382 protein-coding genes, 1 pseudogene and 2 riboswitches (1 of these 385 cut by a window edge) are annotated in these 460,019 nt (G+C 74.1%); of the genes and pseudogenes, 186 read left to right on the top strand and 197 right to left on the bottom strand.

The annotated features are described in order from the left end of the window. The 5 genes from HNP84_RS17005 to HNP84_RS16985 form a co-directional block, all read right to left on the bottom strand. Positions 1-1,369, bottom strand: the 5' portion of a protein-coding gene (locus HNP84_RS17005) for an ArnT family glycosyltransferase (RefSeq protein WP_185050683.1). Its footprint begins 110 nt before the window's first position; the window shows 1,369 of its 1,479 coding nt (coding positions 1-1,369); its start codon is at positions 1,367-1,369; its stop codon lies off the left edge, out of view. A gap of 59 nt (positions 1,370-1,428) precedes the next feature. Then, positions 1,429-2,106 (bottom strand): response regulator transcription factor, encoded by a 678-nt coding sequence (locus tag HNP84_RS17000; RefSeq protein ID WP_185050682.1) that lies wholly within the window; start codon positions 2,104-2,106, stop codon positions 1,429-1,431. Beyond that, positions 2,103-3,203 (bottom strand): sensor histidine kinase, encoded by a 1,101-nt coding sequence (locus HNP84_RS56080; protein WP_185050681.1) that lies wholly within the window; start codon positions 3,201-3,203, stop codon positions 2,103-2,105. The genes HNP84_RS17000 and HNP84_RS56080 overlap by 4 nt, the downstream gene beginning before the upstream one ends. A 114-nt stretch (positions 3,204-3,317) precedes the next feature. Then, positions 3,318-3,974, bottom strand: coding sequence for a response regulator (locus tag HNP84_RS16990; protein ID WP_185050680.1), 657 nt, complete (start codon positions 3,972-3,974; stop codon positions 3,318-3,320). Next, positions 3,971-5,095 carry a sensor histidine kinase gene (locus HNP84_RS16985; RefSeq protein ID WP_185050679.1) on the bottom strand — a complete coding sequence of 375 codons (1,125 nt, stop codon included), beginning with the start codon at positions 5,093-5,095 and terminating at the stop codon, positions 3,971-3,973. The genes HNP84_RS16990 and HNP84_RS16985 overlap by 4 nt, the downstream gene beginning before the upstream one ends. A gap of 216 nt (positions 5,096-5,311) precedes the next feature. Between HNP84_RS16985 and HNP84_RS16980 the strand changes: the two genes are divergently transcribed. Further along, positions 5,312-5,695, top strand: coding sequence for a DUF6223 family protein (locus tag HNP84_RS16980; RefSeq protein ID WP_185050678.1), 384 nt, complete (start codon positions 5,312-5,314; stop codon positions 5,693-5,695). A 62-nt stretch (positions 5,696-5,757) separates the two neighbouring features. Here the strand turns inward: HNP84_RS16980 and HNP84_RS16975 are convergent, their stop codons facing one another. Next, positions 5,758-6,525: an ABC transporter permease gene (locus tag HNP84_RS16975; protein WP_185050677.1), complete on the bottom strand. Its 768-nt coding sequence runs from the start codon at positions 6,523-6,525 to the stop codon at positions 5,758-5,760. After that, positions 6,522-7,259, bottom strand: coding sequence for an ABC transporter ATP-binding protein (locus HNP84_RS16970; RefSeq protein ID WP_185050676.1), 738 nt, complete (start codon positions 7,257-7,259; stop codon positions 6,522-6,524). Before HNP84_RS16970 ends, HNP84_RS16975 begins: the two co-directional genes overlap by 4 nt. A gap of 112 nt (positions 7,260-7,371) precedes the next feature. On the opposite strand from HNP84_RS16970, the gene HNP84_RS56075 reads away from it, so the two are divergent. Then, positions 7,372-8,475, top strand: a complete 1,104-nt coding sequence (locus HNP84_RS56075; RefSeq protein ID WP_221336330.1) for a sensor histidine kinase — start codon at positions 7,372-7,374, stop codon at positions 8,473-8,475. After that, positions 8,472-9,116, top strand: coding sequence for a response regulator (locus HNP84_RS16960; protein ID WP_185050675.1), 645 nt, complete (start codon positions 8,472-8,474; stop codon positions 9,114-9,116). Before HNP84_RS56075 ends, HNP84_RS16960 begins: the two co-directional genes overlap by 4 nt. A gap of 33 nt (positions 9,117-9,149) precedes the next feature. Here the strand turns inward: HNP84_RS16960 and HNP84_RS16955 are convergent, their stop codons facing one another. Together HNP84_RS16955 and HNP84_RS16950 are read right to left on the bottom strand one after the other, a co-directional pair. Then, complete coding sequence (locus HNP84_RS16955; protein WP_185050674.1) at positions 9,150-11,195, bottom strand: sigma-70 family RNA polymerase sigma factor; 2,046 nt, start codon at positions 11,193-11,195, stop codon at positions 9,150-9,152. 76 nt (positions 11,196-11,271) lie between these two features. Continuing rightward, on the bottom strand, positions 11,272-11,589 hold the full coding sequence (locus tag HNP84_RS16950) for a YciI family protein (RefSeq protein WP_246518214.1): 318 nt from the start codon (positions 11,587-11,589) through the stop codon (positions 11,272-11,274). A gap of 144 nt (positions 11,590-11,733) precedes the next feature. Here HNP84_RS16950 and HNP84_RS16945 point away from each other — a divergent pair, with 144 nt between their 5' ends. Beyond that, positions 11,734-12,402, top strand: coding sequence for a DUF998 domain-containing protein (locus HNP84_RS16945; RefSeq protein WP_185050672.1), 669 nt, complete (start codon positions 11,734-11,736; stop codon positions 12,400-12,402). A 527-nt stretch (positions 12,403-12,929) separates the two neighbouring features. Here HNP84_RS16945 and HNP84_RS16940 read toward each other — a convergent pair. Beyond that, positions 12,930-13,589, bottom strand: a complete 660-nt coding sequence (locus HNP84_RS16940) for a helix-turn-helix domain-containing protein (protein ID WP_185050671.1) — start codon at positions 13,587-13,589, stop codon at positions 12,930-12,932. Positions 13,590-13,686: 97 nt separating this feature from the next. Between HNP84_RS16940 and HNP84_RS16935 the strand changes: the two genes are divergently transcribed. Then, a complete protein-coding gene (locus HNP84_RS16935; protein WP_185050670.1) occupies positions 13,687-15,537 on the top strand; it encodes an ABC transporter ATP-binding protein in 1,851 nt (616 codons plus the stop codon). Beyond that, entirely contained in the window at positions 15,534-17,279 is a 1,746-nt protein-coding gene (locus tag HNP84_RS16930) for an ABC transporter ATP-binding protein (RefSeq protein WP_185050669.1), read from the top strand. The genes HNP84_RS16935 and HNP84_RS16930 overlap by 4 nt, the downstream gene beginning before the upstream one ends. Positions 17,280-17,331: 52 nt before the next feature. Here HNP84_RS16930 and HNP84_RS16925 read toward each other — a convergent pair whose 3' ends face one another. After that, positions 17,332-18,150, bottom strand: a complete 819-nt coding sequence (locus tag HNP84_RS16925; protein ID WP_185050668.1) for an NAD-dependent epimerase/dehydratase family protein — start codon at positions 18,148-18,150, stop codon at positions 17,332-17,334. Next, entirely contained in the window at positions 18,147-19,229 is a 1,083-nt protein-coding gene (locus HNP84_RS16920; protein ID WP_185050667.1) for a Gfo/Idh/MocA family protein, read from the bottom strand. Before HNP84_RS16920 ends, HNP84_RS16925 begins: the two co-directional genes overlap by 4 nt. 107 nt (positions 19,230-19,336) lie before the next feature. Here HNP84_RS16920 and HNP84_RS16915 point away from each other — a divergent pair, with 107 nt between their 5' ends. Next, the gene (locus tag HNP84_RS16915) at positions 19,337-19,915 is read left to right on the top strand and encodes a TetR/AcrR family transcriptional regulator (protein WP_185050666.1); all 579 of its coding nucleotides are present in this window, start codon (positions 19,337-19,339) and stop codon (positions 19,913-19,915) included. A 3-nt stretch (positions 19,916-19,918) separates the two neighbouring features. Here the strand turns inward: HNP84_RS16915 and HNP84_RS16910 are convergent, their stop codons facing one another. Then, the gene (locus tag HNP84_RS16910; protein ID WP_185050665.1) at positions 19,919-20,698 is read right to left on the bottom strand and encodes a hypothetical protein; all 780 of its coding nucleotides are present in this window, start codon (positions 20,696-20,698) and stop codon (positions 19,919-19,921) included. Between the two features lie 139 nt (positions 20,699-20,837). Here HNP84_RS16910 and HNP84_RS55045 point away from each other — a divergent pair, with 139 nt between their 5' ends. Together HNP84_RS55045 and HNP84_RS16900 are read left to right on the top strand one after the other, a co-directional pair. Beyond that, positions 20,838-21,428, top strand: a complete 591-nt coding sequence (locus HNP84_RS55045; RefSeq protein ID WP_185050664.1) for a TetR/AcrR family transcriptional regulator — start codon at positions 20,838-20,840, stop codon at positions 21,426-21,428. A gap of 114 nt (positions 21,429-21,542) precedes the next feature. Next, positions 21,543-21,764 carry a putative antibiotic biosynthesis monooxygenase gene (locus HNP84_RS16900; protein ID WP_185050663.1) on the top strand — a complete coding sequence of 74 codons (222 nt, stop codon included), beginning with the start codon at positions 21,543-21,545 and terminating at the stop codon, positions 21,762-21,764. Positions 21,765-21,782: 18 nt separating this feature from the next. Here the strand turns inward: HNP84_RS16900 and HNP84_RS16895 are convergent, their stop codons facing one another. Together HNP84_RS16895 and HNP84_RS16890 are read right to left on the bottom strand one after the other, a co-directional pair. After that, on the bottom strand, positions 21,783-22,427 hold the full coding sequence (locus tag HNP84_RS16895; RefSeq protein ID WP_185050662.1) for a response regulator transcription factor: 645 nt from the start codon (positions 22,425-22,427) through the stop codon (positions 21,783-21,785). Next, a complete protein-coding gene (locus tag HNP84_RS16890) occupies positions 22,415-23,557 on the bottom strand; it encodes a sensor histidine kinase (RefSeq protein WP_185050661.1) in 1,143 nt (380 codons plus the stop codon). The genes HNP84_RS16895 and HNP84_RS16890 overlap by 13 nt, the downstream gene beginning before the upstream one ends. 129 nt (positions 23,558-23,686) lie before the next feature. Here HNP84_RS16890 and HNP84_RS16885 point away from each other — a divergent pair, with 129 nt between their 5' ends. From HNP84_RS16885 to HNP84_RS16865, 5 genes are all read left to right on the top strand, one after another. Continuing rightward, positions 23,687-25,216 (top strand): alpha/beta hydrolase, encoded by a 1,530-nt coding sequence (locus HNP84_RS16885; RefSeq protein ID WP_221336329.1) that lies wholly within the window; start codon positions 23,687-23,689, stop codon positions 25,214-25,216. A gap of 156 nt (positions 25,217-25,372) precedes the next feature. Beyond that, a complete protein-coding gene (locus HNP84_RS16880) occupies positions 25,373-26,836 on the top strand; it encodes a hypothetical protein (protein ID WP_185050659.1) in 1,464 nt (487 codons plus the stop codon). A 200-nt stretch (positions 26,837-27,036) separates the two neighbouring features. Beyond that, a complete protein-coding gene (locus HNP84_RS16875) occupies positions 27,037-28,950 on the top strand; it encodes a serine/threonine-protein kinase (RefSeq protein ID WP_185050658.1) in 1,914 nt (637 codons plus the stop codon). Between the two features lie 5 nt (positions 28,951-28,955). After that, positions 28,956-30,716, top strand: a complete 1,761-nt coding sequence (locus HNP84_RS16870; RefSeq protein ID WP_185050657.1) for a protein kinase family protein — start codon at positions 28,956-28,958, stop codon at positions 30,714-30,716. A gap of 7 nt (positions 30,717-30,723) precedes the next feature. After that, the gene (locus tag HNP84_RS16865; RefSeq protein WP_185050656.1) at positions 30,724-32,637 is read left to right on the top strand and encodes a protein kinase domain-containing protein; all 1,914 of its coding nucleotides are present in this window, start codon (positions 30,724-30,726) and stop codon (positions 32,635-32,637) included. A 65-nt stretch (positions 32,638-32,702) separates the two neighbouring features. Here the strand turns inward: HNP84_RS16865 and HNP84_RS16860 are convergent, their stop codons facing one another. Next, positions 32,703-33,203 carry a hypothetical protein gene (locus HNP84_RS16860; protein WP_185050655.1) on the bottom strand — a complete coding sequence of 167 codons (501 nt, stop codon included), beginning with the start codon at positions 33,201-33,203 and terminating at the stop codon, positions 32,703-32,705. A gap of 148 nt (positions 33,204-33,351) precedes the next feature. Between HNP84_RS16860 and HNP84_RS16855 the strand changes: the two genes are divergently transcribed. Continuing rightward, positions 33,352-33,747, top strand: a complete 396-nt coding sequence (locus tag HNP84_RS16855; RefSeq protein WP_185050654.1) for a VOC family protein — start codon at positions 33,352-33,354, stop codon at positions 33,745-33,747. 52 nt (positions 33,748-33,799) lie between these two features. Continuing rightward, the gene (locus HNP84_RS16850; protein WP_185050653.1) at positions 33,800-36,595 is read left to right on the top strand and encodes an ATP-binding protein; all 2,796 of its coding nucleotides are present in this window, start codon (positions 33,800-33,802) and stop codon (positions 36,593-36,595) included. 57 nt (positions 36,596-36,652) lie between these two features. On the opposite strand, the gene HNP84_RS16845 is transcribed toward HNP84_RS16850, so the two are convergent. Then, positions 36,653-37,105, bottom strand: a complete 453-nt coding sequence (locus tag HNP84_RS16845; RefSeq protein WP_185050652.1) for an iron chaperone — start codon at positions 37,103-37,105, stop codon at positions 36,653-36,655. Positions 37,106-37,356: 251 nt separating this feature from the next. Between HNP84_RS16845 and HNP84_RS16840 the strand changes: the two genes are divergently transcribed. Further along, positions 37,357-37,878, top strand: coding sequence for a DUF488 domain-containing protein (locus tag HNP84_RS16840; RefSeq protein ID WP_221336328.1), 522 nt, complete (start codon positions 37,357-37,359; stop codon positions 37,876-37,878). Positions 37,879-37,939: 61 nt separating this feature from the next. On the opposite strand, the gene HNP84_RS16835 is transcribed toward HNP84_RS16840, so the two are convergent. Continuing rightward, entirely contained in the window at positions 37,940-38,713 is a 774-nt protein-coding gene (locus tag HNP84_RS16835; protein ID WP_185050650.1) for a TetR/AcrR family transcriptional regulator, read from the bottom strand. Next, on the bottom strand, positions 38,638-40,782 hold the full coding sequence (locus tag HNP84_RS16830; protein WP_185050649.1) for an MMPL family transporter: 2,145 nt from the start codon (positions 40,780-40,782) through the stop codon (positions 38,638-38,640). The genes HNP84_RS16835 and HNP84_RS16830 overlap by 76 nt, the downstream gene beginning before the upstream one ends. Positions 40,783-40,912: 130 nt before the next feature. Here HNP84_RS16830 and HNP84_RS16825 point away from each other — a divergent pair, with 130 nt between their 5' ends. Continuing rightward, a complete protein-coding gene (locus HNP84_RS16825; protein ID WP_185050648.1) occupies positions 40,913-41,554 on the top strand; it encodes a protein-L-isoaspartate(D-aspartate) O-methyltransferase in 642 nt (213 codons plus the stop codon). A 43-nt stretch (positions 41,555-41,597) separates the two neighbouring features. Here HNP84_RS16825 and HNP84_RS55040 read toward each other — a convergent pair whose 3' ends face one another. Then, positions 41,598-45,926 carry a caspase, EACC1-associated type gene (locus HNP84_RS55040; RefSeq protein WP_185050647.1) on the bottom strand — a complete coding sequence of 1,443 codons (4,329 nt, stop codon included), beginning with the start codon at positions 45,924-45,926 and terminating at the stop codon, positions 41,598-41,600. A gap of 157 nt (positions 45,927-46,083) precedes the next feature. Between HNP84_RS55040 and HNP84_RS16815 the strand changes: the two genes are divergently transcribed. From HNP84_RS16815 to HNP84_RS53000, 3 genes are read left to right on the top strand one after another with little or no spacing between them, the layout of a single operon-like run. Continuing rightward, positions 46,084-47,979 (top strand): ABC transporter ATP-binding protein, encoded by a 1,896-nt coding sequence (locus HNP84_RS16815; RefSeq protein WP_185050646.1) that lies wholly within the window; start codon positions 46,084-46,086, stop codon positions 47,977-47,979. After that, positions 47,976-49,739, top strand: coding sequence for an ABC transporter ATP-binding protein (locus tag HNP84_RS16810; RefSeq protein ID WP_185050645.1), 1,764 nt, complete (start codon positions 47,976-47,978; stop codon positions 49,737-49,739). The genes HNP84_RS16815 and HNP84_RS16810 overlap by 4 nt, the downstream gene beginning before the upstream one ends. Continuing rightward, positions 49,736-50,563, top strand: a complete 828-nt coding sequence (locus HNP84_RS53000; RefSeq protein WP_185050644.1) for a TetR/AcrR family transcriptional regulator — start codon at positions 49,736-49,738, stop codon at positions 50,561-50,563. The genes HNP84_RS16810 and HNP84_RS53000 overlap by 4 nt, the downstream gene beginning before the upstream one ends. 13 nt (positions 50,564-50,576) lie before the next feature. Here HNP84_RS53000 and HNP84_RS16800 read toward each other — a convergent pair whose 3' ends face one another. The 12 genes from HNP84_RS16800 to HNP84_RS16745 form a co-directional block, all read right to left on the bottom strand. Beyond that, positions 50,577-52,163, bottom strand: coding sequence for a salicylate synthase (locus HNP84_RS16800; protein ID WP_185050643.1), 1,587 nt, complete (start codon positions 52,161-52,163; stop codon positions 50,577-50,579). A 97-nt stretch (positions 52,164-52,260) separates the two neighbouring features. Beyond that, positions 52,261-53,970, bottom strand: coding sequence for a (2,3-dihydroxybenzoyl)adenylate synthase (locus tag HNP84_RS16795; RefSeq protein ID WP_185050642.1), 1,710 nt, complete (start codon positions 53,968-53,970; stop codon positions 52,261-52,263). Between the two features lie 42 nt (positions 53,971-54,012). Beyond that, positions 54,013-55,032: a methyltransferase gene (locus tag HNP84_RS16790; protein ID WP_185050641.1), complete on the bottom strand. Its 1,020-nt coding sequence runs from the start codon at positions 55,030-55,032 to the stop codon at positions 54,013-54,015. Continuing rightward, positions 55,029-58,247, bottom strand: a complete 3,219-nt coding sequence (locus tag HNP84_RS16785; RefSeq protein ID WP_185050640.1) for a type I polyketide synthase — start codon at positions 58,245-58,247, stop codon at positions 55,029-55,031. The genes HNP84_RS16790 and HNP84_RS16785 overlap by 4 nt, the downstream gene beginning before the upstream one ends. Continuing rightward, positions 58,244-61,744: a non-ribosomal peptide synthetase gene (locus tag HNP84_RS16780; RefSeq protein ID WP_185050639.1), complete on the bottom strand. Its 3,501-nt coding sequence runs from the start codon at positions 61,742-61,744 to the stop codon at positions 58,244-58,246. Before HNP84_RS16780 ends, HNP84_RS16785 begins: the two co-directional genes overlap by 4 nt. Next, entirely contained in the window at positions 61,741-65,157 is a 3,417-nt protein-coding gene (locus tag HNP84_RS16775) for a non-ribosomal peptide synthetase (protein WP_185050638.1), read from the bottom strand. The genes HNP84_RS16780 and HNP84_RS16775 overlap by 4 nt, the downstream gene beginning before the upstream one ends. Continuing rightward, positions 65,154-66,023: a YqcI/YcgG family protein gene (locus HNP84_RS16770; RefSeq protein ID WP_185050637.1), complete on the bottom strand. Its 870-nt coding sequence runs from the start codon at positions 66,021-66,023 to the stop codon at positions 65,154-65,156. The genes HNP84_RS16775 and HNP84_RS16770 overlap by 4 nt, the downstream gene beginning before the upstream one ends. A 152-nt stretch (positions 66,024-66,175) precedes the next feature. Next, positions 66,176-67,606: a cupin domain-containing protein gene (locus HNP84_RS16765; protein WP_185050636.1), complete on the bottom strand. Its 1,431-nt coding sequence runs from the start codon at positions 67,604-67,606 to the stop codon at positions 66,176-66,178. A 441-nt stretch (positions 67,607-68,047) separates the two neighbouring features. Further along, positions 68,048-68,770, bottom strand: coding sequence for a TetR/AcrR family transcriptional regulator (locus HNP84_RS16760; protein ID WP_281396142.1), 723 nt, complete (start codon positions 68,768-68,770; stop codon positions 68,048-68,050). A 1,341-nt stretch (positions 68,771-70,111) separates the two neighbouring features. After that, on the bottom strand, positions 70,112-71,173 hold the full coding sequence (locus tag HNP84_RS16755) for an ABC transporter substrate-binding protein (protein ID WP_185050634.1): 1,062 nt from the start codon (positions 71,171-71,173) through the stop codon (positions 70,112-70,114). Positions 71,174-71,269: 96 nt separating this feature from the next. Then, positions 71,270-72,427, bottom strand: coding sequence for a FecCD family ABC transporter permease (locus HNP84_RS16750; RefSeq protein ID WP_246518213.1), 1,158 nt, complete (start codon positions 72,425-72,427; stop codon positions 71,270-71,272). Then, a complete protein-coding gene (locus HNP84_RS16745) occupies positions 72,424-73,506 on the bottom strand; it encodes an iron chelate uptake ABC transporter family permease subunit (RefSeq protein ID WP_185050633.1) in 1,083 nt (360 codons plus the stop codon). The genes HNP84_RS16750 and HNP84_RS16745 overlap by 4 nt, the downstream gene beginning before the upstream one ends. A 157-nt stretch (positions 73,507-73,663) precedes the next feature. On the opposite strand from HNP84_RS16745, the gene HNP84_RS16740 reads away from it, so the two are divergent. From HNP84_RS16740 to HNP84_RS16730, 4 genes are all read left to right on the top strand, one after another. Further along, positions 73,664-74,353 carry a hypothetical protein gene (locus HNP84_RS16740; RefSeq protein WP_185050632.1) on the top strand — a complete coding sequence of 230 codons (690 nt, stop codon included), beginning with the start codon at positions 73,664-73,666 and terminating at the stop codon, positions 74,351-74,353. A gap of 123 nt (positions 74,354-74,476) precedes the next feature. Then, positions 74,477-75,568 carry a cobalamin-independent methionine synthase II family protein gene (locus tag HNP84_RS16735; protein WP_185050631.1) on the top strand — a complete coding sequence of 364 codons (1,092 nt, stop codon included), beginning with the start codon at positions 74,477-74,479 and terminating at the stop codon, positions 75,566-75,568. A 418-nt stretch (positions 75,569-75,986) separates the two neighbouring features. Beyond that, complete coding sequence (locus tag HNP84_RS55035) at positions 75,987-76,118, top strand: hypothetical protein (RefSeq protein ID WP_281396140.1); 132 nt, start codon at positions 75,987-75,989, stop codon at positions 76,116-76,118. A 402-nt stretch (positions 76,119-76,520) separates the two neighbouring features. Beyond that, complete coding sequence (locus HNP84_RS16730) at positions 76,521-76,772, top strand: hypothetical protein (RefSeq protein ID WP_185050630.1); 252 nt, start codon at positions 76,521-76,523, stop codon at positions 76,770-76,772. A gap of 367 nt (positions 76,773-77,139) precedes the next feature. On the opposite strand, the gene HNP84_RS16725 is transcribed toward HNP84_RS16730, so the two are convergent. Both HNP84_RS16725 and HNP84_RS16720 read right to left on the bottom strand, forming a co-directional pair. Then, entirely contained in the window at positions 77,140-77,319 is a 180-nt protein-coding gene (locus HNP84_RS16725) for a hypothetical protein (RefSeq protein WP_185050629.1), read from the bottom strand. Between the two features lie 80 nt (positions 77,320-77,399). After that, positions 77,400-77,807 carry a RidA family protein gene (locus tag HNP84_RS16720; RefSeq protein WP_185050628.1) on the bottom strand — a complete coding sequence of 136 codons (408 nt, stop codon included), beginning with the start codon at positions 77,805-77,807 and terminating at the stop codon, positions 77,400-77,402. 115 nt (positions 77,808-77,922) lie between these two features. Here HNP84_RS16720 and HNP84_RS55030 point away from each other — a divergent pair, with 115 nt between their 5' ends. After that, on the top strand, positions 77,923-78,048 hold the full coding sequence (locus tag HNP84_RS55030) for a hypothetical protein (RefSeq protein WP_281396139.1): 126 nt from the start codon (positions 77,923-77,925) through the stop codon (positions 78,046-78,048). An 85-nt stretch (positions 78,049-78,133) separates the two neighbouring features. Here the strand turns inward: HNP84_RS55030 and HNP84_RS16710 are convergent, their stop codons facing one another. Then, positions 78,134-78,733: a TetR-like C-terminal domain-containing protein gene (locus tag HNP84_RS16710; protein ID WP_185050627.1), complete on the bottom strand. Its 600-nt coding sequence runs from the start codon at positions 78,731-78,733 to the stop codon at positions 78,134-78,136. Between the two features lie 78 nt (positions 78,734-78,811). Between HNP84_RS16710 and HNP84_RS16705 the strand changes: the two genes are divergently transcribed. Both HNP84_RS16705 and HNP84_RS16700 read left to right on the top strand, forming a co-directional pair. Next, a complete protein-coding gene (locus tag HNP84_RS16705; protein WP_185050626.1) occupies positions 78,812-79,297 on the top strand; it encodes an FBP domain-containing protein in 486 nt (161 codons plus the stop codon). 42 nt (positions 79,298-79,339) lie between these two features. Beyond that, positions 79,340-80,131, top strand: coding sequence for a GNAT family N-acetyltransferase (locus HNP84_RS16700; RefSeq protein WP_312925004.1), 792 nt, complete (start codon positions 79,340-79,342; stop codon positions 80,129-80,131). A gap of 24 nt (positions 80,132-80,155) precedes the next feature. Here the strand turns inward: HNP84_RS16700 and HNP84_RS16695 are convergent, their stop codons facing one another. Beyond that, positions 80,156-81,637 carry an FAD-dependent monooxygenase gene (locus HNP84_RS16695; protein ID WP_185050625.1) on the bottom strand — a complete coding sequence of 494 codons (1,482 nt, stop codon included), beginning with the start codon at positions 81,635-81,637 and terminating at the stop codon, positions 80,156-80,158. A gap of 59 nt (positions 81,638-81,696) precedes the next feature. Here HNP84_RS16695 and HNP84_RS16690 point away from each other — a divergent pair, with 59 nt between their 5' ends. After that, entirely contained in the window at positions 81,697-82,368 is a 672-nt protein-coding gene (locus HNP84_RS16690; protein ID WP_185050624.1) for a TetR/AcrR family transcriptional regulator, read from the top strand. Positions 82,369-82,448: 80 nt separating this feature from the next. Here HNP84_RS16690 and HNP84_RS16685 read toward each other — a convergent pair whose 3' ends face one another. Further along, positions 82,449-83,390, bottom strand: a complete 942-nt coding sequence (locus tag HNP84_RS16685) for a LamG domain-containing protein (protein ID WP_185050623.1) — start codon at positions 83,388-83,390, stop codon at positions 82,449-82,451. Positions 83,391-83,771: 381 nt separating this feature from the next. Here HNP84_RS16685 and HNP84_RS16680 point away from each other — a divergent pair, with 381 nt between their 5' ends. The 6 genes from HNP84_RS16680 to HNP84_RS16655 all read left to right on the top strand — a co-directional run bounded on the left by HNP84_RS16680 (position 83,772) and on the right by HNP84_RS16655 (position 91,665). Continuing rightward, positions 83,772-84,794, top strand: coding sequence for a LacI family DNA-binding transcriptional regulator (locus HNP84_RS16680; RefSeq protein WP_185050622.1), 1,023 nt, complete (start codon positions 83,772-83,774; stop codon positions 84,792-84,794). 69 nt (positions 84,795-84,863) lie between these two features. Further along, positions 84,864-86,120 carry a sugar ABC transporter substrate-binding protein gene (locus HNP84_RS16675; RefSeq protein ID WP_185050621.1) on the top strand — a complete coding sequence of 419 codons (1,257 nt, stop codon included), beginning with the start codon at positions 84,864-84,866 and terminating at the stop codon, positions 86,118-86,120. Positions 86,121-86,131: 11 nt separating this feature from the next. Further along, positions 86,132-87,088, top strand: a complete 957-nt coding sequence (locus HNP84_RS16670; protein WP_185050620.1) for a carbohydrate ABC transporter permease — start codon at positions 86,132-86,134, stop codon at positions 87,086-87,088. Further along, the gene (locus tag HNP84_RS16665) at positions 87,085-87,903 is read left to right on the top strand and encodes a carbohydrate ABC transporter permease (RefSeq protein ID WP_185050619.1); all 819 of its coding nucleotides are present in this window, start codon (positions 87,085-87,087) and stop codon (positions 87,901-87,903) included. Before HNP84_RS16670 ends, HNP84_RS16665 begins: the two co-directional genes overlap by 4 nt. Before the next feature lie 28 nt (positions 87,904-87,931). Further along, positions 87,932-89,854, top strand: coding sequence for a glycoside hydrolase family 127 protein (locus HNP84_RS16660; protein ID WP_185050618.1), 1,923 nt, complete (start codon positions 87,932-87,934; stop codon positions 89,852-89,854). 104 nt (positions 89,855-89,958) lie between these two features. Then, positions 89,959-91,665, top strand: a complete 1,707-nt coding sequence (locus HNP84_RS16655; RefSeq protein ID WP_246518211.1) for a carbohydrate-binding protein — start codon at positions 89,959-89,961, stop codon at positions 91,663-91,665. 186 nt (positions 91,666-91,851) lie between these two features. Here HNP84_RS16655 and HNP84_RS16650 read toward each other — a convergent pair whose 3' ends face one another. From HNP84_RS16650 to HNP84_RS16635, 4 genes are all read right to left on the bottom strand, one after another. After that, entirely contained in the window at positions 91,852-94,194 is a 2,343-nt protein-coding gene (locus HNP84_RS16650) for a glycosyl hydrolase family 95 catalytic domain-containing protein (protein ID WP_221336325.1), read from the bottom strand. A 152-nt stretch (positions 94,195-94,346) separates the two neighbouring features. Next, positions 94,347-96,905 (bottom strand): ATP-dependent Clp protease ATP-binding subunit, encoded by a 2,559-nt coding sequence (locus tag HNP84_RS16645; RefSeq protein WP_185050616.1) that lies wholly within the window; start codon positions 96,903-96,905, stop codon positions 94,347-94,349. A 22-nt stretch (positions 96,906-96,927) separates the two neighbouring features. After that, on the bottom strand, positions 96,928-97,314 hold the full coding sequence (locus HNP84_RS16640; RefSeq protein ID WP_185050615.1) for a hypothetical protein: 387 nt from the start codon (positions 97,312-97,314) through the stop codon (positions 96,928-96,930). 175 nt (positions 97,315-97,489) lie between these two features. After that, positions 97,490-98,050, bottom strand: coding sequence for a MarR family winged helix-turn-helix transcriptional regulator (locus tag HNP84_RS16635; RefSeq protein WP_312925000.1), 561 nt, complete (start codon positions 98,048-98,050; stop codon positions 97,490-97,492). Between the two features lie 63 nt (positions 98,051-98,113). Between HNP84_RS16635 and HNP84_RS16630 the strand changes: the two genes are divergently transcribed. The 3 genes from HNP84_RS16630 to HNP84_RS16620 are packed head-to-tail and all read left to right on the top strand — an operon-like array spanning position 98,114 to position 101,408. Then, positions 98,114-99,331 (top strand): flavin-dependent oxidoreductase, encoded by a 1,218-nt coding sequence (locus HNP84_RS16630; RefSeq protein ID WP_312924999.1) that lies wholly within the window; start codon positions 98,114-98,116, stop codon positions 99,329-99,331. Further along, positions 99,328-99,777 carry a DUF3237 domain-containing protein gene (locus HNP84_RS16625; protein ID WP_185050614.1) on the top strand — a complete coding sequence of 150 codons (450 nt, stop codon included), beginning with the start codon at positions 99,328-99,330 and terminating at the stop codon, positions 99,775-99,777. The genes HNP84_RS16630 and HNP84_RS16625 overlap by 4 nt, the downstream gene beginning before the upstream one ends. Before the next feature lie 32 nt (positions 99,778-99,809). Further along, complete coding sequence (locus HNP84_RS16620; protein ID WP_185050613.1) at positions 99,810-101,408, top strand: CocE/NonD family hydrolase; 1,599 nt, start codon at positions 99,810-99,812, stop codon at positions 101,406-101,408. Here HNP84_RS16620 and HNP84_RS16615 read toward each other — a convergent pair. After that, a complete protein-coding gene (locus tag HNP84_RS16615) occupies positions 101,383-102,177 on the bottom strand; it encodes an SDR family NAD(P)-dependent oxidoreductase (protein ID WP_185050612.1) in 795 nt (264 codons plus the stop codon). The genes HNP84_RS16620 and HNP84_RS16615 overlap by 26 nt on opposite strands. 128 nt (positions 102,178-102,305) lie before the next feature. Here HNP84_RS16615 and HNP84_RS16610 point away from each other — a divergent pair, with 128 nt between their 5' ends. Then, entirely contained in the window at positions 102,306-103,265 is a 960-nt protein-coding gene (locus HNP84_RS16610) for a LysR family transcriptional regulator (protein ID WP_185050611.1), read from the top strand. On the opposite strand, the gene HNP84_RS16605 is transcribed toward HNP84_RS16610, so the two are convergent. The 3 genes from HNP84_RS16605 to HNP84_RS16595 form a co-directional block, all read right to left on the bottom strand. Further along, entirely contained in the window at positions 103,262-104,464 is a 1,203-nt protein-coding gene (locus HNP84_RS16605) for a cytochrome P450 (protein ID WP_185050610.1), read from the bottom strand. The genes HNP84_RS16610 and HNP84_RS16605 overlap by 4 nt on opposite strands. A gap of 81 nt (positions 104,465-104,545) precedes the next feature. Beyond that, positions 104,546-105,478, bottom strand: coding sequence for a PDR/VanB family oxidoreductase (locus HNP84_RS16600; RefSeq protein ID WP_185050609.1), 933 nt, complete (start codon positions 105,476-105,478; stop codon positions 104,546-104,548). Continuing rightward, positions 105,475-106,827 (bottom strand): MFS transporter, encoded by a 1,353-nt coding sequence (locus HNP84_RS16595; protein ID WP_185050608.1) that lies wholly within the window; start codon positions 106,825-106,827, stop codon positions 105,475-105,477. The genes HNP84_RS16600 and HNP84_RS16595 overlap by 4 nt, the downstream gene beginning before the upstream one ends. Positions 106,828-106,955: 128 nt before the next feature. On the opposite strand from HNP84_RS16595, the gene HNP84_RS56070 reads away from it, so the two are divergent. The 4 genes from HNP84_RS56070 to HNP84_RS16575 all read left to right on the top strand — a co-directional run bounded on the left by HNP84_RS56070 (position 106,956) and on the right by HNP84_RS16575 (position 112,526). Further along, on the top strand, positions 106,956-107,708 hold the full coding sequence (locus HNP84_RS56070) for an IclR family transcriptional regulator (protein ID WP_185050607.1): 753 nt from the start codon (positions 106,956-106,958) through the stop codon (positions 107,706-107,708). Positions 107,709-107,812: 104 nt separating this feature from the next. Then, the gene (locus HNP84_RS16585) at positions 107,813-108,757 is read left to right on the top strand and encodes an NmrA/HSCARG family protein (protein WP_185050606.1); all 945 of its coding nucleotides are present in this window, start codon (positions 107,813-107,815) and stop codon (positions 108,755-108,757) included. A 274-nt stretch (positions 108,758-109,031) separates the two neighbouring features. Next, entirely contained in the window at positions 109,032-111,236 is a 2,205-nt protein-coding gene (locus HNP84_RS16580; protein WP_221336324.1) for an RICIN domain-containing protein, read from the top strand. Positions 111,237-111,488: 252 nt separating this feature from the next. Next, entirely contained in the window at positions 111,489-112,526 is a 1,038-nt protein-coding gene (locus HNP84_RS16575; RefSeq protein ID WP_185050605.1) for a LacI family DNA-binding transcriptional regulator, read from the top strand. Positions 112,527-112,550: 24 nt separating this feature from the next. Here the strand turns inward: HNP84_RS16575 and HNP84_RS16570 are convergent, their stop codons facing one another. The 7 genes from HNP84_RS16570 to HNP84_RS16540 form a co-directional block, all read right to left on the bottom strand. After that, complete coding sequence (locus HNP84_RS16570; RefSeq protein WP_185050604.1) at positions 112,551-114,881, bottom strand: glycoside hydrolase family 3 N-terminal domain-containing protein; 2,331 nt, start codon at positions 114,879-114,881, stop codon at positions 112,551-112,553. 14 nt (positions 114,882-114,895) lie between these two features. Continuing rightward, positions 114,896-115,723: a carbohydrate ABC transporter permease gene (locus HNP84_RS16565; protein ID WP_185050603.1), complete on the bottom strand. Its 828-nt coding sequence runs from the start codon at positions 115,721-115,723 to the stop codon at positions 114,896-114,898. Then, positions 115,720-116,619 carry a carbohydrate ABC transporter permease gene (locus HNP84_RS16560; RefSeq protein WP_246518210.1) on the bottom strand — a complete coding sequence of 300 codons (900 nt, stop codon included), beginning with the start codon at positions 116,617-116,619 and terminating at the stop codon, positions 115,720-115,722. Before HNP84_RS16560 ends, HNP84_RS16565 begins: the two co-directional genes overlap by 4 nt. After that, a complete protein-coding gene (locus tag HNP84_RS16555; protein ID WP_221336323.1) occupies positions 116,616-117,920 on the bottom strand; it encodes an extracellular solute-binding protein in 1,305 nt (434 codons plus the stop codon). The genes HNP84_RS16560 and HNP84_RS16555 overlap by 4 nt, the downstream gene beginning before the upstream one ends. A gap of 330 nt (positions 117,921-118,250) precedes the next feature. Beyond that, complete coding sequence (locus tag HNP84_RS16550; protein WP_185050602.1) at positions 118,251-119,717, bottom strand: family 43 glycosylhydrolase; 1,467 nt, start codon at positions 119,715-119,717, stop codon at positions 118,251-118,253. A 21-nt stretch (positions 119,718-119,738) separates the two neighbouring features. Further along, a complete protein-coding gene (locus HNP84_RS16545; RefSeq protein WP_185050601.1) occupies positions 119,739-121,148 on the bottom strand; it encodes a glycoside hydrolase family 43 protein in 1,410 nt (469 codons plus the stop codon). A 441-nt stretch (positions 121,149-121,589) separates the two neighbouring features. After that, on the bottom strand, positions 121,590-122,189 hold the full coding sequence (locus HNP84_RS16540; RefSeq protein ID WP_185050600.1) for a TetR/AcrR family transcriptional regulator: 600 nt from the start codon (positions 122,187-122,189) through the stop codon (positions 121,590-121,592). 127 nt (positions 122,190-122,316) lie between these two features. Between HNP84_RS16540 and HNP84_RS16535 the strand changes: the two genes are divergently transcribed. The 3 genes and pseudogenes from HNP84_RS16535 to HNP84_RS57110 form a co-directional block, all read left to right on the top strand. After that, positions 122,317-123,057 (top strand): SDR family NAD(P)-dependent oxidoreductase, encoded by a 741-nt coding sequence (locus tag HNP84_RS16535; RefSeq protein WP_185050599.1) that lies wholly within the window; start codon positions 122,317-122,319, stop codon positions 123,055-123,057. Between the two features lie 146 nt (positions 123,058-123,203). Continuing rightward, positions 123,204-123,953 carry an SDR family oxidoreductase gene (locus HNP84_RS16530; protein WP_185050598.1) on the top strand — a complete coding sequence of 250 codons (750 nt, stop codon included), beginning with the start codon at positions 123,204-123,206 and terminating at the stop codon, positions 123,951-123,953. 180 nt (positions 123,954-124,133) lie between these two features. Continuing rightward, a pseudogene (locus HNP84_RS57110) lies at positions 124,134-124,853 on the top strand (AfsR/SARP family transcriptional regulator); the annotation flags it as partial. A gap of 1,129 nt (positions 124,854-125,982) precedes the next feature. On the opposite strand, the gene HNP84_RS52995 reads toward HNP84_RS57110, so the two are convergent. Then, entirely contained in the window at positions 125,983-126,600 is a 618-nt protein-coding gene (locus tag HNP84_RS52995) for an AAA family ATPase (protein WP_246518208.1), read from the bottom strand. A gap of 69 nt (positions 126,601-126,669) precedes the next feature. On the opposite strand from HNP84_RS52995, the gene HNP84_RS16520 reads away from it, so the two are divergent. From HNP84_RS16520 to HNP84_RS16510, 3 genes are all read left to right on the top strand, one after another. Further along, a complete protein-coding gene (locus tag HNP84_RS16520) occupies positions 126,670-126,990 on the top strand; it encodes a hypothetical protein (RefSeq protein WP_185050596.1) in 321 nt (106 codons plus the stop codon). A 42-nt stretch (positions 126,991-127,032) separates the two neighbouring features. Further along, positions 127,033-127,182: a hypothetical protein gene (locus HNP84_RS16515; RefSeq protein ID WP_185050595.1), complete on the top strand. Its 150-nt coding sequence runs from the start codon at positions 127,033-127,035 to the stop codon at positions 127,180-127,182. A gap of 148 nt (positions 127,183-127,330) precedes the next feature. Beyond that, positions 127,331-127,969, top strand: a complete 639-nt coding sequence (locus HNP84_RS16510; RefSeq protein ID WP_185050594.1) for a flavoprotein — start codon at positions 127,331-127,333, stop codon at positions 127,967-127,969. A 279-nt stretch (positions 127,970-128,248) separates the two neighbouring features. On the opposite strand, the gene HNP84_RS16505 is transcribed toward HNP84_RS16510, so the two are convergent. From HNP84_RS16505 to HNP84_RS16440, 14 genes are all read right to left on the bottom strand, one after another. Next, entirely contained in the window at positions 128,249-128,923 is a 675-nt protein-coding gene (locus tag HNP84_RS16505) for a TfuA-like protein (RefSeq protein ID WP_185050593.1), read from the bottom strand. Beyond that, the gene (locus tag HNP84_RS16500; RefSeq protein ID WP_185050592.1) at positions 128,923-130,278 is read right to left on the bottom strand and encodes a YcaO-like family protein; all 1,356 of its coding nucleotides are present in this window, start codon (positions 130,276-130,278) and stop codon (positions 128,923-128,925) included. Before HNP84_RS16500 ends, HNP84_RS16505 begins: the two co-directional genes overlap by 1 nt. Further along, complete coding sequence (locus HNP84_RS56065) at positions 130,275-131,792, bottom strand: nitroreductase family protein (protein WP_185050591.1); 1,518 nt, start codon at positions 131,790-131,792, stop codon at positions 130,275-130,277. The genes HNP84_RS16500 and HNP84_RS56065 overlap by 4 nt, the downstream gene beginning before the upstream one ends. Next, on the bottom strand, positions 131,789-132,946 hold the full coding sequence (locus HNP84_RS16490) for a thiopeptide maturation pyridine synthase (protein WP_185050590.1): 1,158 nt from the start codon (positions 132,944-132,946) through the stop codon (positions 131,789-131,791). Before HNP84_RS16490 ends, HNP84_RS56065 begins: the two co-directional genes overlap by 4 nt. Further along, positions 132,943-133,953 carry a lantibiotic dehydratase C-terminal domain-containing protein gene (locus HNP84_RS16485; RefSeq protein ID WP_185050589.1) on the bottom strand — a complete coding sequence of 337 codons (1,011 nt, stop codon included), beginning with the start codon at positions 133,951-133,953 and terminating at the stop codon, positions 132,943-132,945. The genes HNP84_RS16490 and HNP84_RS16485 overlap by 4 nt, the downstream gene beginning before the upstream one ends. Further along, the gene (locus tag HNP84_RS16480) at positions 133,950-136,583 is read right to left on the bottom strand and encodes a lantibiotic dehydratase (protein ID WP_185050588.1); all 2,634 of its coding nucleotides are present in this window, start codon (positions 136,581-136,583) and stop codon (positions 133,950-133,952) included. Before HNP84_RS16480 ends, HNP84_RS16485 begins: the two co-directional genes overlap by 4 nt. Before the next feature lie 44 nt (positions 136,584-136,627). Then, positions 136,628-138,241: a SagB family peptide dehydrogenase gene (locus tag HNP84_RS16475; protein ID WP_185050587.1), complete on the bottom strand. Its 1,614-nt coding sequence runs from the start codon at positions 138,239-138,241 to the stop codon at positions 136,628-136,630. Positions 138,242-138,245: 4 nt separating this feature from the next. Then, the gene (locus tag HNP84_RS16470) at positions 138,246-140,237 is read right to left on the bottom strand and encodes a TOMM precursor leader peptide-binding protein (RefSeq protein ID WP_185050586.1); all 1,992 of its coding nucleotides are present in this window, start codon (positions 140,235-140,237) and stop codon (positions 138,246-138,248) included. Continuing rightward, positions 140,230-142,314: a hypothetical protein gene (locus HNP84_RS55020; protein WP_185050585.1), complete on the bottom strand. Its 2,085-nt coding sequence runs from the start codon at positions 142,312-142,314 to the stop codon at positions 140,230-140,232. Before HNP84_RS55020 ends, HNP84_RS16470 begins: the two co-directional genes overlap by 8 nt. A gap of 156 nt (positions 142,315-142,470) precedes the next feature. Further along, entirely contained in the window at positions 142,471-142,656 is a 186-nt protein-coding gene (locus HNP84_RS16460; RefSeq protein ID WP_185050584.1) for a hypothetical protein, read from the bottom strand. A 60-nt stretch (positions 142,657-142,716) separates the two neighbouring features. Then, positions 142,717-142,899, bottom strand: a complete 183-nt coding sequence (locus tag HNP84_RS16455) for a hypothetical protein (RefSeq protein ID WP_185050583.1) — start codon at positions 142,897-142,899, stop codon at positions 142,717-142,719. 14 nt (positions 142,900-142,913) lie between these two features. Continuing rightward, entirely contained in the window at positions 142,914-143,093 is a 180-nt protein-coding gene (locus HNP84_RS16450; RefSeq protein WP_185050582.1) for a thiomuracin/GE37468 family thiazolyl RiPP peptide, read from the bottom strand. A 49-nt stretch (positions 143,094-143,142) separates the two neighbouring features. Next, positions 143,143-143,331 carry a hypothetical protein gene (locus HNP84_RS16445; protein ID WP_185050581.1) on the bottom strand — a complete coding sequence of 63 codons (189 nt, stop codon included), beginning with the start codon at positions 143,329-143,331 and terminating at the stop codon, positions 143,143-143,145. 45 nt (positions 143,332-143,376) lie between these two features. After that, positions 143,377-143,559: a hypothetical protein gene (locus tag HNP84_RS16440; RefSeq protein ID WP_185050580.1), complete on the bottom strand. Its 183-nt coding sequence runs from the start codon at positions 143,557-143,559 to the stop codon at positions 143,377-143,379. A gap of 513 nt (positions 143,560-144,072) precedes the next feature. Between HNP84_RS16440 and HNP84_RS16435 the strand changes: the two genes are divergently transcribed. After that, entirely contained in the window at positions 144,073-145,233 is a 1,161-nt protein-coding gene (locus HNP84_RS16435) for a cytochrome P450 (RefSeq protein WP_185050579.1), read from the top strand. 12 nt (positions 145,234-145,245) lie between these two features. Here HNP84_RS16435 and HNP84_RS16430 read toward each other — a convergent pair whose 3' ends face one another. From HNP84_RS16430 to HNP84_RS16385, 10 genes are all read right to left on the bottom strand, one after another. Then, a complete protein-coding gene (locus HNP84_RS16430) occupies positions 145,246-145,851 on the bottom strand; it encodes a response regulator transcription factor (RefSeq protein ID WP_185050578.1) in 606 nt (201 codons plus the stop codon). Next, positions 145,848-146,963, bottom strand: coding sequence for a sensor histidine kinase (locus tag HNP84_RS16425; RefSeq protein WP_185050577.1), 1,116 nt, complete (start codon positions 146,961-146,963; stop codon positions 145,848-145,850). The genes HNP84_RS16430 and HNP84_RS16425 overlap by 4 nt, the downstream gene beginning before the upstream one ends. Positions 146,964-146,968: 5 nt before the next feature. Next, positions 146,969-147,694, bottom strand: coding sequence for an ABC transporter permease (locus HNP84_RS16420; RefSeq protein WP_185050576.1), 726 nt, complete (start codon positions 147,692-147,694; stop codon positions 146,969-146,971). Beyond that, on the bottom strand, positions 147,691-148,608 hold the full coding sequence (locus HNP84_RS16415) for an ABC transporter ATP-binding protein (RefSeq protein ID WP_185050575.1): 918 nt from the start codon (positions 148,606-148,608) through the stop codon (positions 147,691-147,693). The genes HNP84_RS16420 and HNP84_RS16415 overlap by 4 nt, the downstream gene beginning before the upstream one ends. 121 nt (positions 148,609-148,729) lie before the next feature. Next, positions 148,730-149,899 (bottom strand): esterase-like activity of phytase family protein, encoded by a 1,170-nt coding sequence (locus HNP84_RS16410; RefSeq protein WP_185050574.1) that lies wholly within the window; start codon positions 149,897-149,899, stop codon positions 148,730-148,732. Positions 149,900-150,048: 149 nt separating this feature from the next. Further along, the gene (locus HNP84_RS16405; protein WP_185050573.1) at positions 150,049-150,198 is read right to left on the bottom strand and encodes a hypothetical protein; all 150 of its coding nucleotides are present in this window, start codon (positions 150,196-150,198) and stop codon (positions 150,049-150,051) included. 43 nt (positions 150,199-150,241) lie between these two features. Continuing rightward, the gene (locus HNP84_RS16400; RefSeq protein WP_281396138.1) at positions 150,242-151,078 is read right to left on the bottom strand and encodes an alpha/beta fold hydrolase; all 837 of its coding nucleotides are present in this window, start codon (positions 151,076-151,078) and stop codon (positions 150,242-150,244) included. Further along, positions 151,075-152,121, bottom strand: a complete 1,047-nt coding sequence (locus tag HNP84_RS16395) for an amidohydrolase family protein (RefSeq protein ID WP_185050572.1) — start codon at positions 152,119-152,121, stop codon at positions 151,075-151,077. Before HNP84_RS16395 ends, HNP84_RS16400 begins: the two co-directional genes overlap by 4 nt. Further along, complete coding sequence (locus HNP84_RS16390; RefSeq protein ID WP_185050571.1) at positions 152,118-153,092, bottom strand: NADPH:quinone oxidoreductase family protein; 975 nt, start codon at positions 153,090-153,092, stop codon at positions 152,118-152,120. The genes HNP84_RS16395 and HNP84_RS16390 overlap by 4 nt, the downstream gene beginning before the upstream one ends. Beyond that, positions 153,089-154,291, bottom strand: a complete 1,203-nt coding sequence (locus HNP84_RS16385; RefSeq protein ID WP_185050570.1) for a CaiB/BaiF CoA transferase family protein — start codon at positions 154,289-154,291, stop codon at positions 153,089-153,091. Before HNP84_RS16385 ends, HNP84_RS16390 begins: the two co-directional genes overlap by 4 nt. Before the next feature lie 236 nt (positions 154,292-154,527). Here HNP84_RS16385 and HNP84_RS16380 point away from each other — a divergent pair, with 236 nt between their 5' ends. Genes HNP84_RS16380 through HNP84_RS16365 form a run of 4 tightly spaced genes read left to right on the top strand, consistent with a single transcriptional unit; the run spans position 154,528 to position 159,228 of the window. Then, positions 154,528-156,258 (top strand): MFS transporter, encoded by a 1,731-nt coding sequence (locus HNP84_RS16380; protein ID WP_221336322.1) that lies wholly within the window; start codon positions 154,528-154,530, stop codon positions 156,256-156,258. Beyond that, positions 156,255-157,142 carry an alpha/beta fold hydrolase gene (locus HNP84_RS16375; RefSeq protein ID WP_185050569.1) on the top strand — a complete coding sequence of 296 codons (888 nt, stop codon included), beginning with the start codon at positions 156,255-156,257 and terminating at the stop codon, positions 157,140-157,142. Before HNP84_RS16380 ends, HNP84_RS16375 begins: the two co-directional genes overlap by 4 nt. 17 nt (positions 157,143-157,159) lie before the next feature. Beyond that, on the top strand, positions 157,160-157,681 hold the full coding sequence (locus tag HNP84_RS16370; protein WP_185050568.1) for a 3-hydroxyanthranilate 3,4-dioxygenase: 522 nt from the start codon (positions 157,160-157,162) through the stop codon (positions 157,679-157,681). A 5-nt stretch (positions 157,682-157,686) separates the two neighbouring features. Further along, positions 157,687-159,228: an AMP-binding protein gene (locus HNP84_RS16365; protein ID WP_185050567.1), complete on the top strand. Its 1,542-nt coding sequence runs from the start codon at positions 157,687-157,689 to the stop codon at positions 159,226-159,228. A 7-nt stretch (positions 159,229-159,235) separates the two neighbouring features. On the opposite strand, the gene HNP84_RS16360 is transcribed toward HNP84_RS16365, so the two are convergent. Continuing rightward, a complete protein-coding gene (locus HNP84_RS16360) occupies positions 159,236-160,024 on the bottom strand; it encodes an IclR family transcriptional regulator (protein WP_185050566.1) in 789 nt (262 codons plus the stop codon). 88 nt (positions 160,025-160,112) lie between these two features. After that, the gene (locus HNP84_RS16355; RefSeq protein WP_185050565.1) at positions 160,113-160,961 is read right to left on the bottom strand and encodes an alpha/beta fold hydrolase; all 849 of its coding nucleotides are present in this window, start codon (positions 160,959-160,961) and stop codon (positions 160,113-160,115) included. Positions 160,962-161,118: 157 nt separating this feature from the next. Here HNP84_RS16355 and HNP84_RS16350 point away from each other — a divergent pair, with 157 nt between their 5' ends. From HNP84_RS16350 to HNP84_RS16320, 7 genes are all read left to right on the top strand, one after another. Then, positions 161,119-161,538: a RidA family protein gene (locus HNP84_RS16350; protein WP_185050564.1), complete on the top strand. Its 420-nt coding sequence runs from the start codon at positions 161,119-161,121 to the stop codon at positions 161,536-161,538. Beyond that, positions 161,535-163,178 carry an amidohydrolase gene (locus HNP84_RS16345; protein ID WP_185050563.1) on the top strand — a complete coding sequence of 548 codons (1,644 nt, stop codon included), beginning with the start codon at positions 161,535-161,537 and terminating at the stop codon, positions 163,176-163,178. Before HNP84_RS16350 ends, HNP84_RS16345 begins: the two co-directional genes overlap by 4 nt. After that, entirely contained in the window at positions 163,175-163,939 is a 765-nt protein-coding gene (locus HNP84_RS16340; RefSeq protein ID WP_185050562.1) for an SDR family NAD(P)-dependent oxidoreductase, read from the top strand. Before HNP84_RS16345 ends, HNP84_RS16340 begins: the two co-directional genes overlap by 4 nt. An 82-nt stretch (positions 163,940-164,021) precedes the next feature. Beyond that, positions 164,022-165,851 (top strand): glycoside hydrolase family 15 protein, encoded by a 1,830-nt coding sequence (locus HNP84_RS16335; protein WP_185050561.1) that lies wholly within the window; start codon positions 164,022-164,024, stop codon positions 165,849-165,851. A 106-nt stretch (positions 165,852-165,957) separates the two neighbouring features. Then, the gene (locus tag HNP84_RS16330) at positions 165,958-166,188 is read left to right on the top strand and encodes an MbtH family protein (protein WP_185050560.1); all 231 of its coding nucleotides are present in this window, start codon (positions 165,958-165,960) and stop codon (positions 166,186-166,188) included. 613 nt (positions 166,189-166,801) lie between these two features. Further along, positions 166,802-168,181: a cytochrome ubiquinol oxidase subunit I gene (locus HNP84_RS16325; protein WP_185050750.1), complete on the top strand. Its 1,380-nt coding sequence runs from the start codon at positions 166,802-166,804 to the stop codon at positions 168,179-168,181. Then, the gene (locus tag HNP84_RS16320) at positions 168,178-169,185 is read left to right on the top strand and encodes a cytochrome d ubiquinol oxidase subunit II (RefSeq protein ID WP_312924983.1); all 1,008 of its coding nucleotides are present in this window, start codon (positions 168,178-168,180) and stop codon (positions 169,183-169,185) included. The genes HNP84_RS16325 and HNP84_RS16320 overlap by 4 nt, the downstream gene beginning before the upstream one ends. 7 nt (positions 169,186-169,192) lie before the next feature. Here the strand turns inward: HNP84_RS16320 and HNP84_RS16315 are convergent, their stop codons facing one another. Next, a complete protein-coding gene (locus tag HNP84_RS16315; protein ID WP_185050559.1) occupies positions 169,193-170,482 on the bottom strand; it encodes a cytochrome P450 in 1,290 nt (429 codons plus the stop codon). A gap of 25 nt (positions 170,483-170,507) precedes the next feature. Between HNP84_RS16315 and HNP84_RS56060 the strand changes: the two genes are divergently transcribed. The 4 genes from HNP84_RS56060 (at position 170,508) to HNP84_RS16300 (ending at position 173,508) form a co-directional block, all read left to right on the top strand. Next, on the top strand, positions 170,508-170,921 hold the full coding sequence (locus tag HNP84_RS56060; protein ID WP_185050558.1) for a PaaI family thioesterase: 414 nt from the start codon (positions 170,508-170,510) through the stop codon (positions 170,919-170,921). 85 nt (positions 170,922-171,006) lie between these two features. Then, the gene (locus HNP84_RS16305) at positions 171,007-172,281 is read left to right on the top strand and encodes a YcaO-like family protein (RefSeq protein WP_185050557.1); all 1,275 of its coding nucleotides are present in this window, start codon (positions 171,007-171,009) and stop codon (positions 172,279-172,281) included. Positions 172,282-172,347: 66 nt separating this feature from the next. After that, entirely contained in the window at positions 172,348-172,467 is a 120-nt protein-coding gene (locus HNP84_RS51095) for a YaeQ family protein (protein ID WP_221336320.1), read from the top strand. 135 nt (positions 172,468-172,602) lie between these two features. Continuing rightward, the gene (locus tag HNP84_RS16300; RefSeq protein WP_185050556.1) at positions 172,603-173,508 is read left to right on the top strand and encodes an endonuclease/exonuclease/phosphatase family protein; all 906 of its coding nucleotides are present in this window, start codon (positions 172,603-172,605) and stop codon (positions 173,506-173,508) included. A gap of 1 nt (position 173,509) precedes the next feature. Here HNP84_RS16300 and HNP84_RS16295 read toward each other — a convergent pair whose 3' ends face one another. From HNP84_RS16295 to HNP84_RS16270, 6 genes are all read right to left on the bottom strand, one after another. Continuing rightward, positions 173,510-174,553: a hypothetical protein gene (locus HNP84_RS16295; protein WP_185050555.1), complete on the bottom strand. Its 1,044-nt coding sequence runs from the start codon at positions 174,551-174,553 to the stop codon at positions 173,510-173,512. A gap of 61 nt (positions 174,554-174,614) precedes the next feature. Next, positions 174,615-174,827 carry a hypothetical protein gene (locus HNP84_RS16290; RefSeq protein WP_185050554.1) on the bottom strand — a complete coding sequence of 71 codons (213 nt, stop codon included), beginning with the start codon at positions 174,825-174,827 and terminating at the stop codon, positions 174,615-174,617. Further along, entirely contained in the window at positions 174,824-175,969 is a 1,146-nt protein-coding gene (locus tag HNP84_RS16285; RefSeq protein WP_185050553.1) for an inorganic phosphate transporter, read from the bottom strand. The genes HNP84_RS16290 and HNP84_RS16285 overlap by 4 nt, the downstream gene beginning before the upstream one ends. 62 nt (positions 175,970-176,031) lie before the next feature. After that, a complete protein-coding gene (locus HNP84_RS16280; RefSeq protein ID WP_312924981.1) occupies positions 176,032-176,529 on the bottom strand; it encodes a rhodanese-like domain-containing protein in 498 nt (165 codons plus the stop codon). Positions 176,530-176,631: 102 nt separating this feature from the next. Further along, positions 176,632-177,819: a hypothetical protein gene (locus HNP84_RS16275; RefSeq protein WP_312924980.1), complete on the bottom strand. Its 1,188-nt coding sequence runs from the start codon at positions 177,817-177,819 to the stop codon at positions 176,632-176,634. Positions 177,820-177,951: 132 nt separating this feature from the next. Further along, the gene (locus tag HNP84_RS16270; RefSeq protein ID WP_185050551.1) at positions 177,952-178,293 is read right to left on the bottom strand and encodes a hypothetical protein; all 342 of its coding nucleotides are present in this window, start codon (positions 178,291-178,293) and stop codon (positions 177,952-177,954) included. 518 nt (positions 178,294-178,811) lie between these two features. Between HNP84_RS16270 and HNP84_RS16265 the strand changes: the two genes are divergently transcribed. Beyond that, positions 178,812-179,693 (top strand): dioxygenase family protein, encoded by an 882-nt coding sequence (locus HNP84_RS16265; protein ID WP_185050550.1) that lies wholly within the window; start codon positions 178,812-178,814, stop codon positions 179,691-179,693. A 7-nt stretch (positions 179,694-179,700) separates the two neighbouring features. Here the strand turns inward: HNP84_RS16265 and HNP84_RS16260 are convergent, their stop codons facing one another. Both HNP84_RS16260 and HNP84_RS16255 read right to left on the bottom strand, forming a co-directional pair. Next, positions 179,701-181,989 carry an FdhF/YdeP family oxidoreductase gene (locus HNP84_RS16260; RefSeq protein ID WP_185050549.1) on the bottom strand — a complete coding sequence of 763 codons (2,289 nt, stop codon included), beginning with the start codon at positions 181,987-181,989 and terminating at the stop codon, positions 179,701-179,703. A gap of 92 nt (positions 181,990-182,081) precedes the next feature. Next, the gene (locus HNP84_RS16255; RefSeq protein WP_185050548.1) at positions 182,082-182,927 is read right to left on the bottom strand and encodes a DUF1684 domain-containing protein; all 846 of its coding nucleotides are present in this window, start codon (positions 182,925-182,927) and stop codon (positions 182,082-182,084) included. A gap of 715 nt (positions 182,928-183,642) precedes the next feature. Between HNP84_RS16255 and HNP84_RS16250 the strand changes: the two genes are divergently transcribed. The 5 genes from HNP84_RS16250 (at position 183,643) to HNP84_RS16230 (ending at position 189,703) form a co-directional block, all read left to right on the top strand. Further along, positions 183,643-184,539, top strand: coding sequence for an alpha/beta fold hydrolase (locus HNP84_RS16250; RefSeq protein WP_185050547.1), 897 nt, complete (start codon positions 183,643-183,645; stop codon positions 184,537-184,539). 328 nt (positions 184,540-184,867) lie between these two features. Beyond that, complete coding sequence (locus tag HNP84_RS16245) at positions 184,868-185,902, top strand: pectate lyase family protein (protein WP_185050546.1); 1,035 nt, start codon at positions 184,868-184,870, stop codon at positions 185,900-185,902. A 225-nt stretch (positions 185,903-186,127) separates the two neighbouring features. Continuing rightward, positions 186,128-187,468 (top strand): MFS transporter, encoded by a 1,341-nt coding sequence (locus HNP84_RS16240; protein WP_185050545.1) that lies wholly within the window; start codon positions 186,128-186,130, stop codon positions 187,466-187,468. Between the two features lie 231 nt (positions 187,469-187,699). Further along, positions 187,700-187,842, top strand: a riboswitch (cyclic di-AMP (ydaO/yuaA leader). A gap of 12 nt (positions 187,843-187,854) precedes the next feature. After that, positions 187,855-188,628, top strand: a complete 774-nt coding sequence (locus HNP84_RS16235) for a glycoside hydrolase family 25 protein (RefSeq protein WP_185050544.1) — start codon at positions 187,855-187,857, stop codon at positions 188,626-188,628. A gap of 130 nt (positions 188,629-188,758) precedes the next feature. Further along, positions 188,759-189,703: a LysR family transcriptional regulator gene (locus HNP84_RS16230; RefSeq protein ID WP_185050543.1), complete on the top strand. Its 945-nt coding sequence runs from the start codon at positions 188,759-188,761 to the stop codon at positions 189,701-189,703. On the opposite strand, the gene HNP84_RS16225 is transcribed toward HNP84_RS16230, so the two are convergent. Together HNP84_RS16225 and HNP84_RS16220 are read right to left on the bottom strand one after the other, a co-directional pair. Further along, positions 189,700-189,861 carry a hypothetical protein gene (locus HNP84_RS16225; RefSeq protein ID WP_185050542.1) on the bottom strand — a complete coding sequence of 54 codons (162 nt, stop codon included), beginning with the start codon at positions 189,859-189,861 and terminating at the stop codon, positions 189,700-189,702. The two genes, HNP84_RS16230 and HNP84_RS16225, sit on opposite strands and share 4 nt — an antisense overlap. Before the next feature lie 85 nt (positions 189,862-189,946). Continuing rightward, the gene (locus tag HNP84_RS16220; RefSeq protein ID WP_185050541.1) at positions 189,947-190,960 is read right to left on the bottom strand and encodes a LacI family DNA-binding transcriptional regulator; all 1,014 of its coding nucleotides are present in this window, start codon (positions 190,958-190,960) and stop codon (positions 189,947-189,949) included. A gap of 130 nt (positions 190,961-191,090) precedes the next feature. Here HNP84_RS16220 and HNP84_RS16215 point away from each other — a divergent pair, with 130 nt between their 5' ends. From HNP84_RS16215 to HNP84_RS16195, 5 genes are all read left to right on the top strand, one after another. Next, positions 191,091-192,464: an ABC transporter substrate-binding protein gene (locus HNP84_RS16215; RefSeq protein ID WP_185050540.1), complete on the top strand. Its 1,374-nt coding sequence runs from the start codon at positions 191,091-191,093 to the stop codon at positions 192,462-192,464. Then, a complete protein-coding gene (locus HNP84_RS16210) occupies positions 192,464-193,384 on the top strand; it encodes a carbohydrate ABC transporter permease (RefSeq protein ID WP_185050539.1) in 921 nt (306 codons plus the stop codon). Before HNP84_RS16215 ends, HNP84_RS16210 begins: the two co-directional genes overlap by 1 nt. Beyond that, positions 193,381-194,223 carry a carbohydrate ABC transporter permease gene (locus HNP84_RS16205; protein ID WP_185050538.1) on the top strand — a complete coding sequence of 281 codons (843 nt, stop codon included), beginning with the start codon at positions 193,381-193,383 and terminating at the stop codon, positions 194,221-194,223. The genes HNP84_RS16210 and HNP84_RS16205 overlap by 4 nt, the downstream gene beginning before the upstream one ends. A 26-nt stretch (positions 194,224-194,249) precedes the next feature. After that, positions 194,250-196,313: a glycoside hydrolase family 2 protein gene (locus HNP84_RS16200; protein ID WP_185050537.1), complete on the top strand. Its 2,064-nt coding sequence runs from the start codon at positions 194,250-194,252 to the stop codon at positions 196,311-196,313. A gap of 161 nt (positions 196,314-196,474) precedes the next feature. Next, positions 196,475-197,434 carry a glycoside hydrolase family protein gene (locus tag HNP84_RS16195; RefSeq protein ID WP_185050536.1) on the top strand — a complete coding sequence of 320 codons (960 nt, stop codon included), beginning with the start codon at positions 196,475-196,477 and terminating at the stop codon, positions 197,432-197,434. A 117-nt stretch (positions 197,435-197,551) separates the two neighbouring features. Here HNP84_RS16195 and HNP84_RS16190 read toward each other — a convergent pair whose 3' ends face one another. The 3 genes from HNP84_RS16190 to HNP84_RS16180 all read right to left on the bottom strand — a co-directional run bounded on the left by HNP84_RS16190 (position 197,552) and on the right by HNP84_RS16180 (position 201,409). After that, positions 197,552-199,522, bottom strand: a complete 1,971-nt coding sequence (locus HNP84_RS16190; protein ID WP_185050535.1) for an MMPL family transporter — start codon at positions 199,520-199,522, stop codon at positions 197,552-197,554. Positions 199,523-199,628: 106 nt separating this feature from the next. Further along, positions 199,629-200,282: a response regulator gene (locus HNP84_RS16185; protein WP_185050534.1), complete on the bottom strand. Its 654-nt coding sequence runs from the start codon at positions 200,280-200,282 to the stop codon at positions 199,629-199,631. Beyond that, the gene (locus HNP84_RS16180) at positions 200,279-201,409 is read right to left on the bottom strand and encodes a sensor histidine kinase (RefSeq protein ID WP_185050533.1); all 1,131 of its coding nucleotides are present in this window, start codon (positions 201,407-201,409) and stop codon (positions 200,279-200,281) included. Before HNP84_RS16180 ends, HNP84_RS16185 begins: the two co-directional genes overlap by 4 nt. A gap of 390 nt (positions 201,410-201,799) precedes the next feature. Between HNP84_RS16180 and HNP84_RS16175 the strand changes: the two genes are divergently transcribed. Further along, positions 201,800-202,606 (top strand): glycerophosphodiester phosphodiesterase, encoded by an 807-nt coding sequence (locus tag HNP84_RS16175; RefSeq protein WP_185050532.1) that lies wholly within the window; start codon positions 201,800-201,802, stop codon positions 202,604-202,606. 71 nt (positions 202,607-202,677) lie between these two features. Here the strand turns inward: HNP84_RS16175 and HNP84_RS16170 are convergent, their stop codons facing one another. The 4 genes from HNP84_RS16170 to HNP84_RS16155 form a co-directional block, all read right to left on the bottom strand. Beyond that, a complete protein-coding gene (locus tag HNP84_RS16170; protein ID WP_185050531.1) occupies positions 202,678-204,129 on the bottom strand; it encodes an MFS transporter in 1,452 nt (483 codons plus the stop codon). A 71-nt stretch (positions 204,130-204,200) separates the two neighbouring features. After that, positions 204,201-204,689 carry a MarR family winged helix-turn-helix transcriptional regulator gene (locus HNP84_RS16165; protein ID WP_185050530.1) on the bottom strand — a complete coding sequence of 163 codons (489 nt, stop codon included), beginning with the start codon at positions 204,687-204,689 and terminating at the stop codon, positions 204,201-204,203. An 88-nt stretch (positions 204,690-204,777) separates the two neighbouring features. Next, positions 204,778-205,596 carry an NmrA family NAD(P)-binding protein gene (locus HNP84_RS16160; RefSeq protein WP_185050529.1) on the bottom strand — a complete coding sequence of 273 codons (819 nt, stop codon included), beginning with the start codon at positions 205,594-205,596 and terminating at the stop codon, positions 204,778-204,780. Further along, positions 205,589-206,026, bottom strand: coding sequence for a nuclear transport factor 2 family protein (locus HNP84_RS16155; RefSeq protein WP_185050528.1), 438 nt, complete (start codon positions 206,024-206,026; stop codon positions 205,589-205,591). Before HNP84_RS16155 ends, HNP84_RS16160 begins: the two co-directional genes overlap by 8 nt. Before the next feature lie 91 nt (positions 206,027-206,117). Between HNP84_RS16155 and HNP84_RS16150 the strand changes: the two genes are divergently transcribed. Then, complete coding sequence (locus HNP84_RS16150) at positions 206,118-206,717, top strand: TetR/AcrR family transcriptional regulator (protein ID WP_185050527.1); 600 nt, start codon at positions 206,118-206,120, stop codon at positions 206,715-206,717. Positions 206,718-206,747: 30 nt separating this feature from the next. On the opposite strand, the gene HNP84_RS16145 is transcribed toward HNP84_RS16150, so the two are convergent. Both HNP84_RS16145 and HNP84_RS16140 read right to left on the bottom strand, forming a co-directional pair. Further along, a complete protein-coding gene (locus tag HNP84_RS16145) occupies positions 206,748-207,800 on the bottom strand; it encodes a LacI family DNA-binding transcriptional regulator (protein ID WP_185050526.1) in 1,053 nt (350 codons plus the stop codon). A gap of 13 nt (positions 207,801-207,813) precedes the next feature. Beyond that, complete coding sequence (locus HNP84_RS16140) at positions 207,814-209,343, bottom strand: FAD-dependent oxidoreductase (RefSeq protein ID WP_185050525.1); 1,530 nt, start codon at positions 209,341-209,343, stop codon at positions 207,814-207,816. A 151-nt stretch (positions 209,344-209,494) separates the two neighbouring features. Between HNP84_RS16140 and HNP84_RS16135 the strand changes: the two genes are divergently transcribed. From HNP84_RS16135 to HNP84_RS16105, 7 genes are read left to right on the top strand one after another with little or no spacing between them, the layout of a single operon-like run. Beyond that, complete coding sequence (locus HNP84_RS16135; RefSeq protein ID WP_185050524.1) at positions 209,495-211,141, top strand: FAD-dependent oxidoreductase; 1,647 nt, start codon at positions 209,495-209,497, stop codon at positions 211,139-211,141. A gap of 32 nt (positions 211,142-211,173) precedes the next feature. Next, positions 211,174-212,691 (top strand): FAD-dependent oxidoreductase, encoded by a 1,518-nt coding sequence (locus tag HNP84_RS16130; RefSeq protein ID WP_185050523.1) that lies wholly within the window; start codon positions 211,174-211,176, stop codon positions 212,689-212,691. After that, on the top strand, positions 212,688-216,080 hold the full coding sequence (locus tag HNP84_RS16125; protein WP_185050522.1) for a glycoside hydrolase family 38 N-terminal domain-containing protein: 3,393 nt from the start codon (positions 212,688-212,690) through the stop codon (positions 216,078-216,080). The genes HNP84_RS16130 and HNP84_RS16125 overlap by 4 nt, the downstream gene beginning before the upstream one ends. Then, positions 216,073-217,674 carry an extracellular solute-binding protein gene (locus HNP84_RS16120; RefSeq protein ID WP_185050521.1) on the top strand — a complete coding sequence of 534 codons (1,602 nt, stop codon included), beginning with the start codon at positions 216,073-216,075 and terminating at the stop codon, positions 217,672-217,674. Before HNP84_RS16125 ends, HNP84_RS16120 begins: the two co-directional genes overlap by 8 nt. A gap of 4 nt (positions 217,675-217,678) precedes the next feature. Next, complete coding sequence (locus tag HNP84_RS16115) at positions 217,679-218,641, top strand: ABC transporter permease (protein ID WP_185050520.1); 963 nt, start codon at positions 217,679-217,681, stop codon at positions 218,639-218,641. After that, positions 218,638-219,492 carry a carbohydrate ABC transporter permease gene (locus tag HNP84_RS16110; protein WP_185050519.1) on the top strand — a complete coding sequence of 285 codons (855 nt, stop codon included), beginning with the start codon at positions 218,638-218,640 and terminating at the stop codon, positions 219,490-219,492. Before HNP84_RS16115 ends, HNP84_RS16110 begins: the two co-directional genes overlap by 4 nt. Before the next feature lie 10 nt (positions 219,493-219,502). Further along, the gene (locus HNP84_RS16105) at positions 219,503-221,575 is read left to right on the top strand and encodes a putative phage tail protein (protein ID WP_185050518.1); all 2,073 of its coding nucleotides are present in this window, start codon (positions 219,503-219,505) and stop codon (positions 221,573-221,575) included. A gap of 285 nt (positions 221,576-221,860) precedes the next feature. Here the strand turns inward: HNP84_RS16105 and HNP84_RS16100 are convergent, their stop codons facing one another. Continuing rightward, on the bottom strand, positions 221,861-222,121 hold the full coding sequence (locus tag HNP84_RS16100; protein WP_185050517.1) for a hypothetical protein: 261 nt from the start codon (positions 222,119-222,121) through the stop codon (positions 221,861-221,863). Positions 222,122-222,253: 132 nt separating this feature from the next. On the opposite strand from HNP84_RS16100, the gene HNP84_RS16095 reads away from it, so the two are divergent. Continuing rightward, positions 222,254-224,872, top strand: a complete 2,619-nt coding sequence (locus tag HNP84_RS16095; protein ID WP_185050516.1) for a CHAT domain-containing protein — start codon at positions 222,254-222,256, stop codon at positions 224,870-224,872. A 55-nt stretch (positions 224,873-224,927) separates the two neighbouring features. Here HNP84_RS16095 and HNP84_RS16090 read toward each other — a convergent pair whose 3' ends face one another. Beyond that, entirely contained in the window at positions 224,928-225,731 is an 804-nt protein-coding gene (locus tag HNP84_RS16090) for a creatininase family protein (protein WP_185050515.1), read from the bottom strand. A 278-nt stretch (positions 225,732-226,009) separates the two neighbouring features. Here HNP84_RS16090 and HNP84_RS16085 point away from each other — a divergent pair, with 278 nt between their 5' ends. The 10 genes from HNP84_RS16085 to HNP84_RS16040 all read left to right on the top strand — a co-directional run bounded on the left by HNP84_RS16085 (position 226,010) and on the right by HNP84_RS16040 (position 238,234). Beyond that, the gene (locus HNP84_RS16085; protein WP_185050514.1) at positions 226,010-227,386 is read left to right on the top strand and encodes a transcriptional regulator; all 1,377 of its coding nucleotides are present in this window, start codon (positions 226,010-226,012) and stop codon (positions 227,384-227,386) included. A 380-nt stretch (positions 227,387-227,766) separates the two neighbouring features. Further along, the gene (locus HNP84_RS16080) at positions 227,767-229,080 is read left to right on the top strand and encodes an ABC transporter substrate-binding protein (RefSeq protein ID WP_185050513.1); all 1,314 of its coding nucleotides are present in this window, start codon (positions 227,767-227,769) and stop codon (positions 229,078-229,080) included. A gap of 8 nt (positions 229,081-229,088) precedes the next feature. Then, positions 229,089-230,021, top strand: coding sequence for a carbohydrate ABC transporter permease (locus tag HNP84_RS16075; protein WP_185050512.1), 933 nt, complete (start codon positions 229,089-229,091; stop codon positions 230,019-230,021). Beyond that, entirely contained in the window at positions 230,018-230,875 is an 858-nt protein-coding gene (locus HNP84_RS16070; protein WP_185050511.1) for a carbohydrate ABC transporter permease, read from the top strand. Before HNP84_RS16075 ends, HNP84_RS16070 begins: the two co-directional genes overlap by 4 nt. A gap of 5 nt (positions 230,876-230,880) precedes the next feature. After that, positions 230,881-232,065 (top strand): mandelate racemase/muconate lactonizing enzyme family protein, encoded by a 1,185-nt coding sequence (locus HNP84_RS16065; RefSeq protein ID WP_185050510.1) that lies wholly within the window; start codon positions 230,881-230,883, stop codon positions 232,063-232,065. Positions 232,066-232,142: 77 nt separating this feature from the next. Beyond that, positions 232,143-232,958 (top strand): amidohydrolase family protein, encoded by an 816-nt coding sequence (locus HNP84_RS16060; protein WP_185050509.1) that lies wholly within the window; start codon positions 232,143-232,145, stop codon positions 232,956-232,958. Further along, the gene (locus tag HNP84_RS16055) at positions 232,948-233,766 is read left to right on the top strand and encodes an amidohydrolase family protein (RefSeq protein WP_185050508.1); all 819 of its coding nucleotides are present in this window, start codon (positions 232,948-232,950) and stop codon (positions 233,764-233,766) included. Before HNP84_RS16060 ends, HNP84_RS16055 begins: the two co-directional genes overlap by 11 nt. Next, complete coding sequence (locus tag HNP84_RS16050; protein ID WP_185050507.1) at positions 233,763-234,503, top strand: SDR family NAD(P)-dependent oxidoreductase; 741 nt, start codon at positions 233,763-233,765, stop codon at positions 234,501-234,503. Before HNP84_RS16055 ends, HNP84_RS16050 begins: the two co-directional genes overlap by 4 nt. A gap of 9 nt (positions 234,504-234,512) precedes the next feature. Continuing rightward, positions 234,513-235,706: a hypothetical protein gene (locus tag HNP84_RS16045; RefSeq protein ID WP_185050506.1), complete on the top strand. Its 1,194-nt coding sequence runs from the start codon at positions 234,513-234,515 to the stop codon at positions 235,704-235,706. A 23-nt stretch (positions 235,707-235,729) separates the two neighbouring features. Then, positions 235,730-238,234, top strand: coding sequence for a hypothetical protein (locus tag HNP84_RS16040; RefSeq protein WP_185050505.1), 2,505 nt, complete (start codon positions 235,730-235,732; stop codon positions 238,232-238,234). Between the two features lie 398 nt (positions 238,235-238,632). On the opposite strand, the gene HNP84_RS16035 is transcribed toward HNP84_RS16040, so the two are convergent. Continuing rightward, on the bottom strand, positions 238,633-239,556 hold the full coding sequence (locus tag HNP84_RS16035) for an aminoglycoside phosphotransferase family protein (protein ID WP_185050504.1): 924 nt from the start codon (positions 239,554-239,556) through the stop codon (positions 238,633-238,635). 165 nt (positions 239,557-239,721) lie between these two features. Between HNP84_RS16035 and HNP84_RS16030 the strand changes: the two genes are divergently transcribed. Next, the gene (locus HNP84_RS16030) at positions 239,722-240,915 is read left to right on the top strand and encodes an NAD(P)/FAD-dependent oxidoreductase (RefSeq protein ID WP_185050503.1); all 1,194 of its coding nucleotides are present in this window, start codon (positions 239,722-239,724) and stop codon (positions 240,913-240,915) included. On the opposite strand, the gene HNP84_RS16025 is transcribed toward HNP84_RS16030, so the two are convergent. From HNP84_RS16025 to HNP84_RS16010, 4 genes are all read right to left on the bottom strand, one after another. Further along, complete coding sequence (locus HNP84_RS16025; RefSeq protein ID WP_312925045.1) at positions 240,890-241,762, bottom strand: RNA polymerase sigma-70 factor; 873 nt, start codon at positions 241,760-241,762, stop codon at positions 240,890-240,892. The genes HNP84_RS16030 and HNP84_RS16025 overlap by 26 nt on opposite strands. 124 nt (positions 241,763-241,886) lie before the next feature. After that, entirely contained in the window at positions 241,887-242,339 is a 453-nt protein-coding gene (locus tag HNP84_RS16020; RefSeq protein WP_185050501.1) for a YbhB/YbcL family Raf kinase inhibitor-like protein, read from the bottom strand. A gap of 64 nt (positions 242,340-242,403) precedes the next feature. Further along, complete coding sequence (locus HNP84_RS16015) at positions 242,404-242,850, bottom strand: DUF421 domain-containing protein (protein ID WP_185050500.1); 447 nt, start codon at positions 242,848-242,850, stop codon at positions 242,404-242,406. Positions 242,851-242,870: 20 nt separating this feature from the next. Next, positions 242,871-243,437 carry a hypothetical protein gene (locus tag HNP84_RS16010; protein ID WP_185050499.1) on the bottom strand — a complete coding sequence of 189 codons (567 nt, stop codon included), beginning with the start codon at positions 243,435-243,437 and terminating at the stop codon, positions 242,871-242,873. 163 nt (positions 243,438-243,600) lie between these two features. Here HNP84_RS16010 and HNP84_RS16005 point away from each other — a divergent pair, with 163 nt between their 5' ends. Genes HNP84_RS16005 through HNP84_RS15995 form a run of 3 tightly spaced genes read left to right on the top strand, consistent with a single transcriptional unit; the run spans position 243,601 to position 245,602 of the window. After that, a complete protein-coding gene (locus HNP84_RS16005; protein ID WP_185050498.1) occupies positions 243,601-244,065 on the top strand; it encodes a hypothetical protein in 465 nt (154 codons plus the stop codon). Further along, a complete protein-coding gene (locus HNP84_RS16000) occupies positions 244,062-245,288 on the top strand; it encodes a zinc-dependent alcohol dehydrogenase (protein WP_185050497.1) in 1,227 nt (408 codons plus the stop codon). Before HNP84_RS16005 ends, HNP84_RS16000 begins: the two co-directional genes overlap by 4 nt. Then, a complete protein-coding gene (locus HNP84_RS15995; RefSeq protein WP_185050496.1) occupies positions 245,285-245,602 on the top strand; it encodes a hypothetical protein in 318 nt (105 codons plus the stop codon). Before HNP84_RS16000 ends, HNP84_RS15995 begins: the two co-directional genes overlap by 4 nt. Before the next feature lie 33 nt (positions 245,603-245,635). Here HNP84_RS15995 and HNP84_RS15990 read toward each other — a convergent pair whose 3' ends face one another. The 4 genes from HNP84_RS15990 to HNP84_RS15975 all read right to left on the bottom strand — a co-directional run bounded on the left by HNP84_RS15990 (position 245,636) and on the right by HNP84_RS15975 (position 247,795). Further along, positions 245,636-246,052 (bottom strand): DUF2795 domain-containing protein, encoded by a 417-nt coding sequence (locus HNP84_RS15990; RefSeq protein WP_185050495.1) that lies wholly within the window; start codon positions 246,050-246,052, stop codon positions 245,636-245,638. 97 nt (positions 246,053-246,149) lie between these two features. Continuing rightward, positions 246,150-246,689, bottom strand: a complete 540-nt coding sequence (locus tag HNP84_RS15985) for a GyrI-like domain-containing protein (protein WP_185050494.1) — start codon at positions 246,687-246,689, stop codon at positions 246,150-246,152. A gap of 2 nt (positions 246,690-246,691) precedes the next feature. Further along, on the bottom strand, positions 246,692-247,522 hold the full coding sequence (locus tag HNP84_RS15980) for a MerR family transcriptional regulator (RefSeq protein ID WP_312924965.1): 831 nt from the start codon (positions 247,520-247,522) through the stop codon (positions 246,692-246,694). 54 nt (positions 247,523-247,576) lie between these two features. After that, positions 247,577-247,795: a hypothetical protein gene (locus HNP84_RS15975; protein ID WP_185050492.1), complete on the bottom strand. Its 219-nt coding sequence runs from the start codon at positions 247,793-247,795 to the stop codon at positions 247,577-247,579. A gap of 370 nt (positions 247,796-248,165) precedes the next feature. Here HNP84_RS15975 and HNP84_RS15970 point away from each other — a divergent pair, with 370 nt between their 5' ends. The 5 genes from HNP84_RS15970 to HNP84_RS15950 all read left to right on the top strand — a co-directional run bounded on the left by HNP84_RS15970 (position 248,166) and on the right by HNP84_RS15950 (position 254,571). Continuing rightward, positions 248,166-249,188, top strand: a complete 1,023-nt coding sequence (locus HNP84_RS15970; protein ID WP_185050491.1) for a TerC/Alx family metal homeostasis membrane protein — start codon at positions 248,166-248,168, stop codon at positions 249,186-249,188. Positions 249,189-249,308: 120 nt separating this feature from the next. Next, positions 249,309-249,905, top strand: a complete 597-nt coding sequence (locus tag HNP84_RS15965; RefSeq protein ID WP_185050490.1) for a TetR/AcrR family transcriptional regulator — start codon at positions 249,309-249,311, stop codon at positions 249,903-249,905. Beyond that, a complete protein-coding gene (locus HNP84_RS15960; protein WP_185050747.1) occupies positions 249,905-251,641 on the top strand; it encodes an ABC transporter ATP-binding protein in 1,737 nt (578 codons plus the stop codon). The genes HNP84_RS15965 and HNP84_RS15960 overlap by 1 nt, the downstream gene beginning before the upstream one ends. Then, the gene (locus HNP84_RS15955) at positions 251,638-253,590 is read left to right on the top strand and encodes an ABC transporter ATP-binding protein (RefSeq protein ID WP_312924960.1); all 1,953 of its coding nucleotides are present in this window, start codon (positions 251,638-251,640) and stop codon (positions 253,588-253,590) included. The genes HNP84_RS15960 and HNP84_RS15955 overlap by 4 nt, the downstream gene beginning before the upstream one ends. A 48-nt stretch (positions 253,591-253,638) precedes the next feature. Further along, positions 253,639-254,571, top strand: a complete 933-nt coding sequence (locus tag HNP84_RS15950) for a hypothetical protein (RefSeq protein ID WP_185050489.1) — start codon at positions 253,639-253,641, stop codon at positions 254,569-254,571. A gap of 20 nt (positions 254,572-254,591) precedes the next feature. Here the strand turns inward: HNP84_RS15950 and HNP84_RS15945 are convergent, their stop codons facing one another. After that, positions 254,592-256,073 carry an aldehyde dehydrogenase family protein gene (locus HNP84_RS15945; RefSeq protein ID WP_185050488.1) on the bottom strand — a complete coding sequence of 494 codons (1,482 nt, stop codon included), beginning with the start codon at positions 256,071-256,073 and terminating at the stop codon, positions 254,592-254,594. 60 nt (positions 256,074-256,133) lie between these two features. On the opposite strand from HNP84_RS15945, the gene HNP84_RS15940 reads away from it, so the two are divergent. Further along, positions 256,134-256,958, top strand: coding sequence for an IclR family transcriptional regulator (locus tag HNP84_RS15940; protein ID WP_312924958.1), 825 nt, complete (start codon positions 256,134-256,136; stop codon positions 256,956-256,958). Between the two features lie 197 nt (positions 256,959-257,155). Next, positions 257,156-258,619 carry a benzaldehyde dehydrogenase gene (locus tag HNP84_RS15935; protein WP_185050487.1) on the top strand — a complete coding sequence of 488 codons (1,464 nt, stop codon included), beginning with the start codon at positions 257,156-257,158 and terminating at the stop codon, positions 258,617-258,619. Between the two features lie 531 nt (positions 258,620-259,150). On the opposite strand, the gene HNP84_RS15930 is transcribed toward HNP84_RS15935, so the two are convergent. From HNP84_RS15930 to HNP84_RS15910, 5 genes are all read right to left on the bottom strand, one after another. Beyond that, positions 259,151-259,423 carry a hypothetical protein gene (locus HNP84_RS15930; protein ID WP_185050486.1) on the bottom strand — a complete coding sequence of 91 codons (273 nt, stop codon included), beginning with the start codon at positions 259,421-259,423 and terminating at the stop codon, positions 259,151-259,153. 172 nt (positions 259,424-259,595) lie between these two features. Further along, entirely contained in the window at positions 259,596-262,733 is a 3,138-nt protein-coding gene (locus HNP84_RS15925; RefSeq protein ID WP_185050485.1) for an efflux RND transporter permease subunit, read from the bottom strand. A gap of 232 nt (positions 262,734-262,965) precedes the next feature. Next, the gene (locus tag HNP84_RS15920; RefSeq protein ID WP_185050484.1) at positions 262,966-265,146 is read right to left on the bottom strand and encodes a xanthine dehydrogenase family protein molybdopterin-binding subunit; all 2,181 of its coding nucleotides are present in this window, start codon (positions 265,144-265,146) and stop codon (positions 262,966-262,968) included. Then, complete coding sequence (locus tag HNP84_RS15915) at positions 265,143-266,138, bottom strand: FAD binding domain-containing protein (protein WP_185050483.1); 996 nt, start codon at positions 266,136-266,138, stop codon at positions 265,143-265,145. The genes HNP84_RS15920 and HNP84_RS15915 overlap by 4 nt, the downstream gene beginning before the upstream one ends. Further along, complete coding sequence (locus HNP84_RS15910) at positions 266,135-266,623, bottom strand: (2Fe-2S)-binding protein (RefSeq protein WP_185050482.1); 489 nt, start codon at positions 266,621-266,623, stop codon at positions 266,135-266,137. The genes HNP84_RS15915 and HNP84_RS15910 overlap by 4 nt, the downstream gene beginning before the upstream one ends. Before the next feature lie 100 nt (positions 266,624-266,723). Here HNP84_RS15910 and HNP84_RS15905 point away from each other — a divergent pair, with 100 nt between their 5' ends. The 11 genes from HNP84_RS15905 (at position 266,724) to HNP84_RS15855 (ending at position 277,645) form a co-directional block, all read left to right on the top strand. Beyond that, a complete protein-coding gene (locus HNP84_RS15905) occupies positions 266,724-267,377 on the top strand; it encodes a TetR/AcrR family transcriptional regulator (protein WP_185050481.1) in 654 nt (217 codons plus the stop codon). 25 nt (positions 267,378-267,402) lie between these two features. Beyond that, on the top strand, positions 267,403-268,149 hold the full coding sequence (locus HNP84_RS15900) for a MerR family transcriptional regulator (RefSeq protein ID WP_185050480.1): 747 nt from the start codon (positions 267,403-267,405) through the stop codon (positions 268,147-268,149). Between the two features lie 46 nt (positions 268,150-268,195). After that, on the top strand, positions 268,196-268,855 hold the full coding sequence (locus HNP84_RS15895) for a GntR family transcriptional regulator (RefSeq protein ID WP_185050479.1): 660 nt from the start codon (positions 268,196-268,198) through the stop codon (positions 268,853-268,855). 218 nt (positions 268,856-269,073) lie between these two features. After that, the gene (locus tag HNP84_RS15890; protein WP_185050744.1) at positions 269,074-270,276 is read left to right on the top strand and encodes an amino acid ABC transporter substrate-binding protein; all 1,203 of its coding nucleotides are present in this window, start codon (positions 269,074-269,076) and stop codon (positions 270,274-270,276) included. Beyond that, a complete protein-coding gene (locus tag HNP84_RS15885; protein ID WP_185050478.1) occupies positions 270,273-271,157 on the top strand; it encodes a branched-chain amino acid ABC transporter permease in 885 nt (294 codons plus the stop codon). Before HNP84_RS15890 ends, HNP84_RS15885 begins: the two co-directional genes overlap by 4 nt. Then, positions 271,154-272,941 carry a branched-chain amino acid ABC transporter ATP-binding protein/permease gene (locus tag HNP84_RS15880; protein WP_185050477.1) on the top strand — a complete coding sequence of 596 codons (1,788 nt, stop codon included), beginning with the start codon at positions 271,154-271,156 and terminating at the stop codon, positions 272,939-272,941. Before HNP84_RS15885 ends, HNP84_RS15880 begins: the two co-directional genes overlap by 4 nt. Continuing rightward, positions 272,938-273,687, top strand: coding sequence for an ABC transporter ATP-binding protein (locus HNP84_RS15875; protein WP_185050476.1), 750 nt, complete (start codon positions 272,938-272,940; stop codon positions 273,685-273,687). The genes HNP84_RS15880 and HNP84_RS15875 overlap by 4 nt, the downstream gene beginning before the upstream one ends. Beyond that, positions 273,684-274,781, top strand: a complete 1,098-nt coding sequence (locus tag HNP84_RS15870; protein WP_185050475.1) for a hypothetical protein — start codon at positions 273,684-273,686, stop codon at positions 274,779-274,781. The genes HNP84_RS15875 and HNP84_RS15870 overlap by 4 nt, the downstream gene beginning before the upstream one ends. Positions 274,782-274,795: 14 nt before the next feature. Continuing rightward, positions 274,796-275,971, top strand: a complete 1,176-nt coding sequence (locus HNP84_RS15865; protein ID WP_185050474.1) for a DUF5624 domain-containing protein — start codon at positions 274,796-274,798, stop codon at positions 275,969-275,971. An 11-nt stretch (positions 275,972-275,982) separates the two neighbouring features. Beyond that, positions 275,983-276,759 (top strand): HpcH/HpaI aldolase family protein, encoded by a 777-nt coding sequence (locus tag HNP84_RS15860; RefSeq protein WP_185050473.1) that lies wholly within the window; start codon positions 275,983-275,985, stop codon positions 276,757-276,759. A gap of 10 nt (positions 276,760-276,769) precedes the next feature. Continuing rightward, on the top strand, positions 276,770-277,645 hold the full coding sequence (locus HNP84_RS15855; RefSeq protein WP_185050472.1) for an amidohydrolase family protein: 876 nt from the start codon (positions 276,770-276,772) through the stop codon (positions 277,643-277,645). Positions 277,646-277,664: 19 nt separating this feature from the next. Here HNP84_RS15855 and HNP84_RS15850 read toward each other — a convergent pair whose 3' ends face one another. Further along, positions 277,665-278,597 carry a helix-turn-helix transcriptional regulator gene (locus HNP84_RS15850; protein WP_185050743.1) on the bottom strand — a complete coding sequence of 311 codons (933 nt, stop codon included), beginning with the start codon at positions 278,595-278,597 and terminating at the stop codon, positions 277,665-277,667. Positions 278,598-278,677: 80 nt separating this feature from the next. Between HNP84_RS15850 and HNP84_RS15845 the strand changes: the two genes are divergently transcribed. Next, positions 278,678-279,097 carry a VOC family protein gene (locus HNP84_RS15845; protein WP_185050471.1) on the top strand — a complete coding sequence of 140 codons (420 nt, stop codon included), beginning with the start codon at positions 278,678-278,680 and terminating at the stop codon, positions 279,095-279,097. Here HNP84_RS15845 and HNP84_RS15840 read toward each other — a convergent pair. The 4 genes from HNP84_RS15840 to HNP84_RS15825 are packed head-to-tail and all read right to left on the bottom strand — an operon-like array spanning position 279,061 to position 285,537. Further along, positions 279,061-280,617, bottom strand: a complete 1,557-nt coding sequence (locus tag HNP84_RS15840; RefSeq protein ID WP_185050470.1) for a CATRA conflict system CASPASE/TPR repeat-associated protein — start codon at positions 280,615-280,617, stop codon at positions 279,061-279,063. The two genes, HNP84_RS15845 and HNP84_RS15840, sit on opposite strands and share 37 nt — an antisense overlap. Further along, positions 280,604-280,954, bottom strand: a complete 351-nt coding sequence (locus HNP84_RS15835) for a CATRA system-associated protein (protein ID WP_185050469.1) — start codon at positions 280,952-280,954, stop codon at positions 280,604-280,606. Before HNP84_RS15835 ends, HNP84_RS15840 begins: the two co-directional genes overlap by 14 nt. After that, the gene (locus HNP84_RS15830) at positions 280,951-284,748 is read right to left on the bottom strand and encodes a CHAT domain-containing tetratricopeptide repeat protein (protein WP_185050468.1); all 3,798 of its coding nucleotides are present in this window, start codon (positions 284,746-284,748) and stop codon (positions 280,951-280,953) included. Before HNP84_RS15830 ends, HNP84_RS15835 begins: the two co-directional genes overlap by 4 nt. Positions 284,749-284,754: 6 nt before the next feature. Beyond that, positions 284,755-285,537 carry a TetR/AcrR family transcriptional regulator gene (locus HNP84_RS15825; protein ID WP_185050467.1) on the bottom strand — a complete coding sequence of 261 codons (783 nt, stop codon included), beginning with the start codon at positions 285,535-285,537 and terminating at the stop codon, positions 284,755-284,757. Between the two features lie 1,038 nt (positions 285,538-286,575). On the opposite strand from HNP84_RS15825, the gene HNP84_RS15820 reads away from it, so the two are divergent. The 3 genes from HNP84_RS15820 to HNP84_RS15810 all read left to right on the top strand — a co-directional run bounded on the left by HNP84_RS15820 (position 286,576) and on the right by HNP84_RS15810 (position 289,890). Then, the gene (locus tag HNP84_RS15820) at positions 286,576-287,190 is read left to right on the top strand and encodes an NUDIX hydrolase (protein WP_246518204.1); all 615 of its coding nucleotides are present in this window, start codon (positions 286,576-286,578) and stop codon (positions 287,188-287,190) included. 320 nt (positions 287,191-287,510) lie between these two features. Continuing rightward, positions 287,511-288,170, top strand: a complete 660-nt coding sequence (locus HNP84_RS15815) for a lysophospholipid acyltransferase family protein (protein WP_185050465.1) — start codon at positions 287,511-287,513, stop codon at positions 288,168-288,170. Positions 288,171-288,261: 91 nt separating this feature from the next. Then, on the top strand, positions 288,262-289,890 hold the full coding sequence (locus HNP84_RS15810; protein ID WP_185050464.1) for a penicillin-binding transpeptidase domain-containing protein: 1,629 nt from the start codon (positions 288,262-288,264) through the stop codon (positions 289,888-289,890). A 72-nt stretch (positions 289,891-289,962) separates the two neighbouring features. Here the strand turns inward: HNP84_RS15810 and HNP84_RS15805 are convergent, their stop codons facing one another. Together HNP84_RS15805 and HNP84_RS15800 are read right to left on the bottom strand one after the other, a co-directional pair. Then, positions 289,963-290,268, bottom strand: a complete 306-nt coding sequence (locus tag HNP84_RS15805; RefSeq protein ID WP_185050463.1) for a hypothetical protein — start codon at positions 290,266-290,268, stop codon at positions 289,963-289,965. A gap of 132 nt (positions 290,269-290,400) precedes the next feature. After that, on the bottom strand, positions 290,401-290,769 hold the full coding sequence (locus tag HNP84_RS15800; protein ID WP_185050462.1) for a hypothetical protein: 369 nt from the start codon (positions 290,767-290,769) through the stop codon (positions 290,401-290,403). A 323-nt stretch (positions 290,770-291,092) separates the two neighbouring features. On the opposite strand from HNP84_RS15800, the gene HNP84_RS15795 reads away from it, so the two are divergent. The 6 genes from HNP84_RS15795 to HNP84_RS15770 all read left to right on the top strand — a co-directional run bounded on the left by HNP84_RS15795 (position 291,093) and on the right by HNP84_RS15770 (position 305,132). Continuing rightward, on the top strand, positions 291,093-291,959 hold the full coding sequence (locus HNP84_RS15795) for a DUF4132 domain-containing protein (protein WP_185050461.1): 867 nt from the start codon (positions 291,093-291,095) through the stop codon (positions 291,957-291,959). Then, positions 291,956-296,857, top strand: coding sequence for a DNA-binding protein (locus tag HNP84_RS55010; RefSeq protein ID WP_312924943.1), 4,902 nt, complete (start codon positions 291,956-291,958; stop codon positions 296,855-296,857). The genes HNP84_RS15795 and HNP84_RS55010 overlap by 4 nt, the downstream gene beginning before the upstream one ends. Before the next feature lie 28 nt (positions 296,858-296,885). Beyond that, positions 296,886-298,058, top strand: coding sequence for an ATP-binding protein (locus HNP84_RS15785; RefSeq protein ID WP_185050460.1), 1,173 nt, complete (start codon positions 296,886-296,888; stop codon positions 298,056-298,058). Then, complete coding sequence (locus tag HNP84_RS15780) at positions 298,055-301,621, top strand: DUF5682 family protein (RefSeq protein ID WP_185050459.1); 3,567 nt, start codon at positions 298,055-298,057, stop codon at positions 301,619-301,621. Before HNP84_RS15785 ends, HNP84_RS15780 begins: the two co-directional genes overlap by 4 nt. Next, the gene (locus HNP84_RS15775) at positions 301,618-303,573 is read left to right on the top strand and encodes an SWIM zinc finger family protein (protein ID WP_185050458.1); all 1,956 of its coding nucleotides are present in this window, start codon (positions 301,618-301,620) and stop codon (positions 303,571-303,573) included. Before HNP84_RS15780 ends, HNP84_RS15775 begins: the two co-directional genes overlap by 4 nt. Positions 303,574-303,689: 116 nt before the next feature. After that, positions 303,690-305,132 (top strand): hypothetical protein, encoded by a 1,443-nt coding sequence (locus tag HNP84_RS15770; RefSeq protein WP_185050457.1) that lies wholly within the window; start codon positions 303,690-303,692, stop codon positions 305,130-305,132. Here the strand turns inward: HNP84_RS15770 and HNP84_RS15765 are convergent. After that, complete coding sequence (locus HNP84_RS15765; RefSeq protein WP_221336317.1) at positions 305,117-306,397, bottom strand: acyltransferase family protein; 1,281 nt, start codon at positions 306,395-306,397, stop codon at positions 305,117-305,119. The genes HNP84_RS15770 and HNP84_RS15765 overlap by 16 nt on opposite strands. Positions 306,398-306,562: 165 nt before the next feature. Between HNP84_RS15765 and HNP84_RS15760 the strand changes: the two genes are divergently transcribed. Beyond that, positions 306,563-306,778 (top strand): hypothetical protein, encoded by a 216-nt coding sequence (locus HNP84_RS15760; protein ID WP_185050455.1) that lies wholly within the window; start codon positions 306,563-306,565, stop codon positions 306,776-306,778. A 34-nt stretch (positions 306,779-306,812) separates the two neighbouring features. On the opposite strand, the gene HNP84_RS15755 is transcribed toward HNP84_RS15760, so the two are convergent. Next, complete coding sequence (locus HNP84_RS15755; RefSeq protein WP_185050454.1) at positions 306,813-307,667, bottom strand: inositol monophosphatase family protein; 855 nt, start codon at positions 307,665-307,667, stop codon at positions 306,813-306,815. A gap of 128 nt (positions 307,668-307,795) precedes the next feature. Further along, entirely contained in the window at positions 307,796-308,449 is a 654-nt protein-coding gene (gene ribA, locus HNP84_RS15750; RefSeq protein WP_185050453.1) for a GTP cyclohydrolase II, read from the bottom strand. Positions 308,450-308,540: 91 nt separating this feature from the next. Here ribA and HNP84_RS15745 point away from each other — a divergent pair, with 91 nt between their 5' ends. Next, the gene (locus tag HNP84_RS15745; RefSeq protein ID WP_185050452.1) at positions 308,541-309,278 is read left to right on the top strand and encodes a creatininase family protein; all 738 of its coding nucleotides are present in this window, start codon (positions 308,541-308,543) and stop codon (positions 309,276-309,278) included. On the opposite strand, the gene HNP84_RS15740 is transcribed toward HNP84_RS15745, so the two are convergent. The 5 genes from HNP84_RS15740 to HNP84_RS15720 all read right to left on the bottom strand — a co-directional run bounded on the left by HNP84_RS15740 (position 309,192) and on the right by HNP84_RS15720 (position 313,793). Continuing rightward, a complete protein-coding gene (locus HNP84_RS15740) occupies positions 309,192-310,289 on the bottom strand; it encodes a lysylphosphatidylglycerol synthase transmembrane domain-containing protein (RefSeq protein WP_185050451.1) in 1,098 nt (365 codons plus the stop codon). The genes HNP84_RS15745 and HNP84_RS15740 overlap by 87 nt on opposite strands. Continuing rightward, positions 310,286-311,152, bottom strand: a complete 867-nt coding sequence (locus tag HNP84_RS15735; protein WP_185050450.1) for a class I SAM-dependent methyltransferase — start codon at positions 311,150-311,152, stop codon at positions 310,286-310,288. The genes HNP84_RS15740 and HNP84_RS15735 overlap by 4 nt, the downstream gene beginning before the upstream one ends. After that, on the bottom strand, positions 311,149-312,306 hold the full coding sequence (locus HNP84_RS15730; RefSeq protein ID WP_185050741.1) for a glycosyltransferase family 4 protein: 1,158 nt from the start codon (positions 312,304-312,306) through the stop codon (positions 311,149-311,151). Before HNP84_RS15730 ends, HNP84_RS15735 begins: the two co-directional genes overlap by 4 nt. 29 nt (positions 312,307-312,335) lie before the next feature. Further along, on the bottom strand, positions 312,336-312,734 hold the full coding sequence (locus HNP84_RS15725) for a 6-pyruvoyl trahydropterin synthase family protein (protein WP_185050449.1): 399 nt from the start codon (positions 312,732-312,734) through the stop codon (positions 312,336-312,338). A 78-nt stretch (positions 312,735-312,812) separates the two neighbouring features. Further along, complete coding sequence (locus HNP84_RS15720) at positions 312,813-313,793, bottom strand: zinc-dependent alcohol dehydrogenase (protein ID WP_185050740.1); 981 nt, start codon at positions 313,791-313,793, stop codon at positions 312,813-312,815. An 88-nt stretch (positions 313,794-313,881) separates the two neighbouring features. Here HNP84_RS15720 and HNP84_RS15715 point away from each other — a divergent pair, with 88 nt between their 5' ends. From HNP84_RS15715 to HNP84_RS15690, 6 genes are all read left to right on the top strand, one after another. Then, the gene (locus tag HNP84_RS15715) at positions 313,882-314,613 is read left to right on the top strand and encodes a CDP-alcohol phosphatidyltransferase family protein (RefSeq protein WP_246518200.1); all 732 of its coding nucleotides are present in this window, start codon (positions 313,882-313,884) and stop codon (positions 314,611-314,613) included. A 94-nt stretch (positions 314,614-314,707) separates the two neighbouring features. Continuing rightward, complete coding sequence (locus HNP84_RS15710) at positions 314,708-315,115, top strand: VOC family protein (protein ID WP_185050447.1); 408 nt, start codon at positions 314,708-314,710, stop codon at positions 315,113-315,115. 42 nt (positions 315,116-315,157) lie between these two features. After that, positions 315,158-316,162: an aldo/keto reductase gene (locus tag HNP84_RS15705; protein WP_185050446.1), complete on the top strand. Its 1,005-nt coding sequence runs from the start codon at positions 315,158-315,160 to the stop codon at positions 316,160-316,162. A 241-nt stretch (positions 316,163-316,403) separates the two neighbouring features. Continuing rightward, entirely contained in the window at positions 316,404-317,174 is a 771-nt protein-coding gene (locus HNP84_RS15700) for an alpha/beta fold hydrolase (RefSeq protein WP_185050445.1), read from the top strand. Beyond that, positions 317,171-318,619, top strand: a complete 1,449-nt coding sequence (locus tag HNP84_RS15695) for a hypothetical protein (protein WP_185050444.1) — start codon at positions 317,171-317,173, stop codon at positions 318,617-318,619. Before HNP84_RS15700 ends, HNP84_RS15695 begins: the two co-directional genes overlap by 4 nt. Positions 318,620-318,733: 114 nt before the next feature. Beyond that, positions 318,734-319,114 (top strand): peptidase inhibitor family I36 protein, encoded by a 381-nt coding sequence (locus tag HNP84_RS15690; RefSeq protein WP_185050443.1) that lies wholly within the window; start codon positions 318,734-318,736, stop codon positions 319,112-319,114. Positions 319,115-319,422: 308 nt separating this feature from the next. Here HNP84_RS15690 and HNP84_RS15685 read toward each other — a convergent pair whose 3' ends face one another. Then, positions 319,423-321,018, bottom strand: a complete 1,596-nt coding sequence (locus tag HNP84_RS15685; protein WP_246518199.1) for an acetyl-CoA acetyltransferase — start codon at positions 321,016-321,018, stop codon at positions 319,423-319,425. Positions 321,019-321,145: 127 nt separating this feature from the next. Here HNP84_RS15685 and HNP84_RS15680 point away from each other — a divergent pair, with 127 nt between their 5' ends. Continuing rightward, positions 321,146-321,784: a TetR/AcrR family transcriptional regulator gene (locus HNP84_RS15680; RefSeq protein WP_185050442.1), complete on the top strand. Its 639-nt coding sequence runs from the start codon at positions 321,146-321,148 to the stop codon at positions 321,782-321,784. A 59-nt stretch (positions 321,785-321,843) separates the two neighbouring features. Here HNP84_RS15680 and HNP84_RS15675 read toward each other — a convergent pair whose 3' ends face one another. Both HNP84_RS15675 and HNP84_RS15670 read right to left on the bottom strand, forming a co-directional pair. After that, entirely contained in the window at positions 321,844-323,259 is a 1,416-nt protein-coding gene (locus HNP84_RS15675; protein ID WP_185050441.1) for a cytosine permease, read from the bottom strand. Further along, positions 323,256-323,411, bottom strand: coding sequence for a hypothetical protein (locus tag HNP84_RS15670; protein ID WP_185050440.1), 156 nt, complete (start codon positions 323,409-323,411; stop codon positions 323,256-323,258). The genes HNP84_RS15675 and HNP84_RS15670 overlap by 4 nt, the downstream gene beginning before the upstream one ends. A gap of 146 nt (positions 323,412-323,557) precedes the next feature. Between HNP84_RS15670 and HNP84_RS15665 the strand changes: the two genes are divergently transcribed. The 10 genes from HNP84_RS15665 to HNP84_RS15620 all read left to right on the top strand — a co-directional run bounded on the left by HNP84_RS15665 (position 323,558) and on the right by HNP84_RS15620 (position 337,069). Then, complete coding sequence (locus HNP84_RS15665; protein ID WP_221336316.1) at positions 323,558-326,467, top strand: ATP-binding SpoIIE family protein phosphatase; 2,910 nt, start codon at positions 323,558-323,560, stop codon at positions 326,465-326,467. A 151-nt stretch (positions 326,468-326,618) separates the two neighbouring features. After that, positions 326,619-328,820, top strand: a complete 2,202-nt coding sequence (locus HNP84_RS15660) for an Ig-like domain-containing protein (RefSeq protein WP_185050439.1) — start codon at positions 326,619-326,621, stop codon at positions 328,818-328,820. A 157-nt stretch (positions 328,821-328,977) separates the two neighbouring features. After that, on the top strand, positions 328,978-330,093 hold the full coding sequence (locus tag HNP84_RS15655) for a GntR family transcriptional regulator (protein ID WP_221336315.1): 1,116 nt from the start codon (positions 328,978-328,980) through the stop codon (positions 330,091-330,093). Positions 330,094-330,147: 54 nt separating this feature from the next. After that, entirely contained in the window at positions 330,148-331,443 is a 1,296-nt protein-coding gene (locus HNP84_RS15650; protein ID WP_185050437.1) for an ABC transporter substrate-binding protein, read from the top strand. Beyond that, positions 331,440-332,372 carry a carbohydrate ABC transporter permease gene (locus tag HNP84_RS15645; protein ID WP_185050436.1) on the top strand — a complete coding sequence of 311 codons (933 nt, stop codon included), beginning with the start codon at positions 331,440-331,442 and terminating at the stop codon, positions 332,370-332,372. Before HNP84_RS15650 ends, HNP84_RS15645 begins: the two co-directional genes overlap by 4 nt. Next, a complete protein-coding gene (locus HNP84_RS15640; protein WP_185050435.1) occupies positions 332,365-333,177 on the top strand; it encodes a carbohydrate ABC transporter permease in 813 nt (270 codons plus the stop codon). The genes HNP84_RS15645 and HNP84_RS15640 overlap by 8 nt, the downstream gene beginning before the upstream one ends. A 60-nt stretch (positions 333,178-333,237) precedes the next feature. After that, positions 333,238-334,260, top strand: coding sequence for a Gfo/Idh/MocA family protein (locus HNP84_RS15635; RefSeq protein ID WP_185050434.1), 1,023 nt, complete (start codon positions 333,238-333,240; stop codon positions 334,258-334,260). Next, positions 334,257-335,048, top strand: coding sequence for a sugar phosphate isomerase/epimerase family protein (locus HNP84_RS15630; protein ID WP_185050433.1), 792 nt, complete (start codon positions 334,257-334,259; stop codon positions 335,046-335,048). Before HNP84_RS15635 ends, HNP84_RS15630 begins: the two co-directional genes overlap by 4 nt. Further along, positions 335,035-336,060: an NAD-dependent epimerase/dehydratase family protein gene (locus HNP84_RS15625; protein WP_312924928.1), complete on the top strand. Its 1,026-nt coding sequence runs from the start codon at positions 335,035-335,037 to the stop codon at positions 336,058-336,060. The genes HNP84_RS15630 and HNP84_RS15625 overlap by 14 nt, the downstream gene beginning before the upstream one ends. A gap of 1 nt (position 336,061) precedes the next feature. Then, positions 336,062-337,069, top strand: a complete 1,008-nt coding sequence (locus HNP84_RS15620) for a dihydrodipicolinate synthase family protein (protein ID WP_185050432.1) — start codon at positions 336,062-336,064, stop codon at positions 337,067-337,069. A 22-nt stretch (positions 337,070-337,091) separates the two neighbouring features. On the opposite strand, the gene HNP84_RS15615 is transcribed toward HNP84_RS15620, so the two are convergent. Further along, the gene (locus HNP84_RS15615; RefSeq protein WP_221336314.1) at positions 337,092-338,243 is read right to left on the bottom strand and encodes a mandelate racemase/muconate lactonizing enzyme family protein; all 1,152 of its coding nucleotides are present in this window, start codon (positions 338,241-338,243) and stop codon (positions 337,092-337,094) included. Positions 338,244-338,469: 226 nt separating this feature from the next. Between HNP84_RS15615 and HNP84_RS15610 the strand changes: the two genes are divergently transcribed. Then, positions 338,470-339,822, top strand: a complete 1,353-nt coding sequence (locus tag HNP84_RS15610; protein ID WP_185050430.1) for a 3-hydroxybutyrate oligomer hydrolase family protein — start codon at positions 338,470-338,472, stop codon at positions 339,820-339,822. On the opposite strand, the gene HNP84_RS15605 is transcribed toward HNP84_RS15610, so the two are convergent. The 3 genes from HNP84_RS15605 to HNP84_RS15595 all read right to left on the bottom strand — a co-directional run bounded on the left by HNP84_RS15605 (position 339,809) and on the right by HNP84_RS15595 (position 342,227). After that, positions 339,809-340,393: a hypothetical protein gene (locus HNP84_RS15605; RefSeq protein ID WP_185050429.1), complete on the bottom strand. Its 585-nt coding sequence runs from the start codon at positions 340,391-340,393 to the stop codon at positions 339,809-339,811. The genes HNP84_RS15610 and HNP84_RS15605 overlap by 14 nt on opposite strands. 53 nt (positions 340,394-340,446) lie before the next feature. Then, complete coding sequence (locus tag HNP84_RS15600) at positions 340,447-341,415, bottom strand: CapA family protein (protein WP_185050428.1); 969 nt, start codon at positions 341,413-341,415, stop codon at positions 340,447-340,449. A 140-nt stretch (positions 341,416-341,555) separates the two neighbouring features. Then, a complete protein-coding gene (locus tag HNP84_RS15595; protein ID WP_185050427.1) occupies positions 341,556-342,227 on the bottom strand; it encodes a type 1 glutamine amidotransferase domain-containing protein in 672 nt (223 codons plus the stop codon). 124 nt (positions 342,228-342,351) lie between these two features. On the opposite strand from HNP84_RS15595, the gene HNP84_RS15590 reads away from it, so the two are divergent. Continuing rightward, on the top strand, positions 342,352-343,254 hold the full coding sequence (locus HNP84_RS15590; RefSeq protein WP_185050426.1) for a LysR family transcriptional regulator: 903 nt from the start codon (positions 342,352-342,354) through the stop codon (positions 343,252-343,254). Positions 343,255-343,285: 31 nt separating this feature from the next. On the opposite strand, the gene HNP84_RS15585 is transcribed toward HNP84_RS15590, so the two are convergent. Beyond that, complete coding sequence (locus HNP84_RS15585) at positions 343,286-344,131, bottom strand: poly(ethylene terephthalate) hydrolase family protein (protein WP_185050425.1); 846 nt, start codon at positions 344,129-344,131, stop codon at positions 343,286-343,288. 171 nt (positions 344,132-344,302) lie between these two features. On the opposite strand from HNP84_RS15585, the gene HNP84_RS15580 reads away from it, so the two are divergent. Further along, positions 344,303-345,712 (top strand): alpha/beta hydrolase domain-containing protein, encoded by a 1,410-nt coding sequence (locus HNP84_RS15580; RefSeq protein ID WP_246518198.1) that lies wholly within the window; start codon positions 344,303-344,305, stop codon positions 345,710-345,712. Positions 345,713-346,023: 311 nt separating this feature from the next. Here HNP84_RS15580 and HNP84_RS15575 read toward each other — a convergent pair whose 3' ends face one another. Beyond that, positions 346,024-346,362: a histone-like nucleoid-structuring protein Lsr2 gene (locus tag HNP84_RS15575; RefSeq protein ID WP_185050424.1), complete on the bottom strand. Its 339-nt coding sequence runs from the start codon at positions 346,360-346,362 to the stop codon at positions 346,024-346,026. Between the two features lie 261 nt (positions 346,363-346,623). Here HNP84_RS15575 and HNP84_RS15570 point away from each other — a divergent pair, with 261 nt between their 5' ends. Continuing rightward, positions 346,624-347,244 carry a class I SAM-dependent methyltransferase gene (locus tag HNP84_RS15570; RefSeq protein WP_221336313.1) on the top strand — a complete coding sequence of 207 codons (621 nt, stop codon included), beginning with the start codon at positions 346,624-346,626 and terminating at the stop codon, positions 347,242-347,244. 1 nt (position 347,245) lies between these two features. Here the strand turns inward: HNP84_RS15570 and HNP84_RS15565 are convergent, their stop codons facing one another. The 3 genes from HNP84_RS15565 to HNP84_RS15555 all read right to left on the bottom strand — a co-directional run bounded on the left by HNP84_RS15565 (position 347,246) and on the right by HNP84_RS15555 (position 349,750). Continuing rightward, positions 347,246-347,770: an inorganic diphosphatase gene (locus tag HNP84_RS15565; protein WP_185050735.1), complete on the bottom strand. Its 525-nt coding sequence runs from the start codon at positions 347,768-347,770 to the stop codon at positions 347,246-347,248. A 139-nt stretch (positions 347,771-347,909) separates the two neighbouring features. Then, positions 347,910-348,653 carry a cupin domain-containing protein gene (locus HNP84_RS15560; RefSeq protein WP_185050422.1) on the bottom strand — a complete coding sequence of 248 codons (744 nt, stop codon included), beginning with the start codon at positions 348,651-348,653 and terminating at the stop codon, positions 347,910-347,912. 110 nt (positions 348,654-348,763) lie between these two features. After that, positions 348,764-349,750 (bottom strand): LLM class F420-dependent oxidoreductase, encoded by a 987-nt coding sequence (locus HNP84_RS15555; RefSeq protein ID WP_185050421.1) that lies wholly within the window; start codon positions 349,748-349,750, stop codon positions 348,764-348,766. Between the two features lie 132 nt (positions 349,751-349,882). Here HNP84_RS15555 and HNP84_RS15550 point away from each other — a divergent pair, with 132 nt between their 5' ends. From HNP84_RS15550 to HNP84_RS15545, 3 genes are all read left to right on the top strand, one after another. Next, on the top strand, positions 349,883-351,310 hold the full coding sequence (locus HNP84_RS15550) for a tetratricopeptide repeat protein (protein ID WP_185050420.1): 1,428 nt from the start codon (positions 349,883-349,885) through the stop codon (positions 351,308-351,310). 290 nt (positions 351,311-351,600) lie between these two features. Continuing rightward, positions 351,601-351,903 (top strand): nucleotidyltransferase domain-containing protein, encoded by a 303-nt coding sequence (locus HNP84_RS56700; protein WP_376771885.1) that lies wholly within the window; start codon positions 351,601-351,603, stop codon positions 351,901-351,903. A 38-nt stretch (positions 351,904-351,941) separates the two neighbouring features. Further along, positions 351,942-353,060, top strand: coding sequence for an LLM class flavin-dependent oxidoreductase (locus HNP84_RS15545; protein WP_185050419.1), 1,119 nt, complete (start codon positions 351,942-351,944; stop codon positions 353,058-353,060). 6 nt (positions 353,061-353,066) lie between these two features. Here the strand turns inward: HNP84_RS15545 and HNP84_RS15540 are convergent, their stop codons facing one another. Beyond that, entirely contained in the window at positions 353,067-354,326 is a 1,260-nt protein-coding gene (locus HNP84_RS15540; protein WP_185050418.1) for a cation:proton antiporter, read from the bottom strand. 200 nt (positions 354,327-354,526) lie between these two features. Between HNP84_RS15540 and asnB the strand changes: the two genes are divergently transcribed. After that, positions 354,527-356,368, top strand: coding sequence for an asparagine synthase (glutamine-hydrolyzing) (gene asnB / locus HNP84_RS15535; protein WP_185050417.1), 1,842 nt, complete (start codon positions 354,527-354,529; stop codon positions 356,366-356,368). Between the two features lie 23 nt (positions 356,369-356,391). Here the strand turns inward: asnB and HNP84_RS15530 are convergent, their stop codons facing one another. Together HNP84_RS15530 and HNP84_RS15525 are read right to left on the bottom strand one after the other, a co-directional pair. Beyond that, complete coding sequence (locus tag HNP84_RS15530) at positions 356,392-357,018, bottom strand: TetR/AcrR family transcriptional regulator (protein ID WP_185050416.1); 627 nt, start codon at positions 357,016-357,018, stop codon at positions 356,392-356,394. Further along, positions 356,973-358,403, bottom strand: a complete 1,431-nt coding sequence (locus HNP84_RS15525; protein ID WP_185050415.1) for an FAD/NAD(P)-binding protein — start codon at positions 358,401-358,403, stop codon at positions 356,973-356,975. Before HNP84_RS15525 ends, HNP84_RS15530 begins: the two co-directional genes overlap by 46 nt. 123 nt (positions 358,404-358,526) lie before the next feature. Here HNP84_RS15525 and HNP84_RS15520 point away from each other — a divergent pair, with 123 nt between their 5' ends. Continuing rightward, positions 358,527-359,387 (top strand): exodeoxyribonuclease III, encoded by an 861-nt coding sequence (locus tag HNP84_RS15520; protein WP_185050734.1) that lies wholly within the window; start codon positions 358,527-358,529, stop codon positions 359,385-359,387. Between the two features lie 38 nt (positions 359,388-359,425). On the opposite strand, the gene HNP84_RS15515 is transcribed toward HNP84_RS15520, so the two are convergent. Both HNP84_RS15515 and HNP84_RS15510 read right to left on the bottom strand, forming a co-directional pair. Then, on the bottom strand, positions 359,426-361,327 hold the full coding sequence (locus tag HNP84_RS15515) for a GAF domain-containing SpoIIE family protein phosphatase (RefSeq protein WP_185050414.1): 1,902 nt from the start codon (positions 361,325-361,327) through the stop codon (positions 359,426-359,428). Positions 361,328-361,514: 187 nt separating this feature from the next. Continuing rightward, positions 361,515-364,166 carry a GAF domain-containing SpoIIE family protein phosphatase gene (locus tag HNP84_RS15510; RefSeq protein WP_185050413.1) on the bottom strand — a complete coding sequence of 884 codons (2,652 nt, stop codon included), beginning with the start codon at positions 364,164-364,166 and terminating at the stop codon, positions 361,515-361,517. A 363-nt stretch (positions 364,167-364,529) separates the two neighbouring features. On the opposite strand from HNP84_RS15510, the gene HNP84_RS15505 reads away from it, so the two are divergent. From HNP84_RS15505 to HNP84_RS15495, 3 genes are all read left to right on the top strand, one after another. Beyond that, entirely contained in the window at positions 364,530-365,195 is a 666-nt protein-coding gene (locus HNP84_RS15505; protein WP_185050412.1) for a DUF998 domain-containing protein, read from the top strand. Between the two features lie 42 nt (positions 365,196-365,237). Beyond that, positions 365,238-365,621 (top strand): YciI family protein, encoded by a 384-nt coding sequence (locus tag HNP84_RS15500; protein ID WP_185050411.1) that lies wholly within the window; start codon positions 365,238-365,240, stop codon positions 365,619-365,621. A gap of 115 nt (positions 365,622-365,736) precedes the next feature. Further along, on the top strand, positions 365,737-367,005 hold the full coding sequence (locus HNP84_RS15495) for an RNA polymerase sigma factor (RefSeq protein WP_185050410.1): 1,269 nt from the start codon (positions 365,737-365,739) through the stop codon (positions 367,003-367,005). Between the two features lie 38 nt (positions 367,006-367,043). Here the strand turns inward: HNP84_RS15495 and HNP84_RS15490 are convergent, their stop codons facing one another. Continuing rightward, positions 367,044-367,367, bottom strand: coding sequence for a DMT family transporter (locus tag HNP84_RS15490; RefSeq protein WP_185050409.1), 324 nt, complete (start codon positions 367,365-367,367; stop codon positions 367,044-367,046). A 16-nt stretch (positions 367,368-367,383) separates the two neighbouring features. Next, positions 367,384-367,450, bottom strand: a riboswitch (guanidine-III (ykkC-III) riboswitch). Between the two features lie 97 nt (positions 367,451-367,547). On the opposite strand from HNP84_RS15490, the gene HNP84_RS15485 reads away from it, so the two are divergent. Both HNP84_RS15485 and HNP84_RS15480 read left to right on the top strand, forming a co-directional pair. Continuing rightward, positions 367,548-368,138 carry an ArsR/SmtB family transcription factor gene (locus HNP84_RS15485; RefSeq protein WP_185050408.1) on the top strand — a complete coding sequence of 197 codons (591 nt, stop codon included), beginning with the start codon at positions 367,548-367,550 and terminating at the stop codon, positions 368,136-368,138. Continuing rightward, the gene (locus tag HNP84_RS15480; protein WP_185050407.1) at positions 368,135-368,866 is read left to right on the top strand and encodes an SRPBCC family protein; all 732 of its coding nucleotides are present in this window, start codon (positions 368,135-368,137) and stop codon (positions 368,864-368,866) included. Before HNP84_RS15485 ends, HNP84_RS15480 begins: the two co-directional genes overlap by 4 nt. A 20-nt stretch (positions 368,867-368,886) precedes the next feature. Here HNP84_RS15480 and HNP84_RS15475 read toward each other — a convergent pair whose 3' ends face one another. Further along, a complete protein-coding gene (locus HNP84_RS15475) occupies positions 368,887-369,198 on the bottom strand; it encodes a hypothetical protein (RefSeq protein ID WP_185050406.1) in 312 nt (103 codons plus the stop codon). A 7-nt stretch (positions 369,199-369,205) separates the two neighbouring features. After that, complete coding sequence (locus HNP84_RS15470; protein ID WP_221336312.1) at positions 369,206-370,381, bottom strand: zinc metalloprotease; 1,176 nt, start codon at positions 370,379-370,381, stop codon at positions 369,206-369,208. A 159-nt stretch (positions 370,382-370,540) separates the two neighbouring features. Between HNP84_RS15470 and HNP84_RS55005 the strand changes: the two genes are divergently transcribed. After that, positions 370,541-370,666: a hypothetical protein gene (locus HNP84_RS55005; RefSeq protein ID WP_281396137.1), complete on the top strand. Its 126-nt coding sequence runs from the start codon at positions 370,541-370,543 to the stop codon at positions 370,664-370,666. 1,365 nt (positions 370,667-372,031) lie between these two features. Beyond that, the gene (locus tag HNP84_RS15465) at positions 372,032-374,140 is read left to right on the top strand and encodes an NACHT domain-containing protein (RefSeq protein WP_185050405.1); all 2,109 of its coding nucleotides are present in this window, start codon (positions 372,032-372,034) and stop codon (positions 374,138-374,140) included. On the opposite strand, the gene HNP84_RS15460 is transcribed toward HNP84_RS15465, so the two are convergent. After that, positions 374,104-376,524 (bottom strand): GMC oxidoreductase, encoded by a 2,421-nt coding sequence (locus tag HNP84_RS15460; RefSeq protein WP_185050404.1) that lies wholly within the window; start codon positions 376,522-376,524, stop codon positions 374,104-374,106. The genes HNP84_RS15465 and HNP84_RS15460 overlap by 37 nt on opposite strands. Before the next feature lie 148 nt (positions 376,525-376,672). On the opposite strand from HNP84_RS15460, the gene HNP84_RS15455 reads away from it, so the two are divergent. From HNP84_RS15455 to HNP84_RS15445, 3 genes are all read left to right on the top strand, one after another. Then, positions 376,673-377,737 (top strand): esterase/lipase family protein, encoded by a 1,065-nt coding sequence (locus HNP84_RS15455; RefSeq protein ID WP_185050403.1) that lies wholly within the window; start codon positions 376,673-376,675, stop codon positions 377,735-377,737. 125 nt (positions 377,738-377,862) lie between these two features. After that, entirely contained in the window at positions 377,863-379,782 is a 1,920-nt protein-coding gene (locus HNP84_RS15450) for a peroxidase family protein (protein WP_185050402.1), read from the top strand. A gap of 154 nt (positions 379,783-379,936) precedes the next feature. Further along, positions 379,937-381,145 (top strand): S8 family peptidase, encoded by a 1,209-nt coding sequence (locus HNP84_RS15445; RefSeq protein ID WP_312924912.1) that lies wholly within the window; start codon positions 379,937-379,939, stop codon positions 381,143-381,145. A 48-nt stretch (positions 381,146-381,193) separates the two neighbouring features. Here the strand turns inward: HNP84_RS15445 and HNP84_RS15440 are convergent, their stop codons facing one another. Together HNP84_RS15440 and HNP84_RS15435 are read right to left on the bottom strand one after the other, a co-directional pair. Beyond that, positions 381,194-382,066 carry a DUF72 domain-containing protein gene (locus tag HNP84_RS15440; protein ID WP_185050401.1) on the bottom strand — a complete coding sequence of 291 codons (873 nt, stop codon included), beginning with the start codon at positions 382,064-382,066 and terminating at the stop codon, positions 381,194-381,196. Positions 382,067-382,114: 48 nt separating this feature from the next. Then, positions 382,115-383,647 (bottom strand): MDR family MFS transporter, encoded by a 1,533-nt coding sequence (locus tag HNP84_RS15435; protein WP_221336311.1) that lies wholly within the window; start codon positions 383,645-383,647, stop codon positions 382,115-382,117. Positions 383,648-383,787: 140 nt separating this feature from the next. Between HNP84_RS15435 and HNP84_RS15430 the strand changes: the two genes are divergently transcribed. After that, a complete protein-coding gene (locus HNP84_RS15430) occupies positions 383,788-384,372 on the top strand; it encodes a TetR/AcrR family transcriptional regulator (protein WP_185050399.1) in 585 nt (194 codons plus the stop codon). Positions 384,373-384,487: 115 nt separating this feature from the next. Here the strand turns inward: HNP84_RS15430 and HNP84_RS15425 are convergent, their stop codons facing one another. From HNP84_RS15425 to HNP84_RS15410, 4 genes are all read right to left on the bottom strand, one after another. Next, positions 384,488-384,730: a hypothetical protein gene (locus tag HNP84_RS15425; RefSeq protein ID WP_185050398.1), complete on the bottom strand. Its 243-nt coding sequence runs from the start codon at positions 384,728-384,730 to the stop codon at positions 384,488-384,490. A gap of 65 nt (positions 384,731-384,795) precedes the next feature. Continuing rightward, positions 384,796-386,919, bottom strand: coding sequence for a hypothetical protein (locus tag HNP84_RS15420; protein ID WP_185050397.1), 2,124 nt, complete (start codon positions 386,917-386,919; stop codon positions 384,796-384,798). A gap of 208 nt (positions 386,920-387,127) precedes the next feature. Then, entirely contained in the window at positions 387,128-388,702 is a 1,575-nt protein-coding gene (locus tag HNP84_RS15415; RefSeq protein ID WP_185050396.1) for a peroxidase family protein, read from the bottom strand. Then, on the bottom strand, positions 388,699-390,000 hold the full coding sequence (locus tag HNP84_RS15410) for a cytochrome P450 (RefSeq protein WP_185050395.1): 1,302 nt from the start codon (positions 389,998-390,000) through the stop codon (positions 388,699-388,701). The genes HNP84_RS15415 and HNP84_RS15410 overlap by 4 nt, the downstream gene beginning before the upstream one ends. 292 nt (positions 390,001-390,292) lie before the next feature. Between HNP84_RS15410 and HNP84_RS15405 the strand changes: the two genes are divergently transcribed. The 4 genes from HNP84_RS15405 to HNP84_RS15390 all read left to right on the top strand — a co-directional run bounded on the left by HNP84_RS15405 (position 390,293) and on the right by HNP84_RS15390 (position 394,796). Beyond that, positions 390,293-391,159: an acyl-CoA desaturase gene (locus HNP84_RS15405; protein ID WP_185050731.1), complete on the top strand. Its 867-nt coding sequence runs from the start codon at positions 390,293-390,295 to the stop codon at positions 391,157-391,159. Between the two features lie 160 nt (positions 391,160-391,319). Beyond that, a complete protein-coding gene (locus HNP84_RS15400; RefSeq protein WP_185050394.1) occupies positions 391,320-393,566 on the top strand; it encodes an Orn/Lys/Arg family decarboxylase in 2,247 nt (748 codons plus the stop codon). 70 nt (positions 393,567-393,636) lie between these two features. Next, a complete protein-coding gene (locus HNP84_RS15395; protein WP_185050393.1) occupies positions 393,637-393,999 on the top strand; it encodes an antibiotic biosynthesis monooxygenase family protein in 363 nt (120 codons plus the stop codon). Further along, entirely contained in the window at positions 393,996-394,796 is an 801-nt protein-coding gene (locus tag HNP84_RS15390) for a DsbA family oxidoreductase (protein WP_185050392.1), read from the top strand. The genes HNP84_RS15395 and HNP84_RS15390 overlap by 4 nt, the downstream gene beginning before the upstream one ends. A gap of 103 nt (positions 394,797-394,899) precedes the next feature. Here the strand turns inward: HNP84_RS15390 and HNP84_RS15385 are convergent, their stop codons facing one another. After that, positions 394,900-395,775 carry an SDR family oxidoreductase gene (locus HNP84_RS15385; protein ID WP_185050391.1) on the bottom strand — a complete coding sequence of 292 codons (876 nt, stop codon included), beginning with the start codon at positions 395,773-395,775 and terminating at the stop codon, positions 394,900-394,902. A gap of 109 nt (positions 395,776-395,884) precedes the next feature. Next, the gene (locus HNP84_RS15380; protein WP_185050390.1) at positions 395,885-397,135 is read right to left on the bottom strand and encodes an FAD-dependent oxidoreductase; all 1,251 of its coding nucleotides are present in this window, start codon (positions 397,133-397,135) and stop codon (positions 395,885-395,887) included. Between the two features lie 93 nt (positions 397,136-397,228). On the opposite strand from HNP84_RS15380, the gene HNP84_RS15375 reads away from it, so the two are divergent. Beyond that, positions 397,229-397,864 (top strand): TetR/AcrR family transcriptional regulator, encoded by a 636-nt coding sequence (locus HNP84_RS15375; protein WP_185050389.1) that lies wholly within the window; start codon positions 397,229-397,231, stop codon positions 397,862-397,864. A 478-nt stretch (positions 397,865-398,342) separates the two neighbouring features. On the opposite strand, the gene HNP84_RS15370 is transcribed toward HNP84_RS15375, so the two are convergent. Next, positions 398,343-398,840 carry a nucleotidyltransferase domain-containing protein gene (locus HNP84_RS15370; protein ID WP_221336310.1) on the bottom strand — a complete coding sequence of 166 codons (498 nt, stop codon included), beginning with the start codon at positions 398,838-398,840 and terminating at the stop codon, positions 398,343-398,345. 153 nt (positions 398,841-398,993) lie between these two features. Between HNP84_RS15370 and HNP84_RS15365 the strand changes: the two genes are divergently transcribed. Together HNP84_RS15365 and HNP84_RS15360 are read left to right on the top strand one after the other, a co-directional pair. Further along, a complete protein-coding gene (locus tag HNP84_RS15365; protein ID WP_185050388.1) occupies positions 398,994-399,899 on the top strand; it encodes a class I SAM-dependent methyltransferase in 906 nt (301 codons plus the stop codon). A gap of 72 nt (positions 399,900-399,971) precedes the next feature. Continuing rightward, positions 399,972-400,622 carry a hypothetical protein gene (locus HNP84_RS15360; RefSeq protein ID WP_185050387.1) on the top strand — a complete coding sequence of 217 codons (651 nt, stop codon included), beginning with the start codon at positions 399,972-399,974 and terminating at the stop codon, positions 400,620-400,622. 96 nt (positions 400,623-400,718) lie between these two features. On the opposite strand, the gene HNP84_RS15355 is transcribed toward HNP84_RS15360, so the two are convergent. Further along, the gene (locus HNP84_RS15355) at positions 400,719-401,195 is read right to left on the bottom strand and encodes a PepSY domain-containing protein (RefSeq protein WP_185050386.1); all 477 of its coding nucleotides are present in this window, start codon (positions 401,193-401,195) and stop codon (positions 400,719-400,721) included. Between the two features lie 748 nt (positions 401,196-401,943). Between HNP84_RS15355 and HNP84_RS15350 the strand changes: the two genes are divergently transcribed. Beyond that, a complete protein-coding gene (locus HNP84_RS15350) occupies positions 401,944-404,385 on the top strand; it encodes a tetratricopeptide repeat protein (protein WP_185050385.1) in 2,442 nt (813 codons plus the stop codon). A gap of 103 nt (positions 404,386-404,488) precedes the next feature. On the opposite strand, the gene HNP84_RS15345 is transcribed toward HNP84_RS15350, so the two are convergent. From HNP84_RS15345 to HNP84_RS15335, 3 genes are all read right to left on the bottom strand, one after another. Then, a complete protein-coding gene (locus tag HNP84_RS15345) occupies positions 404,489-405,721 on the bottom strand; it encodes a tetratricopeptide repeat protein (protein WP_185050384.1) in 1,233 nt (410 codons plus the stop codon). Then, complete coding sequence (locus tag HNP84_RS52960) at positions 405,700-407,079, bottom strand: AAA family ATPase (protein ID WP_312925043.1); 1,380 nt, start codon at positions 407,077-407,079, stop codon at positions 405,700-405,702. The genes HNP84_RS15345 and HNP84_RS52960 overlap by 22 nt, the downstream gene beginning before the upstream one ends. Positions 407,080-407,178: 99 nt before the next feature. Further along, the gene (locus HNP84_RS15335; RefSeq protein ID WP_185050383.1) at positions 407,179-408,759 is read right to left on the bottom strand and encodes a hypothetical protein; all 1,581 of its coding nucleotides are present in this window, start codon (positions 408,757-408,759) and stop codon (positions 407,179-407,181) included. 56 nt (positions 408,760-408,815) lie between these two features. Between HNP84_RS15335 and HNP84_RS15330 the strand changes: the two genes are divergently transcribed. Beyond that, a complete protein-coding gene (locus HNP84_RS15330; protein ID WP_185050382.1) occupies positions 408,816-409,589 on the top strand; it encodes an LLM class flavin-dependent oxidoreductase in 774 nt (257 codons plus the stop codon). A 45-nt stretch (positions 409,590-409,634) separates the two neighbouring features. Here the strand turns inward: HNP84_RS15330 and HNP84_RS15325 are convergent, their stop codons facing one another. Beyond that, a complete protein-coding gene (locus HNP84_RS15325; protein WP_185050381.1) occupies positions 409,635-410,066 on the bottom strand; it encodes an SRPBCC domain-containing protein in 432 nt (143 codons plus the stop codon). A gap of 307 nt (positions 410,067-410,373) precedes the next feature. On the opposite strand from HNP84_RS15325, the gene HNP84_RS56055 reads away from it, so the two are divergent. Beyond that, positions 410,374-414,258: a metallophosphoesterase gene (locus HNP84_RS56055; protein ID WP_185050380.1), complete on the top strand. Its 3,885-nt coding sequence runs from the start codon at positions 410,374-410,376 to the stop codon at positions 414,256-414,258. 56 nt (positions 414,259-414,314) lie between these two features. Here the strand turns inward: HNP84_RS56055 and HNP84_RS15315 are convergent, their stop codons facing one another. Genes HNP84_RS15315 through HNP84_RS15305 form a run of 3 tightly spaced genes read right to left on the bottom strand, consistent with a single transcriptional unit; the run spans position 414,315 to position 416,840 of the window. Beyond that, positions 414,315-415,160: a CPBP family intramembrane glutamic endopeptidase gene (locus tag HNP84_RS15315; RefSeq protein WP_185050379.1), complete on the bottom strand. Its 846-nt coding sequence runs from the start codon at positions 415,158-415,160 to the stop codon at positions 414,315-414,317. Next, the gene (locus tag HNP84_RS15310) at positions 415,147-416,223 is read right to left on the bottom strand and encodes a glycoside hydrolase family 113 protein (RefSeq protein ID WP_185050378.1); all 1,077 of its coding nucleotides are present in this window, start codon (positions 416,221-416,223) and stop codon (positions 415,147-415,149) included. Before HNP84_RS15310 ends, HNP84_RS15315 begins: the two co-directional genes overlap by 14 nt. Further along, positions 416,220-416,840 (bottom strand): TetR/AcrR family transcriptional regulator, encoded by a 621-nt coding sequence (locus HNP84_RS15305; RefSeq protein WP_185050377.1) that lies wholly within the window; start codon positions 416,838-416,840, stop codon positions 416,220-416,222. The genes HNP84_RS15310 and HNP84_RS15305 overlap by 4 nt, the downstream gene beginning before the upstream one ends. 76 nt (positions 416,841-416,916) lie before the next feature. Here HNP84_RS15305 and HNP84_RS15300 point away from each other — a divergent pair, with 76 nt between their 5' ends. Then, complete coding sequence (locus HNP84_RS15300; protein WP_221336309.1) at positions 416,917-418,017, top strand: SPASM domain-containing protein; 1,101 nt, start codon at positions 416,917-416,919, stop codon at positions 418,015-418,017. 50 nt (positions 418,018-418,067) lie between these two features. Then, the gene (locus HNP84_RS15295) at positions 418,068-418,874 is read left to right on the top strand and encodes an SDR family oxidoreductase (RefSeq protein WP_185050376.1); all 807 of its coding nucleotides are present in this window, start codon (positions 418,068-418,070) and stop codon (positions 418,872-418,874) included. Between the two features lie 28 nt (positions 418,875-418,902). Here the strand turns inward: HNP84_RS15295 and argG are convergent, their stop codons facing one another. Further along, a complete protein-coding gene (gene argG, locus HNP84_RS15290) occupies positions 418,903-420,348 on the bottom strand; it encodes an argininosuccinate synthase (protein WP_185050375.1) in 1,446 nt (481 codons plus the stop codon). 280 nt (positions 420,349-420,628) lie between these two features. Between argG and HNP84_RS15285 the strand changes: the two genes are divergently transcribed. Both HNP84_RS15285 and HNP84_RS15280 read left to right on the top strand, forming a co-directional pair. Then, entirely contained in the window at positions 420,629-421,570 is a 942-nt protein-coding gene (locus HNP84_RS15285) for a sulfite exporter TauE/SafE family protein (RefSeq protein WP_185050374.1), read from the top strand. A 168-nt stretch (positions 421,571-421,738) separates the two neighbouring features. Continuing rightward, positions 421,739-422,173, top strand: coding sequence for an RrF2 family transcriptional regulator (locus HNP84_RS15280; protein ID WP_185050373.1), 435 nt, complete (start codon positions 421,739-421,741; stop codon positions 422,171-422,173). A gap of 72 nt (positions 422,174-422,245) precedes the next feature. Here HNP84_RS15280 and HNP84_RS15275 read toward each other — a convergent pair whose 3' ends face one another. Continuing rightward, positions 422,246-422,644 carry a Dabb family protein gene (locus HNP84_RS15275; RefSeq protein WP_185050372.1) on the bottom strand — a complete coding sequence of 133 codons (399 nt, stop codon included), beginning with the start codon at positions 422,642-422,644 and terminating at the stop codon, positions 422,246-422,248. 100 nt (positions 422,645-422,744) lie between these two features. Between HNP84_RS15275 and HNP84_RS52945 the strand changes: the two genes are divergently transcribed. Then, positions 422,745-423,404 carry a TetR/AcrR family transcriptional regulator gene (locus HNP84_RS52945; protein ID WP_312924896.1) on the top strand — a complete coding sequence of 220 codons (660 nt, stop codon included), beginning with the start codon at positions 422,745-422,747 and terminating at the stop codon, positions 423,402-423,404. A 59-nt stretch (positions 423,405-423,463) separates the two neighbouring features. Here the strand turns inward: HNP84_RS52945 and HNP84_RS15265 are convergent, their stop codons facing one another. The 15 genes from HNP84_RS15265 to HNP84_RS15195 all read right to left on the bottom strand — a co-directional run bounded on the left by HNP84_RS15265 (position 423,464) and on the right by HNP84_RS15195 (position 441,582). Next, a complete protein-coding gene (locus HNP84_RS15265) occupies positions 423,464-424,672 on the bottom strand; it encodes a GNAT family N-acetyltransferase (RefSeq protein WP_185050371.1) in 1,209 nt (402 codons plus the stop codon). A 26-nt stretch (positions 424,673-424,698) separates the two neighbouring features. Further along, entirely contained in the window at positions 424,699-425,688 is a 990-nt protein-coding gene (locus tag HNP84_RS15260; protein ID WP_185050370.1) for an ABC transporter permease, read from the bottom strand. A 6-nt stretch (positions 425,689-425,694) separates the two neighbouring features. Continuing rightward, positions 425,695-426,639 carry an ABC transporter permease gene (locus HNP84_RS56050; RefSeq protein WP_185050369.1) on the bottom strand — a complete coding sequence of 315 codons (945 nt, stop codon included), beginning with the start codon at positions 426,637-426,639 and terminating at the stop codon, positions 425,695-425,697. Next, complete coding sequence (locus HNP84_RS15250) at positions 426,632-428,248, bottom strand: dipeptide ABC transporter ATP-binding protein (RefSeq protein WP_185050368.1); 1,617 nt, start codon at positions 428,246-428,248, stop codon at positions 426,632-426,634. The genes HNP84_RS56050 and HNP84_RS15250 overlap by 8 nt, the downstream gene beginning before the upstream one ends. 25 nt (positions 428,249-428,273) lie before the next feature. Continuing rightward, on the bottom strand, positions 428,274-430,076 hold the full coding sequence (locus HNP84_RS15245) for an ABC transporter substrate-binding protein (protein ID WP_221336307.1): 1,803 nt from the start codon (positions 430,074-430,076) through the stop codon (positions 428,274-428,276). 49 nt (positions 430,077-430,125) lie between these two features. Further along, entirely contained in the window at positions 430,126-431,862 is a 1,737-nt protein-coding gene (locus HNP84_RS15240; protein ID WP_185050367.1) for a dipeptide ABC transporter ATP-binding protein, read from the bottom strand. Positions 431,863-431,867: 5 nt separating this feature from the next. Beyond that, on the bottom strand, positions 431,868-432,770 hold the full coding sequence (locus HNP84_RS15235; RefSeq protein WP_312924891.1) for an ABC transporter permease: 903 nt from the start codon (positions 432,768-432,770) through the stop codon (positions 431,868-431,870). A 7-nt stretch (positions 432,771-432,777) separates the two neighbouring features. After that, complete coding sequence (locus HNP84_RS15230; protein WP_185050366.1) at positions 432,778-433,728, bottom strand: ABC transporter permease; 951 nt, start codon at positions 433,726-433,728, stop codon at positions 432,778-432,780. Between the two features lie 13 nt (positions 433,729-433,741). After that, positions 433,742-435,349, bottom strand: coding sequence for an ABC transporter substrate-binding protein (locus tag HNP84_RS15225; RefSeq protein ID WP_185050365.1), 1,608 nt, complete (start codon positions 435,347-435,349; stop codon positions 433,742-433,744). Positions 435,350-435,368: 19 nt separating this feature from the next. Beyond that, positions 435,369-436,445 carry an LLM class flavin-dependent oxidoreductase gene (locus HNP84_RS15220; RefSeq protein ID WP_185050364.1) on the bottom strand — a complete coding sequence of 359 codons (1,077 nt, stop codon included), beginning with the start codon at positions 436,443-436,445 and terminating at the stop codon, positions 435,369-435,371. 50 nt (positions 436,446-436,495) lie between these two features. Beyond that, entirely contained in the window at positions 436,496-437,773 is a 1,278-nt protein-coding gene (locus HNP84_RS15215; protein WP_185050363.1) for an LLM class flavin-dependent oxidoreductase, read from the bottom strand. A 37-nt stretch (positions 437,774-437,810) separates the two neighbouring features. Next, positions 437,811-439,040 (bottom strand): acyl-CoA dehydrogenase family protein, encoded by a 1,230-nt coding sequence (locus HNP84_RS15210; protein WP_185050362.1) that lies wholly within the window; start codon positions 439,038-439,040, stop codon positions 437,811-437,813. A gap of 388 nt (positions 439,041-439,428) precedes the next feature. Continuing rightward, on the bottom strand, positions 439,429-439,890 hold the full coding sequence (locus HNP84_RS15205; protein WP_185050361.1) for a hypothetical protein: 462 nt from the start codon (positions 439,888-439,890) through the stop codon (positions 439,429-439,431). Continuing rightward, entirely contained in the window at positions 439,887-440,678 is a 792-nt protein-coding gene (locus HNP84_RS15200; protein ID WP_185050360.1) for an SDR family oxidoreductase, read from the bottom strand. Before HNP84_RS15200 ends, HNP84_RS15205 begins: the two co-directional genes overlap by 4 nt. A 4-nt stretch (positions 440,679-440,682) precedes the next feature. Further along, entirely contained in the window at positions 440,683-441,582 is a 900-nt protein-coding gene (locus HNP84_RS15195) for an RNA polymerase sigma-70 factor (protein WP_185050359.1), read from the bottom strand. 138 nt (positions 441,583-441,720) lie between these two features. Between HNP84_RS15195 and HNP84_RS15190 the strand changes: the two genes are divergently transcribed. The 3 genes from HNP84_RS15190 (at position 441,721) to HNP84_RS15180 (ending at position 444,735) form a co-directional block, all read left to right on the top strand. Next, positions 441,721-442,452 carry an SDR family oxidoreductase gene (locus tag HNP84_RS15190; RefSeq protein WP_185050358.1) on the top strand — a complete coding sequence of 244 codons (732 nt, stop codon included), beginning with the start codon at positions 441,721-441,723 and terminating at the stop codon, positions 442,450-442,452. A gap of 790 nt (positions 442,453-443,242) precedes the next feature. Next, a complete protein-coding gene (locus tag HNP84_RS15185) occupies positions 443,243-443,824 on the top strand; it encodes a TetR/AcrR family transcriptional regulator (RefSeq protein ID WP_221336305.1) in 582 nt (193 codons plus the stop codon). Beyond that, positions 443,821-444,735, top strand: a complete 915-nt coding sequence (locus HNP84_RS15180; RefSeq protein WP_246518196.1) for an SDR family oxidoreductase — start codon at positions 443,821-443,823, stop codon at positions 444,733-444,735. The genes HNP84_RS15185 and HNP84_RS15180 overlap by 4 nt, the downstream gene beginning before the upstream one ends. A 14-nt stretch (positions 444,736-444,749) precedes the next feature. Here HNP84_RS15180 and HNP84_RS15175 read toward each other — a convergent pair whose 3' ends face one another. From HNP84_RS15175 to HNP84_RS15165, 3 genes are read right to left on the bottom strand one after another with little or no spacing between them, the layout of a single operon-like run. Continuing rightward, a complete protein-coding gene (locus HNP84_RS15175) occupies positions 444,750-445,988 on the bottom strand; it encodes a GEVED domain-containing protein (RefSeq protein WP_185050356.1) in 1,239 nt (412 codons plus the stop codon). A gap of 36 nt (positions 445,989-446,024) precedes the next feature. After that, positions 446,025-447,221: an NAD(P)-binding domain-containing protein gene (locus HNP84_RS15170; protein ID WP_185050355.1), complete on the bottom strand. Its 1,197-nt coding sequence runs from the start codon at positions 447,219-447,221 to the stop codon at positions 446,025-446,027. Between the two features lie 47 nt (positions 447,222-447,268). After that, entirely contained in the window at positions 447,269-448,471 is a 1,203-nt protein-coding gene (locus tag HNP84_RS15165) for a carboxylate--amine ligase (protein WP_312924886.1), read from the bottom strand. A 138-nt stretch (positions 448,472-448,609) separates the two neighbouring features. On the opposite strand from HNP84_RS15165, the gene HNP84_RS56045 reads away from it, so the two are divergent. Further along, positions 448,610-449,722, top strand: a complete 1,113-nt coding sequence (locus HNP84_RS56045) for a glycoside hydrolase family 26 protein (protein ID WP_312924885.1) — start codon at positions 448,610-448,612, stop codon at positions 449,720-449,722. On the opposite strand, the gene HNP84_RS15155 is transcribed toward HNP84_RS56045, so the two are convergent. From HNP84_RS15155 to HNP84_RS15120, 8 genes are all read right to left on the bottom strand, one after another. Continuing rightward, positions 449,653-450,828, bottom strand: a complete 1,176-nt coding sequence (locus tag HNP84_RS15155; protein WP_246518229.1) for a glycosyltransferase — start codon at positions 450,826-450,828, stop codon at positions 449,653-449,655. The genes HNP84_RS56045 and HNP84_RS15155 overlap by 70 nt on opposite strands. A gap of 350 nt (positions 450,829-451,178) precedes the next feature. After that, positions 451,179-452,789 (bottom strand): GNAT family N-acetyltransferase, encoded by a 1,611-nt coding sequence (locus tag HNP84_RS54990; RefSeq protein ID WP_281396136.1) that lies wholly within the window; start codon positions 452,787-452,789, stop codon positions 451,179-451,181. After that, positions 452,789-453,382, bottom strand: coding sequence for a lipopolysaccharide biosynthesis protein (locus tag HNP84_RS15145; protein WP_185050352.1), 594 nt, complete (start codon positions 453,380-453,382; stop codon positions 452,789-452,791). The genes HNP84_RS54990 and HNP84_RS15145 overlap by 1 nt, the downstream gene beginning before the upstream one ends. Next, positions 453,367-454,497, bottom strand: coding sequence for a glycosyltransferase (locus HNP84_RS15140; protein ID WP_221336304.1), 1,131 nt, complete (start codon positions 454,495-454,497; stop codon positions 453,367-453,369). The genes HNP84_RS15145 and HNP84_RS15140 overlap by 16 nt, the downstream gene beginning before the upstream one ends. Continuing rightward, entirely contained in the window at positions 454,491-455,204 is a 714-nt protein-coding gene (locus HNP84_RS15135) for a polysaccharide deacetylase family protein (RefSeq protein WP_185050351.1), read from the bottom strand. Before HNP84_RS15135 ends, HNP84_RS15140 begins: the two co-directional genes overlap by 7 nt. After that, the gene (locus HNP84_RS15130; RefSeq protein ID WP_185050350.1) at positions 455,201-456,721 is read right to left on the bottom strand and encodes a lipid II flippase MurJ; all 1,521 of its coding nucleotides are present in this window, start codon (positions 456,719-456,721) and stop codon (positions 455,201-455,203) included. The genes HNP84_RS15135 and HNP84_RS15130 overlap by 4 nt, the downstream gene beginning before the upstream one ends. Beyond that, complete coding sequence (locus tag HNP84_RS15125; RefSeq protein WP_185050349.1) at positions 456,718-458,034, bottom strand: O-antigen ligase family protein; 1,317 nt, start codon at positions 458,032-458,034, stop codon at positions 456,718-456,720. The genes HNP84_RS15130 and HNP84_RS15125 overlap by 4 nt, the downstream gene beginning before the upstream one ends. Positions 458,035-458,036: 2 nt before the next feature. After that, the gene (locus HNP84_RS15120; protein ID WP_185050348.1) at positions 458,037-459,479 is read right to left on the bottom strand and encodes a sugar transferase; all 1,443 of its coding nucleotides are present in this window, start codon (positions 459,477-459,479) and stop codon (positions 458,037-458,039) included. Between the last annotated feature and the right edge of the window lie 540 nt (positions 459,480-460,019).

Raw genomic sequence — 460,019 nt, 5'->3', positions numbered from 1 at the left:
CGATGACCCCGGCGGATTCGCAGCGCGCGAAGCGCAGCCGCAACCGCTCGGGCGGCAACCCCACGGCGACCACCGTCCGCGCCGTTTCCGGCGGCGGCCCCTGGTACCACAGCTCGTTGTGGCCGCTGTAGACGGGAATGTCCGGTGCGAACCGGTCCAGCGCTCCGGCCTCGCCATAGTTCGAGGTGAGCACGATCGTCCCCGGCGGCAGCGCCCGGTGCACCCCGGCCACCTGGGCGACGAAGCGCGGCCAGCCCACCGACTCCCTGGACACCTCGTTGGGCGAGGCGTCGAGCGCCTGCGGCGGGAGCAGCGGCAGCGCCACGACGATCCCGATGACCGAGGTGCCGAGCAGGCCCCACCACACCGTCCGGCGCCGGGCGGCCCGGCTCTCCATCCAGGCGGCGACGGGCACGCAGCCGGCCACGAAGGCGAAGATCAGGCTTCCGGTTACGTAGTCCGCCCGTCCTCCCGACACCCAGCCGAGCAGGATGGTCACCAGGGCCGCGACCGCCAGTGCCCGGGTCTCCTGCCGCCGCAGCAGCCAGAGCCACCCGGCGACGGCGATCACGAACGCCCCCATGCTGAGCAGCGCCACCAGCATGGGCACGAACATGACCCGGTTCACCGGTTCGCTGAGCGTGCCGGCCATGGTGAGCTGAGGCCAGCCGTTGGCGGCCTGGTAGAGGAGGTTCGGCGAGGCGATGACGGCGGCCAGGAACGCGCCGGACCAGAACCATCTGTCGCCGAACACGGCGCGTGGCCCCTTCACCGCCAGGCCGACGGTGACGAGCAGGCCGGTGGCCAGCCCGGTCAGCAGCAGGATGATGAGGTGCTTGTTGAACGTGGCGGCGCCCGCGACGATGCCGGCCGCCACCCACCAGCGTCCGTCGCCGCGCAGCAGGGCCCGCAGCACGCACAGGATGCAGGCCGTCCAGAACACGAAGTCGGCCGATTGGGTCAGCAGGGTGTGCCCGGCCACCAGGGGGAACATCCCGGTGCCGACGCCGGTCGCGGCGAGCGTCTGCGCGCGTGCGCCGCCGCCGAGCTCCCGCGTGATCGCGGCGCCGATCAGGACCAGCAGTCCCGCGCACAGCGCGGGGACGACCCGCAGCCCGGCGATGGTGTCCCCGAACAGCTCCGTGGACAGCCGCGCCAGGAGCGGGGTCAGCGGAGGCTGGTCGAAGTACCCCCAGCCGGGAGACTCGCCGAGCATGCGGAAGTAGAGCTCGTCGCGGTGGTACCCGTACCACGGGCTCAGCACCAGCAAGGTGAGCACGACGAGGCCGGCGATGGGACCGGTGGTCCGCCAGGCCGTCGCCGGCAGCGAGGGAGCGGTGATCTGGAGACGGGGGGCTTGGAGAAGCATGCCTTCACGGTCTCCGGCGAGGCCCCGGCCTGTCGTCTGGCCAGGAGCAGAACGTGGGGTCAGACCCCAGGCATAGGCGACGGCTCCCCGGGGTGGACCACGCCGTGATCGAACGCGAAGACGACCGCGGCGGCCCGGTCGCGCACCCCCAGCTTGGTGAAGATCCGGCCGACGTGAGTCTTGATCGTGCCCTCGCCGACCACGAGATGACGGGCGATCTCGGCGTTGGTGAGCCCCCGGCCGATGAGCCTGAGCACGTCGAGCTCGCGCGAGGTGAGGTCGCCGAGCCGCCGGACCGCGTCGGGGTCGGTCACCGGATCGGTGCGGTAGCGTCGCAGGACCCGCCCGCAGACGGCGGGATCCAGCCAGCCGTCACCTGCGGCGACCGCCCGGACGGCACGCTGGATGTCCTCGGCCGGTGCGTCCTTGAGGCAGAACCCCGACGCGCCGGCCCGCAGCGCCGCCGCGAGAACGCCATCTTCGCCGAAGGTGGTGAGCACCAGGATGCGGGTCGCCGGATCCGCGGCGAGCAGGGCGCGGGTGGCCTCGACCCCGTCCATGCGCGGCATGCGGACGTCCATGACCACGGCGTCGGGCCGGGCCCGTGCGACCTCCGCCAGCGCGGCCTGGCCGTCGGCCGCCTCGCCGACCACCTCGAATCCGTACGGCTCGCGCAGGATCGTGCGCAGTCCGGCCCTGGCGAGTTCCTGGTCATCGACGAGCACCACGGAGATCATGCCGGCAGTTCCGTCCGCACGACCCACCGATCGTCCTCGGGGCCGGCGGTGACGTGGCCGCCGACCATGCGCACCCTGTCGGCCATGGCGCGAAGTCCCATGCCGCCATTGTGCCGTGGCAGGCGGTCGGGCAGTGGATTGGTGACCGTGGCCCGCACGGCGCCTTCGTCCGATATGCGCAGCCGGACCTCGACCGAACACCGCGGAGCGTGGCGGCTCGCGTTGGCCAGGGTCTCCTGCACCAGCCGGTAGAGCACCATGCCGTTCGTCGGGCTCACCGCCGACAGCTCTCCGTCAACGCTGGACTTCAGCTCCAGACCCGCCGTCCGGTATTCCTCGAAAAGCTCGGGAAGCCGGGGCGCGGTGGGCTGGGGAGCGACCACGGCGGGATCGGAGCCTTCCTCGGCGAGGACCCGGACGACCGTGCGCAGTTCGGCCATGCTCTGCCGGGCCAGGCGCTCGGCCTCCGCGATCCCCGCCGCCGCCTCCTTGGGATCGTGCTGGAGCGCCAGCCGTACTCCGCCCAGATGCAGCACCGTGACGGCGAGGGTGTGCGCGACGATGTCGTGGAGATCGGCGGCGAGCCGCTGCCGCTCGGCCAGGGCGGCGGCAGCGGTGGCGGCGTTCTCCGCCCGGTGCAACCGCTCGCCCACCTCGATGCGGTACCTCATGGCCCAGCCGCTCCAGAACACGAGCGTCAGCGCGGCCAGCCAGTTCGGCCACCCGGGGTCCGGCGTGGCGAACGCCGCCGCGACCACCACGGAGAGCGAGGCGAGCCACATGACGACGCCCGGCCAGAGCCGCTGGGTCAGCGCGACGAACGCGACGTAGAGCACCAGGACGAACCAGCCGACGCTGTTGACCGCGAGCCCCGTGAGCGCCGCGATGGCGGCGGGAGCCAGGAGACCGGCCACCTCGGCGGGACGGCCCGGCGTCGTGCGCACCATGACCAGACAGAGAACGACAAGGGCGACGCCTCCGCCGAACGGCCAGAGGTGGTCGCAGCCACGCGCGACCGTCTGCGCCCACGACGACCCGACCAGCAGCGTCAGCAGCCCGAGGCCGGCCGGTAACAGCCGGCGGGGAGTCACCACCACCCGCCCATCGTAGGAACAGCCCGGTTCCGCGCACATCCACCCACGGTGATACCCGCCATCTCCCCACGGTCGGACGGTGTGCCCGGCGATCGCGGCATGCCCCACCCGTGAGGGTCAGGAGTTGCCCGGGGTCACCAGGCCGGATTCGTAGGCGAAAACCACGAGCTGGGCGCGGTCGCGGGCGTGGAGCTTGGTCATGGCCCGGTTGATGTGGGTCTTCGCGGTCAGCGGGCTGATCACCATGCGGGCGGCGATCTGGTCGTTGGACAGGCCCTGCGCGACCAGGGCCACGGCCTCGCGTTCGCGGTTGGTCAGTTCCGCCGGCCCCGTGCCGGTGGTGCGCGGCTGGGTGACGTACCGGTCGATCAGCCGGCGGGTGATCGACGGCGCGAGCAGGGCGTCGCCCCGGGCGGCGACGCGTACGGCGTGCAGAAGGTCCTCCGGCACGATGTCCTTGACGAGGAACCCGGCCGCACCGGCGCGCAGCGCGTTGAAGACGTACTCGTCCAAGCCGTAGTTCGTCAGGATGACGACGTGCACCCCGGCCAGGGCCGGGTCGGCGGCGATGCGCCGGGTCGCCTCGATGCCGTCGATGACCGGCATCTGAATGTCGATGAGCGCGATGTCGGGCAGGAGCTCCCTGGCCAGCGCCAGGCCCTCCCTCCCGTCGGCGGCCTCGGCCACCACCTCGATGTCGTCTTCGAGGTCGAGCAGCGCGCGGAACCCGCTGCGAATGAGCGGCTGGTCGTCCACCAGCAGGACACGGATCATGACGTTCGGTCCACGGGAAGCTCGGCCAGTACGGAGAAGCCGCCCTCGCTGCGCGGCGCCGCCCGCAGGCGGCCGCCGAGGGCGGTGACGCGTTCGCGCATCCCGAGCAGCCCGACGCCGGGCACCGGCGCGGTGCCCGGCGTGGCCTCGCCGTCGTCATCGACCCGTATGACCAGGGCCTCGGGACGGTAGTCGATCCGGACCCACGCCGTCGCGGCGGCGGCGTGGCGGGCGATGTTGGTCAACGACTCCTGAACGATCCGGTAAGCGGTCCGGTCCACCGCGGCCGGCACCTCATGTCGTTGTCCCTCGATCGTCAGCTTCGCGTCCAGCCCGGTGGTGCGAGCCCGCTCCACCAGCTCCGGGACGTGGTCGAGCCCGTGCGAGGGGTGGTTCTCGTCGTCGCGCAGCGCCTCCAGGGTCGCCCGCAGTTCCCGGGCCGCCTCACGACTGGCCTCACGGATCGCCAGCAGGGCCTCCGGCACCGGTTCGCCTCGCCTGCGGGCCACGTGGACGGCGGCCTCGGCCTGCACCTTGATGATCGAGATCTGGTGGGTGAGCGAATCGTGCAGCTCGCGGGCGATGTGCAGCCGCTCCTCGTCGGCGCGGCGCCGGGCGGCCTCCTCGCGGGTGCGCTCGGCCTCGTCCGCCCGCCGCTCGGCCTGCCGCAGCGCCTCACCCGCCGCACCGGCGGCGACCAGCCAGGCCAGTTCGAGGGCGCCCCGGGCCTGCGCGAACGCCTCGCCCACGTCGTGCAGGGAGGCCAGGGCCGCGAGCGGCAGCGCGGCCAGCATGATCACGCTCACCACCACCGTGACGACGCGGTGTCCCGCCCGCATCGCGGCGTACACCGCGAACAGGAACGCGACGGCAGGCACGTCGAAACCGGCCGCCTGGTAACCCACCGCGCACAGCCCGGTGACGGCCAGGACGGGAACCGGAGCCCGGCGGCCGGCGGCCAGGGCCAGGCCGCCGGCCACCAGCAGCGCGTAGCCGAGCAGGCCGAGGTCCGTGGCGGGGTGCCGCCCGGACAGCCCGGTGACCAGCAGGGTCGCCGCCACGCCGACGGCGATGACCCAGTCTCTGACACCGGCCGGCACACCGATCCGTCCCCTGCTCATGCGTGCACCCTAGCCGGGTGCTCCCGTGGTCGGCTCCTGCGCACGGACGATCGGCCGCCTACCGCGGGCGCGGTACCTTCGCGGCTCCTGCCGCGTCCGCGGCAGCCGGATACCGCGGCGGCGGCAGCGCCGAATCGACTGCGTCCGCACGACGACCGGCGGCAGGTCCGGCGGACAGGATCGGGCCACTGGGTCCTCGTCGAGAAGGAGCACCTCATGTCCGTCCGTCACCTGCTCGTCGCATCGGCAGCCGCCCTGCCCGGAGGTCTCGGGCTCGCCGCACCGGCCGGCGCGTACACCTTGACCACCGGGCGTCTGTGGTCCCTGGTGGCCGCGCTGCTGGGGCTGGCCGGGATCGTCATCGGCGGGCTGGCCCTGGCCCGCTCCCGGCGTCGTACCGGCACCGGGAGAAGGGGGGCCATCGTGGCCCTGGCGTCGGGACTGGCCGGCGCGGTCATCGGCGGGCTCGTCGTGGCCGCGGCCGAGGGCGGTCCCGGCACCGGCTACGGAATAGTCGGGGGCTTCATGGCCCTGGCGGCGGGGCTGATCGCCATGGTCCTCGGCGGGCTGGCCCTGGCCCGCTCTCTCCGCACCGGCTGACCAGATGCGGGGCGCGGGCCGGCGGGGCGCCACGCGCGCCTTCCGTACGTGCCCGGCCCCGGTCAGTCCCAGCGGAAGAACACCGCCGAGATGACGCCGCCGAGGACGATCGTCGCGGCGAGGCTCACCAGGTGGACCGGGTCGATCGCCGAGCCGGCCCAGGCGGCCTGCACGCACTCGACGGTGGCTCCGAACGGGAGCCGTTCGCCCAGAACGGCCAAGGGCTCCGGCAGGGCCTCGCGCCCGCCGAACAGGCCGCCCAGGGCGCCGAGAGCGAAGAAGGCCACGAGCCCGATCGCCACGGCCGCGTTCGGGGTGGGCGCCGTCGCGGCGACGATCATGCCGGTGGCGTACATCGCCGCCGTCGCGAGCAGCGCGGCGCCGATCGCCGCGGCGGGACGTACCGGGAGGTTGGCGTCGAACACGAGCAGGGCCACGGCGAACGCCGCGCCGATGCCGATGAGCGTCTGGATCAGGCTCACCACGGCCTGGGCGATCAGCACCATGACCGGCGAGGCCGGCGTGACCGAGAGCCGGCGCAGGATCCCCGCGCGCCGGTAGTAGGCCACGAAGCTGGGCATGTTGACGACGCCTATGGTGGCCGGCACAACGGTGAACACCAGCGGGAGGACGTGGACGTCCAGGGCGGTGCGGCCGTTGACCACGACCTGCTCGCCGGCCGCCGCGGCGTTCATCACGAGGATCAGCAGCGGCAGCCCGATGGGCACGACGAGGCCGGCCGTGTCGCGGACGACCATCTTGGCCTCGCACCGGATCAGGGTCAGCCACGCGCAGGGGCCGGGGCTGCGGGCGACGATCGCGGAGCTCATGCGGGTTCCTCCGGTTCCTTCCCGGACAGGGCGACGAACGCCTCGTCGAGGTTTCCGGCTCCCGCGCGGGCGACCAGCCCGGCGGGTGTGTCGAGCGCCGTCAGGCGACCGCCGTCGAGAAGGGCGACGCGATGGCAGAGCCGTTCCACCTCCTCCATCGCGTGCGACACGAGGATGACCGTGACCTCCTCGTCGCGGAGGCGCTCGATCATGGCCCACACCTGCCGGCGCGCTCGCGGGTCCAGCCCGGTCGTCAGCTCGTCGAGGATCGCGACCCGGGGACGCCCGATGAGGGCCAGCGCGATGGACAGCCGTTGCTGCTGGCCGCCGGAGAGCTTCTCGAAGCGGGTCGCGCGCTGCGAGGTCAGCCCGACGAACTCCAAGAGCTCCCCGGCGGGTCTCGGGTCCGGGTAGAAGGCGGCGAACATCTCGATGAGCTCGCGCACGGTCAGCGCATGGTGCAAAGAGGCCTGCTGGAGCTGGATTCCGAGCACCTGACGGACTTTCGCACGCTCGCGCCGGGGATCGAGGCCGAGCACGCGGACGTGTCCCCTGTCGGGCCTGCGCAGCCCCGCGATCATCTCCACCGTGGTGGTCTTGCCCGCGCCGTTGGCGCCGAGGATGCCGAGGATCTCCCCCGTCTCGACACGCAGGCTCACGTCGTCCACCGCGACCGTGCCGCCGTAGCGTTTGCCGAGGTTCCGCGCGACGACCGCCGCTGATTCGTCTTCCATGGGCACGACGGTAGGCAGCCCGGCGGGGCGCCCGCCTGTGCCGGAGGTCAGGCGCTCCACCCATGACTTCCGGCACCCGAGGCGGCGATCCGCCCTGGGTTATCGTGGTGCGATGCGTCGACTCGGGCCGGAGGAATGGTCGGGCCTGGCGATGTTCGTCGTGTCGGCCGTGGTCGGCGGCCCGGTCATACTCGGCACGATCGAGGTGTCCATCCCCCGGCCATGGTGGATCGCGCTGCTCGCGGTGTTCGTCGTCGCGACCGTCGTCGTGGGCGGCTCGGGCCGTCCGCGATGGGTCCGGCATTCGGCGCTCGCGGCGGCGGTCGTGGCCGCGTGGGCGGTGGTGGCGTCCGCGGCGCAGCCGGGGCTCCTGCCCGTCCTGCTGGTGGTCGCCGCCGCGGTGAGCGCGTACGCCGTGCCCGTGTGGGCGGGCCTGGCCGTGGTGGCGCTCAACACCGTGGTGCTCGTCCTGGTCATGCTGCGGGCGGGAGGCGGCGCCCCCGACGTGGCCCTCGTCACCGGCTTCTACGCGCTGATCCAGGTGGCGACGCTGCTGAGCTCGCTGGCGATCGAGCGGGAGAAGCGGATGCGGCGGAAGCTGACCGAGGCGCACGTCGAGCTGCAGGCGGCGAGCGTGCTGCTGTCGGAGTCGGCGCGCACCGCCGAGCGGCTGCGGATCTCCCGCGACCTGCACGACCTCATCGGCCATCAGCTCACGGTGCTCGCCCTGGAGCTGGAGGCGGCGCGTCACCGTGACGGGGAGCGGGCCCGGGAGCATGTCGAGCGGGCCGGCCAGGTGGCCCGCGACCTGCTGGCCGACGTGCGCGCCACCGTCGGGCGGATGCGGACCGAGTCCCCCGACCTCACGGCGGCCCTGCGCCGGATCGTGCGCGATCTGCCCGGCCTTGAGGTGTCGATCGAGGTCGCGCCCGAGGTACGGGTGGGTGAGGAGCAGACCGTCGCGCTCGTACGGGCCGTACAGGAGGTCGTCACCAACACGATCCGGCACGCCGAAGCGCGGGAGCTGTGGATCGACATCGCGCCCGACGGCGACGGGGTGCGCCTGACCGCCACCGACGACGGCCGCGGCGCGGTCGCCCCGGTGCTCGGCAACGGGCTGAGCGGGCTCGTGGAGCGGTTCGAGGCGCTCGGCGGCGATGTGAGCATCGACGGCCGGAAGGGCTTCCAGGTCATCGCCCGGGCGCCGGCGTCGTGACCCGGGTCGTGGTGGTCGATGACCAGACGCTCGTCCGTCAGGGGATCCGCAGCCTGCTGGAGGTCGCCGAGGTCGAGGTCGTGGGCGAGGCCGGCGACGGGCGGGCGGCGCTCGACGTCATCGCGGCGGCCGGGCCGGACGTGGTCCTGCTGGATCTGCGAATGCCCCGGTACGACGGCATCTGGACGCTCCGGCGCCTGCGGGAGCGCGGCGTCGAGACGCCGGTCCTGGTGCTGACGACCTTCAACGACGACGCGCTCGTCCTGGAGGCGCTGCGGGCGGGCGCGCGCGGCTATCTCCTCAAGGACGTGACCCTGGAGCAACTGACCCGGGCGGTGCGCACCCTGGCCGACGGCGGCACGCTCATCGCGCCCTCGATCACCGACCGGCTGCTGCGCGCCATCCGCTCCGGCCCGCCGCCGGCCGGGACCGGCGCGCTGCCGAAACAGGAGCTCACCGAACGCGAGCTGGAGGTGCTGCGGCTGGTGGCGGAGGGGTACAGCAACCGCGAGATCGCCGGGGCGCTGTTCCTGGCCGAGGGCACGGTGAAGAACCACGTGTCCGCGATCCTGCTCAAGCTCGGCGCGCGCGACCGCACCAACGCCGTCCTGCGCGCCCTGCACGAGGGCATCCTCCCCTGAGGGCCCCGGGCCTGATCTCGCCGGTCGGGGGCGCTATGCCCGGACGGCGTCGTCCAGCTCCCCCGGCGGGACGTCGCGGGGTTTGAGCCGGCGGAGCGTGTAGCCGTTGCCCGACGGGTCCAGGTGGCGGGTGGCCTGCTTGAACAGGTACTCGGCACGCTCGTAGGACAGGCGGCGGCGGCCGGTGTGCGGGCACAGGTCGCCGTCGGCCGGGGTGCGGGCGGGGCCGGGACGCCGGTCGGACAGGAACAGCGGCCCGCGGGTCCGGCCGGCGATCAGGGCGGGCAGCAGCAGCGCGGTCTGGGAGCGCCAGGTCACCCAGGTGCGGCCGGCGCGGGCCCGGCGGTCGTCGAGGTCGATGTCCTCGACGTTCAGCGACAGGACGGCGCTCACCGGCGCCCCGGACTCGTGCAGCAGCCGCCACAGGGTGCGTTCGCGCAGCGGCAGGTCGGCACGGCTCCACAGCAGGTCCAGCCGCGCCGGGCCGATGGGCTCGGCCGTGGCGGGCGTGTCGGGGCGGCGCTGGAGCTGCGCGGTCAGGTCCTCCAGGCCGGCCCAGGCGCTGAAGGAGCGGAGGGCGGACAGGTGCCGGTTCCAGGTCTTCACAGCCGCCCGGCCCCATGCCGCGGTGACCACACGGGTCACCTGCTCGGCGGTGACGCGTGCCAGCGGAGTCGCCTCGCCCAGGGACCGGCACAGGCGCCGCAGCGTCTGGCCGTACGAGCGCAGCGTCTGGGGGTCCAGGTCCCGGCGGCCGAGGAAGTCGCGCACGGCCTGGCCCAGGGTGGCGCCCGCGGGCTCCTCGGCGGCGATCTCGTCGACACGGCGCAGGAGAAAGGCCCGTTCGGCGGCGTTGGCGGCGAGGGAGGCCGCACGCTGGAACTCCAGCCTGGCCTCGTCGTGACGTCCCAGCCGCAGCAGCATGTCGCCGCGGACGCTGGGGAGCAGGTGGTAGTCCCGCAGCGAAGGGTCGGCGGTCAGGGCCTCGACCAGTTCCAGGCCCGCCTGCGGCCCCTGCGCCATCGAGACCGCCACGGCCTGGTTCAGCCGTACGATCGGCGTGGGCATCAGCCGGGCGAGGGCCTGGTAGAGGGTCGCGATGCGGGCCCAGTCGGTGTCCTCGGCCGTACGCGCCTGGGCGTGGCACACCGCGATGGCGGCCTGCAGCACGTACGGGCCGGGCGTGCCTCCGGCCTCGCGGGCGCGCAGCATCGCGGTGAAGCCGCGGCGGATGCGCAACTGGTCCCAGCGTCCCCGGTTCTGCTCGTGCAGCCGGATCGGCTCGCCGGAGGGGCCGGTGCGCGCGGCCGTGCGGGACGCCTGGATCTCCATCAGCGCGACCAGGCCGTGCACCTCGGCCTCGTGCGGCGCCAGGCCGGCCAGCATGTGGCCCAGCCGCAGCGCCTCCAGGCACAGCCCGGGGCGCATCAGATCGTCCCCGGACGCCGCCGCGTACCCCTCGTTGAAGATGAGGTAGATGACGTCCAGCACCGACGACAGCCGCTCGGCCGTGTGCTCGCGGCCGGGCAGCTCGAACCGTACGCGGTGCTCGGACAGGGTCCGTTTGGCCTCGGCGACGCGGCGGGCGATGGTCTGCTCGGTGACCAGGAACGCCCGCGCGATCTCCGCGGCGCTCAGCCCGCCCAGCAGTTTGAGCGTGAGCGCGACGCGTGCCTGCGCCGGCAGCACCGGATGGCAGGACAGGAACATCAGCCGCAGGGTGTCGTCCTGCTCGTCGTGCTCGTCCTGCTCGTCCTGCTCCTCATACTCGCCATGCTCGTCCTGAGGGCCGGCGTGGCCGTCTCGGCGCAGGTCGTGCGCGATCTGCTCGTGGGCGCGCTCCTGCCGCTGGGCGCGCCGGATGTGATCGACGGCGCGGCGCCTGGCGATGGTCATCAGCCAGGCCCCGGGATTGTCCGGCACGCCGGAGGCCGGCCACTGCTCCATCGCGGCGACCAGGGCGTCCTGGGCCAGCTCCTCGGCCAGGCCGACATCGCGCACCAGCCGGGTCAGCCCGGCGATGATCTTCGCGGACTCCAGCTTCCAGACCGCGTCGATGGCGCCATGGAGGTCGGTCACGGCAACGATGACAACACCGCCCCCACCGCGGCGGCAACTCGAAGGACCACCGGGCGGAGGCGGCGCCGTGTGGGCGTCAGGGGCCGAACACCTGCCGGATCTCGCTCACCCCGTCACCGACGATCTTCCGGAAGCGGCGGGCGAGCTCGATCATCTCCTCCTTCGAGCGCACCTCCACCAGCGCGAACCCGGCGACGGCCTCCTTGGCCTCGGTGAACGGCCCGTCCATCACCGTGATCTCATCCCCCTGCGAGGTCACCCGGACGCCGCCCGGCTCCAGCCCGCCGGTGGCCAGCAGGATGCCCTTGGCCGTCATCTCCTCGATGAACGCGCCCATCTCCGCGTACAGCCTCTCGTCCGGGGCCGGGGTGGTCTCGGTGGAAATCGTGGTCATCAGGTACCGCATCTCGATCGTTCCCTTTCTCGGTCGCTGTGCCCAAGCGTCGATCCTGGCATACGACAGGGAACGCGGTGATTCCCTGTCACATCGCCGGATCGACGTGTGGGCGAGAAGCGAACCGAGCAGAAAGGCCCCCTCATGACCGCGATCCACGCCCCCGCGCCCGCCGCCACCGCCTCGCCGGCTCCGGCGGCCACCCGCTCCCTGCTCGCCTGCGCGGCCGTCTCCGGGCCGTTGTGGGCCGCGGTGTCCCTGGCCCAGGCCGCCACCCGCGAGGGCTTCGACCTCACCCGCCATCCGCTCAGCGCGCTCAGCAACGGCCCGCTGGGCTGGCTCCAGATCGCCAACTTCGTCCTCGCCGGCGTGCTCATGATCGCGGGGGCGGCCGGGCTGCGCCGCGCCCTGCACGGCACCCCCGGCGGCGCCTGGGCGCCCCGGCTGGTCCGTGTCACCGGCATCGGCATGATCGCCGCCGGGGTGTTCGTCATGGACCCCGGCGACGGCTTCCCCGCCGGCACCCCGGCCGGGCCGGGGACGCTGAGCTGGCACGGCCTGGGCCACATGGCCGCCGGCTCGATCAGCTTCCTCGCCCTGATCATCGCCTGCCACCTGCTCGGCCACCACTTCCGCCGTACCGGCCGGCGCGGCCACGCCCTGGCCTCCCACCTCGCCGGCACGGCGCTGCTGCTCGGCGACGTCTGGGCGATGAGCGGCGGCACCGCCGGATCGCTGACCCTGGCCGCCGGCGCCATCACCGCCATGCTCTGGGTCTCCTGGGTCTCCGCCCGCTGCCTCCGCGCCCTGTGAGCCCTCCACCGACCGCCCGACCGGAAAGGAACCCCGACATGCCGAAGTTCGCCACCATCGACGAGTACGTCGCCTCCCTGCCCGAGGCCCAGCGCGACATGGCCGGCCGCCTGGTGCGGCTCATCGAGGAGGTGCTGCCGGGCACCGGTGCGCTGTGGCACGGCCACCCGGTATGGAGCCTGGGCGACAAGCCCGGCGCCTCCCCGGTCTGCCTCATCAAGTCCTACCCGGGCCACCTGACCTTCGGACTCTGGCGCGGCCTGCGCGTCACCGACCCCTCCGGCCGCCTCGTCCCCGGCACCCGCGAGATGGCCTCGGTCAAGCTCCGCGCCCCGGCGACATCGACCCGGCCCTGTTCACCGGCTGGCTCACCCAGGCGCGCGACCTGGAAGCCGCCCAGACCACCTGATCCGCACGCCGTCCCCGGGGCAGGCCGTCACGCGACGACGGCCTGCCCCGCACGCGTCGGCGGGACCGGCGACGGCGCCCCGGTCCCGGCCAGGACAGGCACGCGGCGGCCGGGTTCATCAACCGGTCGGCGCGGTTCCGCGGCGGGTGCGGTAGGCGCGCTGGCGGCAGGCGTGCGAGCAGTACGCGCGCGGCCGGCCTCGCGTTGCCGGGGGGATCGGCCGGCCGCACCCCGGGCAGACCCGCACGGCCGGGTTTTCGTCACACGGGCCGTCGCGCTTTTCGTCACGGGGCGGCGCGGCGGCGCGCGAACGGCGGGCCGCGCGGGCGGCGGTGACGAGGTCCGGATGGCGGGCGCGGCCCACGGGCGTGTGGGTGGCGAGCTCGGCGTCGAGCAGGGAGCATCGCGTGATGTCGTCGTCCTCGCACTGCAGCAGGTGTCTGAGGTAGTCGCGCGCGGCCGAGGCGCGCTCGATGCGTTCCTCCAGGCGGGCGATCTCCTCGCGGATGGTGTTCCGCCACGTCGCGACGTCGGTCCTGCCGGAGGTGACGACGGCCGTGCCCTCCAGCGGCATCATGCCGACGACGCGGCACAGGTAGGCCAGGCCGAGGCGGCGCAGGTCGTCCTCGCGGTAGAGCCGCTGGGCGCCGTTGCGGTCCGACGGGGTGAGCACGCCCTGTCTCTCCCACCAGCGCAGCGTGGACGGCGCCAGGTCGTACAGGGCCGCGGCCTCCCCGATCCCCACGGCGGTGCCCCCTGAGGGCGATGTGCTTGACATGAAGCCGACTTTAACTCCGACGATCGGGTAGGGCCGGCCTTCCCCACGGGTCTCCCCCGGCGGGCCGGCCGGACCGATCACCGGACGAGGAAGGCTCATGACGACCACAGGCACCACGCCCGCCAGGGACACCGGGCGGCAGGGGCCGCCCGCGCCGCCGTCTCCCGGCGCCGGGCGGAGGCCGCAGACCCCGGAGAACGCCGCGCGGCTGCTGCGCGCGGGCCCGCTGGCGCGCATGCTGCGCCCGGTCCGCACCCATCTGATCGTCTGCGCCGTCCTGTCGGCGGCGGGCGCGGCGGCCGGCTTCGCCCCGTACGTGGCCATCGCGGAGATCGCCCGTGCCGCGCTCGCCGCCCCGGACGCCACGGGCCTGGCGGGCACGGTGTGGGGCTGGGTCGGCATCGGGGCTGCCGGTGCCTGCGCGCGGCTGGTCCTGGTCTTCGCGTCCTCGCGTCTGGGGCACTACGCCGACGCGGAGCTCCTGCACCACATCCGGGTCCGGGTCATCCGGCACCTGGGCGCCCTGCCCCTGGGCTGGTTCCGGGCAGCAGGCTCCGGCGAGGTGAAGAAGGCGCTGACCGACGACCTGGAGGACATGCACCAGCTCATCGCGCACGCCCTGGGTGAGATGGTGGGCGCGGCGACGGCCATCGCGGTCGGCCTCGGCTACCTGGCGTTCGTGGACTGGCGCATGGCGCTGGTCACCGCCGGGGTCCTGGTCGCGATGGTGATCTGCTACCGGACCGCGATGCGTTCCATGAGCGTCCACATGACCCGGCTGATCGCCGCGGCGGGACGGATCAGCGCCGCCACCGTGGAGTACGCCGACGGGATCACCGTGGTCAAGGCGTTCGGCACCGGCGGGCGCGTGCTGGACCGCTTCGCCGAGGCCGTGCGGGAGCACACCGCCGCGATGCGCGCCTGGGTGAACGAGACCCGCTACAGTTCGGCCGCGTCGCGGCTCCTGTCCTGCGAGATGGCGGTGCTGGCCGCGGTGATGGCCGTCGGCGTGCCGCTCATCGGCGCGGGCGAGCTCGCCGCGGCCGACCTGCTGCCGTTCCTCGTCATCGGCATCGGCCTGCCGACCTCGATCACCCCGGCCATCCAGGGCGGCCAGGGGCTGCGCCAGGGCAGGATGGCGGCCTCCCACATCGACGCCCTGCTCGCCCGCCGGGCCCTGCCCGAGCCGGTACGCCCCCGGCGCCCCGAGGGCCACCGCATCGAGTTCGACCGGGTGTCCTTCTCCTACGACGGGGTCACCGACGCGCTCAGCGACATCACCGCCGTGTGCGAGCCCGGCACCGTCACCGCGCTCGTCGGGCCGTCGGGCGCCGGCAAGTCCACGCTCGCGAGCCTGCTGCCGCGGTTCTACGACGTGACCGGCGGCGCGATCCGGATCGGGGGCGCCGACGTGCGGGACATCCCGGCGCAGACGCTGCTGTCGTCGATGTCGCTGGTGTTCCAGGACGTGGCACTCCTGCGCGACACCGTCGCGGAGAACATCCGCGTCGGCCGCCCCGGCGCCGACGACGAGGACGTACGCCGGGCCGCCATGGCGGCGCAGATCCACGAGGTGATCGAGCGGCTTCCGCAGGGCTACGAGACCGTGCTGGGCGCCGACGGAGGCGGCCTGTCGGGCGGCGAACGCCAGCGCCTGACCATCGCCCGCGCGATCCTGTCCGGGGCGCCCGTCGTCGTCCTGGACGAGGCCACCGCCGCGCTCGACCCCGACAGCGAGACCGCGGTGCAGCAGGCGCTGTCGAAACTGGTCGCGGGCAAGACCGTCCTGGTCATCGCGCACCGCCTGCACACCATCAGCGGCGCCGGCCGGATCCTCGTCCTGGACGGCGGACGCCTCGCCGAGGCCGGCACCCACGACGACCTCATCGCCCGCGACGGGCTCTACGCGCGCATGTGGCGCGCCCAGCGGAACGGAGACGACGCGTGATCCGCAAGCTGTACCGGCTCTGCCCGGACGCCGGGCTCATGGCCCGCCTCGGCCTGCTCACCGCCATCCTCGCCGTCCTCCAGGGCCTGTTGCTCGGGACGCTGGTGCCGATCGTACGGGCCCTGCTGCGCCCGGAGCCCGACCTGGACGCCGCCGGCCCGTGGCTCGTGGCGGGCGGCATCGGCCTGGCCGCGTACGGGGTGCTCACGGTGATCGCCACACCGGTGGGCTTCGCCGCGTCCATGCAGATGACCGCCCAGCTCCGCCACCGCCTGATGCGGCACGTGACCACGCTGCCGCTGGGCTGGTTCACCACCGAGCGCAAGGCGCGGCTCGCCCGTACGGTCACCGCCGACGCCGGCGCGATCGGCACGCTGGCCGTGACGATCGGGCAGCCGGCCATCACCTCCGTGCTCGTGCCCGCCACCGTCATCGCGGTGACGTTCGCGGTGGACTGGCGCCTGGCGCTGCTGTTCCTCGCCGTCGTGCCCGCCGCGTACCTGACGCTGCGCCGCGCCGGGCGCGTCTCCTCGATCGCGGAGAAGGAACTGGACCAGGCCGCGACCGAGATCGCGGGCCGCGCCATCGAACTCGGCCAGGCGCAGCCGGTGCTGCGCGCCGCGGGCAAGGGCGGCACGGGCGGCGACCGCATGCGCGAGGCCCTCGACGAGCACCGCCGCAGCTACCGCCGCGGCCTGGACCGCTCCCTGCTGCCGGACCTGAGCTTCACCGGCGTCGTCATGGCCGGCTTCGTCGCGGTGCTCTCGCTCGGCGCGCAGCTCCTGCTCTCCGGGGCCCTCACCGTTCCCGACACCATCGCCCTGCTCGTGCTCGCCGTGCGGTTCCTCGAACCCCTCGGCACGCTGATCGAGCTCATCGGGGCGCTGCGCGCCATGGAGAACGGCATCGGCCGCGTCGAGGCCATCCTGGACGTCCCGGAGCTGCCGCGCAGCCCCCGGCCGGTGCGCCGGGTGGCCGACGCCGGCATCGAGTTCGACGACGTGACCTTCTCCTACGGGGCCGCGCCCGCGCTGTCCGGCGTCTCCTTCCGCTGCCGGCCCGGGACCACCACGGCCCTGGTCGGGCCGTCCGGCTCGGGCAAGACCACCGTCATCCGGCTGATCGCCCGCTTCTTCGACGCCGGCTCCGGGCACGTACGCGTCGGCGGGCGCGACGTGCGCGACTACGACCACGCCGCGCTGCTCGACGAGATCGCCATCGTCTTCCAGGACGTCTACCTCTTCGACACCACCATCGAGGAGAACCTGCGGCTGGCCCGCCCGGACGCCACCCGCGCCGAACTGGAGGACGCCGCCCGCGAGGCCCGCCTGGACGAGGTCGTCGAGCGGCTGCCCGACGGCTGGGACACCCGGGTCGGCGAGGGCGGCGCCCAGCTCTCCGGCGGCGAGCGGCAACGGGTCTCCATCGCCAGGGCCTTCCTCAAGCGGGCCCGCATCGTGCTCATCGACGAGGCCGCCTCAGCGCTCGACCCGGAGAGCGAGCGCGCCGTCGGCTACGCCATCGCCCGCCTCGCCCGCGACCCGGAACGCACCGTCATCGTGATCGCGCACCGCCCCGCCACCCTGACCGCCGCCGACCAGGTCATCACCCTCGACGCCGGCCAGGTCACCGAGGCCGGAACCCCCGCCGGGCTTCGCACCGCGGGCGGCGCCTTCGCCCGCCTGTTCGACCAGTACGACAGCGCCCGCAGATGGCACATCGCCCCGGCCGGCCCCCGGTGAACGGGCCCAGCGAGCGCCGGGCCCGACGGGATCGTGCCCAGGGTGAGGATGGTCAGCGGGCCGGGGACGGCGGCTCGGCGCTCAGGTGGGCGAGGATCGAGGTGTGCTTCGGCGTCCAGTCCAGGAGCCGGCGCGTCTTGTCCGATGAGATGTCCTGGTCGAGGGTGTACAGGCCGGCGATGGGGCCCAGTTCGGCGGTCGCCTCCTCCAGTGGCCACGGGGCCGCCGTGCCGCCGCCGAGCACCCGGGCGAGCTCGTCGAGGCGGACGGTCTCGCTCATCCCGTGCCAGACCGTGCCGGGCTCGGCGTGTTCGACCACGGCGACGTACAGGGCGGCCAGGTCCGCGACGTGCACGACCGGCCAGCGTACGCCCGGTTCGCCGATGTAGACGCCGGTGCCGCGCTCGGCGGCCTTGGCCGCCAGCAGGGCCGGTACGCTTCCTCCGCCCTCGCCGTACAGCATGCCGGGCCGGACCACCCGGCCTCCCGCCGCGCGGACCCGGCGTTCGACCTCGGCCCGCCAGGCGACGACGGGGTGCGGGTCGGGCTCGCTGTCCTCGTCGTGAGAGCCGCCGCCGAGCACGGCGGCGCCGGTGGTGTAGACGAGCGGGCTGCCGGAGGCCAGCAGCGCGTCCACCCCGGCCAGGTCGAGGTCCGCGCCCAGCGGCGGCCCGGCGTGCACCACCCGGTCGAACCCCGCGGCGGCCCGCGTCAGCGAGACCGGGTCGGTCAGGTCGCCGGGCACGGGACGGTACTCCGTGGCACGGCCGCCCGAGTGCCGCAGGGCGGAGACATCGTGGCCGGCGCCGGCCAGGGCGGCGGCGACCACCGCGCCGATGAAACCGGTGGCACCGATGACGAGGACGTTCATGCGATCTCCTTGGTAGCGCCGCCGGCGGCGGCGGACTCCTCGATGGCCGTCAGCAAACGGTGGTAACGCGCGGCGGTGGCGAAGTCGGGGCGCGCGGGGCGGCCCTCGGCGACGGCCTGGGCGATCTCGGCGTAGACGGCGGCGACGCTGGCGGCCGGCCCCGGGGGCAGGTCGGCGGGCGCCGTCCGGTAGGAGCCGGGCACCGGCAGCGGCTCGCCCGACAGGTCGATCGACCAGTCCGCCCAGTTGAGGTACATGCCGGGCTGGGCCGGGGCGGCGGTCAGGGTGCCGCGCTCCCCCACGATCCGCAGGTGGAAGGGGTCGGGGGCCGGTCCGTTGCCGCCGTAGACGATGACCGACGCCGAGGCGCCGCCCGCCAGCAGGCCGTGCACCAGCACCTGTCCGGCGACGCCGTTGGGAACGCTGCGCCCGGTCTCGCCGACGGCGACCCGGTCGTGGTGGCGGGGCAGCCGCGCCGACAGTTCGGCGAACGGGCCCGCCAGGCGTTCCAGGGTCGCCACCGCGTGCCCGGCCATGACCGTCAGGACGGAGTTGCCGGCGGCCGGGTCGGTGCTCCACTCCAGGGACTCGGGGATGCGGCCGCCGCCGAGCGGGGCGCCCGAGGCGACCAGCGCAAGCGACTCGATCCGCCCGATCCGGCCCTCTGCGCTGAGATCCGCCATGTAGCGGGCGCCCGGCAGGTGGTGGCCCTGCAGCACCACGGCGTTGAGCACGCCCGCCCGCGCCGCGGCGGCGGCGAGTTCTTCCGCCTCGGCGGTGCCGGCCCCGAGGGGCCACTCCGACAGCACGTGCTTGCCCGCGTCGAGCGCGGCCCGGATGACCTTGGCGTGCTCGGGGGCCTTGACGGACACCACGACCAGGTCCACCTCGGGATGGGCGGCCATCGCCTCGGCGCCGGCGAAGGCGTGCCGCGCACCGTACGCGGCGGCCGCCCGTTCGGCGCTCTCGCGGCGCGTTGTGGCCACCGCCGTCACCTCGAACTCCGGCATCCGCCGCAACGCGGGCAGATGGGACACCTCCGCCCAGCCTCCGGCCCCGGCCACACCTACTCGGATCATGAGTTCGCTCCCCAGTTCTGTACCGACAGGTATGAAACCTACTCGCACCCACCGGCCCAGGGCAAGGGGTAATGTACCGATAGGTAGGAAATTCGGAGGTGGATGGCATGCCCGGTGGTCGTCCCCGCGGCTTCGACGCGGACGTCGCGCTCGATCGCGCGCTTGAGGTGTTCTGGCGGCAGGGGTACGAGGGGACCTCGCTGGCCGACCTGACCGCGGCCATGGGCATCAACCGGCCCAGCCTTTACGCCGCCTTCGGCAACAAGGAGGAGCTGTTCGGCAGGGTCCTCGACCGCTACCTCGCCGGTCCCGGGGCCTTCGCCACCGAGGCGCTGGAGGAGCCCACCGCCCGCCAGGTCGTGGAACGCCTCGTGTACGGCGCGATCGAACTGGTCGCCGGCGAGGACTCGGTGGGCGGCTGCCTGAGCGTGGGCGGCCTGCACGCCTGCGGCCCGGACGCCGAGCCGGTACGCCGCGAGGTCGCCGCCCGCCGCCGGGCCGGCGACCTGGCGCTGACGCGGCGCCTGGAGGAAGCCGACGACCTGCCCCCCGGCTGCACGCCCGCCGACCTGGTCCGCCTGGTCACCACCCTCACCGACGGCTTCGCCGTCCAGGCCCGCGCCGGACACGACCGCGAGACCATGCGCCGGACCGCCGCCCTGGTCCTGAACGCCCTCGGCTGGTGATCTCTACGCCACCGCGTAGGGCGCGCCCGGTTGCGGCCCGGTGCCCTCACGCGCGGCGATCCAACTGTCGTGCAGCCACATCTCGGTGCCTCGCCGGCCCGCCGCCCCGTCCCAGCGGACGTCTCGTTCATAGGTGACGATCCGCCCGCCGCCGTCCACGATCACCCAGGCGTACCGGCCCGACGTGTGGTGGGCCTTCACCTTCATGCCGGAGACGACCCGCTCACGCCCATCGGGGGTGCGGACGCGTTCGTCGTGGCGGTCCACCCACTGCACCCGCAGGCCCTGCGCGTACTCGGGGACGTACGACCGGAGCCAGCCGAGGGCGGCTTGACGCGCGCGTTCCTCGGACAGACGCGCCGGGGGCGTGTCGGCGACCAGCCGGGTGTATCCCAGGAGCGTGCCGTCGTCCGCCACCACGGCCGAGACGTGTTCGCCGCCGAGGCTCCGGCGCCCGTCGCGCTCGTACCGGACCACGGTCACGGGAACCTCGTCGTGACGCTCCTCGCGGATGTCCGCCGGCCGCCACCCGTGCGGCACCGCGAGGTTCGCCGCCGCGAGGATCTTCCGGACGGCCTCGGCCGTCTGCCCGCCGCCCGCGGGCGTCCGCGGTCGCCGGTCCTCGGATGCCTGCGGGCCGGCGCCCCGCTCGGACACGCCCCGCTCGGACATCCCCCGCTCGGACACGCCCCGCTCCGACAGTGTCATGGCCGTACCTCCTGTGATCATCGCTACGGCGGCCACCGCCACGGCGGCGATCCGCCGCCCGTCCTTCTTGTGCACGTTCGCACCCTTCTTCAGACCTCGGCGTGAGGCCCGGGGAGCCTCATTTCCAACCGTTTGGTTGGACTTCTCGCCTCGACCATAACACCGGCGCGACCGGCTCTCCAACCTTTTGGTTGGAGATTGATAGGCTGCGGCCATGGCCTGGGACACCGAGCGCACCCGCAAACTCCTGCTGGACGCCGCCGTGGAAGAGTTCGCCGCACGCGGGCGCGCCGGGGCGCGCATCGACCGGATCGCCGCGGCCGCGGGCGTCAACAAGGAGCGGATCTACCAGTACTTCGGCGGCAAGGACGCCCTGTTCGACGCCGTGGTGCTCGCCGAGCTCGACCACCTGGCCGAAGCGGTCCCCCTGGACGCGGCCACCCCCGAAGCCCTCATCGAGTACGCGGGCGAGGTGTTCGACCACTACCGGGAGCGGCCGCATCTGGCGCGCCTGCTGCACTGGGAGGGCCTGGAGCTCGGCCACGAGCCCGGCGTACAGGAGGGGCCCAGGACCGAGCGCTACCGCGCCAAGGTGGCCGTGGTCGCCAAGTGCCTCCCGGAGACGGCGCGCACCCGCCTGCGCCCGGAGGACGTGCTGCTGACGATCATCTTTCTGGCCACGAGCTGGCACGTCATGCCCCAGCTCAACCGCATGATCCTCGGCCCCGCGGAACACGACGCCGAACGCCGCCGCGACGCCCTCGTCTGGACCATCCGCCGCCTCGTCGCCCCGGACGCCCACTAGACGCGGCACGCCGTCGCCGGCGGCCATCTCGGGCAGAATCCAACTAGACAGTTGGATTCTCTCGTGGCACTATCCAACCATCTAGTTGGAAATGCTTCGCGAAAGGGCATCGCCATGTCTTCCGCTCCCTCCGTGCACCAGCGCGCCCTGATCACCTGGCTGGCGGTCTACTTGATGATCATGCTGGTCCAGCTCCTGATCGGCCCGGTCCTGGCACCGCTCCCCCTGCCGCTGCGCACCCTCGCCCTCACCGCGATCGTGGTCCCCGTGGTGGTGTACGCCCTCGTGCCGGCGCTCCTGCGCGCCCGCGCCCTCCTGCTCCGGCGCCGGCGCTGAACCCGGCGGCCCTCCAGGTCAGCGGTGGTTCAGGTAGGTGAGAACGGCTTGGACGCGGCGGTGGCCGCTGTCGGAGGGGGACAGCCCCAGCTTGGCGAAGATGGCGCCGATGTGCTTGTGAACGGCGTTGAGGGTGATGCCGAGCCGGTCGGCGAGCGCGGTGTTGTCGTGCCCTTCGGCCATCAGGGCGAGGACCTGAAGTTCGCGCGGCGTGAGGCCGGACAGCGGGTCGCGGCCGGGGCCCACCAGGAGCTGGGCGATGACCTCCGGGTCCATCGCGGTGCCGCCCGCGGCGACGCGGCGCAGGGCGCCGGTGAACTCGGCGACCCGGCTCACCCGGTCCTTGAGCAGGTAGCCGATGCCGCCGCGGCCGTCGGTGAGCAGTTCCTTGGCGTACTCGCGTTCGACGTACTGCGACAGCACCAGCACCGGCAGGCCGGGCCGGAGGCGGCGTGCGTCGAGGGCGGCGCGGATTCCCTCGTCCTTGAAGGACGGCGGGAGCCGCACATCGACGATCGTCACGTCGGGGCGGTGCGCGGTGACGGCGGCCAGGAAGGACGGGCCGTCGCCGACGGTCGCGACGACCTCGAAGCCCTTGGCCGCCAGCAGCAGTTCCAGGCCGCTGGACAGCAGGACGTTGTCCTCGGCGATCACGACCCGCACGGCACCTCCACGGCGATCGTGGTGGGGCCGCCCGGTGGGCTGGTCACCTGGACGGTGCCGTCGAGGGCGAGCACGCGGCGGCGGATCCCGCTGATGCCGGTGCCCCGCGCTTCGTCCGCGCCGCCGATCCCGTCGTCGGTGACCCGGACCGACAGCATGGCGCCCACCCGTTCGACGCGCACCTCGGCCGAGGTGGCGCGGCTGTGTCTGGCGGCGTTGGTGAGCGCTTCGGCGACGACGAAGTAGGCCACCGTCTCCACGGCGACCGGGACCGCGCCCAGTTCCCCGATGTGGACGCGGGCCGGCACGCCGCACCCCGCGGCCAGGGCCGTCAGCGCCCCGGCGAGCCCGCGGTCGGCCAGGATCGGCGGGTACGCGGTACGGATCACCGCGCGCAAGCCCGCCATGGCCTGCTCCACTCCCTCGTGCGCTTCCCGTACCAGCCTCGTCGCGCCCTCGGGGGCGCCGGTCAGCGACTCGCCGGCAACGCCGAGGCGCAGGGCGACCGCCACCAACTGGGCCTGGACACCGTCATGCAGGTCGCGTTCGATCCGGCGCAGCTCCGCCGCGTGCGCGTCCAGGGCCTCGGCCCGTGTCCGGGTCAGCTCCTCCACCCGCTGGGTCAGTCGTCCGGCCGCCGACGGGGACAACACCGCCAGGCAGAGCCGGGCGTGCGCGCGGGCCAGAGGCGGGCCGCCCAGCCAGGCCACCGCGGCCAGAACGACGATCTGCACCGGCGCCAGCGCCACCGTCCAGCCCTCCACCGGAATGTCGCCGAGCAGGCGCGGGGTCGCGGCCGGGGGCAGCGCCCACCACAGCGTCAGGGACACGGTGGCGGTGAGGATGTTGCCCAGGCAGGTCAGCGCGGCCAGCCCGAGCGGCAACGCCGTCGCGACGTGCGCCACCGCCCACAACAGGTCGCGGCCCCACCGAGCCCAGGGGCGACCGGCGGGCGGCGTCGGACGATCCGGGACCGTGACGCCGAGCAGCAGCCCGGCGCGTCGCCGATGGCGTTCGGCCCAGGCGTGCGCCGCGGCGGGCAGCGCGAGAACCGGCAGCAGGACGATCGTGGCGAGGGCGGTCAGCAGACCGTCGAGCAGGTAGGCCACGCCGCGCCACGGTTTCGGCACGCCCCCTCCCTTCGGTCCTCGGTGCCAGTATCGGGGCACGGCGGGGAACGGGCACTACAGCGGACTGTACCTTCGGCAGACAGCGCACACCATGTCGCCGTCATGGCCGGCAGACCTAGCGTCGCGGCCATGACAACGAGGAAACGACTGGGCGCACTGGTTCTGGCCGGCGTGAGCGCGGTCGCCGTCGCCGTCGTGGACCGGCCCGCCCGCGACCTGGCCGCCTACCACCACCAGAGCGTCACCTGGACGGACTGCGGCCAAGGGCCGCAGGACCACGAGGGCACGGCTCTCGACCAGGCCGGAGCCCGATGCGCCCGGATAACCGTGCCCCTGGACTACAGCCGGCCGGCGGGGCGAACGATCACGATCGCCGTGTCCCGGCTGCCGGCGTCCGACCCCTCCCGCCGGATCGGCACGATGCTGCTCAACCGGGGCGGGCCCGGTGAGCCGACGCTGGGCATGCCCCTGAGCACCCGCGCGTACATGGGGGACGCCGGCTCCCGCTACGACCTCGTGGGGATCGACCCGAGGTTCGTGGGCCGCAGCACACCGCTGGACTGCGGCTGGCCCACCGGCATCTGGATCCGCTCCGCGGGCGGCGACCGGGCCGCGTTCGACCGGCAGGTGGCCTTCCACAGGCGGCTGGCCGAACGGTGCGCGCGGCGCCACGGCGACGTGCTCCCGCACGCCACCACCCGGAACACCGCCCGTGACCTGGACATCGTGCGCGCCGTCCTCGGCGAACGGCGCATCTCCTACCTCGGCTACTCCTACGGCGCCTATCTCGGCGCCCTCTACATGGAGATGTTCCCCGGGCGAACCGACCGGGTGGTCCTGGACAGCCCAGTCGATCCGGCCCGGTACGGGCCCCGGCTGCTGGGCAGGGAACCCGCGGCGGAGCGTGCCCTCGGCGCCTGGGCGTCATGGGCCGCCGCGCACCCCCGTGACCACGGCCTCGGCCGCACCCGCCGCGCCGTTCTCGCCACCGTCCGGCACGTCGTCGAGGCGGCGTCGGCACGCCCCCTGCGCGTCGGCCCGTACGCGCTCGACGAGCACGTCGTCCCGTACCTGATCTACACCGGCGTGGGCGACGACCGCGAGGAGAACCGCGCCGCGTTCACCGCCACCATGGAGGCGTTGCGCCGGGCGGCACGCGGGGCCGGCGTCGCCGCACCCCCGGCGCTGCGGCAGACCCTCCGGTTCCTGCTGACCGGCGACCTGTCCCACTACGGCAGCCCGGCCGCCGCCATCATGTGCGGCGACCGCGCCGCCCCGCGCGATCCCGAGACCTACTGGCGCGACATCGAACGCAGCCGGCGCCGCCATCCTCTCTTCGGCCCCCTGACCGGCAACATCTCCCCCTGCGCCTTCTGGCCCCACAAACCCCGCGAGGCCCCGCCCACGATCGGCGGACACCATCCGGCTCTCCTCGTCTCCGCCACCGGCGACACCGCCACCACCTACCGAGGCGGCCAGGCCATGCGTCGCCTCCTGACCGGCTCTCGCCTCCTGACCCTGCGCGACACCATCGCCCACGGGATATACGGCGAATACGGCGACCCCTGCGTGGACGACAAGGTGAACGCCTACCTCGAAACCGGCGCCCTGCCCGCCACCGACCAGACCTGCGAGGGGGGCGCCGCAGGCACGCCGTAGCCGCTCCGGCCGGTGCGCGGCCCTTTTTCTCCCGTACGTGCTCCGCCCCGAGGCCCCGGCGCGTGCGCCGCCTGTGAGGACCCATTCGGTGACAACTGAGGCTCAAGTGGCGGCCGTTAACCTGTGCGCTCTCCCTCACTAGAAAGGCGCTACCCCATGAGAAGGGCAGCTTTGCTGCTTGGTGCGCTCTTGCTCGGCGGGCTGGTCAACCCGCCCCCCGCAGCCGCCGCCCCCCGGCCGGTCAAGGCCGCCGTGTCCGCGGTCAAGGCATCACCGGCCGGACAGTCCGGCTCCTGCCCGACCACCGTCGGTTTCACCGCGACCGTGACCGCCAAGGGGAAGGGCACGGTCAGGTACCGCTGGGTCCGCAGCGACGGCACCACCGGGGTGATCAAGAGCTTCCGTACGAACGGTGCCAAGAAGGTCGTGGTCAGGGACAGGCAGACCTTCGACAGGTCGGCCAAGGGCTGGCAGGCCGTGGAGATCATCGGTAAGAAGGGGCTGTCGGCCAAGGCGCGTTACGCCGTGACGTGCACGGGTCCGTTGAAGATCTACGACGCGGGCCGGCCGCTGCCCGCCGACCGGCAGCGGCCGACGGTGGCCGCCGCCGCCGTACGCGTGGACCCGCCGGTCCAGCAGGGCGCCTGCCCGGTCACCGTCCGCTTCACCGGCACCATCCAGGTGTCGCGCGTGCCCGCCAGGGTCGCCTACCGCTGGGTGGACAGCGCCCTGGGCGAGGGCCCGGTGCAGTACCTCGACTTCCCGGCGGGCGGGCCCCGTCTGCGCGAGGTCGTGCTGCCGCTGAGCGTGGCCTCCTCCACGAGCGGCTGGAAGGCCATCGCGGTACAGGACGGGCACGACTCCGGCCGCGCCGCCTACAAGGTGACCTGCGCCACGAACCCGACGCCGACGCCCACGACGACCCCGACGACGACACCGACGACGACACCGACCGCGACGCCGACGACCACGCCGACAGGAGGTCCCGGCCGGCCCGAGCCGTCGGTCAGGCTGACCGAACTGTACCCCGGCGATTACGAGGGCGCCTGCACGGCGCCGATCGCCTACCAGGCCTACGGCTACGTGATGCCGCCGGAGAACTGGGGCGGCACGGTCACCTACAACTGGAGCCTGGACGGCGTCCCCTGGGACGACCAGCAGGCCACCTGGACACCGCAGGACTCCTACCGGCAGGTGCTGACCGGCGCCTCGTTCAGTCTCGACTCCTCCAAGCAGGGCACGCACACGCTCAGGCTCCACGCCAGGATCGGCAGCGGGTCCGTGGTCGTGGCCGAGAAGGTGTTCACCCTCACCTGCCTACAGGAGCCGCAGGAGGTCACGGTGAGCATCGACAAGGTGGTGACCGCGCCGCAGTGCACCGACCGCGCCCGCCTGGCGATCGAGGTCACGCTCACCCTGGACAGGTCCGACGAGGTGATCTACCGGGTGACCGTGCCCGGCACCTCGTTCGAGGCGAAGAAGGCGTTCGGCAAGGGCACCACCAGGTTCCTCGCGGCCAACCACCCGGTGACCTCCGACGGCGTGGCCCGCTTCGAGGTGCTCAACCACAACAAGCCGGTCAAGGAGGTCAGCTTCACCCTGAACTGCCCGCCCAAGTAGCACCCCCGGCCCCGGCGGCGTCCCGCCCCGAGAAGTGATCGTCGTTCCTCGGGGCTCCCGCCGGGACCACCGGCGCCGGGCCACGGCACGTGGCCCGGCGCCCGTGACGGCCGTCGCCGCCGGGGGTCGCGGCCGGCATCTCCGGTACGCGCCCGCGCGCCTCTGGGATGATCTACGGTTGGTGGTGACCGGAGGTGCGCATGCCAGAATCGGCTCCGTTACGCCGGGAAGACCCCAGGCGGCTGGGCGAGTACACGCTGGACGGGCTGCTCGCCGGCAGCGGCGTCTACACGGCCAGGGCGCCCGGGGGCGAGCGCGTCGTGGTGAAGGTGTACCCGGCGGAGGCGTCGGCGTTCCTGGAGCGCATCCGCCCGGTCCGGGCGCAGGACGCGTACTACACCGCGCAGGTCATCGACATGGGCGAGACCGAGGACGGACGGCCCTTCCTGGTCACGGAGCACGTTGACGGCGAGACGCTGCGCGCGGCCGTCGAGCGGCGGGGGCCGTTGCCGGGCACGGCGCTGCACCGGCTGGCCATCGCCACGATGACGGCGCTCGTGGCCGTGCACCAGGCCGGCGGCGTCCACGGCGAGTTCGACCCGGGCAACGTGCTGCTCGGGCCCGAGGGCCCGCGGGTGATCAACGCGGGGGTCGCCCCCGCGCTGGAGGCCGCCGGGGTCGTGGCCGCCGACGCCCCGACCGAAAAGGTCGGCGCGGCGAAGCTGGCCTTCGCCGCGCCCGAGCGGTTCGCCGGAGCCGGGGCGGGCAAGCCGGCCGACGTCTTCGCCTGGGCCTCGACGATGCTGTTCGCCGCGACCGGCCGGGCGCCGTTCGAGGGCGAATCCGCCGTGGCCACGATGAACCGGATCATCCAGGCCGAACCCGACCTCACCGCCCTGGACGAGCACCTGCGCGGCGTCATCGCCGCCTGCCTGGACAAGGACCCGGCCGCACGCCCCACGGCGGGGGAGGCGCTGCTGAGGCTCGTGGGCCACTCCCTGCTCACCGCCGGGCCGGAGGAGGTCGCCGCGGCGGCGCCGCCGTCCGCCGGCACGCTCTCCGCCGCCCCGCGCGCCCGCTCCTGGCGGTTCGCGGTGCTCGCGGCGGCCGTGGGCCTGGTCATCGCCGTGGCCTCGGCGGGCACGGTGTACGCGCTGCGGTCCCGCGCCCCTGCCACGGCCGCCGCGACCGGCACCCCCACGCCGTCCGTGGTGTCGCTGTCCGCGGCGCCCCCGCCTTCCCCACCGCCCTCCCCGGCCGCCACCCTGGCCGCGCCGGGAGCGGAGATGGGCCTGCTGGAGCACCCCGCCGATCCGCTCCGGGTCGCCGCCTACCGCGCCGGCGACTCCTTCTACGTGCGCGCGCCCGGCAGCACACGGTTCGTCAAGACCGCCGGCACGCCGGAGGAGATGGCCGCCTCTCCGGCGGGCACCTGGCTGGCCCTGCTGGAGGACGGCAAGGTGACCTTCCTCGACCGGGCGGGCGGCGCGGGCTTCGAGGTGGAGGTCGGACCCTCGCGGCGGCCGGTGTGGTCCGGGGACGGCGGCCGGCTGCTGCTCACCACGACCGAGGACACCGGCAAGGACGAGGCGGGCGTGCCGCTGCCCGGCGGGTTCGCGATCATCGATGTGGCCACCAGGAAGGTCACGCTGGTCGACACCGACGACGAGGCCCGCGACGGCCGCGGCTACTACGCGTGGCTGCCCGACGGGACCGGCACCGTGGTGACGTACAAGACGGGGCGGGATCACGGCATGCGCGTCCGCGACCTGGCGGGGCGCGAGATGCGTACCCTGGACTGGGTGGGGTTCACCACCGGCGGGCGCATGTTCTCCCCGTCCGGCGGGCTGTTCGCCACGTCCTGCCCCAGCGGCGGCACGTACTGCGTCTGGGACACCGCCGAGGGCGTGCGCCGAGCCAGCGTCGCGCTGTTCTACGACGGCGGCGAGTTCTGGGGCTGGTACGACGAGAACCACCTGCTGGTGTTCAACCCGAGCCAGGAGCCCGACCGCCTGGTCGCGCTGGATCTGCGCGGCAAGGAACGGCGGACCTTGCTGACGATCGCCGGCAAGGACTACGACGAGGACTTCTACGTGGCCATGGCCCCGAGGTGACCGCGATGCCGCAGAACCCCCCGCAGCATTCCCCGCAGCGGCCGGCGGAGGAACCGGCCGGGCTCGGCTACGTCGTGGACGACGGCACCGGCCTGCCCTCGCTGGAGGACGAGATCCGCGCGCACGGGCCGCTGACGGGCACCGCCCTGCACCGGCTCGCCATCGCCACCATGACCGGGCTGGCCGCCCTGCACCGGGCGGGGATCACGCACGGCGCGGTACGGCCGGACACGGTGCTGCTCGGCCCGCGCGGGCCCCGGCCGCGCCATCCCGTGCCGGCGAGCGCTCCCCCCGCCCTCGACGACGAGACCGTCGCGGCCGGAACCCTCGTCTGGAGCACGCCGGAGCACGTGCGGGGGCTTCCGGTCTCCGCCTCGGGCGACCTGTTCACCTGGGCCGCCACGATGGTCTACGCGGCGACCGGCCGCTCCCCCTTCGGCGAGGGCTCGATGACCACCGTCGTCAACCGGCTGCTGCACGGCGCGGCGGACCTCGGCCCGCTCGACGGACCGCTGCGCGCCCTCGCGGCCGACTGCCTGGCCGCCGAAGCCGGCGAGCGGCCCACCGCCGAGGAGGCGTTGTTACGGCTGATCGGCTACTCCGGGCTGCTGGACACCGCGCTGCTGTCGGAACCGGTTCCGCCGGCCGATCCGCCCGCCCGGCGGCGGCGCCCACGCACCCCGGTCCTCCTGGCGGCCGCGCTGGCCGTCGCCCTGGTGTCCGCCGGCGTCACCTACCTCCTCGTGCCGCCCTCGCCGGCGCGGCCGGCCGCCGCCCCGGCCTCCACCGCCTCGCCCCCCGCCGTCACGGCCCGCCCGCCGGCCACCCCGCCCCCGGCGACGCCGCCGCCCGCCACGACGGAGACCGGCCTGCCCACCGGCGGCACCCTGTACGAGAACCCGGCCGATCCGGTGAAGCTGGCCTCCTACCACGTCGGTCAGGACGGCAAGCGCACCGTCGCCTACGCCCGCGCCGGCACCTCCGGCGACTTCCGGCGGGTCGGAGGCGCCAACGCCGTCGCCGTGGTCTCCCATGACGGCCGCCGGCTGGCGGTGGTGAACGAGCTGTCCTTCGCGCAGTTCCAGCGGCAGGAGGTGGCCTTCACCGACCATCGCACGGGAGAGCGGTTCGCGCTGCCCGCCGCCACCGCTCCGGATGTCGCCCAGTTCCTCAACTGGAACCGCGACAACAGGCGGGCGCTGCTCACCGTCATCGGCTCCCTCGGGCAGGGGCCGCCGGTCACCCGCGGCTTCGTGATCCTGGACGTGGTGGCCAGGACCTCGACGTTCGTGCCCACCACGGACGCGCAGGACCGGCCCGACCCCGACGCCGTGCCGCCCGTCTACTACTGGACGCCCGACGGGAACGGCGTCATGGCGTACTACACCACGCCCGAGCTGCGTAACGGGGTGCTCTTCCGGGACCTGACCGGGCGGGTGACCCGTACCATGCACTGGGTGGGCAACCCGGTGGGGAGGGAGCGGTTCTCCCCGTCCGGCCGGCTGTTCGTCACCACCGGCTGCGGGATCTACGACCTGTGCGTGTGGGACACCGCCACCGGCGAGCGCCGGGCGACCGTGCCGGGCGACAAGGGCGCCTACGCCATCGGCTGGTACGACGACCGGCACCTCATCCGGGGCCGCTGGGCGGGGAAGGACACCTTCCGCGTGTCGGTGACCGCCTTCGACGGCACCGAGGTCCGCCTGCTCGCCGAGATGAACAGCACGGGCGAGGTGCTGCCCCACCTCACCTTCGTCACCGGGTGAGCCGGCCTTGCCGTACCTCACCGCCTCCCAGCCCGGCGACCCGGCCGAGATCGGCGGCTACCGGGTCCGCGGCCGGCTCGGCGAGGGCGGGCAGGGGGTCGTCTACCTGGCCGAGACCGGCGGCGGCGACCTCGTCGCGATCAAGAGGCTGCGCGCCGCGCCGGACCCGGTGGACGCGGCGCGCTTCCGGCGTGAGGCCGAGGTGCTGCCCCGGGTGGCGTCCTTCTGCACGGCCCAGGTGCTCGCGACGGGCACCGCGGACGGCGTGCCGTACATCGTCAGCGAGTACATCGACGGGCCGTCGTTGCAGCGGGCCGTGCGCGAGCGGGGCCCGCTGCGCGGGCGTGAGCTGCGCGGCCTGGCCATCGGCACGATCACCGCGCTGGCCGCGATCCACCGGGCCGGGGTCGTGCACCGCGACTTCAAGCCGGGCAACGTGCTGCTCGCCGCCGACGGGCCGCGCGTCATCGACTTCGGCATCGCCCGCGCGGTGGACGGCGACGCCACGGGCGGCGGGCCCGTGGGCACGCCGTCGTACATGGCGCCGGAGCAGTTCGGCGACGAGCCCGCGGGGCCGCCCGCCGACCTGTTCGCCTGGGGCGCGACCATGGTCTTCGCCGCGACCGGGCACCCGCCGTTCGGCGCGGACTCCCTGGCCGCGATCGTGCACAGGATCCTGACCCAGGAGCCCGACCTCGGCGAGCTGGAGGGCGAGCTGCGCGACATCGTCGCCGGATGCCTGGCCAAGGACCCGGCGGCCCGGCCACGGGCCGGCGAGGTGCTGCTGCGGCTGCTCGGCCATCCGGCGGGCGTGCCGTCCTCCTCCGATCGCCTCCTCGCCCAGGGCACCGCCGCCGCCGTCCCGGACGCCGCCGTCCCCGAGCCGTCCCGGCGGCGGACGGGTGGGTGGTGGGCACTCGGCGCGGTCGCGGTGGCCGCCGCGCTGATCGTGACGGTGGCCCTCGTCCGGGGGCGCGAGCCCGGCGCCACCATCACCTCTCCCACGCCCGTGCCGCGGCCGTCCCCCCTGCTCAGCGGCCCGCCACCCGCCGCGGCCGGCACCGTCAGCGTCCCGGCGCTGCGGGCCACGCTGCACGAGCATCCGTCCGACCCGCTCCGGCTGACCTCCTTCCTCGTCGAGGAGGGGGGAACGATCGGCACGCCGGCGTACGTGCGCGATCCGGGCACGAACACGTTCCGGCGGCTGGATGAGTACCTGGACCCGGTCGTGTCACCCGACGGCGCGACGGTCGCCGCCATCTACGGCTACCCGGAATACGTGCCGGAGGACGGCAACGCCGTACGGTTCACCGACCGCGCGACCGGCGACCGGTTCTCCGTCCCCACCGTGGAACTGCCGCTCGTGGTGAAGCACCCGCACTGGTCCCCCGACGGCAAGCGGTTGCTGCTGACGGCGCAGGAGGACGGGAAGAGCGTCGGGTTCGTCGTGGTGGACGTGGCGGCCCGGCGCGCGGAACTGGTCCGGGCCGGCACGCCGGGCGCCGGGTCGGGAGCGTACCTGTGGTTGCCGGGCGGCGACGGCGTCGTGGTGCGAGCCGGCGACACCGGTGTCCGGGCGTACACGCTGCGCGGCGCGGTCATGCGCACCTACGACGACGTGGTGGCCGCCGACAGCGGCGACCGGTGGTTCACGCCCTCCGGACGGTGGCTCGCCGGCCTCTGCCCGGGCAAGAGCCCGGCCGCCTGCGTGCTCGACACGAAGACGGGAGAACGCCGGGCCCGCGTCCCGCTGCCGGACGAGGGCGTCCTGTGGGGCTGGTTCAACGAGGACCACCTGCTCGTCTACCACGACGGCACCGCCGGCGTGTACGACCTGGCCGGCCGGCGGGTCCGGGTCCTCGCCGAGATCGGGCTCGACCGGAACACCTACTGGCTGGTCCATTTCACGACCGGCCCCTGACCGTTCCCTCTCTTCCGGGAGCGGGGCGACCTCTCGCCCGGCCGCGCCCTGCCCTCCCCCAAGGTCTATCGTGAGACGGCAGAGCTCAGCCGCCGGATCGCTTCCTGGCAATCTCGGTGGTGCACGGTCGCCAGCCGTTTCCCGTCCCTGGTGTACAGGTAGACGACCGTGGCCCTCGCCGCGCCTCCGTGGCCCACCGGAAAGGTCTCCTCCCTGAATTCCGTTTCCGTCCAGGGGTGGAACCGCGGCGGCTCCCCTTTGCGCGTCAGGACCACGCCGTGCTCGAAGCAGAACAGGCGCGACGCCTGAGCCTCCTCGCGCCGGTACACCGCCCGGCAGGCCAGGAACACGGCGGGAACCGACATCAGCAAGATCACCCCGGCCACACGGAGGGGCACGGAGTAGTCAGGCCCGAGCAGGAGGCCCGAACCTCCGATGAGCATCAGTGGAAGGAGGAGGAATCCCACCAGCCCCGAATAGATCCTGCCGACCACGGCTGTGGCGACATGCGCTCCGAACCCGAGCCGCCGCGCCGCCTGCCTGATGGCTTCAGAGGGCTCGTCCATGCGCTCCCATCCTCTGACAAGGCGGTCCTGCCGGCCAGGCCAAGCGAGAAGCGTCCCGGCTGCCAGGCCACGTGCGGTGCGGACGAGTGCGGCGGCGGTCGGCGCATGTCCGGTTCGTGCGGCACGCCACCGGGGTACGAGGCAGGCCATGGCATGTCGGATCAGTGAGCTGGTGCTGGATTGCCGCGAGCCGGAACGTCTCGCCGAGTTATGGTGCAAGGTGCTCGGCTACGTGGTGCTCGATCGCGGCGAGGACGGTGTGGAGATCGGCCCCGAAGGCGAAGGTTTCGGCGGACTCCGGCCGACGATCGTGTTCAGCCCCACCGATGAGGACAAGACCGGCAAACTCCGGCTGCACATCGACGTGAACCCCACCGACCGCGACCAGGCCGCCGAGCTTCAGCGGCTGCTGGACCTCGGGGCCAGGCTCGCCGACGTGGGGCAGACGGGCGAGGAGTCCTGGCACGTCCTGGCCGACCCCGAGGGCAACGAGTTCTGCCTGCTGCGCCGGCGCCTGGAGGCCGAACCGCCGTCACGGCGTTGACGACGGCGCGGCCTCCGTACTGGCCGCACAGGCCGCTACGGATAATGAGTCGGTGTCCAGTCCAGGGATCTCGGCCCGGGAAGCCGAAGTACTCGCGTTGCTCGGGGAGCACCTCAGCAACGCGGAGATCGCCGCGCGGTTGGTCATCTCCGTGCGCACGGTCGAGTCGCACGTCTCCTCGCTGCTGCGCAAGCTGCACCTGCCCGATCGGCGGGCGCTCGCCCGGCACGCGGCCGAGCTCGCCCGCGGCGGGCGGTCGCGCTCGGCACCCGCCCTGCCGGCGCCGTTGACGGCGTTCATCGGCCGGGTGCGGGAGCGTGGGGAGCTGGCCGAGGCGGTGAAGACGCACCGGCTGGTGACCGTGGTGGGCCCTGGTGGGGTGGGCAAGACGCGCCTCGCGCTGGCGGTGGCGGAGGACGTGGCCGGCGACTTCGCCGACGGGGTGTGGTTCGCCGACCTGGTCCCGGTCACCGAGCCGGGCCGGGTGGGCGCGGCGGTCGCGGCGGCCGTGGGTGTGGGCGAGCAGCCCGGCCGCGGCATCGACGACGCGGTGCCGGCGGCGCTGGCGGATCGCCGGGCGCTGCTGGTGCTGGACAACTGCGAGCACGTGCGAGACGGGGTGGCGCCGTTCCTGGAGCGGCTGCTGGCGGCCTGTCCGCGGTTGCGGGTGCTCGTGACCAGCCGGGCCCGGCTGATGGTGCCGTTCGAGCGGGTCTTCCCGGTCCCGCCGCTGTCGCGGGCCGGCGGCGACGAGTCGGAGGCGGTGGCCCTGTTCATGGACCGCGCGGCGGCGGTCGGCTGGCCACCGGGTCCGGCGGTGAGCGAGGGGGTCGTGGCCATCTGCGAACGGCTCGGCGGCATGGCGCTGGCGATCGAGCTGGCGGCGGCGCGGTGGCCCACGCTCGGGCTGGACGGCCTCATGGCCGGCCTGTCCGATCAGCTCCGGATTCTCACCGGCGGACGCCGCGCCGACGACAGGCACAGGTCGGTGCGGGCGGTGCTGGACTGGAGCCATGACCTGCTGGAGCCGCAGGATCAGGCACTGTTGCGCCGGGTGTCGGTGTTCGTGGCGCCGTTCACCGCCGATGCGGCCGCCGAGGTCGCCGGATTCGCCCCGCTGGATCAGGCCGGGGTCGTCGATGGGCTCGGCAGGCTCGCCGAGCAGAGCCTGCTCGCCGTGACACCGTCCGCGACCGGCACCCGGTACCACGCGCTGGAGACCATCCGCCAGTACGGGATGGAGCGGCTCGCCGACGCCGGCGAGCTGACGGACGTCCGGTCTCGGCACCTGGAGTGGTGCTCGGCCAGTGCGGCCGCCCTCATCGCAGGTGAGGGCGCGGACTGGCGCGCCCGGTTCGACGCCGTGGCCGAGGACCTGCGGGCCGCCCTCACCTGGGCCGCCGACCGGCCGGAGCGGCGCGAGGACGCCCACCGGCTCGCGGTGTCCCTGGCCGAGCTGGCCTTCGCCCGCAACCTGCTCGGCGAGGCCCAGCAGCGGTTGGAGCAGGCGGCCCGGCTCGCCGCCGACGACGCCGCCGGTGCCGTGGCACTGCGGCAGGCCGCCGCGGTGGCCGGGTGCCGCAGGCTCGGCGACGACATGTTCCGCCTGCACCGCGCCGCCGCGGAGGCCGCCCGCCGCGCGGGGGACACCGCCGGGGCCGGGCGCGACCTGGCGGCCGCCGCCACGGTCGCGTACCGCTTCTCCAGTTCGTTCGCGCGGCTTCCCTCCGTGGACGAGGTGACCGCCCTGCTCGCCGAGGCGCGAGAGCTGTCCGGCGATTCCCCGGCCGCCGAGGCGGCCGTCGCGCTGGCCGAGGCGGCGGTGATCGCCGACGCGTTCGGCGCGGTCCAGGGAAGCACGGACAACACGGCGCGGGAGACGGTCGAGCGCGCCGAACAGGCAGTCGAGCTCGCCCGGCGCGCCGGCGACCCGGTGGCGGAGTCGGCCGCCCTCGACGCGCTCTCCGGCGCCCAGAGCTGGGCCGGTGAGCCCTTCGCCGCCGCAGCCGCCGCCCGGCGCCGGATCGACATCCTGGCCTCCGCACCGTCCACCCCTGCCAGTACGCAGGAGCTCATCGACGCCCTCGCCATGGCCGCCGGAACCGCCCTCGGGGTGGGTGCGCTGCCGGAAGCCCGCCGGTGGGGCAGGCGGCTCGCCGGCCACCCGCTGCTGGCCGAGGCGGGCCACCACGCCACGTCCTGGCTCCTGGTCGCCGACGCGTTCGCCGGCGAGGCCGACGAGGTGCTCACGGGCAGCGTGCGGTTCCTGGACGCGTGGGAGCAGAGCGGCCGCCGGCGGTCGTTCTCGCTCGGCCCCGCCGCGGCGTCGGTCGCGATGATCCACGGACTGCGCGGCGACCACGACTCCCGGGCGGCCTGGCTCGCGATCGTGGACCAGGCGGGCACCGCGCCGGAGCACCGCTGGGGCTATGGCGCGATCTTCGACGCCATGGTCCTGCTCCATCACGGCGACGCGAACGCGGCGCTGGAGCGGGTCGCGCCGGAGCCGGACCAGGTGTGGAAGTGGGTCTCCTGGATCTGGCTGCACTGGTACGTGGCGCTCAGGGCGGAGGCCGCGGTGCTCGCCGGGCACCCGGACGCCCGGAAGCGGATCGACGCCGCGCGGGCCATGGTCGCCGGCAACCCGGTCGCCTCCGCGCAGGTGGACCGGGCGGAGGCGCTGCTCGACGGCGACCTGCCACGGCAACTCGCCGCCGCCGCGGCGTTCGACGCGGCCGGCTGCCGCTACCAGTCGGCGCGCACGCTGGTGCTCGCCGGGGGCGAGCATGCCGCCGTGGGCGGGACCGCGCTCGCCGGCCTCGGCCTCGCGCCGACGGCCCTCAGGTAGCCGCATGCCATGGCATCCCGCCCCGGCGAGAACCCGGCCGTCCCCCGGACGCGTGCCTCAACTCACCGCCTGCTTCACCAGCGCGGCGATCCGCTCCTCCACCTCGGGCGTCACCTCGGTCAGGGCGAAACCGGTCGCCCACATCGCGCCCTCGTCCAGATTCGCCAGATCGCTGAACCCGAGCGTCGCATAGCGCGCCTTGAACTTCTCCGCGCTCTGGAAGAAGCAGACGACCTTGCCGTCCAGCGCGTAGGCGGGCATCCCGTACCAGAGCCTCGGCTTGAGGACCGGGGCGGTGGCCGCGATGACGGCATGGACGCGCTCGGCCATGATCCGGTCCGGCTCCCGCATCTCGGCGATCTTCGCGAGCACGTCCCGCTCCGCCTCCGCGGCCTTCTCCGCCTGCGAGCCGCGGCGCGCCGCCTTCTTCCGCTCTTGGGCGTGCTCCTTCATCGCGGCCCGCTCCTCGGCGGTGAACCCCTCGTACGTGCGGTTTGCGCTACCGGCCATGATCACTCCTTCAGTAGTGGGTCACGATCGCCGGGGCGTGTCGCCCGGCTGATCGCTGTGATCACAGCTTCGCGCAGCAGGGGTGCGTGCCACCTCCGTGCCGACCACGGAAACCACCACGGAACATGAGTGCGTGTTCCGGCCGTGGGAGGGGTGTGCGGCGTGGTGGCGGGCACATAGGGCTCGTGGACGCCCACGCTCGGGTCCGGCCGGGGGAAGGGCGACTCGATCCCAGGGGGACCCGCGAGCCGGTGACATTGCTGACGTTCGGGCACGGCACCGCCACGCGTACGGAGTTGAGCGAGCTGCTGCGCGGCGCCGCCGTCAGGGCCGTCGTCGATGTGCGAACCGCGCCCGGGAGCCGCCGCAACCCGGACGCCGGGCGCGGGGCGCTGGAGAGGTGGCTGCCGGAGGCGGGGCTCCGCTACCGATGGGAGCGGCGGCTGGGCGGCTTCCGGAAGGAACCGCCCGGTTCCCCGGACGTGTACTGGCACAACGCCTCCTTCCGCGGCTACGCCGGCCACTCCCGCCACCCCGACTTCGTGGCGGCCATGGACGAGCTGCTGCGCCAGGCCGCCACCACGCGTACGGCGGTGATGTGCGCGGAGGCGGTGTGGTGGCGCTGTCATCGGCGGATCATCGCCGACTTCGCCGTCCTGGCCCGGCGCGCCCAGGTGCTGCACCTGGCCCACGACGGCCGCCTCACCGAGCACCGGCCCACGCCGGGAGCCCGTCTGCGCGAGGACGGGCTCCTCGTCTACGACCAGGTCTGATCCGCCGGAGCCTGGAAGGCCGCGGATGGGCCGTCCGGCGTTCCCGGCATCGCGGGCGGTGTCATCGTGCGGGGGTGTGACTGCGGTCGATGAGGTCCAGGACCGCGTCGCGGATCTCGCGGAAGATCGCAAGGGTCTCCTCGGCGGCCGCGGTGACGGCCGCCTCGCCGGGCGCGTCGGCCGGTTCGAGCAGCAGGGCCACGGTGTCGGCGAGGACGGCGTCGGGGTCGTCGACGCCGGGTGGAGCGGTCTCGGGCTGGGAGACGGCGGTGGAGAACCCGTCGAGCAGGGCGTGCAGGACGTACGCCTGGCTGGGCAGCGGACGGTCGTCGCGGATCAGGCCGTGGCGGCGCAGGACCGGCATGACCGCGTCGCACATGGCGGCGGGGCGGGTGCGGGCGTACAGCTCGCGGTCGCCGGGGTCCTGCATGAGCACCCGCAGCAGCTCCGGGTCGCCGCTGCGCATGCGGCGCGCCAGCGGAAGCCTCAGCCCGGTGCGGATGACGAACGGGGCCAGGCGGCGGGGCCGGACGGTGCCGGGATCGGCGCTGATGCGGGCGATCCCCTCGTCCAGCAGGGTCAGCAGGTCGCGGGCGAACAACCCGCGGATGAGGTCTTCCTTGCTGGGCCAGTACAGATAGACGGTGCCCTTGCCGACGCCGGCCGCCCGGCTGATCTCGGAGACGGTGACCTTGCCCGCGCCGTGGTCGAGCACCAGCTCGCGCGCGCTGTCCAGGATGCGGGCGGCCTTGCTGTTGGTCAGTTCCCGGGGGCCTCGTTCCTGATCGGGGACGGCTCGACGCGCAGGAGCCGGGCGGCCCAGCCGGGCAGCCACCAGTTCCAGCGGCCCATCATCGCCACCACCGCGGGGACGAGCACGCCGCGGATGAGCGTGGCGTCCAGCAGGATGCCCAGGGCCAGGCCGCTGGCGAAGACCTTGACGTCCAGTTCGGGGGTCATGGCCAGGGCCGCGAACGAGATGAACAGGATCAGCGCGGCGGAGGTGACCAGCCGTCCGGTACGGCCGATGCCCTGGACGACCGCGTGGCGGGTGTCGCCGCCGCCGTCGTACTCCTCGCGCATGCGGGCCAGGATGAACACCTCGTAGTCCATGCTGAGCCCGTAGAGGAACGCGAAGATGGTGAGCGGGACGAACTCCCCGATCGAGCCGGTGGGCTGGATGCCGAGGATCTCCCGTGTGCCCCAGCCGAACTGCCACAGCAGCACCATCGCCCCGATCACCGCGCCCAGTGACAGCAGGTTGAGCGCGATGGCCTTGAGCGGCAGCAGCAGCGACCGGAACGCGCGGGCCAGCATCACGAACGTGACCAGCGCGATCAGGGCCAGCATCCAGGGGAACGCGCCGTAGGCGTGGTCCTGGAAGTCCATGCTCTGCGCCGCGTTCCCGCCCACGCGCGCCCCTTCCGGTACGGCGGCGCGGATGCGGGCGATGGTCGCCTCACCGGCCGTGCTCCCGGTCTCGGCGACCGGCAGCACGGAGATGACCGCGGTCCCCTCGCGCCGCCACGCGGGTGTCGCCGGCGCGAGCACGGCGGCCACTCCGTCCACTCGCCCGATCACCTCGACGGTGGCGGCCGGGTCGCCGTGGACCAGGACGTCGATCGGGGTGATCGCACCCGCCGGGATGCCGGCCCGGGTGAGCGCGGTGAGCCCGTCGTGACCGGGGCCGGTGGTGAGCAGGTGGCGGCTTTCCGGCAGGCCGAGGTTGACCCCCAGGCCGGTCAGGGCCAGCGCCAGCAGCAGCCCGCCGGACAGGAGCGCGGCGGTGCGGCGCAGCCGTACCACGCCTCGGGCCCAGGCCGACCAGGCCCGTCCCGCCTCCGCTTCCCGGGTGAGGCGGGCGCCGCCGCGGCGGTCGAGCCGCTGACCGGCGAGGGCGAGCAGGACCGGGAGCACGGTCAACGTCGCGGCCACGCTCACAGCAGTGATGATCATGCCGGCGATGCCCAGGCTGCGCAGGAACGGCACCGGCAGCACCACCATGGTCATCAGCCCGATGGCCACCGCGGCGCCGCTGAACAGGACCGCGCGTCCCGCGCTCGCGGTGGCCCGGCGCACGGCATCCTCGGCGCGCGCGCCGCCGGCCCGCTCCTCGCGCCAGCGGGCGATCAGCAGCAGCGAGTAGTCCACGGCGATGCCCAGGCCGAGCAGCGGCATCGTGGTCAGCGCCACGTCGTGCACGGTGGTCACCAGCGTGAGCAGCAGGATCACGATGAACGAGGCGAAGATCGACAGGACCGAGATCAGGATCGGGACCAGGGCCAGCGTCGAGCGGAACACCAGGAACAGCACGGTCACCGCGGCGAGCACGCCGATACCGATCTTGGCGGGCACGTCCACGCCACCCGCGTCCACGCTGGGAGCCAGCGTGTCCAACCCCGTGACGTGCACTTCGGCGCCCGGCGGCAGGTGCGGGATCATGGCCTGGCGGATGACGGGGCTCTCGTCCGGCGTTTCGCCCAGGCCGCCGCCCGGCGGGCTTCCGTCGGAGTAGGTGCCGGGGAACACCAGCCCGAACGTGGTGCGGCCGTCGGCGCCCACCAGGCGGCGGTCATCGGTGTCGGCGTAGGACACGACGCGGGCCTGCGGGAGCCTCGCGGCCACGGCCGCGAAGGCCCGGCCGATCGCGTCCTTGCTCGCGTCCACGCCCTGCCCCTCCGGCAGCACGACGACCGGGACGAACGGCCGCTGGTAGCCGCCGTTGCCGTAGATTGCGGTGATCTCCTGGTTGGCGTCGAAGGCGGGCATCCCGGGGTGGGCGTACTCCTCCGACAGGCGCTGGATCGCGAGCGGGGTCGCGCCCATGCCGATGAGGAACACCACCGCCGCCAGCAGCATGACCGCGCCCTTGTGCCGCAGGACACGGGCTGTGAACTTCTCCATGCGCCCAGTCGAGCAAAACGATCTTTGAGCGCCGTGCGCCCGGTCTTACGCGGCCATGTGAGTGACGCACTCCCTCCCGCCGGGTCGGGGCCGGTGGTCGCCATGGGGCAGACTGGTCCTGGAGGGGGACATGGCCGACGACGCCTCTGCCGGCGATCTGGTCCGGGCGGTCCGGGCGGCGGGCGTTCACGACGAGCGCCTGCTCCAAGCCATGCGCGTGACGGCCCGTGCCGAGTTCGTCCCCGCCGCCCACGCCGCGGCCGCGTACGACGACCGGCCCATTCCGATCCCGCACGGGCAGGTGACCACACAGCCCTCGCTGTCGGCGCGGATGATCGAGGCGCTCGGGCTGCGCGGCACCGAGCACGTTCTGGAGGTCGGCACCGGGCTGGGGTTCCAGACCGCGCTGCTGGCGCGGCTGGCCGCCGACGTGGTCACGATCGAGCGGTGGCCCGACCTGAGCGAGGACGCCCGGCGCAGTCTCGCCCGGGCCGGCATCCACAACGTGGAGTTGCTCGTCGGCGACGGGAGCCGGGGCGTGCCGGAGCGCGCCCCGTACGACGCCGTCATCGTCTCGGCCGCCTTCCCCGAGGTGCCGCCGCCGCTGGCCGAGCAGCTCCGTCAGGGCGGCCGTCTGGTGCAACCCCTTGGACCTGGCGGGACGGAAGAGGTCGTGCTGTTCGAGCGCACCGCCACCGGGCTGAAGCGCCGGCAGTTCCTCACGCTCGCCAGTTTCGTCCGGCTCCACGGAGAGTACGGCTTTCCGTCATGACCGTGCCGCCGCCGTCCAGGGCGGTGCAGGGCGTGAACGGCCGTCAGCCGGGGCAGGTCTCACGGAACCCGGCCTCGGGGATGTGCCTGGACCACTCCTCCGGGGTCAGGCCCCTGCCGGCCTGGCGGCACAGCTCGGCCGCGACGAGCTCCGGGGCGACGGTGATCGTGTGGAAGGTGCCCTCCTCGCCGATGGAGTACAGGAACCTTCCCGCGGCGTCGAACTCCAGCGCCGTCACCGCGCCGGTGTGGCCGGTGAACGCTCCCCCCAGCGGCCGGTGGGTGCGCACGTCCCACAGCCGTACGGTGCCGTCGTAGCTTCCCGTCGCCAGCACGTCCCCCGCCGGGGAGATCGCGGTCGTGGTCACCTCGCTCTCGTGGCCGCGCAGGACCGGGGGCAGCCGGCGGCGGGCGGCGGCGTCCCAGAAGGTGATCGCGTTCGTCTCGCTGCTGGTGACGAGCACGTTTCCGTCGGGCGTGAAGCCGCGTACCCGGGCCCGTTCTGAGACGCCGAAGCGCCCGCCCACCTCCTTTCCGGTGGCCACGTCGATCATCTGGCTCCCCTCGCCGCCGGAGATCGCCAGCGTGCGCCCGTCGGGCCGGAACGCCAGTTCCCGCGCGTCCGTCTCGGTGTGCATCCTGGTGCGCCGGCCGGTGCGCCAGTCCACCAGGAACTGGTCGTAGTTCTTGTCATGGACGACCACGGTCCGGCCGTCGGGGCTGAAGGCGAGCACGCCCACCGCGTTCCCGGTGGTGTCCTCGATGGTGCGCAGCTTCCGGCCGGTGGCGACGTCCCAGAAGTTCAGCGTCTTGCCCACGAAGCCCGTCCGGGAGGCGAGCACGGCCCCGTCGGGGCTGAAGGCGATGGCGTCGAAGTTGGAGAACCTTCCCGCCCGCTCGGGCAGGTCGGCGCCGATCCGCACCCCTGTCGCCACGTTCCAGATCCGGATGCCGTTGGGATGCCGCACGGCAAGCAGCCGGGCTCCGGGGCTGAAGTCCGCGATGTTGACGTAACCGTCCACCGCGAACCGGGCGGGGGCGACCAGGTCGGCGATGCCGATGCTCGCCACGCCCTCGTCGGAGGTCAGCACGAGGGAGCGGTCGCCGGGGCCGAAGGCCACCGAGCGGATGATCTGGTTGAGCGTGCCGTATTCGAACAGGACGCGCTCGCCGAACTCGTCGTCACCGGCCCGCCACAGCAGCACCGAGGTCTGCCGGGCGAGCGCCACGAACCGGCCGTCGGAGCTGACGGCCAGCGCGGCGTCTCCGACCCGCTGATGCTCCCCGACCGGCCCGGCGGGTTCGGCGCCGCCCATCGGCCTGCCCGATCCGGCGTCCCAGGCCCGCATGCGGCCGGTGCCCGGGTTGTAGGCGACGAACCGCCGCCCGGCGGGGTCGAACGCCACGGCCGGGGTGCCCTGCCAGCCGTCGGGCCCGGGTGCCTCGACGGCGAGCGGCCGGTCACGGGGCGGCACGTGCCACAGCTCCACCTCACCGTCGGAGCCGGCCACGGCGATGCGGGTCCCGGTCGGGTCGATGACCGCGTGCTCCGGCCGGGGCATACGCGGCTCCAGCGTCACGGGCCCGTCCGCGCCCTCGGCCCAGACCCGCAGCCGCCTGTCCTCGTCGAGGGTGGCCAGCGCCTCGCCGCCGACGGCGACGGCGGAGACCTCCGGCGGCAGGCGCGGGTCGGCGGCCGTGCGCCCGGTCGCCAGGTCACGGACGTGCCAGCGGTCGCCGTCGCGGAACGTCATCGTACGGCCGTCGGCGCTCAGCGCCACGGGCGCCGGCACCGCCCCGGACGCGCCGCGGCCGGGCCCGGCGTACGTCCCGGTGCGCCGGCCCGAGCCGAGGTCCCAGGTGGCGATCCGGCCCTCGGACACCACGGCGAGCGTGCGCGCGTACGGGCCGAGCACGTACGCGGCGTCGTCCGGGGCGCCGGGGTCGGTGAACGGCACCGCCTCGCGCTGGAACGCGGCGTCGTACAGGCCGCCACGCGCCTCCACGGTCGGCCGCACCCGCCAGGCCGCGACGTTCAGCAGCAGCGCGGTGACCGGGTCGGTGGGGCGCAGCGCCGCGGCGCGGGCGACCACCGCCCCGGCCGTGGCCTCGTCGCGCCGGTCGCCGGCGATACGGCGCTGCTGCTCGGCCACCGCGCCGGCCCCGGCCGCGGTCACCAGCAGCCCGAGCAGGGCCACCAGCGTCACCCGGCGCACCCTGGCCCGGCGCGCGGCGGCGCGGTCGCTCGCGGCCAGGAACTCCCGCGCCGCCTCGCCCAGGTCGCTCCGCTCCCGGTCCGCCCGGCTCACCGCGGCCAGGCGGGTGCCCCGGTACAGGAACGCCGGGTCGCGGCCGTGCTCCAGCCACTCCTGCGCGTCCTCCGCCAGGCGTTGCCGGGTCAGCAGGGCCACCCGGTCGGCCTCGATCCAGGTCCGGAGCTGCGGCCAGGCCACGATCAGCGCCTCGTGCGTGAGCTGCACGATCTCCTCGTCCACCGACACCAGCCGGGCGCGGACGAACTCGTCCAGCACGGCACGGGCGCGTTCACGGTCGCCCGGCGCGGCCGGCAGCAGGTGGTCCAGGCGCACCCGCCGGCGCGTGTGGTCCGTGCGCTCGCCGAGCCTGACCAGGCGCGGCAGCAGTGTCCGCGCGATCTGGCGTCCGCCGGCGTCGAGCCGGCCGAGCGTGGCGTCGGCGGTCTGCGCCAGAGACCGGGAGATGCCGCCGGTCGCGCGGTACCCGGCCATGGTCAGCGTGTCACCCTCGCGATGCTGCCAGGTGACCAGCAGGGCGTGTGAGAGCAGGGGCAGGATCGTCCCCGGCCCGCGCCCGGAGCCGAGCTCGTCCAGCAGCAGGTCCACCAGGCCGGGCTGCACGGTGAGGCCGGCCAGTTCCGCCGGGCCCTCGATCACCCGCCGCAGCTCGGCGTCGCTCATGGGCCCCACGGCCACCGGATGTTCCAGCGAGCGCACCAGCTCGGGATAGGCCATGCAGTGGCCGAGGAAGTCGGCGCGCACGCCGATCACCACGATCGCGGGAGCCTCGGCCACCGGGTCGCCGCACGCGGCGTCCAGCGCCCGGATGAACGCCCGCCGCCGCTCCTCCTCGGCGCAGGCGGTGAAGACCTCCTCGAACTGGTCCACGACGAGCAACGGCCGTCCCGGCGCGCGGCCCAGCACGTCGCGGAGCCGCCGCGGGTCGGCGTACAGGCGCTCGCGCAGCTCCGCGGGGTCCTCGCCCGGGGCCGCGAACCGCTCGGCCAGCGCCCCCACCGGGTCCTCACCCGGGCTGACCAGCGCGTACGCCCCCGCCGTCTCCGGCACGCGGCCGAGCGCGGGGATCAGGCCCGCCCGCAGCAGCGAGGACTTCCCCGACCCCGACGGCCCCGCCACGATCAGCGGGCCGGGCACGGACACCCGCTCGGCGACCCGGCCGATCAGGGCCCGGGTGAGATCCTCGCGGCCGAAGAAGTACCGGGCGTCCTCCTGGCCGAAGGGAGCCAGCCCCCGGTACGGGCTGAACCCGTCCGGCGGCGAGCCCCGCTCCCCCGCCTGCGGGGGCCGGTAGGCGAGGTTGACCAGCAGCGGCTGCCGCCCGCCCGCATCGGCGACGTGGCGGCGCGGGCGCGGACGGCCCGCCTCGGCCAGGGTCGCCGACAGGGAGTGGTAGACGTCGTCGAGCGTCATGCGGGACGGGCCGGTCGGATCGCCGGTGGTGAGCAGGCGGATCAGCGCGCCGGTGAAGGCGGTGTGCCGCTCCCCCGGCGGCGACCAGGCGGTCTCGTTGCGGCCGGTGGCGGCCAGGACGTACATGCCCTGGCCGCCGGTGTCGAAGATCTCGCCCGCCTCCGCACGGGCCACGGCCTGCGCCCGGCCGGAGAAGCAGCAGTCCAGCACCACCAGCGTCAGCGCGGCCCGGCACTCGGCCAGCAGCCGGCGCACCTCGGCGTACGGCAGCGCCTGGTAGGCCAGCAGCCGGCCGCCGGGGTCGGCGCTCGCGCGGGTGGCCAGGTGGAGCTCGTGCCGGGAGCCGAGCAGGCCGTGGCCCGCGAAGTAGAACACCAGCGCGTCGCTCGCCCCCGCCGCGGCCGTGGCCAGCGCCGCCCCCAGCTCGCGCGGGCCCTCGGGGTCGAGCAGCGTGGTGAGGTTCGCCGGGTCCAGACCGGCCCGCTCCACCAGGCATCGCCCCAGGTCGGTGACGGTGTCGCGGACGGCGGGCAGGCCGGGCAACCGCGAGCCCGCCACGTGAGTCCCCGTGCCGGCCAGCAGCACGCGTACGCCCGGCGATGCCAGCAGCAGGCCGCCGGCCGCGGGCCCGAGGTGCCCGCGCTCCGGGGGGACGCCTGCGGGACGGTCGCGCTGCGTCGGGGACACGAGGCGATCCTTTCACCTCGGCACGGCGGCCGCAGCCCGCCCCGCTTCGCGACCGCGGCAGTGGGAAAGGCTACCCTTGCTCATTAATGACACCCTGTTGCAAACTGGCGGGGCCGACGAACCGTCGTGATCCGCAAGGAGTCCGAGGAGCTTCCGCATGCCCGAACAGACAGCCGTGCCCACCGGCGCGCCACCGGACGCCGCCACCGGCGCGGGCGGTTCCGGCGACGACGCCGCGCCCCGCACCCTCGGGGGGCTGACCGCCGCCGTACGCCCGAAGGTCATCGCCGCCTCCGTGCTCGCGGGGTTCGCGGGACTCGCCTCCCTGGTGCCGTTCGCCGCCGTGTACCTGCTGGCGGTCGCGCTGTCCGAGGCCGAGCCGGACCGGGGCACGGTGTGGACGGTCGTCGCCGTGACGATCGCCGCGGTCGTCGTCCGGTTCCTGTGCCACGGCGCCGCGGTGTCGCTGTCCCACGCGGCCGACATGGACCTGCAGTTGCGGCTGCGCCGGTCGATGGCCGAGCGCCTGGCCAGGGCCCCGCTGGGGTGGCTCTCCGAGCGCGGCGCCGGGCGGCTGAAGAGCACCCTCCAGGACGACGTGGAGGACATGCACTACCTGGTGGCGCACGCGCTGCCCGACTTCGTGGTGGCGGTGTCCACCCCGCTCGCGGCCGCCGTGTACCTCGCCTTCGTCGACTGGCGGCTGACCCTGGTGTGCCTGGCCGGCATCCCCTGCTATCTGGTGGGCTACCGCGTCATGATGCGGGTGGCCGGGGCGCGGATGGGCGCGATCGGCGCCGCGATGGGACGGCTCAACAGCGCCGTCGTGGAGTTCGTGCAGGGCATCGCGGTGGTCAAGGCGTTCGGCCAGACGCAGCGCGCCCACAGCCGCTTCGCCGCCGCCGCCGATGACTACCTGGAGACGTTCAGCGCAGTCAACCGGCCGATCCTGCGCGTCCAGTCGGTGAGCACCGGCATCCTCTCCCCCGCCGCGACGCTGCTGGTGGTCGCGCTCGGCGGCACCGTCTTCGTCAGCCAGGGCTGGATGCCGGCCATCGACGTCGTGCCGTTCCTGACCCTCGGCCTTGGGCTCACCTCCCCGGTGCTCGCGGTGGGCCTGGCGGGCAACTCGCTGCGGTCGGCGCGGCAGGCGGCCGGCCGGGTGGGCGAACTGCTGTCGGTGGCTCCGCTGCCCGAGCCGGCCGAGCCGAAGTCGCCGCGGGGGCACCGGGTGGAGCTGCGCGGGGTCACCTTCGGGTACGACGCCGACGCCCCGGTGCTGCACGACGTGAACATGGTGCTGGAGGAGGGCACGGTGACCGCGCTGGTCGGGCCGTCCGGGGCCGGGAAGTCCACGCTGGCGGGCCTGCTGCCGCGGTTCGCCGATCCGCAGCGCGGCCAGGTGCTGCTGGGCGGCACCGACGTCAGGGACATCGCCGCCGGGGAGTTGTACCGGCACATCGGCTTCGTGCTGCAGGACGCGCGGTTCCTGCGCGCCTCCGTCGCGGACAACCTGCGGCTCGCCAGCCCGCACGCCACGGACGCCGACATCGCCGGGGTGATCAGGGCCGTGGGCCTGCACGAGCGGATCGCCGCGCTGCCCCGCGGCCTCGACTCGGTGATCGGCGAGGACGCGCTGCTGTCGGGCGGCGAGGCCCAGCGGCTGTCCATCGCGCGGGCGCTGCTGGCCGACACCCCGGTGCTCGTGCTGGACGAGGCCACGGCGTACGCCGACCCGGAGTCGGAGGCGGTGGTGCAGCGGGCGCTGTCGCGGCTGGTCGCCGGGCGGACCGTGCTGGTCATCGCGCACCGGCTGGGCAGCATCGTGGGCGCCGACACCATCGTCGTGCTGGACGAGGGCCGGATCGTGGAGCAGGGCCGCCACGAGGCGCTGGTCGCCGCGGGCGGGCTGTACGCCTCGATGTGGCGCACCTACCAGCGGCACACCGAGGCCGCGGGCGGCCGGGCGGCGATCCGCGCCGGAGACGAGCGGCACGACGGGCTTGACGGGCAGCGAGACGGGCGGAACGAGCAGATCGGAGTGACCCGGTGATCAGACAGCTCTTCCACGTGGCCGGCCCCGCGCTGCGGCGCCGGCTGGCGGTCCAGCTCGCGGTGCTCCTCGGCTACAGCGTGCTGCAGGGCGTGGCCTTCGTCCTGGTGGTGCCGGTGCTGCGGCGGCTGCTGGCCGGCGACACCGACGGCGTCTGGCCGTGGGCCGGCGCGCTGGCCGGGGTGGCGCTGGCGACCGCCGTGGCGTACTACGCGCAGCAGATGCTCGCCTTCCAGGTGGCCCTCGCCGCCTCGCACCGGCTCTACCACCGCATCGGCGACCACGTCTCCGCGCTTCCGCTCGGCTGGTTCTCCGGGGAGCAGGTGGGACGGCTCGGGCAGCTCGCCTCGCGCGGCGTGCCGCAGGTCAGGTCGCTGCTGGCGCACCTGTTGCAGCCGCTGTGCACGGCGGTGGTGACGCCGCTGACCGTGGTGGTGGCGATGGCGTTCCTCGACTGGCGGCTCGCCCTGGCGACGGCGCTCGGGGCGCCGTTGATGTACCTCACCTACCGGTGGGCCGTGAGCACGGTGGCCCGCGCCGACGAGGCCGTGGACACCGCCGCCGCCGAGGCGAACGAGCGGGTCGTGGAGTTCGTGCGCGCCCAGTCCGTGCTGCGCAGCACCGGCAGCGGGGAGCGGGGCCGGGCGCTGCTGGAGTCGGCGCTGCGCGAGCAGGACGCGGCCGGGCGCCGCCAGTCGGCGGCGATGGCGCCGGGCCGCACCGCGTTCATCGCGGTGGTGCATCTCGCGGTGGCGGCCGTGGTGGTCGTCGGCGCGGTGCTGGGCCTGGGCGGCACGGTGGGCGTCGCCGAGCTGGTGGCGCTGCTGGTGCTCGTGGTGCGGTTCTCCGAGCCGGTGTCGGGGATGGCCGAGCTGGGCGGCAGCCTGCGCTCCGCGCGCAACGCCCTGGCGCGGATCGACGCGGTGCTGGCGGCCCGGCCGCTGCCCGAGCCCGCGCGGCCGGGGCCGCCGCCCGCCGACGCGTCGCTGGAACTGCGCGATGTGCGGTTCGCCTACGAGCCCGGGGCCAGGCCGGTGCTCGACGGGGTGTCGCTGCGGCTGCCCGACCGGACGACGACGGCGGTGGTCGGCCCCTCCGGGTCCGGCAAGACGACGCTGATCCGGGTGCTGGCCCGGTTCTGGGACGTGGACGAGGGCGCGGTGCTGCTGGGCGGCACGGACGTGCGCGACATCCCGGCCGACGCGCTGATGGACCACTTCTCGCTGGTCTTCCAGGACGTCTACCTGTTCGACGCGAGCATCAGGGAGAACGTGCGCCTGGGCCGTCCCGGCGCCACCGACGCCGAGGTCGAGGAGGCCGCCCGGCTCGCCCGGGTGGACGAGATCGTGGCCCGGCTGCCGCAGGGCTGGGACACCCCGGTCGGCGAGGGCGGCACCGCCCTGTCCGGCGGCGAGCGGCAGCGGGTCTCGCTGGCGCGGGCCCTGCTCAAGGACGCCCCGGTGATGCTCCTGGACGAGGCGACCTCCTCGCTGGACCCGGCCAACGAGGCGGCGATCCAGCAGACCCTGGACGCCCTGTCCGGCCGTCGCACCCTGGTCGTGGTGGCCCACCGCCTGCAGACGGTGGTCGGCGCCGACCGCATCGTCGTCCTGGAGGAGGGCCGGGTCGCCGAGACCGGCACCCACGCCGAACTCCTCGCCCGGGGCGGCCGCTACGCCGAGTTCTGGCGCGAGCGCAGCCGCGCGCAGGGCTGGCGGCTGACCCCCGAGCCCTCGGTCCCGGTGGAGGCCGCCCCGTGACCGGTGCCCCGCCCGGCGCCGGCCCGCCCCGGGGGCAGTCCCCGGGAGCGGGCCGCGGGCGCGAGCCCGGCCCGGCGCGGCGGCCGGGGCGGCGCAGGCTGGTGGAGCGGGAGGACGTCGTGGACGTGGTCGCCGAGCAGGGGTTCCACGGCATCACCGTGTGCTCGGTGGCCGAGCGGCTCGGCGTACGCCCCTCCACTCTCTACCGCTACTTCGCCACCCGTGACGAACTGCTGGCGTACGCGGTGGACGCGCGGTTCGACCGGGCCGGCTGGCCCGAGGACACCGCGGAGTGGCGCGGGTGGCTGGAGGCGCACGCCTGGGCGCTGTGGGAGGTCTACGCGCGGCACCCCGGGCTGGCCCAGGCGGTGACCGCGCTGCCGGTGACCCCGCCGGCGCTGACCCGGCGCATCGACCGGATCACCACCCGGCTGCTGGACCTGGGGTTCGCCCCGCACGACGCGGTCCTCGCGGTCGATGTGATCGGCGAGCTGGCCCTGGACACCTTCCTGTTCGGCCGGGTCGCGGGCGAGCGCCCCGAACCGGCCGTGCAGGCCCGGCGCACCAGGGTGGCCGCGGCCGCGCCCCTGCTGGACCCCCGGCTGCGCCGGATCATCGAGGAGGTCGTGGCGGCGGCGCCCCGCGCCTGGTTCGCCCGCAAGCTGGAGCTGGTGCTCGACGGCCTGGCCACCCGGCCGCCCGCCGCACGCGGCGCGGACGACCGGCGCGAAGGCGACGGCCCAACGAGGGACGGCCCGAGAAGGGACGTCCTGAGGAGGGACGGCCCGAGAAGGGACGGCCACACGACCGTGGCCGCCCCGTGACCGGCCGGGGCGCTCAGCCGGCCGCGGACCGCTGCCGGCGGACCAGTTCCGCCCACGCGACGAGCCGGGGATCGCGGGCGAGGTCGGCGAGCTTGAGCCGCACCCCGTACGCGCTCCACTTGCTGACCACGGTCATCAGCCCGACCGAGTCCAGTCCCTGCACGATCAGGCTCACCTCGTCCTCGACCTCCGTCTCGGGGCGGCGCAGGGCCTCGGCCACGTCGCGGCGCATCACGTCCAGATCGAGCCCGCCGGGCGCGACGGACGGCGGCGCGGCCCGCACGACGCTCTGCGAGACGCTGCGCAGCTTCTCGCAGGTCTCGGTGAACTCCCGCTCGGGCAGCGACTGGCCGACGACGCCGGCGCCCGCCCGCAGCCAGGTGCGCCCGTCGCGCTGGTAGACCGAGCGGAGCACCAGGGCCGCGTCCAGGGCGCCGTCCCGGCCGACGGTGAGCACGGCTCCCCCGTACAGCCCGCGTGCCTCGGTCTCCAGGCGGCGGATGGCGTCGTACGCCTCGGCCTTGGGGATGCCGGAGACGGTCACGGCGGGGAAGAGCGCGGCCAGCGCGTCCCAGCCGTCCCGGCCCGGAGCGAGCCGCCCGTACAGGTCCGAGCCCAGGTGCTGCGCGGTGCCGCGCGGTTTGACGGTCATGTAGTCGGCGATCCGCACCGAGCCCGGCGCGCAGACCGCCTCCAGCTCCTCGAAGGAGGTGCGCACGCTGATGGCGTGCTCGTAGACCTCCTTGGGGTCGCCGAGGAGTTCCCGCCGCAGCCGGGCGTCCTCGCCGGCGTCGCCGGTCAGCGCGCGGGTGCCGGCCAGGGGCTGGGTGCGCACCCGGCCCTCGGCGTCGACGCTCAGCACGATCTCGGGGCTGAAGCCGGCCGCGCGCATGCCGCCGAGGTTCAGCAGGAAGGACCGGGCCGGGGTGTTGCGGCGCCTGCCGCGCAGGTAGGTCGCGGCCAGGTCCACCGGCTCGGGGACCGGCACGACCCGGGACAGGATCACCTTGTGCAGGGCGCCGTCCTGGATCTCCCGCACGGCGGTGTGCACGGCCTTGCGGTACAGCTCGCCGTCGCCGCGCTCGGGGTCCACGTCCACCAGCACCGGCTCGGGCTCCTCGGCGGTGTCGGCGAGCGCGGCCAGGGCGGCGGCCGTGACCGCGTCCCCGGGGTCCAGGGCGCGTACGGTGGCGGTGCCGCCCTGGACGCGGACCTCGGTGCGGGGCACGACCAGGTGCAGCAGCACGGTGTCCGGGGGAAGCTCGGCGTGGGCGGGGCCGCCGGCGTAGGCGAGCTCGAAGGCGGCGGTGCCGTACGCGGTCCAGTCCTCGACCGGCAGGTCCGCGGTGAGCTCCCTCAGCGCCGGGCCGGGGTGGCCGCTCCAGGGGAGGGTCCGCTCCCCGTCCGGGCCCGAAAGCCGTACGGCGGCGGGGGTGACGGTCAGCTCCACCGCCGCGCCCAGCGCCACCGACCAGGTGTCCTGGCACTCGTAGAGGACGAAGGGCTCCTCGCCCGCCCGGCGGGCGACGCGTACGGCGGCCGGCATCGGGTCGCCGGGGATCGGGACCGAACTGCTGCGGTAGCGAAGGGTGGGGGACATGTCGGGCTCCTTGGCCATGGGTGGTCCTGCCGGTGTGGGCGGTCAGCGCACGGCTGTGGCTGTCAGCACGGCTGTGACGGGTCGCAGGCTGGGGCTGTCAGCGCGCGGTGCGGGCGCGGTCGGCCGCGATGGCGGCCAGCGCGCGGCGGTCGATCTTGCCGACTCCGGTGAGCGGCCAGGACGTGACCGTCTCCACCTGCTCGGGCCGTTTGAAGTCGGCCAGTCCGCGCTCGCGGAGGAACTCCCCGAGGGCGGCCGGGGACAGGGGCGGCGGCGTGGCCGTGCTCTCAGTGCCCTCAGTGCCCTCGCCGCCCTGGGAGGCGGGGGCGGGCAGGAGGAAGGCGCAGACCCGTTCGCCGAGCACCTCGTCGGGCACCCCGACCACCGCGGCCTGGGCGATGCCCGGATGCGCCAGGAGGTGCCGCTCGACCTCCTCCGGGGAGATCTTCTCGCCGCCCCGGTTGATCTGCTCCTTCACCCGCCCTTCGACAATGAGGTTTCCGCTCGGGGCGCGCCGCACCAGGTCGCCGGAGCGGTAGAAGCCGTCCGGGGTGAGGGCGCGCGCGTTGTGCTCCGGCGCGCGGTAGTAGCCCCGCAGGGTGTACGGCCCGCGGGTGAGCAGCTCCCCGGTCACGCCGGGTGGCACCTCGGCGCCGTCGGAACCGACGATCCGGATCTCGTCGCCGGGTGAGACGGGCCGGCCCTGGGTGGTGGCCACCACCTCCTCCGGGTCGTCGGGGCGGGTGGCGCACAGCAGCCCCTCCGCCATGCCGAACACCTGCTGGAGGCGGCAGCCGAGGGCGCCGGGCAGCGCGCGGGCGGTCTCCTCGGGCAGCCGGGCGCCGCCGACCTGGACCAGGCGGAGGCTGGACAGGTCCGCGTCCACCCACTCCACGGCCCGCGTCCACAGCGCGGCCAGCGGCGGCACGAGCGCGGTGACGGTCACCCGCTCGCGCTCGATGAGCGGGAAGACCTCGGGCGGGCTCGGGTTGGGGGCCAGGACGGTGGCCGCGCCGGCCGTCAGGGCGCCGAGCAGGCCGGGGCAGGCCAGGGGGAAGTTGTGCGCGACGGGCAGCACCGCGAGGTGCACGTCGGCGGCGGTGAGCCCGCAGACGGCGGCCATGGTGCGGGCGTTGTAGGCGTAGTCGTCGTGGGTGCGTGGGATCAGCTTGGGCAGGCCGGTGGAGCCGCCCGACAGCAGCAGCAGCGCGGGCCCGGACGGGTCGGGTCCGGGCAGGTCGGCGGGCTCCCGGCCTTCGGCGAGAGCGCGGTACGGGACGGTGTCCCCATCCCCGGAGTCATCCCCGGAGTCATCCCCGGAGCCGCCGGGCTCGCCCACGACCACCACGTGCCTGAGCGAGGGACAGGTCTTCAGCAGCGTGCGCGCGGTGGCCGCGTGGTCGTGCCCGTCGAGCTCGTCCACGGTGACGAAGGCCACCGCCGTGGCCAGGTCGCACAGGTGCCGCAGCTCGCTCTCCCGGTGTCCGGGCAGGGCGAGCACGGGCAGGGCGCCGATCCGGAACAGGGCGAAGCACAGCACCGCGAACTCGGCCCGGTTGGGGAGCTGGACCAGCACCCGGTCCCCGGATCGCACCCCCAGCTCCACCAGGCCGGCCGCCAGCCGGTCGGCCGCGGTGTCCCATTCGGTGAAGGTGAGCCGTGCGGCCGGATCGGCCAGGGCCGTGCGGCCGCCGTGCGCCGCCGCCGCGTCGCGCAGCAGCCGGCCCAGCGGCTCTCCCCGCCAGTAACCCGCCGCACGGTAGCGGGCGGCGTCCTCGGCGGGCCATGGGACGAAGCCGTCCGTCATGGGAGTTCGGTTCCTTTCGACTCGGACCTCGATGAAGAACGCTCAGACGGGCCTGGCCTCGACCAGCGACTCGCTGTCGGGCCGCAGCTCGGCGCGGGAGAGCTCCAGGCCGGAGCGGGCGAACAGCTCCTGGTACTGCTCGGGGGTGCGCAGCCGTGCCTGGAGCAGGACGAACATGTACAGGTCGAGGGCGCGGACGTAGTGGGTGCGGTCCTCACCGGTGGGCATGTGGCCGACGACGACCAGCCTGGCCTCGGGCCGCATGGCCGCGCGGACGGCCCGCAGGATGCGTACGGAGTCCTCGTCGTTCCAGTTGCCGATGACCCGCGACAGCAGATAGACGTCGCCGCCCTCGGGCACGTGCTCGAAGAAGCTGCCCGCGACGACCGTGGCCCGCGCGCCGACCCCGGCGTCGGCGAGGAGCTTGTCCGCGCCCTGCACCGCGTTCGGCAGGTCCAGGACGGTCCCGGTCAGGTGCGGGTGCTCGGTCAGCAGCCGGGCCAGCATGGCGCCGCGCCCGCCGCCGACGTCCACGACGTGGGCGCCCTCGGGGAAGTCGTACAGCGCGCTGACGGCGTGCCCGGCGGCGGACTCGGCCATCGCCCCGTGGAAGGCGCGGGAGAACCGGGCGTGGTCCGGATCGGACATGTACTCCCACACCGGACGGCCGTGCGCGGCGTCGAAGGCGGGCTCGCCGGTACGCGCGGTGTGCACGGCGTGGGCCCAGGTGCGGGCGAACTCCTCCATGCCGGTCAGCCGGCACATCTGCCGCATGCTCTGCGGATGGTCGCCGCGCAGTACCTCGCCGACCTCGGTGAGGGCGAACCGCCCGTCGTCCAGGGCGGTGAGCACGCCCGCGGAGCAGGCCGCGTGGAGGAAGCGGCTCAGCGCTTCGGCGTGGGCGCCGGTCAGCCGGGCGAGGTCGGCGGCGGTGCGGGGCTCGTCCAGATGGTCGGCGACGCCGAGTTCGGCCAGCGCGGAGACGGCGGCGGAGATCCAGGCCGACGAGACGATCTCGATCAGGCGCAGCCGGGGCGGCAGGGCGGGCAGGGGGCCGGTCATCGGCGGTCCTTTCCGGTCGGGGCGGCGGGGTCGGGCATGCCGCCGGCGGCGGCGGGATCGGGTACGCCGCCGGCGGGAGCGGGGTCGGGTGCGCTGCCTCCGGCGGCGGCCGTGGTCTCGGCGGCCTCGGCGAGGAACCCAGCGACCGTCAGCCGCTGGTTGAGGAACAGGCGGCGCACCGACAGGTCCGCGCCGAGCAGGTCGCGCACCTGTGCCGTGAGCCGCATCAGGAGCAGCGAGTCGCCCCCGAGGTCGAAGAAGTTGTCGTCGGGGCCGATGCCCTCCACGCCGAGGGCCCGCTCCCACAGCGCGGTCACCTGGCGCACGGGATCGCCGGGGGCGGCGGCCTGCGGTTCCCGGCGCGCGGCGGCGCCCGCGGTCTCCGCCGCGTCCGCCGGGACCGCGCCCGCCGGGACCGCGCCGCCCGCCGGGACCGTGTCCGCCGGGATGTCGTCGGTGGCCAGGACGGGCCCGCCCGCGGGCGCGCCGCCGCGCGGCGGCGGGTCGATCCAGAAGCGGCGCCGCTGGAAGGGGTAGCCGGGCAGCGGGACGCGGCGCGGGCGCCGGCCGCGGCGGCCGGTGAGCCGCCAGACCCCGGCCGCGGCGTCGGCGCCGTACCGCCACAGGGAGCCGACGGCCTCCAGGAAGAACGCCTCGTCGCTCTGCTCGGCGTAGGCGTGCCGCATCGCGGGCACCACCGCGGCGTCCGGGCCGAGGACCTGGCGGGCGAGCTTGCTGAGCTGGCCGCCGGGTCCCGCCTCCACCAGCAGCGGGGCGGGATCGTCCGCGCACAGGGTCCTCACGCCGTCGGCGAAGCGCACGGGCTCGCGGCTGTGCCGGACCCAGTAGCCAGGGTCGGCGGCCTGCTCCGCGGTGATCCAGGTTCCGGTGACGTTGGAGACGTACGGGATTCGCGGGGCCTTCAGCGGCAGCCCGGCGACGAGGGCCCGGTACTCCTCCAGGACCGGGTCCAGCAGCGGGGTGTGCACGGCGGAGGGGACGCGCAGCCGGTGGTGGTCCACGCCCGCCTCGGCCAGGCGCTTCTCCAGGGCGACGATCGCCTCGGTGGTGCCGGACACCGTGCACGCCTCGCCGGCGTTGACGGCGGCGACGGCCGCGTCCGGGCCGAGCAGCGGCTCCAGGTCGTCCGGTGCGAGGCGGACGCTGAGGGTGGCGCCGCCGACGGAGGCGAACAGCCGCTCGCGCTCCGCGACCAGCGGCAGGACGTCCTCCAGCGCGATCACGCCCGCCAGGCAGGCCGCGGCGTACTCGCCGAGGCTGTGCCCGAGCATGGCCACGGGGCCCAGCCCGTGGCTCTCCAGCAGCCGGGCGAGCGCGTACTCGGTGGCGACCACCGCAGGGAACGCGGCGGAGCGCAGCCCGGTGGCCACCCCGTCGAGCCGGGCGGTGTGCTCTCCCGGCCGCTCCGGCCCGGCGGCCCCGTCGCCCGGCGGGCCGTAGAGGGCGGTGCGCAGGTCGTGGCCGAGCACGGGCAGCATGATCCGCGCGCACTCGTCGATGACGTCGCGGAACACCGGCTCGTGCGCGTACAGGCCGGCGCCCATGCCGTCGTAGTGGGCGCCGCCGCCCGGCAGCAGCAGGGCCAGGGGACGTTCGGCCGCGGGGCGCGGGGGCGTGCGGGGCGCGGCGCGCAGCGCCTCGGCGGCCTCGCCCGGCTCCCGTACGACGAGGGTGCGGCGCAGCGGGTACGCCGCGCGGCCCGCGCTGAGCGTGTACGCGACGTCCGCCGGGTCCAGCTCCGGGTGGGCGTCCAGATGGGCGGCGAGGTCCCGGGCGAGGGTGTCGAGCGCGGCCGGCGTACGGGCGGAGAGGGTGAGCAGGGTGTACGGGGTCTCCCCTGCGCCGGGAGCCCGCCCGGGAGGCTCCGGGGCGGGGGGCTGCTCCAGGATGGCGTGGGCGTTGGTGCCGCCGATGCCGAAGGAGCTGACGCCGGCCCGCCTCGGCCCCGGGACACGCCAGGGGCCGGCCTGGACCGCCGGGCGGAAGGGCGCGCTCTCCCAGTCGAACAGCGGGTTGGGGCGGCGGTGGTGCAGGGTGGCGGGGATGATGCCGTGCTCCAGGGCGAGGACCACCTTGATCAGCCCGGCGATCCCGGCCGCGGCGTCCAGGTGGCCGATGTTGGTCTTGACCGAGCCGATCAGGCACTCCCCCGGGTGGCCGCCCGCCCGGTCGAAGGCGTCCCGCAGCGCGGTCAGCTCGATGGGGTCGCCCACGGGCGTGCCGGTGCCGTGGGCCTCGACGTAGCCGATGCCGCCGGCCTCGACGCCCGCCTCGGCGAGCGCGGCGAGGATCACCTCGGTCTGCCCGTGGGCGCTGGGCGCGGTGAAGCCGGCCTTGCGGGAGCCGTCGTTGTTGACGGCGGTGCCGAGGATGACGGCGCGGATCGTGTCGCCGTCGGCCAGGGCGTCCTGGAGCCGTTTCAGCACGACGGCGCCGGCGCCGTCCCCCTGGCTCATGCCCACGGCCTCGGCGTCGAAGGCCCGGACGCGGCCGTCGGGCGAGTAGGGGCCGTCCTTGACGTGGCGGTAGCCGAGCCTGGCGTGCGGGTTGAGGGCCACTCCCCCGGCCAGGGCCAGGTCGCAGCGGTGGGCGAGCAGGTCCTGGCAGGCCAGGTGGACGGCGACGAGCGAGGTCGAGCAGGCGGTCTGGACGCTGATGCTGGGCCCGGTGAGCCCCAGCAGGTAGGAGACCCGGGTGGGCAGGGTGCCGGGGGAGTTGCCGGACAGCGCGGCCATCTGGTCCAGCGAGCCGGGCAGGCCGGCGTACCAGGGGGCGAGGTTGACGGCGTAGTAGCGGCTCACGGCCGCGCCGGCGTAGACGCCGACCGGCCCGGGGTGGCGGGCAGGGACGTAGCCGCTGTCCTCGAAGGCGTGGTGGGCCACTTCGAGGAAGACGCGCTGCTGCGGGTCGAGGAGGGCCGCCTCGGCGGGCCGGTAGCCGAAGTGGTCGGCGTCGAAGCGGTCGTGGCCGTCGATCTCGCGCACGGCGCGCACGTGGTACGGGTCGTCCAGGAGGGCCGGGTCGCCGCCCGCGGCGAGGTACTCCTCGTCGCCGAGAAGGGTGAGGCTGTCGCGGCCGGCGAGGAGGTTGTCCCAGAACGCCGCGGCGGTGGGGGCGCCCGGGAAGCGGGCGGCCAGGCCGATGACGGCGACGCTGAACTCGGCGTCGGGGGCGGGGGGCCGGTGGTCGCTCATGCGCGGGGTGCTCCTCCCTGCGCGGCCCGGCGAGCCGCGGCGCGGCCACGGGCGGCCCGGCGGCGGGCCACGCGGGCCGCCTCCTCACCGGCCTCCCCGGCCTCGCCGGTGGCGTCGGTGGCGCCCTCCTCGCCGTCCCGGGCGCCGTTGGTGTCGAGCAGGCGGGCCAGGTCGGCCACGGTCGGGTGGGAGAAGAGGTCCACGACCCGGACCCGGCGGCCGAGCTCGCGTTCCAGCGCGGCCTGGACCCGCAGGGTGAGCAGGGAGTGGCCGCCGAGGTCGAAGAAGTTGTCCCGGGCGCCCACCCGCGGCACGCCGAGGACCTCGGCCCACACCCTGGCCACGGTGCGCTCCAGCCCGTCGCGCGGGGCCAGGTAGGGCGCGCTGACCGGCACCCGGGCGGGCAGCGCGGCCAGGGCCGTGCGGTCCACCTTGCCCGAGGGCATCAGCGGGAACTCGGGCAGGATCTGCACCGAGTGCGGCACGCCGTACTCGGGGAGCCGTTCCGCGGCGAAGGCGCGCAGCTCCTCCTCCCCGGGCGGGGTCCCGCCGGGCTGGGCCAGGCAGTACGCGGCCAGGTGACCGGCGCCGGGCGTGTCCTCGCGCAGCAGCACCACCGCCTGGCGTACGCCGGGGTGCCGGCCGAGCACGGCCTCCACCTCGTCCAGCTCGATGCGGAAGCCGCGGATCTTGATCTGGCGGTCGGCGCGGCCCAGGAACTCGATGACCCCGTCGGGCCGGTAGCGTCCCAGGTCCCCGGTGGCGTACAGCCGGGCGCCGGGCTCGTCGCCGAACGGGTCGGGGACGAACCGGTCGGCGGTGCGGCGCGGGTCGCCGAGGTAACCGCTCGCCACCTGGACGCCGCCGATGTGGATCTCGCCGGGCACGCCGGGCGGCACCGGCCTCAGGCCGGGCGCGAGGACGTGGACGCGGGTGTTGGGGTTGGGGCGGCCGATGGTGACGCCGGTCCTGCGGGCCTCACCCCGGTAGACCTCGCAGCTCACGCCGATGGTCGCCTCGGCGGGGCCGTACCCGTGGTACATGGTGCTGCCGGGCAGCCGCTCCCGGAACCGCGCGAACAGCTCCGGGGTCAGCACCTCTCCCCCGCACCACACGTGGCGCAGGCTCGCCCCGGCCTCCTTGATGCCGGGGCGCTCCAGCATGGCGTCGAGCATGGTGGAGGTGACGTACACGAAGCCGACCCGCTCCCGGGTCATCACGGCGATGAGCGCGTCGGGGTCCTTGTCGGCCCCCGGCGGGGCGAGGACGAGCCGCGCCCCGCAGCTCAGCGGCAGGAAGATCTCGTTGATGGAGATGTCGAAACCGAGCGGCGCCTTGTGCAGCACGCCGTCCCCCTCGCCCAGGCCGAGCAGCTCGGCCTGCCACGGCAGCCGGTTGCAGATCGCCGCGTGGGTGATCATGGCGCCTTTGGGGCGGCCGGTGGAGCCCGAGGTGTAGATGACGTAGGCGAGCTCGCCGGGGCCGGGGGCCGGTCCGGCGCCGCCTTCCCCGGGGTCCGCTCCCTCCCCGGCCGGGTCGAGCACCGGGATCTCGCCCCAGACGGCCGCGGCCGGTCCTCCCGTGCCGCCTCGGGACAGGACGGCCGCGGGGGCCGCGTCGGCCACGACCTCCTGAATGCGGCGGTCGGGCCAGGACGGTTCGATCGGCACGAACGCGGCCCCCGTCTTCAGCACGGCGAGGAGGCCCACGACGAGGTGGGCGGAACGCTCCAGGTGGACGCCGACGAGCCGGCCGGGGCCCGCGCCCGCCGCGCTGAGGCGGCGCGCGAGGCTGCCGGCCGCCGCGTCCAGGCGGGCGTACGTCCAGCGGTCGGCGCCGTCCACCAGCGCCTCGGCGTCGGGGTGGGCGCGCGCCTGCGCCTCGAACAGGCCGTGCAGGGTGGCCGGGGCGAGGAGGCCGGGGCGCGCGGTGGCGTTCCACTCGTGGACGATCCGGTGCCACTCCTCCTCGGAGAGCATCGGCAGGTCGTCCACCGGGCGGTCGGGCTCGCCCGCGGCGGCGGTGAGGAGCCGGTCGAGGTGGTCCAGCAGCCGTGCCGCCGTGCCGGGGGTGTACAGCTCGGTGCGGTAGGTGGCGCCGAGTTCGGTGCCCGCGCCGGTGTCCACGACCTCCACCGCCAGGTCGAAGCGGGCGGTGCCGTTGTGGACCGCCACCTCCTCGGCCCTGACGCCGGGCAGGTCCAGGGCGCCCAGGCCCGCGGTGCGAGAGGAGAACATGGTGTCGGCCAGGGGGGTGCGCCCGGCGCTGCGGTACGGGCGGACCTCCTCCACGACCCGGTCGAAGGGCGTGTCCTGGTGGGCGTAGGCGGCCAGGCACTCGGCTCGGACCCGGCGCAGCAGTTCCCGGAAGCCGGGGCGGCCCGAGGCGTCCACGCGTACGACGATGCTGTTGCCGAAGTTGCCGATCAGGCCGCGCAGCCCGGGGGCGTCGCGGTTGATGACCGGCGTGGCCACGGCCAGGTCGGTCTGCCCGGTGTAGCGGTGCAGCAGGGCCAGATAGCCGGTGAGCAGCGCCATGAAGGGGCTCGCCGACTCCGCGCGGGCGAGCGCGGCGAGGCGGTCGTGCGTCCCCGCGGTGAGCGGCCGGTGGACTCGGGCGCCCGCCTCGCCGGGCACGGGCGGTCTGGGCAGGTCGGGCAGGGGCGCGGCGGGCGGCGGGGCCGGGGTGAGGCGCGCGCGCCAGTAGGCCGGGCCGTCGTCCCCGGGGCCGCGCTCCCGCTGCTCGCGGGCGGCGTGGTCGCCGTACTGCAGCGGCAGCGGCGGGGCGGGGTCCGGCGCGGCGCCGACGGCGGCGCGGTAGCCGGCGGACGCCTCGGCGAACAGGGGCTGCCAGCTCAGGTCGTCGCAGGCGATGTGGTGCAGGACGACCAGCAGGAGGTGGCGGCCGGCGGCGATCCGGTACAGGTGGATCCGCAGCGGTGTCTCGGTGGCCAGGTCGAACGGACGCGCCGCCGCCTCGGCCGCCGCTTCTGCCGCCGCCCGGCGTGCCTGCTCGATGCGCGGGCCGGCGTCACCGTCCTCGCTCGCCGGGTCCTCGCTCGCCGGGTCCTCGCCTGCCGGGTCCTCCAGGGTGAAGGGGACCTCGGCCGGGGGCAGGACCCGCTGGACGGGGGTGCCGTCCGGCGCGGTGCGGTAGACGGTGCGCAGGATCTCGTGGCGTGCGGCGACGGCGGTGAAGCCGGCCCGCAGCGCCGCCGGGTCCAGCTCGCCGGTGAGCTCGGCGGCGACGGCCAGGTTGTAGGCGGCGCTGCCGGGCCGGGCCTGCTGGTGGAACCACATGCGGTACTGCGCCGACGACAGCGGCGTGGCCTCCGGGTCCCGGCCGGGAGCGGGGCCGGGCTCGGCGGGGCCCGTGTCCGGCGCGGCGCCCTGCTGGGCGAGCAGGGCGCGCAGCAGGCGCAGGCGGCGGTCGTCGCCGTCCCCCTCGGGGGCGCCGGCGCCGGGGGCCGTGGAGGGGTGTCGCGGGTCGGCGGTCATGACCTGTCCTCAGAGGGTGCGGGATGGTGCGGTGCCGTGCTCTCAGGTGGCGTGCTCTCGGGTGGCGTGCTCTCGGGTGGCGCGGTGTCGGGTGGCGTGGTGCCGGGTGCCGTGGTGCCCGGGACCGCGGCGCCGAGGGCCGCGCTGACCTGCGCGTCGGTGAGCGCGGCCACCTCCAGGTACAGCCGGGCCACGAGGTCGAGCCGGCCGGGGGCGCTCTCCTGGCGGCGCATCGCGGCGGCCATGCCGGTGACCGTGAGCGTGCCGAAGAGGGAGGTGGCGGTGAGGCGTTCGCCCTCGAAGATGGCGCGCAGCCGGGTCAGGATCCGGGCGCCGAGCAGGGAGTCGCCGCCGAGGGCGAAGAAGTCGTCGCCCGGCCCGACCCGGTCGAGCCCGAGCTCGCGCGCCCACTCCTCGGCCAGCAGCCGTTCCAGGGGCGGCAGTTCCCGCGCGCCGGGGACCTCTCCGGCGTCCGGGGCGGTGGCGGTGACAGTGGTGGTGACGGTGGTAGTGGCGGCGGCGGTGGCGGCCAGCGCCGCCCGGTCCACCTTGCCGTTCGGGGTGAGCGGGAACGCGTCCACCCACACGAAGGACGCCGGGATCATGTGCTCGGGCAGCCGCTCCCCCAGGAACGCCCGCAGTTCCTCCGCCGCCGGCGCGCTTTCGCGGCTGACGGGCCGCAGGTGCGCGGCCAGGGCGCGGTGCCCCTTCCGGCCCGGGATCGGCACGCCCGTGACGACGGCGCGATCGACGCCCGGGTGCGCGGCGAGCGCGGCCTCGACCTCGCCGGGCTCGATGCGCTGCCCCCGGACCTTGACCTGAAGGTCGGCGCGGCCGGCGAACTCCAGGTCGCCGTCCGGCAGGTACCGGCCCAGGTCGCCGGTGCGGTAGAGGCGCTCCCCGGTGGCCGGGTGGGTCACGAACGCGGCGGCGGTGCGTTCGGGGTCGCCCCAGTAGCCGCGGGCGAGGCCGGCCCCCGAGACGTACATCTCGCCGGTCACCCCGTCGGGGCGGTCGCGCAGCCGCTCGTCGAGCAGGTGGTAGACCGTGTTGGCGATGGGCCTGCCGTACGGGATGCTGGTCCAGGCGGGGTCGATCCGGTCCACCGGGTGCCAGATGTTCCACAGCGTGGTCTCGGTCGGCCCGCCGACGCTCACCAGCCGGGTGTGCGGGGCGAGCCCGGCGAGGGTCCGCGCGGTCTCCAGCGGGATCCAGTCGCCGCCGGTGAAGGCGAGGCGCACGGTCTCCAGGGCGCCGGCCGCCTCCGGGTGGTCCAGCAGCATCTCCAGCATGGCGGGCACGGAGTTCCACAGGGTGACGCCGTGGTCGCGCATCAGCCGGATCCAGTGGGCGGGGTCGCGTACGGCGTCGGCGTCCGGCAGCACGAGCGTGCCGCCGGCGCCGAGCACGCCCAGCAGGTCGAAGGCGGACATGTCGTGGTGGAGCGCGGTGAGCCCGAGGATCACGTCCTGCGGGCCGACGGCGAAGGTCTCCGCGGTCTCCCGCAGGGCGTTGACCATGGCCCGGTGCTCGGTCATCACGCCCTTGGGCGTTCCGGTGGAGCCCGAGGTGAACAGCACGTACAGCAGGTCGCCGGGCCGCTGGGGCAGCCCGTCCGGGCCGGGCGGCGCGGCCTCGGGCAGCTCGCCGTCCACCGCGATGGCCGCGACCCCCTCGGGCAGCGGCGGCAGCGGGACGCCGGTGCGGGTGAGGACGGTGCGGACGCCGGTGCGTTCCAGCAGCTCCCGGATGCGGGCGGCGGGCTGGGCCGGGTCGAGCGGCAGGTAGGCGGCGCCGCCGAGCAGCGCGCCGTACACGGCCACGGCCTGCTGCCAGCCCTTGTCGATCAGTATCGCGACGACCGTGTCCGGCCCGGCGCCGCGGGCGGCGACCGCCGCGCCGACCCGGGCCGCCTCGCGCAGGAGCTCGCCGTAGCCGAGGGTGCGGGTGGTCGTGATGACGGCCGGGTGGTCCGGCCGCCGGGCGGCCCGCTCGACGAAGGCGGCGTGGGCGGGCGCCTCGGGCAGGGCACGGGTGCGGCCGCGTGCGGCGGTGCGGCGGGCCCGCTGCTCGGCGGGCAGGACGTCGAGGTCGGTGGTGGTCCAGGCCGCCTCGTCGCGGCCGAGCCGGTCCAGCAGCAGTTCGAAGCTCTGGAACATGGCGCGGGGCATCCCGGGCGGGAACAGCTCCTCGACGACGTCCCAGTTGTAGGCCAGCTCTCCCTGGCGTTCGTCGAGTTGCACGTCGAGGTAGACCTGCGGGGTCTGGGACACCCCGTACACCTGGGTCCAGAGGCGGTCCAGGGCGGTGCCCTCCGGGTCGGCCCAGGCCAGGGTGCTGGTGAGCACCACGGGCATCCTCGCGTGCTCCATGCCGCCGCGTACGCGGGCCAGCTCCCGCAGCATCCACGGGCCGCTGACCTCGGGATGGCTGAGGTCCTCCCACAGCCGCCGCTGGATGCGGGCGGCGCGGTCGGTGAACGTGTCGCGGGCCCGGTTGTCCACCTCGACGAGGGAGAACGAGGCGAACTCCCCCACCAGCCGGTCCACCTGCGGGTGGAGCGGTTCGCGGTTCATGCGGGGGACGTTCACGGTGAAGCGGGCGTCCTCGCTCCAGGCGGCCAGGACCTCCGCGAACACCGCGAGGAGCAGGGCGGACGGGGTGAGCCCGGCCGCGCGCGCCCGCTGCTTGAGCGCGTCCCACTCGGCGCGGCCGAGGCACGCCTCGTGGCGGACGAACCGCGGCACGGTCACGGCGGCGGGGTCGGCGGCGAGCGGGAGCCGGGGGGCGGGCGGCAGCTCCGCGACGCGTTTGCGCCAGTACTCCTCGGCCCGGCGGCGGTCCTCGCTCTCCTCCCGGGCCGCCTGGGCGAGCACGTACTCGCGGAAGGAGGTGGTGAGCTCCGGGAGCGGCGCCCGGGGGTCCTGGTAGAGCAGGGACAGCTCGCCCGAGAGCACGTGCCAGCTCGCGAAGTCGCAGACCAGGCCGTCGAACCCGATGAAGACCCGGACCAGGTCGTCGCGCAGCCGGGCGACGGTCACCTGGAACAGCGGCCAGGCGTCCGGTGGCCGCACCGCGTGGGAGAGCCGTTCGCGCAGCGCGGCCAGCGCCCGCTCGCGCTCCTCCTCGTCGCGGTCGCGCAGGTCGATGAGGTCGGGAGTGAACGGCGGGGTGTCGGGCAGCACCCGCTGGGTGAGCGTGGCGGGATCGATGACGGCGCGCAGCATGTCGTGGCGCTCGACGAGCAGCCGCCAGGCGGTGGCGAACCGGCCGACGTCCAGGTCACCCTCGAACTCGAAGTAGGCGTGGGTGGTGACGTTGCCGAGTTCGAAGACGTCGCCGCGGCCCAGCAGGTAGGCCCGCTGGGTGTCGGTGAGCGGGAACGGCTCGTGGCGCGGGTCGGGGGCGCTCATCGGCGGTCCTGCCGGGTGTGCGGGCGGGGGTCGGGCCACAGTTCGGCGATGCGGTCCAGGCACGCCTCGCGGGTGCCGATGTCGCCGGTCGCCCGCCAGCCCGCCGGCGGCTCGCGCCCGGCCTCCCACACCGAGTACTGACCGGCGTCGTTGACGACGACGGCCCATGAGCCGGCGGCGGTGGCAGCGGCACCGGCCGTGCCTGCCGTGCCCGCGTGGAAGGGGCAGCGTTCGCCGGCCGCCTCGGGGGTGTTGTCGTCGCCGAGGAAGTACTGACGCCACTCGCGGTTGGCGTCGTCCCCGTACGCGCCGAGGTGGGGCGAGGGTTCGACCGCGTCGTACGCCCTGAGCCGGTTGCGGATGGTGCGGCGGGCGGCGGCGCCGCGCGGGGTGTGGGCCTCCAGGCCCTCGAAGACCCAGCGCGGCTGGAAGGTGATCATGAACTGGGGTGCGTGCCGGCTGCGGCGCCGGTCGTGCGCCGGGGTGTTGCAGACCACGAAGATCGGTACGCCAGCGAAGGCGAACTCCCACATCGGGTGGTCGGGGTCGGTGGGCAGGTCCTCGGGCCAGGGCTGGGCGTCCTTGGCGGCCAGGTAGCGCAGGACCGCCCAGAACCGCTCCTGGTACGCCTCCAGCGGCAACGGTTCGTCCTCCGGGCGGAAGAACACCACCAGGGAGGTCTCCCGGCCCAGGTCGCGGTATCCCTCCAGGTACCCGCGCAGCAGGTCCGGCAGGGCCGACCAGTCGTCCTGGCGGTCCGTGCCGTCCACGTAGCCGATCCGCAGGGTCCCCTTCCGCGCGGCGGCGACGCCGAACGTGCACGGGAAGGGCTCCGCGTCGGAGGTGATCGACGCCAGGAATTCCATGGCGGCCTGCTCACCCCATTCGGGGATCTCCCCGGCGGAGAGTTCCCAGACTTTCGCACGAGTGGCCGCGTTACGCGTCCGGTTCCGGTTTTCGGGCATGCCGATGCCTCACTCCGTTCCTGAGCAGAAAAAGATCGGAAAAGGGAGTGCGGTCAGTCGGCGACGAATTCCCGGAACATTTCTTCGGGAATGATCGGCTGGTGGTACACGCAGGTGCCGGAGAGGACCACCGAGCCGTGCAGCCGGGAGGTGGGAATGAGGAGCTTGTCGCCCTCCGAGAGCGCGATGCGGTGCGTGACGTTGTTCCAGAAGTGCATCTGACCGCTTTCGATCATCACCAGCCGGTGCTCGTCATGCACGTGGGTGGTGGAGGTCTCCTCGTGGGTCTCCACGAACGTGTCCAGGTCGACCTCGATGTTCTCGGTGACCAGCTTGTTCTGGATGCCTTCCGCGGCCGTCTTGTAGTCCTCGATGCGGTCGGCCCACACGAGCTGCTCGGTCAGGTCGCCGTCCCAGCCGCCGGCCAGCCGCGCGGCGTCGGCGAAGCCGCGGTGGAACGCGGTGACGACTCCCTCGCCGAAGAGGCCGGGCAGCGGGCCGAGGAAGCGCTCCACCAGGTCGGCGGCCTGGTCGGGGCCGATGGGGTCGATGCGGTCGAAGTAGGCGGCGTCGAGGCCGAGGGCGGCGCGCAGCGTGTCGCGTACCGGCTCGGCCGAGGCGGCCTGGTCCACCAGGAAGTGGGTCACGGCGCCGAGGAGCTCGGGCAGCCGGTCGCCGGCCAGCGACAGGCCCAGCAGGTGGTTGCCGCGGGCCAGGGAGGTGCCCAGGGAGAACTGCCAGTAGGCGGCGGGCGAGCAGGTCAGCCCGGCACCTGCGAACATCGCCTGGTAGTCGGCGGCGGCCAGGGTCCAGCGCCGCCAGATCTCCCCCAGCTCCGGCCTGAGCCCGGGGTGGGAGAGGGTCGTCTCGGCGAGCGCGCCGCGGCCGATGGCGGTGTGGGCGGCCGGCAGGAACACCCCGGTCTGGATGAGCAGGAACGTGGCGGCGCTCTCCGCGTCCTTGCGCCCGGCGGCGGTCGCGAAGGCGCGGTGCGGCTCCGCGGTGCGCTGCTCGCAGTACTCCCGTACGACGTTCTTGACCGCCTCGACGGTGGGTTCGGGCAGCTCCTCGCGGCCCTCGCCGAGGAAGCCGAACAGGTGGTTCTCCAGGATGGGCCGTACCAGGGCGCCCAGCAGCCGGTTCTCCCCGGAGTTGAAGCGCTCGCCGTCGGCGGCGGCGGCCGGGTTGGCGCGCGGCGGCAGGATGGCGTGCTCGGCGTCGTAGACGTTGCGCAGCATGCGGTGGCCGAGCAGGCCGCTCAGCAGGAGCTGGCTCTCGGCGGGCAGGACCGAGGAGTAGTCGAGCCAGGCCAGGTCGGCGGGGCGCACCGGACGCCGGAACGGGTTGTCCGGGGTGGTGAGCTCCTCCGCGGTCGCCGCGCGGAACGCCTCGTTGGCGGCGTACGCCTTCAGCAGGGCGTTGGGGTCGGCGGTGAGGTCGCCGAGGAGGTCCGCGATGGAGCGGCTGGCAGGCGTTTCGGACATGGCTGGGCCTTTCACTGACTTTCAGTGTGCTGTGGACAAGGTGGGGCAGCGCTGAACAGACAGGGATCGACGGGCCTATGGCTCACGGGCAGGCGGACGGGCAGCCGCACCCCCCCGGGGGCCGCACGAAATGGGTCACACGGAAAAAGCCGACGCTGGGGAACACCGCCTGGACGACCATGCGGGCATGGCCGGAAAATGCCGCTTCGCTATACACCTGCCGTATGCGACGGAACAACGAGGATCACGAGATCCCGGCTCAGCGAATCCCCATTGTTTCAGCGGCGCGGAAAGATTGACCATCAAATAGGTCAATCACCGCATTGGAGCATACGCACACACCGCCGACCGGCGCAACCCCCCGAATCACCCGAGCGGGGACGCTCCGGTGAACTTCGGAATTGGAATTGTGCGCTCCGTGGTCGGCCGTATCCGTACGGGCTACATTCGGAGGTGTTTTTCCCCCAAAGGAAAGGAGGCCGCGATCCCGTCGAGCACCACTTCGATCTTCCGCTGGAACCAGTCCTCCGGACTGCCGGAGACCACGCGCTCGAAGGCGCCGACCACCGGCTGCGGGGCCTCGCCGCGTACGTCGTCGAGCATCCGGCGGCGCAACTGCGCGATCTCCTCCGCGCCCGTCGCCGGCTCGCCCCTGCGCTGCCCGGCCAGGAAGTAGAGCAGGACCTGTTCGTTGACCAGATCCTGGGCGAGAACGGCGGTCTCGGGGTCCATGCCGACCTCGACGAGGGCGGCGGCGGCACGGGCACCCTGCCGGGCGTACTCCACGAGCCCCCCGCGCAGCGCGGCGACGTGAAGCGCCAGGCCGGGGTGCTCGGCGAACATCCGGAACGTGGTCCTGGCCAGCGCGCGCAGATAGGCCCGCCATCCCGCGCACGGCGCCGGCCAGTCCATCTGGGCCACCACCCGGTCGGCGGCGGCGGCCAGCAGCGCGTCCTTGTGCGGGAAGTAGCGGTAGAGGGTGGAGTGCTTCACTCCGAGCCGCCGCGCCACGGCGCTCATGCTGAGCTCCTCGAACCCCACCTCGACTGCCGCGTCGACGATGGACTCCCGGCCCACCTGGGGAGGACGGCCGAGCTTGGGAACGCGGAGCCGAGCACTCAGTCCGGCGTGCGGCCGCTGGGGCTCGGAGGGAGGTTGCGCCATACGGCCATTCTCACCGAGCCCACCACCAGCCGGTAACCGAACCCGCCACCCGCTCCCGAGCCGGTCGGCCACTTAATGACAGTAAGTCGCTAAAAACTTAGGGTACCCATGCTTCACTCATGCTATGGTTGGCATCAGCAGTGCCCGCACCTGCCGTGGCGTGCTGCTCGCAACACCTGGAAGTGCTCCATCCGAAGCATTCGGCACGGAAGCGTTCCACGCCTGGCCCGGATCCCGGCCCCGGCGCGCGTGGCACGCGGCATCGACAGGAGGGGATCTTGAGGCACCTCGACAAGGCTGCGCTCCCCGCGATCCCGGCGGCCGCAGAAGACGCCCGCACGGACGACACACCCACGGCCCCGGCCCATCAGGCCGCCCCCCGAACCACCGGTTCACCTCCGCGCAACCGCCATCCCTGGTCGTGCCCCTAACCCAGCCCCCACGGCCTTAGGACACCCCCGCCGGCACCGCCCCCCGGCGGACGTCGGCGTGCGGCACCGCCTACGCGACGGTCACCGGGGCCGCTTTCGCGCCCCCCTATGACCGCAGCCACGCCATCGCGGCACGCGCCGGTACGCACCCCGGACCCGCAGCAGTGACGGCAAGCCCTTGCCACGCACCGTCCGAGCACGCCACAGCCGCGGCCCCCGGGGTCCGCCAGTTCCCGGTCCCCGCAGGCAGCGCCGGCCGAGCGCGCCCTCGGTCCGATCACCCCACACACCGCCAGGCCCACCCGCGCGGCCCACCGTAGGCCCACGCCACCAAGGCCGCCACTCCCCTGGCACCCATACGTCGCCGAGGCCCGCCCAAGCCGATCACCACAGGCACCGCCCCAGTGCTCACCCCGCCCACCGCCACAGGCACCAGCCGCCCTCCCCGATCACGACGGGCACGGCTGCCGAGGTGCCTGTCCTGGTGCGCCATAGGCACCGCCACGGCGCCCCAGAACCGCCGCAGCCCGCTCGCCCCCTGTGATCGCCAGCCCCTCGCCGAGGTCCGCCCGCACCTGCCCCGATCGCCGTTCCATTCCGGCATGGGCCGCCATCCGCCAGAGGCGCGCGTCCCCGCAGAGGCCCCGCTCCCGTCACCACAGGCACAGGCCGCCGAGAGCCACGCCGACAACCACGGCCACCGGCGTTCACACTCCGTGGCCGCAGGCGCGGCCCGAAGCCTGCGAGAGGTGTTCCCGCCGGTCCTTTGCGACGGCCATCTGCGCGGGCCGCTTCGGGCACGACCCCGTGGTCGCGGGCACTGCCGTGCTGCTGGGCGGGGTGTCCGGCGCTGCTCGTGAGCGCCGGACGCGTGCGGGGGCAGGCGGCGGGGGCGGCCGCCTTCAGTCGTCTACTTCACGGCCTTGAAGGACGGGGCGAGCTTTTCCAGGAGCCAGGGGATGCCGAGGATCGAGGGGTTGCGCAGTTCGGTGATGGTCGCGTTGTCCACCGGCGTGTACACGCCCGTGGACTTGACCTTGGCGAAGGCGGGGCCCTTCTCCAGGGTGTTCCGCACCTGGGGGGAGGTGAAGCCGATCACCGTGAGGTCGGAGGCCAGGCGGTCGGCCTGCTCGGGGCTGAGGCGTCCGGGCTGGGTGCCTGTCGCCGTCTCCTCGTTGCCCCGCAGGGTGGGGGTCACCTTCAGTCCCAGCGACTCCATGAACTTCACCGCGAAGTCGTCCGGTGCGGAGATGGTGGCGATCGTGTCGGCGGCGTAGGCGTAGGAGACGGAGAACGTCTTGCCCTTGAGGTTGGGATGGGCGTCCGCCACCGCCTGGATCTTGTCTTCGGTCTCGGCCACGGCCTGCTTGGCGGCGTCGGCTTTGCCGAGTGCCGTGCCGACCTGCTCCTCGCGGCCCTGCCAGGAGTCCTGTGCCGCGGACTTGGCGGGCGCGAGCGTGGGCGCGATCTGGCTGAGCTTGGCGTAGTGCTTGGCGATGGAGTAGTCGCCGGTGGCGAGGATCAGGTCGGGCTTCAGGGCCGCTATCTCCTCGAAGGAGATGTCGGGGGTGGCGTTGAACAGCGTGGTGGCGGGGGTCAGCTTGCCCGCGAGCCATGGGCTGACGCCCTTCTCGTCGCCGAACGGGTCCTTGGGCGCGCCCACCGGTGTGACGCCGAGGGAGAGCGCCGCGTCGAGGTCCATCGTGCTGAGGGCGACCACCCGCTGCGGAGCCGACTTCACCGTGGTCTCGCCCTGGGAGTGCGGGATCGTCACCGGGAACGCGCCGGACTGCGCGGACGACGCCGTGGACGCCGTGGCCGCCTTCGCGGAGACGGCGTCCGCGTCGCCGCCGGACCCGCCGCACCCGGCCAGCGCGAGGCAGAGCGCGCCCGCGGCGAGCAGCACGCCGCCGAGGCGCGGGGGCGAGACGCGGCGCCGGGTTGCGTCATAAGCGACAGGGCGTCGCGTCACGAGGGTTCTCCCCATATCTGTTGCCTCCCTGTGGTCTCTCAGAGCGATCACACTTTACGACGTACTGTAATTAATAGGCAAGGCTTACCTAATAAGTCAGCGATGCGCCCTGCGGCGGGTCAGCAGCCAGGCCAGGTAGGCGCCGCCCGTCAGGCCCGTCGCCAGGCCCGCGGGCACCTCGACCGCCGGCACCGCCCACTGGGCCGCGACGTCCGCGGCCTGGAGCAGCAGGGCGCCGGTGAGCGCCGACGCGCCGACGCCCGGTCCGGGGTCCCGGGTGAGCAGCCGGGCGATCTGCGGGGCGGCCAGCGCCACGAAGGTGATCGGCCCGGCCGAGGCCGTCGCCACACCGACCAGGGCCACGGCGGTGACCAGGGCCAGCGCCCGGGTGCGTGTGGGCGACACCCCGAGCGCCCGGGCGTTCTCGTCTCCGAGGCCGAGCAGGCCGAGGCGCCGGCTCTGCGCCATGGCGACGGGGAGCAGGACGGCGAGGCTGACGGCGACCGGGACGACGTGCTCCCAGCCGCGGCCGTTGAGCGTGCCGGTGAGCCAGAGCTGGGCGTTCTCGGCGTCTTCCAGCCGGGCGCGGGTGAGCAGCCAGGCGTTGAAGGAGTACGCCATCGCCGAGACGCCGATCCCGACGACGATCAGGCGGTTGCCCTGCAGCCCTTCTCGCCGGCACACCGCCTGGACGATGAGCGCGGTGACCGCGCCGCCGGCGAAGGCGGCCAGGGAGGTCTCCAGCGGGCCGCCCCGCCACCACAGCAGGGACAGCAGCGCGCCGGTGGCGGCCCCGTTGCCGAAGCCGACGATGTCCGGGCTGCCGAGCGGGTTGCGGGTGACGGACTGGAACAGCGCGCCCGAGACGCCGAGCGCGGCCCCCACGAGCAGTCCGTCCAGCCCGCGCGGGACCCGCAGGTCCATGACGATGAAGCGGTGCCCGGGGTCGCCGCCTCCCACCAGGACGCGGGCCACCTCGCCGAGCGGCACCGGCAGGTCGCCCGTGGCGCACCCGATCGCGAAGGTGACGGCCGAGGCCGCGGCCAGCGCGAGGCACACGGCAAGTCCCCGCGGGCTCACGCGCAGCGAGGCGCGTGCGGCGCGCAGCACGAGACCGGCGCCGCCGGGGCCGCGTACGACGTGCATGCGCGCGCGGACGCGGCGCCCGCCGCCCGGGGGCTCAGGGTTCGGGTTCGCGCCGCCGCTCCCCCGGGTACGGCGCAGGCCGGGCGCCGGCTCCGGCAGGGTCGTCATGACCGTGCCTGCCGTGCCCGCCGGGCGCGGCGGGTGAGCACGATGAGCGCGGGCGCGCCGAGGAACGCGGTGACGATGCCCACCTCCAGTTCGGCGGGGCGGGCCACCCAGCGGCCCAGCACGTCGGCGGAGAGCAGGAGCAGCGCGCCGAGGGCGGCGGAGTACCCGAAGACCCGGTGGTGGGCGGAGCCGCCGAGGGCGCGGGCCAGATGGGGCACGGCGAGGCCGACGAACCCGATGGGGCCGACGGCGGCGGTGACGGCGCCGCACAGCAGGGTGACGGCGGCAGCGCCGGACACCCGGGTGGCGCCGACGCGGGCGCCGAGGGCGGCGGCGCCGTCCTCGCCGATGGCCATGGCGTCCAGCGGCCTGGCCACGGCCGCGGCGAGCAGCGCCCCCGCGGTGAGGAACGGCAGCACCTGCCACAGCACGGAGGCGTCGCGTCCCGCGATCGACCCGACCGTCCAGAAGCGGAACGCGTCGAACACCTCGGGCCTCATGAGCAGCACCGCCGAGGTGAGCGCGGTGAGAGCGGCGGCGACGGCCATGCCGGCGAGCACCAGCCGGACGGGGGTGGCGCCGCCGGGCCCGGCCGCGCCGAGCAGGTGCACCAGTCCCGCGACCGCGGCGGCCCCGGCCAGCGCGAACCAGACGTACCCGGTGAAGGTCTGCAGGCCGGCGAAGCCGATCGCGACCACCACGGCGGCGGAGGCGCCGGCGTTGACGCCCAGGATGCCCGGGTCGGCGAGCGGGTTGCGGGTCAGGGACTGCATCAGCGCCCCCGCGAGGCCGAGCGCCGCCCCGGCGGCGATCCCCAGCCCGGTGCGCGGGAGCCGCAACTCGCGCACCAACCGCTCGTCGGCCGAGCCGTGCGGGTCGAAGATCGCGTCGAAGACGACACCCGGCGCGATCGGCCTCGCCCCGACCGCGACGGACGCCGCGGCGACGAGCACCAGCGCCACCAGGACGGCGAGCAGCGTCAGGGCCCACAGCCCGCGCCGGCGGCCCGCCGCCCCGCCCCGGCCGGGCGGCCCGGCACCGGGCGGCCGTCGCCGACGCTCCACACCGACGGAACCCATGCGAACCCCCTCAAATGCTGAGGTAAGGCTAACCTATAAATGACAGGGTGTTCCTATAATCTGGTGCGTACCTTCAGGGGGCGGCAGCACGTCCTGTCACACCTTCCGGCGTGCTCCTCCGCCCTCGCGCGACCCGGCACCCGAGAGAGACGGACACGTGACCGCCCATCCCCCCGCCAGCCATTTGAAGCTCGTCGTCGCGCCGGACGTCCGCGAACTCGGGCTCCACCACGTACGCGCCTGGACGCTCTCCTGCGACGCCTCGCCGCTGGACCCGGCCCTGGACCCCGCGGGCGCGGCCGAGCTGCTGAACCGTTTCCCCCGCGACGACTCCGCCCCCGGATACCGCAGGCTCCTCGCCGCGCTCGGCCACCCGCAGACGACACCGGCCGGAGAACGCCTGCGCGACCTCGTCGCCGCCCGGCCGTGGCGGGGACACGGCGGCGTCATCGACGCCGTCACCGTCGCCTCCGTCGCCATCGGCGGCGGCATCGGCCTGCACGACCTGACCCGCGCCACCGACGCCACGACGATCCTCGTACGCAGGTCACCCGGCGGCGAGCGGATCGTCCCCGCCTTCTCCACCCGCTCGCGCCCCATCCCCCGGGGCGACCTCACCTACGGCGCCCAGGGGCCCGGCGGCACGTTCGAACCGCTCGCCTGGCTGGGCAGACGAGACACCGACTCGGCCGGCCACCAGGTGTCCGCGCAGAGCCGCACCGTCTGCGTCATCGCCCTGGGCCACCCCGGCGACGACCCGCGGCACACCGAATCGGTGATCACCATCGTCGAGAGCGTCCTGGGGCACCTCGGAATCCGGATGGAGATCACCGAGATCCCCGGCTAGACCTTCGGCCGCGCGGGGGACGGGCGCAGGCGACGATCCTCACTCGGGAGACAACCCGGGCCGGCACCCGCTATTTTGCGACAGGATGTCACTAATGCGGGGGTCCCCGCAGAGGAGGGACGTGTGAGCGCGAGCACGGTGAGGTGTCAGGCGATCGGGTCGCTGCTGCGCCCGGGCTATCTGGTCTCCGCGCGGGCGGAGTTCAAAGCCGGGCGGATCACGGCGGCCGAGATGAAGGCCGTCGAGGACAGGGCCGCCGAGGAGGCGTTACGGCTGCAGGAGGCGGCGGGCCTCGACGTCGTCAACGACGGCGAGATGCGGCGGACGTCGTTCATGGACCACCTTCTGGCCACGGTCCCCGGCGCCCTGGAGCACGAGGCGCCGATCGAGGCCGATTCGGAGTCGGGCGGAACGTACACGGTGGACAACCCGATAGCCGTGGTCGAGCGGATCACGCCGGCCAGGAACATCAGCGTCGAGGAGTACGTGTACCTGCGGGGCCGTACCGACCGGCCGATAAAGATCACCGTACCGAGCCCGCTCATGCTCTACGCCTTCTGGTCGGCCGAGCGCAGCAGCGCCGCCTACCCCGACCCCTTCGACCTGTTCACCGACTGGACCGCGCTGCTGCGCGCCCAGATCGAGGAGCTGGCCGCCCTGGGCTGCACGCGGGTGCAGATCGACGCGCCGGACATGGCCCTCCTGGTGGACGAGGAGCAGCGGCAGGCGCGCGAGGCCCTGGGCATCTCCGTGGAGCGGACCGTCATCGAAGGCTGCGAGCTGATCGACTCGCTGGCGGCCACCCCCGGGGTCTCGGTCTCCCTCCACCTGTGCAAGGGCAACTTCCGCAGCATGTGGGCGGCCTCGGGCGGCTACGACCGGCTGGCCAAGCGGATCTTCGACGGCACCCCGCACGTCGAGACGTACCTGCTGGAGTACGACGACGAACGCTCCGGCGGTTTCGCGCCCCTGGCCGACCTCCCCGAGGACAAGCATGTCGTCCTGGGGCTCGTGTCCACCAAGCGCGACGAGCTCGAGCCGCTGGACGCCCTGCTCGCCCGCGTGAACGAGGCGGCACGGTACGTCGACCGCGAGCGGATCGGGGTGTCACCGCAGTGCGGCTTCGCCTCCGTCGCGGCGGGCGCCAACCTGATCAGCCCGGCCATGCAGGCGGCCAAGCTGTTCCGGGTCGCCGAACTCGCCGCCGCCCTCTGACGTCCCGCCCACCCGGGCATCGCCCCCCGCAAAATCCAACGTAGAAGAAATATCGGACAACAGCGTGGGGTGACATCAAGGCCAAGCCGGGAGGAATCAGGGCGAGGCCCGCGCGGTCGGCGACACGACGGAAATTCATTTCTTTACCGAGCACATCACCAATCATCGGTCGCGGCTGACCATCGACCCCACGGCCTGGAGACCACCAGGAATTACAATTTCGCCAGTATCGCAGAACGAGCCCGCCGTTCACGACAGAACCCGGACTCGTTTCGCGAGACCCACAAGGCACGCCCGGCGGCTCGGAGCCACAAGCGCCGAGCATCCACGACCCAGGAGGCGAGCACGGCAAGCCTCTTCGACGAAAGTCGGACCCGGGCCAGGCGGGCCGTCCTCACCAGGTAAAAGGGAGGCCGTCGTGTTCAAGCTCTCGTTCTCCATGACCCTGCCCACAAAATGGGGGCGATACGTAATAATCATCCTCATTGCCGTGATCCTCGCCATCGCCGGCCTGGACCTGGGCGCTCTGCCAACGCTATTGACTCTCTGACCTCGAAACGGAATGGCGGCCACCTCACGTGGCCGCCATTCATGGGCGCGTGAAACCGTCCACCCCATGACGACGACACGAACGGCCTTCTGCTCTGGGGTCAGGACGACCGCATGGCCGAACAGCCGGCACAGGTTTCGTCCCATTCCACGATCGGCACCGGCGGCCTGTGATGGCCGGCTGGATGGCGGGTGGTGGCGGTGGAGTGCGCGTTGCCGCCGCCGGGCGGCCTGGGCGTCCGGGCCTCCGCCCCTCTCACCTGCCGGAACACGGAACGGATACGTGGTTTCCCGGATACCGCCCCATCCGAAGGTGACGACAATCAGTAGTTGAGCGAATACGAAAAGTGATTATCGTGTTCGGCTCCACTGATCCCCCACCCCCGATGAGGAGGACCTGATCATGCGTCTTCGTCCCGCCGCCCTGCTACTGGCCGCGATCGGCGCCGCGGCCACCCTGACCGCACTCGCCCCCGCCGCCCACGCCGCGGCCCCGAGCACGGCCGCGGCCTGCTCCGCCCCCGTTCACGGCGTCCAGGCCGGACCGGAGGGATGCATCTTCCTGGGCTGCGACGAGGTGGCCTGCTACTGGTGGTGCCCCGGCCGCCAGGCCACCGTCACCACCCCTCTCGGCACCGCCCCGGCACGTGGCTAGGACGCCATGACCGTCACGGCCTCCACCGTGCCCGCACGGTGGGGGCCGTGCTGGGTCGCACCCCGGACGAGCCGCTGAGCACAAGGGCTTGGACCTCACCCGGCCGCCCCGGCCGGCACCAGCGGTCGCTACCGGGCCTCGTCCTCTTTGCCGGGCTCCGTGGCGTTGCTCGACTCCAGGAAGTCGAGCAGGGCGGATGCCTTTACAATGTAGATCTACATGAGATTCTTCCGCAGCGGGAGGTCGCGGTCGCGCAGGTCCGGACGGCCGCGTGCCGGCGTTCGACACCGGCCGGCGCCGGCCGAAGGTCCCACCGAATGTCAGAGCGCGACAGCGCTGGTCGGGGACGCGGGCTACTGCGCCGCGCCTACCAGCGGCATGGGCACCTCACAGGCGCCGGTCGGCGCGCGAACGCCCGGCACCGCATCCGCTCCGGGTTCACCACCACGAAGCGGGTCAGGCCGCCTTCCAGCGGTACGGCGAGCACGCCGTGGGCCTCGGCGGCCCGCGCGGCGTCCGGGTCGGTGGTGGCGAAGTCGCCGAGCATGCCGGTCAGGGTCTCGCTGCGACCACGCCACCTGCCTGGTCAGGCACCGGCCGAGGCCCGGGGCGGCGGCGAACGCCGGTTCAGTCGATGACCGCGACGGCTTCGACCTCGACCAGATGCTCGGGCACGTCCAGCGCGGCGACGCCGATCAGCGTGCCCGGCGGCACCGGGGTGACCCCCAGCTTCGCGGACGCGCGGGCCACCCCCTCCAGGAACAGCGGCATCTTTCCGGGGTTCCAGTCCACGACGTAGACGGTCAGTTTCGCCACGTCGTCGAACCCGGCACCGGCCCCGGCCAGGGCGGTGGCGACGTTGAGGTAGCACTGCTCGACCTGGGCCGCGAGGTCTCCTTCACCGACCGTGACTCCATCGGCGTCCCAGGCGACCTGTCCGGCGATGAAGACCAGCTTCGACCCGGTCGCGATCGACACCTGCCGATAGGCATCGACCCGCGGCAATCCGGTGGGGTTCATCAGGGTGATGGCCATGCTGCCCGCCTCCTTGTCATGAACACGCTTCAGTCTCTTGTGGTGACTCAGGAACTGTAGGAGAGTGTGGGCTGACATGGAAGAAGGCACTTTTCAGTGACCGGGGAACCTCACGGTGACCAAGCAGTTCACGGGTTCGCCCGAGGATGCGGACCTCAGGCGCGCCGACTCTCTGGCGCGGGAGATCTTCTCGGACGTCGCCGACAAGTGGGCGCTGCTGATCATCGAAGCCCCTGGATGAACGCACCCTGCGCTTCGGCGAGCTGGGGGGCGGGCATCGGGTCAGGTGCGGACTCAGGACGGGCGGCTCCCCGGGGTGGTGACCGTTATGGCGTGCGGCTCGTGTCGGCGTCGCCTGCCCGTGCCGGCCAGTTGCGGAGGGCGACGTCGAGCGTGTCGAGCACCCGGTGCCAGGATTCCTCCGCGTCGCGTGGATGATGGCGGAAGCCGCCTGTCCGTTCCAGGCTCACGAACCCGTGAAAGGTGCTGCCGAGCAGCCGTACCGCGTCGGTCTCGTCGGGCTCCGGCAGGGAGTAGCCGCGCAGGATGGCGCGTGTCATGTCCGAGTGCCGGCGTGCGGCGCTCGCCTGCGCGGTCTCCGGGTCGAGCTCGATCTGCATCGCCGTGTACCTGCCCGGGTGTTCCTTCGCGTAGTCGCGGTAGGCGTTGGCGAAGGCGACCAGCGCGTCCTTGCCCGCGCGCCCGGCCAGCGCCGCCGCGGCCCGATCGGCGAGCTCGGCCAGCGCCAGCACGGCCACCCGGACCCGCAGCTCGTGCGCGTTCCTGATGTGGGAGTACAGGCTGGCGTCCTTCACACCGAATCTGCGCGCGAGTTCCGAGACGGTCACGTTCTCCAGTCCCACCTCGTCGGCGAGTTCCGCCGCCGCCTCGGCCAGCCGTTCACGCGTCACTCCGGCACGCGCCACCGCCGCTCCTTTCCTAGAAGCCCTAGGAAACAGGATAATGGTTTGGTGTTCCAGCATGGGACGGATAGTTTTGTGGCTATGAGGCCGCTATCCGAGCGCGAGATCCGCGCCTGTTTCGTCAACTGCACCAAGGGCGAGGCCAAACGCCTTGCCGTGCCCAGGGACCTCGACACCCGGCCATGGGACGACCTGGACTTCCTCGGCTGGCAGGACCCGTCGTCCCCCGGCCGCGCCTACCTGGTGGCCGAGCACGGCGACCGGCTGGTCGGGGTGGCGCTGCGCCGCGCCACCGCGCACGCCGGGCACGTACGGCGCAGCATGTGCTCGTTCTGCCTGACCACGCACCCCGGCGACGGCGTGGCGCTGATGACCGCCCGCCGCGCCGGCGGCGGCACCGACTCCGTGGGCGCCTACATCTGCACCGACCTGGCCTGCTCCCTCTACCTGCGCGGCAAGAAGGACGTCGGGCCCGGCGGGCGGATGCCCGAGTCGCTCACGCTCGACGAGAAGATCGCCAGGACCGCGGGCAACGTGACCGGGTTCCTGCGGAAGGTGACCCAGTGATCGCCGTCCCCATCGCCGGGCGGGATGGTTGAATCTACGTCCGTGACCGCCCCCGGAGACCTGCTGCCCGCCATCGAGCGGAACCTGGCCGAGCACACCTGCCATCTGCATCGCCACATGGCGGGCGCGACCGTGACGGAGCTGGACGATCTGCTGATCGCCGACAGCGGCCTCGCCGACGACACGTTCAATCTCGTCGCCGAGGCGCGCTTCGGCCCGTCCACTGCCGACGCCAGGATCACCGAGACCGTGCGCGACCTGTCGGCCACCGGCCGTCCGTTCGCCTGGTGGGTGAGCCCCGCCTCGACACCGGGCGACCTGGCCTCCCGCCTGGCCGCCGCCGGCCTGCCCTGCAACGGGGAGGAGGCGGCCATGTGGGCCGGCCTGGACGAGGCCGGGCCGCCACCCCATGTGGACGGCCTGGAGATCCGGACGGTGACGACCCCCGAGGAGCTCGACGACTTCGCGACGATCCTGGCCGCCAACTGGGATCCGCCCGCCGCCACCGTCCACCGGTTCTACACCCAGGCCGCCCAATGGGCGCTGTCGCCCGAGTGCCCGGCTCGCTACCTGGTCGGCTACGCCGACGGCCGCCCGGTCTGCTCGGCCGAGGTGTTCTCCCACGCGGGGGTCGCGGGGATCTACAACATCAGCACCCTGGCCGCCCACCGCCGCCGCGGTTACGGCAGTGCCATCACCCAGGCCACGCTGCACACCGCCCGCGGCCTCGGCCACCGGATCGCGGTCCTCCAGGCGTCCGAGGACGGCGAGCCCGTCTACCGCCGCCTGGGCTTCCAGGTCTGCGGCCGGTTCACGGAGTTCGGCATCGTCTGACCGCTCCGCTGACCGGTGGCCGCGTCATCGTACCGCCTCCGCGATGGTGGCGCCCGGGGCGCCGGCCCAGCGCGGCAGCGCCTCCAGCGCCTCGTCGCCGCGCCCGGCCCAGGCGAGGTGCCCGTCCGGTCGTACGAGCAGCGCGTCCGCCCCGTCCAGCTCCGGCGGCGCCTGCCAGGCCGAGGCCGTGACCTGCTCCACCCGGTCGGCCCAGGCGCTCGCGTCGCCGGCATCGGCGTGCCCGGCCGTGCGGATCAGCACGAACCGGCCGCCGTGCAGCAACGGGTACAGCCGCTCCACCTGCGGCCGTCCGGTGACGCTGAGCGCCAGGTCGGGCACCCTGGACCCGGCCGGTGAGCCGTCGCCGTACCGGGTGCCGATGGCCGAGACCGACGCGGCCAGGCGGCGGTTGACCTCCTCGATGCCCAGCAGGCCGTCCAGCATCTCGCGCAGCGCGAGGACCGGCCGCCGGTACTGCGGCACCAGCGTCAGCTCCAGCAGCAGCGTCTGCACCTGGGTGTTGGCGGCGACCGCCTCGCCGACCGGGCGGCGTTCGGCGTCGTAGGAGTCGAGCAGCCCGTCGGGGGCCCAGCCCTTGACCTGGGCGGCGAGCTTCCAGCCCAGGTTCATCGCGTCCTGCAGCCCGGTGTTGAGGCCTTGCCCGGCGGCGGGGAAGTGGACGTGCGCCGCGTCGCCCGCCACCAGGACCCGGCCCTGCCGGTACCGGCCGGCCAGGCGGGTGGCGTTGCCGAAGCGGGACAGCCACCGCGGATCGGCGACCCCGAAGTCCGTCCCGGCGATGCGCGTCAGGGCCTGCCGGAACTCCTCGAACGTCACCGGCTCGGCGGCCGGCACCCGCATCCGCTCCGGGTCCACGACCACGAACCGGGTCAGGCCGCCTTCCAGCGGTACGGCGAGCACGCCGTGGGCCTCGGCCGCCCGCACGGCGTCCGGGTCGGTGGCGGCGAAGTCGCCGAGCATGCCGGTCAAGGTCTCGTCGCTGCCGTCGAAGGAGATGCCGGCCGCCTGCCGGACCAGGCTGCGCCCGCCGTCGCAGCCCACGACGTAGGCGGCGCGCAGCGGCTCCCCCGGGGCGGTCTCGACGACGACGGCGTCCGGCTCCTGCCGCACGGCGGTGACCTCGCGGCCGCGCGCGATCTCGACGCCCAGCTCCCGGACCCGTCCCTCCAGGATCTCCTCGGTACGGGCCTGCTCCAGGAACAGGGTGTAGCCGTGGCGGGTGTCGAGCGCGGTGAAGTCCAGGCGGGTGTCCAGGCCGGCGAAGTGCCAGCCGGGCACGGTACGGCCGCGGGAGAGGAAGCGGCCGGCGATGCCGCGCAGGTCCATGATCTCGATGCTGCGCGGGTGCAGGGTGAGGGCCCGCGACTCCCTGGTGGGCGACTCGCGCCGTTCCAGGACGCGGACCCGTACGCCGGCCAGGGCCAGCTCCGCGGCCAGCATCAGGCCGGTGGGCCCGGCGCCGACCACGATCACATCGGTGTGCACGTGTGCCCTCCTATTAAATGAACATCGTTCATAAAAGAGGGTCACTAGTATCACCCTGCATGGGAACCCCGTCAACCTCGCCGTCCCCGCAGCGCCCCCGGGGCCGTCCGCCCAAGATGGCCGCGCCCGGAGCGGTCGCCACCGCCCTGCGCCTGCTGGATGAGGAAGGTCTCGACGCGCTGACCATGCGCCGCCTGGCGACCGCGCTCGACGTCCAGGTCGGCACGCTCTACCGGCACTTCGCCACCAAGCAGGACCTGCTCGCCGCCATGGCCGAGGAGATGCTGGCCGGCTGCGCCGGCCCGCTGCCGGAGGGGACCACCTGGCAGGAGCAGGTCACCGAGCTGGCCGGCCGGCTGCGCGCGGCCCTGCTGCGCCACCGCGACGGGGCCCGCGTCTACGCCGGCACCCACGCTGTCGGCCCGAACACCCTGTCCTACACCGACACCCTCGTCGGCGTGCTGCGCGCCGCCGGCCTGCCCACCCAGGCCGCCACCCGCACGGCGTTCGCGATCGTCCATTTCACCCTCGGCCACACGCTGGAGGAACAGGCCGCCGCCGAGCTCATCGACTCCGGGCTGCCCGCCGCGCTTGACGCCCTGCACGCGGCCCTGGACCGCCGCCGCTACCCCAACCTCTCCGACGCCGCGGCCACGATCACCAGCACCGACTTCGCCGCCCAGTTCGCCCACGGCCTGAACCTGCTGATCAACGGCCTCGCCGTGAGGTGACGGGCGGGGCCCCGCGCCGCGTCTTCCCGGCGTGCGTCCGCGCCCCAGGCTCGGGGGGCGCGGACGGGCCGCCGGTAGGGTCAGCCGCGCCGTTGGGCGAACGGCGCGATCGTGATCTTGTCGATTTCGCGGTCGTAGCCGTCGGAGAAGGAGGCCCGGACCGCGGCGGGCAGGGCCGGTGGGGTGCCGGCCGTGGTCCGCACGTCGAACTCGGCGCGGGTCAGGCCGGTCGGGGTGGGGACCTCGCCGCCCGCGACGGCGGCCACCTGCTCGGCGGACAGTGCCGCGCCGTAGACGCGGAAGTCGTCGATCGCGCCGTCGAACAGGGGGTCGGGGTAGAACGAGCGGCCGATGTAGCCGGCGGACGTGGTGGCGGCGTCGATGAGCTGCGCCGCGGTCACGGTGGTGGCGGCCGAGGCGACGGCGGCGCCGTCGAGGTAGGTCGTGACGCGCCCGGCCCCGGTGTCCAGGGTGACGGTCAAGGTCTTCCAGGAGCCGGACGGCAGCGGCGTGTAGCCGGTGACCTGGGCCTCGCCCCCCGCCGACGAGGAGGTGACCGCGGTGCGCAGGCGGCCGTCGCCGTTGTACGGGGTGGTGAACAGGTAGCGGGTGGTGTCCTTGCCGAGGGCGTAGATCCACTGCCAGGGCGCGGTGGTGCCGTCCCACCGCACCCGGGCCGACACCGTCAGGTCGGTCTTGCCCTTGAGCGCGTCCAGGGGCAGCCGTACGTAGGCACCGCTGGAGCCGGCGGCGCCGCCGGGCAGGTCCAGGGCCCGGCCGCCGCCGGCGCCGTCCACGAGCACGGCCGTGGAGCCGTTGACCAGGGTGCCGTGCAGGCCGTTGCCGGAGGAGTCGGCGATGGTGCCCGCGGCCAGGTCGTCGGCGTCGAAGGTGTAGACGAGGACGGGGTCGGGCGGGCCGGCGGCCGCGGCGTCCGGGATGCCCGCGGTCAACGCGATGGTCAGCGCGACCGGCAGGAGCGCGGCGCGCGCGGCCGTGGTGATCGTTGTCAGGGTGGTCATGACGCCCCTCATGATGTGAGCGTTAACAAGTCGGCGGGGAGTCGAGCGGCAACGCGATGAGGGTTTCGCGTAGGTTACGTAGCCGCACCTCGCGCGTCAACAGATCCTCCGCCCGCGCAGGCGAACGCGCCGGTGATCCGCGTGTCGCCCGTTTCCGGGATGTCACGATTCGGTATCCGCGGGCCGCCGCCCGTTGACGCGGGGCGGCCACTGAGCCACAGTCAGGCGACATCGTTGAACCGGTTCGCCGATCCCGGGGCGAGAGGGCCGAGCCCTCTCATGAACCGCAGGGTGAGGGCGTGCCTCGGCATGCGATCCGGTCCACGGTGCTGGGGAGTCGGCGACACGACTATCGAACCGGTTCAACAACAGGAGGTGAGAGTGGCGACGATCGGAGACGTGGCCCGGGAGGCCGGGGTGAGCCGCAGCACCGCGTCGTACGCGCTGTCGGGCAAGCGGCCCATCTCCGAGGAGGTCCGCCGGCGCGTGCTGGCGGCGGCCGAGGCGCTGGCGTACACACCGAACGCGGGCGCCCGCGCGCTGGCCACCTCCCAGACCAAGGTCCTCGGTCTGCTCGCCCAGTTCCACGAAGACGAGTTCGCGCCCGCGATGATGCAGTACATCCTGGGCGTCACCGACACCGCCCGCGACCTGGGCTACGACACGCTGCTGGTCACCGAGGCCGACGGCGCGCGGGCGCTGCGCCGCATCACCGACTCGCGGATGGTGGACGGCGTCGTGCTCATGAACATCGCGCAGGAGGACTCACGACTGCCCATCCTGCGGGCCGCGCCGCAGCCGGGCGCCCTGGTCGGCCTGCCGGGCGACTGCTCCGGGCTCGACGTGTTCGACCTGGACTTCGAGGAGGCCGGCCGGGTCATGGTGGACCACCTCCACCGGCTCGGCCACCGCGAGCTCATCCTGATCTCGCAGCCCGAGCACGTGGTCGAGCGCGGCGGCGCGTACGTGTGGCGGCTGCGCGACGCCGCGCTCGAACGGGCCCGGCAGCGCGGCGTCACCCTGCACGCCGTGTACGGCGAGTCGCGCCAGCCCGCGGTGGGGCGCCTGCTCAACGGCCTGCTCGACGCCTATCCCGCGGCCACCGGCCTGCTGATCAACAACGAGGCGGCCGCGGCGGCGCTGCCCTCCGTCACCTACGCGCGGGGGCTGCGGGTGCCCGAGGACCTGTCGGTCATCGGGCGCTACTCCGCCGAGTTCGCCGCGACCTTCTCCCTGCCCTACTCCTTCATCGAGAGCGCACCCGACCGCCTCGGCTCCATGGCGGTGCGCCAGCTCGTGCGCCGCGTGGAGTCGCCGGCGGCGCGCAACGAGCCGTTCGTCGTGCGCTTCATCTCTCCCGAGCTCGTCTCGTTCGGGAGCACCGCACCCCCCCGCCCCCGATAGCCCGTCGGGGCGCCGAGCCCGCACCCGTCCGACAAGGCTCTATGTGAGCGCTAACACTGGAGGATTCGGATGAACCGTAGGTCACTTCCCGCGAGGGCGGTGGTCTTCGCGACCGCGGCCCTGACTCTGGCCGCCTGCGCCTCCGCGCCGGCGCCGGGCGGTGACACGGCCACCGCCACGAGCGGCGCGTACACCTGGTGGGACCCGTACCCGCAGCACGACGCGTCCTCCGCATGGGCCGAGCGCGTGAACGCCTGCGGCCGGCAGGCCGGCGTCACCATCGAGCGCACCGCCTACGACACCACCGCGCTCACCAACCAGGCCCTGCTGGCCGGTCAGGAGGGCAACGCGCCCGACGTCATCCTCCTCGACAACCCCGCCGTCTCGACCCTGGCCGACGCCGGCATGCTGACCGCGATGTCGGACTTCGGCCTCGACACCTCGCGCTTCGACGAGAACCTGATCGCCGCCGGGGAACTGGACGGCAAGACGTACGGCATCCCGATCGGCGCCAACACCCTCGCCCTCTACTACAACAAGAAGATCCTCGACGACGCCGGCGTCGATCCGGGCTCGATCAAGGACTGGGCCTCGCTGAACGAGGCGCTGAAGAAGGTCAAGGCCGCGGGCAAGAAGCCGATCACCTTCGCCGCCATCGGCACCGAGGAGGGGTCGTTCCAGTTCCTGCCGTGGTTCTGGGGCGCGGGCGCGCAGCTCACGCGACTGGACTCGCCGCAGGCCGTCGAAGCGCTGGAGCTGTGGCACTCCTGGGTCAAGGACGGCATCGCGCCCAACTCCGTCATCAGCAACTCCCAGAACACCACCTGGGAGGAGTTCCTGACCGGCGAGTTCGCCTTCGCCGAGAACGGCACCTGGCAGATCAACAGCGCCGAGAAGGCGGGGTTCCCCACCGGCATCGTGCAGATCCCGGCCAAGGGCGGCGGCGTCGCGCCCACGCCGACGGGCGGCGAGTTCATCACCGTCCCGGTGCAGAAGGACACCCAGCGCTACAACACCACCAAGAAGATCCTCGAATGCATGACGACGCCCGAGGGCCTGGTGGAGACCGGCACGACGTTCGCGTACTACATCCCCTCCACCGCCGACGGGCAGCAGGCCATCCTCGCCAAGGAGGCCGGCCTCAAGCCGTGGGTGGACGCCGTGCGCACGGCCAAGGGCCGTACCAGCGACAACCTCGGCACCGACTACCCGAAGATCTCCGAGGCGCTGTGGACCGCCGTGCAGAAGGCCCTGAGCGGCGCGGCCTCCCCCGCCGACGCGCTCAGGGAAGCGCAGGCCCAGGCCAAGCAGGCGATCGGTAACTGATCGGATCGTCCATGGCAGCCCCCCGCACGATCGCGGCGCTCGACGGCAGGCCGGCCGCGCAGCACGCGCGGCCCGCCCCGAGGCGCCGGCGATCATCCCAGTGGACGGCCCTGGCCTTCCTGGCGCCGCTGGTCGTCTACCTGCTCCTGTTCTACGCCTACCCGCTGTACCGCAACATCGAGCTCAGCCTGCACGACTACACGCCGCGCGCGTTCGTGCGAGGCGACGCGGAGTTCACCGGGCCGGAGAACTACCTGGACGTCCTGTCCGACGACACCTTCGTCCGGGCCCTGCGCAACACGGCCCTGTTCACCCTGGTGTCCATCGCCGCGCAGTACGCCCTCGGCCTGGCCCTGGCGGTCTTCTTCCACCGCGGCTTCCGCCTGTCGGTGGTGCTGCGCGCGATGTTCCTCGTGCCGTGGCTGCTGCCGCTGATCGTCTCCGCCTCGACCTGGTCGTGGATGCTCAACAGCGACAACGGCATCGTCAACGCGGCCCTGGAGGCGTTCGGGGTCGGCCAGATCAACTGGCTGACCTCACCGGACACCTCCCTGATCGCCGTCACCATCGCCAACATCTGGCTCGGCATCCCCTTCAACCTGGTGATCCTCTACGCCGGGCTGCAGAACATCCCCGCCGAGCTGTACGAGGCCGCCGGGCTGGACGGCGCGAACGCCTGGCAGCGGTTCCGGCGCATCACCTTCCCCCTGCTGCGCCCGGTGTCGGCGATCACACTGCTGCTCGGCCTGATCTACACGCTCAAGGTCGTCGACATCATCTGGATCATGACCAGGGGCGGGCCGGCGGACGCCTCCACCACGCTGGCCATCTGGTCCTACCGCGAGGCGTTCGGCACCGGGCAGCCCGACTTCTCCCCGGCGGCGGCCGTCGGCAACCTGCTCATCGTCATCGCGTTCGCGGCCGGGCTGGTCCACGTGCACCTGCGGCGCGAGGAGGGACGTCCATGACCGGGCCGGGCACGCGGTGGAAGACCGCGCTGGGGATCGTCCTGGTGGGGCTGATGCTCTTCCCGGTCTACTGGATGGTCAACGTCTCGCTCACCAAGACGAGCGACATGCGGGCCGACCCGCCCCACTGGTTCCCGTGGGACCCCACGTTCGAGGGCTACACGGCCGCCCTCGGCCAGCAACTGCCCGCCCTGGCCACCAGCCTGTTCATCGGCCTGGGCACCGTCGCGCTGACGCTGGCGCTGTCCCTGCCCGCGGGCTACTCGCTGGCCAAGCTGCGCCCGCGCGGCGGCCGGACGATCGACTTCCTGCTGCTCGTCGCGCAGATGATCCCCGCGGTCGTCATGGCCATGGGCTTCTACGCGATCTACCTCAGGCTCGGGATGCTCAACACCGTCTGGGGGCTGATCGTGGCCGACTCGACGCTGGCCGTGCCGTTCGCCGTGCTGCTGTTCCGGGCGTTCATGGCGAGCATCCCCCGCGAGCTCCTGGCGGCGGCCCAGATCGACGGCGCGAGCACCTGGCGCACGTTCCGGTCGATCATCCTGCCGCTGAGCCGCAACTCGGTGATCACGGTCTCGCTGTTCACCTTCCTGTGGGCGTGGTCGGACTTCATCTTCGCCTCGACCCTCAACCGCAACAGCGACGTGATCCCGATCACCCTCGGCATCTACCGCTACATCGGCAACAACACCACCCAGTGGAACTCGATCATGGCCACGGCGGTGATCGCCTCCATCCCCGCGGCCTTCCTCCTCGTCCTCGCGCAGCGCTACATCTCCGCGGGCGTCACCGCCGGCGCGGTGAAGGACTGACCACTCCGTGACCCGAAAGGCCCACGACATGACCGAAAGCACGACGGACGCGCATACCCGAGCCGCCTGTCCCGTGCTGCCCCCGCGCGGCCCGGCCCACCCTCTCGGGCTCGCGCAGGTGTCCATCACCGGTGGATTCTGGCACGCCCGCCAGGCCGTGAACGCCGCGGCGACGCTGGCGCACTGCGAGTCGTGGATGGAGCGCCTCGGCTGGCTGGCGAACTTCGACCGCGTCGCCGACGGGACGACCTCGCCCGACCGTCCCGGCTGGCCGTTCTCCGACTCGGAGGTCTACAAGCTCCTTGAGGCCCTGGCCTGGGAGAGCGCACGCACCGGCGATCCGGAGGCGGAGACCGCGATCAAGCGGCTCACGGCGCGCGTCGGCCGGGCCCAGGACCCCGACGGATACCTCAACACCTGCTTCGGGCACCGCGGCCGGCCGCCGCGCTACAGCGACCTCGAAGGCGGCCACGAGCTGTACAACATCGGCCACCTGTTGCAGGCCGCGGTGGCCCGGCTGCGCACCTCCGGCGAGGACGAGCTGGTACGGATCGCGCGGCGCGCGGCCGACCACGTGTGCCGGACGTTCGGCCCGGACGGCCTGCCCAAGATCTGCGGCCACCCGGAGATCGAGGTCGGCCTGGCCGAGTTCGGCCGGGCCCTGGGCGAGGACCGCTACATCGAGCAGGCGCGCCTGTTCCTGGACCGCCGCGGCCACGGGACGCTCGGGGACATCCCCCTGGGACGCGCCTACTTCCAGGACGACATCCCGATCCGGCAGGCCGACGTGTGGCGCGGCCACGCCGTACGCGCCCTCTACCTCGCCGCCGCGGCCGTGGACGTCGCGGTGGAACGCGGCGACGACGAGCTGCTGCGCGCCGTGGAACGGCAGTGGGAACGCTCGGTCGCCCGCCGCACGTACATCACCGGCGGAATGGGCTCCCGCCACCAGGACGAGGGGTTCGGCGAGGACTGGGAGCTGCCCCCGGACCGCGCCTACTGCGAGACCTGCGCCGGAGTCGCCTCGATCATGGTCTCCTGGCGTCTCTACCTGGCCACCGGCGACGTCCGCTACACCGACCTGATCGAGCGCACCCTCTACAACGTCATCGCCGCCTCCCCCGCCGCCGACGGCCGGGCCTTCTTCTACGCCAACCCGCTCCACCAGCGCGCCCCCGGCCGGCCCTCTGACCCGGACGAGGTGAGCCCGCGCGCCGAGTCGGGCCAGCGCGCCGCCTGGTTCGACGTCTCCTGCTGCCCCACCAACGTCGCCCGCACGCTGGCCAGCCTCGGCGGCTACCTGGCCACGACCGGCGACGACGGCCTCCAGATCCACCAGTACGCCCCCTGCGACATCGACGCGCGGCTGCCGGACGGGCGGCGCGTGGCGGTGGCCGTCGAGACCCGCTACCCCGACGGCGGCACCGTCCGCGTCCGGATCACGGCCGACGAGCCCGCCCCCTGGAGCCTGGCCCTGCGGGTGCCCGCCTGGGCGGACGGAGCCACGCTCGACGAGGACGGACGGGCGCGGCCGGTCACCCCGGGCCTCGTCACGATCCGGCGCGTCTTCCGGGCAGGCGAGGTCATCACCCTCGAACTGCCGATGGAGCCCCGCTTCACCTGGCCCGACCCCCGCATCGACGCCGTACGCGGCTGCGTCGCCGTCGAGCGCGGCCCGGAGGTCCTGTGCGCCGAGTCCCACGACCTCCCGCGCCCCGACGCGCTCGACGCGCTCGTGATCGATCCCCGGACGCCTCCCCGGGCGGACTCCGGCGGCGCGCGGGTGCGCGGCCGGGTGCCCGCGCACCGCGACCGGCCCTGGCCGTACGGGCCCGCGGTCGCTCCCGCCGAGGACGGCGAGTGGTTCGACGTGCCGCTGCGCCCCTACCACTCCTGGGCGCGGCGCGGCCCGTCCGGCATGCGCGTCTGGCTGCCCGTGTCCGGCCCCTGAACCCCCGTCCGCGTCCCGTGCCAGGACCAGGCAGGTCTCGGGGGTCGGTCCCGGCTCCACCCCTCATCCACCTCATCCGGCGAACCCCCAGCGAAGGAGACAGGATGATGCGCAGATCCCGGGCCTCGGCCCTCGCCGCGGCGCTGATCACCGCGGCGGCGAGCCTGATGGCCGCCGCTCCCCCGGCCGCGGCGGCCGGCGCGACGCTGACCGTCAACGTCGCCCAGCCGTTCCGGCCGGTGACCCACGCCGCCTCCGGCGGCCTGTACGGCCTGGCGGAGAACGGCAGGCCCGCCGACTCCACCTTGTTACCCATCAAGGTGAACTCGCTGACCCAGCCCGCCCCCGGCGTCGGCCAGCGCCCCAACGGCCAGCCGCCCGGCGGCGACTCCCTGCTCGTCGCCCCGCAGGCCACCCGGGTCGGCGCCGGAGAGATCATCCGCATGCCGGACATCTATCCCGACTTCCCCTACCGCTGGGTGAGCTGGGACGACTGGCTGGCGAAGGTGCGGACCATGGTCAACGCCCGGCTCGCGGCGACCACGGTCACCAACGTGGTCGGCTGGGAGCTGTGGAACGAGCCCGACTACACCTGGAACACCGCCGCCGCCGGCGCCTTCAACGACGGCTGGGTGCGCACCTACCGCGCGGTCCGGGCGCTGGACTCACTGACCCCGATCATCGGCCCGAGCACCGCGGTCTACAACCGTTCCTGGATGCGCTCCTTCCTGACCCACGCCAGGGACACCGGCACGCTGCCCGACATCATCTGCTGGCACGAACTGGAGAACCCGGCCAGGATCGCCGCCGACATCGCCGACTACCGCGACCTGGAGGCGTCGCTGGGCATCAGCCCGCGCCGCATCTCCATCAACGAGTACGCGGCGCCCGCCGAGGTGGACGTCCCCGGACGCGTCGCCAGCTACGTGGCCAAGCTTGAGCGGGGCGGCGTGGAGTCGGCGCACCGCGCCTTCTGGTACCAGTACGGCACCATGAACGGCCTGGTCGTCGACAACGACCAGCCCACCGGGACCTGGTGGCTGTACAAGTGGTACGGCGACATGGCCGGGAACATGGTCACCACGACCCCCGGCACGCAGACCGGCCTGGACGGCTTCGCCCCCTACGACCCCACCCGCAGGATCGTCAACGTGGTGTTCGGCAACGAGGCGGGCACCAACACCGTCAACCTGACCGGCCTCGGCCCGCTCGGCGCCAGTGTGCGCGTCACGCTCCAGTCCACCCCGTCCAGCGGACGCTTCACCGCCGTGACCGCCCCGACGACGGTCTCCACCACCACCCGTACGGTGAGCAACGGCGCGCTCAGCGTGTCCGTGCCGGACATGGCCGCCACCAGCGCCTACCGGCTCGTCGTCGAACCGGTCTCCGGAGTGCCCGCCTACCAGCAGCGCTATGAGGCCGAGAACGCCTCGGTGTTCCGCGCCGAGCGGCTGAGCAGCGCGAGCGCGTCGGGCGGCGGCTACGTGGGCCGCATCGACAACTCGGGCACGCCGCGTACCGACAGCTATGTCGACTTCGTGGTGAACGTGCCCACCGCGCGGACGTACACGATGACCATCGGCTACGCCAACGGCACCGGCGCCACCGCGACCCAGGGCCTGGCCTACAACGGCGGCCCCTGGACCACGGTCAGCTACCCGCCGACCTCCGGCTGGGGGCAGTTCGGCGCCACGGTCAGCACCACCGTCACGCTCCGAGCCGGTTACAACGTCATCCGCCTGGCCAAGGGCTCGCCCTACTTCGCCGGCGGCACCGGGTACGCCGAGCTGGACTACATCCAGCTCACCTGAGCACGACGCCCGCCGATCCCGTGAAACCGCGCTCCGCCCTCGGGTGGAGCGCGGCCCGGTCAGTACAGTCACAGCGCGTCGCGGCGGTGCCGGGCCGGGGGCACGTCGAGTTCCCCGGCCGGATCAGGAGTGAGGCGGCCGCCGGGGGCGGCGTCGACCCGACACACGCGGTGTCGTGGTCGTCGATCAGGGGCTGAGGTGGATCTGCTCGCCGGAGGGGACCAGGGCGTCGGTGGTGGTGCCGGCGTGGTGGACGCGGACGGGGCGGGGCGGGCCCGGCAGGTCGTTGCGTACGGTGGCCCGGGTGAGCGTGCCGTCGCGCCAGGCGAGGCCGGCGGTCCAGCCGCCGCGGCAGCGTACACCGTCGGCGGAGCCGTCGGGCCAGGCGGCGGGCAGGGCGGGGAGGAGCCGGATGGCCCCGCCGTGGCTCTGCACCACCAGTTCCAGCAGGGCCGCGGTGAGCCCGTGGTTGCCGTCGATCTGGAACGGCGGGTGGGTGCTGAACAGGTTGGGCAGCAGGCCGCCGGAGGCGGGGCCGGCGTCGTATGGGCAGGTCGCGTGGAGGAACAGCTCGCGGGCCGCGTCGCCGTCGCGGAGCCGGGCGCGCAGGGCGATCTTCCAGGCCAGGGACCAGCCCATGGCGGCAGGGCCCCGGGCGTCCAGCGACCGGGCTGCCGCCGCGGCGAGGCCGGGGGTGCGCTCGGGGTCGATCAGGCCGAGCGGGTGGACGGCGGCGAGGTGGGACAGGTGGCGGTGGTGCGGGTCGTGCTCGGGATGGTCCTCGGCCCATTCGCGCAGCCGCCCGTCGGGCGCGACGCCGGGGTCGCGCAGCCGGGGCAGGGCCGCGGCGATGCGGGCCCCGATGGGGTCGTCCAGGCCCAGGACCCGCATCGCCTCCAGGCAGGTGCCGAACAGGTCCCGGATCAGCGCCATGTCCAGGGCGGCGGAGTACGTCAGCGACTCCGGTTCGCGGCGGTGGGACAGGAACAGGTTCTCCGGCGAGGTGGACGGGATGGTGTCCAGGCGGCCGTCGGGGGCCTCGACCAGCCAGTCCAGGCAGAACTCGGCGCAGCCGCGCAGCACCGGCCAGGCGCGCTCGCGCAGGAAGACCGGGTCGCGGCCGAAGTCGTAGTGGTCCCACAGGTGCCGGGCCAGCCAGACGCCGCCCATCATCCAGATCGCCCACGACGGGTCGCCGCGGCCCATGCCCACCGGCAGCGCCCAGCCCCACATGTCGGTGTTGTGGTGCGCGACCCAGCCGCGCGCGCCGTACAGCCGCCGGGCCACCTCGGCGCCGGTTCGGCTGAGCCGGTCGATCAGCTCGAACAGCGGCTCGTGGCATCCGGGCAGGCCCGCGGGCTCGGCGGGCCAGTAGTTCATCTGGGTGTTGATGTTGAGGGTGTAGTTGGAGGACCAGGCGGGGCGCAGGTCCTGGTTCCACAGGCCCTGCAAATTGGCGGGCGGCGCGCCGGGGCGCGAGGCCGAGGCGAGCAGGTACCTGCCGAGCTGGAACATGACCGTGGCGCGCAGCCCGTCGTCGGGGCCGGCGAGGATGTCGCGCGCCACGTCGTACGTGCCCGCCCGCCGGTCCCCGATCACCAGCGTGGTGGTGCCCAGCAGGGCGCGCAGGTCGCGGCGGTGCGCGCGCAGCAGCTCCCCGGCGCCCGCCGCCGCGGCGGACTCGGCGTCGCGGGCGGCCAGCCGCAGGTGCTCCTCGCGGGTCAGAGGCTCGCGGCCGGTCCAGAAGCGGGCCGCGGCGGTGGAGCTGGCCAGCACCAGCAGCGCGTACGTCATGCCGCGCACGGTCCAGGCGTCCCCGGTGATCGACACCTCGCCGTCGGTCGCGACGCGGACGGCGAGCGCCCCGAACGGGTCGTGCCCGCCGGGGGCGGGGGCGGCGTACCGGAGGGGTTCGGGCACGTCCGGCTCGTGCGCGGGCGCGCCGTCGACGGGGATCTCGACGCCGAGCGCGAGCCCGGACGCCCCGGCCTCCCGGTGGACGACGCGCAGCGGCGAGGTCAGCTCCACCCGCATGCCGGTGGTGCCGCCCCGCACGGCGACCGCGACGCACACGGCCCGCGCCGGATGGCTTGCCCAGGTCAGGCGGCGCACGGTGCGCCCGCCGCCGAGGCCGATCTCCTCGCCGGCCACGCCGTCGTCCAGGTTCAGGGTCCGGCCCCGGAAGGCGGCGGCGCCGTCGGCCTCGGGGAGGTCCAGCCACAGGTCGGCGTACGGCAGGTACTCCTGGCCGTACCTCCCCTCGAAGGACAGCAGCAGTGCCTCGGCGCGGCGGTGGTCGCCCTCGCGCAGCGCCCGCCGCGCCTCGGCGAGCCGGCCGGGGCCCGCGCCCGTGGCCAGGACCTCCTCCAGCGCCCGCGCCGGGCCCTGCGGGTAGCCGGACCAGACCGTGGCGTCGTTGAGCTGGAGGCGGGCGCGGCGCGCCCCGCCGAACACCATGGCGCCGAGGCGCCCGTTGCCGACGGGCGCCGCCTCGGACCAGCTCGACGCGGGCCGAGGCCAGGACAGCACGAGGTCCCCCGCCCCTTCCGCCTCTGGGACGGGGCGGCCGAGATCATCCACGACATCATGAAGCGCCCTCGGGCCGTGCTCGGTCAAGTCGAGCGGCCCGGCCGCGCCGAGGCCGCCGGCCGGCAGCCGGTCAACCGCCGGTCAGAAGCCCGTCACAGGTACAGGCCGGGCTCGTCGGGGCGCGCCTTGTCCTGCTCGGGGCGGTGCTCAGGGGCCGTCAGCACGGCCGGCCGGACGTCCGGGCCGGGCTCGGCGTCGCCTTCCAGGACGGTTATGGCCAGGTCGCCGTCCTGGACGCCGACGTGGGCCCGCCGGCCGGGCTGGAGCGTGCCGTCCAGGAGCAGGCGCGAGAGCGGGTTGTCCAGCTTGCGCTGGATCGTACGGCGCAGCGGGCGGGCGCCGAAGTGCGGCTGGTACCCCTCCCGGGCCAGCCACTCCACGGCCCCGGGGCCGAGCTCCAGGGTGACGTTCTGGGCGTGCAGGCGCCGCCGGGTGTCCTCCAGCAGCAGGACGGTGATCTGGCGGAGCTGCTCGGCGTCCAGGCCGCGGAAGATGATGATCTCATCGACGCGGTTGAGGAACTCCGGCCGGAACCGCTGCGCGAGCAGGCCCAGGAGCTGGCCGCGTATCCCGGCCGCCGCCTCGCCCGGATGGGCCATGATCAGATCGGCGCCGATGTTGGACGTCATGATCAGGACGGTGTTCCTGAAGTCCACGGTACGTCCCTGCGCGTCGGTCAGCCGCCCGTCGTCCAGCACCTGGAGCAGCAGGTTGAACACGTCGGAGTGGGCCTTCTCGATCTCGTCGAGCAGGACCACCGAGTACGGCTGGCGGCGCACCCGCTCGGTGAGCTGGCCCGCCTCCTCGTAGCCCACGTAGCCGGGCGGGGCGCCGACCAGGCGGGAGACGGTGTGCCGCTCCTGGAACTCGCTCATGTCGAAGCGGACCATCCGCTCCTGCTCCCCGAACAGCGCCTCGGCCAGGGCCCTGGCCAGCTCGGTCTTGCCCACGCCGGTCGGGCCGAGGAACAGGAAGGAGCCGATCGGGCGGTCGGGGTCGCTGAGGCCGGCGCGCGAGCGGCGTACGGCCTCGGCCACCGCGGCCACGGCCTCGTCCTGGCCGATCACCCGGTGGTGCAGGTGCTCCTCCAGGGCCAGCAGCCGATCCTTCTCCTCCTGGGTGAGCTGCGCGACCGGGATGCCGGTGAGGCGCGAGACGACCTCGGCGATGTCGTTGGCGGTGACCTCCGGGACGCTCTGGCGTCCGCCGTGCGCCCGGTCGATCTGCCGCCGCAGCTCGGCGATCTCGTCGCGGAACTCCCGCGCCCGCTCGTAGTCCTCCCCCGCGACCGCCTGGTCCTTCTCCCGCTGCCGGTGGTCCAGGCGCTGCTCCAGCTCGCGGGTGTCGGCGGGCGTGGTCTTGGTGCGCAGCGCCACCCGGGCGCCGGCCTGGTCCATCAGGTCGATCGCCTTGTCGGGCAGGAACCGGCCGCTGACGTAGCGGTCGGACAGCTCCACCGCCGCGACGAGCGCGTCATCGGTGAACTTCACCTGGTGGTGCGCCTCGTACCGGTCGCGCAGCCCGCGCAGGATCTCGATCGCGTCGGCCGCGCTCGGCTCGGGCACCAGGATGGGCTGGAACCGCCGCTCCAGGGCGGCGTCCTTCTCCACGTGCCGGCGGTACTCGTCCAGCGTGGTCGCGCCGATCACGTGCAGCTCGCCGCGGGCCAGGGCCGGCTTGAGCATGTTGGCGGCGTCGATGGCGCCCTCGGCGCCGCCCGCGCCCACCACCGTGTGCATCTCGTCGATGAACACGATCAGCTCCTCGGCGTTGGCCCGGATCTCGTCCATGACCTTGCTCAGCCGCTCCTCGAACTCGCCGCGGAACTTGGTCCCGGCCACCATCCCGGCCAGGTCCACCTGCACCACCCGCTTGTTCCGGAGCGTCTCGGGCACCTCGCCGTCCACGATGCGCTGCGCCAGGCCCTCCACGATCGCGGTCTTGCCCACGCCAGGCTCGCCCAGCAACGCCGGGTTGTTCTTGGTGCGCCGGGACAGCACCTCCACCGCCTGGGCGATCTCGTCGTCCCGGCCGATCACCGGGTCGATGCCGCCCTCGCGGGCCGCGGCCGTGAGGTCCCGGCCGTACTGGTCCAGCGTCGGGGTCGTGCTGGGGCGGCGCATCGGCGTCTCGGCGGGGCCGGCCGTCTCGGCGCCGAACAACTGCGGCGTGACGTGCGCGCCGCGCAGCAGCCGCCCGGCCGTGGACTGCGGGTTCGCCGACAGGGCGAGCACCAGGTGATGCGCGCCGATGTAGGAGGCGCCGGTGGCGCGGGCCAGCTGGCGGGCGTCCAGCAGGGCCCGCTTGGCGGCCGGGGCGAGCGGCATCGGCCCCTGGCGCGGCTCGCGCCGCTCGACCGCCCGCTCCACCGCGGCGGCCAGGGCCGCCGGATCGGCCCCGGCCTGCTCCAGCATCCGCTTGCTCGCCTCCACCTGGGCGGCCGCCCACAACATGTGCTCGGTGTCCAGGTAGTCCGCGCCCCACTCGGCCGCCTTCTCGGCCGCGACCCGCAGCAGCTCGATCGCGTCCTCGCTGAGCAGGCGCCCGATGTCCACCCGGGTGGGGAACTCGGGCCGCCCCAGGCCGAAGAACCGGCCCAGCAGCTCGTCCATGGGGCCGAAGCCGTAGGGCCAGTACTCTCCGGTGGTCATGGCTGATCCTCCCTCGTCGCGGTCAGGACGGGCCGGGCGCCCGGAAATCCGGTATGTCGCCGCGCCGGCCGGCCGGCGGCGGGTTCAGCGCGTCGAGCGGCGTGTCGTCGAGCACCGCGCGCTCCGCCTCCGCCGTGTCCTCCACGGCCTCGATCCGCTCCGGCGTCTCCAGCAGGCCGAGGCTGTCCTGCTCGCCCCGGCGCCGGATGACCGTGTTGATCGCCTCGACCATCTCCCGCCGGGTGTAGCCGCCCTCGGGGATCTCGTTCAGATGGGCGAGCATGTCCGCGGTCAGGCGGACGTGGGCGGAGGCGCGGGCGTAGACCTCACGCACCGCGGCACGGTCGTGATCGCGGTACACCTCGTCCAGCGCCTGCCGCATCTCCCCCAGAAACACTTGATCAGGCATCAGGTGGATTCACCCCCCAGTTCTCCGCATCCCACCCCCCGTACCCACGGACCCGGGCAACGCACGCGCGGCGCGCGCGGATCTCGCCGGGCGCGGCGGAACGGCCCGTGACCGGGGGGTGACGGGCCGGTCGGGGAGCGGCCGCCCGCCGGCTCAGCGTTGTGGCACGCGGCCGTCAGGGGACGCCGGGCGGGCGGGACCGGAGGATGCGGGCGAGCAGCTCGGTCATGTGCTCGCGCTCGGCCGGGGCCAGGGCGGCGAACCACTCCCGCTCCCTGAGGGTCTGCTCGGCGAACGCCTCGCGCACGGCCTTCTCGCCCGCCGCGGTCAGCGCGACCACGACGGCGCGGCCGTCGCCGGGCACCGGGCGGCGTTCGACCAGGCCGGCGCGCTCCAGGGTGTTGACCGCGTTGGTCACCGCGGAGCGGGACATCGCGGCGATCCCGGCGAGGCGTACCGGCTGGGTGGGGCCGAGCAGCCACAGCTTGAACATCAGCCGGAACCCGGGGAGGGTCCAGCCGCGCGGGCGGTGGATGCGGGTCTCCAGGTCGGTGACGAGCAGGTAGGCGAGCTGGAGGAGGTGGTAGGCCAGCGCGAACGCCTCGGGATCGGCCGGGGGCGGCATGGCGGCCAGGCGCTCTCGCGCGTACGCGGCGTAGCGCAGGTCCGCGGGCTCGCCCGGGGCATCGGCCCACAGGCGCCCGGGGTCGTCCGCTCCGGTTCCGGCTCCGCTCACCGGTCAAGTCTTGCGTACCCGTAACCTGGTCGTGAATATTGTTTCGGCCATAACAACCTCGCGGTGGATCGGAGACAGCTCGTGCGCATCGTCATCGCCGGAGCCGGGATCGGCGGGCTGACCGCCGCGCTCAGCCTGCACGCCGCCGGGTTCGAGGACGTGACGGTGCACGAGGCGGCCCCCGAGATCCGCCCCCTGGGCGTCGGCATCAACCTCCTCCCCCACGCCGTGCGCGAGCTGACCGAGCTGGGCCTGGCCGACCGGCTCGACCGGATCGGCGTCGCGACGGCCGAGCTGGCCTACTTCAACCGGTACGGCGAGCCGATCTGGTCCGAGCCCCGCGGGCTCGCCGCGGGCTACGCCTGGCCGCAGTACTCGGTGCACCGGGGCCGCCTGCAGATGCTCCTGCTGGAGGCGGTGGTCGAACGCCTCGGCCCCGGCGCGGTGCGCACCGGGAGCCGGATCACCGGCCCCGGCTCGGAGGACCTGCTGGTCGGCGCGGACGGCATCCACTCGGCCGTGCGGGCGCACCTGTACCCGGGCGAGGGCCCGCCCCCGTGGAACGGCCTGGTCCTGTGGCGCGGCACCACGTACGGCGAGCCGTTCCTGACCGGCCGGTCCATGATCATGGCGGGTGACGGGACGCAGAAGTTCGTCGCCTACCCGATCGAGACGGGCGGGCGCACCCTGATCAACTGGATCGCGGAGCGGCCCCTGGAGGGCGAGGCGCCCGACCGGGGGAACTGGAACCGCCCCGCCGACCTGGCCGAGATCGGCGCCCACTTCGCCGGCTGGCGCTTCGACTGGCTGGACGTGCCGGGGATCATCGCCGGGGCGGAGGCCGCGTACGAGTACCCGATGGTGGACCGCGACCCCCTGCCGCGCTGGACGTTCGGCAATGTCACGCTGCTCGGGGACGCGGCCCACGCCATGTACCCCATCGGCTCCAACGGCGCCTCCCAGGCGATCATCGACGCCCGGGTGCTGGCGTACGCCCTCGCCCACGGCGACCTGGACGCCTACGAGGCGGAGCGGCGGCCCGCCACCACGGCGCTGCAACTGTCCAACCGGCGGATGGGCCCCGAGATCGTGATGAAGCTCGCCCACGAGCGGGCCCCCGGCGGCTTCGACGACATCGAGAAGGTCATCCCGTACGACGAGCGGGCCGGGATCGCCGCCTCCTACAAGAAGACGGCCGGCTTCGACGCCGCCTCGCTCAACGAGCGCCCCTCCTGGAGCGTCGCCCGCCGTCCCGAGCCGAACCGGAGCACCGCGCTGTGAACCTCGTCCCGCTCGCCGCCTTCCATGTGGAGCTCGACCCCATCCTCGACCTGGGCGAGTCGCAGTGGGGCCGCCGCCGCGTGATCAACATCGTGGGCGGCACGTTCGAGGGCCCGCGCCTGTCGGGGACCGTGCTGCCGGGCGGCGCCGACTGGCAGATCCTGCACCCCGACGGCATGGCCAGCATCGACACCCGCTACACGCTGCGCACCCACGACGGCGCCCACCTGTACATCTCCACCAGCGGGGTGCGGCACGGGCCGCCGGAGGTGCTCGGCCGCCTCGCCCGCGGCGAGGAGGTGGACCCGTCGGAGTACTACTTCCGGCTGTTCTGCCGCTTCGAGACCGGCGACCCGCGCTACCTGTGGCTCAACCGCACGCTGGCGGTGGCCTCCGGGGCGCGCACCGCCACCGCCGTCCGCTACGACGCCTACGCCGTGACCTGACCGGCCGCCCCCGCCCCCCACAGGAGCCCAGGATGCCCACGCTGAACCGGCCCCCGCTGCGCGTCATCGTCGAGCACGACTCCCCCATGCCGATGCGCGACGGCACGATCCTGCGCGGCTCGGTGCACCGGCCGGAGGAGGGCGGGCCGTTCCCGGCGCTGCTCGTGCGCACGCCGTACGGGGAGGGCACGTTCCGGATGATCCCGGTGATCCCCGCCCTGGAGGCCGGGTTCGCGGTGGTGCTCCAGCACTGCCGGGGGCGCGGGAGCAGCGACGGCGAGTTCCGGCCCTGGCTGGACGAGGGCGCCGACGGCCACGACACGATCGCCTGGATCACCTCCCAGCCCTGGTCCAACGGCGAGGTGGTGATGAGCGGGATGTCCTACCTGGCCGGGTGCGCGCTCCAGGCGGCGGCGACGCGCCCGCCGGGGCTGAAGGCCGTGGTCGCCTCGATGACCCCGCACGACTTCCACGACGGGCTGAAGTACCACGGCGGGGCGTTCGCGCTGGGCTCGGCGCTGAACTGGGGCGCGATGCAGGCGATGCTCGGGTTGCAGCACGCCGAGGAGGCGGGGGAGGACACCGGCGCCGGGTTCGCGGCGCTCCTGCCGGTGCTGGGCGACCAGGCCGCGGCGGCGCGCACCCTGCCCGTCGGCTCCATCCCCGGCATCCCGTGGTGGCGCGAGTGGACCTCGCACCCGGAGCGCGACGCGTACTGGGAGGGCCTGGCCGAGACCCTGCGGCACGACCGGATCGAGGTGCCGGTGATGCACATCGCGGGCTGGTTCGACCTGTTCCTGCCCGGCGTGCTGGAGAACCACCGCCGCCTGGGCGGCCCCCTGGTCATCGGCCCCTGGTCCCACCTGACGCCGGGCGGCTCGGGCACCGGACGGCTGGACTTCGGGCCGGCGGCCTCGGCGCAGGCGATCGGGCTCGAACGGCGGCAGCTCGCCTTCCTGAAGGGCGAGGACACCGGCCCCGCCGTGAAGATCTTCGTCATGGGCGACGACGTCTGGCGCGACGAGGAGTCCTGGCCGCTCGCCCGCGCCGTCGAGACCCGCTACCACCTGCACACCGGCGGGCTGCTCAGCCCCGAACCGCCGGCCTCGGACGAGCCGGCGACGTTCACCTTCGACCCGCGCGACCCGGTCCCCACGACCGGCGGGCCGACCCTGCTGGCCGACCCCACCAACGTCGGCCCGCAGGACCAGCGCGACGTGGAGCTGCGGCCCGACGTGCTCTGCTACACCACCGGCGTGCTCGACGCGGATGTCGAGGTGACCGGCCCGCTCTCGGTGACCCTGCGCGCCGAGACCTCGGCCACCGCCACCGACTGGACCGCCAAGCTGGTGGACGTCCACCCCGACGGCCGGGCGATGAGCGTGATCGACGGGATCGTCCGCACCACCGCGCCCGCGGGGACGTTCACCGTGGACCTGGTCGCGACCAGCCAGGTCTTCAAGGCCGGCCACCGCATCCGGGTGCAGATCTCCAGCTCCAACTTCCCCCGCTTCGACCGCAACCCCGGCACCGGCCGCCCCGCCGCCGAGGCCACCGAGGCCGACCTGGTCGTGCAGCACCAGAAGGTCTTCCCGGGCTCCTACATCACCCTGCCGATCGTCCCGCGCTGAGCGGGCCGGTCCCGCGCAGGGCGTCGGAGACGGACTTGGCGCCGCCGTGCGCGGTGTACCCGCCGTCCACCGGGATCTCCGCGCCGGTGATGTAGGAGGACTCGCCGGAGATGAGGAAGACGACCAGGGGCGCGACGTCCTCGACGGTGCCGGCGCGGCCGAGCGGGGTCTCGGCCAGGGTGGCGGCGCGGAAGGCGGGCGCGGCCGAGGCGGTCATCGGGGTCTCGATGAACCCGGGGTGGACGGTGTTGACCCGGATGCCGCGCGGGCCCAGCTCCAGGCTCGCCGCGGCCGACAGGCCGCGCAGCGCCCACTTGCTGGTGGTGTACGCCACCGGGTAGTGCGCGGTGAGCGCGGCGGCGGAGCCCACGTTGACGATCGAGGAGCCCGGCGGCATCAGCGGCGACAGGTGCTGGATGCCCAGCAGCGGGCCGGTGACGTTGACCGCGTGGACCCGGGCCAGGTCGGCCTGCGTCACCTCGTCCAGCCGGGCCCGCCAGGTGATCCCGGCGTTGTTGACCAGGCCGTCCACCCGGCCGTGGGTCTCGCGCAGCCATCCGGCCAGCTCGGCCCAGGAGGCGGCGTCGGTCACGTCCAGGCGGCGGGCGGTCACGCCGGGCCCGTACGGCCGCTCGGGCTCGGCGACGTCGGCGGCGACGACCAGCGCGCCCTCGCGGGCCAGAGCCGCGGCCTCGGCGGCACCCTGGCCGCGCGCCGCGCCGGTGACCACGACGACCTTGCCGTGGACCCTGCCGTGGTCGGGGTCCATAGGATCCCTCCGTTCCTTCCGGTACGTGTTCCTGCGGTGCGTGCCCCCAACCCTGGAGCAGGCCGCGCGATCTGGGAAATCGATTCCCCCGATGCGGCCCATCCAGGGGACGGATAGCATGGACGTCCGTGAACCTCGCCAGCATGGACCTCAACCTCCTGGTCGCCCTGCGCGCCCTGCTGGAGGAGCGCAACGTGACCCGGGCCGGCGCACGGATCGGGCTGAGCCAGCCGGCGATGAGCGCCGCGCTGGCCAGGCTGCGGCACCACTTCTCCGACGAGCTGCTGGTCAGGCAGGGCAACCGGTACGAGCTGACCCCGCTCGGCACCGCCCTGCGCGAGCCCGCCGCCACCGCGTACGCCATGCTGGAGCGGCTGTTCTCCAGCCGCGCGGACTTCGACCCGGCCACCGAGCGGCACGAGTTCACCGTGCTGTCCTCCGACTACGCGATCGCCGTCTTCGGCGCCCACCTCGCCCGCGCCCTGCACGCCGAGGCGCCCGGGGTCCGGTTGCACTTCCGGCACGTGCCGCCGGGCATCGTGGAGAACGCCGACGCGATCCTCAGCGGCGTGGACGGCATGCTGATGCCGCACGGCGTGATCGGCCACCTGCCGGCCGTGGAGCTGTACCGCGACGAGTGGGTGATCCTGGTCGCCGCCGATCATCCCGAGGTCGGCGAGCGCATCACCATGGACGACCTGGCCCGGCTGCCGTGGGTGGTCTACCAGCGGCCCTTCGACGCGCCGGTCGCCCGCCAGCTCTCCATGCTGGGCCTGGAGCCGTACGTGGACGTCTCGGTGCAGAGCTTCCAGCTCCTGCCCAGCCTGGTGGCCGGCACCCGCCGGATCGCCCTGGTCCAGCGCCGCCTGGCCCGCATGCTGCACGGCGTCGCCCCGGTGCGCACGCTGCCCTGCCCGTTCGAGGCCGTGCCGCTCCAGGAGGCGCTGTGGTGGCACCCGGTGCACACCCACGACGCCGCCCACATCTGGCTGCGCGAGACCGCGGCCCGCGTGGCCGCCGAACTGGCGGCCCCGGACGACGAGCCGGGCGACCGGCCAGGCGGCGACCCGGGCGGCGACCGGCCTTAGCCGTCGGCGCGGGCGGGACCGAGGGTGACGCGCACCGGCAGCGACTCCCAGGCGCGCAGGGTGTTGTTGTGGTGGCGGCGCGGGGTGCCGGCGAGCTCGATGCGCTCCACGCGGCGGGCGAGCGCGGTCAGCAGGGCCTCGGCCTCCAGGCGGGCGACGTGCTGGCCGACGCACTGGTGCAGGCCCATGCCGAAGCCGACGTGCCCGGAGGGGTCGCGGGACAGGTCGAAGGCGTCGGGGTTCGCCCAGCGGCGCGGGTCGCGGTTCGCCGCGCCGAGGAACATCAGGATCTTCCTGCCCTCCGGGATGACCACGCCGCCGGTCTCCACGTCCCGGTCGGCGGTGCGGAAGAAGGTCTGCACCGGCGACTGCCAGCGCACCGCCTCCTCGAAGGCCACCCGGGCCAGGCCGGGGTCCTCGCGCAGCCGCCGCCACTGGTCCGGGTGGGTGGCGAAGGCGTACAGGGCGGCGGCCAGACCGTGCACGGTGGTGTCCACGCCGGCCGTGAGCAGCGAGCGGACCACCAGTGGGGCCTGCGCGTGGGTGATGTCGCCGTGGTCGGCGGCGGCCCAGATCCGCGCCCCGAAGCCGTCGGGGGCCAGCGCCTCGCGCCGGCACCGGGAATCCACCCACGCCGACAGCTCCGCCACGCGGGGCCGGCCCTTCTCCACCAGGTCGTTCGGGGGGCCGAAGGCGTTGAAGGCGTGGTCGCCGTACGGGAGCAGGTGCTCGCGGCCCTCCGGCGGGAGGCCGACCGCGTCGGGGAAGACCCGCAGCGGGAACGCCTGCGCCAGCTCGGCGACGGCGTCGAACTCCGGCTCGGCCAGCACCCGCTCCACCAGCGTCTCGGCCTCGGCGAACCAGGCCGGGCGCAGGCGGCGCAGCGCCCGCGGGCCGAGGATCCTGGACAGGACGGCGCGCGGGGCGTCGTGCCGGGGCGGGTCGGCCTCCAGCAGCAGGCTGGGCGGGCGCCACGGCTTCTCGCGGCGGAAGTCGCTCAGGCCCACGCCGGCCCCCGACGGGAAGCTCTGCCAGTCGGTGAGCGCGGCGTGCACGTGCTCGTATCGGGCCAGGGCGTAGACGTCGTAGCGGGGCAGGTGGACCACCGGCCCCGCCGCCAGCAGCGCGGCGTGCAGCGGCGCGGGGTCTTCCAGCACGTCGGGGGCGAACGGGTCGGCGTCGAGCGCGGGGATGGTCATGGCGGGGCCTTTCACCGGCGGGTCACAGCTCCTCAGAGGTCGTCACGGTTCGTCGCGGTTCGTCGCGGCTCGGTACCGGGGTCACAGGTCGAGGACGAGACGGCCGGAGCGGGATCGGGAGACGCAGACGAACATGCAGTCCCCGGCCGCCCGCTCGGCGTCGTCCAGCAGCGCGTCACGGTGGTCCGGCTCGCCCTCCAGCACGCCGGTCTCGCAGGTGCCGCACAGGCCCTGGCGGCAGGAGGACAGCACCCCGATCCCGGCGTCGTTGATCGCGTCCAGGACGGACCGGCCGGGGGCGACCGTCACCGAGAGCCCCGAGCGGCGCAGCTCCACCACGAACGGCTCGTCGCGGGCGGGGGTGCCCGTGTCCTTGGCCGCGAACCGCTCGGTGCGCAGCGTTCCGGCGGGCCAGCCCGCGGCGCGCCGCTCCATGGCCTCCAGCAGCCCGGCGGGGCCGCAACAGTACACCTTGGCATCCGGTGGCGGCTGCTCGGGCAGGTCGAGCAGGCCGACCTCGTCCTGCGGGACGAAGGTCACCTTCTCGCCGTAGCGGGCCAGCTCGCCGGTGAACGCCATCGACGCCCGCGTCCGGCCTCCGTACAGCAGGCGCCAGTCCGCGCCCAGCAGCTCGGCCTGGTGGATCATGGGCAGCAGCGGGGTGATGCCGATCCCGCCGGCGATGAACAGGTAGCGCTCGGACGGCGCGAGGGGGAAGTTGTTGCGCGGCCCGCCGATCGCCACGGTGCCGCCCTCGGCCAGCACGTCGTGCACGTACGCCGACCCGCCCCGGCCGTCCGGCTCGCGCAGCACCCCGATCCGGTAGGCGTGCGGGTCCCAGCGGTCGCCGCACAGCGAGTACTGCCGGGTCAGCCCGTTCGGCAGGATCAGGTCGATGTGCGCGCCGGGCGTCCAGTCCGGCAGCCGGCCGCCGGACGGGTGCTCCAGCGTGAGGGCCACCACGCCGTCGGCCACCCGGGTCTTGCTCCTCACCCGCAGGTCCAGCGCGGTCATCGGCCCTCCCCGGCGGCGACGGCGGCGGGCGCGGCGGCGGCGGGAATCCGGAAGGCGTGCACGGCCAGCCCGCCGGCGACCAGGACCGCCGCCACCAGCAGGTAGAGCCGGCCAGGCCCCCACCCGGCGTCCAGGAGCCATCCGGCCACCAGCGGGGACACGATCGCGCCGATTCGGCCCACGCCGATGCCCCAGCCGACGCCGGTGGCCCGCACCTCGGGCGGGTAGATCGACGGCGTGAGCGCGTACAGGCCGGCGACGCAGCCGTTGACGAACACCCCGATCAGCGCGCCGAGCGCGAACACCAGCCCGTACACCGAGGTGGCGGGGACGAACACGGTCAGCAGCGCCGCCGTGGCCAGGGTGTAGCCGACCAGCACGCGCTTGAGCGCGAAGCGGGCGGCCAGCAGGCCGAGCAGCGTCGCGCCGAAGATGCCGCCGAGGTTGAGCAGCACCCCGCCGGTGATGCCCTGCCCGGCCGACATCCCGGCCTCGACCAGCAGCTTGGGGGTCCAGCTCGTGACGAAGTAGAAGCCGAACATGACGGCGAAGAAGCCGGCCCAGGTGAGCAGGGTGTTGCGGCGGTGGGCGGGCGAGAGGATCTGCCGGAGGCGGGGCGCGGGCTCGGCCGCCGGCGCCTCGGGCGCCCCGGGCGGCGAGTCCAGCGGGGGCCGGCCCATCGCGGCCAGCAGCGCGTTGAGCCGGTCCAGGGCACGCGGCGAGCGCTGGGTGAGCAGGAAGTCCAGCGACTCCGGCAGCCGCCACAGCACGGCGCCGACGAGCAGCGCGGTGGCGACGCCGCCGACGGCGAACACCGAGCGCCAGCCGTACGAGCCCTGCAGCGCGACCGCGATCACCCCGCCGGCGGTGGCGCCGACGGCGTAGCCGGTGGAGTTCAGGCTCACGGCCAGGCCGCGCCAGCGCCGGTTGGCGTACTCGGCGGCGATGACGTTGCTGGCGGCCAGGATGCCGCCGATGCCGACGCCGGTGAGCACCCGCAGCAGCCCGAGCTGTACGGCGTCCCGGCTCGCGGCCGACAGCAGCATGCCCGCCGCCGCCACCGTCAGGCAGACCAGGATCAGCGCGCGCCGCCCGATCCGGTCGGCCAGCGGCGCCAGGAACAGCGACCCCAGCGCCATCCCGACCAGCCCCGCGCTCAGCAGCAGCCCGAGCTGCGAGCCCGACAGGCCCCACTCGGCCGACACGGCCGCGGAGGTGAAGGACATGACCAGCACGTCGAAACCGTCCAGCACGTTCAGCAGCACGCACACGGCTATCGCCGACCACTGCAGGCGGGACATCGGACCGTCGTCCATGCGGGCGCGCAGCTCCGCGGGATACGAGCGCATCTAACCGGCCTCCTCGGGGGTGGGTTAGCAGTCGATGATGAGCCGGTTACGCACGCGGAACCACAGCCGATCCATTCAATGGATGACCCGGGGTGCCGGCACCGGGGACGAGCGGCGATGATGTGGGCGTGGCCAGGTCATCCAGCGGCGAATCGGTGCTCACGCGCGCGGTGCGCATCCTGTCGGCCTTCAGCGCCGAGGAGCCGGTGCTCACCGTCAGCCAGCTCAGCCGCCGCGCCGGCCTGCCCATCGCCACGACGGTCCGCCTGGTGGAGGAGCTGACCCGGCACGGGCTGCTGGCCCGCGACGAGCGGCGTCGGGTGCGCATCGGCAACCGGATGTGGGAGCTGGCCCAGCGCGCCTCCCCGGTGCGGGCCCTGCGCGAGGCCGCGCTGCAGTTCATGGACGACCTTCAGCACGTGGTCGGCCACTCCACCCAGCTCGGCATCCTCGACGGCGACGAGGTGCTGTTCGTGGAACGGCTGGTCGCGCCGGGCGCGGTCGTCACCTTCACCGAGGTCGGCGGCCGGCTGCCGCTGCACGCCTCCTCCGCGGGCCTGGTCCTGCTCGCCCACGCCCCCGCCGAGGTACGCGACCGCGTGCTGTCCGGGCCGCTGCCCGCCTTCACCCCGCACACGATCACCGACCCGCGCGCCCTGCGCGCCGCCCTCGCCGACGTCCGCCGCCGCGGCATCGCCCTGTGCGCGGGGCACATCCACCCCGACGCCACCGGCATCGCCGTGCCGGTGCGCGGGTCCGGCCAGGTGATCGCGGCGCTCGGCCTGGTGGTGCCCAACGACCGGCACGCCTGGTCGCTGGTCCAGCCGCTGCAACTGTCGGGGATGGCGCTCAGCCGCGCGCTCGACGTCCGTACCCCATGACGACGCGTGCACGCCGCATGATGCGGACGTGCACGAGCCGTCAATCCCGGAGGGGTTGGCTCGGAGACGCAAGACATCCGGCACCCCAGAGGGAGATGGACCCGATGACCGACAAGAAGATCATCGCCGTGGCAGGCGCCACCGGGCAGCAGGGCGGCGGCCTCGCCCGCGCCATCCTGGACGACCCGGCGGGCCCGTTCGCCGTCCGCGCGCTCACCCGGAACCCCGGCTCCGAGGCCGCCAGGGCGCTCGCCGCGCGCGGCGCCGAGGTCGTGGCCGCCGACGCCGACGACGAGGCGAGCCTGACCGAGGCGCTGCGCGGCGCGTACGGCGCGTTCTTCGTCACCGCGTTCTGGGAGCACAACTCCGTCGAGCGCGAGCAGGCCCAGGCCAGGGCGATGGCATCCGCCGCCAAGGCCACCGGCGTCCAGCACGCCATCTGGTCGACGCTGCCCGACACCCGCCGGCACCTCACCGGCGACAGCGTGCCCACGCTGGCCGGCCGCTACAAGGTCCCGCACTTCGACGGCAAGGCCGAGGCCGAGGCGTTCTTCACCGAGGCCGGCGTGCCGACCACGTTCCTGTCCACCACGTTCTACTTCGAGGCGTTCCTGGACTTCTTCCGGCCCGTGCCCGACGAGGACGGCGCGCTGGCGCTCCGGCTGCCGATGGGCGACCGCAAGCTGCCCGGAATCGCCGCGGAGGACATCGGCCGCACCGCTCTGGGCGTCTTCGCACGCGGCCCTGAGCAGGCCGGCCGGACGATCAGCATCTCCGGGGAGAACCTGACCGGGGAGGAGTACGCCGCCGCGCTGAGCAAGGAGCTGGGCCGGCACGTCGCCTACCGGCCGATGACGGTGGACGCCCTGCGCGCCATGCCGTTCCCCGGCGCGGACGATCTGGCGAACATGTTCTACTTCTACGCCGAGCACGAGGAGGCGTTCGCCGGCGTCCGCGACCCCGCCGAGGTGCGCAAGCTGAACCCGCGCCTCCAGGACTTCGCCACCTGGCTGGCCGCCAACCGGGACAGGTTCGCGGACCTGGGGTGACCGCCGCCCAGGCGCAAGGCCGGGTCGATCGAGGTCGTGCTCCACCCGGTGCCGGCCGAGCGCGAGCGCCGGGAGGCCGCCGGGCTCGGGCAGCGGCCGGCGATCGCGGGAAACGCGTGCGCAACGAAAGGTTTTCGTAAGCCTTGAGACCGCGTTCCCCGATGTCCCAGACTTCCGGCAATGGCGCTCCGTGATCTGGATCTCGCGCGGCGGGCGCCGACCCGCGCACCGGGTGTCCGCGGCCCTGGTGCCACAGCGAAGCGAGGAAGACACCATGTTGACCTTGGTGAGACGCATCACCACGCTTATGGCGGCGGTCGGCATCGGCATCGCGTGCGCCATCGTCCCGGCGACGAGCGCGCTGGCGTACCAGCCGAGCCCTGCCGACTTGTACGTGGCGGAGAACCCGGCCGCGTGCAACAAGAGGCCGTGCGTTCTCTACCCGAAGTCGGCCCAGCTTTCCGGCGGCCGGATCGTGGCGGCGTTCGAGAACAGTCAAAGCGCCGTGGTGGGACAGACGATCCCCATTCACAAGAGCGACGACCGCGGCACGACCTGGCAGAAGCTGGCCGATGTCAAGGCTCCCGCCTACCTGTCCGGCGACCCCCGGCACGCGAAGTACACCAGCAACTGGACCAACCCGTATCTCTACGTGCTCCCGCAGGACGTGGGAGCCCTGAGCGCCGGGACGCTGCTTCTCGCGAGCGTCGTGTCGGGGGACGACCTCTACCACCGCGAGCAGAAGGCCGCCGATCCCGCCTGGACGCCGTCCGGCGACGGCGACCGCCGGGACCTGGCGCTCGCGTTGTACTCCAGCACCGACCAGGGCGCGACCTGGAGCTTCGTGAACATCATCGCCACCGGCGGCTGGCAGGGCGGAAGCGCGGGAGCGATCGGGCGCGTCTCCAGGGCCAACACGTACGCGCAGGTCGATCCGCTCTGGGAACCGCACCTCATCGCCCGGGGCAACCGGCTCGTCGCCTACTACTCCGACGAGAACGACTATCTCGGCTTCGACCCCGCCACCGGGGTGCCGATCCTCGACCCCGCGAACGACACGGCGCCGGACTCGCACGGCCAGATCCTCGTGCACAAGACGTGGGACGGTCGCAGCGCGTCCTGGAGTGATCCGGTCGTGGACGTCGCCGGTCTCACCGTGGACCGGGGTGACGGCAAGAGGCAGATCGGCGGCGGACGCCCCGGCATGGCGACCGTCGCCCCGGCCACGGACGGCAAGTGGTTCCTCACCTACGAGTACTTCGGCGGTGGGCCGAACGTCCGATACAAGATCGCCGATGACCCGCTGCGGTTCTTCGCCTCCGGTGACGCGGCGATCACCGCGTTGCCGGTGCCCGCGGGGGCGCGGCCCCTGGCGACGGGCGGCAGCCCGGTGCTCCTGGCGATGCCCGACGGGCGAGTCGCCTTCAACGCCGGCGGCAGCGGCAGCGTCTGGGTGAACGAGTCGGGGCTGAGCAACGGCGCCTGGAAGGAGTACCAGACGACGATCGCCGCGGGTTACAGCCGCAATCTGCAGTACGTCGAAGGCACGGGGCGCGTCCTGATCCTCCAGGCCTCGTGGAGCGGCGGGAGCATCGGCCCCGTGCGCTACGCCGAGGTGGACCTCGGCCGGTCCGAGGGCGCCTACCACACGCTGGTCAACCGCCTGACCGGTCAGGCCCTCAGCCCCGACGCCGGCAAGACGCAGGACGCGAACCTCACCGGGGACGTCCCCGACCTGGTCCTGCGAACGCGGGATGCCGCAGCCGACGCGCAGCGCTGGCATCTGACGGCCAAGGGCGGCGACGTGACTCTGCTCAACAAGGCCGGTGGCCGCGCGGTCGCCATCTGGACCGGCGACGCGACGGCCGGCCGGCGCCTCGCCCAGTGGGTGGACGACGGAGCCACCGACAAGCTGTGGACCCTCGTTCCCTCGGCGGACGGGCACTACAAGATCCGGTCGGTCCGCAACCCGGGGCTGTTCGTCACCGGCGCGGCCCGGGACGCCGCCGTCGAGCTCAGAGAGCCGATCAACGCCTCCGAGAACCCGTCGGCGGACGACTCGCAGGAGTGGCTGCTCGTCCAGGACCCGCCGGCGACGGATGTCACCTTCACGTTGCGGGGCGGTCACTCCGGCCGCTGCCTGGACGTGCCGGACGGCCGGGTGGACGTGCAAGTGCAGATCTGGGACTGCACCGGGAACCAGAACCAGCGGGTGACGGCGACGGCCTCGGGCGAGCTCCGCGTCGCGGGCCACTGCCTCGCCGCGGCGGGTGACGGCGCCACCCCCGGTACGCGCCTGATCCTGTGGCCGTGCAACGGGAAGACGAGCCAGAAGTGGTGGTTCCGCCTCGACGGATCCATCGTCAACCGCTCCAACGGCCTGGCCATCGACGTCAGTGGCTGGGCGACGGCGAACGGATCGCCGGTGCAACTGTGGACGGCTCTCGGCAACGCCACCCAGAGGTGGAGCCGGGCGTAACCGCCGTACGGGGGAGGCGCGGCCGCGAGTGAGGAGCGCCCTTTCTCGCGGCCGCCGCTCCGTGGCGCCGTCGCCTACACAGCGTCGTCGCCTCCGTAGCGTCCGTCGCGTCCGTCGCCTCGGTCGCCTCGGTCGCCTCGGTCGCCTCGGTCGCCGGAGGCTTGCGCGTGAGCGCTCCTGCGGGCTAGTTTTCCGCACCGGTTTTCGGATGAAGCAGCCTGCCTGCGCGGCTGGGGAGGGTCAGGCCAGGGAATGGCAGATCGCGCGAAGGAACGCCGCGACACGCAGTACGGGTTGCTGACTGCCATCGCCGGTGAGGCCGGGGTGTCGCTCGGCACGGTGTCGAAGGTGGTGCACCGGCGGCGCGACGTCGGCGAGGCGACCCGGGCGCGTATCGAGGCGCTGCTGGAACGGCACGGCTACGTCCGCCCCTGGGAGGGCGACCGGCAGGCGCCGCGCCAGATACTCGCGGTCTTCCGCGACCTGTCCGGCCCGTACACGCTGGAGATCACGCGCGGCATCGTGGAGGCCGCCGGGGACATGGGCGTCGAGGTCATCGTGGGAACGACGAGCAAGCGTTCGATCTCGGGATGGCTGGAGGAGTGCGTGGAGGCCGGCGCCCGAGGGGTGATCATCGTCATCTCGATGCTGACCGAGCAGGACCAGCACCGCATCGTCGAGCAGGGGCTGCCCGTGGTGCTCGTCGATCCGCTCAGCGCGCCGTCGCCGAACATCCCGAGCATCGGCGTGACGAACCGGAACGGCGCCAGGATGGCGGTCCGGCATCTCCTCGACCTCGGGCACACGCGGATCGGCATGGTGGCCGGCCGATCCCATTCGCCCGCCGGGGCCGCACGCCTTCACGGCTACCGCGCCGCGCTCACCGAGGCCGGCATCGCCTACGACCCGGCGATCGTACGGGCGACCGACTTCGACTTCGGCGAGGCGCTGACCGCGACGCGGCAGATCCTCCGCGACCGCGAGCCGCCGACGGCCGTCTTCGCGGCCAGCGACGCGCAGGCCCTGGGCGTCCTGGAGGCGGCCAGGCAGCACGGAGTCGCGGTTCCCGGCGAACTGTCCGTCATATCCTTCGACGACACCCTGGTGGCGGCCATGGCCTGCCCGCCGCTGACCGCCGTACGGCAGCCATTCCAGCGACTCGGGCACGAGGCCATGCGGGTGCTGATGCGGCTCGCCGACGGCAGGGCGCCCGCCTCGCCGCGGATCGAGCTCGCCACGGAGCTGGTCCTGCGCACCTCCACCGCGCCGAGGAACGCGGCACAGGCGTGAGAGAAGGCGCCCTGTCGCGTGCGCTCAGACGGGCCGGGCCCGGCCGACGGTCACCGGAACGCGATGGCGGCGCAGCACCTCGGCCGTCCGCACGCCGCCGGTGAGTTCGACGACCGCATGGGCCGGGGTGTCGGCGCTGGACGGTCCCGCGTACAGGTGGATCTCGCCGGGCTCGACGATGCGGCGGCCGTCGAGCCCGGTGAAGGCCAGCCGGTCGGTGTGCACGTCGAAGCGGACCTCGGCCTGCTCTCCGGGGTCGAGCTCCACCTTGGCGAAGCCGAGCAGCCATCGGACGGGACGGGTGACCTGCGCCACCGGGTCGGCGGCGTAGAGCTGTACCACCTCGGCGCCGCGCCGCGCGCCCGTGTTGCGCACCGGCACCGACGCGGTGAAGGCGCCGTCGGTCGGCACCTGCTCGCGGTCGGCGACGAGCGGGCCGATGTGGAAGGTGGTGTAGGACAGTCCGTGCCCGAACGGGAAGGCGGGCGTGGGGTCGAGGTTGGACAGCGCGCTCTGCCGGTCGGCCAGCGGCGGGTGCAGATACGTGTACGGCTGCCCGCCGGGCGTGGCCGGGATCTGGACCGGCAGCTTGCCGCTGAAGTCGACCCGGCCGGACAGCAGCTCCGCCACCGCTCTGCCGCCCTCCTCCCCGGGCAGGAACACCTGCACCATGGCCGCGGCGGCGGAGGCGAACCCGCCGACGGCGTACGGCCTGCCGCTGTTGACGATCAGCACGGTCGGCGTGCCGGCGGCGAGCACGGCCTCGACCAGGTGCTCCTGCACGCCGGGCAGCCGCAGGTCCTCCACGTCGCAGCCCTCGCCCGACGTGCCGATGCCGAACATGCCGGGCTTGTCCCCCACCACCAGCACGACGAGGTCCGCCCCCCGGCATGCGGCGACCGCGGCCGGGAAACCGGACCGGTCGTCGTCCCGGACGGGGCAGCCCTGCGCGTACTCCCAGCTCACGCCGGGCAGCTCGGCGGCCAGGGCTTCGCGCAGGGAGAGCGCCTCGACGCCGATGCCGAGCTCCGGGCGGCCGGACAGCACGTGGTTGGGGAAGCTGTAGCAGCCGAACATGGTGCGCACGTCGTCGGCGCAGGGGCCGATCAGGGCGATCCGGCCGGTCGCGGGGAGCGGCAGGGCGCCGTCGTTGGACAGGAGCACGGCGGCGCCCTGCGCGACGGCGTGCGCGACCCGGCGGTTCTCCGGTTTGTCCAGGTCGAGGTGCCCGGCGCGCAGGGCGGGCGGCCGCGGATCCCAGCCGGGGTCGCACAGCCCGAGCGCGATCTTGTGGCGCAGCACGCGCCGCACGGCCCGATCGACCTCGGCCTCGTCCAGCTCGCCCCGTTCCACGGCCTCGACGAGCGGGCGGCCGAAGCCACGCTGGTCGGGCAGCTCGACGTCCATCCCGGCGCGCAGGGCCAGCACCCCGGCGCCGGGCAGGTCCGCGGCAACCTGGTGCGCGCTCACCAGGAACGGGATGGACCAGTAGTCGGAGACGACGGTCCCCTCGAAACCCCACCGGTCGCGCAGCAGCGAGGTCAGCAGCCACCGGCTCGCGGCGGGCGCCTCGCCGTCGATCTCGGCGTAGGAGTTCATCACCGACTCGACCCCGGCCGCGACCAGCCGCTCGAACGGCGGCAGCAGCACATCCCACAGCTCTCTGGGTCCCACGCGCGCCGGGGCGTGGTTGCGCCCGCCCATGGAGGCGGAGTAGCCGGCGAAGTGCTTGACGGTGGCGTACACCCCCGCCCCCTGCAGCCCGCGCACGTATGCCTCGGCCATCTCGCCGACCAGGTACGGGTCCTCGCCGAAGGTCTCCTCGCAGCGGCCCCAGCGGTAGTCGCGGATCACGTCCACGACCGGGGCCAGGCCCTGGTGGACGCCGGCCTCGGCCATGTCAGCGCCGATCGCGGCCCCGACGCGGCCGATCAGGGCGGGGTCGAACGTCGCCGCCATGCCCAGCGACGTCGGGTAGATCGTCGCGCCGAACGCGGTGAACCCGGTCAGGCACTCGTCGTGCGCCATCGCGGGGATGCCGTGCCGGTTCTGGGCCATGACCTGTTCCTGGCGGGCGGCGAGCATCCGGGCGTGCTCGATCGCGGGCCGCGCGACGGTGCCGTACGGGCGGGTGAGCTGGCCGAGGCCGTGCCGGGCGGTCTCGTCGAGGTCGCCGACCCGGCCGAGCAGGTTCATGCCGGGCGCGACCTCGGGCCCGGCCGGTTCGACGTCCTCCCAGGCGCTGCAGAGCTGGGCGACCTTCTCGGGCAGGGTGAGCCTGGCCAGCAGGGCCTCCACCCGTTCCGCGAGAAGCAGGCCGGGGCCGGTCGCCTGGCCGGTCGAAGTGGTGGTCATGCGAACTCCTTGAGCTATTTGGAGAAACCCGCGGTCAGCCCGGCGACGAGGTGGCGGCGCGCGAGGACGAACACCGCCAGCATCGGCAGCGTGGACAGCACCACCGCGGCCATCGTGGCGGGCACGTCGATGCCGAACTGGCCGCGGTAGAGCGTGAGCGCGAGCGGCAGGACCGCCCGCTCGTCGCTCTGGGTGAGGATCAGCGGGAACAGGAATCCGTTCCAGACCTGCAACCCGTCGTAGACCGCCACGGTGATCAGCGCCGGGCGGGCCAGCGGCGCCGCCAGGTCGAGCAGCAGCCGCCATTCGGTCGCGCCGTCCACGACCATCGCCTCGAACAGCGATCGGGGGACGTCCCGCAGGAAGCTCACCAGGATCATCACGGTGACGGGCACGGCGAACGCCGCCGACGGCAGGATGATCGCGAGCAGGCTGTCGTACAGGCTCATCCGGATGATGAGCAGGTACACCGGGATGATCACCGCCTGCAGCGGGATCGCCAGGCCGAGCAGGAACAACCGGAAGTACAGCCGGGACCACCGTGAGCCGTGCCGCACGATGACGAACGCGGCCATCAGCGACACCACGATGGTGACCGCCACGGTGGCGGCGGTGACGATCACGCTGTTGAGCAGGTATCCGGCGAACCCGCCGGACAGCACCGTCTGATAGTTGGCCAACGTCGGGTCGCCCGGCAACGCGAGCGGGCTCGACGTGACGAACTCGGCGCGCTCGCGCAGGCTCGTCACGACCACCCAGTAGATCGGGACGACGACGATCGCCGTCCACACCAGTGCGGCTCCGCCGGAGACCGCACGGTGCAACGCGCGGACGGTGGTCACAGGCCCTCCTGCCGGCTGTCCATGCGGGTGAAGCCCGACAGGCGCGTGGTGATCAGCGACAGTACCAGGCCGGTCACCACCAGGACTGTGGCGATGACGCTGGCGGCGCCCATGTCATGGGACTGGAAACCGGTGATGTACATGGCGAGCGGCAGCACGCGGGTGGCCGTCCCGGGGCCGCCGGTGCCGCCCGACAGGACGAAGATCAGGTCGAAGTAGGTGAGGGAGCCGACGAGCATCAGCGTGCTGGAGGTCACGATCGTGTAGCGCAACTGCGGCAAGGTGATCCGCAGGAAGCGGTCCTTGCGGCCCGCGCCGTCGAGCGCGGCGGCCTCGTACAGGGTGGCGGGGATCTGCCGGATGCCGGCCTGGTAGAGCAGCGCGTGGAACGGGACGAACTGCCAGGCGATGACGAAGATGACCACGTACAGCGCCAGTTCCGGCGACCCCAGCAGCGGACGGGCCAGCCGGCCCAGGCCGGGCGCGGAGCCGATGCCGAAGGACGGATCCAGCAGCGCCTGCCAGGTCAGCCCGATCGCCACCGCCGACAGCAGCAGCGGCAGGACCCACAGCACCGCGAAGAACGCGCGCCCCCGCCCGCGCGGGGCCTGGAAGAGACCCAGCGCCAGCGCGATCGGCGTCTGGATCAGCCAGCTCAGCGCCATCACCTTGACGGTCAGCCACAGCGCGTCCCACGTCGCGCCGTCCGCCAGGACGTCTCGCCAGTTGACGAGGCCGGCCCAGCCGAGCGGGCCCAGCCCGTCCCAGTCCGCCAGGCTCAGCACGAGCACCCCGGCCAGCGGGACGACACCGAACAGGACGAACAGGACGAGCGCGGGGGCCGCCATGACGGCGCCGGTCATCCGGCGCCGGCCATCTGCCGTGGAGGGGCTCATGCCGCCTTGCTCATGTTCTGCCCGAACTCCTCGGGGGTGATCTGCTTGAGGAAGGACTTGTCGATGTTGGTCAGCAGCGGATCGGCCTGCTCCGACGGCAGGTCCTGGTCCCAGGAGAGCTGGAAGGTGGGCGCCTTCTTCACCAGGCCGTAGACGAACTCCAGCCATGGCCTGTCGGCCGTGGTCAGGGCGGCCAGCTCGGCCTCCAGCCCGTTCACCGGCGGCACGCTGCCGGCCTTGAGGTAGGCGTCCACCTGGGCCGCGTTGAGCACGTACTCCTTCAGGTACGTCATCGCGACGGCCTTGTCCCCGGCGGCGGCGTTCACCGACAGGAAGTTCGAGGGGTTGCCGACGATGGCGCCGGGGTCGCCCACGCCCCCGGGGATCGTGGGGAAGACGGTGTAGCCCAGGTCCCCGCCGGAGACGAAGTCCGGGGCGGCCTTGACGAAGTTGGCGTACTCCCAGGTGCCCATGAGGGTCATGGCCGCCTTGCCCGTGTAGACCAGGGCGGTCGAGGCTCCCTGGTCGTAGTTCATCGAGGAGGCGCTGTCACCGAAGGCGCCCGCGTCCACGAGGTCCTGCAGCGCCTTGGTCGCCTTGGTGACGGCGGGATCGTTCCATCCGGAGGCGTCACCGGCCGCGATCCTGGCGAACACCTGCGCGCCGCCGATGCGGTCGAGCAGGTACTCGGTGTACATGAGCGTGGGCCACTTGGAGTTGGCCGCGAGCGACAGGGGCGTGACGCCCTCGGCCTTGAGCGTCTTGACGGCCGCCAGCAGGTCGTCCCACGTCTTGGGCGGCTGCAGCCCGGCCTGGCCGAGCACCTTCTTGTTGTAGTAGAGGACCACGGGCGCGAGCCCGTTGCACGGCACGCCGTACACCTTGCCGTCGAAGGTGGCGGTCTTCAGCACGCTCGGCGTGAACCGGCCGTGGTCCACGTCGGCGGAGGTGATCTCGGCGACCTTGCCGGCCTTGACGTAGTCGTTGAGCGCGCCGCCTCCCCAGTTGAAGAAGATGTCGGGAGCCTGGCCCGCGCCGAAGGCCACCCGGAGCTTCTGCTTGTAGTCGTCGTTGGCGAACAACTGCAGAGTGATCTTCTTGTCCGGATGATCCTTGTTGTAGGCCTCGACCGAGTCCTTCAGGATCGTCTGGTCCGACAACGCCCACATCGTCAGCCCTCCTGACGGCCCGGGGCTCGCGGGACCGGAGGTCCCGCAGGCCGTCAGGGTGATGGCGGCCGACATCGTGGCGATGGCGGCCGCCAGCCGCCGGGCGCAGGCTGTGAGAGGTGTACGCATCATGAGGCGCCCTTCCGTCCTTTTGCATGGGTGCGCGGCATCGGCAAGGTCCGCGATCTGCGTGGCCCGGCTCCAGAAGCCGTTCGCGCCCGCGATCTGCGGCGCCTGCTGAACCGGCACACTGACATGCGGCTGCGCAGGGCGACAAGGAGTTGCCGTTCAGCCGTTACGAAACTCTTTCGGAACGACGCCGGCCGAACCAGCTCCTCCTGGGGGATGGTTCGGGCCCATGCGTCCGCGACGGGCGGGCGCGGCGCATTGCCGCGCCCGCGCCGGGGCGCCAGGACGGCGCACGCGATTCAAGCCGCCCTTCAGGCGGATTCATGCCGCCCTTCAGGCGATGGTCCACTGCTGGACGGCCAGGCCGTTGCAGGTCCACTGCCGCACTTCGGAGCCGGCGGCCGTGCCCCAGTTGTAGTCGTCCAGGCACAGACCGCTGTGCCGGTTGGTCAGGGTGGAGTAGCCGCCGCCGACCGAGGTGATCCGCCACTGCTGCACGGCCAGGCCGTTGCAGGTCCACTGCTGGACGGGTGAGCCGGGTGCGGTGGCCCAGTCGCGGTTGTCCAGGCACAGGCCGCTGTGCCGGTTGACGATCGTGTGGTAGCCGTCGCCGACGGGGGTCAGGATCCAGTCCTGGACGGCGGCGCCGTTACAGGTCCACTGGTGCACCTCCGCGCCGGGGGTGGTCACCCACTCGTAGTCGTCCAGGCACAGGCCGCTGTGCCGGTTGCGGATCCTGGAATAGGTGGGCGCCACCTCGCCCGACGGGCCCTCCAGCACGGTCGAGGTCGAGACCGGGACTCCGAGGTTCGGGGTGCCGTCGGCGTTCCAGGAGATCTTCTGCACCCGGGTGGTGCGGGTGGTGCCGCAACCCTGGCTCGGTGAGGAGTTGGCGTGGTAGGCGATCCACGTCTCGCTGCCGTCGGGCGAGGTGAAGAAGGAGTGGTGGCCGGGCCCGAACACGCCGTTGGCGTCGTTGCGCTGGAAGATCGGGTTGGGGAACTTGGTCCAGGAGGAGGCGGCGAGGGGGTCGCCGCCGCGGTGTTCGAGCATGCCGAGCTTGTAGTTGGGGCCGTTGCAGTGGCTGGCCGAGTACGTCAGGAACGTGCGCCCGCCGCGCTGCAGCGCGAAGGGGCCCTCGTTGACCGCGCCGTCCTGGCGCTCCCACGCCAGGGTCGGGGCGGAGATGCGCCGGCCGTACGCGGCGGCCGTCGTCGGGTTCGCCATCGGGGCGATGTAGAGCGACTGCAGGCCGTCCTCGGGCGCGAAGGCGGAGAACGTCATGTAGAGGGCGCCGTTGAGCCGGATCGGCGCGGCGTCGATCGCCCAGCCGTTGTCGGGCATCAGGTTGAGCACCCCGCGATAGGTGTACGGGCCGAGCGGGTCGGACCCGGCGCTCTCGGCGACGTGGGTACGGCGGGGCGCGCAGCACTGCTCGACCGAGTAGTACAGGTACCAGCGGTCGCCGATCATTTCGAGGTGCGGGGCCCACATCGTCGTCCCGCCGGTCCGCAGGACGAGCTGCTCAGGAGCGCTGCGCAGGCCCGCGATCGTGGTGGAGCGGCGCATGACCACGTCGGAGGTCCAGGTCGTGGCGACGTAGTAGTACGCGCCGTTGTGGAAGACGAGGGTGGGGTCGGCGCTGTTGGGGACCGGGACGACGGGGTTGGTGAAGGACGGGCCGGGCGCCGCGGCGGCGCGTCCGGCCGTGACGACGACCGACATGGCGATCATGACGACGAGGGCGGCGGCGAGCGTGAGGACCCGTCGCGCCGTGCCCGGCAGGACGGTGAACGACATGAGCACTCCTTGGGGGGTGAGTCAGGAGCCGACCCTGAAGGTGGCGTCCTGCCGGAACCCGGCCGAGCCGTCGTCCGGGTCGATGCGCAGCAGATAGCCGCTGTGCCGCAGGTAGCGGTCGGGGAAGTTGTGGGACCGGAACGACGTCCAACCGGCGTCGGCCAGTCCCGGCGTGCGGTGGAACGTCGCGTCGGCCCGGAACTGCGCCGATCCGTCGTCCGGGTCGAGGCGCACGGCGTAGTCGTAGTGCCGCAGGTATCGGCCGGGGTCGGAGACGGACTGGAAGGACACCCCGGCCGGGTCGGCCAGGCCGGGGACCAGCCGCCACTGCTGGTCGGTGTACGGGTCGAACGGATACGGGTCGATGCGGGCGAGGTGGTTCTGGTGCCGCACGTACCGGTCGGGGTAGTTGTAGGACTTCAGCCGGTTCCAGGCCGGCGCGCCCCAGCGGCCGAGCAGCCGCGACTGCTCGGCGGCGGTGATGGGGGCGATCGTCGCGTGCTTGGCGTTGAGCGGCTGGGTGTAGGCCCGCTGGCTCAGCACGCTCCAGGACCCGCTGCCGAGGCTGGGCGCCGACCAGGCGTAGAACTCGCCGTTGACCGGGGAGAAGGAGTCGCCCCACAGGTAGGCGGTGCTGCTCGTGTTGGACTTGACCACGATCGGGGCCTCGATGGCGTTCCCCTGGCGCAGCGGGCCGGTGTAGGTGGTGAAGCTGCCCGGGGCCAGGCTGCCGGAGCGGGCGCCGTAGAGATTCCCGTCGTTCAGGTTCTTGTAGTACAGGTAGGCCGTTCCGCCCTCGACCAGCACGGTTGCGTCCAGCACGTTGTGGCCGGGGTCGAAGAACACCTGCGGCGCGCTGACGTTCACGAAGTCGCCGGTGTAGTTGACCATGAACACGTCGCGGGTGCCGTTGTGGGCCGAGTAGACGATGCCGTACTGGCCGCGGGCGGGGTCCCAGAACGCTTCCGGCGCCCAGGTGTGGGTGGGCATCGAGTGCAGCCTGATCCGGCGGTAGCCGGTGAAACCGGTCAGGTCGCGTGAGTCCCAGACGTGGATGTACTGATTGTTCTGACTGAAGTCGGTGCCTTTGAGGTCGGTGGCCAGCACCACGAAGGTGCCGTCCTGCTTGCGCAGGATGAACGGGTCGCGCAGGCCACCGGTGCCGGCGGTGGGGGTGACCACGGGATTGTTCTGGTTGAGCGGCGTCCAGTCGAGGCCGTCGGAGCTGACGGCCAGGTGCAGGCCGTAGTCGGCGCCCTGCCCGCCGGGCGTTTCGGTGAAGTAGCCCATCACGTAGGCGTCATAGGGAGCCGCGGCGGCGGCCGGGGACGCGGGCAGGACGGATTGGCCCAGGGCCAGCACCGCGGCGATCATCAGCACCAGCGCACCGCGGACCCGGCCGCGCGGAGTGAAGTGGGGGTTCGTGTTCATCGATGCCTCTCGCTTGGGACGCCGAGCGGTTGGAGCCGAGCGTTCACGGGGCTTCTCTCCTCCTTGTCTTGTTAGCGCTAACATTTCTGTGCTGTTTCCGGCGCTTCACCAGTGCGCGGGGAGATGTGTGCCAAGCGTCAACGCAAACGCGCCGACCGTCAAGAGGGAATTCTCGCCGGACTGCAGGCCGCACCCCGGACGCATCGACCGAAACAGCATGTCAGATGAGGTTTCAGCTCGGTCGGATTCACCGCCGCGCGCACCCACCCGCGGAACCACGCCACCCTCTCCGCCGCCCGAAGCGGAAGCCTTCGCCGAGACGGGCCCGTCACTTGACGATGCTCGTGTTAGCGTTCACAACGCCGACGTGAAACGGCGTCGGGCGTTGAGGAGGTTCCCGCTGACCAACGAGCCGCCGATCGCTCGCGGGCAGAATGCGCTTCAAGCGCGAAGGGCGTCGATCAGGGCATCGACGGCGGCGAGCGCGGCGGCCGTGTCGAGTCCTGCGCGGGAGACCAGGGAAAGGCCCTGGACGGTGAACAGCAGGAGCTGCGCCTGGGCCTCGGGGGTGGCGCTCTGGGTGACCTCGCCGTCGGCCTGCCCGCGCCGCAGGGCGTCGGCGACGATCCGGGTGAACCGGGCGTGCGCGCGGGCGACGATCTCGCGGGCCTCGGCATCCTGCGGAACGAGTTCGGCGGTGGTGTTGCCGATCATGCACCCTTGCGGGCTGCCGAGGTCGGAGGCGTACTCCTGCGTCCGGGCCGGAGTGGCGAGCACCTCGCGCAGCGCCGGCAGCACCGGCCCGGCCTCCAGTGCCGCGACCAGCCGGCGCTCGTAGGTGTCCCAGTACAACTGGACCGCCGCCAGGTAGAAGTTCCGCTTGTCGCCGAAAGCGCCGTACAGGCTGCCCCGCTCCAGGGCCAGCGCCTCGACGAGGTCCTGAATGGAGGTCGCTCCGTAGCCCCGGGACCAGAACAGCAGGAGCGCGCGCTCCAGGGCCTGGTCCTTGTCGAATGCGCGGGGGCGTCCTGTCCGTGCCACGTCCCAAGGTTAGGACTTTTTGACCGCTCGCACAAAAAGCCGTACGGTGAGGGCCGGCCGACTTATTGAACGATCACACAGAAGTCGGCGGCGCGCGAGCGCGCCGGAGGACGAGAGGCAGGACCACATGGACTTCGAGGGAAAGACGGCGCTGATCACCGGATCGGGCGCCATCGGCGGCCTCGGGCACGCGACGGCGAGGGTCCTCGCCGCCGGCGGGGCCAACGTGATCATCACCGGCACCGACCCGGACCGCGGCGCCCGGGTCGTGGACGACGTGCGGGGGAGCGCGACCGGCACCGTGCGCTTCATTCCCGCCGACCTGGCCGACCCGCAGGCCGTGCAGCGGCTGGCCGAGGACGCCGGGGCGGTGGACATCCTCGTCAACAACGCGGGCGTCGTCCCGTTCAGCGCGACCGCCGAGCAGGACCTCGCCGCCTACGACGCCGCCTTCGCGGTCAACGTGCGCGCGCCGTTCGTCCTGGTCGCCCGGCTCGCACCGAAGATGGCCGCCGGCGGGGGCGGCAGCATCGTCAACGTCAGCTCCACCGCCGCCGGCCTGGGCATGCCGCAGATGGCGGTCTACGGTGCCACCAAGGCGGCGCTCGAATCCCTGACCCGCACCTGGGCGGCCGAGTTCGCCGCCTCGAACGTGCGCGTCAACGCCGTGGCGCCCGGCCCGATGACCACCTCCAAGGTGGTGGCGGCCATGGGCCCGGACCTCGGCGGCATGGGACTGACGACCGCGCTCAAGCGCGCCGCCGACCCCGCCGAGGTCGCCCAGGTCATCGCCTTCATCGCCGGCGACCGGGCAAGCTACGTCACCGGTGCCGTCGTGGCCGCCGACGGAGGCCGTACCGCCATCTGATCCCGAACCCGCCGGCCAGGCCACATCCGCAGCGAGCAAGCCGGCCTCTGGGGGGTGTCCCGTGATGGCGGGGATGGCCCGTCATCGTTGCCAGAACCATCGTCACCGGAACCACGTGCCTCGGCGCGAGTGAGGAAATGAGTTCAATGGGTCGTCTTACGGGAAAGCACGCACTGATCACGGGCGGGACGAGCGGCATCGGGCTGGAGACCGCCCGCGAGTTCCTCGCCGAAGGAGCGGCAGTCGCGATCACCGGCCGCTCGCGGGAACGGCTGGAGGAGGCCGCCCGGCAGTTGGACGGCCCGCTGCTGCCCATCGTCAGCGACGCCGGCGACGTGCCCGGCCAGGCGGCACTCGCGGCGCGGCTGCAGGAGGAGTGGCCGCGGCTCGACATCGTGATGAGCAACGCGGCCGACGTCACCCATCTTCCGATCGAGGAATGGACCGAGGAGGCATTCGACAGGCTCGTCGCCACCAATCTCAAGGGGCCGTTCTTCCTGATCAAGGCCTTGCTGCCGCTGTTGTCACGGCAAGCGTCGGTCATCCTCGTCGGCTCCGTCTCGGCTTTCATCGGGCACGAGAACGCGGCGGTCTACGGTGCCGCCAAGGCGGGCCTGCTGTCCTTTTCCCGCGGGCTGACCTATGAGCTGAAGGACCGGGGCATCCGGGTCAACGGGCTGAGCCCGGGGCCGACCCTCACGGGCACGTTCAACTCGCTCGGCCCCGAGCGACAGGCCGCCATCTACGACGAACTCCGGCGGACCGTGCCCCTGCATCGCATCGGCACCGCCACCGAACTGGCGAAGGCGGCCGTCTACCTGGCCTCTGACGAGTCCGCCTACACCGCCGGCACCGTCCTGCGCGTCGATGGCGGCATCGGAGAACTCGCCTACTGACCTCGATTCGTCCAGGTGGGGTCTGCACCACGAGCGCCGACGGCATCTCGCCGAGGGCGTCCGTCTGATGGGGCGGTCGTGCGCGCGCCGCCGCTCCACCCGCCCGCGATGCGCGATGATCGGAAATAGCGGCCGGGCACCGGCCGTTGCGCGATCTGGACGTTGCGGAGAGGATTCCACGTGGGCGAACGGCTGCGGTTCCAGGTTCTCGGCCCCGTGCGCGCCTGGCGCGGCGATGAGGAGGTCGAGCTGGGCCCGCCGCAGCAGCGGGCGATCCTGGCCGTGCTGCTCCTCCAGGCGGGCACGCCGGCATCCCCTGACCGGCTCATCTCCGCCATCTGGGGCGAGGCCGCCCCCCGGGCGGCGGTCGGCGTGGTCCGCTCGTACGTCTCCCGGCTGCGCCGCGTGCTCGAACCCGGCGACCCGGCCGCGGTGATCGAGTCGGTCGGCGGCGGGTACGCCCTGCGCACCCGCGACCTCGACCTGATCGAGTTCGAGCGCCTGCTCGGCACGGCCAGGCAGGCCCGCCGCGCCGGCGACGCGCCCGCGGCGGCGGACGCGCTGCGGGCCGCGCTCGGCCTGTGGCGCGGCGCCCCGCTCGCCGGCGTCAACGGCGAGTACGCCGAGTTCGAGCGCACCCGGCTGGAGCAGCTCCGGCTCACGGCGATCGAGGACCTGGCGGCGGCCGACATCGAGTCCGGCCGGCACGCCGAGGCCGTCGAGGAACTGGCCCGGGTGATCGCCGAGCAGCCGCTGCGCGAGCGCCCGCGCGAGCTGCTGATGCTGGCGCTGTACCGGTCGGGCCGGCAGGCCGACGCGCTGGCCGTGTTCGCCGAGATCCAGGGGCTGCTCGCCGCCGAGCTGGGCCTGTACCCCGGGCCCGAGCTGCGCGAGATGCAGCGGCGCATCCTCGCCTCCGACCCGGCGCTGGCCGCGCCCGTCGCGCCCGCAGAACCGCCAGTGCCCGCCGTGTCCACCCCCGCGTCCGCCGTGGTCAACGCGTCCGCAGTGGCCAACGCGTCCGCAGTGGCCAACGCGTCCGCTGTGCCCGTGGCCGTGCCGGGGCGGGTGCCCGCGCAGCTTCCTCCCGACGTGCCGGAGTTCGCCGGGCGCGCCGAGGAGGGTGCGCGCATCGCGGGCGCCCTGGTCCCCTCCGCCGCGGCCGTGCCCGTGGCCGGGATCGAGGGGCTGGCCGCCGTGGGGAAGACCGCCCTGGCCGTACACGTCGGGCACGCGGTGGCCGCGCGCTTCCCCGACGGCCAGCTCTTCGTGGACCTCGGCGCTACCGGCGATCCGCTGGCCGAGCTGCTGCGCGGCGTCGGCGTCCCCGATGCCGGGCTGCCCGAGTCGTTCAGCGAGCGGGCGGCGCTGTGGCGCACGCTCACCTCCGGCCGCCGGCTCCTCGTCGTGCTGGACGACGCCCGCGACGCCGCCCAGGTGCGTCCGCTGCTGCCCGGCTCCGGCGGGCCGGCGGTGGTGATCACGGCCCGGCGGCGGCTCTACGACCTGGCGCACGCGCACTGGCTGAAGCTGGGCGGCCTGCGCGAGGACGACTCGCTCGCGCTGCTGGAGACCCTGATCGGCGGCGGGCGGCTGCGCGAGGAGGAGGCGGCGGCCCGCGAGCTGGTCCGGCGCACGGGCGGCATGCCGCACGTGCTCCTGGCCCTCGGCGCCCGCATCGCCTCCCGTCCCGGGTGGACCCTCGCCGAGGCCATGCGGCGCATCGGCCGCCCCGATCCGGCCTCACCGGTGTTCCCGCCCGAGTGCCGGGCCATCGAGCAGCCGTACGAGTCGCTGCTGGAGCAGCTCTCCCCCGCCCAGACGCGGGCGTTCCGGCTGCTCGCGACGCTGGAGACCCCCGAGTTCTCTCTCACCGCCGCCGCGGCCGCGCTGGACCTGCCGCGCCAGGACACCGAGATCCTGCTGGAATCGCTCGTGGACGCCCACCTGCTGGAGCCCGGCGGCCCGGAGCGCTACCTCTACCAGCCCCCGCTGTGGACGTTCGCCCGGGGCCACGCCCACGCGGACCTCACCGGGGCCGTGCCGGCCCCGGGCCCGTGGTCGGGGGCGCGGCAGGTGCCGCCTCTGCGCCGGGCGGCAGGAGGAAGCGCCCCTCCGCGATCCCGCGCCGGACGGCCTCGGCCGTCCGGGCCGGGGTGAGGCCGGTGGAGTCGAGCGCGTGGCGGGCGTAGGGACCGAGGTCGGCGAACTGCTCGTGCATGAGCCGGACCGGCCCCGGGTCGGTGAGGGCGTCGGGGCCGCGGGCGACCGCGCGGGCCAGGGTGGTGTCCAGGTCGGGCAGGAGCACGACGTAGTGCAGCGGGATCGACCTGGCCGCGGCCTCGTCCCGGAACGGCCCGGCGAACCAGGGCCCGACGACGCCGTCGGCGACCACGTGGTAGCCGCCGGCGGCGTAGGTGAAGGCGCAGGCGGCGATCACCTTCATGACGGTCTCGTTCTGCCGCCGCGACTCCGGCAGGAACGGGGCCACGTACCCCTGGCGGATCGCGTGGTAGAAGTCGTCGGTGTGCAGGTGCACGCTCGGCGCCACCGCGTCGGCGACCAGGCGGGCCACGGTCGACTTGCCGGCGCCGGGCGGTCCGGAGAGCAGGACCACCGGCGCGACGGCGTGATCGTCATGGGTCATGGGGCCATCCTGGCGTACGGCCCGGCGAAGCACGCCGTTACCGGGGCGTCCCCGGGGCAGAGATCCGGCGTGGACGGCAGTGAACACCTGGAGGTCCGGCCGGCGCACGCCGGCCGGTGGCGCTGGCGGTACGTCGGGCCGGCGGCGGACGGCGGCCGGGCCGTGCGGCTGAGCAATACCGACTATCACAGCGCGGAGGAGGCCCGGCGGGGCGCCCGCGCCGCGTACCCGGAGGTCCCCTTCGCGCAGACCGGCGACGGCGGCCCGCCCTCGCTCGCCGCCCGCGCCCGCCACGGCCTGCGCCGCCTGGTGGTGCTCGGCATGCTCGGGCTGCTGTTCTACCACCTTCTGCGCCGGGCGCTCGGGGGGAACGAGCAGCGGCCGGACTGAGGCCCCGGGGCGGCGTGTAGAGTCGGGCGGTCCCGTGCCCGCATGAGAGACGTGCTGCCGCACGAGGCCGGGCCCGGCGTGCGTGCCCGGGTCGAGCGCGGCGCGGAGGAGATGAAGCAGGCGATCGAGGCCCGCGCACACGAGCGGGCGACATTTCACACGATCGCCGGTGAATCGCACAGCAGAAAATGACCGAGCCATTCATGAACCCGGCCTGACAAAAGTTTCCGGAATGCTCTGCCTGAATTCTCCCTTCGCTTGCCGGGGATTCTTCCGAAAGCCGTTTCAATATGCGCCGAGGCCCTCGTTTGGGCGAAGCACGCGGACAAGGGGATTTCACATGGGCGTTTCAACCGGCACGGTGCCGCGGCAGGCCGCTCCCGATGTCGTGGAGCGGCTGCTCGTGGGGGTGTCCGGGTCGGTAGGGGTGATCAACATCGCCTCCTACCTGGTCGTGCTGCGCTCGCTGCCGGCCAGGGAGATCCGGGTGGTCACCACCGAGGCCGCGGAGCGGATCGTGCCGGCCTCGACGATCGCGCTGTACTGCGACGAGGTCGTATCGGGCGGGCCGGACGGCCCCCGCTCGGCGGCGCATGTGGAACTGGCGCAGTGGGCCTCGCTCTTCGTGGTGCTGCCCGCGAGCGCGAACACCATCGGAATGGCCGCCAACGGCCTGGCGCCCAATCTGCTCACCGCCACGATCATGGCCGCTCCGCCCGGTGTGGTGTTCTTTCCGAACATGAACCAGAGCATGTGGTCGAATCCGGCGCTGAAAAGGAATCTGGCGGCGTTGCAGAAGGACGGGCACGTGGTGGTGCGCCCGCCGATCCGCAAGGCGCTGGAGGTGGGCACCGGGGAAATGGTGGACGCCCCGGTGCTGCCGACCCCCGAGGAGATATGCGTCGCCCTGCGGTCGCTGGTCGCCGCCCGCACCGCCGAGGCGGACGGGGAGCGGGCGGGCGGCGCGGCGGCCCGGTAGCGGGAGGGCCCTGCTACCGGGACGGCCCTGCTACCGCGACGCCCCTGCTACCGCGACGCCCCTGCTACCGCGACGGCCCCGGGAGCGCGACGCCCTCGCCAGCGGGACGGCGCGCTGACCGGACCGCACGCTGACCGGACCGCACGCTGACCGGACCGCACGCTGACCGGACCGCACGCTGACCGGACCGCGCGCTCGCGCGCTAACCGGACCGCGCGCTAACCGGATCGCGGCGCGGTGGCGGGACGGGGCCACGAGCCGCCGGCGGAGGCGCCTGCGCTACGAGGCGCTGGAGGAGGCGTCGGCCAGCATCCGCTCCAGCAGCGCGATGCCGTCGGCGCGCTTGGCGTCGGGCGCCTCCTCTCCCTCCAGGAAGGCGGCCAGGCGGGCGTGGTCGCCGGCCGGGATCGTCCCGGCCAGCTCGTCGAGCACCCGGCGGTAGGTCCGGTCCGGGAAGTAGAGGGCCTTGGCCGCCTCCACCGCGCGCTCGGCCACGTCGGCGGAGACGATGCCGCGCTCGCGGGCCGCGTCGAAGGCCACGCGCATGTTGACCATGGGCTCGCACAGCGGGCGCAGGGTGTCCTCGTCGTAGGTGATGGCCACCTCGTCGTCGCCGTCCACCCGGCCGTCGCGGTACATCTCGAAGATCTCGCCGATGCCGGTCATCCCCCAGGTGTGCAGCTCCGCGGCGCGCAGCGCGCCGATGCTGGCCGCGCCGTAGACCTTGGCCCCGTGGTCGTCCATGACGGCCAGGATCTCCTTGGGCGAGATCGACAGGCCCTGGAAGAACTGGCCGTCGATGACGCCGATGTGGGTGGGCTTGGCCGCGCCGTCGCGGTACAGGGCGTGGATGTCGCCCCGGCGTACGGGCGGGAGCACCTCGGCCCGGCCGTCCACCATCTGGCGCACGGTCTCGGGCGGGACGCTCGGGCCGACGAAGACCACCGCGCGCATCAGGACTCCTCTCCCCCGCCGGCGGCGCCTTCGTCGCGCCGGCGGATCAGTTCCTTGAGCTCCGCGTCCCACCGGGCGCCCGCCCGGGGGCCGAGCTTGCTCTGGTCCACGCCCCAGGACTCGGCGCCGGGCACCAGCACCCGGGCCACCGCGACGGGCAGGCCGGGGGCGGTGCGGTCCAGGGCGATGACCCGGTCCAGGCCGCGCCGCCGGCATTCGGCGAGCATCACGGCGAGGTCGGCCGCGATGTCGTCGCTGGGCGTGCTGGGCAGGTCGGCGAACTTGACCGGGGCCGGGGAGTCGTTGAAGGGCCAGGACGTGGGGTCCACACTGGCGCTCCTGGCGGCGTGGCGGTCCCAGTCGGGGATCTCGTCGCCGGCCTGGCTCAGGTCCTCGCGCATGCCCTGGATGTCCACGGCACGGCTCTGCGCGACCTCGGTGAGCGCCCGCAGCAGCGCGGTCTCGGCGTCGGGGTGGGCGCCGTAGCCGGCGTGCGCGGCGGAGAAGGCGCCGCCGCTGTCCTCCAGCGCCATCGCGGCCACGCTGGGGACCGTGCTGTCGCCTCCGGTGTACTTCAGCACGATGCGTACGCCCGCCTGCTCGAACGCCTCGACGTAACGCTGCGCGGAGGCGGGCAGGGTGCCCAGGTCGATGCTCGGGTTGCGCTCGGTCAGCCACTCGTCGGCCCCGGGCGGGGCGTTCTGGCCCAGCCGCTGCCGGATCACCTGGCGCAGGCGGTTGCCGACCAGCTCGGCCATGGTCCAGTCGTCGCGCTCGATGACCTCGGCCAGCCCGTGGCAGACGGCCTCCTCCAGGGTGTTGCCGGAGGCGATGCCGTTCGCGGTGGTGATCTTGTGCGTGGGGATCTCGTGGAAGCGGTGGTAGTACCCGCCCAGGCACTGCGGCACGAGCACGGGCTCCCCGGCGATCAGGTCGAACCCCTCCACCCAGGAGATCGGCAGGTCAGGGTGGTAGCGGCGGTCCTGCTCCAGGTTGTACGCCGCCGGGTCCATGACCGGGCGCCCGGCGGCGGCGAGGTCGGCGTAGGAGGCGATGGCGGTGGCCCGCATCGGCTGCCAGGCGCAGAAGCGTTCCACGGCCTCCATGACGGCCGAGGCCATCGCGTCGGCGGGGGTCGGGCCCTTGCCGTTGTAGATGGACAGCCGCTCCTGCGAGCGCGGCATGATCGCGTTGTAGACGGGGATGCCCACCCGGTCCAGGCCGGTGATGTCGGCGATCCTGGTGACGCCGATGGTGCGCAGGTGCGGGCGGATGCGTTCCAGGGTGGTCGTGGCGGGGACCTCGCGGTGGGTGCCCGTCTTGTGGTGCTTGGGGACTCGGCTGCGCAGCTTCATGGGGTCACCTCGGGAGTGCGGGCGGGCCAGGTGTCGCCGGCGGACAGCGGCTGGGCGTAGGCGACGTTGTGCCCCCGCGGGCCGATCAGGATCTCGCACAGGGGGCGGTGGGCGGGCGGGAGGGCGAGCAGTTTCGCGACGTCGGCGGGGGCGGCGGCGCACATGATGCGGCTGCTGAGCCCGGCACCGGCGGCGGCGAGCAGGACGCGCTGCGCCACGGCGCCCGCGGCGATGTTCTGCATCTGGTACCAGCGGTCGCCGCAGGCCGCGAAGCCCGCGGCGTAGTCGCCCGCCGGGTACACGGCCATGGCGCAGCGCTGGTCGCCGAGCAGCCAGCGCTGCGGCGGCGGCAGCCACATCTCCTCGCGCAGGTCGCCCTCGCGGGTGCGGAGCAGCCGGTGGCCGGCCGGGTCGTAGACGTACGCGCCGCGCGGGACGCCGGTGACGTCGTTGACCAGGCAGTACAGCAGGACGTGCCGGGAGCCGACGTCGCCCTCCCAGGTGTGCCGGGCGGCGGCGATCACGGTGGCGGCCTGGGCGAGGGTGATGGGGCCGACGCCGAAACGGCCGTCCAGGCTGCGGCGCTCGCGCCGGGCCACCGCGAGCGCGTCCGGCCGCAGCGGGTCGGCGTCCGGCGGCGGGAGCGCGACGGCGTCGCCCGGCCACGCGGGGCCGGGCACGAGCGGCGGCGGGAGCGGAGCGCCGGGCCCGGTGCCGTCCCGGCTGGCCGCGCACAGCGTACGGGTGTGCGGCATGGTGTCCAGCACCTGCGGCGGCCGGGTGTGCTCCGTCGGCAGGGCCGGGGCGGCGAGCGGCACCGCCCCGGGAGCCGCAGGAGCCGCGGGGGGCAGGCCGCGGACGGCGACCGCGACGAGCGGGCGTTCGGCGGTGGGGGTCAGGCCGAGCCGTTCCTCCGCCGCCTCGTCGTGGAAGCGGGTGTGCAGCCGGCCGCCGAGCCCGGCGGCGTCCAGGACGGCGAGGATCTGCCCGGCGAGCAGGCCGGCGTCCAGGCACTGCAGCCGGTAGCCGAACTCGCCGTACTTGAAGGACACCCTGCCGAACACGCTGGTGATCAGCAACGCCAGGGGCGTGTCGTCCAGGCCCAGGTCGGCCGGGGTGACGTTGGCGCGCACCGGGTCGAGCGCCTCGGCGGCGCCGTCGTAGTGGTAGGCCCCGGAGGGCAGGCCGGGCACCTCGCCGACCGGGTACAGCTCGGAGGACGACAGGCCGCCGCCCGACGGCACCGCGCGCAGCGGGCGGCCGAGGGCGAGGTTGGCCATGCCGGGCAACGATGTGGCCTGCCCCCAGTCGTCCCACTGGTAGCGGGTCCAGCCGTAGGCGTCGCGCAGCAGCGCGGGCAGCGGGTCCGCCGGGCGCACGGCGGCCCGGGGCGGGTAGCGCTTGACCGCGGGCAGCTTCCGGCCCCAGTCCACCCGGGCCAGGTTGCCCGGCTGCAGGCGCTCCCCCTCGCTCAGGTAGCGGCGCGCCGCCGCGGCCTCCCGCGCGTGCGTCACCTCGGCCCCCAGGCGGTGGGCTCGGCCTGCAGCAGCTCGATGACCTTGTCCAGGCCCATGTCGTGGGCGTCCTCCACCGCGCGCGCGGCGAGGTGGCACAGCAGGAACCGCTCCGACGGGGTCAGGCCCAGCCTGCTGAACAGCAGGTACTGGAAGTTGAGCAGGACCCGGTAGACGGTGAACCACGTCGCCGAGGCCAGCTCGTCGCGCACGTGCTCGTTGCCGATGAGGGCCTTGTGGAAGTCGCTGACGTTCTCCCAGCCCATGCCGCGCCGGGAGTCGGGGTCGTCCACGAAGAAGGACGGCATGTCGAGCAGCCCGCGGGCCTCCAGGTCCTCCGAGCGCTCGATGACGCGGCGCGCGATGGGCGCCCACTCGGCGAGGTAGCGGGTCGCCTCCTCGTACCCGTCCTCGTCCACGTCGGCGGCGGGGGCATCGGGGTCCAGCAGCGCCAGCACCGCGCGCAGCCGCCGGGCCAGCGGCTCCCGGTTGGCCTGGTACAGGTTCTCGTACGTGGTGCGCATCCGCTGCGGGTCGGCGCAGTTGGCGAAGAACCCCTCGGCGTGCGAGCGGTAGGACAGGTAGCCCTTGGTGATGGGCGGGCAGCCGATCTGCGCGCTGGCCAGCATCAGCGACAGCAGCGCGCCGAGCCTGCCCGACTTGGTGGGGTGGTCCTGAAGGATGCGGAAGGCGAGCGGGGTGGTCTCGACGTGGAACGCGGCGAGGTTGTCGGCGGCCTCCACGGTGCCGAGCACGTGCAGGCGCCGGTCGTACGGCAGGTACTGGATGGAGTTGTCGGGGAACCAGGGGGTCAGCGGCCCCTGCTCGCGTTCCAGCTCGGCCAGCCAGGTGTGGACGCGCTCCTCCTGCTCCATGTCCGGGACGTGCGTGGACGGGTGCTCGCGCAGGTAGCCGCCCGCGATGTCCTCGATCAGCGGCTTGGCGACGTTCTCCCAGGTCGCGGGGTCGGTGTGGACGTGCACCCGGACATGGGGGCCGCGCAGCCAGTGGCGGACGAAGTAGGCGTCCGGCATGCCGCGCTCGCCGAGCGCCGCGATCAGTGGCCGGACCCCGTCCAGGAGCAGCGCGTCGGCGCCGTTCCCGTCGTAGTAGTAGATGTGCGCGCTGTGCCACTGCCGCGTCGTCTCGGTCACGGTGTCCTCACAGTCGTGGGTTCTCGGTTCGGTGCAAGGTCGGCGAGGGTTCTGCCGATCAGGTAGTTGATGTGGATCTCCTCGCTGATCGGGACGCCGAGGCGGTTGTTGAACAGGTGGGCGGCGCGCAGCAGCACGCCGCGCACCGCGGCGGGGGGCCCGCCGGGCAGGTGCGCCGTCTGCCAGGTGAACGGCGAGCGCGGGGGCTCGACGTCGAGGTCTCCGGCCGCGCGGGCCGCCTCCAGCCGCTGCCGCAGCGCCCGTACGCTGCGCAGCCAGGCGATGTGGGCGTCGTCCTCGTCGTCGTCCTGCTGGGGGCCGGTGGCGGCGAGCCGCCACAGGTCGCGGGCGTGGGCGAGCAGCCGCTCGCGCTGCGGCAGGTAGGAGGCCGACAGATCCGGCATGCCCGCGTCGCGCGCGGCGGTGATGGCGGCCTGCGCGCCGGCGGCGAAACGGGCGGCCACGTCGTCCAGGTCGGGTTCGGCCACGGCCAGGGCCAGCAGGGCGGCCGACAGCGCCAGCCCGCGGCGCCGGCCCTGCGGCGTGCCCGCCGCCACCACGCCCGCGGCGATGCGGCTGGACTCCGCGAAGTGCCGCTCGGCGGCGGCCAGCGCCTCCCGCTCGCCGTAGACGTGGCGCTCGGGCACGTACGGCACCGGCTGGGCGGTGTCGTTGGGCCGCGGCTCGGCCTCGTGCGCGGCCATGCCCTCCATCCGGGCCAGTTCCGCGGCCATGCGCCGGTAGGCGTCGGCGTCGAGCGTGCCGGAGGGGTGGGCGCGCAGGTAGGCGCCGAGCCCGTCCACCAGCTCCCGCTCCACGCGCGCCTCCTGCCCTTCGGCGGCCAGCACGCGTACGCGCAGGTGCGGGCCGCCGTCCCAGTAGCGCAGGAAGAACCACCGCACGGCCAGGCCGTCGCCGGCCAGGCGCTCGGCGAGGGGCACGACCCCGGCGGTGAGCAGGGCGTCCAGGTCTCCCTGGTGGAAGGCGTGCACGCTCACCCAGCTCATCGGTCCTCCTCGCCGCCGACCTCGACGGTCAGCTCGGTGACGTGCCCGGCGGCGCCGTAGCGCGGGGCCGCGTCCAGATCGGGCAGCGCCTCGGTGACGATGACCAGGTCGCCGGGGTCGGCGATGGCGCGCTCCAGCAGCGCGATCGAGTACCACATGGCCACATCGACGTACATGGGCTTGCGGGACTTCAGGTCGGGCCGCCACGTGGTGTGCGAGACGGCCACGACGCGGACGTAGAAGCGCTCCGGCATGTCCTGCTCGGCGAACCACTCGGCCAGGCGCAGCCAGTAGCCCGCGTCGCTCTCGCCCTTGGCGCGCAGCGGCATCTCCTTGGCCGGGAACGCCCAGCAGCGGCGGCTCAGCACGATCCGGCCGACCTCCAGGCGCGGCAGCACGCGCAGCCCGAGCTCGCGCGGGTCGTGGTCGCGGGGCAGGAACAGCGGCAGGCTGGCGTGCATCAGCGTCGGCGGCGCGCCGAAGATCTCGATGAGGTGCCGGAGCGGCGGCGGGAGCCACATCTCCGCCATCAGGCCGCCGTGTACGGGCCGCAGCGGGCGGCCGAGCCGCCGCGAGCGCAGCGTCAGGGCGTCGGTGCCAGAGTCGTGGGCGACGAGCAGGTCGTTGACGGGGATGCGGTACGCCTCCGGGCGGCCGGGCGCGGTGAAGGGGTAGTCCAGCTCGTAGCGGGTGCCCGGCGTGCGCAGGTTGAGGTTGCTGTCGAAGCCGGCGCCGCTCTCCACCAGCAGCGACCCGTCGGGCGCCTCCTCGGCCACGGCCGGCTCGTCGTACCCGCGCGCGCCCGCCCGGCGCAGCATGCGGGCCAGCCGGGTGTGGCCGCGGCCGACGCCGACCGAGACCGTGTTGAGCACGATCCGCAGCGGGCCCTCGGACTCGACGAGCTGGACGTAGCAGGTGAGCGGGTCGGCCACCGACTGGCCGTAGGGGCGGGTCAGGGCGTCCAGCTCGGCCGGGCTGAGCCGGACGACGCCGTCCGGGTCGGCGGGGCGGAACCGGATGGCCTTGCCGACGGTGTCGGTCAGCTCGGACTGCTCTCGGGCGAAGGGCAGGGCCCGCCACACGTCGGGGGGCGTGGTGGACGGCCCGTTGCACAGGGCGCGGGCGGTGGCGCCGTCCACGCCGCCGATGCTCGCCTTGTGCCCGCCGCCGATCAGCCGGTTGATCGTCTGGTAGAAGTCCAGCCACGGGGCCGTGCCGCCCTCGCCGTACGTGGCCGTGAACACCCGGGTGAGCGCGAGGCGGGCGGGCCTGCCCGGATCGAACATGCCGAGGACGGGACGCAGGGCGTGCAGGTCGGCCAGGACCGGCTCCCAGGCGTCCCGGCCCAGCTCGGCGACCGGGGACAGGAAGACGGCGTTCTCGTGGAAGAGGTTCTTGCGGGGCAGCGGCTCGCCGTCGGGGAGGCCGGAGACGCGGTCGGCCGCCTCCAGCATGCCGCCCAGGCGTCCGACGATGACCCGGTTGCGTTCGCGCCGCTGGGCCGGATCGGCCAGGCCGGCGTAGTCCAGCAGGTCGGCGTGCAGCCGCCGGGCCTCGCCGGCGAGGTGGTCCAGCTCGGGGGCGCCGCCGCCGCCCAGCCAGGCGGCCAGGGTGGCGAGGTGGTCCTCGTCCTGCTCGGCGTACGGCGGCAGGGCGTTGAGCACCCCGGCGTCGGCGAGCTTGGCGACGTACTGCGCCACTTCGCGCTCGTCGAGCTTCGGGTCGATCTCGCGCAGGTGGCGGCAGAGCCCGGTGAACGTGGCGCCGGGATGCTCCTGAAGATGGCGCAGGCTCTCCTCAAGCGCCGGGCTGCGCCGGAGCCTGACCAGCGCGGCCGCGGGCCCGCCGGCCAGGAAGGTGAGGGTGTCGCCGTCGGCGACGAGGCTGGGGTTGGGCCGCAGCACCTGGGTGGCGCGCAGGGCGGGGTGGCGTACGGCGGCGACCGCGAGCCGGCGGACCAGCCAGATGTTCAGCTCCACCACGCTCTTCCACTCGAAGTCGCCGGTGAAGCGGACGGCGTCGTGGCCGGGCACGACGCCGGTCATGCCGCTGATGGTGAACGTGCTGTAGGGGCTGGTCTTGGTGACGACCCGCAGCAGGTACTTGGTGAGCCGCAGCAGGGTCTGGCGGGAGGGCTGCGCGTCGCGCGGGCCGCCGAGCCACTTGGTCAGCTCCTCGAACAGGTCCGGGCTGCCGGTGACCAGGCCGTACTGGAAGGCCGGGGCGCGCAGCGTCTCGCGCAGCAGCCGGTTGACCTCGGCGAGCTCGCCGGCCATCAGGTCCGGCAGGTCGGCGACGATCGCGTCGCGCTCCCGGTAGCGCCGGTCCCAGGCGTCGATCCGGGCGGCCAGCTCCTCGGGGAGCACCGCGCGGATCTCGGGGTTCCACAACCGGGAGCCCAGCCTGCGCCCGGTGAAGACCGCCCGCCGCAGCGCGACGGCGCGGGGCTTCACCGGGGCCGTCTCGGGCCGTCCGATCAGCTCGTACAGCTCATCCGACAGCCGCGCGCCCTCCTCCCTCAGCCAGCGTCCGGTCGCGACGGCGTCGGCGATGGCGGCCCAGCTCTTGTCGGAGCGCAGTTGGCCGACGGCGGTCACCGGCAGACTGGCCACTCTGATACCGACACGCATGTCGGGACTCCCTTCCTTTGGGGTCGGCGACGGAGGAGAAGGGATCAGAACAGGATGGGCAGCTCGTACTGCGGGCTCGGGCTGCGCCGTCCCAGGGCGATCTGGAACATGGGGACGGCCGAGTCCCGCTCGATGCCGAGCAGCTCGCGTACCTGAGGCACGGAGTAGCTGTTCACGGGGCGGGCGGCCAGGCCCGCGGCGGCGGCGAGCACGCAGATGCGCTGGGCGGGGGCTCCGGCGTCCATGCCGGCGATGCGGTATCCCCGGTTGCCCAGCCACCGGGTGGCCTCGTCGCGGTCGGCGACCAGGTAGCACACGGCGTTGACCGCGGTCATGTCCATCACGGGCGGCCCGAAGGCGAGCTGGCGGTCCAGGCGGCCCTCGGGCAGGTCGCCCGCCCGCCGCAGCTCGCCGCCGTCCACCCGGTAGATCCCGGCGGGCACCCCGGTGACGTGCTGGACCACGACGTGGACCGCGCTGAGCGGGGCGCCGAGGTCGGTGGGCGAGGGGTCGAGGGCGTGGCGCACCACCCGGTCCAGGTCGGCGGCGCCGATGGGCGTGCCGACCGGCCGGAACAGCGTCCCGCCCGAGTTGCGCTCGCGCAGCGTGACGGCCAGGTCGGGGCCGTGCCCGTTCCCGTGCCCGTTCCCGTTCACGTGCCCGTTCCCGAGCCCGTGACCGGGTGTGGGCGGAGCGGCGGGCGGGCGCGGCGGGGCGAACCCGGCGGTGTCCTCCAGCACCGAGTGGCGGTCCAGGTCGTACAGGCGGGCGGCGGCCGACAGGTCCTTGGGCACGTCCTCGTAGGGCGCGTGCAGGGGCGGGATGCGGGCGCACAGCCCGGCCGCGGTGGCCCCGGGCGCGGGGCGTACGGCGGCGGGCGCGGCGTCCGCCGGGTACAGCGGCAGCACCGCCATGGTGCGCTCCTCCCCCGGCGTGAGCCCGAGGAGGCGGTCCACGGCCTCGTCCAGGAACTGGTAGTGCGTGTGCGCGGCCAGGCCGAGCGCCGCCGCCACCAGCAGCAGGTTGCCGGCGACCATGCCCGCCTCCTGCGTGCACAGCCGGTAGGCGTAGTGGCGGTAGCGGAAGGCGGTCTTCCAGAAGTGGGAGGTCAGCACCGCGACCGCGGCGGCCCCGTCGAACCCGGCCCCGGCCGCGGCGGCCAGGAATTCGGTGTGGTCGCCGGGCCGCAGCTCCACCAGGGCGTGGTGGAGCTGGTCGTAGTGGTAGACGCCGGCGGGCAGGTCGCCGCCGCCCGGCAGGCACAGGTACAGCTCCGTCGGGTAGAAGCAGCGCGCGGAGGGCACCAGGCGGTGGTAGGGCCAGCCCGCGGTGGGGCCGACGTCCTGGCGGGAGAAGCCGTAGCCGTAGTACAGCAGGGCGCCGAGGGTGTCGGGGTGCGCCGGGTCCCCGGCCCGCAGCGGGGCGGGCGGCGGCGCGGGGTCGCCGGCCAGCACCCGGTCCAGCGGCCCGAGCCGCAGCGGCACCTGCTGCGGCAGGGCCAGCCGGGGCCGGTCGAGGTATCTCTTGAACTTCGGTGGCTCGTCCGGTCCGCCTTCGGCCCCGGCGCTCTCCATCAGCAGGGCGGCGGTGTCGAAGAAGGTGGAGTGCCAATAGCCGTCGGCGACGGCGACGTCGAGGTTGCCCATGCTCGCGTGCACCGATCTACGGGAAGGGGTGGGGATGCGGGTTGATGTCCTCCGGGCGTGCCGGGGCGTCGGCGTAGCCGAGCATGCGGGGCACCTCGTACAGGCGGGGCAGGCCCTCGACCCGGCGCAGCCGGTGGCCGAAGGTCATCGGCAGCAGGCCGGGGATGATGACCTTGACGCAGGTGAAGCCGCCCGCGGCGTGCTCGGGGGTGGTCTGGTCCACCACCACCACGTCCTGGCCCCGCTCCAGGTAGCGGTCCACGGTCGCGCGCAGGTCGGCGGTGAGGTCCTCGTTGCGCGGCCGGAACGTGCCGGCGAAGGACTCGGCGATGGGCACGGCGCCCGGGTCCCGGAACAGGAACTCCAGCCGGGGGAACGCGGCGTGGTGGGCGTTGACCAGGGAGTGGTCGTGCATGCTGATCACCTGGTCGGGGTCGTCGAGCATGGCGAGGATGCGCTCGCGCTCCTCGATCATGCTGTCCTGCCGCCACTGCACCAGGGGGGCCAGTTCCAGCAGCGCGTTGGCCACCGCCCGCTCGGGTGAGAACGACGAGCCGGCCGAGCACAGCATCTTGGGCACGTCGTCGTGGTCGCTGGGGTGCACGGCCATGACCCACACGCTGGGGATGCCGTGCTCGGTAGTGGTGTCGAAGGCGTGCACGTCGTAGCCGAGGTCGTGGCGCAGCCGCTCGGCCATGAGCGGGATGCGGCGGTCGGCGGCGGTGTCGAGGTCCAGGCGGCGCACGGGGAGGCGGGCGTACCAGGTGAGCAGGAACGCGTCGCGCTCGGCGACCTCCAGGATGCCGTGCAGGATCGCCTCCTCCAGGCAGCCGCCGAGGGCGCAGCCGTTGGAGATCTCGTAGACGAAGGGGCGGTCCACGGGCGGGCGCGGGCCCGACAGGGGCATCTCGTCGCCGTGCCCGTGTCCGTGGCCGTGGCCCGGGGCGTGCATGCGGTAATAGGCGTAGGTCTCCGGGACCAGGATCGGCTCGTTCCTGGCGAAGGAGTGGCCCCAGACCCAGTTCATCTCCAGGTCGTCGTGGTAGCGCTGGTAGTAGAAGCCGGGCCGGTCGTGCCAGTGGGCGGGGTACAGGCCCAGGGTCTTGGGGTCCAGGGCGCGCTCGGCCAGTTGCCGGTAGCTGCCGCGCACGACCGTGCGCTTGCCGCCCGGCCGCATGCCGCCGTGCCGTTCCACCGCCTCGGCTATCGCCGTGAGCTGGGCGGTGGCGAAGTCCAGGTCCCGGCCGAAGCCCATCTCGACGTCCTCCGCTCCGGGCGCCAGGCCCATGGGCGCCGAGGCCGTGGGGTAGGTGCCGAAGACGGTGCGGTACAGGCCGCGGATCAGGCCGGTCTCGGCGTCCACGTACGTGCTGACCAGCTCGTCGGCGCGGGCGTGCAGGTCGCCGACCCGGTAGACGTCCCTGGAGAGCTTGGGGCGCGGGAGCAGCGTGATCCGGGCCGCCTCCTCGGTGTCCTCCGGCAGCTCCCCGCACTGCGGGCAGTGCGGCTCCGGCAGGAAGGTGTGCACGCTGGTGGCCAGGGTGTCCAGCCGTACGCGGATGACGCCGCGGCGGGTGCGGGCGGCCTCGCCCCGGTGCAGGCGGGCCAGCTCGTCCTCGACGAGGTCGGCGACCACGGCCAGCCCGAACCGGGTCAGCCGCACGTCGTCGGCGTGGTAGCGGTCGGGGAACCTGTCGCGGGCGCGCCGCCGCTCGGCCTCGTCGGCGCGGGCCTTGCCGGCCCGGGAGCGCGCGCAGACCGGGCAGCCGGGCTCGCCCGGCAGGGCGGCGGGGCCGATCACGACGGTGCCGAGCTCCACGCCGACCGGGAGCCAGGGCGTCTTCTCCGGGCGCTCGCCGGGCTCGTCGCCGGCCACGACCAGCAGGTCGGGCGCCTCATCGGGGCCGGGGGCGTACGGGCGCAGCCGCTCGGCGAGCGCGGAGCCGAGGGCGCCGGCGCCGAGCACGCTCACGCGCGGCGGGGCTGCGGCGAGGGTGGGCTCAGCCATGGACGGTCACCTGGACCAGGGTGGGCAGGACGCGGGCGATCACCGGGTCGTGCCCGGCGGGGGCGGCGTGCGCCTGGTAACCGTGCTCGTGCAGGGTCCGGGTCAGGGCCCGCCAGTCCGGCTCGGGCGCCTCCCGCCAGGCGGCGGTGTCGGTGCCGCGCAGCGGCTCGGGCAGCGCGGGCGCGTCGCCGTCCAGGTGGGTGGGGACGCCCTGGTAGTCCAGCAGCACCCGGGCCAGGCCGGCGGCCAGGCGCGGCGCGGCGGCGTAGGCGATGGTGCGGTCCTCCACGCACAGGGCGTAGACCGGCACGCCCAGGGGGCCGGTCACGTCGTAGGCCGTGAGCGGCACGCGCGCGACCCGCAGCATCTCCAGGTAGCGGGCGGGGGTGTCCGGCAGCGCGGCGGCGTCCAGGTCCACCCGCGGGAAGGGGGTGCCGGACGTCACGGCCGCGGCGGCGGTCAGGGCGACGATGTGCGCGAGCAGGCCGTCGGCGAGCGCGGTGCCGGCGTCGGGGCCGGCGACCAGGCCGACCGGCACGCGGAAGGGGCCGGGCTCGGCGCGCAGCACGGGGTACAGGAGCTCGGCCGGGACCGGCTCGTCCTTCTCCAGCACCAGGTTGTGCGCGTACGCCTGGCCGTCGGAGGTCAGGCGGCGCCGGTCCACGGCGAGCGCGGCGTACGCGGCCAGCGCGGCGATCCCGGTCTCGTGCCGGGCCTGCGCCTGGGTGACGCCGGCGCCGGTGACCTGCGGTCGCTCCCGGCCGTCCCCGGTGCCGGCGTGCCCGAACGGGTCGGAGACGCGGGCGCGGGCGGCGTACAGGGGGAGCTGCTGCAGCTCGCCCTCGTCCATCTCGGCGAACAGGCCGAGCCGGGGGTCGAAGCAACTCGCGGCGCGGGCCGAGAACGTCTCGTCGTCGAGCCGGGTCGCGGCGAGGAAGGCGCGGTAGCGCTCGGCGAAGGCGTCGGCGGACTCGGAGGCGGCGCGCTGGGCGGCGGGGTGGGGGTGGAAGCGGTACTCGCCGGTGTTCAGCGTCTCCAGGTTCACCACGCTGACGGCGGCGCGGCCCGCCTTGGCGGGGTCGGCGCTGTGCGGGTCGGCGTCGGCGATGCCGGTGATGTGGCGGAAGGCGGTGAAGCTGACGCGGTTGGCGACGATCGCCGCGGTCGGCCCGGCCAGGAACGGGCTCGGCTCCGCGCCTTCGGCGCCGGTGCCGTCGGTGCCAGCGCCGTCGCCGCCGGTGCCGTCGCTACTGGTGCCGGTGAACGGGTCGGGGTGCAGGCCCAGGTTGGCGGCGCGGCGCAGCCAGGCGGCGGTCCACAGCATGCCGGTGGAGCCGCTGACCGGGCCGGTCCACGCCTCGTCGCCGGCCATGACGCCCTGCACCAGCGGGAGGCCCCGCTCCTGGCAGATGCGGTCCAGTTCGGCGGCGCGGGCGGCCATCGGCCGGTCGGAGACGTGCAGCACGACGCCGGCGTCGCCGATCGCCGCGGCGAGCGAGCCGGAGAGGGGGCCGTGGGTGAGGCGCTGCGCGGGATCGCGTTCGGCGGCCAGGCGGGCGTAGTCGTCCAGCCTCTCGGCGGAGGTGGGGCTCTCGCCGGTCACCAGCACGCGCACGTCGCGGGCCCCGGCGGCCAGGCAGGCGTGCGCGAGGGCGGTGAGGGTCAGCCCGGAGCCGACGCACGCGATGGGGGTGTTGCGGTAGACCTCGAACCGGCGGGCCGCCGAGTCGAGGTAGTAGTCGATGTAGGCGATCTCGGCCGCGTACAGCTCCAGCTCCGCGGCCGTCAGGCCGTGCGGCTCGTCGCCGGAGACGTCCTTGATCAGGCCCGCGGTGAGCAGCGAGGACACCAGCGTGGTGACCATCTCACGCTTGCCGTCGGGCAGGCCGGTGACCAGCTCGCCGAGGGTGACGGCACCGTCGAGGTGGGGGGCGAGGCGGTCCATGAGGGCGAGCGCGCTCTTGCCCCGTACGGTGAGATGGGCGCTGGAGTGGACGAACACCGCCCCGTCGGGGTGCGGGACCCAGTAGACATCGGGCTTGAGCTTGGGCCGGATCGAGTCGTGCGCGGATTCCATGCGGGTGTCCTTCGCGTCGGGGCACAGGCGGGCTGACGGAGGCGGTCGGCCGTGCTCGCGGCGACAGGCCGGACCGGCCGGTCCGTCTCGACCTGGCCGGGTGCGCGCGGCGGTAGACGCGTGCCGCGCTGTTTCACGGTCGGGCTTGGCTCGCTGCTAGCCGCAGCAGCAGCAGCAACAGGCAAGGCAGCAGCTCGCGCTGCAGCACGACGAGGACGCCGAGGCGGCGACCTCGGTCATGCCGTGACCGCTGCCGATCGTCGCCAACTGCATGTTGCCGACGCCGACGGGCTGGAGCCGCTCGGTGTCGAGCTCCTCCAGGTCAAGGGCGAGACGCGACATGTGCCATACCTCCTTTCCCTTTCTCGCAGGGGCGATCGCAGGGGCGGGCGGGCCTGCCGCTCAGCCGCTGCAGCAGCAGCAACAGCACACGACGCAGCAGCTGCAGGCGCTGCACGACGCGGCGGTCTCGGCCATCGCCATGCCGCCCATGAGCGACTCCAGCGAAGGGCTGGAGCCGTACTCGGCCGGGGTCACCGGCTCGGTGTCGATCCCGCGCAGGTCGAGCAGGAGATTGGTGGCCATGATGGGCGCGCTTCCTAGCAGCAGCAGCAGCAGCTGCAGAGCAGGATCGGGCAGGCGCCGACGACCGAGGCCGCGACCTCGCTCATGCCGTGCCCGCGGGTCAGCGACTCCAGGCTGATGCCCGCCGGGCTGTCGCCGGCGTGGAGCGGCTCGACGTCGAAGTCGTCGAGGTCCAGCTTGAACGACTGGGACATGGGTCGTTCCTTTCTCGGGATTGACTAGGGGAATCGGTGATGAACTCGGTCAGCCGCAGCAGCAGCAGCAACAGGCGACGCAGCAGCTGCAGGTGGGCGAGCAGGACGCCGCGACCTCGGTCATGGCGTTCGCGCCGAGCAGCGACTCCAGCGACGCGGCGCCCTCGGCGGGGACGATCGCCAGAGGCTGGACATCGACGCCGTCCAGGTCGAGCGCGAGCGTGCGTCCGGGTGTCATGAGACCTCCTTTCGTGCCCGGAGAACGCGACGGCGGTGACGCGCGTCAGCAACAGCAGCAGCACGGAAGGCAGCAGCTGCAGCAGCCGACCGGCAGGATCGAAGCCGCCATTTCCGGCATTCCGTGACCGCTCATCAGCGATTCGAGCGACGCCTCGCCGGGAGCGCCGTACGGGGCGATCTGCTCGACGTCGATGTCGGCCAGATCCAGCGCCAGGTTCTTGGACATGGTTCACCCCCTTTCCGGACACACGAACGAACCGGCAGGGCAGGCCGGAGAGTGGGTACGTGCGGGCGCGACCATGAGCGGCCGGCGCCGGGTGCCCGCCGGACGGCGGCACCGGTGAACGTGGCCGCCCCGTCGCGGGGCCGCCGCGTCCGGCTTCGCCTTCTCGCGAAGCCGCCCGCCGATTTCCGGCACGCCCGATTGAAGATGATCGGGCAGGCAAGATCACTGCTTGAATGTGACAATATCGCCAACATTGGCTGACTCAGGGGTTGCCACAACCTCACAATGCGCGATTCGCCGACTGTGAGGAGAACGACATGGAACGATCGGCTCCCGGTCATCGCCGCTTCACTTGACGCGGGCCTCGGGCGGACCATGCTTGTTGACACGATCGTCCACCGGATGTCGATTCGGACCTTGTTCCACTTGACCACGATGAGCTCCCCCTCCTGTGGCAGGAGATGGCACGTGCACTATGCCGAGCAGGCGTCAGCCCCTCCGGAACTTCCGGTCATGCGTGAAGGGCCGCTCACCGCGCCCCCTCGCGACCGTTATGCGGCCCTGCGCGAGGCCGGGCCGATCCACCGCGCCGGGCCGGGCCCCGGCCCCGCCGGCTGGCTGGTGGTGGGCTACGACCTGGCGCGCGAGGCCCTGGCCCATCCCGGGCTGGTGCCGGCGCCGCCCGGCTCCCCCGAGACCCCGTCACGGCACTCCCGGCTGCGCGACCTCGTCGCGGGCGTCATGACGCCCCAGCGGGGCCAGTGGCTGGCCCCGCGGGTGCGCCGGATCGCGGTGGAGCTGCTGGACGCCATGCGCGGGCTGCGCGAGGTGGACCTCGTCCTGGGTTACACCGCGCCGCTGCCCGTCCTGTCACTGTGCGAGCTGCTGGGCGTGCCGCAGGAGCGGCGGGCCGACTACCGCCGCTGGTCGTTCCAGGCGTTCGGCGTGCCCTCGGGCAGTCCGGAGGCGTTGGCGAGGCTGCGGGACCAGCTCGCCGATCTGATCGCCGACAAGCGCCGCCGTCCGGGCGACGACCTGCTGTCGGGCCTGCTGGCGGCCGAGGTGAGCGAGACGGGCGAGGCGGGCGAGGCGGGCGAGCGCGTCGGCGAGGAGGAGCTGCTCGATGTGGCCCTGTCCATCTCGGCGGCCGGTCACCTGTACCTCGCCGGTGTGCTGACCGACGCCGTGGCGGCGCTGCTGCGCCACCCCGATCAGGTCGCCCGGCTGTTCCGGCGGCCGGAGCTGCTGCCGGGCGCGGTGGAGGAGGTCCTGCGGTACGCCCTGCCTGCGGAGCTGGCGCCCGTCCGCTTCGCGGCCGAGGACCTGGTCCTCGGCGGCGTCCGGGTGTGCCGGGGCGAGGCCGTCACGATCGCGCTCTCCTCGGCCGGCCGCGACGCGCCGGTCCTGGGCGGCAAGGACCCCGGCATCTTCGACCTGACCCGCGTGCTGGCCCGCCACCTCGCCTTCGGGCACGGCGCCCACGCGTGCCCGGCCGCCTCGGTGGTGCGCCTGACGCTGTCCATCGCCCTGATCACGCTGTTCACGAGGTATCCGGCGCTCAGCCCGGCCGGGCCCCTGGACGGGTGCACGGGGTGCGGGCGGCCCAGGCTGCGGGTGCGCCTGCTGCGGGACAGGCTTCCGGACGAGGCGCCGGACGAGAGGCACGCCTGTTGAGCGGCGCCCGGCCTACAGCCAGCCGTTCTCCCGCGCCGTGCGCGCCGCCTCGGCCCGGTTGCGCGCCCCGGTCTTGCCGATCGCGCTGGACAGGTGGTTGCGCACGGTGCCCTCCGACAGGCACAGCCGCTTGGCCAGGTCGGCCACGGTGTCGCCGTGCTCGGCGGCGCGCAGGATCTGCCGCTCCCGCTCGGTGAGCGGGTCCTGGCCGCGTTCCAGCGAGGCCACCGCCAGGTCGGGGTCCACCACGACCTGGCCCGCGCGCACCTTGCGCACCGCGTCGGCCAGCCGCTCGGGCTCGGTGTCCTTCACCACGAACCCGGAGGCGCCGGCGTCCATCGCGCGCCGCAGGTAGCCGGGCCGTCCGAAGGTCGTCAGGATCAGCACCCTGGCCGTCGGCACCTCCGACAGGATGCGCGCGGTCGCCGTGATGCCGTCCATCACCGGCATCTCGATGTCCAGCAGCACCACGTCCGGCCGGTGCTCGGCCGCCGCGGCGACCGCCGCCGCGCCGTCGGCCACCCCGGCCACGACGGTGATGTCCTCCTCCAGCGACAGCAGCGCCGACAGCGCACCGCGTACGAGGTGCTGGTCCTCGGCCAGCAGCACCCGGATCACGCGGCCCGCTCCGGGATGCGCGCGCGCAGCATGAACGACTCCTCCTCCGCGGAGACGGACAGATCGCCGCCGAGCGCGGCCAGCCGCTCCGACAGGCCGGTCAGCCCGGTGCCGGGTTCGGCGCGGGGCCGGGACCCGTGCGCGGGGCCGTCGTCGGCGACCGTCACCACGTACGCCCGCGCGCACCCGAGGGCGGCCTCCTCGCCGACGCTGATCGTGCAGGATCGGGCCATGCTGTGGCGCAGCACGTTGGTCACCCCCTCGCGGACCACCCACGCCGCCGCCCGGTCCACCTCGGGCGGGGGCGGTGAGCCGGGCAGGTTCACGGTCAGCTCGATGCCCGCGGCCCTGGCGGTCTCGCGGGCGGTGGCGATCTCGCTGCCCAGGGACGCCTCGCGGTAGCCGGAGACGGTCGCGCGCACCTCGCCCAGTATCTCCCGCGCGCTCCTGCTCACCTCGCGCATCTCGTCCGCGGCCCGCTCCGGGGAGGCGGCCGCCAGCCGGGCCGACAGCTCGGCCTTCAGCACGACCTCGGTGAGCCGCTGGCCGAGCACGTCGTGCAGGTCGCGGGCGATGCGCAGCCGCTCGGCCGAGATCGCCGCGCGGGCCAGCTCCGCCCGCGCGGCCCGCAGCTCGGCGGCCATCTCCATCAGCCAGTACGCGGCGCCGAGCGCGCCCCCGTACACCAGGATGGCCACGCCGCGCAGCGCCGCGACCCCGGGCGACTCCTCCAGCACCAGCACGCCCAGTGCGACGTGCCCGGCCCAGAAGCCGGCCAGAGCCAGTGGCCAGTGGCGCCGCGGCAGCACCAGGATCAGCAGGGTGGCCAGGTAGAACGACGCCGTGACCAGCCAGGCGGTGCCCAGCAGGAACTGCAGCGCCACCGCCGTGACCACCATGGCGGCCAGGGCATACGGCGTGGCGGCGGTGTGCGGGCGCGGCACGTTGTGCCACATGACCCAGGCGAACAGCGCGCCGAACGCCACCAGGCCCGCCACCGCCGCCGTCACGCCCGGCCAGGACAGGCCGAGCCCGGCCAGCTCGGCCGCCGGAAAGCCGAGGAATCCGACGAAGCCGCAGCTCAGGACCTGTACCTGGCGTGTGGTGTCCATGGTCGTCAGGCCGTCCGCCGGTAGCGCCAGACGGCCAGCGCCACGAACGCGGCCGTCCAGGCGGCCAGGATCGCGGTGCCCGCGCTGACCGGCTGGTCCCCGGCGAGCAGCCGCCAGGACAGCTCGCCCGCCTGGTACGTCGGCAGCACGTGGGAGATCGACTCCAGCCAGTCGGGGAACACCATGGCCGGCATCCACAGCCCGCCCGCCATGGAGAAGACGAAGTACACCGCCAGCGAGACCATCTGGGCGACCTCGTCGCGGAAGGTGTAGCCGATGGCGATGCCCAGCGCGGCGAACGGCAGCCCGCCCACGACCAGCGCGGGCACCAGGGCCAGCCAGGTGTACCAGGGCAGCGACACGTCGTTGACGAGCCAGCCGGCCAGCATGATCAGCCCGATCACCGGCACCGACAGCATCGCGCCGGTGGCCACCTTGACCCCGACGTACGCGCGGGGCCGCAGCGGGCTGAGCGCGAGCTGGCGGGTCCAGCCCTTGGTCCGCTCCAGCGCGATGCGGGAGCCCACCGAGGTGAGCCCGGCGCCGATCGTGCCGTACAGGGCCATGGACACCATGAAGTACGCCTCGTACTGGGTGCCGTTCGCCATCGGCCCAGCCTGCATGATCAAGGTGAACAGCAGGTAGAACGTGGCGGGGAAGGCGATGGTGTAGGCGAGGTAGCCGCCGCTGCGCAGCGAGCGCAGCACCTCCAGGCGCAGGTAGGCGATCACGCGGCCACCTCGTCCCGCTCCCGGCGCTCGGTGAGCGCGAACACGGCGTCGGCCAGGGGCGCGGTCGCCACCTCGACGTCGCGGGCGTCGCGGTAGCGCTCCAGCATCGCGCGCAGCAGGGTGTCACTGTCGGCCGACCTGATGGTCACGGCCGCGCCGTGCACCTCGACCCCGTCGGCGCCGGGCAGCAGCATCAGCTCGTCGCGGTCGGCGCCGGGCAGCGTGAAGCGTACGACCCGGGCCGCGGCGACCGCGCGGATCTCGGTCGTGGGCCCGTCGGCGGCCACCCGCCCGGCCGCGAGGAGCACGATCCGGTCGGCGATCGTGTCGGCCTCCTCCAGATAGTGGGTGCTGAACAAGATCGTACGACCGGCTGCGGCGAGGTTGCGGATCGCGGCCCAGAACGAGCGCCGGGCGGTGACGTCCATCGCCGCGGTCGGCTCGTCCATCACCAGCAGCTCGGGGTCGCCCACCAGGGCCAGGGCGAACCTGACCCGCTGCGTCTCGCCGCCGGACAGCTTGTCGGTCTTGCGCTGGAGCAGCCCGCCCAGCTCGGCGTGCTCGATCACCTCGTCCAGCGGCATCGGGTCGGGCTGGAGCGCCGACATCGTCGCGATCAGCTCGCGCACGGTCGTGCCCGGCAGCAGCTCGCCCTCCTGCAGCACCGCGCCGATCTTGCCGCGGCGGATCGCGTCCTGGACGCTGCCGCCGAGCACCTTGATCTCGCCGGAGTCGGGCGGCTGGAGGCCGAGCAGCATGTCGAGGGTGGTCGTCTTGCCCGCGCCGTTGGGGCCGAGCAGCGCCACGACCTCGCCGCCGCCGACCGTCAGGTCGATGCCGTCCACGGCGCGTACCTGGCCGAAACTCTTGCGCAACCCGCGCAGTTCGATCGCGGGCGCCGTCGTAAGGGTCATGGTCAAAGCGTGCGGCGCGCGGTCCGGCCCCCTCAAGTGCCGAACCGACGGATCGGGGCATGACAGATGTCATGCCCCGGTCTCTGATCTGCGGAAACGGCGTACGCTCAGGACGGCGCGGCTACGGGCGCGGGCACGCGCGGGTGGCGAAGGCGAGGAACTGGGTGACCTCGCGGGAGTCGAAGTTGTCGTCGGAGCCGGTCACCAGCGTGCACTCGCCGGACGCCAGGCGCGGGCCCCAGGCCAGGCCCTCCAGGTTCTGCGCCGGGTGGCCGAAGCGGGTCAGGTCCAGGACCAGGCGCTTGCGCACCGGACGGTACGGACGGCCGTCGGCCAGGCTGTTGCGGGCCAGGACGTTGGTCGCGCCGCGCAGGTCGATCTCGTAGAGCTTGGTGAAGTAGCCGGAGCCCTCGACCCAGGACCGTTCCAGCGCGAGGTAGCGGTGGTCGTCCAGCGCCAGGATCTCCGACACGCCGCTGTCGGCCCCGCCGGTCTCGGGGCTGGGCTCGGCGGGCAGCCGGTCGAGCGGGTAGGCGTACTGGGCGCGCAGCCGGCCGCCGCGGTCCCAGACGGTGATGCGGGCCGGCGCGCCCCGGTACACGCTCGGCGGCCGGCCGTCCTCGTAGCGCGGCCCCTCGGCCACGGCGGCGATGGAGTTCGGGGCGAGCGTCAGCCCCTCGAAGCCGTAGTTGCGCCGCGGGCCGCGCTCGGTCTCGGTCATGATCAGGTTGCGCGGGATCGGCAGCCCGCCGAGGTGCCGGCCCCTGCGGTCGGTCCACCGCACGAAGAGCTGCGAGAGCGGGATGTCGCGGTGGGCGGCGTCGGGGCGGTCGCCCTCGTGCGCCCACAACAGCCGCCCGGTGCGCGGGTCGAAGCGGATCGTCTCGGGATCGGCCGAGCCCGGCCTGCCGTAGGCGGGGTACGGCCGGCCGTCGGCCTGTTTGAAGGTGGTGACGCCGGTGACGCGGACTCCGCGGAACGCCCCGCTCACCCGGTCGATGTCCAGTTGACCGGTATAGAAGCGCGCCGGGTTGTACCTCCATCTGTCGTCGGAGATGAAATACCAGGTGCCGGTGACCGGGTCACGGTCGAAACCCGAGAAACCGCCCATGACCGTTCCCCGGATTTCTGGTTTGTGCGGAAGGCGCTGTTCGCCGAGGAACCGGGTGATGCGCACCTCTCCCGTCTCGCGCCCCTCCGCCGCCTGCGCGTTCGCGCTCGCGACCGGAGCCGCGCCGAGCGGGGCCGTGACCGCGACGACGAATGCCGCTATTTTCCGGAAATCGGCCATGTATGCCTCCTCGTGAGCCTGCCGAAATCAGCGGCTACATGAGACACCAAGCCGATGGGAAAGTCCACGAGGCGCCGCGCAAAAATGGCGTGCGCCGTACACGTTATGACGATATTCCGGAATAGGCGGTACGCATTGCCCGGCTCTTTTCACGGCATCGGGTCGCCCGCCATCGGAATACGGGCCGTGATCGCGTCACGCACGAGATCGACGAGCCACACCGCGCCCGCGCTCAGCGCGACGGCCACCACCAGCGCCACCACGAGCAGCCTGAGCAGGGCCCCGCGCCTCGTCCTCATGCCCTCAGGGAAACAGCCCGGCGAAGGGAGGCAACGGCCGGTTTCAGGACAGGAAGTCGCGCACGGCGCGGGTGAAGTCGGCGTTGCGCTCGATCATGGACCAGTGGCCGCAGTGCGAGAACACCAGCAGGTCCGCGCGCTCGATCAGGGTGGCCAGGCGCAGCGAGGTCTCCAGCGGGATCACCCGGTCCTCGCGGCCGTGGACGAGCAGCACCCGGTGCGGCAGGGCGCGCAGGAGGTCGTCGGGGGTGGTCATCGCCTCGACCCAGCGCTGCCTGGGGGCGGGGAACATCGACGCGAACGCCTCCTGCACGCCCGGCCGGACGCTGGCCTCGTGGCGTACGCGGGCCAGGTCGTCGCCGACCAGGCCGGGCGAGTACGCGAAGACGTCGAGCACCGCCCGCATGTTCGCCACCGACGGGGTGTAGCCCCAGACCCGCTCCAGGCCCTCGGTGATCGGGAAGGGCACGCCCATGCTGCCCATGAGGACCAGCTTGCCCACGCGCTCCGGGTGGTGCGCGGCGACGTGCAGCGCGATGGCGCCCCCGAAGCTGTTGCCCACGATGTGGGCGCGGGCGACGCCGAGCGCGTCGAGCAGCCCGACGAGCTGGGCCGACCACGCCTCCAGTCCGTAGGCGGCGGGCCCGGGACGCTCGGAGTGGCCGAAGCCGGCCATGTCGGGGGCGAGCACCCGGAAGCGGCCGGCCAGCTCCGGGACGACCAGGCGCCAGTTCGCGTACGCGCTGACGCCCGGCCCCGAGCCGTGCACCAGGACGACGGTCTCCTCCCCCGAACCCGCGGCGAGGTAGTTGGTGCGTACGCCGGCCGCCGTGACGGTCTCGCCGATCTCCGGGTTGCGGGTCATGGGTGGCGTGGTCATGGGCGTGTCTCCTTGTCGAGGGTCCGGTTGCCGGGGATAGGGGTGTCGATGGCCAGCAGTGCCGCGGCGGTGCCGCCCAGGATCGCGGCGGCGTCGCCGGGGCCGAGGGCGAGCGCGGCCACGGTGCCGAGCGGGTCGCGGTCGGCCAGCTCGAAGGGGTCGTCGGTGCCGAGGAGCACGTGCCCGGCGCCCACGTCGGCGACCAGCCGGCGCAGGGCCGTGGCGGAGAACACGGCCGTGTCGTAGTAGAGGCGGCCGATCAGCTCGCCGGGCGGGAGCACGGTGGTGCGGGCGACGGGCTTGCGGGACCAGCCCAGGTCCAGCCTGCCGCGCAGCGACGGCAGGCACCCGCCGCCGTGCGCCAGGCAGATGCGCGGGGCGAAGCGCTCCAGCACGCCGCCGAACACCAGGCGCGCCACGGCGAGCGCGGTCTCCATCGGGTAGCCGACGAGCTGGGGCAGCCAGTAGTCGCGCTGCCGGTGCGGGTCGGGCACCCCGCTGGGGTGCAGGAACGCGAAGGCGCGCCGCTCGGCGAGCAGGGCCCACAGCTCGTCGTTGACCGGGTCGTCCAGCTCGCGTCCGGCGCCTCGGGTGCCGAGCGCGAGCCCGGCCATGCCGAGCCGGTCCAGGCAGCGGCGGGCCTCCTCGGCGGCGCCGGGCAGGCCGAGCGGGACCGAGCCCAGGGCGAGCAGCCGACCGGGGGCCCGCGCCGCGTACGCCGCCAGCTCGTCGTTGCCGTGCCCGATCACGTCCCGGGCCAGTCGGGGGTCGCCGGCGGTGGAGCAGAGCAGGAACGGGGGCAGGGACACCACCCGGACGTCCACGCCCGCGGCGTCCATGGCGGACAGGCGGGACGCCGGGTCGTACTGGGCGGCGTCCAGCGGCAGGGGCGTGTCGGGACCGACGCCGCTGACGGCGGGGTCCAGCACGACGACGCCCCGGGAGACGCCGGACAGGTCGGCCAGGCCGCGGGCGGCCAGGCGGCGCAGCAGGGGCATGGGCATGGCGTGGGCGTGCACGTCCACGACGAGGGGCGCTGTCACAGCCGGAGCAGGACCTTTCCCCTCGCCTCGCGGCGGGCGAGGATGCCGAGCCCTTCGGCGCAGGCGTCGAGGGGCAGCTCGGCGTGCACGTGGGGTTCGAGGCGGCCGTCGGCGGCCCACTGGAAGATCTGCTCCAGGTTGGCGGCGTGCGCCCCGGGCTCCCGGCGGGTGAACTCGCCGAAGAAGACCCCGAGCACGGCGCAGCCTTTGACCAGGGGCAGGTTCAACGGGAGCCGGGGGATGTCCCCGGCGGCGAAGCCGACCACGAGGTGCCGGCCGCGCCAGCCGAGCGCGCGCAGGGCGGGCTCGGTGTACGGGCCGCCGACGGGATCGAACACGACGTCCACACCCTGCCCGCCGGTGAGCCGCTTGAGCTCGGTCTTCAGGTCGCGGGCGGTGTAGTCGACGGTCTCGTCCGCGCCGCGGGCGCGCAGGAAGGCGGTCCGCTCGGGCGAGGACGCGCAGGCGATCACACGGGCGCCGAGCAGCCCGCCGATCTCGGTCGCGGCCAGGCCGGTCCCGCCCGACGCGCCGAGCACGGCCAGGGTCTCGCCGGGTGCGAGCGCGGCCCGCTGGCGCAGGGCGTGCAGCGCGGTCGCCGAGCCGACGAGCAGGGCGGCGGCGGTCCGCTCGCTCACGCCGGGGGGCAGCACGGTGAGCCGGTCCGCGGGCACCGCGATGCGTTCCCTGGCGGCGCCGTACTCGTCGTTGCCCGCCACCCGGTCGCCCGGCTTGACGCGGGTCACGCCGGGGCCGACGGCGGTGACGGTGCCGGCGTACTCGCTGCCGGGGGAGAACGGCGGGCGGGGCCGCACGACGTGCCGTCCGGCGATGAGCAGGGTCTCGTGGAAGTTCAGCCCGATGTAGGACACGTCCACGACGGCCTCGCCGGGGCCGGGCTCGGGCGGGGCGAGGTCGGCGAGCTCCAGCGTCTCCGGCCCGCCGTACTCGGTGCACAGGACGGCCTTCACGCGGCGCTCCCCTCGGCCGGGGCGGCGAGGGTCCCGGCGCCGATCAGGTCGTCGATGAGCGCGGGGGCGAGCCCGGCCTCGGCCAGGACCTCCCGCGTGTGCTCGCCGAGCGCGGGCGGCATCCGCCTGATGGCCGGGGACTCGCCGTCGTAGCGCACGGGGTGGCGCACCAGCGTCACCGTACGGCCCGCGACCTCGGCCTCGGCGAGCAGGCCGCAGGCGGCCACCTGCGGGTCGCGCGCCACGTCGTCGTAGTCGGCCACCCGCTCGCACCAGAAGCCGCGCGGGACGAGCGCGGCCTCAAGCCGCTGGTACGTCCAGGTGGCGAGGGCGGCGGCGAGGGCGCGGGTGAAGGCGTCGCGGTCGCGCAGCCGGGCCTGGGGGCCGAGAGCGGCCAGCTCCGGTGAGCCGATCGCCTCCGCGAAGCCGTCCATGTCGCCGCTCAGCGCGATCACCGCGTGCCCGTCGGCGAGCGCGTACACGCCGTAGGGGGCGTCGATGAACCAGGCCGCGAGCCGGCCGTCGCGCCGCACGCCGTCCGGGCCGCGCCCGGCGGCGTGGTACAGGGTGAGCGACTCGGCCTGGAGGTCCAGCGCGGCGGCGAGCAGGCTGGACTCGACGCGCCCGCCGCGCCCGGTGCGCAGCTTGCGCGCGTACGCGGCGAGCACGCCGAGCGCGAGCAGCGCCGCGCCGTGGTGGTCCACGATCGGCGTGCCGGCGGCGGTGGGCGCCGCGCGGACGTCCCCGGTGACCGAGATCAGCCCCGACCTGGCCTGCACCAGCAGGTCCACGCCCGGCCGGTCGGCCATGGGGCCGCTCGCGCCCCACCCGGTCGCGGAGGCGTAGATGATGTCCGGCTTGATCGCCCGGACCGCGTCGTAGCCCAGGCCGAGCCGGTCCAGGGCGCCGCGCCGGTAGTTCTCCAGCACCACGTCCGCGCGGCGGATCAGCGGCACCAGCGCCTCCTTGGCCCGCGGGTGCTTCAGATCGACCGCGATGGCGCGCTTGTTGCGGTTGACGGCCAGGAACGTGGCGCTGATCCCGCCGACGCGTATCCCGCCGCTGCCCGTGCGCCGCTCCCACGCGCCGCCGGGCGGCTCCACCTTGATCACGTCCGCGCCCAGGTCGGCGAGGTGCTGGGCGGCGGACGGCCCCTGCACGAAATGCGAGAAACTGAGGACTTTGAGCCCGTCGAGCATGCCGTTCTCCAATCCCGTCGGCCTGCCAGGACGCCCGATTCCGGCGGGGCCTGGAGCCGGGGACCGATGCTGGTCGGCAGGGCGGCGGCGGGCAAGGCCGCGGTTCCGGCCAGTGAAAGACCGCGCCGGGTCGGCGGCCGGTTCCATCTGCCGGAAGATCCCTGTTGCCGGGGCGGCGAGCGGGGGGTGAACATCTCGCATCCGCTCGGTACGACGCCATGAAGGAGCGACTGGTCATGGTGCATCCCCCAACCCCTTCGCAGCCCCCTGACACCACCGGCCCCGCCAGGCGCGGCATGAGCCGGGAGGAGTTCCGGGTCATCGCCGCGTCGTCCGTCGGCACCGCCTTCGAGTGGTACGACTTCTTCCTGTACGGCTCGCTGATCCCGGTCATCGGCAGCAAGTTCTTCGGCGGCTACCCGCCCGCGGCCCAGACCGTGTTCGCCCTGCTCACCTTCGGCATCGGCTTCGTGGTGCGCCCGCTGGGCGCCCTGGTGTGGGCCAGGTTCGGCGACCTGGTCGGCCGCAAGGCGATCTTCATGATCACCCTGATCATCATGGGGCTGTCCACGCTCGCCGTCGGCCTGCTGCCCACCTCGGCCGAGATCGGGTGGGCGGCACCGGTGCTGCTGCTGACCTGCCGTGTGCTCCAGGGGCTCGCGATCAGCGGCGAGTTCGGCGGCGCGGTGACGTACGTCGCCGAGCACGCGCCGCCGGCCAGGCGCGGCGCCTTCGTCGGCTGGCTCCCGGCGACGGTCGCGCTGAGCATCTTCCTCTCGCTCGGCGTGCTGCTCTCGGTGCAGTTCATCACCGGGCCGGAGGCGTTCGACGCGTGGGGCTGGCGGCTGCCGTTCCTGATCTCGGTCGTGCCGCTGGCGATCTCGGTGTGGATCCGGCTGAAGCTGCGGGAGAGCCCGCTGTTCCTGCGGATGAAGGCCGAGGGCGCGCAGTCGCGGGCCCCGATCCGCGAGTCGTTCACCCGCCGCCGCAACCTGCGGGTCGTGCTCATCGCGCTGGCGATGGTGGCCGCGCAGTCGTTCGTCGGCTACGTCTCGACCTTCTACACCCTCACCCTGCTCACCTCGACGCTGAAGGTGGACACGCTCACCGCCAACACGCTGTTCCTCGGGCTGATGCTGTGCGCGTTCCTGCTGTGCGGGTTCTTCTCCTGGCTGTCGGACAAGGTGGGCCGCAAGCCGGTCATGCTGGCCGGATTCGCGCTGGCGGTCGCGACGTACTTCCCCATCTTCCACGGGGTCGCGGCGCTGGCGAACCCGGCGCTCGCCGAGGCGCAGGACAGGGTGCGCATCCAGCTCGTGGCCGACCCCGCCGACTGCTCCTTCCAGTTCAACCCCGCCGGCACCGCCTCCTTCACCAGCGACTGCGACCGGGCCAAGCAACTGCTGGCGCGGTGGTCGGCGGCGTACGAGAACGTGGCCGGGCGTCCGGACGCTCCGGTCACGGTCGTCGTGGACGGCCGTACGCTGACGGCCGGGCCCGGCCTGGAGGCCGAGCTGGGCGACGCGCTCACGCGGGCCGGATACCCGGCCGAGGGCTCGGGCACCGTGCGGATCGACGGGCCGGGTGACCTGCTGGACGGCCGGGTGGTGCTGCTGTTCCTGCTGCTGCTCGCGCTGGTCTCCTACGCCCAGATGACGCAGGGGCCGGCGGCCTCGGCCATGGTGGAGCTGTTCCCGACCCGAATCCGCTACACCGCCATGTCGCTGCCCTTCCAGGTCGGCACCGGCTGGTTCGGCGGCGTCGCGCCGGCGGTGATGGTCGCGATCAACGCCGAGGCGGGCAACATCTTCGCCGGGCTCTGGTACCCGACGATCATGATCGTGATCGGGGCCGTGATCTGCCTGCTGGCCCTGCCCGAGACCAGGGGGATCGACCTGGACGCCGTGGACACGGCCGCCCGCCCGGCGCGCCGCCTCGCCCGGCGCCGCGGAACGGCGGTCGGATGAGCGGCATCGCCGCCGGGCGGCGGCGGATCAAGGCAGGCGAGGTGACGCTGAGCTGCACGCTGGCCGGCACGGGCGACCCGGTCCTGCTGCTGCACGGCTGGCCGCAGACCTCCCGCGCCTGGCGGCGGGTGCTGCCCGCCCTGGCCGCCCGGCACACCGTCGTCGTACCCGACCTGCCCGGCTTCGGCGACAGCTCCAAGCCGGCCTCGGGCTACGACAAGCGCACGGTGGCCGGTCACCTGCGCGAGCTGATGCGCGGGCTGGGGCACGAGCGCTACCACGTCGTCGGGCACGACCTCGGCGGGCAGGTGGCGTACGCGCTGGCGGCCCAGTGGCCCGGGGAGGTGGCCGCCCTGGTCTTCGTGGAGGCGGGCGTGCCCGGCCTCGGCGGCTCGCTCGACGCGGCCAACCCGCTGCTGGGCGGGTCCTGGCACTTCGGGTTCAACATGGTGCCGGACCTGCCGGAGGCGCTGGTCGCCGGGCGGGAGCGGGCGTACCTGCGCTTCCTGTTCCTGCGCGACTCCATCGGGCTGGTGCGCCCGGAGGCGATCGGCCCGGACGACCTGGACGCGTACGCCGAGGCGCTGGCCGCGCCCGGCGGCCTGCGCGGGAGCTTCGCGCACTACCGCGCCCTGCCCCAGGACATCGAGGACAACCGGGCGTGGAGCGCGGCGGGCAGGCTCGCGATGCCGGTGCTGGTCGTCGGCGCCCGGCAGGGCGTCGGCCTGGGCTGGCTGGACACCGTGCGCGCCGCCGCCGAGCGGGTGGAGGCGCGCCTGGTCGAGGACTGCGGCCACTACCTGCCCGAGGAACGGCCGGAGGAGCTGGTGGAGATCCTGGCCGGCTTCCTGCCCCCGATCTCGGCTCCGACAAACTGCTCATAGCACCACAGGAGGGGACCATGGACGTATCGAAGATCCAGATGCCGATCGTCGATCTGGACGGCATCGCCGCCGAGCTGGCCGACAGCGGCGGGCGCGTACGGGTGCTGTGGCAGGAGGGCGAGTCGCTGGCCTTCGTCGCGCGCGGCAGGGAGTACCGCAGCGAGTTCCACATCAACCCCAGCGACGAGGTCATGCTGATGATCCGCGGCGCGATGAACCTGCACTACCGCAACCCCGACGGAACCGAGGACATCGCGGTCATCCCGCAGGGCTCCTCGATCTACACGCGCAGCGGCATCCCGCACTCCCCCAGGTTCCCGCCCGACGCCTTCGTGATGGTGATCGAGCGGCTGCGCCGTCCCGGCGAGCTGGACCGCTTCCAGTGGTTCTGCCGCTCCTGCGGCGCGTTCCTGCACGAGGAGGCGACGCACATCGACGACTACCGGACCGACCCGGTGGGCAAGGCGTACCGGCGCTTCTTCGACGACCTGGACGCGCGCACCTGCAAGGAGTGCGGCGACGTCATGCCCGACCGGTGACGGATGTGACGGGTACGAAGGGGAGCGCGGAGACGGGATTCGGCGGCGTCGGCGACATCATCGTCCGGTCGCTGCGCCGCCACCCGGAGCGAATCGCGTTCGCGCGGGGAGACCGCCTGGCGACGTACGCCGAGGCCGCGGCGGCGATCGGGCGCGCGATCGGGCTCTTCGACGAGCTGGGGCTGCGGCCCGGGGACGTCGTGCTCCAGGCGGCCGGCAACCGGCCGGAGCAGTGGTACGTCCAGGCCGCCTGCTACCTGGCGGGCCTGCGCTCCGCCGCCGCCCCCGTCCCCTGCGACCCCGGCGCCCTCGCGGAGCTGGCCGGCACGCTCGGCGCCCGGCTCGTCCTGCTCGACGAGCCGGAGCGCCGGGCGCCCCCGGCCCGCCCTCCGGCGCGGACGTGGTTCTGCCACGACCCCGCGCCCGGGTGGCGGCACTTCTGGGGCGAGGCGGCGCGGCCCGCGCCGCTGGAGTGCCGGGCCGGGCCGGACGACCCCGTCCGCGTCGCGCTCACCAGCGGCACGACCGGCCCGCGCAAGCACGTCCTGCTGTCCGGCAGGGCGCTGGCCGCGGCCGGCGTGCTCAACCTGGCCGAGGGCGGCTGGCCGGCCCGCGCCCGCCTGCTGCTGGCCGAACCCCTCGGCGGCGGCTTCGGCACCATGGTGGTCCCGGCCCTGGCGCGCGGGGGCACCGTGATCCTGCCCGAGGGCGGCGACGGGTTCGAGGCGGGCGCGTTCGTCGAGGCGGCGCGCAGGCACCGGCCGACGCTGGCGTACCTCATGCCGCCCTCGCTGGCCGCGCTGGTGGCCGATCCGCGGGCCGCGGCGGTGGACTGGCCGGGCCTGGAACTGCTCGCCTACAGCGGCGCGGCGCTGCCGGGCCCGGTCCTGCGCGCCGCGCTCGGCCTGTTCGGGCCGGTGCTCGCCCAGGTCTACGGGCAGACCGAGTGCCCCAAGGCGCTGGCCGTGCTCTCGCCCGACGAGCACGCCGCCCTGCCGGAGGCCGGGGACGAGACCCTGGTCGGCGTGCCGTACGCGGGAATGCGTGCCGTCCTGCTCGCGCCCGACGGCACGCCGTGCCCGCCGGGCGCGAGCGGCGAGCTGTGCGTGCGCGGGCCCGCGGTGATGAGCGGCTACCTGGGCGACCCGGAGGGCACGGCGCGGGCGTCCCGTGACGGCTGGCACCACACCGGCGACGTGTGCCGCTTCGACGGGCGGGGCCGCCTGCACCTGATCGGCCGGGTCGAGGACGCCCTGGTGCGGGGCGGCGAGACCGTGCACCCGGCCGAGGTCGAGCGGGCGCTCGCCGCCCATCGCGAGGTCGGCCGGGCCGGGGTGCTCGCCCTGCCGGGCGCGGGCGTGGTGGCGCTGGCGCGCGCGGGCGGCGGCCTCACCGCGGCCCGGCTCCGGGAGATCGTGGCGGACGCGGCCCTCCCGGTGGACCGGGTGGGCCTGGTCCCGGACATCCCGCTGGCGTGGATCGGCCGCGTGGACCGCCGCGCCCTGCGGGAGCTGGCCAGCGACGTCCGTACGGTCGCGGTGCGCTGACCCGCTTTCAGGCTGTGCCGCCGAGCGGGACCGGGCAGCGGGCCAGCTCGCGGGAGATGCCCTGCGCGGCGGTGCGCACGGCGGGGCCCATGCGGTCGGGATGGCCGCCGGAGGACCGCATGACCAGCGACAGGGCCGCGACGACCGTGCGGTTGGCGTCGTAGATGGGGGCGGCGACCGACAGCGCGCCCATGGTCAGCTCCTCCACGCACGTCGCCATGCCGGTACGCCGGACGTTGACCAGCGCGCGGCTCAGCGTGCCGGGCATGACGATCGTGGCCGGGGTGAACCGCCGCAGGGCGCCGTGCAGCACCCGGTCCTGCAACGCGGGCGGGGAGAAGGCGAGCAGCACCTTGCCCGCCCCGGTGGAGTGCAGCGGCAGCCGCTCGCCGATGTGGGTGGGCACCCGGATCGAGCGGGGGCCGAAGTACTTCTCGACGTAGAGCACCTGCGAGTCGCGCAGCACGGCCAGGTGCACGTTCTCCCGGGTCACCTCGTACAGGTCCTGCATGAACGGGCGGGCGATCTCACGCAGGGTGCGGGAGCGCGGCGAGAGGGAGCCGACCTCCCACAGCCGCAGTCCGATGCGGTAGGTGCCGTCGCGCAGCCGCTCCAGCGCGCCCCAGGCCACCAGCTCCCCGGCCAGCCGGTGCGCCGTGGGCTCCGGCAGCCCGGTGATCCGGCTGATCTCCACCAGCCGGAGCTCGGGCCGCGCGGGGGTGAAGGCGCCCAGGATCGACAGGGCCTTGCCGGTGACCGACCGGCCCGGCGTCTTGTCGGGACTTTCATTACCCATTGCCAACACCGATCGACATATGGGACTTATGTCCGTTTAATTGATGAATGCCACGATCGCAGCTCCGCGGCTCCGCCGTCAACGGCGGTCACTCCGGCACCGCGTCCGACAGCGCCCGCGCCAGCTCGGCCGGCATCGTGGCGAAGGGCGCGTGGCCCGTGTCCAGGGTGAGCGTGCGGAACGGGGTGGCGGGGGCGAGCGCGTCGGCGTCGCGGATCATCACGTCCTGCAGCGCGGGCGGCAGCGCGCGGTCCAGCGCGCAGCGGACGTACGTGCGCGGGATCGCGCCCCAGCGCGCGGCGGTGGCCCCCGGCTCCCCGGTCAGGAAGCCCAGCGGCTGGTCCGGCGTCAGCGCCGCCGCGCAGGCCAGGAAGACCTCCTCGGCCGCCCCGGTGAAGTACGCCGCGCGCAGCTCGGCCAGGTACGCGGGGTCGCAGGAGCGCGGGTTGATCCGCACCGCGCCGGTGACGGCCGGATCGCCCAGGTACAGCCCCGAGCCCAGCGCCGTCCCGTTCTCCGGCAGCGCCAGGTACGCCGCCGCGGCGCGGGCCCGCGTCGGCACGAACGCCGCGACGTACACGATGTGGTCGACCAGGTCCGGGGCCAGCTCCGCCGCCCTGGTCGCGACCGCGCCGCCGATGCTGTGCGCCACCAGCGCCACCGGGCCGGGCGAGGGCCGGGACCGCAGCGCCCGCAGGGCCGCGACGACCGCACCCGCGGCCACGTCCAGCGTGACGTCCTTGACCGGCGACGGCTCCGCCGCGAACCCCTCCTGGCCGGGCGCGAAGTACGACGTGGGGAACCGCGCCGACAGGCCGTGGCCGGGCAGGTCCAGCGCCAGCGGGCGATGCCCGAGCGCGGCCAGCTCCGCGCTCACCTTCGCCCAGTGCGCGCTGCCGTGCCAGGCGCCGTGCACCAGCAGGAAATCGGCCGCCATGCTTCCTCCTTCGTTCCGCGGCCTCCATGCTGTCGCCCGCCCGCGCGCCGGCCAAAGCCGGGGGTTCCGTTCACCGGAAGATCGTCCTTGGGCGCCGTCGCGCCGGCTGGCTACCGTCGCTGGCACACCTGCAAACGCTCGCTGGACGGGAGAACACATGTCGAATCGCGCGGTCGAGACGGCCTCGGCGCCGCTCGTGGGCTTTTCCGCCGGAACCGCCGCCCCGCTGTCGCAGGCGGTGGTGCACGGGGACGTCATCTACTGCTCGGGCACCGGCCCGCTGGACCCGGTCACCCACACCATCGTCTCGGCCGGCTTCGCCGAGCAGGTGCGGCAGACCCTGGCCAACCTGGTGGCGGTCGTCGAGGCGGCCGGCGGCTCCAAGGACTCCATCATCAAGTGCAACTGCTACCTGCGCGACATCGCCGACTTCCCGGAGTTCAACCGGCACTACCGCGAGTTCTTCTCCGACTGCCCGACCTTCCCGGCCAGGACCACCGTGAACGCCGCGCCGCCGAGGGAGGGCGTGCTGGTCGAGATCGAGTGCGTGGCGGCGCTCACGGGGCGACCGGCGTGAACGGTGGCCCCGCCGACCTGATCCTGACGGGCGGGCGCGTCCTGGTGCTCGACGCCGCGTTCACGGTGGCGCGGGCCGTCGCCGTGCGCGGCGGGCGGGTGCTCGCGGCCGGCGGCGACGCCGAGATCGAGCGCCTGGCCGGGCCCGCCACCCGCCGGATCGCCCTGGACGGCCGCTCGGTACTCCCCGGCCTGATCGACACCCACTGCCACTTCGAGGACGCCGGGATCGCCGAGGACACCGTCTCCTTCGCCGGGGCGCGCACGATCGCCGAGGCGGCCGGGCGCGTCCGCGCGGCGGCCGGGCGCACGCCACCCGGCGAGTGGATCCGCGGGCAGGTCTGGCACCCGGTGTCCCAGCTCGCCGAAGGCCGCAGGCCGACCGCCGCCGAGCTGGACTCCGCCACCACCGCCCACCCCGTGCACCTGCCGATCGGGCACAGTTGCGTGGTCAACAGCACCGCGCTCCGGCTGGCCGGGATCGGCCGGGACACCCCCGATCCTCCGGGCGGGACCATCGAGCGCGACCCCGTCACCGGGGAGCCGACCGGCGTGCTGGAGGCGGGCGCGCAGCGCCTGGTCACCGACGTGATCCCGCCCTGGCCGCCCGAGCGGCGGGCCGCCCAGTTCGTCCGCGCCATGCGCCGGCTCAACGAGCTGGGCCTCACCGGCGTCGTGGCCGGGGCGACCACCCCCGAGGACCTGGCCGTGCTGCGCCGCCTGCGCGACGAGGGCCGCATGACCGCCCGGGTCGCCGTCATGGTGACCCCCACCGGCGAGCTGAACCCGACGACGGATCTGGCCGGCTGGGCGGCCTGGTTCGCGCAGAACCCGGCCCCGGACGAGCGCGATCCCTGGCTGCGCGAGGCCGGGATCAAGCTGCAGGCCGACGGCGGCATGACGCTGCGCACGGCGGCGGTGACGGAGCCGTACGAGGGCGGCGGCCTGGGCCTGCCGGCGGCCGAACCGGAACGGCTGACCGCGCTGGTCAAGACCGCCGCAGCGCACGGCTGGCGGGTGGGCGTGCACGCCGTCGGCGACGCGGCCATCGACACCGTGCTGGACGCCTACGAGGCCGCGCACGCCGAACACGACATCGCCGGGCGGCGCTTCGTGCTGGTGCATGCCAGCCTGATCCGGCCCGACCAGATGCGCCGGGCCCGCGCGCTCGGCGTCCTGGCCGCCGCGCAGAGCGTGTTCCTGTGGGACAAGGCGCGGGCCATCCGGGCCAACCTCGGCGCGGCCAGGACGGCGCGCGCCGTGCCGCTGCGCACCATGATCGCCGAGATGGGGATCGGCGGAGTCTGCGCCGGAACCGACTTCCCCGTCAACCCGCTCGACCCCATGATCAACATTCACGTCATGACCACCCGCCGCGACGTCCACGGCGAGCGGCACGGCGTGGAGGAGGCCGTATCGATGCAGGACGCCATCCGGCTCTACACCACCGCCGCCGCGCGGTACACCTTCGAGGAGGACGTCCGGGGCTCGCTGGAGCCGGGCAGGCTCGCCGACCTCGTGGTCCTGTCCGGGGACATCCTGGAGACCGCGGACGTGCGCGGGCTCCACGCCGACCTCACCGTCGTCGGCGGCGAGGTCGTGCACGACCGCCTCGGCGCGCTCGCGCCGGTGGCGCGGTGAGCGGGCGGCTCGGCGGCAAGACCGCCGTCGTCACGGGCGCCGCCTCCGGCATCGGCCGCGCCACCGCCCTGCTGTTCGCCCGCGAGGGCGCCCGCGTGCTCGGCGTGGACCGCGACGAGGCGGGGCTCGCCACGCTCGCCGAGGAGGCCGGGCGGGACGGGCTCACCCTCACGCCGTACGCGGCCGACCTGGCCGGCCGAGGGTCGGCGGCGGAGGTGTTCGCCGAGTGCTCCCGCGTCTTCGGCCCGCCCGGCGCGCTGGCCAACATCGCCGGCGTGGCCGGCGACCGGTCCATCGACGCCACCTCCGACGACGACTACGACCGGTACGTGGACCTCAACCTGGGCGTGACGTTCCGCATGTGCCGCGAGGCCGTGGCGGCGTTCGGCGAACGCGGCGGCGCCATCGTCAACACCTCCTCGGCGGTGGCGCTGACCGGGATGCGCGGCAGCGCGCCGTACAGCGCGGCCAAGGCCGCGGTGAGCGGGCTGACCCGCCAGCTCGCCGCCGACTATGGCAGGCGCGGCATCAGGGTGAACGCGGTCGCCCCCGGCCTGGTGCGCACCCCGGCCACCGAGGCGAGGATCCGCGACCACGTCTTCGACGAGACCGTCACCCGCGCCCGCCCGCTGCCCCGCGTCGGCACCCCCGGCGACATCGCCTCCGCCTTCCTCTTCCTGGCCTCCGACGACGCCTCCTTCATCACCGGCGTGACGCTCCCCGTGTGCGGCGGCTGGAGCACGACCCGCTTCCGCGAGTGACCCCGCCGGCGAACCCCCTGGTCAGGGGATGTCTACCCTGGAGGCGAGCACGTGTGCCGAACGAGGCAGGAAGGCCGCCGCCATGGCCGAGGCATTCGATCACACCGCCGGGACCAACGGGTACGTGCCGATCGCCGATCACGGCATGATCGGCGATCTGCGCACCATTGCCCTGGTGGGCTCGAACGGCACCATCGACTGGTACTGCTGCCCGTCCTTCGACTCGCCCAGCGTCTTCGCCGCGATCCTGGACGCCGGGCGCGGCGGTGCGTTCGAGCTGGCCGCCGGCACCCCGGCCAAGACCAAGCAGTTCTACTTCCCCGACACCAACGTGCTGATCACCCGGTTCTACACCGACGACGGCGTCGGCGAGATCCAGGACTTCATGCCGGTGACCGGCGAGGCCGGCGAGGCCGACCGGCACCGGCTGATCCGCCGCATCCTGTGCGTGCGCGGCTCGCTCCCCTTCCGGGCGCGGGTGGCCCCCCGCTTCGGGTACGGGGCGACGCCGCACACCGTGCGGATGCGCGACGGCGTGGCGCTGTTCGAGTCCGCCGACCTCTCGCTCGCGCTGACCTCGACCGTGCCGGTGAAGTGCGACGGCCAGGACGTGCGGACGGAGTTCACCCTGACCGAGGGCGAGTCGGAGGTCTTCGCCCTGGACCGGGTCGGCGGCGAGGTCCCGCCGCGCGGCTGCCCGCACGCCGAGGCGGAGGAGGAGTTCACCGCCACGGTGGCGTACTGGCGGCGGTGGCTGTCGGCGTCCCGCTACCGGGGCCGGTGGCGTGAGATGGTGCACCGCTCCGCGCTGACCCTCAAGCTGCTCACGTACGCCCCGACCGGGGCGATGGTCGCCGCCCCGACCACGAGCCTGCCCGAGCAGCTCGGCGGCGAGCGCAACTGGGACTACCGCTACCTGTGGGTCCGCGACGCCGCCTTCTGCGTCTACGCGCTGCTGCGGCTGGGCTTCACCGGCGAGGCCGCGGCGTTCATGGACTTCCTCACCAAGCGCGTTACCCTCGGCGCCGACGCCCCCTCCGCGCCGCTCCAGATCATGTACGGCATCGACGGCCGCACCGAGCTGCCCGAGCGCGAACTGCCCCACCTTGAGGGCTACGAGGGCTCCGCGCCGGTCAGAATCGGCAACGCCGCCTCCGACCAGCTCCAGCTCGACATCTACGGCGCCCTCATCGACTCGATCTACCTCTACGACAAGTGGGGCCAGCCCATCTCCAGCGAGGAGTGGGACGAGGTCTGCGGCCTGGTCGACTGGGTCTGCGAGCACTGGGACCAGCCCGACGAGGGCATCTGGGAGACCCGGGGCGGCCGCAAGAGCTTCCTGTACTCCCGGCTCATGTGCTGGGTGGCGATCGAGCGCGCCATGCGCACCGCCCACCGCCGCGGCCTGCCCGCCGACCTCCCCCGCTGGCGCCGCTCCCGCGACGCGATCTACCGGCGGATCATGCAGCGCTGCTGGTCCTCCAAGCGGCAGGCGTTCGTGCAGCACGAGGACGACGACGTCCTGGACGCGGCGGTCCTGATGATGCCGCTGGTGAAGTTCATCTCCCCCACCGATCCGAAGTGGCTGTCCACCCTGGACGCCCTCACCGAGGGCCTGGTGTCCGACTCCCTGGTCTACCGCTACGACCCCGAGGCCAGCCCCGACGGCCTGCGCGGCCAGGAGGGCACCTTCTCGATCTGCTCCTTCTGGTACGTCGAGGCCCTGGTCCGCGCCGGCCGCGTCGAGGAGGCCCGCCTGGCCTTCGAGAAGATGCTCACCTACGCCAACCACCTGGGCCTGTACGCCGAGGAGATCAGCCGAAGCGGCGACCAGCAGGGCAACTTCCCCCAGGCGTTCACCCACCTGAGCCTGATCAGCGCCGCCTTCAACCTCGACCGCGCCCTCGGCTGACCACCCCACAAGCCGCGATCTTCGACACCGACCCCCTCTAGTATGGTTAGCCTACCCTAAGTAGACTCCGATCTATCCGGAAATGGGCGTATGCGAGGAGGTCGGGGTGTCCACCAACCCGTTCGATGACGAGGACGGTGCCTTCTACGTGCTGGTGAACGACGAGGAGCAGTACTCCTTGTGGCCGGCGTTCAAGGAGGTGCCGCAAGGGTGGCGGGTCGCGTTCGGGGAGGGCGGGGCCGGGCGGCGGGAGTGCCTGGAGTACGTCGAGCGGAACTGGACCGACATGCGGCCCAAGAGCCTGCGCGAGACGATGGCGCGGGCATCGCGGCCGTGAGTGCGGGCCGGCGCGGGACTGGGGGGTAGGTGCCGCGGAGAGTGTGATCGCAGGGGCCGCGAGCGGGAGGCACTGGGCGAGGTGCTGCGCCGGGCGGGGGTGGCGCGGGCGGGTGCCGAGCTGTGGGATCGGGAGCGCGCCGCTCGGAGCGTACGGGCGGCGGGCCGGAGTGCCACCGGGAGGGCCTGGTGCGCCTGCCCCACAGGCTGGTGGTCGAGCAGGCCGGGATGCGGAGCGGCCCGGGGACCTGGGCCGCGCTGCACCGGCGGCGCGTGCTGGCACGGTGCGCGACCTGCGCGGGCAGCGCACTGAGGCAGGGCACCGAGGCAGCGCGGCGCCGCGTGCCCGCGCCGCCCGGTCCCGGCCGTCCCGGCCGTCCGGGCCAGTGCGGGCCGCCGTCCGGGCCGTCCGGGCCGGTGTGGGACCGGCCGGGTCCGCAGCACGGGCACCATGACCCGTTGTCCTTCCCGGCTCCGTTGGGAGCCTTACCCGACCCGCCGGGTAGATCGCGACCCGGATCGAGGAGGATCTTCCGTCTCTTGGGGGGCGGGAGTGGCCGCAGGGGGGAGGTCTGGGACGGGCATGGCGCGTGGGCGGAGTCGTGGGGGTGGGGATGGTCCTTGGGGTGCTGACCGCCGTGGCGCAGGGCGCCGCGACGGACGCCGATCTGGTCGCCGCGCGGGCGCAGATGGCGTTGTCGCTGGGCTGGCACATCGTGCTGGCCTGCTTCGGCGTCGGCATGCCGGCGATCACGCTGCTCGCCGAGTGGCGCGGGCTGCGCACCGGGGACGTCCACTACCGGCTGCTCGCCCGGCGCTGGGCCAGGACGATGGGGGTGCTGTTCGCCGTGGGCGCGGTCTCCGGCACGATCCTGTCCTTCGAGATGGGGCTGCTGTGGCCGGGGCTGATGGGCACCTACGGCGAGGTGATCGGCCTGCCGTTCGCGATGGAGGGCATCGCGTTCTTCATCGAGGCGATCTTCCTGGGCATCTACCTGTACGCCTGGGACCGGCTCTCGCCGCGGGCGCACCTGCTGGCGGGCGTCCCGATCGTGGTGGCGGGGGTGGTCAGCGCCTTCTTCGTCGTCGCCGCCAACGCCTGGATGCAGCAGCCCACGGGGTTCCGGCTGGACGGGGGCCGGATCACCGAGGTCGCCCCGTGGGCGGCGATGTTCAACCCGGCGACCCCGCCGCAGACCGTGCACATGATCCTGGCCGCCTTCATGGTGGCCGGGTTCGGCATGGCGAGCGTATACGCCGTCGCCATGCTGCGCGGGTCGCGGGGCCGCTACCACCGCCTGGGCCTGCTGCTGCCGTTCACGGTCGCGGCGATCGTCACGCCGGTGCAGGTCGGCGTGGGCGACTGGGCGGCCCACTTCGTGGCCGACAACCAGCCGGTCAAGCTCGCCGCCATGGAGGCGGTGCTGGAGACGCGCCGCGGCGTGCCGCTGCACCTGGGCGGGGTCGTGGTGGACGGGGAGCTGCGCTACGCGCTTGAGATCCCCTACGGGCTGTCGCTGCTGGCCCACTGGGACCCGAACGCGGAGATCACCGGGCTGTCGGAGGTCCCGCCCGCCGACCGGCCGCCGATCAACCCCGTGCACTGGGCGTTCCAGATCATGGTGGGCCTGGGTCTCGCGCTGCTGGCCCTGTCCGCGTGGGCGGCGGTGAGCCGGCGACGGCGGCGCGACCCGACGCGTTCGTCGTGGTTCCTGCGCGCCACGGCCGTCTCGGGGGTCGCCGCGGTGCTGGCGATGGAGGCCGGCTGGGTCGTCACCGAGGTGGGGCGCCAGCCGTGGATCGTCTACGGCCGCATGCGCACCGCAGAGGCGGTCAACCCCGCGCCCGGCCTGGTGTACGGGTTCGCGCTGGTCACCCTGGTGTACGTCGTGCTGACCGTCGCGACCGTGTACGTCCTGCGCCGCATGGTGCGCGACAAACCCGTCCCGATCGCGCCGCAGGAGCGTGACGTGTCCGGCTACGAGGTCGTGTGACCGTGCCGCTGCCGGAGATCACGCTCGCGGTCATGTGGCTGGGCCTGACCGCGTACGTCCTGTTCGGCGGCGCCGACTTCGGCGGCGGCGTGTGGGACCTGCTGGCGGGCGGCGCCCGGACGGGCCATCGCGCCCGCGACCTCATCGAGCACTCCATCGGACCGGTGTGGGAGGCCAACCACGTCTGGCTGATCTTCGTGGTGGTCGTGATGTGGACCGGCATCCCCTCGGTGTTCGCGGCGGTCGCCTCCACCCTGTACATCCCGCTCACCCTGGCGGCGCTGGGCATCATCGCCCGCGGCTCGGCCTTCGCCTTCCGCAAGGCGTCCACGGAGCTGTGGCAGCGGCGGCTGTTCGGCGCGGCCTTCGCCTTCTCCTCGGTCGCCACCCCGTTCTTCCTGGGCACCGTGGCAGGCGCGCTCGCCTCGCGCCGGGTCCCGCCGGGCATCGCCCGGGGCGAGCTGGTCACGAGCTGGGTCAACCCGACCTCCCTGCTGGCCGGGGCGCTCGCGGTCGGGACCGCCGCCTACCTCGCCGCGGTGTACCTCACCCGCGACGCCCAGCGCGCCGGCGAGGACGGCCTGGCCGGCTACTTCCGGGCCCGCGCCCTGGCCTGCGGCCTGGTGGTGGGCGTGCTGTCGGCCGCCGGGCTGCTGGTGCTGCGCGCCGACGCGCCGGTGCTGTTCGCCGAGCTCACCGCGGGGCGGGCGCTGCCGCTGCTGGTGCTGTCCGTCGGAGCCGGGCTGGCGTCGCTGGTGCTGCTGTGGCGGCGGGCCTACCTCGCCGTGCGGGTCACCGCGGCGCTGGCCGTCACCGGCCTGCTGTGGGGGTGGGGCGTGGGGCAGTACCCGGAGCTGCTCCCCGGCGTGACGGTGCGCGAGGCGGCCGCCACCGGCAGCGTGCTGGCGGCCACCCTGGGCGCGCTGGCGGTGGGCGCGGTCCTGCTGCTGCCGTCGCTGTGGTGGCTGTACGCCACCTTCCAGCGCGACCGCACTCCGCACTGAGGCCCGGTCAGGGGCGGGGCGCGAGGCGTACCGGAAGGTGCTTCAGGCCGTTCTGGAAGTTGGAGGCCAGCCGCACCGGCGCGCCGGCCCGCTCGATCTCCAGGCCGAGGAGCTCGGTGAAGATCGCGCGCATCTGGGTCCTGGCCAGGTGGGCGCCCAGGCAGACGTGCGGGCCGAAGCCGAAGCTGACGTGGTCGTTCGGGGCGCGGGTGATGTCGAAGCGGTCGGGGTCGGGGAAGACGGCCGGGTCGCGGTTCGCGGAGGCGTGGTACACCACGACCTTCTGCCCGGCGCGGATGATCCGCCCGCCCAGCTCGACGTCGCGCGTGGCGGTGCGCCGGAAGTTCATCACCGGCGGCCAGAACCTCAGCATCTCCTCGATCGCCGGGCCCAGCAGCTCGGGCCGGGACCGCAGCAGCTCGAACTGGCCGGGGTGGTCCAGCAGGGTCAGCAGGCCGCCCGGTATGCCGTTGCGCAGCGTCTCGTTCCCGGCCACCGCGAACAGGAAGAACATGTTCTCGAACTCCGGGCCGGTCAGGCCGCCGGCCAGCATCCGGGACATCACGTCCTCCCCCGGCTCGGCCCGCTTCGCCTCGGCCAGGCCGTGCGCGTAGGCGAACATGTCGGCGAGCGCGGCCCGCGACCTGGGGTTCATCGGCCTGCCGTCGGGCCGCAGCGGCGTGCCGGGCCTGAGGGCGCACGCCGTACGCCCCAGCGGGCTCAGCGAGGCCAGGTCGGCGGTGGACAGGCCCGCGTACTCGGCGTCCTGGTAGCCGATCACCCGTGAGGCCCAGTCGTACAGCAGGCGCCGGTCCTCCTCGGGCACCCCCATCACCTGGGCCAGGGTCCACACCGGCAGGTCCGCGGCGACCTCGACGAAGTCGGCCTCGCCGCGGGCGGCGGCCTCGGCGACCAGGGCGCGGGCGCGTCTCGCGATGGCGGCCTCCAGCGCCCGCACCGCGCGGGGCGTGAACGCGGCGGCCACGATGCGGCGCAGCCGGGTGTGGCCGGGAGGGTCCTGGTTGAGCATCATCGCCCGCACGAACGCCAGGTCCTGCGGGGTGTCGGGGTCGCGGATCTGCGTCGCGCCGAGGTTGGAGGAGAACACCTCGGGCGAGCGGAGCACCTGCTTGACGTCGGCGTGCCGGAACACCGCCCAGTAGCCGGGCCCCGCCGGCCACGGCCCCACCGCGGGTTCGTCCACCCAGCACACCGGATCGGTCTCGCGCAGCCTGCGGAAGGTGTCGTACGGCACGCCGGAGGCGTACGCGGCGGGGAGAAAGACCTCCTCAGGCATGCCTCCATGGTGCATCATGGCCCGCGTGTCACTTCAACCCGCCGACGGCGACGCGATCCTGCGCGACAACTTCGCCCCCTGGGTGCTCGACCTCGGCCTGCGCGTGGAGGAGCTGGGGCCGCGCCACGCCACGCTGCGGCTGCCCTGGTCCGGCAGGCTCGCCCGCGAGGGCGGCGGCATGTCGGGGCAGGCGCTGATGGCCGCCGCCGACACCGCCACGGTCATCGCCATCTCCTCCGCCAAGGGCGGCTTCGGGCCGATGACGACGGTGCAGCAGTCCACCAGCTTCCAGCGCCCGATCGCGGGCAGCGACGTCCTGGTGGCCGCCCGCGTCACCAAGCTCGGCCGCACCCTCGCCTTCACCGAGGTCACGATGACCGCCGACGGCGCCGGCGAGCCGGCCGCGCACGCGACGACCGTCTACGCGATCCTGGGCTAGGTAGATCCTCTCTGGCCCGATCGGTGCCGCCGCCGTGGTTAGCGCCGACGCCCGCCGGCGGTACAGATGCGTGGTGGAGCCGCAGGTGGGAGGAGCCGCGAGCCGCGGCGTGGAGCGGGTGGTGCCGCTGGAGGAGGCGGAGCGGCGGGCGCGCCTCGCGCTCGCCGCGCTCGGGCTGCGTCCGGAGCTGACCGCACATCGCCGCGACGGGGTGGAGCCGACGGCGTGGTCGTGCCGCCTGGTCGGCGCGGGCGGGGAGACGGCGCCCGCGGGGATCGGCATGGGCAAGGGCGGCGATCAGGAGGCCCGGGTGGGGGCGCTGTTCGAGGCGCTGGAGCACCACCTGACCGGCCCGGCCTCGCTGCGGCCCGACCGGATCGTCCTGTGCCCGGGACGCGAGCTGGCGGCCGGCCCGCTGGCGGACGACGCCACCGCGCCCCTGCTCGCCGCGCTGGGCCCGCTCGCCTGCCACCCGTACGCCCCCACCGCCGGGCGCGGCGGCACGGCCGCCGCGCTGCCGCTGCCGCTGTTCCTGTCCTCGCCCTGGTACGTCGACGACCCCGAGGCCCGCGCGGCGGCCGGGGACCCCTGCGACTACACGCACCTGGCCCGCTACAGCTCCAACTCCGGCTCCGCCATCGGCGTCACGGAGCCGGAGGCGCTGCTGCACGCCCTGAACGAGGCCGTCGAGCGCGACGCGTTCTCCCTGCTGCTGGTGCACGCCTTCCTGCGCCCCGGCGGCTTCGCGCCCCCGGTGGTGGACCCGGCCACGCTGCCCGCCCGCCTGGCCCGCGCGCACCGGCGGGCCGAGCACCTGACGGGCGGCCCGGTGCACCTGCTCGACATCACCACCGACCTGGGCGTGCCCACCTACATGGCCTACGCCCCGCCCACCCCGCACCACCCCCACCGCCGGGGCGCAGGCACGTCCCTGTCGCCCAGGTACGCCGCCTGGCGGGCCCTGGCCGAGTTCGTCCAGGGCGTCCTGGCCCGGCCGGAGGCGCGGGAGCGGGCGGTGCTGGACGGCCTGGCCGCCCATCCCGCCCTGCTCGCCTGCGGGCGCTTCGACCTCACCCGCCATCTCGCCCGCGCCCGCCCGATCCCCTTCCCCCCGGCCGAAGAGCCGCCGGGCCCTCCCGCCGCCCAGCTCCGCCGCCTCACCCGCCTGCTCACCGCGGCCGGACACCCGCCCTACCACCGCGTCACCGCCGCCCTGCCCGGCGGCATCACCGCCGTCCACGCCCACGTCCTCGGCCTGGAGCGCTTCATGCTCGTCACCGACGGCATGCTCGTGCTGCCCGGCGCACGCGCCCGGCGAGTAGATCCCCGCTTACCGGATCGGGCCGCCCACTGGAGTTAACCGCCCTGGCCACCGGAAACGCGGACACAGACCACGAAACACAGCGAACGGCAGGAGGTTGGTTCCGTGGGCATCGACATCAACTACGACCACATGGTCTGCGAGCAGGTGGACAAGCCGGCGCAGCACCTGAGCGAGCAGGAGGAACGCCTCCTCGCCCGGCTCCTCGCCGGCGACGACGAGTGAGCCTGTGAGCCTGCTCGCACAGGCTCGCACCCGGCGGGGCACCCGAAGTGCCCCGCCTCCCGCGTCACGGGGGCCGTCCGGTGCCGTTCTCCACCGATCATCGCGCATGTGATCGATGTGATGCATGGTGGTGTCATGCTGGCGAACGCGGCGCTGGCCCTGCTGACGGGAGTGACGGCGCTGACCGGGGTGACGGCGCCGCGCCCGTTCACGCCCGCACCCGCCACGCTCTCGGTGCTGACCTGGAACATCTGCGCGGGCACCAACGCCGGGTGCGCCCTGTATCGCCTGAGCCCCGCCGAGGTGGCCTGGCACGTCAGCGCGTACGCCGCCCGCGTCGCGCCCGACGTGATCTTCCTTCAGGAGTCCTGCTCCTCGCTGGACCGGCCGCTGGAGTACTGGCTGGAGAGGCGGACCGGGCGTGAGTGGAGCGTCCGCTCGGCGTGGCTGGCGGCGCGCGACGGCACGCCGTACCCGTGCCATCCCGACCGCTTCGGCGGCCCGCGGGGAGCGCAGAGCGTCGCCGTCGCGGTGGCCGGGCCGGCGCCCGCCTTCCGGACGCACGCGCTGACCTCGCCGCCCTGGTACGTCCGGCGCGCCGCGGTCTGCGCGGTGCTCCCGGCCCTGAGGGTCAACGTGTGCGGCGCCCACCTGTCCTCCGGCCTTCCGGGGGACGACGGGCAACCGGGCGCGCCGTACCGGACCAGGCAGATCGGCGAGCTGATGGCCGCCGCGACCGTGCCCGGCCACCGCGCGGTGTTCGGCGGCGACCTCAACGTCACGCCGCCCGACGGCGGCGGGGCATCGGCGGCCGGGCACGCGGCCATCGCGTCCGCCTACCGGGCGTACGACGAGTGCGACCGGCGGGGCGCCCGGCGCACGGGGCGGTGGACCCACGCCAAGCCCATCCCCGGGGGCGGTGTGCTGCGCAGGAAGCTGGACTACCTGTTCGCGCCCCGGGGCAGCGTCCGGCTGTGCCACGTCGAGCAGGGCGTGACCCTGTCGGACCACGGGCCCATGTACGCCAGGCTCGCCCTGTGACTCACCGCCGGCCCGCGGCCAGCGCCTGCAGCTCGCCGCGTTGCAGCATGGCGGCGCCGAACAGCACGTGCGTCGGCTCGCGCAGCGTCAGGACGGCCCTCAGGACCGTGCGGTCGCCGGCGCGGACCCGGTCGTGGGCGACCTGCCGCACGTGCTCGCCGTACCTGCCCGATGTGGCGAGCCCGGCGGTCAGCGCCCGCTCGACGGCGGGCACCGCGGACGCGGCAGGCAGCACGCAGACCACGTTGACCGGCGCGTCGCCCAGGGCCGCGGGGCGGCGCAGGCCGGCGGCGTACAGGGTCACGGTTCCGGGGGCCTGCGGGGGGATGATCATCGCGGCGGCGACGTCCCCCAGGCACTCGGCCACGGCGGCGTGGTCGGGACTGTCGGCCAGGGACGGTCCCTTGCCCAGCACGGCCTCCAGCGACTGCGGCATCGGGGCGGCGGCGATCGTCGTGCCGGTGGCCACGACCTGGTTGAGCTGACTGGTCACCCCGGGGACGAGCCTCCTGGACAGGTCCACCTCGGCGCCCGGGGAGAAGGAGAGCCCGTCGTGGCCGCCGAACCGCCGGGGCTGGGCCCCCAGGGCGGTCAGTTTCCCGCGTACGGCGGCGGCGTCGAAGTCGCCGTCGAACCGGAACGCCTGCCGCGGCGGAAGGCCGATCGTCACCGCCCGCTCGCCCGCCGCCGGGTCGATGCCCGTCGCCTCCGGCAGCGCCTTCGCGGCCCGCGCCAGGTCGCCGAGGCCGGAGAGGGACGCCGGCAGCCAGCGGCGGCCTTCGCCGGAGGCGCCGGTCACGCCCATCTCGCGCCACCAGGCCGGCTCGCCGTACTCGAAGTAGGCGGCGGCGGGCCCCGTGCCGGAGACCTCCGCGAGCGCGTCCCGCAGCCCGGCATCGGCGGCGGCCTGGCTCGTCGGCGGGGGCTGCGCGGGCTCGGTGCTCGTCGCCGCGGACTCCGGGCGTTCCTGGGCGGACTCGCCCGTCTCTCCGCCACACGCCGTGAGGACCAACAGCGCCGCCAGCGCCACACCCGCTTTTCGCATGCGGGTGAGGTTATCGGAGCCCGCTTGGAGCCCACTGGACGGCCGCCGCAACGCGCGGCCGTCAGCCGGCCAGGATCACGTACAGGCCGCAGGCCGCTCCCGCGCCGACGATCGCGAAGCAGGCGACGGCCAGGGCCGTGGCCGCATGCCGCGGGCCGGGCGCCGCACGGGCGGCGAGCGCGACGAGCCCGAGGGCGTACACGGCGACCAGGCCCGCGCCCGCGGCGAGGCCGGCCACCAGCACCTTCCACAGCGCGTCGAAATCGATGATCATTTGACGGGCTCCCGGGTCGGCACCACCGTGCCGGTCCACTCGTGGTTGACATTGGTGTGGTCCACGGGGGCGCGACGCGAGGCGCGGTACAGCCCGGCCCCGAACACCACGGCGGCCGCGAAGACGACCGCGACGCCCGCCGCGCCCCCGATGAGGTCGGTCCCCTTCCAGGCCAGGGCTCCGACCAGGCCGGCCGCGGGGAGGGTGACCAGCCAGGCGGTCACCATGCGGCCCGCCAGCCCCCAGCGGACCTCGGCCAGGCGCTTGCCCACGCCCGCCCCCATGATCGAGCCGCTGCACACGTGCGTCGTCGAGAGCGGGAAGCCGAAGTGCGAGGCCGCGAAGATGACGGCGGCCGAGGAGCCCTCGGCCGAGAACCCCTGCGGGCTCTCGATCTCGATGAGCCCCTTGCCCATGGTGCGGATCACCCGCCAGCCGCCCACGTACGTGCCCAGCCCGATCGCCAGCGCGCAGGCGAAGACCACCCAGAACGGGGTGCCGTCCTCGGCGCCGATCGTCTCGTTGGCGACGAGGGCCAGCGTGATGACGCCCATCGTCTTCTGGGCGTCGTTGGTGCCGTGCGCCAGGGAGACCAGCGACGCCGAGCCGATCTGGCCGAGCCGGAACCCCCGCGTGCGCAGCCGCCCGGGAACCCCGGCCGTGATCCGGTACACCAGGTACGTGCCCAGCGTCGCCACCAGAATGGCGAACAGAGGGGCGAGCAGCGCCGGGACGAGGACGTTCGCCACGATCCCGCTCCCCTTGACGGCGCCGGCCCCCGCCGCGATCAGCGTGGCCCCGACAACGCCCCCGATCAGCGCGTGGGACGAACTGGACGGGATGCCGTAGTACCAGGTGAGCAGGTTCCACGCGAGCCCGCCGACCAGCCCCGCGAAGACCACGGTCACCGTGACCGCGCCGCTGTCCACGATCCCGGTGGCGATCGTCGCGGCCACCTGAAGCGACAGGAAGGCGCCCGCGAAGTTCAGCACGGCCGACAGGGTGACCGCCGCCTTCGGAGGCAGCGCCCCGGTGGCGATGGAGGTGGCCATCGCGTTGGCGGTGTCGTGAAAGCCGTTGGTGAAGTCGAAGGCGAGCGCCGTCAGCACCACGAGCCCGAGGAGAAGGGTGTTGGCGTCCATGCCGTGCCCCTGCACGACATGGAGGAGAAGTAGTCACATGTCGCCTGATGTTCCACCAAATGTCAGGTACATAAGCCATGACACACCGCACCACATCGCCACCACGCCCCGTCCCCGCCCGCTCTCGTCGTGTCCTCAGGGCGTCGCGGCGGCTCCCGGGCCGCGGGGCGGGGTGGGGCGGGGCGGGCGGATCGTGGGCAGGCCGTCGCGGGCCCACCCTCGAAGCCGCCGATCACGTCTGTGGCCTCGTACAGGCCGAGGCGCCGCAGCGACGCCGCGGCCAGGGACGAGGAGTAGCCCTCGGCGCAGATCACGATCCACCGGACCCGATGGGAGGCGGCCTCGGGGATGCGCGCGGAGGAGGCGGGGTCCAGCCGCCACTCCAGGTGGTTGCGCTCGACGACGACCGCGCCGGGCACCTCGCCCGCGGCGCGCCGCTGCGCCTCGGGCCGGATGTCCACGATCAGCGCGCCGCGGCCCGCGGCGGCCCACGCCTCGGCCGGCCGCAGGCGCGCCGGCCCGGCGCGGGCCCTGGCCAGCATGCGCTCGATGTCGGTCACGGCGGCGGCCCTCGGTGCTCGGCGGCGGTGGTACGCCCGGATGATGCCACGCCCGCCGCGGCCCCGGGCGCGGGCGCGCCCGCCATCACCGTCGCTCGACCGTCAGGCGGCGGTGAGCAGGCCGAGGGGCACGTGCTCGGTGAGCAGGCGGCGCACCCGGGCGGGGTCGGACGCCCACGGCCGCACCAGCCGCCAGCCGTGGTAGTACGCGAAGACGTACGGCTGCCCGCCGGGGACGCAGACCAGGTTCAGCGCCCCTTCCACCTCGGGGTCGTCGGCCAGCGCCCACTTCCTCAGGTAGTCCGCGACCGCCTCGCGCGAACGGCCCTCGGCGGCCAGGAGCGCGGCGTTGCACAACACGCCCCACAGGATGGTCTTGGCGGTGTGGATGAGCGCGTAGTCGCTCCCGTCGGGGGTCAGTTCCTCGACCGCGCCCAGCAGCCACTCCTGGGCCTCGCCGCCGGGGAAGAGGATGTCCTGCGCCCACAGGCCCAGCCCCTCGCTGATGACGAACGCCGGGGAGAGCAGCATGCGGACCTGCTGCTCCGGCCGCTCGGGCTGCAGGTGGACCTCCTTGAGCACCTGCTCGGCGATGTGCCCGGGATGCCCCTCGTGCGCCACCACGTAGAGCAGATCGGCCAGGTTGAACGGCGCGTCGGCGTTGACGTAGATGGTCGAGGCGGTGCCGCCCCGGTGGTGCCCGGCGGCCAGGAAGGCCGCCCCGGGCACCAGCTCGCAGGTGACCTGCTCGTCCTCGGGCAACGGGATGATCATCCGGCTGGTGCGGGCGCGGGTCTCGGCCACCGCCACCCCCACCAGCTCCGGCACGCGCTCCTTCCGGTCGCTCGGCAGGGTGTGGGCGCGCTGCCAGGCGTGCAGGCGCTCGGCCAGCGTCCCCTCCCCCTTGGGCAGGCCCCGGTCGAGCAGGTCGTGGGCCTCCTCGAACACCGTCTCCGGCAGCCACCCGGCGTCCAGGCCCATGCATCCGGCCACCAGCTCCGGCAGCGAGAGCTCCTCCCCCGCCAGCCGTCCTGCCAGGGTGCGCATCGCGCGCACCTGCTCCCCCAGGTACTCCGCCCGCCGCCCGCCCAGGCCGCGCACGGCGCGCGCGAGGTCGTCGGCGGCGCCGACCAGGTCATCGGCCGCCGGAAGCGGCTCGGCGGCCACCTGGGCCTCCCACTCGCGCGGCCCCCGGTAGTCGAGCAGCGGGAGTCCCCCTCCCGCCCCCTGCAGCACGCGGTTCAGGCGGAGCGCGAGCAGGGCGTAGTCATGGAACCAGTCGGTCGTCACCACTTCCTCCAGTGCCGAACATCCTCCAGTGCCGAACGCGGACGCGACTCACGGTAGGAGCGCGTCCCCGGCTCCGGGAGGGGCGGCCCGGATCCTGTTACTGCGGTTCCGCGCGCCGGCGGGCGGCCCGGGTCACGCCCACAGGGCCGCCACGGCGGCATTGACCAGGGCGAACGCGCCGGTGGCGTACATCATGGGCTGACGCGGCGGGACGGCGCGGCGGGCGGCGACGGCGCAGCCGAGCACCGCGGCGGCGACGGCCGTCTTGACGCCGATCTTCGGCCCGTTGATCCCGAGGTCGCCGGCCACGAGCACGGCGACCAGCAGAACGCCCGTACCCAGCAGCGCCGCCGCGCCACCGACCACCGCCGGCCCCGCCGGACTCCGGCGCGCCAGGTGGTAGACGACCCCGCCGAGCAGAACCACGAGCGCGGCGATGTGGCAGACGATCAGGACGAGACGCAGGCTTTCCACGGCGAGACCCTTCCGGTGCGGATGCGGGCGGACGCCGCTCACTGTCGCGGACGCCCCCCGGGCCCCGCCTCCTCCCGCGGTCCGCTCCACCGGCCACCCGGCCGGCCCGCCCCGGCCACAAGGCGGATCACATCAGCGCCCGGCGGCCAAGGCGACCTCCGCCGGCACACGCACGAGCCCCCCACGATGGGGGAAGGGGCCTCGGCTCCCGGCCGGGACCCCTTCACACCGCGTGGGTCAACGCTCCGACGGGGGCTTGATGAGCACGCGGTCGTCCAGGTAGCAATCGCAGTTTCCGCATCCGGGGGTCATGTCCTGGCCTTTCTCGCCGCTGTCAATTTCGATGATAGGTCACGGCAAGGTAAAGGCAATCGAACCCGCTATCGGTTTTCACCCCACCGGCTCGCCGTCGTGGGAGATCGAGGTACGGCCGAGCCCGTGCCCCGTCCGCGAGGTCATGTCGAGCGTCGGGTTAGACTCCGCCATCGAGCCAGAAAGATCCCCCACCCGGAGCCGGCATGACCTCCATCTTCAACCCGGACGTCCCCGCGGGGGCCTACGACGCCTTCCTGCCCGGCGCGCTGCCCCGGGCCCGGGAGCAGCGCGAGTGGACCCCCGCCGACGGCCCGCTGCCCGCGCTGTACGTCAGCCACGGCGCGCCCCCGCTGTTCGACGACGGCCCCTGGATCGCCGAGCTGTTCGACTGGGCGCAGGCCCTGCCCAAGCCCAGGGCGATCCTCATCGTCTCGGCGCACTGGGAGGCCGCGCCGCTGTGCCTGTCGGCCCCGGCCGCGCACACCCCGCTCGTGTACGACTTCGGCGGCTTCCACCCCCGGTACTACACGATGAAGTACGACACCCCCGACGCGACCCACCTCGCCGACCGGGTGGCCGCGATGATGCCCGACGGCGAGCCGGTGCACCGGCACCCGAGCCGCGGGCTCGACCATGGCGCGTGGGTGCCGCTGATGGCGATGTACCCCCTCGCCGACGTCCCGGTGCTCCAGCTCAGCATGCCCACCCACGACCCGGCGCGGCTCCTCGGCCTGGGCGCCCGGCTGGCACCGCTGCGTGAGGAGGGCGTCCTGGTGATCGGTTCGGGTTTCATGACGCACGGGCTGCCGTTCATCACCTCCGACATGCTGCGCGGCGCCGTCCCCTCCTGGTCGGCCGACTTCGACGCCTGGGCCGCCGACGCGCTGGCGCGCGGCGACGTGGACGAGCTCGCCGCCTACCGCACCCGCGCGCCCGGCATGCCGTACGCCCACCCCACCGTGGACCACTACATCCCGCTGTTCGTCGCGCTCGGCGCCGGCGGGAGTCCCGACCGGCCGGTGCGCACCGTCATCGACGGCTACATGATCGGCCTGTCCCGGCGGTCGTTCGAGACCGCCGGGTGAGGCGGGCTCAGGCCGGGGCCGCCGGCTCCAGCCGGACCACGACCGCCTTGGACGTGGGCGTGTTGCTGAAGTCGGCGACGCTGTCCAGCGGGACCAGGACGTTGGTCTCGGGGTAGTACGCCGCGGCCGAGCCGCGCGCCGTGGGGTAGGCGACCACCGTGAAGGAGGGGGCACGGCGCTCCACCCCGTCGTGCCACACGCTGACCAGGTCCACCACGCTGCGGTCGGCGACGCCCAGCTCGGCCAGGTCGTCGGGGTTCACCAGCACCACGCGCCGGCCGTTGTGGATGCCGCGGTAGCGGTCCTCGCCGGAGTACGGGATCGTGTTCCACTGGTCGTGCGCGCGCAGGGTCTGCAGGATCAGGTGCCCCTCCGGAGCGTGCAGCGCCGCCATGGCGTTGCGGGTGAAGACGGCCTTGCCGCCGGGCGTGGGGAAGACCCGCCGGCTGACCGGGTTGGGCAGCCGGAACCCGCCCGGACGGGCCACGCGGGCGTTGAAGTCCTCAAAGCCCGGCACGACGCGGGAGATGCGGTCGCGGATGGTCCCGTAGTCGGCCTCGAAGGTCTCCCAGGGGATGTCCGGCCGGTCGCCGAGGGTCAGGCGGGCCAGCCGGGCGATGATGGCCACCTCGCTCAGCAGCGTGTCGGAGGCGGGGGCGAGGCGGCCCCGGGAGGCGTGCACCTGGCTCATCGAGTCCTCGACCGTGACGAACTGCTCCCGGCCCGCCTGCACGTCGCGGTCGCTGCGGCCCAGCGTCGGCAGGATCAGCGCGGTCTCACCGCACACGGTGTGGGAGCGGTTCAGCTTGGTGGAGACGTGCGCGGTCAGGCGGCACGAGCGCATCGCCCGCTCGGTGACCGCGCTGTCGGGCGTGGCCCGGACGAAGTTGCCGCCCACGCCCAGGAAGACCCGCGCGCGGCCGTCCAGCATCGCCTGGATCGCGCCCACGGTGTCCAGGCCGTGCTCGGCGGGCGGGGTGAAGCCGAACTCCCGCTCCAGCGCGTCCAGGAACGCCCGCGGCGGCCGTTCCCAGATGCCCATGGTGCGGTCGCCCTGGACGTTGCTGTGCCCGCGCACCGGGCACACCCCCGCGCCGGGCCGGCCGATGTTGCCCCGCAGCAGCAGGAAGTTGACGATCTCGCGGATGGTGGGCACGCCGTGCTTGTGCTGGGTCAGCCCCATCGCCCAGCACACGATGATCTTCTTGCTCTCCAGCACCCGGGCGTGGACGCGTTCGATCTGCTCGCGCGTCAGGCCCGTCGCCGCGAGGACGTCGGGCCAGGCGAGCGCGCGGGCGTGCTCGGCGAACTCGGCGAAGCCGGTGGTGTGCGCGTCGATGAACTCCCGGTCCAGAACGGTGCCCGGACGCTCGTCCTCGGCCTGGAGCAGCAGCAGGTTCAGCGCCCGGAACAGCGCCAGGTCGCCGCCGGCGCGGATCTGCAGGAACTCATCGGCGATCCGGGAGCCGCGGCCGATGACCCCGCGCGCCTTCTGCGGGTTCTTGAAGCGCAGCAGCCCGGCCTCGGGCAGCGGGTTGACCGCGACGACGTGCCCGCCCGAGCGCTTGGTCCGCTCCAGAGCCGACAGCATGCGCGGATGGTTGGTGCCCGGGTTCTGGCCGACCACGAACACCAGGTCGGCCTCGTAGATGTCCTCCAGGCTCACGCTGCCCTTGCCCACGCCCAGGGTCTCGATCAGCGCGACGCCGCTGGACTCGTGGCACATGTTGGAGCAGTCGGGCAGGTTGTTGGTGCCGAAGGCGCGCGCGAACAACTGCAGCAGGAACGCGGCCTCGTTGCCCAGCCGGCCGGAGGTGTAGAACAGGGCCTGGTCCGGGTCGTCCAGGGCGCGCAGCTCGCCGGCGAGCAGGTCCAGCGCCTCGTCCCAGCCGATCGGCTCGTAGTGGTCCGAGCCGGGCCGCTTGACCATGGGCTCGGTGAGCCGGCCCTGCTGGTTGAGCCACTGGTCCGACATGCCGGCCAGCTCCGAGACCGGGTGCCGCCGGAAGAATTCGGCGGTCACCCGGCGCGTGGTGGCCTCGTCGGCGACGTGCTTGGCGCCGTTCTCGCAGTACTCGTTCACGTGCCGCCGCCCCGGCTCGGGCCAGGCGCAGCCCGGGCAGTCCAGGCCGGTGACCTGGTTGACGCTCAGCAGCGTCAGCGCCGTACGCCGCAGGGACGTCTGCCCCAGAGAGTACGAAAGGGCGTGCGTCACGCCGGGCACCCCGGCGGCCCAGGTCTTGGGCGGGGTGACGGAAAGACGTTCCTCGCCGTGGCCCTCGGCACTGCTCTTCACTTGCTCAGCCTCGCTTCCGGGAAGTCTTCCGCGAGGTTACCTCCCGCGCCCGCATCATGGATCCGCGGGGGGCGCAGCGCCCGCGCGCCTGGTCAGCGGCGCTCGTACGGGATCTTCTCCCCGGCCTCGACGGCGAGGGGAAGCCGGTTCTCCGGCGGAGGCAGCGGGCAGGTGGCGTGATCGGTGTAGGCGCAGGGCAGGTTGGTGGCCCGGTTGAAGTCGAGCACCACCCCGGAGTCGGCGTCGGGCGGGGCGACCTTCAGGACGCGGTTGGCCGCGTAGGTCGTCACGCCGGATGTGGCGTCGGTGAACAGGATCATCAGCTCGCCCGGGGCCGAGCCGGGGAACGCGGTCAGGCTCAGCTCCCGGCCGTCGAGCCGGAACTCCACCCGGCCGGGCGCGTCGTAGACGTGCTCCAGGCCCTCCACCGCCGCGCCGACCGTGGTGGGCCGGGGCGCGTCGAAGGGAACGTAGCGCCCGCGGACGACCCAGCGCGGGTCCGGCGGGTACGCCGGGGTGCCGGCGTAGGCGGTGCGCAGCGGGTTGCCGGGGTGGCGCGGCCGGACGATGTGGTGCCCGCCGCGCTTGGCCACCTCGATCACGGCGTCGCCCCACACGGCCTCGACCCCGCCGCGCTCGGGGATCTCGCCGAACACGTGCCGTCCGCGCACGGACGCGCCGTCCACGACGAGTTCCTCACCGGCCCCGAGGGTGACGACGACCCCCTCGTCACCGCTCGACCACTCCCCCGGCGCGCCGTCCAGCCGCCGCGGCTCGGGCGTCAGCCAGTGCAGGGCGGTGACGGCCAGGAACCCGTGCGGGGCGGCGAGCACCGCTTCGTGCCGCTGATGCCAGCGCCACCATTCCCGGACGAACTCGTCCGCGTCAGGGTCGCCGGTGGGGGTGTCGTGGGGTGTGGGGATGGGACGGACCGCCATATCGCGCTCCTCGACGTTACCGGGGACCGGCCCTCCGCGGCCCCTCATTTTTCATGTTATCCCTACCTATTAAGTAGGACAACCGGGGCGTATGCGGAAGGTCCGACCGTCAGGCCCGGCACCGGCATCCCGTCGTGGTCACACCACCTGCCAGCCCCCCGCGCCGGTTCTCCCGGCCGCCCAGGCGGCGTCGAGGGCGGCGTCGAGGGCACCCTGGCGGGGGCCGCCCCGACGGACTGGCACCCTGACGACCGGGGAACCCTTGCGACCGGGCGCAGGCCGTGCGGGCCGAAGGCGATCGGCCCCGCAGCGATCCGCAGCGGAGACGGCCGAAGCCCGGGGACGGCCACACCCCGGCGGCGGCCACAATCGGGGACCACCGCAACCCGGGGAACGGTCGCAACCCGGGAACGGCCGCAACTCCAAGCGGCCGGAGCCCACCGGGCCGCCGGAGCCCAGCGGACGGCCGCAACACGGGGACGGCCGGAGGCCGGGAGGCCGACCGGAGGCCGGGAAGCCGACCGGAGGCCGGGAAGCCGACCGGAGGCCGGAGAGCGACCGGAGGCCGGAGAGCGACCGGAGGCCGGAGAGCGACCGGAGGCCGGAGAGCGACCGGAGGCCGGGGCGCACCTGGTCGGCGACCGGCGGCGGGATGGCGGGGGCGGCACGGCTCTCGGCGGTGGGACGGCGGGGGCCCGGCTTTACGATCGGACGCATGACGTACGGGATTCGGGAGCCGGAGCGGACGGGACGCACCGCGGTCAGCGGTGGGCGACACCTCGGCTGGGCCGAGTGGGGGCCCGAGGACGGCGCTCCGGTTCTGTTCTTCTCCGGGGCCGCCATGGGGCGGTCGCTGGCCTTCGGCGCCGACAGCCTGGCGCCGTCCGCGCGGGGCGGCGTGGCGGCCCGCGGGGTGCGGCTGATCGCGGTCGAGCGGCCCGGCATCGGCGTCTCCGACCCCGACCCGGCCCGCACGCTCGACGGCTGGGCGGCGGACGTGGCGGCCTTCGCCGCCGCCCGTGGCCTCGGCCCCGCGGCGGCTCCGGCCGTGGGCTTCTCCCAGGGCGCGCCGTTCGCGCTGGCGTGCGCGGCGGCCGGCGTCGTCCCCGCGGTCGCCGTGGTCTCCGGCCAGGACGACCTCACCCACCCGGCGTTCGCCACGCTGCTCGACCCGTACCTGCGCGGCATGCTGGAGGCCATCGCCGCCGACCCCGCCGGCTTCGCGGCATCCTTCGAGCCCACCGCCGACGCCGAGGGCCTGTGGAAGCTGATCGTCTCCACCAGCTCCGACACCGACCGGGCGATCTACACCGACCCGGCCTTCGAGCCCCGCTACCGGCGCTGCCTGGACGAGGGCTTCGCCCAGGGGCCCGCGGGTTACGTCCGGGACCTGGTCCTGGCCATGTCGCCCTGGCCGTTCGCGGTGGAGGACATCCGCGTGCCGGTGCACCTGTGGTACGGCGGGCGCGACGCGAGCACCGTCCACTCCCCCGACCACGGCGCCACCCTGGCCGCCCGCATCCCCACGGCCCGCCACCACCTCCTCCCCGAGGCCGGCGGCTCCCTGCTGTGGACCCACGCCGCCGCGATCCTGACCGGCCTCCTCGGCTGACCGTCGGGCGCCCTCACCGTTGACAGCTCTCCTGAGTGAAAGTAAAGTTGCGGAAAGCGCTTTCCGGACTGCAGGAAGGCGGTGATGTCCCGGCCGCGCCTCGTGCGTGCCCTGACACCGATTTCTCCCCGCCGCGCCCTACGGCACGGCCGCGGGCCGCGTCCCTCCCGCGCGACCGGCACCGATCCCCTGACCGGACCGGAACGAGTCGGCGGCGAGCGCCCCGCGTGCCCGTACCTTCCCCATCACTCTCCGTCACTCTCCGTCACTCGGCCGGAGCCGCCCTCGCGCGCCCGGCCGTGCCCCCTGACGCAGAAAGGGCGATCCCATGCCCCAGCACATCCCGCGCCGCGCGATCCGCAGGCGCGCGTTCCTCGCCGGCGGCCTGGCCGTGCCCCTGCTCGGCTCCGGTGCCGCTCACGCCTCCGCCCGTGCCGCCGATCGCGCCTCCGCCTCGTCGGCGTCCGCCCTGGCCGCCGGGCCCGGCGGGTTCGCCTCCGTCAACGCCCTCGGCCGGAACGGCACCACCGGCGGCCTCGGCGGCCCGACCGTCGTCGCCACCGACGCCGAGCAGTTCCTGGAGTACATCGACAGCATCGGCCCCCTGGTCATCCGGGTCGCGGGCACGATCGCGATCACCAGCAAACAGGGCGTGCGGCCGAACAAGACCATCATCGGCGTCGGGACCTCGGGCCACATCACCGGCGGCGGCCTGGACTTCTACCGGTCCTACAACGTGATCGTGCGCAACATCCGCTTCACCGCCGCCGAGGACGACGCGGTCAACGTCGGCCAGGAGTCGCACCACATCTGGATCGACCACAACACCTTCTCCGGCGCCGTGGACGGGTCGATCGACGTCGTACGCGGCGCCGACTACGTCACCGTGTCCTGGAACCACTTCGACCACACCGACAAGACCATGCTGATCGGCCACTCCGACGGCGCCGCCTCGACCGACACCGGGCGACTGAAGGTGACGATCCACCACAACTTCTTCGACAACAGCAGGCAGCGCCACCCCCGCATCCGCTTCGGCGAGCCGGTGCACATCTACAACAACTACTTCCTCGGCAACGCCCTGTACGGGGTGGCCTCCACGCAGTACGCGGGCGCGGTGGTGGAGGGCAACTACTTCAGGGACGTCCCGCACCCGCTCTACTCCGCGAGCGGGTACGCCGACAGCGGGCCGGGCCGGGCGGTCGAGCGCGGCAACATCTACGTCAACTGCGGGGCGCCCGAGACGGCCGGCACGGTGGCCGAGCCGGGCGCGTACTACGCCTACACCCTCGACCCCGCCGCCGGCGTCCCGGCGGCGGTCCAGGCGGGCGCGGGCATCGGCCCGCAGTGGGAAACCCTCTGACCGGCCTCCCGCCGGCGCCACCGCGTGCGGGCCCGAGCCCCGGGCTCGCACGCGGCCCCCGGTCACACCGGGCGCGGCATGCGACAAATGACGTAGGCGGGGCGCCACAGAAGACCGGCGACTTGACGGCGGTGCTCACTTACATTCCGTACAACCTGTGAAACGCCTTCTCAGGTGCGGGGCCGAGCCCCGCCGCTGCCGTCCGGCGTCCAGAGGAGCACCCCCGTGGCCTCACCGACACCCCCCGCACAGCCCTCGAGGAAGAGCATCTTCCTGGCCAGTTTCGTCGGCACGTCGATCGAGTGGTACGACTACTACATCTTCGGCACCGCCGCCGCGCTGGCGTTCGGGAGCCTGTTCTTCCCCGAGTTCTCCAGCGTCGCCGGCACCCTCGCGGCGTTCGCGACGTTCGCCGTCGGGTTCGTCGCCCGCCCGCTGGGCGCGGCGATCATCGGGCACTTCGGGGACCGGATCGGCCGCAAGGCGATGCTCGTCCTCACGCTGCTGCTGACCGGCGGGGCGACCTTCCTGATCGGCGTGCTGCCCACGTACGCGGCCATCGGGGTCGCGGCCCCGCTGCTGCTGGTCGTGCTCCGCCTGGTCCAGGGGTTCGGCGTGGGCGGCGAGTGGGGCGGCGCCATCCTGATCGCGACCGAGCACGCGTCGCCGCGGCGCCTGGCGGTCTACGGCAGCTTCGCCCAGTTCGGCGTGCCGATCGGCGTGCTGACCTCGAACCTGGCGTTCCTGGCCGTGGCCGGCCTGTCCGACGCCGACTTCATGGCGTACGGCTGGCGCATCCCGTTCCTGATCAGCGCGGTGCTGGTGGTCGTCGGCTTCGTGGCGCGCTCCCGGCTGCACGACGCGCCGGAGTTCCGGAAGATGAAGCAGGACCGGAGCCTGAGCCGGATCCCGGCCGCCGAGCTGTTCCGCCGCCGGCCGCGCAACCTGGTTCTGGCGAGCCTGGCGTCCATCGCGCCGCCCGCGGTCGGCTACACGGTGATCGTCTACATGCTGACGTACGGGACCACGGTCGCCGGGTTCGAGCGTGCCACGCTGCTCACGCTGATCCTGGCCTCGACGGTGGTGTGGATCGCCACGATCGTGGTGTCCGCGGTGGCCTCCGACCGGTTCGGCTCCAAGAAGGTCTACATCCTCGGCACGCTGACCGCCGTGGTGTGGCCGGTCCCGATGTTCGCCCTGGTCGACACCGGGAGCACCGGGGCGGCGCTGCTCGCCTTCACGGTGGCGGCGATCGTGCAGGGCATCATGGCCGGGGCCCAGGGCGGCCTGTTCACCGAGATCTTCGAGGTCCGGGTCCGCTACAGCGGGATCTCCATCGCCTACCAACTGGGCGGCATGATCGGTGGCGCGGTGACCCCGATCGCGGCGACCGCGCTCTACGACGCCTACGACTCCTCGATGGCGGTCGCCGGCTACGTGGCCGCGCTGTCGCTGATCAGTTTCGTCGCCGTGCTCGGGGTCCGCCGGATCGGCGAGCTCCCGTCACCGCAGGACGCGCCCGCCGCCGCGAAGCCCGGCCGCACGGCCGCGGCCGAGTCGCAGTGACGCATCGGCGAAAATTTTTACCAAAGTCCGCGAAGCTCTATGGGCACGGGGTTTCACGGCGCCCAAGGGAGCCGGCACGGCGCTGTCCGTTTTGCCAGCTCTTGCACTCTTTGGGGAGTTGTGCGTAGTTTCTGCGAATCGCGGTACACGTGCTTGCCGGCCTCGTCGGCATCCGTTTGCCGTCCCGTTGACCAGACCGCGCGGCGCCCTGTCAGGCCCACCCGGCAGGGCGGCACGCGGCCGCCGAATCCGCGCCACGCGGAACCGGGGACCCACCACTTCGGGGTGAATCGGACGCCAGCACCGCTGCGCCCGTAGGGCACTTCCACGCCCGAACCCGTCAGCTAACCCGGTAGGCGGCATGGAAGCAAGGAGTCAATCCCCTCATGCCCAAGTCCGGAATCGCCGCGACCCTCAGCGACCGCATCAACCTGTCCGGCAAGCGCCTCCGCCAGGCCGCCCTCGGCGTGACCCTGGCCGCCACCACCGTCGTCGCGGGCGCGGCCGGCCAGGCACTCGCCGCCCCCCTCGACCATGCGCCGATCCACACCACCCTCCAGCAGGCCGGGGCCGCGCCGCTCACCTACGGGCAGGACGTCTCCAACTACCAGCCCGACCACGACTGGACCGCCAGCCCGGCCCAGTTCGGCATCATCAAGGCCTCCGAAGGCACCGGCTTCCGTGACCGCGCCTTCGCCCGGCACTGGCGCGAGCTGGACAAGAAGGGCATCGTGCGCGGCGCCTACCACTACGGCCACCCCGGCAACGACCCCATCGCCGAGGCCGAGCACTTCCTGTCCGTGGTGAACTCCCAGCCCGCCAAGCCCGGCGACCTCCTCGTACTGGACCTGGAGACCACCGACGGCAGGTCCGTCGCCGAGGTCAACGCCTGGGCCAAGACCTGGCTGGCGCACGTGAAGGCCAAGACCGGCGCCACCCCGATTTTCTACAGTGGCTGGAACTTCGCCGACACCTACGGCAAGGGCCTGGCCGAGTACCCGCTGTGGGTCGCCCACTACAGCAGGCCCAAGGGCGCCGTGAGCCCGCCCGCCGACTGGAAGACCTGGACCATCCACCAGTACTCCGACTCCCCCATCGACCAGAACGTCTCCGCGCTGACCCCGGACCAGCTCCGCTCCCTGGGCCGCCCGGAGCGCTGAGCACGCCGCCGGGGCCGGGCGGCGCGTGTAGGGTCGCCCCCGGGAACCCGAGCATCCGATCCGAGGGCAGGCGCGGTTGTCCGACCATCGACACCCTGATCCGGCACATCCGCCGGTCGCGGACGAGCCCGTGGCCGACCTTGACCTCGGCGCCGTCCGCGCCTTCCTCGCCGTGGCCGAGGACGGATACTTCGGCGAGGCCGCGGCCCGGCTGGGCATCAGCCAGCAGGCCGTCTCCAAGCGGATCGCCAAGCTGGAGGCCGACCTCGGCGTGCGGCTGTTCTCACGCTCGCGCAACGGGGCCGGCCTCACCCGGGACGGCACGGCGTTCCTGCATCACGCGCGGGCCCTGGTCGGCATCGCCGACCAGGCGCTCGAAGCGGTGCGCGGCCGGCGCCGCTCGCTCCGGCTGGACGTGCTGGACACCAGGCTGTGGTGCGTGGATCTGATCCGGGCGTTCCACCAGACCGCCGAGGACGTGGACAGCGAGCTCGTCACCTCCAACGGGCTCAGAACCGCGCGCGGCTCACTGGCCCGCGGGTCCGTGGACGCCGCCTTCGCCCGCGTGAGCGGGACCCTGGACGACGACATCCGGCAGGTGCCGGCCTACCTGGAACCGGTGCACGTGCTGGCCGGGCGCGACCACCCCCTCGCCCGCCTGCGCGAGGTGAGGGTGGAACGGCTCTCCGGGGCGACCGTGTGGATGCCCGGCAACGCCCCCGGCAGCGAGTGGGCCGAGTACTACCGGTTCCTGGGCGCCGCGTTCGGCATCCACATCGACACTTCAGGCCCGGACTTCGGCTGGGAGCACTTCGTGGAGGAGATCGGCTCCGGTGAGCGCATCGGCTTCGTGGGCGAGCGGTGCCGGCTGCCCTGGCATCCGCGCACGGTCCAGATCCCGGTCGTCGAGCCCGTCCCCGTGTACCCGTGCTCGATGCTGTGCCACCGGCAGAACCGGCACCCGGCGCTGGCCCGGCTGATCCGCTTCGCCGAGAGCGGCTTCCGGCCCTACGACCCGCGGTGCCAGTGGCTTCCGGAGCCCGACCGAGCCACCTTCGCCGCGGCTCCCCGTTAGGAGCCCGGTCCGGGGCCCGCGCACGCGCCGGGCTCGTCGTGGACGCGGGGGTCGTGCGGGATGCCCTCGGCGCACTCGGGGCAGGTGATGGCCGCATCGGCCTGCCGCTCGCGGGCGGCGTCGGCGGGGATGCCGGGCGGGGCGGGGCTGGGGTTCACGTGCGGCGGCTCCTCCGGGACCGGCGGTCGCCGGGCCCGGTATCCGTACTGCCCACACCAGGCCGCCGGCAACACCGGCGGCGGGTCAGGAGCCGCCGGTGCTCTCGCGGACGATCAGGCGGTGGGGCACCACGATCTCGGCGGGCGCCGTGGCCTCGCCGTTGATCGTCGCGAGGAGGGTGTTCACGGCCTGGCGCGCGATCTCGCCCTTGTCGGGGGCGATCGTGGTCAGGCTGGGCGTGCTGTACTGGCCTTCCTCGATGTCGTCCACGCCGACCACGGCCACGTCGTCGGGGACGCGCCGCCCCGCGCGGATCAACGCCCGTATGGCGCCCAGGGCCAGCAGGTCGTTGTAGCAGAAGACCGCGTCGGGCGGCTCGGGGAGCGCCAGCAGCGACTCCATCGCCTCGGCGCCGAGCCTGCGGTGGAAGTGCGGGGTGGGCACGATCAGCCGCTCGTCCACCTCCACCCCGGCCCGCGCGTGCGCCTGGCGGTAGCCGGCGGTACGGAGCTGGGCGGTCTCGCCGGTGGCGTACGGCTGGTCGCCGATGGCGGCCACGCGGCGCCGGCCCAGGCCGAGCAGGTGGCCGGTGGCCTCGCGCGCCGCCGCCACGTTGTCGATGGCCACGTGGTGGAAGCTGCCGTTGAAGATGTGCTCGCCGAGCAGCACGATCGGGACCCGGTTGCCGCGCGCCCGTAACTCCTCGGCCGACACGGTGAGCGGGCTGAGCAGCAGCCCGTCGAACATGGTCGCCCGTGAGTCGCGCCCGAGCAGCTCTCGCTCCCGCTCGCCGTCGCCGTCGGTCTGGTCGATCATCACCACGTAGCCGCGGGCGCGGGCCGCGGTGATGACCTCGCGGGCCAGCTCGGCGAAGTACGGCACGTCCAGCTCGGGCACCACCAGGGCGATCATCCCGGTACGCCCCTGCTTGAGGTTGCGCGCGATGAGGTTGGGGCGGTAGTCGAGCTCGTCCAGGGCCGCCTGCACCCGGGCGCGCAGCTCCTCGGAGACCGGCGCGTAGCCGTTGACCACGTTCGACACCGTACGGATCGACACGTTCGCCCGCTTGGCGACGTCGCGCAGGGTTGGACCGGCCATGCCTCTCCTCTACCTCCAGGGGGTCGGGCCCGGGAAGATCCTAACCCGGTATTGCATCGTTGCAGACAAGTATGCATGATGTCTGCATCGTTGCAGAGCTCTCACCGGAGCACAGGCCGAGGAGTCAGAGATGGCCGAACCCCCGATGGACCGCCGTGGATTTCTCAAGGGAGCCCTTGGCGTCGGCGCGCTCGCCGTCACCGGCGGCGCGCTGGCGGCCTGCGCCCCCACCGCCCCCGGCGGGGCGAGCGCGCAGCCGAGCAGGCTCGCCAGACCCACCGCCTCGGCCTCGGCGAAAGGCGAGATCACCATCTGGAACCGGTCCGGCGACCTGTTCAAGGTGTTCGACGCGGCCATCGCGAAGTTCCGCGAGGCGTATCCGGGGGTCAAGGTCAACCATCAGGCGGTGGACATCGACGCCAAGCTGGCCAACACGCTGATCAGCGGCACCGACGTGCCCGACGGCAGCTTCTGGGACGACGCCAGGATCGGCGGGCAGGCGGAGCACCTGTTCGACCTGACCGACCTGATCGCGCCGTACCGCGAGCAGACCTCGCCGTACAAGCTGTCGGTGAACACCGTCGAGGGCAGGATCTACGGCGTGCCGTGGGACCTGGACCCCGGCCTGCTCTGGTACCGCGAGGACATCCTTCAGGACGCCGGGATCGACCCGGCCGGCCTGGCCACGTACGACGACCTGCTGGCCGCGGCCAGGACCATCAAGGAGAAGGACCCCAAGACCAGGCCGATCCACCTGGACAAGAACCCGTTCCTCGGGCAGCTCTGGCTGGAGATGCTGGCCAACCAGCAGGGCACCAGCCTCGCCGACGCGCAGGGCAGGCTCCGGCTGGACTCCCCGGAGTACCGGCGGATCTTCACCTGGATCCAGAGCGCCGTCAAGGAGGGCCTGGTCACCCACGCGCCGTACCTGGAGCCGGCCGACGTCAACACGCTGGAGAGCGGCCAGCAGGTGTTCGTGCCGTGGGCGATCTGGTGGTCGTTCGCGCCGCAGCAGCTTCTCAAGGCCACCAAGGGCAAGTGGCGGGCGGCGCCGCTGCCGGCCTGGACGCCGGGCGGCGCGCGCAGCGGCGCGATGGGCGGCAGCAGCTTCATCATCCCCGCCAAGGCCAAGAACCCCGAGCTGGCCTGGCTGCTGTACGAGTTCCTGTGCTTCAAGGAGCCCGGCTACACCGCCGTGTACGGCCCCAACCCCGTCTACCCCGGCGGGCTGTCCACCTCCATCCCCAGCTACCAGCCGGCGCTCGACCCCGACAAGCCGCTGTTCCAGCCCATCGACGCGCTCGGCGGCCAGGACCTGTGGAAGATCTCCGTGGAGGCGGCGGCGACGATCCCGGCGGCGGGGCCGATCCCGTGGTGGTGGGCCCAGTCGGTGGACTACCTCGGCGACAACCTGCAGCGCCTGATGGAGGGCGCCATGACGCCCGACGACGTGATCGCGGAGTCGGCGCGGAAGATCCAGCGCAACCTGATCGACCGGTCGTGATGTCGAGCCTGACGACCTCCGCGGCGCGAGCCGCCCACGCCCGGCCGCGGCCCTGGCGGGCCGTCCGGCTCTCGCCCTACCTGTTCATCGCCCCGTTCTTCGTGGTCTTCGCCGCGTTCGGCGCCTACCCGCTGATCTACGCGCTGCAGCTCAGCTTCACCCGCTGGCGGGGCGCGGGCGAGGCCCACTGGGTGGGCCTGGACAACTACCTGTATCTGCTGACCAGCCCGGACTTCTGGGCCTCGCTCGCCAACAGCGCGGTCATGTGGCTGCTCATCGTGCCGATCCAGCTCGTGGCCGGTCTCGGCGGCGCGGTCCTGCTGGCGAACGCGAGGCTGCGGCTGCGCGGGCTGTTCCGGGTGGCGTTCATCGCGCCGTTCGTGACCCCGCTGGTGGCGATGGCGCAGGTGTGGATCGTGGTCTTCGACCGGGACTACGGCGCGGTCAACTATCTGCTCAACCTGGTGGGCCTGCCGGACGTGGGCTGGCTGACCTCCACGGCCTGGTCCAAGCCGACGCTCGCGCTGCTGTTCCTGTGGAAGACCACCGGATTCGCGATCATCATCCTGCTGGCGGGGCTGCAGGCCGTGCCCGGCGGCGTGTACGAGGCCGCCTCCCTCGACGGCGCCTCCCGGTGGCGCCAGTTCTGGTCGATCACCCTCCCCCTGGTACGCCGCAGCATGGCGTTCCTGGTGGTCGTCCAGACGCTGGCCGTGTTCCAGATGTTCGCCGAGCCGTTCGTGGTCACCGAAGGCGGCCCGTACGGCTCCACGACCACCGCCGGCCTCTACCTGTACGAGCACATCACCGCCTCCGACCTGGGCACCGGCGCCGCGAACTCGTTCCTGCTGGTGCTGCTGGTCTTCGGCCTGTCGCTGGTCTCGGTCAGGCTGCTGCGGCCGAAGGACGGAACCTCATGAACCAGACCAGGCCCGGCCCCGTGCAGTACGCGGTGCTGACGGTCCTCGCCATCGCGTTCCTGTACCCGATCTGGTGGGCGGTCAGCTCCTCGTTCAAACCGGCGGCCGAGATCATCACCAGCCCGCTCTCGCTCGGCGGGCCGACGCTGGACAACTACCGGGCGATGCTCGCCGACGTGCCGATCGGCACCGGGTTCGCGAACACGGCGCTGGTGCTCGCGGTCAAGGGCGCGATGACGATGTTCTTCTGCCCGCTGGCCGGCTACGCGTTCGCCAAGTACGCCTTCCCCGGCAAGAACCTGCTGTTCGGCGTGGTGCTGCTGACCCTGATGCTGCCGACCCTGGTGCTGATCATCCCGCTGCTGCTGGAGATGAGCGCGCTCGGCTGGGTGAACACCTACCAGGCGCTGATCCTGCCGGGCAGCATCGACGCGTTCAGCATCTTCTGGATGCGCCAGACCATCGCCGCCATCCCGGACGAGCTGATCGACGCCGGGCGGGTGGACGGGGCCGGCGAGTTCGCCATCTTCGCCCGGGTCGTACTGCCGGTGATCCGCCCGGGGCTGGCCGCGCTGGCCGTGCTCACCACCATGAACGTCTACAACGACGTCGTCTGGCCGGTCGTCGCGGTCAACGACACCGAGCACCAGACGCTGCAGGTGGTGCTGGCCACGCTGGCGCAGAACATCACCGGCAACCGGATCGGCGCGGACTTCGCGACGGTGTGGGGCGAACTGCTCGCCGCGGGCAGCCTCGCGCTCCTGCCGCTGCTGGCGATCTTCGTGCTGCTGCAGCGCCACTTCATCAACGGCATCCTCGCGGGCAGCGTCAAGGGCTGACCCGCACCTACTGGAAACGGAGCACCATGACGCCGCGTGCGGAATACCCCCGGCCCCACTTCGACCGGTCGCACACCTGGTCGTGCCTGAACGGCGAGTGGGACTTCCGGGCCGACACCGAGCCCGCCTGGAACCGGACCATCACCGTGCCCTTCGCCTGGGAGACCCCCGCGTCGGGCATCGAGGCCCACTGGCTGCCGGTCGCCTGGTACCGCCGCCACGTCACCGTCCCGCCCGCCTGGTCGGGACAGCGGGTCGTGCTGCACTTCGGCGCCGTGCACCACGAGGCCACCGTGTGGGTGAACGACGTGGAGGTGGTCACCCACCGGGGCGGCTACACGCCCTTCGAGGCAGACATCACCGACGCGCTGCGCGAGGGCACGCAGGAGGTGGTGGTACGCGTCTCCGCGCCGCTGGACAAGCGGGAGATCGCGCACGGCAAGCAGCGCAGCGTGCCGCGCGACGACTTCGACGGCGTGTGCTTCACCCCGTCGTCCGGCATCTGGCAGAGCGTCTGGCTGGAGGCGCGCCCCGCCACGCACCTGGCCGCGCTGAAGCTGCGCCCCTCCGAAGGGCTGGACGCCATCGAGGTGGAGGCCCGGGTGGCGGGCCCGTCGCAGGCGGTGCTCCGGCTCACGCTGCGCGGCACGGACACCGCCGTCGAGGTCCCGGTCCCGGACGCGGAGGCCGCCCCGGGCGCCGGCAGGATCGCGCGGGCCACGCTCCCGGTCGCCCGGCCCCGGCTGTGGTCCCCCGCCGACCCGCACCTGTACCACGTGGACGCCGTGCTGACCTCGGCCGACGGCACCGACTCCGTCGCCGGCTACACCGGCCTGCGCCGGATCGAGGTGATCGGCGAGGACCTGTACCTCAACGGCCGCCGCCTGTTCGTGCGCGGCGTGCTGGACCAGGGCTACTGGCCGCGTACCGGCATCACCGCCCCCGACGACGCGGCGTTGCGCCGTGACATCGAGCTGGCCGCGGCGGCCGGGTACAACCTGGTCCGCAAGCACCTGAAGCTGGAGGACCCGCGCTTCGTGTACCACGCCGACGTGCTCGGCATGCTGGTATGGGCCGAGCCCGCCGCGACGGGCCGCTTCTCCCCCGAGTCCGTCGCCGCGTTCGAGGAGCAGATCGCGCCCATGACGGAGCGCGACGGCAACTCCCCGGCGATCGTGATCTGGGGCCTGTACAACGAGGAGTGGGGGCTGGACTGGGACATCCCGGGCGATCCGGCCAAGCAGCGGGCGGCGGCGCGGGCGTACGAGCTGCTGAAGGAGCTCGACCCGACCAGGCCCGCCGTGGACAACTCGGGCTGGACCCACGTGCGCACCGACCTGCTCGACTGGCACTACTACGACGAGTCGGCCGCGTCCTGGGCCAGGACCCTGGCCGCGCTGGTGCAGGGCGAGCAGGACGACTTCCCGGTGCGCCTCGGCCCGGACTACGTCGTACGCAAGAAGCTGGCCGGCGCGCCGTCCCAGCCGCTGCGCGGCCTGCCCTTCCTCAACAGCGAGTACGGCGGCGGCTTCACCAGCGTCGAACGCGCCTGGCACCTGCGCTGGCAGACCCAGGAGCTGCGCCGGCACGAGCGCGTGGCCGGCTACGTCTACACCGAGCTGTACGACATCGAACACGAGTCGGCCGGTCTGCTGGACTTCGAGCGGCGGGCCAAGGACCTGGGCGGCGTGGACCCCGCGGACGTGAACGCCGTCACCACGCTGGTCCTCGACGTGGTCCCCGTCGCGCCGGGGCGCGACCTGCTCAGCGAGACCCGCGAGATCACCGTCCCCGTCCGTGTCTCCCACCACGGCACGGAACCGGTCAGCGGGCGCGTGCACACCGCCTGGACCCCCGTCCTCGGCGCGGCCCCCGCCGCCCCGGGCACGCCGGGCCCGCACGTGGAGGCCAAGCCGTTCCTGCTCAGCCTCCCCACCGAGGTGCACGCCGAGCTGCCACCCGGCTGGACCAGCGGGCGCCTGCACCTCACCCTGGTCGCCGACGGCACCGTCGTGGCCCGCACCGCCCTGGACATCGACACGCACACCGCCCCCGTGATCGGAGACGACCCGGCGGCCGTGCCCCGGTAACCGTCCCAGGACGCCTGACGACCGGCCCCGGTCGGGCATGCGGCCGACCTGCGGCTCGGCGGGGGCCGGCTCGCGCACGAGGGCCGGGGCATGGTGTGGCATCGTGTGGAGCGCTCGGCGCCGGCGCGCCGGACCGGCTGTTCCGCACCGCTTGAGGAGTCATGGTGAATCGCGTGCACATGCCCCTGCCCCCGTTCGACCCGGCGGAAGGGACGGTGGTGCTCGGCCCGGAGAAGGCCGAGCCCGGCTACTGGACCGGGTCGCCGGGCGTGCTGCACGACGGTGAGCGGTACTGGCTCACCTACCGGCAGCGGCGTCCCCGGGGCGCCGAGGCCGAACGGGGCTGGCGGTGCGCCGTGGCCGTCGGCGACGACGGCGTCCACTTCACCGACGTCTGGTCGGTGCACAAGGACGAGCTGGGCACCCCGTCGATGGAGCGCTTCTGCCTCACCCCGGGCGACGACGGCGGGTTCCGGCTGTTCCTCTCCTATGTGGACCCGGCCGACAACCGGTGGCGCATCGACGCGCTGACGGCCGAGGACCCGTCGCGGTTCGACGTCGCCGCCCGCCGCCCGGTGCTGACCGCGGCGGCGACCGGCACCGAGGGCGTCAAGGACCCGTACGTCATGCGGGTGGGGCCGGTGACGTACCTGTTCGCCAGCTTCGCCGAGGCGCTGAGCGGGCTGGGCGCCGAGGCCCACGCGACCGCCGACATCTACAACGTCGGCGTCACCACGCACCCCACCGGCCTGGCCACCAGCCTGGACGGCGAGACCTTCACCTGGCACGGCACGGTCCTGCCGGTGGGGGCGGGCTGGAACCGCTACCAGGTGCGCCTGAACAGCGTCGTACGGACCGCAGGCGGATACGTCGGCTTCTACGATGGTTCCGCCTCACATGAGGAGAACTACGAGGAGCGGTGCGGGATCGCCGTCTCGGCCGACCTGTTCACCTGGCACCGGCTCTCGGACGAGGGCCCGTGGGTCACCGCGCCGCACGGCACCGGCTCGGTGCGGTACGTGGACGCGCTGGTCGTGGACGGCGAGTGGCGGATCTACTACGAGATGACGCGCGCGGACGGAGCGCACGAGCTGCGCCTGATCCGGCTCCCCGCGAGCTGACGGCGGCGGCTGACGACGGCGGGACGGCGGCGGGAACGGGGCGATGGAATGGCCGGGCGGGTCCGTCTGAGCCACCACCAGACCCGCCCTGATCCCCCGATCCGGTGGACCCGGGGATCACTGATCAACTCTACCCATCCCGCGGCGCGTCCGGAACGGCATCCACCAGTTCAGGTCGCCCAGGATTTCCATCACCGCCGGGACCAGCACCAGCCGGACCAGCGTCGCGTCCACCAGCACCGCGGCGGCCAGGCCGATGCCCATCGTCTTGAGCGCCCTGTCGTCGAAGGCGCCGAAGGCCGCGAAGACGCAGATCATGATGGCGGCTCCGGCGGTGATCACCCGGGCGGTCGCGGCGAGCCCCCGGGCCACCGCCGCGGCGTTGTCCCGCAGCCGCGAGTACTCCTCCTGGACCCGGGTGAGCAGGAACACCTCGTAGTCCATGGACAGGCCGAAGGCGATCACGAAGAGCATCATCGGCACCCAGGCGTCCACGGGACCGCCCTGCCCGAGCCCCAGCAGGCCGCCGAACAGGTTCCACTGGAACACCGCGACCACTACGCCGTACGTCGCGCCGATGGACAGCAGGTTCACCACGATCGCCTTGACCGGGAGCACGACGCTGCGCAGCACGGGCACCAGCACCGCGAACGACGCCAGCAGCACCGCCCCGACCAGCCACGGCAGCCGTCCGGCGGTGAACTCGGCGTAGTCGAGGCCCGCCGCGGTCATGCCGGTCACCAGGATCGGGGGCGGCAGCTCCGCGCGCAGCCGGTGCACCAGATCGGCGGTCGCCTCGTCCTGCTGACCCGTCGTGGGCACGGCGAGCAGCGTGTCCGGTCCCGCGGGCGTCACGGCGGCGACCCCGGGCGTGCGCGCCACCTGCGCGGCGACGTCCGCGGCACCGGGCCCGGCCAGCACCAGCGGCGATCCCGCGCCCGGCCCGAACCCCTCGGCGAGCAGGTCGTGGGCGCGCCTGGTGGTGTCGGACACCGGCCGGTTGCCCGCGTCGGACCAGCCCAGGCGCAGGTCCAGCGCGGGCACGCTCATGACCGCCAGGAGGCCGAGGGCGAGCGCCGCGGTCAGCCGCGGCCGGGCCTGCACCACCCGGCTCCACCGGAACGCGAGCGTGCCCGCCCCGCCGGGCTCCCGCGACCGGTACGGCAGGCCGAACCGGTCGATGCGCCGCCCGATCAGCGCGAGCAGCGCGGGCAGCAGCGTGAGCGCCGCGGCCATCACCATGAGCACGCCGGCCCCGGCCGCCAGCGCCATGCCGCCGCCCAGCTCCGGCCCGAGGAACAGGATGCCGGCCCCGGTGAGGATCACCGTGACGCCCGCGAACAGGACCGAGCGCCCCGCCGTCGCCATCGCCCGCTCGACGGCGTCCGGGACGTCCAGCCCGTCGCGCAGGCCGGTACGGAAGCGGGTCACGACGAGCAGCGCGTAGTCGATGCCGACCCCGAGGCCCAGCATGATCGTGAGGTAGACGGCGAAGTCCGCGGTGGGGACCAGGTGCCGCGCCAGGGTGAGCAGGGCGACGCCGCAGGCGACGCCCATGACGCCGGTGAACAGCGGCAGCGCCATGGCGATCAGCGAGCCGAAGGCCACCAGCAGGATCACCGCCGCCGCGAGCAGGCCCGCTCCCTCGACCGCGCCGCCGGGCGCGAAGTCGGCGAAGTCGTCCCCGGACAGCTCGGCGCGGATGCCGGCCGAGTCCCTGATCCGCTTCAGCTCCGCCGCGGCGTCCGCTCCGCTGATCCGAAGGGGAGCGGAGGAGATGTCGCCCTCCGGCGCCGTGGTGAAGGGGCCGACGGTGACGCCCGGCACCGCCCTCATCCGCGCCACCAGGGCGGACACCCGCGGGTCCTCCGGTGCGACGTCCGCCACCACCAGGGAGCCGTCCGGCTCGGTGTAGCGGTCGCCGAGCAGCTCGGCGGCCCGCCCGCTCTCCGTCGCCGGCAGCGAGAACTCCGCGGTGACCGGGCCGGGGGCCGCGACGGCGGCGGCGATCAGCGCCGCCGTCCCGGCCAGCCACAGCAGGATGACCGTCCAGCGGCGGCGCGCGCACAATCGCGCCAGTCGTGACATCGGGTGCTCCTTCCATCGGTGCGGCATTCGCCCGATGACGGTAGGAGCGCACTCGTACGCGGGTCGTCCACCCGCCGCGGTCCCCCGGCTACGCCGTCGGCGGTAGTCAGATCCAGCCCGGCCGCACCAGCCCGGTCTCGTAACCGATGATCACGAGCTGGGCCCTGTCGTGCGCGGCGAGCTTGGCCATGATCCGGTTGACGTGCGTCTTGACCGTGGCGGGGCTCATGTGCAGCCGCTCGGCGATCCGGGCGTTGCTCAGCCCCTCGGCGACCAGGGCGAGCACCTCGCGCTCGCGCGCGGTCAGCGGGGCGAGCCGGGCGACGGGCGGCTCGCGGCCCGGACGCGCGGCGAACTCGGCGATCAGCCTGCGGGTGACGCCCGGCGACAGCAGCGCGTCGCCGCGCGCGGCCACCCGCACGGCGTGGCGCAGCTCCTGGGGCTCGGCGTCCTTGACCACGAACCCGCTGGCGCCGGCGCGCAGGGCCGCGTAGACGTACTCGTCCAGGTCGAAGGTGGTGACCACGACCACCTTGGCGCGATGGGAGCCGGTGATGCGGCGGGTGGCCTCGATGCCGTCCAGCTCGGGCATGCGGATGTCCATCATCACCACGTCGGGGCCCAGCTCGCCGGTCAGGCGCACCGCCTCGGCGCCGGTGGCCGCCTCGCCCACCACGCCGATGTCGCTCTCGCCGTCGAGCAGCGCGCGCAGCCCGGCGCGTACCATCGGCTGGTCGTCGGCGATGAGCACCCTGATCACCGGGCCGCCTCCAGCGGCAGCCGGGCCGCCACCCGGAAGCCGCCGCCGGGCGCGTCGCCGACGCGCAGGCTGCCGCCGAGCGCGGCCACCCGCTCGGCCATCCCCCGCAGCCCGAACCCGCCGGCCGGCTCCGCGCAGCCCCGGCCGTCATCGGTGACCTCCACCGCCAGCGCGTCGCCGTCGAGACGCACGGTGACGGACGCCGCCTTCGCCCCGGCGTGCCGCACCGTGTTGGTCAGCGCCTCCTGCACGACCCGGTACGCGGCCAGTTCCACGGCGGGCGGAAGCGGGCGCGCCGGAGCGGGCATCGTGACCGTGACCGCGACCCCGGCCTCGGTGACGGCCGCGGCCAGCTCGCCGATCCGGTCCAGGCCCGGGAGCGGCCCCCGCGCGGCGCCGGGGTGCAGCACGCCCAGCACCGCCTTCATCTCCGCCAGCGCCTCCCTGCTCGCCGAGCGGATGACCGACAGCGCCTCTCGCGCCCGGGGCGGGCCGCCCTCGCGGTCGATGGCCTCCGCCGCGACGGCGGCCTGCAACGCGATCAGCGACACGGTGTGCGAGGTCACGTCGTGCAGTTCGCGGCTGATCCGCAGCCGCTCCTCCTGTGCCCGGCGCAGCGCCTCCTCCTCCCGGCTCCGCTCGGCCTCCTCGGCGCGGCGCTCGACCTCGGCGGTGTAGGCGCGGCGGACCCGGGACGCCTCGCCGGCCTGGGCGACCAGGATCACGATCAGTGCCCAGACCAGCCCGGCCACCACGTTGTCCAGGCTGTTCTCACGCAGCACGCCGATCCCCGGGACCGCCACCGCGACGGCGGCGCCGGCCCATCCCAGGCGGCGCCTTCCGCGCGCGACGACCGCGAAGATCGCGACCAGCGCGGGCGCGGGCCAGAAGGAGTAGGCGTGGCCGCGCGCGAAGTAGGCGGCCGCCGCGGCGACCGCGATCACCATGGCGGCCTCGGGGCGGCGGCGCAGGAACGCCACGGAGAGCGACGCCGCGGCGAGCAGGCACCACCCGAGCCAGTCGAGCGGGCGGGCGTCGGGCTGGTTCGCGTGGGCGGCGACCGAGCTCCAGCCCACGACCACTCCGGCCCCCGCGGCCATCGCCACGTCGGCCCCCCACGATCTCACCCCCGTACGCTAACCGCCCCGCCGCCCCGCCCGCATCCGCCGGTCGCGGTATCCGGCTACGCCGCGCGCGGTAGCGCAATCGCGGGTCGCCATTGGTGCGGCTGTGGCCTGGCCGCCCTCTGGGCAAAATGTCGCCCGTTGTGCACGTTGGGGCGTTTTCGCAGGTCTTGGCTAGGAAATGCTGGAAATCGAGGGCCCTGCAACGGGGTGGCCGGCCACGTAGCAGCCCGTACGCCTGCATTCCGCACGGACCGATTCTGTGCCGGTAGTCAGGTTGCCGGGATCGCCGCTTCGCGTAATCGCCACTGGCCGCCGAGCGGGAGTGCGGAATGCGGGCGTACGGATCAGGCTTCTGGCCGACAGTCACGGATGGGGGTCCAGCGCATGAGAATGACGGTGACACTCGCGGTCTCGATGGCGCCCCTGGCGGTGCTCACACCGCCGGCGCTCCCGCCGCCGTCCGCCTCGGGCGCGCAGGCGGGGGCGGTCGCCCTGCCCGCCTGCCCGCTGGTGTTCGGGCACGGCGGCTATCCCACGACCGACGACGCCCGGGACAAGGACCGGGTGCGCCAGCCCAACAACCCGAGCGCGGTGAACGACCAGAAGACCTGGGGCGCCCAGGGGGTGGAGGGCGACGTCCAGTTGACCAAACGCGGGCGCCAGGCGGTGATGTGGCACAACCCGACCACCGCCGGCCTGACCGGCGACACGCGGAGGATCACGGCCACCCGGTGGACGGCCGGGACCGGCAGCCTGCGGGATCGCCGCATCGCGCGCGGGCCGTACCGGGGCGAGCGGGTCTACTCGCTGCGGGAGTGGCTGGACCACGTGAAGTCCCGGGGGCTGATCGCCCTGCTGGAGATCAAGCCCAGGTCGCGAAGCGTCCTGGCCGACCCGGCGCTCGGGGCCAGGGCCTGGCGGGAGATCTCGGACCCGATCCGCGACCGCCAGGACGAACAGCGGATCATGGTCTACTCACAGGACCCCTGGATCCAGCGCGAGCTGGCCGCGCGCCATCCGGCGCTGCTGCGCGGCTCCGCCGCCCGCTGGACCGACAGCGTGGCCTGGGACGAGCCCGTGCCCCCCTGGACCGGCAACACCCGCCGGTGGCAGGCCGTGCTCGCCCAGGCGCCCAAGAGCGTCATGACGAACTACACCAAGGAGTACCGCGCCTGGCTGGCGGGCAGGTGCAGATAGCGCGAACGGCGACGCCGGTGGCCGGAGCCCCGTCGCACGGGCTCCGATCACCGGCGTCGCCGCCGTGATCGTCAGGACGTCGCGGAGGTCTCCATCGCTGCCGTCTCCCGCGCGACGGCGGCCCGCGCGGCGGGCCGGCGCAGTACGGCGAGCGCCACCACGAAGGCCGCGAGGAGCAGTCCGGCGGAGATGGCGAACGCCAGCCGGTACCCGCCCGTCAGCGCCGCCGCCTGGCCGGCCCCCGCCGCCAGCAGTTCGCCGGTGCGCGATGCGGCGATCGTGGACAGCACGGCGACGCCGATGGCCATGCCGACCTGCTGGGTGGTGTTGAACAGCCCCGAGGCCAGCCCGGCGTCGCTCTCCCGGGCGCCGGACATGCCCAGGGTGGCCAGCGCCGGCAGCACCAGCCCGCCGCCCGAGATCAGCAGCATCGGGGGCAGCAGGTGGGTGACGTAGCCGGCGTCCACCGTGACCCGGGTGAGCAGCAGCATCGCCGCGACGAGCAGCAGCAGGCCGGCCATCAGGACGGCGCGGGCGCCGAAGCGGGCGCTGAGCCGGGCCGAGACGAACAGCGAGATCGAGCCGATGCCCACCGCGGCCGGGAGCATCGCCAGGCCGGTCTCCAGGGCGCCGTAGCCCAGGACCCGCTGCATGTAGAGCGCGACCAGGACCTGGAAGGCGAACATCCCCGACACGGTGAGCATCTGGGCGAGGTTGGCGCCGACCGTGTTCCGCGAGCGCAGGACGCGCAGCGGCATGAGCGGGGCGCGGGCCGTGGCCTGCCGTGCCACGAACGCGCCGAGGAGGGCCAGCGACACCGCGCCCAGGCCGAGGGTGTGGGCGGCGAGCCAGCCGTACTCCTCGACCTTGACGACCGTGTAGATGCCCAGCATCAGGCCGCCGGTCACCAGCACGGCCCCGGCGACGTCGGCGCCGGCCGCCAGGCCGATGCCCCGGTCGGCGGGCAGCGCCGGGATGGCGAGCGCGATGGTGGCCAGCCCGATCGGCACGTTGATGAAGAAGATCCACGGCCAGCTCAGGGCGTCGGTGAGCACCCCGCCCAGAACCTGGCCGATCGAGGCGCCGGCGGCCCCGGTGAAGCTGAAGATCGCGATGGCCCTGCCGCGTTCGCCGGAGTCGGTGAACAGGGTCACCAGGATGCCCAGGACCACGGCGGAGGCCAGGGCGCTGCCCACGCCTTGCAGGAACCGGGCGGCGATCAGCAGGCCGGGGCCGGTGGCCGCGCCCGCCAGCACGGAGGCGGCGGTGAAGATCGCGTTTCCGGCCAGGAACATGGTCCGGCGCCCGATCAGGTCGCCCAGCCTGCCCGCCAGGAGCAGCAGGCCGCCGAAGGGGATCAGATAGGCGTTGACGATCCAGCTCAGCTCGGCCGGCGAGAAGCCCAGGTCCTTCTGGATGGCGGGCATCGCGACCGTCACGATGCTGCCGTCCAGGATCGTCATCAGTCCGGTCGCGGACAGCACGCCCAGCGCGGTCCAGCGCGAGTTGCGCACGTACGACATGGTCTCTCCCGTCTCAGGTCGACAAGAGAGACCGTAGCAGATAGTTCCGTAATAGACGATCCCTGACGGACCTACTTTGCGCGCTCCCGAGCCCGCCGCGCCTGCCGGGGGGCCTCGGCGGGGGTGGCGAGATGCCCGGCGACCAGCCGGTTCAGGGCGCGCACCAGGACCTCCCGCTCGTCGCCGGGCAGCGCGTTCAGCGCCGCCCGGTGCACGCCGTCCACGATCTCCTGGCTGCGCTTGGCGATCTCCGCACCCGCCGGCGTCACCGCGATGATCCGCGCCCGCCGGTCGGTGCTGGACGGGCGGCGCTCGGCGTACCCCGCCTTCTCCAGGGCGTCCACGGTCACCACCATCGTGGTCTTGTCCATGTCGCCCAGCTCGGCGAGCTGGATCTGGGTGCGCTCCTCCTCCAGCGCGTGGACCAGCACGCAGTGCATGCGCGGCGTCAGCCCGATCTCGGCCAGCGCCGCGGCCATCTGCGTGCGCAGCACGTGGCTGGTGTGATCGAGCAGGAACGACAGGTCGGTTTCGGTACGCGCGGGAGCCATGGCCGTCATACCGCCAGCCTACCCAAGTCGTTCCGGGGCGGATTATCCGCGAAAGGACGATCAGCCCCGGTCCGCGCGAGCCCTGCGATCCGCCCGGCTATCGGAGCTCCAGCTCCGAGAACGCGCGGAACGTGCGGGCGGGGCGGCCGGTGACACGCTCGACGGTGTCGGTGACGCGGTCCTCCGAGCCGGCGCCGATGCCGGTGTCGAGCCCGGCGAGCAGCGCCGCGTAGTCGGGGGCCATCCCCTGTTCGGTGAAGTGCCGGGCCAGTTCGTCCTCGGTGACCGCCCGGTGGCGGACCGTCCTGCCGGTCCGCCGCGTGATGATCGCGGCGACGTCGGCGTAGCTCAGCGCCTCGGGGCCGGTGAGGATGTGCTCGGTGTTGTGCGGCTCGGCCTCGATCAGCGCGTGGCCGGCGACGGCGGCGATGTCGCCCGCGTCCACGAAGGCGACCCGGCCCTTCCCCGTCGCGGACAGGATCTCGCCGTCGCGCGCCCTCAGCCCGAAGGAGGCGCTGGTGAAGTTCTGCATGAACCACGACGGCCGCAGCACCGCCCACTCGGGCACGGCGGTGCGGACGAGGCGGTGCAGCGCGCCGAGCCCCGGCGCGCCTTCCGGCACCGCGGACGAGCTGAGCAGCACCACGCGCCGGACGCCCTGGCGCACGGCCTCCTCCAGGAACGGCTCGACCAGCGGGACGGGATCGGCGACCGCGACGGGGGCGATGAGGTAGACGGCCGAGACCCCGCGCAACGCGGGCGCGTGGGTGCCGGGGTCGGACCAGTCGAACCGCACCTGCCCGGCGTGGCGCGGCGTGCGCGTCGCCGGTCTGGCCGGTACGCCGTGCTCCCGCAGGAAGGCGGTCAGCCTCGACCCGGTCGTGCCGGTCGCGCCGATGACGAGGACCTCAGTCACGGGCACCTCCCGCGAAGGCGCCGGTCAGTTCCTCCAGGCCGCCCATCGCCGCGGCGGCGTCCAGCGGGTTCCAGTAGTCGCGGTAGTTCTGGATGCGGCCGTCGCGCACGGTGATGACGGCGACATAGCGCATCCGGTAGGGCTCGCCGGTGCGGACCACGAAGCCGGCGGCCTCGAACTCGGCGATCACCACCTCGGGATCGGCGGTCCGGTGCACGACCCGCTGGGGGAACTCCCGGATGTCCAGGATGTCGGGGTAGTCGCGCAGGTACTCCTCGATCGCGGCACGGCCCTCGACGCGCGGCGGATAGCCGGGCGGCGCGAACGGGAACTCGATCACCCCCGTCTCGGCCCACAGCCCGGCGAATGCCCGCATGTCCTTGGCCAGCAGGAGCTCCAAGGCGTGATCGACCAGCTCGGATGCGTTCATCGGCACTCCTTTACGAATGGACGATACGGTATCGTCCCATCCACAAGGTACACAGGACGGGCCCGTATCGTCCAATCGCTACACTCGTCGCATGGCACGCCGCACACCCACCGGCGCAGCAGTGCTGCAGCCCTCGGTCACCAACGCCATCACCGAGGCCGTTCTCGACGAGCTGGCCGAGCAGGGCTATGCGCGGCTGTCGATGGAGGCCGTCGCCAAGCGGGCGGGGGTGGGCAAGAGCGCGCTGTACCGGCGCTGGCCGTCCAAGCAGGAGATGGCGATCTCGGTGATCTCCGAGTTCAGCCTGGCGCAGATCGAGGTCCCCGACACCGGCTCACTGCGCGGCGACCTGCGCGCGACGCTCGACACGGTGATGCGGTGGCTGACCCACCCCCGGTTCTCCCGGATCATGGCCGACATGGTGGCCGAGGTGGCCCGCAGCCCGGAGCTGGGCGAGGTCGTCGAGACCATGGTCGGCACGCCGAAGCGCGAACGCGGCATGGTGATGCTGCGGCGGGCGATCGAGCGCGGCGAGCTGCCGCCGGACACCGATCTGGAGCTCGCCCTCGACCTGATCGCCGCGCCGGTCTACTGGCGGCTCGTCGTCCGGGCGGCGGAGGCGGGGCCGGGCTATCTCGACAGGCTCACCGACATGCTCTGCCACGCGATCGGCGGGGGCGCCGCCCCCTGATCGCCGGCGCCCGCCCCGCCGCGCCGGGGATCAGCCCTGCGGGGGCGGGGCGACCGTGCCCTCCAGCGAGTGGGAGCACGGCAGCAGGATCTGGCGCTCGTAGTCGCCGCCCGGGTCGGTGACCAGGGCGGTCAGCAGGCGTACGGCCCGGCGGCCCATGGCGTTGCGCGGTATGCGCAGCGCCGCCCACGGCCCGTGGCCGGCCTCGCTGCCGGGGTCGTCCACGAGCAGCACCACCGACAGGTCCCCGGGGACACGCAGGCCGCGCAGCCTGATCATGGCCGTGAGCACGCGGAGCAGGCCGACCGACTCCACCAGCACGGCGGTGGCGCCCAGCCGCACGGTCTCGTCGAGCCACTGGGCGGTGAGGTCCTCCGGCCGCTCGAAGGCCGGCACGGGCACCGGCAGGCCGAACCTGGCCAGCGCGGCGCTGAACCCCTCCCAGCGGTCCACCTGCGGTTCGTCGCGCTCGCGTTCGCCGAGGTAGGCGAACTCGCGGTGGCCCATCGCCACCAGCTCGTCCACGATGTGCCCGGTGGCGGTGCGGTAGTCGCCGCCGACGTAGCAGATCTCGGTGCCCGGCACCTCGCGATGGCCGATGTAGACGAACGGGTGACCGTCTCGGGCCAGGCGGGCCAGGTCGTCGCGGTGGGCGTGGTGGCCGAGCAGCAGGCTGCCGTTGGCCTGGCGCAGCCCGTTCACCGAGCCCCGGTAGATGCGGCGCACGCCGTCCTCGCTGGGCGCGGCGGTGAACAGCACCAGGTTGCACCCCTCGATGCCGGCCTGCTCCTCGATGCCCTGCAGGAACTCGAAGTAGTAGTCGCGCGCGCTGGTCGGGAAGATCGGCTCGAAGGTGTGCACGCCGAGCAGCAGCGGCGCCTGCCTCCCGCCTGTCGCGGCCCGCTGCTGGCCGGCCGGGGCGTACTTGAGCTGCCTGGCCGCGCGCAGCACCCTGCGCTGGGTCTCGGCCGAGATCCTGCCAAGGTCGCCCGAGCCGGTGAGCACCATGGACACCGTCGACTGGGAGACACCCGCCTCGCGCGCGATGTCCGCCTGGCTCGGGCCACTTCGTGATCTCGCCACGTCATCCTCTCCGTCAGCTCAGGACCGCGCCGGCGCGTAGGAGCTCCCGCCGCAGCACACCGTAGTCGATCTCCTGCACCAGGACCTTCTCATCGATCGCCCGTCCGGCCGCCAGACCGGCGGCGTGGCCGAGCATCATGAACACCGGCTCCATCCGCACCGAGGCGAACGCCACGTGCGAGGCGGACACGGCCGAGGCCACGATGATGTTCCCGCACTCCCCCGCGCGCGGCACGATTGCACGGTACGGCACCCCGAACGGCCGCGCGAGCGGACGCTGCACGTTCCCCTCGTTGACCGGCCGCCCGTCCACCACGACCCGCTTGGCGTTGTGCGAGTCCATCACGTACGACGCCATCGCCACCGGATCGGGCACCCGCGTGCGGCCCTCGGCGTCGTGCTGGGTGACGACGTAGCCGGCGACCATCCGGCGCGCCTCGCGCACGTAGAGCTGGGGCGGCCAGTGCGAGGTGGCCGCGAACTCGCCCGGCGCCAGCCCGTACGCCCGCGTCGCCTCCCGCACCTCGGCCGGCAGCCCCGGGTCGGTGGCCAGGAAGTACAGCAGCCCGGCCTGGTAGCGGACGTGGTCCTGGAAGATCTCCTCGCGGCGCTCGTAGCCCGCCTCCGGCCACTCGTGGCTCGCGCCGATGTGGTCGGAGGAGAACGCGCCGTGGTTGTTCATGTCGTACACGTCGCCGCGCACCGGGGTGGTGCGGCCGTACAGCTCGTAGCCGCCCGCCTCGACATAGCGCCGCAGCAGCTCGTAGCGGGCCGGGTCGTACCCCTCCGGCCGGGGGTACGGCACCCGGCGGGGGGAGGTGGTGACGTGCAGCCGGAAGTTGTACGCCTGCACCAGCCGGTCGCCCTGGCCGATCTCGCCGTGCGGGCCGGGCGAGATGCCGGGCAGCAGGCCGCTGCCGGGCCGGCCCGGCACCACGTACGGATCGACGGGCAGCACGAACTGGTGGTTCTCGCTCGGCTGCACCCCGGCGAAGGACTCGCCGTACGCGCCGGAGGGCTCCCGGCCGACCGTGTAGGTGACGCCGGCCGCGGCCATCAGGTCGCCCTCGTAGGAGGCGTCGATGTAGACCGCGGCCCGGTAGCGGCTGCCGTCGTCGGTGCGCAGCTCGGTGATCCGGCCCGCCTCCATGGTCACGCCGCTCAGGTGGCGCCGGCGGCGCACCGCGACCCCGGCCTCGGCCAGCCAGTCCTCGTAGATCTCCGCGGCGACGTGCGACTCGACGGTCCAGTGCGGGCCGGGCTCGCGGTAGGCGCGGGCCACCCGCCGGTAGAAGGCGGCGGCCAGGCCGCCCACGCAGGCGGCGCTGCCCAGGTCGGTCTCGCCGAGCCCGCCGGCGGTCATCCCGCCCACGTGGTCGCCGAAGGCGAGCAGCGCGACGGACCGCCCGTCGCGGGCCGCGGCGACGGCGGCGGTCACCCCGCCGGAGGTGGCGCCGTGGACGACGACATCGACGTCGAGCGTCTCGGGCGGGCCCTCGGACGGGAGGTGGTAACGGACTCCTGGCAGCGCGGGGGAAGTCATGATTACGGGTTCTAACATCAGCAGGCGCTGGTTGTCCAGCAGAGATATTTGCAGCTCAATTAGCGCCGAACACTCTATTGACATGGAAGCTTAGCCCGTGTGTAACGTGTCTGGAACCTGAATCCGAGCCATGAGAGCTGATAAATTAGCAATGAAAATCATGAAGGCGGACCTGGTCGTGGCCGGTGGCGGCCTGGGCGGGGTGGCCGCGGCCCTCACCGCCGCGCGGCTCGGTCACCACGTGGTGCTGACCGAGGAGACCGACTGGCTCGGCGGGCAGCTCACCGCGCAGGCGGTGCCCTCCGACGAACACCCCTGGATCGAGACCGAGCACATCTCGCCCGGCTACCGCGAGCTGCGCACCCGCATCCGCGACTACTACCGGCGCAACTACCCCCTGCTCCCCGAGGCGGCCGCGCGGCCGGGCCTCAACCCCGGCCTGGGCAACGTGAGCAAGCTGTGCGTGGAGCCGCGCGTCGCGGTGGCGGTGCTGGACGAGATGCTGATGCCCTACATCTCGGCCGGGCGCGTCACCGTGCTGCGCGAGCACGTGCCCGTGGCCGCCGCCACCGAGGGCGACCGGATCACCGAGGTCGTGGTGGAGAGCACCCGCACCGGCGAGCGCACCACGCTGACCGCGCCGCTGATCGTGGACGCCACCGAGCTGGGCGACCTGCTGGAGCTGGCCGGCGTGGAGCACGTCATCGGCGCCGAGTCCCAGGCCGAGACCGGCGAGCCGTACGCCGCCCCGGTGGCCGACCCGCGCGACCAGCAGGCGATCACGTGGTGCTTCCCGCTGGAGTACCGGCCCGGCGAGGAGCACGTGATCGACCGGCCCGCGTCCTACGACCACTGGAAGACCCACGTCGATCCGTTCTGGCCCGGCCCCCAGCTCTCCTGGGAGAAGATCGACATCCACACGATGAAGGGCCGCACCAACCGGATCTTCGAAGGCGACATGGACGCGGTGGGCCTGCCCGACCTGTGGCACTTCCGCCGCATCCGCGCCCGCACCCAGTTCGACCCGGCCCTGATCTCCACCGACATCACGCTGGTCAACTGGCCCAACATCGACTACTGGGAGGCCCCGCTGCTCGGCGAGGGCGCCGACCGGGAGCTCGCGCTGCGCCGGTGCAAGGAGCTGTCGCTGTCCTACCTGCACTGGATGCAGACCGAGGCCCCCAGGCACGACGGCGGCCACGGCTACCCCGGCCTGAGGCTGCGCCCGGACCTCACCGGCACCGGCGACGGCCTGGCCAAGACGGCCTACATCAGGGAGTCGCGGCGCATCCGGGCCAGGTTCACCGTCCTGGAGCAGCACATCGCCGTCGTGGACCGGCCCGAGGGCGCCGGCGCCGAGCGCTTCGCCGACTCGGTGGGCGTCGGCCACTACAACATCGACCTGCACCCCAGCACGGCCGGGGTCAACTATGTCAACCTGGAGGTCTACCCCTTCCAGATCCCGCTGGGCGCGCTGATCCCGGTGCGGATGCGCAACCTGCTGCCGGCCAACAAGAACATCGGCACCACCCACATCACCAACGGCGCCTACCGGCTGCATCCGGTCGAATGGAGCATCGGCGAGGCCGTCGGCGCGCTGGCCGCGCTGTGCCTGGCCGGCCGGACCGAGCCCCACGCGGTCGCCGACTCCGCCGAGCTGACCGCCGACCTGCAGCGCCTGCTCACCGGCACCCTCGGCGTCCCCGTCGCCTGGCCGGAGGACATCGCCGTGACGCGGCCGTCGCAGGCGCGCAAGGGCCCGACGCCGGTCTACGCCCTGCCCGAGCGGCGAGTGTGAGGACACCAAGGAACGGCGAGTGTGAGGACACCATGGAACACGGAACCGGAGCCGGGCCCGACGTCGTCGTGTACGGCGCCACGCTCGCCGGGATCATGGCGGCCACGCGGCTGCGGCTGCGCGGGCTGCGCACGCTGATCCTGGAGCCCACCGGGCACGTGGGCGGCATCGTGGCGGGCGGCCTGGTCAAGACCGACACCCCCAACACCCCCGAGGCCCTGGCCGGGCTGACCCAGAGCCGGTTCTTCGCCGCCATCGGCGCGGAGTACGGCACCCCCGCCTGGCAGTACCGCTTCGAGCCCAAGGTCGCCGCCCGGGTCGCGGCCCGGCTGCTGGACGAGGCCGGCGCCGAGGTGCGGCTGAACACCCGCGTCCACGGCCCGGCCGACGTGGAGGTGCGCGGGCGGCGGATCGTGTCGGTCCTGGGCAACCGGGCCCGGTTCTTCATCGACGCCTCCTACGAGGGCGACCTGATGGCCGCCGCCGGCGTCCCGTACGCCGTGGGCCGCGAGTCCCGCGCGACCTACGACGAGCCGTACGCCGGCTACCTGCCCTCCAGGGCGCTGCGCCGCGACGGCTTCCTGCCCAACACCGGCTACCCGGTGCGGGCCAAGCCCGACCTGCCCGAGGGCGAGGGCGATGACAAGACGCAGGCGTACAACTTCCGCGGGGTGCTGTCCAAGGGACCGGACCGGCTGCCGTTCCCCCGGCCCGACGGCTACGACCCCGCGCTCTACCGCCACCTCGGCCGGCTGCTGGAGCGGCGCGGGATCGGCGGGCTGTCGCAGATCGTGACCCACACCGCCCTGCTGCCCAACGGCAAGTACCAGACCAACCAGGCCCTGTTCATCGGCTTCGACCTGCCCGGCGCGTCCTGGGACTACCCCGACGGCACCTGGCGGCGGCGCGAGGAGGTCATCGCCGAGCACGTGCGCTGGCACCAGGGCATGCTGTACTGGCTGGCCAACGACCCCTCGCTGCCGGAGTCCTTCCGCGCCGACGCGCGCGGGTTCGGCCTGCCGCCCGACGAGTTCACCGACAGCCCTCACGGCCCCGGCTTCCCGCACGCGCTCTACATCCGCGAGGGCCGGCGCATGATCGGCCAGCGCGTGCTCACCCAGCACGACCTGCTGCGGCCCGGCAACACCAAGACCACCCCGGTGTGCTGCTGGCAGTACGGCATCGACTGCCACATCGTGCAGCTCTACCCGGAGGGCGAGGACGTCATCGCCGGGGAGGGCGCGCCCAGCGGCACCGAGTTCAACGCCCCCGCCGACCTCTACCAGATCCCCGCCGAGTGCCTGTTCCCGGCGCGCGGCGGCGTGGAGAACATCTGCGTGCCGGTCTGCTTCTCCGCCAGCCACGTCGGCTACCTGTCGGCGCGCATGGAGCCCTGCTTCGGCATGCTCGGCGAGGCGGCCGGCGAGCTGGCCGCCCAGTCGATCCGCACCGGGGCGGCCGTACAGGACCACCGGTACGCCGACCTGGCCGCCGCCCTGGAGGAACACGGCAGCGTCCTCGCCCTGCCCCAGCTCACAGTGACGACATGATCCCGATCCCGGACCCCGCCTTCCAGCCCGGCCCGCTCGACGCGGCGGCCGGTCTGCGGCCCCACCGCGTGGAGCTGCCCTTCGACCTCGCCGGCGGCGAGCACGAGTGGTGGACGCTCCGCCTGGCGTTCACCGCCGGGCACGGCCCCTGCCCGGACCTGGAGCTCGGCCTCGACGGCGCGCACCGCGGCCTGTTCCACCCCGTGGTGCGCCGCGAGGACCGCGCCGAGGTCTACCGGCACGGTCCGATCGCGGGCGAGGTCGTCCTCGACGTGGCCCTGCCCGGCGCCTGGCTGCGCCCCGGCCCGCACGTGCTGTCGATCACCACCACGATCGACCGCGAGGCCGCCACCGGCCCGGTCACGCTGCCCGAGCAGCCGCGGCGGCACCGGGAGCAGTACGGCCACCACTTCGGCAGCGGCATCACCTGGCGCTCGATCACGCTGACCCCCGGCCCGGCGCCCGTCCAGGAGGTCGCGCTCACGGCCACCCCGCTGTACCTGGAGCGCCGGGGCCGCCTGGAGGAGCTGCTCGAACTCACCGTCACCACGCCCGCGGGCGCTCCCCTGCCCGAGCACGCCGAGGTCCGCCTGGCCGGCCGCGTCCACCGGGTCGCCCTGCCGGGGCGGGGGCGGGACTTCGGCCAGGTGCGGGCCCGGTTCCCGGTGCCGGAGTTCCCGGCCGGGACGCGCGCGGAGGTCGTGCTCGGCGGCGCGGAGCCGCGGGCGTACACGCTGGACCCGGCGCGCAAGTGGACGCTGCACCTCATCCCGCACGTGCACCTCGACGTGGGCTACACCGACGCGCAGGGCAAGGTGCTGGAGCTGCACAGCCGCAACCTGGACCGCGCCCTGGACGCGCTGGACCGCGACCCGGGTTTCGCCTTCTCCGTGGACGGCTCGCTCATCGTGGCCCAGTACCTCGCGACCCGCTCCAAGGAGCGGGCGGCGCGGGTGCTGGAGGCGCTGCGGTCGGGGCGGCTGTCGGTCAACGCCTTCCACAGCCTGTTCCTGTCGGGCGTGGCCTCGCTGGAGGAGATCTACCGGGCCGCCTACCTGGCCGCGGAGCTGCGCGACCGGCACGGCGTGCCCGTCGCCTACGCCAACCTCACCGACGTCCCCTCCTACAGCGCCGCGATCCCGTCCATCCTGGGCGCGCTGGGCGTCGAGGGCTTCGTCGGCATCCAGAACCACCACCGCGGCGCCAACGCCGACAGCGACCTGCAGCACCTGCTCAGCCCGGTCATGTGGGAGGGCGTGGACGGCACCCGGGTGCTCACCCACTTCTCCGACACCTACTCCCAGCTCCGCTTCATGGCCGGCGACCCGCAGAGCGTCGAGGGCGGCGCGCACGCGCTGTGCCGGCTGCTGGCCCGCTACGAGCGCCCCGGCTACCTGCCGCACGACCTGGCGATCATCGGCACGCACGCCGACAACGAGGACCTGGCCGACGGCGACGCCGGGTTCGCCGCCCGGTGGAACGCGGCCTACGCCTTCCCCACAATCCGGGTGTCCACCATGGCGGCCTACCTGGACGCGGTCCGGCCGCTGGCCGGGCGGCTTCCGGTGTGGCGCGGCGACGGCGGCAGCTACTGGGAGGACGGCGTCGGCACCGGCGCGGTCATCGTCGCCGAGCACCGGCGCGCCCAGACGGCCCTGCCCGCAGCGGAGGGCCTGGCCGCGCTCGTCGCGCACGCCGACCCGGCGTACCGGCCCAACCGGGCGGCGCTCGACGCCGCCTGGGAGGGGGCGCTGTTCGGCGCCGAGCACACCTGGACCTGGTCCCACGCGCTCGCCCACCCGCACGGCGCGCAGGTGGAGGACCAGCTCGACTGGAAGCGGCACCAGGTGCACACGGCGTACCGGACGGCGCTGGACGAGGGGCGCCGGGCGTTGAGCCAGCTCGGCGAACTGGTCGCGACGCGGGGGCCGACGCTGCTGGTGCACAACCCGCTGCCCTGGGCCCGCGACATCGAGGCCGAGGTCGAGGCGCCGCCCGGCACGGCGTACCCGCTGGAGTCGGAGGTGCTGTCGGAGTGCGCGGGGCTGCGCCGCCTGCGGCTCACCGTGCGCGACGTGCCGGGCTTCGGCTACCGCGCCGTCCCGATCGGCGACGGCCGCACCCTCGCCCCGGGCGAGGAGGGCGGCACGACCCGCGCGGGAACCGGGTCCGGCGCGGCCGGGGAATGGCGGCCGGTGCCGGAGCGGCTGACGACCGAGCGGTGGGAGGTGACGCTCGACCCCGGCACCGGGGCCGTGCTCGGCCTGCGGCACCGCCCGACCGGCCGCGACCTGATCAACGGGCGGCTCGGCGAGGTGCTGTACGTGCGCAACGGCCCCGCGTTCCCGGCCGTTCCGGAACGCGGCGGGTCCCACACGCACCCCGCGCACCCGCACACCACGATCGCCGGCCGGCTGCCCGGCGCCGAGCGGCCCGAACTGGACGTCTTCCCGGCCGCGACCACGGCGGTCGGGCTGCGCCGCACCTACGACGGGTGGCGGCTGCGGACCACGGGCAGCGCGCCCAGCCTGCCGTACGTCGAGACCGACGTGCTGCTGCGCGACGGCTCCGACCGCGTCGATGTGGTGGTGCGGCTGGAGAAGGAGCGCGAGCTGGCCCGCGAGGCGGTGTACGTCGCCTTCCCGTTCGCCGCCGACCGGCCCCGCTTCCGCTACGACCGGCAGCAGGGCTGGATCGACCCGGCCGCCGACCACGCGCCCGGCGCCTGCCAGGAGTGGTTCACCACCCAGTACGGCGTGGTGGTCGAGCCGGGCACGGGCGCAGACGCAGGCGGGGGCGCGATCGCGTGGACCTCGGCCGACGCGCCGCTGTTCACGGCCGGCGACATCGTGCGCGGCGCCTGGCCCGAGCGGTTCGAGCCGGCCTCCGGCGCGATCTTCTCCTGGGTCATGAACAACTACTGGCCCACCAACACGCCGCCGGAGCAGGACGGCTCGCTCACCCTCAGGTACGCCTTCGCGCCGCTGCCCGCCTTCGACCCGGTGGCGGCGGGGCGGCTGGGCCGGGAGGTCAGGGCGGCGGCGATGGTCTCGGAGGTGACGCGGCTGGACAAGTTCGACACCGGTCCCCGGCCGCTGGACGCCGGCGCCGCCTCCCTGCTGGACCTCGGCCTGCCGGAGTGGGCGCACGCGACGGTGGCCGAGCCGCGGGACCGGAAGGGGCTGCTCGTCCGGGTGCAGGACCTGGGCGGGCTCGGGGGAGAGATACGGCCGCGCCATCCGGGCCGTGTCGTGCTGTGCCGGGCCGACGAGAGCGAGGTCCGCGAGGTCGCGGACGCCGTGCGCGTCGGGCCCTGGCAGGTGATCACTCTCAAGCTGGGCCCCCGAGAGCACCCGGGAGCCGTACCAGAAAGGCAAGGCCATGACTGACGCGCGATTCAGCAGGCGCAGGTTCCTCACGATCGGCGGGAGCGCCGCCCTGCTGGCCGCCGCGGGCGGCCTGACGGCCGCGTGCGGCGGCGGGGGCTCCGCGACGGGCGCGCGCAGCGCCACGGCGAAGGTCACCTACCCGTCCTACATCCCCACCACGCTCGTCAAGCCGGACCTGCCCGCCACTCCGGACGGCGTGCTCGCCGGGTTCTACCGCTTCCCGGACAACCCGGTCACCGCCTTCGACACCAAGCCGGGCGAGGGCCTGGGCGAGATCAGCGTGCTGACCAACATGTTCAACCCCGTGCCCCCGGGCGTGAACTCCAACGCGTACTGGCAGCAGCTCAACGACCGGCTCGGCGCCACGCTGGACATCACCATGGTCCCCGAGGCCGACTACCTGGCCAAGCTGTCCACGGTGATCGCCAGCGGCGACCTGCCCGACATCATGCTGCTCTCGGCCAGGCTGGCCAACCGGGCCGACATCCTCACCCGGCTGTGCGCCGACCTCAGCGGCCTGCTGTCCGGCGACGCCGTCAAGGCGTACCCGTTCCTGGCCAACATACCGACCGACTCCTGGGCCACCACCGGCTACGGCGGCGGCATCTACGCGATCCCGATCCCGCGCGCGATCGTCGGCACGATCATGTTCTCCCGCGACGACCTGATCGAGGAGCGCGGGCTGTCCAAGGAGCTGTCGAGCTACGACGACTTCCTCGCGCTGGCCAAGGGCCTGACCGACGCGTCCAAGAACCGCTGGGCCTTCGGCAACCCCAAGGGCGTGATCGCCTTCGTCGGCAGCATGCTGGACGTGCCCAACAAGTGGCGGGTCGAGGGCGGCAAGTTCGTCTCGGAGCTGGAGGTCGAGGGCCGCAAGGAGGCCGTCGCCAGGGTGGCCGAGATGGTCAAGGCGGGCCTGTTCCACCCCGACTCCGCGGGCGGCAAGCTCAACCTGCGCGACCTGTTCGGCAACGGCACCATCGCGCTCACCCCCGACGGCTACGCGGCCTGGGACATCCTGGCCGACACCTACAGGGTGGACGTGGGCGGCCTCGTCGCCCCCGGCGGCAAGCACCGCGGCGGCACCCCCGCATTCGCCATCACCGCCTTCAAGAAGGCGGACGAGGACCGCGTACGCCGGCTGCTGAAGGTGTGCGACTGGCTGGCCGCGCCGCTCGGCACCAGCGAGTACATGTTCCGCAAGTTCGGCGCCGAGGGCGTGCACTACACCTGGAAGGACGGCAGGCCCGAGCCGACCGCGCTGGGCAAGGCCGAGGTGAAGCTGCCGCTGGAGTACATCGCCGACGCGCCGCACGTGCTCGGCCCGCGGGCCAAGGAGCGGGTGGACGCCCAGCGCGCCTTCCAGGAGCGCGTGGTGCCCACCGTGGTGCGCGACCCCTCGGCCGCGCTGTACTCCGACACCGCGGTGAACAAGAACGGCGTCCTGACCAAGATCATCGACACCGCGGAGCTGGACATCGTCTCCGGGCGCAAGCCGATCTCCGCCTGGGACACCGCCGTGGCCGAGTGGCGCCGCCAGGGCGGCGACCAGATCCGCCGCGACTACGAGACCGCGCTGGCCAAGGGCAACTGAACCGATGGCCCTCGACCTCCGCCCTCCCCCCGTGCGCACCGCGCCGCCCACCGCACCACGGGCCAGGACCTCACGCTGGCGCAGGGACCGGTTCCTGCTGCTGCTCAGCCTGCCCGGCCTGCTGGTCATCGTGCTGTTCCACTACGTGCCGATGCTCGGCAACGTCATCGCCTTCAAGGACTACCGGCCCTACCTGACCATCTGGGAGGCCCCGTGGGTGGGGCTGGAGAACTTCCGGGTGCTGTTCGACGGCGACCCGGCCTTCCTCAACGCGCTCACCAACACGCTGGTCATCTCCCTGGTCCAGATCGTGTTCGTCTTCCCGGTGCCGATCGCGCTGGCGCTGCTGCTGAACTCGCTGGCCGGCGAGCGGGTCAAGCGGGTGGTGCAGTCGGTGCTGTACCTGCCGCACTTCATGTCCTGGGTGGTCGTGGTCGCGATCTTCCAGCACATGCTGGGCAACGCCGGGCTGCTGAACAACTTCCTGCGCTCGCACGACCTGGCCACCGTGCCGCTGCTCGGCAACCCCGACCTGTTCCTCGCGCTGATCACCTCCCAGGTGATCTGGAAGGACGCCGGCTGGGGCACCATCATCTTCCTGGCCGCGCTGTCCCGCGTGGACGCCCAGCTCTACGAGGCGAGCGCGATCGACGGCGCGTCCAAGACCCGCCAGCTCTGGCACGTGACGCTGCCGTCGATCCGGGGCGTGATCGTGCTGATGCTGATCCTCAAGCTCGGCGACGTGCTCACCGTCGGATTCGAGCAGATCATCCTGCAGCAGAAGATGGTCGGCACCGAGGTGTCGGAAGTGCTGGACACCTACGTGTACTCGCACGGCGTGGTGGACGGCAACTGGGGCGTGGCCGCCGCGGTCGGCCTGGTCAAGGGCCTGGTCGGCATGGTCCTGGTGTTCGGCGCGAACAAGGTCGCCCACCTGCTCGGTGAGAAGGGGCTGTACTCGAAATGATCGTGCGGAGCCTCAAGGGCGTGGTGCTCGCCGCGTGCTGCGCGGTGGTGATCCTGCCGTTCCTCGCGGTGATCTCCACCAGCCTGGCCGACCAGCAGCAGGTCACCGCCGCGGGCGGCTACGTGCTGTGGCCGTCGCGGCCCAACCTGGACGCCTACCGGGCCATCCTGGCCGGCGGCGTGGTCACCCGGGCCCTGCTGGTGTCGGTCGGGATCACCGTGGTCGGCACGCTGCTGTCGCTGGTGTGCATCACGCTGCTGGCCTACTCGCTGAGCCGGCCGGGCTCGCTGCTGCACCGGCCGATCCTGCTGACCGTGCTGTTCACGCTGCTCTTCGCGCCCGGCATGATCCCGATGTACCTCACGATCAAGCAGCTCGGGCTGCTGGACTCGTACTGGTCGCTGATCCTGCCGGGGCTGGCCAGCGGGTTCCAGATCATCATCATGCGGGCGTTCTTCCAGGAGATACCCCGCGAGCTGATCGACGCGGCCCGCATCGACGGCGCGGGCGAGCTGCGGGTGCTGCTGCGGATCGTGCTGCCGCTGTCCAGGGCCGTGATCGCGGTCGTCGGGCTGTTCAACGCCGTGGCGTACTGGAACGCGTTCTTCAACGCCATGCTCTACATCAACGACACCGAGAAGTGGCCGCTGCAGCTCGTGCTGCGCACGTACGTGGTGGACAACAGCTCACTCGGCGTGGACGCGGCCGACCTCGCGGGCGGGTTCATGCCGCCCGCCCAGTCGATGCAGATGGCGATCCTGGTGCTCAGCCTGGTCCCCATCGCACTCGTCTACCCGTTCCTTCAAAAGCACTTTGCCAAGGGCATCCTCATCGGCGCGGTGAAAGGGTGAAAGGTTGCACATGAGCACCAACGAAGATCGCAGGCGGGCGCTGTCGGTGTTAGGCGTGACCGGGGCGGCGGCGCTGGCCCTGGGGGCGCGTCCGGCGCAGGCCGCGACCGCCAAGCGCGACGCCACCGAGATCAAGAGCGTGACCGAGCTGCGCACGACCCCGGGCGGGGCCGACGGCGACCAGGTGGACCTGCTCGGCTACCACGCCGACGGGCCCGGACGCGGCGGCGGCCCGCTGTACTGGGACGCCGACGCCACCGAGCCCGACGACGGCGGCACGGTCTTCGCCGTCACCGGGCGGGCCACCGGCCGGTGGAAGCGCCCCGCCTCCTCCCGGCTGGACCTGACCTGGTTCGGGTGGCGGGGCACGGGCGCCGACGACGACTCCGACCGGCTGCAGAAGGCCGTGGACGCCCTCCCGGCCGGCGGGACGATCCAGATCGGCCCCGGCAAGGTGCGCATCACCAAGACGATCAAGGTCACCCGGGCGCCGATCGTGTTCGAGGGCGCGGGGCACTCCGACAACGCCGAGATGGGCACCCAGATCGTGCTGGAGACCGGCACCGCCGACGGGTTCGTGCTGACCGGCGTACGCGGCGGCGGGTTCCGCGACCTGCAGATGCGCGGGGTGAACCTCAAGGGCGGCGCCATGATCCGCACCGAGCGCGCCGGCCCGGAGACGGCCGACATCAACTACATGGTCGCCTTCACCAACCTCCGCTTCCGCGACGGCTACAACGGGATCATCCTGCGCGGCTGCAACACCATCAGGTTCGCGAACTGCGTCTGGAACACCTTCACCGGCCAGCAGGTCATCCTGCTCAACGGCGTCGGCGACGACAACCGCGCCGACCCGGTCGAGTTCGTGCAGTGCGGCATCGCGGCGGGCAGCGGCAACAAGGTCACCGACAACATCGTCATCGACGGCCTGGGCGGGTCGATCAAGTTCTTCGCCACCGCCGTGCTGTTCGGCAGGCACGGGTTGTGGCTGCGCAACACCACCGGGGCGGCCTACCCCAAGTTCGTCTACTTCGAGGGCGGCGGCTTCGAGAACGGGTACGGCGTGCCGGTGCTGCTGGAGGCGGGCGCCCAGGTCACCTTCGCCAACACCTACGTCTCCAGCGACAGCGAGGACGACAACGTCAGGATCGGCGAGAAGTTCACCGGCACCGCCGCGTTCTCCGGCTGCGTGATCCGCGGCACCGGGCGCAACGGCATCGACATCGCCTCCACCCGCGTCACCGTGACCGGGTGCCTGATCGGCAACAACGGCAGGACCGCGCACGCGTCCTTCGCCCGCAAGATCTCCGGCATAGCCGCGAACGGCTCGGGCGGGGTGCGCGTCACCACCACCGCCGCCCACGGCTGGGAGAGCGGCGACCGGATCACCCTGTCCGGCGTCGGCGGGGCCACCGGGCTGAACGCCAAGTGGACGATCGACGTGGTCGGCGAGACGGCCTTCGACCTGCGCGGCGCCAAGCTGGACAACGCCTACACCGGCGGCGGGGAGGCGTACCGGCACGGGGCCGGGATCAACATCAGGTCCACCGCCTCCCGCGTCGTGATCTCCGGCAACGCCATCGGCGGCCTGGCCGACGGCGTCAACCGGCAGGACTACGGCATCGTCAGCGAGGCCGCCGACGTCCTGGTCACCGGCAACGACCTGAGCGGCAACACCGAGGGCGCCTACCGCGTCACCGGCGCGCAGAGCCGGCTGACCCGCTTCACCGGAAACAAGGGCGTGGAGCAGATCGACGGCTGGCTCACCGCCCGCCTCGGCGGCGCCGTGGCCGACGGCCTGCACGACCTGTCCAACCTGCTGTACGCCGACGGGCAGCGCCTGCGCGTCGTCAAGGTCACCCGGCGGCTGGGCGCGGGCACCTGCGACGTCCGGCTCGACGCCGACGGCCAGAGCGCCGGCGGCACGGCCCTGCCCGCCACCACCTCCCTGCAGACCACCACCCTGGCCTCGTCCTTCACCGTGGACGGCGTCTCGGCCGCCAGACGCCTCCAGCTCCGCGTGCTCAACAGCGCCGGGGCCAACGGCCTGGAGGTCCAGTTCGGCTACCAGATCATCGCCTGACCGCCCGCCCTCCGGGCCCGGGAACCCGCCCTCCGCTCCCGGGCCCGGAGGGGCCGCGGCGGCGAGAGCCGCAGGCGACGGGTCCCGATGGCCGTCGCACTCGCGCCCGGCCTCCCGGCGAGCGGACGTGCCCGATGCACGGCCGCTCTGTCAGGCCCGCACCGCGCCTTCAGTACAGGACGCCGAAGAGGGATGTGGCGCCACTTCACCGCCGAGCGGAGCGTGGGATCGTCGCGCGCCGTGAACGGGGCCGGCCGTGCCGGCGCCGCCGGGCGACGACGGCCGTCACGCGTGGGCGAAGGTGATCACGATGTACCGGCCGTTTGCGTAGCTGACCACGGGCCGCTGGAGCATGTCGCCCGCCCTGCGAGCGACGCTCTGGAACAGCTCCACCATCTCCGGGGTGTCCGCGCTCACCCGGAACCGCCCGTTCGCGGTGAGCTCCTGGGCGACCAACCGGGCGAAGTTCGCCTCGGCCCGGACCCGCTCCTCCGTACTGAGAGGGGTGCGCCGCGGCTCGGGCAGGCTGCCGACAGGGTGGGACATCGCTGAACTCCTCATGATCGCCGTCTCTCCAGCATGCCACCCGCGCCGCCCTCTGAGCGCCACCGACCGGCGTCGCTCACCGGTAGTGCATGGGCGGCGCGCGCCGGGGGCGTGGGTGGTTGAATCCGAGGCATGGCGCGCTGGATCGCACCGCTGCTGATGGCGGCGGCTGGAGTCCTCGTCTGGGTCGTCGCCGGGCCCGGTGTCCTGGCGCAGGTCGTGGTGGTGGGTCTCGCGTTGCGTCTCGCCGCGCAGGTGCACGTGCTGCGGCGGCAGCAGCGGGGGATCTGGTCGGTGTCGCCGTACCTGACGGCGGTGCCGGTCACCGTGGCCGCGTTCGCGCTGCCCGATGAGCTTCCCGGGGGCCCTGGGGTCATGGCGCTCGTGGGGGTGCTGGCCGGGCTGCGGCTGGCGGTGGAGGTGGTGATCGCGGCGGCGGTCGTCGGGGAGCTCGCGCTCGCGGCGCCCGCGGTGGCCGCGGTCGCCGCCGTCGTCCTCCTGCACATCCCCCTGCTGACCCTGACGCGCCGGCTGGGACTGAACGCCTCCGTCCCGGTGATGCGGGCCATGGGGACGCTCGCGGTCCTGCTCGCGCTCCTGCTGCCGGGCGCCCGGCGCGCCCGGACGCTGGACGAGGCCGGGTCGTGGTTCCTGGCCGCGCGCGACACGCGCGTCTCGGTGGCGCTGCGGTCGTGGGCGGCGCGGATCTGCCGGCGGCGCGGTCTGGCGATCCTGGAGGCGGTCCATCTGCACAACGCGGCGACGAGCAGCCGCATGGGCGGGCGGAACGAGCAGGCGCTGGACCACCTCGGGCGGGCGAGGGCGGCGCTCGCCGGAGAGACCGGCCCCTACGCCGCGCGCATGAGCCGGGTCGTGGCGCTGACGGAGGCCCAGGCGCGGATGGACCTCGGTGACCTCGACACCGCTCTGGCCGTGATCGACGCCGCGCTCGAAGCGGGCGAGCCGGACATCCTGCACGCCGATCTGCTGTCGGCGAAGGCGGCCGTGGCGGGCCAGATCAGGATGGACCACGAGGAGATGCTCGCCCTCTACCTGGAGTCGTACGAGGTCGCCGGCCGCCACCGCGACCAGGCCAGGATGGCCATGCGGTTGCAGGACGCGGCGGCGGCCCTCATCCGGCTCGGCCGGCCCGGCGAGGCCGCCGCACTCTGCGAGGAGGCGCTGGCCCTGCTCGGCGACGGCCGGGTGCGGACCCTCACGCACGACGGCTCCGCCGGGGAGGCCGACGGCGGGCGCCTGCGGGTCATGCTGACCGTCCGCCTGGCGTACGCCGTGTGGACCCAGGGGGATCGCGCCCGGGCACGGCGGATTCTGGACGGGGTGCGCGACCGGATCGACCCCGGCAGCCCCTTCTACGTGACCCTGATGTTCATGGACGGCCTGGCGAGCCAGGACGAGCACGACCTCCCCGCGGCCCGCCGGGCCTTCGAGGCGGCCGTGGAGTGGGCCACCCGGCGCGGCGGCGAGGCCGCGCAGCGCATCACGCACACCTACGCGGGCAGGGCCGCGGAACGGGACGATCCGCAGGCCGCCATCGCCCATCTGGACCGGGCCATCGCGCTGACCGAGAGCGGCCGTGCCGGTCTGGCCGCGGAGACCGACCGGCTGACGTTCCTCGGGCACGACAGCCGGGTCGAGGCGTACGAGCGCATGGTGGTCATCCAGGTCGCGCAGGGCGACCCGGCGACCGCGTTCGACTACGCCGAACGCGGCAAGGCGCGCGCGATGCTCGACCACTTCGCCGGCGACGACGCCCGCCCGATCGCCTTCGGCGAGGCGCGTGAGCTGACGCCGGGCCTGCTGGTGGAGTACTTCACCGCCGAGGACCAGGTCGTGCTGATCGGGGTGCGCCGCGACCGTCCGGCCATGGCCGTCTCCGTGCCGCTCACACGCGCGGTCTTACGCGGCATCGCCACGGCCGGCTTCGGCGCCACCGGACGGGTAGGCGACCTCGACCCCGCCCGGTGGCACGCGCTCGACCCCCTCGTCGCCCCGATCGCCCGGTGGGCCGAGCCCGGCGAGCCGGTGACCCTCATCCCGCACGGGCTGCTGCACTACCTCCCCCTCCACGCGCTCGACATCGAGGGGCGCCCGCTCGTCGAGCGTCACCCCGTCGGCTACGCGCCCAGCGCGTCCGTCCTGCGCGAGACCCTGCGCAGGACGGCGGACGGCCAGGGGGCGGCCGTGTTCGGCGACCCGGGCGGCGACCTCCCGTTCGCCCGTGCCGAGGCGAAGCGGATCGCCGGCTTCCTGGCCGCCCGCCCGGTCCTGCGCGGCGAGGTCACCCGCGACGCCCTCACCGGCGCGCTGCGGCGTACCGGGATCGTGCACTTCGCCGGACACGCCAGGTTCGTCGCCGACGACCCCATGAGCTCCGGCCTGGTGGCCGCCGACGGCGTCCTGACCTCGCGTGAGGTGGCCGCGCTGGGGTCCGTCACGGCCCGCCTGGTCGCCCTGAGCGGCTGCGAGACCGGCGTCAGCCGCGACCATCCGGGCGACGACACGGTGGGCCTGGTACGCGGCTTCCTCTACGCCGGAGCCGCGACCGTGCTGGCCAGCCTGTGGCGGGTGCCGGACCACTCCACCGCCCACCTGATCACCGCCTTCTACCGGCACCTGCCCACCGGGACGAAGGCCGAGGCCCTGCGCGCGGCGATGCTGGAGACCCGCGAGCGGTGGCCCTCGATCTACCACTGGGCCCCGTTCGTCCTCATCGGCAACGCCGAGTGAGGCGCAACGCGGTCCACGGACCCGCGGCCAGGAGCGCGGCGTGACCGAGGGGAGGTCAGGCGGGGCGGGCGGAGAAGGCGGTGAGGAAGGCGGCGAACTCGTGGACGAGGTGGTCGAGCAGCCGCCGCCCGGCTTCGGGGGTGGCCGGGGCGACGGGGTCAGTGGTGCCGTCGATGCGGGCGACCCAGCCGTGTTCGGCCACGAAGGCACGCTCGACCGGGGGCGGCGGATCGGCAGGCGGCGCGGACGAGCCGGACGAGCCGGGCGAGTGGGGCGACTGAGGCCCCTGGGGCGACTGAGGCCAGGGGGGCGAGCCGACGGGCTCGATGCCGAGGCCCAGCAGCAGCGCGGCCTCGAACGCCCCGGCGTGGCCGGGGACGTGGTGGATGCCGGCGGCGCGGGCCAGCTCGGCCAGCCGTTCCCCGCCCAGGGTCCAGTACGAGGCCGCGGCGACCGTGATCTCGTGGTCCAGCACGGCGTCACGGGCGGCCTGGCGGATCAGGTCGTCGTTGCCGCCGTGCCCGTTGAAGACGACGATCCTGTGGAAGCCGGTGCGCGCGGCGCTGTCGATCAGGTCGGCGAGCACCGCGAGCAGCGTACGCCCGCGCAGCGACAGGGTGCCCGGGTACGGCAGGTGGTGGTGGGAGGAACCGTAGGCGAGCACGGGGGCGACGAGCACGCCCGGCCCGGCCTCGGCGGCGGCGCGCAGGGCCACCTGCTCGCTGACGACGGCGTCGGTGCGCACCGGGAGCCGGGGTCCGTGCTGCTCGGTGGCGCCCACCGGGATGACCAGGGTGGCGCCCGGCGGCAGCCCGGTGAGCTCGGCGCTGGTGAGGTCGCCCAGGACGTGTGACCGCAATGCTGGCTCCCTTGGCGAGACGGAGGCGGGGAGGGGCCGACCGGCCCACCCATATTACGATCTATTTACGTAAAGAACGCAAGGGGAGGATGGCATGACGGGGACGACGAGAGCCAGGAGCGGCGGCGTCAGGCCGGTCGCGGCCGGATTCCGCACCGGTTACGAACGGGTTTCAGGGCACCCGAAACCCCCTGTATCCAGCGGTCCGATCCAGGACGGGGGCGGCGGAGACCTCCGATCCGCCCCGTCCGGTGCGGCTTACGAACTATTTTGTTAACGTGCCTGACAAGCAGCCCATCCCCCAGCAGCCCGGATCGCTGACCAGAATCCGGCTCGGCATCGTCGTCCCCGTGACCAGCGAGAGCGTGTTCGAGGCGGCGCTGGCCCACCTGGAGGGCGTGGACGCCCAGTGGGTGCGCTACGAGGACGAGGGCGGGATACGTCCGGCGGTGCGCGAGACGCTGCAGGACGCCGACGCGCTGTTCTTCGCCGGCCCGATGCCGCTGGACCGGTGCCGCGACCTGCTGCCCGAGGGCGTACCGGTCGCGGTGGCCCGTCAGGGCCCCATCGATCTGGCCCTGGCCCTGCTGCGCGCCCGGGAGCAGGGGCTCCCGCCGGCCCCGGCGAGCGTGGACACCTTCGACGAGCAGGTCGTGGAGGAGCTCGCGCGGGAGCTCGGCCTCCCGATCCGGGCGCTCCAGGTGCTGCCGTACGACCCGGGCCAGGACGTCGAGGAGATCGTCCGGTTCCATCTGCAGGCGCGGCGGCGCCACCGGACCCACTACGCCGTGACCGGCCGCAGCCGGGTCTACGCGCGGCTGCTGGAGAGCCTGGACATCCCGGTGCTGCGGTCGGTGCCCGTGGTGGCCTCGATCCGCTCGGCCATGAACGAGGTGGTGCTGCGCGCGGTCTCGGCCCGGCACTCCAACCTGCGCTTCGCCACCGCGATCTACCGCCTGCTGGACGAGCCCGGCCTGTACGAGGCCGAGGTCGGGCGGGTCAACACGCTGCGGATGTTCTTCGACGCGCCCGAGTTCGCCGAAGCCTGGGTGGAGGCCCGGGGCGACCTGTCGGTGCTGGTCTTCGCGCACAAAGGGCTGCTTGAGGAGATCACCAAGTCGTGGACGACGGTCCCGCTGGTCGAGGAGGCCCGGACCCGGCTCGGCGCGCGCATGGCCGTGGGCTTCGGGCTCGGCGAGTCGGCCAGGGACTCGGTGCGGCACGCCGAGATGGCGGTGCGCAGGGCGATGGCCGAGGGGGGCGACGCGGGCTACCTGATGAGCGAGGACGGCCTGGTCATCGGGCCGATGGGGGCGTCCGGCACCCCGCTGCGCTACACGTACAAGGCCGACGACCGCACCGACGACGGCGGGCTGCGGGAGCTGGCCAAGCGCGTGGGGCTGGGCGTGGCCACGCTCTCCCGCCTCGCCGACCTGGAGCGCCGCCTGGACGGCGCTGCGGCCAGCGCCGAGGAGATCGGGCAGGCGCTGCGGGTGAGCGCCCCCAGCGGCCGGCGCATCATCCGGTTCCTGCGCGACAGCGGGCTCGCGTTCCCGGCGGGCCTCGCCCAGCCCGGCAAACGGGGCCGCCCCAAGAGCCTGTACCGGCTGGACATCAACCGCCACCTGCGCCCCGACGTCGGCCGCACCGCCTGACCACACTCCCAGCCCCATCCCCTCCGGCACCGACTCCGACCCCACCCGCCCGCTCCGGCTCCGGCCCACGCCCTGCTCCAGCACCGGCCCCGGCCACCCGTCCGCCCCGGCCACCCCGCCCGCCCGCATCAGCTCCGGCCGCCCACCCGCCCGCGCGGGCTCCCAGCCGCCGCCCTGCTCCGGCTCCGGCCCCGCCTCCTCCAGCCCTCGCCTCCTCCGGCCCCTGGCCCTGCCTGCTCCGGCTCCGGCCCCCGCTCGGGCGGGTCTTGACGGACTCGGCGCCGGGCCTGCACACTTGCGGCCATTAAACGAACCATTTACGAACATGGTGGTAAATCCGCCGGCGTCCGTGAAGGGGTTCGGGAAGAAAGGAGCAGAGCGTGGACCCGATCCAGCCGACGCGGCGGCGTCTTCTCACCGGGGGCGCCCTCGCCCTGGTGGCCGGCCTGGTCAGCGCATGTGGGGTCTTCGGCGGCACGGGCGGCGGGCCGGACTCCGCAGGCGGTTCCGGCCCGGTCTCCCTGGAGTTCTGGACGATCAATCTCAAGGAGGGCTACACGCCCTACATCGAGGGAGCCATCCGCCGCTACGAGCAGGACCACCCCGGCGTCACCGTCAAGTGGGTGGACATCCCGGACTTCGAGCAGACCCAGAGCAAGCTCCTGGCCGCGATCAGCGGCGGCGCCACGCCGGACGTCGTCAACATGACGCCGTTCATCCTGCCGAAGTTCGCCGCCACCAACACGATCTACCCCATCGACGAGCTCGCCCCCGACCCCGCCGCCGTCGCGGCCGAGTACACCCCGGGCCTGTGGGACGCCGGCGTGATCGGCGGCAAGGCGTACGCGATCCCCTTCTACGGCAGCGTCTCGGCGCTCATCTACAACACCGAGCTGTTCCGCGAGGCCGGGCTCGACCCCGACAAGCCCCCGGCCGACTGGGACGAGGTCTTCGCCGCGGCCAAGCGGATCCACGCCGAGACCGGGGTGTCGGGCTTCGTGCAGACCCTCGACGACTTCAACGACGCCGGCAACCCCTCCGACATCCTGGCCGGCCAGGCGGGCGCGCCCCTGCTGAGCCCGGACGGCAAGACCGCGGCCTTCGCCACCCCCGAGGCCGTGGCCCACCTGGAGCAGTACGCCGCGGGCGTCAAGGACGGCTGGATCGAGCGCACCTCGGTGAACGGCGGCGTCATGGACGGGGCCAAGGTCCTGGCGCAGGAGAAGACCGCGATGGTGTTCCTCGGCCCGTGGATCCTGCGCTGGCTGGAGGACAACACCGAGCCGGAGACCTTCGAGAAGTTCCGGGTCGCCGCCCACCCCGAGGGCGCCGGGGGCGCGGCGAACGGCTTCCTGCAGCAGTTCGCCATCCCCCGGGCCAGCAAGAACCCCAAGCAGGCGCTGGACTTCGCCCGCTACTTCAGCACCACCACGCTGGAGCTGGCCAAGCAGGCGCCGGTGCTGCCGGCGCTCACCGCGACCGCCAAGGACCCCTACTTCCAGTCCTCCCCCGAGACCAAGGTCCTGGTGGAGCAGGAGGTGAAGTTCTACTGGCCCAAGCACCCCGCGGTGGCCGAGCTGTTCACGGCGCTGCGCACGGAGTTCCAGGCGGCGCTGCTGGGCCGTAAGACGGCCAAGGCGGCCCTGGACGACGCGGCGCGGGAGTGGAACCGCATCCTGTCGGCGGGCCAGTGAGCGGTTCGGTGAGCGGTTCGATGGCCCAGGCGCGCCGCGCCGAGCCGGCCCCGGTGCGGGCCGCCGGCCGGGCGTGGCGCGAGGTCAGGGACACGCGGTGGGGATGGCTGCTGGCCGTCCCCGCCGTGGGACTGATCGGCGGTTTCGTCCTCTACCCGGCGCTGAACACGCTGCTGTTCAGCTTCACCGACTTCAACGGCCTGACCCCCGCCTCGTGGGTGGGGACGCGGCAGTACCAGGCGCTGGTGTCGGACTCGGTGTTCCACCGCACCCTGCTCAACTCCGGCGTCATCACGGTGGCGGTCACCGTGCTGCTGGTCTGCCTGCCGCTGCCGGTGGCGTACTGGATCCATCGCGGCATCCCGTTCCGGCGGTTCTTCCGCACGGTCCTCTACCTGCCCGTGGTCGTGCCGATCATCGTCTCGTCGGTGGCCTGGAAGTGGATGCTGGACGACAACGGCCTGCTCAACCACGGCCTGACGGCGCTGGGCCTGATCGACGAGCCGATCTCGTGGCTGTCGGACCCGGGCTGGGCGATCTGGTCGGTGATCGGGGTCATCGTGTGGCGGGCCTTCGGCATCTACCTGCTGATCTACCTGGCCGGGCTGGCGACCACGCCCGGCGAGCTCTTCGAGGCCGCCTCCATCGACGGCGCCGGCCACGTGCGCACGTTCTTCAGCGTGGTGGTGCCGCAACTGCGGGGCTCGATCGTGCTCAGCTCGGTGATCGCCTTCGTCGCCGCGATGCGCACCTTCGACGAGATCTACGTGCTGACCGGGGGCGGTCCGGTGAACGCCAGCAAGAACACGGCCTACCACATCTGGGAGACGGCCTTCTCGTACTTCAAGTTCGGCTACGGCAGCGCCATGGCGGTGGTCCTGCTGGCGCTCGTCCTGGGCCTGGTCATGCTGGGCCTGCGCCTGGCCGGGAGGCGGCGATGAGCGCGCCGGCCGGCACCGGGCGGGCCGCGTTCGGCCCGGTGAGCCGTGCGGTGATCGTGGTCATCCTGGGCGCCGCCGCGCTGCTCGCGGTGGGTCCGCTGCTCTGGCTGGTCTCGACCTCGGTCAAGGACCGCGGCGACGTCTTCTCGGTGCCGCCGGAGATCATCCCGGCCGATCCGACCCTGGACAACTACGCCTACGTGTGGAACCAGGCCGACGTCCAGCAGTACTTCGCCAACAGCCTGATCGTCTCGGCCGGCACGGTGCTGCTGAACGTCTCCGCGGCGGCGCTGCTGGGCTTCGCGCTGGGCCGGTTCCGCTTCAAGGGGCGGCGGCTGCTGTTCCTGCTGGGGCTCGGCACGATGGTCGTCCCGTTCCCGGCGATCATGCTGCCGCTGTTCGTGGCCACCAAGGAGATGGGCCTCACCGACAACCTGCTGGGCATCATCGTGCCCACGGCCGCGCTGAACCTGTGGCTGTCGGTCTACATCCTGCGGGAGGCGTTCGGCGGGCTGCCCGACGAACTGGAGGAGGCGGCGGTCATCGACGGCTGCTCGCCGCCGCGGCTGCTGTTCCGGGTGATGCTGCCCCTGGTCAAGGCCCCGCTGGCGACCTCGGCGATCCTCGTCTTCACCCTGACGTGGAGCGACTTCCTGTGGCCGCTGGTGATCATGCGGGACCACACCAGGTTCACCATCTCGGTCGGCCTGCAGTACTTCATGTCCACGCTGACCTCCAACTGGCACCACATCGCGGCCATCGCCGTGATCGCCTCGCTGCCGGTGGTGGTCATCTTCCTGGTGCTCCAACGCTACTTCTTCTCCGACGTGCTGGCCGGATCGGCCAAGGGGTGAGTCACATGAGGATCGCGCGGCTTGAGGCCGTGCCGGTGTCGGTGCCGCTGCACGAGCCGTTCACCTCGGCGCTGGGCGTGCAGGCGACCTCCGACTACGGGATCGTCATCGCCGAGGCCGACGACGGCACGATCGGCCTGGGCGAGATCTCGCTCATCTGGCACGGCTCGGGGGCGTCGCTGTGCGACACGGTCAACGGGCTGCTGGCCCCCGCCGTGGTCGGCGCCGACCCGTTCGGCACGACCCGCTTCCAGGAGACGGCGGCCCGGCTGCTCGCCTTCGGCAGGCACTCCCTGGCCGCGGTGGCCGCGGTGGAGACCGCCATGCTGGACCTGGCGGGCAAGGCGGCCGGCCGGCCCGTCTACGACCTGCTGGGCGGCCGGGCGCGCGAGCGCGTGCCGCTGTCCATGTCGCTGCCCATCGCGCCCGTCGAAGAGGTGCTGGACCGGGCCAGGCGGCTGGTGGGCGAGGGGTTCACCACACTGAAGGTGAAGGGCGGCGGCGACCACGAGCGGCTGGTGGAGGCCGTGGCCCGGCTGCGCGCCGAGTTCGGCGACGGTCTCGGAATCCGCGTGGACCTCAACATGGCGTGCCGGCCGGCCAAGGAGGCGCTGCGGCTGGTGCGGCGGCTGGAGCCGTACGGCGTGCTGTCCGTCGAGCAGCCGCTGCCCGCCGACGACGTGGACGGCATGGCCGAGCTGCGCGCCGCGTCCGGCTTGCCGATCATGGCCGACGAGAGCGTGTGGTCGGCCGCGGACGCCTGGCGGGTGCTGCGGGCGGGCGCCGCCGACATCGTCAACGTGTACGTCCCGGAGGCCGGCGGCCCGGTCCAGGCCAGGCGGATCGCCGACATGTGCGCGGCGGCCGGGGCCGGGGTGGCCGTCGGCAGCATGCCGGAGCTGGGCATCGGCACCGCCGCCGCCGCGCACGTGGCCTTCAGCTCGCCCCGGCTCGACCAGCCCAGCGACGTGGCCGGGCACCTGTACCACGCCGGCGACGTCGTACGCACCGGCCTGGAGGTGCGCGACGGCTTCCTGCTCCCGCCCACCGGTCCGGGCCTGGGCGTCGAACTCGACCACGACGCCCTGGCGGAGTACCGCACCGACACCCCGGGACGCGGCGTGCGGGGGGCGTACCGGAGCGAGGCCGCCGACCGGCGGACGGCCCGCCCGGCGGCGCCCGCGCCCTGACCCCGGCTCCGCACCCGCTCGCCGGCCCGGCCTCCCGGAGCCGGGACGACCACCTGTTCTGGAAGCGAGGATCTTCTTTGCGCTATCTCGACTGCAACACATTCATCGGCCGCCCGTCGGGCCACCGGCCGTACCTCACCCGGGCGGTGTCGCCCGGGGAACTGGCCGCGGAGATGGACAGGGTCGGGATTCACGAGGCGGCCGTCTACCACGTGCTCGCCCACGAGTACGCCCCGCAGACCGGCAACGAACTGCTCCTGAGCGAGCTGGGGCGGGCGCCGGAGGGCGTGCGGGAGCGACTGCGCCCGGTCGGGGTGGTGCTGCCGCCGCACACCGGGGAGGTGCCCGAACCGGAGGAGCTGGTGGCCGGGCTGCTGGCGGCCGGGGTGCGGATGGCCAGGATCTTCCCGTCGTCGGAGATGGCCGGGCACCGGTTCTCGCTGGCTCCGTGGTGCTCCGGCGAGCTGCTCGCGGCGCTGGAGCGGGTGCGGATGCCGCTCGCGGTCGACTTCACCCTGTTCCGCCGCGGCGAGCCGCCGTGGCGGGAGGTCCACGACCTGGCCGAGGGTCACCCCGGGCTGCCGGTGATCCTCATGGACGTCCAGGGCCGCAACAACCGCACGCTGTACCCGCTGCTGAAGCGGTTCGGCAACCTGTACGTCCAGTCGGCGGGCTTCAACGTGCACCGCGGCCTGGAGGATCTGTGCTCGCGGTTCGGCGCCCACCGGGTGGTCTTCGGCTCGGGCTACCCGCTGCGCTCGATGGGCGGGGCCCGGATGCAGCTCGACGGCGCCGGCCTGCCCGCCGCCGACCGGGAGCTGATCGCCTCGGGCACCCTGGCCGGGCTGCTCGCCGCCGTGACCGTGAAGGAGGAGATCGCGTATGCCGGCTGAGACCCCGCCGGTGGAGGGGGACGCGCGCTGGCCGCTGGTGGTGGACGTCCACTGCCACCTGGGCGCCTTCCGCAACTTCCACATCCCCGGCCATGACATCGACGCCATGGTCGAGGTGATGGACCTGCTCGGGGTGGACGTGGCCGTGGTGGCCGCGCACGCGGGCATCTACGCCGACTACCGCTTCGGCAACGACCAGGTGGCCGAGGCCGCGCGGCGGCACCCCGGCCGGGTGCTCGGCTACTGCTGCGTCAACCCCAACTACGCCGCCGAGGTCCGCGGCGAGCTGGAGCGCTGCTTCGCCGACCCGGCGTTCCGGGGCATCAAGCTCCACCCGGAGCTGCACGGCGACTACCCGCTGGACGGCCCCGCCTACCGGCCGGTGTGGGAGTTCGCCGCCGAGCGCCGCGTGCCGGTGCTGTCGCACAGCTACTTCGGCGGCGACCCGCTCGGGGTGTTCGCCGCCCTGGCCGACGAGTACCCCACGGTCCCGCTGCTGCTCGGGCACGCCGGGCTGGACTACGGCCTGGACCGGGTGGTGGACGTGGTCGGCGAGCGGCCCAACATCCATCTCGACCTCACCGGCCCGCTGTCCTGGGACGGCGTGGTGGAGTTCCTGGTGGCCGAGCTGGGCGCGGAGCGCCTGCTGTACGGCAGCGACATGCCGTTCATGAACGCCCCGCTCCAGTTCGGCGGCTGCGTGTACGCCCGGGTGGACCGGGCGGCCAAGGAGCGGGTGCTGGGAGCCAACGCGGCGGCCCTGTTCGGGCCGCTGGAGCCCGCGCCGGCGATCGGGAGGCGGGCATGACCGCGCCGGTGCGCACCGCGCTGGTCACCGGGGCCGCCCGCGGCATCGGCCGCGCGATAGCGGCCCGGCTCGCGGCGGGCGGCATGCGGGTGACCGCCTGCGACGTGCAGGCCGGCCCGCTGGAGGCCGCGGTCGCCGGCCTGGCCGCCCACGGCGAGGTGGAGCCGCTGGTGGCCGACGTCGCCGACCACGAGGCCATGGCCGCCTGGCTGGCCGCGCGCTCCGCCCCGTACGACGTGCTGGTGAACAACGCCGCCGTGGCGCCGCGCATCCCGCTGGAGGAGCTGACCCCGGCGGAGCTGGAGCGGGTGCTGCGGGTCAACCTGGAGGCCGCCGTCTTCCTCGCCCGCGAGGCCGGGCGGGGCATGTGCGCGGCCGGGCGCGGCTCGATCGTGAACGTGGCCTCGGTCAACGCCCTGCGCGGCCAGCCGGACATGCTGCACTACAACGCCTCCAAGGCGGCCCTGGTGTCGGCCACGCAGACCCTGGCCCTGGAGTACGCGCCGTACGGGGTGCGGGTCAACGCGGTCTGCCCCGGCTCCACCTGGACCGAGATCTGGGAGGAGGGCGGCTGGGGCGAGGCCGACCGGGAACGGTTCACCGGGCGCATCCCGCTGCGCCGCTTCGCCGCCCCGGAGGAGATCGCCGCGGCGGTGGCGTTCCTCGCCGGCGACGACGCCTCCTACGTCACCGGGCACGCGCTGGTCGTGGACGGCGGCCTCACCGTGGGCATGTAGGGGGCGGCGGTGGAGGTCTCGATCTTCTGCGGCGCCCTGGACCTGGCCGGCGAGGGCGTCGGCACGGTCCTGGCGAACGTGCGCGAGCGCGCCGGCGTCGAGCGGATCGCGCCCGCCGCCGCCTACCACAACGCCCGCGACCTGCTGCCGCACAACCCGCTGCGCCGGGTGGCGACCGGCGGGGCGGGCGTGTGCTTCGCGCCCGAGCCGGGCCGCTACCCCGACCCGGCGCTGCGCCCTCGGCCGAGCGCGTTCGCCATGGGCCGGGACCTGCTCGGCGAGGTGTGCGAGCGGGCCGGCGAGTACGGGGTGGCCGTGGACGCCTGGGTGGTGTACCTGCACGACGACGGGCACGCGCCCGACCGGCCCGGGATCGTGCGCAACCTGTACGGCGACCCGTACCCGCACGTGCTGTGCCCCGCCGACCCGGGGGTCCGCGCGTACGCCGTGGCCCTCACCGAGGACGTGTGCCGCTACCCGGTCGGCACCCTGCTCGCCGAGGCCCCGCACTGGCTGCCGTTCGAGCACGGGTACGGGCACGAGCGCCGCTCGGTGCCGCTGGACGCCACGGCCCTGCTCCTGCTCGGCCTGTGCTTCTGCCGCCACTGCCGCGAGGCGGCGGCCGGGCGCGGCGTGCCCGTACGCGACCTGCTGGCCGCGGCCCGGACGCACGTAGAGGCGTGCCTGACCGGCGGCGGCCCGGCCGGGGACGTCTGGCGGGCCGGGCTGGGCGAGTACCTGGACGCGCGCTGCGAGCGGGTGACCTCCCTGATCGCCGAGGTGGCCGCCGCGGCGGCCCGCGCCGGGGTGACGCCGCGGCTGCTGGACCTGTCCGCCGGGCTGCTCGGCTGGGCGGACGGGCGTCCCGCCGGGCCTCCCGGCGCGGAGTCGGCCCGCCTGCTGGGCGCCGACCCCGCCGCCCTGGCGCCGCTGTGCCCGATCACGCTCACCCCCTACGCCCGCGACCCGGCACGGGTCGGTGAGGAGGTCACCGCCTACCGCGCCCTCGCCGGCGGCGACGCCCGGCTGGGCGTCGCCCTGCGCCCGATGAGCCCCGACTGCGACTCCGCCGAGAATCTGGCCCGGAAACTCGGCGTCGCCCGCGATCTGTCCGTGGATCGCGTGGACCTCTACCACTACGGCCTGAGCCCGCTGGCGGCTCTGGACCGCATCCGACAAGCGCGCGCCATCGCCTCCCGTTGAACGCACCACAAGGAGGAACCCCGATGCCTTCCCGCCGACCACCCCGCCGGCGTCTCGCCGCGGGCGTCATCGGAGCCGCGATCGGCGCGAGCCTGCTCGTGTCCCCGGTACGCGCCGACGCCCCGCCGCCGCCACTCGGCGGCGAGCAGACCTGGCCGAACCTCAGCGACGCCTACGTCGAGGGCGTGCGCGAGGCGCTGCGCTCCGGCACCGACCTGTGGGGCGAGCACCTGATCGCCAAGCCGGAGGGCCCCACCTTCGACAACATCAAGGACTACCTGGTGCCCGTGGCGACCGGCGGCGTGGCCACCGGCGCGCCCGACACCGGGGCCAACGGCATCAGCGACACCGGCTACCACTACCTGCCGCTGACCCTGCCTCCGGGCGACACCGCCGAGACCCAGTCGCCGGCCGAGCCGACCGCCAATCACTACGCCCTGCACACCGCCGACGGCAGCGGGATCACCGCCGACTGGCACACCCCGTGCGAGGCCGCGCCCTGGACGAAGGACTACTCCGAGGCGTACAAGGCCCGGTGCGGCAACTTCTGGCAGGCGCAGTTCTTCGTCGGCCCGGACGGCGGGGAGCGATACGGCTCCGACCTCGGCCGGCTCGCCGGCCACCGGCTGCACGAGGGCTACCTGCCGATCCTGCGCACCGACTACCGCGACGCCGCCGGCGTCGCCTACACCCAGGAGTCCTTCGCCGCCCGGGTGCGCGAGACCGGCTCCCTGGTCAGCTTCGTCAAGATCACCGCGACCGGTACCGCGAGCGCCCGCGCCACCCGGCTCCGGGTGCACGTCCGCGATCCGAAGAACCCGTCCCTCACCCTGGACGGGAGCAAGGTCGGCACGGACGACGCCGTCTACCTGCTGGCCGACGGGCGGCCCGCCCTCGCCGGGACCGACCTGACCTACGACCTGGACCTGTCGAAGGGGCCGCGCAGCGTCACGCTGGCGGTGCTCAACAACCCCGCCGAGGTGCGCGGGAACGGCGCGTCCGTGCTCAGCCCCGGCCGCTACCGCGCCGCGCGCGAGGAGGTCGCCCGGTACTGGCGCGGCAAGCTGGCGGGCGGCGCCCGGATCTCCATCCCCGAGGAGTACGCCACCCACGCCCTGCGCAACCTGCTGATCCAGAACCTCACCATGGGCTGGCGCTACAGCATCGGCAACTTCTACGAGCAGCAGTACGTGCCGGAGATGGTGGACACGGTCGCGACGCTGGGCGAGTTCGGCTTCACCGAGGACTACCGCCGCAACCTGCAGACGCTGCTCGAACTCACCAAGGAGGGCGGCCCCGCGTACCCGGTGATGTACCGCAACTGGGAGCAGGGCGCCAAGCTGCTGGCCACGGCCCGCTACTTCCGGCTCACCGGCGACCGGGAGTTCGTCACCCGCAACCTGGACCGGCTCCGCGGCTACCTGGACGACTACGTGCGGCAGGCCGCCGCCGACCCCAACGGCATCCTGGAGAAGCAGCGTTGCTGCGAGGACAACTGGAACGCGGGGTACTGGACGCACGCCCAGATCGTCTCCTGGTGGGGCTGGCGGGACATGGTGGAGGTCTTCCGGCGCCTGGGCCGCGACGACCTGGTGAGCGCGTACGCCGGGCCGTACGAGACCTTCACCGCCAAGCTGCGCGCGGCGGTGGACGCGTCCGCGACCGAGCTGCCCGACGGCTCGCTGTTCGTCCCGCGCCAGCTCCTCAACGGCGACCGCCCCTACCAGAGCATCACCGAAAGCCGTGACTCCAGCTACTGGAACCTGCTGGCCTACTACGGCTTCGCGTCCGGCTTCTTCACCGAGGAGGAGAACGCCAAGCTGCTGAAGTACGTGCACACCCGCGGCGGCACGTTCCTGGGGATGATCCGGTTCAACTACACCGGGCAGGCGATCGGCGACTGCAACCCGAACGGCCTGGCCGGCTACGAGGGCACCGGCGTGGACCAGGTGTACGGCTACCAGTACGCCCGGTTCCTGGCCGCCAACGACCAGGCCGACCGGCAGGTGCTGTCGTTCTACGGCCAGCTCGCCCACGGCTTCACCCGCGGCACCTTCACCATCGGCGAGGGCGCCAACCTGGACCCGTGCCCCGGCAAGTTCCACCGCGGGACCTGGCTGTCGCCGCTGAGCGCGAACAACGCCTCCTACCTGAAGAACCTGCGCGAGATGCTGGTGCACGAGGAGGGGGACGAGCTGGGCAGGCCCACCGGGCTGCGCCTGGCCTCGGCCACCCCGCGCGGCTGGCTGGCCGACGGCGAGCGGGTCGCGGTCTCCGGCCTGCCCACCGTGTACGGCGAGGTGAGCTACACGCTGACCTCACGCCTGTCGCGGGGCGCGGTGACCGCCGACGTACGGCTGCCGTCGGCCGCGCGCGACGCCGCGGTCAAGCTGCGGCTGCGGGTCCCGGCCGGCCACACCCTGGCCGGCGCCGAGGCGGACGGCCGTCCGCTGCCCGTGTCCGGCGACACGATCGACCTGTCCGGGCGGCACGGCCACACCGTGGTGACGGCGCGCTTCACGCGCTGAGCACAGTGCTCACAGTGCCGACAGTGCTGAGCAGTGCTCACAGTGCTGAGCACAGTGCTCACAGTGCTGAGCACAGTGCTCACAGTGCTGAGCACAGTGCTCACAGTGCTGAGCACAGTGCTCACAGTGCTGAGCACAGTGCCGGCAGTGCTGAGCACAGTGCCGGCAGTGCTGAGCACAGTGCTTCAGCGCTGAGACGGAACTGAGCAGGTGCTGAGCAGGTGCTGAGCACGGACGTGCCTGACGCGCTGAGCACGGCGTGTCAGGCGCGTCCCCCGGTCCTGCCGGCGGCGGACCCGGCGATGGCGCGCCGCCCCGGCAGCAGGCGGGCGGGGCCCGGAATGGGCTCCGCGGCCCCGCCCGCCGACCCCACCAAACCCCGATCCCGGCCCCGCGCGCTACGGCAGGCGGGGCAGCAGCAGCCGGGCCACGTCGAAGGCGCGGCTGACCGGGAACCGGCCGGCGCCGGGCGTCCAGTCCTCGGCCGTCCACACATCCGACATCACCGCCTTGACGAACCCCCAGGCCACCACGCGGTCCAGCGGCATGGCCAGCTCGTCGGCCAACTGCTCGGCCCGCGCCGGGACCAGCGCGGTCAGCGCCTCGTCCCGGTCGTCCGGCTCCGGGTTGTGCAGCAGCGTGCCGGTGTCGTAGCCCGGGTCGCCGACCAGGCCGTGCGGGTCGATGGCCAGCCACGGCTCGCGGGTCGCGGCCAGGACGTTGTCGTGGTGCAGGTCGCCGTGCAGGACGACGCGTCCGGTGGCCGACGCGCACAGCTCGCGCATCAGCCCGCCCGCGCGCACCACGAGGTCCAGCGGCAGCGGCCCGTGCTCCCCGAATCGGGCCGCGTACTCGTCGAACGCCGTGACCTGCGACGACGCGTCGGGAATCGGGCAGCCGGGCGGCGGCGGGACGTGCAGGCGCCGCATCACGGCGGCCAGCGCCGACGTCGCCTCGGCGTCGCGGCCGGGCACCAGGTCGCGCAGGCGCCGCCCCGGGGTGACGCGTTCCAGCAGCAGCGCGCCGCGGTCCAGGCCGGCCCGCAGCAGCCGGACCGCCCCGCGCCCGCCGAACGCGGCCAGCGCCGGGGCCTCCTCGGCGAGCGAGTGCGCGCCCGGCACGCCCAGCTTCAGCACGGCCGGTGTGCCGTCGCCGAGGACGACCCGGGTGACGTAGTGGTAGGACAGCTCGTACGGCTCCCCCACCGTCAGCTCCCAGTCGCGGGCCACGGCGTCCAGGATGGAGGGCAGCTCCCTGAGCCATCGGGCGCCGTCGTCGCCCCACACGCCCACGACGTTCCGGGCCAGCTCAGCCGTGATCACGCTGGAGACGATAGCCGACGCCACCACCACCCGGTCCACGTGGCCTTGGACGGGACGCATCCGGGTGTGATCTGCTTCACACTCCTCCCGGCTCACGCCGGCGGCGCCCGTCCCGTCCGTGGGGGTGAAGGCGCCCGGCCGAGGGCGCCGGCTTGAGGAGGAGTCATGACACCCACGATCGTCGTACTCGGTGGCGGCTACACCGGCGTCATTAGCGCGGTCCGGCTGGCCCGGCGCACCCGCCGCGCCGGCGCCCGGGTGATCCTGGTCAACCCGTCCGACCGGTTCACCGAGCGGCTGCGGCTGCACCAGCTCGCCGCCGGCCAGCCCCTGGCCGGCCTCCGGATCCCCGCGCTGCTGGACGGCGGCGGCGCCGAGTTCGTGCGGGGCCGGGCCACGCGCATCGACGCGGAGCGGCGTGAGGTCCACGTCGAGGACGCCGGCGGGGAGCGGCTGCTGGCCTACGACTACCTGGTGTACGCGGTGGGCGCCGTCACCGACACCGGCACGGTGCCGGGGGTGGACGCGCACGCGTACACGCTGGACGGCCCGGAGGCGGCGGGACGTCTCGCCGGGCGGCTGGCCGAGCTGACGCGCCGGGGCGGCGGCACGGTCGCCGTGGCCGGCTCCGGGCTGACCGGGGTGGAGGCCGCGGCGGAGATCGCCGAGAGCCACCCGGGCCTGCGCGTGGTGCTGCTCGGCCACGCCGAGCCGGGCTCGATGATGGGGCACCGGGCCCGCCGCTATCTGCGCCGCGCGCTGGACCGGCTCGGCGTGGAGGTGCGCGCCGGCGTCGAGATCACCAAGGTGCTGCCCGACGCGGTGGAGCTGGGCGGCGGCGAGCTGGTGCCCGCGGACGCCTGCCTGTGGACCGCCGGCGTGGTCGCCGCGCCGCTGGCCCGGGAGGCGGGCCTGACCGTGGACGCCCGGGGCCGGGTCGTGGTGGACGCCACGCTGGCGTCGGTCTCGCACCCGTCCGTGTACGCCGTCGGCGACGCCGCCGCCGTCCGGCAGGGCTGGGGCGAGATCCACGGCACTTGCCAGAGCGGCATACCGGCCGGCATGCACGCCGCCGACGCCATCGCCCGCAGGCTGCGCGGCAAGAAGCCGCGGCCGTTCCGGTTCGGGTACTTCCACCAGCCGGTCAGCCTCGGCCGGCGGGACGCGGTCATCCAGTTCACCCGCCCGGACGACTCGCCGGGCCCGTGGCACCTGACGGGCCGGGCGGCGGTGGCGTACAAGGAGGCGGTGACCAGCAGCCCGGCCGGGCTCTACCGCCTCTCGCGGCGGACCGTGATCCCGATCCGGCTCCTGAGCCGCACCGGCGGGCGGGCTAACCGGCCGGCCGCAGGCCGGTGAGCTTGTCCGGGTTGCTGATCAGATGGATGGTGTGCACCGCGCCATCGACGAGGTGCAGCGTGAGCGCGACGGCCGGGGTCGTACCGGAGTAGACCACGATGCCCGGCCCGCCGTTCAGCTCCACGATCTCGGTGCGCGGCTCGGCGGGCATCCGGCCGGCGAACGTCACCAGCGCCCACGCCACCGGTTCCAGGCCCACGATGGCCTTGCGCGGCGCGGGCGCCTTGCCGCCGCCGTCGCTGACCAGCGTCACGTCCGGCGCCAGCACGGCCATCAGCCCGGCGAGGTCGCCGCCCGCCGCCGCGGCGAGGAACCGCCGGGTGACCTCGTCGCGGGTGGCGCGGTCGGTGTCGTAGCGGACGCGCCGGTGCTCGACGTGCTCCCGCGCCCGGCGGGCGGTCTGGCGCACCGACGCCTCGCTGCGATCGACCATCTCGGCGATCTCCGCGTAGGCGTAGCCGAACGCCTCGCGCAGCACGAAGACCGCCCGCTCCAGCGGCGACAGCGATTCCAGGAGCACCAGCATGGCGGTCGAGACCGTGTCGGCCCGCGCCACCTCCTCCGCGACGTCGGGGCCGGTGACCATGGGCTCGGGCAGCCACGGGCCGACGTACCGCTCCCGGCGCGCCTGGGCGCTGCGCAGCCGGTCGATCGCCAGGCGCGTCACGACGCGCACCAGGTACGCCTCGGGGTCGGCCACGGCGGTGGCGTCGGTGCCGGACCAGCGCAGCCAGGCGTCCTGCACCACGTCCTCGGCGTCGCCGACGCGGCCGAGCATACGGTAGGCGATGGCGTGCAACCGGCCCCGGTGCTCGTCGAAGATCCTGGTCGCCTCGGGGACGTCCACGGCGGTCAATGCTTCACTCCGATCCAGCGGCAGACGACATGGATCGTCGCACGAGCCGGCCGAGGGGCGGAAGCCGGGCCGGGGTGAGCCGCCGGCGGTGGCGCGCGGAAGCGGCCGGCGGCGGTCAGCGGCCGTAGGTGCCGACCAGGGTGCCCGAAGCCAGCACGTCCGCCTTGGCCGCGCTCTTGAAGTCCTCGGCGGAGAAGCCCTCGGCCAGCCCGGTCGGCGCGGCGAAGGCGTACAGGCGGAAGAAGTACCGGTGCGGGTCGTCGCCCGGCGGCGGGTGCGGGCCGCCGTATCCCAGGTCGCCGAAGTCGTTGCGGCCGACGACGTACTCCCCCAGTTCGGCGCCCGCGTCCAGTCCCGAGGTCTCGGGCGGGATGCCGGCCACCAGCCAGTGCGTGAACGTGCCGCCCGGGGCGTCCGGGTCTTCGCACAGCAGCGCCAGCTCGGCCGTCCCGCCGGGCACATCGGCCCACTGCAGCGGCGGCGAGACGTCCCCGGCCTCGTGCGAGTACGTGCGCGGGATCATCGCGTGGTCGTTGAAGGCGGTGCTGCGTAGCGTTATCCCAGCCATGCCCGACCGCTTCCCCGGGAGCGGGGTTCGACACCGGCGCGGCGCCCCCGACGGCCCTCCGCGATCAGTTCTTCTTCGGGATCACGCTGATGGCGCCCGAGCGTTCCAGGATCGCGTAGTCGATTTCGTCCGCGCTGCGGATGCCCTGATTGGTGCGCGCTTCCTGGAGCACCAGGTCGATGTCCAGGTGGTGCTGGCGCATCCGGTCCTCCAGCAGCCGGCCCCGCTCGATCAGCACCACCGGCGTGCCGTCGATCACCTTGCCCACGCGCGGGAACCGCCAGCCGAGGAAGTCCGCCAGCCGGTCCAGCCCGACCAGGGTGAGGATGACCAGCAGGGCCATGGTGACCGAGAAGTCCTCGCCGAGCAGCGCCTGCTGGGTGGCCTCGGAGATGATCAGCAGCAGCACGAAGTCGAACGTGGTCACCTGAGCCAGCGTCCGCTTGCCGCTGACGCGGAAGATGACCAGCAGCGCCACATAGATCGCCGCCGCCCGCAGGACCGCGTCCATGTCGTTCCCCCAGAGGCGGATCAGCCGCCGGAACGGGCCGGCGACCTGGACGCGCGCCGGCCGAAGGAGTCCCGTCGCGGCAGCGGCCCGACGCCGGCGTGACGGCCGGGACGGATGGCGGCGTGGCGTTGCCCGGGGCCGGGACCGCCGCGCGCGGCGAGGATGTCGGCGACGGCGCCGGTGACGAATCCGTAGACCGACTTGTGCAGCACGTCCACGGCCAGTTCCCTCTTCGGCCACGTCTGCGGCGGGGCGCCGACGCCGGTGGCGTTCTCGATGATCTGGTCGTTGGTCAGCCTCACCACGGTGAACATGGCCGAGGCCCACGGCCCGCGCAGCCCCACCCGGGCCATGACCGAACGGAGCACGCCGAGCAGGACGCCCTGCCCGAGGTGCATGGCGAGATTCACCTGGCGGGACCGCGTCCCGTGGTGTTCCCCCATGCCGGTGCTCCGTTCGAGCGCCCGGGCCGGGACGTAGGAGTCCGGCCGGCCGGTCAGCCGCTGCTCGGCCTTCTCGCCCAGGGTCATCGCCGCGGCCCCGGCGGCTCCGGCGGCCAGGCCCTGCCACAACACGCGTTTCACCATGCCCGCCGCCTACCCGGACCCCAGACCTCCACACCTGGCGCGACACCTGGCGCGACCGGTCCAGGATCGCGAACGCCGCGGGGGCCGGACGAGGCGCGCGGAGGCGTTTGCCGAGGCCGGCGACGGGCAGCCGCCGGGCATGAAAGCCACATCCACCAGAGCGATGCCCGCGTCCCTGATGCCGCTCGCGCCCCTGCGACGGCCCGCCGCGCGCGGGAGGACGCACCGGGGGCGTAACGGCCTGCTCCTGCTGGGGGCCGCCGCGGCCGCGGCGGGTGCCGTGGCGGCACGGCGGGCCCGTCCGGCGAGGCCCCGGCAGTCCACCTGGTACGCCGTCACGGTCCAGGCCGACCCGGCCGAGCTGACGGGACCGGACCGGCCCGACGTGCTGGCCAGGCTGGCCGAGCGGCACGACGTGCGCGTCACCCCCGCTCCCGGCGGGCGGGGCGCCGAGATCGCGGTCGCCGCCGCCGACGGCAGGACCAGGGAAGAGGTGCGGGCGCTGAAGCAACTGCTGGAGACCGGCGAGGTGCTCGTGGTGGAGGGGCAGCCGGAAGGGCGCCGCACCATGCTCGGCCGCGCCGCCCTGCCGGTGTTCCGGCGGCTCGCGAGGAGGGGTGCGCGATGAAGGCGCTGTGCTGGACGGGCGTGAACCAGGTGGCCGTGGAGGACGTGCCCGAGCCGCGGCTGCTCAACCGCCAGGACGCGCTGATCCGGGTCACCGCCAGCTCGGTGTGCGGCTCGGACCTGCACCTGCTGGACGGGTACGTGCCCACGGTGATGGCCGGGGACGTGCTCGGGCACGAGTTCGTCGGGGAGGTGGTCGAGGTCGGGCCCGACGTGCGCGAGCGGCGGGTCGGCGAGCGGGTGACGGTGTGCTCCATCATCGGCTGCGGGCGCTGCCGCTACTGCCTGGAGGGGCTGTGGTCGCTGTGCGACAACACCAACCCCGATCCCGGCTTCCTGGAGAAGCTGATCGGGCACGCCACCGCGGGGATCTTCGGATACTCGCACGCCATGGGCGGCTTCGCGGGCAGCCACGCCGAGTACGTACGGGTGCCGTACGCGGACGTGAACGCCTTCCCGGTGCCCGAGAACGTCCCCGACTCCAGCGCGGTGTTCGCCTCCGACGCCGTGCCCACCGGATGGATGGGCGCCGACATGGGCGGAGTGGGGCCCGGCGACGTGGTGGCCGTGTGGGGATGCGGCGGCGTCGGCCAGATGGCCGCCCTGGCGTCGCTGCGCATGGGCGCGGAGCGGGTGATCGCCATCGACCGGTTCCCGGAGCGGCTGGCCATGGCGGAGGGCATCGGCGCGCAGACGCTCGACTACCGGCGGGTGGACGTGCTGGACGCGCTCAAGGAGCTGACCGGCGGGCGCGGGCCCGACGTGTGCATCGAGGCGGTCGGCATGGAGAGCCACGGGACGGGGGCCCAGTACGCCTACGACCGGGTCAAGCAGGCGACGCGCCTGCAGACCGATCGGGGCCTGGCGTTGCGGCAGGCCGTCCACGCCTGCCGCAAGGGCGGCACGGTCTCCGTCCTGGGCGTCTACCTCGGCGTGGTGGACAAGTTCCCGATGGGCGCGGTGATGAACAAGGGCCTGACGCTGCGCAGCGGCCAGCAGCACGGCCAGCGCTACATCCCGATGATCCTGGACCGCATGCGCCAGGGCGACATCGACGCCTCGCACCTGCTCACCCATCCGCTGCCGTTGCAGGACGGCCCGAAGGGCTACGAGCTGTTCAAGGAGAAGCGGGACGGATGCGTCCGGGCCGTGTTCCACCCCGGGTCCCACCCCGCGTCGTCCCAGGCCGCGTCCGAGCCGGCGACCGCGGACGCGCCGCGATGATCCGCCGCGGTGAGCCGTCGGTCGCGGCCTCCGGGCAGTGGCGGGGCGACGACGGGATGCGGCTGCCCTCGGGCGAGGTGCACGCCTGGTACCCGGGGACCAACCAGACGCTGTGCGGGCTGGCCCTCAGCCGGTCCGGGCTGCTCCGGTTCCATCACGTGCGGTGGCCGGACGTGTTCCCCGAGTCGGGCGGCGCGGCCGAGGAGGTGGGACGGGTGTGCCCCCGCTGCGTGGCCGCATCGGGACGGCGCTCGCACCGCGGCTGGAGCGGCACCTGGACGAGGACGTCCCCGCGCCGCCCCCGCCACAGGTGACCGCCGGCCGTCCCCCGCCGGGCGGGTGCCCGGCTAGTCGCGCTGGCCGGTGCCGCCGAAGCCCAGCTCGTGGGCGATGTCCTCCATGTTCTGGTAGGTCCGGTCGGGCAGTGACCGCAGCGCGGCCAGGATCGGCTCCGGCGCCGACAGCGACTCCGCCCGCTCCAGCAGCGCCTGGCGGGCGGCCGGGAACGCGTGCGTGCCGCTGACCCACCTGGCCACGTTGCTGCGGCTGTCCACCTCCTCCGGGCTCATGCCCTCCGGCGAGCCCGGCTCGTGCGCCGGCGGGCGCGGCCCGGAGTCCAGCGCCTCCTCGCCCGGAGCCGCCATGGGCTCCGGCTCCTTCCACTCCTCCACCCGGCTGTCGTCTCCGCCCTGGACGATGCCCTGGGTCTCGTGCTTCTGCTGCGCGTCCAGACGCGGCCCGTGCTTGTCGCTGCCCCGTTCCATGTGGCCCCCCTTGTCGGTCCGTCCATCGCCTGCCCGGCGGGACGGCTCCTAACCACTACGGCGGGGAACCAGGGCCTCAGGGGCCTCAGGTGGGGCCTCAGGCGGGGCGTACGGGCTGGCGCAGCAGCGTGCGCGGGGCCGGGTCGTCCAGGGCGGTCAGGTAGATCTCGTGGTGCGGGCCGTTGACGGTCAGCCCGCGCTCGGCCATGAACTCCTCCATGATCTTCAGCGACAGGTGCTCCTCGCTGAACGGGCCCTCGTGCAGCAGCTCCACGCACTGCCCCTCGGTCACGACGGTCAGACGCACCCGGTCGACGGCCGCGCCCGAGGGGCGGCTCTGCTCGCGCGCCCGCTCCAGCGCGCCCTCCTGCCGCGGGGCGTCCGGCAGCGGCAGCAGCATGTGCCAGCGCCACTGCTCGCGCGGGACCTGCAGCGCCGGCCGGTCGTCCTCCGCCCACCACTGGCCCTCCAGCGGGCCGGCGCCGGCGCCCAGGGCGGCGGCCACGGTGTACAGGGCCCGGACGGCGGCGCTGTGCTCGCCGCCGTCGGGTTCGCCCATGCCGGTCACGCTCAGGCAGGTGACGGGGCCGCGGGTGACGATCGTCGGGGTCGTCGCCGGGGTCATCGCCGGGGTCATGCTCAGTCCTCCAGGGGGATCATCAGGTGGGTGACGAGCCGGGCGGGGTCGGTGGTGGCCGGGTCGGAGACGTACACCTCGCGGATCGGCCCGCGCAGCGGGTGTCCCCGCTCGGCGCACCAGGCCAGCACGGCGTGCGCGGTGAGAGAGATCTGGTCGTACGGACCGACGTGCGTGGCGCAGGCGAACGCCCCGCCGGGCAGCACCTCCGTGCCGAGACCCGCCCGCTCAGGCGGCCGGGCCGCGCCGCCGGGGCCGCCAGGGCCGCCGGGATCGACGGGATCGACGGGATCGACGACGAGCGCGACGCGCACCTCGAAGGCGTCGTCCAGCTCGACCGGGAACAGCCCGATCAGCTCCGGCGCGCCGGTGAGGGGCACGGCGCCCAGCAGGCGGGCGACGGCCGCCGAGGTGGCGCGTGCCACGTCGGCGGGCCCGGCCGCGCTTTCGCGGACCACCGCCACCTGCCTGGCCGGCTCGGTGACCACCCGTACGGGCGTGGCCGGCAGCCCCTCGGTCATCACGCGCTCCAGCGTCGCCAGCGTCCGCCGCCGCCGCGCCAGCTCCGCCTCCAGCGCGTCGCGCACCCCGTCCAGGGCGCCCGTCGTACCCGACAGCACCTCGGCGATGACCGGCAGCGGCACGTCCAGCGAGCGCAGCAGCCCGATCGACAGCGCCCGCCCGGCCTGCGCGCGCCGGTAGTAGCGGTAACCGGAACCGGCGTCCACGTACGCCGGCACCAGCAGCCCGAGCTCGTCGTAGTGCCGCAACTGCTTGACGCTCAGCCGGGTCAGCCGGGCGAACTGCCCGATCGGCAGCAGATCTCCGTCCACGCACCCCAGCATGGGCCCTCCCACAGGGGGAGAGTCCAACCGGCTCCCCCGCGGTCAGTGCGCCGGCCGCTCCAGCCATAAGATCCGGGTCTCGTCTCCGTCGCCGTGGTCGCGGGCCCGCCGGCCGTTCAGCGAGGGCTCGGAGGTGAAGGGGCCGCGGCGGCCGGTGCCACGGGGGCGGGGGCCGGTCCACAGCACGGCCATGGTGATGATCATGGAGAGGATCAGCAGGACGGAGAAGAGGAGTTCGAGCAGTGCCGTGATCAACGGCATGGGAAGCCTCCTTTGCCTGGCGTGGCCGCACTGCCACGAGGTGAAGGTCTTCCCGCACCCTCCCGCCGGGAGGGCCACCCTGCCGGGCCTCTGTGCGAGCGGGCCGTGATGACGACAGGGTGTCATGGCGCGGGTACTCCCCTTTGCCGCTTCCTCCACTATCCGCCGCGCGGCACCCCCGGTCAACGCCCTGTGGAGGCGAACGGACTGGAGCGGATCGCCCATGTGGCCTACCCTGGGCGTGGCGAGGGGAGTACTTCCCAAGAGCCGGCCCGGTCAGTACGGACGTCCCGCGCGTCCCCGGGCGGCCGCCCGCGTCGGCGCGGGTGAAGGAGACCTCGAACGGCCCGGTCGCGTTCGAGGAGGTTCCATGCCCGCGGGAACACATCTGCATGCCCTGACGATCGACAGCGTCGGCTCGCCGAGTCTCTGGGCGATCAGCGTCGCCGGACTGGTGGTGCTGCTGGCCCTGGATCTGGCGCTGACCCGGCGCCCGCACGACGTACGGATGCGCGAGGCGGTGCTCTGGTCGGTCTTCTACCTGGCGCTGCCCGTCGCGTTCGGCGCGTACCTGTGGTGGGCGTACGGCACCACCCCGGCGGTGGAGTTCTACACCGGCTTCATCGTGGAGAAGTCGCTGTCGGTGGACAACCTGTTCGTGTTCATGCTGCTGCTGTCGGCCTTCGCGGTCCCCTCGGCGCTCGCGCGGCAGGTCCTGTTGTACGGCATCGTCGGGGCGCTGATCCTGCGTGCGATCTTCATCGCGCTGGGCGCCGCCGCGCTGCAGAGCGGCACGTGGGCGTTCGTGCTGTTCGGCGCCATCCTGATCGTCACGGCCGGCAAGCTGCTGCGCGACGTGCTGACCGGGCGCGAGCAGGAGGTGGACGTCTCCTCCATGCGCAGCGTCCGGCTGCTGCGCCGCTTCGTGCCCGTCACCGGCGACTACCGGGGCTCGCGGCTGATCGTGCGGGAGAAGGGCCGCCTGGCGCTCACCCCGCTGGCGCTGGCCGCCGTGGCCGTCTTCGCCACCGACATCGTCTTCGCCGTGGACTCGGTGCCGGCGGTCTACGGCGTGACCGAGGACCCCTTCCTGGTCTTCGCCACCAACGCCTTCGCCCTGCTCGGCCTGCGCGCGCTGTACTTCGTGCTCCAGGGGGCCCTGAGCAAACTGCGCCACCTCAACCACGGGCTCAGCGTCATCCTGGGCTTCATCGGGGTCAAACTCATCCTGCACTGGGCCCACGGCATCTGGTCCTGGGTGCCGGAGATCCCCACCCTGATGTCGCTCGGCGTCATCGTCACGGTGCTCGTCACGGTCACCATGACCAGCCTGTACGCCAACCGCCGCCAGGAGGCCGTCCCCGAATCGGCGAACGAGCCCATCGGCGACTGACACCCGCGCCGCCCGGCCGCCCGGCCGGGCGGCGCGGGTGGCAGGCGGTTAATCAGTTGAACGAGTGAGTGCTCGCTCATTAGGCTGCTCGGCGTGTCCAGAAGGCGAAGGGTGCCGGCCATGGCACCGGAAGACCGCCGTGCGGCGCTCATCGCCGCCACGCTCCCCCTGCTGCGCGAGCACGGCACCGCGGTGAGCACCCGCCAGATCGCCGAGGCCGCGGGCGTGGCCGAGGGCACGATCTTCGGGGTCTTCCCCGACAAGGCCTCGCTGCTGCGGGCGGCGCTGATGAGCGCGTTCGACCCGCAGCCGGCGGTGGACGCGCTGGCCGCCATCGGCACGCGGATCGAGCTGCGCGCGCGGCTGCGCGAGGCGGTCACGACGCTGCGGGCGGGGATGAGCGCCAACGCCAACCTCGTCACCGCCCCCAGGGAGCTGATGGCCGACGACGCCGGGTTCCGCGAGCGGATGCTGGACGGCCGGCGCCGGATACTCGCCGCGCTCGCCGCCCTGGTCGAGCCCGACCGCGACCGGCTGCGCCGCTCCCCCGAGGCCACGGCGCAGCTCCTGCTCATGCTGATCATGGTCAGCGTGCACCGCGGCTTCGGCGAGGGCGGCGAGTTCGGCGACATGGACGACGAGGAGATCGTTTCCGTGCTGCTGGACGGGCTGCTGGTGCGGCCCTCCCCCACTCCTTCGACAGAAAGCCCCTCTTGATGCTGCTCCGTCTCCTGCGGGTCCGGCTCAGACCGTACGGGAAAGAGATCACGCTCGTCGTCCTCTTCCAGTTCGTGCAGACGCTGGCCACGCTCTATCTCCCCACCCTCAACGCCGACATCATCGACAACGGCGTCGTCAAGGGCGACACCGGTTACATCGTCCGCATCGGGCTGGTGATGCTCGGTGTGACGCTCGTCCAGATCATCTGCTCGATCGTGGCCGTGTACTACGGCGCCTGGGTCTCCACGGCCCTGGGCCGGGACCTGCGGGCCGCGATCTTCCACCGGGTGCAGGACTTCTCGGCCCAGGAGGTCAACAGGTTCGGCCCGCCGTCCCTGATCACCCGGACCACCAACGACGTGCAGCAGATCCAGTTGCTCGTCCTGATGACGTTCACGATGATGGTGGCCGCGCCGATCATGTGCGTGGGCGGCATCGTGCTGGCGCTGCGCCAGGACACGGCGCTGTCGTCGCTGCTGCTCGTCGTGCTGCCCCTGATGATCGTCATCGTGGGCCTGATCGTGATGCGGATGCGCCCGCTCTTCCGCGCGATGCAGGAGCGCATCGACCGGATCAACCAGGTGCTGCGCGAGCAGATCACCGGCATCCGGGTCATCAGGGCCTTCGTCCGCGACCGGCACGAGCGCGAGCGCTTCGGCGTGGCCAACGACGAGCTGACCGACGTGTCGCTGCGGGTCGGGCGGCTGATGGCGCTGATGTTCCCCTCGGTCATGCTGGTGGTGAACGTCTCCAGCGTCGCCGTGGTGTGGTTCGGCGGTCACCGCATCGCCGACGGGACCATGCAGGTGGGCGCGCTCACCGCCGTCATCTCCTACCTGATGCAGATCCTGATGTCGGTGATGATGGCGCTGTTCATGTTCATGATGATCCCGCGGGCCGAGGTCTGCGCGGAGCGCGTCGAGGAGGTGCTGGACACCGAGCCGAGCGTCCACCCGCCGGCCGGCCCCGTCACCCCGGAACGGCGTCTCGGCGAACTGGAGTTGCGGTCGGTGGACTTCCGCTACCCGGGCGCCGAGGAGCCGGTGCTGTCCGGCGTGAGCTTCACGGCGCGTCCGGGCCGCACCACCGCGATCATCGGCAGCACGGGCAGCGGCAAGACGACGCTGCTCAACCTCATCCCCCGCCTGTTCGACGCGACCGCCGGCGAGGTGCTGGTGGACGGCGTCAACGTGCGCGACCTCGACCCGGCCGTGCTCTCCCGGGCGGTCGGCCTGGTCCCGCAGTCGCCCTACCTCTTCTCCGGCACCGTCGCCTCCAACCTCAGGTACGGCAGGCCCGACGCGACCGACGAGGAGCTGTGGTGGGCCCTGGAGGTGGCCCAGGCCCGCGAGTTCGTCGAGGCGATGCCCGGCGGCCTGGACGAGCCGATCGCCCAGGGCGGCACGAACGTCTCCGGCGGCCAGCGCCAGCGGCTGGCCATCGCCAGGACCCTGGTGCACCGGCCCGAGATCTACCTGTTCGACGACTCCTTCTCCGCCCTCGACTACGGCACCGACGCCCGGCTGCGGGCCGCGCTGGCCACGGAGATCGCGGACGCCACGATCGTCATCGTGGCCCAGCGCGTGAGCACCATCCGCGACGCCGACCGCATCATCGTGCTCGACGACGGCCGCGTGGCCGGCAGCGGCACCCACGCCGAGCTCATGACCACCTGCCCGACGTACCGCGAGATCGTGCTGTCCCAGCTCACCGAACAGGAGGCCGCAGCGTGACGGCCCAGGCGCCCCCGCGCCGCCCCCAGCCGGCCTTCGGACCGGCCCGGATGATGTCCGGGCCCGCCGAGAAGGCCCTCGACTTCGGCGGCACTCTGCGCCGCGTGCTGCGGCTGCTGCGCCCCGAGCGCGCGCTGCTCACCGTCATCCTGATCCTCGGCGCGGCGAGCGTCGCGCTGACCGTGATCGGTCCCAAGATCCTCGGCCACGCCACGGACCTGATCTTCTCCGGCATCATCGGGGCGCGGCTTCCCGCGGGGACCACCAAGGAGCAGGCCGTGGCGGGCCTGCGCGCCGAGGGCCAGGACACCTTCGCCGACATGGTCTCGTCGATGAACGTGGTGCCCGGCCACGGCATCGACTTCACCGCGCTCGCCCACGTGCTGGGCTGGGCGCTGGCCGTCTACCTGCTGGCGGCGCTGCTCGGGATCGCGCAGTTCCGGCTGACCACCACCGTCGTGCAGCGGGCGGCGTACCGGCTGCGCGAGCGGATCGAGGCCAAGCTGGCGCGGCTGCCGCTGAGCTACTTCGACGGCCAGCCGCGCGGCGAGATCCTCAGCCGCGCCACCAACGACACCGACAACATCGCCCAGAGCTTGCAGCAGACGATGAGCCAGCTCATCTCGTCGGTGCTGACGGTCGTGGCGGTGCTGGCGATGATGTTCTGGATCTCGCCGCTCCTGGCGCTCATCGCGCTGGTCACGGTGCCGCTGTCGATCTACGTCACCGCGGTCGTCGGCAAGCGGTCGCAGCCGCAGTTCATCAAGCAGTGGTCCTCGACGGGCAAGCTCAACGGCCACATCGAGGAGATGTACGGCGGCCACTCGCTGGTCAAGGTGTTCGGCAGGCAGAAGGAGGCCGCCGAGACCTTCACCGAGCACAACCAGGCCCTGTTCACCTCCAGCTTCCGCGCCCAGTTCATCTCCGGGCTCATCCAGCCGGCGATGATGTTCATCGGCAACCTCAACTATGTGCTGGTCGCCGTGGTGGGCGGGCTGAAGGTGGCCTCGGGCTCGATCTCGCTGGGCGACGTGCAGGCGTTCGTCCAGTACTCGCGGCAGTTCAGCCAGCCGCTGACCCAGGTGGCCGGCATGGCGAGCCTGGTGCAGTCGGGCGTCGCCTCGGCCGAGCGGGTCTTCGAGCTGCTGGAGGCCCCGGAGCAGTCGGCGGAGCCCGCCGAGCCCGCGCGGCCCGCGCGGATCAGGGGACGCGTGGAGTTCGAGAACGTGTCCTTCCGCTACGCGCCGGACCGGCCGCTGATCGAGAACCTGTCGCTGACCGTGGAGCCCGGCCAGACCGTGGCCATCGTCGGCCCCACGGGAGCGGGCAAGACGACGCTGGTCAACCTCATCATGCGCTTCTACGAGGTCACCGGCGGGCGCATCACGCTCGACGGCGTGGACATCGCCGAGATGTCCCGGGAGGAACTGCGCGCGAACATCGGCATGGTGCTGCAGGACACCTGGCTGTTCGGCGGCACGATCGCGGAGAACATCGGCTACGGGGCCGAGGGCGCCACCCGCGAACGGATCGAGGCCGCCGCGCAGGCCGCCCACGTGGACCGCATCGCGCACACCCTGCCCGACGGCTACGACACGGTCATCGACGAGGAGGGCGCGACGGTCAGCGCGGGCGAGAAGCAGCTCATCACCATCGCCCGCGCGTTCCTGGCCGAGCCGGCGATCCTGATCCTGGACGAGGCCACCAGCTCGGTCGACACCCGCACCGAGGTGCTCATCCAGCGGGCGATGGCCTCACTGCGCGAGGGCCGCACCAGCTTCGTGATCGCCCACCGGCTGTCCACGATCCGCGACGCGAGCCTGATCCTGGTCATGGAGAACGGCCGGATCGTCGAGCAGGGCACCCACGAGTCCCTGCTCACGGCGGGCGGCGCCTACGCCCGCCTGTACTCGGCCCAGTTCACCCAGGCCGCGGCGGAGGTGGACTAGAGGGCGAACGCCCGCGAACCGATCGCGCAGCAGCGACGTCCTAGTCGTGTGAGGACTCTCTACGTGATCGGCGCCGCCGCCGGCGCGCTGGCCGTCTGCGCGGCGGTCGTACCGATCGCACGCTCGGCGAACGAGGCGGCCCCCGGCCCCGCATCCTGCCCGCAACGCTGGGGAGGCACCGACGCCGGCGGCTGGGTGCCCGCCGCCGGCGCCGGCGGGGCCGGGGAGTCACTGGTGCCGGGCGAGCCGGAGGCGGCCATGATCTGCGCCTACCCCGGCGACACCGCACGCACCGGGGGCGAACGGCTCGCCGGGTCCCGGATCATCCCGGCCGAGGGGGCCAGGGCGATCGCGCGCGACCTCGGCTACCTGCCCGCGGCGCGGGTCGCCCCCACCGGCCCGTGCACGCTGATCGGCGGGCCGATGACGAACTACCTCATCCGGTTCGCCTACCCGGACGGTGACGCGCTCTGGATCGGCACCGCCGAGGAGCCCAACCAGTGCGTGAACACGACCAACGGCACTCTCACCAGCCGCTCCTACGTCGGGTCGCACGTCACGGCCGCCTACCGCACCGGGGTGTGGCGGCCCGTGCGCTCCGAGGACCCCTGCCGGGAGACGACCGGCCGCCGGGGGCAGGACGAGCGGATGGTGCCCGGCGAACCCGTCTCGGTCATCGTGTGCGGGCGGCCCGCCTCGCACGGCGCGCGCCCTCCCCGCTCCGAGCACGGCGCGCCGGCGGCCACGGCACTCGCGGCGGCGCTGAACTCCCCGCCCGTCCGGCGCAGTGAGAACATGTGCCAGGGCATCCCCGATGCGAAGCCCCGCGAGTTCCAGCTCGTGTTCGGCTACGCGGACGGTCCGCCCGCGCTCGTCCGGGTCTCGACGGGCTGCACTCCCGGCGTCGACAACGGGCTGCTCCAGGCGGAACTCCACGACACCGTCCGCGCCCATCTGGAACGGCTCGCCCCACCGGGCTGATCTCCCCGAACGGATCGCCTTCAGAAGGGAAACGCGCGGTCCTGGTCGCGTACGGTGACCCACTGCAGGTCGCAGAACTCCTCGGCGGCGAAGCCCAGCCCGAAGCGGCCCCAGCCGGTGTCCTTGACGCCGCCGAAGGGCATCTGGGGCTCGTCGTTGACCGGCTGGTCGTTCACGTGGACGATGCCGGCGTCCAGCCTGGCGGCCAGCCGCAGGCCGCGCCGGGTGTCGCCGGTGATGACCGAGGCGGCCAGGCCCAGGTCCGAGGCGTTGGCGCGGGCCACCGCCTCCTCGGCCGAGTCGACGGCCTCCAGGATCACGACCGGCCCGAAGGTCTCGCCCTGCGCGATCTCGGCCTCGTCCGGAACGCCGGCCAGGACGGTGGCCGGGTAGCACGGCGGCCGGGGGACCCCGCCGGCCAGGACGCGGGCGCCGAGCTCGACGGCCTCGTTGACGCGGCGGTCGAGGAGGGCCAGCGCCCATTCGTTGATCACCGGGCCCACGACGGTCGCCGGGTCGGACGGGTCGCCGGCCGGCAGGGCCGCCGCCTTCGCCGCGAACCGCGCGCCGAACTCCTCGGCCAGGGGACGCTCGACGTAGATGCGCCGCGCGCACATGCACACCTGCCCCTGGTGGACGAACGCGCCGTACGCCGCGGCGTCCACGGCGTACCCGACGTCGGCGTCGCGCGCGATGATGAGCGGGTTCTGACCGCTGAGCTGCAGCACGACGCGCTTGAGGTGCCTGCCGGCCTTCTCGGCCAGGCGCCTTCCGGTCGGCGTGGACCCGGTGAAGTTGATCCGCCTGACGAGCGGGCTGGCCAGCATGGCGTCGCCGATGCCGCCGGCCTCGCCGGGGGCGTGGGCGACGACGTTGAGCGCGCCCGGGGGCAGGCCGGCCTCCTGGAGGATCTCCGCCCACAGCGCGCCACCGGTGTAGGGGGCCTCCTCCGAGGGTTTCAGCACCACCGTGTTGCCGAGGGCGAGCGGCCCGACGATCGCCCGGCCGGACAGGGTGAGCGAGGCGTTCCAGGGCGCGATGGCCCCGACCACGCCGACCGGGCGGCGTACGGCCATGGCCTGGGTGCCCTCGACGTCCGACGGGAGCAGTTCCCCCGTGGGCCGGTAGGCGAGCTGGGCGGCCTGGCGCAGCAGCTTGAGCGTGAAGCCGAGCTGGACGTCGCCGAAGTGCCGGCCGCAGCCGGTCTCGGCGGCCAGGGCGTGCAGGATCTCCTCGCGGCGGCTCTCCAGGATGCCGGCCGCGCCGAGGAAGATCTGCTGGCGCCGCGACGGCGGGATCGCGGCCCAGCCGGCGAACGCCTCATGGGCGGCCTCGATCGCGCGGTACGCGTCCTCCGCGTCGCCCGCGGCGACCTGTCCGAGCACGTGGCCGGACCACGGGGAGAGGTTCGGGTACCAGCGGCCGGAGCCGGCGGGCGTCCACTCACCGCCGATGAAGTGCCCGACCTTCTCCCTGCGCCAGCCGCTCCCCGCCCCGACCATGTGGCCCGTTCCTCCCACTGTGTTCGAATATGTAGAACTATAGGTCCGTATGCTGACTGCGTGACCGACGAAGAGCAGCCCCGCGGCCGGGCCCCCTCCGCCACGCACTCGGTGTCCCTGGAGCGGGGCCTGCGCATCCTGTCGGCCTTCACCGGGGACCGCTCCGTGCTGGGGATCGCCGACCTGGCGCGGGCGGCCGGGCTCAACAAGAGCACCACCCACCGGTACGTCGCCACGCTGACCGCGCTGGAGTTCCTGGAGCAGGACCCGGAGACCAGGAAGTACTCCCTCGGCCCGCGCGCGGTCGATCTGGGGTTCGCCGCGATCGACTCGATGGAGCTCACCCGGGTCACCGGGCCGCTGCTGCAGGCGCTGGCCGCCGAGACCGGGTTCACGGTCAGCATGGCGGTGTGCGACGGGCCGGACATCGTGTACGTGGACCGCCGGCGCAGCGGGCGGCGCAGCGCCCTGGCCATGGACCTCAACCTGCACGTCGGCTCCCGGCTGCCCGCCTACTGCACCTCGATGGGCAAGGCGCTGCTGGCGTACAAGGACCCGGCGGCGCTGCGGCAGATCCTCGACCACACCGACATGGCGCGCCGGGGCCCCAAGACGATCACCAACCGGGAGCAGTTGCTGGCGGCGCTGGCCAGAGTCCGTCAGAGCGGCGTCGCGGTCAACGACGAGGAGCTCGCCCCGGGCCTGCGGTCGCTGGCCGCGCCGGTGCGCGACCGGTCCGGCGGGGTCGTGGCGGCGATCAACATCGCGGTGTACCTGACGCCGGCGCCGGCCACCGTCGAGGCGCTGTCGGGGCGCCTGGAGGGGCCGCTGCGGCGTACCGCGGCCGAGATCTCCCGGCGTCTGGGCTACCGGCCGCCGGCATAGCCGCGTTCCGATACGACAGATCGCGTTCGAACCTGCGGAACGGCCTGTTGCTCCCGCGTTGAGGTGACCGTACGGTCGGGTCGGCATTCCGGCATCCCCCAAGGTCGGCGCCGCCCGGCGGCCCGCCGGCGCCGGGGCGACGTGCTCAAGCCCGACCCGCGGACGAGCCGCTGAAGACACGAGGAAGGGGAACGGCTGTGGGACTTCTCGGCGACATCGCCTGGCAGGGGAACATCTTCAAGGGCGGCGAGTGGACCGCCGGCCGGGGCGGCGACTACCCGGTCGTCGAGCCGGCCACCGGTGACGAGCTGGGCCGGATGGGGCTGGCCACGCCCGAGGACGTCGCCGAGGCCGCGGCGACGGCCGCCAAGGCGCACAAGGAGTGGGCGGCGCTGCCGCACACCGCCCGCGCGGCCGTGCTGCGCCGGGCCGGCGACCTGTGGCAGCGGCACGCCGACGAGATCCGCGAGTGGAACATCCGCGAGGTCGGCGCGGTGGCCGGCATGGCCGGTTTCGCGCTGCACGTGGCGGCCGAGGAGTGCTACGAGGCGGCGTCGCTGCCCAGCCGGGCCATCGGCGAGGTGCTGCCGTCGGAGCAGCCGCGGCTGTCCATGGCGCGGCGCGTCCCGGCCGGCGTGGTGGGCGTGATCTCCCCGTTCAACGTGCCGATCATCCTCGGCATCCGGTCGGTCGCGCCGGCGCTCGCCCTCGGCAACGCGGTCATCCTCAAGCCCGACCCGCGCACCGCGGTCACCGGCGGCACGATCATGGCCCGGATCTTCGAGGAGGCCGGCCTCCCGCCCGGCGTGCTGCAGATGCTGCCCGGCGGCCCCGGCGTCGGCGAGGCCCTGGTCACCGACCCGAACGTACGGGTCATCTCCTTCACCGGCTCCACCCCGGTGGGCCGCCGCATCGGCGAGCTGGCCGGCAGGCACCTCAAGCGCGCCCACCTGGAGCTCGGCGGCAACTCCGCGCTGCTCGTCCTCGACGACGCCGACGTGGACGCCGCGGTCAACCTGGCCGCCTGGGGCTCGTTCTTCCACCAGGGCCAGATCTGCATGACGACCGGCCGCCACCTGGTCTCCGACCGGCTGTACGACGAGTTCGTGGCCCGGCTCGCCGAGAAGGCCGGCCACCTCCCGGTCGGCGACCCGTTCACCGGCGACGTGGCACTCGGCCCGGTCATCGACGCCCGGCAGCGCGACAAGATCCACGGCATGGTCACCGCCAGCGTCGAGCAGGGCGCCAAGGTCGCCTCCGGCGGCACGTACGAGAACCTGTTCTACCGGCCCACGGTGCTGGCCGACGCGCCGCTCACCGCGCCCGCGTTCGCCGAGGAGGTGTTCGGCCCGGTCGCCCCGGTCACCCGGGTGTCGTCGGTGGACGAGGCGGTCAAGCTGGCCGCGGCCAGTGAGTACGGCCTGTCGCTCGGCATCGTCACCCGCGACGTGATGCACGGCCTCGCCGTCGCCGAGCAGATCCCCACCGGCATCGTGCACATCAACGACCAGACGGTCAACGACGAGGCCAACGCCCCGTTCGGCGGCGTAGGCGCGTCCGGCACCGGCTCCCGCTTCGGCGGTGCCGCCGCCAACATCGAGGCGTTCACCGAGACCCGCTGGATCACCATGCGCGGCGAACCGGCCCGCTACCCGTTCTGACATCCACCCCGCCCGGTAACGGGCCCCTTGACCACGTCATGGCCGCCCGGCTCGCATCGCGCACCCTTTCGCGCCCCGGGCCGGGCGGCGTGGCGGCGCTCACCGCGCCGGCCATCGCGCCCACGACGGCGGCGGCGACCCGGTCGAGCTCGTCCGGACACGCCTGATGCGGTGCCCGCGCGAGCTCGGTCTGCGCGGCGGGGCACCAACACCCCGCGCCTGCGGTCCGGGCGCCGACGCGGCCGGCCGGACCCGGAGCGCCGCCGGGCCGCCGGTCAGGTCGCCCTCCCGACCGTCGGCGATCACGCTTCCCACCGGGCAGGCGAGAACGCCGGGGTACCGCTCCCCGGCCCGGCGCTCGGCCACGGCCTGCGGCGCCGGGTCGATCCGCACCGCGACGCGGAGGGGGTCTCACCGAGGCATCATGAGATCACCTTTCGCGCCGGCGCCCGTCCGCATCCGGGCGCGCCCGGCCCTCCCCCGAGCCCCTCGCACAACCCTGCGAAGGGCGGAGAGGCGGCGCTCAGGAGGTCACTCGGAAGGGCCGGTCTCCAGGTGTTCGGTGCGGGGTGGGCCGGGGGTGCGGCCGGCGGGGGGATACTCGCAGTCGAGCTGGCTGACATCGACGTCGGTGCTGCTGTTCCAGCCCTCGCCCGCCCGGGCGGTGTAGACGAACGTGCACGCCCTGCCGTGGGCGTCGGTGAAGTTCGAGACGAAGATCTCGTCGTCGGTGGCGCACCCCGTCAGTGTGAGCACCGCCACGCCGACGACCGCGCACCACGCCCAGGCTCTGCGCCGAGTCATGCCCGGATTCTACGTCGCGGGCGGGGCTCGCGGCCTGGTGGTGGGCGAGTGTTCACCGGGCTTCCGGCTTGCCGTAATGCGGGCCGGGGTCGGGCGCGCGACCGGGCCGCCGGCGAGGTGGCCGGCGGCCCGGTCTTCGGGGTCTCGCGTCTCGGCGGGTGGAGCGCGGCGATCAGGGCGTGCTGCCGGACTCCGAGTAGACGGGGGTGGCCGGGACCGGGCCGGCGGGAGGGGCGGGCGGGGCGTCCTGCCCGGCCCTGCGGTTACGGCGCTTCTCCTTGCGGGTCTCGACCATCGCGTACAGCGCGGGGACGAGGACCAGGGTCAGCAGGGTGGAGCTGATCAGGCCGCCGATGACGACCACGGCCAGCGGCTTGGAGATGAAGCCGCCTCCGCCGGTGATGCCCAGGGCCATCGGCAGCAGGGCGAAGATCGTGGCCAGGGCGGTCATCAGAATGGGGCGCAGGCGCTTGCGACCGCCCTCGATCACCGCCTCCTGCACCGGCATGCCCTGCCGCCGGTACTGGTTGATCAGGTCCAGCAGCACGATGGCGTTGGTGACGACGATGCCGATCAGCATCAGCAGGCCGATCATCGCGGCCAGCCCGAGCGGGGTGCCCGTGATGAGCAGCAGGCCGATCGCGCCGGTGGCCGCGAACGGGATGGACACCAGCAGGATCAGCGGCTGGATGACGCTGCGGAAGGTGGCGACCATGACGAAGAACACCAGCGCCACCGCCGCGACCAGGGCCACGCCGAGGCTGGCGAAGGCCTCGGACTGCTCGGCGCTGGCACCGCCGATGCTGTAGGTGACGCCGGCCGGCAGCTTCAGGCCGTCGAGCTTGGTCTTCAGCGCGGCGCTGGCCGCGCCGAGGTCGGATCCGGTGTGCTTGCCGGTGACGCTGACGTTGCGCTCGCCGTCCACGCGGGTGACCGAAACCGGGCCCTGGACCTGCTCGACGGTGGCCACGTCCTTCAGCCGGACGCCTTCGGCCAGCTTCAGGTCCCGCATCTCGGCCGGCGAGGCGGGCGCGTCCTCGGGGAAGAGCACGACGTCGGCGGTGGTGCCGTCGAAGACGACCTGGGTGAGGGTGGTCCCGCTGAAGGCGTGGGCGACGGCCTGGCCGATCCCGACCTCGGTCAGGCCCGATTCGGCGGCCTTCTCGCGATCGACGGTCACGTCGATGCGCGGAGCGGTGTCGGCGATGCCGCTGGTGACCTCGGTGAGGCCCGGGATGGACGCCATGGCCTGCTGCACGGTCCCGGCGGCCCGGCGCAGCGCGTCGGTGTCAGTGGACTGCAGGGCGACTTCCAGGTTGTCGCCGCCGAAGCCGCCGCTGACGCCGACGGTCACCTCTCCGGCGCCGTCGAGCGCGCCGATGCGCTTGCGCAGGTCGGCCTCGACCGCGGCGGTGTCGCTGTCCTCGGCCAAGGTGAGGTTGTAGCCGGCCTGGGCGGCGTCCGTGCCGCCGACGGTGACCTGGTAGGACTCGATGGCGTCGATCTCGGCGAGGATCTTCTCGACCCGCTTGGCCTGGGCGTCGGTGCCGGCCAGGGAGGTCCCGGGCGGCAGGGTCTGGTTGATGGTGACGGTGTTCTGGCCGGCGTTGTCGATGAAGCTGGTCTCCAGGCGGGGGATCAGGGCGAGCGTGCCGATGAAGACGGCCAGGGCGGCGGCCGTCGTGGACAGCCGGCGCCGGGTGGCGAAGCGGATGACCGGGATGTACGCCCGCTGCAGGATGGTGCCGCGTTCGTGCTCCTCGGCCTGCCGGCGGTCGCCCTGCCGGGGCTCCTTGAGGAACCAGTAGGACAGCACGGGGACGACGGTGAGCGACACCAGCAGCGAGGCCAGCAGCGCGACGGCCACCGTGATGGAGAAGGCACCGAACAGCTCGCCGACGAGCCCGCCGACGAAGGCGATGGGCAGGAAGACGGCGACCGTGGTCAGGGTGGAGGCGGTGACCGCGCCGGCGACCTCGCGCACGCCGTTCTCCACGGCCCGGCGTTTGCCCTCGCCGTAGGACAGGTGGCGTTTGATGTTCTCCAGCACCACGATCGAGTCGTCCACCACGCGGCCGACCGCGATGGTCAGCGCGCCCAGGGTGAGCATGTTCAGGGAGTAGTCCCAGGCCCACAGCGCGATGAGGGCGATCAGCACCGACAGCGGGATCGAGACCGCGGTGACCACGGTGGAGCGGATCGACACCAGGAACACCAGGATCACCAGGACGGCCATGGCCAGGCCGAGCAGACCTTCGGTGAGCAGGCTCTCGATGGACTTCTCCACCCCCGGGGCCTGGTCGAAGACGATGGTGAGCCTGGTGTCGCCGCCCAGCCGCCGGGTGAGGTCGGGCAGTGCCGCGCGGACCTCGTGGGAGAGGGAGACGGCGTTGCCGTCGGGCTTCATCGTGACGGAGATGCCCAGGCTGGGGGTGCCGTTGGTGCGGGTCAGCGAGGTGGCCTTGCTCTGGACGAGCCGCACCTCGGCGACGTCGCCCAGCCGGACCGGCTTCGGCTTGGCGGTGCCGCTCACGGGCCCCTGGGGCGCGGCCTGCGTCAGGCCGGCGGGCGGTGCGGCGGGCGTGAGGTAGAGGTCCCTGAGATCCTCGACGGACTCGAAGCGGCTGCCCACCTGGACGCTCAACGTGGTGCCGGACCGGGTCAGGGTGCCGGCGGGCTGGGCGATGCCGGCGTTGCGGATGGCGGTGGAGATCGCCGAGGCGTCCAGGCGCCGCTCGGCGAGTTCGCCGTCGTCGGGCGTGATCTCGATGACCTGGTCGCGCACGCCGGTGACCGACGCCTCCTTGACGCCGTCGATGGCGGTCAGGGCCGGGACCACCTCGGCGCTCAGCTTGTCGGCCAGCCGCCGCTGGTCGGCGGTGGAGGCCACCGCGATCTCCAGCACCGGAAGATCGTCGAAACTGCCCGCCACGGTGCGCGGCTCCACGCCGTCGGGCAGCCTCACCCGGTCCGCGGCCTGCTGCACCTTCGCCTGGGCCTCGTCGATGTCGGTGCCGTATTCGAAGGACACCTGGACCGACGCGTTCGCCTCACGCGAGGTGGACGTCACCCGGGTGACGCCGTCCACACCGCGCAGTGCCTCCTCCAGCGGGATCGTCACCTGGTCTTCCACGATCTGCGGCGCGGCGCCGGGGTAGCCGGCCAGGACCGACACCTGGGGAAAGCTCAAGGACGGGAGGAGCTGCTGTTTCAGCGACGGGACGGCGTAGATGCCCAAGGCCGTCACCGCCAGCGCCACCAGCATCATGAGAGCCCGGTTGGCGAGGCTCAGTCTGGTCAGGAATGCCATGATCTGCTTTCTGCCGAGGGGAGAAGACCACCCGTGGCCGCGCCGGGAGGGCGGCAGGCGGGTGCGGTCTTGGTCACAGCTCCAGCCTCGCGCCCCTCACCTGCCCGAACGTCAGACCGCGGGAGGGTTCGCGGCTACCGTGAACGCAGTACGCGCCGGCGCCGGCTACCGCGCTCGCGGACCCGCCGGCGCCGTCGCGTACGCGGTGTTCACCGCCGCGATCCCCCTCGCCTCACAGCAGCTTGTCCAGCGTGATCGGCAGGTCGCGCACCCGCGTCCCGGTCGCGTGATGGACGGCGTTCGCGACCGCCGCGGCGACGCCCGTGATGCCGACCTCGCCCGCGCCGAGGATGCCGAGCGGCATGGTCGGGTCGGGGTCGTCCAGGAAGGACACCTCGATCGGCGGGATGTCGGCGTGCACGGGCACGTGGTACTCGGCCAGGCCGGCATTCATGATCCGTCCGGTGCGGGGATCGACGAGGGTCTCCTCCGACAGGGCCATGCCCAGGCCCATCACGATCCCGCCCCGCAACTGGCTCGCGGCCGTCTTCGCGTTGACCACCGTGCCGATGTCGAACACCCCGAGCCACCTCGACACGCGCACCTCGCCGGTGTCGGGATCGACCCGCACCTCGCAGAACTGCGCGCCCGAGGCGGCCTTGACCCAGCGCCGCTGCTCGCGCAGCAGGTTCGCCATGAACCGCACCTGCCCGGAGATCCGGCCGAACCGCGTGTCCGATCCGGCGGCGGCCTCGGCGTAGGGCAGGTTCGCGCGCCGGAGGATCGTCTCGGGGGTGTCGCCGCCCGTCCGCCGCGCCATGGCCGCCAGCGACCGCTTCAGCCTGCCGCACGCCTCCAGCACGCCGCCGGCGACGCTGGCGGTCTGGGCGGACCCGCCGGCATTCGGCGACATCGGCAGCGCGGAGTCGCCGTACTCCACGCGGACGGCCTCGAACGGCACGCCGAGCGCGTCGGCCGCGATCTGGGCCTGCGCCGTCGCGCCGCCCATGCCCATCTCCTGGAAACCGCAGCGCACCAGCACGGTCCCGTCGGCCGACAGCCGCACCGTGACGTTCGCCGCGAACCGCCACGACGGGTGGTACGCCGACGCCACGCCCATGCCGACCAGCCAGCGGCCGTCGCGCATCGAGCGCGGTCTCGGATCGCGCTCGTGCCAGCCGAACCTCTCCGCGCCCACCGCGTACGCCTCGCGCAGCATCCGGTGCGCGAACTTCTTGCCGTCCATCGGGTTCACCGCGGGCTCGTTGCGCATGCGCAGCTCGATCGGGTCGAGGTCCAGCTCGCAGGCGAGCTCGTCGATCGCGGCCTCCAGGGCGAAGGTGCCGATCGACTCGCCCGGCGCCCGCATCGAGGTGTTCGACAGCAGGTCGAGCGGGACGATGCTCTGCCGCAGGAAGATGTTCTCGGCGTCGTACAGGTGCCGGGACTGTGAGGTGACCTGCTCGGGCAGGCCGCCGACCCGGCCGGTGCGGGTGACGCTGGTGTGCACCAGCGCGGTCAGCTTGCCGTCGCGGGTCGCGCCCAGGGCGACCCGCTGGATCGAGGGGGTCCGCCCGCCGACCGTACGGTAGACGTCCTCGCGGGTGAGCGCGAGCCGTACCGGTCTGCCGGTCGCGCGCGCCGCCAGCGCGGCGAGGATGGTGCCCGGCCAGATCGAGACCTTGCCCCCGAATCCGCCGCCGACGAACGGCGCGAGCACGCGCACGTCGGCGGCGGGGATCCCGAAGCGCACCGCGAGGTGCGCGCGGAACCAGTCGATCGCCTGCGTCGCGTCGTGCACGGTGAGCCGGTCGCCGTCCCAGACCGCCGTGGTGGCGTGCGGTTCGAGCGCGTTGTGGTGGTGCGGCGGGGTGGTGTAGCGCAGGTCCAGCGCGACCGGCGCGGCGGCGAGCGCGGCCTCCGCGTCGCCCTTCTTGGCCTCGCCGGGCATCAGGGGGTTGCCCCGCTGAGGGCGGGCGTCCGCTTCGGCGGCGGCGAAGTCCACCATGGCGGGCGCGGGGGCGTAGTCCGCGCGCACCAGCGCGGCGGCTTCGCGCGCGGCGGCGGAGGTCTCGGCGACGACCACCGCGATCGGCTGCCCGTCCCAGTGCACCTCGTCGGTCTGCAGGTAGCCGACCGAGGTGCCGGAGACCAGCGAGCTGAGCCTGAGCGGGGTCACCTTGGGCGCCGGTTTCAGCTCGGGGGCGTTGAGGTGGGTGAGCACGGCGATCACGCCGGGCACCGCGCTCGCCTCGCCGGTGTGCAGGGTGGTGATCCGGCCGCGGCTGATCGTCGCGGGCACCAGCGCGGCGTGCGCGAGGCCGGGATAGGGGTGCTCGGCGGCGAACCTGGCCGCACCGGTCGTCTTGACCCTGCCGTCCACGCGGTCGAGCGGTCGTCCGATCACGGTCATGCCGCGCTCCCCTCGGTGAGCAACCGCCGCAGCGTCGCCACGATCGTCCGCCGAGCGAGTTCGATCTTGAACGCGTTCTGCGGCCCGGCCACGGCGGCGGCGAGTTCGGCCTCGGCCGCCCGCCGGAAGGCGTCCTCGGTCGCCGGTGCGCCGAGCAGCGCGCGTTCCGCCTCGGTGGCGCGCCACGGTTTCGTGCCGACGCCGCCCAGTGCGAGCCGGGCCTCGGTGACCACGCCGTCTTCGACATTCAGCGCGGCGGCGACCGAGACGAGCGCGAAGGCGTAGGAGGCGCGGTCGCGGACCTTGCGGTAGCGCGAGTTGGCCGCGACCGGAACCGGCGGCAGCTCGACGGCGGTGATCAGCTCATCGGCGGCCAGCGCGGTCTCGATGTGCGGCGTGTCGCCGGGCAGGCGGTGGAAGTCGGCGATCGGGATGCGCCGGACGCCGCGGACGCTCTCCACCTCCACGACCGCGTCGAGCATCGCCAGCGCCACCGCCATGTCGGAGGGATGGGCCGCGACGCAGTGCTCGCTCGCGCCGAGTATCGCGCCGCCGCGGGAGAACCCGCCGATCGCGTCGCAGCCGCTGCCCGGGGCGCGCTTGTTGCACGCGGCGGCCCCGTCGTAGAAGTACAGGCAGCGGGTGCGCTGCAGCAGGTTCCCGCCGACGGTCGCCATGTTCCGGAGCTGGGCCGAGGCCCCGTGCAGGACCGCCTGGGCCAGCACGGGATAGCGGGTCCTGATGAGCAGGTCCGCCGCGAGCCGGCTGTTGCGCACCAGCGCGCCGACGCGGACGCCGCCGCCCGGCAGCTCCTCGATCCCGGTCAGCGGCAGCCGGGTGATGTCCACGACCGTCGCGGGCCGCTCGATCCCCTCGCGCATCAGGTCCACGAGGTTCGTCCCGCCGCCGAGGAACTTCACGCCCTCGCCGTCCGCGATCACGCGCAGCGCCGTCTCCACGTCGGGGGCGCTGAGGTAGGAGAACGACCTCATCCCGCGACCTCCCTGATCGCCGAGACGATGCCGTTGTAGGCGCCGCACCGGCACAGGTTGCCGCTCATCCGTTCCCGGATCTCGGCGTCGTCCAGCTCGCCGCCGGTGACGGCCAGGTGTTCGGTCACCGCGCTGGGCATGCCGTCCTTGTGCTCGGCCAGCATGCCGATCGCCGAGCAGATCTGGCCCGGCGTGCAGTAGCCGCACTGGAGCCCGTCGGCGTGGACGAACGCCTCCTGCAGCGGGTGGCCGATTCCTTCGATGGTGGTGATCTCGCGCCCCTCGTACTGCACGGCCGGCGCGAGGCAGGAGTTGATCCGCTCGCCGTCGGCGAGGACGGTGCAGGCGCCGCACGCGCCCTGGTCGCAGCCCTTCTTGGTGCCGGTCAGGCCGAGGTGCTCGCGCAGCGCGTCGAGCAGGCTCACCTGCGGCTGGATGTCCAGCTCGTGTGCGGATCCGTTGACCCGCAGCGATATCTCGGCCATGGCGTCCCTCCGGTCGATGGTGGGCCCGAAGTTAGCAGAACACCGTCCTCTTAACAAGAGGACGGTGTTCTCTAAACTGTGAAGTACTGTTGTTCGGGTCATGTCTGAGGCGGCGTTCCTGCGGGCCAGACGCCCGGAGCACAAGCAGCAGCGGCGCGAGGCGATCCTCGCCGCCGCGCGGGAGCTCGCGCTGCGATCCGGTGTGCGCGAGGTGAGCCTGGGCGGCGTCGCGGCGGCCGTCGGCCTGGCCAAGTCCAACCTCGCGCGGTATTTCGCCACCCGCGAGGAGATCTACCTGGAGCTCGCCGCGCAGGAGTGGCACGACTGGGAGCGCGCGGTCCTCGACCGGCTGGCACCCTCGTCCGGCCCCGGCGCGGTGGTCGACGTGCTCGCCGACACGCTGGCCGAGCGCCCCCTGTTCTGCGACCTGCTCAGCCACAGCTCGACCCAGCTCGAACACAACGTCACCGTCGAGGCGGCCCGCGCGTTCAAGCTCACCGCCATCGGCGTCACCGCCCGGCTGGGCAGGGCCGTCGCGCGGGTGTGCCCCCACTTCACCGAGGACGAGGCGCGCGAGCTGGTGGGTTCGGCGGCGGCGCTCGCCTCACTGCTGTATCCGGCGGCGAACCCGCCGCCCGTGCTCGCCGAGCTCTACGCGAGCGATCCCGAGATCGCCGTCGCCTGCCTCCCGTTCGTGCCCACGATCAAGCGGATGCTCATGGCGCTCGCCGCCGGACTGCCGACACTGCGCTGAACCAGGGGCGGGGACTGATCACGCGATGACGCCACGATCCCTGCGGCCCGTCGATCTGGCCCGTGAGCACGGCCTGTCCACGCAGGCCGTGCGCAACTACGAGGACGAGGGCATCCTGCCCCCGGTGGAGCGCAGCGGCACGGGATACCGCCGCTACACCGCCGCGCACGCGCGCGCCCTGCGCGCCTTCCTCGCCCTGCGCCTCGGATACGGGCACCGCACGGCCGCGGAGATCCTGCGTGCCGCGAACCGGGGCGACGAGGAGGCGCTGTTCCGGCTCATCGACCAGGCGCACGCCGAGCTGCTGCGTGAGCGCCGCATCCTGGACGAGGTCACCGCCGCGCTCGGCGCCCTGACCGCCGCGCCCGAGCAGCAGGAAGGCCGCCGCAAGGAGCTGTCCATCGGGGCGCTGGCCCACCAGCTCGGCATGCACCCGGCATCCCTGCGCAAGTGGGAGAACGCCGGCATCCTGCGGGCCCGCCGCGACCCCGTCACCGGCCACCGCCGCTATCCGCCGGACACCGTGCGCGACGCCCACGTCGTCCGCCAGCTCCGGCGTGGCGGCTATCCGCTCCCCCGGATCAAGGTCTTCATCGATCAGCTCCGCGCCGTGGGCGACACCGCCGACCTTGAGGGCGTCCTGGCCGAATGGCGCGTCCGCCTCCGGGGCAGAAGCCGGGCGATGCTCGCGGCGGGTCGCCACCTCGACGACTACCTCCACCTCGCCGCGCCACCCGAGGCGCCCGTCGACGGCCGGGGTGCGTACAGCTAGCGGACGCTGGTTTGCGCGGTGGTTGAGTGCAATGTATACCTAGGTCGTGATCTCATCGGACGAGGAGCGTCCCGGCCTGCACAACCAGGCGGAGCTGGCCTACCGGCGGCTGCGGGAGCGGCTCGTCTCCGGTCACTACCGGCCGGGTGACCGGCTCACCGAGGTCGTGCTGTGCGAGGACCTGGGGATGAGCCGCACCCCCGTACGCGAGGCGCTGCGGCGGCTGCAGAGCGACGGGCTGGTCACCTCCACCGGCCGCGGAGTCGTGGTCAGCTCCCTGTCGGAGGACGAGATCCGCCACGCGATGCAGTTGCACGAGGCTCTGGACGCGCTGGCCGCCAAGCTCGCCGCGACCGCCCAGCGCGAGGGCCGGCTCGCCCCGGTCCAGCTCACCGCCCTGAAGGAGGCGGCCCGAGCGGTGGAGGAGCGCGCCGAGGCGGGCGACACCGCCGGCGTCTGGCGGGCCAACCTGGACTTCCACATGACGCTCGCCCGCCTGTCGGGCAACCCGCTGCTCGAAGACGCCCTGGACCGCATCTGGGCCCGCTTCGCGATCATCAGCCTGGGCAACATCAGCAGACGCGCCGAACTGGTGCCCACCCGCCACGACGCCATCGTCGCGGCCATCGCCGAGGGCGACCCCGAGCGCGCCGCCGCCGCGGCGGCCGAGCACGTGCACGAGGCCGCGTCCCGGCCGCGGGACTGACCGGCGCACGCACCCGCCGCGGCCCCGCCCTGCGGTCACCGCCTGACACCGAGCCTCACCCCGCAGGTGGCAGGCGCCCGGCGGCGGAATCAGTCCGTACGGCCTCGTGTGCGGATGCGGAAACATCTTGTTCACCGAGTCACGTGCAATGTATACATTGCATATAACCGCTGCGACACCCCCCTCGCAGCCGGCACCACGATCTGTAGGTGAGTGTCATGCGCACGTTCCTCGGCTCCTTGACGGCGGTCCTGCTCCTGGTCACGGCATGTGGCAACGGGAGCGGGACCGCCGGGGACACCGGCCCGATCAAGATCGGCGCCTCCCTGCCGCTGTCCGGGCCGGTCGCCGACGCCTCGGAACCCGCGTACGCGGGCTACAAGGTGTGGCTCGACCGGCTCAACCGCGGCGGCGGGCTGCTCGGCCGGCCGGTGGAGCTCAAGGTCCTCGACGACGGCTTCGACCAGAACGCCGTCATCAGCAACTACAACCGGCTGATCGGCCAGGAGAAGGTGGACCTGCTGCTCGGCACCTTCTCCTCCAAGCTCAACCTGCCCGCCTCCACGGTGGCCGAGCGGCACAAGATGCTCTACGTGGAGCCGTCCGGCGGCGCCACCGAGATCTTCGAGCGCGGGTACGAGTACCTGTTCTTCGCCCAGCCCAGCACCTCGGTGGATCTGCCGGAGCAGTTCGTGGCCTGGGTGAAGTCGCTGCCGCCGGAGAAGCGGCCCGCGACGGCGGCGTACCCGACCCAGGACGACCCCAACACCGACGTCGCCATCGAGGCGTTCGCCAAGGAGCTGGGCGCGCTCGGCGTACGGCCGGTCTACAGCCAGGAGTACGCCCCCGAGACCACCAACTTCGACACCATCGCCGCCGCCATCGCCGCGGCCCGGCCCGACCTGATCGTGCACGGCGCCGTCTCGGCCGACGGGGCCGGGCTGATCAAGGCGCTGCAGAAGCAGGGCTTCAGCCCGAAGATCCTCTTCCAGACCAACAGCCCCAGCGTGGTGTCCTCCTTCCCCGAGGCGGTCGGCCCGGCCAACACCGAGGGAATCCTCACCTCCGTCGCCTGGAGCCCGGCCACCCCCTACCCGGGCAACGCCGAGTTCGTCGCCGACTACACCAAGGCGTACGGCAGGCCGCCCACCGACGACGCGGCCAACGCCTACACCGCCGGGCAGGTTCTGGAGGCCGCGGTCAAGGCGGTGGGCAGCCTGGACCAGCGCAAGCTGGCCGACTGGCTGCACGCCAACACGGTGCAGACGATCGTCGGGCCGCTGAAGTGGGACGAGCGCGGCGTGCCCGACGGCGACATGCTGCTGGCCCAGTGGCAGCGGGGCGAGCTCGAAATCGTCGCGCCCGAGAGCGCGCGCACCGGCGGCCCGGTCATCACCCCCAAACCCGCGTGGGCGTCATGACCGGGCTGGCGCAGACGCTGGCGTTCGGCGTGCTGGTGGGCGGGGTCTACGCGCTGGCCGCGTCCGCGATGAACCTGATCTTCGGCGTGATGCGGATCGTCAACCTGGCCCAGGGCGCGATGCTCATGCTGGGGGCGTACCTCGCCTACAGCCTGTGGCGGGCCACCGGCCTGGACCCGCTGCTGCTCACCCTGGTGACCGCCCCGGCGCTGCTGGCCGTGGGCTGGGTCACCTACTACCTGTTCGTCGAGCGGGCCCGCACCACCGACCCGCCCACGGCGCTGGTGACCACGTTCGGCCTGGCCCTGATCACCACCGGGGTCATCGCGCTGATCTGGGGCAACGAGTGGCGCCTGGCGGGCCCCGGCTACGCCGGCCGCTCCTTCACCGTGGCCGGGCTGCACCTGCCGCAGGCGCAGGTGTACGCCTGCCTGGTCGCGGCGGTGGTGCTCGGCGGGCTGTGGCTGGTGCTGAACCGGACCTGGCTGGGCCGCTCGGTCCGGGCCGTGGCCGCCGGCCCGGAGGGCGCCCGGCTCGTCGGCATCGACGTGCGGCGCGTATGGGCCGCCTCGTACGCCCTGGGCGTGGCGGCGGCCGGGGCGGGCGGCGCGCTGCTCAGCGTGCTGTACCCGTTCACGCCCAGCAGCGGTTACCACTGGATCGGCCTGATGCTCAGCATCGTCGTGCTGGGCGGCATGGGCAGCATGGCGGGCAGCGTGCTCGGCGCCGTGCTGGTCGCGGTGGGCGAGGCGCTCACCTCGGCCTACCTGTCGCCCGGCTGGGCCACCGCCGTGCCGTACCTGGTGATCGTCATCGTCCTGCTGGCGCGGCCCCAGGGGCTGCTCGGCGCCCGGCTGAGAGAGGACATGAGCCGCGCATGACCCCCACCCGGCTGCGCCGCGCCGCCATCGCCGCGGCCGCGGCGGCCCTGGCCGCCTTCCCGCTGCTGTCGGACAACGCCTACTGGCAGAACCTGGCCATCATGGCGTTCCTGCTGGCCATCATGGCCTCCGCCTGGAACATCATCTCCGGTTACGCCGGATACGTCTCCCTGGGCCAAAGCGCCTTCCTCGGCATCGGGGCGTACACCGCCGCCATCGCCGCGACCGCCCTGGACGTCTCGCCGCTGCTGACCGCGCCGCTCGGCGGGGTGACGGCCGCCGGGGCGGCCCTGCTGCTGGCCCTGGCCGGCCGGCGGACGCGCGGGATCGCCTTCGTCATCGTCAGCTTCGCGTTCCTGGAGCTGGCCGCGATCGTGGCCTCGAACTGGTCCTCGGTGACCGGCGGCAACCACGGGCTGGCGCTCCCCCTGCCCACCTGGGACTCCGACTACCTGAACCTGCCCTTCTACTACGCGCTGCTGGCGCTGCTGGCCCTGACCGTCGCCGGGTCCTGGGCGATCCGCCGCTCCCGGCTCGGGGCCGGGCTGGTGGCGATCCGGGACGACGAGTCCAAGGCCGAGGGCGTCGGCGTCCCCGCCGCCCGGTACAAGACGGCGGCCTTCGCCGCCAGCGCCTTCCCGATCGGCGTGGCCGGCGGCGTCTACGGCTACTACGTCTCGTTCCTGGAGCCCGCCGCGATGTTCGACATCGTCATCGCGCTGCAGATCGTGCTGGCCGCGCACCTGGGCGGGGTCGGGACGCTGTGGGGGCCGGTGGCCGGCGCGTTCCTGCTGGAACCGCTGGCCCAGTTCACCAACCAGAGCCTCAGCGGCCCCGACGCCGGCTCCTGGCGGCTGATCATCTACGGCGGGCTGCTGTCGGTGATCGTGCTGTTCTTCCCCAAGGGGGTGATCGCGGAGCTGGTGGCGCGGGTGCGGCGGTGGCGCGGCGCCGAGCCCCCGGCCCTGCCCGGCCGCCGGCTCACCCCCGTGCCGCGGGCGCTGCCCTGGACGCCGCAGCCGTCGCCCGGCACCGGCCCGCTGCTCGTCGTGGAGGGCCTGACCAGGCACTTCGGCGGCGTACGCGCCGTGGACGGCTGCTCCTTCACCGTCGAGCGCGGCTCGATCACCGGGCTGATCGGCCCCAACGGCTCGGGCAAGACCACCGTGTTCAACCTGCTCGACGGCGGCCTGCGCGCCCAGGCCGGCACCGTGCACCTGGCCGGGCGCCCGATCCACGCGCTGCCGCCCCACCGTCGCGCCCGCGCCGGGCTGGCCCGCACCTACCAGGCGACGCGGATCTTCCCCAGCCTGACGGTGCTGGAGAATCTGCTCGTGCCCGGCCGCGGGTCACGGGCCGGCTCAGGGACCGGCTCGGTGGCCGGCTCGACAACCAGGGCCCGGGAGTGGCTGGAGTTCGTGGGCATGGGCGAGTACGCCGGCCACCCGGCCGGGCGCCTGTCGTACGGCCAGCAGAAGCTGGTCGAGCTGGCCCAGGCGCTGATGCTGGAACCCCGGCTCCTGCTGCTGGACGAGCCCGCGGCCGGGATCAACCCCGCGCTCGTCGAGCGTTTGTGCGAGATCATCCGCACGCTGAACCGGGGCGGGATGACCGTGCTGATCGTCGAGCACGACCTGCCGCTGGTGCTGTCGCTGTGCGACCGGGTGCACGTCATGGCCGAGGGCCGCGTCCTGGCCAGCGGGCCTCCCGGGCGGATCGAGCACGACCCCGCCGTGCAGGACGCCTACCTCGGCGAGCACACCACCGCCGGAGCCGCCAAATGATCACTATCAGCGGCCTGGTCGCCGGGTACGGCGCCGCCGACCCGATCCTGCGCGGTGTGGACCTCACGGCCGCCCCCGGCGCGGTCACCTGCGTCGTCGGCCCCAACGGCGCCGGGAAGTCCACCGTGCTCAAGGCGTGCAGCGGCCTGCTGCGCCCGCGCTCCGGGCGCATCCTGCTGGACGGCGACGACCTCGCCGGGCTCGCCCCGGCCGAGATCATCCGCCGCGGCGTGGTCCAGGTCCCGCAGCACCACGGCCTGTTCCCGGCCCTGACCGTGCGCGAGAACGTGATGCTCGGCGCGTACGTCGAGCGGCGCGAGCGCGAGCGCAACCGGCGCCGCTTCGCCGAGATCGCCGAGCTGTTCCCGATCGTCGCCGAGCGGGCGGGAGAGCGGGCCGCGAACCTGTCGGGCGGGCAGCGCCGGGCCGTGGAGTTCGCCCGCGCGCTCATGCTCCGCCCGAAGGTCGTGCTGCTCGACGAGCCCTCGGTCGGCCTGGACCCGCGGGCCCGCCGCCAGCTCGCCGCCGCGATCGGCACGCTCAACAGTGAGGGCGTGACCGTGCTGATCGTGGAGCAGAACGTCAAGTTCGGCCTCTCGCTCGCCCACGACGCCGTGGTGATGGAGGGCGGCAAGGTGCTGCGCTCCTGCCCCGCGCCCGACCTGCTCGCCGACCCCGGCATGGCCGCCCTGTTCCTCGGCGGCGGCGCCGGGGGCGGGGGCGATGAACCGAAAGGAGACGCATGAGCGCCGCACGCCTCGTCGAGTGGTGCCGCATCCCGACCAGCGGAGCCAGAGCGGTGGAGCCGTTCACGCTCGGCGGGATGTCGCTGCTGGCCATCCCGCAGCTCGCCGCCGACGTGCCGGGGCAGCCGCCCGCGATGAACGGCGGCGACAGCGACGTGGACCTGCTGGTGCTGCGCCGCACCGCCGGCGGGTACGAGCCCTACCAGCGCCTGCCGGTCCCCGGCGGTGAGGACGCCGAGTTCTTCCGGATCGGCGGGCAGGCGTTCCTGGCCACCGCCAGCATCCGCAGCGGCGCCGGGCCGTACCGGATGGACGTGGAGTCGCGGGTGTTCCGCTGGGACGGGTCGCGGTTCGCGCCCTTCCAGGCGTTCCCCGGCTTCGCGGCCAAGCAGTGGCGGCACTTCACCGTGGGCGACCGGCACTTCCTGGCACTGGCCCAGGGCGTCGCGCTGCCCGGCACCGAGGAGCGGAACCTCCCCTCGCGGATCTTCCGCTGGGACGGCACGGCGTTCCGGCCGTTCCAGGAGATCCCCTCCCGGTGGGGCTACAACTGGCACGCCTTCACCATCGGCGGGCGGCACTTCCTCGCCCACGCCGACCACGTCACGCCCTCGCGGCTGTACCGCTGGGACGGCGAGCGGTTCGTCGTCCACCAGGAGCTGGCCGCCGAGCACGGCCGGGCGTTCGCGTCCTTCTCCGAGGGCGGCGCGCACTACCTCCTCGTGGGCTGCCTGCTCAGCCCGTCGCGGCTGCTGCGCTGGAACGGCGAGCGCTTCGCCGAGCACGACGTGCTGGACGGCCTGGGCGCCCGCGAGTTCGCGGTGCTGCGCGGCGAGCGCGGCCTGTACGTGCTGCGGGTCAACTTCATCCTCGGCACGCCCGCCGACCCGACGACCGCGCTGGCCTCGCAGCTCTACCGATGGCGGGACGGCCGGCTGGAGGTCGTGCAGGAGTTCCCCACCACCGGCGGCACCGACGTCGCGGTCTTCCACGACGACGACGGCCCGCTGGTCGCCGTCTCCAACGGGCTGAGCGCCGACGTCCGCTTCGCCGCCGACACCGTCGTGTACCGGTTCACCGAGCCGGCCGAGTGACACCAGGAGCCGCAGTGGTCCCCTACGAGAGCCCGGAACTCGTCCGGCTGTTCACCGCCTACACCGCCGGCCCCGGCAGCATCGGCAGAAGACTGGCCGGGGCCGTCGCCGACCGCGGCCGCGACGATCCGCTGATCGCCGCCACCGCCACCGACATCGCGCTGTTCCCCGGCGGCGGCAGGCCGCCCGAGGTCGAGGGCTTCCGCATATCCACCCGGGGCTTCAAGGAGCTGAGCGCCGTCTCGCACCTGGGGCCCGCGGTGGCCTCGCTGGTGGGCCTGCGCACCCTGCTCGGCGACGGCTCCTGGCAGGCCGACGCCGAGCGGCTGCTGATCGAGGTCAAGGCCGCCCGCGCCGCGAACAGCGCGCGGCTGTGGCGCGACACGATCGCGGTCGAGGCGTACCGGGGGCGGGAGCAGGAGATCGCCGACATGATCGACTACTCCTGCGCCGTCACGACCCGCTACCTGACGGCGGCGCTCGCCGACGAGTCGTACCTGACGCCCGAGACGCTGCGCGCCGACTACCTGGCCGGCGGCGGGGACGCCGAGCTGCCGGTGCCGCTCAACCACATGATGGTGGCCACGTTCTTCCTGGTCAGCATGGACATCGGCTTCCGCCTGACGCGCTGGTTCACCGAACGGGACATCGACTGGGAACGCGCCATGGTCCTGATCGCGGGCAGGCAGGGACGCCCGACCGCCGGCGTCACCTGGGACACCAGCAGTGTCGCGACCATGATCATGGCGATCTCCGGGGGCCGGCTCCCCCTGGAGCGGATGTACCTCGCCCCGCACGCGCCCACCTTCGCCACCCCGGCCGGCGGCGACCTCGGCGAGGTGGCCGCGCTGGAGGAGCCGCTGCGCGAGCTGTGGGGCGGCATCCGGGCCACGGCCGAGCTGGCCCCGGTCATGTTCGACGGCTACCCCCGGTACGCCCTCGCCGCCCCGGCCCGCCCGGACGTCACCGACCCCGCCGTCACGCAGGTCGCCGGGATGCCGCGCATCGGTTCCGTCCGCGACATGCGGGCCATGGTCACCCGCATGCGGGTGGTGCTGGAGGACCCGCGCCAGCTCCTGTCCAGTTGCGTGACCGACTTCGCCATGGCCTCGCTCGCGGCGGCCGGCAACGACCCGGCCAAGGTCGCGGTCCCCGGCCTGACCGGCGTGCGCTACCCGACGGGCCTGTGAGGAGGGACCCCGTGCCGCCGTTCCTGGACCGTCTGCGCGCCGGCGAGCCCACCCTGATGCTGGGCGTCCGCGGCAGCCGCACCACCGAGGTGGCGCACATCGCCCACTCCACCGGCCACCACGCCATCCTGGTGGACCTGGAGCACTCCCCCATGTCCACCGACGTGGCCGCCCAGCTCTGCTCGGCCGCCGGCGCCCTGGGCATGACCGCCCTGGTACGCGTGCCCGAGCGCGAGTACGGCATGATCGGCCGCCTGCTCGACGGCGGCGCGCACGGCGTCGTCGCGCCGCGGATCGAGACCGCCGAGGAGGCGCGGCTGGTCGCGCGCGCCTGCCGGTTCCCCCCGCGCGGGCAGCGTTCCCAGACCGCCCAGGTGCCACAGCTCGGCATGCGTCCCCTGCCCGCCCGCGAGCTGAACCCGGCGCTCGACGCCGCCGCCGTCGTCCAGGTGCTGCTGGAGACACCGGCCGGGATCGCCAACGCCGACGCCATCGCCGCCATCGACGGTGTGGACATGCTCGCCATCGGCGCCAACGACCTGACCGCCGAGCTGGGCGTGCCCGGCCGGTACGACGACCCGCGCGTGCGCGAGGCGGTCGCGACCGCCGCCGCGGCCTGCCGCCGCCACGGCAAGCTGCTGGCCGTCGCCGGAATCGGCGACCGGGCCGTCCACGACGCGCTCGTCCCGCTCGGCGTCTGCCCGCTGCTGCTGACCGGGATGGACACCGCCCTGCTCTTCAACGCCGCCGCCGACGCCGCCAGGCGCGCGCTGGCGGCCCGGACCTGAAGGACCCGCAATGCCCGTGGAACCCCTCCAGACCCTGCCCATGCGTCCCGCCGACAGCAACGCCAAGCCGCGTTTCACGCTGCCGCCGGGAAGCTGCGACACCCACTTCCACGTGTTCGAGCCCGGCTACCCCCACGTGCCCGAGCCGCTGTACACCTTCCCGGACGCCACCATCGCGCAGTACCTGCGCCTGGCCGAATGGCTCGGCATCGAGCGCATGGTGCTGGTGCAGCCGACCTTCTACGGCACCGACAACAGCCTGCTGGTGGACGCGATGCGCAGGATCGGGCCGCGCTGCCGGGGCGTGGCGCGGATCGAGGACGACGCCTCGGACGCCGAGCTGGACCGGCTGCACGAGGCCGGGGTGCGCGCGATCCGCCTGGACCTGTTCGCCCGCGCCTCCTGGCCGACGGAGGACATCATCGGCTACATCCGGGCCATGGCCGACAGGGCCCGGCCGCGCGGCTGGCACCTGCAGTTCTACACGCCCGGCACGATCGTGCGGGACCTGCTGCCGTTCCTGGCCGGCTTCGAGCACACCTTCGTGATCGACCACATGGGCTACATGAAGGAGTCCGACGGGCTGACCTGGCCGGACTTCGAGCGCCTGCTGCGCGTCCTGGAGGGCGGGCACTGTCACGTCAAGCTTTCGGGGCCGTACCGGCTGGCCAAGGACGGGTCGCTCGCGGCGGCGGCGGAGGCCGGCCGCGCCCTGGTCTCGGCCCGGCCCGACCGGCTGCTGTGGGGCTCGGACTGGCCGCACCTGCCCGACGGGCAGCGCGACACCGGCGAGCTGCTGAACCTGCTGGCCGACTGGGCGCCCTCCGCGGACGACCGGCACCGGATCCTGGTGGACTCCCCCGCGCGGCTGTTCTACGCGGACTGAAGCCGAAGGCTGGGGAGCGTCACGCGCCGGCGTACCGCTCGGCAAGGCTGTGCAGCAGCTCCCGCAGCTCCGGCGGGTCCAGCACGGTGAACGGCACGCCGAGGGTGCCGAGGAAGGCCGCCAGGTTGTGCAGGGATTCGCCGCCCGTCTCCAGCACCCCGTCCTCGTGCAGCAGGCCGGCCGTGGGCGGCAGGACCTCGGCGAGCCGCTCCGGCGGGGCGTGCAGCCGCACGCGGGCCTGATACGGCCAGGCCGCGGCGCCGACACCGCGTACGACGTGGGTGGCGGCGTCGTCCGGGGGCTGCCGCGGGGTGAAACGGGGGCCGTTCGGGGTGCGCAGCCGGATGCGGTCGGCGCGGAAGGTACGCCAGTCCTCGCGGCCGGTGTCCCAGGCCAGCAGGTACCAGCGGCGGCCGGTGTAGACGAGCCGGTGCGGCTCGGCCCTGCGCAGGCCGACGGTGCCGTCGTGCCCCTCGTAGTCGAAGCGCAGTTGCTCGCGGTCACGGATGGCGGCGGCGACGGCGGTGAGCGTGGCGGCCTCGACGGTGGGCCCGCGTCCGGCGACCGACACGGTGGCCGCCCCGAGCGCGTCGATGCGGTGCCGCAGCCGCGAGGGGAGCATCTGCTGCAGCTTGGCGAGGGCACGCAGCGAGGTCTCCTCGATGCCCGCCACGGTGCCGCTCGCCGCCGCGCGCAGGCTCACGGCCACGGCCACCGCCTCCTCGTCGTCCAGGATCAGCGGGGGCAGGGCCGCGCCCGCGCCCAGCCGGTAGCCGCCGGCCGTACCGGTGGTGGAGTGAATGCGGTAGCCCAGGATGCGCAGCCGCTCGATGTCGTTGCGCACCGTGCGGGTGGTCACCCCCAGCCGTTCGGCCAGTTCGGGGCCCGGCCATTCGGGGCGCGACTGCAGCAGCGACAGCAGGCGCAGCAGCCGTACCGAGGTCTCCAGCATCGTCCCAGTCTGCCAGCGCATTGCGGAAACGCACCTTCCGCAACGGCTCCTAACGTGGGCGGAGACGAAAGGAGCAGACCATGCTGCGAGGACCGGCCACCGTCAACTTCTGGGCCGAGGACCTGGAGGCCGCCAGGAAGTGGTACACCGAACTGCTGGGCGTCGAGCCCTACTTCGAGCGGCCGGGCGGCGGACGGCCCGCCGCCTACTACGAGTTCAGGATCGGCGACCACCAGAGCGAGCTGGGCCTGATCGACCGGCGCTACGCCCCGCCTGAGGCTCCCGCCGCCCCCGGTGGCGCCGTCATCCACTGGCACGTCGACGACGTCGAGGCCGCGCTGGACCGCCTGCTGGCGATGGGCGCCACGCCGTACCTACCGCTCACCGAACGCGGCCCCGGCTTCGTCACCGCCGCCGTGACCGACCCGTTCGGCAACGTGCTGGGCATCATGTACAACCGGCACTACCTGGAGGTCCTGGCCTCGCCGCCCTCCGCCTGACGGCGCAGGAACCACGATCGGATCGCGGCCGCCGCGGTGGTCAGGGCCGCCCCCGCGGCGGCGAGCGGGACCGTCACGGCGGGTTCGGGGACCGGCCACCGGAGCGTGTAACTGGCCAGGGAGACGGCCAGCCAGCCGAGGGACGCGCCGACGGCCGCCGTGCCCAGGTAGCCGGACACGCCGATGGAGCGGCCGTCCGGGGAGTGCGCCGACAGCCGGATCACCACGGTGGGCAGGGTCAGCGCGAGGGCGGACAGCAGGGCGATCAGCGGCGCGTACAGGCGTGCCGCGACGGGAACGCGGTACTCGAAGGCCTGTATGGCGCCGAGGCCCATGAGGAGGGCTCCCAGGATCGAGGTCTGCAGGAGCGCCAGCCTGTCGCTGTGGCGGCGCGCCCGCTCTTCCCGGTCCTGGAACCAGCGCTGGATCCGGGCCTCGGTGACCTTCTCCATCCCCCCGGCGCGCTGGACCGCCGCCTCGACGTAGACGCGGTCGTCTTCGAGCTGCGCGCGAAACCAGCCGATCATGTCCTCGTCGTCGGCGAGCGGCCCGCCCGCCGGAGAGAACGCGGCATGCGGCAGCACGGCCCGGGCGTTGTCCTGGGCGATCTCCACCGTCCGGGCCATCTCGGCCAGCCCGACCGCGGTGAGCGCCAGGTCCATCGCCGCCACGCGCACCCGCTCAAGATCCTGGTGCGCCCGCCGCCACCGCTCCGGGGTGACCGCCTCGTCGTCCTCGTGCAGGGCGACGAGGCGGGCGACGTCCGTCTCCAGGGCGTCGCCGCGGGCAAGGAAGCCCAGCTCGCCGGCGTGCACCCGGTACTGGTACCTGACCTTCGCCAGGTGGAGCAGATAGGTCGCGAGCGCCGGCATCGCGCGGCCGGCGCCGCGCCACGTCCACCGGCTCAGCCGCGCCTGGTGCCGGGGCGGGCACGTGACGACCAGCCGGCGCAGCGGGCGGCCGTCGTCGCCGGAGGGGGACGCCTCCCACAGCGCGAAGCCCGGCGCCACGGTGTCACGGCGGGTCCACCATCCCGGCGGGGCGGGCGGGGGCACGGCTCGCCGCAGCGCCCGGGTCGCGCCCGGTCCGCGCGGGGCCCGCAGGACGGCCATCAGCACGCGGGCCTCGCCGAGTAGATGCGGTATCCCGGCGCACAGGCCGGTCCAGGCCGCTTCGAGGGCCGCCCAGTCGGTTCGTCCCGGCACATCGGCGTCCTGCTCGCGGGGAGCCAGCAGGACCCCGGCGCACACGACGTCATGCCGTCGCCACAGGGCCATCTGCCGGATCAGGGGGTGGGACGCCCCCGCCAGGGCGGCGCATACGCCGTCGGCGCGGACATCGCCCGGTCGTGACGGCAGTCCGGCCCGCCGCCCCTCGGCGAGGGAGTGCCACAGGGAGCGGATGCCGCTCCAGCATTCCTCCGCGTGCGGCCCGTCCACCGGCGCGTACAGGTAGACGGCCATCGCCTGCGTGGCCGGCCCGGACGACGGCCACCAGCGCGGCCGCTCAGTCCCGCTCATCGTCGCCGCGCCGGCCGCCTCGCAGGGCCTGCAGGGCGTGTTTGAGCTTGTTCAGCCGCTCGCGCACCTTGGGCGGGGCCTCGCCTTCGCCGGCGCGCACGGCGTCGTCGTCGTCCGTCCACTCCTCTTCGGAGATCTCCTCCCAGTCGCCGCGCTGCAGCAGGCGGTCCAGGGCGGCGACGGCGTCCAGCACCGCCGCGTCCTCCTCGCCCGCCAGCGCCTCGGCCAGGGTGTCCAGGAGCGCGGACACCCGCTCCCATTCCGCCGAGGTGAAGGACGCGTCGAAGAGCCAGTCCAGCGCCTCGTCCGCTTCCTCGATCGTCTCCGGCCTGATCATGTCCCTCCTGCTCCCGAGTGCGTGTGGCAGGCCCACACCGACGGGTGGTCCGGCCAGCGCCGCCGCTGCTCCAGCACCGCCTCGTGCAGCGCCAGCGGGACGCGGCCGGGGTCTCCGGATTCGCGCAGCGCCCGGTAGACATGGCTGTCTACGCGTACGGTGTGCCGGTCGGCCACCGTCCACAAGGTGCCGACCACGTGCCGGTATCCGGCCAGTTGGAAGGCCGAGACCAGGTGGATGCCCTCGTCGGCCAGCTCGGCGCCGGTGCGGGCGGTCCCGCACGCGGACAGGAACGCCAGTTCTCCCCCGGCGTGCAGTCCCAGCACGTCGGCGACGGTCAGCGGTGCGCGCGCGTGGTCGTGCAGGACGAGGCGGCTGCGCGACGGCCGGGCCGGATCGGTGTAGGCGTGGCAGGCCAGATGCACGTACCGGTGGCCGGGCAGCGCGTTCAGGACCGCCTCCCGCGTAGCCGCCGGCCCGGTCAGCTCGTCGGTGGCGCCGGGGCACACCGAACGCATCAGGCCGGGTGCGGCCGCGGCCCCGGGCAGCGGGCGGTGGCGCGGCGTCCTGGGCATGCTGACGACCAGTCCGCGCGGCGGACCGTCGCCGGCGGGCGGGGCCGGCACCCGGGCCAGTGCGCTCAGCGTCGGCGTGTAGGAGGAGACGACCTCGTCCAGCACGCCCGGTTCGCCGCGGCGGCCGGCGGCGTGGAGCGGCAGCAGCGCCAGCGGCCCGGTCGCCGACCACCACACCCGGCGGATCGGGCCGTGTTCGCGCAGCCGCTTCAGCACGGTCTGCGCGATCGTGTCCCACAGCCACTCCAGCACGTCGTGGATCGTGTCCTCATCGGCGGTGCCGGGTCTGCCCTCGCGCAGCGCCTCGGAGAAGAGGCGTACCTTGCCGCGGACGGCGGCGGGGTGCAGGTCCTCCAGTGGCGTGGCCGTCACGGCGCGCGGGGTGACGATGAGCGCGTGGCTGCCGAAATCGCTCACGTTGATCACGATGACGGCGCCCCCGGCGGCGGCCGCCTTCAGCTCCTCGACGTCGGGCCGGTCCATGAACCGGCCGAACCCGCGGATGCGGCGGATCTCCGCGAGCAGGCGGGTCAACTCCTCGTACCGCGCCCGCAGGCCGGCGACCGTGGCGGAGCGCACGGCTGGGGCGAGCAGGCGGCCGGTGGGCAGGTCGGGGGCGGTCGCGCGGGCGCGGTCGAGCGACCGGCACAGCTCGCCGAAGCGCGCGGCCAGTTCCGGTGCCCGGCGTTCCAGCGCGGCGAGGTCCACGCGGGTGTCCAGGGCATGCCCGATGAGCAGGCCCCGGCCGCGCTCCAGCAGTTCCAGGGCGAGCCCGGCGCCGCCGAGGGCCAGGGCGCAGGCGGCCGCGTCGGAGGCCACGCCGGTGAAGTCGGGGAAGCCCGCCAGGCGGTGTTCCTGATCCGGCAGCCCCATGGCCGCCGGCACCACCAGCTCCAGCAGCTCGACGGCGGTGGTCAGCCCTCGCAGCGCTTCGCGATGGTCGCCCAGGACCGCTGCCAGCCGGCCCCACGCGGCGGCGGCGTGGGCCCGGACGACGGGCGCCCCCGTCGGCACCGCGGACGCCCGGCGGTAGGCGTCCAGCACGTCCTCGAAGCCGGCCGGATCGCGCAGATCGGGTCGCCCGCCGTACAGGGCCTCGCCCAGCAGGAACTGCGCCACGGCGTGCTCGGGTTCGTCGGCGGCGGTCGCGGCGACGGCCTCCCCGGCCAGGCGGGCGGCTTCGTGCACCGCCTCGGGGAGCCAGGTGCTCTCGTGCAACGACCGCGCGGCGATGCTCAGATTGCACAGCCTGCCGGGCCGCGCCGGGTCGCCCACCGGCGTCTCGCGGAGTGCGGCTCGTCCCGTTTCGACCGCCTCGGTCAGAGCGGCGGGGTCGGCGGTGAGCCAGGAGAGGATCTGCAGCGCGTTGGCCAGGCCGTCCAGGGCCGCCGGCCGCATCCGGTGGCCGGGAGGAAAGGCCGCCACGGCCGCGCGGAGGGCGGTCACGGCCCGCTGCGCGTGGGCGGCCGCCTGCTCCCGGCCGTGCGCCGCGCCTCCCCGCACGGCCAGCGTCTGCGCCACCGCGCCTAGGGTGTAGGACGCGATGCCGCGCAGCGGATGGCCGCCGGGGACGAGCGCATCGGCCTGTTCGGCCAGCTCGCCGGCCTCCAGTAGCTCGGCGAGCGATCCCGTGGCGTCGTAGGCGGCGCGCAGCGCACCGGCCAGGTTCAGCAGGTGCATGATCCGGTCGGGGTGCCCCTCCGGCGTGCTGTCCAGGGCGAGCCTGCTCACCTCCACCGCCTCGCCGAGATCGGCGGCGCCGCGCGACCTGGCCGCGGCCAGCAGCGTGTTCGCCAGGTTCGCCAGCCGCCCGGCCCGGCGCGCCGGATGGCCGCCGGGGGTGGCGCTCACGGCCCGCCTGGCGGTGCGCAGGGCGGTGTCGAGGTCGGCGGCCGTCCCCGTCCGGCCGTAGTGGTCCAGTTGCGCGATGGCCAGATTGCTCAGGTAGCCGTCGAGGTTCACCACGTCACCGGCGGACGCGGCGACCGCCTCCTCCGCCGTGGCCAGCGCCTGGTCCAGATCCTCATCGGCGCCGGTGCGGCCGTACCGCATGCGCAGGGCCCGGGACAGGTTCGACAGCCGGCTCGGGCGCAGCGGGCCGTCCGGCTCCAGGCGGAGCGCACGCCACCCAGCCTCGACCGCGGCGGTCAGGTCGTCGTCGCCGCCCGCCCCCCGTTCGTACCGGTTGAGCAGGGCCAGGCACAGGTTGGTCTCGGCGCTGGCGGCGACGCCGGCGGAAGCACCGGGGATGCCGGCGGCCTCCCGCGCGGCGCGTATCGCCGCGTCCAGGTCGCCGGCCAGGCTCACCTCCGCCTGCTCCAGCAGGGCCGCGGACCGGTTGACGAGGTAGGCGGCACGGTTGGGATCGTCGTGGGCGGCGACCGCGACGGCCCGGCCGGCCGCCTCGGCCGCCTCGTCGGCCGCGCGCACCGACCCGGTCGCGTTCGCCAGGGTCTGCAGGGCCGTGCCCAGCCCCGACAGGCACACCGCGAGGTCGGCTCCGCCGGCGGCCGCCACCGCGCGCCGTGCCGCGTCCACCGCCGCGTCCAGGCGGGCGCGCTCGCCGTCGATCTCGTACGCGGCCAGGTGGGCGAAGGCGACGTCGTTGAGCGACCCCGCGCGATCAGGCGCGGCAAGGCAGGCCAGCAGGGACTCGACGAGGGCGATGCCGTACTCCAGCGTGCCCGGATCGGGGGTCCCGAGCAGGTGGACCCGGATCTCGGCGCACAGGTCGGCCGGCGGCACCGGCTCCGGCCACAAGCCCTCGGCGTGGAGCAGGACCGCCAGGCGCACCAGCTCCCGGCCGAGGGATCGTGCGGTGGCATCGGCGGCCTGGGCGGCGAACCGGACCCAGGTGGAGGGACGGCGCAGCAGTGCGGCGTCCTCCGGCCCGCCGCGCTCCAGCTCCGCCATGCCGCGCAGCGCCTCGGCGGGGGTGTGCTGCGAGGCGCCGGCCAGCCGCAGCGTCTCGGCGCAGGCCGCCATGACCACGAAGTCGGGCGTCGCGGACGCGTCCTGCACGGCCACCCGCAAGGCGTGGAACCGCGCCACGAGCGCCAGCGAACCGGCGCTCGCCCCAGACAGACCGGATAAATCAGCCAGGAGCGCGAGAGCGTCGTCGAGCGCCGCGGGGTCGAGGAGGCACGCCTTCTCCCCGGTCGCGAGGAAACGCTCGATCCTGCCGCGCAACGCCGGCACCCGGTCGCCCGTAACGGTCATGACCCGTCATGCCCCGACATGGCCCACCATGGGCCGAAGCGCGGGGCCCGGCCCGGCAACCGATCGCGCATCCTCGCCCTCCCAGCGGCGACGGGGAGCCGACGGACGCGACCGGTTCCCCGCGCGGTACGGCCGTCGTGCGCTGAACGCTACCACCATGCCCGCCGCCCGTCCTGCGCACGACGACGCGGCATGACGATCACGCGCAGCCCCGGAGCAGCAGGTCGGCGGTGGCGGCGACGCGGTCGGCCGGTCACCGGGCAGCGCCTCGCCGCCGGAGATGTAGCCGGAGTACGCCTCGAACCGGGCGGTGCCGCACAGGACGAGGGCGAGGGCGTGGGGATCGCTGTCGCGTGGCAGCTCACCCGCCTCCCGGCACTCCGCCAGATAACCGGCCACCTGGTGCAGCGCCAGGTGCGGGCCGGTGCCGCGGTCGCGGTTCACCTTCTGATAGGCGGCGAACAGATCCTGGTCGGCGGCGGCGCCCGCGATCAACGGCAGCGACGCGGCGTAGTAGTCGATGCCCCGCCACAGCAGGTCGATCAGCACGTCGCGCATCGGGCGCTGGCCGGGCGGGGTGGCCACCTGCTGCCAGGCCCGCAACTCGGGCAGCTCCTGCGACAGCAGCTCGATGAGCAGGCCGATCTTGCCGCCGAAGTTCTTGGTGATACTGCCTTCGGCCACGTCGGCGGCCTGGGCGATCTCCCGCGTGGTGAGCCGCGCCAGCCCGCGTTCGCGCAGCAGCCGGGCCGTGGCGTCGAGGATGCGCTGGCGTGCGGGTGGTGCCACGGCCGATCTCCCGATCGACAAGTGAGGTGAACGCGCACGGCCGTCGCATTCACACAAGCACCGGCACGCGCCACCACCCCGCCACGCGGAAACCCCACCGCTGCCCCCGCACCCCGCCACCCGGTGCGTCCGTTTCAACCGTTGCCCCCGCACCCCGCCACCGGGTGCCTCCACGCTCAGGGGAAAGGCAGCGGAAGAGCGTCACATTCGCACAGGCACAGGCACAGGCCACCATCCCGCCCCCACCGTTGCCCCCCGCACTCCCCCGCGACCGGCTCGCCGGGGCCTGGTGGGTGGGGCGGGGCCTCGCCGGGCTGGCACTCCGGCGAGGCCCCGCGTTTCCGGATCCTATCCGCCACGCTCGGTGAGACGGACGTGTTCGGGATGCGGGAAAGTGCACGAGGTGGGGGGCGCGAGGTGCGGCGTGCCGGAGTGTGCGAGGCGCGGGGGCCTGGCGCGCGGCGCGCGTAGTGCGCGGGGTGCGGAGTGCGCGGGGTGCGGAGTGCGCGGGGGCGGCGCCCGGGGCACCCGCGCAGGGAGTGTGCGGGGGTGGAGGGCGTGCGGCGCGGGGGCGCGACGCGCGGAGGTGCAGTGCCCGGGGGTTCGGTGCCCGGGGCACCCGCGCAGGGAGTGTGCGGGGGCGGAGGGCGTGCGGCGCGGGGGCCCGACGCCCGGGGCCCGACACCCAGGGGCCCGACACCCAGGGGCCCGACACCCAGGGGCCCGACACCCAGGGGCCCGACACCCAGGGGCCCGACGCCCAGGGGCCCGACGCCCGGGGGGCCGACGCCCGGGGCACCCCCGCAGGGAGTGTGCGGGGGGGCGGGGGTGTGCGGCGCGCGGGGGGCGCCGCACGCGAGATGCGCCGCACGCGGCATGCGCGGCACGCGGCGTACGCCGGGGTGCGGGCGTGTGCCGGGGACGGGCGTATGGCGGGGGCAGGTGTGTGCCAGGCGCGGGCGTGTGCGCAGGGCCGGCGGGCCTGGGGGTGTGTGCGGAGGGCCGGCGGGCGTGGGGGCGTGTGCGATGCTGAAGGTCATGATTGTCTCCCCTATCGGTGAGCTGCGGGAGCGGGTCGCGGCGAACCTCGCGGCCTTTGCTCGCCGGGCCGTGCCGCTGCCGGACGGGCATCGGCGGGCGGCGGTGACGGTGTGCGTGCTGGAGGGCGAGGGCGGCGAGCCGTACACGGTGGTGATCAGGCGGGCGGCGCGGGGGCGCAACGCCGGGCAGTGGGCGCTGCCGGGCGGGCGGGTGGAGGACGGGGAGGACGCCGAGGCGGCGGCGCTGCGGGAGCTGGCCGAGGAGGTGGGGATCACGGGCGTGGACGTGGCGGGGGCGCTGGACGACTTCGTGACCGACTCCGGGTTCGTGATCACGCCGTTCGTGGCGTTCGGGGGGCGGCAGGAGCCGCGGCCCGATCCGCGGGAGGTCGCCTCGGCGCACCGGGTGCCGCTGGAACGGTTCCTGGCTCCCGGGGTGCCGCGGTGGGTGCGCGACCGCGCGGGGCGGCGGCTGCTGCAGATGCCGCTGGGGCCCTCGATCGTGATCCACGCGCCGACCGGCGCGATTTTGTGGCAGTTCGCGGAGGTGGCGCTCAAGGGCGGTGACCTGCGGGTGGGCGACCTGGCCCAGCCGCACTGGACACGCCGGTGAGCCCCCCTGGGAATAAGCATCTCCAGGTGTCCGTTAGAGTCGAGTGGCCGATGTGGTCTGTGTCCCCCGGGCCGCAAATTACCGCCTTCACGGAATACCGTTCGGCTGGAGCCGTGTTGTGCCTCTCGCCGAGGAGGCGACCGCCACATCGGCCTAAAGCGTGTGGCAGGGCCCCGCGAGCATCTGGACGATGCTCGCGGGGCCTTTGCGTTCTCGCGGAGGTTCGCGTTAGGCGGGGCGGGCGGGGCGAGAATAGGGTTGGCGGGTCCAGCGTACGAAGGGCGCCCGGGCCGCCGCCCGCGCCGAACGAGGAGAGGCCGTTGCTCTACGAGGTCACCAAGATCGTCAGTGCCCCGTTCCTGCACCTGCTGTGGCGCCCGAAGGTGAGCGGCGTGGAGCACGTGCCGGTCAAGGGCCCGGCCATCATGGCCTCCAACCACCTGTCGGTGCTCGACTCCACGTTCCTGCCGCTGATGCTGCCGCGGCGGGTGACGTTCCTGGCCAAGGCCGAGTACTTCACCGGCAACCCGATCACGGCCATGTACATGCGCGCCACGGGCCAGATCGGCGTGGACCGGTCCAGCGCCGGGGCGGCGCAGGGCGTGCTGGACGCGGCGGTGAAGGTGCTGGAGGAGGGCAACCTGTTCGGCATCTACCCCGAGGGCACCCGCTCCCCCGACGGACGGCTGTACCGCGGCAAGATCGGCGTGGCCTGGCTGGCGCTGAAGACCGGGCTGCCGGTCATCCCGGTGGCGATGTCGGGCACCGACAAGGTGCTGCCGATCGGGGCGACCGTGCCGCGCATCGCGCCGATCGGGATCAAGATCGGCGAGCCGATGACCTTCAGCGGCGACGAGCGGCAGGCCCGCACCCGGCGCGAGGTCACCGACGAGATCATGGCCGCGATCCAGAAGTTGTCCGGGCAAGAATACGTTCCCGAGTACGCCGCCTCGGTGAAGGCCCGCCGACCGGCCGCGTGAACCCCCCGGGTTGGGGGTGAACCGGGTTCCGTCCCGGCGCGAATACTAAGCTCGGGTGCTCGGAGGCCATCGGACGATCAGGGGGTGTCGGGTGCCACGGGGGCGTACGATCGCCATCGCTTCGGTGATCACCGTGCTGGCGGTGGGGGCCGCCGCCGGTGGCGCCTACTACGTGCTGCACACGCGCGGCACGCCGGGTGAGACCGCGACGCGGTATCTCCAGGCGTGGCAGCGGGGCGACCTGGCGGCCATGCGCGCCGAGCTGGCCGCGCCCGCGCAGGGGTTCGACCAGGCGTACGCCTCACTGGGCAAGGCGCTGGGCGTGACCTCGACGAGCGTGTCACTGAGCGGCGTGCGCGAGGGCGACGGGTCGGCGACGGCGGCGTACAAGGCGGTGCAGCGCCTGGCCACGGGCGGCGAGTGGTCCTACGACGGCAGCCTGAGGCTGGTGGTGAAAGACCGGCGGTGGAAGGTCGACTGGTCCCCCGCCGCCGTGCACCCCGACCTGACCGCCCAGACCAAACTGGCATTGAAGACGACCTGGCCCGAGCGCGCCCGGATCACCGACGCCGACGGCGAGCGCATCGACGACGGCGACGACGGCGGATCGGTGCAGCAGCTCGTGGGCTGGCTGGACAAGGCGACCGACAAGGACGTCAAGCAGCTCGGCGTCCCCTACGAGAAGGGCGACCCGGTCGGCCGGGCCGGGCTGCAGGCCACGTTCCAAAAGCGGCTGGCCGGGCGGCCGACCACGACCGTCGAGCTGGTCGGCGGGGGCGGCAAACGGGTCAAGAAACTGGGCGAGCTGGAGGGCGCCGAGGGCGAGGACGTGCGCACCACGCTCGACCTGAGCGTGCAGCGCGCCGCCGTCGAGGCCGTACGCGGCCTGGACAAGCCCGCCTCGCTGGTGGCGATCCGCCCCGGCACCGGGGAGATCCTGGCGGTGGTCAACAACCGGGGCGGGTTCAACCGGGCGCTGGACGGCAACTACCCGCCGGGATCGACGTTCAAGGCCGTCACGGCGCTCGGACTGCTGGCCGAGGGGATGTCGGCCGGACAGCAGGTGAGCTGCCCCAAGTACGTCACCGTCGGCGGGCTGAAGATCCGCAACTCCGAGCACGCCGAGTACGGCTCGCTCAGCCTGAGCGACGCCTTCGCCCACTCGTGCAACACCACCTTCGCCCCGCTGGCCGCCCAGCGGCTCGGGGCGGCCAAGCTGCTGGCGACGGCCGAGATGGTGGGCTTCAACCAGCCGCTGAACATCGGCGTCCCGGCCACCAAGGCGAGCCTGCCCAAGGCGCAGAGCGACGCCGAGCTGGCCGCCGAGTCCTTCGGCCAGGCCCGCATCACCTCCAGCCCGCTGGTGATGGCCTCGGTCGCGGCGGCCATCGCCTCCGGCACCTGGCACCCGCCGACGCTGGTCCCCTCCATCAAGCAGAAGGCCGAGCCGGTCGAGCTGCCGTCCGAGGCGACCGAGGCGCTGCGCTCGATGATGTCCGCGGTGGTCACCAAGGGCACCGCGAAGAAGGCGGGGCTGCCGTCCGGCACGCGCGGCAAGACCGGGACCGCCGAGTACGGCACCGGGGAGAAGCTCGACTCGCACGCCTGGTTCATCGGCTACCGGGGCGAGGTCGCCTTCGCCGTGGTGGTGGAGGGCGGCGGCGGTGGCGGCGCGGTGGCCGCGCCGATCGCCGCCACGTTCCTCAAGGCGCTGCCCTGACCTGAACCGCGCCGCCCTGCCCCTCGGAGGGCCGCCGGACGCGGGCCCTGGAGGGCCGGTGTGTCGCGCGGGTCAGGCGTACGAGCCCGCGCTGACGCCCTCGACCAGGCCCGGCCCGGTGGGCTTCATCCAGCCGAGGTCGGCCTCGGCCAGGGTGGGGTCGATCGGGGCCTCCCGGGCGAGGAGGGCGGTGAGCGCGGGCCCCGGGGTCTGCTCGGCCACGGCGGGCGAGATCGGCCGGGCGCGGGGGCCGGTGAGCTTGGCGACGGCCGTCGGCGATCTCGCACATGGGCACCCGCTCGCAGGAGGCGACGTCGTACGCCCCGCCGCCAGCGCGTTCCACGGCGCGCAGGAACAGCTCGGCGGCGGCGTCCACATGCACGGCGCTCCACTGGTTGCCGCCACCGCGCGAGCGACGAGCGCCGGACGGCCGGGGCGGCGCGTCGTCCGCGCCCAGCCTCCGGCCGCCACGTCGCCCCTGGATGGTGAACGGCCCCGCGGGCGGGGACCTCAGACCAGGTTGCAGCTCGGCACGAAGCCCCGCACGCCCGTCGCGAGGTTACGGCCGTACCCCCACAGCGTCGCGATCGAGCCGTTGTCGCAGACGTACTCCGGCCCCCAGTCGAACCGCTCGGTCTCGAAGCCCTGGCCCGGATAACCCAGCCCGAGCACCGGCGAACCGGCGTGGGCCCGCAGGAAGATCCGCACCCCCGGCACCCTGAAGTCCCAGCGCACCGGATCGGCCCGCACGACGGCGTGACCGGCCTCCACGGCCCCCGGCGCCGCCGCCTGCGCCGCCCCCGCACCCGCGAACGCGACCGCGCACAGCGCGACCCCACCGAACGCCGCGGCCCCGATCCGCGCCAGCTTCTTCCGCATGCCTTCCTCCTCCTGTCGCTGCCATGAGCGGCCCGACGCCACCCGCTAACAGGGTGTGATGAAGCGAACACGCAGGGAATCCGGGAAAACCCGTAGTCCGCCACGGGAAATCGCCGCCGGAACGGCCGAGGCGGGTCGAGAAGCCAACCATATGAGCCGGTAGGGGACGCTCTTCGCGTAACAGGAGTTACCCGGAGATCGCGGATCTTTGTCGGCCAGGGCCGCTAGCATCTCGCGCATCGCGGCGGGAGAGCCCCGGTGAGCGTTCACGCGCGTCCCAGCGGGCGCGCGGCCCATTTTTCGTACGGTGAAAGGCGGCGGCTTTGGCATGGCTGGCTGCGGGCGACGGGTACGAGGTCGCCCTGATCGAGGGGCGGGTGGCGGCGAGGGCCACGTCCGGGCGGGCCGCCGGGCGGCGGTTGAAGTCGCTGCCCAAGGCCCTGCGTGAGCATCCGGAGGTGGATCGGCTGCGGCGGCTGGCGCAGTGGCTGGACCGGCATGCCGACGCGTGCGTGGCGCAGGTGGACGCGTGGATGGTCTCCTCGCTGCCGGTGCCGACCGGGCTGCTGGCGCGGGTGTGGCCCGACGAGGCGTGGCAGGCGGCCCTGCGCGACATGGCGGTGGTGGGCGACGACCCCGACGAGGTGGGCTTCCTGCGCGACGCCACCGGCTCCGGCGAGCTGCGGGTGGTGAATCTCGACGGCGAGACCGTACGCCTGGCGCCGCGCACGGTGACGTTGCCCCACCCCGTGCTGCTGCCCGACCTGGACGATCTGCGCGAGTTCGCCGCCGAGCTGGGCGTGACCCAGCGGGTCGAGCAGATCCACCGTGCCACCTGGGTCAAGCCCGCCGGTCTGGCCGAGAAGGCCCGTGCCGTGACGGAGTTCTCCGGCGGGCGCTACGACTCCCGCTTCCACCTGGCCGCCCGCGCCACCGCGCTCGGCTACCGGGTGTCCGGGGGCTATGCCACCTGCCGGGTGCGCGACGGCGCCCGCACCGTCGAGGCGGCGGTGTGGATCGGCGAGCCGTACTGGGAGGACTCGGTGGAGACGGGCGACCTGATCTGGCACGACCGCGACGGCAGGAGCCTGCCGCTGCGTGAGGTCGGGCCGGTGGCCTGGTCGGAGGGGATGCGCATGGCCGCGGCGCTGTACGCCGGGCGCAAGGTGGAGGAAGGCGGGAAGGCGTGAGCGAGCGGATGACGCCGGCGCAGGCCGAGGAGCTGCTGAAGGCGGGGGCGGTGCTGCCGCCGGGGACCGATGCGGGCGAGCGCGCGGTGCCGCTGGTGGCGCGCGCCTACCGGCATCCCGGCCTGGACGACCGGGTGGTGGTCCGCCTGGTGCCGGAGGAGCTGGGCGCGGCCGAGGACCTGGCGGCGGGCTTCATGGGCCTGGAGCCCGACGGCGAACCGGTGGTGGTCGGGCTGGGGGCGCGCCGCTCGCTCGGCTTCCCCGAGTGGGTGCTGGCCCACCATCCCCAGGACGGGCGGCACGCGCTCGGCGTCATGCCCGAGCTGGAGCGCATCGCCCGGCAGGCCAGGTCGAAGCCCAAGCAGGCGCTGGACGCCTACCAGCGGCTCGCCCGCGAGATGGCCGCGTCCGTGCCGCACTTCCTGCCCACCTTCTACGAGCAGGCCGGCCGGGTGTTCCTGGACGTGGAGAACCCCGCGTACGCCGCGCAGATGTTCGGGGCCGCGCGCCGGGCGGAGGCCGAGCACGGCCTTGAGGTGGACGAGGACCGTCTCGACGCGGTGTTCCTGGAGTTCGCGCTGGCGGGGGCGCTGCCGGTGAAGGTGCTCTCGGCGTACGCCAAGGAGCTGGCCGCCCGGGTGCCGGCGGAGGAGGCGCTGCGCCGCTTCGCCCGGCTGTGCGTGCGGCGCACGGCCGGGGGCCTGCCGCCCTCGGCGCAGATGGCGGCCGACCTGCGGAGGCTGGCGCGGGCCTGCGGCGCCGACGCCGACGCGGAGGAGCAGGCGTACCTCGGCGAGCTGCTCGGGCTGCCGGTCACGCAGCGGGCGGCCACCGGCTGGTGGAAGGCCCACGGCGCGGCCATCGCCGCGCTGGCCCGGCGCGAGCCGCGGGTGCGCGGCGCGCTGCTGAACATGATGCCGCAGTCCCGCGACTCCGAGCTGGCCGCGGTGTGGCTGGATCTCCTGGACCGCTCCGGCGCCACCGCCGGTCTGATCGACCCCGGCGCGCCGGAGGAGGAGCGGCCCGCCGACGGCAGCTCGGGCTGGCTGGCCAGGTTCCTCACGGCGCGCAACTACGCCTGGGGCCTGCCGGCCCGCCTGCCCCGCCTGTACGACCTGGTGGAGCGGATGGCCGGGGCGCTGCGCGCCGAGCCGGCCGAGGGCGGCGTCCCGATGTCCCTGATCGGCAACGACGTCGATCTGGTGGACCTGCTGCTCGCCCTGGGCGTCCCCGTGGCGGCCCCCGGGCCGCGCGACTGGCTGCGGCTGGAGCACTGGGCCACGGGCGAGGGCCGGCGCGACCTGCTCGCCCTGGGCGCCGACGAGCGCTTCAAGCCCGTCTTCCACCGCGCCTGCGACGGCTTGGACGGCGACGAGTCCGGCATCCGCGCCGTACGCGTGCTGGCCGGTTCGCCCGGCGGCCGTCCGCTGCTGGCCGAGTGGGTGGCCGAGGTGGCCCGCAGGTTCACCACCACCGGCCTGCCCGACATGCCCGAGGCGATGCGCAGGCTGGCCTGGCTCCCCGGCGAGGCGCTTGCCCTGGCCGCCGACGAGGTGCGGCGGGCCGCCGCGACCGACGTCGCGCCGGTGCTCGCCCGCACCCTGCGCGCCGGGCTGCTCGACGAGCTGGGCTGGCCGGCCTGGGACGACGCCGCGGCCGCGCTGGTGCCGGTGCAGGACGTGGACGACATCATCGTCGCCGACGCCTGGCCGCACCTGATCGCCGCGGGCCCCGCCCAGGTCAGGGTGCTGGGCGCGGAGGGCACCGTGCTCACCCACGACCTGCGCATCCCGTCGGGCGACCTGTGGGGCCGTCCCGGCTTCCACCACGTGGGCGGCGAGCTGCTGGTGTACTGGAGGTCCCGGGCCCTGGACGACGGGCTGCGCGGATACTGGCACACCTCCCCCTCCACCCTGCACCCGATCGAGGGCCGCGACGTGCGGGGCCTGCAGCTCGACTGGTACCACGGCGACGACGCGGTCACGCTGCCGCTGCCCGGCGGCGGGCGCACCACCGGCCATCTGCCGCTCAACGCGGGCGACACCGTCCTGCCCGAGGAGCTCCCGGTGATGAGCGACGGGGCCGCGTACTGGGTGCGGATCTACGACAGGTCCGAGCCCGGCGGCGCGTGGCACGAGTTCGACCCGGCGAGCGGGCGCCACGGCCGCAGGTCGCTGCCGGGCTTCCTGGCCGACGCGCTCCGCGCCGCCCCTGCCGGCAGCGAGCTGGTCACGGGCTGGCTGCTGCCCGCGCCCTCGGCCGAGCCCACCGCCTTCGCCGTCCCGGCCGGCGGCCTGTACGGCTGGCGCGTGGTGCGCCTGCCCGACGGCGCCCAGCGCGGCGAGGACCTGGCGGGGCGGGCGGTGACCGTGCCGCCGGGAGCGCCGTCGCCGGTGGGCGCGCTCACCCTGCCCGGCGGGGAGGACCGCCCCCTCGCCGTCGTCCGCACCGGCGCCTACCGGATCTCGCTGATCGACGCCGACGGCATCGTGACCACCACGGTCAAGACCGACGCCGCGCCCGGCCCCTTCGCCGAGGGCACGCTCATCCTGCCGCCGCCGCACTACTGGCACTGCCTGCGGCCGCGCGACCCGCGGGGCTCGGCGGCGCTGCGCCGCGCCGATCGCGACCTGGCCGCGGCGCTGCTGGACGCCGCCCTGGGCGCCGCCGACGGGGAGACCGGCGCGGAGGACGACGAGCTGAGGGCGCGGGTGCGCGCGCTGCTGCCCGAGGTGACCGACGACGCGCTGGCGACGGGGATCGCGGGCGTCGTCCGCTTCGCCGCCGCCCAGCGGGCCCGGCTGCAGGAGGTCGGCACCAGGCTGAGCGAGGCGCTCGACGGCGGCCCGCAGGAGGACAGCACCCCGGCGGGGCCCACCGACCGCCGCGTCGAGGAGGCCCTGACCGGCCTGGGCTGGTTCGGCGGGTTCCGCTGGCACCACACCGAGCACGACGGCGCGTGGCGGCAGATCCGCGCGCTCGCGCGGGCGGTGGCCGGGGAGCTTCCCCCGGGCCCGGCGGACCGGCTGCACGGGTACGCGCTGCCGGGTTCGACCCTGCAATGGGACCTGCTGCTCGACACTCCCGCCGCGCTGGCCTACCGGACCGCCGTCGCGCCGACCACGCCCGACCACCGCACGGCGCTGGCCGGCCTGCTGGGTGCGCTGGACGGCGCGGGGCTGCTCGGCCCGGCGCAGGGGTCCCCGTGGCGGCTGATGTCGCTGAACCTCGCCAAGCGGCACCTGATCGCGCCCGGCGGGGGCCGGTCCGAGGGCCACTGGCTCGGCGTGCTGCCGCTCGACGGCGGCGGGTTCCTCGCCCTGGTGCGCCGCGGGCACCTCGGCGACGACGGCTGCGACTTCACCGCGCTGTGCCACGACCCGTCCGGCCGGTTCGAGGTGCCCGCGCCCTACACCGTCAAGTCCCAGGCGCCCGCCGGCGGCGAGCGCGAGGCCGGCTGGGCGGCGGCGTTCCTCGCCGAGTTGGCCGAGCGCGGGCCGGCGCCGTGGCGGCCGGAGGCCGCCGAGGAGTTCGCCGCGCTCACCGGCGTCTCGCCCACGCTCGCCCGGCTGGTCGTGGCGGGCATGCCGAACATCGACGCCTACCAGCACTCCTTCCTGGACAAGGACGTCCGCACCCTGCTCGGGGTGAAGGCCGCCGATGCGGCCCTGGCCAAGGAAGAGCTGCGGCGGGTGCCCGCCGAGGTGCGGCGCGCGGTCGTCGCCGCGCTCCTGCCCGCCGACCCGGCCGGGCTGTGGACCGCCGGCCCCGACGCCGCCCGCGCCGCCGAGGTGTGGAACGCGGCCCTGGGACGCCGCAGGGCGATCCCCGAATGGCTCGCCTCCGAGGCGGCCCGCTCGGTGCGGACCGGCTGGGACACGGGCCGCACCGTGCAGGCCCTGCTCGACCCGGCCGCCACGCCGGAGCTGAGCCGCGACCTGACCTGGACGATCCGCGGCGACCGCGCGCAGCCCGAGCGCGAGGACGAGGCGGGCTTCTCGGCCGAGGCCCTGGTCTCGGTGGTGGCCATGGCGGGCTGGCTGGCCCACCGGCTGCCCGCCGGCGACCCGATCCGGGCCGCGCTCCCCGGCGCGCTGGCCGCGGTCCGCGAGCGGCTGGCCGCCCCGGGGCTGCTGCTCGACCTCGGCCGGTACGTCTCTCTCCCGGCGTTCCGCAAGGCCGCCGGGGCGCCGACCGAGACCGGCCAGGGGTACGAGAGGTACGGCGCGGTCGTCATGGCCACCTACGACGAGCGCCCGGCCCCCGCCGTCCGCGTCGCGGAGGCCGGGCCGTCCGGCGACGACCCGTACCTGCGCGCCCTGATCGCCACGGAGGGGGCGTTCCCGGCCGTGACGGCCCTGCGCATGGCCCTCGATCCCGGGTTCGCCGCCCTGCTGGCCGACCCGGGCGGCCCGGCCGCCGGGGAGCGCGACGCCGACGGCGCCTGGTGGCCGCAGGACCCCACCCGCTCGGTGCCCGATCTGGTGGCGGAGGCCGCCAAGGAGCACGGCCTGAGCGAGGACGCCGCCGCGGTCTACCTCATGCTGCTGGCCATGCCCGACCCCACCGACCGCAACACCGCCCGGTGGACCGGCTGGAAGCCCGCGCGCCTGAAGGCGGCCCGCGCCGAGCTCGCCGCCACCTCCCTGGTCGTCGAGGCCGGGCGGTCGCGGGCCGGGCGCTCGCTGTTCCTGCCCGGCGGCTGGGAGGAGTCGCGCTCCCCCCGCCTGCCGCTGGAGACCTGGAAGCTGCCCATGTTCGGCGACGCCGAGAACGCGTTCCCCCTCGTGCCGCAGGAGCCGGCCGCCGCCCTGTACGCCCGCGCCTGGCGCCGGGTGCGCGAGGGCGACGCCCCCAGGTTCGAGGAGCTCAAGGCCCGGCGCGGACGCCGGCGCTGACCATCACGACACACCGACGAGGACCCCGATGACCCTTACCGATGAGAACGCGTCCCCGGCCGCGCCCGAGCGCCAGGTGCTCGCGGCGGAGGAGCGGTACGCGACCGAGCTGGCCTTCCTCGCCGCCCACGACGACGGCCCCCGGCCGCCCGGATGGCGGCTGACGCCGCGCGCGGTGGTGACCTTCGTGTGCGGCAGCGGCGGCGAGACCCTGGAGCTGCCCGCCGAGCGGCGGGCGGACGGGCTTCCGGCCCGGCTGAAGGTGGCCCCCAAGTTCGTCGGGGAGCGCGCCCTGATCGAGCGGTGCGTGGTGACCCTGGCGGGCGAGCGCGGCCTGCTGCTGGCCGGCGAGCCGGGCACCGCCAAGTCCATGCTGTCGGAGCTGCTGGCGGCGGCGGTGTGCGGCACCAGCGCGCTCACCGTCCAGGGCACCGCCGGCACCACCGAGGACGCCTTCCGCTACGGCTGGAACTACGCGCTGCTGCTCGCGCAGGGCCCGAGCCGCGCCGCCCTGGTCGACTCCCCCGTGCTCACCGCCATGCGCACCGGCCGCGTCGCCCGGGTCGAGGAGATCACCCGCTGCCTGCCGGAGGTGCAGGACGCGCTGGTGTCGATCCTGTCCGACCGCCGGGTGAGCGTGCCGGAGCTGGCCGGCACGCAGGACGCCCAGGTCGCGGCGGCCCCCGGGTTCACCGTGATCGCCACCGCCAACCTGCGCGACCGCGGCGTCTCGGAGATGTCGGCCGCGCTCAAGCGGCGCTTCAACTTCGAGACCGTCGGCCCGATCGCCGACGCCGACGCCGAGACCGCCCTCGTGCGCCGCCAGGCCACCGCCGTCGTCGAGCGCGCCGGCGCCGCGTTCTCCGTGGACGACGCGGTGCTCGACGCCCTGGTCACCGTCTTCCGCGACCTGCGCTCGGGCCGCTCGGCGGAGGGCTGGGACGTCGAGCGGCCCGGCACCGTGATGTCCACCGCCGAGGCGGTGCAGGTCGCGGCGTCCCTGGGGGTCGCGGCGGCGTACCTGCCGGTGGGCGACGTGCTGGACCTGGTGCCCGGACACCTGCTGGGCGTGGTGCGCAAGGACGACCCGGCCGACCACGCGCGGCTGCTGGGCTACTGGGACGGCCCGGTACGCCGCCGCGCCGAGGACGGCTCGGCGATGTGGCGCCGCCTGTGGGACCTGCGGGAGAGCCTGCGTTGACCCCTCCCGGTTCCCTCGCATCCGCGTCCCCGCCCGAGGCGGTGGCGGCGCTGGCCGGGTCGGCGCGGCCGTACCTGCTGGGGGTGCGCCACCACAGCCCCGCGCTGGCCGTGGTGCTGCCCGAGCTGCTGGACGCCGCCGGCGCCGAGGTGGTCTGCGTCGAGCTGCCCGCGGACTTCCAGCCGTGGCTGGAGCACCTGGCCGATCCCGCGACGGTCGCCCCGGTCGCCCTGGCCGGGACCGGCGCGGACGGCAGGCTGGGCTTCTACCCGTTCGCCGACTTCTCCCCCGAGCTGGTCGCCATCCGCTGGGCCTGGAAGCAGGGCGCGGAGGTGCGCTGCTGCGACCTGCCGCTGTCCGACCCGGGCTGGCAGGCCCCGGACCACGTCGCATCGGCCGGCGCGACGGCGGACAAGACGGCCGGGGCGACGGCGGAAAGGGCGGCCGGGGCGACGGCGGAAGGGAGGGCCGCCGCGCCCGGCACGGCGTACGCCGACGGGCTGGCCGCCTCCGGCACCGGCCGTGACGGTGATGACATGTGGGACCGCGCGGTGGAGGTCCTGGCGCCCGGCTGCGAGCCCGAGGCCGTGCGCCGGGCCGCGCTCGGCGTCGGCTGGGCGCTGCGCCGCGACGCCGAGACCGCGGGCGGCGTGCCGGCCCGCGACCTGGCCCGCGAGGCGCACATGCGCCGGGTGATCGCCGCCGCCGGGTCCGGCGGGCGCCGGGTGGCCGCGGTGGTCGGGGCCTTCCACGCGCCCGCCCTGGCCGAGCCGGGCGACCCCGGCGGCTCCCCGGGGGAGGCCGCGGCGGCGGTGACCTCGCTGGTCCCGTACGCCTTCGACCTGCTCGACTCGCGCTCGGGCTACCCGGCGGGCATCCGCGACCCGCGCTGGCAGCAGGCGGTGTTCGCCGCGGGCGGCGATCCCGAGCGGGTCGCCGACGCCGCCGCCCGCGCGATCACGGACCTGTGCCGCGAGCTGCGCGCGGCCGGGCACACCGCGGGCACCGGCGAGGCGGCCGAGACGCTGCGCCTGGCCTGCGACCTGGCTCGGCTGCGCGGCCTGCCCGCCCCCGGGCGGGGCGAGCTGCTCGAAGCCGTGACGACGGTGCTCGGCCAGGGCGAGCCGCTGGGCCGGGGCCGGGCCCTCGCCCGCGCCCTGGAGACGGTGCTCGTCGGCGCCGAGCGCGGCCGGGTCACGGCCGCCGCGCCTCGCTCCGGGCTCGGCCCCGCGGTCGAGGCCGAGCTGGCGGAGCTGCGGCTGCCCTGCCCCGGCGAACCCGCGCCGAAGGAGCTGCGCCTGGACCCGCTCCGCTCCACGCTCGACGGGCGCCGGGAGGTGGCGCTGCGCCGCCTGCTGGTGTGCGGCGCGGGCTACGGCGAACCGGTCGAGGTCAGCGGCACCGGCGACGGTTCGGCGCTGTCCACGCGGTGGCGGGTGGCGTGGACCCCGGCGGTCCCGGCCCGGCTCGACCTCGCCGGGGTGCGCGGCGTGACGCCGGCGCAGGCCGCGGCCGGCACGCTGCGCGAGACGTACCGGCGCGAGTCCGCCGACGGCGGGCCCACCTGCCGGCTGATCCTGGACAACCTGCGCGACGCCGCCCGCTGCGACCTGCCCGAGCTGGTCGCCGACCGGCTCGCCGAGGCGGCCGTCACACTGCCCGCCACCGCCACGCTCGCCGAGCTGCTCGACGCGCTCGACCTGCTGGAGGCGCTGCGCCGCGAGCACCTTCCCGGCACCACACCGGAGGCACGAGAGGAGGCCGCCGAGCTGGCGGCGAGTCTGCTGGAGGCGGCGGTGCGCGCCCTGCCCGGCCTGGCCGGCGGCGACCGGCCCGAGGACGCCGCCGCCCTGGTCGCCCTGGCCGCCCGCGCCGGGGAGGAGCGGCTGGGGCTGCGGATGGCCGAGACCCTGGCCACGCTGGCGCGTACCGCCTCACCGCTCGTCCAGGGCGCGGCGCTGGCCGCGCGGGTGCTGCTCGACCTGGACGACGCCGCCACGCTCGGCGTGCGCGCCGCCGGCTGGGTGGACACCGCGACCGGCCCGCAGGGGCGCCGCCGCCTGGGCATGCTGCTGACCGGGGTGCTGACGGCGGCGGGGCCGCTGCTGCGGTCGGCTCCGGCCGCCCTCGGCCCGCTGATGGACCGGGTGGACGGCCTGAGCGACACGGAGTTCCTGGACCGGCTGCCCGCGCTGCGCGGCGGGTTCGACACGCTCACGCCCGCCGACCGCGGCCGGCTGCTGGAGACGGTGTCCGAGCGCCTGGGCGACCGGCCCGACCTCACCCTCAGCGCGCCGCCCGCCCTGCTCGGCCTGTGGGCCGCGGCCGACGCCGCCGGGCTGGCCGCCGTACGCGCCCTGGGCCTGCCCGTCCCCGACGGCGACGGCGGCGCGGAGCCGCCCGCGGAGGACGCGCCCGCCCCGGTCCCGGGGACCCGCGCCGGCGGGCACCGGCTGGCGCCCGCCGACCGGTGGCGGCTGCTGCTCGGGCGGGAGGCCGAACGGCTGCCGGCCGGCGCCCGCCCGTACGCGCGGGCCCTGGACGAGCTGTACGGCGCGGGCCGGGGCGAAGGCGCCGACGGCTTCGGCACCGGCGAGGGAGCCGGCACGGACGGCTCCTTCCCCACCGCCCGCGAATGGGCCGAAGAGCTGGAGTCCCTGTTCGGGGCCGAGGTGCGCGAGGAGGTGCTGGGCAGCGCCGCCGAGGCCGGGCGCACCGACGTGCTCGCCGAACTCGACCCGGACTCCGTACGCCCGTCGGTCGAACTGCTCACCTCGGTGCTGTCCCTGGCCGGAGGCATGCCGGAGCAGCGGCTCGCCAAGCTCCGGCCACTCGTGCGCCGCCTGGTAGCCGAGCTGACCCGGGAGCTGGCGACCAGGCTGCGCCCGGCGATGACCGGGCTGGCGACCCCGCGGCCCACCCACCGCCCCGGCGGGCGGCTGGACCTGCCGCGCACGCTGCGCGCCAACCTGCCGCACACGCGGCGGCTGGACGACGGCCGGCTCGTCATCGTGCCGGAGCGGCCGGTGTTCGGCGCCCGCACCCGCCGCGAGGCCGACTGGCGGCTGATCCTGGTGGTGGACGTGTCGGGGTCGATGGAGGCGTCGGTGGTGTGGTCCGCGCTCACCGCCTCGGTCCTGGCCGGGGTGCCCACGCTCTCCACCCACTTCCTCGCCTTCTCCACCCAGGTGATCGACCTGACCGAGCGGGTGGCCGACCCGCTGTCCCTGCTGCTGGAGGTCCGGGTGGGCGGCGGCACGCACATCGCCGCCGGGCTCGCCCGCGCCCGCGCCCTGGTCACCGTGCCGAGCCGCACGCTCGTCGTGGTCGTCAGCGACTTCGAGGAGGGCGGCCCGGTCGGCGGGCTGCTCGGGGAGGTCCGCGCGCTCGCCGGCTCCGGAGTCCACCTGCTGGGCTGCGCGGCCCTGGACGACGAGGGCGTGCCGCGCTACTCGCTGCCGATCGCCCAGCAGCTCGTCGCGGCCGGGATGCCCGTCGCCGCGCTCAGCCCGCTCGCCCTGGCCCACTGGGTGGGCGACCGTCTCCGTGGAGGGTACCGGTGAACGCCCCCGACCCGGCCGGCCAGCTCCCGCCAGTGGCCCCGCAGGTCACCGCCGCCGCCGTGGAGTCGCTGACCTCCCGCCTGCGTAAGAAGCTGGACGCGGCCGTCGAGCAGTACGCCGCCCTGCCCGTCACCGCCGAGGCCGGCGAGATCCGCGTCGTCTGCGGCGAGGACACCGTGGTCACGCTCACACCCGGCCCGTCCGGCACGATCACCCAGGACGACCAGGCGCGCTGCTCCTGCCTGCTCGCGCCCCGCTGCCTGCACCGCGCCGCCGTCCTCACCGCATGCCCGATCGCCGGCCCGGCGACGCCCGCCCCGGCCCCGGACGCGGCGACGACCGAGGCGGCGGGGGACGCGGCTGGGGATGCGGCGGAAGGCCCCGCGCCTCCCGGCGCGGGGACACCGGACTCTGCGCCCCACGACGAGGCGGAACCAGGACGAACGCCGTCCACCGGGCAGCAACCGGCGGACGGCGCGGCGGGTGACCGGCCTGCCGGGCCTACGGCCGCGCAGGTCGCGGCGGCGCGGGGGCTGTGGGCCGCCGCCGCGGCCGTGCTGGCGGCGGGGGTGCCCGGGGCGGGGGCGGTGCCGCAGGCCGAGCTGCTGCGCGCCGCGCACACCGCGAGGCTGGCCGGGCTGCCCAGGGCGGAGGCCGCGGCCCTGCGGGTGGTGCGCGGCCTGCGCGCGGCCCGCGACCGGCACAACGGTCACAGTCTGGCCGGCCTGGTGGCGGCGCTGCGCGAGCTCCTGCTCACCGCGGGCAGGCTGGCCAGGGGAGACGCCGGCCCCGGCCTGATCGGCAGCGTACGCCGCGACTACCGGCCGGGCGGCGGCCTGCGGGTGTTCGGCGTGTGCCGCGAGCCGGTGATCAGCGCGACCGGGTACGCCGGCGTGGTCACCCACCTGGTGTCGGAGGACGGCCGCTGGTTCTCGGTGGCGGACGTCAGGCCCGGCGGCCCGGCGCGGGCCCGCGGGGCGGGGACGGCGACGGTCGCCCTCGGCTCGGGCGTGCTCGACCACGCCCGGCTGGCGCGGGCCGGGCTCCTGGTGACCGGCGCGACGGTATCGCCGGACGGCCGCCTGGGCGCGGGTTCCGGCGTGCGCGCCACCCCGCTGCCGGGCATGCCGTGGACGGAGGGGCCGATGGCCGCCCTGTTCGCCCGTCCGCTGGCCGAGGCCGCGAACGCCCGGCTGTCCGGCGACGGCTACTACGGCGACGATCCGGACGCCGAGGAGCGGGCCCGCGAGCTCGTCGGCTGCGACCTGATGATCCTGGGCCCGGCCGGCGACCACGTGCTCGCCCGCGAGCTGCTGCCGGCGCAGGCCGGCGGGCCGCTGATCCGGCTGGTCCCGGCCTCCCGTCACCCCGGGCTGGCCCACGTGGAGAACCTGCGCCGGCTGGCCTCCCGCCCCGGCGCCCTGGTACGCGTGGTGGGCCGGGTGGACCCCGCCCGAGCGGCCACCCTGCTCCCGCTCGCGGTGGGCCCGGTCCCCGGCGCCACGGCCACGCTGCGCCTGCCCCAGGAGTGGCAGGACCGCGCCGACCTCGGCTACGACCGGCTCCAGGGCTCCCACCTGCCCCCCGCCGCACCCCAACCGGCGACGGAGACCGGCCCGGCCCAGGCGGAGGCCGGGATCGACGCGGCTTCGCCGTTGTGGCGGGTGCGCCGGGTGGTCGAGGTGGCGGTGGCCGGGGGGCGGCGGGCCGTGGCCGAGGCGGGGCGTGAACGGGTCTTCGCGGGGCAGGATGTCCCGTTGCGCCGGGCCGGGTTCCGGGGCGGGGCCGACCTGGGGGCGGCACTGACGGCGGAGGCCGACCGGCGTACGCGCGACGTGTTCGGGCGGCCGGCCGACTCGGGGCCCGACGCGTACGCGTGGGCGTGGCTGGCCGCGGCGACGTACCTGGAGGCGACGGAACGGGCCGTCATCCGGGCCTCCTGGCAGCCGTGACCACGCGGCACGTTTCCCCGCAAAGGTTGGTCAAACCCCGGCGATTCCGGAGGATGCGCCGGAGCCGGACCCGTCACAGTGACTCCGTCCACCGTTTCGAGAGGCCCGTGATGACCATGACCCGCTCGCGCGTGGCGGCGCCGGCGGCGCTGCTCGCGCTGGCGGCCGTCGCGTACGGGGCGGGCCAGCTCCTGCTGGTGCCGCCGTCGCTGGGCATCGGGTGGGACGAGGCCGTCTACGCCGGGCAGTACGCCGCGCACGCGCCGCCGCCCCTGTTCAGCGCGCCGCGCGCCCGCGGGGTGCCGCTGCTGGTCGCGCCGGTGGTGATGCTGACCGACTCGGTGCCCGTGCTGCGCCTGTACCTGGCCGTGATGTCCTCCCTCGCCCTGTACGCCGCCTTCGCGGTGTGGCTGCGGGTGCGCCACGACCGCTCGGTGCCGCTGGCCGCCCTGCTGTTCGGCGGGTGCTGGCTGTCGCTGTTCTACGGCCCGCAGGCCATGCCCAACCTGTACGTCGCGCTGGCCGGGGTGGCGTCCGCCGGGTTCCTGGTCCTGGGCGGGCGCTCGCGGCTCGCGCCGTTGGGCCTGGCCGGGTCGATGGCGGTGATGTCGCTGATGCGGCCCAGTGACGCGCTGGTGGCGGCGGCGGTGCTGGCCGTCGCGGCGCTGGCCGTGCCGGGATGGCGGCGGATCGGCTCACTGGCCGGTCTCGCGGCGGGCCTGGCGGTGGGGTGGGGCCAGTGGTCGGCCGAGGCGGTGGCGGCGTTCGGCGGGATCGGCGCGCGGCTGCGCGAGGCGGGCGAGCACAACAGCGCGGGCTGGACGGTGACCGTCGCCGAGCACGCCCGCGCCCTCGACGGCCCCACGCTGTGCCGCTTCGGCGCCGACTGCGGGCCGATCTCGCCGGTGGCGCTCCTGTGGTGGCTGGCCATCCCGGCGATGGCCGGTGTGGGCCTGTGGGCGGCCCGGCGGGACGGCCACCTCGGCCCGATGCTGCTGGCCGCGGTCTGCGGCGTGGCGATGGCGCTGCCGTACCTGTTCTACGTCGGCTACGCCGCGCCGCGGTTCCTGCTGCCGGCGTACGCGCTGCTGGCGCTGCCGGTCGCGGGCGCCGTGACGGCGCTGACGGTGACGGCGCAGCCGGGGTGGCCAGCCACCACAGCAGCGCCACCGGCCGTGAGAGGGCTGGCCGTGGTGGTGGCCGCGGGGGTGCTGGCTCACCTGGCCCTGCACGGGGCGGTCGCCCACCGGATGGCGGCGATCAACGTGAAGGTGCGCGAGGAGGTGCGCCTGGCGGCCGAGGGGCTGCGCGCCCGGGGTGTGCGCCCGCCGTGCATGATCTACGGTGAGTCGGCGGTGCAGATCGGCTACCTGATCGGATGCGACTCCCAGGGCATCGTGCGCCGGTTCGGCGAGCGCCCGGCGGCGCGGGTCAGCCGGGCCCTCACCCGGGGCGACCGGGTGGTCGTGGTCTACGGCGAGGTACGCCCGCCGTCGTACGTCGCCGCCTGGCCGGGCGGCGACCTGCCCGGCGGCCTGCGGGCTCACTTCGCCCCCTGATCCGGGACCCGCTCGCCCCGCCGCGCTCCCCGCGCGTACCGCAGCACGGCGGCCCCGGCGAAGTAGGCCACCAGCGCCCAGGTGGCCAGGCCCGCCGGCCCGTGGTCCCCGGGGCCGGGCACGGCGATGCCCAGCAGCCCGGCCAGCACCGCGGCGACGCCGGCGAGCGCGAGCGCGGCCCCCCGCGCGCCCCCCTGCGGGGCGGGGCCGGGTGGCACGCGCCGCTCCACCGGCCCGAACACCGCGACGAGCGCGGCGAGGATCACGGCCAGGACCGCGAGCCAGGGCAGGCGCAGCAGCACCCACTCGGCCGACCCCGCAGGCGGCTGCGGGAACAGGCCGGTCGGGTACAGCGCGAGCACGCCGAGCACCGCGGCGGTCATGTGCCACAGGAACAAGGTCATGATCACCGAGTTGACCGCGACCACGACGGTCCACGGGCGGGGCCGCCGCAGCCACCGCGCGGCCGGGTCGTGGCACAGCAGCGCGATCCCGGTCTGCGCGAGCGCCAGTGCCAGCAGGGCCAGGGTGGGCGGCGAGGTGTTCTGGATCTCCTCTCCGGCGATTCCGACCATGCTGACCGGATACGGGCCGAACACGGTGAGCAGCACCAGGGCGGCCAGCCCGAGGAGCGCCAGCGGCAGCGCGACGGCGGGCCGCGTGGGCAGCAGCCCGTCCCGCCAGGCGAAACCGAGCTGGTGCACGGCCAGCCAGGCGAGCAGGAAGTTGGCCTGGCCCGCCTCCGGCGTCCCCAGCGCCAGCCGGGCCAGGTCGCCCAGCCCCACCAGCGCGGTGAGCGCGAGCGGCACGGCGAGTCCGGCGCGGCGGTGCAGGGCGTACATGAGCGGGGTGAGCGCCACCACGGCCAGGTAGGCGATCAGGAACCACAGCGGGATCGCGGCCAGCCACACGGCGATGCCGACCAGGCGGGGATCGGCCCCGGCGGCGCGGGCCGAGAGGGCGCCCGCGGTCAGCACGGCCAGCAGCGCGGTGGTGGGACGGACCAGGCGTCCGGTGCGGTGCAGCGTCCAGCCGGCCGCGTCGCCGCCGCGCCGCCGCCAGGAGGCCAGGGAGGCGGCGTTGGCGTAGCCGCCGACCAGGAAGAAGATCGGCATCACCTGGAACAGCCAGGTCAGCGGGCGTGTCCAGGGCACGAGGTCCAGGACGCTGCCGCCGCTCATCCCTTCCGCCCCGTAGGTGACGTGCACGGCCAGCCAGTGGCCGACGACCACCGCGACGATCGCGACCGCGCGCAACAAGTCCATGGGACGATCCCGGCTCTCGGGCGTCCGCTCCGCCAGCCGCCGCACCGGCACCACCCGGCCCTCTCGCGCCTTCCCCCCGCGCCGGGCCGGCCACCCGGCGGGCCCGCTCCCGGGTTGCCCTACCCCGGGTGCGCCCCTTCCATGACGGTGCGCCAGGCTGACCGTATGACGAACGGGCAGCCCGATCCCGGCGAGGACGCCTGGCGCGCGCTGGGGGCCGAACCCGGCCTGTGCCGCGATTGCCGCCACAGCCGGCTGAACCAGACGCGGCGCGGCACCGCGTACCTGCGCTGCACCCGGGCGGCGTGGGACGAGAGGCTGCCGCGCTACCCCCGCCTGCCGGTGCTGCGCTGCCCCGGCCACGAGCCCGAGACGGAGTGACGCGCCCCGCCCGGCTCGGGCCGGGCGGGGCAGGTCAGGCGCCGGCCTGGTGGAGGGCGGTCATGAGCTCGTCGCGCAGGCCGGGGCACAGGGCGATCGTGGCCGCGGACGCCGTGGTGTGCTCGGTGCCGTCCCGGTCGAGCACCAGGCCGCCGGCCTCGCGCACCAGGAGCGCTCCCGCCATGGTGTCCCAGGGCAGGTTCGACAGGATGACCGTGGCGTCGAGCCTGCCCTGCGCCACCCAGGCCAGGTCGATCGCGGCGCTGCCGAGCATCCGGATGCGCTGCGCCCGGCGGCCGAGCAGGCCCAGCAGCGCCAGCCGCACCCGGTTGTCCGGCTCGGCGTCCGGGCCGACGGCGAAGTCGCCGATCGAGATCATCGCCTCGGGCAGGCCGGTCGTGGCCGAGGTGCCGATGCGCTCCTCCCCCGCGTACGCCCCCCGCCCCGCCGCCGCGGTGTAGCGGGCCCCGAGGAACGGCAGGTCGATGGCCCCCACCACGGGCCGCCCGTCCTCCACCAGGGCCAGGGACACCCCGCACAGCGGTATCCCGCGGGCCAGGTTCGCGGTGCCGTCCACGGGGTCCAGGACCCACCACGCCGAGTCGCCGGCCGCGCCGGTGCGTCCGTGCTCCTCCCCCAGCATGGCGAGCTCCGGCGTCTCGGCGGCCAGGAAGGCCCGGACGGCGTCCTCCACGGCCAGGTCGATGTCGGTCACCATGTCCCGGTCGCCCTTGGCCCGCACCGAGCGGGGCGCCCGCGACAGGACGATCTCGCGCGCGATCTCCACGGCCCGGGTCGCGACCGGCAACAGCGCGGAGTGACCGCTCCGCCGGCCGGGCCTGTCCCCGAACACGTCGCCGGTCGGGTGACCGGGTGCGTGGCCGGACATGTGGCGGGGCGTCTCCCCGGGCGTGTTCCCAGGCATAGCCCTGGGCGTGTTCCCGGGCATGTCCCCGGGCGTGTTCCCGGGCATGTCCCCGGGCGTGTTCCCGAGCATGTCCCCGGGCGTCTGGCCGGTCACGCCGGGCCCCCTGCCGAGCCGGTGCGGGCGGCGGCGTCCAGGTGCGGCAGGTCGTGGCCGAGCCGGTCGCGCTTGGCGGTCAGGTACTGGATGTTGTGGTCGGTGGCCTGGACCAGCAGCGGCACCCGCGAGGCCACCACGATCCCGTGCGCCTCCAGGGCGCGGATCTTGTCCAGGTTGTTGGACATCAGCCGGACCGAGCGGACCCCGAGGTAGGCCAGCACCCTGGCGGCGGGACCGAAGTCCCGCTCGTCCACGGGGTAGCCCAGGGCGGTCGCCGAGTCCACGGTGTCCAGGCCGTGCTCGTCCTGCAGCAGGTGGGTGCGCACCTTGGCGACCAGGCCGATGCCGCGCCCCTCGTGCCCGCGCAGGTACACCAGGACGCCGTTCCCCCGGCGCACGATGGCCTCCAGAGCCGCGTCGAGCTGATCGCCGCACTCGCACCGCATCGCGCCGAAGATGTCGCCCGTCACGCACTCCGAGTGCACCCGGACCAGCAGGTTCTCGCGCCCGCGGGTCTCGCCGAGGACCAGCGCCAGGTGCTCGTTCCCGTCACTCGGGTCGCGGAAGGCGACGCTGCGGAAGGTGCCGCGGCGGGTCACCAGGTCCGCCTCGGCGACGTCCGCGGCCGCGATGCCGTCGTCACGCATCTGTCTCTCCTCGTGTCTCACCGGGGACGGCGGCGCGCAACGCGGCCTCGCGCGTTGCGTACCGGGGTGTGAGGGCGCAGGCTGGCGGGCTATGAGCGAATCCACCCTGCCTCTGCCTCTGCCTCTGCCTCTGCCGACGGCCACGGCGACCGAGGAGGGGTGCCGGCGCGCCGACGTGGCGCTGCTGCCCGTGGGCAGCTTCGAGCAGCACGGGCCGTTCCTCCCCCTGGCCACCGACACCCTGGTGGCCTGCGCCATCGCCCGCGCCATCGCCGCCGCCCATGCCGTGCTGCACCTGCCGCCGGTGACGATCTCCTGTTCGCACGAGCACGAGGCCTGGCGGGGTACGGTCAGCATCTCTGCCTCGACACTGTACGCCGTCATACGTGACATCGCGGACTCTCTGCACAGATCCGGCGTGACCCGGCTGGTCATCGTCAACGGCCACGGCGGCAACTACGTGCTGGGCAACGTCGTGCAGGAGGCCGCCGCCGCGGGGCGGCGCATGGCCCTGTTCCCCGGGCCCGGCGACTGGGACGCGGCCCGCGCGGCGGCCGGGCTTGAGACCTCCTCGCAGAGCGACATGCACGCGGGCGAACTGGAGACGTCCATCCTGCTGCACGCCCACCCGGACCTGGTCCGGCCCGGGTACGACCGGGGCGACCTGCTGTGCGACGATCGTCCTCACCTGCTCACCCTGGGCATGGGCGCGTACACCGATACGGGGGTCATCGGCAGGCCGTCACTCGCCTCGGCGGCCAAGGGCGAGGGCGTCCTCGCCCACCTGGTCGCGGCGTTCGGCGGGTACCTGGAGGTGCTGCGCTCCTGACGGGCCCGCGCGCCGGGAGCCCGCGCCGCGCCGCAGCATCAGCACCGCGGCGCCGGGCAGGCTCGCCGCGAAGGCGAGCACGCCGTACACGACCGCCACGCTGAGCCCCTGCTCCGCGCCGAGCCCGGCGGCGCCGAACGCCAGCGCCGACAGCGCCTCGCGCGGCCCGAACCCGCCGACGTTCACCGGCAGCGCCATGGCCAGCAGCGCGAGCAGCGACAGCGGGAGCAGCCGTCCGGCCGGCGCGGCGGCTCCCGCGGCCCGCGCCGCCACCAGGAACAGCGTGACGTGCCCGGCCAGCGCGACGGCCGACAGCGCGAGCACCCCCGGCCAGGCGTCCCGGGCGAGCAGGCCGCGCCGTACGTCCTCCAGCGTGGCGCGCAGCCGGGACGCGGCGGCCGTCCGCCGCCACAGCCGGACCGCCGGGACGGCCACGGCGCCCAGGACGGCCAGGGCCCCCAGGGCCGCCAGGACGGTGACGGCCCCGGGGGCGGGCGCCATCCCGGCCGCGAGCGCGCCACGCAGTCCGGGGTCGGCCAGCAGCGCGAGCGCCCCGGCGGCGATGAGCACCACCTGCCCGCCCGCGCGTTCCAGCACCACGGCGCGCACGCCCCGCCCCAGGTCGCCGGCGTCGCGGCCGTGGCGGACCGCCCGGTGCGCGTCGCCGAGCACCCCGGCGGGCAGCACCGCGTTCAGGAACAGCGCCTGGTAGTAGTCGGCGAGCGCGGTGCGCCTGCGCAGCGGCAGGCGCAGCCGGCGCGCGACCAGCCGCCACCTCCAGGCGCAGCACACGGTGGTGACCAGCCCGATCCCCAGCGCGGCCAGCACGTCGGACGCCGTGACGAGCCGCACGCCGTCCAGGAACGCGCTTGCGCCGAGCCGCCAGGCCAGCACGGCCAGGATCACGAGCCCGGCGAGGGTCCTCGCCCACGGCCACAGCCGGGCCGCGAGGACCCTCACCGGCGGCGCGGCCGGGCCCGCCACGTGCGCGACGACGGGCGGCGCGGTCATGCGCGGCTCCCTTCCCGGGCGCGGGCCGGTGACCCGGGCTCGGGAGGGAGGGCGAGGAGGTCCTCGTGGCCGACGACCACGCTCAGGCGGCCGGAGGCGCAGGCGGCGAGCCGGCGCTCGGCGTACGTGGCGGTGTGCGGGCCGAGGGCGGGGCGCTGCTCGCGGGCGGCGGCGACCCAGCCGCGCAGCCAGGACGCGATCAGGCCGGCCTGGTCCGGGCCGAGGCGCCACGGGCTGGGGGCGCGGTGCACGGACCACCCGGCGCGGGCGAAGGCCGCGGCGGCCACGGCCGGGGCGTCGGGCCCCAGCAGGCGGCGGCCCCCGGTGACCCGGCGCTGGTGGTCGTTGAAGGCCGCGCCGAGGTCGGCGTCCAGCGGGTCGGGCGGGTCGAGCGCGACCCGCCCGGTCACCGACAGGCACAGCAGGGCGGGGACGCCGGCGCGGACGCACGCGCCCGCCACGGCCTCGGCCTCCTCCGCGGTCAGCAGGTCCAGCAGCGCGGACGCCGTCACCAGGGAGGTGCCCGCGAGGGATTCGGCGGGCAGGCGGGTGACGTCGCCCCGCTCGGGCTCGGCGGTGACCCGGCCGGTGTCCTCGGTCAGGGCCGCCACCGCCAGCGGGAGCAGGTCGGGGTCGCGGTCGTGCAGGATCCAGTGCTGGGGGCCGGGCAGGCGGGGGGCCAGCCAGCGGCCCATCGAGCCGGTGCCGCAGCCGAGGTCGCGTACGACGAGCCGGCCGCCGGGGCGGGGCGCCGCGGCGAGGCGGGCGCGCAGCGGGGCGAGCAGGCCGGGGGCGCGGGCCTCGGCGTCGGCGCGCTCGCGCAGGGCCAGCCAGCCGGGGGTGAAGCGGGGGGAAGAGGTCATGTGGTTCGCAGTGGCTGCCATCGCATCCGTTCCAGCACGCCGCCCATGCGGCGCGCGGTCGCTTCCCACCCGGGAAGGATCTTACGCCGCGCGCGGGCCGCCGCGCGCAGGCTTCGCCGCAACTCGGGCTCGGTGAGCCAGCGGCGCAGGGCGCCCGTCAGGGCCGCGGGGTCGTCCGGGGGCACGAGCATGCCGGGCACACCGCCACCGGGCACGCCGCCGCCGGGCACGCCGCCGCCGGGCACATCGCGGGCGGGCACATCGCGGGCGGGAACTCCGCCGCCGGGCACGCCGCCGTCAGGCGCCCGGCCCAGCGTCTCGGGCAGCGCGTCCACGGCTGTGGCCAGCACCGGGATCCCGCGGGCCAGCGCCTCGGTGACGACCATGCCGTACGTCTCGCCGCGCGAGGCCAGCACCACCAGGTCGGCGGCGGCGTAGCACTTCTCCAGCGCCTCGCCGGTGCGCGGGCCCGCCAGCCGCACCCGGCCGCGCAGGCCGAGATCCCCGATCAGCCGCCGCACCCGGCCGGCGTGGGCGGGGTCGCGCAGCGGGCCGGCGCACACGCAGGCCCAGGGCAGCCCGGCGAGCGGGGCGAGCGCGCGTACCAGCAGGTCGTGGCCCTTGCGCGGGGTGACGGCGGCGACGCACAGCAGCGAGGACGCGCCGTCGGTGCCGGGGGCGAGCGGCGCCGGGTCGGCGCCCGGCGGGACGACGTGCACCACGGCGGGGTCGAGCCCGTGCCGGCCGGCCACGGCCCGTGCCGCCCACGGGCTGGTGACCAGCACGGCCGCGGCGGCGCGCAGCGTGGCGCGCTCGGCGGCGTCCAGGGAGGCGGCGATCCCGGGCGGGAGCCCGGTCTCGGCGGCCAGCGGCAGGTGCACCAGGACGGCGGTGCGCAGCCGCCGCGCCTCGGGCGCCACGATCTCCGGCACCCCGCAGGCCACCAGGCCGTCCAGCAGCACCACCGCGCCGTCGGGAAGCGCGGCGAGGGTGCGCGCCAGCTCCGCGCGGGCGTCCGCGCCGGGCCGGGGCCAGGCGCCGGGGATCGCGGACTCGGCGACCGGACGGCCCAGCGCCGCCAGGCCCCGGCAGACGCGCCGGTCGTAGACGTTGCCGCCGCTCGGCACGCCGGGGTCGTCCACGTCGCCGGGCATGATCACATGGACCGGGCCGTCGCCGCCGGTCACAGCGCGCGCTCGTAACTCGCCCAGGCCACGTGCGACTCGTGCAGGGTGACGGTGATGCCGGTCAGGCCGCGGGCCCCCTCGCCGAGCGCGCCCGCGCGCACCCGGCCGGCGAGGCGGTCGGCGACGACCTTGGCCAGGAACTCGGTGGTGGTGTTGACGCCGGCGAAGTCGGGCTCGTCGTCCAGGTTGCGGTAGTTCAGCGCGCCGAGCACCGCCTTGAGCTCCTGGGCGGCCAGGCCGATGTCGACGACGACGCCGTCGGGGTCGAGTTCCGGCCGCCGGAACGTCGCGTCCACCACGTACGTCGCGCCGTGCAGCCGCTGGGCCGGGCCGAAGACCTCGCCGCGGAAGCTGTGCGCGATCATCAGGTGATCGCGGACGGTGATGCTGAACAACGGGTGCCCTCCCGGTCTGCGGGCCGCGCGCGGCCGTGGGATCTGCGGTGGGATCTGCGGTGAGATCCGCCGTGGGATCTACGGCGGACCGTACCCGATCCTCACGCACAGACCAGGCAGTTCTCCCTTGACAAGGAGCGGCATCACCCTCGGCAGCTCGGCGAAGGCGTACTCGCCGCTGATCAGCGCGTCGTAGGCCGGGTCGGCGAGCAGGCGCAGGGCGAGCGCCATCCGGTCGGCGGTGGTGCGCCGGGCGCGCCGGGCCGGGGACACCGCGCCCACCTGGCTGCCGCGCACGACCAGGCGGCGCGAGTGGAACGCCTCGCCCAGGGGCACGCTGACCGGCCGGTCGCCGTACCAGCTCAGCTCGATCACGGTCCCCTCGTCGGCGAGCAGTTCCAGCGACCGGGCCAGCCCGGCGCCGGTGGCGCTGGCGTGCACCACGATGTCGCACTCGCCCGCGGCCTCCCCGGGCGTGGCGAAACCGACGCCGAGCGCGGCGGCGACCTCCGCGCGCGCCGGGTCCACGTCCACGAGCTGCACCCGCGCCCCGGGGAGGCCGGCCAGCAGCCTGGCCACGCAGCAGCCGACCATGCCGGCCCCGACGACGGCGATCCGGTCGCCGACCATGGGCGCGGCGTCCCACAGCGCGTTCACGGCCGTCTCCACGGTGCCGGCCAGCACGGCGCGCTCCGGGGGCACGTCCGGCGGCAGCGGGGTCACCGCGGCGGCGGGCACCACGTAACGGGTCTGGTGCGGGTACAGGCAGAAGACGGCCCGGCCGCGCAGGTGCGCCGGCCCCTCCTCGACCACGCCGACGCTGAGGTAGCCGTACTTGACCGGGCCGGGAAACTCGCCCTCCTGGAACGGCGCGCGCATCGCCTCGCGCTGGCCGGGCGGCACGCCGCCGCGGAAGACCAGCGACTCGGTGCCCCGGCTGACGCCCGAGTAGAGCGCGCGGACCAGCACCTCGCCCTCGGCGGGCTCGGGCAGGGCGGCCTGGCGGATCTCGCCCTCGCCCGGCGAGCGGATCCAGAAGGCGAACGCCTCGCGCCGCATGAGCCTCCCCGCGTAGTCGATGATCGGGTTCAGCCCGATGATAGGCGGCTTCGGGCCTATCATCCGGAGGCGACACATTGGAGGCGGTTTGCGGATACCCACCGGGCGTCCCGTCGCGGCGGTGGCCCGGGAGCCCGTGGCCGGTGCGGCGCTTCAGGCGGTCCTGCTGGTCGTGCTGCACGCCTGGGCAGGGCTGCACCCGGCCGGGTGGGCGGCCGGGGCCGGTTACGCCGCGGCGCTGTCGGCTCTGCTCGTCCGGGCGCTGCTGCGATCGGGCGAGCGCTCGCTGGGCCCGGCGGGGATCGTCACCCTGGTACGCGCCGAGCTGGCGGGGGGCGTGACGGCCCTGGTGGTATCGGCCGCGTTCGCCCCCGGCGTGCCCAGGGCGCCCATCGTCGCGCTCGGCGCGGCCGTGCTGCTGCTGGACTGGGCCGACGGCCAGGTGGCCCGGCGCACCGGCACGGAGACGGCGCTCGGCGCCCGCTTCGACATGGAGGTGGACGCCTTCCTGATCCTGGTGCTCAGCGCGTACGCCGCCGCGTCGGCCGGGCCGTGGGCGCTCGCGATCGGCCTGATGAGGTACGCCTGGGTCGCGGCCGGCCGGGCCGCCCCCTGGCTGCGCGCCCCGCTGCCGCCCAGCCTCGCCCGCAAGGCGGTGGCCGCGGTGCAGGGGATCGTCCTGGTGGCCGCGGCGGCCGGAGTGACGCCCCGGCCGGTCACCACGGCCATGGTGGCGGCGGCGCTCGCGCTGCTGGCGTGGTCCTTCGGCCGCGACGGCGTGGGCCTGTGGCGCACCCGGCACCGGCCCTCATCTGGGTAAAGATCCGGCATGGCGGTATCGCGAGGTCTGCCGGTCATGGAGCGGTGTCGTTAGCCTGCGAACGTCGGGCACCAGTCACGCTCTAGGAGTGATCATGGCCTCTCGCCTCAACCCGTACATCAGCTTCGCCGGCGACGCGCGCCAGGCCATGGAGTTCTACCGGGACGTCTTCGGCGGCGACCTGACCGTGGCCACCTTCGGCGAGTACGGCACGAAGGAGGCCGGCTACGCCGACAAGATCATGCACGCCACGCTGCAGACCGCGAACGGATTCACGATCATGGGCGCCGACCTGCCGCCGGGCATGGAGTACTCCCCGGGCAACACCATGGCGGTGAGCCTGAGCGGCGACGACGCGACCCAGCTCCGCGGCTACTGGCAGAAGCTGTCCGAGGGCGGCACGGTGTCGGTGCCGCTGGAGAAGCAGATGTGGGGCGACGAGTTCGGGGCCTGCACCGACCGGTTCGGCGTCGCCTGGATGGTGGACATCGCCGGTAGCTGATGGTTTGACCTGGAGTGCGCTCCAGCAGGTTGACTCGGCCACATGACCACTGACCACGCGATAGCCACCCGTACGCTGGGCACCGCCTCCCCGTTGACCGTCTCCACGCTCGGCCTGGGCTGCATGGGCATGTCGGAGTTCTACGGCACCACGGACGAGGCGGCCGGCATCGCCACGATCCGCCGCGCCCTGGACCTGGGCGTCACCTTCCTCGACACCGCCGACATGTACGGCCCGTTCACCAACGAGCAGCTCGTCGGCAAGGCGGTCGCGGGACGCCGCGAGGAGGTGCGGCTCGCCACCAAGTTCGGCAACGAGCGGCTGCCCGACGGCACCCGGGTCGGCATCAACGGCCGCCCCGAGTACGTACGGGCCGCCTGCGACGCCTCCCTGCGCCGTCTGGGCGTGGACCACATCGACCTGTACTACCAGCACCGCGTGGACCCGAAGGTGCCGATCGAGGAGACCGTCGGCGCCATGGCCGAGCTGGTCGCCGCGGGCAAGGTGCTTCACCTCGGGCTCTCCGAGGCCGGGCCGGAGAACATCCGCAAGGCGCACGCCACCCATCCGATCACGGCGCTGCAGACCGAGTACTCCCTGTTCACCCGGGACCTGGAGGACGCGATCCTGCCCACGATCCGGGAGCTGGGCATCGGCCTGGTCCCCTACTCCCCGCTCGGGCGCGGCATCCTGACCGGGGCGATCTCGGCGGGCAGCCTGGAGCCGGGCGACTCGCGCGCCGGCGCCTACTTCCCGCGCTTCCAGGGCGAGGCCCTGGAGGCCAACCTGGCGCTCGTCGCCAAGGTCCGCGAGCTGGCCGAGGCCAAGGGGGTCACCCCGGGACAGCTCGCGCTGGCCTGGGTGCTCGCCCAGGGCGAGGACGTCGTGCCGATCCCCGGCACCAAGCGGGTGAAGTACCTGGAGGAGAACGTGGCCGCCGTCTCCGTCACCCTCGACGCCGGCGACCTGGCCGCCCTGGAGCGTGCCGTCCCGCGCGGAGCCGTCGCCGGCGCCCGCTACGGCGACATGTCCAGCATCGACGAGTGACATCGACGGGTGACATCGACGGGTGACCGACGCCGGTGACCCATGCCCGGTGACCCACGCCTGCTGACCCACACCCGGTCACCCACACCCGGTCGCCCACACCCGGTCACCCACACCCGGTCGCCCACACCCGGTCACCCACACCCGGTGACCCACGCCTGGTGATCGGCGCCGGCGCAGGGCGGCCCGCGACGCGCGGCCGGGAGTTCGCCGGGGCCTTCGCCGGGTAGGGCGAGCAGGCATGGGAGTGGAGAAGGCGGGGCTGGAGCGGGAGGACCGGGTCGTCGGAGGGCTGCGCGTCGCGACGTACCGCAGGCGGGGGCCGGGGCCGGCGGTGGTGTGCGTGCACGGGGCGGGGGTGTCCAGCAGGGAACTCCTGCCTTTCGTCAGGGCGCTCGGCGAGCGGCACGACGCCTGGACCCTCGATCTGCCCGGCTTCGGGGCCAGCGCGAAGCCGCCGCGGCCCCTGACGCTGCCCGCCCTCGCCGACGCCGTGGCCGGCTGGGTGGCGGAGGCCCGGCTGGACCGGCCGTGCCTGCTGGGCGGCTCGTTCGGCTGCCAGGTGGTGGTGGACACCGCGGTACGGCACCCGGGAGTGGCCGGCTCCCTGGTGCTGGCGGGACCGACGGTGGACCCGCGGGCGCGTTCGCCGTGGCGGCTTGCCGGGCAGTGGCTGCGCAACTCGGTGCGGGAGAGCCCCCGCATGGCCCCGCTGAACGTCGCCGACTACCTGGACGCGGGCCCGCGGCGGGTGCTCGCGGCCTTCGGCGAGTCGATGCGCGACCGGATCGAGGACAAGCTCCCCCTGGTCCAGGTGCCCGCCCTGGTCGTGCGCGGCGGGAAGGACCGGATGGTGCCGCAGTCCTGGGCCGAGGAGGTGACCCGGCTGCTGCCGTACGGGCGGCTGGTCGTCATGGACGGGCTGCCGCACATGACGCCCTACCGCGACCCGGAGGGGCTGGCGCGCCTGGTGACGGGCTTCCTGGACGGGGCGCGCGAGGAGGCGGCGTGAGGCCGGGCAGGGCGGTCGCCTCGTTCGACTCTGCGACCGGGATGCTGCGCGCGCTGGCGCGCTTCCTGCACGGGCGGGACGTGCCGCTGATCGGGCAGGGCCCCGCCGCGGCGGAGGCTCCGGCCGCCGCGCTGCTCGGCCTGGCGAACCGGCTGCCGCGCCGGCTGAAGGAGCGGGCGTACGCCGCGGGCGGCTGGGCTGAGGCCGTGCCGATGCGCCGGGTCGGCGACATCCGCTCCGGCGACCTGGCGCGCTGGGTCGCGGGCCACTACCCGGAGCGGCGCAGCGAGGTCGCGTTCATCGGGTCGAGCAACGGGGCCCTGGTGCACCTGGCCGCGGCGCTCGCCGCGCCATGGCTGCCGCAGACCCTGCTCATCCCGGTGCGCCGCCACGGCGTCCACCCCGACGAGCCCCGCGAGGACCTGCGCCGCACCCGGGCGGCCGGGGAGGCCCTGACCGCCGCGAACCCGGACCTGGTGCTGCACCAGATGCACGACGCGAACCAGGACCGCTTGATGATCGCGGGGATGTCGTACTTCCGGGTCAAGTGGCGCAGGCTGCCGGAGGCGTACCGGCGGTACCTGGAGCGGAACCTGGCGCCCGGCGGGACCCTGGTGGTGGCCGACTGCGGCCTGCGCTGGCCGGTGACCCGGATCGGGCCGCGTCACGTGTTCCAGCACGGCGCGCTGGGCGGGGCGACTCCGCGGGAGTACCACGAGGGCGGACCCCGGGTGGCGGACTACCTGCGCCGCTACGGGTCCCCGCACCGCAGGTGGGACTACCCGCCGGTCGATGAGGAGAGCCCGGAGGCGGAGTGGGGGTTCGAGCCCGCGCTGCTGCCGGACCTGGAGGAGCTTGCCGCGCGGAACGGCTGGCGGCTGGCCCGGATGGGCTTCGCCGCGCCCGAGGACCTCAGCCCGGTCGTCGCCGACCTCTACCGCGCCTGGTACCGCCGCCGGGGGCTGCCGGCCGACCGGCTGCTCGCCGAGTGCTTCCTGCTGCTCGAACCGTACTGGACGCTGCGCAGCGGGTCGGTGCCGTACTGGCTGGTGTTCAACACCGAGCCGTCCTGCGCCGGCCTGGCCGGATACGTGGACCGCGCCGGCCCGTTCGCGGAGATCAGGCTGATGCTGTTCTCCCACGGCGTGGAGTCGGTGGGGCTGGCCTCCGCCGAGCGCTGGCGCGAGGTGCTGGCGCGGGCGGGCAAGATCGGCGTGTTCACCGGCGTGGACACCGCGGCGTACCTGCGTGACTTCGCCGGTCTGGCGCTCGCCCACCGGGAGCTGGCGCGGATCATGGCCACGGCTCCGATGCCGCCGCCGCTGGAGTGGCGGGTCGCGGAGGAGTTCCTCGCCGGCCGTGAGGAGATCGAGTGGTCCGAGGCGGGCGCGCGCGCCGGCCTGCCGGTCGGCCGGAATCCCTCCGCGCCCGGGACGGATCGGTGAGAACCCGGCATGCCGGGCGCCCGGATACGGGTTTTCCCGGATGCCGCCCGGCCCGCCTTCATGACACTCTGTAGTCGCTCGATTCCGCACAGTCGCTACACCCGAGGAGCGATCATGAAGGCGAAGACTCTCGTGGCCGCCGGCGTCGGCGCCCTCACGCTGGCCGTGGGGCTGCCCGGGGCCTTCCAGGCGCAGGCGCACGCCGCGGGGCGCGCTGTGTGCCCCGACGGCGCCGTGTGCCTGTGGGACGACAACGACTTCAGGCCGAGCGGCTGCTATATGGAGTGGCGGCCGTCCGACGGCACCAAGGCCCTGCCCGGCTGCATGGTGGACGACGTCGGCTCGTTCATCGCCGAGGCCCACGCGTGCTTCGTCGACACCTACAGCGGCGGCATCCGCGAGTCGCACCGGGCCCAGCCGGGCGACTACTCCCGGGCTTATGAATACGGCGGGAAGTTCGGCAACCGCATGGACCAGATCCGGCCCTCCTGCTGACCACCGGGTCCCCGGGGTGGAGCGGCCCCCCGCTCCGCCCCGGCCCGCTCAGCCCACCACCCGGGGCGGCATCCGCCAAGGCCCGCTCAGCGTGCCGCGCTGGGCTGCATCCGCCCCGGCCCGCCTCAGCGTGCCGCGCTGGGCTGCATCCGCCCCCGCCTGCTCAACATGCCACCCTGGGCTCCATCCGCCCCGGCCTGCTCAGGACGCCACGTCCGGCTCCATCCGCCCCGCCTGCTCAACATGCCACCCTCGCCGCATCCGCCCCGCCTGCTCAGCGCCACCCTGGCCCCATCCGGCCGGCCTGCTCAGCGTGCCGTCCCGGGTGGGAACAGTTCCTCCAGCCGTGCCTCGCTCACGCTCACCCGGTTGCCGAAGTCGAACGACCGGGCGTAGACGCGCCGCCCGATCGGCTCGCCGGTGGTGAGCAGGGCGAGCATGTCGGCGTCGCCGTCGGCGGCCATGGCCAGGAACCTGCGGTCGCCGTCCTCCAGGCGGCCGACCACGATCCCCGTACGCCGCCCGTCCCGCGCGTGCTTGACGGTGTAGGTCTCGATCACGCCCCAGCCGTCGGCCCGCAGGGCCTGCGGCACCCCCGGCCAGGAGTCGATCTCGGCCTGCAGGGCGGCGCTGTCGTCGGGCCGCCACCCGGCCGGCGTGGTGGAGTAGACGCCGGCGGAGTACTTGCTGAGCAGCCCGCCGTTCGCGCCCACCAGGCCGTACGCGCCGGGCTGGGCGCGCAGCCGCTGCACGATCTCGGCGATGGCGTGCATGGAGTAGTTGTTGCCCGCCCCGCCGAAGAACGGCAGGCCGCCGGTCACGGTCAGCTCGCGCGAGCCGTCGGCGGGCAGGCCCAGGCCGTCGCAGATGTTCGACACGGCGATCGGGAAGCAACTGTAGAGGTCGATGGCGGCCAGGTCGGCGACCCCGATCCCGGCGACCTCCAGGGCGTGCCGCACCGCCATGACCGAGGCGGGCCCGGCGCCGAGGTCGGCGCGGTCGAGCGGGTCGCGCTCGCGCACGTCGGCGTGGCCGTGCAGGAACACCCACCGGTCGCGGGGCACGCCCAGCCGCGCGGCCTCCTCCACCGAGGTCAGCAGCACGGCCGCGCCCTGGTTGACCTTCTCCCTGGCCACGATGTAGCGGGTGTAGGGCTCGGCGACGAACCGGTTCCGCTCGGTCGGGGTGACCAGTTCCTCCGCGGTGCGCTCGACGGGGGCGGCGGAGTGCGGGTTGGCCGCGGCGACCTTGGTGAACGGCGCGAACAAAGCGCCCATCGCGGCGGCGTACTCCTGCCTGCTCTGCTTCAGCCGCGCCCGGCGGGCGTTGTCGAACAGGGCGTACCGGCTGGGCGCGTCGGTCAGGCCGTGGACCGCCTCGTACCGGGAGAACATGCCCTCCAGGCCGTAACCCCGGTCCTCCAGGTCGCCCTCGACGGTCTCGCCGAAGTCGGGCCGGTCGTCGGCGCCGGCCAGGTGCTGCACGGTCGAGATGGCCTCCGACCCGGTGAGCAGGACCGCGCGGGCGCCGCCCGCCGCGATGACGGCGGCGAACTCGTTGACCAGGTGCTGGGGCCCCTGCCCGCCCACGACCTCCAGGATCGCCCGCGCGGGGGCGGCGCCCACCCGGTTGGCCACCGACCGGGGGAAGTTGTCCGACCGGCCCAGCGGGGCGGGCGCGCCGGGGCCGGAGATCTCGAACTGGCGCACCCCCGCCACCGTGTCCACGGCCGCGGCCACGGCGGCGGGGTCGGCGCGGGTGTCGGCGAGGGCCTCGCGGACCGCCGCGGCGGCCAGCTCGACGGGCGACAGGCGCCGGTAGCCGGGCTCGCCGATCCGCTCGGAGGACTGGCCGACGCCCACGAGCACCGGGGTACGGGGGTCGATGTCCTGCCAGGTCATCATCACGCTCCATTCAGGACGCATTCCGTCCCGAAAATACCCGAGCGTATCCCCGGCGCCGAGGGCGGGAGAGCACGCCCCCGGAGCGGGAGCCGTTGTGGTCTACTGTCGCCCTTGAGGAGGTGACCCGGTGTCCGAATCCGCGACGAGCACCACCGGGCCAGGTCGCCCCCGCGACGCGGAGGTCGATCGCAAGGCGCTGCGGGCGGCCATCGAGCTCTACGCCGAGCTCGGATGGGCCAAGTTCACCCTCGACGCCGTGGTGCGCCGGGCCGGGATCGGCAAGGCCGCGGTCTACCGGCGCTGGCCCGGCCGCGAGCGGCTGATCGCCGACGCGGTGGAGTGGGCCCTGGTCTCGCCCGCCATCGCCATCGACACCGGCGACCTGCGCGAGGACCTGCGCGAGCTGGCCAGGTCGATGATGGCGCACTACCTGGGCCCGTACGGGCTGGCCGGGCTGCGGCTGCACGTGGAGGCGCGCGCCTATCCCGCGCTGTTCGCCGGGCCGTCGGCCACGATCCGCCGCTCCCGGGTGCTGGAGGCCCGCGCGATCATCCGCCGGGCCATCGCCCGCGGCGAGCTGGGCGAGCACGCCTCGCCCACGCTGATCCTGGACACCCTCCTCGGCGGCGTGCTGAACCATGTGCTGGCCACGCCCGAGGAACTGCGCGCGGAGATGGCGGCGCGCAGCGACCGCTACGTCGAGGACCTCACCGAGTTCGTCCTCACCGCGGCCAGGGCGATCTACCCGCCGCCCGGCCGGGGGTGACGCGCTCACCCCGGCCCCTGCCGGCGGCCTCCCGGTGGCCGTCCTCCGGTCCCAGCGCCTCAAGGCCCGTAGCCGCCCTTGCCCAGCGGGCGCAGCACCAGCCGCGTGCCCAGGGCGTACACCGCGCCGGCGGCCACCGCCGAGGGGATGCCGGCCGTGATGTGCTCGTAGGGCGGGTGGGAGACGTAGGTGAGCGGGTTGAGCAGGTAGACGTAGACGGCGACCCCGGCGGCCAGCGCCGCGAAGCCGACCGGGTTCACCCCGCCCCAGAAGTGGTACGCCGAGCGGCGGGAGGGGTCGAAGGCCGCCGCCACGTCCAGCCGGGCGCGGCGCAGCAGGTGGTAGTCCACGATCTGGATGCCGGCGATCGGGCCGAACAGGACGCCGCAGAGCGTCAGGAAGGTGCCGAAGCGGGCGGAGAAGGGGGCGGCGAGGAAGGCCGACACGACCGCCACCGGCAGGATCGGCGCCAGCGTGCTGACGTTCCAGGGGATGCGGGCCACACGGGGGATCTGGCGCAGCGCGAGCGTGGCGACGTACACGCCGACGATGGCCGTGCCGATGTTCGCCAGCACGATGAAGGCCAGGGCGGTCATGCCGACCCCTACGCCGCCGAGCTCCAGCAGGTGGCGGCTGGGGTCGCCGCCGGAGCCGGGCACGGCCAGGCCCGTGTACAGGCCGATCAGCGAGACCAGGCCGACCGACAGGCCGAGCCCGACCACCGCGGGCCACAGCGTGGCGCGGGTGCTGGGGGCGAGCCGGATGATCGCCCCGGTGTAGGCCCACCAGGACAGGTTGCTGGCCACCAGCAGTTCCACGCCGGTGGCGTAGTTGAAGGCGTGGTCCGGGCGGGCGGAGGAGGGCCGGGCGGCCGTGATGGCGTCCCAGCCGACGTGGCGGATCAGCAGCACCAGAACCACGGCGCCCAGCACGATCACGCCGGCCGCGATGTAGGTGGTCATGTCGCGCAGCGAGTCCGGTCCCCGGCGCAGGCCGTACCAGACGACGGCGGCGCCGGCCAGCGCCAGGCCCGCCTCCAGAGGGGCGCGGGCCGGCGGCGGCAGGTCCGCCGCGGCGATCAGGACCTCCGCGCCCGCCCTGGCCAGGGAGATCATCACGACGATGTTCCAGCCGACCGTGGAGACGCACACCAGCGCGGTGGCGAAGACGGAGCCCCGGGTGCCGAGCTGGGCCCTGCTGACGACGACGGAGTCCACGCCGTACTTGCCGCACGGGGGCAGGCAGGCCAGGACCACGGGCAGCATGCCGAGCAGCGAGCCGCACAGGGCGGTCAGGGTGCCCTCGGCGGCGTTCAGGTACGCGGCGACCTGCCCGCCGATGGCGAAGCACCAGGTGGCGACCGCGGTGGCGGCCGAGGCGCAGAACACCGCCGGCGGGCCCCAGGGACGCTCCGACCGGGGCAGCGGCCACCCGTTGCGCACCTCCGCCGGCGCGCCCTCGGCCGTGCCGGTCACATCACCGCCCCGGCCCACAGCGCGGCGAGCGGGAGGACCAGCGTCACCAGGACCAGCAGCGCGTAGTCGCGCCGGGTGAAGGGCACTCCCTGCTCGGCGGGCTGCTCGATCCGCTCCAGGAGAGGCCGCGGGAGGATCGGATCCACGGGCATGTCCTGGACCTCCTTGCGTCGTACGCGAAAGCGGCGATCCCTATACCCGAAAAACGGTTCGTTACCATGACAAATGGGGACGTAAGCCTGCGCGAGCGGCATCGGGCTGCGCCATACCTCTGTCAGGACGGATGGGGGGCGAGAGGATGGCGAGGAACGGACCCACCGCCGCGGATCCGGGGGGAGCCGCATGGGCGGGGGTCACGGGAGCCGGGTCCTCGGGGGAGGACGAGCGGCTGCGGCTGCTCACGCGCGCCTCCGCCGACCTCAGCGACATCGAGGTCCTGGAGTACGCGCTGGACCAGGCGGTCGCCGGGCTGCACGCCCTCGGCGGGATGGTGCACTGGGCCGGGCCGGTCGGCAGCAGCGAGCCGCGCCTGGTGGCCTCGTCCGGGCTGCCCCCCGCCGAGCTGCAGGCGTGGGGCGAGACCCGCGAGGTGATCGTCCGGGCGCTGCGCGACGGGGTGACCGTGTGCGCGCCCGTCACGCGCGGCGCCGTGCCCCGCCCCGTCGCCGGCACGCGCGCCGGAGGGGTGCTCGCCGCGCGGCTCACGGCCGTGCCGCTGCCCGGCCCCGGCACGCCGCTGGGCGTGCTGTCGGTGCTCAGCGACGGCACCGCCGAGCCGAGCCGGTGCCAGCGGGCCTTCCTGCACACGCTGGCGGGCTGGCTGTCGCAGCGGCTCACCAAGCCGTCGGGCACCGGCCGTCCCTGGTGGCAGGAGCGCCCGGCCGGGGCCCAACTGCGGCAGGCGCTGAAGGCCATCAAGATCGGCTCCTGGGACTGGAACATCCGCACCGGCGAGGTGTGCTGGGACGAGGCCGCGCTGACCGTGCTCGGCATCGACCCGGCCACCGGCCCGCACACCGTCGATACCTGGGTCGAGCTCATCCACCCCGAGGACCACCCCCGGGTGATGGCCGCGACCGAGCACGCGATCCGCACCAGAGGGCTGTACGAGGTCGAGTTCCGCGCCCGTCGCCCCGACGGGACCACGGGCTGGGTGCAGGAGCGCGGACGCCTGGTGCTGGACGAGAACGGCGAGCCGATCCGCATGATCGGCACGGTCTGGGACACCACCGAGAGCCGCGCCGCCCGCGAGTCGGTCAGCCGCGCGCTGCGCTACATGAGCGACGCCTTCCTCGCCGTGGACCGCGAGTGGCGTGTGATCTTCGTCAACCTGGACGCCCAGCGCCTCCTCGGCGGCGCCGACCCGCACGGCCGGGTGCTGTGGGAGCTGCCCGCGGCGCAGGTGCCCGAGCTGCGGGAGGCGTGCCTGCGCGCCGCCTCGGAGCGTACGCCCGCCAGCTTCGACGCGCAGTGGCCGACCGACGGCCGGTGGTACCACATCCGCCTGGTGCCGGTGCCGGACGGCCTGACGCTCTACCTCGCCGACGTCACCGAGCGCCGTATGCGCGAGGCCGAGCGCGAGGCCGCCGAGAGGGCCGCCGCCGAGCGCGCCGCCTGGCTCCAGGAGCTGACCCGAGCCTTCGGCGAGGCCGTCACCGCCCGGGAGGTCGTGGCGATCGTCGCCGAGTGGGTCCTGCCGGCCTTCGGCGCCAGGGGCCTGGCCATCCTCACCCTGGACGACGACCGGCTGCACGTGGCGGGGTCCTCCGGCTACGGGCCGGGCAGCCTGGACGAGTTCGAGGGCCGCGAGCTCGCCGCCGGCTCCCCGCTGGCCGACGCGATCCGGTCCCGGCTGCCGATCTTCATCGGGTCCAGGGCGGAGTACCGCAGGCGCTACCCGCACTCCGCCTACCCCGTCGGCATCGGCGGGATGCGGGCGTGGGCGCTGCTGCCGCTGATCGTCCCCGGCCGGGCCATGGGCGCCTGCATGATCGCCTTCCACCGTCCTCACCGCTTCACCAGCGACGAGCGCACCCTGCTCACCGCGCTCAGCGGCCTGGTCGCCCAGGCCCTGAGCCGGGCCCGTATGTACGACACCGAGCACAACCGGGCCCAGGAGCTGCAACGCCTGCTGCTCCCCCGCGACCTGCCCTCGCTGTCCGGCGTCACCGCCGCGGCCCGCTACCTCCCGGCCGGGACCACGCCCGTCGGCGGCGACTGGTACGACATCATCCCCCTGTCCTCCGAGCGGGTCGCCCTGGTCATCGGCGACGTGATGGGCCACGGCCTGGCCGAGGCCGCCACCATGGGCCGCCTGCGCACCGCCGTGCGCACCCTGGCCGAGCTGGACCTGCCGCCGGACGAGCTGCTCGCCCACCTCAACGACCTGGTCAACGACCTCGGCGACGACTTCTACGTCACCTGCCTGTACGCGGTCTACGACCCCACCAGCGGCGAGTGCGCCATGGTGAGCGCCGGGCACCCGCCGCCCCTGCTCGTCCATCCCGACGGCACCGTGCAGGCGCTCGACCTGGCCCCCGACCCGCCGCTGGGCGCGGCCGAGCCGCCGCTGTCCATGGTCGAGCTGGAGCTGCCCGAGGGCTCGGTGCTCGCGCTGTACACCGACGGCCTGGTCGAGTCCTCCGCCCGCGACGTGGACGCCGGCACCGCCGAGCTGGCCCGGCGGCTCGCCGGCGTACCGCCCGTCCCGCGGGAGCTGGACCGGCTGTGCGCGAGCGTCACCGAGGCCATGCTGCCCGAGCCGCACCGCATCGCCGACGACGCCGCCCTGCTGCTCACCCGCGCGCAGCGCCTCCCGCCGGAGTGCGTGGCCTGCTGGCCGCTGCCGGAGGCCCCCATCGCGGCCCGCGAGGCCCGCGAGCACGTCCGCGAGCAGCTTGCCGACTGGCACCTGGAGGACCTGGTGATGACCACCGAGCTGGTGGCCAGCGAGCTGGTCGGCAACGTGATCCGCCACGCCCGCGGCCCGATCCGGCTGCGCCTGCTGCGCGGCCGGTCGCTGGTCTGCGAGGTCTCCGACGGCAGCCAGACCACCCCGAGGATCCGCCGCGCCGCCGAGACCGACGAGGGGGGCCGCGGCCTGCAGCTCGTCGCCGCGCTCTCGCAGCGCTGGGGGACCCGCTTCACCGCCGACGGCAAGTCCATCTGGGCCGAGCAGCCGCTCCCCGGCCCCGTCGCCGCCCTGTGACGCCCGCGCCCTCGCGGCGGGAACGACGGAGCACCAGAATTCATGCCATTTTTGCCGGGCATTTTCCGCGTTATGGTTTCGCTTACCTCGCGAATTCCGGCGCCGAAAATCCCGGAATTCGGCATGAATTCCTTCTTTGGAGGTGACCCCGATGCGGGGACCCCTTCTCGCGGTCGTGCTCGCCGTCCTGGCGGGCACGGCGGCCCTCCCCTCCGCCGCGCACGCCGCGGAGCCGCCGTCCGTGGTCATCGACTCCTCCGAATCCAGGCCGGACGCCGTACGGCTGGCGGGCCGGTTCACCGGCGCCTACGACGTGACCGTGGTGGTGAACGGCGAGCGGATCGAGCGCGCCCGCGCCGAGGACCCGGACGCCGACGACGCCGGGACGTGGTCCTACGAGCTGGACACCGCCGGCCTGGACGGTGAGGTCGAGATCTACGCCAAGGCGACGGACGCGGTGACCCGCTACGGCGTCTGGTCGGAGCCGCTGCGGCTGAACCTGGACGCTCCCTCCGCGCGGGCGCCGGAGGTGTCGATCATCGAGCCCGCGGAGGGGGCGCGGCTGACGCGGCCCACGCCGGTGCGGGTGCGCGTCGCGGACGCCGACGTGCGTTCGGTGCGGGTCCGGATCAACGGCGGTCCCTGGCAGCGCGCCGCCGGGGGCGGCGGGCGGTACACGACGCTGCTCGTCCCGGCCCGGCATGGCGACGTCATGGCGAGCCTGGAGGCGGAGGCGACCGACGCGCGCGGCAACGTCTCCAGGTCCGCCACCCGGTACGTGGCGCTCGGGGCGGCCCGGAAGGAGCGCCCGGTGCCGCACCGGCAGGACCGGGCGATGTGGATCTGGGAGAAGGCCTCCTACAACCTGGTGCTCAACCCGGGCTCGCGCCGCCTCCTGGAGACGGTCCTGGCCCCCGATTCCACGATCTACCTGGGCGTGGACACCTACGCCGGACGGGACATCGTCGAGGACGCGCGGCCGGAGCTGCGGGACTTCGTGGCGTGGGCGCACCGCAGGGGCATGAAGGTGCACGCCACGGTGGCGGGCGGGACGCGTCCGCCGTATCTCGGCGCGCTGCCCCGCTACCGCGAGCGGGCCGTGCGGGAGATGGAGCGGGTGATCGACTACAACCTCTCCTCGGCGCCGGCCGAGCGTTTCGACGGCGTCAACGTGGACATCGAGCCGTACAGCCTGCCCTGGTTCCGCACGCGCAAGCCCGAGGTGCAGGTGCAGTGGCTGGACACGCTGCGGGCGATGATCGCGCGCCGCGACGCCTCCGGCCAGCCGCTGCTGTTCGGGCCGGCCGTGCCCCGCTGGCTGGACACCTCCGACTGCTGCCGGGACATCCCGTACGCCGGCGCGACCCGCCCGATGTCGGAGCACATTCAGGACATGTCGGACTACATCGCGATCATGGACTACCGGGACCAGGCGCTCGGCTCGGCCGGCATCATCGCGCAGGCCGCCGACGAGATCGCCTACGCCGAGCGGACGGGCCGGCCGCGGTCGGTGGTGATCGGCGTGGAGACGCTGGACATCGCGACCAGCGGCGACCCCTCCAGCATCACCTTCCGCGAGGAGGGCCGCGACGCGATGGAGGCGGAGCTTGCGGAGGTCTACAAGGCGTTCGGCACGAGCCCGGCCTTCGCCGGCGTGGCGCTGCACCACTATGACTCCTACCGGGAGCTCCCGACGGTCTGGGGACCCTCGGCGCGGTTCCCGCAGCCGCCCCCCGACTCCGGCCCGCCCACCGGCGTCGGCACGCCGCCGCAGGCCGTCGCGTTCGACCACGCCACCGTAGACCTGTCCTACGGGCGGGCGCGCGACGACACCGAGGTCGACTTCTACGAGGTGCACCGCTCGGCGGAGCCCGGCTTCACCCCCGGGCCCGGCACGCTCGCCGGCCGGGCGCGCGGCCTGACCCACACCGACACGGGGCTGCTGCCGGACACCACCTACCACTACCGGATCGTGCCGGTGGACGTGGCCGGGCGGCGCGGCCCCGCCTCCGGGCCCGTCTCCGCGACCACCCGGGCCACGGACCTGCGTCCCATGGTGGTGGAGTCGATGACGGTGACACGGGAAGGCGGGGTGGCGAGGGTGCGGCTGCGCGTGGTGGACCGGGAGACCGGGCAGCCCGTGGCGGGGGCCACGGTGCGCGGCCGGTTCACCTTCTCGGCGGGCAGGTACGTGACCGTGACCACGGACGCCGGCGGCTGGGCCACCGCGACCTCCGAGACGCTGAAGCAGCCGACCGGGGAGGCGGGCTTCGCCGGGCACCGGCTGACCGCGCCGGGCCGCTACTGGGCCGGCGCGTACGACCGCGACCGGGACGTCACCGTCCGCTGGTGACGCCCGTCCCGGCAAGGGCCGCCTCCTGCGGGAGGCGGCCCTTGCCCGATTACAGGGAAGGAATTCATCCCGTTAATCGCGGGAAATTGGGAGTGAATTGTGGGTTGACATACCCATATATCCAAAGAAGAATTTCGTCATGGAGGCAGTAGACGGAATGAATTCCCTCCCACGGGGCCGGCGCTTCCGCACCCTCGCCGCGCGGCTGCGGCAGGAGATCGTGCAGGGGCGCTGGCCGGTCGGCGGCCGGCTGCCGACCGAGACCGAGCTGGCGCAGACCTACTCGGTCGGCGTGAACACCGTGCGGCGCGCGGTCGATCTGCTGGTCGAGGAGGGGCTGGTCCGGCGCAGGCAGGGCTCGGGCACGTTCGTCACCGCCTCCGGCGCCAGCGGGCCGCGGCCGCGCTTCATCGGCGCCCTCGTCCCGTCCAACACCTACTACTACCCCCAGGTCATCCAGGGCATCGAGCGCGCGGCCACCGCCGCCGGCGTGCGGCTCGTGCTCGCCTGCTCCGACTACGACCCGGACGTCGAGTCCGCCCAGATGCGGCAGCTCGTCGATGCCGGCGTCTCCGGCCTGCTCCTGGTGCCCAACCTGCACCTGAGCGCCGACCCCGCCGCCCACCTGGCGGGCCTGCGCCGGCTGCCCGTGCCGTACGTGCTCGTGGAGCGCAGGCCGGAGGCGCCCGGCCCGGCCGATCCGACCTCCTACGTCTGCACCGACGCGCTCGGCGGCGGCTACACGGCCGTCCAGCATCTGGCCCGGCTCGGCAGGGGCAGGATCGGCTACCTCGGCCGGATCGGCACGGCCACCTCCGAACAGGTCTTCGCGGGATACCGCCAGGCCGTCGCCGACCTCGGGCTGCCGGAGATCCCGGCGGCCGTGGCGAGGCAGTCCGTCTGGACCGGGCCGGACCTGCTCGCGTACGCGAACGTGTGCGCCACGGAGAAGGTGCGGGCGGTGGTCTGCCTCGGTGACCGCGAGGGGACCGCGCTGCTGCCCTACCTGCGCAGGGTGGGCCTGACCGTCCCCGGCGACGTCGCGCTGGTCGCCTACGACGACGAGGTGGCCGACCTCGCCGAGGTGCCGCTGACCGCGGTGTCGCCGCCCAAGGCGGAGGTCGGCCGGATGGCCACCGAGCTGCTGCTGCGCCGGATCGAGCTCGGCTCCGCCGCACCGGTCTGCCGCGTCGTGCTCCAGCCCCGGCTGGCGGTGCGGGCCTCCTGCGGCGCCGCCTCGGGCACCCTCGTCGAGGTCCGCGTCCCGCTGTAAGAGCCCGGCACGGACGTCACCTTCACCCCCCCTTTTTCCTTGTTGGAGGACGCAATGAGATTGCGCATGCTCGCGACCGCCGCGGTGGCAGTCCTCACCGTGGCCGCGACGGCGTCATGTGGCGGCGGCACGGGCGGAGAGCCGGGAACGGTCACGCTGCGGCTCGGCTTCTACGCCGCCGCCGGAGATCCGGCCGACACGACCATGCGGAAGCTGGTCAAGGAGTTCACGGCCGCCAACCCCTCGATCAAGGTCGAGCTGGAGGTCGCGCCGTACGTCCAGTTCTTCCAGAAGCTGCGGACCCAGATCGCGGGCGGCCAGGCGCCGCAGGTGTGGTTGTCGGACGGCGTGCTCGTGCAGGAGTTCGCCGCGCGCGGCGCCCTCGCCGACCTGAGCGAGCGGGTCAAGACCCTCGATGCCGCGGACTACCACGGCCTGGAACTCAACCGGGACGCCAAGGGACGGATCTTCGGCTTCCCGCAGGGCGCCCAGACGCCGGTGCTCTTCTACAACAAGAAGATGTTCGCCGAGGCCGGGGTGGACGAGCCCACGGCCGAGTGGACCTACGACGACCTGGCCGCCGCGGCGAAGAAGCTGACCAAGGACACCAACGGCGACGGCAAGCCCGAGACGTACGGCTTCCGCGCCTACTCCCCGGGCTTCACCGAGAGCTGGTGGCCGATCATCAAGGCGTTCGGCGGCGACATCGTCACCGACGAGAACCGCAAGGTGGTGATCGACAGCCCTCGGTCCAAGGCCGCGCTCGACTGGATGCTCGCGGCGATGGGCAAGGAGAAGTTCGCCCCCGACGTCGTGGCCACCGAGTCCATGGGCAAGGGCGCCGTCCACCAGATGTTCGCCACCGGGCGGGTCGCGATGAGCTACGGGATCTACGCCCGGAGCCTGCCCGCGCTGAGCGCCGGGGTCGACTTCGGAGTGGCGCCGCTGCCCAAGGGACCGGCGGGCCGGGGCAACGTCGCCATCGTCAACTCGTGGGTCGTCAGCAAGGCGGCCTCGCCGGAACAGGCGGACGCCGCCTGGAAGTGGATCACCTTCTTCTCCGGCGACGGCCCGCAGCGCGCGTGGGCCGAGCTCGGCGAGGCGATCCCGATCAACAAGCAGGTGGCCGAGAGCGCCCTGCCCGCCGAGCGGCGCCGGGCGTTCCTCGACTCCCTCGCCGAGGCCGACGACCTCGGCACCAACGCCGTCTGGTCGGAGTACACCGAGGCCCTGGCCAAGCGGATCAACCAGGCCCTGTCGGGGGCGATGCCGGTCGCGCAGGCGCTCACGACCGCCCAGCAGGAGGCCCAGCAGATCATCGACCGCTTCCAGGCGAGCGGCCCGAGATGACGCTCCTGACGCGCAAGCCCGGCCGGGTCGCCGTGGCGCCGCCGGCTCCCCTCCGTGGCCGCCGTACCGGCGAGCGCGCGTGGGCGCTCGCCTTCGCCTCGCCGTACCTGCTCCACCTCGTCGCGCTGACCGCCTGGCCGGTGCTCGCCTCGCTGTACTTCAGCCTCACCGAGTACAACCTGATCACCTCGCCCCGGTTCGTGGGCCTGGACAACTTCGCCCGGCTCTTCGCCGACGAGGTCTTCTGGCGCACGCTCGGCAACACGGCCTACTTCGCCGTGCTGTTCGTGCCCGCCCAGACGATCCTCGCCCTGCTGCTGGCCATCGCGCTCAACCAGCGGCTGCGCGCGATGGCCCTGTTCCGCGCGGCGTACTTCGTGCCGGTCGTCTCCTCCTGGGTCGTCGTCGCCTACGTCGCCGACGCGGTGTTCAACCCGCAGTTCGGCATCGCCAACCAGGTGCTCGGATGGCTCGGGCTGCCCGCACAGGACTGGCTGCAGGACCCCGCGCTGGTGATCCCCACGCTCGCCGCGGTGGCGGTGTGGAAGGGGGTCGGCTACATGATGGTGCTCTTCCTCGCCGGCCTCCAGGCCATCCCCGAGGACCGGTACGAGGCCGCCAAGATCGACGGCGCCTCGGCCTGGAACCGCTTCCGCTACATCACCCTGCCCGGCGTCTCCGGCACCACCTTCCTGGTGCTGGTGCTCACCTCGATCACCACGCTGCAGTCGTTCGAGCAGGTCTTCGTGATGACCAACGGCGAGCCCCACGGGGCGAGCGAGGTGACGGTGCTCTACCTGTACCGGCACGGCTTCCAGTTCTTCCAGATGGGCTACGCCTCGGCGGTCGCGTGGGTGCTGTTCGTGCTGGTCCTGGCGCTCACCCTGGTGCAGTTCCGGCTCCAGCGCAGGTGGGTGCACTATGCGTAGACTCCCGGCGTACGCCCTGGTCCTGCTGGGCGCGCTGGTCATGCTGCTGCCCTTCGTGGCCGCCTTCGGCAACTCGCTCAAGAGCTTCGCGCAGTACATCCAGGTGCCGCCGGTGTGGCTCCCCGACCCGGTGCGGTGGGACAACTACGCCGAGGTGTGGCGGCGCACGCCGTTCGGGCTCTACCTGGCCAACAGCATGGTCATCGCGGTGCTGGCCGTGGCGGGCAACGTGCTGACCAGCTCGATGGTCGGCCACGCCCTGGCCAGGTCGCGCCTGCCGGGCAGGCAGGCGCTGCTGACCATGGCCCTGGGCACCATGATGCTGCCCACCGTGATCACGATCGTGCCGAACTTCGTGCTGTTCCGCTCCCTGGGCTGGCTGGACACGATGCTGCCGCTCATCGTGCCCTACTGGCTGGCCACCCCGTTCGGCATCTTCCTGATGCGGCAGACCTTCCTCGGCATCCCCAGGGACTTCGAGGAGGCGGCCGGGATCGACGGCGCCAACCCGTGGCAGGTGTTCTGGCGGATCCACCTCCCGCTCGCCAAGCCGGCCCTGGCGACCCTCGCGGTCTTCACGTTCATGGCGTCCTGGAGCGCGGTGCTCGAACCCACCATCTACCTCACCTCGCCGGAGAACTACACGCTGCCGATCGGCGTGATGAGCCTCAAGGGCGAGTTCGTCGGCAACGACCAGCTCGTCACCGCCGCCGCGATGATGAGCCTGCTGCCGATGCTGGTCGTCTTCGTCCTGGCCCAGCGGTACTTCGTCCGCGGCGCCGTGTCCGCGGGACTCAAGGGCTGAACAGGCCGAATCCGCCTGACAGATCGCCGAACCGCCGAACCGCCAAACAGAAAGGACATCGTGGTAACAACCTCAGGGCTGCGCGTGGGGATCGTCGGAGCGGGCACCATCGCCGAGCTCCACGTCGCCGCCGCGCGGCAGCTCGCCTCGCAGGTGAAGGTCGTCGCCGTGTGCGACGTGCGCGCCGACGCGGCCGAGAAGCTGGCCGCGGAGGCGGGCGCCCGCGTCTACACCGACCATCTGGCGATGTTCGCCGCGGGCGGGCTCGACGCCGTCGTGATCACCGTCCCGCACGCCCTGCACGCCCCCATCACCCTGGACGCCGCGGCGGCCGGGCTGCACGTGCTGCTGGAGAAGCCGATCGCCACCCGGCACGAGGACGGCGTACGGATGATCGAGGCATGCCGCGCGGCGGGCGTCACGTTCGCGGTGGGCCACGTGCTCCGCTTCGTGCCGACGCTGCGGGCCGCGGCCGGCTACCTCGCCTCCGGGGCGGTCGGCGAGGTCATGGTGGCCTCGGAGCGGCGCACCGCCGACTACACGGACGCCTCGCGGCCGCGCTGGTTCCTGGACCCGGAGATGGCCGGCGGGGGCATCGTGCTCAACGTGGGCACCCACAGCATCGACAAGCTGCAGATGCTGGTCGGCTCGCCGGTCACGCACGTCACGGGGCACGTCGCGGCCCGTCCCGGAGTGGCGGTGGAGACCGAGGCCGTGGCCCTGCTGCGGCACGCCGACGGCACCCGGGCGACGCTCTCGGTCACCGGCACGGGCCTGCCGTTCACCGACGAGACCGAGATCGTGTGCGCGGAGGGGGCGGTGCGGATCAGCCGGGGTGAGGGTGTGTGGTCCTTCCGCGGCGGCGTCGCCACCCAGATCGCCGCCCCCGAGTCCGGCGAGATGAACCGGGCCTTCGCCGCGCAGCTCGCCGACTTCGCGCGCGCGTGCGAGGAGGGAGCCGTCCCCCTGGTCACGCCCGAGTACGCCCTGGGGGTGCTCGGCACCGCCCTGGCCCTGTACGAGTCCGGCCGCACGGGCGGCGTCGTCGCCGTGGAGGGACGAGCCGTGAAGGAGGAGATGTGAGACCGCTCGCGTTCAGCACGCTGGGCATGCCGGGCGCCCCGGTCGAGGAGGTGCTCGCCGTCGCCGCCGAGTACGGCTGCGCCGGGGTGGAGCTGCGGTGCGCCGAAGGGGAGCCGGTGGCGCCGGACACGCCCGCGGCCGAGCTGCGGGCCGTCGCCGGCGCCTTCGCCGCGGCCGGCGTCGAGATCGTCGCCGTCTGCTCCTACACCCGCGTCGCCCGGCCCGAGGGCGATCCCGTGGCGGAGGTGCTGCGCCACGTCGAGATCGCCGAGACGCTGGGCTCCCCCTACGTACGGGTCTTCGGCGGGGTCGAGGGCCAGGCCGATCCCGTCGCCGTGGCCACCGCGCGGCTCGCGGAGGTGGCGGACCGGCTTCCGGACAACGGCGTGACCGTGCTGCTGGAGACCCACGACGTCTTCCTCACCGGCGAGGCGGTCGCCGCGGTGCTGGCCGGAGTCGGCTCGCCCCGGGTGGGCGCGCTGTGGGACATGGTCAACCCGTGGCGGGCGGGCGAGCCGCCCGCGCGGACCGCGGACGCGCTGGCGCCGTACCTGAGGCACGTGCAGATCAAGGACACCGACTCGCCGTCCCGGCTCACGCCGGTGCTGCCGGGGCAGGGGGTGGCCGGGGTGAGGGGCGTGCTGGAGCAGCTCGACCGCATCGGCTACTCGGGCTACCTGGCGCTGGAGTGGGAGCGCGCCTGGTTCCCCGACGCGCCGCCGGTGGAGGAGGCGCTGGCCGCGTTCCGCGCGGTCGTGGATCGAGGAGCAGGGCGTGTTCACATCTGAGGCGGAGCTGGAGGACCGGCTGGCCACCCCCTCCGACGGCCTGGTCGCCGACCTGGCCGGGATGTCCGGGGACCTGGTGGTGCTGGGCGCGGGCGGCAAGATGGGGCCGAGCCTGGTGCGGCTGGCCCGCCGCGGCCTGGACGCCGCGGACAGGAAGGGGACGCGTGTGTACGCCGTCTCCCGCTGGTCCGACGGGGCCACGGCCGAGGCCCTGGCCCAAGAAGGGATCGACGTGGTCCGCCACGACCTGCTGGGCGACGACGGTCTCGCGGGCCTGCCCGACGCGGCCAACGTGGTGTTCATGGCCGGCGCCAAGTTCGGCACGTCCGCCGCGCCGTACCAGTCCTGGGTGGTGAACGCGGCCCTGCCCGCGGCGGTCGCGCGCCGCTACCGCGACTCGGCCATCGTGGCGTTCTCCACCGGCAACGTGTACCCGCTGGTGGACGTGGCCGGCGGCGGCAGCGCCGAGGGCGACCCGCCGGGCCCGGTCGGCGAGTACGCGATGAGCTGCCTCGGCCGGGAGCGGATCTTCGAGCACGCCGCGGCCACGCGCGGCACGCCGGTCGCGGTGCTGCGCCTCAACTACGCCGTGGACCTGCGCTACGGCGTGCTCGCCGATCTGGCGGTCACGCTGGCCGCGGGCGAGCCGGTCGATCTGACCACCGGTCACGTCAACGTCGTCTGGCAGGGGTACGCCAACGAGGTGGCGCTGCGCTCGCTCCGGCACGCCGCCGCGCCGGAGCCGTTCACGCTCAACCTGACCGGACCCGAGACGGCGACGGTGCGGCGGGTCGCCACCCGGCTCGCCGCCGCCCTCGGCGTCGAGGCCGTCTTCACCGGGACGGAGGCGGGCACCGCGCTGCTGAACGACGCCACCCGCTGCCACGGCCTGTTCGGCTACCCGGACGTCCCGCTCGACACCCTGATCGGCTGGCAGGCCGACTGGATCGCCCGAGGGCTGCCCCTGTCCGGCAAGCCGACCAAGTTCGCCGTACGCGACGGGAGGTTCTGAGATGCCGGCCGGCCTGCTCAGGGAGGGCCTGGTCATCCCCGCCCACCCGCTGGCGCTCACTGAACGGCGTACGCTCGACGAGCGGCGCCAGCGGGCGCTCACCCGCTACTACCTGGCCGCGGGAGCGGGCGGCGTCGCCGTCGCGGTGCACACCACCCAGTTCGAGATCCGCGAGGCCGGCCTGCTCCGGCCGGTGCTGGAGATCACCGCCGACGTGGTGGCGCGGGAGGCGGAGCGCCCCGTCGTCCTGGTCGCCGGCGCGTGCGGGGACACCGCGCAGGCCGTCGCCGAGGCGGAACTCGCGGCCTCGCTGGGCTACCACGCGGTGCTGCTGTCGCCCCGGGTCGCGGGGATGGACGAGGCGGGCCTGCTCGCCAGGGCGAAGGCCGTCGGGGACGTGCTGCCGGTCATCGGCTTCTATCTGCAGGAGGCCGTCGGCGGACGGCGGCTGAGCCCGGCGTTCTGGCGCTCGCTGGCCGCCCAGGAGTCGCTGGTGGCGATCAAGATGGCGCCGTTCGACCGGTACCGCACCCTGGACGTGGTCAGGGGCGTGGCCGAGTCGGGGCGGGGCGAGGAGATCGCGCTGTACACCGGGAACGACGACAACATCCTGGCCGACCTGCTCACCCCGGTCGGGGGACGGTACATCGCCGGCGGGCTGCTCGGCCAGTGGGCGGTGTGGACCCGCGCCGCGGTGCTGATGTTCGAGGAGGTGCGCCGGGCCCGGGCGGGCGACGACGGCGTGCTGCGCTCGCTGCTCGCGCGCGCCGCCGGCCTCACCGACGCCAACGGGGCCGTCTTCGACGTGGCGGGCGGATTCCGGGGCTGCATCGCGGGCGTGCACGAGGTGCTGCGCGGGCAGGGCCTGCTCGCCGGCACCTGGTGCCTGGACCCGGCGGAAGGGCTGTCGCCGGGCCAGGCCGAGGAGATCGAGCGGGTCCGCGCGGCCTACCCGTGGCTCGTGGACGACGCCTTCGTCGCCGAGCACCTGGACGACTGGCTGCGCTGAGCGCCCGCCCCGGGGCGCCGGGTCACCGGCGCCCCGAGGCGAGGGCGCGCACCGCGTCCTCGTCCACCTCGACGCCCAGGCCCGGCCCCTTCGGAACCGCCGCCGTCCCCCCGGAGACCTCCACCGTCGTGCCGCCGACGTACGGGGAGCGGATGAACTGCCGCCCGTTGAGGTCCACGGGCGTGTCCACGCCGAAGGCGGCGAACAGGTGGAGCGAGGCGGCGAAGCCCAGATCGGAGTCGGTCAGCCCGGAGCCCATGATCTGCAGGCCCGCGTCCTCGGCGAGCTGGCAGAGCCTGCGCGACAGGGTGAGCCCGCCCGAGCGCTGCACCTTGGCGATGGCGATGTCCACCGCGTCGAGCTTGACCAACGTGGCCAGGTCGGAGGGGTGGCGCAGGCTCTCGTCCAGGGCGACCGGCAGCGGGCTGTGGTCGCGCAGCCGCCGCAGCCCGGTGATGTCGTTGGCCGGAAGCGGCTGCTCGAACGCCGCCACGTCCAGGTCGGCGAGCCTGCGCGCCATCCGCAGCGCGCCGCCGACCGTGTACGCCTGGTTGGCGTCCACCCAGATCGGGGCGTCCGGCGCCGCCTCCCTGACCGCGGCCACCACCGCGGCGTCCGTGGCCTCGTCGTGCAGGCCCACCTTGACCTTGAACGCGGAATAGCCCTCCGCCCGCCCTTCCTCCACCGCCTGCCGGACCTCCCGCGGGCTCTGGCCGGAGACGATCCAGCCCAGCCTGATCCGTTCGATCCGGCGGTGGCCCCACAGGACGCCGAGCGGCACGCCGAGGGCCCGGCCGAGCAGGTCGTGCAGGGCGATGTCGAGCGCGGACTTGGCGATGGGGGAGCCGATCGACAGCCCCCGGTTGATCGCCTTCTCGAAGGCCGCGCCGGCGCCGTCGAGGTCCCAGGCGGGCCGGCCGGCCAGCGCCGGCGCGAGGTAGCGGTCGATGGTGGAGGTGATCGACTCCACGGTCTCGTAGGTCCACGAGGGCGTCGGCGTCGCCTCGCCCCAGCCGGTCACGCCCCCCGCCGTGACCTTGACGAGCACGCGCTCCACCGGTTTTCCCGCGGTGGTGACGCTCCCCCCGGAAATACCGAACGACCGGATCGCCGGCAGCTCCACCACGAATGTCTCCACACGCTCCACGACCAGCGACTCCACGGGCTCCCCCACAGGAATGAATTCATACGATTTAAACGCTCGACAATGCCGCCAATTTAGCAAGGAGAAATCCGGATGTGAATTATGGGAATGCATTCATGCCGTTGGGTCTTTTTCGGCCGCCCCGACAGGCGATCCCGATGACCATGACGCGGCGGTCAAGAGTGTGTTCCGGCGACATGTCGGCGGGATCACCGGCGTTCTAGCCTGCGCTGGACCGCGATCCGAAGGAGCACCCATGCCCCGTCCCCCGCGCGGGCTCGCCGCGTCCGTCCTCGTGAGCGCCGTCCTGGCCGCCGGCGCGCTGACCGCCCCGGGCACGGCCACCGCCGCGTCCGCCTGCCCGCACCTCACCGTCCCCGGCGCCGAACACCAGGTGACCGCCTGCCTGGACGACCTGACCACGGCCGGCACCCTGGCCTCCGGTCACACCGACCAGGCCGACTGGGCGGGGCTCAGCTCGGCGGGGGCCGTCAACCCGAGCGGCGTGCCGGGCGTCCAGATCGACGGCTACTTCCCCGACACCTCCACCGGCAACACCAACCACGGCTGGAACCACGACTCGCAGTTCGTGATCCGGCTGCCCGAGCGGTGGAACGGCGGCCTGGTCGTGGCCGGGTCACCCGGCACCCGCGAGACGTACGCCAACGACTTCACGATCTCCGACTGGGCGCTCGCGCGCGGCTACGCGTACGCGGCGACCGACAAGGGCAACACCGGCGCCGCCTTCTACCGCGACGGGGCCCGGCCCGGCGACGCGATAGCGGAGTGGCACCGCCGCGTCAGCCAGCTCGCCGTCGCCGCCGAGGCCACCGCCAGGCAGCGGTACGGCCGCCCGGTGCGCACCACGATCGCGGCCGGCCAGTCCAACGGCGGCTACCTGGTGCGCTGGCAACTGGAGAACCGCCCCGACCTGTTCGACGGCGGGGTGGACTGGGAGGGCACGCTGTGGACCGCCCGCGGCCCCAACCTGCTCACCTTCCTGCCGCCCGCGCTGCGCGCGTACCCGGCGGGCGACACGGCCGGGATGGCCGCGGCGGGCTTCGCGCCGGAGACGTCGTTCCTGTGGGACTACCACTACCGCGCCTACTGGGACTTCACCCAGCGCGTCTACCGCGAGGAGCTGGACCCCGGCTGGGACGGTGACACCGAGGCGGGCACGCCGTTCTGTACGCCGGGCACCCCGGCCTGCGACGCCGACTACGACTACGCCTCCCGGCCCGCGTCGGTGTACCGGGCGGTGGCGCGGATCTCGCTGACCGGGAAGATCAAGCGGCCCCTGGTGACCCTGCACGGCACGCTGGACACCCTGCTGCCGATCAGCGAGACCTCCGACTTCTACGCCGGCATGGTCAAGGCGGCCCACCGCGAGCGCCTGTTCCGCTACTACCGCGTGGAGGGCGGCACCCACGTGGACTCCCTGTACGCCGCCCACCCCGCCCGCATCCGCCCGCTGCTGCCCTGCTTCCGCGACGCCTTCACCGCCCTGGAGTCATGGCTCGCCACCGGCACCCCGCCGCCCCCGAGCACGACCCTCCCGCGCCCCGCCACCGGAGACGTCGAGAACACCTGCTCGCTCACCGCCCGCTGACCCGCCACGCCGGGGCGGGCCCCCCGACGGCGGCCAGCGCGTCCAGGTACCCGCCCCCGGCGTCCAGCCGGGTGATCTCGGCCAGCCTGGTGGTGGTGCAGGCGCGGTCCCATTCGGCTCCGCTGTCGATCTCCTGCAGCCGCAGCCGCTTGCCCCGGGTGATCCCCCGGGGCACGCCCACGTAGCAGACGCCGGGGTCGGCCTCCTCGACGTACACCCCGATCAGCCCGAACGCGGCGGCCATGGTGCCGATCAGGCCGGCGGTCGTGTCGAGGTCGAGCCCCGGCACCCGCGCCGGGCGCTCCCCGCGCAGCCCCAGCGCACGGTGCGCGACCGCCGACCCCTTCCAGCCGGCGCTCGACGCCCGCTCGACGTGGCGCAGCCGGACGGCCGCGTATCCGTCGAGGCGCATGTCGCCGGAGACGACGTGCAGCAGCGCCCACTTGCGGCCGACGCCCACGACGTATGCGTCGATCTCGTCGGCCCCGGCGATCGACCGCCCGACCCGGATCGGGCGGCCGCCCGTCCGGTACGCCCGGCTCAGTCCGTCTCGTGCCCGCTTCGCGCCCATGATCGGTGATTGTCCGGGGTGCGGCGAGGACCGTCACCTGGTTTTCGGCGCGGTCATCTGAGGTCGGCGGTGAGATGGCCGGCGCGGGTGCGCACATCGGTGCCGAAGCGGGCACAGGCGGTGGTGAAGCGGTCGCGGATCCACGCGGACTCCTCCGGGCCGGCCAGGCGGGTGCGGCAGAAGTCCAGGGCGATGGGGATCGCCTCCAGCAGCGCCGGTCCCCTTTCGTCCACGGTGACCAGGAAGATCAGCCCCAGGTCGTTGCGCAGCTCGGGATCGACCATGTAGTCGTCGATGAAGTCGCCCAGGTCGTACAGGACGGCGCCCTCCACGCCGTGGAAGACGTGCGCGGAGTGCCCGGCCACCAGCGAGGCGCCCGCGGCGCGTACCGACTCGGCCGCGCGGCGCACGTACGGCAGGGGCTCGGTGGTCATGTTGGGCCCCCAGTGGACCAGGACGAGCACCAGGTCGGCGCGGTCGCGCAGGGCGCCGACGGCGTCCACGAGCCCGCCGGGCACCCCTTCGGCCAGCGGCACGTACGCCACTCCGGGGCGGTCCCGGGCGGCGGCGAAGTCCGGCGGGTGGTCGGTGACGCCCAGGACCGCGACGCTCAGGCCGCCGGCCGTCAGCACGACCGGCTCGGCCGCCTCGGCGAGGCAGGAGCCGGCGCCCACGGCGTGCACGCCCGCCGCGGTCAGGTGCTCGCGGGTGTCGATCAGCGCCTCGGGCCCGTAGTCCAGGGCGTGGTTGTTGGCCAGGGTGACGCAGTCCACGCCGATGCCGGCCAGCATCCGGGCGGCCTGCGGCGGCGCGCGAAAGTGGAACGCCTTGCGCCGCGGCTCCCACCTGGAGCCCCGGGTGGAGATGCAACATTCCAGGTTGAGCAGGACCAGGTCGGCTCCGGCGAGCGCGGCGCGCACCCCGTCGTCGAAGTACGCGGCCGGGTCGGCGGTCCGCTCCAGCCGGTCGGCGACGCCGCGTCCGAGCATGGTGTCGCCGGCCAGTGCCAGCGTGATGGACATCGCCGCTCCTCATGGGCGGATAGGGATGTGGTGCTCATCGGCCCTCTATCCGGCACAAGCCCTCGGGAACCTCGCCGGAGACGGCCGGTCAGCCCACCCGTCGCGGCCTGAGATCCCGCGCTCGCCCCTGGGGGCCCGCCTCAGAGCAGGGCGGAGACGACCCGCTCGGCGACGCCGCGCGCCGAGGCGGGGTTCTGGCCGGTGATCAGGCGGCCGTCGGCGATGGTGTGCGCGGTGAAGTCGTCGGCGGGGACGTGCACCGCGCCCTGCTCGATGAGCCGGTCGGCCAGCAGGAACGGGACGACCCCGGCCAGGCCGACGGCCTCCTCCTCGGCGTTGGTGAAGGCGGCGACCTTCTTGCCCGCGACGAGGTGGGAGCCGTCGGAGAGAGTCAGGCCGACCAGGGCGGCCGGGCCGTGGCAGACGGCCGCGACGATGCCGCCGCTCTCGTAGATGCCGCGGCCCAGCGCCGCCAGGCCGGGGTCGCCGGGGAAGTCCCACATGGTGCCGTGGCCCCCGGCGAACAGTATGGCGTCGTAGGGTGCCGGGTCCACGGCGCCGGCGGCGGGGGTGTCGGCGAGCTGGGCGGCGATCCGCTCGTCGGCCAGGAAGCGGGCCTGGACCGGGTCGCCGGGGTCCTCGCCGTCCTGCGGCGGGCGGCCTCCGGCGACGCTGACCAGGCCCACCTCGATCCCGGCCTCGGTGAAGACCTCCCAGGGCACGGCCGCCTCGGAGACGTAGAACCCGGTCGGGCGGCCGGTGGAGCCGAGGACGGAGTGGCTGGTCAAGGCGATGAGGACGCGCTTGGGCATGAGGGTGCGCTCTCCTTCGTGGACGTCACGATCGTTGGCTCCCCTCATACTGGCTCCGGGCGTCCATCGGAATCCAATAGCGGAATGCGGCACCTGGTATCGGATTTCTGATACAAGGAAGGGTATGCGGGGCATCTCCTTCGACCTGCTGCGGACCTTCCTGGCGGTGCACCGCTCCGGGTCGGTCTCGCGCGCCGCCGAACTGCTGGGCCTGTCGCAGCCGACCGTCACCGCGCACGTCAAGAGCCTCGAACGCGACCTCGGCCGGCCGCTGTTCGAGCGGGTGCCGCGCGGCATGGCGCCGACCCCCGCCGCCGACCAGCTCGCCGCCCGGGTCGGCCACGCCCTGGACGCGCTGGAGGAGCTGGTCCTCGGCGACCTCAGCGGCCCCGCCGAGACCTTCGGCCGCGCCGTCCACCTCGGGGGCCCCGCCGAGCTGGTGTGCGCCCGGGTGCTGCCCTGCCTCGCCCCGCTCGTCTCGCGGGGCCTGCACCTGCGCGTGACGCTCGGGCTGCCCGACGGCCTGCTGACGGCGCTCGCCGACGGCAGCCTCGATCTGGTCATCTCCAGCGTCCGGCCGCGCCGCCGCGGCCTGCGCGTCGAGCCGCTCGGCGATGAGGAGTTCGCCCTGGTCGCCGCGCCCGGGTGGACCTTCCGCGACGTCGATCGCGCCCCGCTGGTCGCGTACGCGGAGAACCTGCCGATCCTGCGCCGCTACTGGCGCACCGTGTTCGACACCCGGCTGACCCGGCAGCCCGCCGTGGTCGTCCCCGACCTGCGCGGGGTTCTCGCCGCCGTGACGGCGGGCGCCGGGATCACCGTCCTGCCGGTCTACCTGTGCGCCACCGAACTGGCCGACGGCCGGCTCCACCTGCTGCACCGGCCGGAGCTCCCGCCGATCAACACCCTGTTCCTGGCCACGCGCGCCGGGGGCGCCCACCCGGCCGCGGCGGCCGTACGCGAGCGCCTTCTGGCGCACGGCCCGGACCTCATGACGCCGTCACCGGCGCCGCACCCGGGCCCGTGACCGCCGTCCCGGTCACGGGTCCGGCGCCGCGTCAGGTGAGGTTCTTGCGCATGATCTGCCACGGGCCCGAGCACAGCCCGCAGTTCTGGCCGACGAACATCGCCCTGGCGGCGGGGTCGCCCTTGAGCTGCCACTTCAGCCAGGCCGCGCCGACCCGGCCGAACTCGCCGCCGTTGGACTGGCCGTAGGTGCCGAAGTGGCCGACGTCCAGGTTGCCCATGAAGGCGGGCAGGCCGGCGGGCAGGCGGTTCCAGTCGTCCATGGCGTTCTCGTAGGCGATGTCGCTCGGACCGCCGACGAAGTACCCGATCGGCGCGTGCAGGCGGGCGAGCCGGTGGTTGTCCAGGTCGCTGAGCATGCCGCTGTTCCAGATGCCGGTGGTGGTGACGCGCGGGTCGGCCGACGCCTCGTACGCCTCCAGCCCGCCGCACGACTGGCCCATCACCGCGATCTCGGCGGTGTCGATCCTGCCGCGGTACCTGCTGCCGAGGCGGCCGTTCTCCGCGATGGCCCAGTCGATGGCCTCGGTCAGCATGTCCGCGTCGGTTCTCCCGGTGCCGCCCGGCCGGCCGCTGGCGATGACCAGGAAGCCGTGGGAGGCGAGTTCCTTGAGGAAGTTCTCGAACATGGTGCCGTCGGCCCGGCAGGCGCCGTTGCCCCACGCGACGATGGGCAGCAGCACGCCGGTGGGCAGGACCGCGGGCCGGTAGACGGTGTGGCCGGGCAGGCGGAGGGTGGTCTCGTAGTCGGCCGGATAGGGTCCGGAGCCTCCGGGGGCGGCGTGCGCCGGGGCGGCCGGCACCGTCAGGAGCGCGCCTGCCAGCACGATCCCGGCCCCCGCCGCGATGACGCGCCGGATGAGCTGCCTGAGCTTCATGAAGCCTCCTGGAGTCGGGTCGGTGACCGCGACATTCGCAAAAGGCGTCAGAGGGCGGCAATGGGCCGCCAGCACGACCGGTGATAGTACCGATGCCGGTCGTCAGGCTTTTGTAAATGATCCGGGTAACGGCCGATGCGCCCCGCACGGCCCGTCACGGAGGTCCTCATTATGCGTTCGCTGCCCCGTTCCGGATCGGCACGGCTGGTGATCGCGGGGGTGGTGGTCATGGCCGCGCTGGCGCCCGCATGGCCCGTCCACGCCGCGCCGTCGCCCACCGCGGCCTCCCCGCCGGGCACGGCGGCCGAGCCGCGGCCCGTCCCGGTCCCGCTGGTCGAGGGGCCGATCCCGGGCGCGCTGCCCGGCGACCCCAAGGCGCCGGACGTGGCCGGCACCTACCCGTGGCTGGCCACGGACGCCGGCCTGGCCTCCCTCGGCTACGTCGAGCAGGAGTTCGTCCTGTCGGGCCAGGCCGACGCCTACAGCGCCACCGGGCAACTGCTCGCCACCGGCGTGCCGTACCGGACCAGGGTGATCGTCCGCCGCCCGGCGCACCCGGACAGGTTCAACGGCGTCGTGCTGACCGAGTGGCAGAACGTGACGGCCGGGTACGACCTTGACGCGCTGTGGAGCACCGAGCAGATCACCCGCGCCGGATACGCGTGGGTCGGGGTGTCGGCGCAGCGTGTGGGCGTCGATCAGCTCCGCGGGTGGAGCCCTGCCCGTTACGGCGGCCTCGACGTGACCGGTGGCGGGCGCTTCACCGCCGACGAGCTGTCCTACTCCGTCTTCTCCCAGGCGGGCCGGGCGATCCGCGCCCGCGGCGGCGTCCTGGGCCGGCTGCGCCCCCGTACGGTGCTCGCGATCGGCGCTTCGCAGTCGGCGGGCCGGCTGACCGTCATGTACGACGCCGTGCTCCCGCAGGTCGAGCGGGTCTTCGACGCCTATGCCGCCATCGTGGGCCCGGCCCCCGCACGCGCCGGGACCGAGCCGGTGTTCCAGGTGCTCTCCGAGACCGACGTACGCACACCGGTCCGGCCGCCGGACACCGACCGGTTCCGCCGCTGGGAGGTCGCGGGGACGGCCCACTCCGGCTGGCACGGCCAGGAGTACCGGGCCCCGCTCCTGACCCGCGACCTGGGCGCGGCGCCCACGTACGCGTGCGCCCGGCCGCCGTTCAGCCGCGCGCCGCTGCACCACATGATCGCCGCCGCGTACGTCCACCTGGCCCGCTGGGCCGAGCACGGCGTCGCCCCGCCGGTCGCGCCGGGGCTGCGGTTCAACCCGGACGGCACGAAGGCCCGCGACGCGCTGGGCCTGGCCCTCGGCGGGATCCGGCCATCGCAGGTGCAGGTGCCCATCGCGCTGAACGACGGCGACAACTCCGGCGAGACCTTCTGCCGGCTGTTCGGCGCGCACATCCCGTTCGACCAGGCGCGGCTCGACGCGCTGTATCCGAGCCGCGCCCGCTACGTCGCCGCCGTCGCCGAGGCCGACGCGGCCAACGTCAAGGCCGGCTACCTGCTGCCCGCCGACGCCCGCCGGAACCTCTCCGACGCGCTGCGCTTCGCCGGCCGCTGACGGTCCCGGGTGCGGCGCAGGGCGGTATACCCTGCTCGCTCCATGGCGCGCGGCGGCCCGGAGCCGGCGCCGCACCCGCGGCTCCCTTACCGTTTACCTTCGCGAGCGGCACTCCGGCGCGAACCGGCCGTCACCGAAAACCCCCGGTTCCCGGCTATTGCCGCGCCCGGCCGCGCCGGGGCCCGCTGCGCTTTTCCGCCAAGCCCGCCCGCACCCGTTGCGACCCGCATTACACCGGCGCCCGCAATGGGGGCGGGTAAGGCGTGCGCGAGGACAATCAAAACTTCAACCCGTGGGGACTTCCGATCTCTCTAGTGCGACGCCTCGTACTGTTCCACCACGGAAGAAGCGATCCGGCCGCGCTCGCTGACCGGAAGTCCCTGGGCCTTGGCCCAGCGGCGAATCTCCTTGGCCCGGTCACGGCTCATCGCGCCACCACCGGCGCCGCCGCGCCGCCCACGCCCCTGCCGCTCCCGCTTCACCGGGCGCGCCGCGTTGATGAAGGGCGCCAGCGCCTTGCGCAGCTTCTCCTCGTTCTCCTCCGACAGGTCAATCTCGTAGGCGACACCATCCAAGCCGAACTTCGTGCTGTAGGCCGCCTCACTGCCATCGATGTCGTCGATCAGGAGTTCCCTGACTTGCTTCGCCATTATCGAGGCACCTCCACGGGGTCGTTATAGACTGCGTGTACTATAGCACCACTGCGCTACGGTATTGCCTACCACCGCCTCCCCTTTACTTCCACCATTTCCCGGTAATCTGGCCGTAAATTCCACACTGTTCCCATATCACGGGTGCCACAGCATATTTGCACGGCATAACCGGGAACATCGCGCCTGGTGGAGGCAATAGGACGCCGCTTCTCCCCGCACGTCCGGCGGCTCCCGCGCTCACCGGCCATAATGGGCGCTGTGGAGCCGGACGACGACGAGAGCGGTTCGCGGGCCGAGCGCACCCGGCGGTTCTTCGCCGAGCGCGCGGCGGGGTGGGAGGAGAAGTTCCCCGACGACGGCCCGGCCTTCGCCGCGGCCGTGGCCGAGCTGGGGCTGAAGCCCGGTGACGTGGTGCTGGACGCCGGGTGCGGCACCGGGCGGGCGTTCCCGCCGCTGCGTGAAGCGGTCGGGCCCGGCGGACTCGTCATCGGCGCCGACCTCACCCCCGAGATGATCCGGGCCGCCCGCGAGCGGGGCCGGGCCGCGTACGGGCACCTGGTGATCGCCGACGTGGCCCGCCTGCCGCTGTCCGCCGCCGTGGCCGACGCCGTCTTCGCCGCCGGGCTGATCTCCCACGTGGCCGACCCCGCCGGGGTGCTGGCCGAGCTGGCGCGGGTCACCGTCGCGGGCGGGCGGCTCGCGCTGTTCCACCCGGTGGGCCGGGCGGCGCTGGCCGCACGGCAGGGCCGCGCCCTGACCCCGCAGGACGTACGCGCCGAGCCCAACCTGCGCCCGCTGCTGCGCGCCGCCGGATGGACCCTGACCCGCTACGACGACGGCGAGGAGCGCTACCTGGCGCTCGCCACCCGCTCCGCGTGAGCTACAGCACCACCCCGCCGGCGCCGATCAGCCACTGGTCGGCGACGCTCGCGCGGAAGCGCCGCACGGCCTCGTCCACGGCCTTCTCGGCCACCGACCGGTACTCCCAGCCGCGGGTGCTGGTGCTCTTCTCCGGTTCGAGGTCCTGGTAGACCTCGAAGAAGTGGCCGATCTCGGCGAGCACGTGCCAGTCGACGTCGAGGAGATCGCGGATCTCGGAGAAGCGTACGTCGTGGGCCGGCACGCACAGCACCTTCGCGTCGGGCCGGCGCTCGTCCTCCATCCAGAAGACCGCGACCGGACGGACCTCGATCACGCACCCCGGAAAGGTCGGCTCCTCGCCGAGGACCAGGGCGTCGAGCCGGTCGTCGTCCTCGGCCAGCGTGCCGGGCACGAAGCCGTAGTCGTAGGGGTAGACGGTCGCGGTGAACAGCAGCCGGTCGAGCCGGATGCGCCCCGCCCGGAAGTCCATCTCGTACTTGTTGCGCGAGCCTCCCGGCGTCTCCACGATCACGTCGAAGTGCATGTCGCCCCCCTCGCCGCTCACGGCGGCGCGGGTGATCGCGGCGCGGCCCCCGCCGCCGGGAGCGGCTGCCGGCCAGCCGGCGCGGCGGGCGCCGCTGACCTAACCCCCTGGCAGACCCCCTGGCAGCCTTTCCCTCATGCTATGCCACCCCGTCGGCGGCGCCGGGGGCGAGGACGACCGGATGGGCGACGTCGTGCGCCCGCAGGCGGCCGCACATGCCCCACCGCGGCTCGGGCGGGCTCTCCATCAGCGAGGCCCGCAGGAGATGCCCCTCGTCGCCGCGTTCCAGCGCGTCGAGCACCTGGGCGGTCTCGCGCGCCTGCCGGGCGACGCTCCCCTCCCAGATCTCCCGCCACGCCGCCACCTTCGGCCGCACCAGCGCGACCGCGTGCCGGTAGAACCGGCGCAGCGGCTCGGTGTCGCCCGCCCGCAGCGCGGCGGCGATCCGCAGGTACCCCTCGACGGCCAGTTCGCGCCGCCGCGCCACGGCCGCCTCGACCTCCTCCTCCGGGGCGCCGATGGGCAGGGCGGCGGCCTCCCGGTAACGCCCGGGATCGGCGACGACCTCCGGCGGGAAGGTCATCACCGCGTCCCCGGCCTCGGGCAGCCCGGCGTTCTGCATGATCACCAGCACCTCCAGCCCGCCGAGGTTGACGGCCCGGTGGATGGTGCCCGGCGTGAACCAGACGGTGGAGCCGGGAACCAGCGGGGTCTCCCGCACGCCGTGCGGCCCGGCGCTGTGCAGTTCCCCCCGTCCGCCGACGACCACGTACGCCTCGGTGGAGGCGGTGTGCAGATGCGGCGTGCCGCCCTCCAGCCCGTCGGGGCACATCCCGGTGTAGACCGACAACCGGCTGACGGACGTGCCTCCCGGAAACGTCATGCGGCCACCCTCGACGTGCTCACGGTGATTCCTCCCCCCGCTTCGGAAAGCGCATTCCGCACATTCGCACGCCCACCGCGGGCCCGTCAAGCGGCCGGTCCCGGCCGATCTCACGGGCGGAGCCCGGCCAGGACCGTCGCGAGGTCGTCGGCCCCGGAGAGCAGGCCGGGCGTGGGCGCCACGTAGATCAGCACGGAGGTCACGCCCGGCTGGGCGTACCGGGCGATCCTGTCGCGCAGCTCGGGCACCGGGCCGCTCAGCCACAGGTCGTCCACCAGGCCGTCCGGCAGCGCCTCGCCCGCCGCCCGCCGGTCGCCGGCGTCGAACAGCTCCCGCGACCGCGCCAGGACGCCGCCCCTGCCCAGCCGGTCGTGGAAGGCCCGGTAGGGCGGCTGGTTCAGGATCCAGCCGAGGAACGCCCGGCCGGCGCGGCGGGCGTACGCGACGTCCTCGGTGGGGCAGACGAAGACCTTGGCGACGATCTCCCTGCCCTCCGGCACGGGCCCGGCCTCGGCCAGGACCCGCGCCAGGTCGGCGGGGGTGAGCAGGTTGGTGACGAAGCCGTCGCCCTCGTCCAGGGCCAGGCGGACCATGCGCGGGCGCAGCGCGCCGAGCACCACCTTGACGCCGGTCGCGGGCATCTGGAAGCCGCGGACCGTGAACGTCTCGTACTCGGCGTCCACGGGCTCGCCGCGCAGCGCGGCGGTCAGGAAGCGCAGCGTGTCGCGCACGCGGGCCACCGGCCGGTCGAAGGCGACCCCGTTGAGCGCCGTGACGTGCGCGGGCACCGAGGTGCCGATGCCCAGCAGGACGCGGCCGGAGCCGGAGTTCCCGGCCAGGTCCGCGAGTGACGCGGCGGTCTGGGCGAGGACGCCCGGCCCCCGGGTGAGCACCGGGACCACGCCGGTGCCCAGCCCGAGCCGAGGCTGCCAGGCCGCGGCGGCGGCCAGCGGGGTGAAGGCGTCGATGCCGCCGCCCTCCCCCGTCCACACGTCGTCGTAGCCCATGCCGGGCAGCGCCTCGACGATCCGGCGGTGCTCCCGCAGGGCCAGGCCGGGCAGGGGCAGGTTCACCGCCCAGCGCACGTGCTCGCTCATCCTCGGGTCCTTTCCGGCCGGCCGGCGACGCTCACGGCGCCGACTCGCCGTGGCCAAATCGATGTATTTCCTACTTACTTATAGCTATATTGGCGCTCCCACCCCTGAGGCAGCCGGAAGGACGGGACGACGATGGCCGGCGACGAGCACGGACTCGCGGTCGGCGCCACCAGCGACGCGGCGCTGAAGCACTTCGACCAGGCGGTGGACGACCTGCTGAACTTCCGGCCGGAGGTCGCCGCCGAGTCCAGGTCGGTCCTCGCGGAGGACCCCGACTGGCCGATGGGCAACGTCCTGGCGGCCTACCTCGCCGTGCTGGCCACCGAACCCGACGACACCCGGCGGGAGCGGCGCCGCTTCGCCGCCTTCCGCACCCGGGTGGACGAGCGGGCGCTGCCGCCCCGCGAGCGCGCCCACGTGGCGGCCGCGCAGGTCCTGCTCAACGGCGACCTTCTGGGCGCGGGGCGGCTGCTCGCGCAGATCGTGGCGGAGCATCCCCGCGACGCGCTGGCGCTGGCGGCCGGCCACCAGATCGACTTCCTCACCGGCGACGCCCGCATGCTGCGCGACCGCATCGGCGGCGCCCTGTCGGCCTGGCACGAGGATGAGGACCGCCACTACGGCCACATCCTGGGGATGTACGCCTTCGGCCTGGAGGAGGCCGGCCACTACGACCGCTCGGAGGAGACCGGTCTGCGCGCGGTCGAGCTGAACCCGCGCGACGTGTGGGCGATCCACGCCGTCGCGCACACCTACGAGATGCAGGGCCGCTTCGGCGACGGCGTACGCCTGCTCGACGAGCGGCGGGACGACTGGGCCACCGGCACCTTCTTCAACGTGCACACCTGGTGGCACTACGCCCTGTACGCCCTGGAGGCCGGCGCCACCGGCCGCGCCCTGGAGATCTACGACGCGGTCCTGCACGGCCCGGACACCTCCGAGAGCGCCCTGGAACTGGTGGACGCCTCCGCGCTGCTGTGGCGGATGTACCTGGACGGCCACGACCAGACCGCGCGCTGGCGGGCGCTGGCGGACGCGTGGGCGGCCAAGACCGCCGAGCCGTTCTCCGCCTTCAACGACGCGCACGCGGTCATGGCCTACGTCGGCGCCGGGCGGATCGCCGACGCCGAGGCGCTGATCAGGAGCCGCGAGACGTACGCCGAGTGGGAGCGGCCCGCGGTGACCAACCACGCGATGACCGTCCGCGTGGGCCTGCCGGTGTGCCGCGCCCTGGTGGCGTACGGCCGGGGCGACCACGAGCGGGTCGTCGAGCTCCTGCACCCGATCAGGCATCGCGTGCACGAGTTCGGCGGCAGCCACGCCCAGCGCGACGCCGTGCAGAAGACGCTGCTGGAGTCGGCGCTGCGCGCCGGACGCCTGGACCTGGCCCGCCTGCTGATCAGCGAGCGGACCTCCGTGCGCCCCTCCAGCCCGTTCAACTGGCTCAAACACGCCGACCTGGCCCGCCGCCTCGGCGACGCCGGCCTGGCCGCCTCCTCCACCGCCCGCGCCACCGAACTCGTCCGCGAGGCCGCCCTCCCCTTCCCCCGCCCCCGCTGACGTCGCCGCCCGAGCCCCTGCCCGCGCCGCCCGCCCCAACGCGCCGGAGGGGGCGGGCCCGTGCCCGAACCTCGGCGGCGGGCACGAGGTCCACTGCCCCCCCGCCGACCTGCCGCGCCCGCCCGCGGCTCGGCCCGGACGCACCGCGCCCCTCGTGAAGGCACGCTCGTGAAGGCACGGACCCGCCGGTCCGCGAGGAGTACCCTCAGATCTTCGGCGGGCCCGGCAGGCGTCTTTCGTGAGGATCATGTGAGGAGGGCGGGCGCTGGGAGCCGGCGCGGGTCGCCGAGGTGGCGCGGCCGTTCTCGGTGGTGCCCTGTCCGTGCTGGGTCGCGGGCGGGTACGCCGCCGAGCTCGCCGCCGGGCGGGCCTTTCGCGGCCATGACGACATCGACGTCCTGGTGCCGCGCCGGGATCAGCACCACGTGCAGCGCGCCCTGCGCGGGTGGGAGTGGCGGGCGGCCGATCCACCGGGGAGCCCGCGCCCGTGGCGCCCCGGCGAGCGTCCGCCCGCGGGGGTGCACGACATCTGGTGCCGTCCGGGCCCGGCGAGCTGCGGCGCACGGTATTCCCAACTCAACCTACCGGGATAGACTTTAATCGCTCATCGCGACGAAAGGACCCCGGCGGCATGGCGCTGCGCGTTCACTGGTATCTGCCCACCAACGGCGACAACCGCGACATCGTCGGCTCCGGAGACGGGTCGGAGCACACGCTGGCCGCCGTCGCGTCCGGGTTCCGGCGGCCGGACATCGACTATCTCGGGCAGATCGCCCGTTCCGCCGAGCAGCTCGGCTACGAGGCCGTGCTGACGCCCACCGGCCTGTGGTGCGAGGACGCCTGGATCACCACGGCCGCGCTCACGCAGGTCACCAAGCGGCTGAAGTTCCTGGTGGCCTTCCGGCCGGGCCTGCTGTCGCCCACGCTCGCCGCGCACCAGGCCGCGACGTTCCAGCGCGTGTCGGGCGGCAGGCTCCTGCTCAACGTCGTGACCGGCGGCGACTCGGCCGAGCAACGGCGGTTCGGCGACCACCTGGACCACGACCGGCGCTACTCCCGCACCGAGGAGTTCCTGGCGGTGCTGCGCGGCGTCACCGACCTCGCCCGGGGCGAGAGGTTCGAGTTCAAGGGCGAGCACTTCCACATCGAGGACGCGGCCGTGGACACCGCCCCGTGGGGACGTCCGGAGATCTTCTTCGGCGGCGCCAGCCCGGCGGCGGAGCGGGTCGCGGCCCGGCAGGCGGACACCTACCTCGCCTGGGGCGAGCCGCCCGAGCAGATCGCCGCGCGCCTGGGCCGGATGCGCGAGCTGGCCGAGGCCGAGGGACGCCGGCTGAGCTTCGGCATCCGGCTGCACGTCATCAGCAGGGACACCTCCGGGCAGGCGTGGGCCGAGGCGGAGCGGCTGCTGTCGCGGATCTCCCCCGACCGCATCGCCGCCGTCCAGGCGACGTTCGCGAGCAGCGAGTCGGTCGGCCAGCGGCGGATGGCGGCGCTGCACGGCGGCGACCGTACCAAGCTGGAGATCTCGCCGAACCTGTGGGCGGGCTACGGCCTGGTGCGGGGCGGCGCGGGCACCGCGCTGGTGGGCAGCCACGAGGAGGTCGCCGACCGCATCCAGGAGTACCACGAGCTGGGCCTGGACCACTTCATCCTCTCCGGCCAGCCGCACCTGGAGGAGGCGTACTGGTTCGCCGAGGGCGCCGCGGCCGTGCTGCGGTCGCGCGGGCTGCTCGCCCCCGTCCGGTAGGCGGGGTCAGGACGGGGACGCGGGCGGGCCGGAGATGCCGCGCAGGCGGTCCAGCCGGGACATGACCGGAGTGGCGGTGACGCCGTGCAGCACGACGGACACCAGTACGGTGAACGCCACCACCGCCCACAGCTCCCGCGCGGGCACACCGAAGTCGGCCATGCCGAGCGCGAAGGCGAGGTAGTACAGCGAGCCGATGCCGCGGATGCCGAAGAACGCCGCCACCGCCCGCTCCCTGGGCTCCGCCCGGCCGCGGAGCAGGGCGAGCCGGCCGGTGAGCGGCCGGATGACCAGCAGGAGCAGCAGCCCGGCCAGGGCGCCGCGCCAGGTCAGCGCGGCCAGGCCGCCCGCGGCGACGTACCCGCCGAGCAGCAGGAGCAGCCAGGCGGTCAGCAGCCGTTCGACCTGCTCGATGAAGCCGTGCAGCACGCCGTTGTAGCCGTGGGTGCGCTCGGCGTTCCTGATGGCGCAGGCGGTGATGAACACGGCGATGAACCCGTACCCCTGGACGAGCTCGGCCGCCCCGTACGCCAGGAAGGTCGCGGCCAGCGCGACGAAGCCGTCCTGGTGCTCGGCCAGGCGCAGGGGCCAGGTCCTGGCGCGGAAGAACATCCGGCCGAGCAGCGCGCCGACCAGCACCCCGGCCAGGACTCCGGCGACGATCCGGTAGCCGACGTCCACCAGCGCCCACCCTCCGATCCACGCGGTCCCGCCGGCGGCGGCCAGCGCGATGGCCGCGTAGACGACCGGGAACGCCAGGCCGTCGTTCAGGCCGGCCTCGGAGGTGAGGCAGAAGCGCACCTCGTCGTCGGCGTCCACGGCGTCCACGGGCTCGCCCACCTGGACGTCGGAGGCGAGCACGGGGTCGGTCGGCGCGAGGACCGCGCCCAGCAGCAGCGCGGCGGCGAGCGGCCATCCCAGCAGCGTCACCGCCACCGCGGCCACGGCCACGACGGTCAGCGGCATCGTGACGCCCAGCAGCCGCCAGGTGGACGACCACCGGTGCAGGCCGGGCGGCCGGTTGATCGCCAGGCCCGCGCCCATCAGCGACACGACCACGCACACCTCGGTGACGTGTTCCAGCAGCGCGCGCTGCGCGACGGGGTCGGGCTCGGGCAGCGGCAGCGGCAGCAGGTACAGCGCCATCCCGCCCAGCAGGCACGCCAGCGGCAGCGAGAACGGCCGCCGGTGCACCAGGCCCGGCACCACCGCCGCCAGCAGCGCCCCCGCCCCGGCGACCGCGAAGATCAGGTCAGAGGAGCCCATCGCGGCCCCCTGCCCCAAGGCCGGGCGGGATCACCGCCCGGCGCCGATCACGAGGTGCCGGCGGGTGGGGCCCGCGTCCGCCCGGTGGCCGTGCCCGGTCATTCCCAGGTCACGACCTCTAGGAGATTTGTCACAATACGCCGCTTTTGCCCAGTTCGGGGCAGCTATCGGAAAGGAAGTGACTTTCGGGGGGTAGCGGCATGTGCGGGATCTGCGGCTGGGTGGACTTCGAGCGGGACCTGCGGGACGCCGGGGACATCGTGCGGGCCATGGTCGAGACGATGGCCTGCCGGGGGCCCGACGACGAGGGGCTGTGGCTGGCGCCGCACGCCGCCATCGGCCACCGCAGGCTCGCGATCATCGACATCGCGGGCGGGCGGCAGCCGATGACGGCCGAGCAGGACGGGCGCCCGGCGGCGGTGCTCACCTACAGCGGGGAGGTGTACAACTTCCGCGAGGTGCGCCGGGAGCTGGCCGCGCGCGGGCACGCGTTCCGCACGCGCAGCGACACCGAGGTGGTGCTGCGGGCGTACCTGGAGTGGGGCGAGGACCTGGCCGCGCACCTGAACGGCATGTACGCCTTCGCGATCTGGGACACCTCCCGCGAGGACCTGCTCCTCGTCCGCGACCGCATGGGGATCAAGCCGCTGTACTACTACCCCACGCCGCACGGCGTGCTGTTCGGCTCCGAGCCCAAGGCGATCCTGGCCAACCCGCTCGCCGAGCGCGTGCTCGACGCCGACGGGCTGCGCGAGCTGCTGGCGTTCGTCAAGACGCCGGAGCACGGGGTGTTCCGCGGCATGTACGAGGTGCGCCCCGGCCAGGTCGTCCGGGTGAGCCCCGAGGGCATGCGCAAGCGGCGCTACTGGCGGCTGGAGGCGCACGAGCACCCCGACGACGTGGCGTCCACGGTCAAGACCGTGCGCGGCCTGCTGGAGGACATCACCGCCCGCCAGCTCGTCAGCGACGTGCCGCTGTGCACGCTGCTGTCAGGGGGCCTGGACTCCAGCACGATCACCGCCCTGGCCGCCAGGGAGCTGAAGGACCAGGGCCGCGGCCCGGTCCGCTCCTTCGCCGTGGACTTCACCGGCTACACCGAGAACTTCACCCCCGACCTCGACCGCGCCACGCCCGACGCGCCGTACGTGCACGACCTGGCCCGCCACGTGGAGGCCGAGCACACCGACATCGTGCTCGACTCCGCGGACCTGCTGGACAGGTCGGTGCGGGCCGCGGTGCTGCGGGCCCGCGACCTGCCGATCGGCGTCGGCGACATGGACACCTCGCTGTACCTGCTGTTCCGGGCGGTCCGCGCGCACTCCACCGTGGCGCTGTCCGGCGAGTCGGCCGACGAGGTGTTCGGCGGCTACCGCTGGTTCCACGACCCCGACGCGGTGGCCGCGCGCACGTTCCCCTGGCTGAGCGCCGGGACCCCGCACACCACGGTGGAGCGGCTGTTCCGGGACGACGTGCTGCACATGCTGGACATCCCCGGCTACCGGGCCGGCAGCTACCGCCAGGCCATCGCCGAGGTGCCGGTGCTGGCCGGGGAGACCGGCCGGGAACGGCGGATGCGGGAGATCGGCTACCTGCACCTGACCCGGTTCGTGCAGATCCTGCTGGACCGCAAGGACCGGATGAGCATGGCCAACGGGCTGGAGGTCCGGGTGCCGTTCTGTGACCACCGGCTGGTGGAGTACGTCTTCAACACGCCCTGGGCGATGAAGACCTTCGACGGGCGGGAGAAGAGCCTGCTGCGGGCCGCCGCCGCGGACCTGCTGCCCGGCTCGGTCCTGCAGCGGGTCAAGAGCCCCTACCCCACCACGCGGGACCCGTCCTACGGCCTGGCCCTGCGCGAGGAGACGCGCGCGCGGATACGGGCCGAGGACCCGCCGTGCCCGCGGCTGATCGACCAGGACAAGGTGCTGGCGATGCTCGACCATCCCGGCGGCGGCACCGGCCAGGCCTGCCGCAGCGCGCTGGAGCGCCTGCTGCAGCTCGACTCATGGCTGCGGGAGTACCGGGTCCGGCTCGACATCTGAGGGCTGCGCCGCTCGCGCCGGGCTCATCCGGCGGCCGGGCCGGTCAGGGCGTCGCGGCCGAGCACCAGGGCCAGGACGGCGTGGGCGGCCTGGAGGGCGGCGGCTTCGACGGCCTGGCCGTCCTGGCCGAAGGAGCCGTCCAGGAGCATGCCCGCATAGCCTTGGGCGGTGGCGACGACCGCGGTGACCAGCCGCTGCGCGGCCTGCGCGTCGCCGCCGCACACCACGAGGGCGGGGTCGAGGAAGGCCGCGCCGATCCGGCCGCCCGCGTCGCGCAGCTCGGCGTGCCGCGACTTGTCCAGGCCCGAGGCGACCAGCACCTGATACAGCGAGCGGTGCTCGGCCGCGAAGCGCACGAAGGCGCGGGCGGCGGCGGCGAGCCTGTGCCGCGGCGGCAACGAGTCCGCCGCCTGCGCGCGCAGGACGCCGGACAACTCGTCCACCGCGCGCAGGGCCAGTCCGGCCAGCACCTCGTCACGGTCGGCGAAGTGCCGGTAGGGAGCGGCCACGGTCACGCCGAGCCGGCGGCTCACCTCGGCCAGGGAGAACCCGGCCATGCCCCGTTCGCCGATCAGCTCGATCGCCGTGTCGAGCACGGCCTCCTTCAGCTCTCCGTGGTGGTAACGCTCGCGCTTGGGACTCTTCGGCACCCGAACACAGTATCCGCACGCCCGGCCGCGGCCACCGAGTCGACCAGGCGCCGGGCCAGGCGGGCGGCCTGCGCCCGGATCTCCGGGATGGCGGTGGTCTCGTACAGGGTGCCGCGCAGCGTGGGCCCCAGGGTGAAGAGCCGGTCGTGGGGCCGTCCGGCGGCGTCGAGGAGGGCGCCGGACGCGGCCGTGGCCAGGCCGAGCCCCAGCGGGTCGGGCCTGGCCTCGCCCGCGGCGATCAGACCGGCCAGCAGGGGGTCGCGGTCGGCGGGCGAGCCCGGCCCGGTCCCGTTGACCACCCAGCCGACGTCGAGTTCGCGCGGCCCGTCGCCGGCGGCGACGCGGACGGTCAGCCCGGCGGGGCTCGCGTCCGCGCCGGTCACCCGGCCGCGCAGCAGCCGCAGCCGCCCCTGGGCGAGCAGGTCGTCCAGCCGGGCGGCCGTGGCGGGAGGCAGGCGGTGCCGGTGGACCTCCCAGTAGCGGGCCACCAGGGCCAGGAAGCGGCGCCGGTCCTCGCCGGACAGCCGGGCCCACAGTTCCGGGACGCGCGGGCGCAGGCCGTCCACCACGCCGTGCCAGTCGCCGCCGTTGTGTACGACGGCGGCGCGGACGGCGCGCAGCAGGCCGGCCAGCCGCAGCGGCCCCTCGGGCAGGGGCACCGCGACGGGCGGCGGCGCGTCGCAGGGGTGCGGGCGGGGCAGCAGGCCGTGCCGGGACACGGCGTACACGACGGTGCCGGGGTGCGCCCGGGTGACGCTGATCGCCACGTCCACCATGGTCAGGCCGGTGCCGATGACGAGCACGGGCGACCCGTCGTCGATGCCGATCAGCGCCCCCGGCTCCCAGGGGGCGGGGACATAGCGGTATCCGGCCGCGCCGGCCAGCTCCGGCCGCGCCGCCGGGGCGGGATTGCCGGTGGCCAGCACCACGGCGTCGGCGTCGAACCCGCCCCCGCCCGCGAGCCGGACCCGCCAGCCCCCGCCGGGGGCGCGGGCGAGGGCGCGTACGGTGCCGGTCATCCGCGCCACCCGCCCGCCGGGCGCCGCCCGGCGCTCGGCCTCGGCCAGCACGTGGCACAGGTAGCGCCCGTACGCCGCGCGCGGCAGGAACGCCGAGCCGTCCGCGCCCAGCCCCTGCCCGGCGGCCCAGCGCAGCAGGTGCCCCGGGTCGCCGTCGATCGCGCTCATCTTCTCGGCGCAGGCGTTGAGCAGGTGATGGGGATCGGTCGTCGAGTACGCCTGCCCCATGCCGTGGCGGCCGTACCGGTCGATCATCGTCACACTCAGTGGCACGCCGCGCGCGTGCGCGTACGACAGCAGGTGGACGGCGCTCAGAGTCCCGCTGGCGCCCCCGCCCACGAGCGCGACGGTCGGTGGATTCCGCACGCCCTCACAATACCCACAATCTCTATAGGTTATCCAGGCAATCTGTGTCGTGGACGCCGCGGACGCCGCGGGCGAGCGTTGAGGGAGCGCGGCGTGATCGGCGGATACTGTGGCAGGGTGCGGATGGCGACCTGGAACGTGAACTCCGTCAAACAGCGGGTGCCGCGGCTGCTGCCGTGGCTGGACCAGCGGCGGCCCGACGTGGTGTGCCTCCAGGAGACCAAGCTGGCCGACGACGCGTTCACCGAGCTGCTCGGCGGGGAGCTGGCCCGCCGCGGGTACGAAGCCGCCCTGCACGGCGAGCCGCGGTGGAACGGGGTGGCGATCCTGTCGCGGGTCGGCCTGGAGGACGTGGAGACCGGGCTCGCCGGAGCGCCCGGGTTCCCGCTGCCCGAGGCCCGCGCGGTGGCGGCGACGTGCGGGGGCGTGCGGGTGCACTCGGTGTACGTGCCGAACGGGCGGGTGCCCGGCTCGGAGCACTACCACTACAAGCTGGCCTGGCTGGCCGCGCTGCGCGACGTGGTCGCGGCCGGGCCGCCGGACGTGGTCGTGTGCGGCGACATGAACATCGCCCCGTCCGACGCCGACGTCTTCGACCCCGCCGCCTACGCCGGCCAGACCCACGTCACGCCGCCCGAGCGCGCGGCGCTGGCCGAGCTGCAGGCGCTCGGGCTGCGCGACGTCGTACGCGACCGCTGGCCGGACGCGCGGGTGTTCACCTACTGGGACTACCGCGCCGGCATGTTCCACCGCGACCTCGGCATGCGCATCGATCTGGTCCTGGCCGCCGCGCCGGTGGCCGGGCGGGTGCGGGCCGCGTGGGTGGACAGGCACGCGCGCAAGGGCACCGGCCCGAGCGACCACGCGCCCGTGATCGTCGATCTGGACGAGGCGCCCGACGGCGACATCGGGCCGGTCGTGCCGCCCCCGTCTGCCCCCGTCACCCGTCCGGGCGCGGCCCGGCTGCCCCAGTCACCGCCGTGACCCGCCGCCGTCCCGGCCGGGCGCGGCCCGGCTCCCGGTCACCGCAGTGACCCGCCGCCGTCGTCCCGGCCGACGCGCAGGAACAGGGTGGCGATGTCGTCCTTCAGCCGGCCGCCCTGGTAGTCCAGCGCGGCGCGGGCGACGATGTCGGCCAGTTCGCGAACCGGCCTGCGGGCGGCGTGTCCCAGCAGGGCCGGCAGCATGGTCTCGCCGAACATCGGGCCGTGCCGGCGGGCCTCGGTGAGACCGTCGGTGAACAGCACCAGGGTGTCGCCGGGCCCCATGGTGAAGCGGGTGGGGCGCGGGGACAGCTCCTCGAGCACCCCGATCAGCATGCCGGGCTCCCCCACCTCACTCACCGCGCCGTCCGCGTCCACGCACAGGGGCAGCGGGTGGCCGCACACCACCAGATCGACCTGCGCCTTGTCCGGTTCGGGGAGCAGGGTGAGGTAGACCAGGGTGCAGAAGCGGTCGGTGCCGTGGGCCAGCACGGCCCGGTTGAGCAGCTCGGCGACGTGGGCCGGGTCGGGGTCGGTCATCGCCGCGGCCCTGGCCGTGTGGCGCATCAGCGCGGTGACCGTGGCGGCCTCGGCGTCCTTGCCGCACACGTCGCCCAGGATGACGCACCAGCGGCCGTCCCGCGCCTGGAACAGGTCGTAGAAGTCGCCCCCGACCTGGGAGTCGTCGTCGGCGGGGTCGTAGCGGGCGGCCAGCTCGACGCCGGGGATGTCCGGCAGGTGGGGCGGCAGCAGGCTGCGCTGGAGGGTCCGGGCGATCTCGCGCTGCTTGTCAAGCGCGGCGGCCTTCTCGATGCAGGCCGAGGCCAGCTCGGCGAGCTGGGTGAGGATCGCCTCGTCGTCGATGGTGAACTCGCCCTCGTACTTGTCGGAGACCTGGATCAGGCCCAGGTTGTGCCCGTCGGAGGCGATCAGCGGCACCGCCAGCCAGCCCCGCATCGGGGGGTGGCTGTTCGCGTACGGCCCGAAGCCGCGCCAGGCGGGGTGCGCTTCGAGTTCGTCCTGCCGCATCCGCATCGGCTTGTTGTACCGGCACACCTCGGTGTAGATGCCCTCGCCGGTCGGGCGGGCGTCGAAGTCGCGCCAGGCGGCGTACTTGTCCGACAGCGAGTTGGCCGAGATCAACTGGGCCCAGTTCTGGCCGGAGGTCAGGCTCGACGTGGACTGGTGCGCGCCGATCAGGTCGCGGGCCTTCTCCGTGACCGTGCTCAGCGCCTCCTTCAGCGAGGTCGCCGAGTTGATCTCGATGCTGGCCTGGGCCAGGGCCTGGAGCTGCTGCGAGCGGCGCCGGGTGGCCTCGGCCTGCTCGTTCAGCCGCGCCGACTCCGAGAAGTCCAGGTGCAGTTGGATCTCCGACATCGCCGTGGTGGCCAGTTCGCCCAGCGTGCGCAGGTGCTCCACGCTCCACTTGCGCGGCCGGGTGTCCACGGCGCACAGGGCGCCCACCACCCGCCCTTGCAGGATCAACGGGACGCCGATGAAGGCGCGCATCCGGGTGGGGACGACGACGGGGTTGTTCGCGAGGGCCGGGTGGTGCCGGAGGTCGCCGATCACGAGGGGCCGCTCCCGCGCGACCACCACGGGCGCGAACCCCCACTCCAGGGGCATGACCCGCTCTGACGCCCTGGGGTGGTGCAGCCCCATGTACGTGGCCAGCCTCTGCCGCTCGGCCTCGACGCACGCGATCTGCACGGTCGGGACGTCCAGGAGGCGGGCGGCCAGCCGCGCCGAGCGGTCGAACGTCTCCCTGGCCAGCGAGCCGACCGTGCCGAGCCGTTCGAGAACCCGCAGCCGCTCGGGAGTGGCGAGCGCCCCGGCCAGGTGCGCCGCGCCGCCCGCGCGGTGCCCGCCCGGTGCCGTCGCGTAGGACGTCGGCCGCTCCCGGGCCTGGCCGTGGCCGGGACGATCACGCGGTTCTCCCACGGCGTCCTACCTCCTCCCTGGGCCCCCGCGGTCACACGGCCGGCGACGCGTCCGATCGTGACGGAGGGCGGCAACCGGTCGTGCCGGGCCGCCCGCGCTGTCCGAGGTATCCAAGATATGGGCGTTTTGGTGGGATATACAGCTAATTGTACTGTTTGTTCGGCAAGGTGGGGATGACCGGCACCCGTCAGCCCTCGCCCGCGCGTACGCGCACGGCCAGCAGAGCCACGTCGTCACCGTGCCGGGGCGGGAGTCTGGCCAGCAGCCGGTCGCAGAGCGGGTCCACCGGCAGCCGCGCCAGGGCCGAGGCGTGGCGGCGCAGGCGGGTCATGCCCTCGCCCAGCGGAGTGGCGCGCGACTCGACCAGACCGTCGGTGTACAGCAGCAGGGTGCACAGGTCCGGCAGCGTCTCCTCCGCGTCGGGCCGGCTCGCGGGACCGTGGTCCAGGCCGAGCAGCACCCCCTGGCCCCCGTTCAGGAAGCGCGCCCGCCCGTCCGCGGTCACCAGCAGCGGCGGCGGATGCCCGGCGCTGGTCCAGCGCAGCAGGCGGCGCCCCTCGTCGCGCCGCTCGATGCGGGCCAGCACCAGGGTGGCCAGGTCGATGTCGCTGACATGGGTCAGCACGGAGTCCAGCCGGGCCATGATCGCGCTGGGCGGGCCGCCGCCGTCCCAGGCGAGGGTCCGCAACGCGCTGCGCAGGTTCGCCATCTGGGCGGCGGCGTGCACGTCATGCCCGATCACGTCGCCCACGGCCACCATCGGCACGCCGTCGGCCAGCACCATGGCGTCGTACCAGTCCCCGCCCACCTGGCTGCCCTCCGGCGCGGGCACGTAACGCGCCGCCAGCTCGACGCCCTCCAGCGCCGGCAACGGCGTCAGCAGATGGCGCTGCATGCCCTCGGCCACGTCCCGCTGCGTGCAGTACAGCCGGGCGCTCTCCACCACCAGCGCGGCCCGGCGCGCGATGTCCTGCACCACCTCCACGTCGTCGGCGCCGTACGACCCGGCGACGGGATCGGCGCGGGCGACCGTGAGCGTGCCGACCACCCGGCGGCGGCTCCGCAACGGGGTCACGATCACCGAGCGGGCGCCCATCGCCTCGAACAGCTCGTGCTGGCGCCGCTGAAGGTCCGAGCCGGGCGGAGAGGCGATCTCCGCGGGGCCCATGAGGGTGGTCACGCCCTGCCGCAGCGCCCGCACCAGCGGGTCCGGGCCCGCCGGCGGGATCGGCGGCATGGTCCCCTCCGCCCCCGGCGGCACCCGCTCCGGCCCGTCCCGGTGCACGACCGCGATCCGCTCCACGGTGTCCTCGCCGGTGCGCAGGTTCACCACCGCCCAGTCGCCGAGCTGCGGCACCACCAGGCGCGCCAGCCGCTTCAGCGCCTCCCGCATGTCCAGCGTCGCGGTCAGCACGCCGGACACCTGCGCCAGCAAAGACAACCGATCCGACAGCCGCCGCAACGCCGCGACCTGCCGCAGGCTGTCGGCGTGCCGCCGTGCGTTGTCCACCGCGAGCGCGGCGGCGCGCGCCAGCTCCCCCGCCAGGCTCACCACCCGCTCGGTGATGGGCTGCTCCGGCGTCCCCCTCAGGCTCACCACCCCGAACGTACGGCCCCGCGCGGTGAGCGGCATCACGACGTACCCCTCGTCACCCTGCACCACCATGGCGGTCCCGCTGCGCATCACCCGCGCCACCGGCTCGTCACCGGCCAGATCGGGCGCCGCGCACGCCAGCCGGCGCTCCCCGGCGTGCCGCACCGCCACCCGCATCAGGTTCGCGCCGCCGTCGTCCAGCACGTCGATCGCGCACATCGGCGCCACCCGCGGCACCGCCAGATCCGCGAGCCGCTGCAACGCGCCCAGATACGAGAGCGAGCCCGTGACCGCCAGGCTGGCGTCCAGCACGAACTTCAGATCCGCCTGGGCCTCCAGCTCCCGGCGCCGCGCGGCCTGCTCCCCGGCCAGCACCCGATGCCGCTCGATGGCCAGCGCCGCCACCTGCCCGACCATCGACACCACGTCCACCTCGATGTCGGCGGGCCGCCGCGTGTCCTGCCGGTAGAACGCGAAGGTGCCCAGGAGCTCGCCCTCGGCCATGATCGGCACCGACCAGCACGACCGGATCCCCGCGCGCACCGCCATCTCCCGCCAGCCCTCCCAGCTCGGATCGGTGGTGATGTCCGGCGTCACGGTCAGCGTCCGGGTGCTGGCCGTGGTGCCGCAGGTCCCCCCGTGCGGGCCGGCCGGCACCTCGGCCACCGCCCGGTGCAGGAAGTCGGGCAGGCTCGGCCCCGCCACGGGCCGCAGCCGGCGGCCCTCCGCGTCGAACAGCATGACCATGGTCCGCGTGCCCGGCAGCAGATCCTCCACCAGCCGCGCCATGCCGTCCAGCACCAGCGGCAGCGGCGCCTGCACCGCGATCTGCTCCAGCAGCCGGTGCCGCCCCTCCGCGAGCTGCTCGGCGTACAGGTCCCAGGTCACGTCCGTGGCCGTCACGATCACCCCGCGCACCCGCCCGTCGGCGTCCCGGCTCGGGTCGTACCGCACGTCGAACACCCGCTCCCGCACCCCGCCACCGGCGACCGGCTGCACCTTCACCGGCAGGCCCGGCAGGGCGCGCGGCTCGCCCCGCCGGAAGACCTCGTCGAGCGGCTCCAGGAACCGCTCATCCTGCCGGCCGGGCAACAGCTCCCGCACCGGCGTCCCGTACCGGAACGCGCGGGCCCCGAACCACTCCACGCACGGCTCGTTCGCGCACGTCACCACATGATCCGGCCCCTCCAGGACCGCGACCAGGACGGTCCCGCCCCGCCCGTCCCCGCCATGTCCACCGCTCATGTCACGCACAGTCACCCACCCACTCCCCCCGCGGCAGGCTGACCGCTCCTTTACCCCCGTCCCCTGCCCAGCTCAGCCCGCATCACGCCCGGCGGGCCGCAACCGACCGGCCCCGGCCGGTCACCGGCCGGAGCCGCTGACGCCCCCTGCCGCTCCTGACCGGGACGACCGCCAGGATCAGGCCGGGCGCCGCCTTCTACGCGACCGTGGCCGCAGTGCGTGACGGGCTGTGGGGGGCGGCCGGGAGGGCGGGGTAAAAAATCTTGAAAAAAGTTCTGGGTGGGTGTCGAAGCGGGGGTGTGCCGTTCGCAGCGTAGGCAGAGGGCCGGAGGAGCCGGCCCCGGGAACGCGAGGACGATGACCATGAGCCAGACGCTCAGCCACCCGGCCACCCGTACGATCTCCGCCACGCGCGCCCTGCTGGGGCTCGGCGTCGCCGCCGGGCCGGTGTACGTGACGGTGGCGCTGGCACAGGCGCTCACGCGGGAGGGGTTCGACCTGGTCCGGCACCCCTGGAGCTTCCTGGCCAACGGCGACCTGGGGTGGATCCAGACCGCCAACTTCGCCGTCACCGCCCTGGCCACGATCGCCTGCGCCGTGGGGCTGCGGCGGGCCCTGAGCCCCGGGCGCGGGGCGCGGTGGGCGCCGCGGCTGGTGGGGGCGTTCGGGGCTAGCATGATCGGTGCGGCGGTCTTCCCCGCCGACCCGGCGATGGGCTTCCCCGCCGGCACGCCGGAGGGACCGGGTGTGGTGACGACGTCCGGCATGCTGCACATGGCGGTCGGCGGGGTCGGGTTCCTGTGCATGGTGGCCGCCTGCTTCGCCGTGGCCGCTCGCTTCGCGGCCGAGGGGCGCGGGGGCTGGGCCGTCTACTCGCGCGTCACCGGCGTGCTGTTCCTGGGCGCCTTCCTCGGCATCGCCACCGGCGGCGGCGTCGCCTGGGCCAACCTGGCGTTCGTCGCCGGGATCGTCGCGATCTGGACCTGGCTGTCGCTGGTGTCGCGCGACCTCGCCCGCACCGCCGCCTGAACCCCTTCCCCGTCACGTACCGGAACCGAGAGGATGAACGCCATGCGCTACATGATCACGCTGCGAGTCAACGCCCAGCCCGACGGCCCGCCGCCGGCCGAGCTGATGGAGGCCATCGCCAAGCTGGGCCAGGAGGCCACCGAGTCCGGCGTCCTGCTGGACACCAACGGCCTGGCCCCCAGCGCCGAGGGGGCCAGGGTGGAGCTGGCCGGAGGCCGGCTGACCGTCACCGACGGGCCCTTCGCCGAGGCCAAGGAGCTGATCAGCTACGCGTTGTACCAGGTCAGGAGCAAGGAGGAGGCGGTCGAGTGGGCCTCCCGCTTCCTGCGGCTGCACCGCGACATGTGGCCCGGGTGGGAGGGCGAGGCCGACGTGCTGCGCCTGTTCGGGCCGGAGGACTTCGCCCCGCCCGGCCCGCCCGCCTGATCTCGCCGACGCCCGCCTGCTCTCCCTGATGCCGGGACCGCCCCGGCCGCCGCCCGCCACGGGCCGCGGCCGGGGCGTCTCGCGTGGGGGCGCGGAGGTGCTTGAATCAGGACCCATGACGGCAGCGGATGCCCATCGGGCGGTGGAGGCGGTCTGGCGGATCGAGTCCGCGCGGGTGATCGCGGGGCTGGCGCGCATGGTGCACGACGTCGGGCTGGCGGAGGAGCTGGCGCAGGACGCGCTGGTCCAGGCGCTGGAGCAGTGGCCGCGCACCGGCGTACCGGACAATCCGGGCGCCTGGCTGACGCTCGCCGCCAAGCACCGCGCCATCGACCTGTTCCGCCGCCGCGACGTCTACGAGCGCAAGCTCCAGGAGATCGGCCGCGACGCCGAGGTACGGCAGGAGTCGGCGGAGGCCGAGCTGGACGACGCCCTGGACGACCACATCGGCGACGACCTGCTGCGGCTGATCTTCACCGCCTGCCACCCGGTGCTGCCCCCCGAGGGCCGGCTGGCCCTCACCCTCCGCCTGCTCGGCGGCCTCACCACCCAGGAGATCGCGCGGGCGTTCCTGGTGCCCGAGCCGACCGTGGCCCAGCGCATCGTCCGGGCCAAGCGCACCCTCGCCGAGAAGAAGATCGCGATCGAGCTGCCGCCGCCCGCCGAGCTGCCGACCCGGCTCGCCTCCCTCCTGGAGGTCATCTACCTGATCTTCAACGAGGGCTACGCGGCCACCGCCGGGGAGGACTGGATCCGGCCGTCGCTGTGCGAGGAGGCCATGCGCCTGGGCCGCGTCCTGGCCGGGCTTATGCCCGGGGAGCCCGAGGTGCACGGCCTGCTCGCGCTGATGGAGATCCAGGCGTCCCGCATCCCGGCCAGGACCGCCCCGGACGGCAGCCCGATCCTCCTGCTGGACCAGGACCGCGCCCGCTGGGACCGCCTGCTCGTACGCCGCGGCCTGGCGGCCCTGGCCCGCGCCGAGTCCCTGGGCAGCCTCGGGCCGTACGGGCTGCAGGCCGCCATCGCCGCCTGCCACGCCCGCGCGCTCACCCCGCAGGACACCGACTGGGAACGGATCGCCGCCCTGTACCGGCTGCTCGCCCACGTCGCGCCGTCCCCGGTCGTGGAGCTGAACCGAGCGGTGGCGGTCGGCATGGCGTACGGGCCCGCCAAGGGACTGGAGATCGCCGACGCCCTGATGCAGGAGCGCACCCTGCGCGGCTACGCGCACCTGCCCGCCGTACGGGCGGACCTGCTGGCGAAGCTGGGCCGCGCCGAGGAGGCGGCGGGCGAGTTCGAGCGAGCGGCCGGGCTGACCCGCAACGCCCGCGAGCGCACCCTGTTCCTCGACCGCGCCGCCGCGCTGCTGCGCCCGCCGGCGTAGCGGGCCGCCGACTCGGTATGGCCCGGCCGGGTGCGCGGTCAGTGGCCGGCGCCCGCCAGGTTGAGGCCGGCGACGCCGCACACGATGAGGGCGATGGAGGCGATCTTGAGCGGGCTCGCGTTCTCGCCCAGGACGATCATGCCGAGCACGGCGGTGCCGACCGCGCCGATGCCGGTCCAGGCGGCGTACGCGACGCCGACGTCCAGGCGCTTGAGGGCGAGCGCGAGCAGGCCGAAGCTGAGGGCGGCGAAGACGGCGAAGCCGACGGTCGCCAGGGGCTTGGTGAACCCCTCGCTGAGCTTGAGCGAGTAGGCCATGGCGACTTCGAACAGGCCCGCGGCGACGATCATGATCCAGGCCACGACGACTCCTTTTCATCGGGCGTCGTCTTTGCAGGCCGGGTACGGCGCGTCTCGTCCGGGCGGCCCCGGGAGCAGGGCTCGCACTGACCCATAACGGCCATGTCAGCGGGGGTGTTCCCGGCCCTTTCCGGCAAATGCTTCTTTCTTGACAAGAAAATTGTTCGGTTGTAGGGTGCGGCCATGCAGGACGTCGCCGTGATCGAGGACCCGGCCGCCGCCGAGGTCTCGCTGGACCCCATCCGGGCCCGGCTGCTGGCCGAGCTGAGCGCGGAGCCCAGCTCGGCGACCATGCTGGCCGCCAAGGTCGGGCTGCCCCGCCAGAAGGTCAACTACCACCTCAAGACGCTGGAGGCGCACGGGCTCGTCGAGATGGTCGAGGAGCGGCGCAAGGGCAACGTCAACGAGCGGATCATGCGCGCCACCGCTGCCTCGTACGTGATCTCCCCGGCGGCGCTGGCGTCGGTCCAGCCCGACCCGGCCCGCTCCCCCGACCAGCTCTCGGCGAGCTGGCTGCTGGCCGTCGCGGCCCGCATGGTCCGCGAGGTCGGCGCCCTCATCACCGGCGCCGCCCGCGCGCGCAAGCGCGTGGCGACCTTCGCGATCGACGGCGAGGTGCGCTTCGCCTCGGCCGCCGACCGGGCCGCGTTCGCCCAGGAGCTCGCGGGGGCCGTCGCGGCCCTGGTGTCGAAGTACCACGACCAGTCCGCCGAGCAGGGCCGCGACCACCGGATCGTCGTCGCCGTCCACCCGAGCATGAAGGAAGCCCGATGACCCATCCGTTCGAGCTGCGCCAGGAGATCGAGCTCATCGCCACCCCGGAGCAGGTGTGGCAGGCCATCGCGACCGGGCCGGGCATGGACTCCTGGTTCATGGGCCGCAGCGAGCTCGGCGCCGCCGAGGGCGGACCGGCGAACCTGACCATGCTCGGCCACACCGACGAGGCCACGATCACGGCGTACGAGCCCGGCGAGCGAATCGCCACCCGCACCCCGGAGTCCGAGGACGGCCGGTTCCTGGCGATCGAATACCTCATCGAGGGACGCGGCGGCGGCACGACCGTGCTGCGGCTGGTGCAGCACGGCATGCTCGGCGACGACTGGGAGACCGAGTTCGAGGCGATGAAGGCCGGCTGGCCCATCTACCTGGAGACCCTCAAGCAGTACCTTCTGCACTTCGCCGGGCGCACCCCGTCGGTCACCACGGCCTTCCGGCCCGGCGCGGGCGGCCCCGACACCATCTGGAAGATCGTCACCGGGTCGCTGGGCGTCACGCCCGAGGTCACCGAGGGCGACGCGGTCCGGCTCCCCGACGGCTCGGCCGGTGTGGTCTACTACGCGAACCTGCCGGTGAGCCTGGGCGTGCGCACCGGCGAGGGCCTGTACCGGTTCATCCACTCCGGCGCCGACCGCGGCGACGTCCTCATCCTGGGCCACCAGAACTTCGCGGGCCGCGACGAGCAGACCGCCTGGGACGCCTGGATCGCCGAGCACTTCGGCTGACCCGCTCGCGCGCCGCGCCGTCACCTGGCGAGCGTGAGCACGCCGCCGGCGCAGGAGAGCACGGTCAGCTCGAACGGCCGGCCGGGCTCCTCGTCCAGGACGACCCGGATACGGCCGCCGCCCAGGTCCCGCCAGCGTCCGGTCACCTGCCGGGGGCGGTCGTCCGGGCCGGGGCGGAGGCCCACGTACGTGCCGTCGGCCCGGAACTCCATTCCCCGCCGCATGCGCCGCGAAGGGCGGAACGGATGGCCGGGATGCCGGTAGACCGAGGTGGTGCCGGTGTCCTCCTCGTAGGAGTGGAGCCAGGCGCCGAGGGGCGGTCCGGCGCTCATCCGCCCCTCATCCGCCCTGCCCGCGGGTGACGATGCCGAGCGCGGAGCGGATGTCGGAGAGGATCTCCGTGGTCAGGCGCTCGGTGTCCTGCAGCAGCCGCGCCACCTCGCCGTTCTGGGGCGGCGGCCCGCCCTGGGCGGGCACGGCCGCGACGGGTGTGGACGCGGGCGCGGGTTCGGCCCCGGGGACGGGTCCGGCCCCAGGGACGGTCGTCGTGGCGGGCGACGGGGCGGCCTGCGGGCGGGCCATCTGGGCGACCAGGAAGGAGGCGCGCGTCCCCTCCAGGCAGGCGTTCATGCGCGTGGCCTGCCCCCGGGTGAACATGTACATGGCCGCGTCGTCGGTGTAGTCCATGTAGTTCATGAACATGTCCCCGTTGGGGCCGTTGTCGCAGGTGATGCGGGGGAAGGTCGGGCTGCCGAGGTTCTCCCGCGCCTGGTTCGGGGTGTCGGCGACCTTGTCGTCGCTGGTGCAGGCCCCGTCGTCGTCGCCCCAGATGTGGTAGAGGTCCAGCCAGTGGCCGATCTCGTGGGTCGCCGTACGCCCGCCGTCGAAGGGCGGCGTGGCCGTGCCGACGGTGCCGAAGGCCGAGTGAAGGATCACGACGCCGTCGGTGTGCGGCGGGCCGCCGGGGAACTGCGCGTAGCCGAGCAGGCCGCCCCCGAGCTGGCACACCCACACGTTGAGGTACTGGTCGGCGGGCCACGGGTCGGCGCCGCCGGTGGCGCCCGACTTGACCGCGTCGTCCCAGGTGAACTCGCGCCTGCTGGTCTCGGTCCTGACGATGCCGCTGGTCGGGGCACCGGCGGGATCGACGTCGGCGAGCCGGAACTCGATCATGGTGTCGGCCACCAGGTGCCGCCACACCGGCGGGACCTTCACCACGTCCGGGTTGGCCGCGCGGAAGTCGCGGTTGAGGACCTCGATCTGGCTGCGGATCTGCTCGTCGCCGATGTTCTGCACCGGGGCGGCGGGGTTGTGCACCACGTGCACGACGACCGGCAGCACCGCGACCTGCGTACGGGCGGAGACGCGGCGTCCGCGCTCGTACTGCAGCGCCCGGTTCTCGATCGCGGCGCGCCGGGCCCGGTAGGTCATGCTCTCGTTGAGCAGACGGCGGTGCACCAGCATCGTGCCGCACAGATCACGGCTGGGCGGGACGGAAACGTCGTACTCGGTCATGACTGCTCCTCACACGGCCGAGCCCTCCTCCTACCCGCACCCCCCAAGGAACCAGGCCCCGAAAACGCAAACATGCCATCAAATGGCGATAAGTCACCTTTCCCAGAATTTTGTGGAGCCGGAGCTACACTCGGTCTGGGGAAAAGAAGGGGGAGCGTCATGGGAAATGTCGTTGACTATATCCCGGTCGAGTCGCTGGACCGCTGGAACCAGCACCTGACCCAGGCCGAACTCGACCGGCTTGAGGAACTGCTGTCCGCGATGGCGGACGACGAGGAGCGATAGCCCGCAACGGACCTCACCTCGGTCAGGCGGGTGCACCTCGGCCAAGCGGGCGTACGCCTCCACCAGGCGGATACGCCTCGGCCAAGCGGGGCGTGCGCTCGCTCAAGCGAGCGTGGTGAATGGGGCGACCACGCGCGGCGCGGGACCATCCGGCCACCCATCGCCGGCGCCCCTCCAGCCGCTCTTGCCCGCCTGCCCCACCCATGCCGTCGCGCCTCGCTCCACGCGCATCGTGGAAGGCTTGCACATGGGACTGTGCGGGCTGGCGCGCCTGCACGTGCGCCCCAAGGCCCCACCCATCGAACGCGCGAGCTTGGGCGCGACTCGCGCCCTGACCCGGCCCCCGACGGCCCCGCCGAAGCGGGAAGAGGCCAGGGGTTACCTGCGGGGAAGGCGGGCCAGATGGTGTGGTGCTCCGGGCGCAGCGCCTCGTGCGCCGGGCACCATGCCCCTGGGCCGCCTCTCCACAAGCCCCACAAGGGCCGCCTCCGAACACCTCCCGCCTGCTCCGCAGCCCAAAGACCCACAAAGTTCGCCTCCGCACACCTTCCTGCGCCACCTCCCGCGGACTCGACCACCACCTACAGACCCCCGCCTGCGTGGATGCGGGGTTTTTGTCGCGCCCCCTGCATCCGCCCACAGACCCCACAAGACCCACCTCCGCAGGCCACCCTTGACCACCGCGAGGGCCCACCCCCCACAGCCTCTTGGAGGCCGCTCCCCACGCAGGCCACCACTTGGGCCGCCTCTGCACTGCCCTCCGCCGGGGGCGAGCCGCCGGCGGCCCACCCACCACGCCGCCACCCACCGGCCCCATGGACCCCACCGCCGCCCAAGCCACCACCTGGGCCGCCTTCGCACCGCCCGCGCAAGCCGCCCACCTCCGCACCCCCACCCGCCTGCGCCGCCGCGCACGCCACCACCTGGGCGGCCTTCGCACCGGCCCTCCGCCTGGGGCAAGGCGACGGCCGCCCTCCCGCCTCCATGCGCGGTGGCGCGATTGCGCGGAGGTCGGCATCGCCGAGGCCGATCGGGACGTGGTCCCCACGACCGCCGACCGGCATGGTGCCGAGGGGGAGCTCGTGCGCGACGCCGTGAGCCTGGTCTAGGCCGCCGGGCTGCCGGGGCCGTTGTCGCGGGTGGACGTGGAAAGGGCGGCGGTGCGGGCCTTCGGGGGCAAGGCGGTAATGCCTTTGTGCCCTCCCCTGGGGTTCATGTGGCGCGGGGAGCGCGGCCTCTCGGCAACGGGCGGCGGTGAATTGAGGATTCCATACTACTTTTTAGCCCTATTCTCACGTGACATATACGCATACTGGGTTTATGGCACGACACTGGCGGCAGAATCGCAAAGCCAAAGCGTCGGTGGTGCTGGGTGTTCTGCTCCTGGCCCTGTCGACCGCGTTCCTCGTCCTGTCTCCGAAATTGCCGACGGGGCCCGGGACCACGGTCGGGATCGCGTCGGTCGCGGCGGCGGTGGGCAGTGCGATGTCGCTGGGCAACGGCCTGGTGCAGTTCCTGTCCTGGTGGCGCAGGCGTGGGGCGCCGGCGCCGGCGCCCACGTCGGCCGACATCGCCAACGCGAAGGACATCCTCGCCGGGCTGGTGACCCAGCAGTGGCGGGACGAGACCGTGCTGCGCTCGCTGGCCGATCCCGAGCCGATGCCGGTGCCCTGGCGTTCGACCGAGCACCGCGAACTCGCCGACCATCCTGAGATCATCGCCAAGGGCACGGTGGCGTTCCCCGGCCTGGACGTGCACATCGCGGACATGGCGCGCAACTTCCGCGCCCTGCGGTGCCGACGGCTGGTCATCCTGGGGGCGCCCGGCACCGGGAAGACGACCCTGGCCGTGCAACTGGTGCTGGAGTTGCTGCGCACGCGCGAGCCGGAGGAGCCGGTCCCGGTGCTGCTGTCGGCCTCGCGGTGGGACGACCGGGTCCATCCGCGGCTGCAGGACTGGCTGGCCGCGAGCCTGGCGGCGGACTATCCGGCGCTGCGGGCCGAGAACCTGGGCCCGGACATCCCGGAGACGCTGGTGGCGCGCGGCGAGGTGCTGCCGGTCATCGACGGGCTGGACGAGCTGCCGGGCGGCGCCCGCGCGGACATGCTGGCGACGCTGAACCGGACGATGTGCGAGACCGACCAGCTCATCGTCACCTGCCGTACGGAGCAGTTCGCCGAGTCCGTCCGGGAGATCGGCGACGTGCTCACCGCGGCGGCGGTCATCGAGCCGCAGCCCCTGTCGGCCGCCGCGGCGGCCGAGTACCTGAGGGCCTGCCTTCCCCCCGTGCCCCATCCGGTCTGGCCGCGGGTCCTGGAGGCGTTGCGGACGGGTGGCGCGCCGGCGCTGGCCGAGGTCACCTCGACCTCGCTGGGGCTGTGGCTGGTCCGCGCCACCTACATCGCGCCTCGGGCGGACCCCACGCCGCTGCTGGAGCTCGGGCGCGGCAGCGCGGGCGAGTTGCACGACCACCTGTGCGACCAGCTCATCCCGGCGCTGGTGGACGCGCGCCCGCCCGCCGACGCGCCGGCCCAGCCGTTCCGGCCGCAGCACGCCTGGAAGCCGGAGGAGGTCGGCCGGTGGCTGGCGTACCTGTCCCGCCAGCTCGCGCAGCGGGAGGAGGACCCGCGCGACATGGCGTGGTGGCACCTGGCGCGCTACACCTCCAGCCACCAGGTCCGGGTGTGGGCCGGGGTGACGATCGGGGTCGTGGTCGGCGTGGCCTTCCTGCTGCTGACGCGGGTGCCGAGCGCCAGCGCGTGGATCGGCCTGCTGTCCGCGCTCCTGGCCGTGATCATGATCGGTTCCTGGTTCACCGAGCCGCCGGGCCACGCCGACTTCCATCTGCGCGGCAGGCTCTCGGAGGTGCTGCGCATCCTCAGGGACGGCCTGATCGTGGGCGCCCTGGGGGCTCTGGTCGGCTACCTCATGGCCAGCTCGGTGGGCGGGCCGAGGATCGGGCTGGAGGGCGCGCGGAACATCGGGCTGCTGTCCGGCGTCGGGTTCGTCTTCGTGGTCAGCCTGATCCGCTGGGTCGAGCGCCCCACGGTCGCCGCGACCGCGCGGTCACCGCGCTCGACCTGGCGGGCCGACCGGAACCTCACCCTGATCCGGATCATCAGCGGGCTCGTGGTGGGGCTCATGGGCGGGGCCATCGGGCTGCAGGCGCGGCTCAACCCGACCGTCGCGATAGCCGGCGGTCTGGTGCTGGGCCTGCTGTTCGGGCTCATGCTCGGCAGGCACCACGCCTGGCTGGCCTACAAGCTGACGGTCCCCCGCCTGGCCACCAAGGGGTGGCTGCCGCTGCGGGCCATGGACTTCCTGGACGACGCCCACCGCCTGGGCCTGCTGCGCACCGAGGGGCCGTACTACCAGTTCCGCCACATCGAGCTGCAGGAACATCTCGCGCGCGGCAGGCACGTGACCGACGGGGATCATCAGGTCGCCCGTGGCCGCGCGGCGAGGTCGCGGTAGGCGTCCCACAGCTCGCCCAGGAACAGCCGGCCGAACCTGGCCAGGGCCTCGGCGCCGCCGGGCCCCCGGGTCCGGAACGTCGTCAACTGGCGGAGGAAGTCGGGCAGATGGATCGTGATGACACCCGCGGCGGCCACCTCGGCGCCGGCGTCGCCCGCCGGGGCGGTGTGCCCGCGCAGGATCCGGACGTACAGGGTGGAGGTGTCGCGCCACACGTCGGCCCCGGGGTCGTCGTGCACGTCCTTGTGCCCGACCAGGGTCAGGGCCTGGCCGCCGGCGCCGGTGAAGTGGAGCCGGTAGAGCATGCGGCGACGCGCCGGAACCGCCTCGGCGGACACAGAATCGGGCGCCGAGTCCAGCGCGAAGAGGTTGAACGAGCCCGCCTGGACCGGCATGCGGCCGCCGCCGAGCGTGGGGCAGCTCACCCATCCGCTCGCGGACGCCTCGTGCGCGGCGTCGGCGACGAACCGGTCCACGTCGTCGGCGGTGATGGTCAGGTGGACGGCGAGCAGGTGGCCGTTGGCGCGGCCCAGCCGCTCGCCCTCGGCCGGGTCGGCGCATCCGGGCATGACGTGGCCGCGCATCTCCTCGGTGAAGCTCAGGCCGGTCGGCCCGCCGGTGCGCCCCCCGGTACGGCGTGCCGGCCGGGCGGAGGACTGCAGGATGCGCTCGCAGGCCCGATCGGAGAGGGCGGCGATGGTCAGGGCGGGGTTGGCGCCGACCGGGCCGGGCATGGCCGCGCCGTCCAGGACGTACAGGCCCGGATGGCCGAACACCTCGCCGTACTCGTCCACGACGCCCTCGCCGGGATGCCGCCCCATGGGGGCGCCGCCGAGCGGGTGCACCGTGATCACCCTGCGGGCCAGCCACAGCGGGCTGTCGTGGTAGCCGGCGCCCCAGGCGCGCGCCATGCCCCGCATCACCGAGCGCATCGCGGTGAAGTAGCCCATGGACGTGGTCGTCGTCCAGTCCACGTCGAGGTAGCCGCGGCGCAGGCGCATGACGCCGTCGGGGACGTCGCGGCCCATGCCGAGCAGCGCCAGCGACCCGTCGGACAGGCGTCCGGCGCCGAGCAACGCGGCCAGTTCGGCGTTGATCCGGGTCTGCGGCGAACGGCTGATCATCGCCGCGAGCCTGCCCAGCGCGAACATGCCCACCCGCCTGAGCTGGCCGCGCACGCCCGCGAACTCCGCCAGCCACTCCACGATGGGCGGGTAGCCCGCGTCCTGGACGTAGAAGCCGCGCCGGTCCCCGGTGCCGGGCGGGTCGCCGGAGTCGGCGGCGTCGGGCACGCGGATCGCGCTGGTGATCACCGGCCCGCGGCTGCCCGCCAGCGAGCGGTGGCGGCCCGCGCCGTCGCGGGCCCGGGTGACCACGGAGAGCAGGTCGCCGTTGCCGCTGAAGCGGGTGCCCAGCGCCCGGCTCAGGCCGGGGAGCTCCGCGCGGCAGGTCAGCAGCAGGAACGTGGTGCCCAGCGTGCCGGCGGCCAGCACCAGCCGGTCGCAGGCGATCGTGCGCTGCGGCAGCCGCCGGGTGTGCACCCGCCGCCCCTCCCGGTCGAGATCGTGCACGACGTAGCCGACCGCGTAGCCGCCGCCGGGGGCGGGGGCCAGCCACCGTGCCTCGTGGAGAGTGCGGATGTCGGCGCCGTGGTGCTCGGCGGCCGACAGGTAGGTGTGGTCCAGGGTGTTCTTCGCGCCGTCGTTGCAGCCCAGGTCGCACTCGCCGCGCAGCCTGCACGTCGTGCGCGGCATGCCGTGCAGGTTGCCGTACCCCGGGTCGGGGATCGGCAGGCCGGGGGCGGGGGCGGCGCCGGGCTCGGGGGCGAAGGAGACCCCCAGCGGGAGCAGCACCCACTCCAGCCCCATCCGCCGGGCCGCCTCGCGCATCGCCAGCGTCTTGGCCGTCTCGTCGTACGGCGGCAGGCCGAGCGGGTAGCGCTGGGGGCGCAGCATCCGCTCCACGGCGTCGTAGTGCGGATCGAGGTCGGCCCGGGTGACCGGCCAGTGCTCGTGCCCGCCGCCGGGCACCGGGCTCTCCCGTACGAACCACCGCTCCGGCTTGCGCAGCAGCACGTTGGCGTAGATGAGGGAGCCGCCGCCGAGCCCACTGGAGACGGCCGCGTCCAGCCCGCGGAAGCTCCACAGGTCGAACAGGCCGTACATGCCCTCGCTGGGGTCCCACAGGTTGCGGGCCATGGCCGCGGGCGAGCGCGGGAACGACCCCGGCGGATAGGGTTTGCCGCGCTCCAGCACGACCACCCGCAGGCCCGCCTCGGCGAAGCGGTAGGCCGCCACCGACCCGCCGAATCCCGAACCCACCACGACGACGTCGGCGTGCTCGTCGGCGGGGCGTCTGCCCCGGTCACGGACTCGATCGCGCATGACTCCCCCTCGCCCGGCCTTGTCAACCAGCGGGGGGAGGCACAGAATGAAGAGTAACCGACCGGTGAGCCGAGCACCGGAATCAGGAGTCCAGACCAGGGCGCCGGCCCTCGGAAAGGCCGCCGGGCCCGGGATCGTGGCGATCGGCATGCATCGACGACCCGCATTCAGCGAACGCGTCATACCCTTCACCGCCGGCGACGGCATGCGTCTGCGCCTGGTGAACGTGCGGGGGCCCGCCCCGCCCACGAGGGCTCCGGTCCTCCTCGTGCACGGCGCGGGGGTGCGTTCGGGGGTGTTCCGGGCCCCGGTGCCCGCGAACATCGTGGACGCGCTGGTCGCGCGGGGCCACGACGTGTGGCTGGAGGACTGGCGGGCGAGCATCGACGTGCCGCCCAACCCGTGGACCCTGGACCAGGCGGCGAAGTACGACCACCCGGCCGCGGTGCGCGCGGTCCTCGCCGAGACCGGGGCCGACCGGATCAAGGCGATCATCCACTGCCAGGGATCGACCTCGTTCATGATGTCCGCCTGCGCGGGCCTGGTGCCCCAGGTGGACACCATCATCACGAACGCGGTGTCGCTGCACACGCTCGTCCCGGCCTGGTCGCGGGCCAAGCTCCGCTACGCGGTCCCGGTCGCCTCCAGGTTCCTGTCCTACCTCGACCCCTCCTGGGGGGACCGGCCGCCTCCGGGCGCGGCCAGCGTGATCACCGGCCTGGTGAAGGCGGCCCACCGCGAGTGCGCGAGCACGGTGTGCAAGCTGGTCAGCTTCACCTACGGCAGCGGGTTCCCCGCCCTGTGGCGGCATGAGAACCTCGGCGAGGACACCCACGACGCCTGGCTCCCGCGCGAGTTCGGCCCGGTGCCGCTGACGTTCTTCCGGCAGATGGACCGGTGCGTACGCCGCGGCCACCTGGTCGCCTACCGGCACCTCGAGGGCCTGCCCGACGACTACACGGCGCAGGAGCCGCGCACCGACGCCCGCGTCGTGTTCCTGGCCGGCGAGCTGAACCGCTGCTTCCTGCCCGACAGCCAGCGGCTGTCCCACGCGTTCTTCTCCCGCCACCAGCCCGGCCGTCACGCCCTGCACATCCTCCCCGGCTACAGCCACCTGGACGTCTTCTTCGGCGAGCGCGCCCACCGCGACGTCTTCCCGCTGATCATCGACGAGCTGGCCGGCACGCCGGCCCGGCACAGGGGAGACCGATGACCGTCGCGCCCGCCGCGCCGTGAGGGCACAGGCGCGCCGCGCCGTGAGGGCACAGGCGCGCCGCGCCGTGAGGGCACAGGCGCGCCGCGCCCACGCCGCAGCCGACCATTCACGGGGGAGATCCGATGCACCGCCGCCAGACCACCCATACCGCCGAGCGCCCCGCGCCCGGGCCCGTCCGCACCCGCACTCCCGGCCCCGCGCCACGCCCGGCGCCGCCGGAACCGCGGCCGGTCGCCGGGGCGGGCTACCGCCGCTCGCGGTTCTGGACCGCCTACGACGCCGTGGCGAAGCTGCTGGACCACCGGTTCGGCTGGGACCGGCTGCCCACCCCGCTCGGCCTGGCGGTGCTGGTCGGCATCCGCAACCGGCTGCGCAAGCACAACCTGTACGACGCCGGCCGCCTGCCCGCCGTGGACCCGCCGCGGCCGGTCCCCGACCCGGCCGGGCACGAGGTACGGCGCACGCCGGACGGCTCGTACAACGACGTGGGCCATCCGGCCATGGGCATGGCCGGGACCAGGTTCGGGCGCAACATCCCGTTCGACCACGCCTACGCCGAGCCGCCCGAGCGGATCATGACCCCGAACCCGCGCGTCGTCAGCCGCAGGCTCATGACGCGCACCCAGTTCCAGCCCGCGACCACCCTGAACGTCCTGGCGGCCGCCTGGCTGCAGTTCATGATCAGGGACTGGTTCAGCCACGGGAAAAGCCCGTCGGAGGACCCGTGGGTGATCCCCCTGGAGCCCGGCGACGACTGGCCCGACCCGCCGCTCACCATCCCGCGCATCCCGCCCGACCCGACCCGGCCGCCCGGGTACGACGGGCCCGCGACCTCGCTCAACACCCTCACGCACTGGTGGGACCTGTCGCTGATCTACGGCACCAGCGCCGAGGAGCAGCGGTCGCTGCGCACCGGCAGGGGCGGCAGGATCCGGCCGCGCCCGCACGGCACCCGGGCCATGGCAGGCCCCGACGCCGACCCGTCCCGCGAGCCGGGCTTCTGGCTCGGCCTGGTGATGCTGCACGGGCTGTTCGTGCGCGAGCACAACGCCATCTGCGAGCGGTTGCAGGCCGAATACCCCGGCTGGGGCGACGACGAACTGTTCGAGCGGGCCCGGCTGATCAACGCCGCCCTCGTCGCCAAGATCCACACCGTGGAGTGGACGCCCGCGATCATCAGCCACCCCACGGCGGTGGTGGGCCTGCGGGCGAACTGGTGGGGCCTGGCCTCCGAGCGGGTCAACCGGGCGGTGGGGCGGATCAGCCGCAGCGAGACGATCAGCGGCATCCCGGGCTCGGCGACCAGCCACTTCGGCGTGCCCTACAGCCTGACCGAGGAGTTCACGGCCGTCTACCGGATGCACCCGCTGATCCCCGACGACTACAGCCTGCGGTCGCTGAGCGACGACGCCACCATCATGCGGACCACGCTGCGCAAGCTGTCCGGCTCCGGGGCGCTGACGGTCGCCTCGGCCATCCCCGCCGCCGACCTGCTGTACTCCTTCGGCACCGAGCACCCGGGCGCGATCGTGCTGCACAACTTCCCGCGCATGCTGCAGGAGTTCGTCCGCCCCGACGGCCGGGTGATGGACCTGGCGGCGACCGACCTGCTGCGCTGCCGGGAGCTGGGCGTGCCCCGCTACAACGAGTTCCGCAGGCTGCTGCACCTGCGCCCGGCGCGCGACTTCGGCGATCTCGCGGACGACCCGGCGCTGACGGCGGAGCTGCGCGAGGTGTACGACGGCCGGATCGAGGACGTGGACCTGATCACGGGCATGTTCGCCGAGAAGCGCCCGCGGGGGTTCGCCTTCAGCGACACCGCCTTCCGGGTCTTCGTGCTGATGGCCTCCCGGAGGCTCAACAGCGACAGGTTCTTCACCGCCGACTACGCCGAGCACGTCTACACCGCGGCCGGGCTGGACTGGATCGCGCGCAGCACCATGGCGTCGGTGATCCTGCGCCACCATCCGCAGCTCCGCCCCGCGCTGCACCGCGTGGCGAACGCGTTCACGCCCTGGCAGCGCGCCCGGCCCGCCGCCTAGCGGGCTCGCCGCCGGGTGACGGGTTCATGGGCGGCATTTCATCCCGGCTTGGGGGCGAGACGAGACGCGTACGGGCACCGTCCGGGATGAGCCGGGGCGTCCGGGTGCGACCCGTCCCCCGAGGGGGGACGGCGGAATCGGGAGAGAACTGCCAGTGGGTGAGAGATTCAGCATCCTGCGGGACCTGAGCGGGGCCCGTACCGCGAGTCCGTTCGAGGTGGCGCGGTCGGCCGGGATCGCGCCGCCGCAGGTGTTCGCCATGGGCGGCGAGCCGCATGTGGAGGTCGTCGAGCTCGGCAAGCGCGAGGTGCGCGACGTGGTCCGCGACCCGGAGGTGCGGGCGGTGGCGCCGGTGATGCCGACGGCGCTGATCCAGCCGATCGAGGAGCCCGACGGCGGGCGCGCGGAGGCCGAGGCGCGGGCGGCGGCGGCCACCTGGGGCGTCAAGGCGGTGGGCGCCGACGTGTCGTCGCGGACGGGCGAGGACGTGATCGTGGCCGTCCTGGACACCGGCATCGACGCCACCCATCCCGCCTTCACCGGGATGACCCTGCTCCAGGAGGACTTCAGCGGCTCCGGCGTGGGCGACAAGCAGGGGCACGGCACCCACTGCGCGGGCACGATCTTCGGCCGGGCGGTCGAGGGCACGCGCATCGGCGTCGCGCCCGGCGTGACCCGGGCCCTGATCGGCAAGGTGCTCGCCGACGACGGGACCGGCGACACCGAGGGGCTGCTGCGCGGCATGACGTGGGCGCTGCAGCACGGCGCCAAGGTGATCTCGATGTCCCTGGGGTTCGACTTCCCCGGCATGGTGCAGCGGCTCATCGACATGGGGCGGCGGCCGAACGTCGCCACCTCGCTCGCGCTGGAGGCGTACCGGGCCAATCTGCGGTTGTTCGACGCGCTGATGCAGATGGTGGCCGCGCGCGGGGCCATCGGCCCCGGCACGATCGTCGTCGCCGCGGCGGGGAACGAGAGCGACCGGCCCAACTTCGAGATCGCCGTCTCGCTGCCCGCCGCCGCGGAGGGCGTCCTCGCGGTCGGCGCGCTGGCGCAGTCGCCCACGGGCAACGGGCTGGTCATCGGCCCCTTCTCCAACACGTTCCCGCAGATCAGCGCGCCGGGGGTGGGCGTGGTGTCGGCGCGGCTGGGCGGCGGGCTGCAGTCGCTGACGGGCACGAGCATGGCGACCCCGCACGTGGCGGGCGTGGCGGCCCTGTGGTGGGAGGACGTGATGAAGTCGCCGCTGCCCGCGACGGCCTCCACCGTCGTGGCCCGCCTGCTCGCCAACGCCGCCGTCAGCCCGATCGCCTCGGGAGTGGACATCGCCGACCGCGGCGCGGGCCTGGTGCGCAGCCCGTGACCTCCGGCCGGGGCCCGCGCCATCGGCCCGGCGGCGGGCCCCGCGCCGTCACGCGAGCAGCCGGGCGAGCTGTGCGGCGTTGACCTGCGCGTAGTCCCGGTAGCAGTTGTTCATCAGGACGTGCGTCGTGTCGGCGTCCTCGGCGAGGCGGCGCAGCCTGGGCGCCCACTCCCGCAGCTCCTCCTCCTGGTAGAGGTAGCCGAACCGCTCGTGGACGTCCTTGCTGGTCCACTTGCCGGAGTGCCCGTGGAAGCGCACCACCGCCAGGCGGGCCGTGGCCGCGAGCACCGGCGGGATCGAGCTGGGATACCCCTGCGGCATGTCCACGCTCACGTACGGCACCGCGTGCTCGGCGAGGAAGCCCAGCGTCTCGGCCCGGTTCTCCTCGCTCATCCAGGTGTGGTTGCGGAACTCCACGCAGATCCCCACCGGCGCGCAGCGCTCCCGGCACTCCAGGATGTACTGCTTGTTCCGCCTGCTGATCGGGAACCACTGCGGGAACTGGAACAGGATCGCGCCGAGCTTGCCCGGCTCGCGCAGCGGCGCCAGCGCGGCCAGGAACCGCTCCCACACCTGCTCGGCGACCTCCGGGCCCACGTCGCGGAGGTAGACGTTCCCCTTCGGCTCCCCGAGCCGTTCCCGCAGGTCCTTGTACAGCGCCGAGGGCTTGGTCGGATGCTGGGTGAGCAGCGAGAACGCCTTGACGTCGAAGGTGAACCCGGGCGGGGTCCGCTCCCGCCACAGTGACACGGTGCTCTCCGCGGGCGGGGAGTAGTACGAGGAGTCCACCTCCACCAGCGGGAACCGGCTCGCGTAGTAGCCCAGCCTGTCCTGCGCCGTGGTGACGTCGGCCGGGTACCAGCCCGACTCCAGCAGCGTCCTGTCGGTCCAGGACGCGGTCCCCACCAGGATGCGACCCATGTTCACCCCCGTACCCCCACCGTCGGCGGTGACGCGGCGCAGGACCCCTCAGACGCCGACCGGCTCCTCCTGCTTGGGCCGCTCCGGCAGGTCGAGGCTGTCGCGCAGCCTGGCCGGCCTGAGGAAGGCCGCCGCGACCAGGCCGACGGCGGCGATGGCGGCCGAGATCAGGAAGATGTGGCCGGTGGCGTCGCCGTACGCGGCGCGGACGATGGTCTTGACCGGCTCGGGAAGCGCGGCGATGTCGAGGCTGCCGCCCGCGGCGCCGCCGCCGGCCGGGATGCCGGCCCTGGCCAGGCCCTCGGCGATGCTCGTGGCGACCCGGTTGGCCAGAACGGCGCCGAGCACCGACACGCCGATGGTGCCGCCGAGCGAGCGGAAGAAGGTGATCGCGCCGCTGGCCGCGCCGACCTCGCGCAGCGGGACGGTGTTCTGGATGACCAGGACCAGGTTCTGCATCGACAGGCCCACGCCGACGCCCACGGCCAGCATGTACGCCGACACCAGCACGATCGAGGTCTCGTGGTCGATGGTGGCCAGGCCGGCGAAGCCCAGCAGCAGGACGGCCAGGCCGGCCAGGATGTACGGCTTGGTGCGCCCGCTCCGGGAGATCATCCGGCCGCTGATCGTCGAGGACAGCAGCACCCCGGCCATCATCGGGATGGTCAGCAGGCCCGCCTCGGTGGGGGTGTACCCTCGGCCGATCTGGAAGTACTGGCCCAGGAAGACCGAGCCGCCGAACATCGCCATGCCCACCGCGAGGCTGGCCAGGATGGCCAGGGCGGGGGTGCGGCGGCGGATGACGTGCAGCGGGACGACCGGCTCCTTCACCCGCGACTCCACCCAGGCGGCCAGGGCGAGCAGCAGCACGCCGCCTCCGGCCATGGCCGCGGTCTGCCAGGACAGCCAGTCGAAGGAGTTGCCGACGAAGGTGACCCAGATGAGCAGGACGCTGACGCCGGCCGCGATGAGCGTGGCGCCCCAGTAGTCGATGCTCACGTCCGACCGGCGGACGCTGGGCACGCGCAGGGTCTTGGCCAGCAGCGCGAAGGCGGCGACGGTGAACGGCACGGCGATGAAGAAGCACCAGCGCCAGCCCAGCCAGGAGGTGTCGGCGATGAGGCCGCCGAGCAGCGGGCCGCCGACCGTGGCCACGGCCATGACGGCGCCGAGGTAGCCGTTGTAGCGTCCGCGCTCCCGGGGGCTGATCATGGCCGCGACGATGACCTGCGCGAGGATCTGCACCGCGCCCATGGCCAGGCCCTGGACGGCGCGGAAGCCGATGAGCTGTCCGGTGTTCTGGGCCAGGCCGCAGGCCAGCGAGCTGAGCATGAAGATCACGATGGAGATCTGCAGCAGCAGCTTCTTGTCGAACAGGTCGGCCAGCTTGCCCCAGATGGGGGTGGATGCCGTCGAGGCCAGCAGGGACGCCGTGACGACCCAGGTGTACTGCGACTGCGTGCCGTCCAGCGCCCCGATGATCTGCGGGAGCGCCACCGAGACGACGGTGGCGCTGATCAGTGCGACGAACAGGACGAGCAGCAGTCCGCTGAGGGCCTCCAGGACCTGACGGTGAGTCATCTGCTCACCGGTAGACGGCGATGCCGTCTGTGCGCTCATGCGCGACCTCCGATCAGGGAATTCCACCCGATAACGTACATGCACAGTGAGAAACTTTGCACAGTGGGCATCTATTCCCAGCGGGTAAGCTTGTCCGCATCATGGACAGCACGATCGGGCTGCGCGAGCGCAAGAAGGCCGAGACCCGCCAGGCGGTGCACGAGGCCGCGCTGCGCCTGGCGGTGGAGCGCGGCCTGGACAACGTCACGGTCGAGGCCATCGCCGACGCCGCCAACATCTCCCGCCGCACGTTCTCCAACTACTTCGACGGCAAGGAGGACGCCGTCCTCTACGGCGACGAGCAGCGCCTGCGCGAACTGGTGCGGCGCGTTGCCGAACAGCCCCCCGAGCGGACGGCCTGGCAGGCGCTGCGCGGAGCCCTCCGGGACTTCTACCACGACTCCGGCAGTCCCGACCGCGACTGGGTCCAGCGCAGCAAGCTGGTGAAACGGCATCCCTCGCTGCTGGCCAGGCAGCTCGCCGGCCACGCGCGGCTGGAGAGCGAGCTGAGCCAGGCCCTCGCCGGCCGCCCTCAGCCGCACGGCGTCGAGCCCCGCGTGATCATCGCCGTCTTCCTGGTGGCGTTGCGCATCGGCACGCAGCGCTGGGTCAACGAGCCCGAGACCGGCACGCTGCTGGAGATGATGGACCAGGTGCTGGACCAGCTCGCCCGGCCCTTCGAGTAGCCCGCGCCACCGGCCGGGCCGGGACGGCACGAAGCTCAGGGGCCCGCGCTTCCGGCATGTCGCCCGGCCCTTCGAGCAGCACCACACCACCGACCGGGCCGGGACGGCGCGAAGCTCAGGGGCCCGCGCTCTCGGCGTATCGGCGCAGGCGGTCGGCGGCTTCGGCCAGGTCGGCCGCCGCGGTGGCGCAGGCCGCCAGGTGGGCGGCGACGGCCTCGTGGAGCCACTGCGGGGCGGCGCCGCTCGCGCCGAGCCTCGCCTCGACCGCGCGCAGGCGTTCCGCGGCCTCGGCGAGCGCGTCGGAGTCGGCCGTCAGGACCGCCGCGTGGCGGGCGATGGGGCCGGGTGCGTCTGGCATGTCGTCCCTTCTCGGCGGGGCTCGGGGAATCAGGGGGATCGGGGGATCGGGTCCGCGGGGCGCGATCAGGCGCGCGGGACGGGCACTCCGGCGCCGAGCACCGTCTGGCGGGCGACGGTCGCCCGGCACACGAGCGGGCGGGCGCCGTCCAGACCCAGCTCGCGTACGAGCTGCGCCAGCGGGTGGGCGGAGTCGCCGGGCGCCAGCCGGAGCCGGGGCGCGAGGTACACCAGGCCCCGGGCGCGGGCGCGTACCGACGAGCGCAGCACGTCATCGCCGTGGCGCGCGTAGCGCACCAGGCCGGGGTCACGCGCCGGCAGGCCGGGACCGAGAGGGCCGCTCAGGGTGAGGATACGCTCGTCCGGGCCGCCCGCCGCGAGGTGTGCGGCACCGCCGCCCAGCCGGAACTCCACCGGCGCGAGGTGCGGCCCGCCGCCCCACAGCGCCCCCGCCGCCGCGTGCGCGGCCTCCGCGTCGATCGCCCAGCCGGCCACGTAGCCGCCCCGCCGCCGGCGATCGGCCCTGCCGGGCGGGCCCGGCGGCCGGCGGGGGCCGGGCACGCCGATCGTCAGGTGGAGCTCGCGGAACTCGCCGAGGCCGCCGCGCCGGTGCCAGGCCGCGTGCACGGTGACCAGGGCGCCGCCGGGGACGCGCACGGGCGGGCCGAGCCCGGTGCCGCGCACCGCGCGGGCCGCCGCCTCGGGGTCGGCGGCGAAGCAGGCCGTGACCGCGGCGCCGTCGCGGCAGCGCACCGGCACCTCGACGGCGCCGCCGGGGAGCTCGACGGAGTACACGGGCTCGGCCGCGGACTCCGGCGCCTCCACGTCGAACAGGCGGTACGCCTGCGTGCGCACGATCCGCCCCCGGTAGGGGGTCAGCCGCTCGTCGATGTGCTCGCGGGCCTCGGGCAGGTCATGGGCGAGATTGCCGATGTAGCGGTCGATGGAGTGGCACAACGGGAACAGGTGGGTGGGGTCGGCGTAGTCCACGACGTACCAGCCGGGGTGCAGGCCGGCGCAGGCGCCCGCGCCCTGCCCGTCGAGGGTGGGGATGATGTCGTGCTGGTTGGTGACGGCGGCGACCCAGGTACGCGGGTCGGCGGGCCGTTTGAAGTCCACCGGCGAGCCGACCGCCACGGCGTGGGTGACCCGGTAGCGGGCGCAGAACTCCCGGTCCTGGGCCAGGTTCAGCACGGCCGCGCCGCCCGCGCTGTGCCCGATCAGCGCGATCTCGGCTCCGGGCGGGATGCCGTAGTCGGCCACCGCGCGGGCCAGCGCCCGGCTGTAGGGGCTGCTGTCCAGCACCGCGCTGCTGAAGGCGCCGAGAAGGTCCTGCGGCGAGTCGGCGTCGAGGCGGCCCGCCCTCATGCCCGGCGCCTGGACGACGTGGCGGATCACCCCGTCGGGGCCCTCGACGCTCCTGAGCAGCACGCGTCCGGTCGTGCCGATCACGCTGATGTCGCCGAGGAAGCCGAGCAGCGAGCCGTGCGAGCTGAGCCGCCCGCTCTCGGCCGGGCCGGGCTCGACGCGGCGCGCGCCGCCCTCGCCGCGGTCCAGCACCGCGATGATCCGGTTGCTGATCCCGGTGATCGGGTCGGCGGTGGCGTAGCCCCCGCCGGTGGCGATCAGCCAGGCGGCGGCGTCGTTGAGCGGGTTCTCATCGAGCAGGGCGCGCAGGGCGAGCACCTCGCCGAAGACCGGAGCCAGCGCGCTGAGGGCCCCCACCGCGCCGCGGTCGCGCAACAGGGCGCGCAGCGCGCGCACGGCCTCCAGATCGCGGTCGGCCGCCGCCGCCTCGATCAGCCGGACCAGCGCCGGATCGGTGGTCAGCTCGGGATGGTCCAGGGCCACCGCGGCGATGCGCAGCCGCAGCGAGGTGGCCAGCACGCGTACGGCCAGGCTCTCGGCGCCGGCCAGCGCGCCGAGGCGGGCCGCCACCGTGGCGAGCCGGCCGCCGGCGGGAGCGTAACCGAGCCCGCTGCCGTGGGTCACCGCGCGGGCCAGCGCGCCCTGGGCCCGCAGTCCCGCGACGGGGGCGCGGGGCAGCCCGGCGAGCACCGCCGGGTCGGTGAGCGCGGCCGTCGCGTGGGCGGCTGCCTCGCGGATCGTCACCGCGACCTCGACCAGCTCGCGCGCCGCCGCCCGCAGCTCCTCCTGCCGCGCGCGGCCGTCCGGGCCCGTCCCGGTCATGGCCGCACCGCCCCGGTCATGGCCGCACCGCCCCAGTCATGGCCGCACCGCCCCCGTCATGACCGCACCGCCCCGCCACCCTGGTCATGGCCGCACCGCCCCGCCACCCTGGTCATGGCCGCGCCGTCCCCGTCATGACCGCACCGCCCCGCCGCCCCGGTCATGACCGCACCGCCCCGGTCATGGCCGTACCGTCCCGCCGCCCCGGTCATGGCCGCGCCGCCCGGGTCATGCTGACGAAACGGGGACGCGGGTCCTCTGGGACGTTGCGGTGCAGTACGTCCGACAGCGTGCGGGTGGAGGCGATGACGTCCAGGCCGAGCGGGGAGAACGTGGCGGCGTTGAACACGCGCGGCGCCAGCAGCGGGTTGGTCAGCGCCTGGGAGAAGGCGTCGATGGCGATGATCTTCGTCAGGAGCGGCGGCAGGATGGCGTCGGGCGAGCCGGGCTCCTCGGCGAACAGCCCGACGTACAGGTCGAGGTCGTCCACGCCGCGGTAGAGCTCGCGCAGCGCCGCGCAGACCCGCGGGTCGCCGTTGACGTGCTCGAAGCGGCGTACGCGCGGGAAACGGCAGTGCGCCCGGTAGTCGTTGTAGGAGGCCAGGGCGAGGGCCCGCGACTCGCGGATGCTGTCCACATCGACCTGGCGCAGCACGGGGTCGGTGTTGAACAGGCCGATCCGCCCGGCGCGCTGCCGCGAGGCGTCCTCCATGAGCCGGCCGAGGCCGTGTTCGGGGATCAGCGCCCCGGCGGCCAGGGTCTGCGCCATCGGCAGCTCGTGCCCGCCGACGGTCAGGTGGGAGGGGATCAGGCTGTGCCAGCGGTAGACGAGGTTGAACTCGACCGACGCCCAGTTCTCCCGGTGCCAGGGCGCGCGGGCCAGCAGCGCGGTGAGCCCGGGATCGAGGGTGAAGCGGAAGTGGTAGGGGGTGATGTGGTTGATGTACTCCTCGACCACCAGCTTGATCAGCATCACGATGAGGATGTTGCGCGTGGTCTGGAACAGGCGCTCGTCGTCCCAGCGCGGGTGGCGCTCGGCCAGCAGCGTGGCGACCCGGTTGTGCTCGCGCAGGAACAGCACGGTGAGCATGGTGAAGCCGAGCTGGGTGTTGCCGCGGTCGCTGCCGATCGCGAACAGGGTGTCGCGCCGCTCGGCGGCGATCTCGTCGAAGCGCAGCACGCTCAGCGCCGCGAACTCGGCTTTGATCTCGCCCTTCTCGCACAGGTGGGTCGGGAACTCCCCGCCGTTGATCACCTGGTTTTTCAGCCGGCCGCCGTCGTGGGCGCGCAGGGCCGCGGTCGCGGTCTCGTCGAGCCCGTAGAGCTGGTTGAGGTCGATGTGGTGGTTGGAGGTGTTCTTGCGGGGGTCGCGCGGGACGCTGGAGTCGCCGCGCAGGAACCCGTCGGTGAACCACTGGGCGAAGTAGGCGAACAGGACCGTCGAGCGCGGGCAGGGGATCATGGAGTCGCCGCGGGCGAACAGGCCGGCGGCGGCCTCGGGCGAGGGCCGGCCCGACTCGTCGGCCGCCACGGGGGGCAGGTGCCGGCCGCTGTAGGTGCGGTCGGTCAGCGACGGCCACGAGGTGTAGTCGCACATGGTGCTCAGCGGCTCGGGCCGCGGCGGCATCTCGCGCACCGCGCCGTCGATGAGCGCGGCGTTGAGGCGGCGGCGTACGGGGCCGGCCGCCTGCAGCAGGGTCCAGACCGGCTTGCCCCGGGTCAGGGCCAGGAACCGCAGCCGGTTGCGGGCGCCGTCGGTACGGATGCCGCGCGCGCTCCTCACGCGTCCTCCCCGCCGAACGTGAGGACGAACCGGTCGGGGAAGATGCCGTGGGAGCGGGTGAGCCTCCCCTCCGGTCCCGGGGCCGCGCGCACGCCGGGCCGCAGCAGCAGGCGGCGCAGCGTCTCGCAGATGACCGCGCGAGCCGGGTGCACGCCGAGGCAGGCGTGGTGGCCGTGGCCGAAGAACAGGTGATGGTGGCGCGGCCGGTCGAGGCGGAACTCCTCGGGCTCGGGCACCACGTCGGCGTCGAACATCGCCGAGGCGGGCGCGGCCAGCACGAACGTGCCGGCGGGGATGAGCGTGCTCCTCGGGGTGCCGGCCGCGAGCACGTGGTCGCGTACGCAGACCCGGGGCAGGAGTTTGAAGAACGGGCTGAACCGCAGCGCCTCCCACACGTGGGCGTCGAACCGGGCGGGGTCGGGCTCGGCGGCGGCCTCGGCGGCCTGCGCCAGGACCCGCGGCCGAAGCAGCAACTGCTCCAGCGCCTCGGCCATGGCGCCGGGCGCGCTCTCCACGAAACCGAGCGGCAGCCCGGCCATGTTGACCACGATGCGCTCGTCGTCCAGGGCGATCGGCTCGGGAAGCCCGGTCGCGACGAGCCGGGCGAAGACGTCGCGGGCCCCGCCCGGCGGCCCCGCGCGCCCGGCCCTGCGGGCGGCGAGCGCCTCGCGCAGGTGGGCCAGCATCTCCGCGCCCGCGCCGGCCGCTGCGGCCTTGACCCCCGGGTCGTCCTGGTAGTTCGCGAAGCAGTCGGCGATCACGGCCCTGGTCCAGCGCGACAGCGTGCCGGGGTCGGGGCCGGGCAGGCCGAAGTACTCCGCGCACACTCCCAGGGCCACCCGGCGGAACAGGCCGTGGACGGCCTCCACCCGGCCGTCCGGCCACGCCTCGCCGAGCGCCTCCTCCGCGATGCGGCCCGCCAGCTCGCGGACCCGCGGCACGTCGCCGGGGTCCAGCATCACCCGCATGAGGCCCTTGTCGCGCCAGTTGGTGGGGGTGGCGTCGCGGGACAGCATGAACGGGCCGCCCAGCACGGCCTCCAGGCGGGGGCCGAAGGACCGGACCGTGAAGACCTCCTCGTTGGACAGCACCTCGACGACGTCGGGGAAGCGGGTCACGACCGTGAAGGCCGGTGTGACGAGGATCGGCCGCCGGGCGCGCAGCTCGGCGAACAGGGTCCGCCACTCGCCGCGCATCCACTCCTGGACGAGTCCGGGCGCGCGGGCGGGGTCGCGGGCCAGCGCCTCCTCGTAGGTGTCCAGATAGCCGCCCGTCGCGACCCGCTCGCCAGCAACCACTGCCGTACCCCTTCCCGGTCGGGGGTGATGGACGCGGTGATCGTCCCGCGCAGTGACAGGCTAGGCGGGCGGCCCGCCCACCTCGCATGACTACGGCGCGCATTGTTTTGACTCCTCAAAGTAATCAAGATGTCACTCTGGCGGTCACTGCCGTGACGTGCCGTGACGGCCGTTGAATGGGCCAGGCCCGCCGTCGCTACGTCAGGGAGGTCGCGTGCCCCCACCATCCGCTCCCCGTCCGGCCGCGGCCGAGACCGTGGCGCTCGGCGCCGGGCGCCGCACGGCGTACCTGATGGTCCTCGTCGTCCTCCCCGGCGTGCTGCTCGCGCTCGCGGTGCCGGCCGCCTGGGGCTGGGGCGTCGGCCCGCGCGACGCCGTGATCGCCGCCGTCATGTACCTCGTGTGCATCTTCGGCATCGCGATCGGCTACCACCGGCTGTTCACCCACCGCGCCTTCAAGTGCCGCAGGCCGCTGCGGATCGCGCTCCTGCTGGCCGGCGGCCTCGCCGTCGAGGGCCCGGTCGGCCTGTGGGCGGCCGAGCACCGCCGCCACCACAAGTACGCCGACCGCGAGGGCGACCCGCACTCCCCCTGGCGCTACGGCGACGGCGGCGTGGCGCTGGTGCGCGGCATGCTGCACGCCCAGGCCGGGTGGTTCTACACCGCGCGGCAGCGGTCCAACCGCGCGCACTGGGTGCCCGACCTGCTGGCCGATCCCGACGTGCGCCGGTTCGACGCGGCCTACCCCGCCGTGGTGGCGCTGTCGTTCCTGCTGCCCTTCGCCGCGGGCGGGCTGTGGTCGCTGTCGTGGGAGGGCGCGTGGTCCGCGCTGTTCTGGGGCGGGCTGGTCCGCTACGCCGTCGTGCACCACGTCACCTGGTCGGTGAACTCCGTCGCGCACACCTTCGGCCGGCGTCCCTTCCGCAGCAGGGACCGCTCCTCCAACGTGCGGTGGGTGGCGTTCCTCACCCTCGGCGAGGGCTGGCACAACTGGCACCACGTGGAGCCCACCTGCGCCCGCCACGGGGTGCTGAAGGGGCAGCTCGACCCGAGCGCCCGGCTGATCCGCTGGTTCGAGCTGGCCGGCTGGGCGTACGCCGTGCGCTGGCCCGATCCCGCCCGCCTGGCCGCCGCCCGCGCCGGCCCGGACCGCCACTGACCGCCGCACCGCCTGATCGCGGCATCGCCCGACCGCCCCGATCGCCCGATCGGCCCGATCGCCCGATCGCCTGATCACCCGATGCCTGATCGCCGAGCACCCGCCCGACCACCCGCCCGGCCGGCCGCCACCGGCCGCGTCCCGACCCCGGAGCATCCTCATGGAGTCAACCGTCCTCGCCGCGGTCACCGAACGGCCCGACGCGGATTCCGCCCTCGCCGAGCAGCTTCGCCGCATCCGCCTGGAAATGGAGGATCTCGGGCTGAACGTCCGCTGGACGCACCGCGGCGAGGACGCGCTGGCGGTGGTCAACTCGGACGCGTCGCTGGCCGCGCTGCTGGCCGACTGGGACGCGCCCGGGGCGGAGGAGCTGCTGACCGCGGTGACCAAGCGGTTCCGCAACCTGCCGGTCTTCCTGATGACCGCGCAGCAGGAGCTGCCCCTGTGGGTGTACGAGGTCATCCAGGGCTACGTGTTCCCGCTGGAGGACACCCCCGCCTTCATCGCGGGCCGGATCGCCCACGCCGCCGAGCAGTACGCCGAGCGCATCCTGCCGCCGTTCTTCGGCGCGCTGCGGCGCCTGGAGGACCACCACCGCTACTCCTGGCACACGCCGGCGCACGCGGGCGGGGTGGCGTTCCTGAAGTCGCCGGTGGGGCGGGCGTTCTTCGACTTCTACGGCGAGCGGCTGCTGCGTACCGACCTGTCCATCTCGGTCGCCGAGCTGGGCTCGCCGCTGGACCACACCGGCCCGATCGGCGAGGCCGAGCGCAACGCCGCCCGCGTCTTCTCCGCCGACCGCACCTTCTTCGTGGTCAACGGCAACTCCACCGCCAACCGCATCGCCGGCCACCACGCGATGGCCCGCGACGACACCGTGCTGATCGACCGCAACTGCCACAAGTCGATCCAGCACGCGGTGACGATCGCCGGGGCCCGCCCGGTGTATCTGATCCCGGAGCGCAACGGGCTGGGGCTGGCGGGCCCGATCCCGCCCGCCGCCCTGGAGGCGGAGGCGGTGCGCGAGCGGCTGGCCCGCCATCCGCTCGCCACCGGAGCGCCGTCGTACGCCGTGATCACGAACTCGACGTACGACGGGCTGTGCTACGACGCGGTACGCGTGGCCGAGCTGCTGGGCGGCAGCACGCCCCGGCTGCACTTCGACGAGGCGTGGTTCGCCTACGCCCGGTTCAACCCGCTCTACGCCCGCCGCTACGGCATGGCGGTCGGGGAGGACACCCTGCCGGGCCCCGGCCGCCCGACCGTGTTCGCCACGCAGTCCACCCACAAGCTGCTGGCGGCGTTGTCGCAGGCGGCGATGCTGCACGTGCGGCCGTCAGAACGGGCGCCGGTCGACTACGACCGGCTCAACGAGACCTACTTGATGCACGCCTCCACCTCACCCCTGTACCCGATGATCGCCTCGCTCGACGTGGCCACGGCGATGATGGACGGCCCGTCCGGCCCGCACCTGACCGGGGAGGCGATCACGGAGGCGGTGCGGTTCCGGCAGGCGATGGTGCGGCTGGCGGCCCGCCTGCGCGCCGACGGCCGGCGGCCCGGCTGGTTCTTCGGCGTGTGGCAGCCGCCGTCGGTCGCCGGCCCCGGCACCGGGCGGCCCGTGCCGTTCGCCGACGCCGACCCGGCGCTGCTGCGCGCCGAGCCCCGATGCTGGACTCTGGAGCCCGGCGCGGCCTGGCACGGGTTCGACGGCCTGAGCGAGGGCTACTGCCTGCTCGACCCGGTCAAGGTGACGATCACCTGCCCCGGCGCCGACGCCGCGACCGGCACCGCCGAGTGGGGCGTCCCGGCCCGCGTCGTGGCGGCCTACCTGGCGCGGCGGGGCATCGTGGTGGAGAAGACCGGCGACCACACGCTGCTCGTGCTGTTCTCGATGGGCATCACCAAGGGCAAGTGGGGCACGCTGATCGACGCGCTCACCGACTTCAAGTGCGCCTACGACGACGGCGTGACGCTCGCCGAGGTGCTGCCCGGCTTCGGCCCGCCCGCCGTCTCGCTGCGCGAGTACTGCACCCTGGTCCACGGGAGGCTGCGCGACTCGCACACCGGCAAGCTGCTCGACGAGGTGTTCACGAACCCGCCCGACCCGGTCCTCACCCCGGCCGAGTGCTACCAGGCGCTGATCCGCTCCCGTACCGAACGGGTGCCGCTGGCCGCTCTCCCCGGCCGTGTCGCCGCCGCGACGGTCGTGGTCACGCCGCCCGGCATCCCGATGCTGATGCCGGGCGAGGCGGCCGGGCCGGCCGACGGCCCGCTGATGACGTACCTGCGCGCCCTGGAGGAGTTCGACCGCGCCTTCCCCGAGCTGGCCACCGACATCCACGGCGCCCACCGCGGCCCCGACGGCGGCTACCTGGTGGAGGTGATGCGCGACCACACGGCTTGATCCCAACCGCGGTTGAGGTTGCAGGATGATCCGCGAGGATTCCCGGCACCCGACGGCGAGGAGCGTGCGTATGAGCGCGGATTCCGGCTTCTACTCGATCATCGACTACACGGTGGACGGCCCCGCCACGCAGCAGGAGCTTGTGGACGCCTTCGCGGAGATCCAGGAACGGTGGGTGCGGTTCTATCCGGGCTACCGCTCCGCCCGGTTCCTGGTGAGCCTCGACGGCACCCGCGTCTACAACATCGTGCACTGGGAGAGCGAGGCCGACTTCCGCCACTTCGAGGCGACCTCCGACACCGAGGGACGTATGGCCGCCATCGCCAAGGCCCTGGAGGGCCTGTCCGGCACGGCCGAGCCGAGGATGAGCGGCGCCCCCCGCTACAGACTGGCCCGCGAGGTCGGCCCCGGCCCCCGGCGGACCGAGGCATGACCCCGGGCAGAAGCGCGCACGACGAGGCGCACGCGCACGAGGCCCACGCAGGCGAGGCGCACGCGGAGGATGTGCACGCGGACGAGGCGCACGCGGAGGATGCGTACGCGGGGGATGTGCACGCGCCGCACGCGGACGTCCACACCGCCGCCCGGGTCGGTCCTCCCGCCGAGCTTCAGGTCGATGTCTACGTCGATGTCTACGTCGATGTGCTGTGCCCGTGGTGCTTCATCGCCAAGCGGCGTCTGGCCGCCGCCGTGGCCGCGATGCCGGACGTCCGGGTGAGCGTGGTGTGGCGCAGCTTCGAGCTGGGGCCCACGCTCGGCCGTGAGCCGGGCCCGACGGCGGCCGAGGAGATGGCCGGGTGGTGGGGCGACCAGGCCGACGCCCGTATCGCCATGATCCGGCGCCTCGGCGCCGCCGAGGGCCTGGAGCTCAACCTGGACCGGGCACGGCCGGTCAACTCCTTCGACGCCCACCGGCTACTGCACCTGGCCGCCGCGTCCGGCCGGGCGGACCGGATGCTGGAGGGCCTGCTCCGCGCCTACCACATCGACGGGGCCGACATCGCCGACCACGCCGTGCTGGAACGGCTGGGAGTGGAGGCCGGCGTGACCGCCGGGGACGTCGCCGCCCTGCTGGCCTCCGACGCGTACGCCGACGCCGTCCGCGCGGACGAGAAACGGGCCGCCGAGCGCGGCGTCACCGGCGTCCCGGCCCTCGTGATCGGCACGCGCCCGCCCGTCTCGGCCGTCCAGTCGCCCGCGCACCTGGTCCGGCTGCTGAAGACGGTGTAGCGCGGGTGGCGGAGCGGCGTCAGGCGGATTGGAAGAACCAGGCCACGGCCATCGTGCCGGGGCCGGGAGCGCCGATGGCCGCTCACCGGCGCAGGAGGCGGGGTCACGACGGGCCGCTGAAGTCCTGGGCGTGATCGCGGGCCCACTCGGCGAACGTGCGCGCGGGCTTGCCCAGCACGTCCGCCGAGGTCGGCATCGGCCCGAACGCGGACGGGTCGAACTGCGCCACCTGGTCAGGGTCGGCCTCCTCTCCGGAGTAGTCCTCGAAGCCGGTGAGGAAGTCGGCGTTCTGCGCCGCGAAGCCGCCCTGGGCGAGGTACAGTTCCCTGGCTCGGGCCGGGGTCACCACCTCCAGGCGGATCTCCGCGCCGATCGCCTCGGCGATGGCGCGGACCTGGTCGCGGCGGCTGATGAACTCCGGCCCGTTCAGCGTGTACGCGGCGCCGTGGTGGCCGTCCTCCAGCAGCGCGGCCACGGCCACGTCGGCGATGTCGCGCTCGTGCACCGGACACCATGTCAGGTCGGGCAGCGGTTCGCGGACGACCCGCTCGGCCCGGATGGACGGCCCCCACAGCCACAGCTTGTTCAGCATGAACTCCCCGGGCCGCACGTGCGTCCACTCCATCCCGGACGCCTCCACCGCCCGCTCGACCGGCAGGTGGTAGCCGGTGTCCTCGCCGCCGGTCACCGCCCCCGAGGACAGGACGACGATCCGGCGCACCCCGGCGTCCTCGGCCAGCGCGACGACTTCACGCGCGGTCGCGGGGTGGGGGAACAGGTACATCCGCTCCACGCCCCGCACGGCGTCGCGCAGGCTCGCGGGGTCGGCCAGATCGCCCCGTACCACCTCGGCCTCCTCGGGGAGGCCGGCCCGCTCGGGCGTCCTGGTCAGCGCCCGCACCGCCACCCCTTCCCGTATGAGCCCGTCCACGACGAGCCTGCCCACATTGCCGGTCGCCCCGGTGATCAGGATTCTCATGCGGTCATTGTGGGCATCCGCACGGAGGGTAGGCAAACGCGAACAATATGTTCGCATACCCTCTCTGACCTGGGAAAACAGTCTCCGGAAGGGGTGAAAAAATCGTGAATCACGCATGGCTCAGCGGCGCCAGCGGGCCGGTCAGGCGCTCCGGCCTGACCCCGAACCCGACCACCCTGCCCATGAGGTACGGGAACCCCCGCCAGTGCCGCAGGGTCCGCAGCGGCTGCGGGATGCGCAGCGGAGCGGCCGGGCGGTCGTCGCCGGCGATGGACGCGGCCACGAAGCGCTCCTGCGCGCTCCGTTGCGCCGCCTGGGTGATGACCGTGGGCCACCATCGCCGCCGCTGCACCCGCGCCAGGTCCCCGGTGCCCACCCGGCCGCGCCGCAGGCCGGGCAGCAGGATGCGCGCCGCCGCGACGGCGTCCTGGATGGCCAGGTTGATGCCCACGCCCGCGATCGGCGACATCGCGTGCGCCGCGTCGCCGATCAGCAGCGCCCCCGGCACCCACCACCGCGAGAGCCGGTCGATGCGGATCTGCAGGGCCGCGATGTCGTCCGCGCCGATGGCCTCCATCCGCTCCCGCGTGTACGGCGCGAGCCTCGCGATCGTGCGCCGGGTCCAGGCGCCGTCGCCGGCCCGCGCGGCGTCGGCCGTGCCCTTGCCGATCAACAGGGCCGCCTGCCAGTAGTCACCCCGGTTGATCATGATGAGCGCCCCCGAGGAGGAGAACCGCAGGAACGTGCCCTCGGGGTCGCCGGGGAGGCGCGGGATCCGCACGTACAGGCAGTCGTGCGGCGCGGCCGAGGCCCGCGGGCGCAGGCCGGCCAGTTCTCTCACGGTGGAGTGCCGCCCGTCGGTCCCCACGACGAGCGGCGTGTGGAGCTCGTGCGTCCGCCCGGTGTCCCGGTCGGTGTAGCGCACCCCGCCGACCGCTCCGCCGCGCCGGATCAGCCCGGTCACCTCCGCGTTCTGGGCGAGGTGGAAGTGCGGGGATTCGCGTCCCGCCTCCGCGAGCAGGTTGAGGAAGTCCCACTGCGGCACCAGGGCGATGTGCTGGTGGCGGCCCGGCAGCCGGCCGAAGTCCTCGATGAGGGCGCCGTCGTCGAACCACATGGTCAGCCGCCGCTCGCGCTGCTGCGGCAGCACCGCGAACCGGGCGCCGAGCCCGAGCTCGTCGAGCAGGCCGAGTGTGGAGGCGTGCACGGTGTCGCCCCGGAAGTCGCGCAGGAAGTCCGGGTGCTTCTCCAGCACCGCCACATCCACTCCCGACCGGGCCAGCAGCAGGCCGAGCACCATCCCCGCGGGCCCTCCGCCCGCGACGACGCACGCCATCGAGGTGTTCGCGATCGATCCCATCCACCCCTCCAGAAAAGTGGGGAGTTTTTCCCCGGTTAGTCGGCACGCTAGCATAACCGGGGAATCTGTCCACGGTTATGTCTGGAGTGGTCCATGAAGGAGCTGCGCGCCGATGCCCGCCGCAACCGCGAGCAGATCCTGCGAGCCGCACACCTGGCGTTCCTCGAACACGGTCCCGACGCCCCGCTCGACCAGATCGCCGAGCGCGCCGGCGTCGGCAACGCGACCCTCTACCGGCACTTCCCCACGCGTACCGACCTGATCCAGTCCGTGGTCCTGGACGACATGGCACAGGTGGCCGCGCTCGCCACCGAGACCCTGGCGGGCGCCCCGTCCGCCGGCGACGCGCTCACCGCCTTCGCCACCGGGGTCGTCGAGCGCCGCATCGTCGCGATGCTGCCGATCCTCGGCGGCCACGTCGAGCCGAGCCCGGAGTTCCACGCCGTCCGCACCCGGGTGCTGACCGCCCTGGACGCCCTCGTCGCCGCCGCCCGCGCCGAGGGCGCACTGCGCCCCGACGTGAGCGCCACCGACCTCGTCCTGTTCCTGACCGTGCTGACCCGCCCCCTGCCCACCATGTCCGGCGAGCTAGGCGACGCGGTACGCGCCCGCATGCTGGCCACACTCCTGGACGGCCTGCGCCCCGCCGCCACCACCGGCCCGCTCCCGGGCCTCCCGCTGACCGCCGACCGCATCACCGCCGACCTGAGTAGAAGACCAGACGCGTAACGCCCGGCCAAGGCCGGGATCGATGCGCCCACCGCCGTTCCCGGTCATCGTGCGGCGACGACGGGAGGCGACGTGCGGCCCGCCGCGTCATGGATCGGCGGCGAACTGCCCGCCTGCCGCCTCAGGAACGCGCCAGGCGTGCCCCGCGGAAGGTCCTGTCGCGCTCCCCCTGACAGTGCGCCCCGGCCCCCGGACGGCGCGGAAGGCGCGAAAGCTCAGCCGGGGGCCTGCCGCAGCAGGTGGAGGTCGTCCCCCCAGGCGTCCAGCACCGGACCGTGACCTGCGGCGCGGGCGGGCGGTTCCAGGCCGGCGAAGAGCCGGTGGGCGGTTCGCAGGGCGGCGTCGGTCAGGGCGGCCTCCAGGAGCGGCAGCAGCCGGTCGTGGTGCCACGCGGGCGGGCCGAGCGGATGGTTCCGCAGCTCCCAGGCGAGGTACTTGTTGTAGGGGCGGACCCGGCACTCCAGGGCGAAGACGCAGGTCAGCAGAGGGGGATGCTCTCGGCGGCGTCCAGGCGGGCCTCGGTGGCGCGTCCGTCGCGGTGGTTCTTCAGCCAGCGGTAGGCGGAGTTGACGAACTCGCCCAGCGCGGCGCCCGCCACCTGGCCGGCCTCCTCCGCCGAGAGGGTGCCCTTGCGGGAGACGAGTTCGGCGATGAGACCGTCGGGCCGGTCCTTCACCACCCGGGCGCGGGTGAAGGAGTACCTGTTCCACTCCTGGCCCGATCCCGGCATCGCGTGCGCGCGGAACTCCTCCAGGGGCATGACCACGACGTCCAGCCGCGAGTCACGGCGTTCCTCGCGGGCCGCCGCGCCGCCGGCGGCGTCGGCGGTGATCAGGTAGACGTCGTAGTCGGAGCGGGGCGTGGGCATGCCGGGCCGGGCCTGCGACCCGCTCAGGACGGCCCCGACGACGGCCGGGTCGGGCCTGATGCGCGCGAGCAGGGCGTCGAACTCCTCCCGCGCCGAGACACCGGTCATCCGGGTACTCCACCATGCTCCCCGGGGCGGCGGCAACCCGCCCGGCGGGCCGGCCGAGGGCGGCGGGCGGCGCCTGCTCGCGCGGTCGCCCCGGGCGCGATGGGCGGGTAAATCGTTGGCGTCGCGCCGGACCGGGTCGCTAGCCTCTTGCCGGTGATCTACGAACATCCGCTGGCCTACCTGCTCGGTCTCGAAGGCATCGCCCTGATGCGCGCGTTCACCGGGGAGTTCGGCCGCGACTTCGCCGAGGCGCGCATCGCGGAGATCCGCGCGCTCCTCGACGACGAGGCCCTGGCGGGTGCGGGGGTGGAGGTCGCCCGCGTGGACACGGTCGAGGGCTACCGGATCTGGTCGGGCACCTACGACGGCCCCAACTCCGCGTTCGACATCGACGAGCCCGTCGTGGACGCCATCGTCGGCGGGCTGCCGGCGGGAGCCGCGCTGGACGCCGCGTGCGGCACCGGCCGCTTCGCGGCGTTCCTGGCCGAGCGCGGCCATCAGGTCCTCGGCGTGGACGGCTCCCCCGAGATGCTCGCCCTGGCGCGCGAGCGGGTGCCGCAGGCCGAATTCCGGCTCGGCGACCTGCACCGCCTGCCCGTCCCCGACGAGTCCGTGGACCTGGTCGTCTGCGCCCTGGCGCTGACGCACGTCCCCGAACTCGGCCCGGTGCTGGCCGAGTTCGCCAGGGTGCTGCGCCCCGGAGGCAGCCTGGTGATCTCGGACGTCCACCCGGAGCGCGTCACCCGGGGCAACGCTCCGCCCGTGCGCCTGCCGGACGGCCGGCCCGGACGCCTGGTCACCCACCGCCACCTGACCGGCGACTACGTACGCGCCGCCCTCGCAGCGGGACTGGACGTACGCCGCTGTGAAGAGCCGCGCCTCCCGGCGGCGAACCGCCCCACCGCCGCCACGCCGTCCCCGCAGGACGCGCCCACGGCGCTCGGCCCCTGGGAGCTGTGGCCGTGGTGCCTGAGCGAACTGGCCCCCGAGGCCGCGCAGGCGGCCAACGCCGGCGTACCGGCGATGCTCATCTGGCACTTCCGCCGCCCCGGCCCTTAGTGGGGCGCGGGTGGCACCCCCCGGCATCGTGCCGTCCTTGACGGTCCCAGCGGGTCAAGGTCTGCTTGGCGAATGAGCGAAACGACCGCCGAACGTCCGAGCGCCTACCGGACGATGGCCTACTCCCACGCGGCGTTGGCCCGCCTGAACCTCTCGGCGCAGGCCGCCGGCATCGCCGACGCCGCTCGGGACATGGTCCCCACGACCGCCGACCGGCACGGGGCCGAGGGGGAGCTCGTGCGCGACGCCGCGAGCCTGGTCGAGGCCGCCGGGCTGCTGCTGGAGCAGGCCGTCGTGTGCGAGCGGATCAAGGGGACCGGCTGGGACCGGATCGCGGACGCGCTCGGACATGCGGGCGGCCAGGCCGCGCGTGAGCGGTTCGAGCGCGCCGAGCGGGACTTCCGCCTGCGCGCCCTGGACGCCTGGCTCCGCCCCGAACGCGCGGGCGAGGTGCTGGCCACCCCCGACGACCTCGCCCGGGTCGTCGCCCGGCTCACCGCGTGGACGCTGGAGCGGCTCGGAGACGCGTACGGGGACGAGCCCGTCTCGGGCGGGCTCGCCCCCATGGGTCTCGCCGAGCGCGCCGAACTGGCGGCCACGGCGCACGACCTGGTGAGCCGCGTGAGCGATCCGGCCCAGCGGGCCGATCTGGAGACGGCCCTGCAGCGCCGCCTGGCGGAACTGCGGGAGGAAGGCGGGACTGTGCGGCAAGGGCCGGACTGAGATGCCGGGACGCCCTTGCGGGTGAGCGTCCGCGACCGGCGGAGCCCACCCGGCCGGTAGCGCCCTTCGAGGGGCACGGCCGATCGGAAGGCTCGGTCAGTCGTCGTCCGCCGTGTCGTCGGCGTCCGTGGTCTCGTTGTCGTCCGCGGTGTCGTTGTCGTCCGCGTTGTCGTCTGCGTCCGGGGTGTCGTCGGCGTCGTCCTGTGTGCCGGACCCACCCGTCATGATCTCGCCGCCGGTGGCGTTGACGGTCACGTCGTGCCTGGCCCCGGACGCCTCGGCGATCTCGATCTCCCACACCGGCGTGTCGCGGTCGTCGTCATCGTCCAGTTCCGTGGAGACGATCCAGCCGCCGGGGACCTTGGCGAGCGCGGTGCGCTGCGCCTCCTCGGCCGACACGGCCGGCTCGCGTACGGTCTCGCGGCTGTCGGTCGAGGGGCCGCCGGTCGAGGGGGCGGGGGTCGCCGTAGTGCCCGGGGTGGCGGCCGGGTTCTGGTCGGCGAACGCCACACCGCCACCGGCCGCCAGGGCGGCGAGGGCGAGGCCGGAAAGGACGATCGCAGGCTTGCGCATGAGAATCTCCATCTCGTCGTGAGATCCGCAGACCGTTCCGCTGCGGACATCTGCGAGACTCGCAGCCGCCGGGCTAACGCGGTGCTGCGGGATCGCTAAGGCGGGGTTAGGGCTGCCGTCACCGACCCCGGGCAGCGGACCACGAACACACTCCGCCACGCCGCCCGCACCCACTTCCCCAAGCCCTCACCGGACACCCCCGGCATCGGGCAACCGCCACACCGGAGTGGCCCCAGCGCCCAGCCACCAACGTGCGGCACCACCCCGCACGCCCTGGCCCGCGCCCGCTCGTCCCCTCCGGCGCGGGCACGCGGCCCCTCCCACCCGGCACGAGCCCGCACACGCTCGTACGCGCCACGCGCACGCGCTCGCTCCTGATAACCACACCGTGGTCGGCGACCTGTTCGCGAGGCCGTCGCCCCGGCCATGGTGCGGGCGGGTATCAGCCCGCCCGCGTGGTGCCGGACGCGTTCCTGGACGCGGGCGCGCCGCCCACCCTGCACGACCGCTACGACCTCGCGGCCGACCGGCGACCGAGTGCGTGCTGCCGGATGGCCGGATGCCGGATGGCCGGATGGCGAGAGGCGGGACGGGTGGCCGGATGGGCGGATGCCGGATGGCCGAGGCCACATGCCGGAGGCCGGGAGGCGCGCCGGCCTGCGACCCACGCCCCCGACGAGCAGACGCCGACGCGCTGCGCCAAATCCGGCCCTTCTACGGCCGGGAGGATGTCAATATCCTCGGGGCCATGCTCGACATCCCGGCCTCGGTCATGCGTCTGCGGGCCATGGGGGCCGCCGCCGGAGCGCTCGCCGAGCGGGGCGAGTTGGACCGGGCCGCCGGGGTGATGGATCGGGCGCTGGAGGCGGCCCGCGCCGTGGCCGGGCCGCGGGAGCGGATCAGGTGCCTGATCGCGGTGGCCGCGGGGATGGCGGCGGTCTGCCCGCTGGAGCAGGCGCTGCGGGTGGCGTACGCCATCGAAAGGGTGGACGACCGCATCGGGGCGCTCGGGGCGGTGGCCGCGGCGCTGGCAGGGGCAGGGCGGACGGCGCGGGCGGCCGAGGTGCTCGCCCAGATCTCCGACGCGGAGCCCGATCCGGCGGCGCGGCGGGCGCTGACCGGGGCCCTGGTCGCGGCGGGCGAGCTGGACCGCGCCGCGGCGGTGGCGGGCGGTGACCCCGAGCCGAGCTGGGCCTGGGACGCCCTGGTGCCGGCGCTCGTACGGGCGGGCCGGCTGGAACACGCCCGCGCGGCGGCCCTGCTGCTGGTCACCAACCCGCTACGGCGCGACCTGGTGCTGCTGGAGGTGGCCGAGGCGCTCGCCGAGGACGGGCAGGCGGAGCGGGCCCTGGAGGTCGCCGGGCACATCGACGCGCCCTCGACCCGCACCCAGGCGCTGCTGACGGCCGCCGCGGCCTTCGGCGACCCCGCCCGCCGGGCCGCCGTGCTCCGGCGGGCGACGGCGGCGGCGCAGGCCATCCCCAACTACGGCGCCCGCACCACCAAGCTCCAGTCCCTGGCCGTCGCCTGGGCGGAGCACGGCGCGCTCGACCGCGCCCTGGCCGTCGCCGAGTCCATCGAGCGGGACCCGGGGCGCAGCGAGGCGCGGGTGAGCCTGGCCCGGCTGCTCATCCGGCAGGGCCGGCCCGAGCAGGCGGCGGCGGTGCTCGGCGACGCTCCGGTCCTGACCGCCGCGGACCCGAACCCCGACCTGCTGGCGAGCGTGGCGAGCACCATGGCGGAGGCCGGGCGGCTCGACCGGGCGGTGGCCATCGCGCGCGGGATCGCCGGCCGCTCCCGGCGCGAGGAGGCCCTGAGGCGGGTGGCCACGGCGATGGCCGGTGCCGGGCACCACGAGCGGGCGGGCGAGGTGCTGGACGAGATCGCCGCCGGCCTGCCGGCCACCGGCGGCGAGGACGACATCCACCACGTCTACGGCTGGGCGGGACTGGCCGACGCCATGGTCCGCGCGGGCCTCGCCGACCGGGCGGGCGAACCGCTGCGGCACGCGGAGAGCCTGATCCACACGCTCTACGACGAGGAGGAGCGCGCCGAGGCGTGGCGGCTGCTGCAGGGCGCGCTGGTCCGGGCGGGTCGGTTCGAGCGCGCCGCCGTCGTCGCCCGGGAGCGGGGAACGCAGGCCCGGCTGGTACGCGCCCTGTGCGACGCCGGCCGGCCTGACCTTGCGCTCGACGTCGCCGAATCCGTGCCCGACCCGGACCTGCACGGCTGGGCGCGGCGCCGGGTGGCCACCGAGTGGGCGCGGGCCGGCAGGCTCGACGAGGCCGAGGCCCTGGCCCGCGCCGTGGAGCCGGCGCCGTCGCGGTGCGAGGCCCTGGTGGCGGTGGCCGGGGCGCGGGCACGGGCAGGGCACCTCGACCGGGCGGTCGAGCTGCTGCGCCTGGCGGAGACCGCCGCCGCGTCCGTGCCCGATCCTCGCGAGCGCGCCGGGCGGCAGCGTGAAGTGGTGGAGACCCTGATGACGGCCGGCCGGCTGGACCGGGCCGCCGAACTGCTCCGCCAGGCCGAGAACGAGGCGAACGCGGAGACCGGGACCAACGCGGAGACCGAGGTGAACGCGGATACGGGGGACGACGCCTCTGCCGGCCTCCTGGCCGAGGTTCTGGTCGCGGCGGGCCGGCTCGACCGGGCCCTCACGGTGGCCTTGGAGATCGGCGACCCCCTGGAGCAGTGCCATGCCCTGGCCGCGGTGGCCGAGGCGTACGCGGCCCGGCCGCGGCCGCGCCGCGACCCGCTCCTGTACCCGGAGGCGGTGTCCTCCTCGGTGCGCGACCCGGAGGTGCGGACCCGGATCTGGGCGCGGGCGGCGCGGGCGAGGGCCGTGACCGGCGACGCCGTACGTGCCGGACGGCTGCTGGACCAGGTGTTCGCCGGGGGCGACCCGGCGCCCGGCCCGGCGGCGGTGGCCGCGGCGGAGGCCCTGGCCGCGGCGGGCAGGCACGATCGGGCTCTGGAACTCGCCGCCACCTACGCCGATCCGCGGACGGGCGCCGCGATCACGGCCGTGGTCGCGTCCGCGCTGGCCCACGCCGGCGACCTGGACCGCGCCGGTGAGACGGCCCGGTCGATCGCCGACCCGGAGGCGCGGGAGTGGGCGCTGGCGGCGGTGTCGTACGCCCTCGCCCGCGCCGGCGAGCCGGAGCGGGCGCTGAGCATGCTCTTCCCGTGACCCGTGACCCGTGACCCGTGCGCCGGCCGCCGAGTGTGGCGACGTGGCCGATTTCTGCAAGACCGCCTCCGCGGCCCGTGCCCGGCCTTGTGGGGAGGCGTGATCATCGCGGCGCCCGGCGCCTGCCGATCTTCCTGATCGCGCGGGGCGCCGCGCGGACGCCGGACGCCACCCAGATCGTGGCCAGGGCCGCGTACGCGACCAGCAGCGCGATGGCCTCCTGGGACAGGATCAGGGAGGCGGCGACGGCCAGGGCGAGCAGGGCCGTCCAGGCGTAGAGCACGGCGCGGGCGCGGAGAGAGCCGGTGTGGGCGGCCTCCTCCACCGGGGTGACCAGGGCCATCACGGCCACGCCGGCGATGCCGGCGGCATCGGCGCCGAGCGCGATGCCCAGGGCGAGCAGCGCCGCGCCGGCGGCGAGCAGGCAGCAGCAGGCCAGGGCCACACGGGCCTCGGCTCCCTCGAACAGCAGCCGCGTCGCCTTGGCCCGCGCCAGGCGCAGGGTGGTCCACGCCTCGGCCACCCAGGCCGCCCAGTGCAGCAGCGCGATCAGCACGAACACCAGGATCACCGGCGGGAGCGCGGGCAGCAGGAACACCATCCACCAGCGGCCGCGGAACCGGCGGCGCAGCCGCGTCAGCGGGCGGTAGAGCGGGTTGCGCCGCTTGAGCGCGGTGACGAGGAGGTCTCTGGCCTGGTGGAAGCCGGGGTCCAGGCGGAGGACCTCGCGGAACGCCTCGGCGGCGCGCCGCGGATCGCCGAAGGCCAGCTCCGCGCGGCCGGACACCAGGTGCGCCGTGGGGCTCTCGGGGTCGATCCGCAGGGCCTGCGCGGCGGCGGCCCGCGCCCCCTCGGCGTCGCCGAGCATGGTGAGGGCCAGCGCCAGCAGGCTCACCAGGCCGGCGTGCTGCGGGTCGATCGCCAGGCCGTGCCTGGCGGCCTCGGCCACCTGCGGCCACCGCCCCCGCAGCACGTGGACGCGGGCCAGCAGCTCCCAGACCGGCACGTGCTCGGGGGCCAGGCTCAGGGCGGCCTCGGCCGCGGCCAGGGCCTCCGCGGCGTGGCGGGCGCGGTAGTGCACCTGCCCGGCGACGTAGTGCGGGAGCCAGTTCTCCGGCGCCAGCCGCACCGCCTCACGGGCCTCCCGCACCGCCTCGGCCGTGGCGCCCCGCCCGCTCAGGGCCAGGGCCAGCAGGGCGTGCGCGGCGGCGTGCTGCGGGTCGCGGGCCAGCACCCCGCGCAGCTCCCGCTCGGCCTCGGCGGGGCGGCGCAGGCCGAGGAGCGTGCGCGCCCGCTCGATCGACTCGGCGGCCGTCACCACTTGCGCTGGATCCACGGCAGCAGCTCGTCCCAGGCGCCGGACTCGTTGGCGTGCATCACGTAGTTGCGCGCCGTGGCCATCCACTCCCGCACCGCCGTGGGGCGTACGGTCTTGGCGGCGGCCAGCAGGTCGGGCGTGGACAGCGGCACCGGCCGCCCGGCCCGGATCGACTCCTGGAGCTTGGCCTCCACCGCCCGGTCCACCACGCCCTTCAGATCCGCGCCGACGAACTGCTCGGTGACGCGGGCCACGGCGTCGAAGTCCATCTCGGCCAGCGGCTTGTCGCGGCACAGGATGCGCAGGATGGCGGCGCGCGCCGCGGCGTCGGGCGGCGGCACGAACACCGGCGAGTCGAGACGGCCGGGACGGCGGAACGCGACGTCCACGTACCAGGGGGCGTTCGTCGCGGCCAGCACCAGGACGCCCTCGTTGGCGTTCTGGTCCACGCCGTCCAGCTCGGCGAGGAACTGGTTCACCAGGCGGCGGGAGTGCCCGTGGCGCATGTCGGAGCGGCGCGCGGCGAGGGCGTCCACCTCGTCGAAGAACAGCACGCACGGCCGGTGGCGGCGGGCCAGGTCGAACGTGGCGCGCAGGTTGCGCTCGCTGGAGCCGATGTACATGTCCAGGATGTCGGCCAGCCCGACGTTGACGAACGACGCGCCCAGCTCCCCGGCGGCGGCCCTGGCCAGGTGGGTCTTGCCCGCGCCCGGAGGGCCGTACAGCAGGACTCCCCCGCCGGCCCGCTTGCCGAACGCGGCGAACAGCTCCGGCTGCCGCACCGGCAGCAGCAGCTTCATCCGCAGCGCCTCCTTGACCGCCTCCATGCCGGCCACGTCGGCGAAGGTGAGGCCGGAGCGCTCGACCTCCGCGCTGGTGTGGCCCCCGCCCGGCGGATCGGGCACCAGGTACGCCGGCGGCGGCACGGTCTCGGCGGCGGGCGGGGGCGCCAGGCGGGCGGCGAGCTCCGCGTCGGCCAGGGACGGATCGCGGGCGACCGCCTCGTGGTAGCGGTGGGCCGCGCCTTCGGCGTCGCCCTCCCCGAGCAGGGCCCGGGCGGCCAGCACGCCGAGCCGGGGCGGGTAGCCGGGCGTGGCCAGCAGCGGCTCCAGCACGGCGAGCGCCGCGCCGTGGGCGCTCTGCCGGACGAACGCCTCCGCGAGCCCGGCCGTGATGTCCGGGTCGCCGGGCGCGAGCGCGAGCGCGGCCCGGAACTCGGCCTCCGCCTCCGCGAGATACCCCTTCGCCAGGAACTGCCGGGCGAGATGCCGCCGCAGGGGCAGGTTGTCCGGGGAGAGACGTGCCGCCTCGCGCAGTGCCTGAAGCTCGGCGTCCTCGACCACGTGTCCGTTCCCTCCTGTCACGTCCGCGACCACGGGCAAGCGCCGCAAGGCTATCGATTTCCGGCGTGGTCCGCGCCTGTCACGACGGCGGCCTCACCGTGGCGACCGGCGCCGGCGACGGGCCGTGCGCGGTCACCAGGCGAGCTGCCAACCCTCGGCGGGGCCGCGCCAGATGACGCGCTTGGGCAGGCGGAGGTCGGCGCGGGTGCCGGCGGCGGGGGTGGGCGGGAGGGAGGTGAGGTCCACGCGGACGATCTCGGTCGTGGTGCTCAGGGAATCGGCGTCGATGGTCGCCTGGGCGATGAGGAGGTGGCGGCCGGAGGGGTCCAGCGCCACCGACCTGATCTTCGCCGGGCCGCTGGTGTGCACCGTGCCGGCGGCGGTCGCGCCCTCGAACAGGATGAGGCGGTCGCCGTTCGCGGAGGCGTCCTCGCCGATGCCCGTCAGGATCAGGCGCCCGTCCGGGAGCACGGCCATGCCGTTGCCCGCGCCGCTTCCGCCCGGCGGCAGGGGGTGGCGGCCCTCCCGTCCGGTCCGCACGTCCCGCGTGACCATCCAGGACGCGCCGGGGTCCGCGCCCCGTGAGTCGCGCGGGAAGACGAGCGTGTCGGGGCCGATCCAGTACAGGTAGTACGGCATGTACGCCGCCCACTCCCGGCCGGGGTCCAGCACCCCGGCGAAGGAGCTCGTGCGGCCGTCCCGGCCCTCGACCATGCGGGAGTAGGCGACCCGGCCGGTCGCGGAGACCGCGATGTTCTGCACGACGCCGGCGAGGTCGCCGGAGAGGCGCTCGCCGAGCCGGGCCCGGCCGGTGTCGTCCACGGTCATCCGGTAGATCCGCGAGCGCAGGCCCCGCACCGACCACGGCTGGTCCGGGACGCGGGAGCGGGTGGACAGCGCGATCACGTAGTGGCCGGGCTCGCGGTCGCGCACGACGGCGCCGAAGACGACGAACTTCCCGTCCGTCGGCGGCACGCTCTCGACGATGGCGCCCGTTTCGAGGTCCACGATCAGCGGGAGGGCGTCGCCGAGGACGGCGTACCGCGGGGTGCCGTCGCCGGCCAGGGCGGGGACGGTGAAGCGCTCGGGCAGCGCGGCCACCGCCGCGACCGCGACGCCGGCCGCGACCGCGGCGGCCAGGGCCGTGGTCACCGTCCGCCGGGTCAGGGCCCGGGTCGCGACGGCGCCGGCCAGGATCACCGCGACGTTGGCCGAGACGATCCAGGTCAGGGCGGTGTCGAGATGGTCGCTCAGCGTCTCGGTGGGCCGCCCGAGCAGGGCCAGGCACGTTTCGTCCAGCGGCGGCGGGACGAGCACGTCCTCCGCCGGCAGCAGCGCGTCGGCCGCCGTGATCAGGACGAAGGCCCACCGTGCCGCGCGCAGGTGGAGGTGCGGGCGGCCCGCGGCGTACCGGTGCAGGGCGATGGCGAGCAGGATCAGCACCGGCGCCGTGGCGTCGTACAGGAGCCCGCCGGCGTACTCGGCGGCGTCCTCGGCGGTGTGGCGCCAGGAGGGCAGCGGCTCCTCGCGCGGCGCCCAGCACTCCACCACCCCGAACCGCGGCCGGTCGCCGGAGAGCACCTCGGCCACACCCTGGACGATCGGCCACACGGCCAGCACGACGGCGGACCACCACCACAACAGCGCGTACGGCCGGCGACGGGCCGAAGAGGGGTCGAGCAGCACGGGCCCGCTTCCGGATCGGGGGGACATCGATGGCCACACACCCTATCGATCATCGGGCGGCGGGCCGCCCCTAACCTTGGTGCGTGGTGCGATTCGCGGTGGGGCTGCCGAACGTGGGCGAGTTCGGCGACCCGGGGGTGCTGGTGGAACTGGGCGTGGCGGCCGAGGAGCACGGCTGGGACGGGGTCTTCCTCTGGGATCACCTCCTCTACCACGATCGGAGCTGGCCGGTCGCGAACTCGGTGGTGGTGCTGTCGGCCGTCGCGGCCCGCACCCGGCGGGTCCGGCTGGGCGTGCTGATGACGGCGCTGCCGCGCCGCCGGGTGCAGAACGTCGCCAAGGAGACCGCGACCCTGGACGTGCTGTCCGGGGGACGGCTGGTCGTCGGGGCCGGGCTCGGGTCGATGGACGCCGAGTACGCGGAGTTCGGGGAGGACCCCGACCTGAGGGCGCGCGCCGCCAAGCTGGACCGGGGCCTGGAGGAGCTGACCCGGCTGTGGCGGCGGCTGCCCCCGGCGCCGGTCCAGCCGCGGATTCCGATCTGGTGTCCCGGCCGGTGGCCGACGAAGGCGGGCCTGCGGCGCGCGGCCCGCTGGGACGGCGCGATGCCGACGTTCCACCACTTCGGGCGGGAGCGGCCGGTGCCGGTCGCGGAGTTCGCCCGCGTGGTCGGCTTCCTGGCCGCCGAACGGGGCTCCCTGGACGGCTTCGACATCGCCTTGGAGGGCCGCGCCGCCGACGGCCTGGTCGGCGGATACGCTGCCGCCGGCATGACGTGGTGGGTGGAGGCCATGGGCTGGTGGCGCGGCGGGGTCGCGGAGGCCCGCGCGACGATCGCGGCCGGGCCACCGCGCTGACCAGCGGGCGACCACTGCGCCGACCACTGGGCGGTGCGGGCGTCGTCACCCCCGCCGCTCGGCCCGCTCCTTCAGCGCCGCGTTCAGCGCGGCGAAGCCCTCCTCGGTACGCCGCAGCGTCCGCCGCAGGAACGGGACCAGCAGGCCGGTGAACACCTCACGATGGCGCACCAGGGTCCCCTGCCCGTGGGGCTCCAGGATGAAGTCGTGCCGGGCGGCGAGCAGCCCGGGGATCGCGACCTTGCCGAGCCAGCGCAGGTGCCTGGCGGGCTCGGCGACCAGGACAGTCGGATGGTGTGTCATGCCCGCGCCCCCGGGTGGCCTGATGTGCAGGCTGAGCACGCTCCCCGCGACCGCCTCGCCCTCGGCCCGGACGATGAACGGATTCCACTCGGCGTAGCCGGCGAAGTCGGCCAGGACGTCCCAGACCGCCTGCGGAGGAGCCTCGATCACGATCGAGGTGTCGATCGTACGCACCCGCCCTCGCCTCCTCGGGCCGTGTCCGCCCCGGCCTCCACCCCGATTCTGGCGCACGATGCCGAAGGCCGCTCATGTGTTGGGAAATGCGAAGAATCAGATAGTTCCTCTCCCCTTCAGCCTCTTCATGCACACCGTTCACTCCTGCGATCCAGTCTGTCCCGCCGAGGGCAAGCGGCCCGAGCGGCGCTTGTGAACGTGATAGAAGGGACTGCGCCTGATGCAGCCAATGGCAGCGCGGAGGTCACCGCGCGGCTTACGGAGAAGGGGACGCCTCGCCACGGCCGCCGCGGTCGCGGTGTTGCTCGTGAACGGGCTCGTGACGGCGGCGTACGCCGACCCCGGGGCGGGAGAGGCGGATCGGGGCCGGCCGAGCCCGACGCCGACCGGCTCGCAGACCCCGCCGTCGCTCACCCCCGCCGACGGGTCGTACCTGGAGGGCACGGTGAAGGTCGCGGCGGTGCCGGCCGTGGCCGGTGACAGCGTCGCGAGGCTCGACATCGACGGCTCCGCGCTCGACGCCACCCGTACGGTCGGCGTCTCCAAGCTCAGCTTCGACGTCGGCCCGAACTCGACCGAGGCGCGGTACCACAACCACGTGATCGTCAACGGGGTGTACCGCGCCGACATCGGCGACCACGTCAACGAGCGCGCGACCATGGAGATCCCCAACGAGCACCTGGTCAAGGGCGAGAACACCGTCGAGATCGTCGCCGGCGCCATCGAGTCGTCGTGCGGCGTCAACCACGACGACTTCGTGCTGTCGGACGTGGGCCTGGAACTGCTCGGCGAGGTCGCCGACGGCGAGGACAACCCCTACACCTTCTCCTTCGGCGACGGCAACTGCGGTTCGAACACCACGCTGCTGAAGCGCGCCACGCTGAAGTTCTTCATCCTGGGCGACCCGAAGGGCACCACGGGGCTCGCCGCGGACGTGGACACCACGACCCTGGCCAACGGCGAGCACACCATCACCGCGACCACCGCGTCCGGGGCCACGGTCGAGAACACCGTGACCGTGAACAACGCCCCCGCCGGAGCGCCGCGGCTGACGCCCGCCGACGGCACCCTCGTGGCGGGCGTCAAGCCGGTCTTCGCGACGGTTCCGGCCGCCGGCGAGGGCGGCGTGGCGTCCCTCACGGTCGATGACAAGGAACCCCCGGCGAGGGCCACGCTCGGCAACGGCGCCGCGATGTTCTCCTTCGACGTGGGCGCGAACTCGATCGACGACAAGTTCGACAACTTCCTGCTCGTCAACGGCAAGCGCATCGACCTGGGCGGCTCCTGGGCGAGCCGGCGGGTGACCATCGCGGTCCCGGCGCGCCACCTGGTGCCCGGCGACAACACGATCAAGGTGGTCACCGGCGACTACAGGGAGTCGTGCGGCAACAACCGCGACGACTTCACCATCTCCGGCCTCGCCCTCGCGCTCGACGGCGCCACCGTGACCGGGCGGGACGTCAAGCCGTCGTACGAAATGGGCGACGGCGCCTGCGGCAGCAGCCAGACCGCCCTCCGCGAGGCCGAGCTGCGCTACACGATCGACGCCCCGGCGGTGCGCGTCGTCCAGACGCTCGGCTCGGGCGACGCCACCCTCAGCTTCAACGTGGGCGGCAACTCGATCGAGGCGCGCTACCAGAACCACGTGCTCGTCAACGGCCAGAAGGTCGTGCTCGACGGCGACTTCGTGAACCGGCGCGTGGACCTGACGATCCCGAACGAGTTCCTGGTGCCCGGCTGGAACACCATCGACTTCGTGACCGGGACCTTCCCGACCTCCTGCGGCGCCAACCGCGACGACTTCACGATCTCGGACATCGCCCTCACCCCGGCGCGGGGCACGGCGGCGGGCCAGATGCTCAAGGGCTCGTACGGCATGGGCGACGGCAACTGCGGCGACAACGTGAACCCGCTGACCGAGATCGACCTGCAGTTCGTCGTGGACGCCCCGGCGCGCGGCCTGCGCGCGGACCTCGACACCACCGCCCTGGAGGACGGCAGGCACACCGTCGCCGCGGCGTCCACCACGGGCGAGGCGGCCACCCGCCTGCTGCTCACCGACAACTCGGCGCCGAAGGTCGCCCGGAGCGTCCCGGCCGCGGGTGAGAAGATCACCGCCTCGGTCGTGCTGGACGTCAAGCTGGACGACACCTCCGGCGTGGTGTCCGGGCCGGACGTCAAGCTCGACGGCCGGCCCATCGCGCTGGGCGCCCAGGTGGGCCCGGGGCTCAAGGCCGGCACGCACACGCTGTCGGTGACCGGCGCCGACGGGCTCGGCAACACCGCGACCCGCGAGATCGTGTTCGAGTCCGCGGGCATCCCGGACGTCCCCGCCGAGCTGAGCCCGGCGCGGGGCGCCCTCGACGTGTCGGACCCGGTCCGGCTCTCGGCGAAGGTGGCCGAGCCCGACGGCGGCCAGGTGACCGCGACGTTCTCCCAGGCCGAGATCCTGACCCCGAACCAGGTGTTCCAGGGCACCGCGCAGTCGGTCCCGGCGACGCTGCGGGTGCCGGGCGAGAAGAAGGTCAGGGCCGCGGGGCTCGAACCCGCCGACGGCAGGACGCTCGACGCCCCCACCGGCAAGGACCTCGTCTACCAGCGCTTCGACGTGCAGGTGGAGGGCCACGCCGACTCACCGGTGCTGCGCTGGGAGGGCGTCATCGACCCCGAGCGGCTGGCGTCGCTGCGGGCGTGGAACACCGAGACCAGGGCGTGGGACCTGCTGACCAGCGCCCGCGGCGCCGCCGAGGGCAAGACCGTCCTCACGGCCGTCGTCGGACCGGAGCACATCGACCGGCGGCAGGTCCACGTCATGGTGACGGGCGAGGACCCGTTCGCCGACGACATCGAGCCCGGCGACCCGAACGGCTTCGCCGACCCCTCCACCTACGACTTCTCGATCGTGCACTTCACCGACACCCAGTACCTCTCCGAGGGCGCGGTGGAGCAGGAGACCGCCGCGGAGCGCGCGGTGTGGGAGGCGGCGTACGGCGGCATCGTCAACTGGATCAAGGCGAACAAGGAGCAGCGCAAGATCTCCTACGTCGCCCACACCGGCGACATCATCGAGAACAACATCCGCAAGCCCGCGGACGACGCCATGCGGCAGCAGATCGCCGGGGAGTTCGAGGTGTCGTCCAGGCAGCAGCGCGTGCTGGACGAGGCGGGCATCCCCAACGGCGTGATCGCCGGCAACCACGACAACCAGTCGGGCACCGAGAACGGGCCGGAGGCGCTCTACAACCGGTACTACGGCCCGGGCCGGTACCAGGAGGCCGCGAAGGGCTGGCGGCACGCCGAGTACGGCGGCCCGTGGAAGGAGGGCGACAACCAGAACCACTACGACCTGTTCTCCGCGGGCGGGCTGGACTTCGTCGTGGTCGGCCTGTCGTACGGCGTGACGAGGGAGGAGGCGGAGTGGGCCGGCTCGATCTTCAAGAGGTTCGCCGACCGCAACGGCATCCTGCTCTCGCACGACTACATCGTGCCGAGCACCAGCCCCGACGGGCGCGGCGCCGGGTTCGCGGCGCCCGACGGCTCGATGCTGTACAAGACGGTGGTCGAGAAGAACCCGAACGTCTTCCTGATCCTCGCCGGGCACGAGCACGGCGTGGGCACCAACGTCAAGCCGAAGGTGGGGCAGGTCGGCAAGGGCGTCGTGGAGCTGCTGGCCGACTACCAGTTCTACACCGTCTCGGCCGACCGGCTCGGGCTCACCGAGGTCGGCGGGTACAACCCGGACGACCAGCTCCTGTTCGGCGCGAGCTTCCTGCGGCTGCTGCAGTTCGACGTGGAGCGGGCGGAGCTGAGCGTGGACACCTACTCCCCGCTGCTCGACGACTTCGGCGCCACCGAGTTCGACCCGCAGCGCCGCTACAACGGCCTTGAGGACAACATGGTGCTGCCGGTCGATCTCACCTCCCGGGTGACGAGCTTCCAGACCGACTCGCTGGCGCTGTACAAGCCCACCCGGGTCATCGGCACCAGCAGGGTCGCGTCGGGCCAGGTCGCCACGGTGACCTGGGACCGGCTCAAGGACGACACGGCCTACGCCTGGTTCGTCACGGCCCGCTCCGCCGGCGGCGGCGTGACCGCCTCCGAGCCGAGCGTCTTCGTGACGAGGGACGAGCACGGCCGCCCCGGCAAGTGGGGACCCGACTCGCCCATGTACCGCTGGTTCGACCGCCGCTGACCGCCGCTGACCGCGGCGCCGCCCCGGGCCACCCGCACGGGGCGGCGCCGCGCCGCTCATCGGCGCGCGCCGGGTCCGCCACCTCCGAGCCAGGCCGGGTGCCGCCGGGCGATGCGGTGGAGCGCCGCGACCACGGCCGCCGGCGGCAGTACGCCGATGAGCAGGGTGGCCATGAGGCCGCCGGTCAGCACGTGGGCCGGAAGCAGGACGGTCGTGGAGGTGGCCGCCAGGACCGCCGCGCCCATCCACACGTTCCCGGACAGGGCGCGCAGGTAGCCCAGCGCCAGGGCCAGCCCGAACTGCGCGACGGCGCCGGTCACGCCCGGCGGGCCGAGCACGGCCGCCAGGCTCGCGGTCTGGATCGCCGCCGTGACCGACAACAGCGTCCAGCCGCGCAGGCGGCCGGCCAGGTTGGTCTGGACGTAGCCGCGGAACAGCAGTTCGGTGGGCAGGGCGTGCAGCAGCAGGGTGCCCGCGAACACCGGCACGAGGGCGAGCGCCGGCGCCGGGTCCCGGAGCGGCGGCACCGCCCCTGTGAGCAGGAGCACGGCCAGGCCGGCGGAGGCGGCGGCGTACCAGGCGAGGGCCCCGGCGAGCAGCGGGCGCCATCCCCGCGCGGGTCCGGGCAGTCCCAGGGCGGATGCCGGCCTGCGGTCCAGGACGCGCACGGCCACGAGCACCACGCACACCATGAGCGCGCCCTGCACACCGAGCGACAGGTAGCGCTGCGGGGAGCCGTAGGCGTGCGGGGGCGGGAGCAGCGCACGCGCCGACGCCGTGAGCGCGGTCGCGGCGAGGACCACGACCGCTACCCGGGCGACGGGCGTCCAGCGGGGGACGGGCGCGCTCGCCCCACGCGTCGCACTCGCCTGCCGGCCGGCGAGGCGGTCACCGCCGTTCATCGGGCGCTCCTTCCGCGTGTGCCCGCGCGGCGTCGCGGTGGGCCGCGTAACGCCGGGCGACGGTGTCGAAGGCGAGCTTGGGGCGCCAGCGTTCGGGCTCGTCCGGGTCTTCGCCGGGCAGCACCGCGACGACGCCGAAGCTCCCCATGTCGGTGTCGTGCGCGGGGTCGGCGACGTGCGGCAGCCCCGGCTCGCTGAAGGCCCACACGAACACCCCATGGGTCCCCACGGCCTCGAACAGGTCGAAGGCCCGCTCCAGGTAGCCGGCCTGCACGCTCTCGTCGCGTACGGGCCTGCCGCGCACCGGCCGCCGCGGGTCGCCGGTCAGGATGTCGAAGCCGGTGGCGCCCTTCTCCGCCGCTCCCCGGTAGGCGCAGCAGCCGACCTCCAGGGCGAGCACCGGCTTGCCGCGGGCGACGACGGCGCGCAGGTCGTCGGCCAGCCGCCAGTGGTTCGTGGCGTCGGGGTAGGCGTCGAGGCCGACGTAGTCGAAGCGGGTCCAGTCCACGCGCTCCCACATGCCGGCCCCGTACGTGAGCGGCCCGGCGAAGTCGCGGCGGGCGACATCGACCGCGCGGTCCAGGACGCCCCGCAGGCGCGCGTTGAACCACGGCAGCAGCCACCCGCTCCACACCAGGTTCCTGCTGCGCCGCCCGAAGGTGCGGCCGGGCACGATGCCGGTCATCGACAGGCTGATCTCGCAGCCGAGGTTCAGCCCGACCCCGCCGCCGTACTCGTCGTGCAGCCGTCGCGCCGCGCGGGCGGCCCGGCCGACCGCCTCCAGCAGGCCGGGCTCGGGCAGGTCGAACGGGCGCGGCTGCAGCCAGGTGAACAGGCCGAGGCCGCGCGCGATCTCGCCCGTCCGGGCCAGCCGCCCGGTGTCGCTCGCCACGACCGAGACCGCGTCGCAGTGCAGGTCGTCGCGGATCGCGCGCAGGTCGTGCTCGACGTCGGCGGCCCGCCAGGAGGGGCGGGAGTTCCAGTCCTTCTCGTACAGGGTGCCGGCGTCGTAGCAGATGCCGCGGAAGGCGAAGGGCCGCGGCGGGGGCTGGGGGGCGGTCATGAGGGGGCCTCCTTCCGCACGGCGCGCAGGACGAACCGCACCAGGCGCCGGCCGTAGTCCTCCAGGTCGAGCGTGGCGTCCTTCTGCCACTCGGTGAGCACGCCGTCGAGCGCGTGCAGCAGGGTCAGGGCCGCGATGCGCACGTCGAAGTCGTCGCCGAACTCCCCCGCCCTGCGGCCCTCCTCCAGGACCCACTCGAAGCCCTGGGTCTCGTCGCGCGCCTTGAGGTACAGGGGCGTGCCGGACTCGTCGCGGTGGCTGATGACGATCTCGGAGGCGGCGAGCCACTTGTGCCGGTTGTGCCGCATGTAGTCCAGCTCGGCGGTGATGAACGCGGCCAGCCGGTCGGACCAGGTGTCGCAGGCTCCGAGCGCCGCCTCCACCGCCTCGCCGCACTCGGCGTACACCTGGGTGACGACCTCGCGCAGCAGTTCCTCCTTGCCGGCGAAGTGGTAGGAGATCACGCTCTTGGAGATCCCGGCCGTGGCGGCGATCTGGGCCAGCGACGCGTTCGCGTAGCCGCGCTCGGCCACGGTCACGATCGCGGCGTCGATGATCTGGCGCCTCCGGGCCTCCTCCACGAACGTCCGGCCGGTCGGCCGGGAATCAGTACGCATGGCCTGAATCTAGGCCGATCGGCCGAAAAAGGCCAGGGTTCTCCCCGTGAGCGACCGGGTACGAGGCGTAGCGGGGGTGAGACGATCGCGGGCCGCGCCGCGGGCAGGGGGGCCGGCCCGCGGCGGAGGTGACGGCGAGGCGGCCGGATCGGCGGAGATGGGCGGCGACGCGCGCGACCCGGCGGAGGTGCCGCCGCTGCCGGCGCACCTCCAGCTTGAGGTGACCTCGGCGTGCAACCTGCGCTGCCGGATGTGCCTGGTGCGCTACCGCCCGCCGGTGAACAGGGCCGAGGGGGCGATGGCGCCCGAGCTGTTCCACCGGCTGCTGGAGGAGGTGCCGGGGCTGCGCCGGCTCACGTTGCAGGGCCTGGGCGAGCCGCTGCTGTCACCGCACCTGATGCCGATGCTGGCCGAGGCCAAGCGGCGCGGCATCCGGGCCGGGTTCAACACCAACGCCACCCTGCTCACCGCACGCCGCTCAGCCGAACTGGTGGAGCTGGGGGTGGACTGGGTGCACGTCTCCTTCGACGCCGCCCGCGCCGCCACGTTCGAGGCGATCCGCGACGGCGCGGACTTCGCGGCGGTCGCGGCCGGCATCCGGGGGCTGTGGCGGGCCAAGCGGGCCGCCGGGGCCCGGCTGCCGTGGACCCGGGTGGTCCTGGTGGCGATGCGGCGCAACCTGGCCGAGCTGCCGGACGTCGTACGGCTGCTGTCGGGCTGGGGCGTGGACGAGCTGCGGGTGCAGAACCTGGCGCACTCCTTCCAGGACGCCGGCGACGGCTATGCGGAGATCCGCGCGTTCACCGAGGCGCAGGCGCTGTGGCGGGGCGAGGACCGGGCCCGTACGGCGCGGGTCTTCGCCGAGGCGGCGCGGGTGGCGGGCGAGTGCGGCCTGCGGCTGCGACTGCCGGAACTCACCGAGCGGCGGCGGGTCCGCGCGGACGGGGAGCCGGGCTGTTCCTGGCCGTGGGAGGCGGCGTACGTCACCAGCGAGGGCGCGGTGCAGCCGTGCTGCATGGTGATGGGCGACGACCGCATCGCGCTGGGCGACCTGCGCCGGCAGAGCTTCGCCGAGATCTGGGCCGGTGAGCCGTACCGGGAGTTCCGCCGCAGGCTCCGGGGCGAGGACCCGCCGGAGGTGTGCCGCGGCTGCGCCCTGTACCGCGGCACGTTCTGAAGGCGCGGGCCGGAGGGTTTGAGCCGCCGCCGGGCTGGAAGGGGCCAGGGATGAGCGACGCGTACGATCGAGTGGCGGTGGTCACGGGGGCCGACTCCGGCATCGGCAAGGCCACCGCCGTGGCCCTGGCCGAGCAGGGGTTCGACATCGGCATCACGTACCACATGGACGAGGAGGGCGCCCGGACCACCGCCGGCCTGGTCCGCGACCTGGGCAAGGTGCCGGCGGTGCGCAGGCACGACCTGACCGACCCGGAACGGGCGGCGGCGGTCGTGGACGAGCTGGCCGACGAGCTCGGCGGCCTCGGCGTCCTGGTCAACAACGCGGGCACCGGGAGCGCCGAGCCGCTGCTGGAGATGGGCTACGAGCGCTGGCGGTCGGTGCTGGCGGTGGACCTCGACGGGGCGTTCCTGTGCGCGCAGCGCGCCGCCAGGCGCATGGCCGGCTCGGGCAGGGGCGGGCGCATCGTCAACGTCACCAGCGTGCACGAGGAGTACCCGCGCGTGGGCGCGGGCCCGTACTGCGCCGCCAAGGGCGGGCTGCGCATGCTCAGCCGCGTGCTGGCGCTGGAGCTGGCCGAGTACGGCATCACCGTCAACACCGTGGCGCCGGGCGAGATCGCGACCCCGATGACCGGGCAGGAGGACCTGCCGCCGCAGACCGGCAGCAGGCCGGGCTACCCCATCTCCAGGCCGGGTGACGCGCGCGAGGTCGCCGCCGTCGTGGCCTTCCTCGCCGGCCCCGCCGCCTCCTACGTCACCGGGACCACCGTGTTCGTGGACGGCGGCCTGGGGATGATGGGCCCCCAGGCCGCGGGCGCGCTGCACTCGGGCGACTGGCGCACCGGCCGACCGTGACCGAGCCGCCGGCCGGGCCGTAGGGCGGTCAGTCGGTGCCCGCCTCCATCGCGGCGTGGTCCAGCAGCTCGTCCTCGTCGGGGCCCTCGCCGCGGGAGGCGATGGCCTCGGCGCCGCCCTCGGCCATCGCGCCGATCAGCTCGGTCGGGGCCGCCTGGGCGCCGATCAGCGCCGGGTGCGCGCTGCCGACCAGGCCGAGCCTGGCGTACTGCTCCAGCTTGGCCCGGGAGTCGGCGATGTCGAGGTTGCGCATGGTGAGCTGGCCGATGCGATCGACCGGCCCGAAGGCGGAATCCTCGGTGCGCTCCATGGACAGCTTGTCGGGGTGGTAGCTGAACGCCGGCCCGGAGGTGTCCAGGATGGAGTAGTCCTCGCCGCGCCGCAGCCGCAGGGTCACCTCGCCGGTGACGGCGGTGCCGACCCAGCGCTGCAGCGACTCGCGCAGCATCAGCGCCTGCGGGTCCAGCCAGCGGCCCTCGTACAGCAGCCTGCCCAGCTTCCGTCCCTCGACGTGGTAGCTGGTCAGGGTGTCCTCGTTGTGGATCGCGTTGACCAGCCGCTCGTACGCCGCGTGCAGCAGCGCCATGCCCGGCGCCTCGTAGATGCCCCGGCTCTTGGCCTCGATGATCCGGTTCTCGATCTGGTCGGACATGCCCATGCCGTGGCGGCCGCCGATGGCGTTGGCCTCCAGCACCAGATCCACGGGGGAGGCGAACTCCTTGCCGTTGATCGTCACCGGGCGGCCCTGCTCGAAGCCGATCGTGACGTCCTCGGCGGCGATCTCGACCTCGGGGTCCCAGAACCGCACGCCCATGATCGGCTCGACGATCTCGATGCCGGTGTCGAGGTGCTCCAGCGACTTGGCCTCGTGGGTCGCGCCCCAGATGTTCGCGTCGGTGGAGTACGCCTTCTCCACGCTGTCGCGGTAGGGCAGGCCGTGGGCGAGCAGCCACTCCGACATCTCCTTGCGGCCGCCCAGCTCGCTGACGAAGTCGGCGTCGAGCCACGGCTTGTAGATCCGCAGGGACGGGTTGGCGAGCAGGCCGTACCGGTAGAACCGCTCGATGTCGTTGCCCTTGAAGGTGGAGCCGTCGCCCCAGATCTGCACGCCGTCCTCGAGCATCGCGCGCACCAGCAGGGTGCCGGTCACGGCCCGCCCGAGCGGGGTGGTGTTGAAGTAGGTGCGGCCACCGGAGCGGATGTGGAACGCGCCGCAGGCCAGGGCCGCCAGCCCCTCTTCGACGAGGGCGGCCCGGCAGTCGACCAGCCGGGCGACCTCCGCGCCGTACGCCGTGGCGCGGCCGGGCACCGAGGCGATGTCGGGCTCGTCGTACTGGCCGACGTCGGCGGTGTAGGTGCACGGAACGGCACCCTTCTCGCGCATCCACGCGACCGCGACCGAGGTGTCGAGGCCGCCGGAGAAGGCGATCCCGACACGTTCACCGACAGGCAGGGAGGTGAGAACCTTGGACACAAGAAGAATTATGCACTCCACTGCATGACAATGCAAAACGGCCCCGCACGGCGGCCCACACGGCGGCGCACACGGCGGCGCGCACGGCGGCGCGCCGACCGCGCCCCCCGCTCCCCCGTGCGCACCGTCCGTCCAGGGCGTCCCGCGCACGATCGCCCGCGCCCCACCCGGGCCGGGGTGGCGCCCCCGTCACGCCGGGTGAACTCCCCCTTGACCGCCCCTGGGGAGTAATTAGATAATTCCTACGCGTATAGTAGGGAAACCCGGGAAAGGGTATGCGGTGCGATCACTCATCCTGCTCGCCCTGGTCGGCTTCGCCGCCCAGCTTGTAGACGGCAGCCTGGGCATGGCCTATGGCGTCACCTCCACCACACTTCTGCTGGCCGTCGGCACGAACGCGGCGGCGGCCTCGGCCACCGTCCACCTGGCCGAGATCGGCACCACGCTGGCCTCGGGCATCTCCCATTGGCGCTTCAACAACGTCGACTGGAAGGTCGTCGCCAAGATCGGCATCCCGGGCGCGGTCGGCGCCTTCGCCGGGGCCACCTTCCTGTCGAGCCTGTCCACCGAGGTCGCCGCCCCGATCATGTCGCTCATCCTGCTGGCGCTGGGCGTCTACATCCTCATCCGCTTCACCGTCGCCGGGCTCCCGCGCGGCGAGCTGGGCAAGCCGCTGCGCAAGCGGTTCCTCGCGCCGCTCGGCCTGGTCGCCGGCTTCGTGGACGCCACCGGCGGCGGCGGGTGGGGCCCGGTGGGCACCCCGGCGATCCTGGCCAGCGGCCGCATCCCGCCCCGCAAGGTGATCGGCTCCATCGACGCCAGCGAGTTCCTGGTCGCCATCGCCGCCAGCGTGGGCTTCCTGGTCGGCATCGGCTCGGAGAACATCGACTTCGCCTGGGTCGGCGTGCTGCTGCTCGGCGGCGTGATCGCCGCGCCCATCGCCGCCTGGCTGGTGCGCCACATCCCGCCGCGCATCCTGGGCTCCGCGGTCGGCGGCGTGATCATCATCACCAACGTCCGCACCCTGCTGCGCAGCGACTGGATCGACGCCCCCGGCAACATCCAGGCCATCGCGTACATCGCCATCGCGATCATCTGGGCGGGCGCCATCGCGTACTCGGTGCGCGAGTACCGCCGCGACAAGGAACACGAGTCGGTGGAGGCCGTGGAGGCCGAGCTGAACCGCCGGACCGAGGAGGAGGAGCCCACCCCCGCCGCGTGACCCTCCGGACGAGGACTTCTCCTCCGGAGCAGGACGTCGCCGGACCCCCGGCTTCCCGGTCCCGCTCTCCCGGGAGCCGGGCCGGCGGCGTCCGGCGACGCGAACCAGCACCCGCCGACGAACAGGAGCCTTTCCGTTGGGGTCGAGTGCCCGCTTCCGGGACACCTGATGCGCATCTCCGCCCGCACCCAGTACGCCCTGCGCGCCATGGTCGCCCTGGCCGCCGCCGGCGGGCTGATGCACGCCGAGCAGATCGCCACCGAGCAGCGCATCCCCCGCCGCTTCTGCGACAACATCCTGCTGCACCTGCGCCGGGTCGGCCTCATCCACAGCCAGCGTGGCCCCGAGGGCGGCTACTGGCTGGCCCGCCCGCCCGAGAAGATCTCACTGGCCGACGTGATCCGGGTCACCGAGGGCGTCGAGCCCCCCGCCGGCGACTTCCCCGGCGCCGCCGCGCCCCTGGCCGAGATCTGGGCCCGGCTGCACGACCACGAGCACGCCCTGCTGAGCGAGATCACCCTGGCCCACATCGTCGAGGCCCCGGCCGGGCTCCCGCTCGCGGAGCGCATCGACGAGTGGCCCCGCCCGGACGGCCGTTCCTGAGCGTCCCGCCGCGGAAGCGCCACCACCTGCCGGCCGGTTCCCGCCCGAGGCGGGAACCGGCGCCGGGGGCGGTCAGGCGACGCGCACCTCCGGGATCGCCTCCAGCATCGCGCCCCACTCGGGGTAGGCCGCGACCTTCTTCTCGTGCAGGGCCAGCATCTTGCGGGCCAGCTCCGGATCGGGGTCGTCGGAGAAGCGCACGGCGGTCAGGCGGGCGAGGCGGGGGATGATGGTGTGGTCGCCCTCCAGGTGCACCGGGTCGTGCATGTACCGCTCCAGGGCCGCGAGGTCCTCGATCCCGACGCAGTAGGCGTGCGTGTAGCCCTCGGCCGGGTCGCCCAGGTCCCGCCCCACGGTGGAGTAGGACACCGACTCCACGGCCGCCGTCCGCCGCATCGCCGCCAGGACCTCGGCCCGCTCCTCCTCGGTGGTGCCGTCCTTGAACGCGAAGCGCAGCAGGTTGACGATCATTGCCACTCCCTGATTTGAACTCGTCAGTTCAGATTTATGGCTTTGAAAGTAACACGTTCCCGGACCGAACTGAACCCGCGAGTTCAAGTAGGATGTGGGCGTGACGGACGTAGTGGCCTCCACCCGGCGGCCGGCCCCGCGCGGGCGCATCGACAAGCGCAAGGCGATCCTCGACGCCGCCTTCGCCGTGTTCGCCCGCCGCGGGTACGACCAGGCGTGCGTGCAGGAGATCGCCGAGGAGGCCGGGGTCGCCAAGCCGACCGTGTACAACCACCTCAGCGACAAGGAGAACCTGTTCCGGCACGCCGTCGAGACCGCGGCCGAGGCGGTGATGGCCGACAACCTCGCCGTCGTGGAGCTGGTGCGCGAGCCCTCCGGCGACCTGCGCGCCCTGCTGGAGGACGTGGCGGACCGCATGCTGCGGATCTGCTGCGACGAGCGTTCCCGCGCGCTGCGCCGCCTGACCTACGCCCAGCTCGTCCGCTTCCCCGACCTGATCGAGGTCGTGCACCGGCGCACCTCGACCCGGGTCGCCGAGGCCCTGGCCGACCGCCTGGCCCGGCTGTGCCTGTCGGGCCACCTGCGCCCGTGCGACCCGGCCCAGGCCGCGGAACAGTTCCTCGCCCTGCTCACCGCCCCCGTGGAGGCCCGCTCCCGGCTGGGCGGCCGCGAGGTGCCCCCCGCCGAGATCGACGCCGTGGCGAGCGCCGCCGTGGACACCTTCCTGCGCGCCTACCGGCCGGAGCCCGCCACCTCCTGACCCCCCGCGACAGTGACCGGAGGCGGCCCAGGCCGGGGATCCGGGGCGGGCCGCGAAGGTCAGAAGACGGTGCCGGCGAACGGCAGGGAGTCGGTGCGGAACAGCGCCTCGGCCGTCTCCAGGGCGCCCTCGCGGTGGACGGCGACCCGGCCGGCGCGGGCGTGCTGCCACCAGCGGGAGCCGCCCAGGTAGAGCGCCGCGAGGGTCGCGACGTCCAGCGACAGGTCTGCCGGGCGCTTCGTCCTGGCCACGCCGTCGGCGCTGATCATGTAGGTGCCGGTGTTCCCGGGCAGCAGGTCGTCGGTGACGGTCACGGCCACCGAGCCCGGCCCCCGGTAGGTCCGTCCGGCGAGGGCGGCGGGCACGTCCACGAGCCGCAGCCAGGTCTCGTCCCGCACCGCGACCGTGCGGACGGCGCGCTCGTCGGTGAGCAGCAGCGGCAGCGGGTCGTCGGGGGCGGTGGACGGCAGCACGATGTGGTCGACCAGGTCCAGGCCGAGCAGATACCGGATCAGCCCGGCGTACGCCCGCGGCGTGGCGGCGACCAGGTCGTCCACCACGATGGTGCGGTCGCGGGCGGTGAACCACTCCGAGGTGCCGATCGGGTGGTAGCGGGCGTACCCGTCCTCCGCGCCGTCCTCGCCGTGCACGACGACGTACGCGGGGCCGGGCTCGGCGGCCTGGCGCAGCTCCTGCTGCCGCCACCAGGAGACGGGCCGGCCGATCGCGCCGGTCCAGACGGCGGCGTCCTCGTAGATCCGGGCGAGCGGCTTCCAGGAGGAGGCGGGGTCGAGCAGCCGGACGCGGCCCCCGCGCGGCGCCGTCTCGCGTACGCGGGCCTGCCTGCGCGCGACCTCCCGGCGCGCGGACGAGCCGGCGATCCCGTACCCGAAGCGCTCGTAGATCACGGCCTCCGAGGCCCGCAGCGTGGCGACGACCTCCCCCCGTTCGGCGCAGTCGGCGAGTTGGCGGCGCATCAGCGCCGTCACGATGCCCCTGCGGGTGTGCGTGGGCAGCACGCCGACGTGCGTGACGGCGGCGTGCGGAAGGCGCGCCCCGCCCGGCACGACGAGGGTGCTCGCGTAGGAGTCGGCGGTGCCGGCCGGCTCGGCGCCGTCGAAGACGCCCAGGGTACGCCCCGGCTCGAAGAACCGGGTGACGTCCGTGCCCGGCGGGAGGGGCGGCAGGCCGAGCAGGGCGGTGCGGAACGTCGCGGACGCCGCGAGCAGGTCGTCCTCGCCGCTCAGCACGCGCACGTCGAAACTCATGGTCGTCTCCTTGGGAATGGGGGTGCTCAGCCGGCGGCCGGGTCGCGCAGGCGGGTGATCACGTCCACGGCGAAGGTCGAGATCACGAAGATCGCGGCGGCGAGGATCGTGGTGCCGATGACGACCGGGAAGTCCCCGCCGGCCGCCGCCTCCACCGCCAGCCGCCCGACCCCGTCCAGGCCGAAGATCTGCTCGGTCACGATGGCCCCGCCCATCAGCGCGGCGAGCTCCAGCCCGCCGAGCGTGATGATCGGGTTCAGCGCGGCGCTGAGCGCGTGCCCGAACAGGACCCTGCGCTCCGTCACGCCCTTGGCGCGCGCGGTGCGAATGTAGTCGGCCCCCAGCACGTCCAGCATGGCGGCCCGCACCACGCGCTGGAAGACGCCGATCTCGGCGATGGCGATGGTCAGCCAGGGCAGCGCGAGGTGCCTGGCCCACTCCAGCGGGTCCTCGGTGAGGCCGGTGTAGCCGCTGCCGGGGAACCACCTGATGCCGTACGTCGAGAGCGTGAAGTACAGGAAGTACGACAGCAGGATGCCGGTCAGGAAGGCCGGCACGGACAGGGCGGCGTAGGAGAGCGCCGACAGCGCCCGGTCGAGCGGGGAGTCCGGCTTCCTGGCCGCCGCCACGCCGAACAGGATCGACAAGGTCATCCAGATCACCAGCGCGCCCAGCGCGAGCGACAGCGTCACCGGCAGCTTCGACAGGATCAGCTCGGTGACCGGCCGCTGCTGCCGGAAGGAGTACCCGAGGGCCGGCGGCCAGTTGAACAGGCCCATCGGCGCGCCCTGGATGTCCGGGCCCCGGTAGAGGTAGTGCCACAGTTGCAGGTACCACGGCTCGTCGAGACGCAGCGCGCGGGTGATGCCGTCCAGCGTCTCCTGGGTGGCGTTGCGCGGCGCGAGGACCGCGGCGGGGTTGCGGTAGGCGATGCGGGTCAGCGCGAACGTGATGACCAGTACGGCCAGCAGGGTCGCCAGCGCCCGGAGCGCGTGGGCAGCGATGTGCTTGATCATGGCCGGCTATCCCTGGGGGTCGAGGACGTTGCGGATGCCGGAGCCGATCGCGTTGAAGCCCAGCACGGTGACGAACATGGCGATGCCCGGCCCGAGCAGGAACCACGGCTGCACCTGGTACAGCGACGTGCGCTGCGCCTCGGCGATCATGTTGCCCCAGCTCGCCGTGGGCGCCTGGACGCCCACCCCGAGGAAGGACAGCGTCGCCTCGGCCAGGATGTTGACCGGGAGCTGGACGGCCCAGTACACCGCCACCACCGGGAGCACGTTCGGCAGGATCTCCCGCACGATCAGGCGGGGGCGGCTCACACCGATCGACAACGCGGCCTCCACGAAGGGCCGGTTGCGCAGCACGACGACGAGCCCGCGCGTCAGCCGGGCGAAGTAGGTCCAGGCGAACAGCGAGATCACCAGGATGACGAGCAGGACCGGGTCCACGATCGGCCGCCCGTCGCTCCCCCGGTTCAGCGCGACCAGGCTGAGCGCGGTCACCACGAACGGGAAGGACAGCGCGATGTCGGTGCCCAGGGACAGCAGCCGGTCGATCCTGCCCGGGAAGAACCCGGCGACCAGGCCGACGGCGGTCCCGATGATCAGGGCGATGGTGGTCGCGGGCACGCCGACCAGCAGCGAGATCCGCGCGCCGTACAGTGTGCGGATCAGCACGTCGCGGCCGTTGCCGTCGGCGCCGAGCAGGAATCGCGCGCTCGGCCCGGCCGGCAGCCCGTTCTCGGCCAGCGCCTCGGCCCGGAACTGCTGGTCCGGGCCGTGCCCGGTGAGCGCCGCCGCGACCGGGGCCAGGAGCGCCGCCAGCACGACCAGGCCGACCAGGATCAGCCCGGTACGCGCCGAGCGCTCGGCCAGGATCGCCCGCACCGTGAGGAAACGCCCCGCGGCGCCGGGTGCCTCGTACGCGGCGAGCGCGGGTTCGAGGGGCGGCGCGCTAGACACGGGCCACCCGCCCGGGGATCGAGTCGAGCAGTTCCCGCGTGCAGGGGTCGCGGGGGTCGTCGAACACCCGGCCGACCGGCCCCTGCTCCACGATGCGGCCCCGGTTCAGCACCACGACCCGGTCGCACAGGCCGGCGACCATCCCGAGGTCGTGCGAGATGAACAGGAAGGACGTGCCCAGCTCCGCGCGCAGCCTCCGGATGAGGGCGACGATCTGCGCCTGGGTGGTGATGTCGAGCGCGGAGACCGGCTCGTCGGCCACGACCAGCGAGGGCCGCAGGGCGACGGCGCGGGCGATGGCGACCCGCTGCCGCTGCCCGCCGGAGAGCTGGGCGGGATACCGGCCCAGGACCGAGGCGGGCAACTCGACCCGGCGCACCAGTTCCTCGACCCGGGCGCGGATCTCGGCGGCGGGCAGATCGGTGTTGACGACGAACGGGTCGGCGAGCGTGGCGGCGACGGTCCGCCGCGGGTTCAGGCTGCCGTACGGGTCCTGGAAGACCACCTGGATGGCGGTCCGCAGGCTCCGGCCGAGCCGGACGGGCCCCCGGCCCGGTTCGTTGCAGACCTCGCCGCGCAGCGCCACCGACCCGGCGGTGGGCCGGGCCAGGCCGGCCACGATCCGGCCGATCGTGGACTTGCCCGACCCCGACTCGCCCACCAGCCCGACGATCTCTCCTTCGCGCACGTCGAAGGAGACGTCGGTGAGCGCGGTGACGGCGCCCTTGCGGCCGGGCCTGCGATAGGTCATGTGCAGCGCGGTGGCCCGCAGCAGCGGGGCCTTCCCCGCGGCGGGCGGCGCGGGCACCTCGGGGGCACGGGTGGGCGCCGCCCCGCGCCGGGCCGCGTCCAGCAGCTCGCGGGTGTACTCGTGCCGAGGATCGGTGGTGATCCGCTCCACCGGCGCCGTCTCGACCACCTCGCCGTCGCGCATCACGACCACGTCGTCGGCGATCTCGGAGACCACGGCCAGGTCGTGGCTGACGAAGATCAACGCTGTGCCGTGCGACTCCTGGAGCCGTCGCAGCAGCTTCAGGATCGACGCCTGCACGGTCACGTCGAGCGCGGTCGTCGGCTCGTCGGCGACGATCAGGTCCGGGTTCAGCGCGATGGCCATGGCGATCATGGCCCGCTGCCGCATCCCGCCGGAGAAGTGGTTCGGGTAGTCGTCGATCCGGCGCCCTGCGTCCCGGATGCCCACCTCGCCGAGCAGGTCGAGCACGCGGCGGCGCAGCGCCGCCCGCCCCACCCGCTCGTGCGCGGTGATCGCCTCACCGATCTGGGCGCCGATGGTCCTGAGCGGGTGCAGGTTGCTCAGCGGGTCCTGGAAGACGAATCCGATGCGCCGGCCCCGGATCCGACGCAACCGGGACGGGCTGAGCCGGGTGAGGTCCGTGCCGCGGTACCGGGCCGCGCCCCGCACCGTGGCCCGGCCCGGCAGCAGCCCCGTCGCGGCCAGCAGCGAGACGCTCTTGCCGGAGCCCGACTCGCCGACCAGCGCCAGCGTCCTGCCGGGGTCCACGGCGAAGGACACGCCGCGGACCGCGGTCGTGGTGTGCCCGCGCCGCCGGAAGGTCACGCTCAGGTCTTCCACGGAGAACAGGGCCATGGTGATCGCCTCCCTTCCGGCCGGCTCAGTCCGCCGGGCTGACGGCGATGTTGGTGATGTCGGCCTGGGTCGCCAGCGACGACCAGGTCCAGTTGCGCACCCGGTCGGAGGTGATCGCGACCTTGCGCTTTTCGAACAGCGGGATCCACGGCAGGTCGGCCGAGACCAGCTTGTCGGCCTTCGCCCAGATGGGCGCGGGGTCGTCGGAGGAGAACGCCTGCGCCGCCAGCTTGTTCAGCTCCGGGTTGTCGTAGCAGATCGCGTGGACGTTGCCGGTGCCGCAGGGGGCGGCGTCGGAGTTGAGCCAGCCCCCGAGCAGCATCCGGGTGCTCGGCCCCTGCCAGTCGGGCGCGAAGGAGCTGCTCAGGGACACGTCCCAGCGGCTCTTGGGGTCCTGCAGGTACGCGCTGAACTGGGCGACCGGGACGGGGATCAGGTTCAGCTCGATCCCGGCCCTGGCCAGGTCCTCCTTGAGGGTGACCGCGATCGTCTCGAACTGCGCGTTGACCCGGTAGACGGCGTCGAGCTTCAGCCCGTCCGGGTGACCGGCCTCGGCGAGCAGCCGCCTGGCCTTGGCGGGGTCGCCGGCGTTGCCCGGGGTGGGATAGGGGTCGAAGGGCTCGTGGCCGAGGATCGTGGAGGTGATGATCTGGCCGAGCGGCTTGGCCGCGATGGCGCCGCCCTGCGCCTGCACCAGGTTGGCCTTGTTCACCGCGTACGCCAGCGCCTGGCGTACCTTCAGCTCGCGCAGCGCCTCCGCCCCCGGCGAGGTCACGCCGGGACGCGCGTTGAAGGTGATGAAGTTGGCCGCGCCGCTGTCGGAGGCGTGCAGGTTGGGGCTGTTTCGCGCCTGGTACTGCTGGATCGTGGACAGCGGCGGCACGTCCAGGTAGAGGGACAGGTCGGCGTCGCCGGACTGGATCTTCTGGACGACGGCGTCCTCGCTGTTGGCGGTGAAGTCCACCTCGATCCGGTCCACGTACGCCTTGCGCGCCGGGTCGCCCGCGTGGTCGTATCCGGGCACCTTCTTCAGCACCAGGCTGCGGCCCGGCTCGTAGGACTCGATCTGGTAGGGCCCGCTGGAGGGGTAGTTCTCGCGGAACTCCAGTGAGTCGCCGACGTACTTGGAGACGACCTCCTCCGGCAGCGGCGAGACGAAGTTCATCGACAGGATGGCGAGGAAGTCGTAGTTCTTGGTGTCCGACTTCAGCACCAGCGTCTTGTCGTCGGGCGCGGAGACGCCGGAGATGTCGTGGCCGTCGATGAACGCCTTCGACTTCGCCGGGTCGCCCGGGGGCACCTTGGCGAACTTCTCGCAGTACTCGCTGAAGCCGGAGAAGGCCAGCTCGAAGTAGTTGATCGCGGCCACCTGCTTGTTCGGGTCGCAGAACCGCTTGATCGCGTAGACGAAGTCGGCCGCCACGATCTCCCGGGTGGAGGAGCCGGAGTACCTGATGTTGTCGCGCAGGTGGAAGGTGTAGGTCCTGCCGTCGTCGCTGACGTCCCACGACTCGGCCAGGTCGGGCACCAGCTCGGTGTCGTCCTTGATGTCGGTCCTGCTGCCCGGGTAGGTGACGAGCTGGCGGGTGAGCGCCCGGATGATCTGCCAGGAGTCGGTGCTGTAGCCGGTGAGCGGGTCGAGCGCGTCGAGGTCGGACTGCAGCGAGGCGATGCGGAGCGTGCCGCCGCGGGGCACGGCGCCGCTGGTGCCGCCGTTCTCGCCCCCGGCCGCGGGCGCGACCGGGCCGGAGCAGGCGGTCAGCAGCGCGGCGGCGGACATGGCGAGCAGGGGGGCGAACAGCCTGCGCAGGGGGGACGTCTTGGTCACGGTGGTTCTCTTTCGGTGGTTATGGTGATGGCCGCGTGCGGACGCGGCTCTAGTCCCCGACGGGGACCTCGCGCGGGGCGTCCCGGTGGATCGGGAGCACGGCGTCGAGCAGTTCCCTGGTGACCGGGTGGCGCTCGCCGGCGAACAGCTCGGCGGCGTGGAAGGTCTCCAGGAGGACCCCCTGCTTCAGCACGCCGATCCGGTCGCACAGGAACTCCACGATCGCCAGGTTGTGCCCGATGAACAGGTAGGTCAGGCCGAGCTCGTCCTTCAGGTCCAGCAGCAGGTCCAGGATGCTCGCCTGGGTGGACACGTCCAGCGCCGACGTCGGCTCGTCCAGGATCAGCAGGTCCGGCTCCAGCGCGAGGGCGCGGGCGATGCCGATCCGCTGCCGCTGCCCGCCGGACAGCTCGTGCGGATATCGCTCCAGGTACGACGCGGGCAGCGAGACGAGATCGAGCACCTCGGCGGCCCGTGCCCGGCTCGCGGCGCGTGTTGCCGCCTTGCCGAACCGCAGGAGCGGGCGGCTGATCTGCTCGCCGACCGGGATGCGCGGGTTGAGCGAGCCGGTCGCGTCCTGGAAGACGAACTGGAAGCGGGGCCGCAGCCGCCGCAGCGCCGCCCTCGGCAGGTCCGAGACCGTGCTGCCGTCGAAGACGATCTCCCCCGAGGTCGGCTTGTGCAGGCCGCCGATCAGCCGGGCCAGGGTGGACTTGCCGGAGCCGGACTCCCCGATCAGGCCGAAGACCTCGCCCCGCTCGATGCGCAGCGAGACGTCGTCCACCGCCGTGAAGCGGCGCTTGCGCTGCCCGGTTCCCAGGCCGCCGACGACGAACTCCTTGCGCACGTTCCGCAGGGTGACCAGCGGACCGGCGGCGGCCGGCGGCGCGGGGGCCGGGGGCGCCGGGCGGTTCTCGCGGATCGGTCCCAGGCGGCGGGGCAGGCCGCGCTCGGCCAGGCGGAACCTGGCGCCGATCTCGGGGACCGCGCCGATCAGCGAGCGGGTGTACTCGTGGGCCGGCGCGGTGAGCAGGCGCTCGCGCCGGTCCTGCTCGACGATCCGGCCGTCCTTCATCACCGCGACCCGGTCGGCGGCGTACGACACCACGCCGAAGTCGTGGGTGATGAGCAGCAGGGAGCCGCCCGTCTCGCCGATCACGCGGCGCAGCAGGCCGAGGATCTGCTTCTGGACGACCGCGTCGAGCGCGGTGGTCGGCTCGTCCGCGATCAGCAGGGCCGGCCCGGACAGGCTCGCCAGCGCGATCATCACCCGCTGCCGCATGCCTCCGCTCAGCTCGTGCGGGTACGCGGCCAGGACCCGGGCGGTGTCCCGGATGCCCACGTTCCGCAACCACGTCTCGGCGATCTCGTGCTGGTGCCTCTTGCGGGTGGCGGGCCGGTGCAGGCCGATGATCTCCCTGAGCTGGTTGCCGATCGTGAACGACGGGTCCAGGGAGGCCAGGGGGTTCTGGAAGATCATGCCGATCCGCGAGCCACGGAACCGTGTGACCGAGGAGCGGGTCGCGGAGATCACCTCCTGGCCGTTGAGCGTGATCGAGCCCGAGGTCAGCTCCGCGCCGCCGGGGAGCAGGCCCAGGATCGCCGAGGCCGTGATGCTCTTGCCCGCGCCGGACTCGCCGACGAGCGCGAACGTCTCGCCGGGCCGCACGTCGAAGCCGACCCCGTCCACGACGCGTCCGGCCCCGGGCCCGCGGCCGAACCGGATCGACAGGTCCCGCACGCTCAGCAGGGCGTCGCCGCCTTCGGGGATGGCCGGTGCGGTCATCGGGGTCATCGTCCCGCCCTCCTGTGGTGTGGATCGAACAGGTCGCGCAGGCCGTCGCCGAGCCAGTTGAAGGCCAGCGCCACGACCAGGACCACGAGCCCCGGCAGCAGGGCGGGGTACACGTTCCCGGAGATGATGACCTTCGCGCCCTCGGAGATCATCCGGCCCCAGTCGGCGGTTGGCGGCTGCACGCCGATGCCGAGCGCGCTCAGGCTCGACGAGAAGACGATCATGCCGCCGACCAGGCCGGTGCCGTACACCACGGTCTGGCCCAGGACGTTCGGCAGCACCTCGCGGAACAGGATCGAGAAGAACCCGGCGCCCAGCGACTCGGCGGCCTCGACGTACTCGCGGCCGCGCTGCAGCTTCACCTCCGCGAAGATCACCCGGGTCACGTACGGGATGGCGGAGAAGACGATCGACAGCACGACCACGACCGTGCCGGGGCCGAAGATCACCGCGAGCACGAGCGCGATGATGATCACCGGGAAGGCGAACATGATGTCGATCGAGCGCATGATCAGGCCCGCGACCCGGTCACCGGAGAACCCGGCGACGAGCGCGAGCGCGCCGCCGATGACGGTCGAGGTCGCCGAGGCCAGCAGGGCGACGATCAGCGAGGTGCGCCCTCCCCAGATCAGCCGGCTGAGGATGTCGCGGCCCTGCTCGTCGGTGCCCAGCAGGTGCCCCTGCTCGCCGGGCCCCAGGTACTTGACGCTCCCGTCGGCGAGGTCGGGGTCGTAGGGCGCCACCAGCGGGGCGAACAGGCCCAGCAGGACGAAGCCGGCGATGATGATCAGGGCGATCGTCACCTGCGCGTTCGTCCGCAGCCGGGACCTCCGCCCGCGGGGTGCGGCCCCTTTCGCCGACTCCAGGGAACGGCCGTTCGGGGATGCCGTGAAGATCACTGTCCCACTACCTTCGAAGCCGGGGGTTGAGTGCGTCCACCGCCAGGTCGGTGACCAGGTTGACGAGGAGGTAGCACAGCGCCACCAGCACCACGCCGCCCTGGATGAGCGTGTAGTCCTTGCCGTTCACCGCGTTCACCAGTTGGGTGCCGATCCCCGGCCAGTTGAACACGCTCTCCACGAAGATCACCCCGGTGATCAGGGTGCCGATCTCCAGGCCGATGATGTTCACCACCGCCGGCAGGATGTTCCGCCCGATGTGCTTGCCCAGGATCCGCCGCCGCGGGACGCCCTGGGAGGTGAACGTGCGGACGTAGTCGCTGTGGGACTCCTGGATGATGCCGAGCCGGGTGAACCGGGCGAGCACCAGCATGGAGATCAGCGCGGCCGAGACGCCCGGCAGCACCAGGTGGGCCAGCAGGTCGCCGAGCCCTCCCCCGTTCCTGGACTCCATGCCGCCGACCGGCAGCCAGCCGAGCTGGAGCGAGAAGATCCAGATGAGGATCAGCCCGAACCAGTAGACCGACAGGTTGCTGCCGGCCTGCACCAGCAGCATCGCCAGGCGGTCGGGGAGCCGGTGGTGGGCGGTCCCGGCGATCACGCCGATGAGGACGCCGAAGACGGCGCAGATCACGACGCCCGCCGCGGTCAGGATCAGCGTGTTCACGAAGTTCGGGCCGAGGATGTCGAAGACGGGCTGGTTCTGCACGATCGACATCCCGCCCCCGGCCGTGAACAGGTCCCGCACCCACTTCACGTACTGCTCCCACAGGGGCAGGTTCAGCCCGTACGAGGCGCGGATGGCCTCGATCTGCTCGGGCGTGTGGTCCCGCGCGAACTGCGCCTCGATGGGGTCTCCGGGTGTCAGCCGGCCGACCAGGAAGGTCAGGGCCGACACCACGAAGAGCACCGGGACGATGTTCAGCAGGCGCCAGAGGATGTGCTTGACGGTTCCCACGCTCGGCGTCTCCTCAGCCGGCCAGGTGGACCTTCGTCAGGTCGTACCAGTTGGTGGCCGCGTACACGAAGCCCCGCACGTTCGGGCCGAGCCCGTAGTACCTGGTCAGCGACACCGCCGGGATGGCGATGGCCGCTTCGCGGACCTTCTGGTCGGCCTTCCGCCACAGCTCGATGCGCTTGTCCTCGTCGCCGGTGTAGCGCGCCTCGTCCACGGCGTCCCTGATCTCGGGGAAGTCGGCCGGGTCGAGGCCCTTGGCCGCGATGTTGGTGTACAGGACCTGGTGCAGCCACTCGGCGTAGCTGCCGCCGTACTCGTCGATGCTCAGCCCGTCGTCCGGCTCCGGCTTGCCGAAGGCGCGGGCGACGTAGTTGGGGCGGTCGAGCGTGACCACCTTGACGTTCACCCCGATGGCCTTGAGCCGGCTCTGCAGCCACTCGGCCAGGTTCTGGTTGGCCACGTCGGCGACGATGGTGAAGCTCAGCCCGCCGTCGCCATAGCCGGCCTCCTTCAGCAGCGCCTTGGCGCCCTCGGGGTCGTAGCCGAAGTCGCGCGCCTGCGGGTCGTACGCCTCGTTGCCCGGCGGCTGGAGGGAGTGCAGCGGCATCGCGTTGCCGTTGTAGACCTCCTTGGCGAGCTGGGCGCGGTCGATGCCCTGGATGATCGCCTGCCGCACCCGCTTGTCGTGGAACGCCTTGTTCTTGAAGTTGAAGGTGAAGTACAGCAGCGCGGCGCCGTGGCCGGCCGGGACCTGGAAGCCGCGCGACTCCAGCGTGGCCACGTCGTCGGGCTGGACGTAGCTGATGATGTCGGCCTCGCCGCTGAGCAGCGCCGCCAGCCGGGTCTGGTTGTTGGGGATGATCCGGAACACCAGCTCGTCCAGGTACGGCTTCGGGCCCCAGTAGGCAGGGTTCTTCTTCAGCACGATCCGGTCGCCGATGGCCCGGGAGACGAAGGTGTACGGCCCCGTCCCGCTGGGGTGGTCGGCGAACCCGTCGTTGCCATACTTCTCCCAGGTCGCCGGGTTGCCGATGGTGAGGGTGCTCATCGCCTGGGCGAGGATCCTGGGGAAGCCGAGGAACGGCTTGGCGAAGGTGAACTCGTAGGTGTGGTCGTCGACCACCCGCCCCTCGACCAGGTCGGCGAACCAGGTGCTGAGCCTGGCCGCGCTCGTCTTGTCGTAGAACGCGTAGCCGGGGTCGTGCACGCGGCGGACGTTCTTGTCCACCGACTCGGCGGTGAACTCCGAGCCGTCGTGGAACCTCACCCCCTTGCGCAGCTCGAACGTCCAGACCTTGCCGCCGTCGGACACCGACCACTTCGTCGCGAGGGCCGGCAGCAGCTTGGCCGGCCCTTCGGTGTCGGTCAGCTCCTCCTTCACCAGGCCCTCGAAGATGTTGCTGGAGACGCGGTAGGTCTCCCAGTAGGCCTGCCGGTGCGGGTCCAGGGCCAGCGGCTCCAGATACAGGCCGCTCACCAGCGTGCCGCCCGCCTTCGGCGCCCCCTGCGGGCCCGCGGCGGCGCCACCGCCGTTCCCGCCGCCGCAGGCGGCCAGGACCAGGGCGCTCACCAGGGCGGCGATCCCCATGGCCACCAGCCGGCCACGCTTCGTCGGTCTCACGATGTGTCCTTTCTCCGGATCAGAACGAGGGGGCGAAGGAGAGGGGCGGCTGCGGCACCGGCGCCGGGAAGGCCGGCCGGGCGCCCACCAGGAGAGGGGCGGGTTCGGGCAGCGACAGGCGCTCGCGCAGGGTCGCCCCCTCCGCCCGCCGGACGACGCCGCGGGCCACGAGGGCCGGGACAACCTCCTCGACGACCTCCCCGATCTCCTTGACGACGGAGGCCGTGCCGCGCTCGGGGCGCAGGAGGACGCCGTCCACGCCGGGCAGTCCGGCCACGTCGCCGGCCCGCGCCGCGAACCCGGCCACGCCGGTCCCCGGTGCGAAGGTCACCTGCGCGAAGAGCAGGGCGCGCCGTCCGTCGCGGGAGAACCGGGAGGACGCGGCGGCGTCCAGCGCCGCGGCGGCCCGCGCGACCCCCTCGGGCCCGGCGTCCGGGAGCACGACCAGATCGGCGACCTCCCCGGCCTGCCCCACCTCCTCCTCCGAGGCGGCGTACCAGGCCAGGACGGGTGCGCCCTGCACGGTGGACGGCACGGTGAGCGGCCCGGCGACACCGAACACGCCCTGGTGGTCGATGTGCACGATCCGGTCGCCGCGGGCGAAGACGCGGCTGTCGCGGTCGGCGACGATCGAGTCGCGGGGCCAGCTCTGCCACAGCTTCTGCACGGCCACCGCCGCGTCACGGGTGGCCGTGACGCCCGGCGGGGCGCCCGTCGTCAGCCCGGCTCCTCCCCACGCCCGGTTCCCGCCCTCGCCCTCGGGGGCGTACGAATCGCGCGGGCCCAGGATCAGGCCGGACCGGCCGCGGGCGAGATGGTCGAGCGAGGCGACGCGCCGCGCCAGGTTGTAGGGGTGGTCCCGGTGCGGGGCCGCCGCGGCCAGGAACGCCGTCGCCGGGGCGTGCGCGGCGAGGAAGGTCGCCGCGACCGTGGGCTCCAGGGTCGCCGCGCCGGGGGCCGGCCCGTCGATCCTGTCGATGCCGGCCACGGCGAACGCCGCCCCCGTGCCGTCCAGACGGGCGGCCAGGGCGGGGTCTGCGGCGAGCGCGACCAGGTGGTCTCCCGCGAGCCCGATCGCGAGATGCTTCGATGTCAATGCGCTGTCACCCATCGGTGCGGTCTCTTTCGGTGGTCGCCGCGGGCGGCTCAGGCCGAGGCGGCCTGGAAGTGCCCGCGGAGGGTGTCGGTGGTGTACTCGTGCCGGAACAGGCCGCGCTTGCGCAGCAGCGGGACGACCTCGTCGGCGATGACCTCAAGCCCGTCCACGAGGACGTCCGGCTGGAGGTTGAACCCGTCCACCGCGCCGGACCGCCACCAGTCCTCGATGTGGTCCACGAGCTGCTCGGGGGTGCCGACGAACCCGCCGTGCCCCGAGCCGGTGTACCTCGTCTGCCGCAGGTACTCGCGGACGGTCGGGCCGGTCGCCCGGATCTGCTCGTAGATGGACTGCCGGAAGCCGATGCTGCCGCCGGCGTGGGCGGGGTCGATGATGGCGTCGAGCACGTCCTGCGGGAACCTCGCGTCCAGGTCGAGCCGCGAGACGTCGTACCCGATGGCCTGCGAGAGCCACTGCACCGAGTACGACTCCGGGCCGAGCTCGTGGAGCTCGTCGCTGCGGCGCCGGGCCTCCTCCTCGGTGCTGCCGAGGCTCAGCAGCAGCCCGGGGAGGATCTTCACCGAGTCCGGCGAGCGGCCCGCGTCGATCGCGTGCCGCTTCACCTCGCGGTAGTGCTCGATCGCGCCCTGCTTGGTGAGCTCGGCGGCGAAGACCCCTTCGGCCCGCCGCCCGGCCAGCGCCCGCCCCTTGGCGGAGCCGCCGGCCTGGAGGAGCACCGGGTGGCCCTGCCTGGACGGGGGGACCCGCAGCCTGCCGTCGAGGTCGAAGAACCGGCCGCGGTGGTGCACCTCCCGCCCGGTCTCCGCCGACTCCCACAGGGCCAGGATGAGATCGACGAACTCCGCCGCGCGGTCGTACCTGTCGTCACGGGCGGGGATGTCGGGCAGCCCGAAGTTGCGCGCGGCCGACCCGTCGCGGGTGGTCACGATGTTCCATCCGGCGCGGCCCCCGGACACGTGGTCCAGGGACAGCAGGCGCTGGGCCAGGTCGAACGGGTCGTTCAGGGTGGTGGACGCCGTGGCGATCAGGCCGATGCGCTCGGTCGCCGCGGCGACGTGGCTCCAGTTGACGACCGGCTCCAGCCGGCCGGCGTTGGCGTCGTAGGACGGGTCGCCGAGCGCGGGCCCGTCGGCCAGGAAGACGGCGTCCAGGGTGGCCCGCTCGGCCACCTCGCCGATCTGGTTCCAGTAGCCGGGGTCGATGAAGGAGTGCGGGTGCAGGCGCGTGGACTGCCAGGCGGCGGGCAGGTAGCCGAGCACCAGGACGTTGACCCCGAGGATGACCTTGCCCTCGCGGGGGTTCGGCATGTGCGGACCTTTCGTCGTCGTGGTGGGATCGCTCGCTTCACTCGCTCTGGCCGGCGGGGATCGCGAAGAGGGCGGTGGGGTCGGCCTGGTTGACGTGCCAGTCGCCCACGATGCGCTCCTTGTAGACCCGGGGGTTGTGCGAGGCGAGGGTGCGGGCGTTGCGCCAGTGGCGGTCGAGCAGCAGGTCCTCCGAGACGCCGGAGGAGCCGAGCGCGTCGAAGACGACGGTGGTGGCCTGCAGCGCCGCTTCGATGATCACGAGCTGGGCGCGCGAGGTGGCGATGTGCCCCTCGACCAGCCGCCGCCTCTCCGTCTCCTCGTCCCCGGCGATGCGCGCGCCGGCGATCTCGTCCAGGACCGCGGACTGGGCCGACAGCGCCGACTCCGCCCCGAACGACGCCGCGGACACCTTCCCGATCACCTGGAGCAACTGGGGGTCGGCGGTGGCGACCTCGGCCAGGCCGTGGCCGTAGTTGCGCTTGCGGCGCTTGAGCGCCGCCACGCCGTCGCGGAGCGTCGCCTCGGTGATGCCGGCCAGGACGGCCAGCAGCGCCGTCTGGTAGAACAGGCCCTGGTAGGAGAAGCGCTCGGAGGCGGGGAACACGTTCTCGTCCTCGACCCGGGCGCCGGTGTAGGTGGCGCTTCCGCTCGCCGTGGTCTTCTGGCCGAAGCCCTTCCAGTCGTCCGCCAGGCTCACTCCGGGCTGGTCCGCCTTCACCAGCGCCGTGGTGGGCACCCCGTCGGGCGTGACCGCGAGCACGTCCAGCCAGTCGGCGTACAGGCTGCCGGTGGCGTAGAACTTCGCCCCGGTCAGCACCCAGTGGTCGCCCTCCCGCGCCAGCTTGGTCTGGATGTTGGCGTACGTCCCGTTGTTGGCCTCGGTCCACCCGCCGCCGACGAAGTCGCCGCCGAGGAACCTCTCGATCCAGGCGTCGGTGGCCGGTGTGCGCGGGGCGTACAGCCGGTCTTCGACGAAGGCCAGGTGGTTGCGCCAGACGTGGGCGACGTTCGGGTCGGCGGCCCCAAGCTCGCGCAGCAGCCGGAAGGTCTGCTGCAACGAGGCCCCGAAGCCGCCCAGCTCCCGGGGGATGCGGACGGCGCCGAACCGGGCGTCGATCAGCCAGCGGACCTGCTCGTAGGGGAAGACGCGTCCCTTCTCGCGCTCCAGGTTGCCCTCGGCGATCTTGTCGAAGACCGGGCCGAACCGTTTGCGCAGCTCCTCGAACTCGGCGGTCGCATGCCGAAGCGAAGGAGTGGTACCAGACATGTAATGATCTTTCGTATCGAGGCGATGCCGTGCCGGCGCACGACCGGGCTCCCGCAGCGCGGGTGCCGGGATCTCGTCGGGGCTCTTCTTCCTGGGTTCTGGACGGTCCCGCCATGGGCACGCGCTCCGGATCGGAGCACGGCGGCGGCCGTTCATGGACAGCGGTTGCTGGCCACGCGCATGTAGTCGACCACCCGCCGGATGGTCAGTGGGACAGAGCCGGACATATCCCTAATTTCCTACATGCTTTGCATGTTTTTCAACCGCGTCTCACCCTCCGAGACGAGAGGGGGCGTCCGGCCCGGGCCGCGCGCGCCACCGCCCCGGGACCACCCGGGTGGCGGCGCGACGGCCGGGGCCGTGGCCGGCGGGCCGGCGTCGCCCGGCCTCAGGCGGCCGTTCCCGCGCCGGCGCGCTCCCCGGCGGTGCGGTGGCGCAGGCCGTACAGGAGCGCGATCGGCACGATCACGCCGATGACGAGGGTCACGACCTGGCCGGCCAGGTCGATCGGCGCGAGACCGTGCAGGTGCCCGAGGTGGAACAGCAGGTGGGGCAGCGCGAACAGCAGGTACCCCGACACGGCGGTGCGCGCGAGCGTCGCGCCGAGCCTGATCGCGGCGACCGCCAGGATCAGCGCCAGCCCCAGGTTCAGGCCGCCGACGTCCCGCATCAGATGCTCGTTGTACGGAGGCAGCGACGACACCCAGGGGTGTCCGGGCAGCGGGAAGTCGTCGTAGAACGACTTCGGCAGCAGCAGTTGCCAGGCCCCCACGACCGCCTCGGTGAACGCCAGGTAGGCCAGCCCCGCGCGGAGCCAGGCCCGGCCGCGCGGCGACGGCGTCGCGCTCACGCGGCACCGTACCCGGCGGCACGGGGTCCGGACGCGGCCTTCGCGGCGAGGAACTCGCGGAAGGTCCGGCGGCCGTCGGCGTGGGCGGGGGCCAGGTTGACCCCGTTCCGGAACGCGGCCGACACCGCGCCGGGCACCGGCACGCTCACGAGCGGCCGGCGGCGGCCGGTCGCCTCGAGGTAGGCCAGGACCAGGTCACGGGCGGAGAGGATCTCCGGTCCTCCCATGTCGGGCACGCGCCCGGCGGGCGCGGCCGTCGCCAGCGCGGCCAGCCGTTCGCCCACCTCGGCCGCGTCCACGGGCTGGAACCGCCAGCCGGCGGGGACCGGCGCCACGGGCAGCCGGGTGAGAGCCTGCGCGGCGAAGAGGACCAGGTCGTGGAACTGGGTCGTGCGCAGGATCGTGTACGGCACGCCCGAGTCCTCGATCAGCAGCTCGGCCTCGCGCTTGGCGCGGTAGTAGGAGTACGGGTGCCGGTCCACCCCGACGATCGAGATGTACACGAGGTGGCGCACCCCGGCCCGGCGCGCGGCGCCGAGGAGGCGCCGGGTGCCCATCAGATCGGCGCCCTTCGCGCGCGGGTCGCTGGCGAGGTGGACCACGGTGGTCGCGCCCGAGACGGCCTCGTCCAGGCCCGGCCCCTTGGCCAGGTCGGCGATGACGGTTCCGTGCTGCCCGCGCGGCTTGCGGGCCAGGACGCGGACGGTCGCGCCCGCCTCGACCAGCTTGGGGACGACGTGACGACCCAGGGTGCCGGTGCCGCCGGTGACGAGTATCGATTCGCTCATACCTCTAGGAACCGGCGACTCCCTCGGAATGTGACAACTCACCCCTGGACACCAACTGCTGAGCGATATATCCAAGTTTGTCGGGATTCAGTACGGTGCGCACGCCGTAGATGCGCTCCCCGTCGGTCTCGATGACGAACACGGAGCGCAGCACACCGTCGAGGAAGGCCAGCACGCCGGGCTCGCCGTTGACCTCCGCCTGCGCCAGGGCGTAGCCCGCGGCGGCGCCGCGCCCGGCCAGCCCCATGACGTAACGGCCCACCTTGGCCGCGCCCACGATGGGACGCAGGGCCGCCCCCGCCCTGCCCCCGCCGTCGGCCCAGGCCACCACGTCGGCGGCGAGCGCGCTCTCCAGGCCCGCGAGGTCGCCGCTGCGGGCGGCCCGGAGGAAGCGCTCCACGATGCGCCGGCGCGTCCCGGCCGCGGCCTCGAACCTGCGCCGCTCCCCGACCCGCTGCTGCGCCCTGCGGTGGAGCTGGCGGCAGTTCGCCTCGGAGAGGTCGAGCACCTCGGCGATCTCCCGGTAGCCGTAGGAGAACGCCTCGCGCAGCACGAAGACGGCACGCTCGGCGGGGGTGAGCCGTTCGAGCAGGACGAGGAACGCCATCGAGACCGAGTCGCGGCGCTCCGCCAGCTCGGACGGCCCGTCGGTGAGGATCGGCTCGGGCAGCCACGGCCCGATGTACTCCTCCCGCCGCGCCCGGGAGGAGGTCAGGCGGTTCAGGCAGATGTTCGTGAGCACCTTGGCCAGCCACGCGCCGGGCGCCGCGATGGCGACCCGTTCGGCGCCGTTCCACCGCAGGTAGGCGTCCTGCACGGCGTCCTCGGCCTCGGCGGCGGAGCCGAGCAGCCGGTACGCCAGGGCGAACAGCCGCGCACGATGCTCCTCGAATTCCTCTCCCACGGGTCACACCCTACGGGCAGGCCCGTCACCCGCCCACGAGCCGTGCGACATGGCCCTAAAGCGCCGGTGAAGCGCGGCACAAGTCGCCCCGCCTACGGTCGCGCCGTACGGAGCTTCCGAAGCGGGAGGAGCATGAACATGGGCGACGTGGTGATCGTCGGAGGCACCAGCGGGATCGGCCTGGAACTGGCACGGCACTACGTACGGCTGGGACGGACGGTGGTCCTGACCGGCCGTGACACCGACCGCGCCACCAAGACCGCAGCCGCCATCAGCGCCGACATCGAACCCGGCACGGGCACAGGGGCGGCGGCGGGCGGCTCGGCCCGGGGGATCCCGCTGGATCTGACCGCGCCCGGCGCCCTGGCCGCCGCGCTCGCCGACGTGGGCGAAGTGGACCGGCTGGCCCTGGTGGCGGTGGACCGCGACCGCAACACCGTGGCGGACTACGACCACGCCAGGGCCCGGCACCTGACGACGCTGAAGCTGGTCGGCTACACCGAGGTCGTGCACACGCTGGCCCGCCGCCTGTCCGAGGACGCCGCGGTCCTGCTGTTCGGCGGCGCCGCACGGGAGTGGCCCTACCCCGGCTCCACCACGGTGTCGATCGTCAACGGCGGGATCACCGGCATGGTTGCCACCCTGGCGGCCGAGCTGGCACCGGTGCGCGTCAACGCGATCCACCCGGGCATGGTCGCGGACACCCCGTACTGGGCGGGCGGGGCGGAGGTTCTGGAGGCGGCGAAGCACCGCATGCTCACCGGCCGGATTCCCACCATGGCCGACGTGGTCGAGGCGTCGGTCTTCCTGCTGGAGAACCCGGCCGTCAACGCGGTCAACCTCCCCGTGGACGGCGGCTGGCGCCGCTGACCCGTCCCACCGGCCACCCCCGCGCGCGCCCCCGGCACTCGGTCAAGCGAGCGTGGCGTATGGGGCGAGCACGCTCCGCGCGCGACCATCCGGCCACTATCCGCAGCGCCCCTCCGGGCGCTCTCGCCCCCGAACGTGAGCACACCCCGCCCATCCCGGCTCGATCGCGGTCGGCTCACCGGGGCGCGGTGGAGCCCCGCAATGGCACACCCGGCCGGAGTTCGGGCCAAGAGGCGCGCGCGATGTCACCTTCCCCTTGCGGCGGGACCGGCCACGCTCCCCCGCCGTTCCCCCGTGGCCCACCCCGACGGCCGCCGGTGGTCGGTGACCGAGGGCGGGGACTGGGGTGTGTGCTCCGTTCCCGCCGCCGGGAGGCGGGGTGGGGGCGGGCGTGCTCCATCCGCTCTCTAGGGGCGAGGACGGTCGGGTGCCGGGCTTCGTCCCCCGCACGCGGGAGCGTCCTGGCCATCCGTGCCGGACGTAGCCCACCGCCGACCACTGGCACCTACCCCCAGACCCATCCCGCCTCCGTCCACCCGAGACCGAACCCACTCCAGACCCATCCCTCCGGCTGAGGGGATCGAGCACGCTCCAAGCCGACCCCACCCCGACCACAGGGCCGGAGCACGCCGCAGGCCCAGCCCGCCCCCGGCTGCCGGGATCGAGCACGTCTCCGCCGTCCGCGGTCCGGTTGCCGGCGGCGACTTGGGGGTGATTTAATAAATGAACGTGCATTTATGAATTGGAGGGGGCGGGGATGGCGGGGCGGCCGCGGGGGATCGATGATTCGGTGATCTTGCGGGCGGCGGTCGAGGTGATCGGGCGGGTGGGGCCCGCGGGGCTGACTCTGGGCGCGGTGGCCAAGGAGGTCGGGCTGGTGCCGGGCACTCTCGTGCAGCGGTTCGGGTCCAAGCACGGGCTGATGGTGGCGGTGGCCGAGCGGTCGGCCGCGGAGGCCGACGCGCGCTACGCGCGGCTGCGCGAGGGCCATCCCTCCCCGCTGGCGGCGCTGGCGGCATTGGCCGCGGAGTCGATGGCCGCCATGGCCACGCCGGAGACCTTCGCCAACCACCTGGCGTTCCTGTGCCTGGACCTGACCGATCCGCAGCTCCGTCCGTACGCGCTGGCCGTCCACGAGTCCCAGGGCCGGGCGATCCGGGCGCTGCTGGACGAGGCGGTCTCCGCGGGGGAGCTGCGGGCCGGGACCGATCCGGCGGCCCTGGCCGAGTCCGTGCAGGCGATCATCGCCGGCACCGGGCTGGCCTGGGCCCTCGACCGGCGGGACACGCTGCCGCGGCGGTTGCGGGCCGCGCTCCACGCCGTCCTGTCGCCCCACGTGCCGCCCGGTGGCGGTGCCGTTCTGGAGGAATGATGGTCAACGACAAGCAGCCCCTCGCCGGGAAGGTCGCCCTGGTCGCGGGAGGCACCCGGGGCGGAGGGCGGGGCATCGCCGTCGAGCTGGGCGCCGCGGGCGCCACCGTGTACGTCACCGGGCGCAGCAGTGTGGCCGGACGCTCCGGCCTGGACCGTCCGGAGACCATCGAGGAGACGGCCGAGCGGGTCAACGCGGCCGGCGGCGCCGGGATCGCCGTCCGCACCGACCACAGCCGTCCCGAGGAGGTCCGCGCCCTGGTCGGCCGGATCGCCGCAGAGCAGGACGGGCGGCTCGACATCCTGGTCAACTCGGTGTGGGGCGGCGACCCGCTGACCGACTGGGAGCACCCCTTGTGGGAGCAGGACCTGGACACCGGCCTGCGGCTGCTGCGGCAGGCCGTGGAGACCCACATCATCACCAGCCGGTACGCGCTCCCCCTGATGGTCGCGCGCGGGAGCGGCCTGGTGGTGGAGGTCACCGACGGCAACACCGCCAGATATCGCGGTTCGTTCTTCTACGACCTGGCGAAGTCGGCCGTGATCCGGCTCGCCGTCGCCCAGGCCGCGGAGCTGAAGCCGCACGGCGTCGCGGCCGTGGCGATCACGCCCGGCTTCCTGCGCTCGGAGGCCGTGCTGGAGCACCTCGGCGTCACCGAGGCCGGCTGGCGCGACGGCGCCGCGAAGGACCCGCACTTCGCCCACTCCGAGACCCCCGCCTACCTGGGGCGGGCGGTCGCCGCCCTGGCCGCCGACCCCGCCGTCATGGCCAAGACCGGGCGCGCCCTGGCCACCTGGGGCCTGTACAAGGAGTACGGCTTCACCGACGCCGACGGCACGCAGCCCGACTGGGCGGCGTACTGGGCCGATGCCCTGGAAGCCGAGTACGGGCCCCTCGGCGACCCCCTCTGACGCCCGGAGAGCGGTCAGCGGCCGTGAGCCGGCCCGGAGATCAGGACGGGGTGGTCTTCGACCTCGCCGCTGTCGGCCCAGCCCGTGGGCGTCTCCGCCTGGCCCGGCGTGGCCAGGCGGAGGCGCAGCCAGGACGCGCCCGGCCGGGTGCCGGGCGGTATCGGCCACGACAGCGTGGCGCGGGTCGCCTTGGCCGGCAGCGGGTTCCGGGCCCGCTCGCCGGGTTCGAAGACGCCGTCGCGGTCCAGGTCGAGCCAGCCCGACAGCACCGTGGCCGAGCGCGTGGCGACCGGGACGGTGAGCCAGTGGCGCCCCCGCTGGGACCGGATGCGGATCGGGGCGGGCGTGCGGGCCAGCGCGTCGTCGGTGTCGCGGGGCAGGGCGCGGGGCGTGAAGGCGACGCTGCCGGGCTGGTCGGCGGTCGCGCCGCCGCCGAGGAAGGCGTCGGTGACGGTGTGGGAGGCCGCGCCGTAGGAGGCCGGGGCGTCGGAGTGGTCCTCCTCCAGCGTGACCCGGAAGGCCCCGTAGAAGAACGGCGCGCCGGCCCCGCCGTTGTAGCGGACGTTGCGGGTGTGCAACTCGACCGTGAAGGAGGTCACCGTGCCGTCCACCTGGGCCGAGCCGCACAGGTAGACCACGCCGCAGGCCGGCCTGCCCGCCGGCAGCGACCGGCCGGGCATGATCCGCGTGGATGACACGGTGTATCCGGGGAAGCCGGCGCTCTTGGTGAAGGTGGGCGTGGCGGGGGTGCCGCCGCTCAGCCGCAGGCCGGCCCAGTACGCGTCCCGGGCGCCGTCGTCGTTGGCCGTCGCCCCGCCGGTGCCCGAGATGTGCAGGCGCGGGTTGCGTACCGGCTGGGAGAAGGAGAAGCGCAGCGTGGCGACGTGGCTCCAGCCGTCGGCCGCCACGCCGAAGCCCTCGTACCGGTCGCTGAAGCCCGCGACCGCCTTGGCATTGGCCGGCAGCATGTACTCGTCGGGGGGCGCGGCGGGGTCGGCGGGCAGCGTCTGGGCAGAGGCGACGTACGCGCCCCGGGCCGGGATCTTCTCCACCGTCACGCGCACGCCCGACGGGGTGATCCCGGTGGCCCGCTGCGGCGTGTTGGTGAACCGGGACTGCCCGCTCTCCCCCGTACGGGGCTCGCGGGCCGCGCCGGTGCCGGCGTCCGCCGCCGACAGTACGGCCGCCGCGGCGATGGCGGCGCCGAGGGCCGCCCTACCGGCGCGGCGGCCGAGGCCGGAGTGTGGATTCATGGTGGCTGTTCCCCCTGTGAGTAGGTGTGTGCCGGGTCAGCGGGCGCCCCCGCGGCGCAGCCCCTGGGTGAGGCGGCGGGCGGCGAACGCGGCGCCGTAGACGAAGCGCATGGCCGGACCGAAGGTGCCGGCCGCGGCCAGGCCGGTCAGATAGAGCCCGGGGACGGAGGTCTCGAAGGTGCGGCTCAGCCGCGGCATCGCCCCGTCGGTGCGGATCGCGCGGCGCAGCGACTCCTCCAGTACGCCGATGCGCGTGACGTCCACGGCGTAGCCGGTGGCGGCGATCACGTGGTCGGCGCGCATGGTGGCGGTGGCGCCGTCCGCCCCGACCAGGGTGAGGCGCACCCCGCGGCCGGGTTCGGCGGAGGCGATCCGCACCCCGGTGTGCAGCGGGACCCGGCCGGCGAAGCGTTCCCTCAGCCACCAGGCCCCGGCGGGGCCGAGCGCGGTGCGCACCGCGTGGTGGCGGGCGCGGGCGGGCAGGTGGCGGACGAGCCCGGGGTGCTCGGCCCAGGTCCAGGTCCCCCATCCGGCGCCCAGGCCGGAGTGCGGCGCGGCGAGCCGGCGCAGCGGGCCGCGCCGGGGCTGGGGGACGGCGTTCCAGCGCAGTTCCGGGGCGCGGGCCAGCACGGTGGGCCGCGCCCCCGCCTCGCGCAGCAGCGCGGCGGTCTCCAGGGCGGACTGCCCCGCGCCCACGACCGCCACCTCGGCGCCCGCGAAGCGGGACAGCCGGTCGTGCTCGCAACTGTGGGAGCACAGCTCGGGGGCGAGCAGGGCCAGGACGGGCGGCCTGCGGGCGAAGGGCACGAACCCCACCGCGAGCACGACCGCGCGGGCGCGGACCTGCTGCTCGCACGCCGTCCGCAGCAGGAAGCCGTCTCCGGTGGCGCGGACCTCGGCGATGTCGCGCTCCTCCAGCGCGTCGCCGACGGCCCGCTCGCAGAACCAGCGGCCGTAGCCGGTGAAGGTCTCCACCGGCACCGGGTGTCCGTAGGCGCACGGGAGCGCCTCGTGCCGGCAGTACGCGTCCAGGGTGTGGACGCGCCGCGGGTCGGCCAGGTCGGAGGCCGCGGGCTCCGATTTGAGGAACATGCCGCGCGGCATGTGCCGCTCCCAGGCGCGCATCGGACGCCCGAAAACGCGCACGTCCAATCCGGCGGAAACGGCGTGCGCCGCCGCGGACAAACCGTACGGGCCGGCGCCGATGACGGCGACATCGATGAGTGCGCGCATTCCTCCCCCGAATTCCCGTATGCAGCGATGAACCTATGGGAAAACGATCAGCGGCCCCGGCGGAGGCGGGTAAAGGCGCGTTTGAGGCTTTGCCCGCCCATGGCCAGGAACGGGGCCGGATCGTCACGGGAGAACCAGGCCAGCTCGTGCGCGTGCCGCACCGAGCGCCACCACCGGCGCGGCGAGGAGGGGCGCGGGCGCAGCAGCGCGGTGCGGGCGTCGTAGTTCTCCACCAGGTACGTACGCCCGTGCGCCGGCGCTCCCGGCTCCACCTCCCTGCCGGTGAGGTCCAGGTGCAGGGCGCGGACCACGTCGAGCCCGGCCCCGCTCTCGAACAGGCGGAACTGGGCCCCGGGGCGCGGGTTGGCGTCGAGCAGGTGGTACTGCCCGGTGCCGGGGTCGTGGCGGAAGTCCAGGTCGAGGATGCCCCGGTAGCCGATCGCCTCGGCCAGGCCGCACGCCAGCGACTCCAGCCGGGGGTTGGGCAGCCACGTGCCGTAGGTGGTCAGCCCGCAACCGGCGGGGTAGGCGCGTTCCTTGCGGCCCGCTCCCCCGAACAGGCAGCGCGAGCCGGCGCCGAAGTAGCCGTGGAAGAACCAGTCGGAGCCCGCCGACTCGGGGACGTACCGCTGGAGCAGCAGGGTCGCGCCATGCCCGGCCGACTGGCGTACCAGGTGGGCGGCGTGCTCGAAGCGGTGCACCAGCGTGGTGCTGCGCGGCCTGACCCCGGCGGGCACCAGCCACGGCCGGGCCCATTTCGCCACGACCGGCAGCCCGAGGTCGGCGAGGGCGCCGGGCAGGTCGTCCATGCCGGTCACCGGCCGGGTCTCGGGCTGCGCCAGGCCCAGCGCCCGGCACAGGCCGGCCAGGCGGGCCTTGTCGGCGAGGAGTCGCGGCACGCCGGGCGGCTGCGCGGGCAGCAGGAACGCCGGGGACAACTCCGCGGCGTGCTCGCCCACCAGCAGCGCGCCCAGGTCGTCCATGGGGACGAGCACCGCCCGGGTGCCGATGCGGGCGGCCAGCGCGAGCAGTTCGCCCACCACCGCCTGTGGGCCGCGCTCGCGCGTGCCCCACACGTGCATCCGCGACAGGTGGCGCGAGCGGGAGGCGGGAGCGTGGGGCCCCTCCAGCAGGGCGTGCACCGGGACGCCCGCGCCGCCCAGCGAACGGATCGCGGCGAGCGTGCCGTGGTGGAAGACGTTGTCGTCCAGGCGCATGATCAGCGCGGGCGTGGCCGTATCCAGCGACACCCGATCCCGCGTCCGCTCTTTTATTGGCATATCACCACCGATCCAGATTCACGGCCCGTAAATGGGTCGTGTTGCGCGGCAATTGGACAGCTATAGGCGTGTACATTCGGGCGGGAAAGCGCTGTCGGGGGGAGCGTGGTGAGGCGAAGGACGATCGCGGTGCGCGTGCTGATCGCCGCCTGCCTGGCCGCGGCGCCCGGCTGCGCCGCGACCGCGGGCGCGGGCGGCCGGGCCCTCCCCTCGCCCGGCGAGCCGGCCGGCACGGCGCCACCCATCGCGCCGGCCCCGGGGAGCCCGGGCCCGGCCGCGGCGGGCGAGGTGGCGCCTCCCACACCGGAGCCTCCCGCTCCCGCGCCGCCCCCTCCGCCGCCTCCCGCTCCGGCGCCTCCCCTGCCGGGGCGGCCCGCGGGTTTCGGGGTGTTCCTGGCCTCCGACGCGGGAGGTCCCGCGCACCTGCCGGCCTTCGAGGCGTGGAGCGGCAGGGAGGTCACCGTCGGCCGTACGTACCTGCCCGGCGAGACCTGGGCCGCCCTGCTCGGGCCGCCCTTCATCCTGGACCCCTGGACCCGGTGGCGGGCGGCGAAGCCCGGACGCGTGCTGGCCCTGAACGTCCCGATGATCGCCCCCAACGAGGGCCGCCTCCCGGACTCGACGGTGGCGGTCCTGCTGCGGGCCGGGGCGTCGGGGGCTTTCGACGGGATCTTCACGACGCTCGCCGAGCGGCTGGTGGGGGCGGGCGCGGCCGACACCATCATCGTGCTCGGCTGGGAGATGAACGGCACCACCTACTCCAGCCGGTGCGCCCCCGACCCTGAGGCGTGGAAGGTTTACTGGCGGCGCATCGTGACGGCGATGCGGGCGGTCGCGGGCCAGCGGTTCCGGTTCGACTTCACCCCCAGCCGCGGCCAGGACGCCATCGCCTGGACGCACTGCTATCCCGGTGACGACGTGGTGGACGTCATCGGCATGGACAACTACGACCAGCCGCCGGGCGAGACCTTCGACGACTACATCGAGCAGCCCTACGGCCTGCGCGCCCACGCCGCGTTCGCCGCCGCCCACGGCAAGCCGATGTCCTTCCCGGAGTGGGGGCTGTTCCGGCACGGCGACCGGCCGGAGTTCGTCACCCGCATGCTCCAGTGGATCGACGCCCACGACGTGCTCTACCACTCGATATCCGACTACTGTCCGCACGGCGTGTGGCAGTGCCCGGCCAATCCGCGCTCGGCGGAGGTCTTCCGCGGCGGATAGGCGGCGCGCAGGGTGAGCGCGGCGAGGGCGTCGAGCGTCGCGGCGAGGTCGTAGCCTTCGGCGTGCCGGGCTGCGGCCTCCCCCTCACGGCGGGCGAGGGCCGGATCGGCGAGGCGTCGGGCCAGCGCCCGCGCCAGGCCGGTGGTGTCGCCGGGCACGACGGTCGCGCCGGTGTCGGCGGCCACGACCTCGCACAGCCCCGGGATGGCGGTGGCGACCAGGCTGCGGCCGGTGGCCATGGCCTCCAGCGCGGCCAGCGGCAGCCCCTCCCACCGGGAGGGCAGCACGGCCACGTCGGCGGCGGCGTACCAGGGGCGCACATCGTCAGCGGCGCCGGGGAACAGCACGCCCGGCACGCCGCGCGCCCGCAGGCGATCGCGCAGGTCGCCGTCGCCCACGAGCGCGAGCAGCGCGGACGGGCAGGCGGCGCGGACCTCCGCCCAAGCCGCCAGGAGCCGGTCCTGCCCCTTCTGCCGGGTGATCCGGCCGACGCAGACGGCCAGCCGCGCCCGCTCCGGGACCCCCAGCGCCCGCCGTGCCGCGGCGCGCTCGGCCTCCCCGGCGGGGCGGAAGCGCCGCAGGTCCACGCCGTTGCGCACCACGGCGAGGCGGCCCCGTACGCCGGCCGCCCGCGCCGCCGCCTCCTCCCCCTCGCCCACGCACACCAGCAGGCTGGTCCGCCGGGCCGCCCACCGCTCCCACGCCCGCGCCGCCATGGCCATCGCCCCGCGGCAGGCCAGCCAGGACCAGCCGTGCGGCTGGAACAGGGTCGGCAGCCGGCCGCGCACCGCCAGCCGCCCCGCCAGGCCCGCCTTGGCGGAGTGCAGGTGCACCGCGTCGGGCCGGAAGGCGGCCACCAGCCCGGCCAGCGCGCGCACCGCCTCCAGATCGGCCGGCCCCGGCGCACGCCCCGCCTCCCAGCCCAGCCGAAGGGCCCCGGCCGCGGCCACCCGCTCACCCAGCGCCCCGTCACGCGGACACGCGACGGCGACCCGCCACCCACGCGCCACCTGATCGGCGGCAATCGCCGCAACACAAGCCGCGACCCCACCGTCCACCGGCTGCGACACATGCAGGACACGCGGCACCGCGCCCCCGGACGCCATCGGCACTGGGCCACCGCCCCCGGACACCATCCGCCCCGCGCCCCCACCGCCGAGCGTTCTCGGCGCCGCGCTGCCGCCGCCGGGCGACATCGCCGTCGCGCCACCGCCCCCGGGCGACATCCGCACCGTGCCACCGCCCCCGGCCGACATCGGCGCCGCGCCACCGCCCCCGGGCGACATCGGCCCTGCGCCACCGCCGCCGGACGACATCGCCGTCGCGCCACCGCCCCCAGGCGACGTCGGCGCCGCACTCCCGCCCCCGGACGCCATTCGCGCCGCGCCACCGCCCCCGGACGCCATCCGCCCCGCGCCACCGCCGGCGGGCGGCATCGGCGCGGCGCCCCCGGGCGTCATCGGCGCGCCGTCCAGGTGCGCAGCCGGTCGGCCAGGGACGGGCAGCGCCGGGCGGCCTCGCGCTCGGCGGCCAGGCGGGCCCGGACGGCCGCGGCGTACGCGACGGCCCGCGCGCCCCGGCCCAGGATGAGCCTGCGGTTGGGCACGGGCTCGCCCGCCCACTTGTCCTTGTACGGCTCGGCGCCCCGCAGCAGGCTCAGGGTCGGGCGGCCCAGCTCCCGGGCCAGTTCCAGGCCGTTGCGCACCAGCAGGGCGAGCACGTCCACCTCGGCGCGCAGGTCGGGGTGGGCGCCGTAGAGGTAGCCGCCGACGAAGTCGCTCCCGATCAGCGCGAAGTCGCAGGCAAGCAGCCGCCCGCCGATGCGGAACTCCGTCAGCGCCCCCTGCCCCGCCTCGACCAGCCGGGCGGCGGCCCGGGTCAGGTGCGCGGCGAACTCCGGACGCAGATGCTCCCGGTTGATGCCCCTGCCCTCCCACTGCGCGAGGTGCAGCCGCAGCAGGGCGTCCATCGCGCGCCGGGCGTCGGGGGCGGCCACCCGGGTCACCTCGACGCCCTTGGCCTCGATCCTGCGCAGGCTGCGGCGCAGCTTGCCGGCCCGGCGCGGGGCCAGCCGGGCGACGACGTCGTCCACCGGCAGGGCGGGGAGCTCCAGGCAGGTCGAGGCGGGCAGAGTCCAGGCGCGGCCGGGCCAGCACTCCATGAGATGGTCGGCCGCCGCGCCGGGGCGCACCTCGGGCAGGTCGATCACGTCCCAGCCCGGCTCGGCGAGCAGGGCCAGCGACAGCGCGGCCGCCACCTCACCGGCCCGGTGGTCCCCGGCGCGAAGCTCCGCGGCCCGATGCGCATCGGCCCGATGCGCATCGACTCGGTGCCCATGGGCCCCGTACCCGTCGGCCCGGTACCCGTCCGCCCGGTGCGCGTCCGCCCGGTACCCGTCGGTCCGGTGCGCGTCCGCCCGGTACCCGTCGGTCCGGTACGCGTCGGCCCAGTACCCGTCGGCCTGGTACGCGTCCGGCCGATGCCCGTCGGCCCGGTACGCGTCCGGCCGATGCCCGTCGGCCCGGTACGCGTCCGGCCGATGCCCGCCGCCCCGGTGCTCTCCGGCCCCGTGCTCGCCGCCCCGGTGCCCCCCGGCCCGGTCCCCCCAGGCCCGGTGCGCGTCAGCGTGGGGCGTCCCGGCCCGGTGCGCGCCCGCGCCGTACTCATCGGCGAGGTGCTCATCGGCGAGGTACCCGTCGGTGGGGCGCTCATCGGAGGCGTACTCGTCGGCGGGGTGCTCGTCGGGGCCGATCAGCACGTCGGTGAAGTCGGAGTGGCCGCGGCCGAGGGGCGTCAGCACGCGGCAGCCCATCCGGTGCTCCAGCAGGAACGGCGCGGCGCCGACGAGCCGGTCCCCGCGGCAGGCCAGGGCCAGGCGCACCCGGCCCTCGGCGCGGTAGGCCCGCGACCACGACCACAGCCAGCAGTGGGACTGGAACGGCGTGGCGGCGCGGCAGCGCGCGTACAGTTCGTCCCACTCGCCGGCCAGCCCGTTCAGGGCGCCGGCGCCGCGCAGGACCCGGCCGCGCACCGCGGGCGCCGTGGTGCGGGTGGGCGCCGTGGCCATCACGCGCCCACCTCCTGCGGTACGGCGCCGGGTGCCGTGCGCGGGGCGGGCGCGGGCCGGGCGGGCCCGGCCAGGCAGACGATCCCACAGATCAGCAGCGCGGCGGCGGCCCCGATCCCGGCGTGCGGGAGCGGGCTCGGCGACGCGGGTGAGCGGGGCGGGAGGGCGCGGGCGAAGACCGACAGCCGGATGCGGGTGTCGGCGGACCGCCGGTTGGCGTACGCGACGAGCGCGTCGGCGACCAGGTTGGCCCGCCGGGCCGCCAGCGCCGCGTCGCCGGCGGAGGCGCCGATGCGCACCAGGGGCGCGTCCGGCGACGCCGACGCCTGCACCGTGCGGCGGAGCAGGTCCTCATTGGCGAGGAAGGGGTCGCCGCCGGCGGCCACGATGGCGGGTTTGGCGGCGATCCGCGCGTACGCCTGGGCGAAGTGCACCGCGCGGGCGCCGTCGTCGCCGCCCTCGGCCACCACGGCGACGTACGCCTCGCTCGTGTATCCGGGCGGGGCGAGCAGCCAGAACACCGCTCCGGCCGCGGCGCCGAGAACCAGGGCGGCGGCGGCCCAGAGCCTCCGGTCGGTCAGGCGTGCGCGCATCGCGTCTCCTTCCTCGTGCCGCCGTGGCGGCGCAGCAGGCGCTCGTAGAGGGCATCGACCAGCTCGGCCTGGCGGCGTACGTCGTAGTGCAGTACGGCGGGCGGCGGCGCGAGCCGGGGCGGCGGGCCGTGCGCCAGGAGCATCCGCAGCGCCTGCGTCATGTCGCCGGGCGTGCCGGGCAGCCGCGTCGCCCCCGGGGCCGCATCGGCGGGGAGATCGTCGAGTGCGGGGCACGCGCCGTACAGGACGGGCAGCCCGGCCGCCAGCGCCTCCAGCACGGCCAGGCCGAAGGTCTCCTCCCGCGAGGGCGCGGCCAGGACGTCCATCGCGCACAGCAGGGGGCGCACGTCCGCGGCCTCGCCCGTGAAGATCACCCGGCGGGCGACGCCGCATTCGGCGGCCTGGCGCGCCAGCGCCGCGCGCTGCCCGCCCGCGCCCGCCAGTAGCAGGTACGCCCCCTCCAGGTGCCGCATGGCGTCGATCAGGACGTCGAAGCGCTTGCCCGGCTCCAGCCGGCCGACCCCGCCCACGACGGGCGCGTCGACCGGCAGGCCGAGGCGGGTGCGCGCCCGCCAGCGCAGCTCGGGGTCGTAGGCGAAGGCGCCGGCGTCGATGCCGTTGGGGATCACCTCGACGCGGTGGCGCGGCACGCCCCACCGGGCCAGCCGCTCGGCCACGGCCGGCGACACGGCGACGGTCATCTGGCCGAGCGCCTCGCCGGCGAGGTAGGCCCGCCGCACCAGGGCGGTGATCGCCCGCCCTTCGAGGCGGTCGTCACCGATGGAGTGCTCGGTGGCGACGATGGCCGGCACGCCCGCGAGGCGCGCCGCGAGCCGGCCGTACAGGCAGGCGCGGTACAGGTGGGTGTGCACCACGTCGTACCGGCCGCGCCGCATCAGCGCGGCCAGCCGCCCCAGGGCGCGCAGGTCGCGGTTGCCGCGCATGCCGAGGTGGTGGACGGCGACCCCGCCGGCCGCCAGCGCCTCGGCCATCAGGCCGGGGTTGGTCAGCGTGGCGACCTCGCAGCGCGCGCCCAGGTGCGGCAGCAGGGTGCGCAACTGCTGCTCGGCGCCGCCCGCGGCCAGCCCGGTGATCACGTGCAGGACTCTCACCACGGCCCCCTCCACCGCAGCCGGTGCCGGACGTGCTTGGCCAGCAGCCGCGCCGGCCCGTCGCGCTCGCCGACGTAGGTGCGCGGCAGGGCGTGCCAGCCGCCGGGCGCGGACGGCCGGATCGCGCAGGCGTGGGAGTATCCCGCGGCCCGCACCGCCGCCACCTCGCGGGGGCCCGCGTGGCCGTAGGGGTAGGCGAACCCGGTGACCTGCGTGCCGATCAGCTCGCCCAGGACCTCGCGGCTGCGGGTCAGCTCGTGGCCGAGCGCGGCGGCGTCGAGGCCGGGCAGCGAGACGTGGCCCAGCGTGTGCGAGCCGATCTCCATGCCGGCCGCGGCGACCTGCCGCACCTGCCGGGCGTCGAGCAGGGCCTTGCGCGGCCCGCCAGGGTCCCAGGCGTTGTGGCCGCCCAGCCGCCCGGCCACCACGTAGACGGTGGCGGTGAACCCGTGGGCGAGCAGCACGGGCAGCGCCCGGGAGACGAAGTCGGCGTAGCCGTCGTCGAAGGTGAGGCCCACCAGGCCGCGCGCCTCGCCGGCCGCGTGGGCGGCGTGCAGCTCGCGGACGGACACCCCGCGCCACCCCTGGGCCGCCAGCCAGCGCATCTGGCGGGCGAACCGGCGCGGCGAGACGGTGACGCGCAGCGGGTCGGCGGCGCAGGAGTCGACCGAGTGGTACATCAGCACCAACGGCGCGGTGGCCGGCCTCATCGCCCGCCCTCGCGCGGATCGATCATCCGGATCAGCTCCTCGTATCGTGTGATCATCACCGCGGCGAACGCGAGCGCCGCCGCGGGCAGGCCCACCACCAGGACGGCGGCGGGGCTCAGTCCGTTGCAAACGGTTCGGGCCAGCCACCCGGCCGCCGCTGCCGCCACCGCGGCGGCGAGGAAGCGCGCGGCCAGCGGCCCCACGGCCGGGGCGGCGACGCCGGCCGCCCGCCCGGCGCGCAGGCCGCGCAGCAGGATCACCGCGGTCAGGGTGATCCCGGCCGCGTTGGCCAGCGCGATGCCGCCCGCCCCCCACGGGCGTACGGCGAGGGCCGCCAGGACCGCGGTGGCGGCCAGGCCGGCGGCCATGGCCGTGATGGGGAACCGGCTCGGCCGGGTCCCGCAGAAGTAGGCCCGGCAGGCGACGCCGACGACGGCCTGCCCGAGCAGGCCGAGGCTGTACAGGCGCATGACGTGCGCGGTGGCGGCCGTGTCGGCGCCGGTGAAGGCGCCGTGCTGGAGCAGCACGGCGACGATCTCGGGCGCGAAGACCACCAGCGCCGCGGTCGCGGGCAGCACGATCACCGCCGCCGCGGTCAGGTCGCCGGCCAGCCGCCGCGCCGCCGCCGGCGCGTCGCGCGCGGCGATGTGCCGGGCCAGGCGCGGGAACGTCACGGTGGCCAGGGCCAGCGAGAGCACCATCGGCAACTGCGCGATTTTCTGCGCGTAGTTGAGGTGGGAGATGGCCCCCTCCCCCAGCGTCGAGCCGAACAGCCGCTCGATGACCACCTGGCCCTGGCGCAGCAGGGTGTACACGGCCACGGGCGCGAACGCGGCCAGGGGCAGCGCCACGGCCACCGGGCGCACGCCGCCCGGGAGGCCGACGTGCCGCGCGAACGCGGGCGCCTGCGCCGCCACCATCGCCAGCCCGCCGATCATCACCCCCAGCGCCGCCGCGAGCACGCCGAGCCGGTCGTGCCCGGTCAGGGTGCAGGCGATGATGCCGATGTTGTAGACGGCGTAGATGGCGGCCGGGGCGGCGAACCGCTCGCGCGAGCGCAGGGCGGCGCTGGCGTAGCCGGCCAGCCCGAAGGCCAGGATGGTGGGCGCGGTGAGCCGCATGCACCGCGCCGCGAGGTCCGGGTCGGCGATCCCCGGCGCGAGCAGGTGCACCAGCCAGGGCGCGGCCAGGGCGGTGAGCGCGGCGGCGCCCGCCAGCAGCAGGGCGATCGGGGGCAGGGTCGCGGTCACGGCCGGGCGCAGGTCCTGCCCGTTCGCGGCCGAGCGGGTGAACAGGGGGATCAGCACGAAGGCCATCGCCCCCTCGATGAGCAGCGGCGCGGCCGTCTCGGGGACCATCCAGGCGACGAGGAAGGCGTCGGTGCGGGTGTCGGCGCCGAACGTCGCGGCGAGCAGCAGGTCGCGGCCGAACCCCAGCAGGGAGCCGAGCACGGTCAGCGCGCCGGTCAGGGCCGCGGCGCGGGCGTAGTGCCCGGCGCGGGGCGTCGCGGACGTCATCGCCCCGGCCCCCGTTCCGCCGCCGCGCCGGTGGCCCACCACAGCGTCAGGCCCAGCATCACGGACATGACCAGGGACACCGCTCCGCCGACGTCGGCGTAGGCGAAGTCGGCGATCTGCCAGGCCAGCACGCCCACGGCGGCCAGGCCGGCGGCGCGGCCCGATGGGCGGCGGGCGCGGGCCAGGCGGCGCAGCGACCACACCGCCAGGCCGGCGAGCAGCAGGGCGAACGCGGCGAGGCCGAGCACTCCCTGCTCGCTGAGGACCAGCAGGTACATGTTGTGCGGCGACAGCAGCGGCTGACGGCGGTAGCCGCTGACGGGGTCGTCGGTGTCGCTGCCCGAGGACAGATCCAGCGGCGCGTACGCGTCGCGGCCGGCGGCGAAGCCCTTGGGGCCGGCGCCCAGCAGCGGCCGGTCCCGCCACATGTTCAGGGCGGTCTGCCACAGGCTGTAGCGGTCGCCGACGGACCTGTCGGGCTGGGAGAACGAGGAGGTGATCGAGGACAGCCGCGCCGCGATCACGTCCGCCTCCGGCTCGGCCGGCCGGGCCGCCGCTCCGGAGGCGCCGGTGAGGACCACCAGCCCGCACGCGCCCGCCAGCAGCGACGCGACGGCCGGTGCCGCGCCGCGCCGTCGGCTGATGGCGGCCCGCCCGGCGAGCATGGCCGCCGCCGCGCACAGCATGGCCAGCCACGCCCCGCGGCTCAGCGACAGCGCCAGCGGGACGGCCAGTACGGCCGCCGTGACCAGGGCCGCGGCGCGTGCGAGGCCGCGGGCGGTCAGCCCCACGGCCAGCGCGATGACCAGGCCGTAGCTGACCAGCGTGGCCATGGCCATGACGTCTCCGGCGCCGAAGGTGCCCACGGCCCGCACATGCTCGCCGGCGTAGGAGGCGCCGCTTCCCGAGGCCGCCTGCACGCAGCCGATCGCCCCCTGGACCAGCGCCGCCGCCACGACGGCCCCCGCCACCGGCCGTACGTCGCGCCGCTCCGGCAGCAGTACGACCACGGCGAGCGGCACCAGCACGAACACCTGCGTGAAGCGCAGCAGGCCGGGCAGGGCCGCGAGCGGGTCGGGCGCGGCCCAGGTGGCCGCGGTGGCGGCGGCCACGAGCGGCAGGAGCAGCAGGGCCGCCCGCGGCAGCCGCCGGCCCCCGGCCGCCAGGCGGGCGAGGGCCACCGCGACGAGCACGGCCGACGCCACGTCGGCGGGGGTGACGGTGACCGCGCCGCCGGAAACCTCCCACCCGCCCGGCACGCAGGCCAGGACCACCACGAGCACCACCGCCCACGCCCCGCGGGACCCGCCCATGGCTAGGCGCCGCCCGAACGCAGCATGCACCACACCGTCCGGGCCATGATCTTCAGGTCGCCGCGCAGCGACCAGTCGTCGATGTAGTGGTTGTCGAACCGCACCCGGTCCTCGATGGAGGTGTCGCCGCGCAGGCCGTGCACCTGGGCCCAGCCGGTGATCCCCGCCGGGACCCGGTGTCGCAGGTCGTAGCCCGGCACCATCGCCGAGAACCGCTCCACGAAGTAGGGTCGCTCGGGCCGCGGGCCCACGACGCTCATCTCCCCGCGCAGCACGTTCCAGAACTGGGGCAGCTCGTCCAGGGACAGCCGGCGCATCAGGCGTCCGGCCGGGCCGATCCGGCTGTCGCCGGCGATGCTCCAGCGCACGGCGGCCTCCCGGGCGTCCTCCGGCTCGTACGTGCGCAGCTTCAGCACCTGCACCGGGCGGCCGTCCAGACCGACCCGCTCCTGCCGGAACAGCACGCGGGGCCCCACCTCGCGGCGCAGGGCGAGCGCGCACACGATCAGCACGGGGAGGCCGAGCACCAGGCCCGTCACGGCCACCACGCAGTCCAGGGCCCGCTTCAGCGGCCAGGTCGGCCGGGCCTGCGGGAGCGGGCGCATGCGTACCAGGGGGAAGCTCCGCACGTGCTCGCCGAGGGGCACGATCTGGGTCAGCGCGTCCCCCGGTTCCGGGGCGAACAGCACCTCGCACCCCGAGGCCCTGGCCACCCGGGCCGACTCGCGCGCCGCGCGTCCCACCCCGGCGACGATCACGGTGTGGACGGGGTGCAGGCGCAGGATGTCGGCGAGCCCCGCGGGCCGTCCGAGCACCGGCACGCCGGGAACCCCGGCGCGCCGCTCGCTGACGACGCCGACCGGCCGCAGCCGGTACTCGGGATGGGCCAGCAGGGTCGCCACCAGCCGGCCGGCATGCCGCCCCCCGCCCACGACGAGCGTCGCCCGGCCCTCGCCCGGCCGAGACACGCGGTGGAAGACCCACCGCCCGCACACCGCCGCCCCCGTGAAGACGCCGCCGGCCACGAGCACCTCCCAGGCCCATCGCGGGTCGGACACCCCCCAGCCCGGGGCCAGCGCCACCGCCGCCGTGAGCAGGCCGCTGCCGGCCAGGCGCGCCACACCGTGCAGGGGCCCGGAGAACAGGCGGACGCGGTACAGGCCGCCCGCCGCGTTGAGCGGCACGACCAGCGCCATCATCAGGACGGTCCACTCCCGCGCGCCCGGGGCCGTGCCGGCCGGCGCCGCGCAGACCAGCCCGAGGGCGAGTGCCAGCACGTCCACGCCCATCAGCCCGAGCGGCACCGCGACCCCGCGCAGCCTCCCGGCCGGCTTCCGCGGCGCACGCCCCGCTCCGCCCCGCCGCCACGACGCACCGCGCCGTACCGGTGCGACCGGGGATGACCGCTCACCGGTGACGGGCGCGGCCATCGCGTTCTCCAGCATCAGAGACTTCCGTCATTATTCGCTCCGCGCCCCTCACTGACACGCAGGGCCTGATATCCCCGATACTTGTGCGGACTTTTCTCAACAAGCAGAGACGTGCTCCGAAAAAACAAAACAAGCCATCCGGCGACTGCCGATAATACCCACCGGAAGCCGTCTGCCCCGGTAACCGGGCGAGGGCGAATATCCGCAGGTGAGGCAAAGTTTCCCGCGACGACGTTTGCCGTTTCTTTCCGCACGGCACCGATATTTCCCGCCCCGGCCGGGACCCGCGCACAGCGCGGGCATCCGCACCCGAATACCGATAGGGCCGCACCGCTCACCCCCGGGATTTACCAGCACAAAACCGCGGCCTCCCATTGATACGGGGCGAACCACGCCAGATCGGTCCCGTCCCCCCGAACCTCCCAGCACGGGGACGGCGGCGTCTCCCCACCGCTCCCACCGGCTCCGGGGCGCGGATCAAGCGGCGGTCAGGCCGTGAGGAAGCGCGTGAGCACGGAGCGAAGAGCTTCAGGCCGGCCACGCGCCCGCGCACAT

Source organism: Thermocatellispora tengchongensis (genome assembly GCF_014202315.1).
Taxonomy (GTDB): Bacteria; Actinomycetota; Actinomycetes; order Streptosporangiales; family Streptosporangiaceae; genus Thermocatellispora; species Thermocatellispora tengchongensis.
Note: the sequence above shows the minus strand (reverse complement) of the source record. Positions and strands in the feature narration are given on the sequence as shown.

Bases quoted from the DNA above. Each gene is read 5' to 3' on its own strand.
- HNP84_RS15705 (WP_185050446.1), top strand. From the start codon at position 315,158: ATGACCACTGACCACGCGATAGCCACCCGTACGCTGGGCACCGCCTCC.
- HNP84_RS16670 (WP_185050620.1), top strand. From the start codon at position 86,132: ATGGCAGCCCCCCGCACGATCGCGGCGCTCGACGGCAGGCCGGCCGCG.
- HNP84_RS15730 (WP_185050741.1), bottom strand. From the start codon at position 312,306: ATGCCCGGCGACGTGGACGACCCCGGCGTGCCGAGCGGCGGCAACGTC.
- HNP84_RS16555 (WP_221336323.1), bottom strand. From the start codon at position 117,920: ATGATGCGTACACCTCTCACAGCCTGCGCCCGGCGGCTGGCGGCCGCC.
- HNP84_RS16315 (WP_185050559.1), bottom strand. From the start codon at position 170,482: ATGCCTGAGGAGGTCTTTCTCCCCGCCGCGTACGCCTCCGGCGTGCCG.
- HNP84_RS16480 (WP_185050588.1), bottom strand. From the start codon at position 136,583: ATGCGTGTCGGTATCAGAGTGGCCAGTCTGCCGGTGACCGCCGTCGGC.
- HNP84_RS16880 (WP_185050659.1), top strand. From the start codon at position 25,373: ATGAGAAGGGCAGCTTTGCTGCTTGGTGCGCTCTTGCTCGGCGGGCTG.
- HNP84_RS16170 (WP_185050531.1), bottom strand. From the start codon at position 204,129: ATGTCGTACGTGCGCAACTCGCGCTGGACCGCGCTGGGCGTGCTGTCC.
- HNP84_RS16065 (WP_185050510.1), top strand. From the start codon at position 230,881: ATGAGGATCGCGCGGCTTGAGGCCGTGCCGGTGTCGGTGCCGCTGCAC.
- HNP84_RS15735 (WP_185050450.1), bottom strand. From the start codon at position 311,152: ATGACCTCTTCCCCCCGCTTCACCCCCGGCTGGCTGGCCCTGCGCGAG.
- HNP84_RS16500 (WP_185050592.1), bottom strand. From the start codon at position 130,278: ATGAAGCTGCGCAGCCGAGTCCCCAAGCACCACAAGACGGGCACCCAC.
- HNP84_RS15405 (WP_185050731.1), top strand. From the start codon at position 390,293: ATGGTCCTCGTCGTCCTCCCCGGCGTGCTGCTCGCGCTCGCGGTGCCG.
- HNP84_RS16665 (WP_185050619.1), top strand. From the start codon at position 87,085: ATGACCGGGCCGGGCACGCGGTGGAAGACCGCGCTGGGGATCGTCCTG.
- HNP84_RS15875 (WP_185050476.1), top strand. From the start codon at position 272,938: ATGATCACTATCAGCGGCCTGGTCGCCGGGTACGGCGCCGCCGACCCG.
- HNP84_RS15545 (WP_185050419.1), top strand. From the start codon at position 351,942: ATGGCGCTGCGCGTTCACTGGTATCTGCCCACCAACGGCGACAACCGC.
- HNP84_RS16885 (WP_221336329.1), top strand. From the start codon at position 23,687: ATGACAACGAGGAAACGACTGGGCGCACTGGTTCTGGCCGGCGTGAGC.
- HNP84_RS16980 (WP_185050678.1), top strand. From the start codon at position 5,312: ATGTCCGTCCGTCACCTGCTCGTCGCATCGGCAGCCGCCCTGCCCGGA.
- HNP84_RS16870 (WP_185050657.1), top strand. From the start codon at position 28,956: ATGCCGCAGAACCCCCCGCAGCATTCCCCGCAGCGGCCGGCGGAGGAA.
- HNP84_RS16175 (WP_185050532.1), top strand. From the start codon at position 201,800: ATGACGGTGACACTCGCGGTCTCGATGGCGCCCCTGGCGGTGCTCACA.
- HNP84_RS16140 (WP_185050525.1), bottom strand. From the start codon at position 209,343: ATGACTTCCCCCGCGCTGCCAGGAGTCCGTTACCACCTCCCGTCCGAG.
- HNP84_RS16000 (WP_185050497.1), top strand. From the start codon at position 244,062: ATGAAGGCGCTGTGCTGGACGGGCGTGAACCAGGTGGCCGTGGAGGAC.
- HNP84_RS16750 (WP_246518213.1), bottom strand. From the start codon at position 72,427: ATGACGACCCTGCCGGAGCCGGCGCCCGGCCTGCGCCGTACCCGGGGG.
- HNP84_RS16355 (WP_185050565.1), bottom strand. From the start codon at position 160,961: ATGGCGGCCGATTTCCTGCTGGTGCACGGCGCCTGGCACGGCAGCGCG.
- HNP84_RS15905 (WP_185050481.1), top strand. From the start codon at position 266,724: ATGTCTGAGGCGGCGTTCCTGCGGGCCAGACGCCCGGAGCACAAGCAG.
- HNP84_RS15755 (WP_185050454.1), bottom strand. From the start codon at position 307,667: ATGTCCGGCCACGCACCCGGTCACCCGACCGGCGACGTGTTCGGGGAC.
- HNP84_RS16595 (WP_185050608.1), bottom strand. From the start codon at position 106,827: ATGCGCTCGTATCCCGCGGAGCTGCGCGCCCGCATGGACGACGGTCCG.
- HNP84_RS16655 (WP_246518211.1), top strand. From the start codon at position 89,959: ATGATGCGCAGATCCCGGGCCTCGGCCCTCGCCGCGGCGCTGATCACC.
- HNP84_RS15585 (WP_185050425.1), bottom strand. From the start codon at position 344,131: ATGAAGCTCAGGCAGCTCATCCGGCGCGTCATCGCGGCGGGGGCCGGG.
- asnB (WP_185050417.1), top strand. From the start codon at position 354,527: ATGTGCGGGATCTGCGGCTGGGTGGACTTCGAGCGGGACCTGCGGGAC.
- HNP84_RS15745 (WP_185050452.1), top strand. From the start codon at position 308,541: ATGAGCGAATCCACCCTGCCTCTGCCTCTGCCTCTGCCTCTGCCGACG.
- HNP84_RS15215 (WP_185050363.1), bottom strand. From the start codon at position 437,773: ATGCCGAACCCCCGCGAGGGCAAGGTCATCCTCGGGGTCAACGTCCTG.
- HNP84_RS16825 (WP_185050648.1), top strand. From the start codon at position 40,913: ATGGCCGACGACGCCTCTGCCGGCGATCTGGTCCGGGCGGTCCGGGCG.
- HNP84_RS16510 (WP_185050594.1), top strand. From the start codon at position 127,331: ATGGGCGTTTCAACCGGCACGGTGCCGCGGCAGGCCGCTCCCGATGTC.
- HNP84_RS16535 (WP_185050599.1), top strand. From the start codon at position 122,317: ATGGACTTCGAGGGAAAGACGGCGCTGATCACCGGATCGGGCGCCATC.
- HNP84_RS15785 (WP_185050460.1), top strand. From the start codon at position 296,886: ATGACCCTTACCGATGAGAACGCGTCCCCGGCCGCGCCCGAGCGCCAG.
- HNP84_RS15190 (WP_185050358.1), top strand. From the start codon at position 441,721: ATGGGCGACGTGGTGATCGTCGGAGGCACCAGCGGGATCGGCCTGGAA.
- HNP84_RS15900 (WP_185050480.1), top strand. From the start codon at position 267,403: ATGACGCCACGATCCCTGCGGCCCGTCGATCTGGCCCGTGAGCACGGC.
- HNP84_RS15610 (WP_185050430.1), top strand. From the start codon at position 338,470: ATGCCCCGTCCCCCGCGCGGGCTCGCCGCGTCCGTCCTCGTGAGCGCC.
- HNP84_RS16220 (WP_185050541.1), bottom strand. From the start codon at position 190,960: ATGGCCGGTCCAACCCTGCGCGACGTCGCCAAGCGGGCGAACGTGTCG.
- HNP84_RS16485 (WP_185050589.1), bottom strand. From the start codon at position 133,953: ATGAGCTGGGTGAGCGTGCACGCCTTCCACCAGGGAGACCTGGACGCC.
- HNP84_RS15805 (WP_185050463.1), bottom strand. From the start codon at position 290,268: ATGTGGACGCCGCCGCCGAGCTGTTCCTGCGCGCCGTGGAACGCGCTG.
- HNP84_RS16460 (WP_185050584.1), bottom strand. From the start codon at position 142,656: ATGTCGCGTCTCGCCCTTGACCTGGAGGAGCTCGACACCGAGCGGCTC.
- HNP84_RS16400 (WP_281396138.1), bottom strand. From the start codon at position 151,078: ATGACCACGCCACCCATGACCCGCAACCCGGAGATCGGCGAGACCGTC.
- HNP84_RS16455 (WP_185050583.1), bottom strand. From the start codon at position 142,899: ATGGCCACCAATCTCCTGCTCGACCTGCGCGGGATCGACACCGAGCCG.
- HNP84_RS16970 (WP_185050676.1), bottom strand. From the start codon at position 7,259: ATGGAAGACGAATCAGCGGCGGTCGTCGCGCGGAACCTCGGCAAACGC.
- HNP84_RS15370 (WP_221336310.1), bottom strand. From the start codon at position 398,840: ATGACCGGTGTCTCGGCGCGGGAGGAGTTCGACGCCCTGCTCGCGCGC.
- HNP84_RS16005 (WP_185050498.1), top strand. From the start codon at position 243,601: ATGCCCGCGTCCCTGATGCCGCTCGCGCCCCTGCGACGGCCCGCCGCG.
- HNP84_RS16155 (WP_185050528.1), bottom strand. From the start codon at position 206,026: ATGAACGCATCCGAGCTGGTCGATCACGCCTTGGAGCTCCTGCTGGCC.
- HNP84_RS15265 (WP_185050371.1), bottom strand. From the start codon at position 424,672: ATGAGTTTCGACGTGCGCGTGCTGAGCGGCGAGGACGACCTGCTCGCG.
- HNP84_RS16070 (WP_185050511.1), top strand. From the start codon at position 230,018: ATGAGCGCGCCGGCCGGCACCGGGCGGGCCGCGTTCGGCCCGGTGAGC.
- HNP84_RS16515 (WP_185050595.1), top strand. From the start codon at position 127,033: ATGAGAGACGTGCTGCCGCACGAGGCCGGGCCCGGCGTGCGTGCCCGG.
- HNP84_RS16645 (WP_185050616.1), bottom strand. From the start codon at position 96,905: ATGACCACCGGAGAGTACTGGCCCTACGGCTTCGGCCCCATGGACGAG.
- HNP84_RS16945 (WP_185050672.1), top strand. From the start codon at position 11,734: ATGACCGCGATCCACGCCCCCGCGCCCGCCGCCACCGCCTCGCCGGCT.
- HNP84_RS16255 (WP_185050548.1), bottom strand. From the start codon at position 182,927: ATGGCGGTCCGTCCCATCCCCACACCCCACGACACCCCCACCGGCGAC.
- HNP84_RS16605 (WP_185050610.1), bottom strand. From the start codon at position 104,464: ATGACCATCCCCGCGCTCGACGCCGACCCGTTCGCCCCCGACGTGCTG.
- HNP84_RS16600 (WP_185050609.1), bottom strand. From the start codon at position 105,478: ATGACCGCGCTGGACCTGCGGGTGAGGAGCAAGACCCGGGTGGCCGAC.
- HNP84_RS16195 (WP_185050536.1), top strand. From the start codon at position 196,475: ATGGTGAATCGCGTGCACATGCCCCTGCCCCCGTTCGACCCGGCGGAA.
- HNP84_RS16150 (WP_185050527.1), top strand. From the start codon at position 206,118: ATGGCACGCCGCACACCCACCGGCGCAGCAGTGCTGCAGCCCTCGGTC.
- HNP84_RS16135 (WP_185050524.1), top strand. From the start codon at position 209,495: ATGAAAATCATGAAGGCGGACCTGGTCGTGGCCGGTGGCGGCCTGGGC.
- HNP84_RS15925 (WP_185050485.1), bottom strand. From the start codon at position 262,733: ATGGCATTCCTGACCAGACTGAGCCTCGCCAACCGGGCTCTCATGATG.
- HNP84_RS15770 (WP_185050457.1), top strand. From the start codon at position 303,690: ATGACCCGCTCGCGCGTGGCGGCGCCGGCGGCGCTGCTCGCGCTGGCG.
- HNP84_RS15130 (WP_185050350.1), bottom strand. From the start codon at position 456,721: ATGACGTCCGCGACGCCCCGCGCCGGGCACTACGCCCGCGCCGCGGCC.
- HNP84_RS15120 (WP_185050348.1), bottom strand. From the start codon at position 459,479: ATGCTGGAGAACGCGATGGCCGCGCCCGTCACCGGTGAGCGGTCATCC.
- HNP84_RS15540 (WP_185050418.1), bottom strand. From the start codon at position 354,326: ATGGGCTCCTCTGACCTGATCTTCGCGGTCGCCGGGGCGGGGGCGCTG.
- HNP84_RS15660 (WP_185050439.1), top strand. From the start codon at position 326,619: ATGCGGGGACCCCTTCTCGCGGTCGTGCTCGCCGTCCTGGCGGGCACG.
- HNP84_RS16770 (WP_185050637.1), bottom strand. From the start codon at position 66,023: ATGGAATTCCTGGCGTCGATCACCTCCGACGCGGAGCCCTTCCCGTGC.
- HNP84_RS16570 (WP_185050604.1), bottom strand. From the start codon at position 114,881: ATGACCACCACTTCGACCGGCCAGGCGACCGGCCCCGGCCTGCTTCTC.
- HNP84_RS15880 (WP_185050477.1), top strand. From the start codon at position 271,154: ATGACCCCCACCCGGCTGCGCCGCGCCGCCATCGCCGCGGCCGCGGCG.
- HNP84_RS16030 (WP_185050503.1), top strand. From the start codon at position 239,722: ATGACACCCACGATCGTCGTACTCGGTGGCGGCTACACCGGCGTCATT.
- HNP84_RS16915 (WP_185050666.1), top strand. From the start codon at position 19,337: ATGCCCGGTGGTCGTCCCCGCGGCTTCGACGCGGACGTCGCGCTCGAT.
- HNP84_RS15435 (WP_221336311.1), bottom strand. From the start codon at position 383,647: ATGACTCACCGTCAGGTCCTGGAGGCCCTCAGCGGACTGCTGCTCGTC.
- HNP84_RS15600 (WP_185050428.1), bottom strand. From the start codon at position 341,415: ATGTCCATCACGCTGGCACTGGCCGGCGACACCATGCTCGGACGCGGC.
- HNP84_RS16425 (WP_185050577.1), bottom strand. From the start codon at position 146,963: ATGGACACCACACGCCAGGTACAGGTCCTGAGCTGCGGCTTCGTCGGA.
- HNP84_RS16845 (WP_185050652.1), bottom strand. From the start codon at position 37,105: ATGGCCGGTAGCGCAAACCGCACGTACGAGGGGTTCACCGCCGAGGAG.
- HNP84_RS15425 (WP_185050398.1), bottom strand. From the start codon at position 384,730: ATGCCAGACGCACCCGGCCCCATCGCCCGCCACGCGGCGGTCCTGACG.
- HNP84_RS15995 (WP_185050496.1), top strand. From the start codon at position 245,285: ATGATCCGCCGCGGTGAGCCGTCGGTCGCGGCCTCCGGGCAGTGGCGG.
- HNP84_RS15520 (WP_185050734.1), top strand. From the start codon at position 358,527: ATGGCGACCTGGAACGTGAACTCCGTCAAACAGCGGGTGCCGCGGCTG.
- HNP84_RS15280 (WP_185050373.1), top strand. From the start codon at position 421,739: ATGCGCATCTCCGCCCGCACCCAGTACGCCCTGCGCGCCATGGTCGCC.
- HNP84_RS16215 (WP_185050540.1), top strand. From the start codon at position 191,091: ATGGCCGAACCCCCGATGGACCGCCGTGGATTTCTCAAGGGAGCCCTT.
- HNP84_RS16920 (WP_185050667.1), bottom strand. From the start codon at position 19,229: ATGATCCGAGTAGGTGTGGCCGGGGCCGGAGGCTGGGCGGAGGTGTCC.
- HNP84_RS16335 (WP_185050561.1), top strand. From the start codon at position 164,022: ATGGCCGAGGCATTCGATCACACCGCCGGGACCAACGGGTACGTGCCG.
- HNP84_RS15470 (WP_221336312.1), bottom strand. From the start codon at position 370,381: ATGACCGAGTACGACGTTTCCGTCCCGCCCAGCCGTGATCTGTGCGGC.
- HNP84_RS15580 (WP_246518198.1), top strand. From the start codon at position 344,303: ATGCGTTCGCTGCCCCGTTCCGGATCGGCACGGCTGGTGATCGCGGGG.
- HNP84_RS15380 (WP_185050390.1), bottom strand. From the start codon at position 397,135: ATGGGATCGATCGCGAACACCTCGATGGCGTGCGTCGTCGCGGGCGGA.
- HNP84_RS16245 (WP_185050546.1), top strand. From the start codon at position 184,868: ATGCCCCAGCACATCCCGCGCCGCGCGATCCGCAGGCGCGCGTTCCTC.
- HNP84_RS15485 (WP_185050408.1), top strand. From the start codon at position 367,548: ATGCAGGACGTCGCCGTGATCGAGGACCCGGCCGCCGCCGAGGTCTCG.
- HNP84_RS15970 (WP_185050491.1), top strand. From the start codon at position 248,166: ATGCCCGCGGGAACACATCTGCATGCCCTGACGATCGACAGCGTCGGC.
- HNP84_RS15180 (WP_246518196.1), top strand. From the start codon at position 443,821: ATGATGGTCAACGACAAGCAGCCCCTCGCCGGGAAGGTCGCCCTGGTC.
- HNP84_RS15850 (WP_185050743.1), bottom strand. From the start codon at position 278,597: ATGCTGGAGACCTCGGTACGGCTGCTGCGCCTGCTGTCGCTGCTGCAG.
- HNP84_RS16685 (WP_185050623.1), bottom strand. From the start codon at position 83,390: ATGACCACCCTGACAACGATCACCACGGCCGCGCGCGCCGCGCTCCTG.
- HNP84_RS15460 (WP_185050404.1), bottom strand. From the start codon at position 376,524: ATGCGCGATCGAGTCCGTGACCGGGGCAGACGCCCCGCCGACGAGCAC.
- HNP84_RS15440 (WP_185050401.1), bottom strand. From the start codon at position 382,066: ATGGGTCGCATCCTGGTGGGGACCGCGTCCTGGACCGACAGGACGCTG.
- HNP84_RS16015 (WP_185050500.1), bottom strand. From the start codon at position 242,850: ATGGACGCGGTCCTGCGGGCGGCGGCGATCTATGTGGCGCTGCTGGTC.
- HNP84_RS15930 (WP_185050486.1), bottom strand. From the start codon at position 259,423: ATGACTCGGCGCAGAGCCTGGGCGTGGTGCGCGGTCGTCGGCGTGGCG.
- HNP84_RS52995 (WP_246518208.1), bottom strand. From the start codon at position 126,600: ATGACCCATGACGATCACGCCGTCGCGCCGGTGGTCCTGCTCTCCGGA.
- HNP84_RS15655 (WP_221336315.1), top strand. From the start codon at position 328,978: ATGAATTCCCTCCCACGGGGCCGGCGCTTCCGCACCCTCGCCGCGCGG.
- HNP84_RS16925 (WP_185050668.1), bottom strand. From the start codon at position 18,150: ATGAACGTCCTCGTCATCGGTGCCACCGGTTTCATCGGCGCGGTGGTC.
- HNP84_RS16505 (WP_185050593.1), bottom strand. From the start codon at position 128,923: ATGCGCGCGGTGGTCTTCGTCGGCCCGAGCGTCCCGCCCGAGACCGTG.
- HNP84_RS15175 (WP_185050356.1), bottom strand. From the start codon at position 445,988: ATGAATCCACACTCCGGCCTCGGCCGCCGCGCCGGTAGGGCGGCCCTC.
- HNP84_RS15170 (WP_185050355.1), bottom strand. From the start codon at position 447,221: ATGCGCGCACTCATCGATGTCGCCGTCATCGGCGCCGGCCCGTACGGT.
- HNP84_RS56075 (WP_221336330.1), top strand. From the start codon at position 7,372: ATGCGTCGACTCGGGCCGGAGGAATGGTCGGGCCTGGCGATGTTCGTC.
- HNP84_RS16285 (WP_185050553.1), bottom strand. From the start codon at position 175,969: ATGGACGCCAACACCCTTCTCCTCGGGCTCGTGGTGCTGACGGCGCTC.
- HNP84_RS16800 (WP_185050643.1), bottom strand. From the start codon at position 52,163: ATGTCCCCCACCCTTCGCTACCGCAGCAGTTCGGTCCCGATCCCCGGC.
- HNP84_RS16585 (WP_185050606.1), top strand. From the start codon at position 107,813: ATGACCGACAAGAAGATCATCGCCGTGGCAGGCGCCACCGGGCAGCAG.
- HNP84_RS15505 (WP_185050412.1), top strand. From the start codon at position 364,530: ATGAGCCAGACGCTCAGCCACCCGGCCACCCGTACGATCTCCGCCACG.
- HNP84_RS15210 (WP_185050362.1), bottom strand. From the start codon at position 439,040: ATGTCTGGTACCACTCCTTCGCTTCGGCATGCGACCGCCGAGTTCGAG.
- HNP84_RS15650 (WP_185050437.1), top strand. From the start codon at position 330,148: ATGAGATTGCGCATGCTCGCGACCGCCGCGGTGGCAGTCCTCACCGTG.
- HNP84_RS15760 (WP_185050455.1), top strand. From the start codon at position 306,563: ATGACGAACGGGCAGCCCGATCCCGGCGAGGACGCCTGGCGCGCGCTG.
- HNP84_RS15125 (WP_185050349.1), bottom strand. From the start codon at position 458,034: ATGGGCGGGTCCCGCGGGGCGTGGGCGGTGGTGCTCGTGGTGGTCCTG.
- HNP84_RS15510 (WP_185050413.1), bottom strand. From the start codon at position 364,166: ATGAGCGGTGGACATGGCGGGGACGGGCGGGGCGGGACCGTCCTGGTC.
- HNP84_RS15965 (WP_185050490.1), top strand. From the start codon at position 249,309: ATGGCACCGGAAGACCGCCGTGCGGCGCTCATCGCCGCCACGCTCCCC.
- HNP84_RS15400 (WP_185050394.1), top strand. From the start codon at position 391,320: ATGGAGTCAACCGTCCTCGCCGCGGTCACCGAACGGCCCGACGCGGAT.
- HNP84_RS16435 (WP_185050579.1), top strand. From the start codon at position 144,073: ATGCGTGAAGGGCCGCTCACCGCGCCCCCTCGCGACCGTTATGCGGCC.
- HNP84_RS15915 (WP_185050483.1), bottom strand. From the start codon at position 266,138: ATGAGGTCGTTCTCCTACCTCAGCGCCCCCGACGTGGAGACGGCGCTG.
- HNP84_RS15960 (WP_185050747.1), top strand. From the start codon at position 249,905: ATGCTGCTCCGTCTCCTGCGGGTCCGGCTCAGACCGTACGGGAAAGAG.
- HNP84_RS15385 (WP_185050391.1), bottom strand. From the start codon at position 395,775: ATGAGAATCCTGATCACCGGGGCGACCGGCAATGTGGGCAGGCTCGTC.
- HNP84_RS16205 (WP_185050538.1), top strand. From the start codon at position 193,381: ATGAACCAGACCAGGCCCGGCCCCGTGCAGTACGCGGTGCTGACGGTC.
- HNP84_RS55020 (WP_185050585.1), bottom strand. From the start codon at position 142,314: ATGGAATCCGCGCACGACTCGATCCGGCCCAAGCTCAAGCCCGATGTC.
- HNP84_RS15145 (WP_185050352.1), bottom strand. From the start codon at position 453,382: ATGCGCGCACGCCTGACCGACCGGAGGCTCTGGGCCGCCGCCGCCCTG.
- HNP84_RS54990 (WP_281396136.1), bottom strand. From the start codon at position 452,789: ATGGCCACGGCGCCCACCCGCACCACGGCGCCCGCGGTGCGCGGCCGG.
- HNP84_RS15250 (WP_185050368.1), bottom strand. From the start codon at position 428,248: ATGGCCCTGTTCTCCGTGGAAGACCTGAGCGTGACCTTCCGGCGGCGC.
- HNP84_RS15700 (WP_185050445.1), top strand. From the start codon at position 316,404: ATGGGAGTGGAGAAGGCGGGGCTGGAGCGGGAGGACCGGGTCGTCGGA.
- HNP84_RS16380 (WP_221336322.1), top strand. From the start codon at position 154,528: ATGGTGCATCCCCCAACCCCTTCGCAGCCCCCTGACACCACCGGCCCC.
- HNP84_RS16760 (WP_281396142.1), bottom strand. From the start codon at position 68,770: ATGGCGCAACCTCCCTCCGAGCCCCAGCGGCCGCACGCCGGACTGAGT.
- HNP84_RS16545 (WP_185050601.1), bottom strand. From the start codon at position 121,148: ATGAACACGAACCCCCACTTCACTCCGCGCGGCCGGGTCCGCGGTGCG.
- HNP84_RS15830 (WP_185050468.1), bottom strand. From the start codon at position 284,748: ATGACCGTTACGGGCGACCGGGTGCCGGCGTTGCGCGGCAGGATCGAG.
- HNP84_RS15590 (WP_185050426.1), top strand. From the start codon at position 342,352: ATGCGGGGCATCTCCTTCGACCTGCTGCGGACCTTCCTGGCGGTGCAC.
- HNP84_RS16620 (WP_185050613.1), top strand. From the start codon at position 99,810: ATGCCCACGCTGAACCGGCCCCCGCTGCGCGTCATCGTCGAGCACGAC.
- HNP84_RS16765 (WP_185050636.1), bottom strand. From the start codon at position 67,606: ATGTCCGAAACGCCTGCCAGCCGCTCCATCGCGGACCTCCTCGGCGAC.
- HNP84_RS16975 (WP_185050677.1), bottom strand. From the start codon at position 6,525: ATGAGCTCCGCGATCGTCGCCCGCAGCCCCGGCCCCTGCGCGTGGCTG.
- HNP84_RS15240 (WP_185050367.1), bottom strand. From the start codon at position 431,862: ATGACCGCACCGGCCATCCCCGAAGGCGGCGACGCCCTGCTGAGCGTG.
- HNP84_RS15975 (WP_185050492.1), bottom strand. From the start codon at position 247,795: ATGCCGTTGATCACGGCACTGCTCGAACTCCTCTTCTCCGTCCTGCTG.
- HNP84_RS16350 (WP_185050564.1), top strand. From the start codon at position 161,119: ATGTCGAATCGCGCGGTCGAGACGGCCTCGGCGCCGCTCGTGGGCTTT.
- HNP84_RS16860 (WP_185050655.1), bottom strand. From the start codon at position 33,203: ATGGACGAGCCCTCTGAAGCCATCAGGCAGGCGGCGCGGCGGCTCGGG.
- HNP84_RS16360 (WP_185050566.1), bottom strand. From the start codon at position 160,024: ATGGGTAATGAAAGTCCCGACAAGACGCCGGGCCGGTCGGTCACCGGC.
- HNP84_RS15945 (WP_185050488.1), bottom strand. From the start codon at position 256,073: ATGGTCGGGGCGGGGAGCGGCTGGCGCAGGGAGAAGGTCGGGCACTTC.
- HNP84_RS16470 (WP_185050586.1), bottom strand. From the start codon at position 140,237: ATGGCTGAGCCCACCCTCGCCGCAGCCCCGCCGCGCGTGAGCGTGCTC.
- HNP84_RS16055 (WP_185050508.1), top strand. From the start codon at position 232,948: ATGCCGGCTGAGACCCCGCCGGTGGAGGGGGACGCGCGCTGGCCGCTG.
- HNP84_RS16730 (WP_185050630.1), top strand. From the start codon at position 76,521: ATGCGTCTTCGTCCCGCCGCCCTGCTACTGGCCGCGATCGGCGCCGCG.
- HNP84_RS15575 (WP_185050424.1), bottom strand. From the start codon at position 346,362: ATGGCGAAGCAAGTCAGGGAACTCCTGATCGACGACATCGATGGCAGT.
- HNP84_RS16165 (WP_185050530.1), bottom strand. From the start codon at position 204,689: ATGACGGCCATGGCTCCCGCGCGTACCGAAACCGACCTGTCGTTCCTG.
- HNP84_RS15500 (WP_185050411.1), top strand. From the start codon at position 365,238: ATGCGCTACATGATCACGCTGCGAGTCAACGCCCAGCCCGACGGCCCG.
- HNP84_RS16615 (WP_185050612.1), bottom strand. From the start codon at position 102,177: ATGGACCCCGACCACGGCAGGGTCCACGGCAAGGTCGTCGTGGTCACC.
- HNP84_RS15765 (WP_221336317.1), bottom strand. From the start codon at position 306,397: ATGGACTTGTTGCGCGCGGTCGCGATCGTCGCGGTGGTCGTCGGCCAC.
- HNP84_RS16940 (WP_185050671.1), bottom strand. From the start codon at position 13,589: ATGTCAAGCACATCGCCCTCAGGGGGCACCGCCGTGGGGATCGGGGAG.
- HNP84_RS16325 (WP_185050750.1), top strand. From the start codon at position 166,802: ATGGTCCTTGGGGTGCTGACCGCCGTGGCGCAGGGCGCCGCGACGGAC.
- HNP84_RS15305 (WP_185050377.1), bottom strand. From the start codon at position 416,840: ATGCGTACTGATTCCCGGCCGACCGGCCGGACGTTCGTGGAGGAGGCC.
- HNP84_RS16775 (WP_185050638.1), bottom strand. From the start codon at position 65,157: ATGAGCGCCCCCGACCCGCGCCACGAGCCGTTCCCGCTCACCGACACC.
- HNP84_RS17000 (WP_185050682.1), bottom strand. From the start codon at position 2,106: ATGATCTCCGTGGTGCTCGTCGATGACCAGGAACTCGCCAGGGCCGGA.
- HNP84_RS15555 (WP_185050421.1), bottom strand. From the start codon at position 349,750: ATGAGCGAGCACGTGCGCTGGGCGGTGAACCTGCCCCTGCCCGGCCTG.
- HNP84_RS16560 (WP_246518210.1), bottom strand. From the start codon at position 116,619: ATGAGCCCCTCCACGGCAGATGGCCGGCGCCGGATGACCGGCGCCGTC.
- HNP84_RS16815 (WP_185050646.1), top strand. From the start codon at position 46,084: ATGCCCGAACAGACAGCCGTGCCCACCGGCGCGCCACCGGACGCCGCC.
- HNP84_RS16190 (WP_185050535.1), bottom strand. From the start codon at position 199,522: ATGTCACGACTGGCGCGATTGTGCGCGCGCCGCCGCTGGACGGTCATC.
- HNP84_RS15260 (WP_185050370.1), bottom strand. From the start codon at position 425,688: ATGATCAAGCACATCGCTGCCCACGCGCTCCGGGCGCTGGCGACCCTG.
- HNP84_RS16530 (WP_185050598.1), top strand. From the start codon at position 123,204: ATGGGTCGTCTTACGGGAAAGCACGCACTGATCACGGGCGGGACGAGC.
- HNP84_RS16375 (WP_185050569.1), top strand. From the start codon at position 156,255: ATGAGCGGCATCGCCGCCGGGCGGCGGCGGATCAAGGCAGGCGAGGTG.
- HNP84_RS16675 (WP_185050621.1), top strand. From the start codon at position 84,864: ATGAACCGTAGGTCACTTCCCGCGAGGGCGGTGGTCTTCGCGACCGCG.
- HNP84_RS16010 (WP_185050499.1), bottom strand. From the start codon at position 243,437: ATGGTGAAACGCGTGTTGTGGCAGGGCCTGGCCGCCGGAGCCGCCGGG.
- HNP84_RS15200 (WP_185050360.1), bottom strand. From the start codon at position 440,678: ATGAGCGAATCGATACTCGTCACCGGCGGCACCGGCACCCTGGGTCGT.
- HNP84_RS15550 (WP_185050420.1), top strand. From the start codon at position 349,883: ATGGCCGGCGACGAGCACGGACTCGCGGTCGGCGCCACCAGCGACGCG.
- HNP84_RS15840 (WP_185050470.1), bottom strand. From the start codon at position 280,617: ATGAGCGGGACTGAGCGGCCGCGCTGGTGGCCGTCGTCCGGGCCGGCC.
- HNP84_RS15710 (WP_185050447.1), top strand. From the start codon at position 314,708: ATGGCCTCTCGCCTCAACCCGTACATCAGCTTCGCCGGCGACGCGCGC.
- HNP84_RS16125 (WP_185050522.1), top strand. From the start codon at position 212,688: ATGATCCCGATCCCGGACCCCGCCTTCCAGCCCGGCCCGCTCGACGCG.
- HNP84_RS16415 (WP_185050575.1), bottom strand. From the start codon at position 148,608: ATGACCCTTACGACGGCGCCCGCGATCGAACTGCGCGGGTTGCGCAAG.
- HNP84_RS16580 (WP_221336324.1), top strand. From the start codon at position 109,032: ATGTTGACCTTGGTGAGACGCATCACCACGCTTATGGCGGCGGTCGGC.
- HNP84_RS15685 (WP_246518199.1), bottom strand. From the start codon at position 321,018: ATGATGACCTGGCAGGACATCGACCCCCGTACCCCGGTGCTCGTGGGC.
- HNP84_RS15890 (WP_185050744.1), top strand. From the start codon at position 269,074: ATGCGCACGTTCCTCGGCTCCTTGACGGCGGTCCTGCTCCTGGTCACG.
- HNP84_RS16405 (WP_185050573.1), bottom strand. From the start codon at position 150,198: ATGAGGACGAGGCGCGGGGCCCTGCTCAGGCTGCTCGTGGTGGCGCTG.
- HNP84_RS15920 (WP_185050484.1), bottom strand. From the start codon at position 265,146: ATGACCGTGATCGGACGACCGCTCGACCGCGTGGACGGCAGGGTCAAG.
- HNP84_RS15845 (WP_185050471.1), top strand. From the start codon at position 278,678: ATGCTGCGAGGACCGGCCACCGTCAACTTCTGGGCCGAGGACCTGGAG.
- HNP84_RS15355 (WP_185050386.1), bottom strand. From the start codon at position 401,195: ATGCGCAAGCCTGCGATCGTCCTTTCCGGCCTCGCCCTCGCCGCCCTG.
- HNP84_RS15310 (WP_185050378.1), bottom strand. From the start codon at position 416,223: ATGACCGCCCCCCAGCCCCCGCCGCGGCCCTTCGCCTTCCGCGGCATC.
- HNP84_RS15605 (WP_185050429.1), bottom strand. From the start codon at position 340,393: ATGGGCGCGAAGCGGGCACGAGACGGACTGAGCCGGGCGTACCGGACG.
- HNP84_RS15910 (WP_185050482.1), bottom strand. From the start codon at position 266,623: ATGGCCGAGATATCGCTGCGGGTCAACGGATCCGCACACGAGCTGGAC.
- HNP84_RS15430 (WP_185050399.1), top strand. From the start codon at position 383,788: ATGGACAGCACGATCGGGCTGCGCGAGCGCAAGAAGGCCGAGACCCGC.
- HNP84_RS15155 (WP_246518229.1), bottom strand. From the start codon at position 450,828: ATGGCGTCCGGGGGCGCGGTGCCGCGTGTCCTGCATGTGTCGCAGCCG.
- HNP84_RS16020 (WP_185050501.1), bottom strand. From the start codon at position 242,339: ATGGCTGGGATAACGCTACGCAGCACCGCCTTCAACGACCACGCGATG.
- HNP84_RS15645 (WP_185050436.1), top strand. From the start codon at position 331,440: ATGACGCTCCTGACGCGCAAGCCCGGCCGGGTCGCCGTGGCGCCGCCG.
- HNP84_RS16450 (WP_185050582.1), bottom strand. From the start codon at position 143,093: ATGTCCCAGTCGTTCAAGCTGGACCTCGACGACTTCGACGTCGAGCCG.
- HNP84_RS16210 (WP_185050539.1), top strand. From the start codon at position 192,464: ATGTCGAGCCTGACGACCTCCGCGGCGCGAGCCGCCCACGCCCGGCCG.
- HNP84_RS15720 (WP_185050740.1), bottom strand. From the start codon at position 313,793: ATGCGGCGCGAGGCGTTCGCCTTCTGGATCCGCTCGCCGGGCGAGGGC.
- HNP84_RS16235 (WP_185050544.1), top strand. From the start codon at position 187,855: ATGCCCAAGTCCGGAATCGCCGCGACCCTCAGCGACCGCATCAACCTG.
- HNP84_RS16830 (WP_185050649.1), bottom strand. From the start codon at position 40,782: ATGGAGAAGTTCACAGCCCGTGTCCTGCGGCACAAGGGCGCGGTCATG.
- HNP84_RS16790 (WP_185050641.1), bottom strand. From the start codon at position 55,032: ATGACCGGCCCCCTGCCCGCCCTGCCGCCCCGGCTGCGCCTGATCGAG.
- HNP84_RS15665 (WP_221336316.1), top strand. From the start codon at position 323,558: ATGGCGAGGAACGGACCCACCGCCGCGGATCCGGGGGGAGCCGCATGG.
- HNP84_RS15420 (WP_185050397.1), bottom strand. From the start codon at position 386,919: ATGACCGGGACGGGCCCGGACGGCCGCGCGCGGCAGGAGGAGCTGCGG.
- HNP84_RS16785 (WP_185050640.1), bottom strand. From the start codon at position 58,247: ATGAGCGACCACCGGCCCCCCGCCCCCGACGCCGAGTTCAGCGTCGCC.
- HNP84_RS16550 (WP_185050602.1), bottom strand. From the start codon at position 119,717: ATGTCGTTCACCGTCCTGCCGGGCACGGCGCGACGGGTCCTCACGCTC.
- HNP84_RS16410 (WP_185050574.1), bottom strand. From the start codon at position 149,899: ATGGCCGATTTCCGGAAAATAGCGGCATTCGTCGTCGCGGTCACGGCC.
- HNP84_RS16725 (WP_185050629.1), bottom strand. From the start codon at position 77,319: ATGCTCGGCGACTTCGCCACCACCGACCCGGACGCCGCGCGGGCCGCC.
- HNP84_RS15455 (WP_185050403.1), top strand. From the start codon at position 376,673: ATGCATCGACGACCCGCATTCAGCGAACGCGTCATACCCTTCACCGCC.
- HNP84_RS15375 (WP_185050389.1), top strand. From the start codon at position 397,229: ATGAAGGAGCTGCGCGCCGATGCCCGCCGCAACCGCGAGCAGATCCTG.
- HNP84_RS15395 (WP_185050393.1), top strand. From the start codon at position 393,637: ATGAGCGCGGATTCCGGCTTCTACTCGATCATCGACTACACGGTGGAC.
- HNP84_RS16855 (WP_185050654.1), top strand. From the start codon at position 33,352: ATGGCATGTCGGATCAGTGAGCTGGTGCTGGATTGCCGCGAGCCGGAA.
- HNP84_RS15620 (WP_185050432.1), top strand. From the start codon at position 336,062: ATGCCGGCCGGCCTGCTCAGGGAGGGCCTGGTCATCCCCGCCCACCCG.
- HNP84_RS15800 (WP_185050462.1), bottom strand. From the start codon at position 290,769: ATGCGGAAGAAGCTGGCGCGGATCGGGGCCGCGGCGTTCGGTGGGGTC.
- HNP84_RS15740 (WP_185050451.1), bottom strand. From the start codon at position 310,289: ATGACCGCGCCGCCCGTCGTCGCGCACGTGGCGGGCCCGGCCGCGCCG.
- HNP84_RS16720 (WP_185050628.1), bottom strand. From the start codon at position 77,807: ATGGCCATCACCCTGATGAACCCCACCGGATTGCCGCGGGTCGATGCC.
- HNP84_RS16295 (WP_185050555.1), bottom strand. From the start codon at position 174,553: ATGCGAAAAGCGGGTGTGGCGCTGGCGGCGCTGTTGGTCCTCACGGCG.
- HNP84_RS15495 (WP_185050410.1), top strand. From the start codon at position 365,737: ATGACGGCAGCGGATGCCCATCGGGCGGTGGAGGCGGTCTGGCGGATC.
- HNP84_RS16120 (WP_185050521.1), top strand. From the start codon at position 216,073: ATGACTGACGCGCGATTCAGCAGGCGCAGGTTCCTCACGATCGGCGGG.
- HNP84_RS15335 (WP_185050383.1), bottom strand. From the start codon at position 408,759: ATGTCCCCCCGATCCGGAAGCGGGCCCGTGCTGCTCGACCCCTCTTCG.
- HNP84_RS16040 (WP_185050505.1), top strand. From the start codon at position 235,730: ATGCCTTCCCGCCGACCACCCCGCCGGCGTCTCGCCGCGGGCGTCATC.
- HNP84_RS15390 (WP_185050392.1), top strand. From the start codon at position 393,996: ATGACCCCGGGCAGAAGCGCGCACGACGAGGCGCACGCGCACGAGGCC.
- HNP84_RS15450 (WP_185050402.1), top strand. From the start codon at position 377,863: ATGCACCGCCGCCAGACCACCCATACCGCCGAGCGCCCCGCGCCCGGG.
- HNP84_RS16095 (WP_185050516.1), top strand. From the start codon at position 222,254: ATGGCGCGCTGGATCGCACCGCTGCTGATGGCGGCGGCTGGAGTCCTC.
- HNP84_RS16100 (WP_185050517.1), bottom strand. From the start codon at position 222,121: ATGTCCCACCCTGTCGGCAGCCTGCCCGAGCCGCGGCGCACCCCTCTC.
- HNP84_RS55045 (WP_185050664.1), top strand. From the start codon at position 20,838: ATGGCCTGGGACACCGAGCGCACCCGCAAACTCCTGCTGGACGCCGCC.
- HNP84_RS16660 (WP_185050618.1), top strand. From the start codon at position 87,932: ATGACCGAAAGCACGACGGACGCGCATACCCGAGCCGCCTGTCCCGTG.
- HNP84_RS16290 (WP_185050554.1), bottom strand. From the start codon at position 174,827: ATGATCATCGATTTCGACGCGCTGTGGAAGGTGCTGGTGGCCGGCCTC.
- HNP84_RS55005 (WP_281396137.1), top strand. From the start codon at position 370,541: ATGGGAAATGTCGTTGACTATATCCCGGTCGAGTCGCTGGACCGCTGG.
- HNP84_RS15480 (WP_185050407.1), top strand. From the start codon at position 368,135: ATGACCCATCCGTTCGAGCTGCGCCAGGAGATCGAGCTCATCGCCACC.
- HNP84_RS16705 (WP_185050626.1), top strand. From the start codon at position 78,812: ATGAGGCCGCTATCCGAGCGCGAGATCCGCGCCTGTTTCGTCAACTGC.
- HNP84_RS15855 (WP_185050472.1), top strand. From the start codon at position 276,770: ATGCCCGTGGAACCCCTCCAGACCCTGCCCATGCGTCCCGCCGACAGC.
- HNP84_RS16745 (WP_185050633.1), bottom strand. From the start codon at position 73,506: ATGGGTTCCGTCGGTGTGGAGCGTCGGCGACGGCCGCCCGGTGCCGGG.
- HNP84_RS15990 (WP_185050495.1), bottom strand. From the start codon at position 246,052: ATGGAACGGGGCAGCGACAAGCACGGGCCGCGTCTGGACGCGCAGCAG.
- HNP84_RS15885 (WP_185050478.1), top strand. From the start codon at position 270,273: ATGACCGGGCTGGCGCAGACGCTGGCGTTCGGCGTGCTGGTGGGCGGG.
- HNP84_RS16050 (WP_185050507.1), top strand. From the start codon at position 233,763: ATGACCGCGCCGGTGCGCACCGCGCTGGTCACCGGGGCCGCCCGCGGC.
- HNP84_RS15565 (WP_185050735.1), bottom strand. From the start codon at position 347,770: ATGCACTTCGACGTGATCGTGGAGACGCCGGGAGGCTCGCGCAACAAG.
- HNP84_RS15295 (WP_185050376.1), top strand. From the start codon at position 418,068: ATGAGCGACGCGTACGATCGAGTGGCGGTGGTCACGGGGGCCGACTCC.
- HNP84_RS16985 (WP_185050679.1), bottom strand. From the start codon at position 5,095: ATGAGCAGGGGACGGATCGGTGTGCCGGCCGGTGTCAGAGACTGGGTC.
- HNP84_RS15360 (WP_185050387.1), top strand. From the start codon at position 399,972: ATGAGCGAAACGACCGCCGAACGTCCGAGCGCCTACCGGACGATGGCC.
- HNP84_RS16640 (WP_185050615.1), bottom strand. From the start codon at position 97,314: ATGCCTGATCAAGTGTTTCTGGGGGAGATGCGGCAGGCGCTGGACGAG.
- HNP84_RS16265 (WP_185050550.1), top strand. From the start codon at position 178,812: ATGACCTCCATCTTCAACCCGGACGTCCCCGCGGGGGCCTACGACGCC.
- HNP84_RS16950 (WP_246518214.1), bottom strand. From the start codon at position 11,589: ATGACCACGATTTCCACCGAGACCACCCCGGCCCCGGACGAGAGGCTG.
- HNP84_RS16385 (WP_185050570.1), bottom strand. From the start codon at position 154,291: ATGCTCGACGGGCTCAAAGTCCTCAGTTTCTCGCATTTCGTGCAGGGG.
- ribA (WP_185050453.1), bottom strand. From the start codon at position 308,449: ATGCGTGACGACGGCATCGCGGCCGCGGACGTCGCCGAGGCGGACCTG.
- HNP84_RS15670 (WP_185050440.1), bottom strand. From the start codon at position 323,411: ATGCCCGTGGATCCGATCCTCCCGCGGCCTCTCCTGGAGCGGATCGAG.
- HNP84_RS16445 (WP_185050581.1), bottom strand. From the start codon at position 143,331: ATGACACCCGGACGCACGCTCGCGCTCGACCTGGACGGCGTCGATGTC.
- HNP84_RS16105 (WP_185050518.1), top strand. From the start codon at position 219,503: ATGAGCACCAACGAAGATCGCAGGCGGGCGCTGTCGGTGTTAGGCGTG.
- HNP84_RS16875 (WP_185050658.1), top strand. From the start codon at position 27,037: ATGCCAGAATCGGCTCCGTTACGCCGGGAAGACCCCAGGCGGCTGGGC.
- HNP84_RS16115 (WP_185050520.1), top strand. From the start codon at position 217,679: ATGGCCCTCGACCTCCGCCCTCCCCCCGTGCGCACCGCGCCGCCCACC.
- HNP84_RS15595 (WP_185050427.1), bottom strand. From the start codon at position 342,227: ATGCCCAAGCGCGTCCTCATCGCCTTGACCAGCCACTCCGTCCTCGGC.
- HNP84_RS16250 (WP_185050547.1), top strand. From the start codon at position 183,643: ATGACGTACGGGATTCGGGAGCCGGAGCGGACGGGACGCACCGCGGTC.
- HNP84_RS16440 (WP_185050580.1), bottom strand. From the start codon at position 143,559: ATGTCCAAGAACCTGGCGCTGGATCTGGCCGACATCGACGTCGAGCAG.
- HNP84_RS15870 (WP_185050475.1), top strand. From the start codon at position 273,684: ATGAGCGCCGCACGCCTCGTCGAGTGGTGCCGCATCCCGACCAGCGGA.
- HNP84_RS16300 (WP_185050556.1), top strand. From the start codon at position 172,603: ATGCTGGCGAACGCGGCGCTGGCCCTGCTGACGGGAGTGACGGCGCTG.
- HNP84_RS16110 (WP_185050519.1), top strand. From the start codon at position 218,638: ATGATCGTGCGGAGCCTCAAGGGCGTGGTGCTCGCCGCGTGCTGCGCG.
- HNP84_RS15835 (WP_185050469.1), bottom strand. From the start codon at position 280,954: ATGATCAGGCCGGAGACGATCGAGGAAGCGGACGAGGCGCTGGACTGG.
- HNP84_RS16575 (WP_185050605.1), top strand. From the start codon at position 111,489: ATGGCAGATCGCGCGAAGGAACGCCGCGACACGCAGTACGGGTTGCTG.
- HNP84_RS15640 (WP_185050435.1), top strand. From the start codon at position 332,365: ATGCGTAGACTCCCGGCGTACGCCCTGGTCCTGCTGGGCGCGCTGGTC.
- HNP84_RS16935 (WP_185050670.1), top strand. From the start codon at position 13,687: ATGACGACCACAGGCACCACGCCCGCCAGGGACACCGGGCGGCAGGGG.
- HNP84_RS16200 (WP_185050537.1), top strand. From the start codon at position 194,250: ATGACGCCGCGTGCGGAATACCCCCGGCCCCACTTCGACCGGTCGCAC.
- HNP84_RS16990 (WP_185050680.1), bottom strand. From the start codon at position 3,974: ATGATCCGTGTCCTGCTGGTGGACGACCAGCCGCTCATTCGCAGCGGG.
- HNP84_RS16780 (WP_185050639.1), bottom strand. From the start codon at position 61,744: ATGACCGCCGACCCGCGACACCCCTCCACGGCCCCCGGCGCCGGCGCC.
- HNP84_RS15820 (WP_246518204.1), top strand. From the start codon at position 286,576: ATGATTGTCTCCCCTATCGGTGAGCTGCGGGAGCGGGTCGCGGCGAAC.
- HNP84_RS15475 (WP_185050406.1), bottom strand. From the start codon at position 369,198: ATGAGCGCCGGACCGCCCCTCGGCGCCTGGCTCCACTCCTACGAGGAG.
- HNP84_RS15560 (WP_185050422.1), bottom strand. From the start codon at position 348,653: ATGACGTTTCCGGGAGGCACGTCCGTCAGCCGGTTGTCGGTCTACACC.
- HNP84_RS15315 (WP_185050379.1), bottom strand. From the start codon at position 415,160: ATGAACGGCGGTGACCGCCTCGCCGGCCGGCAGGCGAGTGCGACGCGT.
- HNP84_RS15690 (WP_185050443.1), top strand. From the start codon at position 318,734: ATGAAGGCGAAGACTCTCGTGGCCGCCGGCGTCGGCGCCCTCACGCTG.
- HNP84_RS16690 (WP_185050624.1), top strand. From the start codon at position 81,697: ATGGGAACCCCGTCAACCTCGCCGTCCCCGCAGCGCCCCCGGGGCCGT.
- HNP84_RS15275 (WP_185050372.1), bottom strand. From the start codon at position 422,644: ATGATCGTCAACCTGCTGCGCTTCGCGTTCAAGGACGGCACCACCGAG.
- HNP84_RS16130 (WP_185050523.1), top strand. From the start codon at position 211,174: ATGGAACACGGAACCGGAGCCGGGCCCGACGTCGTCGTGTACGGCGCC.
- HNP84_RS15350 (WP_185050385.1), top strand. From the start codon at position 401,944: ATGCTCGACATCCCGGCCTCGGTCATGCGTCTGCGGGCCATGGGGGCC.
- HNP84_RS15135 (WP_185050351.1), bottom strand. From the start codon at position 455,204: ATGAGGCCGGCCACCGCGCCGTTGGTGCTGATGTACCACTCGGTCGAC.
- HNP84_RS16795 (WP_185050642.1), bottom strand. From the start codon at position 53,970: ATGACGGACGGCTTCGTCCCATGGCCCGCCGAGGACGCCGCCCGCTAC.
- HNP84_RS16900 (WP_185050663.1), top strand. From the start codon at position 21,543: ATGTCTTCCGCTCCCTCCGTGCACCAGCGCGCCCTGATCACCTGGCTG.
- HNP84_RS16370 (WP_185050568.1), top strand. From the start codon at position 157,160: ATGGACGTATCGAAGATCCAGATGCCGATCGTCGATCTGGACGGCATC.
- HNP84_RS15985 (WP_185050494.1), bottom strand. From the start codon at position 246,689: ATGACCCCGGCGATGACCCCGGCGACGACCCCGACGATCGTCACCCGC.